This is a genomic window from Geothrix alkalitolerans (genome assembly GCF_022808885.1).
GTDB lineage: Bacteria > Acidobacteriota > Holophagae > Holophagales > Holophagaceae > Geothrix > Geothrix alkalitolerans.
In genome coordinates, this window is the sequence record NZ_JAKZLE010000001.1 from 274581 (window position 1) to 732245 (window position 457665).

Consider the following 457665-nt stretch of genomic DNA (forward strand, 5'->3'; position numbering starts at 1 on the left):
AGGCCACGCTTTCGTGCGCTTTTCCATGAGTGCACGGTGATGGTCACGGTCAAGCCCCTCCCTCCCTTTCAGGCACGCACACACGACCCTCCGAATTGCGTGGAATAGGTGCGAGGTCCAGAATGGCGAAGAAGCTCCTTTCTCCTTGCGGGCTGGAAAGGCTGGGGGTCGGATGGCTACAAACCATGATTCACCACTACCTTATGGCATGAGGAAGCTCGATCTGGGCGATGCAGTCCTGGCCTTTCTGGGCGACAAGATCACCTTCATCCCCAAAGGATCGCACAATCACTACACCTTCCATTTTGGCCCGGTGACTAAGGTCATGGATGTCCACCGCACACGACGGGTGAAAGGCGAACCTGAGGTCCATGAACCCCTTTTAAAGATCCCCTACGAGTGTCTGCCAGCCTTCTTCGAGGGGATGGGACAGGAGATTCTGGATGCCTGTTGGTCTTCGCTTCGGCCTCTACGCATCGGATGGATGGCTCGGCAGCAGATTGGCGCGGAACCAGCCTTCTTCCCTTCTGAGTCGGGATTGCCAGAGGTCACCACTGTTCGAAGTGGGCGCCTTCATTTTGATAAAGAAAAAGTCGTCGCTCGAATGGGAAAGCTGGAGTTCTTGGAAGACCTGTACGACCTTCCCATGGGCCAATGCTTTTCGCTGATCAGCTGCAAAAATCCATACCGGTGGAAGATCTTCGGCTTCGGAATCCGGCTGGTGGGAAGACATGGACAGCCAAAGCTGTTCTGGTGCTCCTACCGGGAAATGAGTCGTCGGTTCGACCAGCTGAGCTCGAAGATGGAAGCCTTCGTTTTGGCACTACAGAAGTCTGGGTCAGCCGACAACGATCCTCCCATACCGGTTACGGTGTAACTCCAGCTAGACAGCTCCAGTTGCATGGTGCCGATTTTCGAGTCGGGAAATTGGGCAACGGCATCCGTGCCCTTTCCCGCGTCAGGCACTGCCGGTTGTCCTGATCCCGCGCCACGGCGGGCCTACCCGCTCTCTGCCCGGTTCCCGGTTCGTTCCCGGTCCGGCCCTGGGGAGCGGGGGACCCCGGCGGTTTCGTGCCCCGACCCGGTGGGCACGGAGAAACGCCATGACCCCTTCCAGCCTTCCCCTCTTCGATCAGCCGACAACCTCTGCTATCAGCCATCCCAGGAGTTTCCCCGTGTCCGAGACGGTCGCCCTCTACGGTCCCGAGTCCCTCTCGGATGCCCAGATCATCGAGGCCATGCTGAACCGCGTCCGCCCCGGCCGGGCCGAGGAGATCCTCCACCAGGTCGAAAGCCTGGGCCGCATGGTGGCCATGGGGCCCGCCGAACTCCAGGCCCTGGGGCTCACGAAGGCCGAGATGGCCCGCTTCGCGGTCCTCCAGGAGGTGCAGCGCCGCTCCACCCGCAGCTGTGAGCGCCCGCGCATCACCTCCCCTAGGGCGGCCGGGAGCTACCTGCTTCCCAAGGTCCAGGGCTGGACCGAAGAGCGCTTCGGGATGCTGGCCCTCAACGCCAAGGGCGAATTGTTGGCCGACCGCATCCTGAGCCAGGGCACCGCCACCGCTACCCTCATCAGCCCTCGGGAGTTCTTCCGTGAAGCACTCCGCTTCGGCGCAACCACCGCCCTGGCCTGGCACAACCACCCCTCTGGCGATCCCACACCCTCCCGTGAGGATATGGCCCTCACGACCCGTCTTCGTTCCGCTGGCGAGAGCCTAGGCGTGCCTCTGGCGGACCATGTGGTCCTGGGCAGCGATCGCTGGCACAGCTTCCGGGCGTCGGAGGGGTGGGATTCCCACTGAGAGGAGGTCCTGGTCCCCTCGACACTAGTCACATTGCAGAAAGTGCGGGCCCCAGATGGGCCCGCACCTCTACAATCGATATTGAAAAACAAGGAACCCCATGGCCGTCAAGAAATCCGACCTCTATTCCTCCATTTGGGCCTCGTGCGACGAGCTGCGGGGAGGCATGGATGCCAGCCAGTACAAGGACTACGTCCTGTTCATGATGTTCATCAAATACGTCTCCGACAAATACGGTGACAGCGACGCCTTCGCCCCTCCCATCGCCATTCCCAAGGGCGCGGGCTTCAAAGACATGGTGGCCCTCAAGGGCAAGAGCGATATCGGCGACAAGATCAACACCCAGGTCATCCAGCCGCTCATCGATGCCAATAGCCGCTTGGCTCGAAGCGATTTCCCCGATTTCAACGACCCCAACAAGCTCGGGGAGGGCAAGGAGCGGGTGGAGAAACTCTCCAACCTGATTGCCATCTTCGAGAACCCGGCCCTGGACTTTTCAAAGAACCGAGCCGAACACGACGACATCCTGGGCGATGCCTACGAATACCTGATGCGCAACTTTGCTGTTCAGAGCGGCAAGAGCAAGGGGCAGTTCCTAACGCCGTCGGAAGTTAGCCGGGTGATCGCCAAAGTCATCGGCATCTCCCCCGACAACACAAAGGCCTCCACCACGGCCTACGACCCCACCTGCGGATCGGGCTCCCTGCTGCTCAAGGTGGCCGCCGAGGCGGGCAAGCACATCACCCTGGAAGGGCAGGAAAAGGACGTGACCACCGCCGGCCTCGCCCGGATGAACATGATCCTCCACGACTTCCCCACGGCCACCATCCTGTCAGGGAACACCTTGGCTTCCCCCAAGTACAAGGATGGCGAGCAGCTCCGAACCTACGACTATGTGGTCGCCAATCCTCCCTTCTCCGACAAGACCTGGAGCAATGGCTTCACCCCTTCTGCCGATCCCTACCAGCGCTTCGCCTGGGGTGAGCCACCCGCCAAGCAGGGGGATTACGCCTACCTGCTGCACATCCTTCGCAGCCTGAAGGGCACCGGCAAGGGCGCCTGCATCTTGCCCCACGGCGTGCTCTTCCGAGGCAACGCCGAAGCCGTCATCCGGGAACAGCTCGTGCGTTCCGGCTACCTCAAGGGCATCATCGGCCTGCCCGCCAACCTCTTTTTCGGCACAGGCATTCCGGCCTGCATCCTGGTGCTGGACAAGGAAAATGCCACCGCCCGAAAGGGCGTGTTCATGATCGACGCAAGCAAGGGGTTCAAGAAGGACGGCCCCAAGAATCGCCTGCGGGAACAGGACATCCACAAGATCGTGGATACCTTCATCAGGCAGGCGGAAATGCCCCGCTATGCCCGCATGGTGCCCTTCGACGAGATCGCCGATCCCAAGAACGACTTCAACCTGAACCTACCTCGCTACATCGACAGCAGCGATCCCGAGGATATTCAGGACATCGACGGCCACCTGCGGGGCGGTATCCCCGAGCGCGACCTGGATGCAGGCGAGAGCGCCCTCGCCCCCTACTGGCAGGTGCTCCCTAGTCTGCGGACAGCCCTGTTCGAAACTGCTGGGCGCCCAGGCTATGCCCGCCTCAATGTGCCCCAGGGCGAAGTGAAGGCCGCCATCCTGAGCCATCCCGAATTCACAGCTTTCAATACCCAGGCGCTGGGCCTATTTGATCAGTGGCGGAAGGTCAACACGCCACGCCTCACAGGTTTTGCAGAGGGTGGTCATCCCAAGACCCTGATCGAGCAACTTTCAGAGGAACTGCTCACCACCTTCCAGAAAACCTCACTTCTGGATGCCTACGACATCTACCAGCACCTGATGGATTACTGGGCTGAGACGATGCAGGACGACGCCTACCTCATCGCCGCCGATGGCTGGGTGAAGGGCGCCCAGCCCCGGGAAATCGTCCAGATCAAGAACAAGGACAACAAGCTGGTCTGGCCCGAGCCCCATGACTACCTGAAGGGACGACGGCGCTTCAAGTCGGACCTCCTTCCTGCTTCGATCCTGGTGGCGCGCTACTTCGTAGCCGAGCGTGACGCCATTGAAACCCTGGATAACGAGCTGGCGGCCTTGGAGCAGCAGCTCGATGAGCTGAAGGAGAAGCACAGCGGGGAAGAGGGCTTGCTGGCGGAAGTGATCGAAGGGGAAGGCGATAAGCAGAAGATTACTGCCAAGGCCGTCAAGGATCGCCTGAAGGAGATCGGCAAGGATCCGCTCTACCGCGAGGAGCGCGAGGTCCTGAAAGCCTACGCCGACCTTTTGGAAAAGCAGAAGGACACCAAGGACCAGCGCAAAGCCGCTCAGGTGGAGCTGGACCGCAAAATCGACGCGAAGTATCCCAAGCTCACCGAGGCCGAGATCAAGATCCTGGTAGTGGAGAACAAGTGGCTGGCCCACCTCGCCACCGCCGTGCAGGGGGAGCTGGATCGCGTTTCGCAAACCCTTACGGGTCGCCTCCGAGAACTAGCTCAACGCTATGCCACACCTCTTCCTGAGTTGGAGACTGAGCTTGTAACACTCTCAACCCGCGTGGAGGATCACCTCAAGCGGATGGGGGCGGTATGGAAGTAAAGCCCGGCTACAAGCAAACGGAGGTTGGCGTCATTCCAGAAACGTGGGATGTCAAGACCTTTGGGCAGCTGTTCATGTTTGCGAATGGAGTCAATGCAGACAAAGCCTCATACGGAAAGGGGTTCCGCTTTATCAACGTCTTGGAGCCAATCACCTATTCACATCTTCATGGCCCTGAAATCCCGGGGCGAGTTGAGTTACCCGAATCGATTGCGACGGCTTACTCAGTTCGAAATGGAGATGTTCTGTTCAATCGAACATCTGAAACTGCCAGCGAGATTGGGCTGGCGGCTGCGTATCTTGGAACCGAGCATGTTGTATTCGGTGGCTTTGTGATCAGGGGTCGACCCGTCGACGAGATCCTTGATCCGATATATTCCGGATATGCCCTTCGGGCCACAGCTATTCGCTCTCAGGTCATTCCTCTGGGACAAGGAGCGATTCGGGCCAATATTGGTCAACAGAATCTGCAGAAGGTGGTCGCTCCTATCCCACCGAAACCAGAACAACGCGCCATTGCTACGGCATTAAGTGATGTGGACGCCCTGCTGGAGGGGCTGGATCGGCTGGTTGCCAAGAAGCGTGACATTAAGCAGGCCGCCATGCAACAGCTCCTCACTGGCCAAATCCGCTTGCCAGGTTTCCAGGGCGAGTGGGTACTGACGCGGCTAGGGGACGTGCTCAGGTTCCAAGTCGGATGCCCGTTCAGGTCCGCGTTCTTCAACCAGAAGAATCAGGGTGTCAGGCTCGTCAAGAATCGGGACCTCAAAAGCGATGATCAAATCTTTTACTACTCGGGCAAATACGATCCTATATTCCAAGTTGGGAATGGGGACGTGCTTGTTGGCATGGATGGAGACTTCATGCCCTGCCGCTGGATCAAAGGGCCTGCTCTATTGAATCAGCGGGTCGGAAGAATTGTTCCCCTGTCTGGATTGGATCGAGAATTCGCTTTCTACTACCTGATTGGACCACTGAAAGATATCGAGATCGCGACTGCTAGCACTACGGTTAAGCACCTATCGAACGGCGACATCGAAGGAATTGTGAGGCCGCTTCCCACACTTCCCGAACAGACGGCTATCGCCGCAGTGCTTTTGGACATGGATGCACAGATAGATGCAATAGAGCAGCGGTTGGCCAAGACCCGCGACATCAAGCAGGCCATGATGCAGGAATTACTGACAGGTAGGACGCGGTTGCTATGAGTGGACCGCAGACGACTCCCTTGGCCTCTGGGAAAAGGCGCTCCGTGCGGTCTATGTCAGACGTAGAAGCGCGTGCATTCTTCCTCAAGGGGGAGAGCTACTGCAATTTCGATCTGCCGCCCTACTTCGAATTTGATGCCCTGTTGGCGAAGTTGAGTGGAATCCTCGCCGGGAAAAACCTTGGCACGATGCTATCGGGGAATCCCCGCGATTATGACCAGCTCAATCACACGATTCTCAATAATAAAGACGGACGGTTTGCCTGGAGACCATTGCAGCTCACCCATCCAGCGCTTTACGTCTCGCTGGTTCACCACCTGACAGAACCCGCTAACTGGGATCTGCTCCAAAAGCGCCTCGTCTTTTTCGCGAAGAACCCTCAGATCCAGTGCCTTAGCCTCCCTGTTGAATCGCAATCGACCCAGCAGGACAAAGCCGAACAGGTTCTGCAGTGGTGGCAGGAGGTCGAACAGCGATCCATTGAACTCTCACTTGAATACGAATACTTAGCCCATACGGACATCACCGATTGCTACGGGTCGATCTACACCCATTCGGTTCCATGGGCGCTGCACAAGCGGTCGGTGATGAAGCGCACCGAAAATCGGGGTAATCCGGCATTTCTTGGGAATGTGATAGACCATCACCTTCAGGATCTGAATCAAGGTCAAACCAATGGCATTCCACAAGGCTCTGTCTTGATGGATTTCCTAGCTGAAATTGTCCTGGGTTACGCGGATTTTATTCTTTCGACTAAATTAAAAAAATGCCAAATTGATGATTATAAGATTCTTAGATATCGAGACGATTATCGTATCTTTGCCAATCATCCGACTCATTGTGAAGAAATAATCAAGGCCATTTCCGAAACAATGTATTTTCTTGGCATGAAACTTCAACCCTCGAAAACGGGTATCACGAGCGAAGTCATACGCCATTCTATAAAGGCCGATAAAATCGATTGGATTGGTCGTAAGCAATTTGAGAAGGATTTGCAAAAACACCTCGTCCTTATCCATGATCTTTCTCGCAAACACCCCAATTCAGGCAGCACGATGCGCGCCCTGCATGAATTCCATCGACGCCTCTTGAGGCATAAGGACAACATTCCAAACGTTCGTCCACAAATATCGCTGGTAGTTGACATCGCCCTGAATAGTCCAAAGGTTTACGCGACCATAGCCGCCATTATAAGCAAACTTGTTTGCAGTATTAAGGATGTGAGTGAACGCAGCGAAATACTATTCAAAATCAAAAAACGATTCGATCGGGTCCCAAACACAGGACACCTTCAAGTTTGGCTTCAGCGTATTTCGTGTCATCACGAAAAGGGGATCGAATACCCTGAGGCACTATGCAAGCTGGTTGAAGGAAGGACCGTTCAATTGTGGAATAGTGATTGGATTAGTTCAAAAAAAATAAAATCAGCACTATCGCCAACAAAAATTTTCAACAAGAAGATATTTAACGAATTAAAACCCATTATTCAATCTGAAGAAGTCCAATTGTTTGAAAGCCATTCGCTATGAATGAGCAACCTACACCGAGGGGCGGTCGTGATTTGGCCCGCTGCGATAAAAATCCCCCCTCGTCTCGACTAAGATAAGGCAATTGCGGATTGGGAGGATTCATCGATATGAGCACCATCGTCCCTCACTACCGAAGCGTGCAGGTGCTTCTGCAAAGCCAGTCTTTTTCAATCGATGAATACCAACGTGAATACAAGTGGGAAAAGGAGAACATAGACGAACTGCTGTCAGACCTACAGGCCAAGTTCTTCAGCCACTATAGGACCGGCGATGAAACCACGGCAGTCAGCAGCTACGGCGAGTATTTTCTTGGATCGATCATCGTCAGTAAGCGCAGCGGCAAAAACTACCTGATAGACGGCCAGCAGCGCGTAACCTCTTTGACGTTACTGCTGATCTGCCTGTATCGAGCCGCCCAGGGCAAGGGGTTGCCTGTGGTGCAGACCGTGGCACCGCTGATCTTCAGCGACAATCTTGGACAGCCGAAATTCAACCTCGACATTCCCGAGCGGTTGCCGGTGATAAAGGCCCTATTCGAGGGCCAGGCATTCAATCCCGATGGGAAGGACGAGTCGATCCAGACGATGTATGCACGCTACGGAGACATCGAGAACAACGACCTGCTCGACGAGCTCGGTGACGCATTGCCTCATTTCATATACTGGCTGCTGACACGGGTTGGATTGATCGAGATCGCCACGGACAACGACAGCTACGCTTACGCGATTTTCGAAACCATGAACGATCGGGGCAAACCCCTAAGCCCGGTAGATATGCTCAAAGCATACCTACTGGCCCCCATCGAAGATCAGGTCGCACGGCAAGCGGCCAACCAGACTTGGAAGCAGCAAGTTCTGGAACTGATTTCCTGGGGTGGCGTGCACGAACCCGAGCGCGATGCCAACTGCATCAAGGCCTGGCTACGTGCGCAGTATGCCGAGAGCACCCGCGAGCGTAAGGCGGGCGCCGTCGACAAGGATTGGGAGGTGATTGGCACAGCCTTCCATCGCTGGGTGCGCGATCAGAGCGACCGATTGGGGCTAGGAAAGCCCCAGGCCAACTCGAAGCTCATGGCCGAGAGCTTTCCTTTCTTCGCCAAGGCCTATCGACGCATCCTGCAGGCCACCAAACACTACACTCCTGGCCTGGAAGCCATCTACTACAACGCCCACAACGACTTCACCTGGCAGAGCACAGTCCTGTTGGCTCCATTGATGGAGACCGACGATGACGACATGGTGCGCCGCAAGCTTGCGGTGGTTGCCACCTATCTCGACATTTGGGTCATGCGTCGGGCCGTGAATTACATCCGCGTCGGATATTCCAGCGTGTCATACGCAATGTGGCTTTTGTGCCGCGATATCCGTCGTAAGTCCTTGGCGGATCTGGTTGGCATCCTCGAACAGAAGCTTGCGAGCGATGATGTGACCTTTGCTGGAAGCGCAGCGAAGGGCAGAACTGGAATCGAAGGTTTGGGATTGAACCAGTTCAGCCGACGATACATCTACCACTTGCTGGCCCGCCTTACTGCGACCACAGAAGCGGGCTCAGGACGTTCGGATTGTTTCGACAAGCTGGTGGATCGTGAAGTCAAAAACCCATTCGACATCGAACACATTTGGGCCGACAACGATGAAGCAGTGAAGGCACATTTCGCCAGTGAGCAGGAGTTCCAGGACTGGCGCAACCACGTTGCCTCGCTTCTCCTTCTACCTGCTGATGTGAACCGAAGCCTTCAGGACAAGCCTTTTACCCATAAGCGAACCCACTATGCCAAGCAAAACTTCTACGCCGCGAGCTTGGACAGTAGCGCGTACCAGCACCAACCGCAGTTCCAGCACTTCATGGCAGCGCACCAGCTACCTTTCAAACATTTCGATGCCTTTACCAAAACTGAGCAACTAGAACGACGCGAGCTTGTTGCGGGATTGGTGGAATTAGTTTGGTCGCCAAGTCGGCTGAACGAGGCCGCTCATGCCTAACCCTCCTCGCTCCGAGCGCAAGACCCAGGATCGCGTCATCGCCCTGTTCACGGATCCCAACCGGCTGGACTCTTTGGGCTACCGCTACCTGGGGGATTGGCACAAGCGAGAGAACAATCGGCCCATCGAAGCGGGACTCCTGCGGGAAAACCTGAAAGCACGAGGGTATTCGGAGGTCCAAATCTCGGCGGCCCTGCAAAAGCTGGAGGCTGCTGCCGATGCCACCGGCATTACCCTCTACCAGGCGAATCTGCGCACCTACCAACTGCTCCGCTACGGGGTGGATGTCCAAGTGGCCGCCGGTCAGCCTCACGACAAGGTGCATCTGATCGACTGGGAGCACCCGGAAGCGAATGATTTCGCCCTGGCCGAAGAGGTGACCCTCAAGGGCGGCTTCGAGCGGCGCCCAGACCTGGTGCTGTACCTGAATGGTTTGGCCGTGGCCGTGATCGAGCTTAAACGCAGTTCGGTGGATGTGGTGGATGGCATCCGCCAGCTCATCACCAACCAGGAAGAGATCTTCAACAAGGGCTTCTTCGGCACGGTGCAGCTCGTGCTCGCGGGCAGTGATTCCCAGGGCCTACGTTACGGCACCACCGGGACGCCAGAGAAGTTCTTCGTGGAGTGGAAGCATGGGGCGTCGAACCCTGGAGGCGCTCCAGCGCCAGGAGCCTTGCTGGACGGGCCCCTGGCGCACCTTTGCGAGAAGGCGCGCCTGCTTGACCTGATCCGCAACTTCATCATCTTCGACGCAGGCCAAAAGAAGGTTCCCCGGCAGCACCAGTTCATCGGACTGAAGAAGGCTCAGGAGCGCATCCAACGCCGCGAGGGGGGCGTTATCTGGCACACTCAGGGCAGCGGCAAGAGCATCCTGATGGTGCTCTTGGCCAAATGGGTACTGGAGTGGGATCCCGAGGGCCGGGTGCTGATCATCACGGATCGCGACGAACTGGACAAGCAGATCGAAGGGGTGATGAAGAACGCCGGGCTGGTGAGCGAAGATTCGCCCTCTCCCCGGATCACGAAACGGTCTGAACTGGTGCAGAAGCTGGGGGCCACCACGCCCCGGTTGCTCTGCGCCTTGATCCACAAGTTCGACCCTTCGGATCTCAAGGGAGATCCCCCCCCCATCCATGGGAGCTTCTACGTGTTCGTGGACGAGTGCCACCGCACCCAAGGTGGTCACATGAACAAGCAGATGAAGCGCTGGCTGGAGGGTGCCCTCTTCGTCGGCTTCACAGGTACGCCACTGCTCCGCAAGGATCGGACGCTGACCCGCGACGTGTTTGGGACTTACATCCACACCTACAAGTTCCACGAAGCGGTGGCGGACAAGGTGGTGCTGGACCTGAAGTACGAGGCCCGCCATGTTCCGCAGAACCTGACTGCGCCGAAGAAAATCGACGAATGGTTCGAGAATAAAACTTCCAGATTGAATAACTTCCAGAAGGCCGTGCTTCGCAAACGGTGGGCCACGCTAGAGGAATTGATGAGCGCGGGCGAGCGCAAGCAGCGCATCGTGGCGGACATCATCGAGGACTTCAGCCTGAAGCCCCGTCTCAGCAACGACCGGGGCACGGCGATCCTGGTGGCGGCCTCCATCTACGATGCCTGCCACTACTTCCGGATCCTCCACAACACGAACTTCGGACCCTACTGTGGCCTCATCACCTCTTTCGAGCCGAACCCGAACGGCATCTCCAAGGAGCCTCCCAACAGCGACGAGCGCTACAAGTTCGACACCTACACCAAGCTCGTGCTGAAAAAGGGCCAGAGCACCAAAAACTACGAAGACGAGACCAAGCGGCGCTTCATCGAGGAGCCCGCCAACCTGAAGCTCCTGATCGTGGTCAGTAAGCTGCTTACAGGTTTCGATGCCCCAAGCTGCACCTTCATTTACCTCGACAATGCGCTCCACGACCACGATCTCTTCCAGGCCATCTGCCGCACCAACCGCCTGGATGGAGACGACAAGGACTACGGCCACATCGTGGACTACAAGGAGCTGTTTGGGGACGTGCAGCAGGCCATCGCGGTCTACAACTCCGACGAACTGGACATCGACGAAGGCAGTGGTGGCAGCAACAACATTGAGCTGAAGGATTGGCTGAAGGAGGGCAAGCAGCAGCTCGATGCGGCGCGGGAGGCCTTGCGCTACCTGTGCGAACCCGTGGCTCAGCCCAGGGAGGTAGAGCAGTATCTGCACTATTTCTGCGGCTCGGCGGAGGATCCGAACGCGCTGAGCGAGACGGAACCTCTGCGCGTGACCTATTACAAGGCCGTCGCCAGCCTCGCCCGTGCTTTCTCAGAGCTAGTTCAGTATCTGGACGACGCTGGGTATTCCACCACGGAGGCCGAAGCCATCCGCCTGGACGTTGAGGCCCACTGCGAATTCCGCAATGCCATCAAGAAGCATTCGGGCGAAGAGCTGGACATCAAGCCCTTCGAGGCTGACATGCGCCACCTCATCAATACCTACATTCAGGCGGACCCTTCGGACAACCTGGGCGATCTGGGAGCCTTGTCCCTCACAGAACTAATCATCGAGACTGGCATTCACAACGCCATCGCACGCAAGCTAAACCAGAAGGGCAAGCTGACTAAAAACGCCATCGCCGAAGGGATCATCAACAACGTCCGAAAGACCATCATCCGCGAGCAGCTCACCGACCCGAAGTTCTACAAGGAGATGTCCAAGCTCCTGGACGATCTGATCCAGCAAAACCGAGACGATTCGGAGAAATACGAGGAGTTCCTCAAGAAGGCGGAAGAGCTGGCTCGGCTGCTGGCCAACAATCGTCCCTACGACGGTCTCCCCGCCTCCCTGCACGGAGCCCGCGAAGCCATCGTGCTCTACAGCAACCTGCCCGACCTTCCTGGTGATACTTTCCAATGCCCCGAGGAGGATGAAGTCAGAGCCGCACTGGCGCTCCAGCTCGACCTGGCCATGCGTGAGCACGCACCCGCCGGGTGGAAAGGCGACGAGGCGCGGGAAGCCCAGGTGCTGAACGCTCTGTACCCGATCCTCGGCCGCGACCGGGCTGCCACGAAAGCGATGTTCGAGATCATCAAGCATCAGCCGGGGTACTGATGACCGAAACCATCCGGATCGGCGAGATCGCCATCACCGTGACTCGGAAGGATGTGAAGCATGTCCACCTTTCGGTACACCCTCCCCACGGTCGGGTCACTCTAGTGGCGCCCCTGGCCACGCGTTTGGAAGTGGCGCGGGCGTACGCTGCTTCCAAGCTGGCCTGGATCCGGGCCCAGCAGGAGAAGCTCCGCAACCAGGAACGGGAGACCCCACGCCGGTTCGTCACACGGGAAACTCACTACCTGTGGGGCCGCCGGTACCTGTTGAGTGTGCTGGAGGTGGACGCCAAGCCCAGAGTCTCCCTGGATCACCGTCGGGTCACCCTGAGTGTCCGCCCAGGCAGCTCACAGACAAAGCGGGCCGAGATTATGCACGAGTGGCACAAAGCGCTCCTGCATGACGTGGTGCCCGTCTTCATCCGCAAATGGGAGAAGCGGCTGCGCGTATGCGTGGACGCCTACTTCCTCCAGCGCATGAAGACCAAGTGGGGGAGCTGCAATCCCAAGGCCCACCACATTCGGCTGAATACGGAGCTGGTGAAGAAGCCGAAGGACCTCCTGGAATATGTCATCGTTCACGAGATGATCCACCTGATCGAACCCTCTCACAGCGAGCGATTCCTGGCCCTGCTTGCGGAGCATTTTCCGGGGTGGCGAGAGGCTAGGGCGGAACTGAATGATCTGCCGCTTGGGGCAGAGGCGTGGCGAGAGTAGGTTCTCGGACATCGTCAGCCAGTCGAGCGTTTTGACGGTCAACACCTTTGCGCCATTTGTGATGCAAGAATGCGTCAGAAATGTAGCAAAATTGAATGTATATTGCACGATCTAAACGGCTTACTATGATTTTGTAAGAGGTTGAACGATGCCGGCACGAGCTCACCAATATCCACTCGCCGAAGAGCAAGCTGCGGCCAGTCGGCGGTTACGCAATCTGCTGGGGCTCACGCAATCTGAAGTGGTCGAACTCGCACGCCCTCCCAAAGGAGCGAGTGTTTCCCGAGCGACCCTATTTCGGGCAGAAGGTGGAGGAGCAGGGTGGGTAAAGCACAAGACAAGGCTCGAACTTGCCCGATTTTACGAAAAATTAATCAGGGAACGCATGCCAGAGGTCATCGACCAAGCACTTCCATTACTTGCTTGCTTGCGTCGCGTTGATCGGATTGAGCACCCATATGCAGACCACTTTCGACCAGAGGTGGAACTACCATCCCTCATTTCCATGACACCCATTCAAACCGCAGAAGATCTATTGTATTGGTGGGACACACAGCCCTTACGTCCCAAAGATTTTGACACTGTCTTCATGGAGGTACGAATGGCAGTGACAACTTCGTCAAAATACTATTCATTTTCATCGACAGAATTGATCGACTGCGGTTTGAGACCTGCGACAAAAATTGATGTTGATCGATCCGATATTTCGATCGTATGGCAGACGGTAAACACAATTAGAGCTTGGGCACAGTCATGTTTTGGGCCATTGCCACTCTGTGATCCGCCACGCTATTTGCCAAAAATATTGGATGAATTATATGATCACAATATCCATCTCACAATAGGTTTAATACTTGTAGAAAGGGATGAGCAAGGGCCAAGGAATATTCAAAATATTTTTCGGGCAAACCACTGGTTACTGGTTTTGGCTTTTGGTGTAAAACCAATAAGATTATGCCAGATATGGTGGCAAAAACAACCGAAGAATCTGATTAGTATTTTGAATTAATTTGTCTTTATAGTACAAGTAAAAAATTATATGTTTCATGTTCGCTTATAGCTGAAGCTCAGCCTCAGGAATGATCTGGGTATGAGATTTTGTAGCTATTTTCCACGTTCTCCATTTTTGGTCGCTTGATGGCTTGTTTGGCAATCGGAGTGAGAAAAACGTCCCAAGCGGGCATGTGGTCAGAGAGAAGGGAGGTGCACAGACCGGAAGGAAATACATCACGAATTTGTTAGGATAAGAACGAAATTACGATAGATCATTCGGTAATTATCCCAAACGTGATGACGCCCCTCTTCGCTCCAGAGAGATCGGCGGCTGCCAATCAACCTGGTTCCTCAACCGCGCCCATGGGCTAGTGCGATTGGAATCCGACCAACCCATAGGCACGACCCGGAGCTTATAAAGCCCAAGGCATAGCCATTTTCGGCCTCGCCGGAGGCCTGGGCAAGCTCCGCCTTCCTGGCCCTTAGGGCCAGTGTTCGAGGTGATTCATGAACCACACTGCACCCCGTATGTTCCTTGTGGCCGTCCACGGGGCCATCGCGCTGGGCAAGCCCCTTCCTTTGAGGGCCACCGCCTTCGGAATCCAGGTGATCCCCCTGGCTGAGGTGCTGCCGGAGACTTACGAGGCCCCGTTGCGATTTTATTCTATGAAGACTCTCGCGTTCATGTCGGACGTAAGCGTCAGCACCATCAAGCGGGAAATTGAGGAAAAGCGGCTGAAGGCCCAGAAGCGAGGGCGGCGGGTCGTGATCTCCCATGAGGCTGCTATGGCCTACTTGGCCAGTCTCCCGCAGGTGGGGTCACAGCTTACGCTGGATGACCTTGCCGATGATGTAGACCGGACCGAGGGGAAGTAGCCTTGCACCCCTGTCCCGTCTGCCAGTCCAAGGAAGTCATTTGTTCCAGTCACCCAAGGTACCAGGTGGAGGGCAGGTCCACGGCTCTGTGCCCTCATGCCGAGGCGCATGCCCGGGCGGGACTCGGGCCGCAACCCGTGACCTATTTCGCCGACACCGGGGAGTTGGTGCGCCGGTTACAGCAGCGGCCCTGGGAGGTGATCTACAGCGCGGGTGTGCCCATGGACATCCAGGAAGAAGGGCGCCGCTTCGCGGGGACCTTCCTGGACGAATACTGTGGGGTCCGCGGAATCACCCGAGGCATCGTGAATCGATTGGTCGCCGATCCGGACCTAGTGCCCCTGCTACCGAAACCCAGTGTGCTGGATGCGGCGGAGCGTGAGGGCTGGCCAGTGCTGTTGGCGCCCTTGTACGGAGATTCTGGCCTGGTGGGGGTTGAGGTGCGCCACTTTGCACCGATTCCCTCCGTGCGTCCTGGTGAATCCGCCCCTCGTGGGCCGGGGCGGATGCTCCGGACCATGGGGTCTCGGGGGCTCTACCTCACGGACCCCTTCGCCAGCCCCAGGGCCATCGTGATCTTCGAGGGGGTGTGGGATGCTGTGACCGCACGGTGGGACGCCTTCGACCGGCAGAGCGGAGAGTTTGTATTCGCTGGAATCACGGCGAACACCAGCACGGACACCATTCGTAAGGCACTCCAGCGCTACTATCCAACGATCCCCGTAGTGCTCGTGCTGGATCGCGACCGTCCAGGCGTGCAGGCCATGGCACGCCTGCAGAAGGTCTTCCCGGCGGTGGTGCTGCCGGGGCTCAACGGCGCGGATGGCAAGGGCCCCAAGGACTACCGGGCATCGGATCCTGAGTTGCGCTGGGGCGCCCTGCTCACGGCAGTGGAAGAGGGGCTCCAGGAATGGGACCGGCGAAAGCTGGGGGCCGATCCCCTGGGGCGGCGGGAGATCCTCGTCTGCCCACCGGAACACGAGGTGGTCCGGGCGGCGGTCGAGGTGCTGGAGCAGAAGGGCGGGTACTACCTCAGCGGCAAGCGCTTTGTTTACGTGTGGAGGCATAGAGGCACCAAGGATCGTTCTGGCCTCAAGCTCCCCCAAGGAAGCCCCCTTATCTGCGAGGCTTCGCCTCACTGGCTTCGCGAGCAACTCAGCCGCCACGCCAGGTTCGTGAAGGAGAATGCCGAAGGGCTCACCCGCGACTGCCTGGTGCCGGAATGGCTGGCGCCCATGGTTCTCAGCAGCAGCAAGCTCCAGGTGTTGCCGGTGCTCAAGGCGCTTGCGGAGGTTCCGGTGCTCCTGCCGGATGGGACCATTCTGGAGGAGCCAGGGCTGGACCCGGCCAGCGGGGTCTTCTACGCGCCCCTGCATTCGTTTCCGCCTATGCCTGAAGAGCCAGGACGCGAAGAGGCCATCCTGGCCGCAGGACGACTGCTGTCGCTCGTCGCGGAATTTCCGTTCGCAGAGCGTCCGAGTCCCGCCGCCCACACTGCCGCCTGGCTGGCCTTCGCCCTCACGCCCTTTGCGCGCTACGCCATCCCCGGCCCGATCCCCTTCGTCTTCGTCGAAGCCAACGGCCAGGGCTCGGGCAAGGGACTGCTGACCCAGGTCACGGGGCAGCTTGCCCTGGGCCGGGCGCTGCCTGTGGGCGTGGCGCCGAGGGAAGGGGATGAGCTTCAGAAGATGGCACTGGCGACGTTGCGGGATGGCGTTCGCATGGTGTTACTGGATGAGGCCCCCTCTCCCTTCGGCTCCAGGCAGTGGAACGCTTTGGTGACGGCTTATCCGACCTTCGAGGGCCGCCTCCTGGGGCAGAGCACCACGGTCCAGGTGCCGCAGCTTGCTGTGTGGGTCACAACGGGCAATAACGTGGTGCTCTCTGCCGAAGGGGTCCGCCGATGTCTCCATATCCGCCTGGAACCCCAGGTGGAGCGGCCCGAGGAGCGCACGGGGTTCAAGATCCCCAACCTAGTGGCCCACGTCCGAAGGCACCATTCCGAGTTCGTACGGGATGCGTTGACGATCCTCCGGGCCTACTGCCTGGCTGGGCGGCCTTCCTTCGGCCTCAAGAACTGGGGCTCCTTCGAGGAGTGGAGCGATCTGGTAAGGAACGCGGTGTACTGGGTGCTGGGCGTGGACTGCGATACGCGGGAGGCGCTGGCGATCCGGGCCGATTCCACCCGGGCGGCCCAGGGCGCCCTGGTGCTTGGGTTGGGGGGTGTGTTCGGAACTGCTCCCTTCACCACGGAACAGGTATGGAACCTGTTCCTAGCTCAGGAACCACGCCATAGCACTCTGAACGAGGCCATCGAGGAGCTGAACGTGAACCCCAAGGGGCTCACCAGTCGAAGTCTGGGACGCCTTCTGCTGCGCGCCATTGGTGCGGTTCACGGGGGATGGCGCCTGGATATCCAGGACACGAAGCGGGCTGGGTCTTGTGTCTGGATCCTTCGACGGGCAGGCGAACCGAAAGCTGGAACGGGTTTCGAGGGGATTGGGGGTTCTGCCTTCGCCCTCATGAATGAGAACCACACCCCCCCTCCATTCAGAGGCGGACTGTCCTTGATGGCCCCGAAGGTTCTGGATGGTTCCTGAAGGCCTTTGCAGTAATTCTTGCAGTAAGTCCTAAGCAGACCGCTTCGCTATGTCGGACAGATACAAGAAAGCGCCTGATTTTTCAGGCGCTTTTTGCTGGTAGGGCTAACGGGATTCGAACCCGTGTTACCGCCGTGAAAGGGCGGTGTCCTGACCCCTAGACGATAGCCCCATGGGGTGGAACTTGGTGGGCCCTGCGGGATTTGAACCCGCGGCCAACGGCTTAAAAGGCCGCTGCTCTACCGCTGAGCTAAGGGCCCTTGCCGGTGGCTTCAGGCCCGCGAGCCCTCGAGCGCGCGGTGCACGCGAGCGTGCGGTGCCTGAATGGGCAGGACGACCAGTGTGCCTGCGATACGGCTCATGGTCAAGCCAGGAGCGGTTCCAGGAAGGTCCCGGGATAGATGCAGCCCTCCTGGCGATCGGGACCGGTGCTGAGGTAGGCGATGGGCACCTCGACGCTCTCGACCAGGGCTTCGAGGTAGGCGTGGGCGGCGTCCGGGAGCTGGCCGTGCTGGGTGATGCCGCGGGTGCTGGCCCAGCCCTTGAACAGCTTCACCTCGGGCTTCAGGTCCTTCCAGTCGGCGGCGCAGCTGGGGAGCTTGGTGGTGACGGTGCCTTCGCCGGTGCGGTAGCCCACGATGAGGCCCACCTCATCCAGGCCGTCCAGCACGTCCAGCTTCATGATGGCCAGGCCATCCACGCCATTGGTGCGGCAGGCGTGGGCGGTGATGGGGGCGTCGAACCAGCCGCAGCGGCGGGGCCGGCCGGTGGTGGTGCCGAACTCCTTGCCCACCTGGCGCAGGCGCTCGCCGGTGGCGTCGTGCATCTCGGCGGGGAAGGGGCCCGATCCCACCCGGGTGGTGTAGGCCTTGGCGATGCCCAGGATCTTGTCCAGGGCCTTGGGGGGCAGGCCGGTGCCGGTGAAGAGGCCGCCCAGGCTGCAGTTGCTGGAGGTGACGAAGGGGTAGGTGCCGTGGTCGATGTCGAGGAGGGTGGCCTGGGCGCCTTCGAAGAGGATGCGGTCGCCGCGCTCCCAGGCGGCCACCAGGTGGCTCTGGGTGTCGCCGATGTAGGGCAGGAGCGGCTCGGCGGTACGGAGCAGGCCGTCGACGACGGCCTCCAGGGCGGGCAGGCTGGCCGCCTCGGCGCCCAGGCGCAGGCGGACCTCCTCGTAGCCGGGGCGGATGCGGTCGGCCAGGGTCTCCGGGTGCAGCAGGTCGCCCAGGCGCACGCCCATGCGGCCGGCCTTCATCTCGTAGGCGGGACCGATGCCGCGGCCCGTGGTGCCGATCTTGTTGGCGCCGCCCTCGCGCCAGAGATCCAGGGCGATGTGGTGGGGCAGGATGAGGTGGGCCCGGTCGGACAGCATCAGCCGGCCGCCCAGGTCGAAGCCCCGGGCCTTGAGACGGTCCAGTTCCTGCTGGAAGACGTCGAGGTTGAGGACGACCCCGTTGCCCACCACCAGGAAGCAGCCGGGGTGGAGGGCGCCGCTGGGCACCTGATGCAGTGCGATGCTCTGGCCGTCGACCACCACCGTGTGGCCAGCGTTGTTGCCGCCCTGGAAACGCACGACCTGCTGGAACTTGGGGCTGAGGAGGTCCACGACCTTGCCCTTGCCCTCATCCCCCCACTGGAGCCCCAGGATCGCCAGATTGGTCCTAACCAGGCTCATGTCGCCCTCCCAGCCCTCCAGTCTACCGTCGCCGCGGGGTTCTGTCCCGGGTGGAGGCGGGTTCTGCCCCGGGTCAGGGGTCGGTTCTGTCCCAGCCGGGCCGGGACAACGGTGTTGGAAGGCGCTACCCTGGTAGGCCGCCCCGGAACCATCCCGGCTTCGGAGCCATCCAATCCCCCGTAAGGGCGATCCGCACCTAACCCGAAAGGGTGTCCCGTGTTCGAAAAATTCACCGAAAAAGCACGACGCGTGATGTTCTTCGCCCGCTACGAGGCGAGCCAGTTCGGTGCGGAAAGCATCCAGAGCGGCCACCTCCTGCTGGGGCTTCTCCGGGAGTCGGAAAAGACCAGCACCCAGCTGCTCGAGCGCATGGGCGTGCACGTGAGCGCCCTGCGGGAGCGCCTGGTGGCGGCCCTGACCCCGCGGGACAAGAAGATCACCCCCAGCAGCACCAGCATCGACATCCCCATGGAGGAGGAGGTCAAGCGCATCCTCCAGCACGCCACGGCGGAGAGCGCCAAGCTCAACCACAAGCATGTGGGGGCCGAGCACCTGCTGCTGGGCATGCTCAAGGAGGAGGGCTGCCTGGCCGGCCGGCTCCTGATCGAGGCGGGGGCGGACCTCATCGCCGCCAAGGAGATCCTGCTGGAGAGCACCAAGGAGGAGAAGATCGCGAAGAAGAAGAAGGAGCACCCGCTCCTCTCCGAGTTCGCGCGCAACCTCTCGGAGATGGCCGAGCGGGGCATCTTCGACAACCTCATCGGCCGCGAGCAGGAGGTCGAGCGCATCATCCAGATCCTCAGCCGGCGCCGGAAGAACAATCCCATCCTGCTGGGCGAGGCGGGCGTGGGCAAGACGGCCATCGTGGAGGGCCTGGCCCAGAAGATCTATGAGGGTCTGGTCCCGCCCAGCCTGGTGGACAAGCGCATCTACGCGCTGGACCTCAGCCTCGTGGTGGCCGGCACCAAGTACCGCGGCCAGTTCGAGGAGCGGCTGAAGTCCATCATCGCCGAGGCCAGCAAGGATCCCAGCGTGGTGCTCTTCATCGATGAGATCCACAGCCTCATCGGCACCGGCGCCGCCGAGGGCAGCCTGGACGCCGCCAACATCCTGAAGCCGGCCCTCAGCCGGGGCGAGATCCAGTGCATCGGCGCCACCACGCACAAGGAATACGCCAAGTACATCGACAAGGACCGCAGCCTGGTGCGGCGCTTCCAGCCCGTGACGGTGAACCCCCCGGACGAGGCCGAGAGCCTGCGCATCATCGAGGGCATCCGCAGCCGCTACGAGCTGTTCCACCGGGTGCGCTACGCCCAGAAGACCATGGAAGCCTCGGTCTACCTGTCCAACCGCTACATCACCGACCGGTTCCTGCCCGACAAGGCCATCGACCTGCTGGACGAGGCCGGAGCCCGGGTGAAGCTGCGCGTGGGGCCCGGCGGCCAGGACGCCGAGGGCCAGTCCCACGAAGAGGAGCTGCACCGGGTCATCAACGAGATGAACGAGGCGGTCCTCAGCCGCGATTTTGAGAAGGCCGTGCTGCTCCGCCAGAAGGAGCTGCAGCTGCGCGAGGAGCTCCAGAAGGACCGGGGCGAGCTGACGGACGAGGACTACGCACGCTTCCCTGAAGTGACCGAGCAGGACATCGAGGACGTGGTGGCCAGCTGGACGGGCATTCCCGTGAAGGCCCTCAAGGGCGACGAGAAGGCCAACCTGGTGAACATGGAGCCCAAGCTCAACGAGCGCGTCATCGGCCAGCCCGAGGCGGTGAGCGCCGTGGCCCGCGCCGTGCGCCGGGCCCGCACGGGCCTCAAGAATCCCAACCGGCCCATGGGTTCGTTCCTGTTCCTGGGCCCCACGGGCGTGGGCAAGACCGAGCTGGCCAAGACCCTGGCGGCCTTCCTGTTCGGCGACGCCAAGAAGATGATCCGCTTCGACATGTCCGAGTACATGGAGAAGCACGAGGTCTCCAAGCTGCTCGGGGCCCCTCCGGGGTACGTGGGCTACGAGGAGGGCGGCATGCTCACGGACCGCATCCGGCGGAATCCGTACTGCGTCCTGCTCTTCGACGAGATCGAGAAGGCCCATCCCGACCTGATCAACATCCTGCTGCAGATCTTTGACGACGGTCAGGCTTCGGACGCCTTCGGGAACCTGGTGGACTTCAAGAACACCATCATCATCATGACGTCCAATGTGGGCAGCCGGGAGCTGCTGGCGGAGAAGAACCTCGGCTTTGTCGAGCAGGACGCCCGTCCCGACGCGAAGTCCGGCGACGCCATGAAGGTGCTCAAGCGGACCTTCCCGCCCGAGTTCCTCAACCGCATCGACGAGATCGTGGTGTTCAACCGCCTGGGCGACGACGAGCTGCGCAAGATCGTCCGCCTGCTGGTGGAGGACCTCAACGTCACCCTCCAGAAGCACAAGCTCTCCGTGTCCCTCACGGATGCCGCCTGCGACTGGCTGGTGAAGACCACCCTGCGGGATCGCGCTTACGGGGCGAGGCCGCTGCGGCGGGCCATCCAGAAGCAGGTGGAGGACCCCCTCGCCGAGCTGATGGTGGGCCAGGACACGGTGCCCTCGGGACTCGTGAAGTTCGATCTGGTGGGCGAGAAGCTCGTCCCCACCCTGTCTGATTCCGGAGACGTGGCCGCTGGCCAGGAAACCCATCTGGTCGGAGCGCCTGAATGACGCAGCGGAACATGGAGTGGAACCGGACTCAGCCCCGGTGGTGGAGCGGCGTGCTTCCCCTGCTGCTGGCTGCGGGGTTCTCGTTCTCCCTGGCGGCCCAGGACATCGAACCCATCGTCAAGATCGAGGTGATCGGCGCCCAGAAGCAGACCGCCGAGACGGTAATCTTCAAGTCGGGCGTGAAGGTGGGCGACGACCTCCGGAACATCGATTTCAGCGGTGTGATGGGGAAGCTCTGGGCCAGCGGTTCCTTCGATGACGTCAAGCTCGAGGTGGAAGACGCCCCGGGCGGCAAGAAGCTGGTCATCCGTATCAAGGAGCGCCCCTTGATCAAGGAGATCGACTACCGCGGCGGCACCGAGGTGGGCATCACCAACATCAAGGACAAGATCAAGGAGAAGAAGCTCACCATCAACCCGGACACGGTCTACGACCCGGAAGCCGCCCGAAAGATCAAGAACCAGATCGTGGAGCAGGCCGGCGAGAAGGGGTTCCGGAACCCGGTGGTGGACATCACCCTCGAACCCATGGGCCCGGGCGTGGCCCGCCTGGTCTTCGACATCAAGGAAGGCGGCAAGGCCAAGATCTACCGCGTGGAATTCCGCGGGAACAAAGTGTTCTCCAGCGCCCAGCTGCGGAGCGTCATGAAGAAGACGCGCCGGCACTGGATGTTCAGCTGGCTCACCACGCACGACCTGCTGGTGGACAAGAACATGGAAGAGGACCTGGAGAACCTCAAGAAGGCCTACTGGCGGCTGGGCTACAAGGATGTCTTCGTCGGCAAGCCGGTCATCGAGGTGGAGGACAAGACCACCGAGAAGCAGAAGAAGAAGAACGAGAAGCGCATCAAGGAGGCGAAGTCCCCCAAGTACGACCTCCGCGCCACCCTCACCATTCCCATCCTCGAGGGCGAGCAGTTCTTCGAGGGGACCTTCAAGGCCGAGGGCGGCAAGCTCTTCCGCGACACCTACTACCCGATGAAGTACGCGGAGGTGAAGCGGGACAACCACTCCTTCCTCAAGAAGTTCTTCAACATCCGGCCGTCGCTGGAGGCTCCGAAGCCCGGCGCCAAGCCGGTGCCCTTCGACCTGGACGCGGTGAACCAGACCGTGGACAAGCTCAAGGAGGCCTACAGCAACCAGGCCTACATCCTCTTCCGCGCGGAGAAGAAGTTCGACATCCGCGAGGAGAACGGCGTCAAGAAGGTGGACACCCTCCTGAAGCTGGACGAGGGCGAGCAGTACACGGTCCGGCGCATCGAGTTCGAAGGCAACCTCACCACCAAGGACAAGGTGCTCCGACGCAGCATGCTGCTGAAGGAGGGCGACCTCTTCCGCACGGACTTCTTCAAGGATTCGCTGCTGGGCATCAGCCAGCTGAGCTTCTTCGACGTGAAGAACTCCGAGCCCAAGGTGGACCTGGTGCCGGACAAGCCCCAGGTGGACGTGGTGATCCGCGGCGAGGAGGCCGGCGTCAACGAACTGCTCTTCCAGGGCGGCTACGGGTCGCTGTTCGGCTTCTCCCTGGGCGTGAGCTTCTCCACCCGCAACCTCGGCGGCGGAGGCGAGACCCTGTCCGTCAGCTACAACGGCGGCAAGTTCTCGAAGAACATCTCGGTGGGCTTCACGGAGCCCTTCGTCTTCGACCTGCCGTACTCGTTCTCGACGTCGGTGTCGAACGGGTCCGCAGACTACGACGCTTCCCGCGTGGGCATCGCCAACGCCTACAAGCAGTTCACCCGCAGCCTCGGCGTGTCCGTGGGCGCCCGCCTGAGCAACTGGTTCCCCAACCAGCCCTGGGCCTTCTTCACCACCTACTCCATGGGCTACAGCTTCCGGCTCATCCGCATCGAGGGCGGGCGGAACTACTACTTCCGGGACATGGGCAACCAGCTGACGTCCACCTTCAGCCAGAGCCTGTCCTACAGCACGGTGAACCACCAGTTCAAGCCCACCCAGGGCACCCGGGTGTCCTTTGGCCTGGAATACGGCGGCTGGCAGTTCGGGGGCGACAAGCCCTTCCTGCGCGCCACCTGGGATTTCGCCAAATTCGCCAATATCGGCGACCGCCACATCTTCGCCGCCAACCTCAGCTACGGCTACCTCCAGAACATGGGCAGCGACGATCTCCCGCTCTACGACCTCTACCGGCCCGGCGGCGAGAACAGCATCCGCGGCTACCGTTACGGCCAGGTGGGCAGCGTCCTCCTGGACAACTACGGCCAGCCCGTGGTGGTGGGCGGCAACAAGCAGTTCATCGCGAACTTCGAGTACCAGTTCAAGATCGCCGACCAGTTCCGACTCGTCTTCTTCTACGACGCGGGCAACGCCTGGGGCAGCGGCACGAAGGTCTTCAGCAAGGACACGGTGACCTACAAGGACCTCCGCAACAACGAGTACTCCTACACGAACCCGACCCTGCTGCGCTCGGCGGGCCTGGAGTTCCGGTTCTTCCTGCCCATCAGCCCGGCCCCGCTGCGCCTGATCTGGTCCCGGAAGCTGAATCCCTATCCCTTCGATACGGAAGGCCGGAACGACTTCCAGTTCTCCATCGGCACCACCTTCTGATTCCGACGACGGGCCCCGTCCCACGCTACAATGGCTCTTTCGCCCTGGAGATCCCCCATGCGCCTGCTCGCCCCGTCCGTGGCCGCCCTGTGCCTGTCCGCCGCCCTCGCCGCGCCCGCCGCGGCCCAGGAGGCTCCCCGCTTCGCCTTCTTCAGCATCAACCAGCTGGTCCGCATCTCCAAGAAGGCCGGCGCCATCTTCTCTGAGCTGGAGATCACCGGGAAGAACCTCCAGGAGAAGCTCCAGGCCAAGGGCCAGGAGCTGCAGACCCTGCAGCAGCAGCTGAACTCGCCCAGCATCGACCCCGACAAGAAGGAGGCCCTGGCCAAGAAGTACCGGGATCTGGAGTTCGAGGCCAAGAAGATGCAGGAGGACAGCCAGCAGGAGTACCAGCGCGTGGAGAAGAAGGTGGGCGAGGCCATCACCAAGCTGGCGGGCCCCATCGTCGAGCAGCTGGCCAAGGAGCAGAAGCTCCAGATGGTCTTCTCGGACCAGGCCGTGCAGGTCCTCTCCTGGGGCGACAAGGCCTGGATGGAGAGCTTCACGTCCGAAGTGGCCAAGCGCCTGGACGCCAGCGAGACTGCCGCCGCCCCCGCGGCCAAGCCTGCGGCGCCCGCGCCCAAGCCCGCCGCCAAGCCCGCGGCCCCCAAGAAGTAGCCTGACCCGCCGCGCCACGAGATGACCGCCGCCCGACGGCTGCTCCTGCTGCTCACCGGCATCAATCTGGTGAACTACCTGGACCGGTACGTCGTGGCGGCGATCCTCGAGCCCCTCGGCCGGGAACTGCACCTGTCCGACGCCCAGCTCGGACGGCTGACCTTCGTTTTCATCGCGGTGTACATGTGCGCCGCGCCACTCTTCGGCTATCTGGCCGACCGGTTCCACCGCCCCCGCCTCGTGGCCGGGGGTGTCGCGCTCTGGAGCCTGGCCACCGTGGGCGCGGCCTTCGTCCACAGCTACCCGGCCCTGCTGGTGACGCGCTCCCTCGTGGGGGTGGGCGAGGCCGCCTATGCCAGCCTGGGCCCGGCCATGCTGGCGGACGGCTTCCACGAATCGGACCGGGCCCGGACCTTCACCTGGTTCTACCTGGCCATTCCCGTGGGCAGTGCCTTCGGCTATGGGCTGGGCGGCCTGGTGGCAGGGGCCTGGGGCTGGCGGGCCGCCTTCCTGGTGGCGGGCCTGCCGGGCCTGCTCCTCGCCCTCTGGATGGCCTTCCAGATGGATCCCGTGCGGGGGGCCATGGATGAAGGCGGGGACCAGGAGGCCGGGGAGCCTTACCTGCGGCGCCTGGGCCACGTCTTCCGGAATCGGATCTGGCTGGCCTGCACCGCCAGCTACGTGGCCTACACCTTTGCCATGGGAGGCCTCAGCACCTGGGGGCCGACGCTGGTCCAGCGCCGGTTTGGCGTGTCCACCGCCCGGGCGGGCCTCGTCTTCGGGGCGCTGGCGGTGGTGACGGGCATCCTGGGGACTTTCCTGGGCGGCTGGCTCACGGACCGCTGGCAGAAGCGCTGGCCCGATGCCGGGGCCGGGATCTCGGGCCTCACCCTGGTGGCCTCGGCGCCGGTGGTGGCCTGGGCTCTGGCCACCGGCCACCTGGGGACGGCCTATGCTCTGTTCTTCGTGGGCATGTTCCTGCTCTTCGTGAACACCAGCCCGGTCAACGCCCTCACGGTCAGCAGCCTGCCCGCCAGCATCCGGGCCACGGGGGTGGCGGTGAACGTGCTCCTCATCCACCTGCTGGGGGACGCCATCAGTCCCGAGCTGGTGGGTCGCCGGGCGGATGCGCTTCACGCCGCCGGGCGGTCCGGCGGCGATGCCCTGGCCCAGGCGCTCACCCTTGTCCTGCCGGCCATCGTTCTCAGCGGTGCGTTCCTCTGGTGGGCCCGGCACCGCCCGGCGAAGGCCTGACATGGCGGCCAGCCGGGTCGCGCGGCTGCTGGGGCGGATCTGGTTCCGCGCCCTTCGCCGGGAGGGCCCGGACCTGCCGCCGGGCCCCTGCCTGATCCTCCTGAACCATCCCAACGGCCTGTTGGATCCCCTGGCAGCGGGGGCCCTCCTGGAGCGCCGGGCGGGCTGGCTGGCCAAGGCCACGCTGTGGAAGCTCGCGCCCCTGCGGCCCTTCCTGGCGACCTTCCGGGCCATCCCCGTAACCCGGCCCAAGGATGGCGGCGCCACGCCGGAGACCATCCAGCAGTGCTTCCGGAAGGTCCACGAGGTGCTGGCGGAAGGCGGCTCCGTGGCCATGTTCCCCGAGGGCGTGAGCCACTCGGAAGCGGACCTGGCCCCCCTCAAGACCGGCGCCGCCCGGATGGCCCTGTCCAGTCCCGTGCCGGTGGCCCTGGTGTCCGCGGGCCTGGTCTACGGGGACCGCGCCACCTTCCGCCACAGCGTCCTCCTGCGGGTGGGCGAGCCCGTGGCCTGGCGGGATCTTGCGCCGCGGGGGGCCGACCCGGAGGCCGTGGCGGAGCTGACCGCCCGCATCCGGGCCGCCCTCAAGCCCCTCACCCTCCACGACGAGGCCGTGCGGGTGCTGGCCCTGGCCCAGGAGGTGGCCTGGCTCCTGGCGGACGTGCCCGGCAGCCGCGTGGACCTGGAGATCCTGCGTTGCCGGGTTCGGGCCCTGGTCCCGCGGCTGGCCGCGCTGCCGGAGCAAGACCTGGCCGCCCTGGAGGCCCGGGTCCACGGGGTCCAGGCCTGGCTCCGGGCCAAGGGGGTGCGGCCCGATCAGGTGGGGCATCCCTATCCGGGCGCGGAGGTCCGGCGCTGGCTGCCGGGTGCCGTCCTGCGGCTGGGGCTGGCGGCCCTGCTGCTTCCACCGGCGCTGCTGTTCTGGCCTTCCTACCGCCTGGTGGGCTGGGTGGCGGGCCGGTTCACCGACGAGGGCGACCAGGCGGCCACCCTAAAGCTGCTGGCGGGACTCTTCCTGCACCCTCTCTGGGCCGTGGCTCTCGGCGGCCTGGCCGGCAGCCTATGGGGTTGGCCCGTCGCCCTGGTCCCGCCCCTGGCCCTGTTGGTGGTGCTCCTGGGCCTCCCGGCCCTCGAGCGCGCCGGCGAGGACCTTCAGGCCATCCAGGGCTTCCGCCGTCGCCGGGATCCCGCCGCGCCGGAGCTGCTGGAGGCTCGAAAGCAGCTGCTCTCGGCCTTCCCGGAGCTGGAAGGGTAGGCACGAAGAGGCGGGGCCGAAGCCCCGCCTCTCCTGGATGCGGCCCTGGGATCAGTGGCCGAGGATGGTGTACTGGGCGGGCACCTGCACGCCGGGGAAGGCGGGCACGGCCACAGGCAGGGCGGCGCCGCCCTGGGTGGGATCCACCACAAGGTTGACGCCGGTCATGCCCAGGAAGTAGCGCATCTGCTTCTGGATGAGCATGAGGTTGGTCAGGTTCGAGGGATCCAGCAGGGAGCTGTGGCCGATGCCGGTCTGGTCGAACTGGAAGTAGCCCTGGGTCGGGGCGGTATCCGCGGCGGTGATGGCGGCGTTGGCCACCTTCGGGGCGAGGGCGCCGCCGGAGATCGTGAACATGAACTGGGCCGGGACGCCCGCGGCGTGGTTGGGGGTTCCGCCAGCGGTGTAGGCCAGCTGCTTGAAGCCCGGGGCCACCGCGGCGCCGGCGGAGCCGAGGACCTCGCGTCCGCCGAGGGCGTTGCCCAGGTAGCGGGTGTAGGGGTTGCTGATGACCTGGTCACCCACGGATTCCTGGATGCAGACGCGGTTGGAGAGGCGGCTGGGCAGGCCCGCGGCCAGCGGGGTGGTCATGGTGGCGGGATCCGCCGGATCCACGATGGTCTGGGTCACCAGGAAGAACTGGTGGTAGGTGGGCGAGTTCTTGGCGATGCCCACGGCCGCCAGGCCGGCGTCCACGGAGGGGCCGAAGGCGGGGCTGTTCTGGATGAGGTAGGCCGTGCGGCCGCCGGGCACGCTAAGGTAGCCCTTCATGTCCGCATCCAGCGTGGCCTGCGTGTAGGGGGCGCCGGTGCTGGCGAGGGTGGTGTTCCCGGCCAGGTAGTAGGTCCCGACGATGGAACCGAGGCTGTGGCCGACGAAGGTGATGCCGGCGGCGGCGGGCGGCGCGGGCAGGGCGGCGAAGCCGCCGGCGACCACGGTGAGTTCCAGGCGGTTCAGGTTGAACGCGGCCTGCTGGATGTTGGAGCGGGTGGCCAGCGGGGCGCCGATGGCCATGAAGTCCTGGCCCCAGGCCGCGGACTTCTGGGCCTTCACCGTGGCGGAGTCCCCGGGGGCGACCTGGTGGGCCGGGACGGCCAGGGCGCCGTGCAGGGGCAGGTCGATGGCCACCACGGCGCGGCCGACGGCGCTGAGCGTCGGAGCCAGGGCGATGACCGTCTCCTTCTGGCTGGTGATGCCGTGCTGGTAGATCACTAGGGGCCAGTTGGAGCCCGCGGCCGGGGCGATGTAGACGAAGGGGATGGCGCGGGGCACGTGGTAGTAGCTGGTGAGGGCACCGCTCGTTCGGTAAGGCTGGACCACGCCGGCCGCAGGATTGTAGGCGCCGGTGACGCCCGTGAGGTCGCCGCCGGCCACGGAGGCGTTGGCGGCCACGACGACGGGATCCACGGACAGCTCGCCGCTGTTGATGGTGCCGAGAATGACCGTGCCCACGCTGGCGGGGGCCGCGGTGGCGGTGCCCATCACGGCGCTCCAGTAGGCGTCAGGGCTGGGGTTCGTGCCGCCACGGTCGAAGACCGCCGTCACGCTGACGGCGTTCGACCAGGTCTTGGCCGGCAGGCCGCCCAGGGTGGCGCCGGCCGCGAAGGAGCGCAGGGCGGTCTCCACGGGGATGCGGGTGTTGGGGGCGAGGGGGTTGGGCACGACGTAGCCGGCGCCCGTGGTGATGAACCGGCCCATCACCGTGATGTCGGATCGCTGGGCGACGGTGGTGGTCGCCGAGGCGGTGATGAGGTCGTTCATCACCTTGGCGTAGCCGGAGAAGAGGATGGTGGCACCGCTCTGGACGTTGGCCCGGACGGGCTCGAGCGCGGCAAAGGAGCCGGTGAGCGGGGTGGTGGACTTGAGGGCTTCGAAGTAGGGGGAGGCGGAAATCGGCTTGCCCGCGGTGTCCTTCACGCGGTTGGTCACCACATAGAGGTAGCGGGTGCCGGGCAGCAGGGGGAAGTTGGGGAACAGGAAGAGGTCGGTTCCACCAGCCGCGTACTGGTAGGTGAACAGGCCGGAGACGTCCGCGAAGCCCAGGGGGTTGTTCTCGGTGCCGGCGGCATCGGGCGTGATCTGGAAGACCTTGACGTTGGCGGCGGTGACGGTGGTGGCGTCCACGGCGGCGTTGAACTGGATGTAGATCGGGGCGTTCAGGCCGGAGACGGCGTTGGTGGCACCCATCTCATGGATGTTCACGTAGGCTAGGGCCTCGGGGGGCGTCATGGGCGTGTTCGGGGCGCGATTCGTCAGAGGATCGCCCGCTGTGGCCGTGGCCAGGACGTTCGGAAGGGGCACGTTCGCGTTCGCGGGGTCGAACACCGGCGTGGTGGTGCTGGGCATGTAGCCCGGGCCCGTGACGATCGTGGGGGCCTTGGAGTCCCCGCCGCTGCTGCAGGCCAGAAGCGTCAGCAGGGAAGCTCCGAGGAGCGCCTGATTCAAGCGTGGAAGCATCGCGTCACCTCATTGGGTGGGGTTGAAGTGGAATCGGTCCTGGATTGGTTTGATGACGATAGGCGGCCCGGCGTGGAATTGCCACATAAAAACCATGGGGCCCCAGATGGGGCCCCATGTTGACTCCGGGTAGGTCAGTCCGTGACGGCGAAGACGACCTTGTCGTTCTTGAAGCGGCTCACCGTGATGAGCTCCACGGTGGCGGTCTGCTTGTCGGGGCTGATGGTGAGCTTGTAGTGCTCGTCCTTCAGGTAGGAGCCCGGCACCACGTTCACCTTGCCGATCTTCTTCAGGCCCACCTCGGAAGCCTTGATGGAGATGGTCTTGCCGGAGCGGAGGTCGAGGCTCTGGGTGAAGACCTCGTCGCGCCAGTTCTTGCCGGCCCGGTCCTTGGCGAAGACGGGGATCTCGATGACGCCCTCGGACTTCAGGGTGTCGCGGTTGCCGACGACGTAGTGGATGGAGTTCAGGCTGGCGAGCTGGGAGGCGTTGTCGGCCTGCAGCTTGGTGCGCTCGTCGATCAGGTTGGCGCGCTCGGTCTGGAGCGTGGCGATCTCCTCGGTGATCTTCTGCTTCTGGGTCTCGAGGTCCGTGACCTCTTCCTGTAGCTTCTCGTTCTGGGCCACGGCCTCGTCGCGCTCGCCCTCGATCTTCTCCCGCTCCTGGCGCATCAGGTCGTTGGGGGTGATCTTCGCCTTGCCCTGGGAGACCCAGGTGCCGTAGGTGCCGTTGGCGTAGAAGTGGTAGACCTCGAAGCCGGGGGCCAGCTTCTCCATGATGGCCACGCGGCTCACCAGCCTCTTGGCCTCGGCCTCGGACACGCCCTTCTTCTTGAGGAAGCGCATGGCCATGCCGTAGTGGCTGTCGTTGGGACGGGCGATGTCAGGCTTGGGCAGGTCGGCCTTCAGCTTGGCGATCTTCGAGTTGAGGTCCTTGATTTCCTTGTCCTTGTCGAGCACTTCCTGGAGGAGGGCCTGGTAGGAGCTGTTCTTCTCGTTCTTGATGCGCTCTTCCAGGGCCTTCTTCTGTTCGTCCGTGAGCTGGAGGGTCTCGGCATTGGGCCGGATGTCGTTCACGCCGGCCTGGGCCAGCTTCTTCTGCTGCTCCGCGCTGGCCTGGTTGGCCTGCTGGCTGGCCTTGTCGGCCTCAGCGGCCTTCTGGGTCAGTTCCCGGATCTGCGGATCCTCACGCTTGCACGCGGTGGACACCATCAGGATGGACGCGGCCATCAGCGTGAGGGCCAACGCCGGACGACGGAAGAGAATCATGGGTTCCTCCACTGAGGGGGCTTGGGGGCAATCGCTGCGGGGATGGAAACATCCCACCTTAATCCCACAGGTTAGGGCATGGCAAGGTTTCCCGCGTCATCCGAAAGGTGTATGAACCTGAGGTCCCACGATATACTTTCCGTTTCCTCCGAGATCGTCCGGAGGAGTTCCCAGGAGTCAGGCATGGCCGCCCAGGGGCGTCATCTCTTCACATCCGAAAGCGTCACCGAAGGCCATCCCGACAAGATGGCGGACCAGATCTCCGACGCCGTGCTGGACGCGGCCCTCAAGGACGATCCTCGCAGCCGCGTGGCCTGCGAGACACTCCTGACCACCGGGCTCGTCCTGGTGGCCGGCGAGATCACCACCGAGACCTACATCCCCGTCGCCGCGCTGGTGCGCGACGTGGTGAAGGACATCGGCTACGACCACCACATCAAGGGCTTCGACTACGCCACCTGCGCCGTGATGGTCACCATCGACCAGCAGAGCCCCGACATCGCCATGGGCGTGGACACCGGCGGCGCCGGCGACCAGGGCCTGATGTTCGGCTACGCCTGCCGGGAGACGCCGGAGCTGATGCCTGCGCCCGTGCACTTCGCCCATTCGCTCACCCGGAAGCTGGCAGAGGTGCGCAAGAACGGCGAGCTGCCCTGGTTGCGCCCCGACGGCAAGTCCCAGGTGACCGTGGAGTACGACGGGGACCAGGTCAAGCGCATCCACACCGTCGTCATCTCCACCCAGCACGACGAGCACATCACCCAGAACAGCATCCGCGACGCAGTGGTCCAGGATGTCATCAAGGCCGCCCTGCCCCAGGACCTGCTGGACGCACAGACCATCTTCCACGTGAACCCCACCGGCCGTTTCGTGGTGGGCGGGCCCATGGGCGACACGGGCCTCACCGGGCGCAAGATCATCGTGGACACCTACGGCGGCAGCGGCCACCACGGCGGCGGCGCCTTCTCGGGCAAGGACCCCAGCAAGGTGGACCGCAGCGCGGCCTACATGGGCCGCTACATCGCCAAGAACATCGTGGCCGCCGGCCTGGCGGACCGCTGCGAGATCCAGCTGGCCTACGCCATCGGCGTGGCCGAGCCCGTCTCCATCGCCGTGGACACCTTCGGCACCGGCCAGGTGTCGGACGAGGCCATCGTCCGCGCCGTGCGCGAGGTTTTCAGCTGCACCCCCAAGGCCATGATCGAAGCCCTGGATCTCCGCAAGCCCATCTACCGGGCGACGTCCGCCTACGGCCACTTCGGCCGCCCGGAGTTCAGCTGGGAGAACACGGACAAGATCGAGGCGCTGCGGAAGGCGGCGAAATAGGCTGTCAGCTGTCAGTTCTCAGCCATCAGCTACCAGTGGAAAAGGATGCGGCCCTGCGGGCCGCGTCCTTTTTGCATTGGCTGACAGCCGATAGCTGATAGCTGATAGCTGACAGCTGATCGCTACTCCGCCCGCTCCACCCGGTTTCTCCCGCCCTGCTTGGCGCGGTAGAGGGCCTCGTCGGCCAGCCTCAGCAGCTCCTCCGCCCCAGGCATCTCGGCCTGGCCGTCGCGGGAGGAGACGCCGAGGCTGACGGTCTTCTGGAGGGCGGTGCCGCCCAGGGTGTGAACCTGGTCGGCGATCTTCAGCCGCAGGCCCTCGGCCACCTGGAAGGCCGCGGTGCCGTCGGTGTAGGGAAGCACCAGCGTGAGTTCCTCCCCCCCGTAGCGCGCGGCCAGGTCCGTGGCCCGGATGGACGCATTCAGCAGGGTCCCGATGTTGCGCAGCACCAGGTCGCCCATGGCGTGGCCGTAGGTGTCGTTCACGTTCTTGAAGTGGTCGATGTCGATCATCACGACGGAGATCGGCACCCTGGTGCGCCGGGCTCGCCGCACTTCCTCCTCCAGCCGGGAGTACAGGAGGCGCCGGTTCGCCAGGCCCGTGAGGGCGTCGGTGACGGACAGCCCTTCGAGGCGGGCATTCATCTCCCGGAGCTCGTCCTGGAGGCGCTTGAGCTTGGTGTGGATGCGGACCCTGGCCAGGAGCTCTTTCTCGTGGAAGGGTTTGGTGACGTAGTCGGAGGCTCCCCGGGCCAGGATCTCGGCCTTGCGGTCCAGGTCGTCCTCGGCGGTGAGCATGATCACGGGGATCTGCTCCAGTTCCTTGCGGCTGGCCTTGAGGCCGAGGAACTTCAGGCCGTCGAAGCCCGGCATCACCAGGTCGCAGAGCACCAGGTCCGGGGGCGTCTCCATGATGGTCTTGAAGGCCGTGAGGCCGTCCGTGGCTTCCAGGAAGTGCGTGAAGCCTCCATCGCGCATGAGCACCGCCTTGATCTCGTTCCGGATCATGGCGTTGTCGTCGACGATGAGGACGCGGGCGCTCATCAGATCCTATCGGCCGCGCTCCGGAGCCGCTTGAGCCAGCCGTCCCAGGCCGCGGCCCCGAAGGGCGGGGCGGGGGGCAGGTGGCGCCGCATGGCCCGGGCGGCTTGGACAGGGGCGGCCCACAGGGACTCGGGCAGGCGGTCCGCGGCCTCGGCGCAGGCGATCCAGCCTTCGGGGCTCTGGCAGACCAGCAGCCACTGGTGGCCGGCCTCCAGCGACAGGCGAACCCGGTCGTCCCAGCTCCAGTCCGCGCAGCCGCCCATCTCCAGGTCGTCCGGGAGGAACCGCCCCTGGATGCCCCAGGGGTTGGCGGCCACGGAGCCGCGGTGCAGGCTGGCGGGCAGGGGGGCCGAGGCGGGGGTGCGGAGGTGGGCGACCATCACCAGCCGGTCCGCGTGGGCGAGGGGGAGGAAGGCCGCGGCGTTGCGATGCACCTGGGCGGGCTCCTCCAGGCCGGGCAGGCCCTTGTGGCTGTCCAGGGTCGTGCCACCCAGGCCGGGGAAGTGCTTCAGGCAGCCCCGGACACCGGTGGATTCCAGGCCGTGGAGGAAGGCCCCGGCGGCGGCGGCGACCTCGGAAGGCTCCCCGCTGGCGGCCCGGTCGCCGATGCCCGCGTCCGGGTGGCCGTCCCAGAGGTCCACCACGGGCGCGAAGTCCACGTTGAAGCCCAGCAGGCGGAGGCCCTCGCCCCAGAGGCGGCCCCAGGCCTCGCAGGCCGCGGCGCCGCCGCTGGTCCAGATGAGCCGCAGGGGCGGGGTGGCTCCCACCCAGGGGCGCAGGCGGCTCACGGGCCCGCCCTCCTGATCCAGGGCCACGGCCAGCGGCAGGTCCCGTCCGTAGCGGGCCTGGAGGCCATCGATGAGGGCCCGGCAGCGGGCGGGGCCCGCCCCGGGGTCCGGGTCCAGGTTCCGCCCGAAGAGGATGATTCCTCCAGGGGCGAACGGGAGGTCCACCTCTGCGGTGTCGAGACCTCGGAAGCCGGTCCAGAGAAGCTGCTGCGGGCTGGTCATCCCCTCACCTTACCTTGAGGGCCGGCGCCGGTCATGAGACGTTCGTTCTCCCGTGCACCATGGTGCGCTGGTAGATCCGGGCCTCGATGAAGATGCGCAGGGCCTCGGCATCCAGCAGGTTCACCCTTGCCTCCTGGTCCAGGATCTCCAGGCTGCGCTCCAGGCTTACGGCGGCCTTGTAGGGGCGGTCGGCCGCGGTGAGGGCGTCGTATACGTCGGTCACGGCCATGAGCCGGCTCTGCACCGGGATATCCGGTGCCGTCAGGCGCCTTGGGTACCCGCGCCCGTTCAGGCGCTCGTGGTGGGCGTAGGCGATGTCGGGCACACCGGCCAGCTCGTTTGTCCATGGGATCTGGGTGAGGAAGCGGTAGGTGTGGGTGACATGGCTCTCGATCTCCTCCCGCTCCTCGGTGGAGAGGCTTCCCTTGGGAATCCGCAGCAGGTCCAGGTCGTCGGGTTCGAAGAGGACCCGGCGATCCCCGCTCCAGTGCTGATAGGTGAGGTCCTCCAGCCGGTCCAGCTCCTGGGCCACCTCCTGAGGCAGCACCGTGGGCTCGTTGCTCCGCCGCACCAGGTCCATGATGCGCCGGGTCTCCTCCTCCTGACGGCGCAGCAGGTCCTCGAGCTGGATTTCGTCGAAGGTTTGCCCCTGGCCCCAGGCCTCGAGGACCCGATCCCGCAATGACTCGACGGAACGCTGGTGGAGGCGCTGGTAGAGGCTCTCCAGGCGCTCGTGGGGCAGCTTCTTGGCCTTCACCAGCACCTGCTCGCGGACGCCGACCTTCCCGAAGTCGTGAAGCAGGCTGGCGTAGCGGATCTCGCGGATCTGGACCGGCGTGAAGTGGACCTGGCCGTAGGGGCCGTTGGGCGTACCGTTCACGGCCTCCGCCAGGCCCACGGTGAGTTCGGCCACGCGGCTGGAGTGGCCGGAGGTGCTGGGATCGCGGGCCTCGATGGCGGTCACGGAGGCATTCACGAAGCCTTCGAAGAGCCGCTCGATGTCGTTCTTCAGGCCCAGGATCTCCTGGGTGCGGGCCTCCACCATGCGCTCGAGGTTCTGCTGGTACTCCTCGTTCTCCCGCAGCAGCCGGTAGTGCTCCAGGGCGCGCCCCAGGCTGGCTTCGATCTCCACCAGCTTGAAGGGCTTCTGGATGAAGTCGTAGGCCCCGCGCTTGAGGGCCTGGATGGCCGATTCCGTGGTCGCGTAGCCCGTCATCAGGATGCCGAGGCTGCTCGGATCCTCGTCGTGGATGGCCCGCAGCAGCTCCAGGCCCGACAGTCCGCCCGGCATGTTGAGGTCGGTGAAGATGACCGGGAAATGCTTCTGGCGGACCTGCTCCAGGGCCCGGGCGCCATCCTCGGCGCCGGTCGCGTCATAGCCATGATCCACCAGGGCCTCCACCAGGAGGTTCCGGAGATCGGCCTCGTCGTCCACGATCAAGATGGGGATGGGAGGGTTGAGAGGCACGCGGGCTCCGTGTACCTGGGCCTCATCGGGTGGGGCCAAGCCTGGGGCAAGTTTCGCACGGATGCGGCGTTTTCTGCCTGCATCTCCCCTGAACCCAAGCGCAGCGCCGGGTGAGCGGCCGCCGGGCGAGGGCGCCTACTGAACGGCCTCGCCTTCGACGAGGAGCTGGTCGTCGCGGACTGAGAGCAGGGCCCGGCCGCCGGGTTGGAGCTGGCCCTGGAGGATGAGGCGGGACAGCGGGTTGACGACGGACTGCTGGATGAGCCGCTTCAGCGGACGGGCACCATGGTGGGGATCAAAGCCGCGGGACCCGCTCCGCGAGGCCAAGCGCAGCGCAGGCCGAGTGGGAGGACGCGCCAGTGGCGCGTCCGTTCGCGGGGGAGCAGGCCCGGCCCGTGAACCCAAGCGGAGCGCCGGGTGAGCGGCTGCCGGGCGAGGGCGCCTACTGGACGGCCTCGCCCTCCACGAGGAGCTGGCCGTCCCGAACCGAGAGCAAGGCCCGTCCGCCGGGCTGGAGCTGGCCCTGGAGGATGAGGCGGGACAGCGGGTTGACGACGGACTGCTGAATGAGCCGCTTCAGCGGACGGGCACCATAGTGGGGATCAAAGCCCTCGGAAGCCAGCCAGTCCAGCGCCTCCTCCGGCACCTCCAGGTCCAGCCGCTGCTCCTTCAGCAGGGCCTCCACGCGCTTCAGCTGAATGCGGGCCACGGCCTTCATGTCGGCCTGGCTGAGGGACCGGAATATGACGACTTCGTCCAGGCGGTTGAGGAACTCGGGCCGGAAGTGGCCGTGCAAGGCCGCCATGACCGCGGCTTCGGCCTTGGTGGCGTCGCCGCCGGCATCGTAGATGGCCTGGCTGCCGAGGTTGGTGGTCATGAGCACCACGGTGTTGCGGAAGTTGACGGTGCGGCCCTGGCCGTCCGTGAGGCGGCCGTCCTCCAGCACCTGGAGGAAGAGGTCGAAGGTGCGGGGGTGGGCCTTCTCCATCTCGTCGAGGAGGATGACGGCGTAGGGCCGGCGGCGGATGGCCTCGGTGAGGCGGCCGCCCTCCTCGTAGCCCACATAGCCTGGCGCGGCGCCGATGAGGCGGGTGGCGTCGGCCTCGTGGGTGAACTCGCTCATGTCGATGCGGACCAGGGCGTTCTCGTCGTCGAAGAGGAATTCGGCCAGGGCCCGGGCGACCTCCGTCTTGCCCACGCCCGTGGGGCCCAGGAAGAGGAAGCTGCCGATGGGTCGCTTGGGGTCGCCCAGCCCGGCGCGGTTGCGGCGCAGGGCGTCAGAGATGGCCGTGAGGGCCGGATCCTGGCCCACGACGCGCTCCTGGAGGCGGGCCTCCATCTTCAAGAGCTTCTCCACTTCGCCCTCGAGGATGCGGCTCACGGGGATGCCGGTCCAGCGGCTGACGATGGCGGCCACATCGGGCTCGCCCACCTCCAGGCGCAGCATGGCGCTCTCCTTGGGCGAGGCGGCGGCGATCTGCTTCTCCAGGGCCGGGATCTCGCCGTACTCGAGCCGCGAGGCCCGCTCGTACTCGCCCTTCGTCTTGGCCTGGTCCAGCTCGATGCGCAGGTCGTCCAGCTTCTTCTGGAGGCCTCGGGTGCCCTCGATGACCTTCTTCTCGTTCTCCCACTGGGCCCGGAGCTTGCTCAGCTCCTCGTTCAGCTCGGCCAGCTCCTTGTCCAGCTCGGCCAGGCGCGCGCGGCTGGCCGCATCCTTCTCCTTCGTCAGAGAATGCCGCTCGAGCTGCAGCTGCATCTCGCGGCGCTCGCGGACATCGATCTCCGTGGGGCGGCTGTCGATCTGCATGCGCACGGCACTGGCGGCCTCGTCCATGAGGTCCACGGCCTTGTCCGGCAGGAAGCGGTCGGAGATGTAGCGCTGGCTGAGGTGGGCGGCGGCCACCAGGGCCGCGTCCTGGATGCGCACGCCGTGGTGCAGCTCGTAGCGCTCCTTCAGGCCGCGCAGGATGGAGATGGCGTCCTCCACCGAGGGCTCGTCCACCAGGACGGGCTGGAAGCGGCGCTCCAGGGCGGCGTCCTTCTCGATGTGCTTGCGGTACTCGTCCAGGGTGGTGGCGCCGATGCAGCGCAGCTCGCCCCGGGCCAGGGCGGGCTTCAGCAGGTTGGCGGCGTCCATGCCGCCCGATACCGCCCCCGCGCCCACCAGCAGGTGCAGCTCGTCGATGAAGAGGACGATCTGGCCCTCGGCCTTCTCCACTTCCTCGATGACGCCCTTGAGGCGCTCCTCGAACTGGCCCCGGTACTGGGTGCCGGCCACCAGCGAGCCCATGTCCAGGCCCATGACCCGCAGGCCCTTCAGGCTCTCGGGCACGTCTCGCTTGTGGATGCGCTGGGCCAGGCCCTCCACGATGGCGGTCTTGCCCACGCCGGGCTCGCCGATGAGCACGGGGTTGTTCTTGGTGCGCCGGGAGAGCACCTGCAGGACGCGGCGGATCTCCTCGTCGCGGCCGATGACGGGGTCCAGCTTCCCGGCCTCGGCCAGGGCCGTGTAGTCCTTGGCGTACTTCTCCAGGCTGGCGAACTTCTCCTCGGCCTTCTCGTCCTCCACCTTGGATCCCTTGCGGGTCTCGCGGATGGCGGCCTCCAGCGTCTTCCGGTCCAGGCCGAAGCGCTCCAGCACCTTCTTGGCGTCCGTGTGGGCGTTGCTGAGGGCCAGCAGCAGGGCGTCCGTGGCCAGGAAGCGGTCGCCGAGCCCGCGGCCCGTGTCGCTGGCGACTTCGAGGAAATGGCGGAAGGCTGGGCCCACCTGGGGTTCGGCGCCGCCCACAGCCCGAGGCAGCTTCGCGACGAGCTCTTCGGCGGCGGCGGTCAGCCCCTGGGTGGACTCGGGCGCCAGCCCGGCCCGCTCGAGCAGCGGGCGCAGCCCGGCCTCGGGGGCCAGCAGGGCCAGGAGCAGGTGCTGGGGCACCAACTCCGGGTGCTGGTCCGCCACGGCCCGCTCTCGGGCGGCCACCAGGGCGTCGTTGGCTTTCTGGGTGAAGGGAAGGAGGGACATGGACCACCTCGGGTTCCATGGTGATACAAATATGATCTGATTGCACTAAAATTTTCTTCCAAGAATGATATGAACCTCTGAACCCCCAGGGCACGACCTGAGCTGCCCGGGTGGACCCCACCCGCCTGTCCAGGCCCTGGCCGAACCCTCCCCCACGAACCTGCCGGTCGTCTCCGAACACCTCCCCGGGCCCCTCAGGGCGATCTCCGGTTGGCTCGCCCAGTATCGGTACTTCCGGGGGGTGCGCCGACGCCTGGAGGATGGCCTGGACTGGTTCGCGGCGGAGGTGGCCCCTGAACGGAACCGCCGGATCAGGCCAGACCCCGCCTCGCCGCCTCGCGCTTCAGTGTCGGATTCAGCTGGAGGGCCTTGGCCGCCTGGGTCCTGGCCTCGTCCGGGCGCCCCTCCCGCTTCAGCCGCTCCGCGTCCAGCAGCTGGGCCCAGCCGTCCCAGGGACGCATCCGGGCGGCGGCGCGGAGGGCGGCGGCCGCAGCGGGATCCAGGGGCAGCCGCAGCTCCCGGGCGGCGTCGAGGGCCAGGGCCCCCCAGGCGATCTGGAGAACCGGGTTGCCGGGGGTGGCCATCACGGCGCGTTTCTGGAGGGCCAGGGCCTCCCGGGCCAGCGCGGAGGCGCGGCCAGCGAGGGCCGAAAGCAGCCGCTCGCGGGCGCTGGCCGCCAGGGCGTCCGGCTGGCCAGGCCCCCGGGCCAGGACGGCCTCGATCTCCCGGCGGGCTTCGGCCAGGTCTGCGGTGGCGTTCCGGCCCTGGGCCAGGTCTGTGGCCGCCCGGTCCAGGAGGGCGGTCGCCAGGCCCAGGCGCGAGAGGCGCGACGAAGGCTGGAGGGCCAGGCCCTTCCGGTGGCAGCGCAGGGCCTCCTCGAGGGCGGCGCGGGGATCGGCGCCGGCCCAGGCCTGATACTGGGCCAGGGTCTGGTAGGCCGCGCCCTCACTGTAGTCGTGGCCGACCCAGGGGCGCATGGCGGAGGCGGCTTCCAGGCGGTCGGCGGCGGCCCGGATCTCCGCCGTCGGATCCTTTCCGGTCTGGAGCTGGCGCTCGCCCCGCAGGGCGTGGATGTTGCCAAGCGCGTCCAGAAGGAAGTCGTGCAGGCGCGGCTGTTCGAGCGCCTTCTGAAGGCCGGCCTCGGCCTTGGACAGGAACGGCTCCGGATCGCGTCCCTGGGCCATCTCGCGTTCGGCGCGGTTGCGCAGGACCGTGGCCCAGTTCACCCACAGGGCGGCCTCGGCTGGCCGGAGCGCGAGCGCCATCTCGGCGTCCGCCGCGGCCGCATCGAGTTCGGAGCTGGGGTCCTCGCCGCGGTTCAGCAGGTAGGCGGCCCAGCGGCGGTGGATGGCGGTCCCGTAGCTGTGGGCCCGCCAGTTGTCGCGGTCCACCGTCAGGGCTTCGCGGACGGGAGTGAGCGCCCAGTCGCGATCCACCGGGGTGGCCTGGCCCTGGTCCACCTTCAGGCCCAGCAGGACGAAGCGGCGCTGGGCTTCCTCCACCAGGGGCTCGGGGGCGCTGCGGGCCCGGTCCTGGGCCGCCGAGAGCGCGACGCCCTCTTCCCCGATCTGGGCCAGGGCGTCCTCCCGCCGGCCCTTGGCGAGAAGGCCGAAGGCCAGCTCCTGGCGAACTTCGGCCTCCAGCAGCCAGGGCTCCGGGAACCAGGGCTGGCGGGCCTGGGCCTCCTTCGCCTTCTGCAAGGCCTCGTCGTGGCGGCCCTCCACGAGGGCGAGCAGGCCCTCGGCGTAGGCGGATCCCTCCAGGCTGCGCCCCCGAGCCTCATGCAGAAGGGTCAGAGCTGGACCACGCAGGGTGGACTCCAGGTCCCGGCGTCGTTCCTCCAGGGCCTGGCCATGGAGGCCTTCGAGCTCCGCCACGTAGAGGCGCGCCAGGGTGGTGCCGAGGGCCTGGGCCGCGTTCGGATCCCAAGGCACGGCCTTCCGGGCCGCCTCGAGCTGGATGCGGGCCTGCTCCAGGTCCCCCAGGGCGAGGTGGCCGCGGCCGATGGCGAGGCGGGCAGGTCCCTGGGCCCAGCGGCCCTGCGCCTCGGTTGCCGCCTGAAGCCGCGCCAGGGCGGCCCGGACCTCCAGAAGCTCCGGACCCGTGGGGTGGCGGGGCAGGCTGCGCACCTGGAAGATGCGGCTGTTGAGACGCTCCACCTCCTGAGTCAGCTGCTGGGCGAAGCGCGCCTGAGAGCGGGCCCTCAGGGCGAAGAAGAGGCCATAGACCGCCGCCAGGAGGAAACAGGTCAGGAGGATCGCCGCCGGCCGGTTCCGCCGGAAGAGCCGATCCGCGCGGTAGAGGAGGGAAGGGCGCCGGGCCTGGATCGGATCGCCGTCGAGGAAGCGGCGGAGGTCCTCGCCGAAGGCGCGGGCCGAGTCGTAGCGGCGCTCGGGTTCCTTTTCCAGGGCCTTGAGGATGATGGTCTGGAGGTCCCGCGGAAGCCCGGGAACGTGACGGGCGGGCGGAACGGGCTCGTCTTCGGCGATGCTCCTCAGCAGGGCCAGCGGGGTCGCGCCCCGGAAGGGGGGCACTCCCGCGACGCACTCGTAGAGGAGGGTGCCGAGGGCGTAGACGTCCGAGCGGCGGTCCACCTTGTCGGCCCGGCCCAGCGCCTGCTCCGGGCTCAGGTACGTCGGAGTGCCCATGATGGCGTGGGTGCGAGTGTGCGAGATGGCGTCCAGATCCCGCGCCACGCCGAAGTCCATGAGGTAGGCGTGCAGACCCTTGTCGGTCTTTTGCAGCATCACGTTGCCGGGTTTGACGTCGCGGTGGACGATGCCGGCGCGGTGGCAGGCGTGCAGGGCCTCGGCGGTCTGGAGGATGACCTCCACCTTGGCCCGCAGGCCGAGGCCCTCGTTGGCTTCCCGGAGGGTCGGACCATCCACGAACTGCATGACGAGGTAGGGGTGGCCCTTCGCCTCGCCGACCTCGAAGATGTGGCAGATGTTCGGATGTTCCAGCTGGGCCTGGACCCGCGCCTCCTGGAGGAACCGCTCGGTGTCCTCCCGGTCCAGCCGCTTGAGGAGCTTGATGGCCACGGTGCGCTGCAGCTGGCGGTCGAAGGCCCGGTAGACCACCCCCATGCCGCCCTCGGCGACCACCTCCAGGGCCTCATAGCGCCCCTCCCGGGGCAGCGGAAAACGGGCCAGGAGTTCCTCGTGGCTCAGGCCGGGGCCGCGGTCGCCAGAGTTCCCGGAGGACCCGTCGGCCCGCTCGAGCCGGGTCGCATCCTGGGCCGGTTCCGGGGCGGTGGCGGTCCAGTCGTCCCCGTTTCCGCCGGGGACGGAAGAGGGCGAGGGCGGATCCGGGAAGAGGTCGGTCATGGGCAGGTCCCAGGATTATCGACCCTCGGGCCCATGGTGTCTCAGAAAACCCGGCATCCGCGCCGGTGGCGCTGATCAAAGCCGCGCTGATGCTGGCTCCGGAGTGGAAGCCGGTCTGACCCCCGGCCGACCCCCGGCCGACCGGGCGGAGGCAGCGCCCTGGGCCCGGATGCTTCCCACCAGCCTCGACGTGAGGCGATGACCTAGCCCGCCGCTTCCACGGCCAGGGCCAGGCTGGCGGTGAGGCCCGGAGATTCGATGCCGAACAGGTTCACCAGGCCGGGAATCCCGTGGATGTCCTCCCGCTGGATGACGAAGTCGGGAGCGGGTTCGCCGGGGCCGTGGAGCTTGGGCCGCATGCCCGCGTAGGCAGGCTGGAGGGCGCCATCCGAGAGGCCCGGCCAGTACTTGCGGACCTCGGCATAGAAGCCGTCCGCCCGGCGGATGTCGACGTCGTAGTTCTCGCGTTCCACCCACTCCATGTCGGGCCCGAAGCGGGCCTGCCCGGCCAGGTCCAGCGTGAGGTGCACGCCCAGGTGGCTGCCATCGGGCACGGGATAGACCAGCCGCGAGAAGGGTGCGGCGCCGGAGAGGGAGAAGTAGCTGCCCTTCGAGAGGTGCAGGGGCGGCACACTGCCCGGGCGGATGCCCGCGAAGCCGCTCGCCACGGCTTGGGCGCCCAGGCCGGCGCAATTGAAGACGCGCGCCGCGATGAGGCTCATGGGCTCGGCTCCGCCCACCTCCACCCGCAGGCCTTCCGGCGTGTCCAGGCCGCCGAGGACGGGGCTCTTCAGCACGACGGTCGCGCCCGCGGCCTCTGCGTCCACCCGCAGGGCCCGCATGAGGCCGTGACTGTCCACGATGCCCGTGCTGGGTGAGAGCAGGGCCGCGGCGCAGCGGAGACGCGGCTCCAGGCTGCGGGCCTCATCGGCCTCCAGCCATTGGAGGTCCCGGACCCCATTGGCCTCGGCCTTGGTGCGGAGTCCCCGCAGGGCGTCCACCTGGCCAGGCTCCGTGGCGACGATGAGCTTGCCGCAGCGGCGGTGCTCGACGCCGCGGGCGGCGCAGTAGGCGTAGAGGGCCCGGTTCCCGGCCACGCAGAGGCGGGCCTTGAGGGAATCCGTCGGGTAGTAGATCCCCGCGTGGATGACCTCGCTGTTGCGCGAGCTGATGCCGGTGCCGACGCGGTCCTCAGACTCCAGCAGCACCACCTCGCGGCCCCGGAGGGCCAGCTCGCGCGCCAGGGCCAGCCCCACGACCCCCGCGCCGATGACGATGCAGTCCACCCGTTCCATGGCCCCATCATCGCGGCAACCCAGCGGCTGTGGGAAGATCGGGGTTTCGTCACAGCACGAGCGTATGGAATTCCAGGTGAAAGGAATCGGGGAAGAAGCTGAGGGGAGCGGAGTGGTGGAGGAGAGCGGAGGATTGGAGCAGGAGCGTTTGACGGAGGCGATCCTAGGCTGTGCTATCAAAGTTCAGCGAACTTTGGGTCCAGGCTTGCTCGAAAGCGCTTATGAGGCTTGCTTGGCCTACGAACTCGAGAAGGCTGGGCTCAAGGTCGAACGCCAGGTTCCCCTCGGCATTCACTACGAAAACCTGGAGATTCCCGTGGCCTACCGGATGGACCTGCTGGTCGAGGGCGAGATCGTGCTGGAATTGAAGACCGTGGAGCACCTCACGGATTTCCACGAGGCTCAGTTGCTGACTTATCTGCGTTGCGCCTTCAAACGGCTTGGATTCCTCCTCAACTTCTGGCGCTGGCCCATGAAGGACGGCGGCATCAAGCGCATCCTGAACCCCAGGGTTCCTCCGCTTTCCTCCGCCCCTCCGCTTCCCTCCGCTTAATTCATTCCTTTTTATCTACAGGTCAGGAAGCCCATGTCCACGCCGATGATGCAGCAGATCGCCGCCCTCAAGCGCGAGGCGGGGGACGCCGTGCTGCTCACGCGGATGGGGGACTTCTACGAGATCCTCGGCGAGGACGCGGTGCGGGCGGCGCCGGTGCTGGAGATCGCGTTGACGCTGCGCGGCAAGGGCACCGAATCGGAAACCCCCATGTGCGGCGTGCCCCACTTCGCCCTCGATTCGTACCTCCCGAAGCTTCTGGCGGCGGGCTTCTCCGCGGCCATCGCCGAGCCCACGGCCAAGGCCGAGGAGGTGAAGGGCCTGCTGCCCCGCGCCATCAAGCGCATCATCACGCCCGGCACCTGGCTGGATGACGACGCCCGCTGGCTCTGCGCCCTTCATCGCTCGGGCAGTGCGTGGGGCCTGGCTCTGCTGCAGCTGGCCTCCGGTGCCCTGCGGGTGCTGCCCGGCGACGGCGAGGAGGCCCTGCGCGCCACGCTGGAGCGCCTGGGGCCCCAGGAGCTGATCCTGGCCGAGGGGGCCGAGGACCTTCCCGACCTGGAGGCCGCCCGCACGCGCCTGCCCGCCTGGCGCTTCGAGGCCTCCCGCGCGAAGCAGCAGGTGCTGGCTTTTTTTGGCTGGCAGCACCTGGAGGGCGTGGGGCTCGATCCCTACCCGGCGGCCCTCGGCGCCCTGGCGGCCTTGCTCGATCATGTGGAGGCCACGCAGAAGGGCCGTCCCGCCCACCTCCAGGGCGTGTCGCTGGAGCTGGGGGCGGCGGGTCCCCTGCTGGACGCCACCAGTGCCCGGCACCTGGAAGTCTTGGCCAGCGGCCTGGACGGCGGCCGTGCGGGCTCCTTGCTGGCCCTGCTGGACCAGTGCCGCACGCGGATGGGATCGCGCCAGCTGAGGGCCTGGCTGGAGCAGCCCCTGCGCGACCGCGGCGCCCTGGAGCGCCGCTGGTCCCAGGTGGCCTGGCTCACGGAGGACCGCCGCCGCACGCCCATCCAGGGGCAGTTGGACCAGGTGCCGGACCTGGACCGCCTCCTGGGCCGCGTGGCCCTGGGGCTCGCCACGGCCCTGGAGCTGGCCCAGCTGCGCGAGGGCCTGGCGGTGCTCCAGAAGCTGCCCGCCCGCATCCATGACGAAGGCTGGGCGGACGAAGTGGCGGAGCTGGGCCTCTGGCCGGCGGAGACTCCGCTCTGCAGGCCTTTGCTTTCGGAACTTCAGCGCGTCCTCGCGGAAGCCCCAGCTCTCGATCTGGAGAAGGGGGGCGCCATCCGCGAGGGCGTGGACGCCGAGCTGGACGCCGTGCGCCGCCTGGCCCGGGACGCCAAGCAGGTGATGCTGGAGCTGGAGGAGGAGGAGCGCGCCGCCTCGGGCATCCAGAGCCTGAAGATCAAGTACAACCGGGTGTTCGGCTACTACTTCGAGATCACCAAGGCCAACCTGGGCGCCGTGCCCGGTCACTTCCTGCGCAAGCAGACCCTGGCCAACGCCGAGCGCTTCACCACCGAGAAGCTGGTGGCCTTCGAGCAGCGGCTGCTGAGTGCCGAAAGCGACCAGGTGCGCCTGGAGGCCCTGCAATTCCAGCGCCTGCTGGCCCTCGTGCTGGAGCACCGGGCCGACCTCACGAAGCTGGCCCGGGCCGTGGCGTCCCTCGATGTCCTGGCGGCCCTGGCGGAGCGGGCGCGGCTGTCGGGCTGGACGCGGCCCGAACTGGGCGAGGACCGGGAGCTGGTGCTGGCCTCCGCCCGCCATCCCATGCTCGAGGCACGCCTCGGACGCGAGTGCATCCCCAACGACCTGCAGTTCACGGCGGGGCAGCCCATGGCCGTGGTGACGGGCCCCAACATGGGCGGCAAGTCCACCTTCCTGCGCATGGCCGCGCTGCTCGTGGTGCTGGCCCAGGCGGGCTCCTTCGTGCCCGCCGAGCTCATGCGCTTCGGACTGGTGGACCGCATCTTCACGCGCATCGGCGCCTCGGACCAGCTGGCCAAGGGGCAGTCCACCTTCATGGTGGAGATGACCGAAACCGCGCGGATCCTCAACCAGGCCACCTCCGCGAGCCTGGTGATCCTCGACGAGATCGGCCGGGGCACCTCCACCCGCGACGGACTGGCGCTGGCCGAGGCCATCGCCGTGTTCCTCCGCGACCTGAAGGGCGGGCCGAACGCCAGTTCCCCCGGAGGGGCCCCCCGCACGCTCTTCGCCACGCACTATTTCGAGATGACCAAGCTGGCGGACGACGCCCGCATCCAGAACCTCCACGTGGAGGTGCAGGAGTGGGAGGAGCAGCTGCACTTCCTCCACCGCGTGGCACCGGGGCCGGCGGACCGCAGCTATGGCATCCAGGTGGCGCGGCTGGCGGGCCTCCCCAAGGCCGTCATCCAGAAGGCCCAGCGGCTCATGGCCCAGGCGCCGGAGATGCCCCTGAAGGCGCCCACGGTCCTGCAGCCGGCCCTGCCGCTGTTTGAAGCCGAGGCTGATCCCCTCCGCGCCGAGCTGGAGGCCCTGGACCTCAGCCGCATGACGCCCCTGGAGGCGCTGAACTGGCTGGCGATGAAGCAGAAGGAGCGCTCATGAGCGCCCCGAACCACCCCATCCGCCGCCGCGACCGGGCCCTGGACGAGGCGGAGGCCCTGCGCCTGCTCCAGGAGGCGGAGTGGGGCGTGCTGGCCACGGTGGATGCGGAGGGCTGGCCCTACGCGGTGCCCGTGAACCACGCCGTGGTGGATGGCGCGCTGATCCTCCACTGCGCCACGAAGGGCCACAAGCTGGACAACCTGACCGGCAACCCCAAGGTGTCGTACTGCGCCGTGACCCTGGCGGAGCCCATCCCTGCGGAGCTGGCCACCCGCTACGCCAGCGTCATCGTCTTCGGCCGCGCGGAGCTGGTCGCGGACGAGGCCGAGAAGCGGGCGGCCCTGCGGGCCTTGGGGCTGCGCTTCGCCCCGGAGCATCCGGAGGTGGTGGAGCAGGAGGTGGGGAAAGACCTCTTCCGCACGGCGGTGGTGCGCATCCGCATCGAACGGGCCACGGGGAAGGCGCGGTTCTGATTTCCGGACCTCCGGGCTCGGCTAGACTGCGGGCATGTCCCCCAAGCCTCCCCTCAGCAGAACGCGCATCCGCCTAGCCTGGGCCATCGCCCTGGCGGTGGACGCCATCCAGGTGCCCGCGGACCTCACGGGCCCCGCGGGCTGGTTCCTGGGGGCCGGCCTGGACCTGGTCACCATGATCGTGATGTGGCTCCTGGTGGGCTTCCACTGGGCCTTCCTGCCCTCTTTCGTCACCGAAGCCGTGCCCTGGCTGAACCTGGCGCCCCTCTGGACCCTGGCCGTGGCCCTGGCCACCCGGGGGCGGGGGACGGACGCGCTTCCCATTCCACCAACCCTTCCCCCTCAACCCTGAAGGAGGTTCCCATGAAGATGAACATCGGTGGCACCGACAAGGTCGTGCGCATCCTGGCTGGGCTCGTGCTGCTGAGCCTGCTGTTCCTGCTAAAGGGCAACGCCCGCTGGTTCGGCCTTCTCGGACTGGTGCCCCTGGCCACGGCCTTCCTGGGCTTCTGCCCGCTCTACACCCTGGTGGGCGTGGACACCAACCCGAAAAAATAGGCCAGCCGCCGCCTCAGTCCACCGCCGCGCCGCGGAACTCGTCCTGTTCGTGCCGGTTCTGCTCTTCCATGAGGAGCAGGCTCAGCTCCTTCTTCAGGGTGTTGAAGGCGGGGCTGGCCACGTCCCGGGGGCGCGGCAGGTCCACGCGCAAGTCGCGCTTGATGGTGCCGGGGCGGTAGGTCATCACCACGGTGCGGTCCGCCAGGTAGAGGGCCTCCTCGATGCTGTGGGTGACGAAGAGGATGGTCTTCTTCAGCTCGGTCCAGAGGCGCAGCAGCTCGTCCTGCAGGTTGCGCCGCGTGAGGGCGTCCAGGGCGCCGAAGGGCTCGTCCATGAGCATGATGGGGGAGTCCAGGGCCAGCACCCGGGCGATGGCTACGCGCTGGCGCATGCCGCCGCTCAGGTCCTTGGGATAGCGCTTCCGGAAATCCTGGAGGTGCAGCAGCTCCAGCAGGCTGTCCACCTTGGCCTGGATGGCGGCCTTCGGCTGTCCTTTGATCTGGAGGCCGAAGGCGATGTTCTGCTCCACGGTCATCCAGGGGAACAAGGCGTACTCCTGGAACACCATGCCGCGGTCGGGGCCGGGGGTCTCGATGCGCTGGCCCTCGACCAGGATGTGCCCGGAGCTGGGCAGGCTGAAGCCCGCGACCGCGTTGAGGAGCGTGGATTTCCCGCAGCCCGAGGGGCCCAGCAGGCAGACGAACTCGCCGCGGGCGACCTCGAGATCGATGGCCTTGAGGGCGTACACGTCCTGTCCCCCGCTCTGGAAGACCTTGTGCACGCCCTGGACGGAAATGTGGCTGTCCATGGCGCTCATCCCTGCTCCAGGCCGCGGTGCCAGCGCAGCATGCGCGAGCTGAGGCGGCTCATGACCGTGTCGATGCCCAGGCCCAGCAGGCCGATGGTGAACATGCCGGCGATGATCTTGTCGGACCAGAGGTATTCGCGGGCCTCCAGGATGCGGTAGCCCAGGCCGTTGTTCACGGCGATCATCTCGGAGACGATCACCACGATGAACGCGGTGCCCATGCCGATGCGCGCGCCCGTGAAGATGTAGGGCGTGGCGGCCGGCAGGATGATGCGCGTGAACTGCGTGAACCCCGAGGCCCCCAGGTTGCGGCCCACGCGAAGGTAGATGCTGTCGACGTTCTGCACGCCGGTGACGGTGTTCATCAGGACGGGGAAGAAGGCCCCGATGCTGATGAGGAAGATGGCCGGCGGGTTGCCCAGGCCGAACCAGAGGATGGACAGCGGGATGTAGGCGATGGGCGGGATCGGCCGCAGCACCTGGATGAGGGGGTTGAAGAGGGCGTAGACCACCTTGCTGTACCCCATGCCCAGGCCCAGGGGCAGGGCCAGGCCCGTGCCGATGAGGAAGCCCACGAGCACGCGGTAGAGGCTCCCCATGGCGTCCTGCGGCAGCTCGCCGGAGAAGCACCACTTGAGGTACGAGCCTTGGGCCGGATCGAAGGCCTCCAGGGGCCGCAGGTAGGCCCACCACTTGGTGAGCACCTGCATGGGCGACGGCAGGATGGTGGCGTTCACCCAGCCCTTGGCGGACAGCAGCTGCCAGAGGGCCAGGGCCGCCAACGGGACGAGGATGCCGGAGGCGGCGTGCCTGTAGCGCTTCATCCCTTCTTCACCTTCTTGGCGGGGGCCGCCTTCTTGGGAGCCGCCGCCGGCTGGTCGATCTTCAGCTGCTTCTTGGCCTCGGCCAGGAGGTCCAGCTTCACCCAATCGGACGCCTTGGGCGGTGTGGCCATCTTGCCCACACCGTACTTGGCCATCAGGTCCGTGGTGACCTGCACATGCTCCGTGGTGATGTCATAGCTGAAGGGGGAGTTGCCGATGGCGTCCTGGTAGTCCTCGGAGCTGATCTGGTTCTTGAACATGTTCTCGCGGACGTACTTCTCGGCCAGCTTGGGGTCGTCGATGAACTTCTTGGTGGCCTCCACGAAGCAGAGCAGGAAGCGCTGGGCTACGTCGCAGCGTTCCTTGTAGAGCTTCTCGGTGATGACCAGGGCGCGGATGGGCTCGCCGAGGGGTGTGTCATAGGGCTTCAGGAGCTCCACGCCGAACTTCCGGTTGATGGCCTGGGAGCTGTAGGGCTCGCTCTGGCACATGGCGTCGATGTTCTTGGCCATGAGGGCCTGGTTCAGGTCCGCGAAGGGCATGTAGAGCACCAGCACATCCTTGCCGGGCTTGTCCGACCACGTCAGGCCGGCCTTCGCCAGCTCCGCCAGCAGCAGCAGCTCCTGGGCGCCGCCCCGGGCCACGCCCACCTTCCTGCCCTTGAGGTCCTTCAGCGACTTGATGCCCGTGGCGGCGTTCACCACGATGCGGGCGCCGCCCTTGGCGAAGCCGGCCACCACGTAGATGGGCACGCCCTGGGCCCGGCCCGCGATGGCGGCGTCCAGAGCCGCGGCGCTGGCGTCGATCTCGCCGGCCACGATGGCGGGGTTGATGTCGATGCCCTTGGCGAACATCCGCTCGTCGATCTTCAGGTTGTACTTCGGCGCGATCTCCTTCATGTAGGACACGGCGCCGTAGTGGGCGAACTTCAGGTTGCCCAGACGCACCACGTCCTGGGCCAGCAGGCTCAGCGTAGAAAGCGAGAGAAGGAAAGCCAAGGGCTTCATTCGCATGGGGCGCTCCGGGGGTTTGGACCATTCTAGGCCAAGGATTCCCGGAGGGGCACCGGTCAATCCTGCCGGCGCCTCGCCACCATCAGCAGCTCGCGCCCCGCCCGGCGGGGATGACTGGCGGCCGCTCGCGCGAGGTGGAGGATCTCGAAGCGGGGGAGGGCCAGCTCCCGGCAAGTCTCCAGCGGGATGGCATGCGGCGGGCCGGGACGTCCCTGGACGTCGTCGAAGACCACGGCCATCCACAGGCCTCCCGGCCTCAGGTGGCGCGCGCAGGCTTCCACGTAGTCCCGGCGCCGCTCCGGGTCCATGGCCACGAAGCAGGTGTGGTCGAAGATGGCGTCCCAGGGACCGAGCGCGGGGGAGAACCAGTCCGCCGACGACCAGGTGATCCGGTCGCCGTAGCGCGCCCGGGCGCCCTGGACGGCCAGGGGCGCGAAGTCCAGGCCCGTGACCGCGAAGCCCTCGGCTTCGAGCCCGGCGGCGTCGTGACCGTAGCCGCAGCCGGGCACGACGACGGAGGCGCCCGGCGCCAGACCCGCGGCCGCGGCGCAGGCCAGGGCCTCCGCCAGCACCGGGGTAGGTCGCGCCATGTCCCAGCCGGGCCGGGCCTCGTCGTCGTAGAAGGCGTTCCAGTAGTCGGGGTGGGCGGTCATGGGAGGAGGATCTCCTCGGCGCCCACGAAGGTGGCCAGGCGTTCCAGGGCCTCGTCCAGCCCGCGCTTCCGGGCTTTGGTGGCCTTGATGCCGGGTTCCCACCAGAGGCCCCGGACCTCCAGCAGGCCGCGGTCGCGGTGCAGCTTGGGATCGAGGCGGCCCACGAAGCGCTCGCCCTCGAGGATGGGCAGCACGAAGTAGCCGTACTTGCGCTTGGGTTCGGGCACGAAGGCCTCGAAGCGGTAGTCGAACCCGAAGCGGCGCAGCGCCCGGGCCCGGTCCCGCAGCACCGGGTCGAAGGGGCAGAGCAGCCGCGTGCGCTCCGGGGGATCGGGCAGCTTCGCCAGGCGCTTCTCCCAGTCCGCCAGGGCGAAGGCAGGCCGTGCTTCGCCGTCGGCGCCTTCCACGGCCACGGGGACAATGCGCCCGGCCTTGGCCGCGCGGTCGCACCAGGCCTTGGCCTCCGCAGCCTCGATGGAGGCCCAGAACTCCGCCAGTTCCTTCGGCGTGAAGACCACGAGCCGCTCGGCGGCGCTGGCGCAGGCCCACTCCACGTGCGCCTCGGGATTCGGGCAGGGCAGGGCGTGATGGTCCGGCAGCACCCGTTCGGTCAGGTCGTACAGCTTCTGGAAGCCTTCGCGGCGCGGGATCATCAGCTCGCCGCTGCGCCAGAGGAAGTCCAGGGCGGCCTTCTGCGGCTTCCAGCCCCACCATGGGCCACGTTTCTCCGGGTGCTCGAAATCCGAGGATTTCAGCGGCCCCTCGCGCTCGATGCGCGCCTTCACGTCTCCCACCACCCGGGCCCCGTCCGTGCCCCGGAAGTGGTGCTGCCACCAGGCGTGGGCGTGGATGCGCTCCCGGTCCCGCGCGAAGCGCGGCCTCCAGTGCCCGAACCAGGCCGTGGGGATGGCGGAGGCGTCGTGGGTGAAGGCTTCGAAGAGGCTACGGCGGTCCTCCAGCAGCTTCCGCAGGTGCTCCGGACGGTAGCCGTCCAGGCGGCTGGAGAGGGTGAGGTCGTGGGCCCGGGCCACCACGTTGATGGTGTCCACCTGCACGAAGCCCAGCTTCTCGATGAGGGCCTGGAGCGATGGCACCGTCGCCCGGCGCGTCGGATCATCCAGCAGTCCCTGGGCGCCCAGGAAGAGGCGCCGCGCGGCGGAAGCGGAAACAAAGGGAAGAAGGTTTGCCACGGATGAACTCAGATGAACACGGATGAATCAGTATCCGCGTTCATCCGTGTTCATCCGTGGCAAAAAAATCAAATCTTCGCCGCCAGTTCCGCGCCCTGCCGGATGGCGCGCTGGGCGTCCAGCTCGGCTGCGAGGTCGGCGCCGCCGATGAGGTGCACGGAGACGCCGCGCTCGGTGAGGGGCGTGGCGAGGCTGCGCTCGGAGACCTGGCCCGCGCAGAGGATCACGCTGTCCACGGCCAGGCACCTGGAGCCGGCGTCCTTCCCGTCGCGGATCCAGAGGCCCTCGTCGTCGACGCGCTCGTAGTGGATGCCGCCCATCATCTTCACCTTCATGGCCTTGAGGCCGGCCCGGTGGGCCCAACCCGTGGTCTTGCCCAAGCCGGCCCCCATGCGGTCCGTCTTGCGCTGGAGCAGGTACACGGTGCGGGCCGGCAGGGGCGGCTGGGGGGCCGGAAGCAGGCCGCCCCGGTGGGCGTGGGCGCCGTCCACGCCCCATTCCGCGAGGTAGCGGGCGCGGTCCGGGCCGTGGTCGGCGTGCACCAGGAACTCCGCCACGTCGAAGCCGATGCCGCCGGCACCGATGATGGCGACGGTCTGTCCAGCCACCTTCCGGCCCGAGAGCAGGTCCGGGTAGCTGATGACCTTGAGATGGTCCACGCCGGGGAAATCCGGCGTGCGGGGCAGGACGCCGGTGGCCAGGACGACCTCCTCGAAGTCCGCCAGCTGATCCACGGTGGCCCGCTCGCCCAGGCGCAGGGTGACGCCCGCGGTGGCTAGGCGGCGGCCGAAGTAGCGGAGCATCTCGTAGAACTCCTCCTTCCCCGGCACACGCTTGGCGTAGTTGACCTGGCCGCCCAGCTCGGTCTGGGCCTCGAAGAGGGTGACCACGTGCCCTCGCTCGGCCGCGTGGCAGGCGAAGCTCATGCCCGCCGCGCCGCCGCCGACCACCGCGATTCGGCGGGGAGCGTAGGCGGGCTCGAAGACCAGCTCGGTCTCGTAGCAGGCCCGGGGGTTCACCAGGCAGGTGGCGCGCTTCTGCTCGAAGACATGATCCAGGCAGGCCTGGTTGCAGGCGATGCAGGTGGCGATGTCCAGGGCGCGGTCCTCGGCGGCCTTCTTCACGAATTCGGCGTCCGCCAGCAGGGGACGGGCCATGCTCACCATGTCCGCGCAGCCCTCCGCCAGGACCTCCTCGGCCACCTCCGGCGTGTTGATGCGGTTGGTGGTGACCAGCGGGATCGACACTTCGCCCTTGAGCTTCTTCGTCACCCAGGCGTAGGCGCCGCGGGGCACCATGGGGCCGATGGTGGGCACCCGGGCCTCGTGCCAGCCGATGCCCGTGTTGAGGATCGTGGCGCCCGCGGCCTCGATGGCCTTGGCGAGCTGGACCACTTCCTCCCAGGTGCTGCCGTCAGGCACCAGGTCGAGCATGGACAGGCGGAAGATCACGATGAAGTCGGGGCCCACGGCGGCGCGCACCGCCTTCACCACCTCCACGGGGAAGCGCATGCGGTTCTCGTAGCTGCCGCCCCAGGCGTCCGTGCGGCGGTTGGTGCGGGCGGCGATGAACTCGTTGATGAGGTAGCCCTCGCTGCCCATGATCTCCACGCCGTCGTAGCCGGCCTTCCTGGCGAGGGCCGCGCAGCGGGCATAGTCGCGGATGGTGGCTCGGATGCCGCGCGGGGAGAGCGCCCGGGGCTTGAAGGGGGTGATGGGGCTCTTGAGGGCCGAAGGCGCCACGCTGAGGGGATGGTAGCTGTAGCGCCCGCCGTGGAGGATCTGGAGGGCGATCTTGCCGCCGGCCTCGTGGACGGCGGTGGTCACCTGGCGATGCTTTCCCACCTGCCAGGGCCAGGAGAGCTGCGAGCCGAAGGGTGAGAGCCGACCGCGCAGGTTGGGCGCGATGCCGCCCGTGACGATGAGGCCAACGCCGCCGCGGGCGCGCTCCGCGTAGAAGGCCGCCAGCTTGGCGAAGCCGCCCTTGGCCTCCTCCAGGTTGGTGTGCATGGAGCCCATCAGCACGCGGTTGCGCAGCGTCGTGAAGCCCAGGTCGAGGGGGGCCAGCAGGTGGGGGTACGGCATGGAGGCTCCGGTGGGTGATGCCAGTGTACGGTGCCCGGGAGATCCGCGATGCCGGGATGAATGCCTCGCGTCGCTACGGGCCATCGGCCCAGGCCGGGTTTTCCCTGGGCGCGTGCCACCGGCGCTGGCTCTTGCATGGGCCGATTTTCCGCATCTTGACCTTGTCCACGCGGGGCCTTCCAATGATGGACCACTCAACCCGTCGATCCTCCTTGATTGGTAAGTCCCCGGCCATGCCCTACTCATCGCTCCATGCCTTCCCCCGCAGCACCCCTTCCGCCGGGGCGGCGGGAATCCGCGCTTTCACGGCCCCGGAGCGCCCATGAGCAACCTCCGGGGCCTCCTCGAGAGCATCAGCATCACGGACGTGGTGCAGCTGCTCCATCTGAACAAGAAGACCGGCCAGCTGCTCATGCAGAACGGCCGCTTCCAGGGCGTGATGTACGTGAGCGGCGGCGCGGTGGTCCACGCGGAAACCTCGCGCTCCACCGGCGAATCCGCCGCCTTCGAGCTGCTGGCCTGGGAGCGGGGCGAGTTCGAGTTCCAGGCGGTGCCGGTCAAGCCCGTGGGCAGCATCCGGCGGAGCGTGCCGGACCTGCTCATGGAATCGGCCCGCACCCTGGACACCCGCCGCCGCCTGGGGGCCTACTTCCCTTCCCTGGACGCGGTGCCCTGGACCTTCCTTCCGGAGCCGGCCCTCACCGCGGGCCTGAAGCTCACCCCGGAGGCCCTCAAGGCCATCGCGCACTTCGACGGCTACCAGGACTTCCACCAGGTGATGGCCTCCACCCAGCTGAACGAGACGGCGGTGCTGGAGGCGGCCTTCGCGCTGCTGGAGGCCGAGCGCCTGCAGGTCTTCGAGCCTGCCGTCCCCCTGGCGGTAGAGGCGATGAAGACGGGGCTGTTCAAGAAGGGCGACCATGTGGCGCTGGGCGTCATCCACGAATCCCGCTGGCGGGGCCTCCAGCCCTACAGCCATGGCTTCATCACCCAGGTGCGGATCCAGTGGCGGGGCGGCGTGGCCCACGAGGCGGCGCGCTTCGTGCCCGGCCTGGCCGACGGCGTGATCTCGGTGCCTGAGCCCCTGCTCAAGAGCTGGGGTCTCGGCCCCACCGAATCGGTGGTGGTGCGGCCCGCGCCCTGACGATCTTCTTCCGGAGCAAGACCATGGTCCAAACCATCGCCGATCTGTTCTACCAGGCCTGTTCCTTCCAGTCGCCGGATGCCCTGGCCTACCGGAAGGGCGGCGGCTACGTGCCGATCTCCCACCAGGACCTGCAGGCCCGGGTGGAGCGCCTGGCCCTGGCCCTGGAGTCCCGCGGCCTCAAGGCGGGCGAGCCCGTGGCCCTGATCTGCGAGAACCGCCCGGAGTGGGCCGTCGTGGACTACGCCTGCGCCATCTCCGGCCTGCCCACCGTGCCGGTCTATCCCACCCTGAACGCCCCACAGAGCGCCTTCATCCTCAAGCACTCCGAGGCGCGCATCGTCTTCTGCTCCACGGCGGACCAGGCGCGGAAGGCCCTGACCGCGCAGGGGCCTGGTTCCGCCCTGCAGTGGGTGGTGCAGATGGACGGCATTCCCGCCGATTCCAGCGTGATCCCCTTCTCCACCCTCATGGCCGAGGGCGAGGGCCTGGAGGCCCGCCGCGCCGAAGTGCGGGCCTGGGCCAAGGAGCGGAAGGCGGACGATCTGCTGACCATCATCTACACGTCCGGCACCACGGGCGATCCCAAGGGCGCCATGCTCACCCACGGGAACCTGGTGTCCAACGTGGAGCGCACGCTCCAGCTGCTGCAGCTCAAGAAGGGGGATCGCTGCCTCTCCTTCCTGCCCCTCTCGCACATTCTCGAGCGCATGGCGGGGCACTACTCCACCTTCCGCATCGGCGCCAGCATCTACTACGCGGAGAGCATCGCCACCGTGGCCGATGACCTCCAGGCCACCAAGCCCACCATCATCATCAGCGTGCCCCGCATCTACGAGAAGATCTACGCCCGGGTGCGCGAGAACGTGGCCTCCAGCAGCCTCGTGAAGCGCTTCATCTTCCACTGGGCCATGTGGGCGGGCGACATGTCCGTGCCCTACCTGTACGAGAAGCAGAACATCCCCATCTGGATCCAGTTCCAGCTCTGGTGGAGCCGCCACCTGGTCTTCCACAAGATCCTGGCCCGAACCGGCGGGAACATCCGCTTCGCCATCAGCGGCGGCGCGCCGCTGGCGCCCAAGGTCATGGCCTTCTTCTGGGCCGTGGGCCTGCCCATCACCGAAGGCTATGGCCTCACGGAGACGAGCCCCGTGGTCTCCTTCAACCGCTTCGGCGAGGTGGTTCCCGGCAAGGTGGGGCGCCCCATCTACGACGCCTGGGACGGCAAGCCCTACGTGAAGATCGCGGAGGACGGCGAGATCCTCGTCAAGGGCCCGAACGTGATGAAGGGCTACTGGAAGAACCCGGAGGGCACCGCGGAGGCCTTCGACGCGGACGGCTACTTCCGCACCGGCGACATCGGCGAGCTGAGCCCTCGCGGCCTCCTCAAGATCACGGACCGCAAGAAGGAGATCATCGTCACCAGCGGCGGCAAGAAGGTGGCGCCCCAGCCCATCGAGGAGCTGCTCAAGACGGACAAGTTCATCACCCAGGCGGTCCTGCTGGGCGACAAGCGGAACTACATCTCCGCCCTGCTCATCCCCAACTTCGACAGCCTGCACCGCTGGGCCCACCAGAAGAAGATCCGCTTCTCCAACAACCGCGACCTGGTGGCCCGCCCGGAGGTGCACGAGCTGATGATGGAGCGGGTGGAGTCGGTCAACCAGCACCTCTCCAACTTCGAGCGGGTCAAGAAGGTGGCCATCCTCGACCACGAGCTGAGCCTGGAGAGCGGTCAACTCACCCCCAGCCTCAAGGTCAAGCGCCGGGTGGTGAACGAGATGTACGCCACCCTCATCGAGTCGCTCTACAAGGGCGCCTGACCCCGCCCGCGCTCAATCCGCCGAGGGTCCCTTCAGCTCGATCACGTTGCCCTCCGGGTCCCGGAGGTAGACGGAGGGGCCGGTGCCCTCGGCCCCGTAGTTGTCGTGGACCTCGCTCAGTTCTAGACCCTGGTCGGCGAAGTGCGCCCGCAGGGCGGCTTCGTCGAAGGGCTCGATGCGCAGGCAGAAGTGGTCCTGGTTGCGCCCCTCCGCGCCCGGCGCCGCCCCTCCGGACGCGCCCAGCTTCCCGCCCACGGAGATCAGGTCGAGCATGGAGCGTCCGGCCCGGAGGTGGACGAGCCCCAGGTCGGGCACTCGCCGGTCGAGCTCCAGGCCGATCACCCGCGTGTAGAAGTCGGTCATGGCTTCCAGGTCGGTGACGCGGAGGACCAGGTGGTCGAGGGCGAGGATGCGCATGGCCAAAATGTCTCCGGCCCAATCATAGCCGGGGCGCCTCCGGCCCCAGCATAACGGCGCAGGCCCGGCGGGTGCGCCGCCGGGCCTGTCCGACTCGGGTGCGATCAGAACCGGATGCCGGCGTAGATGCCGATCTGGCTCTTGGGGGCGAGGCTCTTCAGCAGTTCGGCGGTGCCCGAGAAGTCGTTGCTCTTGGAGCTGAGGGGGAAGGCCGCCTCGATGCCGATGAAGGGCTTCACCAGCGGCGTGGGGAAGGCGTACCCGGCGTTCACGCGCGCCCACACGCGGTTGTAGGTGGTGCTGTCCCCGCCGGACTCCTTCAGGGACTCGGAGCGGAACTCCAGGCCCGCGCCCACGGCGATGACGGCCTTGAAGTTGAACATGGCCCCGGCGGACCAGTGGCTCTGCTTCAACTCCCCCTCTCCCATGGGCGTGCCGGCCAGGGTGGCCTTGAGGGTCGACTTGGATTCCGGCTGGTAGCCGGCGGTGAGCTGGAGCAGGACGGGACCGAAGTCCACCACCGAGTAGCCGAAGCGGGCGCCGACGACGGTCTTGTTGTCCGCCTCCACCTTCAGCGTGGTGCCGGGCGCCACGTCCATGTGGGGGGAGGGATACTGCTGCTGCCCGACGAAGAGCCCCACCTCGAAGGACTGGGCCGCGAGGGGGGCGCCGAGGAGCAGGGCGAGCGCGAGGGTCTTCTTCATGGGATCTCCTGATGGAAAAGGGGAAGGCGGCCCATCCTTCCATCGCGCTGCCCGGAAATCAAGAAGATTGAAGTGTCATCAATCGAGGCCGCCCTCGGGCCCCGGTTTTGGCTTCCGGGTCCGATGGTAGTGGCGGCGGGCCTTCTCCCGGTTGCCGCAGCTGGTCATCGAGCACCAGCGCCGGGAGCGGCCGCGGCTGAGGTCCAGGAACAGCCAGGTGCACTGGGAGCCTCCGCACTCCCGGACCGGGGCCGGCTTCTCCGCGGTCAGCAGGTCCGCCGCGGCCCGGGCGATGGGCCAGAGGGGGGCCGTGAGGTGCCGTTCCATCTCCCGCCAGCGCCAGGCCGGAGTGGCCGCGTCGTCGGCGAGGCAGAGGTGGGGCAGGGCTTCCCGGAGGGCCCGGTTCAGGGCGGCCAGGTCCCCGGGGGGCACCCCCCGCCCATGGGCCCGGGCCGAGAAGAGGCCGTACAGGGCCTCCCGGAGAGCCCGGGCGGCCTGGAGGGCGGCCTCGGCGGCGGCTGGGTCCGCCAGGGCCTGGGTGGCCAGGGCTTCCGCCACATCGGCGGTCAGCAGCTCCGCCTGCCGGGCGAAGGCCAGGAGCCGCGGGTAGGACCCCAGGTCGTCGGTCTCGGGGCGGCCCCGGTCCCCCCAGGTGTTCGCGAAATCCAGGCTGAGGTCACCTCCGGAGAGCTCGAAGGGGGCGGACGGGGCCAGCTCGGGGGCCAGATTAGGGGCCAGGTTGAGGGAAGGTTCCATGGGAGAAGGCTAACCTGCCTTGGATGCTTGACAGGTTAAAAGATCGGTCCATATTAACCTGCATCAAGCACCAAGGAGGTTAGTCATGTCCGAGACCTGCGACACGGCCCCCACCCGCTTGGCGGACCAGCTGGAGCGTGCCTTCCGGGGGGGCGCCTGGCATGGCCCCGCGGTGATGGAGCTGCTGGCCGGCGTCGATGCGGCCCGCGCCCGTTGGCGGCCGGGGCCCTCCGCCCATTCCATCGCCGAGCTCGCGGGACACCTGGCCTACTGGATGGAGGACGCCCGGCGCCAGATTCTCGGCGAGACTCGCTCCTCCCCGGAGGCCGGCGGGGACTGGGAAGCCGCGGCCCCCGGCTCCGACGCCGCCTGGCAGGCCCTCTGCCAGACCCTGGAGGCGGCGCACTGCGGCCTGCGGGACGCGGTGCGCCCCCTGGAGGAGACCCGCCTGGACGAGGCCAGGCCGGGCTCAGACACCACGCTCCGGGGGCTCCTCCTGGGCACCCTGCAGCACAACGCCTACCATGCGGGCCAGATCGGTCTCCTCCGCAAGCTGTCGGAGGCGGCCCTGGGGAAGCTGCCGTGACGCCCCTGGAAGCGCGGACCCTCGAGCGGCTCAGCGCCCGGCGGGACCACCTGGCCCGCCTGACCGCCTCCCGGAACGAGCATCGGTGGGTGGACCTGATGCGGCGGGTGGACGCGGCCATCGGCGCCCTGGAAGTGGGGACCTGGGGCTTTTGCGCGGTCTGCCACGACCCCATGAGCGCCGAGCGCCTGGCCGAGGATCCCCTGGTCCGGGTCTGCCTGGAATGCCTGTCGGAAGCCGAGCGCCGGGGCCTGGAGCGGGATCTCCAGGCCGCGGGGAAGGTGCAGCGCACGCTCCTGCCGCCCCCGCGCCTGGTCCAGGCCGGGTGGGAGGTGGCCTACCACTGGGAGCCCCGCGGCGTGGTCTCCGGCGACCATGTGGACCTCATCCCGCCCGCCGCGCCCGGCTCCCCCCTCCACCTGGTGCTGGGGGACGTGTCGGGGAAGGGCGTGGCGGCGGCCCTGCTCCAGTCCCACCTGCACGCCCTTTTCCGGGCCCTGGTGCCCACGGGACAACCGCTTCCGGACCTGTTCAAGCGGGCCAACGAGCTCTTCGCCGAGGCCACCTCCTCGGTCAGCTACGCGACCCTGGCCGCCCTGAGGCTGGAAGCGGACGGGCGCTTCTCCATCGCCAACGCGGGGCATCCCCGGCCGCTGCTGGCGGACGGCCGCGGCGTGCGGCCCCTCGAAGGGGGCGGCCTGCCGCTGGGGCTGTTCGGCGATTCGGTCTACACCGAGCGGGAGCTGGCGCTGGCTCCGGGCCAGACCCTGCTGCTCTACACGGACGGGTGGACCGAGGCCGCCCGGGGGGACCGCGAGTTCGGCATCGGGCGGGCGGCGGCCTCCCTGCGCCGGGGCGCCGGCCTTCCCCTCCCCGACCTGCTGACGGCCTGCCGGGCGGACCTGGAGCGCTACCTGGGAGATGCCCCCCGGGGCGACGACCTCACCCTGGTGGCGGTGCGGCGGGTGGCCTGATCTTTCAGTCCGCCTCGGTCTTCTCGATCACGATCACCATGCGGGTGACCACGGCGGCCAGGGCGCCCACGGCGGCGAACACCGGCAGCAGGGCCGCGCCCACCACGCCCACCGTGAGGGGGATCTCGATGAGGGTCTTCCCCTCCTCGTTCTTCAGGGTGATCCGCCGGATGTTGCCCTGGTGGATGAGCTCCTTGATCTTGTCGAGGATCTTGCCGCCCTCGAGCTTGAATTCCTCGGTTCGCGTGGCCATGGGATCTCCTTCAGGGCCGGACCAGCAGGTGCCGGGCCAGCCAGATCTGGAAGCGGCCCAGCAGCAGGGCCAGGTGGAGGGTGAGGGGCAGCAGGGCCAGGCCCGCCAGGCCGCAGAGGGCCACCGCCAGGCCGGGGTGGGCGGAGATCCAGACCACCCCGCCCACATCGCCGGTGAAGCTGCCGCCCACCTGCAGCAGGCGCAGCACCGGCACGGCCAGGAGGGCCAGGCTCGTGGTCAGCAGGGTGACGAGCAGCGTGACGTAGGCGATGCCCAGGGGCATGAGCAGCACGAAGTAGAGCAGGCTGGTCCAGGTGCGGGGGTCGCCCACCAGGGCCTTCGTGCGGGCCAGCCAGCCTTCACCCGCCGGCAGCAGGGCCGGCGCCTCGGGGGCTCCGCCGCCCACGAGCGCCCCGAGAAGGCCCAGCTCCGCCACGGAGAGCAGGCGGGCGCCGGCCAGGAAAGCCACCGCCACCGGGACGCCGATGATGAGGATGGCCAGCCCCAGGCTCAGGGACAGCCCCGTCACCGCGTAGGTGAAGGCCAGGATGCCCGTGACCAGGGAGAGCAGCAGGTAGAGCACGGTGGTGTAGGCCTGGCGCGTGGCCAGGACCTCGAAGAAACCAGGGTGGGGAGGGGACTGCAAGGGCATGGGATCTCCCGGGGTGCTTCCAATCTAGGGAGCGTTCCCCCTTGCCGGGGAGCGAACCGGCGAACCGCGGGTCCGGGCCGGCGAAGGGCCGGTGATCGCGGCCGTCAGGCGCCTTCGTAGCAGGGCCCGGTCTCGCGCACTTCGACGGTGGCCCACTCGGCGGCGGGGCAGGCCAGGGCGATGGCCACGGCCTCCTCCCGGGTCTGGCAGGTGAGGTAGAAGAAGCCGCCGACCATCTCCTTGGACTCGGCAAAGGGCCCGTCGAGCAGGGATGGCCTCCCGTTCCGCACCTCCACGCGAACCCCTTCGTGATCGGAGTGGAGCGAACTGGTGAGCTTGAGCAGGCCCCGGCCCTGGAGGTCCTCGGCAAACCGCAGCATCCGGTCGTAGACGGCGCGGCCCGCCTCCTCGCCGCGGGCGGCGCGTTGTCCCCGGGGTTCCATGATCAGCAGCATGTAGGGCATCGAAGGCTCCTGGTGGGTTGGGTCCGGGATCCGGGCCGGGGGGTCACGCGCCGCCGCAGGCCGCCGCCCGCTCGAGCAGGAAGCCGCGTTCCCGGGCGTTGCGGGTGAGCGCGGCGGCCTGCTCGAAGGCTGCCTTCGCCTCCTCCGCGCGGCCGAGCTTGGCGAGCAGATCTCCGCGCACGCTCGGGAGCAGGTGGTAGCCCTTGAGCGAAGGCTCGGCGGCCAGCGCCTCCACGGCCTCGAGCCCGGCGGCGGGGCCGAAGGCCATGCCGAGGGCCACGGCGCGGTTGAGTTCCACCACGGGAGAGGGGGCGACATGGGCGAGCTCGCCATAGAGGGCGGCGATGCGCGCCCAGTCCGTGTCAGCGGCCGCGCGGGCGCGCGCGTGGCAGCCGGCGATAGCCGCCTGCAGCGTGAAGGGCCCTGGGGGCCCGCCCGCCTCCACGGACTGGGCCAGCGCCAGCTCCAGGGCGGCCAGGCCGCGCCGGATGAGGAGCTGGTCCCACCGCCCGCGGTCCTGATCGAGCAGGAGGATGGGCTCGCCGCCGGGCCCCACGCGCGCCCGCAGCCGGGAGGCCTGGATCTCCAGGAGGGCGACCAGGCCGTGGACCTCCGGCTCCTGCGGGACCAGCCCCGCCAGGATGCGGCCGAGCCGCAGGGCCTCCTCGCAGAGCCCGGGGCGGATCCAGTCCTCGCCGGCGGTGGCGGAGTAGCCCTCGTTGAAGATGAGGTAGATCACGTCCAGCACCGAGGCCAGGCGGTCGCGGAGCTCGGCCCCGCGGGGCCCCCCGAAGGGGACCCGCGCCTCGGTCAGGGTCCGCTTGGCCCGGACGATGCGCTGCGCGATGGTGGGTTCCGGCACGAGGAAGGCGCGGGCGATCTCCCCGGTCGTCAGGCCCCCCAGCAGCCGCAGGGTGAGCGCGGTCCTGGCCTCGGGCGAGAGGCGCGGATGGCAGGCGATGAACATGAGCCGCAGCAGGTCGTCCCCGATAGGATCATCCAGCTCGGCGTCGAAGGCCTCCATGGCGGTCTCCTGCTCGGCCTCGAGCTCCCGGCCCAGGGCCTCATGCTTCCGCTCCATCAGCTTGATCCGCCGCAGCCGGTCGATGGCCCGGCGCTTGGCCGTGGCCATGAGCCAGGCCCCGGGATTCTCCGGGACCCCGGTCCCGGGCCACTGCTCCAGGGCGGCGACGAGGGCATCCTGGGCGAGCTCCTCCGCCAGGTCCAGGTCGCGCACCATCCGCAGGAGCCCTCCGATGAGCCGCGCGGATTCCATCCGCCAGACGGCGTCGATGGCTCGATGGGCGTCGGATGTCGTCACATGGGAATCAGACCAGCTTCACCGGCGGGCCGCAACCTCCGGGTCCGGCTCCGCCCGCCGGAAGGTGGCGATCAACCTCGGATCGCCGCCTCAATGGCAGCGATGTCGATCTTCCTCATGGGCATCATGGCCTCGAAGGCGCGCTTGGCGACCTGGCCGCCCCTGGCCATCGCCTCGGTCAGGATGCGGGGCGTGATCTGCCAGCTGATGCCCCACTTGTCCTTGCACCAGCCGCATTGGCTCTCCTGGCCGCCGTTTCCGACGATCGCGTTCCAGTACCGGTCCGTCTCCTCCTGGTCTTCCGTCGTGATCTGGAACGAGAAGGCCTCGCTGTGCTTGAACTGGGGCCCCCCGTTCAACCCGATGCACGGGATCCCGGCGACGACGAACTCCACGACCAGGGTGTCGCCGGCTTTTCCGTCTGGATAGTCGGAAGGGGCCTTGTGGATGGCGCCGAGGCGGCTTTGCGGGAAGGTCTCGGCGTAGAAGCGCGCCGCCTCTTCCGCGTCGCGCTCGAACCACAGGCAGATCGTGCTCTTGCTCATCGGGAAGCCTCCTTTGAGTCGTGACGGACGGGGTCGGTCCTCAAGGGCCCGGCGGCCCGGTACGTCGTGAAGATGAGGCCGGACGGGAATGCATTCGTGCTGGCAAGCTCGAACGAACGGGGCGGGGTTCCCTCCGCGAAGAAGCGCTTCCCCGTGCCCAGCAGGACCGGATAGACCACCAGCAGGACTTCGTCCGCGAGCCCATGCTCGAGCAGCGTCGAGGTCAGCGTGGAGCTGCCCGAGAGGATGAGATCCCGGCCGTCCTGCGCCTTGACGCGGCGGATGTCCCCGACGACGTCCGGCCCAAGGCCCTCGAACGGGCCCCATTCCAGGCTCTCCGGACGGTGGGTCGCGACGAATTTGGTGGCCGCATTGAGGCCGTCGGCCATCGGGCTGCTCGGCGCCTTGGGCCAGTAGCCCGACCAGATGTCATAGGTGCGGCGGCCCAGCAGCAGGTCGAAGCTCCCGCCATACGCCGCCAGCATGGCATCCCGGCCCGCGGGTGACCGGTACGGCACGGTCCAGTCGCCGTAGCGGAAACCGTCGTCATCGGCGGAATGCTGGATCACGCCGTCCAGCGAGATGTGTTCGATGATCTTGAGCCTTCTCATGGGAGCCCCTTCAACCGGCCTGCTGCTCATGGGGGATCGCCGACGGATCCATCCACACCGGCCCCCAGGCGTGCCCGTCCGGATCGGCGAAATCGCGGCCGTACATGAAACCGAGGTCCTGGATGGGGTTGATGTCGGCCTTTCCACCATGCGCGGCCGCGGCGGCGTTCATCGCATCCACCGCCTCCCGGCTCTCGCAGGAGAGGGAGAGCATCACCTCGCTGGAGGTGGGCGGAGGAATGGGCCGTGCCGTGAAGGTCCGCCACTTGGCATGGGTCAGGAGCATCACGTAGATGGCCTCGCTCCAGACCATGCAGGCCGCCGTCTCGTCCGAGAAGGCGGGATTGTTGGTGAAGCCGAGGGCGGCGTAGAAGGCCATCGACCTCTTGAGGTCGGTGACGGGCAGGTTCACGAAGATCATGTTCGGCATCGAAGGCTCTCCTTGGTGGCGTGGCGAAGGTGGGCTGGTGCGACTAGGCCTTGCCGGCGATCTGGGCGCGCAGGCGCTCCTCCTGCTCCCGCAGCTCGGGGGTGAACTCGGGGCCGAAGTCCTCGGCTTCGAAGACCTGGCGGAGCTCGATCTCGGCCGTCTCCCCCGTGGGATTGGGGCAGCGCTTGATCCATTCCACGGCCTCCGCCATCGACCGGACCTGCCAGAGCCAGAAGCCGGCGATCAGCTCCTTCGTCTCCGTGAACGGCCCGTCGGTCACGGTCCGCGTCGCGCCGGAGAACCGCACCCGCACGCCCTTCGAGCTGGGGTGGAGCCCTTCCCCCGCGAGCATCACGCCGGCCTTCACCAGCTCGTCGTTGTAGCGGCCCATGTCGGCCAGCAGCTTCTCGTCGGGGAGGGCGCCTGCCTCCGTATCCTGGGTTGCCTTGATCATGACCATGACGCGCATGTTCATTTCTCCTTGGAAGGGTTGGGGTTGGAAAGGTTGATCGTCCGGAGCGGCAGAAGCGCCGTGAGCCGCGCCTCGCGCAGGTACAGCCCTCCCCACACCAGTGCGGCCACATAGGTGGGGACGAGGATGTGGGAGAACAGGGGATCGCCGACCCGCACATGGGTGGCGACCGCGCCGCCCAGGTAGCCCGTGAGCAGGATGGCTCCGAGCACGGAGGTCCTGGGAACCGCGTAGAGCACGACGCAGGCGGACAGGGTGAGGCCGAGGGGGCGCGCGACGTTCTCCGGGTAGCCGAGCTTGATGCAGCCCTCGAGGACCGGCGGCAGCCGCATCACCTTCGCGAGGCCGTCGAAGGCCAGCAGCAGGACCGGCAGGGCGCTGAGGATGCGGCCCGCCCAGAGCCATCGGGGCCGGGTGGGGCCCGCGGAGGGGGCGGGCGAGGTGTTCGTGGGCATGGGGGCCTCCGTGGATGCGCTTCGGGGGGGAACCACGGGGTGCTTCCGCACGGTATGGCGGCAGACCCCGGATTCTACTCATGCGTCGAACGGAGGGCGGCGGGATCGACAGACTTTGAAACTTTTTTTGCGATTAATTATTAAACTGTTTATTTGGTGTAAATAAAATATCAATCGCCTGATGTTCGGCGGGCTTCTGCCTGAAAAAGCTGGAACCGCAGGGAGCGCGGAGAACGCAGAGGCGTCCAGGCCAGGACATCCGGGCCTCCGGCCCCGGGCCGCGCCTCGCGCGGCCCGTTTCTCGGGCGGCCTCAGGTTTCTTCCGGGAAGGGAAGGGCGGGCTCAACCCAGATCAGGCACGCGCCAGAGGGCCAGCTCGTCACCGGGGGTGGGGGCGGGCAGCAGGCCGTTCTCCACGGCACCGTCGTCGCTTTCGGCCTCGCAGAGGTAGGCGGCGATGGCGCCCAGGGGCTGGTCCGTGGGCACGAGGGACCAGCCGGTCGGCGCCTTCCGCGGGCCGCGCCGCCAGGATACGGACAGCTCGCCCACGGCGGCGGCCTCCAGGATGGCCCGGCCCCCTTCGGTCTCCAGGGCCTCCACCACCGGGACTTCCACCTCGAAGGTGCCCAGGGCCTCCTGGAGCGCCAGGCCGTGCAGGCGCAGGTGGGCGGCCACGGGCGGCGGCACCAGGTAGGCCGCGGGGCGGTCCACCACCAGGCTGCCCACGAAGCGGCCCAGGTGGGGGATCGTCACGGCGCTGGGCGCGCCCTCCAGGGTGCGGGGGGCGCGCGTGAGGATCTCCACGGGCTGGGGGAAGGCCTTCAGGTCGTAGCGCACGGCGATGCGGTTCCGGGGCGTGCGGCTCTCCGCCACGGTCTGCACCACCTCGTCCCGGTGGGCCGCCACGTACCGGAGCGTCTCCAGCATGAAGGCGTAGGCCGTGCGGACCCGCTCGGAGAAGGGAATGTAGCTGTAGCACTCCAGCAGCAGGTCCATGCGGCTGGTGAGGCCCCGGTAGTTGCTGCCGAAGCGCGGATGATGCGGATAGGTCATCCAGCCCTCGCGCACGGGAGCGCCGGGCTCGGCGTCGCGGTCCGCGTCCAGGGCCCGCTCGTCCTCCACGAAGTTGCCGTACCAGCCCGCGTCCAGGCCGTGGTTGGCCTTCAGGGCGGCGGTGACGGGCGGCAGCAGGCGTTGGCGCATGTACTCGATGGGCTCGCCCCGGCCGCTCTCCACCGTGTGGGGGATGTCGTAGGTCATGGAGAAGCGGTGCACCGAGCCGTTCGTCGCGTGGTTGTCGATGGTGAGGTCCGCGGCCCAGGGCTGGCACACGCGGGTTTGGAGCAGGCGCATCTCGGCGCCCTCGTACTTCAGGTAGTCGCGGTTCAGGTTGATCTTGGCGGCGTTCACGCGGGTGCCCACGCCGCTGTCAGGCCCGAGCTGGCCCGTGAGCTTGGGCAGGTGCAGCCTGCGGTTGCCGGGGTCGATGGCGTCGTTGCCGTCCGGGTTGAAGAGGGGCGCCACCACCAGCGTGAGGCTCTCCAGGATCTGGCCCGCGTCCAGGCCCGGCTTGCCGTCGAGCAGGTCGCGCACCAGCATCAGGCAGCCCTCCTTGCCCTCCACCTCGCCGGCGTGGATGCCGCTGATGACCAGCACCACGGGAAGGCCCAGGGCCCGCGCCTCCTCGGGGGTCTTCGCCCCGTGGGCGGAGAGCACCAGCAGGGGCAGCTCGCGGCCCTGGGGGCTCGCGCCGAAGCTGGTGACGTGCAGGCGCTTGTCGCCCTTGGCCCGTAGGCCCGCGATGAAGGTCATCACGTCCGCGTGGCGGCTGGTCTCCTCGTAGCGGGTGGCTTCGGCCCGGGTGAGCGGGGTGGTGGGCGGGGTCATGGCGGCTCCGGGAGTGGAGGGGTATTCTCACGCCCCGGGCACCCGGCGTCCATCGGGAGCGCGCGGGTTGGGGATCGAAGCCACCTTCCGCGGCTCCGGCCCTACATCCGCTTCAGCACCTGCTGCCCCAGGTGGCTCACGCGGTAGTGCCCGGCCGGGCGCTCGCGGATGAGGTCCTGGCGCTCCAGGTAGGCCAGGTCGGCCTCCGCGGCCCCGGCCTTCAGCAGGTGGTCCCGGGCCACGTCCGGGTGCTTGGCCACCAGCTGCAGCAGCATCTTCTGGCGGGGCGTGATGGATTCGGCCACGGGGGCTCCTAGGGTTCGCTGGTCTGGCGACGGTAGCTGGCGCGGTGCAGCTCGCTGACCTGCACGGTGAGGTTCAGGCGCATGGCCGCCGAGGTGCGGGGGAAGGCCCTGGCGAGCAGGGCCATCAGGGCTTCGCTGAGCTGCGCCTTCACCGCGTCCTCGCGGCCTTCCATGATCTGCAGGTCCAGGGTGACGAAGGCCCGGTCCGGCGCGCCGTCCCCCACCCGGAAGGTCCGGTGCAGGATGACGCGGCTCTTGAGGTCCTCCTCGCGGAAGAGGCCCGTGGCCGTCAGGGTCCCGTGGAGCCGCTCCAGCAGGCCCGCCCAGTCTGGCACGTCCAGCAGGTTGTCCGAGGCTTCGAGGATGCAGTGGGGCATGGCCGGCGCCTACCTTCCCCCGAGGGGCCTTCCGGCCAGGGGCTTGCGAGCCACCTTCTTCTTCGCGCCCTTGTCCCAGTAGTCGGATTCGTCGGCGAAGCAGATGTCCGAGAGCTCGCTCACGCGCTCCTGCACGCAGGCCTGGGCATCGGCCACCGCCTGGTTGTAGATGGCCGGGCCGAGCTCCACCAGGCAGAAGCGCAGGAACGTGTCCGCTCCCAGGTCGCCGAGGCTCACGCCGTATTCCTCACTCACGAAGCGCTGGATGGGGCCGCGCAGGCGCTTCTCGGTGTCGGGGGTGAGCTTGATGTCCATGGGCGACCTTCTGCCGGCGGGCGGCCGGGCAAGTGTACAGTGGGGGCTCTCCGAGAGGTACCATGCCCTCGAATGCCCGCCTGGATTCCGACGGTCGCCTGCTCTTCGTGACGCGGGCCGCGCGGATGTTCTCGTACGGCTTCCTGTCCGTGGTGCTGGTGCTCTACCTGGCCGGCCTGGGCTTCAGCGAGGGGCGCATCGGGTTGCTGCTCACGCTGACCCTGGTGGGCGACACGCTCATCTCGCTCTGGATCACCCTCCACGCCGACCGCCTGGGCCGGAAGAAGATGCTGATGGTGGGCGCCGCCCTCATGGTGGCGGCGGGCATCCCCTTCGCCCTCAGCGGCGATTTCACGGTGCTGGTGCTGGCGGCCACCTTCGGCGTCATCAGCCCCTCGGGCAACGAGGTGGGGCCCTTCCTGGCCATCGAGCAGGCGGCCCTCTCCCAGGTGCTGCCCGGGGAGCGCCGCACCGGCGTCTTCGCCTGGTACAACCTCACGGGCTCCTTCGCCACCGCCCTGGGCGCCCTGGCCGGGGGCTGGTCCGCCCAGGCCCTCCAGGCCGCGGGCCACGCCCCCGTGGCCAGCTACCGCGTCCTGGTCTTCGCCTACGCCGCCGTGGGGCTGCTTCTCGCCGCGCTCTTCGCGCGGATGTCGCCGGCCGTGGAGGCGCCGCCCGCCGCGGCCCACGCCAGCCGCTGGGGCCTGCACGCCTCCAAGGGCGTGGTGCTGCGGCTGTCGGCGCTGTTCTCGCTGGATGCCTTCGCCGGCGGCTTCGTCATCCAGAGCATCATGGCCTACTGGTTCCACATCAGGTTCGGCGTGGCGCCGGGGGCGCTGGGATCGATCTTCTTCGCGGCCAACATCCTCGCGGGCCTCTCCAGCCTGTACGCCGTGAAGCTGGCGGAGAAGATCGGCCTCGTCCGCACCATGGTCTTCACCCACATCCCCTCGAACGTCCTGCTGATCCTCGTGCCGCTGATGCCCACCCTGCCGCTCGCGGTGGCCATGCTGCTGCTGCGCTTCAGCATCTCCCAGATGGACGTGCCCACGCGCCAGGCCTACACCATGGCCGTGGTGGCGCCGGACGAGCGCTCCGCCGCCGCCGGCGTCACCGGCATCGCCCGCACCACCGGGGCGGCGATTTCGCCCTCGCTGGCCGGACCCCTGCTCGCGGTGCCTGCCCTGGCCGGCGCGCCCTTCCTCATCGCCGGCACCCTGAAGATCCTCTACGACCTGCTGCTCTACCGGAGCTTCAAGGCCTCGGACGTGGGGAAGTCCGAACGCACCTGAACCTGGATCGCATGGGGTCCATGGGATGGCGGAGGGCTCCAGCCCGCCCGAGCCCTCGATCGTGAGCCGGCTCCGGGGCGACAAGGCCTCGCAGGCCGCCGCCGTTCACCGCCTCCTGGCGCGTCCCCGCCGGGCATGGGAAGCCGCCTGCTACCCGAATTCTGGCTTGTGACCACCAGGTTTGCTATTGGATTAAAACGATCACTCAATGGTGTAACAACATAAAAAATACCAAGTATGGACAATGAATCGGGACTACCCTCGGGTCCGCCCTCTGGAGGTGGGCTTCCATGAAGCATTCCCTCTTCTCCCCATTCCCGGCTTTCCGGCTGGCCTTCTTCCTGGCCCCGGTTCTCCTCGCCCCATCCCTCGCGACCCTGCGGGCCCAGGGCGGTCCCCAGCCGCCGCCCCCGCTCCTGATGGTCTACCGCGAGGCGGTCAAGCCAGGCCACGGCGCCGCCCACGCCGCCACCGAGTCCGCCTGGAGCCGGGCTCTGGCCAAGGGCAAGTCCTCGGAGCACTACCTGGGCATGAGCTCCCTCACGGGGCCCTCGGAGGCCTGGTTCTGCATGGGCTTCCGGTCCTACGCGGACTGGGAGGCCAAGCAGCAGGAGCAGGAGAAGAACATGGCCCTGAAGAAGGAGGTCGACGCCATCTCGCAGAAGGATGGTGAGCACCTCAGCGAGGCGCAGAGCTTCCTGTCCTCCTACCGGAAGGACCTGAGCTACGGGCCCGACGTGGAGATCGGGAAGATGCGGTACATGCGGGTGCGCACCTTCCGGGTCAAGCAGGGCATGACCAAGGCCTTCGAGGATGCCGTGAAGATGGCCATCGCCGCCTATGAGAAGAGCCACTTCCCGGCCTCCTTCGCCTTCTACGAGGTCGAGGCCGGCACCTGGTCGCCCACCTACGTGGTGCTGCGTCCCATGAAGTCCCTGGCGGACATGGACGCGATGGACACCGCCAACAAGGCCTTCATGGACGCCCTGGGCGAGGAGGGCCGGAAAGCCATGCAGAAGGCGTTCGTGGAGACGGTCAACGGGGTGAGCAACCAGCTCTTCGCCTTCAGCCCCAAGCTGAGCTACCCCAGCCCCGGCCTCATCGCCAGCGATCCGGCCTTCTGGGCGCCCAAGCCCGCGAAGGAACCCGCGAAGTAGGGCCCGGCGCTCAGCCTTCGTCAACGTCCTGCGGCGGATGCTTGTCTTCCGCCGTGGGCTTGGCGAACCGCTGGGCGCGCAGGTGGAAGTCGTCCGTGAATACCCGGCGCACGGGCGGGGGCGGGGCGGCGTCGGCCACCCGCTTGGCCTTCCGCACGCGCCACAGGCCCCAGGCGGCGGGCAGCAGCAGCAGCACCGGGTACTCCAGCAGCACGCGCAGGGGCGTCAGGCGGAACTGGGTGGGGCGCAGGCCGTCGGCGTACCAGGCGTCGAGGATCCACACCTCGTCGTCCGGGCGCAGCTCCGCCGCCTCGGCCTTGGCCATCTTGAGCACCTGCTCCGAGTCCCCCTGCTTCACCGTCACGAAGTCGGTGATCTGGCTGTCGGGGTCCCGGTCGACGCTGCGCACCTCCACGTGGGCCACGCCAGGCCGCTGCGCGTGGCAGAAGGGGTTCAGCGCCAGCAGGAAGACCTGCACCAGCAGGATCCACAGCACCGCCCCCACCACCGCCCAGAGGGTGATGAGGACGGACCAGCGGATCGCGGGGCGGGCGAGGAAGGGCATGGGGGGAGTATCCCATCACCTGGCATTCGGCAGGCGGTTCAGGAAGGCCTCGATGGCCTGGAGGCAGGCGTCGGGGCGGGTCTGCAGGAGCCAGTGCGGGCCCTGCAGGCGCGTGATGTCCAGGTTGGGAAGGTGGGCGCGGAGCCAGGCGGTGGCGGAAGGGGGCACCAGGCGGTCCCGGGCGGCGACGAGCGCCAGGACGGGCACCTGGATGCGGCCCAGCAGCGGCGTCTGGTCCACGGCCACCACGGCGCGCAGGCGGGCCTTCACCGTGGCGGCCGGCACCTGGGGGACCAGGGTGCGCAGGAGGTCCATGAGCGGCTCCGTGGCCCAGCGGCCCAGGAGCAGGAACCGGATCACCGCCGTCGGCAGGCGGTTGGGCAGGATGGGCAGCAGCGGCGACAGCCGGCCCAGGCCGGGCCGGGGGTTCTTCGCGAAGGTGCCGCAGAGCACCGCGCCCACCAGGTACTCCGGCGCCTCCGCCGCCAGGGCCAGGGCCACGGGGCCCGAAAAGGACTCCCCCAGCAGCAGGAAGGGCCGGTCCCTCGGCAGCAGCGTGCGGGCGAAATGGGCGCAGGCCGGGTAGGACACCAGGGCCGGCGGATAGCGCACCACCCGCGCCTCAAAGCCCGCGGCCTCCAGGGCCGCCACGAAGGGCCCGAACATGATCCCCGTGCCGTCCAGGCCCGGCAGCAGGACCAGGAGCGGACGCTCAGCGCGGGCCGGCGAAGGATCGGAACCTGGGAGGGACATGGGGGCAGTATCCCAGCTTCGCGCGGGAAGGCCTCAGAGGCAGAACTGCGCCGCGTGGAGGAAGGCCCTCGGCGCCACGCCCACGGCGGCCACGACCTGGCGGATGAAGTGGGCCTGGTCGTAGTACCCCGCGTCCAGGGCGAGCCGGGTCAGGGGCGTCCCCGGGCGATGGGCGCCGAGGGCCCGGCGCAGGCGGAGGATGGAGGCCACCTGCTTGGGGGAGGCCCCGACGCTCCGGCGGAACCGCTTCTCCAGCCCATCGACGCTCAGGCCGAGCTCTCCCGCGAGGGGCGCGACGCGCAGGGACGGATCGGCCCGGAGGGCCCGTAGCGCGGCGCCCACCACCGGATCCCCGCGCCAGTCCCGGCGCGCCCTCTGCGCCAGCAGGAACCGCTCGAGGACGTCCACGCGCGCCCGGTGGTCGCGGGCCGCACGGATGCCGGCGGAGGCCGCCTCCACCACCCGGGGATCCGCCAGCTCCTCGAGCGGCAGGGTGGCCCCGAAGAGCTGGTGCAGCGGCGGATCGAAGAAGGCCCCGGCCGCGCCGTCCCGGAACTTCGCCAGGACGATCCCGCTGCCGGCGGCGGTGACCATGCGGCGGGCCGTGGCCCGCAGGCCCGTCACGACGTGGTCCGGGACCTCGAGCCGCGCGGTGCCCTCCATCAGGGTCGACGAACCCGCGTAGCGGAAGCCGAGGATCAGCCCCGTCTCGGGGATGAGCAGCTTCTCCGTGGCGCCGTCCGCCTCGATGATCTGGAAGGCGCGGACGAAGGGGGCGAGCGCTTCGGTCGGGGCGAAGGTGTGGACCTGCATGGGGTGATCCTACTCCTGCCCGAAGCTCATGCATGGAGTTCCTGAATTCATACAAGTTCTGGATGGCCGTCACGACAAGAATCCAGAGAGCGGCACGATGCGTTCCGCTACCCCCAGGAGCCCCCATGTCCCCCTTCTCCCTCGACCTCGACCGCGAGCCCGGACTCTGCTTCCTGCACGACGCCTTCACGGTGCCCGAGGCCGCCCGGGCCGCGTTCACGGACCGGATGCAGCAGAACCTGGCCTTCATCCGCACCCTGCCCGGCTTCCGGGGCCACCTGGTCCTCGAGCAGCGGGACGGGGCGTCCGCCTTCAACCTCGTGACCCTCGCCGCCTGGGCCAGCCGCGACGCCTATGAAGCGGCGGGCCGCGAGGTCCGCGCCCACTACCAGCGGCTCGGGTTCGACCTGCCCGCGGCCCTGAAGGGCTGGGGTGTCGAGATGGTGCGGGGGATCTACCAGGCCGCCGAGGTCAGGACTTCCCGGCCGTGAAGCCGCCATCCACCATCAGGAGGGCCCCGGTGGTGAAGCTGGCCTCGTCGCTCAGGAGGAAGGCCACGGCGTGGGCCACCTCCTCCGGGCGGCCCAGGCGACCCAGAGGGTGCAGCTCGATGAGCGCCCGGCGCACATCGGGGTCCAGGCCCGAGAGCAGGGGCGTGTCGATGTAGCCCGGCCCCACGGCGTTCACGCGCACGCCCTTGGCGGCGGCCTCCAGCGCCAGCGTGCGGGTGAGGTTCACCACCCCACCCTTGGCCGCCGAGTAGGCCGCCACCATGGTCTGGCCGAACACGCCCAGGATGGACGCGCAGTTCACGATGCTGCCGCTGCCCTGCGGGTACATCTGGCGCAGCGCCGCCCGGGCCACGCGGAACACGCCGATGAGGTTGATGTCGATCACCCGCAGGAAGTCCTCGTCGCTGGTGGCGTGGGCCAGGCTCATGCCGCCGATGCCGGCATTGTTGAACACACCGTCCAGGCGGCCCAGCTCCTTGACGGTGTCGGCGATGAGCCGGTCCACCTGGTCCGTGGCGGTGACATCGCAGGGCCGGAACAGGCAGCGGCCCGCGTGGCGGCCGTCCAGGTCCTTGGCATGGGCCACGCCCTGGGAGGTGGGCAAGTCCGCGAGGACGACGCTGGCGCCCTCGTCCAGGCAGCGCACCGCCGTGGCCAGCCCGATGCCGCTGGCCCCGCCGGTGATGAGGATGGACTTGCCCTTCAGGCGCATGGAAACCTCCTCACGGGGCCCGGCGCGCCGGGCGCCGCCCGGGAAAGGCCGATCTCAGCGGATCTACATGTCCACGAGCTTCGGGTGCGTCAGGCGCTCGAAGTCCTTGTAGGCCATGCGGATCAGCTCGGTGTGGGAGCCGGCGTTGAAGGCGATCTCCGGGTCCGCCGCCAGGTGCGGCTCCACGTAGACGTCCATGCCGTACAGGTTCCCGAAGGGCGGCATGGCGCCGGGCTCGCACTCGGGGAAGTCGCCGATGAACTCGCGCTCGTCGGCCAGCTCGACGTTGACGGCCCCGGTGGCCTTGCGCAGGCGCTCCAGGTCCACCTTGCGGTCGGCGGGCAGCACCGCCATGGCCAGGTGGCCGTCCAGGTTCACCATGACGGTCTTGGCCATCTCCTTGCCTTTGATGTGGGCGGCCCCGGCCACCGAAGTGGCCGTGAAGGCCAGCGGGTGATGGATGATCTGGTGGACCACCCCGTTCTGATTGAGGAATTCCTCCAGCTTCGTCGTGGCCATGGCAGCCTCCTTCGACACAGCGCACCCCCAAGGATGGGGCCGGCCTGGGGTCGGTGCCATCGGAGCCTTCGGGCGGGGTGGAGGAAAGGTTTTCTGGAGCCACCGATGAACATCGATGAAAGCGGAACTGCTTTTCGCCACCGATTTCACCGATTTCAGTGATTACCGCGACCAGGCAGCATGGGCGGAGCCGGGGGCGCCGCCGCCGTGCCTTCTGGGAGCGCGGCCACGGCGCCCCCGGCTCCCTTCCGGCGACGCCGGAAGCCGCCTCCGGCGGGCCCATGCGGAGAACTTGCGGCGCGCCATCAGCGTCATCAGCGGAATCGGTGGCGAAAAGATCTTTTCAATCGGTGGCCATCAGTGGCCCTTTCGCGAGCCCCCGGATCTGGGTAGGCTCTCTCCCCACCCCCACGGAGGACCCCATGGCGAGCACCCCGGATCCACAGGACGCCACCGCCGCCTACCGGGCGAGAATCCTGGGGTTCCTGGGGGACCGGGATCCGCTCGAGGTGCTGGGCTCGACGGGCGACGTGCTGGCGGGCCTGGTGCGGGACCACGCCGGGAAGCGGCTGCAGACCCGGCCCATCGCCGGGAAGTGGACGCCCTGCGAGGTCATCGGCCACCTCTGCGACTGCGAGTGGGTCTACGGCTACCGCACCCGGCTCATCCTCTGCGAGGAGAACCCGCCCATGCAGGTCATGGACCAGGATCAGTGGGTGGTGGGGCAGCACCACAACGCGCGCGACCCCCGGGAGCTCGTCGAGACGTTCCGCGCCCTGCGCCCCCACAACCTGCGCCTCTGGGGGAGCCTCACGCCGCAGGAGCTCGCGCGCGCCGGCCGGCACAGCGAGCGCGGCCCCGAGTCCCTGGGCCAGCTCCTGCCCATGCTCGCGGGCCACGACCTCCTGCACCTGGACCAGCTGAAGCGGCTGCTCATGGCCATCGTGTAGGCGGGCCGCGGCTCATCCGCTTATCCCCCCGCGGATCTCCGTGACGGCCTGCGGCGGGGCGGCCCGGGCGGGTCCGGATCCTCGCCTGGTCGCCAGGGCCGGGTCCGGGTTCCAGCCATCCCGCGAGGCCCGTCCAGCCCGGGATCCGTCATCCCTCGCCTGCAGCTGCGCCCACGGGGGGTCGCGCGAACCGGCTCGGAGGTTGGCCCACGTGCCTGCTGAAGGCGGTGCTGAAGGTGCTCGCGGAGGCGTAGCCGACGCGCTCGGCCACCTCGGTAATGCCGAGATCGCGTCGGCGCAGCAGATCCTTCGCCACGGCCATGCGCCAGGCGAGCAGGTATTCCATGGGGGGGGTGCCGATGGTACGGGTGAAGCGCTCGAAGAAGGCCGATCGCGACAGGGCGGCCGTCTTCGCGAGCTGGGCGACGGTCCAGGCGCGCGCGAGCTGGCCGTGCATCTGCCGCAGGGCCGGCGCGAGGTGGGCATCGGCCAGCCCGCGAAGTAGCCCGGGAGGCGCGTCTCCACGTGTGGTCGACCGCAGGGCCTCGATGAGCAGCACCTCCACGAGGCGGGCAAGCACGAGCTCGCGGCCCGGCCTCTGCCCGGTGGATTCCTCGCCGACGAGCCGCACCAGCAGGGAGAGGCGCTCGACGCCCCGCACGTGCACCACGGCGGGCAGCAGCGACACCAGCATGGCCGCATCGGGAGAATCAAAGATGAAGTAGCCGCCCAGCATCCGCGCATCGGCGGGGCCATCGGGCCTGCCGTGGCGGACTTCATCCGTGGGCGCGGGCGCCACCTTGGGGTCGATGCGCTCGGGTTCCACCGCCTCGAACCCGGACATGGTGAAGCCTGGCGTCGCCGGAAGCAGCACGAAGTCACCCGCCCCGAGGGTGAGGGCAGGGTGTCCATCGACCGCGAGCCGGCAGCTCCCCTCGAGGACGGCGCTGAAGCTCGGGTGGCCAAACTCCGAGTAGCGGACACCCCAGCGGCCCGCCCCGCTGATCTGCTTGGAGAACACGGTGCGCGGCTGGAGCAGCGCGATGACTTCCGAAAGGGGGTCGCTCAATGGTGGACTCTCGCAAATGAAATGAGGACTTTGCATCATAGAAAGTCCGGATCGGGATTCCTATTCTAGGCAGGTCCATCCGATGGTGGACCTCCAAAAAGGTGACCACCATGAAGACCGTGCTCATTACGGGTGCCTCCTCCGGCTACGGCCTCGAGACCGCGCGCCACTTCCTCGCCCAGGGCTGGAACGTGATCGCCACCATGCGGACGCCGCGCCAGGACGTTCTGCCCCGGTCCGAGCGGCTCCGGATCCTGGCGCTCGATGTGACGAAGCCCGAAAGCATCACGGCCCTGCTCGAGACCTGCGGGCCCTTCGATGTGCTCGTGAACAACGCGGGCATTGGGGTTGTCGGCGCCTTCGAGGCCACGCCGATGGCCACCGCGCGCGAGGTGTTCGAGACCAACACCTTCGGCGTCATGGCCATGACGCAGGCGGTCCTGCCGCAGTTCCGCGCCCGGAAGTCCGGGGTGGTGGTGAACGTGACCTCCAGCGTGACCCTGGCGCGCATGCCGCTGGCGGCGGTGTACACGGCGAGCAAGGCGGCCATCGAAGGGTTCACCGGGTCGCTGGCCTTCGAGCTCGAGGCCTTCCACGTGCGGGTGAAGCTGGTCGAGCCGGGCTACGCCCCCACCACGCGCTTCGCGAGCAACGGGAGCCAGCGCATGGAAGGGCTCATCCCGGAGGCCTACGCGCCCTTCGCGGAGCGGGTCTTCGCGGCCTTCGCGCAGCCAGCCGCGGTGACGCGCGAGACCGATGTGGCCGAGGCCGTGTGGCGCGCCGCGGTTGACACCACGGGGCAGCTGCGGTTCCCCGCGGGCGCCGATGCGGTGGCCCTGGCCCAGGCGCGATGAAGGAGGGTGGCGCGAGGCGCCGCAGCTGGCCGGCCCCGGCCGCAAGGCTGGCCACCCCCTCCGTGGAAGGCCGGGTTTGCCCGGGGGGATGAGCGGCATGACATGGAGGCCTGCGGATTCGCGGAGGAACGGAGGCGAACGCCGCTATCCTGCCTGTCCGAGGAGCCGACCATGCCCAGCCCGCAGACGCCCCTTCCTTCCGGTTTCGGACCCGCCACCACGGCCCGCGAGGTGCTGCGGGGGCTGGATCTCACGGGCCGCGTGGCCGTGGTGACCGGCGGCTCCGCGGGGCTGGGGCTGGAGACCACCCGGGCCCTGGCGGAAGCCGGGGCCACGGTAGTGGTGCCGGCCCGGAACGTGGCGAAGGCCCGCGCGGCGGTGGCGGGGCTGGCGCGCGTGGAGGTGGCCCCCATGGACCTGCTGGACCCGGCCTCCATCGACGCCTTCGCGGTGGCATTCCTGAGCACGGAGCGGCCCCTGCCCATGCTCATCAACAACGCCGGCATCATGGCCACGCCCCTCACGCGGGATGCCCGGGGCTACGAGGCGCAGTTCGCCGCGAACCACCTGGGCCACTTCCAGCTCACGGCGCGGCTCTGGCCGGCGCTGCTGGCGGCCGGATCCATGCCCGGGGGCGCGCGGGTGGTGGCGCTCTCCTCCCGGGGCCACCAGCGGGCCGGGGTGGACCTCGACGATCCGAACTTCGAGCGCCGGCCCTACGACAGGTGGCAGGCCTACGGCCAGGCCAAGAGCGCCAACGTGCTCTTCGCCGTGGGGCTCGACCGGCGCGGGGAGGCCCGCGGCGTCCGCGCCTTCGCCGTGCATCCGGGCGTGATCCTCACGGACCTGGGCCAGCACATGACGGACGAGGACCGGCAGGCCTTCGGGCTGACGGCGGCGGACGGTCCCGGCACCGTGCCCGCGGGCCGCTCCGTGGCCGAGGGCGGCGACTTCAAGAACGCCCAGCAGGGCGCCGCCACCAGCGTCTGGTGCGCCACCAGCCCCCAGCTCGCCGGCCGGGGCGGCGTCTACTGCCAGGACTGCGACGTGGCGCCCATCCTGCCGCCCGGCGCCCCCGGCACCGTCGGCGTCCGCCCCCACGCCATCGACCCCGAGGCCGCCGAGCGGCTGTGGAGCCTTAGCGAGCGGCTCACGGGGGTGCGGTTCGCGGTGTGAGGCTTCGGGGGATTCTTAGTTAATCGAAACCCTGGGGAAGGGCGGTGTCCTTGGGTGTAAGTCCGTAATATATCGCAAAGTGTGATAATAAATCAAATCCTAACCTTGGCCCGCTCACGTAGCTGTAAAACGGTGCGAATTTGGGTGTAGAGTTTTGCTTCTTCGTTTTCACGGTCGAATATCTTAATTGCTAATGCGTAAGGCTCCTTATTTTCGCAGTCAGCCCATGAATTATCATTACGGGTGACAACGATAAACATGGATTTTGGCCTAGAGCGTTTTATCATCCAAGTTGTGCATTGGGCTGTCCCTTTAGATCTTTTTTGAGATCCATAACACATTTTGTTGCATGAAACCTCTGGAATTCTATTATATTCATCTATGGGGGTTGATTTATTAAACATTTTAACTGCCTCAGCCAGGTTGTTGGCCTCGACAAGTTTGAATTCCATCCGAATCGCTTTGTAATTAACACGAGTCGTTCTTGTTGGAGGGCAATGGGCTAGCGCGATTGTGATTTCTCTTGTGCGGGACCTCCGCCCTTCGCCATAGAAGGATTTCGGAAGTGGGACTTCATAGAAATGATTGGATTTATTTTCTAGCTCTGCTTCTGATATTAGAGTTACCTCGTCTTCAGTGGACCTAAATAAACCAGAAGATTCAATTACACCGTAACCCACTGTTCGCGAGAGTATATCTTCATCACTTGAAAATAATAGTTTACATGCGTGCGGAATTCTGGCATTTGCAATTAGAAGGGCTTTAATGAGGTTTGTAGAAGTCCCAGGAGGCATATTCCCTAATAGTTTTGTGGCTACATGGGCTACATGTGGAACAGCGAAGCTTGTCCCGGGCTTTTCCGAAAGAACTCTTCCAGTGGCGAAATCCCCTGAAGTAGAAAGTTCACCTAGTCCCTTCTCCTTAATTCTATTTGTTGTGAGATGTAAAGCCCAATTGCCACCATAGGCAACCAATTCGGGTTTGATAGCATCTCTTACTGATGTCCCACAACGGCTAAAAGGTGATATCTGGTCATGTCTTGCGATAGGGCGTTCGTGGGGGTCATTTGGCCATCTGGAGGAATTGAAAGTTTCATCCCATCTTGCTAGGCTTCCAATTGTCAACACATTCAATGCGGGAGCTGGATCAATCAGTCTCGCAGATGGCTCTAAAAGATAGTCGGGATAATTCCCTCGAAGGTGTGATATTGGAACATCCTCGTAATTGCCAGTTGGAACTATGAATAATATACCTAATTCACGTGAGAGTCGATCAAGCGTATAGGCGACTCCCCGTACATGGCCTCCGTGATATGGTTTATTTGCATCGCCATATGCTAGGTTGAAGATTTTACACCCGTAATTATCATAAAAGTATCTAACGGCTTCTTCTATGACATTTTCGATTAGCCTTGTATTTGCTTCAGCCTTATCGTCTAGAATTCGACCTGATAATAACCATAATTCTGGGGAAAAGGATTTTGAACGCCAGCATTCTTCTATATCTCCGTACAGCGCAATCCCCGCCACGTGTGTTCCGTGACCGGCCTCGTCATGCGCATCGCGGTCCGGATCCAAAAAACCTTGCGCGTCTGCAAGGGCTGATTTAAGAAGGGGGTGCCCACCAGCAATTCCGCTGTCCAAAACAGCAATAAAGGGGGCATTTTCTGGTGGGGGGAGAGGGTCGGGAATGTCTTGAAGATCTGTGCTAATAGCCTCAATCGCCATACCATAGAGTGGGAGAAGGTCTACTGTCCGAATATCTCTATGATTTAATAATAAAGTCGCCTGATTGATATTACATTCTACGCGGTATAAAATTAAACTTTCGTGATTTATGCTATCTAAAATCTTCATCCCATTTTGTAAAGCCCATGTTTGGAAGGAATTGAGCATTGATTGGCGATCTGATGCGGAATTGATGGGCCAAAGCTCAATGTCCAAGCGGAATTCGGCGGTAGAAGGTAAGCCTTCATTTTTCAGGGCCCAGCCTTTACGGTCTTCTTCTGTCCAGCAGTCAAACGCATTTAAGGCGTATAATATTTGGGCATATTTAGGGGTATCTCCAGCGGCCATAGTGGCTAGTCGAGCCTCGAAATCCGCCAATGCTGATTGACTGGCAAATGCAAGGACATGCCCCCCATCTTCTTGGCTTACGACTTCAACACCAGGGAAACCTTGCTCAATTATTTCTGGCTGAAGTGTGCCAACTTGTAATTTAAATAATGGTCTTTCATCAAATCCTTGAATATTTTTTTTCGACGCAGCTAATGCTTTAGAATAACTTATTTGAAGCTGGCATGCGTGTCCCTTGATATCAGCAGGCGGCGTGACCCGAGGGCCACGCCCGGGTCGCTTTTCTGTGATGGGTTGTTCTCGGTCGATTCGCAAATGGGGGAATACTTCGGCCATATTTTATTGACCTCCATTTGATGAAGCTTTTCTAAGCATCTCCCTTTCGTGGGCTTTCTCAATATGTCTCAGTTGTAGAAACTCTTGGCCTTTAAGAATCATTTCTTTGATGGCTCGACGTAAAATTCGTTCGACATCGGCATGAGACATCCGCAAAAATAGATCTAATAGATAATTGTCGTTGATTTCAAAATCTCTCCTAACTCCTCTTAATTTTATGATGAGAAGTTGAAGCAAAACCTCTTTGTCGGGTGGATTGAAATATAATATTTCTTCGAATCTTCGCCAAATGGCAGAGTCTAGAATTAGTTCGTGATTTGTTGCGGCGATGATAATGCTTTTACCCTGGTAAGAATCCAACATCTGAAGCACTGCATTCACCACGCGTTTTAGCTCGCCATGGTCGCTGGCATCAGACCTTTCTTTCCCGAGGGCATCAAATTCATCAAATAGCGCGATGGTCGGTACGGATTCAATAAAATCAAAGACTTTTCTAAGGTTGGATGCTGTTTCACCAAGGTAAGACGAAACAACGCTGTCGAGTCTTATAAGAGCTAAGGGGCGATCAAGTTCAGAAGCAATTGCCTCTGCCGTCAATGTCTTTCCGCATCCTGGCGGACCACAGAATAATATCCTATCTGCCGGACGCAGACCATAATTTCTGAGGATGTCAAATCGATGATGCTCTTCAATTAAGTCGTCGATACATTGACGTCCCTTCTGGCTGAGTGCGACTTCGTCAAGACGATGGATAGGCTCCTTTACGATCATTAACGGTAGGCCCCGCTCCTGATCAAATGGAACCCGATCATTCAACCCATTACGAAACGGGTGACTTGGTCTGATATCACCATGAAGGATGCGCTCCAAATCATTTGCCAGTAAATGGTGTTGCTTTTGGCGTTCCTCTTGAATGACAAATTGCGATGCCTCTTTAAAAGCAACAATATCTCCACTGGCGCCTGCACGCATCAGCTGACGAAGGACCTTCCCGCTCGCCATGGCACCCTCCCTCCTCATTTGGTAATGTGTGCTTTGGTGCTGATCGATCGAAATGAACCACGTAGCGATAGGAAGATGGTACACCGCTGCAAGCGACATATCATGTCTATTTTGAGTCGACTTATAATTGTATGAATAACGCTATGCAGTATAAAGTTTTTGACTCCCACATACTAGGTTGTCACTGATCGGCTGCGATGAAATTAATGTGTTCTTTTGCCTTATCTGTGATGTAAGGGCTCCCTTCTTTTGCTTTAGGGAGCATGACGCGGCAAGGAGGCTTGGCTGATATCTCGAGGCCTCGGTCAAGGCGCGTCATCCCATCGGCTCTTCATGCCCGCACTTGGGGCAGAGCAGCACCTGGATGGGATCCTTGCCCCGGGGTTTCCGGGTCTTCTCGCCCATGGTGGGGTTCTTGCAGGCGGGGCAGGTGACGGGGACGGGCTTGTCCCAGGCGGTGAAGTCGCACTTGGGGTAGTTCACGCAGCCGTAGAAGACCTTGCCGAAGCGGGTCTTGCGGGGGCTGAGGCCGCCGCCGCACTTGGGGCAGGGGACGGCGAGGATCTCCTTCTTCACCGTCTTGCAGGTGGGGTAGTCGATGCAGCAGATGAACTCGCCGTAGCGGCCGTGGCGCTTCACGAAGTCCTTGCCGCAGTTGGGGCACTTCTCGCCGATGGGCTCGTCCGGCGGCACGGGGATGCCCTTGGGGTCGGCCTTCACGATGCCCTTGCACTTGGGGTAGTTGGGGCAGGCCCAGAAGGGGCCCCACTGGCCCTTGCGCAGGTTCATGGGCGTGGTGCCGCAGAGCGGGCACTCGGGCGCGTCCTCGGGCTCCTCCATCTTCTCGAGGTCCGCCGTGTAGTCGCACTTGTCCTTCTCGTTCTCGGCGCTGTAGTTGGTGCAGCCCACGAAGAGCCCGTTGCGGCCGATGCGCTTGAGCAGCACGCCCGGGTGCTTCTTCCGGTCGCCGCACTTGGGGCACTTCTCGCCCGTGGGCACGCCGGCCTTGAGGTTCTGCATGTCCGTGCCGGCGGCCTGGAGCGCCTTCTCGAAGGGGCCGTAGAAGTCGGTCATGGCCTTCTTGAAGGTGAGCTGGCCCTCCTCGATGCGGTCGAGGTTGCCCTCCATGCCCGAGGTGTACTTGCTGTCCAGCAGGCGCGGGAAGCCCTGGATGAGCAGCTCGGTGACCACCATGCCCAGCTCCGTGGGCTTGAAGCGGCCCTCGTGCTTCTTCACGTAGTCCCGGTCCTGGATGGTGCTGATGATGCTGGCGTAGGTGGAGGGCCGGCCGATGCCGTCCTCCTCCAGCTCCTTCACCAGCGTGGCTTCGTTGTAGCGCGCCGGGGGCTTGGTGAAGGACTGGTCGGCGTCGAGCTGCTCCAGCTTCAGAGCTTCGCCCAGCTTCAGGGCTGGAAGCTGCTCCTCGTCCTCGTCCTCCTCGCCCTCCCGGGTGCCATCCTTGGTGGCGTCGGCGATGGACTCGGCGTCGCTTTCCGTCTTGTCGGCGCGGTAGACCGCCAGCCAGCCGGGGAAGCGCTCGATCTCGCCCTTGGCTTCAAATAATGCCGTCTCCTTGCCGACTTCGGCCTCCGTCTGGACCACCGTCTCGTCGAAGCGCGCGGCCTCCATCTGCGAGGCCATGGTGCGCCGCCAGATGAGGGCGTAGAGGCGGAACTGGTCGGGCTCCAGGTGCCCGCGCAGGCTCTCGGGCGTGCGGGCCACGTCCGTGGGGCGGATGGCCTCGTGCGCGTCCTGCGCGCCGGACTTGCCCGTGTACACGCGGGCCTTGGCGGGCAGGTACTCCTTGCCGTACTTCTTGGCGATGAGCTCGCGGGTGGCCTCCACGGCCTCGGGGGCCATGCGTGGCGAGTCGGTGCGCATGTAGGTGATGAGGCCCACGGGGCCTTCGCCGAAGTCCACGCCTTCATAGAGCCGCTGGGCGTTCTGCATGGTGCGGCTGACGCTCATCTTCAGCTTCTGGGCCGACTCCTGCTGGAGCTTGGCGGTGGTGAAGGGGGCGGCGGGGTTCCGCTTCTTCTCCTTCGTCTCGAGGCTGGTGACCTGGTAGGCGGCCTTCTCCAGCTTGGCCTTCAGGTCCTTGGCCTGGGCGGCGTCCGCCACCCGGCGCTTGGTCTCCTTGTTGCCCAGCTGCAGGGCCTCGCCGCCCACCTTCACCAGCTTCATCCAGAAGCTGGGCGGCAGCTTGGCGGCGAACCTGCCCTTCAGCACCCAGTACTCGACGGGGTTGAAGGCCTGGATCTCCTTCTCGCGGTCCACGATGATGCGCACGGCCACGCTCTGGACGCGCCCGGCGCTGAGGCCGCGGCGCACCTTGTCCCAGAGCACCTGGCTCACCTTGTAGCCCACGAGCCGGTCCAGCACGCGGCGGGCCCGCTGGGCGTCCACCAGCTTCTTATTAATGGTGGTGGGCGCGGCCATGGCCTTCTGAATGCCCGCCGGGGTGATCTCGTTGAAGAGGACGCGGCTGACGGGCAGGCTCTTGGGCGGCTTGATGGCCTCCAGCAGGTGCCAGCTGATGGCCTCCCCCTCGCGGTCGGGGTCGGTGGCGAGCACCAGCTCGTCGGCGGTCTTGGCGGCGGCCCTCAGCTCCTTGACCACCTTTTCCTTGGCCGGGCTGATCTCGTATTCCTCCTGGAAGCCGTTCTCGATGTCGACCCCCAGCTTGCGCGGGAGGTCCCGGATGTGGCCCACGGAGGCCATGACCTTGTACCCCTTGCCGAGGTACTTGGTGATGGTCTTCGCCTTCGACGGGCTTTCGACGATCACGAGCTTCTGGCCCTGCTTCGCAGAACCAGAACTTGGCAGCGAACTCGAATCGTCGTGGTTCGGCTTTCTGGTCACGGCCCTTCTCCTTGGAGGCCAGGCCTCCCATTCACAGCACTTGGACACTCTCAAAACCAGGGGGCGCAGGGGCCCGCCCCGGGGCCGTCCGAAAATACTGTCCGCCCCGAACGGCCCCTAAGCATGGATCCGGGTCCTGCCGGTTTGTCAAGGGCGGGGGGGGAGGCCCAGGTCCTGCAACAGGCCCTCCGGGGATAGGCAAACCCGTGCAGCGCCTTCTCTTAGTAAAAAGTTCGGACCTTCGGCGGAAGGGTCCTCCGGAGACCCGGGGCACACCCAGAGGTCCTTGCCCAGGTCCAGGGCGAGGCGGGCGGTGACCATGGACCCGGACTGCCACCGGGCCTCCACCACCAGGACGCCCTCGGACCAGGCCGCCAGCAGCCAGTTCCGGCGGGGGAAGTGCCACTTCCGGGGCGGGGCCTCGGGCGGGAAGGGGGTGATGACGCCGCCCCCGGCGGCCACCATGCGGTCCATGAGGGGGGCGTGCTCCGGCGGGTAGGGATGGTCCAGGCCCGAGCCCAGGACGCCCCAGGTGCCTGCGCCGCCCGGGCCCGCGTCCAGCGCGCCCTGGTGCGCGGCCAGGTCGATGCCCCGGGCCAGGCCGGAGATCACCGCCACGCCCGCCTGGGCCAGGGCCTTGGCCCAGCTCCGGGCGCGGTCCCGACCGTGCCGGCTGGCCTGGCGGCTGCCCACGATGGCGAGGCTATGGCGTGCGCCCGGCACGGGCGGGGGCAGGTTCCCCCGCACCCACAGGGCCACGGGGTAGGGCAGGGGCGCCAGCAGGGCGTCGGCGCCCTCGTCGCCCGGCAGCAGCAGGCGGGCGCCGCGGTTGAGGGCCTCCTGGCGCCGCCGGGGCAGGCTGGCCTCCAGGCGGGCCAGGGCCGCGGCCTGGTCGGGCGCCATCGCGGGCTCCGCCCCCGCCTGGACCGCCGCCCAGGCTTCGGCCTTCTGGCGTTCGGGCCAGTCCAGAACCGTGAAGGCGAGGGCCCAGAGGGCGAGGTCCATGGGATTCCAGGTCGTGGAGGCTATCCTGGATGCGGCGGGGCGCGCGGCGCAAGCCCTTTCCCCTTGCATTTCCCAGACATCCGATTACACTGAGTCTCTTGGCTATTTCCCTTTCTGGCCCGTGAGGTTCCCATGTCCCGTCAGTGCGAAGTCTGTGGCAAGAAGCCCCAGTTCGGGAACAACGTCTCCCATTCCAACAACGTCACCAAGCGCCGCTGGAACCCGAACATCCAGCGCGTGCGCGCCCTGGTGGGCGGCGCCCCCAAGCGCCTGCGCGTCTGCACCTCCTGCATCCAGGCCGGCAAGGTCCTGAAGGCGGTCTAGGGCTTTTCTCCATACGCGAAGCGGCGGCCGGACGGCCGCCGCTTCGCGTATGGGCGCCGCGCGCCGGTTCGAGCGCTTGGGCACGGCGCGCCTGTCAGACTGGATTCCATGCTGCTCGCCCTCGACACCACCACGGAAATCCTGCACCTGGCGCTGATCCGGGGGGACCGCGCGTGGACGCGGCGGGTGGTCTCGGGCGTGGGACGGGGGCACAGCGAGCGCCTGATCCCCACCCTGGACGAGCTCATGGCCGAGGCCGGCGCCGCCCCGGGCGACCTCGCCGGCGTGGCCGCCTGCCTGGGGCCCGGGGGCTTCACCAGCCTGCGCATCGGCGTGGCCACGGCCGAGGGCTTCGGCCTCACGGGCCTGCCCACCTGGGGCTTCTCCGCCTTCGCGCTGCGGGCGGAAGCGCTGCGCCAGTCGGACTTGGCCGGCCCGGTGTGGATCCTCCTGGATGGCCAGCGGGGCGAAGCCTTCCACCAGCGCTGGGAGGAAGACGGCCCCACGGAACCCGCCGCCAAGCATCCCCTGGCGGACCTGCCCGGGCGCGTGGGCGAGGAGGCCTGGTGGGCGCCGGAGGCCTTCGCGCCCAAGGTGGCGGCCGTGCTGCCGGACCACCGCCTCGCGCTGGCCGACGAGGGCGCGGCCACGCTGGCGGGCCTGGTGGCGCTGGCGCGGCGGGTGGCCCAGGGCGCGCCGGAAGCGCCCCTCAAGCCCTTCTACCTGCGGGAGACCGACGCGGAGGTGAACTTCCCCCACGCCGCCGCCCACCTGCCGGAGGCCCTGCGGAAGGGCGTGGCGCGATGACCCGGCCCCACGCGGTCCATCGGCTGCTGGAGGGGGCCGCGCTGCCGCCCTGGGTGGTGGCCCTGGACCGCGAGGCCTTCGGGGAGCCCTGGGGCGACCTGGCCGGCCACGAGGCCCTGTGGACGGTGCCGGAGGTGGGCTTCGCCCTGTGGTCGCGGGCGCCCCGGGCGGGGGAGGCCGAGCTGGTGCGGATCGCGGTGGCCCCGGCGGCCCGGGGCCGCGGCCTGGGCCGGGCCCTGCTGCTGGCCAGCCAGCGGGAGCTGGCGGCGGACGGGATGGACCGGCTGTACCTGGAGGTGCGCCCCTCGAACGAGGCCGCCGTGCGGCTCTACGAGGCCTGCGGCTGGTCGCCCTGCGGCCGGCGCCCCCGCTACTACGCCGATGGCGAGGACGCGCTGCTGTACCAGCGCCTGGGCTGAGCCGGGCCACCGGAAGCGCAGACCGGCGGAATGAGAGGGAACAAAGCGTCCCCTCGTGCATCCCTTCCTGTGAGCCGCCGAATCCGCCGGACTCACCTGGGAGAAGTCATGAAGATCACTCCAACCCCACTCGCCCTGCTGGCGCTTGCCGCGTTCGCCCCCGCCTTCGCCGGGGGCGCAGGCTCCATGCACTCGATGCATTCGATGCATTCGATGCACGCCGATGCCCCCTCGGCCTGCCAGATGGCCTCCTGCACCATGAAGATGGATATGGCGCACATGGACATGTCGCACATGGATATGGCGCACATGCGAATGGCGAAGGCCGCCCACGACGCGCCCGCCCCGGAGGCGACCGGCTCCTGGTACCTGCCGACCTGGGAGGAGGCGAAGGCCGCGACGAACGGCATGATGGCCTGCGATGAGGTGCAGAGCCCCGCGGCCCCGGCCGTGACGGCCCCCACCGCCTGGTACCTGCCCACCTGGGAGGATGCCGCCGCCACGGCGGCGAATCCCATGGACTGCTGCGAGACAGCCTGCCCCATGAACCAGGCCAGCCACGCCCAGCCCGCTCCGTCCGAGAAACCCGCCGAGTCCTGGTACTTGCCGTCCTGATCCGTCCTGTGGTCTGGTGGAGTGGCCCACCGCGCCCCGGTCCCGGCCGGTTCGTCCGGATGCCGCACGGGGTGGTCGCCACGGGCGGGCGCGTCGAGGACGGCATGCGGGACATCCCTTGGACCTGACATCTGAATCCCTCGTGGAGGCGCATCTGGATGCGGTGTATGCCTACGCCCGGGCGAAGCTCCGCCAGGAGGACCTCGCCCGGGAGCTCGTCCAGCGGACCTTTCTCAAGGCCTTCGAGAAGCTGGGCCAGCTGCGGGACGCCCTGGCGGCCCGCGGCTGGCTGCTGTCCATCCTCCGCCACGAGATCGCCATGGAGTTCAGGGCCAGCGCCCGGTTCGAAGTCTGGGACGACGAGGCCTTCGAGAACCTGCCGGGCCCCGAGGTGGACGAGGCGGTGGATCCGTCGCTGCTGGCGGCGCTGCCCGGCGCCCTCGACCGGCTTCCCGAGGCGGCCCGGTCCATCCTGCTCCTGCGCTTCCAGCAGGAGCTCTCCTACGAGCAGATCGGTGGCCTCCTGGACCTTCCCCTGGGCACCGTCCAGAGCCGGATCCACCGGGCCAAGGCGGCCCTGAAGGCCGCCATGGCAGAGGAAGGGCGCCCCGTGAAAGGAGGTGCGGTATGACCCGGAACATGACCTCGACCCCTGGGTTCGACCAGCAGCTCAAGGACACCCTGCGCCCCGGCGCCGCCCCCGACGATCTTCGGCGCAGCCTGCTGCTCGGGGCCGGAACGCGGCGTTCGCGCTGGACCTGGCCGGCCCTGGGGATCGCCGCCCTGCTGATGGTCCTCCTGGGCGGGGGAACCTGGGGGTGGATGGCCCTCGGGCGCGGCCAGGAAGGCTCGCGGCTCGCCCGGGCTTCGATCCAGCAGTACATGGAGGGCCCGCGCATGGAGTTCACCGCGGGGGCCTCCGGCCCGGATTCCGGGGAGCAGGGCCGGCGATGGTCCGCGCAGGCCGCCGGATTCTCCGCCGCACTGCCGAAGTGCCTGGCCGGGCAGGCCATGAAGGGGGGCTGCGTGTGCGACATGGAGGCCTGCCGCGCCGTCTGCTACTACCTCCAGGACGGCCGGGCCATCTACGTCTTCGACCGCACCCTCCGGGGCCTGCCCTTCGATTCGGACCAGCCCCGCCGGATCGCTTCCGAGGGGCACCGGGCCCAGGCCTGGAACGAGAACGGCCGGGCCTATGTCCTCGTCGAGCCGCCGGGATGGGGCGGGCAGAGCTGAGCGGGCCGGCTCCGGCGTGCTGAGAAGGGGACTCAGTCATCCGCAAAATTGTTGACCCATGGGTATTGACCAATGTGACTCGTTCGGTAATGTTAGTGAAATAGTCACATTCCGGGGCCCCATGATCGGCATCTCCAGACAGACGGACTACGCGGCGAGGCTGGTGCTGCACCTGGCCACGCTCGAGCCCGGCACGCGCGTCTCCATCGGCGAGATCGCCCAGCTCCGCCTCCTGCCGGAGGCCTTCGTGCGCCGCCTCTCGGCCAGCCTCGTGAAGGCGGGCATCCTCCGCACGGCCCGGGGCACGGGGGGCGGCATCAGCCTGGCGCGGCCCGCCGCGGAGATCTCGCTGCTCGATGTCATCGAGGCGGTGGAGGGCGGCATCGTCCTCAACCAGTGCCTCGACGGCAAGCACATCTGCCCCCTGTCGAAGGGCTGCCCCGTGCAGGGCGCCTGGGCGGCCGCCACGCAGGCCCTGCGGGACCACCTGGCGGGCGTGCGCTTCGACGCCCTGGCCCACGATTCCGAGGCGCACCTCAGCGCCCACCTCTCCCGCCACGCCGCCGTCCGGACGGCGGCGTCGGCCTGTACCGTCTCCTAGCGCACTCACCCATACCCCCCCCTGAAAGGAGGACACCTTGGATGTCCTAGCCCTGTCGCGCCTGCAATTCGCGGTCGCCACCTACTTCCACTTCCTGTTCGTGCCCCTGACGCTGGGCCTCTCGATGCTCGTCGCCCTCATGGAGACGCAGTACGTGCGCACCGGCGACGAGGACTACAAGCGCATGGCGAAGTTCTGGGGGAAGCTCTTCCTCATCAACTTCGCCGTGGGCGTGGTGACGGGCCTGACGCTGGAGTTCCAGTTCGGCACGAACTGGTCGCGCTACTCCGCCTACGTGGGCGACATCTTCGGCTCGCTGCTGGCCATCGAGGCCACGGCGGCCTTCTTCCTGGAGTCCACCTTCATCGCCGTGTGGCACTTCGGCTGGGAGAAGCTCTCGAAGAAGGCCCACGTCACCGCCATCTGGCTGGTGGCCATCGCCTCGAACCTCTCGGCCTTCTGGATCCTGGTGGCCAACGCCTGGATGCAGCACCCCACGGGCTTCGTGCTGCGGAACGGCCGCGCCGAGCTGGCGGACTTCGTCGCCGTCATCACCCAGCGCTTCGCCATCCTGGAGTTCATCCACACCCTGGGCGGCGCCTACCTCACGGCGGGCTTCTTCGTGCTGGGCATCTCCGCCTGGCACCTGATCCGCAAGCATGAGACGGCCTTCTTCCAGAAGTCCTTCCGCCTGGCGGCGGCCTGGACGCTGATCTTCGCGCTGTTCGAGATCGCCCAGGGCCACATGAACGCCGAGATCCTCAGCACCGCCCAGCCCACCAAGCTGGCGGCCATGGAGGCCCACTGGGAGACGGGCCGCAATGTGCCCATGCACCTGCTGGCCTGGCCCGACGCGAAGGGCGAGCGCAACGCCATGCAGTCGCTCTCCGTCCCCAGCGGCCTCAGCCTGCTGGCCACCTACTCCACCGGCGGCGAGGTGAAGGGCCTGAAGGACTACCCCGCGTCGGAGCGCCCGCCCGTGCTGCCCGTGTTCCTCAGCTTCCGCGCCATGGTGGGCCTGGGCGTGCTGTTCCTGGCGCTGGGCCTCTGGGCCTTCCTCAAGCGCCACCACATCGAGGAGCAGCCGCGCTTCCTGAAGGTGCTGCCCTGGCTCATCCCGCTGCCCTACCTGGCCAACGAGCTGGGCTGGACCATCGCGGAGCTGGGCCGCCAGCCGTGGATCGTCTACGGCCTGATGAAGACCTCCGACGCCGTGTCGCCCCTGGCCACCTCGCAGGTGGGCACCTCGCTCGCGGCCTTCTTCCTCGTCTACGCGCTGCTGGGCGCCGTGGACTTCTACCTGCTGTTCACGTTCGCCCGCAAGGGCCCTGACGCCGCCGCCGCGGCCGCGAAGTGAGGGAGGCGACCATGCTGGAATCCATCTGGTTCGTGATCTGGGGCGTGGCCTGGGCCGTCTACTTCATGCTCGACGGCTTCGACCTGGGCCTGGGCACGCTGTTCCCCTTCCTGGCGAATGACGAAACCGACAAGCGCATCCTCGTGAACGCCATGGGGCCCTTCTGGGACGGCAACGAGGTGTGGCTCATCACGGCGGGCGGCGTGACCTTCGCGGCCTTCCCGCGGGCCTACGCCATCATGTTCTCCGGCCTCTACACGCCGCTGATGCTGCTGCTCTTCGCGCTCATCCTGCGGGGCGTGGCCTTCGAGTTCCGGGGCAAGGTGGACAGCGCCCGCTGGCGCGCCACGTGGGACGCCTGCCTGGTGGCGGGCTCCTTCCTGCCCGCGCTGCTGCTGGGCGTGGCCTTCGCCAACATCTTCCAGGGCCTGCCCCTGGACGCCGCGGGGATCTTCCACGGCAACCTGCTCACGCTGCTGAACCCCTACGGCCTGCTGGGCGGCGCGCTGTTCGTGCTGATCTTCGCCGTGCATGGCGCCCTGTGGCTGACCACCCGCACCGAGGGCGACCTGCAGGCGCGGGCCGGCCGCATGGCCACCACCCTGTGGCTGATGGAAGCCGTCGTGGCCGTGGCCTTCCTCGTCCAGACCTGGTTCAGCACGCGGCTCTGGCAGAACGTGCTGGCGAAGCCCGTCCTCCTCGTCCTTCCCCTGCTGGCCGTGGCGGGCCTGCTGCTGACGCGGGTCTTCGCAGGGAAGGGCGCCTGGTGGAAGGCCTGGTTCGCCTCGTCGGCCCTCATCCTGGGCGCCGTGCTCTTCGGCGTGGCGGGCCTCTTCCCGGCCCTGCTGCCCTCCAGCCTCGATCCCGTGGCCTCGGTGACGGCCTTCAACGCCGCCTCCAGCCCGCTGACGCTGAAGATCATGCTGGGCGTGGTGCTCTGCTTCCTGCCCGTGGTCATCGGCTACCAGCTGTGGGTGTACCTGACGTTCCGGGATGCGGTGACCGCCGAGAGCATCCGCAAGGGACCTGCGTATTGAGGCTGTCCGGGGGTTTCGGGCTGCGCGCACACCCCCGGGCCCCCGCGCCCCATCGCGGCGGATCCGCGATTGGGCTTGCTCTCCAACACCACCGTCGTACCTCGTTCTGACCTGATCCCTCGCGTGTGAACCGGCTCCCCGTCCCATGGCGGGGCGGGGGGCCTTTGTGTCCCATGCCCCGCTTCCGGGGCGATGCCAAGGAGATGTCCCATGAAGTCCCTCATCCTGCCGGTGGCTCTGGCCGCCGGGTTGCTGAGCTCTGCCCCGCTCCAGGCCCAGGAAGGGCCATGGATGGTGCGCCTGCGCGCCGTCTCGCTCCAGCCCGCCGACAAGTCCGACGCGGCCTCCGGACTCCCCGCCGACGCCATCCACGTCAGCTCGAAGACCATCCCGGAAGTGGACATCAGCTACTTCTTCACGAAGAACCTCGCCGCGGAGCTGGTGCTCACCGTGCCCCAGGAGCACGACGTCACCCTGTCGGGCGCGAAGATCGGCACCTTCAAGGAGCTGCCGCCCACCCTCACGGCCCAGTGGCACTTCCTCCCGGGCCAGACGGTGGATCCCTACGTGGGCCTGGGCCTGAACCTCACCTTGATCTCCGATGTGAAGCTGGCGGGCGGCGCCTTGGACCTGGACAAGACCAGCGTCGGCCTCGCCGCCCAGGTGGGCGTGGACGTCAAGGTCGCGAAGCAGTGCTTCATCAACCTGGATGCGAAGGTCGCGCAGATCCGCAGCGACGTGAAGACCGCCGCCGGCGCCAAGGTCACCACGGTGAAGGTGGATCCGTTCCTCTTCGGGGTGGGTGTCGGCTATCGGTTTTAATGTTGTCCGGGGGTTCTCCCTGCCATGCATGCATGGCAGGGATCCATCGGCGTGCTGCGCGCATCCCCCCGGGCCCCCGCGCCCGAGGACGTAGGCTACACCCTGAGTCCTTGGAATCAGCTCAGGAGATGGGGATCGGCGCCTCGCCTGCGATGCGGGCGAGGCGCTCGTCCAGGCCGGCGCGGAAGGCGGTCACGGCGTCGTCGGCGTAGGCGCGGAAGTCCTGGGGAAGGCGCCGGTACCGGGCCTGCATCTGGGCGAGCACCCGGTCGCGGGCGGATCTGAGCTCGGCCAAATGCTGGGGTAGGCGCTGGGGCACGTCCTGCGCGCGGGCGGCCTGGAGGCGCGCCTCGAAGGTCCGCGCCAGCTCCTGCAGGCTGGCCTTGAACCGCTCGAGCTCCAGGAGGCTGCGGGTGATCTTGAAGTAGTGGTGGCCCTTGACGGCCAGGGTGACGGTCTCGGGCACCATGAGGGGCCGCGCGAAGAAGCCCTTCACCAGGAAGCGCCAGTAGGCCCATCCGTAGCGCGAGAAGGTCTGGACGAGAAGGGACCGGACGAAGGCCCGGAGCTCCATGGCGTGCAGCTTCCGCCGCGTGGCGCGATGGGGTTTCAGGGTCTTCAGGAGCCGCAGGCAGCGGTCGAAGTAGCGGTCCGGCTGGTAGAGCTCGGCCAGGAGGCGCTTGTAGCCGTCGACGAGCTTGCGGGGCTCCATCTTCGGGAGGAAGTTGAGGCGCAGGTCGTGGGTGTTGTTGCCGCCGCCGGAATCGCCCGTGAGGCGCCCCTCCGCCGCCAGACGCCGGTGGAGGCGGGTACGGGGCAGGGCCGTGAGCAGGCCCACCATGGCCGTGGGGATGGCGGCCTCCTGGATGAAGCGGGCCTGGCGCTCGAAGATGTCGCCGCGGTCGCTGTCGAAGCCCACGATGAAGCCGCCACAGACCTCCATGCCCTTGCGCTGGATCGTCCGGACGCTGGCGAGCAGGTCGGCCCGGAGGTTCTGCTGCTTGCCGGCGGCCTTCAGGGCGCAGAGGTCGGGCGTCTCGATGCCCAGGAACACCATGTTGAAGCCGGCCTGGACCATCTGGTCCATGAGGGGTTCGTCGCTGGCCAGGTCCAGGCTGGCCTCGGTGAAGAAGGCGAAGGGGTGGTGGTGCGCGCGCTGCCAGGGGATCAGCTCGGCGAGCAGGGCCTTCACCTCCCGGCGGTTCCCGATGAAGTTGTCGTCCACCAGGAAGAGGGGACCGCGCCAGCCTTCTCGATGCAGGAGCTCCAGCTCGTGGAGGAACTGGGCCGGCGTCTTGGTGCGGGGACGGCGGCCGAAGAGCTCGATGATGTCGCAGAACTCGCAATCGAACGGGCAGCCGCGGGAGAACTGCAGGGCCATCTCGGCGTAGTCCTTCCGCCGCACCAGGTCGAAGCGAGGCGCGGGGCTGCGCGTGAGGTCGGGCTTCTCCGCGCTGGCGTAGAGGGGCTTGGCTTCCCCCTTGGCGTAGTCCTGGAGGAACTGCGGCAGCGTGACTTCCGCCTCGTTCAGCACGAAGTGGGCCACGCCTTCGATCTGGTCATGGCAGCTGGTGGGGTAGGGCCCGCCCGCCACCACCGGCTTGCCCAGCGCGTTGCAGCGGCGGACGACCCGCGCCATGGATTCCTTCTGCACGATCATGGCGGAGATGAAGACGAGGTCTGCCGCGGCGAGGGCGGCATCCGTCAGCGGCGTCACGTTCAGGTCCACCAGGGAGACCTCGGTGCCCTCCGGCAGCAGGGCCGCCACCGTGAGCAGGCCCAGGGGCGGGAAGACCGCCTTCTTGCCGATGAAGGGCAGGGCGTAGCGCATGCTCCAGTAGGTGGGCGGCATTTCCGGATAGACCAGCAGGACTCTGAGTCCCAATCCCGCCCCCTTCCTGGTTCTGAAACCAGGACAAGGGTCGGCCCTTCCGGGTCTGGGGCAAGCCGCTATTTCCTGAGCGCCACCACTTCCAGGTACTCGGCGTCGACATCCGTGGTGCCGTCCTGGGCGCGGTTGTGGTCGGCCCAGAGCTGCTCGAGATCCTGGTGCAGGGCCATCTGCCCGTCGGAATCCAGCGAGGCGAAGGCCCGGTTGAGCGGGCCGTAGTAGGTCTGGAAGAAGTCCACCACGTCCCCTGGCGGGAAGGGATAGCGCATGGGATACAGGTGCTTGCGGGTCTCCACTTTCGCCACGCCCTCGCGGAATCGCTCGCGGACCGTGGCCTCGTCCCCCCACTTCACCGGGGGCGCCATGAGCGGGGGCGGCGGGACATGCTTGCCGATGGCCTTGAACATCTGGCCGACGAAGCCCTCGGGCGTCCAGTTCGCCATGGCGATGCGGCCGCCGGGCCGGCACACGCGCACCAGCTCGGCCGCCACCTGCTCGGGCCGAGGCGCGAACATGGCGCCGATGAGGCTCACCACCAGGTCGAACGCCGCATCCTCGTAGGCGATCATTTCCGCATCGCCTTCCTCGAAGCGGGCCTCCACGCCTTCGGCCTTGGCGCGGGACCGCGCGGCCTCGATGGCGTTGGTGGCGATGTCGATGCCCGTCACGCGCACCCCGGCCCGCGCCGCGGGAATCGCGATCTGGCCCGCGCCGCAGGCCACGTCCAGCATCCGCGTGCCGGGCTCGGGGCCGAGGCGGTTCAGGAACTCCAGGGCCCCCGGTTCCAGGTAGGTGGCGAAATGGCCGTAGTTGCCGGCCATCCACACGGCTTTGAGTCGGGCCTTGAGGGCGGCCATGTCTGGCGTCAGGGGGGCGGTGGCGGTCGCGGTCATGGTCGCACCTTCGGGTGGCTGGGTCTGGCGGCCCAAGGCATCTGCCCGGGAATGGCTGGGCAGCCAAGGACAGAGCCCCAAGATGGGATTTATTGAACCTGAGTCAATGAATCAAAATGATTTTTGCATCGGTTTTTAACCATGGCTTCGCCTGGATCCCGGGCTGGGCTCTGGCGAAGGCCACGGTGGCCCTGACCCTCAGGCCTTCTCGAACAGCACGATGCGGTTGCTGTTGGTGCCCTTGTCGTTGTTGTCCACGCCCCAGATGTGGGCGGTCTTGGTGAAGACCTGGGTGTTCACCAGCACCCCGTGGGCGCGGAAGCCCGCCGCCAGGCCCAGGGGCAGGGCGATCTCGTCGAGCTTCAGCCTGCCGCCCCGCACCTCGCCCACCTCGAAGGCCACGAAGCCGCCGGGCCGGGTGAGGCGGAACAGCTCGGCGAAGACCTCGCCCATGGCCTGGGACCAGGCTTCCACCGTGCGGTGGGTGCTGAGGCCCCGCCCGATGGCCTGGGCGTCCAGGCCGTTGAACCAGCAGCGCAGCCAGTTGTCGCCCACGTAGTCGACCACATCGAGGAAGGGTGGCGAGGTGACGGTGAGGGTCACGGAGCCGTCCGCCAGGGCCGGCGTGGACCGGGCCTCGCCGGTGAGGAAGATCGCGTCCTCGGCCGCCATCGCCAGGTTCCGCAGGGCCAGGGCGTCGAGACCGGCGAGGAGCTGCTTCGTCTTCTTCAGGATGAGGGCGTGGGTGTCCCGGTAGGGGGGCACCTGCTCGCGCTTCGCGTTGATCTGGCGCTGCTTGTCGGCGCTGACCGCCTGGTTGGGCGGCAGGGTGTAGACGGAGAAGAAGCCGGGGCTGTGGCCCGTGAGGCGGTTGGTGGCCACCATGCGGATCCAGGCGTCCAGCGCGTCCAGCTCGCCCGCGGCCTCGCGGCCCAGGCACCAGGCCCGGAGGCCGCGGATCTCGGCTTCGGTGTCGGCGTGGAAGAACATGGACAGGTCCAGCCCGTCCGAGGCGGCGGCGCGGGGGATGTCCGTCAGGCGCGCGGCCACGGCGGCGGGCTCCGGGGGCGTGAGGCGGGGTTCCGCCAGCATGCGGGACAGCGGGTTGAGGTCGTTGGCGGCCACGCGGCGCCCCATGAGGGCGGCCTCCAGCGCCGTGGTGCCCCGGCCGCTGAAGGGATCGTAGACCCGCTCGCCGGGCAGGGTGAGGCGCTCGATGAAGTGCCGGGGGAGCTGGGGCTTGTAGCAGGCCCGGTACGAGATCTCGTGGAGGTTGGCGGCCTGCCGCTGGCGGGAGGTCCAGAACTCGGCCGATAGGCGGGGGCGCCGGCCGGAGGCCGTCTCGACCTCATCCCAGGCCGCGTCCTCCACCGGGGCGAGGTCGGCCAGGAAGGCCCTGCTCGCGGCTGTCTCCGTATCCATCGCCCTGCCTTTCGGGGAGCTTCCAGGATAGCCTGCTGGCATGGTCCCCAAGCCGCCCAAGCGCCACCCCGAGCTGACCCGACTCTACGTGGCGGTGGGGCTGGGCGTGCTGATCGTCATGATCATCCTCAGCTACAAGGCTGTGGGGAACCGCGTGGCGGAGGGCGGGCTGGACGCGCCCTCGCGTTGGGCCCTCATCGCCCTGGGCCTGGCCAACGTGCTGGCCATCGGGACCCTGCTCTTCATCGTGGCCCGCAGCCTGGCCAAGCTCTACTTCGAGCGCAAGAGCGGCATCCTGGGCTCCCGGCTGCGCACCCGCATGGTGCTGACCCTCTTCATCGTGGGCATCGTGCCCAGCCTGATCCTCTTCCTGGTGGGCCGGAACTTCATCAACAAGAACGTGGAGCGCTGGTTCAGCCCCGAGACGGAGGTGGCCATCCGCGACGGGCAGAAGGTGGCCGGCGATCTCCGCGCCGCCGCCGAGGCCCGCCTGGACTTCGGCGCGGGCCGCCTGCTGGAGTCCCCCTCGGCAGAGGCGCCCGCCCTCCGCGCCGCGACCAACCTCGACCTGGTGGCCTTCCTCGGGCCCCGGGCCGGCGAAGGCGTGAAGGGCGGCGAGGGCGGCGTGAAGGCCATGGACCTGCGCGAGGGCCTCGAGCCGCCGGACCTGGCCGGCCTGGGGGCCGAGGGCGGGCGGGAGACCCGCGAGGGCCTCTGGCTGCTGCGCACCGTGCCCCGGGGCGACGGGACCTGGGCCGTGGGCATCCTGATGCCGCGGGAGACCCTCGAGCGGGTGCTGGCCCTGGAGCAGCGCTACCGGGAGAGCCAGCAGATCCGGGCCGCCCGCGCCACGCTCCAGACCCTGCCCCAGAGCACCTTCCTCTTCCTCACCCTGCTCACGCTCTTCTTCGCGGTGTGGTCGGGTCTGGCGCTGGCCAAGTCCCTGAGCGAGCCCATCCGCGCCCTGGCCAAGGCCGCCCAGCGCGTGGGCAGCGGGGACCTGGAGGTGCAGATCCCGGAGATGGGCGAGGACGAGCTGGCCTTCCTGGCCCGCACCTTCAACGCCATGATCCGCGACCTCAAGGCCAGCCGCGCCGCCATCGAGGCCCAGGCCAGCCGCCTGGAGCAGCAGCGGGCCTACCTGGGCCAGATCCTGGCGGCCCTGCCCGTGGGCGTCATGAGCTGGCGGGCGGACGGCGAGCTGCGCACCTTCAACGCCGCGGCCAAGACCTGGATGGGCCTGGAAGCCTTCGATCCCTCGGAGGAGAGCTGGGGTTCCGTGGCGGCCCTGCCGCGGCTGGGCCGCCTGCCCGAGCTGCTGGCGGCGGTCCGCGAATCCGGCCGCGGCGTGCAGGAGGAGCTGCGCCTCGGCGGCGAAGGCGAGGGCCGCCCCGTGCGCGCCATCCTCGAGCCGCTGGAGGGCGGCGGCGTCCTGGCCGTGCTGGAGGACCTCTCCCTCCTGGCCCAGGCCGAGAAGCGCGCGGCCTGGCAGGAGGTGGCCCGGCGCATGGCCCACGAGGTGAAGAACCCGCTCACGCCCATCCAGCTCACGGCCCAGCGGCTGCTGCGGCGCACCCGCGAAGGGCGCCTGGATCCCGAGGCCGTGCAGGAAGGCGCGGAGACCATCCTGGCGGAGGTCGCCAGCCTCTCGCGCCTGGTGGACAGCTTCAGCCGCTTCGCCCGCCTGCCCTCGCCCCAGTTCGCGCCCTGCGATCCGGCGGAGCTGCTGCGCCAGGTGCTGGCCCTCTACGAGCCCAACCAGCCGGGCATCCGATGGACCCTGACCTTCCCTCAGGGTCCCCGGGAGGCCTTCTGGGACGGGGACATGGTGAAACGGGCCCTCATCAACCTGGTGGACAACGCCGTGGCCGCCGTGGAGGGCCATGGCCACGTCTCCATGTCGCTCACGGACACGGACGGGCGGCTGCGCTTCGACGTGGAGGACGACGGGGCCGGCGTGGCCGAGGCGGAGCGAGACCGGCTCTTCGAGCCCTACTTCTCCACCAAGTGGAAGGGCACGGGCTTGGGCCTGGCCATCGTGCGCCGCATCGCCCACGACCACGGCGGCGACGCCTGGTACGAGCCCCTGGCCCGGGGCAGCCGCTTCAGCCTGGCCCTGCCGCCCCAGCTCTGATCCTCCGGCCCTGGAGGCGGTCCCGCCGGGTCAGGTGGTCCGTCGGCGCCGGCGGCGCAGCCAGAGCCCCACGGGGCCGATCACCAGCCAGGCCAGCACGACCATCTTGAACAGCGGCGACACCAAAGGCTCCGAACCGGGGGGAACCCCCCGACCAGCCTCTCACGGCGGGGGCTATGCTGGCTGGATGGCGCATGAACTGGCTGGACCGGCGGGAACCTGCCTCATCGCGGGCTGCGGCTACACGGGAACACGCCTGGCCCGGCGCCTGTCCGGGCATCTGGTCGGCCAGGGCCCGGTGCTGGCCCTGGTGCGGTCGGCGGCGGCCGCGGCCGGGCTGGCCCGCGAGGGCATCCGGGCCGTCCCGGCGGATTTCGACGGGACCGCGGCGTTCCCGGTTCCGGAGGACCTCTCGGCCGTGGTCTACCTGGCCCCGCCGGCCGGACCGGACGGCGAGGACGGGCGGTTCCGGCGCTTCCTGGCGGCCCTCGGCCCGGCCCGGCCCCGGGTGCTCGTGTACGTGAGCACCACCGGCGTGTACGGGGACACGGGCGGCGCGGCGGTGGACGAGTCCGCCCCGCCGGCGCCTGCGGATGACCGCGCGCGCCAGCGGCTGCACGCGGAAGGCCAGGCCCGGCGCTGGTGCGAGGCGCGGGAGGTCCGCTGCGTGATCCTGCGCGTGGCGGCCATCTACGGCCCCCACCGCCTGCCCCTGGACCGCCTGCGCCGCGGCGAGCCGGTGCTCCGGGCCGAGGACTCGGGCCCGGGCAACCGCATCCACGTGGACGACCTGGTGGCGGCCTGCCTGGCGGCCCTGGCGCGACCAGTGGCGGGCGTGGTCAACGTGGCGGACGGCTGCTCCGAGAGCATGGCCGCCTTCACGGCGCGGGTGGCGGCCCTGGCGGGCCTGCCCGCCCCCCGGGAAGTCACCTGGGCGGAAGCCCAGGGCACCCTGAGCCCGGGCCTCCTGGCCTTCCTGCGGGAGTCCCGGCGGGTGCTCAATCCGCGCCTGCTGCGCGACCTGGGCGTGACGCCCCGCGAGCCGGAGGCCGGCATCCGGGACAGCCTGGAGGAGATGGGGCTGCTGGGCGGGAGGCCGCGAGGACAAAAGGCAACTGCGGAACGCGAAGGGCGCTAAGAAAGGCGCGAAGAAAAGCGCGAAGGCTGAAAGGGGTGTCCTTCCTGGTTATCGGCCTGACTCAGCCAAAAGCGCTAGTGTGGGTCGCGCGAAATACCTGGAGCATTGAGCGAGGCCCGGGCGCGGATGACTTTGGCGAGGATATCGGTGGCTTTGGCGGTCCAAATGTAAGGTCTGGGTGCTTCGTTATGTCGCTCGACCGCCTCCAGAATCGTGCGCTCCAGGTCGTCCACGCTCCGGAACACACCGCGTCTAATGTGGTTCTCCGTGATGTCCCGGAAATAGCGCTCGACCATGTTCAGCCATGAGGAGCTTGTCGGGACGAAGTGAATGTGGAATCGGGAGTGCTTTCCCAGCCACTCCTGGACCACCGGGTGCTTATGCGTCCGGTAGTTGTCGCAGACGATGTGCAGATCCAGGTTTTTCGGGGTCTCGCGGTTGATCCGCTTCAGAAACTTCAGCCACTCCTGGTGGCGATGCTTGGGCATGCATTCGGCGATGATCCGGCCCGTCAGCGTATTCATGGCAGCGAACATAGTTGTGGTGCCGTTCCGCTTGTAGTCGTGGGTCATCGTTCCGCAGCGCCCGGGCTTCATCGGCAGACCGGGCTGGGTCCGGTCCAACGCCTGGATCTGGCTCTTCTCATCCACGGATAGGACGATGGCGTGTTCAGGCGGATTGAGATACAGCCCCACCACATCGACCAGCTTCTCCTCGAACTGCGGGTCGTTGCTCAACTTGAACGTCTCGATGCGATGCGGCTTCAGTCCGTGCTGCCTCCACACCTTCCGCACGGTCGTGGCACCGATCCCCAGCGCCTTTGCCATGCGCCGTGTGCTCCAGTGGGTGGCTTGATCGGGCGCGTCCTCCATCGTCTTGCGGAGAAGTTCCTGACTCACGACTGAAACCACCCAGGACTTCCTGCCCCTCCCGGGGCGCTCCTTCTCGATGCCTTCGAATCCTGCGGCAATCCACCGCCTCTGCCACTCGCCGACGGTTTTGAAGTTGCACCCCAAAACCTCAGCAATCTCTCTCTGGGACTGCCCTTCCGCGCTCAGCAGGATCATCTTCGCTCGTTGCACCAACCGCGCAGCCAAGGTACGGCTTCGGGTCATGCCCTCCAGCCGCTCTCGCTCATCATTGGTCAGTTCAATTCGCACAAATTCCCGCACTCGATACCCCTCAGTATCAAGTGCCGAGAACCTGCAAATGAATCCGTCTATTTTGAGCGCACTACACTAGCAACCGCGAATGACGCGAAAGGGCGCGAAACGCAACGGAGTTCGGCCGCCTGGGCCTTCGGCCCCCAATCGCGCCATGCGCGATTGGCCACACGCGGGGCGGGATTGCCGGCGCCTGGAGGCCGCCAGGCCCGCCCCGCGTGTGGAGGCGGAAGCAAGGCCGTGCGCCGTTCGGGCGCCCGCAGGGTGATTCGCGTCTTTCGCGGTTCGATCATTCCAGGCGGAAGCAAGCCGATGGCCAGGATGTCCTTTTTTGACTAAGCATCCATTCGCGGTCTTCGCGCTGTTCTTCGCGCGCTTCGCGTTCCGCCTTTTCTTCAGTAGCGAAGCACGCTGAACACCGGCAGCCCCTCGACCTTCTCGCGGCCGGGCAGGGAGGTCAGCTCGATGAAGACCGTGAGGGCCACGGGCTGGGCGCCGGTGCGGTTCACGAGGCGCTGGGCGGCGGCGGCGGTGCCGCCCGTGGCCATGACGTCGTCCACGATGAGCACCCGGTCGCCGGGACCGAAGGCATCCTTGTGGATCTCCAGGGCATCGCTGCCGTACTCGAGGCCGTAGGCCTCCTTGTGGGTGGGCATGGGCAGCTTGCCGGGCTTGCGGGCGGGCACGAAGCCCACGCCCAGCTTCTGGGCCAGGGCGCTGCCGAAGATGAAGCCCCGGGATTCCAGGCCCAGCACGTGGGTGGGCTGGAGGGTGAGCACAGGCTGGGACATGGCCTCCACGGCCTCGCCGAACGCCTCGGCGTGCGACAGCAGGGGCGTGATGTCCCGGAAGAGGATTCCGGCTTTCGGGAAGTCCGGAACATCGCGGACGAAGGCGGTGAGGGGAGTCGTGAGGGTCATGGCTACCTGATGATCTGGAAAGGAAGGGGAAGCGAGGATCGCACATCCAGGGCCTCCCAGTCCAGCCGCCCCACGGCCGCGAAGGCCGGACCTTCCGCCAGCCGGGCGCGGAAGGCCGCCAGGGCGGTATCGGGGCCTTCCACTTCGCCGCTCACCGATCCATCCAGCTCATTGCGCACCCAGCCTGCGAGGTCGAGGGCCCGGGCCTCCCGCTCGGCGAAGCGGCGGTAGCCCACGCCCTGGACGGCGCCATGGACGCGGAAGCGGATGGGCATGGGCTACGCTCCCGCCGGTCCGTTGAAGGCCGAGTCGAAGTCGGCCTGCCGCGCCAGGGTCTCGGGGCAGCCCAGGTCGAGCCGCAGGGGCGTGACGCTGGCGAAGCCCTCGAACACGGCTTCGGCGTCGCTGCCGGGGGCCTTGGCGTAGGTGGGGCCCGCGTCGCCGCCGATCCAGAAGTAGGGGGTGTTCCGGGGGTCCGCCCGGCGCTCCACCAGGTCGTGGTAGGCGCGGCTGTCCTGGCCCGTGAGGCGGAAGCCCTGGGGCTCGCCCTTGGGGAAGTTCACGTTCCAGATGCGGTTGGCCGGCAGCTCCATGGTTTCCCAGCGCTCGAGGAAGCGGCCGATCCAGGGCTCGGCCTGCTCCAGGGAGCCCCGGGGATCGATGGAGAAGGCCGCGGCGCGCGCGCCCTGCAGGCGGCCTTCGAAGGCCGCGCCCACGGTGCCGGAATAGAACACGTCCTCGCCCAGGTTGAAGCCGTGGTTGATGCCGGAGAGCACCCAGTCGGGGCGGCGGTCCAGCACCTCGCAGACGCCCAGCAGCACGCAGTCCACGGGGGTGCCGTCGCAGGCGTGGCGGTCGGGGCCGATCTCGTGCAGGCGGAGGATGTTGTGCAGGCTCAGGGCCGAGGAGATGGCCGAGCGGTTGCGGTCGGGGGCCACGGTGACCACCCGGCCGAAGCGGGACGCCACCCGGGCCAGGACCGCCAGCCCCGGGGCCCAGAGGCCATCGTCGTTGGTGAGCAGGATCAGGCGTTCAGACATGGAACCAGTGTACCCGCCGGGCGGGGGCGTCAGTCCTGGGCCAGGTATTTGTAAAAGTCCCGGTCCGAGCCGAGGATGTGCCCCTTCACCAGGTCGAGGGCCAGGAACCCGAGGATGGCCGGCAGGTCCGTGCTGTCGCCTCCCATCTGCTGCTGGAGGACCTTGGCCTTGGCGAGGAGGCGGCCGTGCTCCTGGGCGTGGGCGGCGAATTCCGGATACCCCACCCGGATCAGGATGGCCTCCTCGTCGTGGAAATGCTGGGCCACGTGGGCGATGAGGAGCTGCATGTGGAGCTTGGTCTCCTCGGGATACCGGCCCTGGTTGATGGAGGCCAGGAGGGCGTTGGAGAGGCGGTAGAGCTCCTGGTGCTGGTGGTCGATCACGGCCTCGCCGCAGGCCAGGGCCGGATCCCAGACGAGGGCCAGGAACGATGGCCGGTCTTCCCCGGCGGCCACGCCCACCTCCAGGGAGGCTTCGGTCTGGTTCCGGCCCCGGGCCTTGGCCCGGTAGAGGGCCTCGTCGGCGCGGCGGATCCAGCCTTCCAGGGGTTCCTTCTCCTGGCGCTGGGCCACGCCCAGGCTGATGGTCACCACGCCGACCTTCGGGGTGACGCGGGCCTCCACGGCCTGGCGAATCTTCTCGGCCAGGATGGTGGCCCCCGCCAGGGTGGTGGCCGGGCAGAGCGCGATGAACTCCTCGCCGCCCCAGCGGGCCAGCGCGTCCGAGGCGCGCAGCTGGCCGCGGACGGCCTCCGTGACGGACTTGAGCACCTCGTCGCCCACCTCGTGGCCGAAGGAGTCGTTCACGCGCTTGAAGTGGTCCAGGTCGTACAGGATGAGGCTGATGGGCGCATCGCCGCGGCCGGCTGCGGCGATGAGCTGGGCGGCGCCGTCCTCGAGCCAGCGGCGGTTCCAGGCCCCGGTGAGACGATCCGTGGCGGCCGTGCGTTCCAGCTGGTCCAGCGCCCGCCGAAGCTCGGCGTTCGCCCGTTCGCTGGCCTCCCGGGCCCGGGCCAGGGCCTCCAGCTGGTGCTGGCAGTCGGGATCGATGGGACCCCCGGCCCGGGGCCGCCGCCGGTACCACAGGCCCGCCACCAGGGCGCCCAGCACCCCGGAGAGGAGGGAGGCGAGGAGGACCAGGAAGATGGACAGTGCCAGGGGCATGGGGTTCTCGGCGTGAGGTGGGACGGGCCATGCTTAGATTAGGACCAGCGCGTATTCTATCTTGCCGGCCAATCAGTCCTGGCAGTTTTCCTGCCAGGATGGAGCGCGCCCCATCCCCGCCATGGATCCAGACCTCCCGATGACCTCCGCCCTCCCGATCCCCGACGGGGAGGCGGGGGACGCGGCGGTGCCCGGGCGGTCTGAGGTCCTGGCCCGCCTCCGTGAAAGGATCGTCGCCTTCGCGGCATCCCGGGGTGCAGGCGCCCATGCGGAGGACCTGGCGCAGGAGGTGCTGGTGCTCATCCACACGAAGTACGGCCATCTGGAGCGGGCGGAGGACCTGGTTCCCCTGGCCTTCCAGATCCTGCGCTTCAAGCTGGGGGCCCACTTCCGCAAGGCGGCCCGCCGGGGCGAGTTCGACGCCGTGGACGTGGAGGCCTTCCCGCCCGCCTCAGACGCGCCGGATCCCGCGGCCATGCTGGAGCGGAAGGAGCTGCTCACCCGTCTCATGGGCGGCATCGCCAGCCTCGGCGAGCGCTGCCGCGAGCTGTTCCGGCTGAAGCTGGAGGGGCGCAGCTTCCCCGAGATCCAGGGCCTGCTGGGCGCCGCCACGCTCAACACCGTCTACACCTGGGACCACCGCTGCCGGAAGCAGCTGCTCGAGGCCCTGGGCGGCCGGTGGGAAGGGCCGGGAAGGGGGGCGTCGTGAAGCGCGCCACGGCCGAGAAACTCCTGGGCGGCTACGCCACCGGCACCCTCACCGCCGAGGAGCGCCGCACGCTGTTCGAGGCCGCCCTGGCGCACCAGGACCTCTTCGACGCCCTGGCCGACGAGGAGGCCCTGCGGGAGCTGCTGGCGGATCCCGCCGCGCGGGCCCAGGTGCTCGCCGCCCTTGCGGCCCCGGATCCGGCTTCGGTGAAGGTCGTGCCCTTCTGGCGGCGGCCCGGCGTGCTCGGCGCGGCGGCCGGGGTGCTGATGGCCTCCCTGGCGGGCCTGACCTGGCTGCGGAACCCCCAGACGCCACCTCCGGCCCAGGAGGCGCCGACCCCGGCCCAGGAGGTGCCACCTTCGGTTCGGCAGGCGCCCGCGAGCCCGAAGGCCCTGTCCTTCGAGGCTGCTCCGGAGGGGCCCACGGAACCGGCCGCTGGATCCAGGCTCGAGCGACGCGCCCCGGCCCAGACCCCGCCAAACCCCAAGAAAGCTCCCGCGCAGGAGGCCACGCCCCCGCCGGCCGCCGGCATCTCCGCCGGCGCCGCCTCCGCGCCCGCAGCCCCGCCGCCCCCACCCGTGCCCGTACCGGTGCCGGTAGCCGCACCTGCCCCACGGCCGGTCCCGGTGGTCCAGGACCATGCCCAGGGGGCGGTCGCGGCCCCGCAGGATCGCCTGACCTCGCAGGATCGCCTGGCTCCGCAGGCGGTGACGGAGGCCCTGTCCGCCGCGCCCCCGGCTCCGACCCCGGCCCGGGCCAAAGCCGCGAAGCTGGCCAAGGCCGAGGGCTGGTCCAGCGGAGCCACGGCCCTGGCGGTTCCCACCTGGACCCTCACGCCCCAGGCGGACGGAACCACCCTGGTGACCGTGACCGCTCCGCCGCAGACGCAGGTGTGGCTCCTCAGGCGCGGGGGCGGGGGGGTGGAAGTCCTCCAGGATCGCGCCGTGGCGCTCCAGGAGGCCCGGGAGGCCCAGCGCCGCTACCTGGTGCGGCTGAAGGCGGGGGATGCCCTGGACCTTTACGCGCTGGCCCATCCGGTCGCGGACCCCGCGAAGCTGCCGGAGGCCGGCCCCCTGGCGGGTTTCCGGGCGCGGATCTTCCCATCCGAGAAAAAAGATCCGGATCGGTGAAAGGGACCTGATGGCGGCGGCATTCCCTCCTGAACCGCGCCGACGCGCGGCCACCGGGAGGATCCCATGTCGCACCGCGCCACCGCCCTCATGCTCGCCTGCTGGACCGGGCTGACGCCCCTGGCCTGCGCCCGCAGCCGCCCTGTGGCCTTCCGGCCCGATCCCCAGGGCGAGGCCTCCGCGGATCGCACCCTCTCGCCCTATTTCTTCGTGAAGGGCGAGGATGCCTCCCTGGACCAGCTGCCGCTCAAATCCACTTCCGCCAAGGTGGCCATCGCCGGCGTCATCGCCGACGTGACGGTGACCCAGGTCTACCGCAACACGGGCACGAAGCCCCTGGAGGCCCTCTACGTGTTTCCGGGCTCCACGCGCTCGGCGGTCTACGGGATGACCATGCGCATCGGCGAGCGGGTGCTGAAGGCCCAGATCAAGGAGCGCGGCCAGGCCCGGGCCGACTACGAGCGGGCCAAGCAGGAGGGCCGCAGCGCCTCGCTGCTGGAGCAGCACCGGCCCAACGTCTTCCAGATGAACGTGGCGAACATCCTGCCCGGCGACGAGATCCGCGTGGAGCTCCGCTACACCGAGCTGCTGGTGCCCACGGACGGCACCTACAGCTTCGTGTATCCCACGGTGGTGGGACCGCGCTATGCCGGGAAGGCCGGTACGGATTCCTCCACCGGCGAAGCGTGGGTGGCCAACCCCTACACCCACGCTGGCGAGAAGCCCGCCACCACCTTCGACCTGGAGGTGAAGCTGTCCGCGGGCCTGCCCATCCAGCGCATGGCCTGCGACACGCACAAGACCTCCATCGCCTACGACGGCAAGGCGGACGCCACGCTGCGGCTGGATCCCTCCGAAGCCCACGGCGGCAACCGCGACGTCATCGTGAAGTACCAGCTGGCGGGAAATGCCGTGCAATCGGGGCTGCTGCTCAACCAGGGCAAGGACGAGAACACCTTCCTGCTCATGGCCCAGCCGCCCAAGCGCGTCACGCCGAAGGACCTGCCGCCCCGCGAGTACGTCTTCATCATGGACGTCTCCGGCAGCCAGATGGGCTTCCCCATCGAAGTCTCCAAGGTGCTCATGAAGGAGATGATCCAGGGCCTGCGGCCCCAGGACCTCTTCAACGTGATGGTCTTCGAGGGCACCTCGGCCTTCTGGTCGCCCAGCGGATCGCAGCACGCCACGCCCGAGGCCACGGCGAAGGCCCTCGCCTTCGTGAGCTCCCAGCACGGCGGCGGCGGCACGGAGCTGGGCAGCGCGCTGCGCAAGGCGCTGGGCTTGCCTCGGGCACCCGGGATCTCCCGCACCTTCGTGGTCTCCACGGACGGCTACATCAGCGCCGACGGCCAGGTCTTCGATCTCATCCGCAAGAATCTGGGCGCCGCCAACCTCTTCGCCTTCGGCATCGGCAGCTCCGTGAACCGCCACCTCATCGAAGGCATGGCCCACGCGGGACAGGGCGAGGCCTTCGTCATCACCAGGCCCGAGCAGGCCGCGGCCGAGGCGGAGCGCTTCCGCGCCTACGTATCGTCGCCGGTGCTCACGAACGTGAAGCTCACCACGAACGGGTTCCACATCCAGGACCTCGAGCCCCTGCAGCTTCCCGATGTGCTGGCGGACCGGCCCGTCATCTGCCTGGGCAAGTGGACGGGCGAGGCCAAGGGCACCGTCACGCTGTCGGGCATGACCGCGGCCGGCCCCTGGAGCCAGACCTTCGACGTGGGGAAGGTGAAGGATCGTGACCACGGCGCCCTGCGCCAGCTCTGGGCCCACCAGCGCATCCAGGCCCTGTCGGACTACGACCAGTTCGGCGCGGACGAAGGCCGCAAGGCCGAGGTGACGCGGCTGGGCCTGGCCTACCATCTGCTGACGGCCTACACCTCCTTCGTGGCGGTGGACACCCAGGTGCGCAACGCGAACGGCTCGTCCACCACCGTCACCCAGCCCCTGCCGCTGCCCGAAGGCGTGTCCGACGCGGCCGTGGGCAGCATGGGCGGCGCGGCGACCAAGGCCCTGGCCTACGCTCCGGCGCCGCGGATGATGTCCCTGGAGGCGCCCGCCGCCGCGGCGGCGGGAGTCGTGGCCCAGGATCAGTCCCGCCGCGAGCGGGCCAAGGAGGTCAAGGCCGCGCCCCGGCTCCGGATCCTGGCCTTCTCGGGCCTCACGGGGACCTCGGATCCTCGGCACCTGAGGGGCGAGCTGGAGGCCCGGCTGATGGACCCGGCCCTGGCGGCGGCGCTGGCGGGACTTCCTTCCGCCACGGACCTGGAGCTCAAGGTGGATGCCTTCGGACAGGTGACCGCCGTGACCTTCAGCCAGGCCTTCCCGGGGGCCGCGAAGGCCAAGGCCCTGATCCTGGCCTGGCGCCTGCGGAGCTGGACCGGCGGCCTGGCCGGGCAGCTCGAGCTCACCCTCGGCTGATGCCGAGCTTCCGCCCTACGCGCATCCCGGGCCTGCCCGGGATGCGCGCTGGCGCAGACCCCCGTACGGGGTACCTTCGAACCATGCGATGGCATCTGGGAGTGACCTTGATGCTGACCCTCGGAGGCTGTGACCCGGAACCCGCCCGGCCCGCTGCTCCGGTGGCGGATGCGGTGCTCGCGCAGGCCCGGATGCGCATGGTGCGCGAGCAGATCGTGGCCCGGGGCGTGGCCGATCCCCGGGTGCTCGAAGCCATGGGCCGGGTGCCCCGGCACGAATTCGTCCCGGCCGCCCAGCGCGGACAGGCCTACGAGGACTGGCCCCTGCCCATCGGCTACGGCCAGACCATCTCCCAGCCCTACATCGTGGCTTTCATGACGGCGGCGCTGGCTCCGCGGCCCGGGGACCGGGTGCTGGAGATCGGCACGGGCTCGGGGTACCAGGCCGCCGTGCTGGCGGGCCTGGTGGCCGAGGTCTACACCATGGAGATCGTGGAGCCCCTGGCCCAGCGCGCCGAGGCCGACCTGAAGCGGCTCGGCTACACCAATGTGAAGGTCCGCGCCGGCGACGGTCATCTCGGCTGGCCCGAGGCGGCGCCCTTCGACGCCATCATCGTCACCTGCGCGCCCGAAGACGTGCCCCAGCCGCTGGTGGACCAGCTCAAGGTGGGCGGCCGCATGATCATCCCCGTGGGTTCCCAGTGGGGGGCCCAGGAGCTGTACCTGCTGCGGAAGACGGCCACGGGGCTGAGGCGCCAGGGGGTGCTGCCGGTGCGGTTCGTGCCGATGGTGAGAGGCCATTGACCCGGCCTCCTGCCCCATGATCACCCGCCAGCCCGGCGGGTACGACCACGGCGTGGCGGTGCGCCTCGCCAGCTCCGAAGGCACCATCCTCGCGTCTGACTCCAGCCACGCCGCCGCCCAGGCCATCCGCGAGGCGGAGCTGGGCCGCAGCCAGGCCTGCCCGGAGGGGCCACCGCAGGGCCTGGAAGTCGACGCGTCAGGTCAGGAGCCTGGCGCTGCGGGGGCCTTCGCAGGCGCAGGCGCGGGCGCGGGTCGGCCGGGGCGGTCCCACCCGCCGCCCAGGACCTTGTAGAGGCTGACGAGGTTGCCGTACCTGGCCTGCCGGAGGGCGATGAGGCCCTGCTGCGCGGCGTAGGTGGACCGCTGGGCGTCCAGGACCCCCAGGTAGCCGTCGATGCCCGCGGTGTAGCGGGCCTGGGCGAGGCGATAGGTGCCCTCGAGGGCCTGCGTGAGCGATTCCTGCGCCGCCAGCTGGTCGTCGAGGGTGCCCCGCTGGGCCAGGGCGTCGGCCACTTCCCGGAAGGCCACCTGGATGGCCTTCTCGTACTGGGCCAAGGCGATGTCGCGGTCGGCGTTCGCCGCCTTGAGGTTGGCCCGCCGCGCGCCCGTGTCGAAGATCGGGAGGACGACCTGGGGCGAGAAGGTCCAGGCGTCGGAGCCGGACTGGAACAGCCCGGAGAGCTGGCGGTCCATGGTGCCGAGGTTCGTGGTGAGGGAGATCCGGGGGAAGAAGGCCGCCCGGGCCGCGCCGATGTTGGCGTTGGCGGCCTTGAGCTGGCTCTCGGCCATGAGGATGTCCGGCCGGCGGGCCAGCACCTCGGAGGGCAGGTCCGGGGCGACGTCGGTCAGGGCGGTCACACTGCCCAGCGCGTCGGGCAGCCATTCCGCGGGCACCGACGAGCCCACCAGGAGCTGCAGCGCGTTCTGGTCCATGGCCACGGTGCGGGTGTAACGGGCCATGTCGCCCCGCGCGGTCTCCACGCTCACCTGGGCACGGTACGAGTCGATCTCGGAGACGACGCCCACCTCGTACTGCCGGCGGACGATCCGGTAGGCCGCCTCCTGGTTCGCGAGGGTTTCCTGGGCGAGCTTCAGGCTCTCGCGATCCGCGGCGAGGGCGAGGTAGACGTTGGCCACTTCCGCCAGCAGGGAGACCTGGGCGCTGTTGCGGGCCTGCTCCGTGGCGAGGTACTGCTCCAGGGCCCGGTTCTTGAGGCTGCGGACACGCCCGAAGAAATCCAGTTCCCAGGCGCTGATGCCCGCGTTGGCGGCGTACTGCTCGGCCACGATGCGCTGGCCGGTGCCGGAGACGCTGGCGGGCAGCCGCTGGCGGGTGCCGTAGCCGACCGCGTTGACCGTGGGGAGCAGCTCGGCCCGCTGGATCCGGTAGTAGGCCCGCGCCTTCTCGGTGTTCAGGGCCGCGATCCGGAGGTCCCGGTTGTTGCGCAGGGCGAGGTCGAGCACCTTCCGCAGCCGCTCGTCCGCGAAGAAGGCCTGCCAGGGGAGGTCCGCGGCCGACTGGCCCGGGGCAGTGGCGCCCTTGTAGGCGGGGCCCTCCGGCCAGGCTTTCGGCACGGGCGGCTCGGGCGTCCGGTACCTCGGGGCCATGGAGACGCAGCCGGACATGGCCAAGGCGAGGGCCAGAGCGGTGGGAAGGCTGGGCCAGGCTTTGGGCGACATCATGGCTGCCCCTCCTCGGAAACCGCGGCCTGGGCCGGGGCGGGCTCCTGGCCCTTCTTCCTGAACAGCTGACTCACCAGGAGGAAGGACAGGGGGATGTAGAAGATGGCGATGAAGGTGGCCGACAGCATGCCGCCGACCACACCGGTCCCGATGGCGTTCTGGGCCGCCGCGCCTGCGCCCCGGGTGAGGGCCATGGGCAGCACGCCGAAAGTAAAGGCCAGGGAGGTCATCAGGATGGGCCGGAGCCGCAGGCGGGAGGCTTCCATGGCCGCCTCGAAGAGGCCGGCGCCCTGGGCGATCTGCTCCTCGGCGAACTGCACGATGAGGATGGCGTTCTTGGCGGTGAGGCCCAGGGTGGTCAGCAGGCCGATCTGGAAGTAGACGTCGCTGGACATGCCCCGCGACCAGGTGGCCAGGACGGCGCCGAAGATCCCCAGGGGCAGGATCAGCAGGATCGAGAAGGGGATCGTCCAGCTCTCGTAGAGGGCCGCGAGGCACAGGAAGATCACCAGGATCGAGACCGCGTAGAGGGCCGGAGCCTGGGCGCCCGCCTGCCGTTCCTGGTAGGAGAGGCCCGTCCACTCGAAGCCGATGCCGGCGGGGAGCTTCTTGGCGAGCGATTCCATGGCCAGCATGGCGTCGCCGGTGCTCTTGCCCGCCGCGGGCTCGCCCTGGATGTTCACGGATGGGAAGCTGTTGTAGCGCTGGAGGTTGGGGGATCCGTAGCTCCATTCCCCGGCGGAGAAGGCCGAGAACGGGACCATCGCGCCGGTGGTGTTCCTGACGTAGAGCTTGTTCAGGTCCTCCAGCTGCATGCGGAAGGGCGCGTCGGCCTGCATGTAGACGCGCTTGACCCGGCCGCGGTTGATGAAGTCGTTCACGTAGGAGCCGCCCCAGGCGCTGGCGAGGGTATCGCTGATGACCGGCAGGGGAACGCCCAGCGCGCCGGCCCGGTCCTGGTTGAGCTTGACGTTGTACTCGGGCTGGTCGTCCAGCCCGTTGGGGCGCACGGCCTTGAGGTTGGGATCCTGCGCCGTCAGGCCCAGCAGCTGGTTGCGGGCCTCCATGAGCTTGGCGTGGCCGACGCCCGCGCGGTCCTGCAGCTGGAAGTCGAAGCCCGTGGCGTTGCCGAGCTCCAGGATGGCGGGAGGCGCCACGGCGAAGACCATGGAGTCCCGGCGCGAGGAGAACGTGCGCATGGCCCGTCGGATGACAGCCTCCGCCTTCAGCTCAGAGCGGTCCCGGAGGTGCCAGTCCTTGAGCTTGACGAAGGCCATGCCGTTGTTCTGGCCGCGGCCGGCCACGCTGAACCCGCCCACGGTCAGGCAGGAGGCGACCGCCTCCTTCTCATCGTCCTGGAAGTAGTGCTGGACCTCGGACAGGACCTTCTGGGTCTGCTCCAGCGTGGACCCGGCGGGGAGCTGGACGAGGGTCATGATGATGCCCTGGTCCTCCTCGGGCAGGAAGGCGGTGGGCAGGCGCATGAACAGGAACCCCATGCCGGCCACGATCACGCCGTAGATGACGACGTAGCGGCCCCACTTGGAGAGCACGCGCTCCAGCTGGCCCACGAAGATGTGGTTCAGCTTGTAGTAGGCCCGGTCGAACCAGAGGAAGAAGGGGCGCGTGACCTTCCACCCCTTCTCGGCGGCTTCGTGGCCCTTCTCGACAGGCTTCAGGAAGGTGACGCAGAGGGAGGGCGTGAGGACCAGGGCCACCACCACGGAGAGCATCATGGCGGTGATGAGGGTGAAGGAGAACTGGCGGAAGATGATGCCCGTGGAGCCGCCGAAGAAGGCCATGGGGCCGAACACGGCAGACAGCACAAGTCCGATTCCCACCAGGGCGCTGGTGATCTGGCCCATGGACTTCCGGGTGGCCGCCAGGGGCGGCAGGCCCTCCTCGTGCATGATGCGCTCGACGTTCTCCACCACGACGATGGCGTCGTCCACCAGCAGGCCGATGGCCAGCACCATGGCGAACATGGTGAGCATGTTGATGGACATGCCCACGTACTGAAGGATGGCGAAGGTGCCCAGGAGCACCACGGGGACGGCGATGGTGGGGATCAGGGTGGCGCGGAAGTTCCCCAGGAAGAGCAGCATCACCAGGAAGACGAGGATCACGGCCTCGATGAGGGTCTTCACCACTTCGTTGATGGCCACGGACACGAAGGGGGTGGTCTCGTAGGGGTAGTCGACCTTCACGCCCTGTGGGAAATAGGGGGAGAGCTCGTTGAGCTTGGCCTTGATGAGCTTCGAGGTGTCCAGCGCGTTGGCGCCGGAGGCGAGGCGGATGAGCATGCCGGCGGCGGGCTGGCCGTTGAGCCGCGTGTCGCTCTCGTAGGATTCGGTGCCCAGCTCCGTGCGGGCCACGTCCCGCAGGCGGATGGTGGAGCCGTCGGGGTTGATGCGAAGGGGGATGGCCGCGAACTGCTCGGGTGTCTGGAGGAGCTCCTGCACGTTCACGGTCACATTCAGGCGTTGGCCCTTGACGGCCGGCAGGCCGCCCGCCTGGCCGGCGGAGATCTGCGCGTTGTAGGCCTTCACGGCCTGCCGGATGTCGTCGGGGGTGATGTGGTAGCCGACCATCTTGTCCGGGTTCAGCCAGATGCGCATGGCGTACTGGGTGCCGAAGGACAGCACCTCGCCGACGCCCTCCACGCGGCTGATGACATTCTCCACGTTGGAGGCCAGGTAGTCGCGCAGGTCCTCGGCGTTCATGCTGCCGTCCGTCGAGGTGATGGACAGGATCATGAAGATGTTCTTGGTGGATTTCGTGACCGCGATGCCCATCTGCTGGACAACCTGGGGCATCAGGGGCTTGGCCAGCTCCAGCTTGTTCTGCACCTTGGCCCAGGCGGCGTCGGGATCGGTGCCGGGCTGGAAGGTGAGCGTGACGCTGCCGTGGCCCGCCGAGTCGCTGGAGGCGGACATGTAGAGCAGGCGGTCCAGGCCCGTCATCTTCTGCTCGATGATCTGGGTGACGGTGTTCTCCACGGTCTTCGCGGAGGCGCCGGGATAGAAGGCATCCACGGAGATGGAGGGCGGAGCCACGGGTGGGTACTGGGAGATGGGCAGGGTCTTGATGGCCAGCAGGCCCGCCAGCATCATGACAATGGCCACCACCCAGGCGAAGATCGGCCGGTCGATGAAGAAATTGACCATGGACGGCTCCTCTACTTGCCAGCCGCGGGAGCGGGGGCCGAGGTGGAGGTCGGCGCGGGCACGACCTTCACGGCCGTGCCCGGGCGGATCTTCTGCAGGCCTTCCACGACCACGCGGTCCCCGGCGGCGAGCCCTTCAAGGACCAGCCACTTCGAGCCGATGGCCCGATCCACCTTGAGGCTCCGCTGCTCGATCTTGTCGGACGGGTCCACCACCATGGCGATGGCGTTCCCCTTGGGATCGCGGGTGACGCCCTGCTGGGGCACCAGGATGGCCTGTTCGGCCACGCCCTCCTCGACGATGGCGCGCACGTACATGCCCGGCAGCAGGATATGGCGAGGATTCGGGAAGACCATGCGCAGGAGCTGCGAGCCCGTACTGGGATCCACAGTCACATCCGAGAACTTCAGGATCCCCGTCTGGGGATAGGGCGTGCCGTCCTCCAGCAGCAGCTTCACGCGGGCGGAATCCGCGCTGCCCTTGATGCGGTTGGCGGCCAGGTTCCGCTGGATGCCGAGCAGGATGGCGCTGGACTGGGGCGAATCCACGTAGACCTGGTCCAGCTGCTGGATGGTGGTGAAGGCCGGGCCCTGGTAGGCCGCGGCCAAGGCGCCGGGCGTCACGCTGGACTTGCCCGTCCGCCCCGAGATCGGCGCGGTGATGCGGGTGTAGCCGAGGTTGATGCGGGCGGACTCGACGCCCGCCTTCAGCGACTGGACCTCGGCCTCAGACTGCTTGAGGGCCGCCGCCGCGTCATCGTAGTCCTGCTGGCCCACAGCGTGGACCGCGAGCAGTTCCTTGAACCGCTCGGCGCGCTTCCGGATGGCGGGCAGGTTGGCCTCGGCCCGGGCGAGCGCGGCGGCGGCCGTGTCGTAGGCGGCCTGGTAGGGCCTGGGGTCGATCTGGTAGAGCACGTCGCCCTGCTTCACGTCGGCCCCCTCGGTGAAGAGCCGCTGCTGGACGATGCCGTTCACCTGGGGGTGGACCTCGGCCACGAGGAACGCGGACGTCCGTCCCGGCAGCTCGGAGGTGATCGCGACCTTTTCCGGCTGCAGGGTCACCACGGAGACTTCGGGCGTGGCCTTCGCCTGTTCCTTCTTGCCGCAACCGATGGTCAGCGCACCTGCCATTAGGGCGCCGGCGACGACGATCATTCCGCCTCGATAGGGAGTCTGCATGGGGGTGCTCCAGGAAGGGCTGAGAAAAATCTGGTCGCGGTGGCCGGGCAACGGTTCGGGACCGCCAGTATCAGCAGGATTGAAGACCGTGGTAAGCAAAATCCGCCAGGCGGTCGGCCATGGCTTCGAGGGAAAGGGATGGGTCGACCGAGTCCCAGGCCAGGTGGTGGACCTCTGACATCAGCGCGTGGTGCACGCAGGCGCCATGGAGGGTGATCCCCCAGAAGTCCACGTCCGCAGGCGGCAGATCGGGGCGCAGGGCCTGGATGCAGGCGCGGCCTTCGCGCACGAAGGGTTCCAGGTGGGCCTGGAGGAGGTCCTTGACCTCGTGGCGAGGCGACTGGATCTCGCTCAGCAGCAGCCGCGAGGCCGGTTCCCGCAGGGGATCCGAGGCGTCCCGGTGTGCGTCCACCTCGCGGAGGACCCAGAGGATGTGGGCACGGAGCCGGCTCCGCCCGTCCGAGAAGGCGGCCCCATCCTCCGGGCCGAGATCGGGGGACTTGGCGGCGAAGTGGGCCAGGAGGTACCGGAAGACCTCCCGGTACATCCCCTCCTTGCCCTTGAAGTAGTAGGAGATGAGGGAGGCGTTCTTCCCGGCCATGGAGGCCACGAGGCGGATGGAGGTGGCCTCGTAGCCGTACCTGGCGAAGCAGGCCAGGGCCGCCTCGAGGAGGGCCTCGCGGGTGTCGGCGGGAACAGCGGTGTCGGATGGGGTCATGGGGTTGGGCCTGAGTCGTTCGACCGAACAGTAGAATTGATCAAGCGAACAAGAAAGGCAAGTGAATTGAATGAATTTTTGTTATTTAATCTATATTGATCAATTCGAGTATGTATTCAATTATTTTGTTTTATAAAAAGAATATTCAAATTGGTCAATCGACCTATCAATTTAAATTTGTTCGCCGGTCGTTGGACCGATGAACACCGCCCGACCTCGCCCGGCTGGTTCCCGACACCCGCCCCTTCCCGGGGCGACAAGGAGATTCCCATGAGATCGAGCCTTCCCCTGGCGCTCTGCCTGACCGCCGCCGCGTTGGCCAGCGCCCACTCGCGGCCCAGGACCTGACGTACGGCCTCCAAGCCACCCTGGCCTATCCCGCCGGCGACCTCGGCGACAGGGACCTGCTGGACAAGTCCCTTGGCTACGGCCTGGGCGCGCACATGCAGATCGGCTTCTCCGGCGGGCACGCCATCGTTCCTCGCCTGGACTGCACCTCCTTCGACTGGAGCGGGCGCACGGTCCAGATGCTCCAGCTCGGGGCCGACGACCACTATTTCTTCTCCGGGAAGGTCGGCCAGGGAGCCTACCTCGGGGCGGGGCTCGGCGTCGGCATGGCCAAGTTCGAGGTGGATCTCCCGGGCATGAGCGACAGCGACACTCCGAATGCAGTCCACGGCGCCGCTGCCGTGGGCTACAGGTTCACCCCCCACCTGGGGGCCGAGCTCAGGTACGTCTAGGGGAAGTACAAGCCCGAGCTGTTCGGCGCCAAGCCTGAGGTGACTTCTCCCACGGTGAACGCCAGCTTCCTCTACCGATTCTGAGGTCCCTGCGCCAGCTGGAGGCCGGGGAACGGGTTCCCCGACCTTCCTGGTTCACCGCGGGGGGACGGTCTGCAGCCCATGGAGGCAGAACTCCACGAGCAGCTCAGCCTCCTGGAACGGGCTTCCGAACGGGGGGTGGTCGCCCCACAGCACCCGGTTGATGCCGGACATGGACCGGTGCCCAACGACCTGGCCGATGATCGTGATGCCGAGGAAGGCGACCTGGGCGGGGTTCAGGTCGGGCCGCAGGATGCGGAGACAGGTTGCGATGGCCTCGGCGGTCGGACCGATGTACTGGCGGAACAGGGGGTGGAGGCTGGGCCGGGGTGACCGGAACTCCTGCACCCACAGCCGGGCCCCCCACTCCTCCATGGGCTGCCGTGCGGGCGAGGCCGGTGCGCCCTGCTCGTACATGAGGTGGATCTGCTCCCGCAGCAGGCGGATGGCCCCGGCCCGGTCCTGCGGATCCAGGGTCACGGGCGGAGTGGCGGGGCCCGCCTGGCGGCCCGTGCTTTCCAGGAGGAGCTTGAACACCTCGAGGTACAGCCCCTCCTTGTTGCCGAAGTAGTGGGAGAGCAGAGACAGGGGACGCCCCGCCCGCTCCGCGATCATGCGCATGCTCGTGCCGTCGAACCCGTGATCGGCGAAGCAGGCCAGGGCAGCCAGAAGCAGGGCGGTGCGGGTGTCGGGGGTTGAGGTGTCCATGCTGGACCCCATCATATCCAGCCGTGGGTTCGGCTCTTGACCGCATCCCGCGCTGTCTCGGTGATCCCAGTCGGAGGTGGGCCGTGCTTCGCATATGGGATCGACCCATCGAGGCCGGATTCGAACTGCGTCTGGCCGCGCCAGCCGCCGGTCTCGCTCCGGCGCCACAGAGGCTCCACCTCCGCGAGGAACGAGCGGGAGCGCCCTCCGGGGGAGGGTGCGTCAGGTGGAGAGTGGCGCCTCCGCGATCCCACTCGGCCGAAGGTCAAAGGGGGTGGTGAGTGCAGGCGCCCGGGCACCCCCGGCCTGAGGTTCGAATCCTCTCGATCCGAAGGATCGAAACGCCAGAAAAAGGGGCCCGATTGGGCCCCATTTTCTGGTGTTTTGGTCGGCGCGAGAGGATTCGAACCTCCGACCCCTACCACCCCAAGGTAGTGCGCTACCAGGCTGCGCCACGCGCCGTGAACCATTGACTCTAGACCGGGTGGGGCCTCAGGTCAAGGTTTGACTGGATGGGACAGCCGTTCGTACAGGGCGCGCACAGACTTGAGGATGGGCTGGAGGTCGGAGCTCGTCCGCAGAAGCCGGGGGATCGTGGGCTTGGGCTTCACCGCGGGGGCCGCGGGAAGCTCCTCCGCGTCGAGGCCGAGATCGAGGCGCTGCACGAGGTGGCCATGGGCCAGAAGCTCCGCGCAATCGGCCACGGTGAGGCCTTCGGCCAGCCAGGCCTTGATGCGCCTCAGGCGGGGCAGTTCGTCCACATGGTAGTAGCGGAGGTTGCCCTTGCTGCGCCGGGGCTTGATGTCGGGGATGACGTCTTCCCAGTAGCGCAGGTCCTTGGGGCCGACGCCGATGAGCAGGGCGGCTTCACCGATCTTGAACCACTTCTTGTCACTCACGGCCCGCCTCCGCCGGCAGGCCCTGGCTCATCCAGTCGTGATTCGCTCCCAGTGGGGCCCCGCTCCGCAGGCTCCACTGGAGCCTGCTCCGCGACCCACCTGGTCGCGAGATCTTGAACCACGTCTTCTCGGCCATGGCGCGCCGCCTAGCTCTCCCTGGGCTCGATGCCCAGGGCCTTGAGGCGCTTGTAGAGGTTGGAGCGGTCCACGCCCACGCGCTCGGCCACGCGGGTCATGTTGCCGCTCTGGAGCTTCATCTCCCGCTGCAGGTACTGGGCCTCGAACCAGTCGCGGGCCTCCTTGAGGCTGGGGAACTCCGGGAACGAGAAGGGATCGGGTTCGGCCAGATGCCGGGCGGCCAGGGCGCCCAGGTCGCGGGGGCCGATCTCGGCGCCGCGGCCCAGGATGACGGCGCGCTCCATGAGGTTCTTCAGCTCGCGCACGTTGCCCGGCCAGTCGTGGCGCAGCAGCGTGTCCTTGGCCTCGGGGCCCAGGTGCCTGGGCGGCCGCCCGTACTGGCGGCCGATGCGGCTGATGAAGGCCTCCGCCAGCGGCAGGATGTCCTCGGGCCGCTCGCGCAGGGGCGGGATGCGCAGGGGTACCACGGCTAGCCGGAAGTACAGGTCCTCGCGGAAGCGGCCCTTGGTGATCTCGCCGGCCAGGTCCTTGTTGGTGGCGGCGATGACGCGCACGTCCACGCCCACGGCCCCACCGCCGCCCACGGGCTCCACGCGGCCCTCCTGGAGGGCGCGCAGGACCTTGGCCTGGGTCTTGAGGGACATGTCGCCGACTTCGTCGAGGAACAGCGTCCCGCCGTCGGCCTCGCGGAACTTGCCCTTCTGATCGCGGACGGCGCCCGTGAAGGCGCCCTTCTGGTGGCCGAACAGCTCGCTCTCGATGAGCTCTTCGGGGATGGCGGCGCAGTTCACCTCCACGAAGGGCGCGTCCTTGCGGGGGCTCTGCTGGTGGATGAGGCGCGCCACCTCCTCCTTGCCGCTGCCGTTCTCGCCGGTGAGCAGCACGCGGCCTTCCGTGGGGGCCACCAGGGCCACGTCGGCCATGAGCCGCTTCATGGCGGGGCTGTCCGCCAGGAAGAACCGCCCGCCCTCGACCGCGGCGTGCAGCCTCTGGTTCTCCTGCTCCAGCCGGGACTGCCGCAAGGCGTTGCCGGTCACCAGCAGCAGGCGGTCCAGATCGATGGGCTTCTCGAGGAAGTCGAAGGCGCCCAGCTTGGTGGCCTGGAGGGCCGTGTCGATGCTGGCGTGGCCGGAGATCATCACCACGGGCAGGTCGGAGCGGATCTGCTTGGCCTGCTTCAGGGTCTCCAGGCCGTCCTGGCCCGGCAGCCAGACATCGAGCAGCATGAGCTGGATGCCCTCGCCATCCGGGTTGTGGAGCAGGTCGATGGCCTGCTCGCCCCGCTCGGCCTTCACCACGTGGTAGCCCTCGTCCTTGAGGGCTTCGCCCAGGGACCGCCGGATGCCCGGCTCGTCATCCACCAGGAGGATGGTCGTGGGGACAGTCATGGCTCCATGCTGGACGCGGGGCAAGCCTTTGTCCAGCAGGGGGTTGGCTAGATTTCCGCCAGCGCCTTCTCGGCTTCCGGCAGCAGGGCCGCGGCCAGTTCCGAAGCGGCTAGGTAGTACGGATGGGCCTGCACCTGGGGCAGCTGTTCGGCCACCACCGCCGTGAAGGGGCGCAGGTGCTCCTGAATCAGGCGTTGGGCCAGTTCCACGTACCGGTCGCGCTCCGCCAGGTCGCCTTCGATCACCTGGGCCAGAAGGTAGCTGAGGCAGGAAAGCTCCAGGCCCAGGTGGTCGGGCGGGATGCCGAGATCCTCCTGGAGGCTGATGTCGGCCTCGTCGTAGATGGCCTTGAGGGGCTCCAGCACCTCGGGGGCCATGTGGTGGCCCCGGGCCTGGACGGACTCGAAGAGGTGGACCGTGTCCGAGTCCTTGGCGTGGAGGAACAGCCGGGCGTATTCCACGGGCTGGTCCTCCGCGGAGAGGGCGGACTCCGCCATCCGGCCGAGGGGAGACGCCAGGGAGGGGCTGGAGCATCCGTCCAGCAGCTGCTTCAGCCCCTCCTTGAGGTCGGCGTCGGGCTCCAGGAAGGCTTCGGCGAGGATCTGGGCGAGGTCTGCCTGGAGCGCGAGCGACATGTCGAGGTTCCTCCTGAAGCACCTAGAATCAGCGGATGGAAAGATTTACCACCAAGACACCAAGGCACCAAGAAAGACAAAGGCAATGGCAGTTCTTGGTGTCTTGGTGTCTTGGTGTCTTGGTGGTGATCCGTTGATCCTTCCCTGAAGAACCAGGATCAGCGCAGCATTCCCATCCGGTGGAAGCTGCTCACCTGGCCAGCGTAGACGAAGATGTAGCGGAGCAGGAAGCCTCCGAAGAGCACGAGGCCCGCGGCGGTCAGGGCCATGCGGCGGCTGCCGTGGAATTCGTGGCCCTTGAAGATGCTGGGGAAGAGTTCGTAGACCTCGATGGCCAGGGGCACCAGGAGGCCCAGGAAGAGGAAGAACACCCAGAAGACCACGGTGTAGGGGCCGCCGAGGATGAGGGTCAGGGCGTCCTTCACGGCCTGGGACGAGAGCTGCCCGTGGATGATGTAGGGCAGGATGATGAATAGCTCCAGGGAGATGAACACCACGTCCAGGGTGACCAGGAACTTGGTCTCGTGCTTCTCGATGGGGTTCTTCCGGTCCAGCAGCATGGCGAGCAGCAGGGCCGCAGAGCCGCTGGAGAGGGCGGAGAACAGGAACATCTGGGCCACCAGGTTGGTGTTCCAGAACGGCCGGGCCGAGACGGCGCCCAGCAGCACGCCGGTGTAGATGCCCACGCCGATGGAGAAGGGGAAGCCCACCATGGCGATCTTCTCGCGCCAGGAGGAGATGTCCACGTTCAGACGATGCACCTGCTTCCAGGTCGCGGGGATCTTGCTGAAGATCCACTTGCGCTCATCCTCCTTCAGCCAGGCGAAGAGGTAGACGAAGGCGATGAGGGTGAAGATGGTCAGCAGGTAGGAGCCGATGGACATCGGGCTCTGCCAGCGGAAGTGCAGGAACAGCTTGTAGAAGCGGTACCAGTTCCCCAGGTCGAGGATGAGCAGGCCGGAGCCGATGGCCACGGGCCAGGGGGCCAGGAGGGCGCCCATGCGGGCGACCTTGGCGTAGACGGGCTTGTCGTCGACGGTCAGGTAGTTCGCCAGGCCCGCGGCGAAGAACAGCCCCGCGGAAAGGCCACCCAGGAACAGGTAGACGACGATGAGGAGACCCCAATTGAACTCGTGCATGGCTTCCTCCTAGAGCAGGTAATAGAGTTGGGGGCCGTTGCCCGTCTGGGGTTCCTTCACGCGGTAGCGCCGCGTGGAGAGCAGCTCGTGGATCCGGGCGGTGGGGTCCTCCAGATCGCCGAAGACGCGCACCTTGGAGGGGCAGGTCTCGACGCAGGCCGGGATGTCGCCCTTGTCCACGCGGTGGCTGCAGAAGGTGCACTTGTCCACCACGCCCTCTTCCTCGTTGAAGTAGCGGGCGTCGTAGGGGCAGGCGACCATGCAGTAGCGGCAGCCGATGCATTCGTCGTAGTTCACGAGGACGATGCCGTCCTTGCGCTGCCAGGAGGCCCCGGTGGGGCACACGCGGACGCAGGAGGGATCCGCGCAGTGGTGGCACTGCTCTGGCTCGAAGTTGATGCTCAGCTTGGGGTACTCGCCCTTCCGCTCCTCGTTGATGCGGTTCCGGAAGTTGCCCACGGGAACCTGGTTCTCAGCCTTGCACGCCACGACACAGGCCTTGCAGTTGATGCATTTCCTGGAGTCGATGACGAGGGCGTAGCGCTTCTTCTTGATGGCCATGGTTCACCCTCCTCAGGCGTTCGCGACTTTGACGAAGGTTTCGTGGAAGGCCGCGTTCCCGGAGACCTTGTCCCAGGCGGTCTCGAGGATCACGGCATCGCTGGCGCCCACGTTGTAGACGAGGCTCTGCATCTTCGACTTCTTGCCGAAGCCGTGGAGCATGAACACGCAGTCCGGGCGGATCTCCTCGGTGACGCGGGCCTTGAGCTTTACGCTGCCCACGCTGCTGGTGACCGTGATGTAGCTGCCATCCTTGATCCCGAGCCGCTCAGCGGGCTTGGGATTGATCCAGAGGTCGTTCTCCTTCATGAACTCGTGCAGCCAGACGTTGTTGGACTGATTGGCGTGAGTGAAGTAGCCCACGCGGCCCAGGATGAGCCGGAACTGGTCGTTCCGGGGCTGGGGCTGGGCCGTGTAGACAGGCAGGGGGTCGTGGCCGGCCTCCTGGAGGCGCTCCGAGAAGAGCTCGATCTTGCCGCTCTTGGTGACGAAGCGGTGCTCCGGGTTCAGGGTCTTGCCATAGCTGGGCTGGCCGCTGGCGGCCCAGACGCCGTGCTTCTTCATGTGCTCGGCGGCCATGGGGATGGGCAGGTCCTTGAACTCCGCCTCGACCCACTGGTCGATGGTGTAGTCGAAGTAGTCGCTGAGGCCCAGGCGCTTGGCGAGGCCCTGGACGATCTCGAGGTTCGGCTTCGTGTCGTGGATGGGCTTGACCACCTGCTGGCGGTAGACCACGGCGGGCCAGATGCCGGGCATCACCTCCACGGGATCCGTGCGCTCCAGGTAGGCGCTCTCGGGGAAGACCACGTCCGCATACCAGGCCATGTCGCTCATCTGCACGTCGATGACGCCGATGAAGTCCATCTGCTCGATCATCTTCATGGTCTTGGCCTGGTCGGGCAGGGAGTTCATGGGGTCCTGCTTGTAGACCATCCAGCCCTTCACGGGATAGGGCTTCCCGCTGAGGACGTTCTCGCGGAGCTTGAGGTAGACGCCGTCGCCCTTGGCGGCGAGAGGGAAGGCGGTCTCGATCTCGTCCACACGGGATGCCTTGGGCTCGTCCCAGGGCATGAACAGGAACTCGCCCTTGGGGAGCTTGGAGTTGGGAACCATGCCGCCCATCTGGTCCCAGTTGCCGACGATGGCGTTGAGGATGGCCTGGGCGCGGCGCATTTGGAAGTCGTTCTGGTACCACGAGGACCGGCGGCCCGCGTAGTAGAGGGCCCGGGCGCCGGCGTCGGCGAACTCGCGGGCGATGCGGACGATGTCCGCGGCGGGGATCTCGGTCTCCTTCTCGGCCCACTCCGGCGTGTACTGCTTCACGTGCTCGGCGAGCTGGTCGAAGCCGGTGGTGTAGGTGGCGACGAAGTCCTTGCTGTGGCGGCCCTCCTTGATGATCACGTGGATCATGGCGAGGATGAAGGCCAGGTCGGAGCCGGGCTTGATGGGGTACCACTCGTCAGCCTTGGCGGCGGTGACGGTGAAGCGGGGGTCGAGGTAGACCAGCTTGGCCTTGCGCTCCATCACGCCGCCGATGAGGTCCATCGTGTCGGGCGTGATGATGCTCTCGAAGCGGTTGGCGCCGGACATGATGACGAACTTGCTGTTCAGCAGGTCGAAGCTCGGGACCGTGCCGAAGGTGGCGCTGTAGGCCAGGTTCACCGAGGCGAGGCACAGCGTCGGATGGCGCACGATGTTGGGAGAGCCGAAGGCCAGGCCCAGGTTCTTGAAGAAGACCTCCTGGAAGCCCTCGGTGGAGGACCAGAGGGTGCCCTGCGGACCGTACTTGTCCTTCACCTCGGACAGCTTCTTGGCCGCGAAGTCGAAGGCCTCGTCCCAGCTCACGGGCTTCCACTTGCCCTCGCCGCGGGCGCCCACGCGGATCATGGGCTGCTTGATGCGGTCGGGATCGTAGACCTGCTTGATGGCCGCGTTGCCGCGGGCGCACAGCATGTCGCGGGACTTGGGGTTCTCGGGGTTGGGGTTCAGCTTCTTGACGAAGCCGCCCTCGACCACGGCAATGGCCGAACACTTGTTCGGGCACAACTCGCAGGTCGTCGGGATCTCCTTCGTTTCTGCGGCGGAGCTGCGCCCCTTCTTGAAGTATCTGAGGCATCCCACCTGTGTGGCGGCGACGGCCCCCGCGGTGGCGCCCGCGCTTTTCAGGAACAGCCGGCGATCCATGCGAATCGTTCCCATCGTGGTCTCCCTGGTGATGCGAGGAAGGGTGGTGGAGGACGGGCCGGAGGGTCGCCCCCCCGGCCCGCGGTTTCAGGTCTCTAGAACGTCACTTCAATGGCGGCGTAGGTGTTCTTCACCCGGGCCGGGAAGCTGTACTGGAGCATGGGGTTCTTGCTCAGGTCGTAGGCGTCTTCCCAGCTCTGGCCAGGCATGGCGCCGGGGCCGATCTGCCAGCCGCTGAAGGCGTGGCTGTACTTGTAGTCCAGGTAGCCCAGGCGGAGGGCGGCGTTCTTGGCGAAGCGCCAGTGGATGTAGCCTTCCCACACGTCGCCGCGCGTGCCCAGCTTCTCGCTGTACTCGCCGGTGGCGGGGTTGTAGGTGAACCAGCGCGGCGAGCCGTGATTGAACTCGACGCCGATCCCGAGCTTCTCGGTGGGATCCCAGCGCATGCCGGCGTAGTAGGCCGTGGCGGTGTGGCTGTGATCGGGATCGCCCATGAGGCCGCCGAAGCCGGCGAGCTGCTGGGTGCCGGTGGGGTATCCGGGAGGCATCACGGCCGGGAAGTCCCAGTAGGCGCCGTACTGCGACACCTTGCCGTTCGGATGGCTCTTGATGTAGCCGCCGCTCAGGAAGTAGGTGAACTGGTCGCCCACCTTGTGCTTCCAGGTCATGGTCCACTGGTCCATGTCCCCGAGGTTGTTGGTGGCGGTCACGTACTGGCTGGCGGGCATGCCGCCGATCCCGGGCATGGCGGGGATCGGGAAGTTGTTCAGGCTGCCGTACGGGATGTCCATCATGTTCCCGAAGCGGTTGTAGCCCAGGTAGAAGTTGGCGCTCTGGACGCTCTCGCCGATCTGGAACAGCAGGGGCATGTCGAACATGGCACCGAGGACGGTGGTGTCCTTCAGGGGGCCGATGCTGGCGACCTGCATGGAGGCGATCTGCATGTTCGGCTGGCCGGTGGTGGTGTTGATGTCCACGTTGGTGAAGTTGAAGCCCACGGGGGCCGCGTTGGTCTTCACCAGGCCGCCGCCGCCGAAGCCGGACTCGTAGCCCACGCCGTAGCAGATGCCGAGCAGGGTGCCTTCGGGCAGGCCGAGCTTCTCGAGCTGGAACTTCCAGCCGAGACCGTCGATGGTGGCGTTCACGGCCAGGGCCTGGGGCGTGGCCTGGCGCTCGCCGCCCTCGCGGACTTCGAACGGCGGGCCATCCGTGGTGTTCTGGCGACCGATGGACAGGATGCTGGCGAGCGAGTTGAAGTGGTAGACCAGGCTGGCGCGCTCGACGCGCAGCACGTCAGTGCTGGGGATCTTGCCGGAGTTGAAGGAGTTCGCGACGGTGTTCGGTGAGCCGTTGAAGGTCGGCACGTCAGCGCCGCCGTGGACCTTGTACATCACGAGGCGGCCCATGATCTTGGCGTTCTCGTTGATGGTGATGCCCATCTTCAGGCGCAGACGGGTGGACCACTGGACGGAGTTGCTCCAGTCCTGATCGGGGACCTGCTGCGTCAGCGGCATGGGCATGCCCGTGGCAGGGTTCTGGGCGAAGCCCATGAAGGCCTGGTAGGGCTTGAAGTGCCAGGTGGTGCTGTCGAAGCGGGTGCGAAGATCGCCGCCCCACTGGATGTTGTCGCCGGCGACCTTGGTCTCGACCTTGGTCAGGCGGGTGTCCACTTCCTGTGCGGCGGCGGCCTTCTCTTCGACGGCCTTGAGCTGGACCTTCAACTGCTCGATCTGCTTCTGCAGGTCCTGGGCGGACTGGGCGCTGAGGGCCGCGGGCGCCAGCATGGCGACCAGGGCGAGCGCGATTCTGGAATTCATGACGTATGCCTCCGGGGTGAGGGGTTCAAGGGCAGGGGTTCGGATGCGAGGCTGGGATCAGCCGCCGCAGGTTTCGGGCTGAGGGGAATCGGAGGCGTGGTTCACGAGGAAGGTCTGGATGTCCTTGACCTGCTCGGGCTTCACGACGGAGTCGATCTTCTCGGCGCCCTTCTTGTGCTTGCCGGCGGCGAAGTAGGCCTTCCACTGGGCCTGGGTCTTGGAGAGGGGGGTGATCTCCTTGGCGGCGCTTCCGGGGGTGTGGCAGGACTTGCAGGTCTTCTTGAAGAAGAATTTGCCCTTGGTGTCGCTGCCGCCCTGAGCGGCGAGGGGCACCGTGAGTGCCGCGAGCACGGCGAGGAGCTTCAGGGTGTTCCGCATGGAGCACGTCCTTTCTGGGGTGGGTGAGAAAGGGATGGCGCCCGGCCAGGCAGGCCGAAGGCACTGGATCCCGGGGATCCTGTGGGAGCTTGTTACGGGCGCGGATGAGAGCGCCGCTGAATAGAGGATGAATGGGTGGATAACGAGGTCAAGTTGTTCGTGACCATGGTCACCAATAATTAAATAACCACCAAGTAATTTGAATGAAAACCTTCGATTGGCATGGATCTGGAACCTGGCCATAGACGCTGGAATGGACTGTTATCTTGAGGGTTGCGAGGTTCTCCATGGACGCACCCCGATCCCTCCCCACCCCCGAGCAGGACGCCGCGGTGACCCCGGTGATGGGACCCTCGCTGAAGCGGCAGGTGCTGGTCTGCACCGCCAAGAGCTGCACGGCCAATGGCTCCGAGGCGGTCCTGGAGGCCTTCAAGGCCCACCTCATCGAGGAGAAGCTGCTGTTCTACAAGGGGAACCGTGAAGGTGAGGTGCAGTGCATCCACTGCGGCTCCGTGGGCTTCTGCGCCATCGGCCCGGCGGTGCTGGTGTACCCGGACGGCATCTGGTACGCCCACGTCACGCCCGAGGACGTGCCCGAGATCATCGAGAGTCACCTCAAGGGCGGCGTGCCCGTGGAGCGTCTGGTGCGCAAGCGCCTGGGCTGAGCTTTCCGCGGTCACCAGCCACCAGCCACCAGCCTTAGCCCTGGTCCTGGCCCTCATCCTCGAAGGCGCGCCGCTCTTCCGGCGTATCCACGTCCAGCCACTCGGGGCCCTCGGCGGGCAGGACCAGGTGCGGCAGGGATTCTGCCAGGGCCATGAGCGAGCGGGACGTCGCGTCGGCGATGGCCGGGCGAAGCGCGGTGGCGATCCAGCCGCCCAGGGGCTGGAGGTGGCCCCGGTGGCGCGCCATCACCCAGTGGAGGACCTGGGGATCGGCGGCCTCGGCGCGGTGGGCCCAGTCCTCCAGGCGCTCCGGCGTCCAGCGCACCTGGTCGCAGGCCAGCACCCACCAGCGGCGGGCAGCGGGCGCCGCGAGGGCCGCCCAGGCCTGCAGTGCCCGGGCAGGTCCCTCACGGGGATCGTCGATCACCGGCAACCCGGGACGGTCGGGCAGGGGCTCTCCCAGCACCTGGACGGGCGCCCCCGGGAACACGGCCTCGAAGACCTGGACGAGGCGCGCCCCCCAGGAGCCGCCGGCCGGGTGCGCCAGGGTGTGCTTGGCCTCGCCCATCCTGCGGCCCTGGCCGCCGCTCAGAAGCAGCAGGCCGGCGCGCGGGGAGCTCATCCACCCACCTGCCACATGCCACTCGATAGGACCGGGGCCTCCCCGCGGCGCATGGGGTGGCAATCCAGCTTCTCGGTGAGGGCCTGGCGGACGAGGCGTGCGAGATCCTCGTGCGAGGCGTGGTTCCGCAGGGGCTCCAGGAGATCCACGGGCTTGTTCCCGAAGAGGCAGGCCTTCAGTTCGCCGCGGCTGGTGAGCCGAACGCGGTTGCAGCGGTCGCAGAAGTCCGCGCTGAGGGTCGAGATGACGCCGACCTTGCCTTCACTCCCCGCCAGCTTGAAGATCCGCGCAGGGCCTTCCTCCAGGCCCACCACCGGCTCTTCCTCCAGGGAGGTCCCGAGGCCTTCCTGGGCGATGCGCAGGATCTCGCCGGCGGGCATGAACTGGTCGCGCCCCCAGCCATTGTCCTGGTAGGGCATGAACTCGATGAAGCGCACCTGGATGCCCTCCGTCTGGGCCAGCCGGGCGAGGGGGACGATCTGGTCTTCGTTCCAGCCCTTCAGGACCACCGCGTTCAGCTTGGTTTTGAGGCCGGCGGACCGGGCCGCCTCGATCCCCGCCAGCACGCGGGACAGGCCATCCTTGCGGGTGAGGCGCTCGAAGGAGCCGCGCTCCGCGGCGTCCAGGCTCACGTTCACCCCGCACAGGCCGGCGTCCCGGAGGCCCCTGGCCCGGCGGGCCAGGTGGATGCCGTTGGTGGTGAGGTGCACCCGGCCCTCCACCTCGGGGCTGATGCCCGCGACGATGGTCTCCAGATCCCGGCGCATCAGGGGCTCGCCGCCCGTGAGACGCACCTTCCGGATGCCCAGGCTGGTGAAGACCTGGGCGATCTGCACCAGCTCGTTCCGGCTCATGGCCGGGGGTTCGGCGCGCTCCTGGGCTCCGGTTCTCGGCTTGCAGTAGACGCAGGCCAGGTTGCACTGCTCGGTCACCGAGATCCGCAGGTAGGTGATGGCCCGGCCGAGGCCGTCCTTGAGGCCGTCCTTCAGCCTGAGCATCCGGGGGGGCTGGCTGTTCATCGGCATGGGGAAAGAGGGGGGCACAAAGTCTCCGGGTCCACTCAGGATGCTCGGAACGGCCCGGACGTGCCTGGGGTTTATGCCCTCGGTCACAGGGATCAGGCTTCCTGCAGCGGGAGCTCCACCATGAAGCGGGCACCCCGGCCGGGTTCGCTGTCGATCTTCATCTCCCCCAGGTGCGCGTCGATGAGGCTGCGGCAGATGAAGAGGCCGAGCCCCCATCCATGGGCGGCATCGCCGGCCTGGGTCTGCCGGAAGGGCATGAGCAGCTCCTCGACCTTCGAGACATCCAGCCCGCGCCCGGTGTCCCAGACCTCGAGGCGCCAGATCCGGGCCTCCCAGTCCACCGAGGACCTGACGCCCACCTCGCCTCCGGACGGCGTGAACTTCAGGGCGTTCTCGAAGAGGTTCAGGAGGATCTGGTGGAGGGTGGCCGTATCGGCGAGGATGTGCGCCCTCCCTGCGTCCGGGGAGACCTCGAGGTGGAAGGTGAGACCCCTGGCCTCGGCCTTCAGCCGAAGCACGTCCTCGAAACCCTCGGTGACCTCGGCGGGGACGGTGGGCACCAGCTTGAGGCTCTGCAGCAGCGCCTCCGAGCGGCTCTGATCCAGGAGGTTCCGCAGGAGCGTCTCGATGCGGTTCGCCTCCCGCTCCATCACGTCGAGCAGGTTCAGGTTGGCGCGGGGAATCAGCTCGCGCAGGCGGTCCAGGGTGAGGAGGATGGTGGTGAGGGGCGAGCGGAGGTCGTGCGTGACCATGTCCAGCAGCTTCAGCCGGCTTTCGAGGCTGCGCTTGATCTGCTGGTGGGCGTGCTCCAGGGCGCGGTTCTGCCGGTCCAGCATGAGAGTCCGGTTCTCGATGGTCTCCTCGAGCTCGCGGGAACGCATGGCGAGGCTGTGGCCGCGCCACCAGAGCACCCAGGCGAGCAGGCCGATCAGGGCCAGGGCGATCAGCCCGCGCATCAGCCAGCGCTCGTACCAGGCAGGACGGACTTCGATGGAGACGGGCGCCGCCTCGGCCCAGGTCACGCCATCGCTGGAGGCGCGCAGGTAGAACTCGTAGTGGCCCGCCCGGAGGTTCCGGTACTGGAGCGTGAGGCCCTGGTTCACGGGCTGCCAGCCGTCGTCCACGCCCTGGAGGCAGGCCTGGTAGTGGAGCTGGGAGGGCACCAGCGGGTCGCCGGTGTCGAAGCTGAGGTCCAGGTAATCCGGGCGCGGCGGAACGGTCGCCTTGTCGGGAAGCGCCTGGGAACCTCCGGGCCACCGCACATCGAGAAGGGTGGGCGGCCGCAGGGGCGTGTTGTGGAACGCCAGGGCGTCCTGCAGGATGCAGACGCCCCCGATCATGCCGATCCACAGGCGGCCCTTGGAATCCAGCAGGAAGCCGTCGTGGTTGGTCTCTTCGGAGATCAGGCCCTGGCTGCGGCTCAGGTGGTGGAGGTTCCGGCCCTCCAGCAGCGTCACGCCCTTGTTGTGGCCGAAGGCCATGTGCCCGCGTCCCACGTCGGCGATGAAATTGATCCCTTCGTCCGGCAGGCCCTCGTTGAGCCCGAAGGTCGTCCACTGGTCATCCCGCCACAGGTGGAGGCCTTTCATGGTTCCGATCCAGAGCCGCCCCCGGGAATCGACGGCCATGGCCGTCACGGTGGAACTGGCGAAGGGCGCGTACGGGAAGGCCCGCTGGAGCTTCCCGCCAACGAGTTCCCACAGCCCGTAGCCCGTGGCCAGCAGGAGGCGGCCCTGGTAGCGCAGGATGTTCGAGACGGTCTCGTTGCCGGCCTCGGGGGGCAGGCGGTGGTGGGCCAGCAGGCGTCCCTGGCCATCCAGCACGAACAGGCCCTGGTCGGTGCCCGCCAGGATGCCGGTGCCGCTCCGCACCAGGGTCAGCACCGCCGCCTTGGACATTTGCGCCGGGCCGGCGGGCGATACCCGGCCGTCCTTCCAGCGGGCGAGGCCACGATCGGTTCCCACCCAGGCGCCGCCGGCGCCATCGGCGAGCATGCCCCAGGTCTCGGTGGCGGGCAGGCCGTCGCGCTGGGTCCAGTGGGCGGTGATGTTGCGGCCATCCTCGACCAGGTAGACGCCGGTGCTGGCGGCGAGGAGGTACCTCTGGGGATCGAGCTCGAGGATGCCCGAGACCGCGGCCAGATCCTTGCCCAGGATCACGCCGGAACTGTCGATGGTCAGCAGCTCCGGCAGCGCCTGGGCCGCCAGCCCGTCGCCATCGGAACCGACCCAGAGCACGCCCCGGTGATCGCGCATGGCGACGAAGATCCGGTCCCGGGGAAGGCCGCTGTCGGAGGTGAGGATGCGGGTGCGCCCGTCGGGTTCCCGCACCAGCACGCCATCGCCGCCCAGGGAGATCTGGAATCCCTCGCCCTGGGCATTGAACCGGAGGCTGACCATCCGGGGAACGCGGGGAAGACCGGACAGCGGCTCGTTCACCCACCGGCCACGGTCCATGCGGAGCAGCGCGCCGTCGAGCAGCACCCAGGCCTGTCCGCGAGCATCCACCTGGAGGTCGCGAATCCGGCCGCCCGGATGCTTGGGGGACAGGGAATACATGCGAAGGCCCTGGGAATCCCAGCGAGCCACCTCGCCATCCTTGCCGAGGATCCAGATGCCCTTGGACCGGTCCCTCGCCAGGCGCCGGATCGGGCCGCCGGGCCAGGGGGCCGGCAGCTGGACGCGAAGGAACCTCCCCTCCTCCAGCCGGAACAGGCCCTGCCGGTTGCCTACCAGAACCCGATCCTGGTCATCCAGGCCGAGGGTCAGGCCCTCGAAGACGCCTTCTCCTTCGGCCAGACCGTAGTTGAGGACCGTGTCCCCGCGGATCTCGGAGACCCCTTCCTGGCTGCCCACCCAGATGCTTCCGGAGGGAGATTCCAGGAGGGCGTAGATGAAGAGGGCCTTGAGTCCCTGGGGAGCGGCGAACGTCCGGAAGCCCGAGGCGCCCAGGCGTGCGACGCCGCCGGTGTTGGTGCCCACCCAAAGGAAGCCGTGCTGATCCTCGACCAGCGCGGTCACTTGACTCTGCGGCAGGCCATCCCGCAGCCCGAAACGCCGGAACGCAGGCTGCTGTCCCGCCAGGGGCAGGATGGCTCCGACCAGTCCCAGCCAGAGCCAGGCGAAGAATACGAGGGATGTTGAGCGCATGAAACCGAGGTCAATGGAATCATCGGCGCGGAAGCGCGCAACGTGATTCTTGGATGGCATGGGACTATGAAAGCATGCTTGTGGACGCCCATTGCCATCTCACGGGAACCTACCTGGCTGAGGGCCAGGTGGAGGCCACCCTGGCACGAGCACGCGCAGAGGGGGTGACTGGCTTCATCGCCGTTGGCACCGATTTGGAGGATTCCCGCGCGGTGCTTGACCTTGCGCGGCGCCTTCCAGGCGTCCAGGCAAGCCTGGGTGTGCATCCCCATGAGGCCAAGACGTGGTCTCAGGATACAGAACCCGCCCTGAAGGCCCTGGCGGCTGACCCCGCCGTGCGCTTCGTGGGCGAGACGGGCCTGGACTGGCATTACGATCTGAGCCCGAGGGACGAGCAGGAGGCGGTGTTCCGCGCCCAGATCCGCCTGGCGAAGGCGCTTCGGAAACCCCTCATGATCCACACCCGCTCCGCTCCCGAAGCCACGCTGAGGATCCTGGAAGAGGAGGGCGCCGACGCCGTCCGGGGCATCATCCACTGCTTCAGCGAGGACCGGCCCTTCGCCGCGAAGGCCCTGGACCTGGGCTTCTTCCTTAGCTTTTCAGGCATCGCCACGTTCAAGAAGGCCGAGGCGGTGCGGGACGTGGCGGCCTGGGCCCCCGCGGATCGCATCCTGGTGGAGACGGACGCGCCCTTCCTGGCGCCGGTCCCCTACCGGGGCAAGCCGAACGAACCGGGTTTCGTGCGGTACACCGCCGAGGCCGTGGCCGGCCTGCGGGGGATCTCCTCCCTGAAGCTGGCTGAACTGACCACCCGAAACCTGGAGGCCCTGTGCGGCTGGGCGCCCTCTTCCTGACCGGGGCGGCGCTGGCCGCCGCCACCCCCCAGCTTCCCCCCGCTGCCGCCCAGGGAGCGCAGGGCCGCCCTCGCCTGCCCTGGGAGCAGGCCTCCCCCCTCGCCTGGCAGGCGGAACGCTGGGCGCCGCCGGCGGAGGTGCCGGGCGTTCCTGCGGCTTCGCAGGGGCCCATGACCGTGCACCTGAGCGGAGATGGCACCCTGCGGGTCAGCGACGCCCGGGGCCTGATCCTTCTGCAGGCGGGGCTGCCGGGCCGGCCCCTGCGGGCCTGGCGGGACGGCGGCGTGCCGCTCGCCTCGGCCTGGGGCGTCTGGAGTTTCCCCACGGATTCGCCCCTCACACAGGGGCTGGGCGGGCTCCGCTGGGCCGCCGATGATTTCCGCCCCTTCCTGCGGGGCCTGCTCTGGGTGCTGGAGGATGGCGAAGGCTTCCTGACCGTGGTGCATCCCGCCACGGCCCGGGTGGTCCATCTGCCCCTGCCGCCGGGCCGCGACCTGCGGATCCGCTTCCTCCCGGATCGCCTCGAAGTGGCCGCTGGAGATGTGGAAAAGGGCGCACCCCGCCAGTGGTCCATCCCCTGGATGGGCCTGCTGCCGAGGCTGGCCGCCCTGGGCCCCCATGCCGAAGCCCCCAAGCTGGGCACGGCCCTCGCCCCTTTCCCCAAGGACTGAAAGAATGGAAGGGCCTAGGGTTTCCAAACTGGCACGACCCTGGCTCAGTAGCCCCCGGAACCGACCCTATGGGCGTCGGCATCCAATCCAGCGGAGGTCCCATGAACGCGTCCTTCACCCATTCACGTTACGCCGCGGCCCTGTTGCTTCCCGCTGCCCTCCTCAGCGCCGCTCCCCAGGCCGCCAATCAGAACCCGGCGGACGATGACACCTACCAGGGCGAGGCTCCAGAGCGCTATGCCATGGTTCGGGCCCTGGAGGGCGAAGTCCGCATCCGCAAGGGCGACGTGGACGAGGCCCTGAGCCGCGGCACACCCGTCGGAGAGGGCGATGTCGTGGAAAGCCGCGGTCGTGGCGTTCTGCAACTGGGCGATGGCACCCGGATCGCCTTCGGCGGCGCCACCCGGTTCACCGTCGCGGCCCTCTTCACCGACCGGAAGGGCGAGAAGCAAGTCCTGCTGCGCCTGGACTACGGCCGGATGAGGGTGCTGCTGGGCGGCCATTCCGATGCGCGATTCCGGGTGGACACGCCTTCGGGCACGGCCACCTGCTTCGACAGCGGCTCCTTCACCATCGAGGCCGAGCGTGACAAGGTGGTGCGGCTCAAGGTCCACAGCGGCCGCGTCTCCTTCGCCAACGAGCGGGACGAGAACCGGATCGCCGCCGGCGAGCGCCTCACCGTCTACAGCCCCCAGGACCGCCTGGACCGCATTCGCGACTTCAACACCTACGATGGCGACGACTTCGACCGCTGGAGCGAGCGGGCCGTGGTCATCCGGCGCGGCGAAAGCTGGGACCGGGTGCCCCCGGAGATCCGCTACTACGCAGACGAGCTGGACGACCATGGCCGCTGGGTCCACTCCGACGAGTTCGGCTGGGTCTGGCAGCCGGCCGGCGTGGCCGAAGACTGGCGTCCCTACTACGACGGCCGCTGGGCGCCCTACTCCGGCGGCATGACCTGGGTCTCCGACGAGCCCTGGGCCTATGTGGCCTACCACCACGGCCGCTGGCACTGGAGCCTCGGCGTGGGCTGGTGCTGGATCCCCGGCATCTACTACAGCCCCGCCTGGGTGGCCTGGAACTACACGCCCGGCTACTACGGCTGGGCGCCCCTGGGCTACTACAACACCCCCTGCCATTGGGGTTATGGCGCCTGGGGCGGCGGCTACGCCTGGAACGTGGTGTCCGTGAACTACATCAATGTCGTGAACGTCCGCGGGCGCATCTACTCCGACGCCAATGTCCTCCGGACCTTCAACGGTCCCACCGGCAGCACCACCTGGACCGGCGGCGGCCGCGACCTGACCCCTCCCTGGCGCCGCTCTCCGCTGGTGGTCTCGCCGACCGAGTTCCGCAACCCGTCCCAGATCCAGCCGGTCTTCCAGCGCGACGTGAACCGCCAGCGCCTCGCGGCCTATGAGCGCCAGGCCCAGGCCGCCACCGGCCGGACCATCATCCGCCGGGAACTCCCCCCCGCCGCGGCCGGAGCCAGGCCCGGCACCCCCGGGACGCCGGGAGCAGCCGTCACCCGCGTGCCCTTCGAGGATCGCGGCCGGAGGGTCCAGCAGGGGGCCGATCGTCCCGCCGCCTCTCCCCGCGGACGGGGCTTCGAGGACCGGCCGAGGGACCGCGCGCGCGAGCTGCCCGCGACCCAGGACCGCAAGGCTGAACCCGCTCCCCGGGAACGCGGCGCGGATTCCCGCGGACGCATCGAGGATCGGCGCCAGGAGTCCGTCACGCGGGAACGCCCCGTGGAGCCCCGGTCCCGCGTGGAGGAACGGCGCCAGGAACCCCAGCCCCGGGAGTCCCAGCCTCGGGAGTCCCAGCCCCGGGAGTCCCAGCCCCGGGAACGCGGCTATGAGTCCCGGCCTTCCGCCCCGGACCGACGCCCGGAAGTCGCCCCCCGGGAGCGCCCCGTGGAGCCGCGGCAGCGGATCGAGCGCGAAGAGCGCCGCCCGGACCCTTCGCCTCGGCCCACAGAGCGGGAATACCGCCCCGCGCCGCGGGTCGATCCGCCCCGCGAAGAGCGCCGAGAGTCGGCTCCCGAGTCCCGACCCACCCAGGCGCCCTCCCGGCCCTCCGGCGGTGAAGGACGGGGTGGCGGCCGCGAGATCCGGCGCTGAACGGATTCCCTGAATGCAGAATGGGCCCCGGCGGGGCCCATTCCGTGTCTGCCGTCACGCAGGATCAGATCACTTCGACGGGGTAGCAGCCCTTCTGGATCAGTTCCGAGGCGATGCGGCCGCGCAGGCGGGCGCTGCTGGTGGGGTGGAACTCGGTGAAGGCCTTCACGCCGGCCAGGGCGTGGCGCAGGGCCTCGCCCTCGACCACGTCCGCGCAGAGCATGCGGGCGTCGCCGTGGACCTTGTGCCAGCTCTCGTTCACGTAGAGCTCGGTCATGTCGCGGGCGATCTGGGCCCAGCGGTGGCCGGACTCCACCATGCGCTCGGCGCGCACCACGGCGCTCTCCATGGCGTAGATCTCCATGAGCATGTTGCTCATGCGGGCCATGACCTCCTGGTTGTCCACGAGCTTCTGGCCCAGCACCTGCACCGCCAGGCCCGCGGCCAGCATGCACTGGCGCTTGCTGAGCTCCACGCCGTGCTTCAGGCGGGCCAGGGGCCCGGTAAAGCTCTCGGCCTTGATCGGGTTGGAGATCTCCTTGGCCACCTGCTGGCCGAACTGCATGAGCGGCAGCTCGCCCTTCATGGCGCGCTTCAGCAGCGTGCCGGCGATGAGGAGGCGGTTGATCTCGTTGGTGCCCTCGAAGATGCGGTTGATGCGGCAGTCGCGCTGGGCCTTCTCGGGCGGGTACTCGGCGCTGAAGCCGTAGCCGCCGAAGGCCTGCACGGCCTCGTCCGCCACGTTGAACAGGGCCTCGCTGGCCCACACCTTCGAGATGCTGCACTCGATGGCGTACTCGTCGATGGCGGCCATCTTGTCGGCGCCGGCCGTGGGGCTGTCCCAGCTGGTGGCGTGGAGGGCGTCGTCGAGGTAGCCGATGGTGCGGAAGTTCAGGGCCTCGGCCACGAAGATCTTGGTGGCCATGTCGGCAAGCTTCTGCTGGATGAGCCCGAAGGAGTTGATCGGCTTGCCGAACTGCTGGCGCTCGCCGGTGTACTTGATCGTGTATTCCAGGATGCGCTTCATGCCGCCCTGGCTGCCCACGCCCAGCTTGAACCGGCCGATGTTCAGGATGCCGAAGGCGATCTTGTGGCCCTTGCCGATCTCGCCCAGCAGGCGGTCCTTGGGGATGCGGCAGTTCTCCAGGATGACGGTCCGGGTGGAGCTGCCCTTGATGCCCATCTTCTTCTCTTCGGCGCCGGTGCTGACGCCGGGATCCGTCTTCTCGACGATGAAGGCGCTGAAGTCCTTGCCGTCCACCTTGGCGAAGATCACGAAGACATCGGCGAAGCCGGCGTTGGTGATCCACATCTTGGTGCCGTTCAGCACCCAGGTGTCCCCGTCCAGCACGGCCGTGGCCTTCGCGCCGAGCGCGTCGGAGCCGCTGCCGGCTTCCGTCAGCGCGTAGGCGGCCAGCCACTCGCCCGTGGCCAGCTTGGGCAGGTAGGCCTTCTTCTGGGCCTCGGTGCCGAAGTAGACGATGGGCAGGGTGCCGATGCCGGTGTTGGCGCTGTAGCTCACGGCGAAGCTGCCCTGCTTGCTCATCTCCTCGAGCACGAGCATGGCCGTGCGCTTGTCCACGTCCATGCCTTCGTAGGCCTCGGGGATCTCCAGGCCCAGGAGGCCCAGCTCGCCGGCCTTCTTCATGAGCTCGATGGTGAGGGGGAGGTCGAGCTTGTCGATGGCCTCGTCCTTGGGGATGACCTCGCCTTCGATGAAGTCCCGGGCGGCCCGGGCGAACTCCTTGGCGTCATCGCCGAACTCCTCGGCGGTGAACTGGGGCAGCGCCCCGATGGGGGTCAGCAGGAAACTGCCTCCCTTGACCTGCTCTGCAGCGGCGGTGCTCATCTCTGTCCTCCAGATTGGGTAGGGATCACGATGGGGGTCCGCGTGGCTCTTGGCTAGCCTCTACCTTCGGTCAACGCCCTCCGGGGGGACCGGCTGCTCGCTCTGCTCGCGAGTCCCCCCGGCCCCCCGTGCCGACACCAGGCTGAGCCTGACGCCGGCACCGCGGGACATACCTCCGGTAGGTCTCCTCTCTGGTTCAATGGAATGACCCCAGGAGGTTGAATGCCGGAAGGCCGTCACGTGCAGCAGATGTTTTCGGCCATCGCCGGGAAGTACGACCTCCTGAACCATGTGCTCTCGGGCGGTGTGGACTTCTGGTGGTGGTGGCGCATGGCCCGCCGCGCCGGGGCCGCGCCCGGGAAGCGCTTCCTGGACGTGGCCGCGGGCACCGGGGATTCCAGCGTGGCCCTGGCCCGCCGCGGCGCCGAGGTGGTGAGCACGGACTTCACCCACGCCATGCTGCGCCTGGGGCCGGCCAAGTTCCAGCGCAAGGGCCTGGCGGACCGCATCTGGGCCTCCAGCGACGCGGATGCCCAGCGGCTGCCCTTCAAGGACGCCACCTTCGACGGCATCACCATCTGCTACGGCATCCGCAACGTGGAGGCGCGGCCCCTGGCCTATGCGGAGTTCCTGCGGGTGCTGAAGCCCGGCGGCCAGCTCACCATCCTGGAGTTCAGCACTCCGGTGGTTCCGGGCCTGAAGGCGCTCTATGACTGGTACAGCCTCCGGGTGCTGCCCCGCATCGGCGCATGGATCAGCGGCGACGCCTCGGCCTACACCTACCTTCCCGAGAGCATCCGGGGCTTCCCGGATCAGCGGGCCCTGGCCTCCGAGCTAGGGACTGCGGGGTTCCGCGAGGTCGGCTGGACGAACCTCACGGGCGGCATCGCCGCCCTGCACACCGGGATCAAGTAGCTGATTGGCCGGCCGATCAGCCGATGGGATACCGCCCCTGATCCATGAGGGCCAGGGCGATGCGGTTCCGCAAGACGGAGAGCGGCGCCGGGGCCGGGGCGCGCATGGCCAGCAGCTCGTCCATGAGGGCGTCCAGGGCTGCTCCGGCGGCCAGCTCGCCGGCCAGCATGCGGGCCTCGGACTGAACCCGGTTCCAGGCCTCCTGAGCGTAGACCTCGGCCAGGTCCCGGGCCAGGGCGGCCCAGCGGTGGCCGCTGGCGGCCATCTTCCCGGCGCGCACGGCGGCGGACTCCATGGCGTAGAGCTCCAGAAGGAGGTTGCTGATGTGGGCCGCGGCCTCCTGGTTGTCGAGGATCTTCGGTCCGTGCTCCGCCTGGGCGCGGGCGATCACGCGGAGAGCGCGGGCCTTGGCCAGGGCCACGGTGGCCAGCAGGCCGTCCTCCGGCACCTGGGCGGGGGCCGTCCCAGCCTCCACCAGGGGCAGGCCGTCCGTGCCGCTGCAGCGCTTGAGGAAGGTCTGGGCGATGAGCAGACGGTTGATTTCGTTGGTGCCCTCGAAGATGCGGTTGATGCGGCAGTCGCGGTAGATCTTCTCGGCCGGGTACTCGGCGCTGAAGCCGGCGCCGCCGAAGGTCTGCAGGGCGTCGTCGGCGGTGGCGAAGAGGGCCTCGCTGCCCCACACCTTGGCCATGGAGGCTTCCATGGCGTACTCCTCGATGGCCTTCATCTTGTCGGCGCCGCCGGTCTCGCTCTCCCAGCTCGTGTGGCCCAGGGCCTCGTCCAGGTAGCCGATGGTGCGGAAGTTCATGCTCTCGCCCACGAAGATCCGCACGGCCATGTTGGCCAGCTTCTGCTGGATGAGGCCGAAGGCCGTGAGGGGTTTGCCGAACTGGGTGCGCTCTCCGGCGTACTTCAGGGTGTATTCGAGCACGCGCTTGCCGGCCCCGGCGGAGCTGGCGCCCAGCTTGAAGCGGCCCACGTTCAGGATGCCGAAGGCGATGCGGGCGCCCTTGCCCTTGCCGCCCAGGATCCGGTCCTCGGGGATGCGGCAATTGTCGAGGATGACCGTGCGGGTGGAGCTTCCCTTGATCCCGAGCTTCTTCTCCTCGGCACCGGTGCTCACGCCAGGATCGGTGCGCTCCACGATGAACGCGCTGAGGTGGGTGCCGTTGACCTTGGCGAAGACCACGAAGACATCCGCAAAGCCGGCGTTGGTGATCCAGGCCTTGGTTCCGTTCAGCACCCAGTGGCCGTCCTCCAGCACGGCGGTGGCCTTGGCGCCCAGCGCGTCGGAGCCGCTGCCGGCCTCGGTCAGGGCGTAGGCCGCCACCCACTCGCCGCTGGCGAGCTTCGGCAGGTACTTCGCCTTCTGCGCGTGGTTCCCGAAGTAGACGATGGGCAGGGTGCCGATGCTGGTGTGGGCGCCGTAGCTGGTGGAGAAGCTGGCCTGCTTGGCCATCTCCTCCAGCACCAGGAGGGCGGTCTTCTTCTCCAGGTCCAGGCCCCCGTAGGCCTCGGGGATCTCGATGCCCAGGATGCCCAGCTCGCCAGCCTTGCGCAGCAGCTCGCGGTTCAGGTCGAGGTCGAGATGGTCGATCGACTCGTCCCGGGGCATGACTTCGCCGCTGACGAAGTCGCGGGCGGCCTCGGCGATGGCGAGCGCCTCCTCGCTGCTCTCCTCGGGCGTGAACTGGGGCAGGGCGCCCGCGGGGTGGAACATGAAGCTGGCGCCGCGCACGGACAGGATGCTGGTCTCGGCCATAACGGACCTCCCGACCTCCTGATCATCTACCCGGAGTCAGGCTCCCTCCAGAGGGGAGTGGGGGACCTGGGTCACATTCTGGCTAAAGCAGCCGTTTCTGGCCCTTGGGGTGGCTCAGGACGACCTCCTTGACCCGGTGGATCCAGCCCGGCCGGTCCTTGGGATCCAGGCGCTCGAAGGGGATGGACCGTTCCTCCAGGAGCTTGTCCACCAGCTTGTCGATGGCCTCGGCGAAGAAGGTGTCCGTGTCCCGCACGCCGTCCGCCGCCAGGTGCCCTGAGAACGGCACCTTGAAGAGCAGGTCGTAGCCCTTCATCCAGTGGTGCATGAAGCGCTCGATGGGCAGCTGGCGGCCGAAGGCCAGCATCATGTAGGCGTAGTTGTCGAGCACGCTTCGGTCGCACACCACCACGTCATGCTGGCTGGCGGAACGGATCTCCTCGGCCATCTGGGTGAAGAAGATCCAGGTCTGCGCCTCGAGGGAGGTCTTCTGGTTGATGGGCAGGGGCGAGAGGCGCGCCACCTCCTTCACGATGTCCACATGGACCCCGTCCCGCTTGAGGGCCGCGGCCAGCTCATAGCAGAGCGTGGTCTTGCCCACGCCGTGCGTGCCGATGAAGGCGATCTTCACTCGGCACCTCCGGTGCCTCGCCCTTCGGGCTTCGCCTTCGGCAAAGTGGCCCTCCATGTATCGGCCAGCGCACCGCGCTGTCCTCCCACGCGCTCGCGCTCGTGGACATGGAGCCTTCGCTGTCGCTCCGTGCTCATGATCCGTCCCCTTCCGTCCTCTGGGCACGGAGCGCCTGCATTTCATCCCTGAGCTTCTGGGCGCAGTCGGGGCAGACGCCGTGGGTGAAGGTGGCTTCTGTGTGCTCGGAAAGGTAGGTCTCGATCTGGCTCCAGTAGCCGTGGTCGTCTCGGACCTTCTTGCAGCTGCTGCAGATGGGGAGCATGCCGCTGAGCTGCTTCACGTCGGCCAGCGCCTGGGTCAGCCCTTCGATCAGTCGCTCCCGCTCCGCCTCCATGCGCCGGCGTTCCGTGATGTCGCGGGTGACGCCCTGGAAGCCCAGCAGGCGTCCATCCTCGCCCCAGACGATCCGCCACTGCGCTTCGACCTGGATCTCCCGGCCATCCCTGCGCCTCACGGTCGCCTGCATCAGGTCGTCCTCGAAGGGTTGGGACCCCGGGGGGAGCTGGTGGGCCCGGGCCATGCGCTCCCGTACGATTTCGCTGCCCTTCCGGGAAAGGGCCCGCTCCTCGGGACCGAGGGCCATGAATTCTTCGGGGGTCCAGCCCCGCTGGCGGAGGATGGAGGGGCTGATGTAGGTGAGCCGCCCCTCGGGGTCCATGGACCAGATGACATCCCCGACGTTCTCGGCCAGCAACCGGTACTTGGCCTCCTGGGCGGCCAGCTGGGCTTGATCCTCCATCTGGCGGATCCAGGAGGAGCGGGCCTGCCAGCCCAGGGCCAGGGTGAGGGCGGCCAGGCCAAGGACCGCCGCGGCGGCGAAGGCCGCCTGGTGGCGCCAGGTCCGGAGGTACTCGGACTGGGCCAGGCCCACGAGGATGTAGAACACGGGCCGGCCGGTCTTCCGCATGACGTAGGTCCGGCGCACGCCATCCAGGACCGACCGCTCGCTGAAGTGGAAGGTGCTGTTCCCTGCCTGCACGGCCCGCAGGTAGGTTCCCTGGATCCGAGTCGTGCCGGTCATCCGCTGCTGGCCCTCGAAGTCCGGGTACCGGGCCAGGAGGCTGAGATCCTGGCCCCGCAGGGACACGGATCCGTGCCGGCCCACATCCAGGTGGGACATGGTCCGGGCCAGCTGCTCGGTGGGGAGCATGGCGAAGACCCCGCCCGCGAACCGCCCATCGGCGCGGACCATCCGGCGGGCCAGGACGATGACCCAGGCTCCCGAGGGCCCCCGGACGGGCCGCGAGATGGCCAACTCATCCCCGGCCAGTGCCTTGAGCTGGGCGAAGAAAGGCTGGTCCCCCACGTTTCCGGGGGCCTGGACCGGGGCGGCCTGCAGGACCCGGCCGGTGGCATCCACCACCTGCAGGGAGGTCAGCAGGCCCACCCGCCGGAACTGGGTCTGGATGAGGGCTCCGATCCGGCGGTGGCCCAGGTCCTGGCGGGCTTCGTCCTGGATGGACTGGAGGGTCAGGTCGATCCGGTGGACCGTGTCCTCCACGTTGTCCTCCAGGACCTCAGCCAGGTTCTGCGTCGCGGCCTCCGCGCGCTCCACGTAATGCCGGTGACTCAGGACCAGCAGCCACACCGCGGTGAAGGCGGCCAGGAGGTTGAACAGGACCAGCAGTGCCCCCACGCCCTTGATGAAGGTGGACGGGCTGAGCCTGGGGCGGGGCCGGTCGGTCATGCGATCTCGTCAGAACAGGCTCGCGCCGTCCATGGCCTGGGGCTGGGGCAGCCCGAAGAGCTTCAGGAGGGTGGGGGCCACGTCGCTGAGGGCGCCCCCGGCGCGCAGCTGGAAGGCCTCGAAACCCCGGGCCACGAGAACCGCGGGGACCGGATTCAGGGTGTGCGAGGTGTGGGGATTGCCGCCTTCGTCGCGCATGCACTCGCAGTTGCCGTGGTCGGCCGTGATGAAGAGGGCGCCGCCCATGGCCAGGGTGGCGTCGGCGATGCGGCCCACGGCGGCGTCCACGGCCTCGCAGGCGGCCACGGCGGCTTTCAGGTCCCCGGTGTGGCCGATCATGTCGGGGTTGGCCAGGTTGCAGACCAGGAACCGGTACTCGCCGGCGCGGATGGCGGTTTCAAGGCCCTCGCTCACGTCCGCCAGGCTCATCTCGGGCTGCAGGTCGTAGGTGGCCACCTTGGGGGAAGGCACCAGGCGGCGCTCCTCGCCCTCGAAGGGCGCCTCCCGGCCGCCGTTGAAGAAGTAGGTGACGTGGGCGTACTTCTCCGTCTCCGCCGTGCGGAACTGCCTCCCAGCCCTGCGCGCTGATGAGCTCGCCCAGGAGGTGTTCGAGGCTCTGAGGCGGGTAGGCCACGGAGACGTAGGGATCCAGCTCGATGTCGTAGGCCGTGAAAGTGACCAGCCTCACCGCCGGCCGGTGCTTCGGCGCGAAACCCTTGAAGTCCGGATGGACGAGGGCGTGGCACATCTGGCGGGCCCGGTCGGCGCGGAAGTTGAACCACAGCACGCCGTCCCCATCGGCGATGGGGTGGAAGGCGGCGAGCTTGGTGGGGGCCACGAACTCGTCCGTCTCGCCCCGGGCATAGGCGGCGGCGATGGCGGCCAGGGCGTCGGGCGCGGCCTGGGGGGCCTCGCCGTCCACGTAGAGCTTCCAGGCCTGCTCGGTGCGGTCCCAGCGCTTGTCGCGGTCCATGGCCGTGTAGCGCCCGCAGACCGAGCCGATGGTGACGAGCGGCGTGTTGCGAAGCTGGAACGCCAGCCACTGGAGGTAGCCGTCGGCGCTCTTCTGGCCCGTGTCCCGGCCGTCCGTGATGGCGTGGATGGTGGTGGGCACGCCCTCGGCCTGGGCCCACTGGGCCAGGGCCGCCAGGTGGTTCTGGTGGCTGTGGACGCCGCCGTCGCTCACGAGGCCCATGAGGTGGAGCCGCTTCCCGGAGGCTTTGATCTCCGCCAGCAGGGCGCCCATGGCCGGGTTCTCCCGGAAGGTGCCGCGCCGGATGGCGGCGTCGATGCGGGTGAGTTCCTGCCACACCACCCGGCCCGCGCCCAGGTTCATGTGGCCCACCTCGGAGTTGCCGAACTGGCCGTCCGGCAGGCCCACGGCCTCGCCGCTGGTGAGGAGCTGGGTGGTGGCGTAGGTCTTCCGCAGCGCATTGAAGCGGGGCATGGCCGCCACGAAGGTCGCGTCGAAGGCGTTGCGGGGGCCGTCGCCGAAGCCGTCGAGGATCAGGAGGGTGATGGGGCCGGGGATCATCGGTGGATCACTTCTTCCTGAGGTCGCGCTGCCCGGACTTCAGCCCATGCGGGAGGTCGTCGTCGGAGACGAAGCCGATGGGGCGCTGCTTGGGGGCGCCTTCGACCTCTTCGCCCTGGATGGCCTTGATGAGGGAGTCCAGCTTCTGCTCCAGGGCCGCCACGCGCAGGGACAGCTCCGCCTGGGCGGTGATCACGTGGCGGGCCTCGGCGAAGGCCGGCAGGAGCTTGAGCAGGGCCGGCTCGTGGCCGGGCACCAGGCCCGCCAGCAGGGCGGCCCCGGCCTCGGTGAAGGCCAGCACGGGGGCATCCGGGATGCGCTGGCGCTCCTCGGCGGTCAGGTGGAAGACCAGGGCCTCGGGGAAGCGGTCGGGCTGGGCCGTCACCAGGGCCGCCAGGGCCTTGGGCTCCAGGCCCAGCTGATCGGCCAGGGCCTGGTCCGGCAGGGCCGCGGCGTCGCGGACCCAGAGGAGGCGGGAGAGGATCTCGACGGGGGCGGCCATGGTCATTTCCTCGGACGGAAGCCGATGGGCTTCTTGACTTGGGCGGGCGGTTCCATGAGGTCGCGGATGGCTTCGAAGACCACCCGGAACTGGCCATCATACTTGCGTTCCAGGGCCTCGAGCTTTCTGGCGAGATCGGCATGGGAAGCCAGAATGCCCCGGAAGCGCGTGAAGGTTCTCATGATCTCGATGTTCACGGCGATGGCCTGGTCGCTGTTGAGAACGCTCGAAAGCATGGCGATGCCGTGTTCGGTGAATGCGTAGGGAGCCGTCCTGCGACCGCCCCAGGCACTTGAGATCACCGTTTGTGATCTCAAGTCGGCCCAATCCTCCGCATCAAGCTGGAACATGAAGTCGGCCGGAAATCGCCTGGCGTTGCGTTTGACGGCCTGGACGAGGGCCCGGGTCTCCACACCGTAGAGGGCCGCCAGGTCCGCATCGAGCATGACCCGCTCCTTTCGGAACAGGTGGATGGAATGGAAGATGCGCTCCGCCGGGAGGGCGCTCACGGCACCTGCTCGCCGTGGGGGTGGGACAGCAGGTAAAGCACGGCCATGCGGACTGGCACGCCGTTGGTGACCTGGTCCAGGATCAGGTTGTTGGGGCCGTCGGCCACGTCGCTGGTGATCTCGAGGCCGCGGTTGATGGGGCCGGGGTGCAGCACCACCACGTTCTTCTTCGCGCGCTTCATGCGCGCCGGGTTGAGCTGGAAGAAGCGGCTGTACTCGCCCTGTCCGGGGATGTAGGCGCCGGTGCCGCGCTCGAACTGAGCCCGGAGCATCATGATGGCGTCCTGCTCGGGGATCACGGAATCGAAGTCATGGCTGATCCGGATGCCGGGCCAGGTGGCGGCCATCTCCTGGGGCACCAGCGTGGGGGGGCCGACGAGCGTCACCTTGGCGCCCATGCGAGTGAGGAGCCAGAGGTTGGAGCGCACCACGCGGCTGTTGCGGATGTCGCCCACGATGGCCACCCGCAGACCCTCCAGGCCTCCGAAGTGCTTCCGCAGGGTGTAGGCGTCCAGCAGGGCCTGGGTGGGGTGCTCGTGGGCCCCGTCCCCGGCGTTCACGATGCTGGCCTTCATGTGCCGGGCCAGGAGGGCGTGGGCCCCGGGGGCGCTGTGGCGCATGACGATGAGGTCCGGGTGCATGGCCTCCAGGTTCATGGCCGTGTCGATGAGCGTCTCGCCCTTGTTCAGGCTGCTGGTGTCGGCGTCGAAGTTGATGATCTCCGCCGAGAGGCGCTTCTCGGCGATCTCGAAGCTGTTGCGGGTGCGGGTGCTGTTCTCGAAGAAGAGGTTCACCACCAGCTTCTTGCGCAGGGCGGGCACGATCTTGATGCTGGGGCGCTCGCAGACCTCCTCGAATGCCCGGGCCTGGTCCAGGATCGCCGTGATGTCCTGGGGGCTGAGGGGCTCGATGCCCAGCAGGTGCTTGTGGGGAAAGACGTAGCGTTCGGACGTCATCAGCAGGCCTCCACGGTCACGCCGTCTTCACCATCGATTTCCTTCAGCCGTACGGCCACGCGATGGCCCGGCGGCACCTCCACCCGCAGGCCCGCGAGATCGGCCTGGATGGGCAGCTCCCGACCGCTGCGGTCCGCCAGTACCAGCAGCATCACCCGCCGGGGGCGGCCGTGGTCCAGCAGGGCGTCGAGGGCGGCGCGCACTGTGCGACCCGTGTAGAGCACATCATCCACCAGCACCACCGTGCGCTCCTTCAGGGTGAAGGGAATCTCCGTGGGCCGGACGATGGGGCTGCCCACCATCTCGGTGAGGTCGTCCCGGTAGAGGGTGATGTCCAGGGCGCCCACGGGCACCTCGGCCCCGGTGGCGGTGCGGAGGTGGGTGGCCAGGCGCTCGGCCAGGGGCAGGCCCCGGGAGCGGATGCCGAGGAGGACGACCTCCTCCTCGGGCCGCAGATGGGCCAGCAGTTCTTCGGCCAGGCGCCGGAGGGTGGCTTCCAATTGGCCGGGGTCCATGGGGCAGGGGCCTTGGGCTTCGGGCATGGAACCTCCGGGGTGCGCCCCCGCGGGGCGCGCGCACGGGACCCAGTCTATCCCAGCCCGGCCCCGGACCGGGGGCCGCCGGGGCCAGAATTGACGACGTTCCAAACCCCCATGTTTGGGAGACAATGCCCGGAGCGCCCCGGGCGCCAACCCTTCCCTGGAGCCTCCGTGAAGATCCTCGTGGTGGACGACTCCCCGACGATGCGCCGCATCATCATCGGCAACCTCGTCCGCATGGGCCACCCGGACGTGGTGGAGGGCGAAAACGGCCGGTCCGGGCTGGAGCAGCTGGACCGGGGCGGGGTGGATCTCATCATCACCGACTGGGACATGCCGGAGATGGACGGGATCGCGTTCGCTAGGGCCGTGCGGAGCCGGGGCGCCACCATGCCCATCCTCATGGTCACCACCCACGCCGCCACCCAGGACATCGTCCAGGCCCTCGAGGCCGGCGTGAGCACCTACGTGGTGAAGCCGTTCACGCAGGAATCGCTCAAGGAGAAGATCGACTCCTTGTTGGGATAGGACCCTGGAGCCGGTTCCTTTCCCCGGGCACAATAGAGGTTTAGGCCCAGGAGCCCCCGTGACCAGCCAGCCCTTCACCGAAGTCCGATTCCTCGCCGGCCAGGTCGGCGAGACTGTCCGGCTGCGGGGCTGGGTCCGCAATGCCCGCACCAGCAAGACCCGCTTCATCGAGCTGCGGGACGGCTCCGGCTTCGTCCAGTGCGTGGTGGGAGCCGCCGAGGCGGACCCCGAGAGCTACGAGTTGGCCGGGAAGCTCACGCAGGAATCCGCCATCACCATGACCGGAGTCGTCCAGCAGCACCCCAAGACCGGCCAACCGGAGCTGCTGGTGAAGTCGCTGGAGCTCGTCGGCGGCAGCGTGGACTTCCCCATCACCCCCAAGGAGCACGGCACCGAGTTCCTCATGGAGAACCGCCACCTCTGGCTGCGCAGCAAGCGCCAGTGGGCCATCCTCCGCATCCGCCACACCCTGGTGAAGGGCATCCGCGACTTCTTCGACGGCGACGGCTTCACGCTGCTGGACGCGCCCATCCTCACGCCAAGCGCCTGCGAGGGCACCAGCACGCTCTTCGGCACCGAGTACTTCCACGAGGGCATGGCCTTCCTCAGCCAGTCCGGCCAGCTCTACCAGGAGCCGGGCATCGCGGCCTTCGGCAAGACCTACTGCTTCGGCCCCACCTTCCGGGCCGAGAAGAGCAAGACCCGGCGGCACCTCACGGAATTCTGGATGGTGGAGCCCGAAGTGGCCTTCGCCCACCTGGACGATGTCATGGCGCTCGGCGAGCGCATGACCAAGTTCCTGATCCAGCGCGTGCTGGAGGGCCGCCAGGAGGAGCTGAAGATCCTCGAGCGCGACACGGCGCCGCTGGAGACCGCCCTCAACGCCACTTTCGACCGCATGACCTACACCGAGGCCGTGGAGAAGCTGAAGGCGCTCGGCAGCGACATCAACTGGGGCGAGGACTTCGGCAACGACGACGAGACCATCCTCATGAACGCCACGGACAAGCCCCTCTGGGTGCACCGCTTCCCGAAAGCCTTCAAGGCCTTCTACATGGAACCCGACCCCCAGGATCCCCGCCTGGCCCTGGGCGCCGACCTGCTGGCCCCCGAGGGCTACGGCGAGGTCATCGGCGGCGGCGAGCGCGCCTCCAGCCTCCAGTACCTCCTCGATCAGATCGAGCACGAGGGCCTCAGCCGTGCGGACTACGAGTGGTATCTCGATGTCCGCAAGTACGGCAGCGTCCCCCACGCCGGCTTCGGCATGGGCCTCGAGCGCGCCGTGGCGTGGATCTGCAAGCTGCCGCACGTGAGGGAGACCATTCCTTATCCGCGCATGATGGGTACGCTCAGGCCTTAGGGCCTGGCCACGACACCGCTCCCGCAACGCCTGCGGCTCGCCCTCGCGGGCGGCAGCCTCCGCAGGGCTTCACCCTGCTCCGACTCGGGCCGGCGGGGCCCCGCGCCGCGGGCCGCCGATGCAGCCCGCTCTGCGACCCGCTTCGTCCCTCGCCGCATGTGCGCGAGACCATTCCTTATCCGCGCATGATGGGTACGCTCAGGCCTTAGGCCGCATCCATCGGTCCCCAGTCCCCAGTGGGATAAGGCTGCGGCCTTCCGGCCGCGTTCTTGTCTTCAGGCGCGGGCGCTGCCCGCGCCACTGAGGGCTGAAGACTGAAGACTGAGGATTGCCCTACAGCTGCATGACAACACCCGGCAGCTTCTGGATCGCCTCCCGCAGGGGCGTCTCGGCCTGGCCGTGGGGCAGGGTGACCCAGAAGGTGTAGCTGATGAAGGCGCCCTTGCAGGCGGCGGTGTGCTGCTCGTCGCCGTCGGCCTGGGGGCCCAGGTGGGCGAGGATCAGCTCCATGACCATGTCGGGGCGCAGTTCCTCCTGGCGCCCGATGATCTTCATGGGGATGCGGGTGGGGTAGGTGACTTCGGGGCGACGGCAGGCTTCCATGACGTCATTGTACCCCTTGGTAGGCTGGAGGGTCGGAGGCCCCCCGTGCTGGATCGTCTGAAGGACCTGGAAACGCAGTCGCGGCTGCTGGATCCCGGAGCCGAGGCTCGGGTGGCGCTGTGGGATGCGGCCCGCGGCTATGCCGAGGGATTCCTCCGGGCCCTGCCGGAGGCTCCCGCCTTCGTTCAGAAGGACCGGCCCGGCGCCGGTTTGGCGGACTTTCCCATCCCCGAGGCGGGGCGCCCCTTCCCCCAGGTGCTGGGCGCCCTGGCCGAGCATGTGGATGGCGTGGGGGCCAACGGGGCCTCCGGCCGCCATCTGGCGTTCATCCCGCCCTCCTCCCTCTTCGCGGGGGCCCTGGGCGACCTGCTGGCGGCCCTCACCAACCGCTACGCGGCCTATTTCTTCGCCGGGCCCGGGGCGGTGCGCATGGAGAACCAGGTCCTCGGCTGGCTGGCCCGGGAGATGGGCCTGCCCGAGGGCAGCTCGGGCAACCTGGCCGCGGGGGGCAGCATGGCCCACCTCATCGGGATCTGCACCGCCCGGGAGGCGGCGGGCCTGAAGGCGGCCGATTATGCGAAGGCCTGTGTATACCTGTCGGACCAGGCCCACCACTGCCTCGTGAAGGCCCTCCGCGTGGCTGGCATGGGCGAGGCGCCCGTGCGGGAGATCCCCACGGATGTCGACTTCCGCCTGCGCCCGGAGGCGCTGGAGGCGGCCATCCAGGCGGACCTGCGGGCGGGCCTGCGCCCCTGGCTCCTGGTTCCCACTGCCGGCACCACCAACACCGGGGCGGTGGACCCCCTGGAGGCCTGTGCGGACCTGGCCGCGCGCCACGGCCTCTGGATGCACACGGACGGGGCCTACGGCGCCTCCTTCGCCCTGACAGAGCTGGGGAAGGCCGCCCTCCGGGGGCTGGAGCGCAGTGACAGCCTGGTGCTGGACCCTCACAAGGGCCTCTTCGCGCCCCTGGGCCTGGGGGCCCTGCTGACGCGGCACCTGGAGCCCCTGCGGCGGGCCCACGCCTTCCAGGCGGACTACCTGCCCTCGCCGCCGGAGGATCTGGAGGAGCTGAGCCCCTCGGAAACCACCCTGGAGTTCAGCAAGCACGCCCGGGCCCTGCGCCTGTGGCTGCCCCTCCAGGTGCATGGCGTGGCGGCCTTCCGGGCCGCCCTAGAGGAGAAGCTCCTCCTGGCCCGGTACGCCTACGGCCGGCTCCAGGGCATGGCCGGTGTGGATCCAGGCCCCGCCCCCCAGCTCAGCGTCCTGGCCTTCCGCTTCCTGCCCAAGGCCGGCGACGCCGACGCCTTCAACCAGGCCCTGCTGCGGCGCCTGACGGCCGAGGGCCGGGTCTTCCTCAGCGGCACCAAGCTGAACGGCGCCTTCCACCTGCGCCTGGCGATCCTCGCCGCACGCACGCACAAGGACCAGGTGGACGAAGCCCTGGACCGCCTCCAGGCCGCGGCGACCGCGCTGGCCGGATAGACCCCCCTATTGACTCGGCAGGATCTGGTGGTTCGGGCCTTCAAATGCCTCCACGAAGGGCACGAAGCGAAAGCCAAGGACACGAAGGCCTGTTCCGGCGCTTCGGCATGTGGCATCCGGGCCTGTGGCCCCCGGTCGGGCTGAGGCACGACCGGTTTTGCGGGCGGCGGCCATGGCGGTTCCTCAGGGTGGGTCGAGATCCATTCGTGAGCTTCGTGCGCTCGCAGGGCGCATTCATGCCCTTCGTGGTGACCTATACACGACCACATGAGCATAGCGACGCTAGCATAAAAAGTTGGCGTTTAACCTCGCGCGTCACATAGCGGTGCGGGCCCGGATTAGTGGTTGCGAATTCTTTCACTAAGCGGCTTTTTCTCGAGCGCGCCGACAAATGTGTTCGTCAGGCTAAAGAGGTCGCCCACCTCGTCGAACAGACCAGCATAGGCCTGCTTGATGAGATCTCGGCACTCTAGAAAAATTTCGATCTGCTTCTTACCCGTCGCAGTCAGGCTGAAAGACTTCTTCCGTGCGTCCTCCAAATCCTGTGTCGCCGTGATCAACCTGAGCTTCAGGAGCTTGGGAAGCTTCTGCAGGACAAGTTGATGCGAGACATTGAGTGCGCGCGCCAGGTCTGCCGCTGTCGCATGTTCGAGCCGCGCGAGTTGGGTCATCAGCGAGCAGGATTTCACTGGAATGAGCACTCCGCGCTCCTTGAAAATCACCTCGGACTGGGTTTCGATCAGGGTACTAAGCCGCTCCACAGTGCGACCGAGAAAGACGGGATCATCGAGCGGAATGGTCAAGTCGAGAGTCCTTTAGAGACGTTTGTAGAGGCGCGTCGATCCGTCGCGATTGACGCGTTCCAGTCCGGCAACCCGGCCGTCTTTCCGTACGACCCTATATCTAAAATCGTCCACGCCTTCGATATCAAACAAGTCCGGCGCGACAGGTGTCAGTGCCGCACGGAAACGGTCGCGCCACACGTAGAACAGTTTGCCCTGTTCGATTCCGATCATCCGGCCTTCATATTTGCCGACGGCGGATTGAAGTTGTGCAGCTGAGATCGCGGGCGGAGTGTTTCGGGCGAGGAGCGTCGGACGCAGCCAGTCGTAGTCGCCCTGCTCGGTAGCGCCATCTTTTGCGCGCTCCTCAATCGCAAGCCTGTGCGCGACCTTCAAAGCGTCGATCGATGGCACTTCGACGTCCGGACGAACGCCTGTGCCCTCGAAGTCACCATGATCGACCGGGTCGCGGATCTGACCGATGGGAACCTGCAAGAAGAAATCGTTGTCGACCGGCTTACGATCGACCGGATGTGCACCACCTGCTGTCAACGCGCCTACAAGACGCGCACGCCCGAGTTTTTTCATCGTGTAGCTCAGCCACTCGGCTGCGGAAAAGGAGGTTGAGCCGGTCAAGATATACAGCGGCTTGTCGGTCAAGCGCTTGCCAGGCAACGCGGGCAAAACCCATTGTCCACGTTCAATGCGCCTGCCGTCTTCACTGTAATAGTAATCGAAAAGGAGTTGGTCCTTTTCGCCCGAGAAGAAGTAGCTTGCGATGAACTGTGCCATCTCCAAGTGGCCGCCATTGTTGTAGCGAAGATCAATGATTACCGCATCGGTGTTTTCGACCATCCGCATTGCTGCTGCTGCAGTATCAAAGGCAAGGGTCGGATCGGCGAAGTAGGCCATGTCGATATAGCCAATATTGCCGTCCAGCCTTTGCACGCCACGGAAGCCGAAGTTGGTACGCGCGGCCTCTTCGTAGTCTGCCTTGCGCTTCGCTGCCGCAACGGCAGGCACATCCTTCGTGCGAGATTGGGTGACCCAGACCGGATCGAAACCCACCACGAAGTGCAGATCGCCACTCACCTTGATCAGGTCGTCGGTCAGCGCGTGCGCAAGCGCTTCCTTGCTCGGTAGCGCGTCGTAGCTGCCGGCGTTCAGCTTCGAGCGAAGCGACGCCGCGATTTTGGCTGCGATGTCCGGAAACACGTAATTTTTGGCCAGCGTGGCATTCAGCGCTTCAACGGTTCGAGAGACCTCCTCTCGAGCGACGGGTTGAGCCTCGAGAGGGGGCACCGCGGCAAGGGCGAGTTGGATCGCAAGCAGGCGAAAGGCGTGTTTCAAGTTCATGGCAAATCGCTCCCACGTGAGAAGTCGTAACGTATTGCGCAATATATTGTATACTGTTTCAAGTTCCAAGTGCAACAGGCTTGGGTGGATTAGACCAGAAGGCCTGAAAATCAAAAGCGCCTTCTGGAAGGAAAAGCTCTGCGGGGCATTTCCAGCCGAGAGATTCCCTTGGGCGGACGTTCAGGGTGATCCAGAAGGTGTAGCTGATGAAGGCGCCTTTGCAGTTGGCGGAATGCTGTTCGTCGCCTTCGGCCTGGGGGCCCAGGTGGGCGAGGATCAGCTCCAGGACCATGTCGGGGCGCAACTCCTCCTGGCGCCCGATGATCTTCAGGGGCACGCGGAAGGGACAGGTGGTCTTGGGCCGACGGCAGGCTTAGTCCATCCCGCGATTCTCCCCTGCTTTTCTCTAACGCTCCATGCGCAGCGTCGAGTGCAAGGAGCTACCCGACCTCGATCTCCCGCAGGTCCTTCCCGGGCTTGAAGCGGATGCTCTTGCCCTTGGGGATCTGGACGCTGGCGCCGGTCTTGATGTTTCGGCCCATGCCGCGCTTGCGGGGGCGGGGTTCGAACACGCCGAAGCCCCGGATCTCGATGCGATGCCCGTTCAGGAGGGCATCCTTGAGGCGCTCCGTGAGGAGGTCCACCACCTGGAGGGCGGTGGCGCGGGAGCAGGGGTGAACCTTCATCAGCGAATTGGCGATGTCGATCTTGATCATCGGCGACCTCGGTTCGGGGGTGGGAGAGCCAGGATAAGGGGAAGGGCGGTCAGCGTGCCAGGGTGATTTTCACGTCGGTGCCCGGAGGCATGGCCATGGGCATGCCCGGGGCGGGGGGCTGGACCTGGGGCGCGGCCGACGGGGCGCCGGATTCCCGGCCTCCGCCCTGGGCGATGGACATGCCGCGCTCCATGTTGGCCCGGGCCATGTCCGCCGTGGCCATGACGCCTTCGAGGCGCAGCTTGAACTCGCCCACGTTGGTGGCGCGCAGCAGGGCCTCCTCCTCGGTGATGAGACCCTGGCGCAGCAGGAAGTAGAGACTCTGGTCGAAGGTCTGCATGCCGTACTGGGCCGTGCCCGCCGCGATGACATCCTTCAGCATCTTGGTCTTGTCCTTGTCCTCGATGCAGGTGCGCACGGTTTCCGTGGCCACCATGACCTCCACGGCGGGCACGCGGCCCTGGCCGTCGGCCCGGGGCACCAGGCGCTGGGAGATGATGCCCTTGAGCACGGCCGCCATCTGGAGGCGGATCTGCTTCTGGTGGTGGGGCGGGAACACGGAGATCACGCGGTTGATGGTCTCGGTGGCGTCCAGGGTGTGCAGGGTGCTGAAGACCAGGTGGCCGGTCTCGGCGGCGTGCAGGGCCGTCTCGATGGTCTCCAGGTCGCGCATCTCGCCTACGAGGATCACGTCCGGGTCCTGTCGGAGGGCGGCGCGGAGGGCCGTGGCGAAGGTCTTGCAGTCCGCCTCCACCTCGCGCTGGTTCACGATGCTGAGGTTGTCCCGGTGCAGGTACTCGATGGGGTCCTCGATGGTGAGGATGTGCTCGGACCGCGTGGCGTTGATCAGGTCGATCATGGCGGCGAGGGTCGTGGACTTGCCCGAGCCGGTGGTGCCCGTCACCAGCACCAGGCCTCGCTGCTCCTGGCAGATGGTCTTGAGGACCTTGGGGAGCATCAGGTCGTCGATGGTGTAGATCTTCCGGGGGATCACGCGGAGGACGAGGCCCACGGTGCCGCGCTGGTTGAAGATGTTGCAACGGAAGCGGCCGAGGCTCGGCACCGAATAGGCGATGTCGAGGTCGAGGTTCTCCTTGAACTTCGCCTTCTGCTTGTCGCTGGCCATGATGGCGTAGGCCATGGCGATGGTGTCCTCCTGCACCAGGCGCTTGAACTGCGTCATGGGCGTGAGTTTTCCCTTGATGCGGGCGATGGGGTGGTTGCCGACCTTGAGGTGGAGGTCGCTGGCGCCCTGCTCGCAGACCACGGTGAGCAGTTCGTTGATATGCATGGGGTTCTCCCGGTGAGGGTCCGCTTATCTTAGACCCCTGGCGCGACAATGGAAGGGGTTGCAATCAGGGCTCGGAAATCAGCCTCGCGTCTGGTAAAATCAAAGGTTCTGCCTGGCTTGTGCCCGGGCTGCCGGGAGCCAGATGACCTCGCTCGAGAAGATCCGCAACATCGCCATCATCGCCCACGTCGACCATGGCAAGACCACCCTCGTAGACGCCCTGTTCAAGGGCGCCCACATGTTCCGGGACAACCAGCGGGTCCAGGAACGGGCCATGGACAGCAACGACCAGGAGCGCGAGCGCGGCATCACCATCCTGGCCAAGACGACCTCCCTGCACTGGGGCGGCTACCGCTTCAACATCGTGGACACGCCCGGCCACGCCGACTTCGGCGGCGAGGTGGAGCGCGTGCTCTCCATGGTGGATTCGGTCCTGCTGGTGGTGGACGCCTTCGACGGCCCCATGCCCCAGACCAAGTTCGTGACCCGCAAGGCCCTGGCGCTCGGTTTGCGCCCGATTGTCGTCATCAACAAGGTGGACCGCCCCGGCGCCCGCCCGCTCTGGTCCCAGGACCAGGTCTTCGACCTGCTCATCGAGCTGGGCGCCACGGAGGAGCAGCTGGACTTCCCCTGCGTCTTCGCCAGCGCCAAGCAGGGCTACGCCATGCTGGACATGAACGATGCCAGCGAGAACCTGGACCCGCTCTTCGACACCATCGTCAAGCACTGCCCCCATCCCAAGGGCAGCCCTGACGCCCCCCTCCAGATGCTCGTCACCCTCATGGACTGGAGCGACTTCGTCGGCCAGATCGGCATCGGCCGCATCGTGAACGGCCGCATCAAGGTGGGCGAGACCGTGGGGGTGGTGAAGCGCGACGGCAGCGTCCAGCAGCACAAGGTCACCCAGCTCTACGGCTTCGAGGGCCTGTCCCGAATCCAGCAGACGGAGGCCAGCGCCGGCGAGATCGTGGCCCTGGCGGGCATCCCCGACATCCGCGTGGGCGAGACCATCGCCGACGCCGCGAGCCCCGTGGCCCTGGCTTATGTGGACATCGACGAGCCCACCATCTCCATGATGTTCATGGTGAACGCCGGGCCCTTCGCGGGCCAGGACGGCAAGCACGTGCAGAGCCGCCGAATCCGCGAGCGCCTCCAGAAGGAGCTGCAGCACAATGTCGCCCTCAGGGTGGAGGACACTGACAGCCCCGATTCCTTCAAGGTGAGCGGCCGCGGCGAGCTGCACCTCTCCGTGCTCATCGAGACCATGCGCCGCGAGGGCTTCGAGCTCTGCGTGAGCCGCCCCGAGGTGATCCTCCACACGGATCCCGTGACTGGCGAGAAGCTGGAACCCTACGAAGACGTGACCATCGACATCCCCGAGGCCTTCATGGGCGTGGTGATGGAGCACATGGGCAACCGCAAGGCCGAGATGCAGGACATGGGCAACGAGGGCGGGCGCCTGCGGCTCCACTTCAAGATCCCCTCCAGGGGCCTCATCGGCTTCCGCAGCGAGTTCATGACCGACACCCGCGGCGAAGGCATCCTCCACAGCCTCTTCAGCCACTACGGCCCCTACAAGGGCGAGCTGCCGGGCCGCAAGAACGGCGTGCTCATCAGCATGGAGGCCTGCGAGGCCGTGGGTTTCGCGCTCATGAACCTGGAGGAGCGCGGCGTCATCTTCATCCACCCGAACACCCGCTGCTACGAGGGCATGATCGTGGGCGAGCACGCCCGCGAGAACGACCTGGTGGTGAACGTGGCCAAGGGCAAGAAGCTGTCCAACATGCGCGCCAGCGGCAGCGACGAGGCCACCCGCCTCACCCCGCCCCGGGAGCACACCCTGGAGCAGGCCCTGGAGTACATCGAGGCCGACGAGCTGGTGGAAGTCACCCCCAACTTCATCCGCATGCGCAAGCGCGTGCTGGACACCAACGAACGAAAGAAGTCGGAAAAGCGCACCGAGGCCTGAGGCCAGGCAGTCTGAAGCGCCCCGGGGCTTGAGTCCCGGGGCGCTTCGCGTATATGCTCCAGGGCTCATCCCTTTTTTCCTGGAGCGCGGTTGAGGGGCAAACCCCTTTAGGCGCGTTCTGGCCCGGAGGTTCCCCATGCGCCTCGTTGCCGCCTTCCTCGGTCTGGCCCTCTCCACCCTTGGGTTTACCCAGGGGCTGCCCATGCCCATCCTGGCCAAGGCCGATCCCCAGATGGTCTACCCCCAGTCCGCCGGCTGGCTGGATGCCTACGGCCGCGTGGTGATCACCCTCACGGGCGCCAACCTCGCGCCGCCGGACGGCGACCTCGGGCATCCCGCCGGGCCCGAGGGCGGCTACCAGCACATCTTCGTGCGGGGCGTCTCGCCCGGCGGCGACCGGGCCACGGCCTGGGTGCCCGCGGTCTGGGACAACGGCGCCCGGGTGCTGGGCGCCTGCGCGAGCACGGTCATCCTGCTGGCGGTGGATCCGGCGCGCTTCCTCAGCGAGCCGGGTAGCCACCTCCAGGTGAAGCTCTGGGTGTCGGCCGGCGCGGACGGGGCGAGCGACCCCAGCGGGTCCCACCAGTTGAGCAGCCCCTGGTCCGCCATCAAGACCATCGACGTGGCCCCCGCCGGCGCCGTGAAGCCGGTGACGACGCCCCCGCCCAGCGCGCCGGCGTCGCTCACGCGCATCGTCCCCTCCGACATCCAGATCGGGGCGCCCCAGCCCTCTTTCCGACTGAAGATCTACGGCACCCACTTGAGCCCCAACGCGCTGAAGGTGGTCTTCAACGGCGATCGGGGCGGCGCGGTGCCCGCGGAGGACCGCGTCCACTACTACGACGATGACGGCAGCTTCACGAAGGGGGGCGAGGGCCTCATCCACGTGACCATCCCGGAGCGCTACCGCCTGGCCAGGCCCGGGCAGCTCCGGATCGCCGTGATGGACGACAGCGGCGCCACCCCGGAGAGGGTGGTCACCTTCAGCCTCCCGGTCCGAACCTCGGCCCGGCCCGCGGTCCCCGCCCTCTCCCAGACGGGCGCGGCGATCGCCGCCCGGACGGCCGCTCCTGGATCCCAGGCCGGGACCGCGAATCCGGGTGCCGCGATCCCAGGGATCATCGGCCCTGGGCCGCAGATCACGCGCCTGAATCCGATGGAGCTGAAGGTGGGCGACCGGGCCGCGGCCTTCCGCATCCGGATCTACGCCAGGCACCTGGGGCCGGAGGTGCCGAAGGTGGTGTTCAACGGGGAGGAGGCCCTGGCCATCCCCGCCGAGGATGCGGGCCGGACGGCGGACGACGATGGCGCCAGCCTCCAGGTGGGCGAGAAGGTGCTGCACGTCACGATTCCGGACCGCTACCGCCGCGCCACGCCCGGCCTCCTGTCCGTGAGCCTGCTGGCGGGGAAGGCGAAGAGCGCCCCGGCCCAGATCCTGTTCAAGGGGCCGGAGCCGGTCCAGGCGGTGCGTCCCCTCGCCCCGGCGGCGCGTCCCGCGCCGGCCCCCGCGCCGCCTCCCCTGGCGGCGCCCACCATCCGCCGGTGACCCCTCGCCGGCCGGGATGGCATCCTGAAGCATGGCGCCGGACCGTCCCTACACCGCTCCGCCCCGGTCCACCTTCCTGCAGAAGCTGGGACCGGGGGGATTGGCGTCCTTCCTCCTGGCTTCGGGCTCAGCCGTGCTGCTGCTGGGCTTGCCGGTCTGGTGGCGGATGCGGTGGGTGCTCCGGGGGGCGGGCGGCGACCCCGTGGAGCCCTCGGACCTCATCCTGGTGCTGGGCCGCCGGCTGGAGCGGGACCGCCCCACGAAGACCTTTGAGGCTCGCCTGGCCCACGCCGCGGACCTCTGGCGGCAGGGCCTCGCCCCGCGGATCCTCGTGGCGGGCGGGCTGACGGGGCGCGCGCGGATCAGCGAGGCCGAGGCGGGCTGCGCGTGGCTGCGCAGCCAGGGAATCCCGGAGGAGGCGCTCCGGACCGAGGACCAGAGCCAGCACACCCTCGAGAACCTGTTCCACGTGCGGGGGACCCTGCGTGCCGAGGGTTGGCGGACCCTCATCCTGGTCTCCGACCACCTGCACCTGGCCAGGGCGGGGACGCTGGCGCGGGGCCTGGGCCTGGCGGTGCGCTGCAGCCCCGCGCCCAGCTGCCCCCCGACGCCGGGAAGCCTGGCCTGGTGGCGGAGGGCCGCCCTCGAAGCCTTCTTCCTGCACTGGTACCACACCGGCCTGGCCTACAGCCGCCTGATCCGCAGCGAACGACAGCTCAACCGGGTAACGTGATTATGGATGATCGACATGAATCGCGTGTAGATGCTTACAAGGTATCTTAAAAAAAAGATCTATTCATGAGCATTTGGGCGTAGCCTCATGGGCCTCACTCAAGGAGGAGTCCATGGACACCCGGATCCTGCTCTGCCTTTCCCTCGGCGCCACGCTCGTGGGTGGCGAACCGCCGGTCCCGAGCTGGCCCAAGGTCCTGCGCATCGGCGTGGAGGACGTGAAGCCCGGCAAGGAGGCCGCCCACCAGAAGAACGAGTTCGCCTGGTCCAAGGTCCTCGCCCAGGCGAAGAGCCCCTACCACTTCCTGGGCCTGGTGCCGGTGGTCGGCGCGAACCAGGCCACGTGGGTGTGGTTCTATGATTCCCTGGCGGGCATGGAGGCGCAGCAGGCCTACATGGAGAAGCACCCGGCCCTCAAGGCCCAGGTCGAGGCGTTGGCCGTCAAGGATGCCGAGTACATCACGACCTACAGCAGCGCGGCCTACATGCTGCGCGGGGACCTCAGCCGGGAGATCGGGAACATGGCGCCCCGCTACTACTGGACCTCCACGATCCAGGTGAAGCCGGGCCTCGACGCCGAGTTCGCGGCTGGCGCGAAGAAATACGCCGAGCTCTGCGAGAAGGCGGGCCTGAAGCCCCGGTGGGCCGTGTACCAGGCCGTGGCCGGGGCCGCCAATCCCACGTTCCTCTGGGTGGTGCCGCTGCACAGCCTGGCCGATGCGGATGCGACCATGGCCGATGACGAGAAGATGGCCAAATCTGCTGGTCCCGAGGAACTCAAAGGCCTTTCGAAGCTCGTCGCCGACTGCTTCCTGCGGGAGGACGCCCAGCTGCTGGCCGTGGATCCGAAGATGAGCTATCCGGATGCCGGGGACATTGCCGCGGACCCCGAGTTCTGGAAAGCCTGGACGGCCAAGCCCGCTCCGAAGGCGGCGGCTGCAAAGTAGGCCTCGGAAACAGGACCGGAGGGGCGTTGTGGATGCGGCGCCCTCCGCCAGCCCTGCCAGAATGAAACCATGGCCGGCCACCTCATTCTCGTCCCCACGCCCATCGGCAACCTCGGCGACCTCACGGACCGCGCGAAGGAAGCCCTGGCGGAGGCCGACCTGGTGGCCTGCGAGGACACCCGCCGCACCGGCGGCCTGCTGAAGCATCTGGGGATCGAGAAACCCCTGCTGCGCTTCGACGACCACGCCGGCGCCGCGGCCTACGAGCGCATCGGCCTGGAGCTGGCCTCGGGCCGAACCGTGGCCTACTGCAGCGACGCAGGCATGCCCGGCATCAATGATCCCGGCTTCGAGATCGCCCGGGCGGCCCGGGCCGCGGGAGCCAAGGTCACGGTGCTGCCCGGCGCCTCGGCCGTGCTGCTGGCGGTGGTGGCCTCGGGCCTGCCCAGCCACGCCTTCAGCTTCTGGGGCTACCTGCCCAACCGCAGCGAGCCGCGCCGCGCCCTTCTGCGGAAGTTGGGTGCCGAGGAGGAGACGGTGGTGGTCTTCGAGACGCCCCACCGCATCCACGAGACCCTCTCCGACTTGGCGGAGCTGCTGCCGGACCGCGAGATGGCCCTGGGCCGCGAGCTGACCAAGCTGCACGAGACCTGGTACCGCGGCACGCCGGACCAGGTGAAGGCCCAGCTGGGCCGCGAGGACCGCGGCGAGATGGTGCTGGTGCTGGCGGGTGCCGGGGCCAAGCGGGTCGTCAACGACGAGCAGGCGGCGTTCGACGGCACCCTGCCGGATTGGGCCAAGGCCTACCTCGCCGCCGCCCGCGAAGGCGGCATGACCCTCCGCGAAGCGGTGAAGCCCCTGGCCAAGCACCTGGGCGTGTCCGCCTCCGAGCTCTACCGCCTGGCGGCCGAGCTCTAGGGGGGCGCGGCGAAGCATCGCCCCAAAGGTAGCGAGCCTGCAGAGCGGGGCCCCACAAGGAGCGAATCCTGCTGAACTCGCGCGCTGGACTAATCGGGTTCTGAGCCGATGCCGTGGGTCGCGACCATGTGGGTCGCAGAGCAGGCTCCGGGGGAGCCTGCGGAGCGGGGCCCCACAAGGAGCGAATCCTGCTGAACTCGCGCGCTGGACTAATCGGGTTCTGAGCCGATGCCGTGGGTAATGCTCTGATGCCCGAACACTTCCCAGGCCAGCTGCCGGAACCGCTCCGTATGGCCCCAGTCCCTCTCCCGGTCCATCCAGAGCTTGAAATGGATCAGCTCGTGCTCGAGGATGCGCCGCTGGATGTCGTCGGGCGTGTGGCAGTTCATCCCGCACACCGGCTGGGGCCAGGGCCAGTCCCGGCGGCGCAGCAGGGGGATGCTGAGGCGGATCTCCGGATGCCACTTGCCGCGAGAGTCCTTCTCGATCACGAAGAGCCCCGCGCAGCGCGCCATGCGGGGCGACCAGATCACCGGGGGCGGGATGAGGTCCCAGCCCGCCTCGCGGAGAATGGCCTGGGCGCGGGCGCGGAGCGTGAGGTGCATGTCTCCATTGTGGGGCAGGTCCGGGTTTTCCGAAGGGCGTAGGCTTGGACGGCAGGAGGCGCCCATGATGAAGGCCCTTCCACTCTCAGACGTGTACACCCTTCTGGAGCCGGGGCCCGTCGTGCTGCTGGCCACCGCGAACCGAGGCCATGCCAACGTCATGGCCATGTCCTGGCACATGATGATGGAGTTCAATCCGCCCCTGGTGGGCTGCCTGGTGAGTGGCGCCAACCACAGCTTCGAGGCCCTGCGGAAGACGCGGCAGTGCGTGATCGCGATCCCCGCCGCCGGGCTGGTGAAGCAGGTGGTGAAGGTGGGTAATGCCTCGGGCCGCGACGTGGACAAGTTCGCGGCCTTCGGCCTCACGGCCCTGCCGGCGAAGAAGGTGGCCGCGCCGCTGGTGGCCGAGTGCTTCGCGAACCTGGAGTGCCGGGTGGCGGACACGCGCTTCGTGAACCGCTACAACCTCTTCGTGCTGGAGGTGGTGCAGGCCTGGATCGATCCCGCCCCGAAGAAGCCGAAGACCCTCCACCACCAGGGGCGCGGCGTCTTCGCGGTGGATGGCGAGACGATCCGGCTGACGTCCGGGAAGCCCTGAGAATCCGGTCGCTCAGCGCCCGTAGGTGCCCATCCAGGTGCCTTCGGCCAGGACCTTGCCCTTCGCCGCTGCGTCCACCTGGGCCCGGCTGGCGCCGGCAGGGAGGCCCAGCGGCGCCGAGAGGGCCAGGAGCCGGAAGAAGTAGCGGTGAGGCTTGCCGGGCGGGGGCGAGGGGCCGTTCCAGCCCAGGCGGCCCCAGCTGTTCTTTCCCTGGTGCGCGCCGCCCGGAAGGTCGGCCGCGCGGGGCTGGTCCTCCGCCAGGGACCGGGCCGTGCCGGGCAGGTCGTAGAGGACCCAGTGGACCCAGGTGCCCACGGGGGCATCCGGATCGTCCACGATCAGGGCGAAGGCGGCGGTGCCTGCGGGCGGCTCGCCCCACTGGAGGGCCGGCGAGCGATCTGCGCCATCGGCGGTGTGGGCGCGGGGGATCGTGCCCCCGTTCGGGAAGGCGGACATCCGGAGTTCCATGCGAGCCTCCTTCGCCGGCGAGACGGCCAGCAGGGCGGGGAGCAGCAGGATGGGGATCATGAGCGTCAGAAATCCTGGATGGCGAGGGGGATGCGCCGGCGGCCGAAGGACTGGGGATCGGCCTCGAAGTGGCCCGGGATCAGGGTGCCGCAGTCCGGGCAGCGACCGTCGGAGGATAGACGGTTCCGCTCGATGCGGTACCAGTCGCGGACGATGAGGGGGGCCTGGCAGCCGGAGCAGTGGGTCGTCCCCCCCGCGGCATCGTGCACGTTGCCGGTGTAGACGTACCGGAGGCCTGCGGCAAAGGCGATCTCCCGCGCCCGGGTGAGGGTGGATGCGGGCGTCCGGGGCAGGTCCGTCATCTTGTAGTCCGGGTGGAAGGCGGTGAAGTGCAGGGGGACATCGGGGCCCAGCTCCCGGGCGATCCAGGTGGACAGCGCCGCGAGCTCTTCGCTGGAGTCGTTCTGGCCGGGGATGAGCAGGGTGGTGATCTCCATCCAGACCCCCGTCTCGTGGTGGAGGTACAAGAGGGTGTCCAGTACCGGCTGGAGGTGGGCCACGGAGAGCCGGGCGTAGAAGCCCTCGGTGAAGGCCTTGAGGTCCACGTTGGCGGCATCCATCTTGGCGTAGAAGGCCCGCCGGGGCTCGGCATGCATGTAGCCCGCGGTGACCGCCACGGTGCGCAGGCCCCGCTCGTGGCAGGCGTCGGCCACGTCCATGGCGTACTCCGCGAAGATCACCGGGTCGTTGTAGGTGAAGGCCACGCTCCGGCAGTCCGAGGCCTCGGCGGCCCGGGCGATGGCCTCCGGCGAGGCGCGGTCCGTGAGGCGGTCCATGTCCCGGGCTTTGCTGATGTCCCAGTTCTGACAGAACTTGCACATGAGGTTGCAGCCCGCGGTGCCGAAGGACAGCACCCGCGAGCCCGGGAGGAAATGATTCAGAGGCTTCTTCTCGATGGGATCGACGCAGAAGCCCGACGACCGGCCGTAGGTGGTGAGGACCATGCCGCCACCCAGGTTCTGCCGGACGAAGCAGGCGCCACGCTGACCTTCGCCCAGCTTGCAGTCGCGAGGGCAGAGGTCGCACTGGAGCCGTCCATCGTCGAGGCGATGCCACCATCGAGCCGGGTGGGGGGCGGGGCGGGAGGTCGGATGGGAGGCGGGATCCATGGCGCTACCCCGGGCTGCCCACCTCGGCTTCCTCGTGGAAGCGCGTCACCGTGAACCGGGTGATCCGGATTCCGTCATCCCAGAAGGCCATGGGCAGGCCGGCCTTCCGCTTCAGGTGGGCCAGGAAGTCCTCGGGTTCAGGCAGCTGGTCCCAGACCTGAGGCAGGAAGGCGCCCCGCAATCCCTGCCATTCCAGCACCAGGCCATCCTCAACCGGCCGCAGCAGGGTCAGCAGATGAGCTTGGCTGTTGAAAGGAAGGGGCTCGAGGGCGGAGAGAAGGGATACCTCCACCTGGAGGTCGGTGAATTCGCTGCGGGCCAGGGGCGGGAAGCGGGGATCGTGGAAGGCCGCCTGCCGGGCATTCTCGACCACATCCTCGCCCAGGGGCCGCCGGGGCTCCAGGGTGCCCATGCAGCCCCGGAGCTGGCCCAGGCGGTGGAGGGTGACGAAGGTGGCGGCGGGCTCCTCGAGCCAGGAGGCGGTCGGAACCGGCGGGGCCGCCACGCCCAGCTTTTCCGCGATGGCGCCGCGGGCGATCCGCAGCAGGGTAGGACCCCAGTCAATGCTCGCGTGCGGATGGGTCATGGGCGCCCTCCTGGATGAACGCGAAGGCGGCATAGCCCACGACGTGGTCGCGGTCTCCGGCGGTGTCGCCGGAGTTGCGCAGGTCCATCAGATGAGGCGTCAACCGATGATGCCGGGCGGTCAGCAGCAGCCCGTTCACTGCCGTGGCGCCGCAGGCCTGGTCGTGGCTGGCCAGCAGGTTCAGGTCCGAAATGCTGGCGCAGGTGCGGCGATCCAGGGCCTGCGCCCGCTCGTAGGGCAGGTAGTGGGACAGGTCGGAGCTCACCACGATCAGGGTCTCCATCCCTCCCCAGACGGCCTCGATGGCCTCCGCCACGCGCTCCGCGGTGGCATGGCCCACGGCCAGGGGCACCAGCAGGAAGCTGCCCAGGGCCTGCTGGAGGAAGGGCAGCTGGACTTCGATGGAATGCTCCCTGGCGTGGGCTGCGGGGCTTGTGGTCACCCCGGCCAGAGGCTGGAGGACCTCCGCGGCCGAGATATCCACGGGAATCCTCCCGAGGGGGGTGTCGAAAGCGGAAACGCCGGGCAGGGCGAGACCCACCACGGGCACATGATGGGCCGGGCCCAGCAGGACCACCCGCCGAATGATGCCCCGCAGGCGGTTCAGGGACGCATAGGCGCTGGCGGCGATGGGCCCGGAGTAGACATAGCCCGCATGCGGGACGATCAGGGCCTTGGGGGGCCCCAGCCAGGGATTGGCCCCGGCGGCGTCCGCGAACATCGCCTGGATGGCCTGACTCAGCTCGCTGCTCTCCCGCGGGTAGAAAATTCCGGCCACCGCGGCCGCACGGACATCCATCGTCGTGTCCATGCCGCAAAAATAACCCCTGGACCGGACCGGGCCAGGGGTTGCGGAGAGAAAGGGTGGAGACCAGGGTCGGCGCGGCGGGGAGCCCCCTCAGGGCGCGAGGAAGGTCGTGGCGACGCCGGCGGGGGTCACGGTCCTCAGCAGGTGGTTGGCCGTATCGGCCACCGCCAGGTTGCCCGCGGGGGTGACGGCGATGCCACAGGGCCGGAAGAAGAGGGCCGCGGTGCCGGTGCCGTCCGCGTTGCCGGCCGAGCCGCCCGTCCCGGCGGGGGTGCTGACCGTGCCATCGGTTCCGATGCGCCGGACGGCGTGGTTCTGGGTGTCGGCGACCCACAGGATCCCGGCGGCATCCAGCGCGATCCCCACGGGGGAATTGAACTTGGCGGCGGAGAGGCCGTTGCCGTCGGCGAAGCCGTAGGTGCTGGTCTGCCCGGCCAGCCGGGTCACGATGGCGCCCGGCGCGATGGCGCGGATGCAGGAATTGCCATAGTCCGCCACGTACAAGGTCCCGTTCGGTGCCAGGGCGATCCCGTTGGGCTGGTTGAACTGGGCGGCCACAGCGGTCCCATCCACGAGTCCCGGCGCGCCGGCCTTGCCCGCGTAGGTGGAGACCGTTCCGTCCACGGCCAGGTAGCGGATGGTGTGGTTCTGGGTATCCGCGATGTAGGTTCCGCCGGTGGCGTCCACGGCCAGGCCGACGGGGGCATTGAAGCGGGCCTGGGCAGCCGGGCCATCCGTGGTCCCGGGTTGTCCCGCGGCGCCGGCCAGGGTGGTCACGGTGCCATCGGGCGCGATCCGCCGGAGGGTGTGGTTGCCCGTGTCCGCCACCAGCAGGTTTCCGGCGGGATCGACGGCGAGGCCGCCCGGATGGCTGAACCGCGCGTCCGCGCCCAGGCCGTCGGCGGAACCGGCCAGTCCAGAGCTGCCCGCCAGGAGGGTCTTGTGGTTCGTGGCGTCCACCTTCCAGATGGTGTGGTCGTCCATGTCGGACACGAAGAGGTTGCCCGAGGCGTCGTAGGCCAGGCCCACCGGCGCAGGGAACATCACGGCGGCGGTCACGGTCAGCGTGGCGATGCCGCTGGTGACGGTGCCGTTGGGATTGGTGATGGTCACGGTGTAGTCGCCCGCATCCTCGACCCTGGGCTGGAAGAGGGTGAAGCTGGAGCTGATGGCCCCCAGGATGTTCTGGCCATCCTTGGCCCACTGGTAGGCCAGCGTGGCGGCTCCGGTGGCGGTGACCGAGAAGGTGACCGGGCGGCCGGTGACGGTGCTGGCGCTCGCCGGGGCGGTGGTGATGGCCGGCGGGGTGCCCGGGGCGGAGGCATCGGCGGACTTGTGGCCGGAACATGCCGTCCCCAGTGCCAGGCCCATCGCCAGGAGGAGGACCGTCGATAGGGACAGGAGCCGGGACCGCATCGAACCGGCGGCCCCGACCAGGCTAGGACATCCCTGGATCATCGAATCTCTCCGAAAAACTAGACCCCGTGGGCCGAAGCGTGATGGAAGGGTGGACCGGGTCTCGCCGAAAGGGAGGATCCCATGAATGGTGGCCGCTCGACCGGTAAGGTTCCACGGAGGGCCTCAGAACTCGAAGGTCGGGCCGCTGAGGGTCTGGGCGTCGAGGATCTGGCCCTGGGCGTCGAGGGTGACGAGGCCCTGGGCCTGGCGGGGCGTCATCTGGCTGATCTGCTGGAGGGCCTGGCCCCGCAGTTCGGGAGTTCCGCCTTCGGCGCTCTCGAAGAAGACGGCCCCCACGCGGTAGGTCTGCTTCGCGTCCTGCATCAGGTGCAGCTCGCGAAGCTGGCGCTCGTCCACCGGGCTGGGGGCGTCCGTCATGAGGCAGCGGGCCTGGGCCGTCTTGGGGAAGGCGATGACCTCACGGATGTTGTCCACGCCCGCCAGCAGCATGACGAGCCGGTCCAGGCCCAGGGCCAGGCCGCCGTGGGGCGGGGCGCCGTAGCTGAGGGCGTCCAGGAGGAAGCCGAACTTCGCGCGGGCTTCCTCGGGGCCGATGCCGATGGCCCGGAACATCCGGCTCTGCGTCTCGGCATCGTGGATGCGGATGCTGCCGCCGCCCACCTCGAACCCGTTGAGCACCAGGTCGTAGGCCACGGCGCGGCAGCGGGCGGGATCCGTCTCCAGCAGGTCCAGGTCCTCCGGATGCGGGCTGGTGAAGGGATGGTGGCAGGCCACGAACCGGCCCTCCCCGTCATCCTCACCGCTCCACTCCAGCAGGGGGAAGTCCACGACCCAGAGGAAGTCGAACCGGGACTCGTCCAGCATCCCGAACTGGCGGGCGAGGCGAAGACGCAGCTCGCCCAGCACGCGGCTGGTCTGGGCGTCGGGGCCCACGGCGAAGATGGCCAGGCCATCCCCGGTCGCGCCCCCCGCTGCGCCGAGGCGCTGCCGGAGGGCGGCTTCATCCGCGGGTTCGAGGAACTTCTTGAAGCTGCTGGAGAGCCCGTCCTTGCCCCACTTGGCGTAGGGCAGGCCGCCGGCGCCCAGCTGCTTGGCCGTTTCGCCCAGCTCGTCCAGCTGCTTGCGGCTGAGGGAGCCCGCGGCCTCCCCGGGGAAGAAGAGGGCCCGCACCCGGCGGTGGCCCTGGCTCTCCGAGGCGGCGCGGAAGAGGTTGAAGCCGCTTTGGGCGAAGAGGCCGGTGACGTCCTGGATCTTGATGGCACAGCGGAGGTCAGGCTTGTCGGACCCGTACCACTCCATGGCGTCCCGGTAGGGGAGGCGGGGGAACGGCGCGGTCACATCCTTGCCGATCATCTTCGCCAGCTTCACCATCAGGGGCTCGATGACGCCCTGGACGTCCTCCTGGCGCACGAAGCTCATCTCGATGTCGATCTGGGTGAATTCGGGCTGGCGGTCGGCGCGCAGGTCTTCGTCGCGGAAGCAGCGGCAGATCTGCACGTAGCGCTCAAAGCCGCTCACCTGCAGCAGCTGCTTGAACAGCTGGGGGCTCTGGGGCAGGGCGAAGAACTCCCCGGCGTGGACGCGGCTGGGCACCAGGTAATCCCGGGCGCCCTCGGGCGTGGACTTGGTGAGGATGGGCGTCTCGACCTCGATGAAGTCCAGCTCCCGGAAGTGGTTCCGGGTGAGGTTCGCCACCTCGCTGCGGAGCACCAGGTTGCGCTGGAGCTGCTCCCGGCGCAGGTCCAGGAAGCGGTAGGTGAGGCGCAGGTCCTCGCCCACGCCCTCGTCCTCCAGGGGGAAGGGCAGGGGGGCGGCGGTGTTGAGGATCCGCAGGCCCGTCAGGCGGATCTCGATGTCGCCGGTGGGCAAATTGGGGTTCTTGCTCTCCCGCTCAGCCACCACGCCTTCGACCGCCAGTACGAACTCGCTGCGCACAGCCTTGAGCCGGGCCAGCAGCTCCGGATCGGCGGTCTCCTCGTTGGCCACCAGCTGCACCAGCCCCCAGCGGTCGCGGAGGTCCAGGAACACCAGGGAGCCCAGGTTGCGCACGCGCCGGCACCAGCCGAGCAGGCGCACGGTCTGGCCCGCATGGTCGAGGCGGAGGTCGCCGTTGCGGTGGGTGCGTTGGAAGTCGCCGAGCCGATCGAGTTTCATAGCCTTCCAGGATCGCATCCTGGGCCGGGTCGCTCAAGGCGGGGCGGAAAAGAAGGGGAATTAAGCGGAGGATGGCGGAGGGGCGGAGGAGAGCGGAGGGTGGCCGGGGGTTGGTGATCGTGAGGCTGGGCCAGAGCGTTCTTTTCGCCGCTGATTTCGCAGATTGCGGCGATAGGGCCAGGGCACCCCCACGGAGCCCATGCTGAGCCGGGGCAGGTACGGTCTTTTCTCCGCTCTCCTCCGCCCCTCAGCCTTCCTCCGCTTATTCGATTCCTTTTCCTTTTCAGTTCCCCCCAGGCGCCACAGCGACCTTGGCTCGGTTGGCGGCGCGGTAGCGGGCCCACCGCAGCCGGGCGCGGTCCATGTAGAGGTAGATGACGGGGGTTGTGTAGAGGGTCAGGAGCTGGCTGAAGAGGAGGCCGCCCACGATGGCGATGCCCAGGGGGCGGCGCAGCTCGGAGCCGGTGCCCATGCCGATGGCCAGGGGCAGGCCGCCCAGCAGGGCCGCCATGGTGGTCATGGTGATGGGCCGGAACCGCAGCAGGCAGGCCTGGAAGATGGACTCCTCCGGGGTCTTGCCCTCCCGGCGCTCCACCTCGATGGCGAAGTCGATCATGAGGATGGCGTTCTTCTTCACGATGCCGATGAGCAGGATGATGCCGATGAAGGCGATGACGCTCAGCTCCGTGCGGAAGGCCAGCAGAGCCAGCAGGGCCCCCACCCCCGCGGAAGGCAGGGTGGAGAGAATGGTCAGAGGGTGGATGAGGCTTTCGTACAGGACGCCCAGCACGATGTAGACCACCAGCAGCGCCGCTGCCAGGAGCAGCGGCTGGTTCGCCAGGGAGGCCTTGAAGGCCTGGGCCGTGCCCATGAAGCTGCCGCGGATGGTGCCCGGGAGGCGGATCTCCTGCTGGGCCGCGTCGATGGCCGCCACCGCGTCGCCCAGGGCCACGCCGGGCGGCAGGTTGAAGGAGAGGGTCACCGAGGGCTGCTGGCCCTGGTGGTTCACGGAGAGGGCCGTGTTTCGCCGCTCCAGGCGGGTGAAGGCGCTGAGGGGCACCAGGTTCCCCGAGCTGGCGCGCACGTAGGTGTGGCGCAGGCCGTCGGGGGTCTGCATGAAGGGCGTGTCCACCTCCATGACCACGTGGTACTGGTTCAGGGTGGTGTAGATGGTGGAGACGAAGCGCTGGCCGAAGGCGTCGTAGAGGGTGCTGTCGATGGCCTGGGGCGTGATGCCCAGGCGGGAGGCGGTGGGACGGTCGATGACCAGCGACGCCTCCAGGCCCTTGTTCTGGAGGTCCGTGTTGACATCGGCCAGCTGGGGCACGGTGCGGAGCTTCTGGAGCACCCGTGGCGCCCAGTCGAACAGCTCCCGGGCGTCATCGCCCTGGAGGGTGTACTGGTACTGGGAGCTGGAAGGCCGGCCGCCGATGCGGATGTCCTGGACGGGCTGCATGTAGAGCGTGCCGCCGGGAAGGTGGGCGGTCTTCCCCCGCAGGCGGGCGATGACCTGGTCGGCGGTCTCCTTCCGCTGATCGTTGGGCTTCAGCGAGCAGAACATGCGGCCCGTGTTGCCCCCGCCGATGAAGGCCGTGACGTTCTCCACGGCGGGATCCGCCTGGACGATGGCCACGTAGCCCGTCATCAGCTTCTCCATGCCCGCAAAGGAAATGTCCTGGGCGGCCTGGATCGAGCCGGTGAGGCGGCCCGTGTCCTGCTGGGGGAAGAAGCCCTTGGGGATGACCACGTAGAGCCCCACGGTGGCCAGCATGGTGCCCAGGGCCAGACCCAGGGTGAAGCGCTGGTGCCGCAGCACCCAGGCCAGCGAGGTCTCGTAGTGGCGCATGACCCACTGGAAGGCCCGCTCCGTGGCCATGAACATGCGGCCGTGCCGCTCCTCGGCGTGAGGCCGCAGCAGGCGCGAGCACATCATGGGCGTGGTGGTGAGGGAGACCACCATGGACACCAGGATGGCCACGGAGAGGGTCACCGCGAACTCGCGGAACAGCCGACCCACGATGCCGCCCATGAGCAGGATGGGAATGAACACGGCGATGAGGGAGATGCTGATGGAGACCACCGTGAAGCCGATCTCCTTGGCTCCGTAGAGGGCCGCCTCCATGGGCTGCATGCCGTCCTCCAGGTGGCGCGTGATGTTCTCCACCACCACGATGGCGTCGTCCACCACGAAGCCCGTGGCCACGGTGAGCGCCATGAGCGACAGGTTGTCGATGGTGTAGCCCAGCATGTACATGGCGCCGAAGGTGCCGATGAGGGAGATGGGCACCGCCACGCTGGGGATGAGGGTGGACCGCACGCTGCGGAGGAAGACGAACACCACCAGGATCACCAGGCCGATGGAGATGCTCATGGCCAGCTGCACGTCCTTCACCGAGGCCCGGATGGTGCGGGTGGCGTCGATGAGCACCTTCAGCTCGATGGTGGGCGGCAGGGAGGCCTGGAGCTGGGGGAGGATGGCCCGCACGCGGTCCACGGTGTCGATGATGTTGGCGTCCGGCTGGCGGAAGATGGGGATGATGATGGCGGGGACGCCGTTGGAGAGGCCGCGGTTGCGGACGTTCTCCACGGAATCCGTGACCTGGGCCACGTCGGAGAGGCGGACGGCGCTGCCGTTCCGGTACCTCACGATGAGGGGCTGGTAGTCCGCGGCCTTCATCAGCTGGTCCGTGGTGGACAGGGACCAGGTGGTGCTGGGGCTGGCGATGTCCCCCTTGGGCCGGTTGATGTTGGCGGCCGCGATCGCCAGACGGACGTCCTCCAGGGCCATGCCCTGGGCGTTCAGCGCCGCGGGATTCACATCCACGCGCACCGCGGGCAGCGCGCCACCCCACACGAAGACCTGGCCCACGCCCTGGACCTGGGACAGCTTCTGCTGGAGGACCGAGGAGGCCACGTCGTACATGCGCTCCCGGGGGATCAGGTTCGACGTCAGCGCCAGCATGAGGATGGGCGAATCGGCCGGGTTCACCTTCCGGTACCAGGGATTGTTCGGCAGGTTCGAGGGCAGGTCGCCCCGCGCCGCGTTGATGGCCGCCTGCACGTCGCGTCCCGCCGCGTCGATGTTGCGGCTCAGGTCGAACTGGAGGGTGATGTTCGTGGACCCCAGTGAGCTGGCGGAAGTCATCTCCGTGATGCCCGCGATGCGGCCGAACTGGCGCTCCAGGGGCGTCGCCACGGAGGAGGCCATGGTCTCGGGGCTCGCCCCGGGCAGGCCTGCCGAGACCTGGATGGTGGGGAACTCCACCTGGGGCAGGGGCGAGACCGGCAGGAACTGGTAGGCGATGGCGCCCAACAGGGCGAGGGCCACCGTCAGCAGCGTGGTGGCGACGGGCCGGTGGATGAAGGGCGTGGAGATGCTCACAGGCGTGCGTGCAGGGGCTCCAGGCGTTCCGCCTGGAGCATGGTGCCGCTGGCGCGGCGCGGAGAGGTGGGGTGGGCGTGGCCGTTCATGACTCGGCCATTTCAGGCGAAGCCGGTTCTGCGCCTCGCCAGCGGCGCACCCTTCTGGCCAGCCGGTCGAAAGCTAGGTAGATGACGGGCGTCGTGTAGAGCGTCAGGATCTGGCTGAAGATGAGGCCGCCCACGATGGCGATGCCCAGGGGGCGGCGCAGCTCGGCGCCGACGCCGGTGCCCAGCGCCAGGGGCACGCCCCCGAGCAGGGCCGCCATGGTGGTCATGATGATGGGCCGGAAGCGCAGCAGAGAGGCCTGGTAGATGGCCTCCTCCGGCGGCAGGCCGTCCTTGCGCTCGGCTTCCAGCGCGAAGTCGATCATCATGATGGCGTTCTTCTCGACGATGCCGATGAGCAGGATGATGCCGATCAGGGCGATCACGCTGAAGTCGGTCCGGCAGATCATGAGCGAGAGCAGGGCGCCCACGCCGGCCGAGGGCAGGGTCGAGAGGATCGTGACGGGGTGGATGTAGCTCTCGTACAGCACGCCCAGCAGGATGTAGACCGTCAGGACCGCGGCGAGGATGAGGAAGGGCGTGTTCGTGAGGGAAGCGCCGAAGGCCTGGGCCGTGCCCTGGAAGCCCGCCTTGATGCTGGCGGGCATGTCGAGCTCGCTCCGGGCGCGCTGGATGGCTTTCACCGCGTCGCCGAGAGAGGCGCCGGGGCCCAGGTTGAAGGAGACGGTGGCGGTCGGGAACTGTCCCTGGTGGTTCACGGCCAGGGGCGCGGTGACGGTCTCGATGCGGGTGAAGGCGCTGAGGGGCACGGATCCGCCGGAGGCCGACCGGACATAGATGTTCTGCAGATCCTCGGGCCTCTGGTACTGGCCCGGTCGGGCCTCCAGCACCACGCGGTACTGGTTCAGCTGGGTGAACATGGTGGAGACCTGCCTCTGGCCGAAGGCGTCATAGAGCGCGTCGTCGAGCATCTGGGGCGTGATGCCCAGGCGGGAGGCCGTGGCTCGATCCAGGACGATGCGCACCTGGAGGCCGGCGTTCTGCTGATCGCTGGCGACATCCCTGAGCTCCGGCAGCGACGAGATGCGCTCGACGAAGCGGGGGACCCACAGGCCCAGCTCCTTTGGATCCGCATCCTCGAGGGTGTACTGGTACTGGGTGCGGCTGACCCGGTCCTCCACGGTGAGGTCCTGGATGGGCTGGAGGTACAGGCGGATGCCCTGGATCTTCGCCAACTCGGGCTGGAGGCGGTGGATGACGTCCATGGCGCTGAGGCCGCGCTCCTCGAGGGGCTTGAGGTTGATCTGGATGCGCCCGCTGTTGAGGGTGGTGTTCGTGCCGTCGATGCCGATGAAGGAGGACAGGCTCTCCACGGCCGAATCCTTGAGGATCTCCGCGGCGAGGGCCTGCTGCCGCTCGGCCATGGCGGAGAACGACACGGTCTGCGAAGCCTCGGAGATGCCCAGGAGCACGCCGGTGTCCTGCACCGGGAAGAAGCCCTTGGGGATGGCGAGGTAGAGCAGCACCGTGGACGCCAGGGTGGCCATGGCCACCACCAAGGTGCCGGTCTGGTGCTTGAGCACCCAGGAGAGGGTGCGGCCGTAGAAGGCGATGATCCGCTGGAAGACCCGCTCCGAGGACTGGTAGAAGCGGCCCTGTTCCGAGGGAGGCGTGTGCTTCAGCAGCTTGGCGCACATCATGGGCGTGAGGGTGAGCGACACCACTGCGGACACCAGGATGGTGACGCTCAGGGTGACGGCGAACTCGCGGAAGAGGCGGCCTACGATGTCGCCCATGAAGAGCAGGGGGATCAGCACGGCGATGAGCGAGACGGTCAGGGACAGGATGGTGAAGCCGATCTGGCCCGAGCCCTTCAGCGCCGCCTGGAGGGGCGGCTCGCCCTCCTCGATGTAGCGCATGATGTTCTCGATCATCACGATGGCATCGTCCACCACGAAGCCGGTGGAGATCGTGAGGGCCATGAGCGTGAGGTTGTTCAGGCTGTAGCCGAGCAGGTACATCACCCCGAAGGTGCCCACCAGCGAGAGCGGCACGGCCACGCTGGGGATGACCGTCGCGGCCAGGGTGCGCAGGAACAGGAAGATCACCATGACCACCAGGGCGATGGTGAGCATCAGCTCGAACTCCACGTCCGCCACCGAGGCGCGGATGGTGACCGTGCGGTCCGTGAGGATGTTGAGCTCCACGGCGGCGGGCATGGAGGCCCGGAGCTGGGGCATCAGGTTCTTCACCCGGTCTACCACGGCGATGATGTTGGCGCCGGGCTGCCGCTGGATGTTGAGGATGACGGCGGGCGTGCGGTTCATCCAGGCGGCGAGCCGCGCGTTCTCGACGTCGTCGGCGACGGTGGCCACCTCGGACAGGGTCACCGGCGCGCCGTTCTTGTAGGCGATGATGAGGGGCCGGTAGTCCTCGCTGGAGAGCAGCTGGTCGTTGGCGCCGATCGCGTAGGCCTGTCGCAGGCCGTCGAAGCTGCCCTTGGCCTGGTTCACGTTGCTCTGGGCCACGGCGGTGCGCACATCGCCCAGGGTGAGTCCCTTGGCCGCCAGGTCCGCGGGGTTGGCCTGGATGCGGACGGCGGGCTTCTGGCCGCCGCTGATGCTCACGAGGCCCACGCCGGGAAGCTGGGAGATCTTCTGGGCCAGCCGGGTGTCCGCGAAGTCCTCGACCTTCGACAGGGGCAGGGTCTTCGAGGTGAGGGCCAGGGTGAGGATGGGCGCGTCGGCCGGGTTGATCTTGCTGTAGATGGGCGGATTGGGAAGGTCGCGGGGGAGGTAGGTGCCCGCGGCGTTCACGGCCGCCTGCACCTGCTGCTCGGCCACGTCGATGTTCAGGTCCAGCACGAACTGGAGGGTGATGATCGAACTGCCGCCGGAGCTGGAGGAGGACATGCGGTTCAGGCCCGGGAGCTGGCCGAACTGGCGCTCCAGGGGGGCGGTGATGGCGGAGGCCATCACGTCCGGGCTGGCGCCGGGATAGAAGGTGACCACCTGGATGGTGGGGTAGTCCACCTGGGGCAGCGCCGAGACCGGGAGCTGGCGGAAGGCCAGCAGGCCCACCAGGAGCAGCCCGGCCATCAGCAGCGAGGTCGCGATCGGCCGGAGGATGAAGGGCCGGGATGGGTTCATCGGGTCAGCCCTTCGCGGCCGGGGGTTTCGGAAGGGCGACCTTGCTGCCCGGACGGAGCTTGTCGAGGCCGTCGGTGATGACGGTCTCGCCGCCCGCCACGCCCTGCTTGAGGGCGGTGTCGTCGCCATCGGTGGCGAGCACTTCGACCGGGCGCATGTCTGCGGTGCCGTCCGCCTTCACCACGTACACGAAGGCTCCCTGGGGGCTGCGCTGCACCGCGGCCGTGGGCACGATCACCACGCCGCGCAGGGTGTCGACCAGCAGCCGGGCGTTCACGAACTGGTTGGGGAAGAGGGTGCGGTCCTCGTTGGTGAAGAGGGCCTTGAGGCGCACGGTGCCCGTGGCGGAGTCCACCTGGTTGTCGATGGCCGCGAGGGAGCCGGTGGCGAGGCGGACCTTGAGGTCCCGGTCCCAGGCTTCGACGGGCAGCTTCGCGCCCTTGGTGGTCTGCCGCAGCACATTCTGGATGTTGTCGGCGGGCACCGCGAACACGACGTTGATGGGCTGGATCGGCGCGATGACCGCCAGGCCGTTGGCGTCGCTGGCCCGCACCATGTTGCCGGCGTCCACCTGGCGCAGGCCCACCCGACCCGAGATCGGCGCGGTGATGCGGCTGTAGGTGAGGTTCAGCTTGGCGCTTTCCACCTGGGCCTGGTCAGCCTTGAGGGTGGCTTCGTACTGGGCCACGGAGGAACTCTGGGTGTCCAGCTGCTGCCGGGAGATGATGCCCTGCTGGACCAGTCCCTGGAGCCGATTCAGGTCCGCGAGCGCGTTCTGGTAGGCGGCCCGGTCCTTGGCCAGCTGGCCCTCGGCCTGCATGAGCTGCACCTGGAACGGCCGAGGGTCGATCTCCGCCAGCAGATCGCCCTGGCGCACCATCTGGCCCTCGGTGAAGGCCACGCGCACCAGCTGGCCATCCACGCGGCTCTTCACGGTGACGGTGTTCAGGGCGGTGACCGTGCCAAGGCCCGTGAGGCTCATGGGCATGTCGCCCTGCCGGGCGGTGGCCGCCACCACGGGAACGGGGCGTCCCCCCGCGGGGTTCTTGCCGGCGTCCTTCTTCGAGCCGCCACGGAAGAAGATCGCCCAGACGAGGATCGCGACCACTCCCAGGACAGCCCAGAGGCGCCAACCGCTCAGGAGGGCGGGGCGGGCGGCGCTGGATTCATACGACGGGATGGGATCGGTGGCGTCCATGCGGGAGTCGAAGCCTTTTCAAGGAGGGGGCGGAGGATGAGCTCAACTCCGGACCGGCGACAGGTCCAATGGTTGGACCATCCAGCCGGATATCCGGTTGGCCATGAAAGAAGAAAACCTGCTCCCGGCGGGCCGGACATGACCCCGATCAGATGGGACGGATGAGGCAGGCCGCGGCCCGGTCATGGCACCGGAGCCTGGTCCGTGCTCTGGGCGACCGTGGCGGCATACATGGCCTCCAGGTTGCCGACCATGGTCCGCAGGCTGTGGGTCAGGATCCGCTGCTCTTCCGGAGTCAGGCCGGCCGTCATGGACTCCCGGATCTCCGTGGCCAGATCCCGCAGCTCGTGGGCCAGGGCCAGGGCGCCCGGGGCGAGCTCGATGAGGATGCGGCGCCCGTGACGAGGGTCCGGCTTGGCGGTGAGCAAGCCCCGCTTCACCATGGCCTTCACCACCCGGCTGGCGGTGGGATCGTCCATCCAGACCTGCTGGGCCAGGGGGTGGAGGGAGGAGGGGCCCTGTTCGAGGAGCACCAGCATCACCCAGAACTGCTGGGGGCTGAGGCCGTAGGGAGCCAGCCGCGCCCAGACCACCTGCTTGAGGACCCGCCGGACGGCAGCGGCCAGGGTGCCGGGGTTGGCGTCGGAGAGGGAGATGGAAACCCGATCTTGCATAAGCAACAAGGCTGCGCCCCATCTACCCTCGTGTCAAGGGGTATAAGCGCCTTTGTTGACTTGGCAGGTCGCCTGATTACTTGCCGCGGGTGCTGGGTCGGGCCGGATGGCGGCCGCGCTCGCCCCGGGGGGGCTGGCCCTGGTCGGAGCGGGGGCCGGGGCGGGAGTTGGGGCGGGAGCTGCGCGCGGGGCCGCGGCCCCGGCCGCCGCCCCCGCCCTGGCGCCCCGTCTGGATGGGCTCGGCCGGGATGCTGGGATCCGGGGCGTAGCCCGTCACCACCTGTTTCGGCAGCTCCTTGCGGAGCAGCTTCTCGATGTCGCGCAGCAGCTTGTGTTCGTCCACGCAGACCAGGGACAGGGCCTCTCCCTCCGCGCCCGCGCGGCCCGTGCGGCCGATGCGGTGGATGTAGTCCTCCGGAACCTGGGGCAGCTCGTAGTTCACGACGTTGGGAAGCTGTTCGATGTCCAGGCCGCGGGCGGCGATGTCCGTGGCCACGAGGACGCGGACCGCGCCCTTCTTGAAGTCCTCAAGGGCCTTGATGCGCTGGGGCTGGCTCTTGTTGCCGTGGATGGCCATGGAGCTGATGCCGTCCTTGTCCAGCTGCTCGGAGAGCCGGTTGGCGCCGTGCTTGGTGCGGGTGAAGACCAGCACCTGCTCGAGGTTGCGGCTCTGGATGAGGTGGGCCAGCAGGGCGCGCTTGCGCTCCCGGTCCACGGGATGCACGACCTGGCGCACCAGCTCGGCGGCCGTGTTCTGCGGGGTGATCTGCACGGACGCGGGGTTCTTGAGGAACTTCGCGGCCAGCTGCTTGATCTCGTCCGTGAAGGTGGCGGAGAAGAGCAGGGTCTGACGGCTGGTGGGCAGCAGGGCGAGGATCTTCTGGATGTCGCGAATGAAGCCCATGTCGAGCATGCGGTCGGCTTCATCCAGCACCAGGATCTCGAGCTGGCTGAAGTTCAGGTTGCCCTGGCCCTGGTGGTCCAGCAGGCGGCCGGGGGTCGCGACCAGGATCTCGACACCGGCCCGCAGGGCCTTGGTCTGGGGGTTGATGTTCACGCCGCCGAAGATGGTGGTGGAGCGCAGGGGGATGTGCTTGCCATAGGCGCGGACGCTCTCCTCCACCTGCATGGCCAGCTCGCGGGTGGGCGTGAGGATGAGGGCGCGGATGGGGTGGCGCGCAGGCGAAGCCGAAGTGCTGGCATGGGGGGCCAGCAGCTGCAGCAGGGGCAGGGTGAAGCCCGCGGTCTTGCCGGTGCCGGTCTGGGCGCGGGCCAGCAGGTCGCGGCCCTCCAGCACCAGGGGAATGGCCTGGGCCTGGATGGGGGTGGGGGTTTCGTAGCCCTGCTCGCGTACGGCGCGCAGCAGCTCGGGCATCAGCCCGAGGGTGTCGAAGGACATGGTCGCTCCTGGAAGGGCCCGCCCGCGGATGGTTCCGGGGGCCCGGTCAGGGCGAGAAAGGGGTATTCGGACTGAAAAGAGGCGGAGACCGGGGGTCGCCTGCGATCACGAAGCCATTAGTTTATCTGAATAGTCAGGATTTAGCCAGCCACCTTCCAGACAGGCGTTCCAGGCCGGCCGGAGAACCAGGAACGATGGGGCTTCAGATGGAAGATGCCGTGCGCAGCAGGGCATCCGCGGGGGCCGGGCGGCGGGCGCGGCGATGGCGGCGGTGCTGGTGCCGGCGGTGGACCTCGAAGGCGAAGGCGTCCAGGGCCTCGGGATCCGGAGGTTCGCCGTTGAGCGACAGGGAGAGCGTGAGCAGCCCCTCCCGCTCGGCCACGTGGATGAACTGGGCGTCCGCCAGCTTGGAGGGCATGCACTCCAGGGGGCCCACCAGGACAGCGGCGTCGATCTCGCCCCGGCGCCAACCCAGGATGGGGGCGCCGAGGGTGAGCACGGCCTCCCCTTCCAGGGCCTCGCGAAGGTAGGGGGCGGAAGCCTCCAGGACCCGGGGCAGGGATCCGCGGCGCGGCCAGCCCAGCTCCGCCTCCAGAAGGCCCTCGGCCACGGCCAGAATCCGCTCGCGGATCCAGCGCTCCACCTGGGTGGCGGGGCCCTTCTTGGCGCCCTGGGCCCGCGACGTGTGCTCGGAATACTGGATGAACTCCGTGGTGGCCTCCATGTCCACCCGGAGCCCCCGGGACGCGAGCGCGCGGGCGGCCTCCCCGTTGGCGAAGGGATCGAGGCGCACGTAGATCTCGCCCGTCAGCAGGACGCGGGGCAGGTCGGCGCCGCTGTCCGCCTGCCGGAGCTCGCCGAGGGCCTGGCGGAGCAGCGCGGGCAGGCCGTAGACGCGCCCCGTGGCCACCTCGGTGATCACGCGGGTCGCGCTGAGGTCGCCCTTCGCGGCCGCTTCCAGGTGGGCGGCCAGGCGGCCGGCCCAGCGGTCCCGGATGGCCTGCGCCTGGCCCGGCAGCCGTTCCGCGGCCCGGACCAGGCAGAGGGCGCGCTCCAGCGTGCCGAAGGCCGCCATGCCTGCGAAGAGGATGGCCTTGAAGCCGGCGGGCAGGCCGCCGAAATAGTCGCCGTAAGGGGGTGACCAGATCCGCACGCGCCGCGCTTCGCCCAGCCGCTTCAGCACCAGCTGGTGCAGGGTGCGATAGGCGCCCATGCGGCAGGGGCCCGAGGCGGCGGGGAGGAGCAGGACCACTCGCTCGCCGGGGTGGCGCTCCAGGTGGGCCAGGAGGTTCCCCAGCACGAGGGTCATGGGCAGGCACTCCTTCCCGGAGGTCTGCCGGCGGCCCAGGAGCAGGGCGGTGTGGTCCGAGGGAGGCAGGGCTTCCGCGTTCACGCCCATTCCCCGCAGGGTGGCCGCGGCGGCTTCGGTCTCAGGGCCCATGGGCGGGATCAGCAGGCGCTCGCCCAGGCTCTGGATCTCCCGGAAGGTGCGGGTGCCCACGGACAAGTCCGACGCGTCCCGCGGGGTGCTCCGGGTGGTCCGCTGCCGGTCCTCGCGGACGCAGTGGAGGAAGGCCTCCACGCGCGTCTTGGTGCCCGCGTCCCCGGAGTGGCCGTCGGTTTCGATCACGGCATAGGGTCGTCCCTCCATGAGCCAGGCAAACATCGGCACCGTGAAGCTGTCCGGCCCGCAGGCGTAGTTGGAGCAGAAGATGCTGTAGAGATCCGGCGTCCTCCGGACCTGCCAGGCGGCGCGCAGGATGCGCTGGCTGTGGCCCCAGAAGATCTCGTCGAAGATGGGCGCGTCTTCCGCCACGGGCAGGCAGTCCAGAGGGATGCCGAGGGCCCCCTGTTCCCGGAGGATGGCGGGCACGTTGGAGTTCAGCACGTCGTTGTGCAGGGTGTAGCCGCGCCCCAGCAGGACGACCGGCACGATCTCGCGCGCTCGGCAGAAGGCCAGGGCCCGGCGGCCCATCTCGCGCAGGTCGGCCTCGAAGGCGAGCTGCGCCGCGCGGGCGGTCCGCCAGGCCGGGCGCCAGCTCAGGGGCCGGCCCAGGTCCGTGGCGAGGGCGCGGCAGGCGGCGAGGAAGGTTCGGGAGTCGAAGGCGCCGGCGCCGTGGTCCACCACGGGCGAGAGTACTTTGGGCCCGTCCTCGCCCAGCAGGAGCCGGAGCACGTCCGGCGCGCCCTGCGAGATGGGACAGACGACGGAGTGGGTTTCTCCGCCCACCCGCGGGAGCTCGCGCATCATGGGCAGGAACAGGTAGTCCGGCCGATCCTCGGCCATGCCCGCCACGAGGCCGTGGTACTGCTGCATGGGGGCGCAGAAGGGCACCCCGGCTTCCTCGATGCCGCGCTTCAGGGCCTCCCGGCCCGGGGAGGGCGCCACCTGCAGGTCGAAGCCCAGCTCGTGGAGGAAGGTGGCGAAGAAGGGGAAGGTGCCTTGCAGCTGGAACTCACCGCTGATCCCGATGAGCGGGCGGCCGCGCCGCTCGGAGAGGCGCTCGGAGAGGCGGGCCAGCCACTCGCGGCGCTCCCGGAAGGGGTCGGGGGCCAGGTCGGGCAGCTTGGCGCGGCGCGTCCCCTTGTCCCACAGCGAGCAGCCGCCGCCCCAGGTGAACTTCGTGACCTTGCCATCCACCTGGGTGGTGAGCCGGTCGATGCGACACTTGTTCCCGCCGCCGCCGCATCCCTGGGTCGCCGTGCAGACGAACTGGTCCTTGGCGGCCACTTCCGCCTGCAGGAAGCGGGCGCCGTCGAAAGGCCCGACCTCTTTCCAGGCCAGCTCCCGCGCCGCCAGGAGCGCGATGCCCACGGCGCCCATGAGGCCGGGCCGCGGCGGCACGATGACCTCCGCCCCGGTCTGGCGGGCCACGGCCGCGGCCAGCGCGTCCGACGCGAAGGGCATGCCCTGGCAGAAGACCACCTGGCCCACCGATCGGCTGCCCTTCACCCGGTTCAGGTAATTCGCCACCACGGAGTCGTAGATGCCCGAGATGATGCTGGCCTGCGGCGCGCCGGCGGCCACGGCCTCGTCGATAACCTCGGCCATGAAGATCGAGCAGTGCTGTCCCAGGGAGATGCAGCTGTCCGCCGACAGGGCCACCTGTCCCAGCTGGGCCACGGACTCGATGCCGGTGAACCGCCGCCCCTGCTCTTCGATGAAGGAGCCCGTGCCGGCGGAGCAGGCCTCGTTCATGGCGGCGTCCACGACCTTGCCGTCCGCGAGGCGGATGTACTTCGCGTCCTGCCCGCCGATCTCGAAGATGGTGTCCACCCGTGGATCGCACTGGAGGGCGCCGGTGGCGTGCGCGGCGATCTCGTTGATCACCCAGACCGACTCCCGGCCGTAGCACACGGAGAGCAGCGAGCCGACGATCTCGCGCCCCGAACCCGTGACGCCGAAGCCCTGGATGCGGTGGGTCGCGGCGGGGCTGGCGAGGAGCTGGCGCATGAGGGCCTGGGCGGCGGCCACCGGGGCGCCGTCCGTGGGCAGGTAGCCCTCCCAGAGCACCGCGCCCAGCCGGGCGTCCAGGGCCACGGCCTTCGATCCGGTGGAGCCGATGTCGAACCCCACGACCACCTCCCGGGGCTCCATGTCCACAGACCCGGAGGACACAGGCCCGACGGCCAGGGGGCCCGACGGCTCCGCCAGGCGGCGGACCCGGTTCAGGTAGAAGGCCAGGGGCTCGGTCACCTCCAGGGAGGCCCGGTCCGGCGGGCGCAGCAGGGCGCCCAGTCCGGGCACGGCGGCCGGGGTCTCCGCGGCCAGTACCGCGCAGCCCAGGGCTTCGAGGAAGAGGCGATCCTCCTCCCCGGTCTCCAGGAAGGTGAGGCCGTGGGCCGCCGCATGGCGCCGGAAGTGGGCCTGGACGCGCGCCGAGCGGGCCACGCCGCCCGCCAGGAGGAGGCGCTCGGGGCAGACCTTCGGCTTCATGAGGGCCTGCACGTTCTCGGCGATGGCGTCGAGCAGGCCCGCCAGGATGCGTTCCCGGGATTCCCCCTTGTTGGCCAGATGGGTCATGTCCGTCTTGAGGATCACGGGGCAGCGCCCCGACAGCGGCGCCGGGTCCGTCACGCCCTCCGCCAGGGCGGACGCCTCCTCCACCGTGAGGCCGAACCGCCCCACCAGCTGCTGCAGGAAGTTGCCCGTGCCCTGGGCGCAGCGGCCGTTCTCCCGGAAGATCTCCCGGCCTTCCCCCCGGAGCTCCAGCACGGAGAAGCCCCGGCTGCCGATGGACACCACGGTGGCGGGCGTCGCGCCATGGCGGAGGCGGAACCCCGCGGCCAGGGCCTGTCGCCCCGGCACCCGCGCCAGTGCCACAGGGCGGCCCATGCGGCCGGTCACCGCCGCGCCGTCCACGCTGCCCCAGTCCCAGGCTCCGAGCAGGTCCACGAGCACCTTGCCGGGTTCCTTCCCATGGGGCACCCGGGCCCGGCGGGTCCAGGTCCAGGCCCCGGCCTCGCCCACCAGCTCCACCGCCTTCAGGGTCTCCGCGCCGAGATCGAGGCCGATGAAGCGTGCCATGGTGTCTCCCTAAGATCACCCGATGGGTTCCCGGGCAGGATGGGTGCGACCAGAGGCCAGCGGCCAGCGGCAAGGCGCGGGTGTCGTCCTTTGTCGTGCCCTTCCGGGATTCGGATAATCCCTCCATGGATCCGCGGTTTTGGCTTGACGGTCAAGGGGGTATCGGTAGAATTCCGTTGCATTTTCAATGGGATCATCCGGCGTCGGAAGGTGGAGGAAAGGTTCTCCCCGGGAGTGGCGATGGCAGACGAGGCCCTGGAGGAGCGGCTGGAATCCTGGAAGGAGATCGCGGCCTACCTGGACCGCGATGTCCGGACGGTCCAGCGCTGGGAGAAGGGAGAGGGCCTTCCCGTGCACCGGCACCTCCACGACAAGCAGGGCAGCGTCTTCGCCCACCGCTCGGAGGTGGACGCCTGGCGGGCCGGGCGGATCCTGGCCCCCGACGGGGAGGGACCGGCCGCGGCGCCTGAGGCCGTCGCCGCGGCGGGGCCCGCGCCGGTCGAGGTGATCCGGCCGGAACCGCGGGGCGTGATGCCCTGGGTGCTCTGGTCCCTCACCGCGGCGTTGGTGCTGGCGGGCGTCCTCGCCCTGGTCTGGCGCCTTGGCTTCAGGCCCTCCCGGCCGGGCCCGGCCCTTGCGGTGCTCCCCTTCGTCGACCTCGGCGGAGAGCGCGGCCAGGAATTCTTCAGTGACGGCTTCACCGAGGAACTCATCACCCAGCTCGGCCGGCAGCAGGGCGAGGGTGGCCGCGTGGTGGCCCTGCGTTCGGCCCTGGGCTACCGGAATACGGAGAAGCGGCCCCGCCAGGTGGCCCGCGAGCTGGGCGTGGACTACCTGCTGCAGGGGTCGGTGCGGCGGTCGGGCGAGCGGGTGCGGGTGGCGGTGCACCTGCTGCGCGGCGCCGACGAAACGCACATCTGGGACAGCAGCTTCGACCGCAACGTGCGGGATGTCCTGGTGCTCCAGCGGGAGGTGGCGGATGCCATCGCCAGCGGAATCAGCCTCAAGCTGGAGCCCGGACGCGCCCACCCCAGGCCCGTCAAACCGGAGGCCTACGAGGCTTACCTCCGGGGCCGTTTCCTCTGGAACAAGCGCACCCCACAGGACCTCTACCTTGCGCTGGAACGATTCCAGGAGGCCGCGCGGCTGGATCCCACCTTCGCCCCCACCCACGTGGGCATCGCAGACTGCTACGCGCTCCTGGGTTCTGCCGAGATGGGTGTCCTGCGGCCCGGCGAGGCCATGCCCCTGGCCAAGCGGGCGGTGATGACCGCGCTGGAGCTGGATCCCGCATCGGCCGAGGCCCACGCTTCGCTCGGCCACATCCGACTGATCTACGAGTGGGACTGGGATGGGGCCGAGGCCTCCTTCAACCGGGCCCTCGATCTGAACCCGGGCTACGCCACCGCCCACCAGTGGTACGCCCTCTACCTCAGCGCCGTGGGCCGGAGCGAGGATGCCCTGGCCGAGCTGCGGAAGGCCGAGGAGCTGGATCCGCTGTCGCCTGCGGTGAAGTCCGCCGTGGCCGAGGCCCACTACTTCAACCGGCGCTACGGGGAGGCCGTCGCGGCCTCGCAGAAGGCCCTGGAGCTGGACCCCGGGTTCATCCTGGGCTACCTGAACCTGGGCCGGGCCCTGGTCATGCAGGGGCGGCACGAGGAGGCCATCACCGCCTTGACCGATGGCTGGGAGCGCTCCGGCCGGGCCCCGGGCATGACGCTCTTCCTGGGGCTGGCCTACGCGGCCAAGGGGAACCGCGGCAAGGCCCAGGAAATGCTGAATCTCCTCAACCACCCCCCGGACTTCCATGGGAAGCCGGTGTACGTTCCGGCCCTCTACCTGGCCGGGCTCCAGGGCGGCCTGGGTGATCGGGAAGGCGAGTTCCGCAGCCTGCAGAGGGCCCTGGAGGAGCGCTGCGAGTACCTGATCTACCTGGACCGCGAGCCCATGGCGGATCCCATTCGCCGGGACCCCCGGTTCAAGGATCTCCTCAAGGCTGTCCGGCGGTAGGGGACGCTCAGGACCGTCCGATGCGCCCCGCCAGTTCGTCCAGGGGCCAGCTCTCCTGCTCGCCGCTGGCCATGTGCTTGACGGTGATGGTGCCCCCATCCAGTTCCCCGTCGCCGAGGATGAGCACGGTCTGGATGCCGGTGCGGTTGGCCGTCGCCATGGCCTTCTTGAGGGCCCCGCCGCGGGTCTCCAGCTGCAGGGCAATGCCCGCGTCCCAGAGCTGGCGCGCGAGCTTGAAGGCTTCGACGGTGGCCCGCTCGCCAAGAGGGATGAGCAGGGCAGGAGCGGCCTGGGGGGCCTCGCCGCGCACCTGCTGCAGCACCATGGCCAGGCGGTCCAGGCCGATGGCCCAGCCGAAGGCGGGCACATCGGGGCCGCCCAGGTGCTTCACCAGCAGGTCGTAGCGCCCGCCGCCCAGCAGGGCGCTCTGGGCGCCAAGGTCGGAGCTGAGCAGCTCGAAGGCCGTGCGCGTGTAGTAGTCCAGGCCCCGCACCAGCCGCGGGTTCTCCTCGAAGGGGATGTCCAGCTCCGTGAGCAGGGCCTTGAGCCGCGCATGGTGCTTCGCCGAGGCCTCGTCGAGGTAATCGGTGATGACCGGGTGGCCTTCCAGCGCCGCCTGGCAGCTCTCGTTCTTGCAGTCCAACACGCGCAGCGGATTGGACTCGATGCGTCGGTGGCAGTCCGCGCAGAACTGCGATTCCCGCGACGCGAAGAAGGCGCGGAAGGCCTCGTAGAAGGCCGGGCGGGATTCGGGCGTGCCCACGCTGTTGATGGAGAACACCATCCGCTTGAGCCCCAGCTCCTTCAGGAAGCTGTGGAGCATGAGCAGGCTCTCGGCCTCGCTCTCGGGCGTGGCCACGCCGAAGCTCTCGGCCCCGATCTGCCAGAACTGGCGGTAACGGCCCGTCTGCATGCGCTCGTAGCGGAACTGGGGACCGATGTAATAGAACAGGGCAGGATCGCTGGAGGCCAGCAGCTTGTGCTGGATGGCGGCCCGCACCACGCCGGCGGTGTTCTCCGGGCGCATGACCACCTGGCGGCCGCCCTTGTCCGTGAACTCGTACATCTCCTTGTTCACGATGTCGGAACTTTCCCCCACGCTGCGTTTGAAGACATCGAGTTCTTCGAGGATGGGCGTGCGGATCTCCCCGTACCCGTGGCGGCCGAACACGCGCCGGGCGGTTTCCTCGATATGCTGGAACCAGCGAAGCTCCGCCCCGAACAGATCCCGCATACCTTTCACCGACTGGGCCATGATCCGACTCCTGAGCTTTCTGCCGCTCGCCACCTTCAGCCTACTGTCTTGGGCCCAGAGTCCCAAACCCGCCGGTCCGGCCCTCCATCCCCCCCGCCTGAAGGTCATGGTCGACCCGGGGCATGGGGGCGACGACGGGGGGGCCCGGGGGCCCAAGGGCCTGAAGGAGAAGGCGGCGGCCCTGGAGATCGGCAGGGCCGTGGCGGCCAAGCTCGAGACTGCGGGCTTCGAAGCCGTCCTCACGCGCGAGGACGACACCTTCATCCCCCTCTGGGACCGGGCCAAGGCCGCCAACGCCCAGGGGGCCGACCTCTTCATCAGCCTCCACCTGAACGCCGCCCGCGCCCGGGCCGCCCGGGGCTCCGAGGTGTACTTCCTGAGCCTGGGGAAGGGCGATGATGAGGAGGTGGTGGCGGCCGAGAACGCCGGCGCCGGGGACGCCCCGGCCAGCGCGGACACCGTGGTGGCGAGCATCCTGGACGACCTGGCCCAGAAGGCCTTCCTCCAGGACTCCGAGCGGCTGGCCGTGGCCATTCAGGGCCAGCTGAACCGTCTGGCCGGCATCAAGGAGCGGGGTGTCAAGCAGGCCCCCTTCATCGTCCTCCGGGGCGCGGCCATGCCCGCCGTGCTGGTGGAGGTGGCCTTCATCTCCAACCCCAAGGAGGAGGGGAAGCTCAAGGAGGCCGCGTTCCGCGCCAAGGTGGCCGATGCCATCACCCGCGGCGTCCGCCGCTACTTCGCCCAGGCCAACGGCAGCGTGCGCCGGAAGACCGTGGCCGGACCAGGCTGAACGCCCCTCAGTGTCCTCTGCCCTCCGAAGCCAATGGTCGCGGGAACCCCACCTCCCGAGCCTCAACCTTGAACGGAACGTCAATCGCCGCCATGATGGAAGGCCGCAGTACCCGTAGCTCTGTTGGGAGGCTTCGCCTCCGCGAGCGAGCGAAGCGAGGAGCGGGAGGGCCCTGCGAGGCAGGGCCCGTCAGACGGAGGAGCGTTGGCCGGAGACCGACCTTGAATCGGAACCCGTTCAAAGCCATGATGGAAAGCCGCAGTACCCGTAGCTCAGTTGGATAGAGCGTTGGCCTCCGAAGCCAAAGGTCGCTGGTTCGAATCCAGTCGGGTGCACCAACCAAGCCAGGGGGGCCGCATGGCCCCCCTGGCTTTGTTGCGGTTCCCTGGATTCGAACCAGCGAGTGGACCGCCCGAGACGCGCCTAGATGGCGCGTCGAAGCGGGCTGGCGGCGCGAAGCGGCGCGGTTCGAATCCCGACCGAGCCGCATGGCCCCCCTGGCTTGGTTGCGGTTCCCTGGATTCGAACCAGCGAGTGGACCGCCCGAGACGCGCCTAGATGGCGCGTCGAAGCGGGCCGGCGGCGCGAAGCGGCGCGGTTCGAATCCCGACCGAGCCGAGTACCCCCCGGCCGGTGGGAAGTTCCTTCCTGTGGAAACATTTGTGGGGGCGCCTTGACTGGCCTCATTTTGCGAGGCACAATGATCCTGCCTAAACCGGAGGTCCCAGTGGATCGTGAACTCCTGAAAGGCAGCACTCCCTTGCTGCTGCTGTCGCTGCTCTGCGAGGGGCCCATGTACGGCTACCAGATAATCGAGACGGTCCGCCAGAGAACGGGGGGAACCTACACCCTCAAGGAAGGGGCTTTGTATCCGGCCCTCCACAAGCTCGAGGCGACCGAGTTCATCACCTCGTACTGGGAAACCCAGGAGAACGGGCGGGAACGGCGCTATTACGCCATCCAGCCCGCGGGCCAAGCCTTCCTGACCGCCAAGAAGAAGGAGTGGAACCAGTTCGTGGACATGGTCCAGGCCTTCGTCGGGCCGAGGGCCTGAAGGACCCCTCACCGTGTCGCGCGCGCTCGACGGCTACCTCGCGCAAGTGGCTGCTGGCCTGAGGGGGGTGTCCCGCTGGCGGCGCCTCAGGCTGCTGCGGGAACTGGAGGCCCACCTGCTGGATGAGGCCGAGGCCAGGGGCATCGAAGGTGAATCGGCCATGGCGGCCCTGCTCGCCGAGAAGGAGCGCCCCGGCTTGCTGGCCGGGGAACTGGCGGCGGGCGAGGGCCAGGACGCCACCCACCGCGGGGGCACTGCCCTGGCCGCGGGCATGATCATCGGGATCGCCACGGGCAGCCACATGTGGTTCGAAGGCTGGCGCTGGTACATCTGCGTGGCCTTCGCCGCGGCCCAGGGGCTGGCCGTGGGAGCCGGCTACTTCTGGGCCCGGCGCCACTGGCTGCGGCTCGATCCCTGGGCGAGAACAGCCGTGGCCGTGCTGCTCACCTCTCTGCTCTCGATCCCCCTCGGGTTTACCACCGCCCACGGGTTCAAGCCCACGCGCCTGCTCTACGGCGCTTATACGGGATTCCTCCTGGAGCGCCACAGCCAGGAGCGCCCGCTCTGGCAGACCCTCCTGGAACCGGTCCTCTTCACGGCCTTCATGTTCGCCCTCGAGACGGGGTTCCTGGGCCGGATCCGCTTCCGGTGGTGGCAAGTGCCCCTGGAGCTCAGCTTCAACGCCACCTTGCTGGTCAGCGTGATGCTGGCGCTGAAGCTGCGCCGCGTCCTCGCCGAGCGTTGGGTGCTGACGCCCCAGGAGCAGGAGGGCTGATCCGGGCCTGTCTCCGGGCCTGTCTCCGGGCCCTGCCTCGGGAATCCTCCTTGAGGGACGGGCGATTTGGCGATAAGCTATCCATCTTGCGTGGACAAGCCGCGTGCGTTCACCCCGCCCATGGGGGCATCCGGTCGGTCCCAGGAGGAAGAGATGAAGGAAAAGATCCACCCCGAACTGCACGATGTGAAGGTGCACTGCGCCTGCGGCAACGAGTTCATGACGCGCTCCACCAAGAAGGAGCTGCGCGTGGAAATCTGCTCCAACTGCCACCCGTTCTTCACGGGCAAGCAGCGCCTGATGGACACCGAAGGCCGCGTGGAGAAGTTCAACAAGAAGTACGCGAAGAAGGAAGCCCCGGCCGCCGCTCCCGAGGCCGCTGTCGAGACGACCGAAGCCTAGCTGCACCATTCCGAGGGAGGGGCCGATCTTCGGCCCCTCCCTTTTTCGTACCGGTGCTCTGGAGGCCCCATGCTTGACCAACTTGAAGCCGTGGATGCCCGCTTCCAGGAAGTGGAGGCGCAGCTGCAGGATCCCGCCGTGGTGTCCGACCCCAAGCGGCTGCGGGAGCTGACCAAGCTCCGCGCGGAGCTGGAACCCGTGGTCCAGGCCTTCCAGGCCCAGCGCACGCGTCTCAAGCAGCTGGAGGAGGCCGAGTCCATCCTGGGCGACAAGACCATGGACGCGGACCTCCGCGAGATGGCCGAGATGGAGATCCCCGACCTGAAGAAGGCCATCGCCGAAGGCGAAGCCGAGATCAAGCGCCTGCTCATTCCCAAGGATCCCGCCGACGCCAAGAACGTGATTCTCGAGGTCCGCGCCGGCACCGGCGGCGAGGAGGCGGCGCTCTTCGCCGCGGAGCTCTTCCGCATGTACATCCGCTTCGCCGAGCGCCGGGGCTTCAAGGTATCCGTGTTGGATGAGAGCGACGCTGATGCGGGCGGGCTCAAGGAGGCCACTGCGGAGATCCAGGGCGACGGCGCCTACAGCCTCTTCCGCTTCGAGAGCGGCGTCCACCGCGTGCAGCGGGTCCCCAAGACCGAGACCCAGGGCCGCATCCACACCTCCGCCGCCACCGTGGCCGTCATGCCCGAGGCGGAGGAGGTCGACATCGAGATCCACCAGAAGGATCTGCGCATCGACACCTTCTGCTCCGGCGGCAAGGGCGGCCAGAGCGTGAACACCACGTACTCCGCCGTGCGCCTCACCCACCTGCCCACGAACACGGTCGTCAGCTGCCAGGACGAGCGCAGCCAGATCAAGAACATGGCCAAGGCCATGACCGTGCTGCGCAGCCGACTGCTCCAGAAGGCCCAGGACGAGGCGGACGCGGCCCACTCGGCCCTCCGCAAGTCCCAGGTGGGCAGCGGCGACCGCAGCGAGAAGATCCGCACCTACAACTTCCCCCAGGGCCGCGTCACCGACCACCGCATCGGCGTCACCATCCACCAGATCGACAGCTTCATGTCCGGCCAGCTCGAGCCCATCATCGAGCCCCTGCGTGCCGCGTTCGAGGCGGAGCGCCTGCAGGCGCTGGAGGCATGAAGCTCTGCCGCTGAGCGCTCGCCGCTTACGCGGCTCTGCGTACGCTGCGACTGGCAGCCCGCGATCGGGCGGTCCCCCGGACCGCCCTCCCGTTCGCCCGGCCCTTGGGGCCCGGGCTCACGGAGCGGGGCCCCCCATGTCCGGCCAGCTCGAGCCCATCATCGAGCCCCTGCGCGCCGCGTTCGAGGCAGAGCGGCTCCAGGCGCTGGAGGCGTGAACTGGCTATCAGCCACCAGCTGTCCGCTCTCAGTAAAAGCAGAAGCGGGAGGCGAGCCTCCCGCTTCCTTTTTGTTGCTGACAGCTGAGAGCTGATTGCCGTCAGCTACTTCTTCAGCGTCACCTTCTCCGGCGAGGTCAGGCTGAAGGCGACGGGCTTGCTCGCTGGGATCTTGATCACAGTGTCGGCGGTGCCGGCGGCCACGGCGGTGCCAGCGGCGGCGCCGATGGCCGCGCCACCGAGGGCGTGGTCACCCTGGTTCTTCTTGTCGGAGAGCAGGCCCACCAGGGCGCCGAGGGCCGCACCGCCGCCGATGTACTTGGCGTTGCGCTCGCCGCGGGCCGTGGCCACCACCACATGCGTGTCCGTATCGATGCCGACGCCGGCGACCTCGGTGAGACGGATGCCCAGGGCGCCCTTGCCGTTGCTGAGACGTCCCGCCGCGGCGCTCTGGGTCACGACGCCCCGGGCGGGGCTGCCGGCGCTCCAGACCAGCTTGCCGTCCACCACGACGTCAGAGGCCAGCGAGCCCTCCCAGGCATCCCCGGCCTGGTCTTTGTCCGTGGCCAGCTCGCGGGCCAGGGTAATCTCAAGCTTCGTGCCGGTGGGCACGTCGATCACCACGGGCTTGGGCGCCTCCTTGGCGACGGGGGCGGAAGCCAGCATGGCGGCTTCCTGCTTCTTGGCCTCGGCGCGCTTCTTCGCGTCGGCCACCTGGCGCTCCAGGGCCTTCACCTGGGACTTGGTCACCTGCTTGGCGGTCTCGGCGTCCTCTCCGGTGACCTTGCCGGACTTGGCTTCAGCGAGCTGCTGCTCGAGCTGGGCAACTTTGGCCTCGGCTGCCTTGGCGGCTTCGTCCGCCTGGATGGCGGCTTCGCTCTTGCGGTTGCATCCCACGGCCAGGACAAGCGCCGCGGCGAGGGACATTCGGATCAGGGCTGTGCGCATGGGACCTCCGTTGGGGGGGTATATAGTATGACAGCCCGCAAAGTTTACCTACCATGGCCACTCCCAACCTCAATCCCCGCGGCGAATCCGTGCTGCGCACCCTCATCGAGGCCTACCTGGAGGCCGGCGAGCCTGTGGGATCGCGCCTGCTGTCCAAGCGGTTCCCAGAGCCCCTCTCCAGCGCCACCATCCGGAACGTGCTCTCGGACCTGGAGGACGAGTCCCTGGTGGCCCAGCCGCACACGTCCGCAGGGCGGGTTCCCACGGAGCGGGCGTATCGCTACTACGTAGATCGCTGGCTGAAGGCGCAACCCCCTGACTCCGAGCTGGAGGGACGCCTTGCGACGGCGCTGGATGGCCTCGACCTGGATCCCGAGTCGTGGGCCCGGCACGCCAGCCGGACGCTGGCGGAGGTGATGGGAGGGGTCTGCCTGGCCCTGCCTCTGCCCCTGACCCAGAGCCGCCTCGTGCGCCTGGAGTTCGTGCCGGTGGGACCGGGCCGCCTGGTGGCAATATGGGTGGGGAGCCTGGGCGAGGTCGATCACCGCATCATGGATAACCCATGGAATTACAGCGATACCGTGCTGACTGAACTGGCGAACTTCGCCACTGCCCAGTTCGCCGGCCTCACCCTGGGAGAGATGCGTTCGAGGTTGCTGGACGCCCTGAAGGCGGGGGCCCGGGAGGGGGAGACACTCCGGATACGGCTTCAGGAGCTGGCCTCTCAGTGGCCCGAGGAGCGGCAGGCTGGCGACCCTCCCGTGCTGGTGTCAGGGTTGGGGCGTCTTGGCCAGCTTCCCGAATTCGAGGATGTGGCCCGGTTTCGCGGCCTGGTGGCCGCCTTCGAGGAGCAGGGCCGCCTGGCCCGTCTGCTGAATGCCTTCGCGGACAGGGCCTCCCAGGACATCCAGTTGCTGCTGGGATCGGAGAATCCCTACCTGGACGGCTGGCCTCTGGCCACGGCCGTTCGCACGGTGGGGCTGGGACCAGCCGGATATGTCACCTTCGCCCTGGTGGGGCCGCTCCGCATGGACTACGGCCGGGTCATGGGTGGCCTGCGGTGGTGGTCCAGGCAGGTCCAGCGGCGACAGGGCGGATCCTGACGCGGTTCCCCGCCGGACTGCGTATACTGCTGCGATGACCACCGGCACTCCCCGCGAGCCCAACGACCTGCCCGCTCCACCCTCCGGCGAGCCCGAGGATGTGGTGGATCTCAGCCTGGACGATGCCCTGGAGGCGGATCTCCAGTCCGTCGCGGACGAAGTAGCCTCGGAGTATCCCGCCCCATCTCTCGAGGAAGGCGAGCTCACGGAGCTCGACGGCTCTCGGGAGGGTTTGGAGGCGGCCCTCACCGAAGCCGAGCGGCAGATGGAGGAGATGCTCCGGCGGGAGGCCGAGCTGATGGATCAGCACCGGCGCCTGGCGGCGGACTTCAATAACTTCCGCAATCGCGTCCAGCGCGACATCGCCCTGGCTGTGGAGCAGGCCGAGCGGAAGATCCTCCTCGAAGTGCTACCCGTCCTCGACAACTTCGAACGGGGACTCAGCGCCTCGTACCAGGATGTCGACACCTTCCGGGCCGGTGTGGAGCTGATCCAGAAGCAGTTCACGGAAGCGCTTCGCCGAATGAACGTCGAGCCGCTTCCGCTGAAAGTCGGAGACGCGTACGACGCCCTCCACGCCGAAGCGCTCACCACCTTCAGTGATCCGAGCCTTCCGGACGGCGCCGTGGCGGCGGTCTACGAGCGCGGCTACAACCTCAAGGGACAGCTCCTCCGTCCCGCCCGCGTGGTGGTGAATCGGCTCCAGGATTCCGGGAAGCCCTAGCGGCCGCCCGCCCCGTGCCTTTGGATGACCCAAGAATCCGATTTATCATGAAGTTGCAAATCCCCGGGAGTTCCACCCATGGCAGGCAAACTGATCGGCATTGACCTCGGTACGACGAACAGTTGCGTCTGCGTGATGGAGAGTGGCGATTCGCGGGTGATCCCCAACCGGGAGGGGAGCCGCACGACTCCCTCGGTGGTGGCTTTCACGGACAAGGGCGACGTGCTGGTGGGCCACATCGCCAAGCGCCAGGCGGTCACGAACCCGCAGCGCACCCTGTTCGCCGTCAAGCGCCTCATCGGCCAGCGGTTCAACGCCCCCAAGGTCCAGGAGGCCATCGGCCGGCTGCCCTTCCCCGTGGTGTCAGCGCCCAACGGGGATGCCTGGCTGCGCGTGGGCGAGCGGGACTACGCGCCGCCCGAGGTCACCGCCATCGTCCTGCGTTCTCTGAAGCAGGCGGCCGAAGCGTTCCTCCATGAGGACGTGATGGACGCGGTCATCACGGTTCCGGCGTACTTCGACGACGCCCAGCGCCAGGCGACCAAGGATGCCGGCAAGATCGCCGGCCTCAACGTGCAGCGCATCATCAACGAGCCCACGGCGGCGGCCCTGGCCTACGGCTTCAACAAGAAGGGCCTCAAGCAGATCCTAGCCATCTACGACTTCGGCGGCGGCACCTTCGACTTCACATTGATGGAGATGAACGACGGCGTGTTCGAGGTGCTGGCCACCAGCGGCGACACCTTCCTGGGCGGCGAGGACATCGATCTGGCCATCCAGAATTGGCTCGTGCAGCAGTTCCGCGAGAAGACGGGCATCGACCTCTCCTTCGACCGCATGGCGCTTCAGCGGCTGAAGGAGGCCAGCGAGAAGGCCAAGTGCGAGCTGTCCACCCTGGACCGGGTGGAGATCCGCCTGCCCTTCATCGCCCAGGCCCCGAGCGGCCCCCAGCACCTCGAGGCCACCCTGACCCGCGACCAGCTCGAAGAGATGGCCCGCGCGCTGGTGGAGCAGACGCTGGTTCCCATCAAGGACGCGCTGGAGCAGGGCGGCAAGACGGCCAAGCAGGTGGACGAGGTGATCCTCGTGGGCGGACAGACCCGCATGCCCATGGTGCAGCGCCTGGTGCGGGACTTCTTCGGCAAGGAGCCCAACCGCAGCATCAACCCGGACGAAGTGGTGGCCACGGGCGCCTCCATCCAGGGCGCGGTCCTGAAGGGCGACATCAAGGACCTGGTGCTGCTGGACGTCACGCCGCTCAGCCTAGGCATCGAAACCCAGGGCGGCGGCTTCGTGAAGATCATCCAGCGCAACGCCACCATCCCCACCCGCGACGCGCGCACCTTCACCACGGTCACGGACAATCAAAGCCGGGTGGAGATCCACGTGCTGCAGGGCGAGCGCGAGCTGGCCGAGCACAACAAGAGCCTGGGCCGGTTCGACCTCATCAACCTGCCGCCCCTCCCCAAGGGCGTGCCCCAGATCGAGGTGGCCTTCGACATCGACTCCAACGGCATCGTGAAGGTCTCGGCCCGGGACCTCATGACCGGCCTGGAGCAGAGCATGAGCATCCGACCCAGTTCCGGCCTGTCGGAACTGGAGATCCAGCGCATGATCCGCGAGGCGCTGGCCAATGCCGAAACCGACGTGAAGAAGCGGGACGCGCTGAAATACATCGCCTCGGCTGAGGGCCTGATCTTCTCCTGCGACAAGAGCTTCGCGGAATGCGGCAAGTACCTGGCGGAAGACCAGCAGATCATGATCCGCGAGGTGCTCTCCCGCGCCCGGCAGGCCGTGGCCTCGCAGGATTCCACGGCTCTGCGGGCCTGCGAGGGCCAGCTGCTCGAGGCCCAGAACCTGCTGACCGACGCCGTCCTGGCCGCCAGCGAGGCCATGATGGCCTCCCTGGATGGCGAGGATGAAGGGGCGGGGCCGAATTAGGCCGGCCCATCGGCTATCCTGGAATCCAGGATGGGTGCATGAAGCGTGACTACTACGAAGTCCTCGGCGTCTCGAAGGACGCGGGGACGGATGAACTGAAGAAGGCCTACCGCAAGTTGGCCATGGAGCTGCATCCCGACCGCAATCCGGGCAACAAGGAGGCGGAGGAGAAATTCAAGGAGGCCGCGGAGGCCTACAGCGTGCTGTCGGATCCCGAGAAGCGCCGGGTGTACGACCAGTTCGGCCACGCGGGCCTGGGTGGCGCGGGAGGCGGCGGCCAGCAGTTCCAGTTCGACCCGAACCAGTTCGCGGATTTCGAGGACATCCTCGGCAGCTTCTTCGGCGGCGGGCTGTTCGGCGACCTCTTCGGCGGCGGCCGGCGGCGGGCCAGCGGCGAAGAGCGGGGTTCGGACCTGCAGTACAACCTGAAGCTCAGCTTCAAGGACGCGGTCTTCGGCAAGGAGAGCGTGGAACTGAGCATCCCGCGCCTGGAGGCCTGCGGCACCTGCCACGGCTCCGGCTGTGAGCCGGGCACGCGTCCGGAGACCTGCCCCCAGTGCCGGGGCGCGGGCCAGGTGGCCATGCGCCAGGGCTTCTTCCAGATGCTCACGCCCTGCCCCCGCTGCGAAGGCAAGGGCCGCATCATCCCGAAGCCCTGCCGCGAGTGCCGCGGAGAGGGACGGGTCCATCGGAAGGCCAAGGTGAGCTTCAAGGTGCCCGCGGGCGTGGACCGGGGCACGCGCCTCCGCCTCCAGAATCAGGGCGAGGCCGGACGCTTCGGAGGCCGCACCGGCGATCTCTACGTGGTGTTCGACGTGGAGCAGGATCCGAAGTACGAGCGGGACGGGTTCGATCTCCACCAGCGGCTGGAGGTGTCCTGGCCCCTGCTCGTGACCGGCGGCGCGCTAGAGGTCGAAACGCCCTACGGCGCGGACAAGGTGAAACTGGCGGCGGGAACTCCCGCGGACCATGTGGTGAAGCTGGTGAACGCCGGTGTCCCCCGGCTCCAGGGCAGCGGCCGGGGCGATCTCTATCTGCACCTGCGGGCGGCCGTGCCGAAGTCCATTACGGCCGAGCAGCGCCAGCTGCTGGAGCAGCTCCGCCGGAGCCTCGACGGCGAACCCGCCGGGGAGGGGGAAGAAGGCTTCCTGGCCAAGGTATTCGGGGCCGAGAAGGGCGGGAAGAAGAAGCGGAAGTGACGGTCAGTCCGCCACCACCACCTGCCGCTTGCCTTCCCGCTTGGCGCGCAGGAGGGCGCGGTCGGCCTGTTCGATGAGGTGGCCGGCCCCGTCCGCGTGCTCCGGGAAGGCGGCCACGCCGGCGCTGAGAGAGATGGTCAGGCGGTCGTTCCCGATGGCGACGGGCTGGCCCAGGGTGACTTCGATGAGGCGCTCCGCCAGCTTCTGGGCCCCCGGGGAGCGGGTACTGGGCATGATGAGGCAGAACTCGTCCCCCCCATAGCGGTAGAGGCGGTCATGGGCGCGGCAGAGACGTTGGGCGGTCCGGGCGACGGCCTCGAGCACGATGCTTCCCGCGGGGTGGCCGTATTGGCTGTTCACCTGCTTGAGGTCATCCACGTCGATGAACACCAGGGCCACGGATTCCCCCTTGGCGGCGGCCTCGCGCACCGTCTGGGGCAGCTCCGTCTCCAGGCACCGGCGATTCTGGGCCACGGTGAGGTCGTCCTTGAAGGACAGGGCCTTGCTCTCTTCCAGGCGCCAGGCGTTGAGGAGCAGGGGCTCCACGTCCTCGAAGCCCAGGAGGAAGCGCTCGGGTGGCTCGAGAGGGTTCAGCAGGCGCAGGAGGCCAAGTTGTTCAGAGGCGGCCAGGAGGAAGGCCTCGCCCCGGCGAACCAGGTCCAGGGCCTCGTGGCGGGGCAGGGGGGCTTCCGGGAAGGACCCGTCGCCGGCCCGCTGGTAGAACCGGTTCTCCTTCCGGAGCCAGATCGCGCCGCCCTTCGCCCGGGATTGCCGGATGGCGCGGCTCAGCATGAGCTTCAGCAGCTCGTCCAGGGAGGCCAGATGGAGCATCTGGCGCAGCCATCCCTCGCTGCCGAGATCCCGCTGCCGCAGGTGCCGGAGCGCCTCCCGGGCCGCCTCGAGAGGGCGATCCTGGCGCATCACCCAGCCTGGCCGCTGTTCCAGCACGGCGCTGATCTCCTCCGCCTCCGCCTCCTGGACCCACCACAGGATTTCCGATCCTTCCGCGGGGATCAGCCGCGGATCGGGCCGTTCCGCCACCAGCACCAGCGAACCGGGTCCCGGCCCCGGCACCACGTCGTGACCCCAGGCCTCCAGGGCCGCTCGCAACGCATGACCGGCCGTGGACGGTTGCGGTTCCAGCCAGTGGATGTGGTGCATGGGGCTCCGGGGAGGTGGGGGTCGGGTCGTTCGCGGGCGGTCAGCCCAGCGCGGCTTCGAGTCTCATGGCGAGTTGGCCGAGGTGGGCGGCGAGCGGCTCCAGGACGGGAAGCGAGCCTTCCCGCTGCCCGCGCTCGGCGCGGATCCAGCGCTTGAGAAGGACCACGGCCTGGGCGTCGCGCACGCCGAGGCGCTTGGTGCTCTGGATCAGCTTGTGGGAAAGGCGGGCGCGCTCGGGTCCCGCCGGGCTACCCCTCAGGCTGGCGATGAGCTGCAGGGCTTCCTGGGCCACTTCCAGGTCCTGCCGGATGAGGGGCACCCGGGCGTTGATCCGGAGCAGGAACAGCTCCAGGAATCGCAGCAGCTCGCCCAGCACGTCCATGGCGTCACGGAGGGCCTGGTGGACCTCCTCCGGGGATTCCAGCAGCTGGCCCAGGTCCGCGATGAGCCGTTCGGCCTCCTCGCGGTCGGGCCGCCTCATCAGCGGGAACTCGGGACTGCGGCGGAAGGCCAGCAGGTGGCGATAGGCCTGGGCGAGCCCGAGGGCGAGCCGGGGCCAGTCCTGGAGCTCCAGGCTCAGGAGGAGGTGGGTGTGGATGGGCGGGACCTGCTCCCAGAGCCGCTGGATGCGCAGCCGGAGGCGATCCCCCTCTTCCATCAGGCTGGGAGAGTCCGGGAACAGGCGCTGCTGCACGTCGGGAGAGAACAGGCCCACGAGCTCGCCCATGAGCTGCTTCTGGTGGTTGAGGAGCAGGCCGCGCAGGCTGTCCTGGGCGTGGGCCACCTGCTCGGCGTCGGCCCCGGCCAGGGCCTGCTGCAGGAGGCTCCGCAGGGTCCCCTGATCCTGGCGCAGGCTCAGAACGGCCTGGCGGAGGTAGGCCCGGAGCCGGGGGGCCTCGGACCGGTCGGGGTTCACCAGGGCGGCCCGGCCGGGGTCGTAGGCGCGTTCCGCCACCCGTCCCAGCTCGGATTCGATGACCAGGAAGGTGGGCACGGACGCGTAGATCTCCTGGGCGCCGGCTCCGGCCGAAGGTTCCAGGGACTCCATGAGCCCCAGGAGGGAGATGTGGCTGGCCAGGGCCCGGGCCACCACGGAGAAGAGGGCCGGATCCCCGACACGGAGATCCCGGAGCAGCTGCCGCAGCTCGACCGGGGTGCGGTCCCTGAACAGCTCGGCGTCCATGCGGGGCAGCACCCAGCCCAGGTGGTCCCAGAGCCAGCGCAGGCTTCCTCGCACCTGCTCCACCGCAGGCCAATGGATGCCCCGATCCATGGGCCGCATCAGGCCCAGGCGCAGGTTGGACACCACGTGCTGCAGCAGCAGCAGGGGCTCCACGCGGGCATGGAACTCCGGAGGGATGCAGGCTTCCAGGTGCTCCGCCAGCCGGGCCAGGGACTCCTCCAGCCGGCCCTGGCCCTGGATGGCCCGGTTCACCACCTTCATCTGGGCGTTCAGCCGCGCCACGGCCTCTGGTCCGTCCTTGCAGGTCTGAAGCGCGGTCAGGATCTGGCGGAAGGAATCGCGGTGATCTTCCAGGAAGGCCGCCCACAAGGCCTGAAGGGTTCCGGCTTCCTCTCCCGGCGGGGCGGCCATGGTCCGGAGCGAGGCCAGGAGATCGAGCAGCAGGCCCACCCACGCCGGCTGGTCGTGTTCCACCATCAGCTCCCGATGGGCGGTGCCGGTCAGGTGGGCCAGCCGCCCGAGGCTGTGCTGCAGCACCAGCCCCATGGCGACCCGGGCTTCGCCGAGGCGGCGGGGCGAGAACTGGTGGAGGAAGGCCAGGAAGAGTCCGAGGTTGCGTCGCAGGTTGGCCTGGGCCGGGGACTCCTCGCTGCTGGCAGGCTCGCCGGAAGGCGCTTCCAGCAGGGGATCCAGGTCTCCGGCCCCTTCCCGCAGGATGTCCTCCAGCAGGGCCAAGTCCGTCCTGGATAGGCCTTTCTCCCGGATCAATTGCCGGGCCAGCATCAGACGCTGGGGCGGAGTCCCTGGGGCAGGCATGGCGAAAGCATACAATGGGCCGGGCGTGGGATACCTCCGGGAGGTGTTACCATCGCATCACCCCATCCGGAGGCAGCCAGTGGTCAGCAAGCTAGGGGAAATGCTCGTCAAAGCTCAGCTCCTCACGGATGCCCAGTTGGAAGAAGTGATCAGGATCCAGCGCCGGGAAGGCGGCAAGCTGGGCAGCATCGTCGTGCGCCAGGGCTACTGCTCGGACCAGGACATCGTCAGCTTCCTGGGCATGCAGTACGGCGTCCCCGCAGCGGACCTGGAGCAGTGGCCGCCCATCGATCCCGCTGTCATCGCGCTGATCCCGAAGGACCTGGCCCAGCGCCACAAGGTGCTGCCCCTGCAGCGCACCGGCAATGTGCTCACCCTGGCCATGTCCGATCCCACGGACATCTTCGCCATGGATGACGTGCGGTTCCACACCGGCTACAACGTGGATCCTGTCGTCTCCAGCGAGATGGGCCTGGTGCGGGCGGTCGAGAAGTACTACGGGGGCTCCAGCGGCCTGCGCCTGGCGGATGCCCAGGGCGCGCGGACCACCATGAGCGGCGCGGCGGCGGCCGGTCCCACCGACAGCGGCCCCGCGAATCCCTTCAATGAGCAGGACGAGCAATTCGACCTCCAGGACCTGGAGCAGGAGCTGGATGCCGACGCCGAGTACGAAGCCACGGACGACGACGAAGAGAGCATCAACGTCGGCGCCCTGAAGAAGGGCAGCGAGGATGCCCCGGTGGTGAAGCTCGTGAACATGGTGCTCATCGACGCCATCAAGCGCGGCGCCTCGGACATCCACGTCGAGCCCTACGAGAAGAACTACCGCATCCGGTTCCGCATCGACGGCATCCTCCAGGAGGTGATGCGGCCGAACCTCAAGCTGAGGGACCCCCTCACCTCCCGCGTGAAGATCCTGGCCAAGCTCAATATCGCCGAGAAGCGCCTGCCCCAGGACGGCCGCATCAAGCTGCGCGTGAACATGGGCGGCCGGCAGAAGGTCATCGACTACCGCGTGAGCATCCTGCCGACGCTCTTCGGCGAGAAGATCGTGCTGCGGCTGCTGGACAGCGACAAGCTCATGCTCGACCTCACCAAGCTCGGCTTCGAGCCCGAGAGCCTGGAACGCTGGGACCGGCAGATCTCCAAGCCCTACGGCATGGTGCTGGTGACGGGGCCCACGGGATCGGGCAAGACGAACACGCTGTATTCCTCCATCGCCAAGCTCAACACCGTGGACACCAACATCCTGACGGCCGAGGATCCCGTCGAGTTCAACTTCCCCGGCATCAACCAGGTGCAGATGAAGGAGCAGATCGGCCTCAACTTCGCCGCCGCCCTGCGCTCCTTCCTCCGCCAGGATCCCAACATCATCCTCGTGGGCGAGATCCGCGACTTCGAGACGGCGGAGATCGCCATCAAAGCCTCGCTCACGGGCCACCTGGTGCTTTCAACCCTGCACACCAACGACGCCCCCAGCACCATCAACCGCCTCATGAACATGGGCGTGGAGCCGTTCCTGGTGGCCACCTCGGTGAACATCATCTGCGCCCAGCGCCTGGTGCGCCGCCTCTGCAACAGCTGCAAGGCCGTCGACACCCACCATCAGCCCGAGGAGGCCCTGCGCGAGGTGGGCTTCACGCCGGAGGAGATCCAGCGGGGCATCACCTTCTACAAGCCTGTCGGGTGCGATATTTGCAACAAGCGCGGCTACAAAGGCCGCGTCGGCCTCTACGAGGTGCTGGAGATGTCGGAGACCCTGAAGGACATGATCCTCACGGGCGCCTCGGCCATCGAACTCCGCGAGCAGGGGCAGAAGGAAGGCATGATCACCCTCCGCCGCTCCGGCTGCCGCAAGGTGCTCGACGGCGTCACCACCATCGAAGAGATCATTCGAGAGACTGTCCTCTAGGAAAGGTTCGGCATGAGTGAGATCGGTTCCAACTACGTAGCTCCGCTGCAGCAGCTGCTCAAGACGATGGTGGAGTACGGGGGCACCGACCTCCACATCACCACGGAATCGGCGCCGCAGATCCGCATCGACGGGCGCATGGTGCCCCTCAAGCTGCCCCCCATGGACGCGTCCCAGACCCGCTGGCTCTGCTACGGCGTCATGACCGACCAGCAGAAGCACCGCCTGGAGGAGGATCTGGAGGTGGACTTCTCCTTCGGTCTCCAGGGCGTGGCCCGCTTCCGGGCCAACGTCTTCAACCAGCGCGGCGCCACGGCGGGTGTCTTCCGCACCATCCCCGAGAACATCCGCAGCTTCGACCAGCTGGGCCTGCCACCCTCGGTCCAGGCCCTCTGCGACAAGCCCCGCGGCCTGGTGCTGGTGACCGGCGTGACGGGTTCCGGCAAGTCCACGACCCTGGCCGCCATGGTGGACAAGATCAACGCCGAGGAGCCCGTCCACATCCTCACCATCGAGGATCCGGTGGAATACGTGCACAAGCACCGGCGGGCCCTGGTGAACCAGCGCGAGATCCACGCGGACACCCACAGCTTCAAGAAGGCCCTGCGCTCGGCCCTCCGCCAGGATCCCGACGTGGTGCTGGTGGGCGAGATGCGCGACCTGGAGACTATCGAGTCGGCCCTCACCATCGCCGAGACGGGCCACCTCACCTTCGGCACCCTGCACACCAACAGCACCGTGCAGACCATCAACCGCATCATCGACGTGTTCCCGAGCCACCAGCAGGCCCAGATCCGCGCCCAGCTCTCCCTGGTGCTGGAGGGCGTCATCTGCCAGAGCCTCATCCCCAAGGTGGGCGGCAAGGGACGGGCCCTGGCGCTGGAGGTCATGATCCCCAACTCCGCCATCCGGAACCTCATCCGCGAGGACAAGATCCACCAGATCTACGGCACCATGCAGTCCGGCCAGACGAAATACGGGATGCAGACCTTCAACCAGAGCCTCTCGGATCTGGTGCTCCGCAAGGAGATCAGCCAGGAGCAGGCCTTCGAGTACACCTCGAACGCCGACGAGCTGCGGGAGCTCATCAACCGGGGCGTGGGCGTCGGCTCTGCCGGCGGCCGCGGGGCGGCTCCGGCCCAGCCGGCAGCCACCAGCAATCCCGCCCTGGGCGGCCGGAATCCCAACATCAAGTACACCTAGACCCTCTCCTGCGGCCCATTAGATCTTCACCACTGATCCATTCCTGCCTATCCTGAAGGCACCATCGTTCCCAGCTGTCCGCCGAGGTCCGCATGCCCGCATACGCATGGAAAGGCAAGAATCGAATGGGGGAGGCCCAGGAGGGCGTCCTGGTGTCCGAATCCCGGGACGCCGCCGCCGCCACCCTGAAGCGCAATGGCATCGAAGTCACGGGCATCAGCGCCATGGCTGCCAAGGGCACCAAGTCCTTCGGCAAAGTGAAGCCCAAGGACCTGGCCATCTTCACCCGGCAGTTCAGCGTGATGATCGACGCCGGCCTGCCCCTGGTGCAGTGCCTGGAGATCCTGGGCGCCCAGCAGGTGGACAAGGGCTTCCAGAAGATCATCGAGGCCGTGCGCGAGGACGTGGAGAAAGGCCTCACCCTGCAGGCGGCCCTCTCCAAGCACCCCAAGGCCTTCAACGACCTCTACGTGAACATGGTGGGCGCCGGCGAGAGCGGCGGCATCCTGGATGTCATCCTCCAGCGCCTGTCGAGCTACATCGAGAAGGCCGTCAAGCTCACCGCCAAGGTGAAGGGCGCCATGACCTATCCGGTGGCCATCATCACCATCGCCATCGCCGTGGTGATCATCATCATGGTGAAGGTGATCCCCGTCTTCTCCGCCATGTATGACGGCCTGGGCAGCAAGCTGCCCTTCCCCACCCTCGTCTGCATGGCCATCTCCAGTGCCCTCATCAATTACAGCTGGATCCTGATTCTGGCCACGGTACTTATCGTGGTGGGCCTTCGTCAGTACTACAAGACGCCCGCGGGCCGGCTCCAGATCGATGCGCTCATGCTGAAGATCCCCATCATCGGCGACGTGCTCCGCAAGGTGGCCGTGGCCCGGTTCTGCCGCACCCTGGGCACCCTCATCAGCTCTGGCGTGCCCATCCTCGAAGGCATGGACATCACGGCCCGCACCGCCGGCAACATGGTCATCCAGAACGCCATCCTCAAGTCCAAGGACGCCGTGGAGCAGGGGCGCAACATCAGCACCCCGCTGGCGGAGACCAAGGTCTTCCCGCCCATGGTGGTGCAGATGGTGGGCGTGGGCGAGGCCACGGGCGCCCTGGACGCCATGCTGGCCAAGGTGGCCGACTTCTACGAGGACGAGGTGGACAACGCCGTGGCCAACCTCACCAGCCTCATGGAGCCCATCATGATCGCCATGCTCGGCGGCATCATCGGCTTCATCGTGGTCGCCATGTACCTGCCCATTTTCAACCTGGCCAACGTGTTCGGGAAGGAGTGACCTCTTTCATCGGGGTCGCTTCCTGGCTGCGAATCCCGGGACGAAGGCGAAGGAACTGCGACCCGGCGGTCGCTTGCTTCGCCGGTCATGGATTCCCGGCTGGATGGCGCCCGGTCCACCCTCTGTCTTCTGCTCGTTCATCCAACGCATCTGTCGCTCCTGCGCTCCTAGCCAGAGCGGCCGTGGCCTTGGCCGTTTCGGCATGGCCGCACCCGCGGGGCCGCCGCAGTGCATGAATGCCTGCCCGGGACTCCCACCGAAGGCCATTGCAGGGCCGGCCTCGAACCGGAGCTATCCCCGTGTCGTGTGTGTTGCCGTACGCGCAGACGCCACAGCCATTCAGGCCGTGGCGTCTGCGCGTATCAGGGAAGATCCAGGCACGCTGGCCGTCCGGAGCCTCAAGCAACTGAACCGGCTTTCACCGGGTGGGGCGAAACACTGTGCTCAGGGTACGTTCGCGCCGCTCTGATCGATCTTGACCATCTGTTTGTTGTTCTGCGTATCGACGGCCGTGATGGTGTAGGTCAGGCGGTCCGCGTTGATGGCCAGGGTGAACCTCATCTTGCTGGCATCTTTGATCGTGAAGGACACGGGCGGTGTCAGGGCGGGGGCGGTCCCATCCGGCAACCAGACATAGTTGCCCGCGGTCGGGTAGAGCCCGGCTTCCGCCTTCACGTTTTCCAGGGCCATCCGAAGGGCAGTGGCGTTCGCGCGGGCATCACCCACCTGGCGGGCATAGTCCTTGGCGCCGCTGAATCGGGGGATGGCGATCATGGCCAGGATGCCGATGATGGCAAGGGCCAGGAGCAGCTCGATCAGGCTGAAGCCTCGGGTGGCGGGAGATTTTTTCATCGCAGCTCCTTCAGAGCCTCAGGACCATTCAACAGACATTTGAGTATAGGCGCGCGGGGCCCGGGGACCGGCTTCACAGAGGCAGGGAGGTTTCCGGGGTCCTGGCCAGGGTGTGGATCTGGACGCCCCCCTGCACCTTGAGTCCATAGGTGATTTCGATGACATACGAACCGTTCGGGTTGATGGGTACGAGACCCACCTCTCCGGGAATGGCGGCCGCCGCCCCGAAGGTGTAGGCGTACTTGGTCTGGTCGAAAGGGTTCCTCATGTTGAGGAACTCGAAGCGGGCCTTCATGACGGCCATGGTCTCGGTGATGGTGGTGGCCATCGCCAGGTCGGCGGCGGTGCGCTCCGCCTGGGGCTGCTCCACCGTATCCAGGGCGTTCTGCATGGCGGCGGCGATGTCGGCCGCATTGGCCTGGGTGGCGCGGTTGCGGGCGGACTCGCGCTGGCCCAGCAGGGCCGGGATGGCGATGGCGCTGATGATGCCGATGATGGCCAGCACCAGCAGCAGTTCGACGAGGGTGAATCCAGTGTCTCGTCTCATGGTCGGCTCCTGGATTCTATGGATGAGGAGGGTGAAACAAGACCCATGCCAACGAAGTGAGGCTTGTTGAAATAAGCGCAAGAAAAGGGGCCGCAACGGGTGCGGCCCCTTTTCGATCAGGCCGAAGCCCAAGGGCTCCGATTACAGAGCCAGGGAGCTTTCCGGGGTCTTGGGCAGAGTGTTCATCACAAAGGCACCCTTGACCTTGGTGCCGTAGGTAATGGTCACCACGCTCTGGCCGTTCACGGTCTGGGGGTTCAGGCCCACCTCACCGGGGGCGGCGGCGGCGGCGTTGAAGGTGTAAGCGGCCAGGGTCTGGTCGAAGGGGTTCTTCATGTTGGCGTACTCAGGCCGGGCGGCGATGGCCGCCAGGGTGTCACCGACCGTGACAGCCGCATCCAGATCCGCAACGCTGCGCTGGCCAGCCGGCTGGTCTTCCACGATGCCCAGGGCCACCTGGAGGGCGCCGGCGATGTTGGAGGCGTTGGAAGCCGTGGCGCGGTTGCGGGCGGCCTCACGCTGGCCCAGCAGGGCGGGGATGGCGATGGCGCTGATGATGCCGATGATGGCAAGCACGAGCAGCAGTTCGATGAGGGTGAAGCCCTTCTGGTTCTTCATGGATGTCTCCTTGTGGGCGATGGCCGCGTGTAAAGGTATCAATCCCTATGCCAGTTTTCCAATCCTCCCGAAAGGCTCTTGAAATCCCAGCACCTTAGGGCAAGAAAGGACCGGTGGGAAGCCGTGACGGGCCGGAAAGGGTTACAGGAGTGACGCAGAGGGTCAGATTTCTGCCCTACTGCGTCGGAGGGCCCGGTGGAGGAATGGGGAGACCCGCCTGCGGCCTCCCATGGGCCCGGAGCCAGGCCTGGGCTCGGCTCGTGGCGCGGACCTGCTGATCCGGGGGCAGGCTCTTCCCGTAGGCCTCTACGGCAAAGGCCTGCGGGGGGGAAATGCCGAGCCTTCTCGCCAGAAGCATCCAGTAGAGGGCCTCTTCGGAATCCGGAACCACCCCGAAGCCCTGGCGGTACAGGAAGCCGAGGGTGAAGCAGGCCTGGCCATCCCCGGCCTCGCCCTGGACCCGGAGAAGCGGGAGCGCGCGCTTGAAGAAAGAGCCCGCCTCGGCCGGGGAGGAGTCCTGGAGGAGCTCCCCCGCGAGAACCATGGCGAGCGGATGCCCACCTTGGGCCGCCGCCTCCGCCCAGCGAAGGGCCTCCGCTTGATCTTTGCGGGTCCCCAATCCGTAGCGGTAGGCGCGTGCCAGGGCGAATTGGGCGAGCGTATGGCCCTGGTCAGCCGCACGGCGGAAGGCGGGCACCGCCCGCTCTGGAGATCGCTGAAGAAACCGCCCCCCCTGCAGGTAGAGGACTCCGGTCCGGTACTTGCCCTCCGGGGAACCCAGGCGGCCTTTGAACAGGGCCCACAACACCGGGCCTTCCCTGAAGGCGGTCGCGACCAGGAAACTGACCGAGAAGACCGCCAGGGAGGTTTTCAGCCATCGCCGGGTGGACGCCCAGCCGCGGCTGCCGATTCGATTCAAGTACACCGCGTACCCAAGGCCCCAAAGCAGGGCCGCGCCCAGGGCCGTCAAGGCGAGAATGGCCCCCCAGTTGCGGACGTATCCCCAATCGATCATTCCGTTCATGATGCCGCCCACCCTACTGGATCATGGTCCGAGCGTTTCAAGGAGCTCCCTCGCCCCCCGATGCTTCGGATCGAGCTTCAGGGTTTCCTGGGCGGCCCGGCGGGCTTCATCCTTCCTGCCGAGGTCGCGGAGGATCTGGCCTTTGCGCCACCAGGCGCCGGGGGTGCCGGCGGCGCCGCCTTCGAGGGGCTCGCGGAGGACCTGGTCGAGGGCGGCCAGGCCTTCGGGGCGGTGGAGGCCGCTGACGGCGGCCACCTTGCCCAGCTGCAGGCGCAGGAGGCTGGGGGCGTCCACCTGGGCGAGGTGGTCCTGGACCACCTGCCAGGCGAGGTCGGGGCGGCCGCCGTGCAGGTAGGCGTCGCTGACGGCGGCCACGCCCCGGGCGCGGGTGCGCACGCCGGGCAGCAACCGGGGGGCCTCGGCGAGCAGGCGGGCGTTCTTCCCGGCCTCGCCCAGGGCCTTCTTGGCGGGGCGGCGGTCCAAGGCATCGAGCCACTGGCCCACCACTTCGGGATCCTGGGGCGCCTGGGTCAGGGCGCGACCGAAGTACGGCTGGGCCTCCCACCACTTGTTTTCTTCGACCAGGACCAGGGCCTGAAGCAGGTCTCCCCGGGCCGGCGCCACCTGCCGCAGCTGGTCGGCACAGCGCAGGGCCTTCCGGGTGGAGCCGCCCAGGATGCCCGGCAGCATCTCATAGGCCAGGCCGAGGCTCATCCAGGCGGGGGCCAGCGTGGGATCGGCCTCGGTGGCGGCACGCAGGTCGTCCATGGCGTCCAGGGCGCCTCGCAGGCTGCCGAGGTCCCGCTGGCGGATGGCCTCGCCCGCCCGGGCCAGGCCCCGGGCCAGGAGGGCGTCCGCCAGGCGGGGATTCAAGGCCAGGGCCCGGTCCGCGGCCGAGTGGGCCTCGGCGAAGCGCTGGAGGCTGGAGAGGGCCTGGGACTTGGCCGCCCAGGCCGCGGCATCGTTCGGGTCCTGACGCAGCCGGGCTTCTGAGACCGACAGCACCTTGAGGTAGTGCCCCGCATCCAGGTCGGCCCGAAAAGAGGGCGCCGCGGGCTGGGCCAGGAACACAAGGGCGATGGGGACGGGGAGGGGCACGAGCATCCTTCAAGCGAACGCGAAGACATGAGTATCAGGATTGAAAGCGGACAGGCAGGATTCGGTTGACGGATGCATGGATGATGCGCATATTCAATGCGTATCGGGAGGGTCCATGGCATCCAAGAAGGCGGTCAACCTCAGCCTGGACGGCGATTTGCTGAAGGAAGCCCGGGATCTGGGGCTCAACCTTTCGGGTGTGGCTGAGGAAGCTATCGCCTATGCGGTGAAGGCCCGGCAGGCGGAGCGCTGGGCGGAGGAGAACCGGGTGGCGATCGAGGCTTACAACCGGCGGATCGAGGCCCAGGGGGTGTTCAGCGATGGAGTCCGGACCTTCTGATGGCGGTGTGCACGGTCTTCAAGAACCCCAATCCCCGGACGAACGCCGCGGTCCCCTACCTGCTGGACGTGCAATCGGAGCTGTTCTCGGAACTCGGTACCCGGCTGGTGGTGCCGCTGTACCGGGCCGAAGCCGCCGGGGTTCAGGCCATTTCCCGGTTGACCCCGGTGATGCGGTTCCAAGGTGCCTCCCTGGTGGCCATGGTCCCGGAGCTGGCGGGCATTCCCCGAAGGGAGCTGGGGGTTCCGTGCGGGGATCTTCCTGACGCGCGGAACGAGGTTCTCCGGGCCATCGACCTCCTGCTGGCAGGATTCTGAAGGCCCCGTCCTGACCTCGGGTATAGCGTGGCGGCGCGGGTTCGGCTATGCTAAGTGATTGTTTGCACATGGCTCTGGAGGAGATCGCATGAGCGCCAAGGGCGGATTGTTGGATGGGAAGCGGGGCCTGATCATCGGCGTGGCGAACAAGCGGTCCATCGCCTGGGGCATCACCCAGAAGGTGGCCGAGGCCGGCGCCCAACTCTGCCTGACCTACCAGAACGAGCGCCTGGGCGAGAACGTCCGCGAGCTGGCGGCGGAGCTGAAGAACCCCCTGCTGCTGCCCATGGACGTGGGCAGCGACAGCCAGATCGTCATGGCCTTCGACGAGATCCGCAAGAAGTGGGGCAAGCTCGACTTCCTGGTGCACGCGGTGGCCTACGCCCCCCGGCAGGCCCTGGAAGGCCGCTTCGTGGAGACCAGCCGCGAGGACTTCCGCGTGGCCCACGACATCAGCGCCTACTCCCTGGCGGCGGTCTGCAATGCGGCCCAGCCCCTCATGGCCGAGGGCGGCTCCATCGTGACCCTCAGCTACCTGGGCGGCGAGCGGGTGGTGCCTGGCTACAACGTGATGGGCGTGGCCAAGGCCGCTCTGGAATCCACGGTGCGCTACCTGGCTGCGGATCTGGGGCCCCAGGGCATCCGCGTGAACGCCATCTCCGCCGGCCCCATCAAGACCCTGGCCTCCTCGGCCATCCCCGGCATCGGCTCCAAGCTGAAGGCCCACCGCTCCCACACCCCGCTGCAGCGCGACACGGACCAGCTGGAGGTGGGCGATGCCGGCGTGTTCCTCGTCAGCGACATGGGCCGCGGCATCACCGGCCAGGTGCTCTACGTGGACGGCGGCTTCAGCATCATGGCGGGGTGAGGGCCGGCCGTTCGAAAGGCGGGGACAGGATTAACAGGATGGAGAGACGGATTAATGGTATTTAAAAAACGAGATCGCTTTTTTGGGTCCTGTTAATCAAGCACTTAATCCTGTTAATCCTGTATCAGCTTTTCAGCTTCGTGAGCACGTCCAGCACCTCCTGCACATGCCCCTTCACGCTCACCTTGGGCCAGACGTGGCGGACGACGCCCTTGGGGTCGATGAGGAAGGTGCTGCGGATGATGCCTTCCACTTCCTTGCCGTACATCATCTTCTTGCCGAAGGCGCCGAGGGGCTTGATAAGGGCGCAGTCGGGATCGGAGAGCAGGCGGAAGGGGAGGCTCTGCTTGGTGATGAAGTTCTGGTGGCTCTTGAGGCTGTCGCGGCTGAGGCCGTAGACCTGGGCGCCCAGGGCCCGCACGCGGGTCCAGCTGTCGCGGAAGTCACAGGCCTCCGTGGTGCAGCCGGGAGTGCTGTCCTTGGGGTAGGCGTAGAGCACGGTCCAGCGGCCCTTGAGGTCCGCGGCCGCGACCGTGGCGCCCTGGTCGTCCTGGAGGGAGAAGGCAGGGAGGGGATGTCCGATCAGCGAGGTCATGGGTCGTAGCCTAATACGAGTCGAGTCCCCGGCGTGGGGGAAGCCACCCAAAAGGGTTATTCCGCCACCGATTTCGCTGATTCCGCCGATGAAAAGCAGAGTTCCGCCTCGCTGCAGCATGGGTTCTATGGGGGCGCCAGGGTCGCGACCTACTGGGGAGTTGCGGCCCTGACGCCCCCATGACTTCCGGCAAAGCCGGAAGCGCCCTGAGGACGGCCCAAGCGGGAAGCATCCAAGGCGCAATCACCGCCATCGGCGAATTCGGTGGCGAAATAGCTTTTCTCCTGGAAGCCGTTCCTCCGCCGCCTGTGACCGGGGACATGCGGTCTTGCGGCCAGAATGGGGGCCGCGAGGTTGTCCATGGATCTGACCGAGTACCTGTCCGCCGAATGGAAGCCGGCCCTGGGCTGCACGGAGCCCGCGGCGGTGGCCTACGCCGCCTGCCTGGCGGCCCGCCAGGGGCGTGGCGAGCCGCGCATGGCCCGGTTGGTGCTTGATGTGCGCACCTACAAGAACTGCCACGCCGTGGGCATTCCCAACAGCGGCGGGCGCACCGGGGTGCTCTGGGCGCTTGCCCTGGGGGCCGTGCTTCCGGACCCCTCGCCGGCGCTGCAGATGTTTGAAACTGTCACGCCCGAAGCGCTCGAGCAGGCTGGACGGCTGCTGGACCGCGGTGCGCTCCACGTGGAGGTGGACGCCTCCCGCACGGAGCTCTACATCGACTGCACCGTGGCCTGCGAAGGGGGCGTGGGGCGGGCGGTGCTGGAGCAGGAGCACACCCGCCTGACCCGCCTGGAGACGGATGGCGTGGCGGTGTCCCTCGCCGCGGCCCAGGTGGGCCCTGACACGGGGGATCGCATCCGGGAGCAGATCGGCAGCATGTCCCTGGCGGAATTGGTGGCCTTGGCCGGGACGATCACCGAGGCGGACCGGGTGCGCCTGCGCGAGGGCCTGGCCCTGAACCTCGCCATGGCCGAGCACAGCGTCAACCACCTCCCGGCGGGCTTCGTGCCCGGGCCCGACGGCGAGCCCTGGCTCCGCATCCCGCGCCTGGTGAGCTCCGGTGTGCTGGGCCGCATGTCCGGCGAGCCGCTCACGGTCATGTCCCTGGCCGGCTCCGGCAACAAGGGCATCACGGTATCCGTGGCCCTGGGTCTGTGGGCCCGGCGCAAGGGATACGAGGAGGCCCGCATCGAGGAGGCCCTGGCCTTGGCCTGCCTCCTGACCACGGCCACCACCCACCGCCTTGGGACGCTATCGGCGGTGTGCGGGGCCTCCAATGCGGCCGGCATCGGCATCGCCGTGGGCCTGGTGCACCTGGGCGGTGGCGGCATCCCCCAGATGGAACTGGCCATCCACAACATGGTGGGCAACCTGGCGGGGCTCATCTGCGATGGGGCCAAGATCGGCTGCGCCATGAAGGCCATGACCGGCGCGGAGGCGGCGTTCCGTTCAGCGGAACTGGCCCTGGCGGGCTTCGGCATTCCCGGGACGGATGGCATCGTGGGGGCCACCGGGGAGGCCTCCCTGGCCCACCTCGGCCGCCTGGCCCAGCAGGGCATGGCCTGCGCCGATGGGGAGATCCTGGACATCATGCAGGCCAAGCTGGGCTGAGAAGGGAGGCAGCCTCAGAGGCTCGTCCGCCGGGGCACGGAGACCCAGGCCAGGCCCAGCACCAGAGCCAGCGCCGCCCATCCGAGGGGAGTGGGGTCCGTGGCGAGACGGGGGAGCTGTTCCAGCAGCAGGCGCCCCAGGCTGTCGTGGTCGGGACCGGGGCCCAGACCGAGGGTGGACAGGGTGGCCTCGCCCCACAGGGCTCCGAGCCAGGCGCTGGGGAACAGGCCCGCAGCCTGATCCAGAGCCCAGGGAGACCAGCGGCGGAAGGTGGAGGCCGGCGTGGCGCCCAGGGTCCGCTCTGCGGCCCAGGCCGGCGATTGCCGGAAGGCGTCGAGCCTGACGCGCAGGGGAGGCTCCAGGTGGGGGGCCAGCAGCAGGCCCAGCAGCAGAAAGAGGGCCGCGACGCCGAGGCCTCCGGCGGCCGCGGCCAGGGGAAGCAGGAAGAGCACCGGCGGCAGGCTGCGCAGGGCGGACAGCGCGCCGGACCAGCGCCGGCCGTGCCAGGCGAGCAGCAGCGCGGCCCCCAGCCCCAGCAGGGCGCAGGCGCTGGCGAATCCCACGCTGCGGGAACCCGCCAGCAGCAGGCGCAGCAGGGCATCCCGCCCCAGGTCGTCCACCCCCAACGGATGGCCGGGCGAGGCGGGGAGCCCCCCGTGGAACGGGTCGAGGGGCAGGTCCGGGAGGGCCAGTGCCAGAAGGAAGGCGAGGCGCCATTTCACGGCGCGGCCTCCGGATCCATCCATCTGGACAGCAGCCAGAGCAGGGCCAACGCCGCCACCCAGGCGGAAAGTCCGGCGCGATCCCGCCCGGCCACGCGATCCATCCAGTCCATGCCGAGGCCCGGCACGCCCAGCATCCGTTCCAGGACCATCGAGGCCGTGAGCCAGATGGGAAGCCGCGCCGCGATCCAGCGGCCCGTGAGGCGTGCGAGAGCGAGCCGCCGTGCCCGGAGCGTCACCGCCCGGCCCCAGGCCGCGGGGAAGGGCACCTCGCCGGGAAGCGCCGTCGCCAGCCACCGGACCTCGCCAGGGAGGGCGGCCAGGAGGAAGGCCGCGAGCCAGCCGCCCGGGCCCGGCGGGCCCCAGGCCGCGGGCCAGAGGGCGAGCAAGGTGCCGGCCCAGAGCAAATCAGGTGGGGCTTCCAGCAGGGCCAGGGAGCTCCGGACCGCCAGGGTGGGCCCGCCAAGCCAGGCCAGCACCGGCGCCGCGATGGCCTGGGCGCCCAGGGCGAGGGCCGCCGGAAGCAGGGCGTGAACCGGAAAAGACGGGGGCGGAACCGGCCGCCAGAGGGCGCCGGGCAGGCTCCAGGCCAGGACCAGGGCGAGGCCCCAGACGGCCAGGCCCTGCAGGCTGGCCCGCCTCACCGGTTCCAGCGCCAGCCCGCGGCCCCCGGCGTGGCCAGGTACAGACCCAGGGGGCTGGGCGTCACGGCGAGGCGCTTGTCCACCCAGACCACGCTCTGGAAGTCGAGGATGGGCAGCGCCGCCGGGTGCTTGGCCCAGACACCCTGGAGTTCCCGCCAGCCGAGATCGCCCGCCTGCCGGAGCCCGGCGGCCAGCGAGGCGACCTGGGGGTCGGACCAGCCGGTGACGTTCATGGGGCCCCTGGGTTCGAGGTATTCCAGGACGGCCCAGGGATGGGGCTCGAAGACCACCACGGAACAGGCCAGTTCGAACTCGCCCTTGCGGAGCCGGTCCACCAGGATGGCCTGCTCCAGGGGCATCAACTGGAGGTCGAAGCCGTCCTTTCGGGCCCGGTCCCGCAGCGCCAGCAGCAGGTTCTCGGTGGACGCCTCGCCTGCGGCATAGAGCAGCTTCAGCCGGCCCGGGGGCTTGGGTGGATCAACCGGACTGTCGATGGCCTGGGGATCGAAGCCCAGGCTCTCGGGCCACAGGCCGCGGCTGGGCCTGGCGTTCTGCCCCAGCAGACCGGGCGGGAAGGCGTCCTGGCGCCAGCGCTCCAGGAGCTGCAGGGGCCCCGTTCCGGCGTGGCTCCAGACCACCAGCTGGGCGTTCATGGGCTGGACGACCACACGATGGGAGGTGGGCGGCGGCAGGGGCCGGGCCGGCGGGGCGCCGATGGTGAGCCAGCCTTTCTGGAGGGCCTGGAGCACGGCGGTCGGGTCGGGCAGCAGGCGGAACCGGATGCCGTCGATGCGCGGCTTCAGGAAGTGGTCCCGGCGGTAGAAGGTCCAGGCCGCGGGATCCTTCTGGAAGCGGAAGGGGCCGGAGCCGCGCTCGGGATGGCCCTTCTGGGCCACGGGCACCCGGGCCAGCTCCAGCAGCAGGCGGCCGGGGGGCTTGGGTGAGCGGATCCAGATCCGGCCGTCCTGCTGTCCGGTCACCGCGCCGTCGAGGATCGCCCGCTTGGTGGCGCTGGCGGAGGGGTCGCGGCGGATCTCGGAGAAGGTCCAGAGCACGTCGTCCGGCGTCACCAGGCTGCCGTCGGTGAATCGCGCGTCGTCGCGCAGGGTGAAGGTGATGAGCCCGTCCCTCTGGATCTTCCAGGAGGCGGCCAGCCTGGGCACGGCCTGTCCCTCGGACCCGAGGCCCACGAGCGCGTCGCCGGCCAGGGACTGGAGGATCCACTGCTCGTAGCTGTCGCCGCGGATGAAGTCCAGGGGCCCGGGATCCCGGGGCAGGGACTCCTCGACCATCTGGCCCCAAGCCGGAGCGAGGGCGGAGAGGAAGACCAAGGTCAGGGCGGCAAGGCGATTCCGCATGGCTGGGGGCTCGAGGAAGTTTCATCCAGCATGCCCGGGTGCCCAGGGCTCTGCCAAGGGACCCTGCCAGGCGGCACCGCCAGGGGACACCACCGGACGATGGCTGTTGCTACTCTGATTGGTGGAGGCCTCGTGGCGGATCTTTCGGAATCCAAGCTGTTCTGGTGGTGGCCGCTGATGAATCGCCACCGGCGGACCCTCTACTGGGGTCTGGCGGCCACGGTCTGGTGCAGCGTGGCCGCCTCCGTGGTGCCCTACTGGTCCGGCCGTGCGGTGCACGCCCTGGAGCGCCAGGACTGGCATGGCTCGCGGGTCTTCCTGGCGTGGATGCTGGCCTTCACGGCGGCGGCGGGGATTGGCCGCTACCTCATGCGCAACACGCTCATCGGCCTCAGCCGCGACGTGGAGCGGGAGCAGCGCGAATCCCTCTACACCTTCCTGCTGTCGCGCCCCTTCGCCTTCTACGAGCGGCAGCGGGTGGGCGACCTCATGTCCCGGCTGGGCGACGACGTGGGCACGGTCCGCATGGCCACGGGGCCGGGGCTCATGAGCTTCCTCCAGGTGCTCTCGATCCTGCCGGTGACGCTGGGCCTGATGTTCAGCACGAGCTGGAAGCTCACCGTCGCGGTCATGCTGCCCTTCTCCTTCCTGGCCATGGGCTACTACGTCATCGGGAAATGGAGCCATGTGGTGCAGCAGAAGCTGCAGCTGGCCTTCTCGGCCCTCACCACCCACAGCCACGAGACCATCAGCGGCGAGCGCGTGGTGCAGGCCTTCGGCCTGGAGCGGATCCGGGTGGCCCAGTTCAGCGAGCTCAGCCGCCGCCACGCCTCCCTCAGCATGAAGCAGTCGGTGATCTTCAGTGCCTACGCGCCCCTGTCCGCCTTCATCAGCGGCGTGTCGGCCCTGGTGCTGGTGGCCTACGGTGGCAGCCTGGTGGTGCGGGGTGTCCTCAACCTGGGCGACCTCACCGCCTTCACGGGCTTCCTGGTGGCCCTGGCCTGGCCGATGATGAGCCTGGGCTGGTCGGCCAACCTATTCCAGCGGGCCAAGGCTGGACAGGAGCGGCTGGACCAGCTGCTTCACGGCCCGGAGACCTCCCTGCCGCCTGCCGAGGCCATCGCGCTGCCGGAGGTTCCCGCGGCGCTGGTCCTGGATGGCGCGAGCCACCGTTTCGAGACCGGCCGTGGCCTGGGCCCCCTGGACCTCACCCTGGCGCCGGGTGACAGCCTGGCCGTGGTGGGCGGGATCGGCTCGGGCAAGACCCTGCTGCTGCAGATGCTGGCGGGCCTGCGCGCTCCCCAGGCGGGGCGCCTGCTGGTGGACGGGGAGCCCCTGTCGGATGCCACCCTGCGCCGCCACTGGGCCGGCCTGGGCTGGGTGCCCCAGGAGGCCTTCCTCTTCTCGGACACGCTGCGCATGAACCTGGCCATGGGGCGCCCCGAGGCCACCGAGGAGGAGATCTGGGAGATCGCCCGGGTCGTGGCCATGGACGACCTGATCCACCGTCTGCCCCAGGGGCTGGACACGGTGGTGGGCGAGCGGGGCGTGGCCCTCAGCGGCGGTGAGCGCCAGCGGACGGCCCTGGCCCGGGCCCTCCTGCGCCGCCCCCGCCTGCTCCTCCTGGATGACGCCCTGTCGGCGGTGGATGCTGAGACCGAGAGCCGCATCCTCGAGAACCTCCGCGCTTTCCTCGGCAAGTCCACGCTGGTGCTGGCCACGCACCGGGTGTTCGTGGCGGAGACCTGCACCCGGGTGCTGGTGCTGGAGGAGGGCCGTGCGGTCCAGCTGGACACGCCCGAGGTTCTGGCCACTCAGCCGGGCCTTTTCGCACGCCTCAAGCGGCTGCAGAGCCTGGAACGGGAGCTGGTGAAGGGAACCCTGTGAAGGTGTCCTTCCTCGACCGCGCCGTGGTGACGCGGGGGCTGGTGCTGGCTCTCTCTGCCTGGGTCGCCTTCACCATCGCCACGCTGGTGCATGTGCAGAACGCCTACTGGGCGGCCATGCCGGTGTGGGTGGTGGCCCAGGCCTCCCGCGGGGTGCTCCTGGAGCGGGCCCTCTTCCGCGTGGTGGGCACCCTGCTGGGGGCGGCCGTGGGCTTCGCGCTGCTCCACGTGCCCGCACCCCCCTACGTCCAGTTCCTCCTGCTGGGCCTGTGGGTGGCCCTCAACGGCGGCCTCACGCACGTTCTGCGGGGCGTGCATGGCTACGGGGCGCTGTTGGCGGGGATCACCGCCGCCATCGTCGTCGTCCCCTCCGTACTGGCGCCGGGGGCCTCCCTGGACCTCGCCACGGCGCGGGTGGAGTGCACCCTCATCGGCGTGCTGGTGACCACGGTCATCACGGGCCTGGCGACCCCCAAGTCGCCGGCCCAGGCCTTCTTCCTCCAGATCCGGGGCCTGTCGGCGGACGCGGTGGCCTACGCCGCGGAGGTGCTGCGCCATGGCGCCCCGGCCATGGGCGCAGAGAAGCGCCGCATCCTCGCGGAGATCAGCGAGGTGGAGGCCTCCGCCCGCCTGACCCTGGCGGGATCCTTCGAGGGGTACCGGCGGCTGCACGACGTGGATTCGCTGGTGGTGGGCGCGCTGGGCGTCATGAGCGCCGCGGTGGCGCTCCGGCCCCTCGAAGGCGCGCCCGCGGGCCGGGAGGGCACGCCGGTCGGCTGGACGGAGGGGCTGGTCCCCCGGCTGACCTCCCTGGCGGAGCGCCTGCGCTCGGCATCGGATCTGCCGCTGGAGGAGACCTCTCCCATCGACGCGGGGGCAGGCGATCGCCTCTCCCGTGCCCTGGCCCGTCTTCTTGAGGCCAACGCGGCGCTGGCCCGGCCTCTGGAGGCCTCCAGGGCGCTCCCCTTCCGGCGCGAATTGGCTGTCCTCGCGCCGCACCGGGAGTGGCCCCAGGCCGGACGCACGGCCCTGGCCTCCGGAGCCTCCGCATTCCTGGCCGCGACCCTGGCCCACGGGACCGCCTCGCCCCTGGTGGTCCAGGCCGCGATGGGCCTCTGCATCTTCCCCCTGGTGCTGGGATCCATGGCGCTGCCCCAGCGCGTCGCGCCCAAGCTGCTGACGGGTGTGGTGGCCGGGGCCGCCGTGGCAGCCCTGTACCGCCTCCTAGTGCAGCCGGTCTTTCCCGCGCCTCCGGCGCTGTGGTGGACCCTGGCGCCCTTCCTGCTGGTCGGCGGCCTCCTGAGGGCCCACCCCCGCACGGCCATCGCGGGCGTGGACTTCAACATGTGTTTCATGCTGGCCAGCCAGGCCGGCGCCACAGCGGTCGTCAGCCCTCTGGCCATTGTCGGCGGATCGGCCGCGCTGGCCGCCGCGGCTGGCCTGGAGGCCGGCGCTTACATCCTGGTGCCGCGCAGCTCTGTGAAGCAGGCGGAGGAAGCCGTCGGCGTCATCCGTCGGGACCTGCTCCGGATGGTGGAGCCCGGCCCCGGGGATGCCATCGGCGACTGGCGGGCCCGCGGCGCGCGGCAGATCCTGCGGCTCTCGCTCCACCTGGGCCGCGCCAAGGATCTGGGATGGCGCTGGCCCAAGGGGATGCTGGCGGTGCTGAGTCTGGGGCACGCCATCGAGGCGCTGCATGAGCTCCCGGAGACGGCGGGCGGGTCCACCAGGGCGGCGGCCTTCGGCGCCCTGCGGCGGCTGGTGGAGGATCCCCGCGGCACCGCCGGGGAGCTGAGGCGACTGGCCGGCGTCACCCCGGACGCCCCCTTGCGCCAGGTGCTGACCGACCTCGCGGATGGCCTGGAGACCTCGGCGGAGCTGCTGACCTTCGGGTGACCCCCGGCCTGATCAGGCCCCGTCGCGGAAGGTCACCTTGTTGATCTCGGCGAAGGAGGCCCCGCTCCGTTGAGAGCCCGCGGAGCGGGATCGAAACGGGAGGACGCGACTTGATGTCGCGTCCGATCGCGGGTGGGAGCTACGCCCCGTCGCGGAAGGTCACCTTGTTGATCTCGGCGAAGGTGGTAATCCCCAGTCTCACCTTCTCGATGGCGCTCTCCCGGAGGAACTGCATGCCGCCCCGGCGGGCCGCGGCCTTCACTTCGCGGGTGGGGGCGCGCTGGATGAGCAGCTCGCGGATCTCGTCGTTGAGGCCCATGAACTCGATGATGGCCTGCCGGCCCCGGAAACCCGTGCCGTGGCAGTCCACGCAGCCCACGCGGTCGAAGAGGGTGGCGCTCCGCAGCCAGGCCTCGTCCACGCCGTTCTCCTCCAGCTCCTGGGGGGCGGGGAGCGGGGCGGGGCGCTTGCACTTGGGGCAGAGCACGCGGATGAGGCGCTGGGCCAAGATGCAGTTCAGGGACGACACGAAGTTGTAGACCTCGACGCCCATGTGCTGGAAGCGGCCGATGACGTCCAGCACGTTGTTGGCGTGGACGGTGGTGAAGACCAGATGGCCCGTGAGGGCGGACTGGATGGCGATCTGGGCCGTCTCGGGGTCGCGGATCTCGCCCACGAGGATCTTGTCCGGATCGTGGCGGAGGATGGAGCGCAGGCCCAGGGCGAAGGTGAGGCCCTTCTTCTCGTTCACGGGGATCTGGGTGACGCCCTCGAGCTGGTATTCGACGGGGTCCTCGATGGTGATGATCTTGTCCTCGGGGGCCTTGATCTCGCTCAGCACAGCGTAGAGGGTGGTGGTCTTGCCCGATCCCGTGGGGCCCGTCACCAGGAACATGCCGTAGGGTTCGCGGGAGAAGCGGCGCAGGCGCTTCAGCTCGTGCTCGGAGAAGCCCAGGATCTCGAGGCTGAGGGCCTGAAACTCCTCGGTGAGGTTCTCCTTGTCGAGGATGCGGATCACCGCGTCCTCGCCGTGGATGGTGGGCATGATGCTCACGCGGAAGTCGATGGCCCGGCCGCGGACCTTGAGCTTGAAGCGGCCGTCCTGCGGCTTGCGCTTCTCGGCGATGTCCAGCTCGGACATGACCTTGATGCGGCTGATGATGGGCGAGGCGAAGCGCCGGTCGATGGGCTCGGCGGCGGGATACAGGCTTCCGTCGATGCGGTACTTGATCTGGAAGCCCGAGGCCGTGGTCTCGAGGTGGATGTCGGAGGCGCGGCGCTGGAGGGCGTTGAAGACGGTGGTGTCGACGAGGCGGACGATGGGGGCCTCGTCCTTGTCGGTCAGGCGCTCGAGGTCGAGCACCTCCTCGTCCAGGTCCTCCTCGTGGAGCACCTGGATCTTGAGGGCCTCGCCGGCCTCGTCCATGACCTTCTGCCCGCTCTCGGACTTCTTCAGCACCTCCTGGATCTGCGCCAGGGGCGCGCCGGCGAAGCGCAGGGGGCGCTTGAGCTGCTGGCGCAGGAGGTCCTGGGTGGGGATGTCCAGGGGATCGGCCATGGCCAGCCACAGCACGCCCTCGCGCTCCTGCACCGGCACGAAATGGTGCTTGAGCATCAGGTCGAGCGGGATGGCCTGGAAGAGGGCGAACTCCACCAGCTCCCGGGTGAGGTCCAGGGTGGGGTACAGCTCCCGGGCGGGCCGGAAGCCAGTCAGGCCAGGATCGCCGGTCTCGACACTATCCGCGGGCTCCGGAGGATTGGGAAAAGTCATGGAATCATCCTACTGGAAGGCGCGCCCGCCCGGATGCGCGGAATCGGACCTGGATCACAAAGGACGCCCCGGTTGGCTTCGATCGTTGACCTGCGCCGTACCTGCGCCGCACAATGACTGGTCCTGGAGGCTCCATGCGTGGGTACGCGTCCATCCTGCTGCTGATCCTGGTAGCAGTGGCCCTGCCGATCATCATCCTGAATCTGTCACGGCTCTTGCGCCCGAGTTGGCCAAGTGCCGCGAAGTATTCAACTTATGAATGCGGCATCGTCACCACCAGCGGAGCGCGGGAGAAGTTCTCGGTCCGCTACTACCTGGTGGCGGTGATGTTCCTGGTGTTCGACGTGGAAACCGTCTTTCTGATGCCGTGGGCCATTCAGATGAAGGAACTGGCCGTCTTCGGCTTCATCGAACTGGGCCTGTTCCTGTTCCTGCTGCTGTTCGGCTACGGCTACATCTGGTCCAAGGGAGCCCTGACATGGGAATGAACCAACCCACCGCCCTTGAGCACATCCTGATCACCACCAAGGTCGAGAAGGTCATGAACTGGTCCCGCGCCACCAGCGTGTGGCCAGTGACGTTCGGCCTGGCCTGCTGCGCCATCGAGATGATGGCCGCGGGCGCCAGCCGCTTCGACTTCGACCGCTTCGGCGCCGGGATCTTCCGCGCCAGCCCGCGCCAGGCCGACCTGATGATCATCGCGGGCACGGTGACGTACAAGATGGCGCCGGTCATCAAGACCCTCTACGACCAGATGCCTGAGCCGAAGTGGGTGATGGCCATGGGTTCCTGCGCCACCGCCGGCGGGCCCTTCGACTCGTACCACACGATCCAGGGCGTGGACAAGGTCATCCCGGTGGACGTCTACATCCCGGGCTGCCCGCCCCGTCCCGAGGCCTTCATCTACGGGTTCCTGAAGCTGCAGGACAAGATCATGACCAGCAGCCTGGCCGACCGGTACAAGGACATCTTCGAGGAGGTCGGCTGATGTCGGAACCGAACGTCCCCCAGGCTCCGGAATCCGCGGAGGTGCCCGCGGGCCCCTACGTGTACGACTACAAGGCGGCGCCGTACCGCCAGATCGCCATGCCGAAGACGGTGCCTCTGCCGAGCCACCGCGCCTACGTGGCCGAGCAGAAGGCGGCCGCCGAGGCGGACGAGGCCAAGTGGCAGAAGACCCTGGCCGACTACGAGACCGCCAAGGCCAAGGCCGAGGCCGAGGGGAAGGATGCCCCCAAGCCGCCGGTCCGGCCCGTCCCCCGCAAGGACGACAACGACATGAAGCCCCCGGTTCCGCAGGAGGCGACGGACGCCGACCTCCTGAAGCTGAAGGAGCTCCTGGGGGACAAGGTCGAGGAGATCTTCGAGCAGGCCGGCGAGCTGGTCTGCCAGGTGAAGAAGGAAGCCATCCACGAGGCGCTGGCGTTCTGCCGCGACGAGGCGGCACTGAAGTACGAGATGCTCGCCGACCAGTCCGCCACCCACTACCCGGCGGCCAAGGACTATGCCTGCAGCGTGGTCTACCACCTGACGAGCATCAGCCGCCGCAAGCGGCTCCGGCTGCGCATCCTCGTGCCCGAGGGCTTCGCGCCGGAGAGCGCCTGCTCGCTCTACCCGAGCGCGAACTGGATGGAGCGGGAGATCTACGACATGCTCGGGATCCGCTTCCAGAACCATCCCGACATGACCCGCATCCTCTGCCCCGAGGACTGGGAAGGCTATCCGCTCCGGAAGGACTACCCGACCGTGGGCTGGGGCCAGCGCGACATCGCCTTCCGCGAGGATCGCGGCGGCATGCTCGAGCGCATCGCCCTCCAGAAGGCCGGCCAGCTGGGCATCAACCTGAAGCAACCCAAGGCGGACTAGGAGCGGACGGTGTTCAAGAACGAGGAAATGGAAATCAACCTGGGCCCGCAGCACCCGTCCACCCACGGCGTGCTCCGGGTCAAGCTGCGGCTGGATGGCGAGACCGTCACCCACTGCCGGCCGATGATCGGGTACCTGCATCGCGGCGTGGAGAAGATCTGCGAGAACCAGTCCTTCTTCCAGGGCCAGGTCTGGACGGACCGCATGGACTACTGCTCCGCCGTGGCCAACAACCTGGGGTGGGCGGAAGCCAATGAGAAGCTGCTCGGCATCACCGTGCCGCGGCGCGCCCAGTACATCCGCACCCTGCTGAACGAGTTCAACCGCATCGCCTCGCACCTGATCTGGCTGGGCACCCACGCCATGGACATCGGCGCCTTGACGGTGTTCCTCTACGCCTTCCGCGAGCGCGAGGACGTCCTCGACATCAACGAGGCCTTCTGCGGCTCCCGGCTGACCACCACCGCCTTCCGCATCGGCGGCCTGCGCGAGGACCTGCCTCCCGGCTTCGAGAAGATGGTGCGGAAGTTCCTGGCGAAGTTCTCCGATTGCCTCGAGGAGTACGAGGCCCTGCTCACGGAGAACCGCATCTGGAAGAAGCGCACCATCGGCGTGGCCCGCCTCAGCGCCGAGGACGCCATCGCCCTGGGTGTCACCGGCCCCATGCTGCGCGCGGCCGGCGTGGCCTACGACATCCGCAAGGCCTTCCCCTACGCGGCCTATGAGGAGATGGACTTCGAGGTCCCCACCCGCACCGAGGCCGACACCTACGCCCGGTATCAGGTGCGCATGGCCGAGATGCGCCAGAGCGCCCGCATCATCCAGCAGTGCCTGGACGGCATGCCGGAAGGCCCCGTCATGGCCAAGCTGCCCAAGATCCTGCGCTCCGAGGTCAACGAGGTCTACCACGCCACCGAGTCGCCCAAGGGCGAGATCGGGTACTACCTCGTGGGCGAGAAGGGTTCCCTGAACCCCTACCGCTTCCACGTGCGGGCTCCCGGGTTCATCAACCTCCAATCCCTGCCCAAGATGGCCGAGGGAGGACTGATCGCCGACGTTGTCGCGGCCATCGGATCCCTGGACATCGTGCTCGGCGAGATCGACCGCTAGCCGACGAGGATCCCAAGACATGCCGACCCCGACCCTCACCCAGTCCATCGTGATCACCCTCATCCAGTGCCTGATGGTGGTGATCTTCGTCTTCGTCGTCGTCCCCCTCACCGTGTTCGCCGAGCGCAAGGTGCTCGGCCACCTCCAGCAGCGCCTCGGTTCCACCCGCGTCGCCAGTGGCCATGTCGGCTTCAGTGGCTGGATGAACCGCAGAATGTGGAAGATGGGCAAGGTGCCCGTCATCTCCTACTGGCGCGGCATTCCCGGCCTCGTGGGCGACGTCCTGAAGCTGATCCTCAAGGAAGACGTCATCCCGGCCAAGGCCGACAGGTTCGTCTTCTTCCTCGCGCCGTCCATCAGCATGGTGGCCGCGATCGTGGTGTTCGCCGCGATCTCCTTCGTGCCCGGCACCTTCTTCACGTTCCCCACCTGGTTCCCCTACCTGGGCGGCCTCCCGGTTTCCGGGGGCATCTCCGACATCAACGTGGGCCTGCTCTGGATCCTGGGCGTGGCGACGGTGGGTGTGTACGGCATCGTCCTGGCCGGCTGGTCCTCGAACTCCAAATACCCCCTCCTGGGCGGCCTGCGCAGCGCGGCCCAGATGGTGAGCTATGAAGTCCCTCTGACCCTCAGCCTCCTCGCGCCGGTGGTCCTGTCCTCCAGCCTGAACTTCAGCGAGATGGCCACGCGCATGGCGGTCGGCATGCCCGTCTGGGCCCTGATCCCCCAGGTCATCGGTTTCCTGCTGTATCTCACCTGCGGCTTCGCGGAGACCAACCGCCTGCCCTTCGACATGCCCGAGGCCGAGAACGAGCTGGTGGCGGGCTTCCACACCGAGTACTCCGGCATGAAGTTCGGCCTCTTCTACCTGGCCGAGTACATCAACATGACCGTCGTGTCGGCCCTGGCCTCCGCCTTCTTCCTGGGCGGCCCCTGGCTGCTGCCCTTCGGCCTGCAGGGCCTGCTGAACCCCTACCTGCCCGGGTTCCTGTCCTGGTTCGCGGAGCCCCACGCCATCTTCTTCGTGGCCAAGATCGTCTTCCTGCTCTTCACCTACATCTGGGTGCGCGGCACCATCCCCCGCTACCGGTACGACCAGATCATGGCCGTGGGCTGGAAGTACCTGATCCCCCTGGCGCTGGTCAACCTCCTGCTGGCGGCCGCCATCCGCTGCTTCGTCGTCTAAGGGGCCGTCCATGAACAAGTTCCTCAGGACCCTTCTCCCCGCTGACATCGCCAAGGGCCTGTCCGTCACTGGCAAGCACTTCCGCCAGGTCTTCTTCACGGCCAACCGGCGCAAGGTGCCCTTCCACATCGTCTCCGAATACCCCGAGGTTCCCGCCAAGGTCCAGCCGCGTTTCCGCGGGCGCCTGACGATGCTGAAGGACGAGCAGGGCGTGATCAAGTGCGTCTGCTGCCTGGCCTGCGAAAAGATCTGCCCCACCCAGGTGATCACCATCGAGAAGGGCAAGCAGGAGGGGCGCAAGATGCCCTATCCCGTGCGGTACGACTTCGAGATGGAGCGCTGCATCTTCTGCGAATTCTGCGTGGAGAGCTGCGGATTCGACGCCATCATCCTCAACCACCAGTTCGAACTGGCCGCCTACAACCGCGAGGACTTCTCCCTCGGCACGGAGGGCCTGGGCCAGAACATGTTCGAGCCCTCGCACGTGGGCAAGTTCAGCGTGGCTGACGACTGACTCCATCCCTTCGCGCCTATCCAGAGGACGTCCCATGGAACATTTCATCGAAACGATCGGCCGGAACATGTTCGCCATTTTCGGCGTCCTGGCCCTTGTCGGCGCCCTGATCATGATCGGCGCCAGGAGCGCGATCCACAGCGTGCTGGGCTTCCTCTTCGCGATGCTGAACATCGCCGGTTGCTTCCTCGCGCTGGAGGCCGAGTTCCTGGGCGTGGCCCAGATCCTGGTCTACGCGGGCGGCATCGTGGTGCTCTTCCTCTTCGTGGTCATGCTCGTGGAGATGAGCAAGAAGCACGAGGGCGAGGTCTTCCAGCTACAGTCCCGTTACGCGGTTCTGGCCGTCGCGGGCGGCGTGGCCCTGTTCCTGGGGGTGTTCCGCAAGGCCATCTTCGGCGCTCCCTCGCCGGAGGCCCTGGTGCTCCGGCCTGAGCTGGCCAAGGGGCTCGACGTGGCCCACCAGAACGCCCAGGCAGTGAGCCGCGGCCTTTTCGCGGACTACCTCCTGCCCTTCGAGATCCTCAGCGTGATCCTGCTGGTCGCCCTGGTGGGCGCCGTGGTGCTGGCAAAGACGGAGCGGGTGTGATGGTCAGCCTGAACGCAGTCCTCGTGATCTCCTTCCTGCTGTTCTCCATCGGCATCGCGGGGGTGCTCATCCGCCGCAATGCCCTGATCATCCTCATGTGCGTGGAGCTCATGCTCAACGCCGCCAACCTGAACTTCATCGCCTTCGCCCGCCACAGCGGGTCCGCCTCAGGCCAGGCCTTCGCCCTTCTCGTGATGGGCTTCGCGGCCGCAGAGGTCGCCGTGGGCCTCGCGCTGGTGGTGGCCCTCTACCGGCGGCGCGACACCGTCCAGGTGGACGACATCAACCTGCTGAAGGGATGACGACGACCATGAGTGCCGAAATGACCCTGACGCACGCCGCCACAGCCGCCTCCCAGGCCGGCAGCTACCTTTGGCTGATCCCCTTCCTGCCCTTCTTCGGGTTCCTCATCAACGGTCTGAGCGGCCGCAAGCTGCGAAACACCGCCATCGTGGATACCCTCGCCCTCGGCAGCGTGGGCCTGGCCTTCCTGCTCACGATCTGGCATTTCGTCCAGCTGGCCGGCCTGCCGGCCGAGGGCCGCTCCATCCACCAGAGCCTCTGGACCTGGTTCAGCATCGGTGGCGCCCACGTGCTGGGGGGACTCACCACCGCCAAGTTCGAGTGGGCCTACAAGTTCGATGTGCTGAGCGGCTGCATGGCCCTCCTGGTCTCGGGCGCCGGCTTCCTGATCCACCTGTTCAGCACCGGCTACATGGCGGAGGAGCGCAACGACGGACGCTACTACCGGTTCATGGCCTACATGAACCTCTTCGTGTTCAGCATGCTGAACCTGGTGCTGGGCGCCAACATCCTGATGATGTTCCTGGGCTGGGAAGGGGTGGGCCTCTGCTCCTACCTGCTCATCGGCTTCTACTTCGACAAGGAGTTCGCCGCCGTCGCCGGAAAGAAGGCCTTCGTCACGAACCGCATCGGCGACTTCGGCTTCATGATCGGCTTCTTCCTGATCTTCCAGGTCTTCGGCACCCTCGACTACGACACGCTGATGGGCTCGGTCCGCGGCATCGCGACCATGCCGGCCATCACGCTCTACGGCCACACCGCGAGCCCCACCTGGTGGTTCAACCTCATCGGCTGCTGCCTCTTCGTGGGCGCCATGGGCAAGTCCGCGCAGATCCCCCTGTACGTCTGGCTGCCGGACGCCATGGCCGGCCCGACGCCGGTGAGCGCCCTGATCCACGCCGCCACCATGGTCACCAGCGGCCTCTACATGATCACCCGGCTGAACTTCATCTACGTGAACGCCCCGGTGGCGCTCGCCGTGGTGCTGGCCTTCGGCTCCCTGACGGCCTTCGTCGCCGCCACCATGGGCCTGGCCCAGTACGACATCAAGAAGGTGCTGGCCTACTCCACCGTGTCCCAGCTGGGCTTCATGTTCATGGGCATGGGCGCCGGGGCCTTCAGCGCCGGCATGTTCCACGTCTTCACCCACGCCTTCTTCAAGGCCAGCCTCTTCCTCGGGTCGGGCGCCGTGATCGCCGCCTGCCACCACGAGCAGGACATGCGGAACATGGGCGGGCTCAAGAAGCTCATGCCCATCACGGCCATGAGCATGATCCTGGCGACCTTCGCCATCGCGGGCATCTTCCCCTTCTCGGGCTTCTTCTCCAAGGACGAGATCCTCTGGAAGGTGTTCGAGGGCTGGTACCAGCACGGCCACTACACGGGCCCCACGCTGAACCTGGTGGCCTGGATCCTGGGCATGCTCGGCGCCTTCTGCACCGCCTTCTACATGACCCGTCTCATCGCCATGACCTTCTACGGCAACTACCGCGGCGCGGGCGACGATCCCTGGGGCCTGTCGGTGCAGTCGGAGGCCCACCATGGCCACGATGACCACGGCCACGGCGACCACGCTCATGTGGCGCACGCCCCGGAGGTCCCCGGCCACCCAGAGAACCACGCCCACGAGCTGGGCAAGGCGCACGACCATCACGTGGATGACCCGGAGGACCATGACTTCGTTCCCGGCCACCATCCCCACGAGGTCTCCTGGCGCATGTGGTTGCCGGTGGCCATTCTCGCGGGCCTGGCGGTGGTCGGCGGCTTCCTGAACTACCCCGAGAGCCTCCACCGAATCCTGCCCATTGTGCCGGCCGAACTGTTCAGCAAGTGGATCGAGCCGATCCTCTACCAGGCGGCGCCCGTCCACCACGGCGAGCACGTACCGCCCGCCATCGAGTACGGCCTCATGGCCTGGGCGACCTTCATCTGGGCCCCCGGCGCCATGATCCTCGCCTGGTGGATCTACAAGGTGGATCCCAGCTGGGGCCGGGCCAAGGCCTTCGTGGCCCGCTTCCCGAACCTCTACCGCTGGGTGAACGCCAAGTACTATGTGGACGAGTTCTACGAGGCGGCCCTCATCGAGCCCATCAAGCGCTTCTCCGCCCAGCTCTGGAGCTTCGACACCTGGGTGGTGGACGGCATGGTGAACGGCGCGGCCCGCATGACGGTCCTCTGGGCCGAGCTCTCGCACTGGGTGGACGAATACCTGGTGGACGGCACCGTCGACCTCGTCGAGTACATGGTGCAGGAGACCAGCCAGGTCTTCCGCAGCGTCCAGAGCGGCCGCGTGCAGCACTACGCCTTCGTGATGTTCCTCGGCTTCCTCGTCATCGCCTTCTGGAAATTCCTCGTCTAGCCCTCATTGGTCGGAGTCCCCATGTTCACCGCAAACACGACACTGATGCTGGTGGCGACCTTTCTGCCCCTTCTGGGGGCGCTGGTCCTGCTTCTCGTGCCCAAGGACCAGCGCCGGGTCTTCGAGATCGGCTCCCTGCTGGTGATGATCGTCAGCTTCCTGATGAGCGTCGTCTTCTGGTTCGGCTATGACCGGGCTAGCGACGCGGTCCAGTGGGCCCAGGCCTGGAACTGGATCCCCTCCATCGGGGTGAAGTTCAGCGTGGGCATGGACGGCATCAGCCTCCTGCTCTGGCTGCTGACCACCTTCATCGGCCCCATCGCCATCGCCTGCTCCTTCAGCTCCATCACGGAGCGCCACAAGGAGTACTACATCTGGATGCTGGTCCTCCAGACGGCCATGCTCGGCGTGTTCATCACCCAGGACATGTTCCTCTTCTACCTGTTCTGGGAAGTCATGCTGGTGCCGATGTACTTCCTGATTGCCATCTGGGGCGGCCCGCAGAAGCTCTACGCGGCCATCAAGCTCTTCCTCTACACCCTGGCCGGCGGCGTGCTGATGCTGGTGGCCATCCTCGCCATCTACTTCCTGCAGCACAAGACGACGGGCGTCTACGACTTCTCCCTGGCCAGCTTCCAGGCCATGGCCCCTGTGATCGCCCAGCAGACCAAGACCTATCAGGTACTCCTGGCCCTGGCCTTCTTCATCGGCTTCGCCATCAAGGTGCCGATGTTCCCCTTCCACACCTGGCTGCCGGACGCCCACGTGCAGGCGCCCACGGCTGGTTCAGTCATCCTCGCCGCCATCCTCCTGAAGATGGGCACCTACGGCTTCGTCCGGTTCCTGCTGCCCATTCTGCCGACCGCCACCAAGGAATTGCTGCCCTGGTTCATTGGCCTGTCCCTCATCGGCATCATCTACGGCGCCCTGGTGGCCATGATCCAGAAGGACATGAAGAAGCTGGTGGCCTACTCCTCCGTCAGCCACCTGGGTATCTGCATGCTGGGCCTCTTCGCCCTGAACCCCTACGGCATCAAGGGCGGCCTGTTCCAGATGATCAACCACGGCATCAGCACCAGCGGGCTCTTCCTCGCGGTGGGCATCGTCTACGAGCGCCGGCACACCCGCATGATCGCGGACTTCGGTGGGCTCTCGAAGAGCATGCCCGTCTACGCCACCATCTTCATGATCATGACCATGAGCAGCCTGGGCCTTCCCCTGCTGAACGGGTTCATCGGCGAGGGCGTGGTCCTCATGGGCGCCTTCCAGGCCTTCCCCTGGGCCGCCGTCGTCGCCACCCTGGGCATCATCCTCGGCGCCGCCTACCTGCTGTGGATGTACCAGCGCGTGATGTTCGGACCCATCACCGCCGTCAACGAGAAGATGGACGACCTCAACCTCCGCGAGGTGCTCTACTTCGCGCCCCTGGTGGTGACTGCCTTCTGGATCGGGATGTATCCCAAGCCGATCATGGACGTGATGGACGCGCCGGTGAAGAAGCTCGTCGAGCAGATCACCCCCGGCTACCACGCCGCCCAGTCCCTGGCCGCCCAGCAGGCTGTCGCCGCCAAGCTCGGCATGCAAGGGATGACCGCCCCGGCCCACCACGAGGAAACGGCGCCTGCCGGCCATGAAGCCGCCCCCGCCGGTCACGAGGCTCCCGTCCACGAAGCTGCTGCCCCTGAAACCCATGGCCACGGCGGAGGCCACTGATGACCGGCTTCGCACAGGGGCTTCTGGACGCGCTCCTTCGGGACACGCACCTCATCACGCCCCAACTCTTCCTGATGGTCGTGGCCACGCTCATGCTGTGGCCCGGCGACCTCTTCTTCAACCGGAACGAGAAGCACCGGTGGGCGCCCATCACCCTGGTGGTCCTCGCCATCACGGCGGCCCTGATCGGCCGCGTGCCGGACGGCGAAGGCTTCTCCCGCATGTTCCGCATGGACGGCCTCACCCGGGGCTTCGAGATGCTGTGCGTGCTGGGCGCCGCGGCCACCGTGGCCCTCAGCGTGAAGCTGCTCAACGGGCTCAAGCAGCAGACGGTCGAGTACTACGCCCTGATCCTGTTCTCCCTGGCGGGCATGCTCTTCCTCTGCGGCGCCTCGGACCTCATCTCCGTGTACTTCAGCCTCGAGCTGATGGCCATCTGCATCTACATCCTGGTGGCGTACCTCCGGGACCGCGCCACCAGCGTGGAAGCGGGCATGAAGTACTTCCTGCTCGGCGCCTTCTCCAGCGGCATCCTCGTCTACGGCATCAGCCTGCTCTATGGCGCGGCCGGCGGCACCACCACCAACCTGGCGGACCTGAACCAGGCGCTGGCGCTGACGCCCACCACCAGCAACCTCCTGGTGTTCTCCGGCGTGCTCATGGTGCTGATGGGCATGGCCTTCAAGGTGGCCGCAGTCCCCTTCCACATGTGGTCGCCGGACGCCTACGAGGGCGCCCCGACCCCCATCACCATGTTCATGGCCACCGCTCCGAAGGCCGCCGCCCTGGCCGCTTTCCTGCGGGTCTTCGGCGCCGGCCTCCACGGGGTGTCCAGCGAGTGGGTCCTGCCCCTCAGCTACATCGCCGGGGCCAGCATGATCCTGGGCAATGTCACCGCCGTGAGGCAGGAGAGCATGAAGCGCCTGCTGGCCTACTCGAGCATCGCCCACGTGGGCTACATGCTGCTGGGCGTCCTCTCGGGCGATCCCCGGGCCGGGGCCCAGGCCGTGTGGCTCTACATGCTCATCTACATCGTGATGAACACCGGCGCCTTCGCCGTGGTGATCTACCTCCAGGGCAAGGGCGAGGGCGAGCGCATCGAGGACTTCAAGGGCCTGGGACGCAAGCATCCCGTGCTGGCCTTCGCCATGATGGTCTTCATGCTCAGCCTGGCCGGCATTCCGCCCCTGGCCGGCTTCTTCGGCAAGTTCTACCTCTTCAAGCTGGCCATCGAGCAGGGCTTCGTCACCCTCACCGTCATCGCGCTGCTCACCAGCGCCGTGGGCGCCTACTACTACCTGGGCGTGGTGAAGGAGATGTACTTCCGGGAGCCCGAGGGCGAGGCCGTCCCCATGGGCGCCACCTCGGTCTTCGTGGTGACCTTGGCCTGTGCTCTGGTCCTGGTGGCCACGGCGTTCGGGCCCTGGCTGGTGGACTGGGCTTCTAAGGTTACGTGGGTGTAGGCCTCGGCCGTACACTGGGAGGCGCGGGGCAACCCGCGCCTTTTCGTTGGGGTTCAGGTGATCTTCAAGCGGAATGAGGGATCGGATCCCGGGGAACGGGCCCTGTGGGGCGACCTCATGTCCCTGGGCCTCACCTTTCCCATCTGCATCGCCCTGGGGTTCTTCCTCGGGCGCTGGATCGGCGGGCGGTTCGGCCACGCGGCGGCGGGGCAGTGGGTGGGCCTGGTCTGGGGCATCGTCACGGCCTTCTGGGAACTCTACAAGGTGAACCAGCGAATGGCGAAGCGGGATGCCGAGGAACTCAAGCGCCTGAAGGACGGGAAGGACCGCCATGAGTGAGGGCGGGGGCGCAGGCCCGGGCGAGGGCGGGGGCCAGGTCTTGGACGAAGGCGAGGATCATCTCCGCCGGGTGACCTGGGCCATGGTGGCCCTGGGCCTCCTGGGCGTTCTCCTCTGGGGGTTTCTGCGCTCCTGGACCGCGGCCCTGGCCTTCGGCGTGGGGGCCATGGCCAGCCTGGGCTTCTGGGTGCTCCACCGCTACTTGACGGCCCGCATGTTGACGCCGTCGGTGCGCCGGAGGTGGCTCTACGGCTTCCTGTCCATCGGCAAACTGGCGTTGATCGCGCTGGTGCTGCGTGGGATGATGGGGAGATACCCGGCGGAAGCCCTGCCGCTGGCCATGGGAGTGCTTCTCTTTGTGGCCGGTATCCTGCTGGAAGCCCTCCGCCTGGCCTTCCGGAAACCTGAAGCCACGCCGCCTGATTGAGGTTCGACCGAGATGGAACACCACGCATCCTTGCTCGCCCAGTGGCTTACCCAGGTCCTGCACCTGTCGCAGCACCCCTGGCCCGGCTTCGCCCACGGGGCGGCGCTGTCCATCCTCGAGCGCTACGACCATCTGCTGAACGCGGCCCTGGCGGCTCTGGTGACCATGCTCTTCACGGCCGTGGTGCGGAAGAACCTCTCCCGGATCCCCGGTCCCCTCCAGCAGATGTTCGAGGGCGTGGTCGAGTGGCTCAAGGGCATGATCAACGACAACATCGCCCACCACGGGGAGAAGTACCTGCCCTTCATCGGGACGATGGCGCTCTTCGTCTTCTTCAACAATCTCTTCGGCCTCCTGCCCGGCCTCAGCCCCGGCACCAGCAACTGGAACGTGACGCTGGGCGCGGCCCTCGTGGTGTTCGGCTACTACAACTTCCATGGGATGAAGGAACAGGGATTCCTGAAGTACTGGGCCCACTTCGCCGGCCCCATCTGGTGGCTGTCGATCCTGATGTTCCCGCTGGAGATCCTGGGCCTGCTCAGCCGCATCCTCAGCCACTCCCTCCGTCTCTTCGGCAACATCGCCGGCGAGCACGTGGTGGCCGGCATCTTCTTCGGCCTGATGCCCATCCTCCTGCCGGTGCCCATGATGTTCCTGGGCCTCTTTTTCGGCCTGATCCAGACCTTCGTGTTCACCATGCTGGCCACCATCTACTTGAGTGGCGCCGTCTCCCACGAGCACTAGCGTCGTCCGGGGGGCGCCCGCTTGGCGGGCGACGGCCCCCCAGAACCCCCCGATGCGAGTCTCCGGCAGACCCTGATCCCCGCATCCGCCCTTCCTGGCAATGCCATCCGCCGTTTCCCCTTCACCGTCCGCGGGATTCCGAACCCTTCGGGCACCATCTAGGAGCACCACCATGAAGAAGTTCCTCACCACCGCCTTCCTGTTCACCCTGGCCGCCGTCGCCTTCGCGCAGGGCGCCCCCGCCGCTGCCACGAAGAGCCTCTTCGAGGGCCAGTTCACCGCCCACATCGCCCTCGCCATCGCCGCCGCCGGCTGCGGTCTGGCCCAGGGCAAGGCCGTGGTCGCCGCCTGCGAGGGCGTGGCCCGCAACCCCCAGGCCGCCGGCAACATCCGCACCACCATGATCATCGGCCTGGCCCTCATCGAGGCCCTCGTGATCTACGTGCTCGTGGCCGCGTTCGCCATCAAGTAGGATCGAAGTGGTTCCAGAAACGGGGCGTTCCTTTTCCGGGGCGCCCCGTTTTTTTATGATTCATACTGAGGAAAGTCGGTAAAGATGCTGGACGTCATGCGCCACCATGCCCTATTTCCCATGCCGCCGGAGGTCACCCAGGTGATCCTCGGCGGGGGGTCGCCCATCGACCTCGAGGGTCTGCGCATCCAGTCCTCCGACGAGGCCTGGACCTTCGCCCTCAACTACGGTTACGACATGAGCGTCCCCGCTCAACGGGCCAAGGTCGTGAAGATCTACGAGGACGCCATCGACTTCCTCGAAGGGGTGGTGCTGGAAGGTACGAACCTGCATGTTCCGAACGAGCTGCGGGCCGTCGGGGACCCCCTCGACCTCCTGGTCTGGGCCTCGGAGCGCCCGCGTACGCTCAGTGGCCGCTGGGCCTGCGCGATCCTGCGGGTGATGCACACCCTCTTCCACGTGGACCACAACGTGAACCTCCGGTACCTCCCGGAGATCCAGCGCCAGGTGTTCAGCCGCTACGACCAGTTCCTGGTGTGCGAGGAGGGGCGCTGGCTGCTGCGGGGGGCCTACGAGGTGCCGCTCGTGGCCGTGGAGCGCAAGGAGAACAAGGACCGCGTCTCCATGCTCCTGAAGATGCTCCACAAGCCCGAGAACGTCGCCGAGACCATCTACGACCAGATCGGCATCCGGTTCGTGGCCGAGGACCGGCTGGGCGTGCTCATGGCCATCCGCTTCCTGCTGGACCACCACGTGCTGATGCCCACCCACATCAAGCCCAGCCGCAGCCGGAACCTGATGATCGACCTGAACGCCCTGGCCGCCTGGACGGAGACCCTGCCGCCTCTGTTCCAGATCCAGGACCTGAGCCCCGAAGAACGGCAGGCCCTCAGCAGAACGCTGGCCCTCAAAACCGGCGGCATTGAACAGAACCCATTTTCCAGCAAGGATTATTCAGCCATCCAGTTCACGGCGCGCACCCTGATCCGCCTCCCGGGCCCCGGCGCCTCCGTGCTTGAAACCCTCCAGGACCGCCTCCGGGGCCTGGGACACGAGGACCTGGCGGACCTCGCCCGGATTCCAGAGTTGATCCAGGAACAGGAGGAGTTTACTTTCTTCTTCGCACACGAAGTCCAAGTGATGGAACAATCAGGGTTTCAAAGCTCACGTTCAGGTCCAGCATCCCATTCGGAATACAAGCAACGCCAGCGTGACGCTGCGCGCCGGAGAGTGCTTCAGGGAATTCTTCAGGAGGAGCCATGTTGAACATCCAGACCCGCCAAGAAGGCACTGCTTCCGTGGTGTCGATCCAGGGCAAGGTCAACTTCGAAGTGACCGCCCAGTTGCGGGATGTGATCCGGGAAACGGTGGCCACGGCCCAGCCCAAGCTCCTGGTGATCAACCTGGAGGGCGTCAGCTTCATTGATTCCTCGGGCCTGGGCCTGCTCGTCGCGGCCCGGAACAGCGTGGACAAGTCCGGCGGCAAGCTCCACCTGTCCTGCCTTCCGGCGCCGGTGAAGAAGACCTTCGACCAGACGAACCTCACCAACTACTTCTCCATCTTCGCCACGGAGCAGGACGCCCTCCGCGGGGCGTGACGGCCCCGCAGGGGCCTTCCTGAAGGGTCTGCATGGCCAAGGGCGTGGTCCTGGTGGTGGATGATGAAGCGCCCATCCGGGACATCCTCAGCTTCTACCTCAAGCGGGCGGGCTACCAGGTCCTGACCGCGGGCCACGGCGTGGAGGCGATCGCGGAGATGACCCGCCTGAAGCCGGATCTCATCATCTCGGACCTTCGCATGCCCGAGATGTCCGGGGACGAGCTGTGCAAGCGGGTGAAGAGCGATCCTGCCACCCAGGACGTCTACTTCATCATCCTCTCGGCCCTGGACGGGACGGCCTCGCGCATCGGCAGCCTCAGCATCGGCGCCGACGACATGATTCCCAAGCCCTTCCACGCCCAGGAGGTGCTGGCCAAGGTGGATTCCACCTTCCGCCTCATCGGGATGCAGAAGGAGATCAGGCGCCAGAACAAGGAGCTGACTGCCTTCCAGGAGCGGGTGCAGGAGGAGATGGAGCTCGCCGCCGCGCTCCAGATGGGCCTGCTGCCCAAGCTTCCCGGCGAGGGGCCCGGGGTTCGCTACACCCACTGCTACCTGCCGGCCGCCGGCATCGGCGGGGACATCTACGCGGTCCTGCCGCTGCCGGACGGCAGCACGGCCATGATGATCGCCGACGTGAGCGGCCACGGCGTCACCGCCGCGCTCATCTCCGCCATGGTGAAGACCTCCTTCGAAAACCAGGTCCGATTGGGCGGTGAGCCCCTGGCCTGGGCCACGGGCATGAACGAGGACCTGTGCCGCTCCACCCTGGCCGAGCAGTTCGCCACGGCCTGGCTGGGCCGCCTGGATCCCGCCACGAACCGCATCCGCTACGTGGCGGCCGGCCACTGCGCGCCGCTGCGCATCGTGCGGGGGTCCCAGGGGGGGCTCCAGCGCTCCGAGGTGCTGCGGGGCAAGGGGTTCATGCTGGGGCTGGACGTCCAGCTGCCCTTCATGGAGCACGACGCGGAGTTTCTCCCCGGAGACCGCCTGGTGCTGTACACGGACGGCCTGGTGGAGGTGGAGCGGGAGGACCGCACCATGCTCGAGGAGGCCGGACTGCGCCGCATCTGCGCCGAGCTGCCAGCCGGGGCGGAGGACGCCGCGGCCGCGATCATCGCCCAGACCCGGAGCTTCAACGCCCCGGCGCCCTTCGTGGACGACGTGACGCTCGTGGTGCTGGACCGCAGGGGCTAGATTTCCGCCTAGATCTCCGCGAGGGTGGCGGCGATGCCGGCCTCCAGCTCCGTGAAGGGGGCGATGTAGCCCGTGGCGCGCAGGCTGCGCACGTCCGCCTGGGTGAAGCTCTGGTACTTCCCTCGCAGGGCGTCGGGGAAGGGGATGTACTCGATGCGGCCCTGCCCCAGGTGGGCGATGAGGGTCTTCGCGATGTCGTTGAAGCTGCGGGCCTTCCCGGTGCCCGCATTGACGATGCCCTTGGCCATGGCTCCGCCGCCGAAGTGCAGGTTGATGGCCACGATGTCGCCCACGAAGATGAAATCGCGCCGCTGCTCGCCGTCGCCGTAGCCCTCCGTGCCCTCGAAGAGGCGGCAGACGCCCTCCTCCTTCAGCTGGCGCAGGAGCTGGTGCAGCACGGACATCATGCGGCCCTTGTGTCCCTCCCGGGGGCCGAACACGTTGAAGTAGCGCAGGCCCACCACGGGGCTCTGGATGGCGGCCATCAGGCTCCGCACGTGCTGGTCGAAGGCCAGCTTGGAGTATCCGTAGACGTTGAGGGGGCCCTCGTTCGCCGGCACCGGCTCGAAGTCCGTACTGGCGCCGTAGGTGGCCGCGCTGCTGGCGTAGACCAGGGGCGTCTTCCGGGCCAGGCACCAGTGGAGCAGGGCCTTCGAGTCCCCGTAGTTGTTCTCCATCATGTAGCGGCCGTCGGTCTCCATGGTGTCGGAGCAGGCGCCGTTGTGGAACACGGCCTCGGGCCGCAGGTCCAGGGTGCCCGCATCCAGCCGGGCCCGGAACTCCCGCTTGTCCATGTAGTCCGAGAGGGTCAGGTCCGCCAGGTTCCGGGCCTTCTCCGCCCGGGCCAGGTTGTCCACCACGAGGATGTCCGTGTGTCCCCGGCGGTTCAGCTCCCGCACCAGGTTGCTGCCCACGAATCCCGCGCCGCCCGTGACGATGAACATGCCCGACTCCTCTTCTCCTACAGGATACCGGCTTCGCCGTCGCCCAAATTCACTGGCCGACGGCATCAGGGGCCGTAACGGAGTGCCCCGGCCTGGCCAGGCGCTCCGCAACGGCCCCTAACCGATGGCCTCTTCGGCCTCCGGCCGCTGGAACCGCTTCAGCAGTCTCGGTCCCAGCTCGGCCACGAAGGTGGCGGCGAAGATCAACAGGCCGCCGGCGAGCTGCGTTGGGCTGAGGTGCTCCCGGATGCCCGGGACGAAGCCGCTGACGGAGATGGCCAGCGTCCAGACCGGTTCGAGGCTGAACAGGATGGCGCTCTCCGTCGCCCCCAGACGGGCCTGCATGGTGCTCTGCACGTAGAAGGCGAGGGTGGTGGCCAGCAGTCCCATGAAGCCCAGGGAGATCCAGGTGCCCACGTGGGCGAGGGCGGCGCCGGACCCCTGGAAGCTGTACGGCGCCGGGAGGGCCAGCGTGATGGCCAGGGAGATCGCCCCCGTGACGGCCACCTGGATGAAGGCCAGCACCCACCCGGAGGACCGGCGTGAAAAGTGGGCTGTCATCACGATGTGGAAGCCGCACAACACCGCCGCCAGGAGCGTCTCGGAATCGCCCCGGGTCCAGCCCCCCCAGGCCGCGCCCGGAACCCGGACGAGCAGCACCAGGCCCGTGACGGCCACCAGGGCGGCCAGCCCATGCGAGGCCCGCAGGCGGTCGCCGGCCAGCAGCGCCACCAGCGGGGTGAAGATGACGTAGAGCCCCGTGATGAAGCCAGACTTGGACGGCGAGGTGAACCGGAGACCGTCGGTCTGCACCCAGAAGATGGTGGCCAGCACGAGACCCAGCCAGAGGCCGTCCAGGGCGTCCCGGCGCCGGATGGGCACGCGCAGCACCAGCAGCATCAGGCCCAGTCCCGCGGTCCCGATGGCGAAGCGCAGGGTCAGCAGGGTCCCCACCGAAAGGCCCGCCTGGAGGCAGTACTTGGTGGCGGGAAAGCCGCCGCCCCATACGGCCGCGATGGAGGCCATGGCGAAGACGGCGATGAGGTGCGACCTGCGGGATTCCGGCATCCCTCCAGGCTATCGCCCCACCCGGGATGGGCGAAGGAGGAATCGCGAAGTCTTTGACGTTCTGCTGTTATTTCAAGATCGCAGCCAGGCGGATCGTCAATTCCGGCTGGTCCGGGTCGTCGGTGGTCAGGGACAGGACTTCGCTGTACCGCCCGGCCTTCAAGGAGGCGGGCAGCACCACGGACAGCTCCTGGCTGGCGGAACGCTGGCCCAGGCCCTCCACCCGGACGCCCGTGAGGGAACACCGGGTTCCGGTGACGCGGAAGGCGTGGCCGTCCGCCTGCTTGAGGGCGAGCTTCTGCCGCAGCTCTTTGCCGGCCGCGTCCTGGAAGACCAGCTCGACCGGCGTGGCCTGGATCGAGGGCTTCAGCTCCCACTGGATGTTCAGGCCCATCTGGCTCATGCGGGGGTTCGTGAAGTGCACCGTGGCCTGTTCCACGCCGCGGAACCGGCCGGCGGGCACTTTGCGGCCGTCGAAGGCGACTTCCAGGACCAGGTCCTTGCCCTCCTGCCGGTAGGCGAAGGCGAGGAAGGGGGCCCCAGGAGCCTTCACGTCCACGACCTGGACCGGCTCGCCGTTGCCGCTGGCGTAACGGACGGTGCTGCGCGAGGTGGCGGACTTGGGGGCGTTGTGGAAGTAGACGGATTCGACCGAGGGCATGATCTCCTGCACCACCTCGGCCTCGAGGGTCAGGCTGGTGGCCGGAGCCTTCGGATCGTTGCAGACCACCTCGATGGACTTGCGCACGCCGCCCTTGAGGCCCCGCGGATCGAAGGTGGCCTCCAGGTCGGTGCTCTCGCCCGGCGCGATGGACCACTTGCCGATGACCGTGGCCGTGCAGCCGCAGCTGGGCCGCACCTGGGTGATGCTCAGGATGGCGTTGCCGGTGTTGGTCACGCGGTACTTCGCGGCCACCTTCCGGTCCGGCGTGATGCGGCCGAAATCGTGGTGGGTCTTGTCGAAGTGGATGGCGGGGGCCTGGGCCATGAGCGTGACGGCGGCGCAGGCGAAGAAGAGGCGGCGGAGCATCGGGACCTCGTCGGGAAGAAGTGTGATTCTATCCGCAGATCAGGTCGCGGAGGGCGGCCCAGACCTGATCCGGTCCGATCCCCTCAAGACAGGGGTGGCCGGGAATGAAGCAGTCCCGCTTGAAGCAGGGGGCGCAGGGGACGCCATCCTTGCGCAGGCCGCGGCTCTTCGGTCCCCAGGGGGTGGACCCGCCGGGGTCCGTGGCGCCGTAGAGGGCCAGCACGGGCGCGCCGGTGGCGGCGGCCAGATGGCTGAGCCCCGAGTCGTTGCCCAGCACCGCCGCGGCGCCGCGCATCCAGGCGGCGGCCTCCTTGAGGGTGGTTTTCCCGCAGAGATCCAGGCCCTCGGTCCCGGCTACCGCCGCGCAGGCGGGGGCCTCATCCGGCGAGCCCAGCACCGCCACGGCGTAGCCTTCAGACCTGGCCTTCAGCAACAGGGTCCGGTAGTGCGCCACAGGCCAGGCCTTGGAGGGCCAGGTGGAGCCTGGCATCAGGCAGAGGTAGCGCCCCGCGGGCTTGCCGATGGCCACCTGCGGATCGAAGTCCGCGTAGGGCATGGGCGGCAGGTCCGGCCAGCGCCGCTTCAGCACCGCGTGGTAGCGCAGCAGGAAGGGGCCTTCCGCGTCCCAGAAGGGGCCGCTGTGGGTATTGAAGGGGCCCGCCAGGCTCTCGTCCACCCCGATGCGTTCGGGCACCCGCGCCAGCCAAGCCGCCAGGGCGGGCCGCAGGGACTTCGGGAAGTGGATGCTGCGGGCGGCGCGGTGCTCACGGAGGATCCGCGCCATGGCGCAGGGGCCGGGCTTGCCCTCGTCCGGCAGCGCCGCATCGCAGAACCACGTCTCCGCCACCAGGCCCACGGTGGTCTTCGGTCCCCAGACGACCAGGGGGCCAGCGTCGATCTCCCGGAGCAGGCGCAGCACGGGAAGCTGCATGGCGGCGTCGCCCACGAATCGCGGGAAGCGCACCCAGGTGGCGTGGTGTGGGATCACGGCGGTCATTTCGAAAGCTCCAGCGGGGCTCGCCGCTTGGGACTACCCCCCGATCGCACCGCGCCCCGCGCAGTGCTCCTGCTCCCACCGCGCCTCTGGCTTGCGATCGCAGAGGGGGCCCCGTCGTCGCCGACGAATCGCGGGAGTCGTACCCAGGTGGCGTGCTCGGGGATCACAGCCACGGCGCCACCGCCTCGCGGAACTTCGCCGCGGCGTCGTAGTCCCGGGTGAGGGCCGTGCCGAAGGCGTGGGCCTTCGCGCGCTGGACTTCCCAGGCGGCGGGATCCGCCAGCAGGGGGGCGATCCGGGCAGCGGCCGCGCGAAGCAGGCCATCCTCGATGGTCTTGCGGTCGTCGGGCTTGGGGATGAGGAAGCCGCCCTCGCCGTCCTTCAGCATGGTCCCGATGCCGCCCACGGTGGGCGCCAGTACGGGCACGCCCCGCTCCAACGCCTCGATGAGGGCCAGGGGGAAGAAGCCCTCGTTGCGGCTGGTCATGACGTAGAGATCTAGGGCCGCGAAGGCGGGGGAGAGGTCCTTGAGCGGGCCCGTACGGGTGCAGTGGTCCAGCAACCTCTCGCCCACCAGCGCATCCTGGATCTCCTGGGCGTAGGCTTGGTCTTCCCGGCCCGCCAGCAGCAGGTGCAGGGGGCCCGGCACCTGCTCTCCCAGCCGGGCGGCGAAGCGGATCACGTCCGCGGTCGCCTTCCGGGCATCCATCTGCCCGGCGTAGCCCACCACCACCGCGTCTTCCGGTACGCGCAGCGCCCGGCGCGCTGCGCGCTTCGCCTCCGCGTCCACAGGTTCCACCACCGCTCGCGGGTACAGGGGGTGGATGATGCTGCACGGGGCGGCGCTGAGGTGCTGCCGCACCGCGGCGGTGAAGTCGTAGGTGCAGATCCAGCGGTCCACGAGGCTTCGCACGCCGCGGTACTTCCGCAGGTGGCGCTCGTAGTGCTCATGCAGGGTGAGGACAGTGGGGAGGCGCAGGCCGAACCGCGCCAGCCAGGGCAGGGCCCGCTGCACGCCCTTGTGGTTGCAGAGCACCAGGAGGTCCGGGCGCGTCCGGCGCAGCCAGCGGAAGGCGCCCAGGGCGCCGGGGAGGTGGAGCACCTCGGCCACGTTCGGGTTCCGCTGCCGCAGCTCGGGCTCGATGTCGCGCTTCCCGGGCTCCTTCCGGAAGATCACGCTGACCTTCACGGGCAGCCCCGCCAGGGCCGCCACCTGCTCCAGGAGCACCCGCTCGCCTCCTCCGAAGGAGAGTTTCCGGTGCGCGAACACGACGTGCTTCACGGGACTCCAGCTAGGGGTCTGTTTTCAAAATGGATGCGAGCCGCGACGGGTCCAGCCGCGTGATCCAGGAAGGCGGCGGCCGCAGGGCGATGCGGGACATCGTTCAAGGCCACCAACGCACCTGGGCGCGCGGCTGGGCCCGTCCCGAAGGGCAGGGGGCAGCGCCCGGCGCGATACTGCGTCAAGCTCCTCGCCAATAGTGCCGCTATTGCCATCGTCGCTTTCCTTGTCTCGCTTGGGCGGTGCCCCCTGCGCGGCCACACCCCATTTTGAAATCAGACCCCTGAGGTTCAAGATAGGGTAACTGACCTAACGCGTCACTTCTCCAGGTTGCCATGTCCCTCGTCTCGACCCAACGGATCCTGCTGGTGGAGGACGAACCCGGCCTTCGGGAGGTGCTGACCCTGGCCCTGGAGGGGGCCGGCTTCAAGTGCGAGGCCGCTTCGGGCATCGAGGAGGGGCGGCAGGCTCTCCGGGAGACCACCTTCGACGGCGTGCTCTCGGACCTGAAGCTGAAGGACGGCTCCGGCATCGAGCTGCTCACCTGGATGAAGGAGCAGGGCCTGGAGACGCCGGTGGTGATCATGACCGCCTACGCCACCACGGAGACCACCGTGCAGGCCCTCAACCAGGGCGCCGTGGACTTCATCACCAAGCCCTTCAAGCACGAGGAGCTCATCGGAATGCTGAAGGGCCTGCTGGCCGCGGCGGAACCCGAGGCCCCGCTGCCGCAGGACCTGGGCGAGCTGGTGGGCGTGGGCCCGACCATGCGGAAGATCAACGCCCTCATCGGCAAGGTCTCGCGCGCCGACACGACGGTGCTGCTCACCGGCGAGAGCGGCACCGGCAAGGAAGTGGTGGCCCGGCTCATCCACCGCTATTCCGACCGGGCCAAGGGCCCCTTCATCCCCGTGAACTGCGGGGCCCTGCCCGAGGCCCTGCTGGAAAGCGAGCTGTTCGGCTTCGAGAAGGGGGCCTTCACCGGGGCCGGGGCCATGAAGCGCGGGCTCTTCGAGGAGGCCGGCGGCGGGATCCTCTTCCTGGACGAGATCGGCGAGATGCCGCTGCCCTTGCAGGTGAAGCTGCTGCGGGCCCTGCAGGAACGGCGGGTCCGCCGGCTGGGGGCCACGGAGGAGCGGCCCGTGGATGTGCGCGTCATCGCCGCCACCAACCGGGATCTGCGGGCCCGGTCCGAATCCGGCGCCTTCCGTGAGGATCTCTTCTACCGGCTGAACATCCTCCAGATCGAGCTGCCGCCCCTGCGGGAGCGCCTGGATGATCTGCCCATCCTCGCGGAGCATTTCATCCGCCGGTTCTGCCAGAAACTGGGCAAGCCGCCAATGCAGCTCCACGCGGACACCATGGCCCAGCTCCTGGCCTACCGGTTCCCGGGCAACGTGCGGGAGCTGGAGAACCTCATGGAGCGCTGCGTGGCCCTCAACGCTGGCGGACCGATCACCCGGGACCTGCTGCCCGACGGCTTCGGCCAGGCTGGCGTCAGCGAAGGCGCGGGGCGCCCGGCTCCCCTGACCATCCCCCCGGAGGGCTTCGACCTGGAGGCCTGGATCAACGCCCTCAAGGGCCACTTCCTCAAGCGCGCCCTGGAAGAAGTCGGCGGGGTGAAGACCAAGGCGGGCAAGCGGCTGGGCATGAGCTTCCGGGCCTACCGCTACTGGTTGGCCGAACTCGGGGGCCTGGAGGCCCTGCCCCAGGACTTCCCCTGGCCCGAGGATTTCCCCCCCGTCGCGGTGGAGGAAGGCGGCGGAACCGAGGGCGGCAAGGACGCATGATGCTGATGGATCCTTGTTTTTTCAGCCATTTCTGGCACACTGTAACGCTCGGATGCACTGCAGACGAGCCCTCACCGCGGACCCTCCCATGACCCCGACCCACGCCCGCCGACGAGACCAGGGATTCTCCCTGCTGGAGCTCCTGGTGGCGATGATGATCATCGCCGTCCTGGGCACCCTCGGCTTCTCCCAGTACAAGAAGCACTCCGCCCAGGCCCGCTACCTCAAGGCCCAGGACGATCTCAAGATCGTGGCCGAGGGGCTCGACCAGTACTACCTCAAGCATGGCCGCTTCCCGGATTTCGCCAGCTTCGACGCCATGGTGGACGGCAACTCCTCCCTGGTGAAGGAGAGCCTCATCAAGGTGGGCATGGCTGCCCAGGATCCCTTTGGCCAGCCCTACGAGGGCAAGTCCAGCCGGGGCACGTACGAGCTAAAGTGCGCCGGCGACCCCGGCAACCAGGAAGACGCCGGCCCCATCGTCCGGACCCCTGGCCAGGTGACCGGTTCCTCGCCCGTCAGCGGGGCGGGCAGCACGGCGGCGCCCAAGGCGGACGCTCCTGCCGCGGACGCTGGAGCCCCCAAGTGATCGATCTCCACAAGCTGCCCCTGGAGGGCCTCCGCCTGAACGGCACCACCGACGAGGTGGCCCTGGAGGGGGGCGTGTCCCTGCGGGATCTGGCCTGGTCGGTGTTCGCGCTGGCCTCGGACGGCGATGTCTTCCTGGAGGTGAAGGGCCAGGCGGTGTGGCAGGGGGCCTGCAGCCGCTGCCTTGTGCCCCTGGACCGGCCCATCTCCGTGGAGAGCCAGTTCCTGGGCAGCAAGGATCCCGACCTGGTGGGCCGCGGCTCCCATACCCTGGGCTCGCAAGATCTGGACGTGGTCTTCCTGCCGGAGGACACGCTGGACGAGACTGAGCTGGTGCGGGAGCAGTTCGAGCTCCAGGCCCCCATGCATCCCCTCTGCGCCGAGGACTGCAAGGGGCTCTGTCCCACCTGCGGCAAGAACTGGAACAAGGGCCCCTGCCAGTGCCCGACCGGATCCGCGCAGGCCCCCTCCGCCCTCAACCGGGCCCTCACGAAGGCGCTGGCGGGAATCAAGCTGGACCCGGAATCCTGAAACCCTTAACCTGGAACTTTGCGTTTTCCCCCTAGGAGCAAGCCATGCCGAATCCCAAGCGCCGCCATTCCAAGGCCCGCCGCGACCGCCGGCGCACCCACGACGCGCTGGAGGCCATGAGCGCCAGCACCTGCCCCAACTGCCAGACCCCCAAGCTGCCCCACCGCGTGTGCCCCAGCTGCGGCTTCTATCGCGGCAAGCTGGCCGTCCGCGTCGCCGAGAACGCCTAAGAGCCGTCCGGTGGACGGTCATCGCATCGCATTGGACGTCATGGGGGGCGACCACGCTCCCCATGCGACGCTGCTGGGCGCCCGGGAGGCCCTCCAGGCCTGGCCGGGACTCTTCCTTCTCCTCGTCGGGGATGAGGCGGTGCTCCGTCCGCAGCTGGCCCGCCACGGCTTCACGCCGGAGCTGCTGACCCGCGCGGAAGTGGTCCATGCCTCCCAGACCGTGGTCATGGAGGACAAGGCCACCAGCATCCTCAAGGAGAAGAAGGACAGCTCCATCCGTGTCGCCGCCCAGCTCGTCCGCGAGGGGCAGGCCCACGGCGTGGTGTCCATGGGCCACACCGGCGCCGCCATGGTGGCCTCCAGCCTCGTCATCGGCAAGCTCGAGGGCGTGGACCGGCCGGCCCTGGCCAGCGTCCTGCCCAACATGAAGGGAGCGCCCACGGTGCTCCTGGACGTGGGCGCCAACGTGGACTGCCGGGCGGAGCACATCGCCCAGTTCGCCGTGATGGGCTCGGTCTATGCCGAGGAAGTGCTCGGCCTCGAGCGGCCCCGCGTGGGCATCCTCAGCGTGGGCGAGGAGGACGGCAAGGGCACGGACGTGACCAAGGACGCCTCCGCCATGCTCCGCGAGATGGAGATCCGCTTCGAGGGCAACGCCGAAGGGCGGGACATCTGGAACGGCAATTTCGACGTCATCGCCTGTGACGGCTTCGTGGGCAACGTCGTCCTGAAGTCCAGCGAGGCCCTGGCCGAAGGCATCATCGGCGGCCTGCGGGACAGCTTCATGGAGTCGCCCATCACCAAGCTGGCGGGCCTTCTCGCGAAGCCCGCCATGAAGCGGTTCAAGCAGAAGCTCGACTATGCGGAGTACGGCGGCGCACCGCTGCTGGGCGTGAAGGGCGTGAGCATCATCGGCCACGGCCGCAGCGACCACAAGGCCGTGCGCAACGCCATCCGCGCCGCCCTGCGCGCCGCCGAGCACCGCCTCCACGAGCGCATCCAGGAGCGCGTGGCGCTGCTTCTCCCGCAGGACTGATCCTATCTGCCACGGATGAACACGGATAAACACGGATGTATCGTCATCTGAGTTCATCCGTGTTCATCTGTGGCGGACATTTCTTGAGGTTGTCATGAGCAAAGTGGCTTGGCTGTTTCCGGGGCAGGGGTCGCAGGCGGTGGGCATGGGCGTGGCGCTGGCGGAGGCCGAGCCGGCGGCGCGGGCCGTTCTCCAGGACGCGGACGCGGCTCTGGGCTTTCCGCTCTCCAGGCTCATGGCCGAGGGGCCCGAGGACACGCTGAAGCTGACGGAGCACACCCAGCCCGCCATCCTGACCCACAGCACCATGGTGGTGCGCGCCTGGGCCCACCGCCTGCCGAAGCCCGATTTCGCCGCGGGGCATTCCCTGGGCGAGTACAGCGCTCTGGTGGCGCTGGGCGCCCTGGGCTTCCAGGATGCGGTCCGAACCGTACGGGAGCGCGGCCGGGCCATGCAGGAGGCCGTGCCCGTGGGCGTGGGCGCCATGGCGGCCATCCTTGGGATGAGCCAGGCGGATGTGGAGGCCAGCTGCGCCGAGGCCGCCACCGCGACCGGGAAGATCGTGGTGCCCGCCAACTTCAACGGCCCCGGCCAGATCGTCATCGCCGGCCACGCCGAGGCCGTGGACGCGGCCCTGGAGGCCGCCAAGGCCCGGGGCGGGCGCAAGGCCATGAAGCTCCCGGTGAGCGCGCCTTTCCATTCGCCCCTGATGGAGCCCGCCCAGGTTCGCATGGAACCCATCCTGCGGGGCATGGCCTTCAAAGCCCCCATCTGCCCCCTGGTGAACAACGTGGACGCAGCCGCGGTCTCAGAACCCGAGGCGCTGCGGGCCGGGCTGGTGCGCCAGATCCCCGGCGCCGTGCGCTGGCAGGCCACCCTGGACCTGCTGCTGGACCAGGGCGTCACCTCCTACTTCGAGCTGGGTCCGGGCAAGGTCCTGGCAGGCCTGGTGAAGCGGCAGGCCAAGGAGCGGGGCATGGAGGTGACGGCGCTGAGCCTCGGCGCCCCCGAAGACCTCGCTCAGCTGGGCTGACACTGCAATGGCAGGGCCTTTCCGCCGGGAAGGTGTGATGAAAAGCAATGCCCCCCGGGGGTAGGGTGGATGGAACGACACTGCGTCTTCCAGTGGGCGGCGGCGGGCGGCGGAAAGTGGCCCGGTGCCGCGCACATCACCCTCAGTCCGAGGTGCCCATGCGCAAGGATCTTGTCTTCGGAATGGCCGGTTCAGGAGGCGATGGCATCGTCTCCGCCGGCGACTCCCTTCTCCAGGCTGCTTCGGCGGAGGGTTATCACGGCGTGATGACCAAGAGCTTCGGCTCCCAGATCCGCGGCGGCGAGTCCTCCTGCCGCGTGCGCATCAGCACGGACCCGGTCCTGAACCCCGGCGGCAACCTGGACGTGGCCGTGGCGCTGAACTGGGAGGACTTCCTCAAGTTCGGCGCCGAGCTCCCCGTGGCGGGCTCCACCGTGGTGATCTACGAGGCCGCCACGGGCGTGCCCGAGAACCAGATCCCCCTGGTGGGCGTGACGCCCCTGCAGGTGATCGCGGTGCCCATCGCGGCCATGGCCAAGGAGACCGCGGGCACGGAGCGCGCGAAGAACACGGTGGTGCTGGGCCTCATCGCCGGCTGGTTCGGCATCGGCGGCGAAGCGGTGATGAAGGGCATCTCGAAGAAGCTGGCCAAGAAGAGCATGGAGCTCGTCGAAGCCAACCAGAAGGCCTTCGACGCGGGCGTGGCCTTCGCGAAGTCCCATCCGCTCAAGGCCGACATGACCGTCGTGCCTTCCTCGACCAAGGGCGCCGTGAAGCTCCTGACGGACGGCAACGACATGTGCGCCGCCGCCGCCCTCTTCGCCGGCTGCCAGTTCTTCGGCGGCTACCCGATCACGCCCTCCACCGAGATCATGCAGTTCTTCACCAACCACGTCTGGAAGTACGGCGGCGCCGTGCTGCAGGCCGAGGACGAGATCGCAGGCATCGGCGCGGCCGTGGGTGCCTCCTTCGCCGGCAAGAAGTCCATGACCGCCACCAGCGGCCCCGGCCTCTCCCTGAAGTCCGAGATGATGGGCCTTGCCAGCATCGCCGAGCTGCCCCTGGTGATCGTCGATGTGCAGCGCGGCGGCCCCTCCACGGGCCTGCCCACCAAGACCGAGCAGTCTGACCTCTTCGCGGCGGCCTTCTCCGCCCACGGCGACGTGATCCGCCCTGTGCTGGCCCCCACCTCCGTGGCGGACATGTTCCGCACCACCGTGGAGGCCTTCAACATCGCCGAGCACTACCAGACGCCGGTGATCATCCTCTCCGACCAGGAGATCGCCTCCCGTAAGGAGACGCTGGATCCCATCGACACCAGCACGTTCAAGATCATCAACCGCCTGGTCCCCGCCGGCGCGGACCTGCAGGACTACAAGCGGTTCAAGCAGACCGAGAACCACATCAGCCCCATCAGCCATCCGGGCATGCTGGGCGGCACCTACCTGGCCTCCGGCATCGAGCATGTGGAATCCGGCGCGCCCACGAACAGCGGTTCCGTCCACCAGCGCATGAACGACAAGCGCATCAAGAAGCTGGACCCCCTGAAGGAGCGCAAGGACCTTTTCGAGATCACCGGCAATCCCGACGCCCCGCTGGCCCTGGTGGCCTGGGGCAGCGTGGCCGGCGTCTGCCGCGAGGCGCTGCAGATGGCCCTGGCCGAGGGCCTGGACGTGAAGCTCATGGTGCCCTACCTGCTCTACCCCGTGGCCGAGCAGACCTACCGCGACTTCTTCGCCTCGGTGCAGAAGGGGCTCGTGGTCGAGCAGTCCCACCTGGCCCAGACGTTCAAGGTGCTGCGCATGCACCTCGACCTGCCCAAGGGCCTGCAGTCCCTGGCCCGCAGCGGCGCGAACCCCTTCCTGCCCGGCGAGATCGTCGCGGCCCTCCACCATCTCCTCTCGGAGCTGCAGCGCAGCCACGAGGGCAAGCTTCAGCCCCAGGAGTGAGGTCGATCATGAGCGCCACCTGCGAATTCCAAGCGAAGGACTACAAGAGCGACCTGAAGCCCATCTGGTGCCCCGGATGCGGCGACTACTCCGTGGTGCAGGGCATCTACCGGGCCCTGGCCGCCGTCGGCCGTCCGCCCCATGAGGTCGCCTTCATCTCGGGCATCGGCTGCTCCAGCCGCATCCCCGGCTACACCACGGCCTACGGCTTCAACACGGTGCACGGCCGCGCCCTGCCCATCGCCCAGGGCATCAAGCTGGCCAACCCCGACCTGCTGGTGCTGGCGGCCGGCGGCGACGGCGACGGCTTCTCCATCGGCGGCGGCCACATCGCCCACCTGATCCGCCGCAACATCGACATCACCTACATCGTGATGGACAACCAGATCTACGGCCTCACCAAGGGCCAGCTCTCGCCCACCTCCCAGAAGGGCCGCACCACCTGCACCTCGCCCTACGGGAGTCTCGAGAACCCCGTGAACCCGCTCCTCTACGTGCTGGCCTACGGCGCCGGCTTCGTGGCCCAGGCCTCGCCCACCGACCTGGCTGGCATGGCCGCCACCCTTGAGGAGGCCATCCGCTACCCGGGCTTCGCCTTCGTGAACGTCCAGTCCCCCTGCGTCACTTACGGCGAGGAGGCCCAGCAGATCAAGGGCCTCAAGGCCATCAGCGAGAATCTCTCCGCCATCGGCCACGACCCGGCGGACCGGCTCGCGGCCATGGACCTCGCCCAGCACTATGGCGAGAAGCTGCATCTGGGCGTGTTCTACAAGAACCCCGAGCCGCCGCCCACTTACGACGCCCTGATCCGCGAGCGTCAGGCCCAGCTGTCCCAGGGCGCCCTCCCCAAGGAGCGCATCCTGGATCTCTTCATCAAGAAGTGACGGGAGGCCCCCATGGCCGCACGGATCGATTTCGCCAGTCTGAGCCTGATGGATGCCCTCGATCTGGCCGTCCTGATCGAGGACGAGGCCAAGGAGCGCTACGAGGAATTCGCGGCGCAGATGGACCAGCACCGGACGCCGGAGGCCGCCAGGTTCTTCCGCCTCATGGCGGTGAACGAGGCCAAGCACGGGCAGGAGCTGGCTGATCGCCGGAGCCAGCTGTTCGGCGGCGTGACGCCCACGGTCACCCGGGCCATGGTCTTCGAGGTGGAAGCCCCTGACTACGACCAGGCCCGCGCCTTCATGAGCCCGCGCCAGGCCATGAAGGCGGCCCTGGCCTCCGAGGTCAAGGCCCACGCTTTCTTCGTGGCGGCCCTCCCCGCCCTGAAGGATGCGAAAGTCCGCGCCCTCTTCGAGGAGCTCCGCGACGAGGAGGTTCAGCACCAGGCCCTCGTCAAGGCCGAGCTGGCCAAGCTGCCCCCGGACAGCGGCCTCTCCGACGACGACTTCGTGGACGAGCCTACGGCTCAGTAGCCCCCTTCGTTCAAGCCAGAGAGAGACCTCTTCACCACCAAGTCACCAAGAACGGATCTTCTTGGTGTCTTGGTGGTGGTCCTTATTCCAGGCCTTCGGCAGGGCGGCGCCAGAGCTCTGTAAGCACGAAGCCCGCCGCGGCCAGGTACGCCGCCGCCAGCAGCCCCAGGGCCGCCCAGGGCGCCCAGGCGGTGCCGGGGTGGCCCTGGCGCATCCACCAGAGGGTGGCGTCGAACAGCACGGCCACCGCGCAGCCCCCCATGAGGAGGTGGCGGCCCGGCCAGGTCAGGCGCCGAAGGTACAGGATGGCCATGGCCAGGAACACCAGCGGGAAGGCGGTGAGATGGAGGCCCCGGGCGCCGATCGTGGCGTAGAGGCTCTCGGAGGTTTCTTCCAGGGCCAGGGGCCGCAGGTCCTCGTACGTTGTGAGGCGTGGGTACTGGCCGCCGTCGCCGTGGCAGCTGGCGCAGTTGTTGGCGACGATGGCCTCCACGGGCGCAAAACCTTCCCGGGTGGCGCCCCCCTGCACCCAGGTCCGGAAGACCGCGACCTGAGCAGGGTTGGTATTGGGCGCCATGACGCCCTCCAGCACCGTGATCAGGCGGGGCCGGGCCGGCGGCGCGCCTGCCGCCGGGTGCTCCTGCCGCGCGGCGAAGGCCAGTCCGCCCGCGAGGAACATCCCCAGGGCCAGGACCACGAAGGTGGCGAAGGCGCGTTCGGAGGAGGGCAGGGTTCGCAGGGACATGGGCCCATGGTAGGGCGGATACTGGTCGAAGAGGAGGTCCCGTGAGCGACTTCGATGCCAAGGCGGCGACCTGGGACCAGGACCCCATCAAGGTGGAGCGCGCCACCACCGTGGGACGGGCCATCGCCGGCAGCGTGGTCGTGGAGGGCCGCACCATCCTTGAGTACGGCTGCGGCACAGGACTGCTCGGCTTCGTCCTTCAGCCCATCGCCGGTCATGTGACCTTGGCAGACACTTCCGCGGGAATGCTCGAGGTTCTCCGGGGGAAGGTCGCCGCCACGGGAGCCGCGAACATGACGCCCCTCCGGCTGGACCTGCTGGCGGACCCCCTGCCTGCCGGGCGCTTCGACCTGGTGTGCAGCCTGATGACCCTCCATCACATCCCCGATACCCCGGGCATCCTGGAGAAGTTCCATCAGGTGCTGGCGCCGGGCGGGTGGGTGGCCCTGTCGGACCTGGATGCGGAAGATGGATCCTTCCACGGGAAGGACGTGACGAATGTGCACCCCGGATTCGACCGCACGGCCCTGGGGAGGCAGCTGGAGGCCGCCGGGTTCCGGGAGATCCGCTTCAGCACGGTCTTTGAGATCCCCCGGGAAACGGCCTCGGGCCCCCGCCGGTTCCCGGTGTTCCTGGCGCTGGGCAGGAAGGGCTGATCTTAGTCCAGGGGCATGTCGCCGGTGGCGAGGCTCCGCCGCATGAGGAAGAGCAGGGGGAAGAGGCAGAAGCAGAGGATGCCCATGAACCAGAAGGTGTCCGCGAAGGCCATCATGGTGGACTGCTTCACCACGGTGCCGTAGGCGGCGCCCTGGGCCATGTGGGCGGCGTCCGCCGGCGACAGCCCCCCGCGCAGGACGCCCAGTTGGGTCGTGCGGTCCAGGAAGCCCTGGTAGGCCGGATTCCCGGGCGACAGGTGGCCGATGAGGTTCGCCTGATGCACCTGGGAACGGCGGGCCAGCATGGTGGTGGCCAGGGCGATGCCCGTGCTGCCGCCGATGTTGCGCACCAGGTTCATGAGGCCCGTGGCGTAGGCCGTCTTCTCAGGCGGAATGTGCTGGAAGGCCGAGACGTTGATGGGGATGAAGAGGAAGGCGAAGCCGAGGCTCTGCACCACGCGTGACCACATGGCCGTGCGGAAGTCCACCTGGAGGTTGAAGCCCGCCATCTGGATGAGGCCCAGGCCGCAGGTGAAGAACCCGATGCCGATGAGCCAGCGGGTGTCCACCTTCTTCAGCAGCATGGCCACCACCGGCATCATCAGCATGATGGCCAGACCCCCGGGACTCAGCACCCAGCCGCTCAGCAGGGCCGTGTAGCCCAGCAGGGTCTGGAGGAAGATGGGGAGCAGGGCCAGGCTGCCGTAGAGCACGAAGCCCAGCACGAAGAGCATGAGGATGGACACGGCGAAGGTGCGGTCCTTCATCAGTCGGAAATCCACGATGGGCCGTGTCTTGCGCAGCTCGTAGAGGACGGCGAACACCAGGGCCACCGCTGCGATGATGGCGAAGAAGACGATGAAGTTCGAGGAGAACCAGTCCTTGCGCTGGCCCTCGTCCAGCACGATCTCCAGCGAGGCCAGGCCCAGGGTGAGGACGCCGATGCCGAAGTAGTCGAACTTCGCGCCCTCCTTGAGCGAGATGCGGTGGAAGGTCGGGGGATCCTGCACCAGGGCGCTGGTGAGTGTGAAGGACAGGAATCCCACGGGGATGTTGATGAGGAAGATCCAGTGCCAGCTGAAGTTGTCGGTGATCCAGCCGCCCAGCACCGGCCCGATGATGGGCGCCAGCACCACGCCCATGCCGTAGACGGCCATGGCGGCGCCGCGCTTCTCGTGGGGGAAGGTTTCGACGAGGATGGCCTGGGAGATGGGCTGCAGGCCGCCGCCACCCAGCCCCTGGAGCACCCGGAAGAAGATCAGCCAGCCCAGCGAGGGTGCGATGCCGCAGAGCAGGGAGGCCATCGTGAAGATGCTCACGCACGTGAGGTAGAACCGCTTGCGGCCCATGAGGCTGGAGAAGTAGCCCCCCAGGGGCAGCACCACGGCGTTGGCCACCAGGTACGAGGTCAGCACCCAGGTGGTTTCCTCCACCGTGGCGGACAGGTTCCCCGCGATGTGCGGGAGCGCCACGTTCGCCACGCTGGTATCGAGGACCTCCATGAAGGTCGCGATCATCACCGTGAGGGCGATGATCCAGGGGTTGATGCGGCGGTGTCCGGTCATTCGGATCTACTCAACGAGGGTGAAGCATCAAGTCAAAGGGAGAAAGCAAACGCCAACCGCGGAGAAACCTGAGAACGCGGAGACGGCAGGACATTCCTCTGCGTTCTCTGCGGTGAGCTGAATTTTTATTTCACGATCACTGTGGCCTCGACGTTCATGCCGGGGCGGAGGACGACCTTCTGGGCTTCGGACTCGTCGATGTGGATCTTCACGGGGATGCGCTGGACCACCTTCACGAAGTTGCCCACGGCGTTCTCGGGGGGCAGCAGGCTCATGCGCGAGCCGGTGGAGCCGGCGATGGAATCCACGTGGCCCTTGAGCACCGCGCCGTTCATGTCCACCTTGATCTCGGCCTCCTGGCCGGGCTTCATCTTCGCGAGCTGGGTCTCCTTGAAGTTGGCCGTCACCCAGGTCTGGTGCAGGGGGATCAGGGTCATCAGGCCCTGGCCCGGCTGGATGGTCTGCCCGGCCTCCACGAACTTTCGGGTCACGACGCCGTCCACTGGCGCCAGGATCTTCGTGTACCCGAGTTGCAGTTCCAGTCCCTCCTGGCTGGCGCGGGCCTGCTCCACCTGGGCCTGGGCCGACGCCAGGCGGGCCTCGGCGGCGCCCACGGCCACGCGGCGAATGTCCGCCTCGCGCTGCAGGGAGGCTAGCTTCTGCTGGGCGGCGCGCCAGTCGCCGTCGGCCACTTCGGCCTGGGTGCGGATGCCGTCGAATTGCTGGGCGGAGATCTCCTCGCGTTCCGCCAGGGGCTTCATGCGCTGGACGTCCATCTTTGCCTTGTCGAGGCTGGCCTTTTTGGAATCCAGGTTGGCCTTGGCCGTCTCCAGGTCCGAGCCCTTGGCCTGTTGGAAGGCCACCTGAGCCCGCTCCAGATCGGCCCTGGCGCCTTCGACCTGGGCCTTGGCCTGGGCCAGGGCCGCCTTGGCCTGGTCGAGCCGGGCCTGGATGTCACGGGGGTCCACGGCCACCAGGGGGTCGCCGGCCTTCACGGCCTGGTTGTCCTCCACCAGCACCTTGTCCACGGTGCCGTAGACCCGGCAGGAGACGGGCACGAGATGGCCGTCCACCTGGGCGTCGTCGGTGCTCACACGGTTGCGGGAGTAGAGCCACAGGCCGCCGCCGAGGAGGAGGGCGATGGGGGTGCCGATGAGGAGGGCCCGCATGGCCTTGGAGATGCCGGCGGCTGCGGCGCCGCTGGGGGTGTCCGTCACGGGGGTAGCATCTTGGTTCATGGGTGTCTCCATCAGCGGGCGAAGGTCTGCTCAAGCTGGCCGGTGGCGCGGGCCAGGTCCACGCGGGACTGGTTGAGGCGGTAGAGGGCGTTGATCTGGTTGTCGTTCGCGCGGGCCAGCTCGTCCTGGGCGTTGATCACTTCGATGTTGTTGCTCACGCCGGCTTCGAACCGGTGCCGGGCCTGGGTGAGGGCCTCGGTGGACAGGCTCACGGCGAGGTTGGCGACCTCAACCTCGTGGGTCGCGGCCTCCAGCTCGGCCTGCGCCACCTGGACTTCGTAGCCCACCTGGGCGCGCACCTCGCGGCGGGCCTCCTGCACGCGGGCCTGCTCGGACTTGGCGCGGGACACATGGGAGGACACCAGGCCGCCCGTGAAGAGCGGCACCCGGAGCCCCAGCGAGATCTGGTAGGTGCGGGCCCAGGATTCCGACTGGAGGCTCGTGGTCCCGTAGGTCCCGCTGGCGACGAGGGTGGGCAGGCGCAGGCCCTGGGCGGCCTGGCGCAGGTTCTCGGCGGCTTTCTCGCGGGCATCGAGGGCTGCGAGTTCCGGGCGCTGGGCCAGGCCGGCCTGGTAGGCCGCCTCGAAGCCGCCCGTGGGCAGGGTGGGTGCCGAGAGGGTGTCGGCCAGCTCGATGCGGGTTCCGGGTTTCAGGTCCAGCAGCCGGCCCAGGCCGGCCAGGGCGGTGGTGCGTTGGGTCTGGGCCTGGATGAGGCGCTGGCGCTCGGTTTGCAATTGCACCTGGGACCGCAGCGTGTCGAGCTTGGTGCCCACCCCCTGCTTCTGCTGGTTCTCGGCCAGCTTGGCCAGGGCTTCCGCCAGCTCCACGCGGGATTCCCCCGCCTTCACTGAAGCGGCGGCGCGGAGCGCGTGCAGGTACTGGCCCACCACCAGCGCGGCGATCTCCTCGCGCACGGCGCGGCCCTGGGCGCGTGCTGCGTCCTCCGCATGGCGGGAGGCCCGCCACTTCTTCCAGAGGCTGAGGTCGAACAGGGAGACCTGGGCCTCCACGCCCACCTGACCCCAGTTGAAGGGGCCCACCACTTCGGGCCCGCCGGGCTGCGGAATGCCCATCAGGGCGTCCAGGTTGTACTTGTTGCGCTGGCCGAAGGCCTGGGCGCTCACCTGGGGCATGAGGGCCGCGGCGGCCGCCCGGCGGTCATCTCCGCTCTCGGCGATGGCCAGGAGTGACTGCTGCAGCCGCGGGTTCTGCTCGAGGGCGGTCTTGAGGGCCTGAGCCAGCGTGAGTTGCACAGTGGGGTAGGGGGTGGCGGCGACGGGGGGAGGGGGAACCTGGGCCCAGGCGATTCCTGCGGTCACCAGGGCGAGCGAGAGCGCTTGGCCCCGGCCGAGGGCCCGGGAGCTGGTGGGGGACATGCAAACCTCCATCTGTCTCGAAACATCACGTGGGTCGGTCATGAAGGGAGCTCGCTGTTGGCCCGGATCCGGTTCAGGAAACCCTTGAGCTGGTCCAGCTCGTCCCGGGAGAAGCCCTTCAGGTGCGCGTTCAGCACCTTGATGGCCACCGGGGGCAGGTGGGGCAGCAGATCGTGGCCGGCTTCCGTCAGCTCGAGGAGGGTGATGCGCCGGTCCTTGCTGCTGGGAACCCGGCGGATGAGGCCCTTCTCCTCCAGGCGGTCCAGCATGCGGGTCATGGAGCCGGTGTTGCAGTGGCCGAAGCGGCAGAGCTCGGCGGCCGTGGACGCGCAGCCCCGGGCGATGCGCATGAGGATGACCCACTGGGCCCCGGTGATGCCCATGCCCTGGCTGGCCATCTCCTCGTCGAAGCCGGCCAGGATGCGCCGGGAGACGTCCGCGATCAGGCGCCCCAGGCTTTCTTCGGGCTGGTAGTTCTCGGGGGTGTACAGAGGCTCGGTCTTCTCGGGTTCGACAGGCATGGCGACATCCTGATTGAGTGCCTAAGCAATTACTGCCAGAGCAGCAATCTTGGGAACCTCAGGGGCTTTCGTCAACTGCCGAGGCCGCCCATGGGCCTCTCACATATGGCGGTACGGTTTGGAAAGCTCTGTATTTGTGTCTTGTTATCAATTGCGTGATGGTTGAAAACAGGCTCAAAAAAATAACGAAACCTGATTATCGGCCGAACTCAGCCAAAAAGAGGAACGTAGAGGAGAGGACAATGGGGGCCTCCGCAGGAGGTCGCCATGGTTCGCGCACCCTTGCTCAAACGGATCCTGCCTGCCGCCCTGCCTGCCGCCTTGGCCGGCGCCCTGGTTGGCCCCCTGCTCGGCGGCGGCCCCCTCATCCCTCAGGCCCCACCTTCGCCGAGTCCCGGTGGGCTCCTGGCGCTGCCCCCGCCCGCGGCCGGCACCGTCCCGCTGGACGCCGCCCTGCGGGAACGACGCACCACGCGCGCGCTGGCGGGCCCGGCCCTCTCCCTGGTGGAGGCCTCCCAGCTGGCCTGGAGCGCCCAGGGCGAAAACCGCCCGGGCCGGCGCACGGTGCCGAGCGCCCATGCGAGCTATCCGCTGGGCCTCTACCTCGTCACTGAGGGAAGCCCCACCCTGGGAGCCGGCACCTACCGCTATCAGCCGGGCGCGCATGGGTTCAGGAGCTCAGGGCCCAAGGGCGTGGCGGCCCTGCTCGGCCCCATCCGCGCGATGCAGCCCTGGATCGTCAAGGCGCCCGCGGTCTTCGTGGTCACCGGCAGGCCCCTGAAGATCTCCTCGCGCGAGCCGGCGCCCAGGATGGACTACACCTTCTGGGAGGCGGGCGCGGCGTCCCAGGCCCTGCTGCTGCAGGCCGCGGCCCTCGGCCTCGGGGCCGGCGTGGCTTCCGGGGTGGACCTGGCCTCGGTGGGCGCGGCCCTGGGCCTGGGCCCGGAGGAGAAGGTGCTCGTCCTGCTGCCGGTGGGGCGCATGAAGGGGAAGTGATCCGCCGCGAACCTTCGACCGCGCCGGCCCACTGAAGGGAAAGATCCACGCTTCGTCTACCCTGGACGAAGGGACGCCCGCGACCCTGGAGACCTCATGAACCCTGCCTGGCCCTGCCTTCCCCTCACGGCGCTCGCGGCGTTCTCCCAGGCGGTCCCGGCTCCCGCGCCGAAGTCCGTTCCGGCGCCCGTCCCAGCGCCCGTCCAGGCCACGCCGGATCGCGAGATCACCTTCCCCGGCTTCAACGCCTTCCCCTTGAAAGGCAGCGTCAGGGCCGGTGGGGCGCACCGCTTCTTCGCGGTGATGGTGGCCGGCTCCGGGCCCACGGACCGCGACTGGTCCAATCCCCTGATTCCCGTGCCCAGCCACGGCGGACGCGACCTCGCGGCCTGGCTGCAGGGGCAGGGCATCGGCTCCCTGCGGTACGACAAGCGGTTCATCGGCTCCAAGGATCCGAAGCTCGACATCTCCCTGGACGCCCAGGTGGGGGACCTCAGGGCCGCCCTGCAGGCCGCCCGCGCGCTCCCGGAAGCGAGGGGGAAGAAGCTGCTGCTGGTGGGCCACAGCGAAGGGGCGCTGCTGGCCCTGCTGACGGGCGGGGAGGCGGACGCCGCCCTGCTGCTGGCCATGCCCGGCTTCAGCATGGGCCGCGTGATCCTGGCCCAGGTGAAAGCGCAGCTGGACGCCGCCGGGGCACCCGCGGAGGTGACCCTCGCCAACCTTGGCTTCCTGGAGGCGGCGGAGGCCTCGATCCGCCAGGACAAGCCCCTGCCCGAGGCGGGTCCCCAGGTCGCGCCCGGCGTCCTGCGCCTGGCCCGGGTGCTGGCCCAGCCGGAAAGCCGGGGCTTCGTCCGCGACACCCTCGACCTGGATCCCTGGGCGCTGGCCCAGCGCCTGCCCGTGCCCTGCGCCGTGGCCTGGGGCGACCGCGACGTGCAGACCTGGCGGCCCGATGCGGTGCCGCCGGGCTTCAAGGGCACAGTCATCGAGCTGCCGGAGGCGAACCACCTGCTGAAGCGTGAGACCCGTCCCCGCACCTCGCTGGATGGCCGGTCGGCTGCGTCCGCCTACGGCGACGGCACGCCCCTGGCGGACCTGGGGCCGGTCGCCCGCTGGCTGGAGGGGCTGAAATAGTCTTGGAACGGAGCCGGAAGTCACCTCATCATAGGAAAAGATCTTCGGGGTTCACCATGTTTCCTATCCGGCTCTTTCCGCTGGTGATCGTCCTGTCCGTGGCCCAGGCCACCTATGCCACCGAGTCGTGGGACGCCGCCGCATTGCGGCTCCAGGCCCATGTGGACGCCCGGCAGGGCCAGGGCGCCGTGGTGCAGGTCGAGCGCCTGGATTCGCAAACGGTGCGGGTCCGCCTCAAGACCCTCTGGCCCCGGTTCATGCGCGCCAGCCTCCAGGGCTCGGGGGGCCGGCCGGGCCATCGCCTCGGCCAGATGGAAGGCCGTGGCGGCGAGACGCTCGAGGGGACCGCGCGGATCGAGCCCGGGACCACCCGCCTGGAGGTGCGCCTCCATGGCTCCGACTTCAATCCCAAGATCATGCTGAGGCTCCCGGAGACGGGCCAGAGCGAGGTGGGGGTGGTGCTCGTGGCGGCCAGCCCCGAGGCCAACACTGGGGCCAGCCCGGAGGCCTGAACGTCCTGGATGCCGCGCGGCTAGACTGGACCTTCATCCGTTCGGAGGTCCCATGTTCAGCCTTCAGGGCAAGGTCGCCCTCGTCACCGGTGCCAGCCAGGGCATCGGCGAAGCCATCGCGAAGCGCCTCGCCGCCCAGGGCGCCACGGTGGTGTGCGCGGCGCGCACGCTGAGGAAGCTCCAGGAAGTGGCGGACGCCATCACCGCTGCGGGTGGCAAGGCCGATGTGGTGGTGGCGGACCTCTCGGACGGCGCCTCCGTGCGCGCTGCCGTCGCCACGACGGTGGAGCGGCACGGCGCCATCCACATCCTGGTGAACAACGCCGGCATCACCCGCGACAAGCTGCTCATCCAGATGAAGGAGGAGGACTGGGACGCGGTGATCGACACCAACCTCAAGGGCGCGTGGACGGCCATCCAGGCCGCCACCAAGCCCATGATGAAGCAGCGCTGGGGCCGCATCATCAACATCGCCTCCGTGGTGGGCCAGATGGGCAACCCCGGCCAGGCGAACTACGTGGCCGCCAAGGCGGGCCTCATCGGCCTCACCAAGTCCGTGGCGCGGGAGCTGGCCAGCCGCAACGTGACGGCCAACGCCGTGACGCCCGGCTACATCGAGACCGCCATGACCGCGGGGCTGCCGGACGACGTGAAGGCCGAGTTCACCAAGCAGATCCCCCTGGGGCGCATGGGCACCGCCGACGACATCGCCGCTTCCGTGGCCTTCCTCGCCAGCGAGGAGGCGGGCTACATCACCGGCCAGGTCCTCAGCGTCAACGGCGGCATGCTGATGGCCTGAGCCGACCATGCTCCAACGCGCGAAGGACCTGATCCGCCGCGGCTGGGCCGCCTTCCGATTCCGCCGCCACTGGCCCTGGGTGCTGGTGGCCCTCGGCCTGCCCCTGGCCCTGAAGCCCGTGGACTCGGGCTGCGCGGCCTTCCTGGCCTGGATCGGAGGCCTGGTCCTGCTGGGCCGGGCCCTGCGCTGGATCTGGGACCGGCTGCTGTTCCGGGTGTCCCGGCGGCTCTGGGTGATCCTCGCCCTCATGTCCGTGCTCCCCGTGGTGGCCATGGCCGTGATGCTCATGGCCCTCGGCTGGCTGGGGCTCGGCGCGCAGGTGAGCCGCTCCACCCAGCAGACCCTGGCGGCCTGGGAGGAGGCCCTGCGGACCGCCAACGGCGAGGCCTCCGACGCGGCGGCCCTCCAGGCGCTCCGAACCTACGGGGGCGCCTGGGTGGAGCACACGCGCCAGCTGCCCGAGGGCGTGGACGCGGCCTTTGTGGGCATGGTCTGGGCGGACAGCCATGATGTGCGAGATGGCGCGAGTGCCGAGGCGGGCCGGAAGGACACCTACCTCCGGGCGGTGCGCAAGGAGGCCGGCGGCTACCGCATCCTGTCGCTCAACCTGGGCGTGCTGGGCGACCGGGCCCAGGCCCTGGCCGGGGGCCAAGTGGTATTCCAGCTCACGCCGCGGAAGGAAGGCCGGGCCCGCGACGAGAAGCTGCAGATCAAGGCCGGCGGGCGGCGGAGGGACACGGAGGCGCCCATCCTCGTGGGCCAACGGGAGGCCCTTGCGAGCTGGGCCAAGGGCCAGGCCCTCCAGGGCTCCGGGCTGTTCGCCCCGTTCAACCTGCCGCCCCTGGCCTTCCCCATCGTGGACTGGACCTCGGGCCGGCCCATGGTGTTGACGGCCACGCCGGAGACCAACCTCTACGCCCTGTTCGCCGGCTTCCGCTCCGGCGACCGCCAGGCGCTGTCCGAGGGCACCGTGAAGGCCATCGTCGTGGTCTCCCTGGTGCTGCTGGCCCTGCTCATGGCCCAGGCGGTGGCGGCGATCCTCGGGCTGGTGCTGGCCTGGTCCCTGGGCCGGGCGGTGAACGACCTGCATGGCGGCGTGAGGCGCCTCAGCCTCGGGGACTTCTCCACCCGCATCCGGCCCCGGGGCCGCGACCAGGTGGCCCAGCTCTCCTCCGCCTTCAACGAGATGGCGGGCCGTCTCCAGGCCGCCGCCACCGAGCGGGACGAGCGCCTGCGCATGGAGGAGGAGTTGCGCGTGGCCCGCGAGGTCCAGATGCGGCTGCTGCCGGACCTGGAAGCCCTGCGGATGCCGTCGGTGCGGGCCGCCATCCTGCCCGCCCTCGAGGTGGCCGGGGACTACTACGATCTGTTTCCCCTGCCGGACGGCAGCCTGGCCTTCCTCATCCTCGACGTGAGCGGCAAGGGCACCAGCGCCGCCTTCTACGCGGCCGAGACGAAGGGCGTGCTGTCCGCCCTGGACAAGCAGGCCCTGGGCCCGCTGGAGGTGGCCGACCGCCTGAACGCCATCTGGTGCAAGGGCCACGACCGCCGCCTCTTCCTCACCCTGGCCTACGGCACCTTCCACCCCCGGACGGGCCAGTACCAGTTCGTGCGGGCGGGCCATCCTCCGGCCTTCCTGCGCGGCGCGGACGGCCGCGTGGCGCGCCTCCACCCCCGGGGGCTGGGCGTGGGCCTCAGCGCCACCCGGTTCAAGGCCTCGCTGGAGCTGTGCGACGGCGTCCTGGAGCCCGGCGATAGCCTGATCTTCTACACGGACGGCCTGTCGGAGGCCCAGGCCCTGGACGCCTCCTTCTACGGCGAGGGCCGCCTGGAAGCCCTGCTGGCCGGCCCGTCCGAAGACCTGCAAGCCACCATCCTGGCGGACGTGATGGCCTTCACCCAGGGCCGGCCCCTGGCGGACGACCTGACGCTGCTCATCCTCAAGCGCTGACCAGCCTCAAATACGGATCAGATCGATTCAGCCCTGGGCCGCCGCCTTCAGCTCCCGCACGATCTCCGGGGCCTGGATGCGGGCCCCGCTGAGGGCCTTCGCGAACAGCAGCTTCGCCTCGTCCAGCCGGCCCTCGGCGCGGGCCAGCCAGGCCTGGGCCCGGAGGATGTAGGGCGTCTCCTCGGTGGAAAGGCCGCGGCTCCGGTCCAGCAGGGCCCGGGCCATGCCGCGCCGGCCCTCGCGGGCCATGCATTCCGCCTCCGCCGCCAGGCAGTGCGTCTCCATCAGCGTGTCCGCCAGCTCCTCATGGAGGGCCAGGGACTGCCGGTAGAACGTGCGCGCCGCGTCGTAGCGCCCGGCATCGCGGTTGATCTCGCCCAGGTTGTAGAGGGCGGTGGCCTCCATGGGCTTGAGCTGGGTCTTCCGGGCCTGCTCGAGGCACTGGCGCTCCAGGATCTCCGCATGGTCCAGGTCGCCCCGCGCCTGGGCCACGCTGGCCAGGCCCATGAGGGAGTAGACCAGGCCGTTGTCGTCGCCGATGGATTGGCGAAGCGCCTGCGCCTTGCGGAAGAAGGCCTCCGCGCGGTCCAGGCCGCCCTCCTGGGCGAGGGCCAGGTCGCCCAGATTGTTGGTGATGAAGGACTCGCCCCAGCGGTCGCCGTAGGCCTGCACGGTCTGGAGGGCGCTCTGGTAGCGGGCCTCCGCCTCCTTCAGGTGGCCGCGCTCCTTCTCGATCACCGCCAGGTTGTTGAGCGACCGGGTGGCGTTCAGCTTGTCGCCCAGACGCTGGTACGTGGCCAGGGCCTGCTGGTATTCCGCCTCCGCCTCGGCGGCCTTGTGCTGGCGCTGGAAGTTCACGCCGAGGGTGGCGTGGATCCCCGCCTCGAAGGCCGCCTCGCCGAGGGCCTGGGCCAGCTCCAGGGCCTCCCGGCCAACGCGGTCCGAGGCTTCCCACTGGCCCCGGTCACCGTGCCGCACGGACAGGTAGTGGAGAGCCTTCATCTCGCTGATCCGGTCGCCCTGCGCATGGGCGGACCACCGCGCCCAGTGGAAGACAGGCTCGGGGGGCGCGTCCGCCAGGCGGCTGAGGCAGCGGGCGTAGCCGAGGATGGCCGGGGCGAAGTCGGGGGCCTTCAGCGCGGCGATCTGGAAGGCGGGGGCGGCTTCCTTGAAGTCGCCGCGGTCCATGAGCTCCGCGCCGCGAACGTAGGCATCCATGGCTTCCGGCGCCACGGTCAGCATCGCCTTCGGTTCGGAGGCCAGGGGATCCACGGCCTTGACCAGCGCCGCCGCCACCTTGCGGGCCAGGGGCTGGGACACGGCCGAGCGATCGCTGGCCTCGCGGATTTCCCCGGCGTGGCGGACTTGGCCGGCGGCGTCCCGGAGTTCATAGGCCAGCACCACCGAGCCTCCGCCGCCCGGCGAGAGGGTGCCCTGGAGCACCAGCTGGGCGCCCAGCGCGGAGATCAGGGAGGCCTGGGCTTCCGGCGCGAGGGGCCCACGCGGCGGCAAGCGCAGGGCGGCCCGGCCCCGGGCCAGCGTGTCCGCATCCACGGGGGCCAGCTTGGTGCGGACGCCCAGGGAGGTCTCGATCATCTGGGGCAGCACGAGCTGAGTCATGGAATCCAGCCGGGGATCTCCGGTGGCGTTGGAGAAGGGCAGGACCGCGAGGCGGGCCGGGCGTTCCCGGGTCAGGTCCGCGATGATCCCGCGGGAGGTGAACCAGTTGGCGCCCGCCGCCAGCGCCAGAGCGCCGAGGGCCGAGGCGCCGGCCCAGCGCAGGGCGCTGCGGGGCCGGAGCAGGTCGTCGAGGCGCCGGCCGACCTGGGCGGCGGTGGGGCGCTTGAAGGGGTGCGCGTCGAGCATGGACAGCAGCAGCGTCGAGGTTCCCGAGGGCAGACCCCGGACCTTCAGCTCCTTGTGGTTGCCCCGCACGATGGCCACCATCCGCGCCCGGCCTTCGCCGGGGAAGGGATGCTCGCCGGCCAGCAGCTCCCAGGCGAGGATGCCGAGGGAGAACACATCGCTGGAAGAGCCCGCCGCCTGGCCCTGGATCTGCTCCGGGGAGGCATAGCTCGGGCTGCCCATGAATGCGCCCGCCTGAGTGAGCCGGTCCCAGGAGGGGCTCCCGGCCTCGTCGCCGCCCGGCCCGTCCTTCGCCCGGCGCGCGTCCTCCGCGGCCCTTTCTGCGGCTTTGAGCGTCACCAGCGAGGGCACGCCCTGGGGCGTGGTGCGAGTCTCTCCCGAACCGGCGGGGTCGGCCAACCTGGCCAGGCCGAAGTCGAGCACCTTCACCTGGAGCTTCCGGCTGCCGGGGGCCTGGGCCACCATGATGTTCCTGGGCGTCAGGTCCCGGTGGATCAGCCCCTTCGCGTGGGCGGCCTCCAGGGCGTGGGCCACGGCGCTGATCACCTGCAGCTTCTCGCGGGTGGTCAGCTCCGGCCCGGCCTGGTCTAGCGTCCGCCCTTCGATGAGCTCCATGGCGATGTAGGTGCCGCTGGGGTTCTCCACCCAGTCATGCACCTGGCAGACGTTGGGGTGGTTGAGCTGCGCCAGGGCCAGGGCTTCGCGGCGGAAGCGCTCCGGCGCCGTGGCTTCGCGCTCCTGCCCCGAGCGGAGGGCCTTGAGGGCCACGCTGCGCTCCAGGGTGGGGTCCCAGGCCTGGTAGACCTCGCCCATGCCGCCCGTGCCCAGCAGGGCCTCCACCCGGAAGCGGCCCACCTGCGTCCCGGCGTCGAGGATCCGCCTCTTGGAAGAGGGTGCGGACTCGGCATCGATTTCATTGGACATTTGAGCACCGGCGAATTTTTTTTACGTTATCACGCGACGCGGTCCAGGGCGCATAAACGTGGCCTCCATTTACAGGCCTATCGGCGCCTCCGCCTGACAAACGGCTTCAAAAGCCTCCACGAAGGACACGAAGGGCGCTCCTAGAGCGCGGGAATCCCACGAATGGGCCTCGACCGACCTCGGGCCGAAGGCCCGGATGCCCCGTGCCGCAGGGCTGGTGGCTGCCTTCGTGGCCTTCGCGTTCTTCCTCGTGTCCTTCCTGGAGATCCTTATCGGGTTGAGCTCTGCCGAAGTCGGCCTAATCCAGCCGCGCCTTCCGCTCGCCGTCCTGCCAGCGCAGGCGGAGGGCCGCGCCCGCGGGCAGGGTCTGGGCCGAGGTCACGGGGCGCCCCTCGGCGTCCAGGGCCAGGACGAAGCCCCGCTGGAGGGGCCCGGCGGGATCCAGGCCCCGCAGCCGCTCCGCCAGCACGGCCAGGCGCTGGTCCCGGCGTTGGCAGGCGCCCAGGACGGCCGGCACCAGGCGGCGCCGGGCCTCGTGCACCCGGGGCAGGTCCAGATCGCCAGCGGCGCGGCCAGCCGCCTGGCCCAGGCGGTGGCGCAGGAGGGCCAGCCGCGCGCCGGCGGCGTCCAGCCCGCGGCTGGGGTGGGCCAGGGCCAGCCGCTGGCCCAGGGCGGCCAGGCGCGTCCCGCCCGCGGCCAGCGGTTCCGCCCGCTGCAGGCCGTGGTCCACCAGCAGGTTCAGCGTGGTCTCCAGGCCCCGCAGACGCCAGGCGGTCCTGGCGGCCAGGGCCTCCACACGCCGGCGCAGCTCCGCGGCCAGGGCCGCGCGGTCCGGCGTGGCCAGCTCCGCCGCCTGGCTGGGCGTGGCGGCGCGGCGGTCGGCTGCCAGGTCCACCAGCGTGGTGTCGATCTCGTGGCCCACGCCGGTGATCACGGGGATGCGGCAGTCGGCCACGGCCCGCACCAGCTCGGGATCGTTGAAGGCCCAGAGGTCCTCGAGGCTGCCGCCGCCCCGCACCAGCAGCAGGGCCTCGCAGCCCCAGTGGGCATCCTGGAGCTCCTGGATGGCGAGGAGCGTCTCCGGCACGCAGCGCTCGCCCTGGGCCGCCGCCGGGGCGATGAGCAGGTGGATGCCCGGGGCGCGGCGGCTCGTCACCTCCAGCACATCGCGCAGGGCCGCGCCGCCCAGGGCCGCCACGATGCCGAGCTTCTCGGGGAAGCGGGGCAGGGGGCGCTTGGGCCGGTCGAAGAGGCCCTGGGCGCGCAGGTCCGCCTCCAGCGCCCGCAGCCGCGCCTGCAGGTCGCCCACGCCCGCGGGCTCGCAGTGCGTGACCGCCAGCGTGATCGTGCCGCCCGCCACGTAGAGGTTGAGGCTGCCCTTGAGCACCACCCGCTGCCCGTCCGCCGGCTTGTGCTGGAGGAAGCGCTGCTGGCTAGCCCACACCGCGCAGGAGAGCGCCGCGCCCTCCTCCTTCAGCGTGAAGTACCAGTGCTTCCCCGAACCCCGGAAGTTCGACACCTCACCCACCACGCACACCGCCGCAAACGGCGGCTCCAGCCGGGCCTTGACCTGCTCCAGCAGGCGCTTGACGGAGAGAGGGGCGTCCACGCTGCATGATCGCATGGGAAACAGAAAGCTGTGTTCAGCCACGGGTACACGCAGATGGGGTGATCCGCTCAGCGCCAATGCCCGGGGGATCTTCCGACCGATACAAGTTCGCCGAGCCGGCGAAATTCCTCGACGGCAAGAATCTGCTCCACCAGGTGAGTGAGACATCCGCCGGCCTGGACCTGCACCCCAAGAAGGTCAATCCCATCACCATGGGCCACGCCTTCGAGGAGCTGGGATGCCGATCTTCCTTGAAGAGATTGCCTCATCCACCTGGGCCGGCCGCAGGCCGATTCCGGCTGTGCCGGAAGTCATGGGGGGCGGGGCAGGGGATCCTCTTTTCATCACTGGAATCACTGAAATCGGTGGCAAAAAAGCATTGGCCGATCGGTATTCCTGGTCGTCGAGTTCATGGCCCGTGGCCGTGCCCTCTCTGGACACGAACTGTCCATCGCGGCAAGGTAGGGTGATCATGCCTGATCTTCAGGTCATCATTCATTCTTCCAAGGCGGAGCCCCATGCGCGTGACATCCTCCCTCCTTCCGGCCGCCGGCCTTATGGTCCTTCTCGCCTGTGGCGGCGGGGGCGGGGGCACCTCCGCACCGCCTCCGCCGCCGGCTTCCGCGGGGGCCTTTGAAGGCCCCTGGAACGGCACCCTCGTGTCCAACACCGGCGGGAGCGTGTCCGCCACGGCCCTCCTGCTCGCGTCCGGCGAGATGCGCTACGTGGCCTCCAACGGCATCCAGGCGGTGGGCACCCTTTCGGCCACCGGCAGCAGCGCCGCGGGCTCCGGCACGATGTACGCCCCCACGGGATATGTCTTCCCGGGGAACGTCGCCTCGCTGAGCTACACCATCCACGGCTCGGGCACGGGCGGATCCGTGCTCTCCGGCACCTACACGAGCGCCTACGACAGCGGGACGTTCGCCTTCGCCTACAACGCCGGGGCCAAGTACGCCTCGCCGGTGGTCCTGGCGAACGTGGCGGGAACCTACGCCTCCACCGCGACCAGCTCGGGCTTCCCCATCAACGGGCGGCTCACGTCCACCGGGGCCCTGAGCGGGTCTGACGCCTTCGGCACCCTGACCGGCACGCTGACGGCCGTGGATCCCGCCAAGAACGCCTTCCGCGTAAACGTGACCTACACGCCCACAGGCCAGGCGGGTCGCACCTATGCCGGTCTGGCCTTCTTCGACTTCAGCTATTCCCCCGTGCGCCTTCAGGTGCAGACCACCGGCGGCGCCGGCCAGTTCGCCGCGGAGCTGCAGCTGGTCGGGCCCTGAGGGGCCGGATCGAGAGAGAGCATCGAAGAGATCGCTGGACACGGAAGCCACGGAACCAAGCCGGAAGGCGCGGGAAAAGGGCGGGCCCCGGGCGACGAGGGCCACGGCACCTTCTGTGTCCTTCGTGGAAATCCCTGCCTTCCCGTCTCCAGCAAGAATCTGGGGTTCCACCGGCGCTTGGGGGGGAACATCGCAGGGGCGTCTTTTTTCGAAGGATTCCGCCACGACCAATTACCTCGTCTTACAATGCTCGGATCCCCCAACCTCAGAGGTGCACCGATGCCCGGACGACCCTTCCTTCTTTCCCGGCTGGCCCTGACGCTCGCGTTCTGCGGCGTGGCGCAGGCCCAGACGAAGCTGCTGCGCTTCCCGGACATCCACGGCGACAAGGTGGTGTTCACCCACGGCGGCGACCTCTGGAGCGCGTCGGCCACGGGCGGCACGGCCACGCGCTTGACGGCGCACCCGGGCCTGGAGCTATTCGCGAAGTTCAGTCCGGATGGGAAGTGGATCGCCTTCACGGGCCAATACGACGGCGATGAGCAGGTCTATGTGATGCCCAGCGGAGGCGGCATTCCGCGCCAGCTCACCTTCGATCCAGCCGCCGGGCCGCTTCCGCCCCGGGGCGGCTACGACCACCAGGTGGTGGGCTGGACGCCGGACGGCTCCAGTGTGCTGTTCCGCGCCGGAAGCGACGCCGATGGTGTGCTGAGCCGCACGGCCCTCTACACCGTGAGCCTCAAGGGCGGCCTGCCCACCCGGCTGCCCATGCCCACGGCTGGCCCGGGCGCCTACTCGGCGGACGGCACGCGCCTGGCCTACGCGCCCATGTTCCGCGACTTCCGCCACTGGAAGCGCTACCAGGGCGGCTGGGCCCAGGACCTCTACGTCTTCGACTTCGCCACGAAGCAGCAGAAGAAGATCGCCGCCAGTCCGCGCACCGAGCGGGACCCCATGTGGATCGGCGACCAGGTGTACTTCGCCTCGGACCGGGACGGCACCCTGAACCTCTACTCGGTGGATCCCGCCACGGACGCGGTGAAGCAGCTCACTTTCCAGAAGACCTGGGACGTGCGCTGGCCCTCCAGCGACCGGCAGTCCCGCATTGTCTACGAGCTCAACGGCGAGCTGCGCGTGTTCAACGTGAAGGAGGGCCGCGACCAGGGGCTCTCCATCACCGTGCCCACGGACGGCGGCGCCTCGCGGCCTGCGCGCATCAGCGTCGAGAAGAACATCGAGGGCTTCGCCCTCTCGCCCAAGGGCGAGCGGGCCCTCTTCGTGGCCCGGGGCGACGTGTTCACCGTGCCCATCGAGAAGGGCCCCGTGCGCAACCTCACGAACAGCTCCGGCGCCCATGACCGGCTGGCCCGCTGGTCGCCGGACGGCAAGACCATCGCCTTCATCTCCGATCTGAGCGGCGAGGACCAGGTCTACCTCGTGGCCCAGGACGGGAAGGGGAAGCCCGAGGCCCTCACCAGCGGCCTGGTGGGCCAACTCAATGGGCTCACCTGGGCGCCGGATGGCAAGCACCTGGCCTTCACGCACAAGGACGGCGTGGTCTACGTGCTGGGCGTCCAGGACCGCAAGCTCGCCCAGGCCGCCAAGGACATCTTCGCCCGGGTGGGCGACCTGGCCTGGTCGCCGGACGGCCAGTTCCTGGCCTTCTCCCTGGCCAACCTGAACGGCACGCGCAGCCTCCATGTCTGGGGCCTGGCGGATCAGCAGCTCCATCGCCTCACCGGCGAGCTGTTCACGGTGGCCGATCCCGCCTGGGACCCCGAGGGCAAGTACCTCTACACCCTCAGCCGCCGCGACTACGCGCCCCAGATCAGCAACCTGGAGTTCGACTTTGCCGGCAACCGCAACACGGACATCGTGGCCTACGCCCTGACGAAGGCGGTGCCCCATCCCTTCCCGCCGGAGAGCGACGAGGTGGGGGCGGCGCCGGAGAAGGCCGCACCGGAAAAGACCGGGCCCGAGAAGAAGGAGGAGGGCGGGAAGAAGCCTGAGGCCGCGAAGGCCCCCGTTGCCGTGCGCATCGACTTCGACGGCTTCGAGCAGCGCGGCGTGCGCGTGCCGGTGCCCGCGGACAACCTGGGCGGCCTGGAGGTGATCAAGGGCTTCCTGCTCTACAGCAAGGCCGAGCCCTTCGTGTACGGCGAGGCCAATGGCCGCCGGCCCGGCGGCGGCGCCCTGTGGATCTTCGACCTGAAGAAGCGCCAGGAGAGCGAGCTGCTGGCGGGCGTGCAGGGCTGGGTGCTGAGCCAGGACGGCGGCAAGGTCTTGGCCCGGGCCGGGCAGGGGCCCGCGGCCTCGTACCAGCTCATCGACGCCAAGCCCAAGGCCACGGAGAAGAAGACGGTCTCCACCAAGGAGCTCACCGTGGACCGCATCCCCGCCGAGGAGTGGCGCGAAGTCTACGACGAGACCTGGCGGCGCTTCCGCGACTTCTTCTACGTGAAGAACATGCACGGCTACGACTGGAAGGCCCTGCGCGAGCAGTACCGGCCCTGGCTCCAGCACGTGACCCACCGCTCGGACCTGACCTACGTGCTCACGGAGCTCATCTCCGAGCTGAACATCGGCCACACCTACACCGAGGGCGGCGACCAGTTCCTGCCCGAGCGCGCCAAGGTGGGCCTGCCCGGCGCCCGCTTCGAGCTGGATGTGAAGGCCGGCCGCTACAAGCTGGCTCGCATCTACCGGGGCCACAACGAGGAGCCCAAGTACCGCAGCCCCCTCACGGAACCCGGCGTGGACGCCCGCGAAGGTGACTACATCCTGGCCATCGACGGCACGGAGCTGAAGGCCGACGACAGCCCCTACCGCCTGCTGCGGAACAAGACCTTCCCCGTGACGCTGACGCTGAACGCCAAGCCCAGCCTCGAGGGCGCCCGCCAGGTCACCTACCAGCCCATCCAGAGCGACACCAGCCTGCGCTACCTGGACTTCGTGCTGCGCTCGAAGGAGACCGTGGACAAGCTCAGCGGCGGCAAGGTGGGCTACCTCCACATCCCCGACATGGGCGGGCCCGGCCTGTACGAGTTCATCAAGTGGTACTACCCTCAGATCCGCAAGGAGGGGCTCGTCGTGGATGTCCGTGCCAACGGCGGAGGCAACATCAGCCAGATGATCCTGGAGCGCCTGGGCAAGAGGCTTCTCGGCACGCGCTTCGGCTATGCGGGCGAGCACCCCACCACGTACCCGTCCACCGTGTTCCACGGCCCCATGGTCGCCCTTGTCAGCGAGACCAGCGCCAGCGACGGCGACATCTTCCCCTACCACTTCCGCTTCGCAGGGCTGGGTCCCCTCATCGGCAAGCGCACCTGGGGCGGCGTCGTGGGCGGCGGCAACTCGCCCCTCATCGACGGCGGCAGCGTCTTCGTACCCCAGTCCGGCACCAACGCCCCCACGGGCGAGTGGATCATCGAGGGCCAGGGCGTGACGCCTGACATCGAGGTGGAGAACGATCCCGCCTCCATGTTGGCGGGTCGGGACCTGCAGCTGGAGCGGGGGGTGCAGGAGGTGTTGAAGCGCATGACGGAGACCCCCATGCACCTGCCGAAACGCCCGGCCGATCCGGTCAAAGTGAAATAGGTCTGGTGGTCTAACCGCCTCATTTGGTGCCGATAAAATCCACTTTAAAAGATGTAGCCACAAGGGCCGGGATCTGAACGATTCCGGCCCTTGTGGCTCAAAAACGTTTTTGGCTTGGTGGTCAGACCGACCCCAGATACTGTTTGGCAACCGATTCGGAGGTCGACAATGTTTTTGAGCATCCTTGCAGCCACGCTGCCCCTCATCGTTCTGCTCATCGGCATCCCGCTGCTGATGAAACCCGCCGCCAAGGTGGCGCCCATCGCGCTGCTGGTGACGGTGCTCGCGGCGGTCACCGTGTTCCACTTCCCGGTGAAGACGACGGTGCTGGCGGCCTTCCAGGGCGGCCTCACGGGCATCTTCCCGATCATGTACATCCCCTTCGGCGCGCTGGTGGTTTACAACGTGCTGAAGGCCACGGGCTGGATGGACAAGATGCAGGGCGCCATGGCGAACCTCACCGTGGACCGCCGCGCCCAGGCCCTGCTCATCGCCTTCGGCTTCGGCGCCTTCCTCGAGGGCATCTGCGGCTTCGGCGCCCCGGTGGCCATTCCCGCCAGCATCCTCATCGGCTTGGGCTACAACCCCATGATGGCCGCCCTGGTGTGCCTCGTGGCCAACACGGGCCCGGTGCCCTTCGGGTCCCTCGCCATCCCCACAGTGACCCTGGCCAAGACCACGGGCCTCGACGTGATGCGCCTCTCCCAGATGACGGGCCGCTTCATGGCGCCCCTGGCATTGATCATGGCCTTCGCCACCGTGTACGCCATGTCCAAGTCCAAGGGCCTCAAGGGCGCCCTGGGCACGATCCTGGTCTCAGGTCTCAGCTTCGCCATCACCGAGTTCCTGGTGTCCAACTTCATCGGCGCGGACCTCACCTCCGTGCTGGCGGGCCTGGTCTGCCTCGTGGCCACCGCCATCTACCTGAACTTCCAGAAGCACGCGCAGCCCTGGCTCTTCGAGGGCGAGGCCCCGGCCACCGAGGAGCGGCGCGAGTTCCATCCGAAGGAGCTGTTCCTCTCCTGGCTGCCCTACCTGCTGCTGGCCGTGCTCGTCATCGCCGTGAACCTGCCCAGCACCAAGCCTCTCTTCAACGGCAGCGCCCCGGGCTGGAAGTGGGTGCTCCTCAAGGCCCAGATCTACAACCCCGGCAAGCTCTACGCCTTCACCTGGCTGCAGAGCCCCGGCACCATCATGCTCATCGCCGGCCTCATCGCCTTCCCCTTCATGGGCATCAGCTACGGCGTGATGGGCGAGCAGTTCGGCAAGACCTTCAAGCAGATGATTCCCTCCTTCATCGCGGTGGCCAGCATCCTCGCCATCGCCGAAGTGATGAACCTGGCCCTGCCCATCATCGATCCCAAGACCAAGCTGGCCGTGGTGGGCGACCTGGCCACCAAGCAGATCTCCATGGTGGCCACCATGGCCAACGGCATCGTGGCCCTGGTGAGCCGGAATGTGTACCCGTTCCTCAGCCCGCTCTTCGGCACCCTGGGCGTGTTCCTCACGGGCAGCAACACCTCCGCCAACGCCCTCTTCGGCAACCTGCAGCGCCTCACCGCCAACGGCATGGGCCTGTCCGACATCCTCATGGCCTCGGCCGGCAGCGCGGGCGCCTCCGCGGGCAAGATGATCTCCCCCCAGAGCATCGTCATCGCCGCCACCGCCGTGGGCCTGGCCGGCAAGGAAGGCCTCATCATGCGCCAGACCATCAAGTACACGATCCCCTACGTGATCCTGCTGGGCCTCATGGTCTTCGGCTTCGCGTTCCTGTTCCCGGGGCTCGTACCCTGATCTGCTGATCGTCAGCCGCCAAGACGCAAGAGCGTCTTGGCGGTAGTTTTATCTCTGGCTGAAATCGAGGTGGGTTCCATGCGCATCATCGTGGCTCCGGATTCCTTCAAGGGCAGCGTGTCGGCCCTCGGTGTGGCGGAGGCCATGGAGCGGGGCATCCATGCCGTGTTTCCCGCCGCGGAGGTGGTCAAGGTGCCCATCGCCGACGGTGGCGAAGGCACGGTGGAGGCCCTGGTGGCCGCCACAGGCGGGCGCCTCATGCACACGGAGGTACGCGGTCCCCTGGGCGAACCCGTGCGAGCCCACTGGGGCATCTCCGGCGATGGCGGTACCGCCTTCATCGAGATGGCCTCGGCCTCGGGCCTGCCCCTGGTGCCGAAGGAGCGCCGGGATCCCCGTGTCACCAGCACCTTCGGCACGGGCGAGCTGATGAAGGCCGCCCTCGACGCGGGCCTGCGCACCATCGTCATCGGCATCGGCGGCAGCGCCACCAACGACGGCGGCACGGGCATGGCCCGGGCCCTGGGCGTGCGCTTCCTGGATGCGGAGGGCCGCGACCTGCCCGAGGGCGGGGCCGCCCTGGCCCGGCTGGCGCGCATCGATCTCTCGGGCCTGGACCCGCGGCTGGCTGAGGCCAGCGTCATGGTGGCCTGCGATGTGGACAATCCCCTCTGCGGGCCCCGGGGCGCCTCCGCCGTCTACGGGCCCCAGAAGGGCGCCACGCCGGAGATGGTGCGGGAGCTGGATGCGGCCCTGGGCGTTTTCGCGGAGGTGGCGAAAGCCGCCACGGGCCGAGACATCGCCCTGCTGCCCGGGGCCGGCGCCGCCGGCGGCCTGGGCGCGGGCCTGCTCTTCTTCACGCCCGCCAGCCTGCGGCCCGGCGTATCCATTGTGTTGGAGACCACTGGCTTCGAGGCCCTGGCCCAGCGGGCGGATCTGGTCATCACCGGCGAGGGCCGCACGGACTTCCAGACCGCCATGGGGAAAGCGCCCGTGGGCGTGGCGGTGGTGGCCAAGCGCCATGGCGTGCCCGTGGTCTGCATCGCCGGCGGCCTGGGCGACGGCGCCGACGATGTGCTGGTCCACGGCATCGACGCCCTGGCCACCACCGTGCCCCAGCCCATGACCCTGGAGGACTGCATGGGGCAGGGCGCCGCCCTGGTGGAGGCCGCCGCCGCCCGGGCCTGCCGCCTGGTGAAGGTGGGCATGGCCATGCACCGATGAAATGCGATTGACAGCCGCCGGCCGTGTGATTGACATGCGATTGACACGCCCACCTGTTTGACACGCGCTCGAGGGGTGGAAGCACCCACCGACCCGCAAGAATGGATGCACCTGTCCTGCTGATGTTCCGAAGGGAGACCCACCATGACCCTCGAATTCCGTGATGCCGTCCTGTCCAGCTATCCGGATGTCTACACGCCGGAGGCGATCCGCGCCCTGGAGGCGCTGGCCCCCCTGGACGACCGCCGCCGCGAGCGCATGGCCGCCCGGCTCGCCCGTCGCAAGCAGCGGGCCGAGGCCGGCGAGCGCCTCGGCTTCCTGGAACCCTCCGCGCGGATCCCCGGCAAGCCGTTCACGGTGGCCGACGCCCGGGCCGGCAACTTCGACGGGGCGGTGATCCCCCCGGACCTCCAGCGCCAGTGGATCCAGGGCACGGGCCCGGCCACCAAGCCGCGCTCGGATGTCCGCTCCGGCATCCGCAATGTCGCCTACGCGTTGCTCTCCGGCGCCGATGGCTGGATGTTCGATGGCGAGGACGCCCTGGGCCAGGTGGACACCATGTCCCTCGACAACCACCGCAACCTCAAGCTGGCCATCGCCCGCGACCCCCTCTTCCTGGAGGTGGCCGAGGAGGTCAGCCGCGAGATGAACCAGTGGGCGAAGGGCTTCTTCGGCCACCCGATCATCGAGGACTGGCAGAAGCAGCTGGACTTCACCACCGTCATTTACCGCGTGCGGGGCCTGCACCTGGAGGATCGCCACATCCGCCGCGACGGGCACGGCTTCTCCGCCTCCATCGCCGACATGGTGCTCTACGTGGTGAACAACCACGCACGCCTCCGCGCCGCGGGCCGCAGCCTCGTGCTCTACCTGCCCAAGACCCAGACCGCCGAGGACGCGGCCCTCTTCAACGCCATGCTGGTGGCCCTGGAGGAGCACCTGGGCCTCGAAGTGGGCACCATCAAGGCCTATGTGCTGGTGGAGCAGCTGGAGCAGTGCTACCAGCTCATGGAGATCCGCGCCGCGCTGGCGCCCCACTTCGTGGGCTTCAACACGGGCCGCTGGGACTACATCAACAGCGTCTCGGACGCCCTGGCCTGGGACAAGGCCTTCGTGAACCCCGACATCAGCGCGATCACCATGACCTACGGCTACATGCGGACCTACGAGGACCGCGTGCGCCGGGCCATGAACACGCCGGACCGGAACGGCCGCTTCGCTCTCTGGCAGGGCGGCATGGAGCCCAACATCCCGGTGGGATCCGAAGCGGGCGTGGCCGCCAGCATGAAGCGGGCCGTGGCCGGCGCCGAGCGCGAGCAGCGCGAGGGCGCCTCGGGCAAGTGGGTGGCCCACTGGAAGATGGTCCACATCGTGCGCCCCGTGTGGGAGAAGGTGGGCCAGGCCAACCAGATGGGCCGCGCCTTCCCGGCCCTGACCTACGGCCCTGAGGACGCCGCCGGCCTGATGATGCTGGAGAAGGCCCCCCGCACCATCGCCGGGGCGCGGGACCTGCTCTCCGTGGCGCTGCAGTACGGCAACGCCTTCCTGCGGGGCTTCCAGGCCGCGGCGCTCAAGCCCGCGGACTTCTTCGGCAACGACGACGTGCTTTACCTCATGGAGGACATGGCCACGGGCGAGATCCGCCTCTCCATCCTATGGGAGTGGCTGCACAAGGGCGCGACGTTCACGGAGGCGGACGCCGCCACGGGTACGGCGGTCGGCGACGCGCTGACGCCGGCCCTCTTCGCCCGCCTGGTCGACGAGGAATACGCCAAGCTGCGCAAGGCCAGCAACCGCGATGTCCACGACGACTCCAAGGACACCACGCTTCCCGTGGCCCGGGCCATCGTGCAGGCCTACGTCAACAGCCCCGTGAAGGCCCCCTGGTATGTGGACCTGCTCAACCTGAACCTCGGCGTCGAAAGCCTGCCCGAGGCCGAGAAGCGCATCGCCACTTTCCTTCAGACCTTCAGCAAGAACGGCACCCGGATCACGGAGAACCTGGACTTCTGAGGAAAGAGCGGGGACAGGATTAACAGGATGAAAGGATATCCGGCCATCGGCTTGCCTCCGCCTGGGATGATCGAACCGTGAAAGACGCGAATCGCCCTGCGGGCGCGCGAACGGCGAACGATCATGCTTTCGACTCCACACGCGGGGCGGGCTTGGCGGCCTTTAGGAGCCGGCATTCCCGCCCCGCGTGCGGCCAGTCTCGCTTGGCGCGACTGGGGGCCAAAGGCCCAGGCGGCCGATCTCTGCCGCGTTTCGCGCCCTTTCGCGTCATTCGCGGTTCCTTGTTCTTCCGGCTGAGTTAGGCCGCTCACCAGGTCCTGTTAATCCTTCCAATCCTGTTCCCGCGTTTCAGCTTGTGGTGCCGGCCGGCGCTACGCGACGGCGGGGCGCTGTCGCACGATGGCCTTGGCGCAGTCGGGGCAGACGCCGTGGGTGAGGGTGGGACCGGCGCGGTCCAGGAGCGCAGGCTCCGCCGGGACCCACTCGCCTTCGTCGATCCGGACCTTCCGGCACCAGCCGCAGACGTGGACGAGGCCGTCCCGGGCGCGGAGGGTCGCCAGGTGGGCGGCATCCAGGCGCTGGTGCAGGGTGTTCAGACGGGCGGAGGCTGTCCGGCCCAAGGTGCGGCGCATCGAGGTGATCTCCCGGGCTTCCGGCGGACCAGGACGGTCCTGTTCCGAAGGCCAACCTCGATGGTGGAGGCAATAAACTGTTTTGACAGTGATCTTGGACACGACCACCGAGCCTACTTGTGGTCAGGCCATGGTCAGCTTGCGGTCAGCCCTTCAGTTTGGCCGAGAAGGCGTCCAGGGCGCGGTAGTAGGGGTCGATGCTGGGGATGAAGTGGCGCTCGCCGGCCGCGTGGGGGCCGATGCCGGTCTGGCCCCAGACCACGCCCTGGCCCTTGGGGGCGAAGCGGGCGGAGGTGCCGGCGCCCTTGCGGCCGATGCGGACCTCACCGCCGGCGGCCTCGATGCCGGCCAGCAGGGCCTTGAGGTAGGGGTTCTCCGGGTCGCAGGCCACGCCGGGCTCCCAGGCGGAGGGCACCAGCTCCAGCTCCCGCGCCGCGGCCAGGGCCTCGATGTCGGCGCGCAGGCCGGAGATGTCGTCCTGGGGGATGGGGCGGATCTCCACGCCCAGGGCGCCGCGGTCCGGCGTGATGTTGTAGACGCCTGGCGTGCCCACCTGGATATAGGCGAAGCGGGCGAGAGACTGCCAGCCGTCCGCGGCCTTCAGGGTGAGGCGCTTGGCGAACATCTCGCGCAGGGCCTCGCGGGCGCCCAGAAGGCGTTCCGTGAGGTCGCTGCCCCCCGCCAATCCGCTGTGGCCGCGGGTTCCCCGGGCCACCAGCTCGAAGCGCAGGACGCCGCGGTTCTGGGTGCAGACCTCGCCCCAGAGCTCCGTGCCCTTCTCCCCCGTGCGCTCGCCGGCCACGAAGAAGGAGGGCTCGTAGCCCCACTCCTCCTTGAGCTGCCTCAGCACGTGGGGCGTGCCCATGGGCTCCAGCTCGCCGTTCTCCTCGTTGCCGAGCATGAGTAGGCTCACGGGCGGGTAGGGCGCCCCCTTCTTGAAGGTGTCCTTCATCCACACCAGGTAGGTGGAGAGCACGGTCTTCATGTCGGCGGCGCCGCGGCCCCAGAGGTAGTCGCCTTCGATCTTTGGGTCGAACTGGCTGTCGTCGGGCTCAGGCTCCACCACGTCGAAGTGGCCGCACAGCATGGCCGGGGCCTGCTCGCCGCCGGGGAAGTGGGCGAGCACGGCCGGGAAGGTGGCCTGGTTGAAGTAGCGCACGGGCACGCCATGGTTGCGCAGGTAGTCGTAGATGAACGTGGCCGCCCGGTGGATCTCGGGCATGCGCTCCTCGGGGCAGGCGGTGACGCTGGGGATGCGGATGAGGCGCTGGGATACGGCCAGCACCTCCGCGGTCTTGCTCGCGAAGGTCCCCTCCACCACGGCCTCGGGCCGGGGGCGGAAGCGCACGGGGGCCCGGGGATCCAGATGCACCTCGTCCCGCGCGTGCTCCACGAAGTCCTTGAGCTTGTCCTGTTCCGGTCCGAGGTCCGCCAGGCGGGCGGTGATGGCCTCGACCTCGTCGCGGACCTGGGCCTTCCGAGCCTCGGCCAGCTCCACGAGCAGGGCCGGCGGTACGATGTCCGAGGTGCCGAGCTTGGCCTTCAGCTTCTGGCGCATCTTTTCGGCGGTGCTGGGCGCGCCCTCCGCCATCTCGCGGAGCGGCTGGAGGTCCTCCCAGAATCCCAGGGCCTCGGCCAGGGGCCGAAGCTGGTTGAGCGTCCAGGCCAGAAAGACCCGCATGGCCACGGGCTTGGCGGTGAGGGGGTCCTCGATGACGGCGTTGAGGCCTTCCTTGGCGGCGAGCTCTTCGTTCCGCCGGGCCCGGGTGATGTCCTCGGCGTCGTAGCGGAAGCCGCGGGCGAAGTCGGGATCGGCGTAGAAGCGGAGGAGGAGCAGGTGCTTGAGGGTGAGGTTGGCCACGTCCAGGGCCAGCTCGTGGCCGGGGTCGTCCGTGCGAACCTCCACGCGGGCCATGGGCAGGTCGATGCGGGCGAAGAGGTTCTGGCGCTCGATCTGGGCGGCCATGTCCTCGACGTTGCGCGTCTCGCCGGCGGCGAAGAGGCCGCGGGCGTAGATGTCATGGAGCTGGTCGCTGGTCACCTGGATGAGGCGCTCGACGGGCTCGGCCTGGGAGCGGGCGCGCACGGGGATCCAATTGTTGTTGCCGAACCGGACGCCACGGCGCACCAGGTCGTAGGACAGGCGCAGGTAGTCGGCGTGGGTGCGGTTCAGGTCCGGCACGTCCAGGGCCGGCGGGTTCGGGAAGGTGAGGTTCCGCACGGATTCAAACGGCGTGAGGCGGACCACGGGCTTGCCGCCTTCCTCCGAGGCCTGGAGGGGGGTGCTGGCGCTGGTGGCGATGAAGAGCCCGGCGAAGGCCCGCATGAGCCGCGTGCCCGTGATGTAGACCTGGTTCTTGTAGTCGTCGAGGTGGTGGTCGCCCCGCTGAGAGGCGGGCAGGTGCATGAAGTCCCAGGCCAGCATAGGCTCGGGCAGGCTGAGGTTGCAGTGCGTGCCCGCGGTGGCCAGCTCGGTGCCGTACATCTCGACGCAGCGCTGCAGGTACCGCCGTTTGGCCAGGTGCCAGGACTCGGGCACGCAGTCGGGCCCGATCTCCGGCAGCACGAGCAGGTTCCCGTGCCAGTAGTGCAGGGGCTCCCCGAAGGCGCGGCCCGCCTTGTAGAGGGCGTTGATGAGGGCGGCCTCCAGCAGGCGCCCTTCGTACACGGCGCCCCGGGGCGTGTGGTAGGGCCGGGTGACCCACTCGATCATCCAGTGGAAGACCTCGAGCTGGTGGTACTCCCCGGTCCAGGGCGCCAGCACCTTCGTCCGCAGGTGGTCCACGAAGGACATGCGGTCCGGCCCCGTGCCCACGGTGAGCAGGGGGCGGAACTGCGGGTCCACCAGGTTCCACTCCAGCTCCAGTCCGCAGAGGCCGCCGCCGGGCCGCGTCTCCTGGGCCGTCTGGCGCGCCAGCTTGAACTTCTCGACGAAGGCGTTCAGGTCGAACACGGGTGCTCCGGATCAATCAATCGAAGTGCAAGTGGATCTGTTCAGCCCTGCAGTGACTTCAGCGCTGCGAGCAGCCGTTCGGCGGCGCCCTGGGTGCGCTCGGGGGGGGTGGCGTAGGAGAAGCGGATCCACTCGGCGCCGTAGGGGCTGAAGAAGGCGCCGGGCACCACGGCCACGCCGTGCTCCTCGGCCAGGTACTGGCCCATGGGCTCGGAGTCGGTCCAGCCCTTGGCCTGGAAGACGTCCGACACCTTGATGAAGGCGTAGTAGCCCTGGCCGATGATGTGGGTGAGGCCCTCCCTCTTGAGGAAGTCGCGCAGCCAGGCGCGGCTGGCGCGGGTGGGCTCGATGATGGGCGCGGCGGCCTTCTGGAAGCCCTTCTCGTAGGCGGCCATGGCCACGGCCAGGCTGAAGAAGGAGGGCATCACCGTGTGGGAGGCCTGGGCCACGATGGTCTTGACCACCTCCGCGTCGGCCAGCAGGTGGCAGTTGCGGATGTTGGAGGCGCCCAGGCTCTTGGTGAGGCCGTCCAGCACCATCAGGCGCTTGCGCAGCTCCGGCTCGAAGGCGCGCAGCAGCACGTTCACGTCGTAGGGCTCGCCGTCGCCCACGGCGTGGTACATCCAGTCGAAGAGCACGAAGGCCACGCCCGCTTCCAGCGCCGTGCGGGCCAGGACGATCTGGCGCTCGAGGGGGATGGTCTGACCCGTGGGATTGTCGGGGCAGGTGATGACGAGGCCCGCGATCTTGCGGCCGTGGCGCGCGGCCTCGGCCACGCAGGCGCGGATGCCCTCCTCGGAATAGGCCCAGCCCTCCTCGGCCCGGCCCGGCGCCCACATCACGTTGGCGCCGATGCCGTAGGGGCCCCAGTTGTAGCTGATCCAGGGCACGCGGCTCACCACCACCACATCGCCCTGGCGGCCGTGGCCCAGGGCCAGCATGGCCTGGTAGGCCTTCTGGAGGCCGTCACGCCCGCCCTGGGTGCCGATGATGTTGGCCGGGCCCCAGCCCGTGTCCGGGGCAAGCTTCCAGTACTGCTCGGCCACGATCTTCCGGTAGGCGTCGGTGCCGTAGGGCATGTCGTAGGCGGTGCCATGTTCCTTCTGCATCTGGAAGGCGCGGTCGAGCAGCTCCGCGGGCACGCCGGGCAGCGAGGCCCCGCCGTCGCCCTGGCTGGCGTCGAAGACGGGCACGCCCGGCTGCTTCTCCTTGAAGACCTTCAGCGACTTGTTGATGAGGAACATGCGAGAGGCCGGGATGGCCATCAGGTCTTTCAGATGGCCGCTCACTGGGACAAGATTGGCCTCCGGCACGGCGAAGGCGGGCGTTTCAGGGGAGAGCAGGGCAGCCATGGATCCTCCCGATACGAAAAAGTCGCCCCTGCGGCGATCCAGGAGCGACGAACGTGGGTCAAGGCTAACACTTCGGGCCTCGGGTTCAAAGTTATAGAGTCTTATGTATCAATAATTGATGTTTATACCTTGCTGTCTGGATTGGCGCCCAAACCATCGGCCAGGTCCCGATGCCGGAAGGGCCGGGCGGCGGGCCCCGCGTAGTCTTCCACCTTGTGCCCGTGGCCCAGCAGGAGGTAGCGGTAGCTGAGGAGGCCCTCCAGTCCCACAGGGCCCCGGGCGTGGATCCGCCCAGTGCTGATGCCCACCTCGGCGCCGAAGCCGTACCGGAACCCGTCAGCGAACCGAGTGGAGGCGTTGTGGAACACGCCCGCGGCGTCCACCTCCGCCAGGAAGCGGGAGGCCGCGGCATGATCCTCGGTGATGATGGCCTCCGTATGGCCGCTGCCGTGGGCGCGGATGTGGGCCAGGGCCGCGTCGAGGTCCTCCACGATCTTCAGGGCCAGGACGGGGGCGCCGTACTCGGTGTCCCAGTCCGCCTCCGTGGCCTCCGCCAGGGCGGGCTCGAGTTCGCGGCAGGCGGCGCAGCCGCGCAGCTCCACGCCGCGCGGGGCCAGGTCCGCCACCAGGGCCGGCAGCAGGCGGGCCGCGGCCCGGCGGTGGATGAGGACCGTCTCCACCGCGTTGCAGGCGGCGGGGTACTGGAGCTTGGCGTCGCGCACCAGGGCCACGGCCATGGCGGTGTCGGCGGCGGCGTCGAGGTACATGTGGCAGATGCCGTCCGCGTGGCCCAGCACGGGGATGCGGGTGGCGGCCTGGAGGCTCAGCACCAGTTCCCGGGAGCCGCGGGGGATCACCAGGTCCACCAGGTCCGGCCGCTGCAGCAGGGCCGCCACGGCCTCGCGGTCCGGCAGGCCCTGGACCGTGTCCTCCGGCAGCCCCTCCTCCGCCAGCGCCTGCCGCACCACGGCCAGCAGGGCGCCATTGGAGCGCGCGGCCTCGCGGCCACCCTTGAGCAGCACGGCGTTGCCGCTCTTGAGGGCCAGGGCGCTGATCTGGATGAGGGCGTCGGGCCGCGACTCGAACACCACGCAGAGCACGCCCAGAGGGCAGGCCACGCGGGTGAGCTCCAGGCCCTCGTCCAGCTGGCGGCGCAGCTGCACCCGGTGGAGGGGATCCGGCAGGTCCGCCACGGCGCGGACGCCCTGGGCCATCACGGCCAGCTTGGTGCCGTCCAGCTTGAGCCGCTGGAGGGTGGCGGACGGCAGGTCCTCCCCGGCGGCGGCGACATCTTCCGCATTGGCCGCGAGGAGGGCCGGGGCCTGGGCTTGCAGAAGGCCCGCCAGCCGCCGCAGCACCGCCGAACGACGCGTTCCGGGGGTGGTGGCCATTCGGCGGGAGGCCTCCCGGGCCGCATGGGCCATGGTCTGGATCTGGAGGGGGCTGAGGCTCGCGTCGTTCATGGCCGGGCTCCCTTGGGTGCGGCGAGGAAGAGGGTGCCCACGGGGTCGCCCGCGAGAATCTGGTCGAGGATGCCGATGGCGAGGCCCGAGGCCAGCACCACGGGCACCCCGGCCCGTGCCGCGGCCCGCGCCGCCTCCACCTTGCTGACCATGCCCCCTCGCCCGCGGCCCGAAGCGCCCTCGAGCCTGGCCTGAGGATCGGTTCCGAAGGGGACCTCCGCCAGGGGCTCGGCGTCGGCGTGCAGGCCCGGGTTTCGGGTATGGAGGGCGCTCACGTCCGAGAGGAGCACCAGGAGATCGGCCTCCAGGTGCATGGCCACCAGGGCGGAGAGGTGGTCGTTGTCGCTGAAGATCGGCCGGCGGCCAGGGGACGGCCGCTCCAGCTCCAGGGTGGACACGGTGTCGTTCTCATTGAGGATGGGGATCGCCCCCAGCTCCAGCAGGGTGTCCAGGGTGCGCCGGAGGTTGGCGTGGCGGAGGGGGTCCGCGAAGTCGTCCTCTGTCAGCAGCACCTGGGCCGCGCACAACCCCATGCGGGCGAAACCTTCCTGGTAGATGGACATGAGCTGGCCCTGCCCGGCGGCCGCACAGGCCTGCTTCTGGGGCAATTCCTTCGGTTTGTGGATGCCGAGCTGGCGGGCTCCCAGCCCGATGGCGCCAGAGGACACCAGCACGGGCTGGGCGCCCCGGCGGCGGAGACTGGCCACGGTTTCCATCAATCCGTACAGACGGCTGAGCGCAGGCCTTCCCTCGTCATCCAGCACGACCTGCGTGCCGAGCTTGATGACGATCCTCTTGGCCGCGCCAAGACTGGCCCGCTGGGCGGTGTTGGCGATGGCGTGGGTGCTGCGGGTCATGGTCATCTGCCATAAAGAAAAACCCCCGGGTCGGTGTGCGGCCCGGGGGTGGATGTGAGCGGATCGTCCTGGCGACTAGCTCAAAGCCCTCCAACCGGTCGGCCGGTCATAGGGTGGCTAGGGCGAGGGTTGAAGGTCACGACAGGAATCATGGTGCGCCAAGTGTGCCGGATCGAGGCCGCTTGATGCAATGGAAAACGGGAAAAGAAGGGCGCGAAGAAAGCGCGAAGATCGCGAATGGCAAGGGTGGGTCAGAACCCCTTCGCACGCCCGAAGGGCGTCGTCGCGCTCTTCGCGTTCTGCGGTTCAGGCCTCGGCCGCGGCCTTTAGGGCCTGCCACAGGGCCTCGACGTGGCGGTGCTCGGTGGGCTCGGCGCCGATGCTCACACGGAGGATCTGGCGGCCTTTGAGCATCGAGGGGGTGAGGTAGGCGGCGCCGCCCTCGTTGATGCGGCGGGCGAGGTCCAGGTTGTGCTGGGCCAGGGCGGTCTCGTCCAGGCCGGGCTTGAGGTGGCGGAGGCAGAGGGTCTGGAGGGGCACGGGAGCCAGGCGCTCCCACTCCGGGGCGGCGTCCACCTGGTCCTTCAGCCACTGGGCGTTCGCCAGGTCGCGTCGGATGCGGGCCTGGAGACCCTCCACGCCCACATCCATGAGGTAGAACCAGAGCTTGAGCGCCCGGAAGCGGCGGCCCAGCTGGATGTGCCAGTCGCGGAAGTTGCTCACCTGGCCGTCCTGGGCCGTGCGCAGGTAGCTGGGGTTGGTGCTCATCACGCGGATGAGGTGCTGGGGATCGCGGACGTAGTAGGCGCTGAGGTCGAAGCCCACGCCCATCCACTTATGGGGGTTGAACACCAGGCTGTCCGCCCGCTCAATGCCCTCCCACATCCAGCGGCACTCGGGCAGCACCATGGCCGTGCCCGCCATGGCCGCATCCACGTGGAGCCACATGCCGTGCTTCTCGGCGAGGTCCGCCAGGGCGGGCAAGGGATCCAGGGCCGTGGTGGCCGTGGTGCCCACGGCGCCCACGAGGGCGCAGGGGCGCAGGCCGATCTCGATGTCCTTCTCGATGGCCGCCTGCAGCAGATCGATCCGGATGGCGTGGTTCTCGTCCGTGGGGATGAGCCGCAGGAAGGTGCGGCCGAAACCCGCCAGCAGCGCGGCCTTCTCGATGGAGCTGTGGGCCTGGTCCGAGGCATAGACCACCAGTGGCGCCTCCCCGCTCTGGAGGCCTTCCGTGTTCTGGGCGTAGTCCGAGACCTTCTCCCGGGCGCAGAGCAGGGCCGTGAAGGTGGCGGTGCTGGCGGTGTCGTGGATGACGCCGGTGAAGGCGGGGCTCAGGCCCACCATCTGGCGCAGCCAGTCCATGACCACCTCTTCGACTTCGGTGGCGGCGGGGCTGGTCTGCCAGCTCATGCCCTGGGCGCCCAGGCCCGAGGCGGCCAAGTCGCCGAGGATCGAGCTGTAGCTGGTGTTGCTGGGGAAGTAGGCGAAAAAGGATGGATGGTTCCAGTGGGTGATGCCGGGCAGCACGTCCCGCTCGAGGGCCGCCAGGGCCTGGGCCACACGGCCTCCGTGCTGGGGCGGGTGGTCCGGGAAGGCGGCGCGGATGTCGCCGGGCTGCACCCGGCTCATGACGGGGAGACGCTCGAGGTTCTCGCGGTAGTCCGCGATCCAGTCCACGAGCTGGTAACCGAGGCGGCGGAATTCGTTGGCGTCCATGCCTCTAGTGTGCCCGCATTCCTCTAGGGTGCCCGCATGGCGAGCCTGGTCACGGCGGCATGCACGCCCCGGACCACCTGGGCCATCCGCCCGTAGTCCAGCCGGTCAGCGGTGTCGCGGTCCGTGTGGTAGTCCCCGTTCCGGTAGAAGGCCGTGTCCGTGAGCATGACGGCCGGGAACCCCTGGTCCCAGTAGGGGTAGTGGTCCGAGAAATCCATGCCGGGGATCCAGCGCGGGCCGTTCAGGGAGCGCACGGGAAGGGGCGAGGCGGACCGGAAGGCGGCCTTCACCTGGCGGGTCAGGCCGATGTCGGCGAATCGCCCGGCCACCAGGAGGAAGTTCCCCCGGTCGGGGTACAGCAGATCGAGGAGGGTCGAAGGGTATCGCTGGCTGCCGGGGGCCTCGGTGAAGCGGCCCACCATCTCCAGGACGATCACGGCCTGCACCTCGCTCCCGGCCTCCCTCAGCAGGCGGGCGTGCCTGACGCTGCCCATGTCCGGGGTGCGAAAGAAGGGGGGCTCCTCCAGCGTGTAGGCCACCAGGTCCACCCGCCCGGCCGGCGGGGCCTGGCCGAGGGCCCGGGCCAGCTCCAGCAGGCAGGCCACCCCGCTGGCATTGTCGTCCGCGCCGGGCAGTTCCCCGCAGGCGTCGTAGTGGGCACCCACCACGATGCGGGTTCCGGTCTCGGGGCCGAAGGAGGCGATTACGTTGGTGACGGCGTGCCCGCGGACCTCGAAGGACTGACGCGCCACCCGACCGCCTGCCTTCTGGAAGGCCAGGGCGATCGCGTCGGCGGCCTTCGGCAGGCCGGCGCCGAGCCAGTCCCGGGGCGCGCAGGATTCCGAGAGCAGCCGGACATCGGCCTCCAGGCGCTCCGGAGATCCCGCGGGGACATCGTCGGTGGTGCGCCCGGCGAAGACGGGCTGGGTCACCAGCAGGGCGGTGCCGCTGGCGGAGGCCAGCAGGAACCCCGTCAAGGCGGCCAGGACCTTCCAGCGGCGTCGACGGTCCTCCTGCCGGAAGGCCTCCGGCACGACGGAACGAGCGGGGGGGTCGAGGGCGTCCATGGCCCAAAGTGTGCCGGTACCGGATCGCGGCACGGTTCGATATCGGAAAAGGATTTGAATCCGCTCCCTGTGTTCAGCAGGGACAAGTTGCACCTCGCGACGCGCCTGGGGAGGGCCACGCCGGCCAAGATGAAGGCTCTGGCCGTGGCCCTCGCGGGCGATCTCGACCTGGGGCCGCCGTGAGGCCGCTGGTGGCGCGGCGAGCGGCCCTTCAGCCCTTCAGCCGGAACCTCCAGGCGCAGTAGGCGCCTTCGGGGGCGTCCGGCGGGCAGTGGCGGCAGCTCACCTCAATGCGGGGGTCGACGGCGTGGGCGAAGGCATTGAACTCCACCTCCCCCACCGGGCGGCAGGGGAAGTCGGGCAGCCCCTTCCGGCGGCGGGTCTCCTGCACGCGGCAGCGGTCCATGACGAAGGTCAGCTCATCCCGGTCCTCGGACCATTCGGCGTGCTGCTCGTTGATGAAGGCGTACATGCGGTGATCCAGTGCCTTCTCCAGGGCCTCCAGGCCGCCGCCGGCGGGCACAGCGAAGGTCTCCATGATTCGTTTGGCCTCGGCCTGGGCGAAGCGCTTCCAGGCCAGGGCGTCCAGCTCGATGGCCGCGTCCATGCCGTCGCGTTCCTCGGCGGCCAGGAACCAGCAGCCGTCGTGGGCCAGCCAGTTCTTGGCGAACATCTCGAGAGCCCGGAGCAGATCCTCGCGGCTCATGGATTCGTAGGGGTTCATGGTGGGTTCCTCTCCACAGAGATCAGGCGAGGCCGTCCTTCTTCCGCCAGTAGCGCGCCAGGCCGTAGACGCTCATGAAGGCGGGATCGGCGATCTCGTAATCCTCGATGGCCTGGTCATCCAGCCCGTATCCGGCCAGCAGGCCGTTCAGGAAGGCCTGGAAGCGGGGGACCATGGCCTCTTCGGGGGTGCCCGCCGCGAGCTGCTGGCGCACCCACTCGGCGATGCGGTGGATGTTCTCCTCCAGCGAGTCGAAGTGGGCCTCGCCATCGCGCTTGATGCCGAAGTGGGTGGGATAGATGAAGGCGGGGCGGGCTGCCCGCATGCGGCGGATGGATTCCCGCCAGGCCTCCAGGTCGATGTCCGGGGGCGGGAAGGGCGGGATGGTGGGGCCGTGGCCGATGCGGATGCCGCCCACGTCGCCGGTGAAGAGCCCGTCGTCCAGGCGGTAGGTGATGTGGTGGATGGCGTGGCCCGGGGTGTGGATGGCCTGGATGGAGGTGCCGCCGAGGCGCGCGGTCTCACCGTCCTCCATGGGCGCGATGCGGTCCGCGTCGATGGGCTCGAGCCGGCCCCACAGGCGCTCCATGGCATCGCCGTAGATGCGCCGGGCCGAGTCCAGCAGCTTGGCCGGATCCTGGAGGTGGCGGGCCCCCTTGGGATGGACGTGGATCTTCGCGCCGTGGCGCGCCAGCCGCCAGGCGGCGCCGCCGTGGTCCAGGTGGATGTGCGTGATGAAGACGTGGCGGATGTCCTCCAGGGTGAAGCCCTGGCCTTCTACGGCTTCCCGGAGGTGCTCGTAGAGGGACTCCGGCCCCGTCTCCACGAGGACGGGCCCCTCGGACGTGCGGACGAGGAACGCCCCCACCGTGTTCTCCACCTGGAACTTCAGGTCCAGCAGCGTCACGGGGCCTTGCGTCTCAGCCTTGGTCATGTCGTGCCTCCTGGGGTTCCGCTCCACGCTCGCCCGGCGGATTCCCGGCCTCCTGTTCGCTTGGCCGGCGGCCTTCCAGACGGGTGATCAATATTCTAATTTGATTATTACAGAATATAATGTGATCATGATGGTTCTGCAAGGAGGAGCCGTTCATGGACATGGTCGTCGATTTCCCGGGTGGCGCGCGCGTCGATGCGCACTTCGGACCCTACACCGTCATGACGGACCAGCCGCCCCAGGGCGGCGGCGAGGGCTCCGCGCCCAGCCCCTTCGCCCTCTTCCAGGCTTCCCTCGCCACCTGCGCCGGCATCTACGTGCTGAACTTCTGCCGCCAGCGTGAGCTTCCGACCGAGGGCATCCGGCTGGTCCAGCGGACGGTCCCCGATCCCGCCACGGGCATGGTGGGGCGCGTGGAGCTGGAGATCCTGGTTCCGCCTACGTTCCCCGAGAAGTACCACGACGCCCTCGTGCGCACCGCCAGCCAGTGCACGGTGAAGAAGCACATCGAGCATCCCCCGGCGTTCATCGTGAAGACCCTGGTCGAGGGCTGACGCTACACGTACCGTAGCACCTCGATGGGACGGGGCCCCATCCGCGAACCGAAGGTGAGCGGGAGGATGCGCCAGTGGCGCATCCGATCTGGGGGTTGTCGGCGGAGCCGCGGGATCCAGAGGCCCGCCGCTACTCGTAGCGGAGGGCCTCGATGGGATCCTGCTTGGCGGCCTTCAGCGCCGGCCACAGCCCGAAGATGAGCCCCACGGCCGTGCTGACGCCGAAGCCGAGGACGATGCTCCAGAGGGGCGCGGCGGCGGGGAATTCGAAGACCAGGCGCACCAGCATGGCGATGCCCAGGCCCACGGCGATGCCCACGGCGCCGCCCACGCCCGTGAGGCTGATGGCCTCCACCAGGAACTGCATGGCGATGTCCCGGCGCGTGGCGCCCAGGGCCTTGCGCACGCCGATCTCGCGGGTGCGCTCGGTGACGCTTACCAGCATGATGTTCATGACGCCCACGCCCCCCACCAGCAGCGCGATGGCGGCGATGAGGATCATGGCGCCCGCGATGCCGCCGGTGATCTGCTGGAAGGTCTTGAGCTGAGCCTCGCTGGTGAAGATGGCGAAGTCGTTGGGCTGGCTGGCCCGAAGTCCGCGCCGGGCCCGGAGAATGGCCACCTCCTGATCCATCATCTCGTACATCCGCTTCGGGTCCTTGGGCACGGTGGCGATGTGGATGGTGTCCCCGCCGCCGTTCTTCACCTGGGGGAACATCTCGTCGAAGGTGCTGATGGGGATGAGCAGGATGTTGTCCGCATCGCCGCCCAGGAAGCTGCCCTTCTTCTCCAGCAGCCCGATGACGCTGAAGGCTACGCCGTTCACGAGCACCGTGCGCCCGATGGGATCCCGCTTGCCGAAGAGGGCTTCGGCGGTCATGGGGCCCACCACGCAGGTGCGGGCCGTGTGGGTCACGTCCGCGTCCACGAAGAACCGCCCGTCCTGGACGAAGGAGTTGTTGGACGGCGCGTAGTCGGGGTTCGTGCCGACGAAGGTGGGGTTGTTCCCCTCCTGGCCTTCGGGGGTCTTGATGCTGAGGTTCGCCGCGTCGTTGCCGAAGAGGTAGCGCTCCTGGGACACGGCCGCGGCGAGCGTGGCGGTCTGCTTGAGGGCTTCGGCGTCCTCGATGGTGAGGTCGCGGCGGCGCTTCTGGTCCTCGGGGATGCGCCCGCCGCCGAACCGGGGCTCGTACTTCTGGAACTGCACGAGGGTGGTGCCGAAGCTGGAGAAGCTGTCAGTCACGGCGTCGTTGAAGCCCGACACGAAGCTCACCATGGCGATGACCGTGGCCACGCCCGCCACGATGCCCAAGAGCGTGAGGAAGCTCCGAAGCTTCTGGGCCACCATGGCCCGGAACGCGAACTTGACGTTCTCGCTGCCGATGCCCCTGAATCCGGCTTTGCGGCTGGCCATGGTCACTCCGCCCGGATGGCGTCGATGACGACGAGGTTGGAGGCGCGGTACGCGGGCAGGAAGCCCGCGGCCAGGCCCACGAGGGTGCTGAGGAGGATGCCCACGAGGACGATGCCCGGCGTGATCTGGGCGGGGAAGTCCGCCAAGGCCCGCACGGTGAAGGCGCCGAGGGAGCCCACCAGCACGCCGATGACGCCGCCGGCGGCGGAGAGCAGGGCGGCCTCCAGGAGGAACTGGTAGCGGATGTCGCGCTTGCGGGCCCCCAGGGCCATGCGGACGCCGATCTCCTGGGTCCGCTCCACCACGCTCACCAGCATGATGTTCATGATCACGATGCCGCCCACGCCGAGGCTCACGCTCGAGATCAGCATCAGCAGGATGAAGGCGGCGCTGCTGATGGTCTTCCAGAGCTCCTGCAGGCTCTCCTGGGTGAGGAGGCCGAAGGGGTCGGGGTTGCGGAAACTGGTGTGCCGCATGGCGCGGAACAGGGCCCGCACCTCGTCCATGGAGGCGTCCAGGCCCTCCACGCCGTTCCGGGCCTTGATCTGCAGCTCCAGGCTCTCGTTCGAGGCCATGAAGTTCTTCCGGTAGACCTGGAGGGGGATGTAGATGCGCCCGTCCTGGTTGAAGCCGATGCTCCGCCCCTGCTTGGGCATGAGCCCGATGACGCGGAAGGGGAGGCCCCGGATCAGGATCGTCCGGCCCACCGGATCCAGGTGGGGGAACAGCTCCTCCCGGGTGTTGGCCCCGATGACGGCGACGTTCAGGGCGCCCTGGTCCTCGTTGTCTGAGAAGAAGCGTCCGGCCTCGAACTCCAGGTTGAACAGGTCCGCGAAGTTCGAGGTGATGCCGATGACGGCGATGCTGTCCAGGTGCCGGTCCCCGCTCTGCACGGGCATGGAGTTGCCGGCGGCGGCGGAGACCTGGGAGGACTCCTTGAGGATGCCGCTGGAGAGGCGCTGATACTCCTGCCAGGTGATGGGCGGGCGCTTGAGGGCGTCGATGAACTCCCGCCGGCTCCGGATGATCCCGAACTTCTGGACGACGTAGACGTCCGGGGCCAGGACGATGATCTTCTCCTTCACGTAGGTGTTCAGGCCGGAGATCACCCCTACCACGGCCACGATGGTGGCCACGCCGATGATGACTCCCAGCAGCGTGAGAAAGCTGCGCAGGGTGTGCGCCCGGATCGCCCGGAAGGAGGCGCGGAAGAGTTCAGTGGGGTTCATGGGGGCCTCAGGACTTGGTCTCGTCCTTGTCCTTGTCCTTCTTCTTCGCCTTCTCCACCCGGACCGCCTCGCCGCCCTTGAGGTCGCGGAGCGCCCGGTTGGGGCCGGTGATGAGCGACTCGCCGCCCTTGAGGCCGGAGAGCACCTCCACGGAGAGGTCGCCCATGAGGCCCGTCTTCACGGCCACGAACTTGGCCTTGCCCGATTCCATGACGAAGACGCCTTCCTCCTCGCGGGGGGCGCCGGGCTTGTGGGTCTCGCCGGGCTTCAGCTTGATCTCGCGCATGACGAGGGCCTGGAAGGGGATGGCCAGGGCCTGGTCGCGGCTGCCGGTGAAGATGTCCGCCTGGGCGGAGAGGCCGGGCTTGATGGTGAGGGGCGGATCCTTGATCCACACCTTCACCTTGAATTTGGTGGCGTCGTTCACGCTGGTCTTCAGAATGGGGCTGCCGCCCACCTCCGTGACCTGGCCCTGGAAAATCTGGTTGGGATAGGCGTCGATGCGGACCTGCGCCTCCTGGCCCAGCTTCACGGTGGGGATGGACGCCTCATCCACCTCCATCTCGGCCTCCACCTTGCTCATGTCGGAGACGGTGAGGAGCACGGTGCCGGGCTGGTTCTGGATGCCGGGCACGGCGGTCTCGCCCAGCTCGATGCGGCGGGCGGTGACCACGCCGTCCATGGGCGCGGCGATGGTGGAGAAGCCGAGGCCCACGTGGGACTGGCTCAGGTTGGCCTTGGCCTGGTCCGTGCGGCGGCGGGCCGTCTCCTGCGCGGCCTGGGCGGTCTCGAGGGCGGTCCTCGCCCGCTCGAAATCCGCCGCAGAGATGATGCCCGCGTCCCGGTTGGCCTTCGCCCGGTCGAAGTCGGACTTGGCCTGGGCGAGGTTGGCGGTGGCCGAGGTCAGGTCCGATTGGGCCGCGCGCAGGCTGGCCTGCATGGCCTCGGAGTTGGCCCGGGCGCTGCGGGGATCGATCTCCATGAGGAACTGGCCCTTGTGGACGCGGTCGCCCTCCTTGACGGCCAGGCGGGTGACCTGGCCCATGATGCTCGCGGAGATGTCCGCCTTCGTCACCGCCTGGATCTTGCCGTTGGCGCTCACCTTGGCCTGCAGGTTCTCCCGGGCCACGGTGGCCACCTGGATGGCGATGCCCTTGTCCCGCATGCCGGCGATGCTCAGGCCGGCAATCACGAAGATCGCCAATCCTCCGCCGAGGATCCACATCTGCTTCCGCTTCATGTCAAAGGCCTCCCCAACGGGCTGATCGCATCTCAATCTTCGCTCAGATGGTCCAAGGGTTTAGTGGCCTTGGGCGTCATAAATGAAATTGTTTTCCATTGATCGAACCCTCCAGTTGGAAAATAATTTCATCTGGAGGACCCGCCTTGTCCCACTCCCCCATCGGCCCCACCATCCTAGCCCTTCTTGCGGCTGGGCCCGCATTCGCCGCCGCTGCGGGCAGCGGAACCCTCGCCGGACGGGTGCTGGACGACCTGGGAAGGCCGGTGCCCCAGGCCCAGGTCCGCCTGGAGAACCGGGTCTCCGGATTCCGCCAGACGGTCGTCACGGACGCCTCGGGCACCTACGCCGCCTACAACGTCCCCTTCAGCGACTACCACCTGGAGGTGGTGGCGCCGGGGATGCAGGACCTCCACCAGAACATCTCGGTCCGCTCCAACCTGCCCACCCAGCTCGACCTGCGGCTGAAGGCCGCCCAGGCCTCCGCCACGGTGGCCGTGGAGGACACGGTGTCCCTGGTGGAGGCCCACCCTTCGGCCCACATCGACATCGACCGCTCCACCATCGAGAAGATTCCCACCGCCGTGCAGAGCCGGGCCATGGAGAGCATCCTGCTCGCCACGCCGGGGTTCATCCAGGACGAGAACGGCCGCTTCCACTTCCGCGGCAGCCACGGGCAGGTGACCTACGTGGTGGATGGGGTGCCCGTCACGGACCAGGTGCAGTCCACCTTCTCGAACTCCCTGGACCCCTCCCAGGTGGAGAGCATGGAGGTCATCACCGGCGGCGTGAGCGCCGAGTACGGCGGGAAGCCGGCGGCCGTGGTGAACCTCACCAGCAAGTCCGGCCTGGGTTCGCCCCGGCCCTTCCAGGGCGAGGTGTCGCTGGGCGCCTCGCGGTTCAGCACCCGCGAGCTGGGCTTCGGGGCGCGCGGCGGATCGGCCTCCTTCGGATACTTCGTGACTGGCGCCGCCTCCGTGAGCGACCGGTTCCTCGACCCCGTGAACTTCGAGAACCTGCACAACCATGGGACCACGGACCGCCTCTTCACCCGCTTCGACTGGCTGCTGGGCGCCAACGACATCCTCCGGTTCTCCGCCAGCGGCGGCAGCACCAACCGGGACGTGGTGAACCTGGCCTCCCAGCAGGCCGCCGGGCAGGACCAGCGGGTCCACACCACAGACGTGAACCTGAACCTGGGCTGGACCCACCTGCTGGGCGTGGACCGCAGCCTGGATATGGCGATCTACTACCGCGGCGCCACTGCGCGCCTGGACCCCACCCGGGACCTACAGCCGGGCTTCACCGGCGGCGGGCCGGACACCCCCGTGTGGATCCGCTCCGACCGGCGCCTGGACAACCAGGGCGCCCAGGCGGGCTACACCCAGCGAAACGGCGACAACACCTTCAAGGTGGGCCTCCAGATCGTGCGCTATCCCCTGCACGAGCGCTTCGACCTGGCCATCACCGACCAGGCCCAGGTCTCCGGGCCCTCGGACCCGCTCTATCCCTACACCCCTGCCGGAGGCGGGAATATCTTGCGCTTCGCGGAAGGCTTCGCGCCCTCCTTGGCCTCGGCCTACATCCAGGACGACCTGAAGGCCGGGCGCTGGACCTTCGCCCTGGGCCTCCGCTTCGACCGCTACCAGGGACGGGACTTCACCCAGAGCGAGCTCCAGCCGAGGCTGGGCGTCACCTACGCGCTGCCGGGGATCGGCACCCTGGTTCGGGTGGTCTACGACCGGCTGCTCATCACGCCGGAGAACGAGAACCTGGCCTTCTCCACCTCCCAGACCGCCTGGAGCCTGGTCACCCAGTCCGCCACGCCGGTGCCCCAGCTCCGGGCCGAGACCCAGGACAGCTACCTGGTGGGTCTGGAGCAGCAGCTGGGCCAGGTGGCCCGCGTCAGCCTCGACTACTGGTGGAAGGGCAGCCGGAACTCCGCCGACAACAGCCAGTTCCTGAACACGGGCATCCTCTTCCCCATCTCCGCCTGGAAGGGGCGCTTCCATGGCCTGGACCTCAGGGTGGACACGGTGCCGATCCAAGGCTGGTCCGCCTACCTCAGCGCGGGCACCGTCCGGACGCTCTACTACAGCCCGACCCTCGGGGGCCTCGACTCCGCCGATCCCACGGTGAACGGCCCCGACGGAACGCCGTACCTCATCGACCACGACCAGAAGCTCACGGCCCAGCTGGGCGTGCGCTACGAGCAGGGCGGCTTCTTCGCCCAGGCCTCCGCGCGTTACGACTCGGGCCTGGAGGCGGGCGACCCCGCCACCGTCGCCGGGAATCCCGACTACGCCTTCGGCATCCCCTACGTCCGGACGGAGACCGACAGCCTGGTGGGCCTCAACCACCGCATCAAGTCCCGCACCATCCTGAACCTCAACGCCGGGCAGGCGTGGACGCTCAAGAACGGGCAGAAGCTGTCGGTGGGCCTGGACCTGCTGAACGCCACGGACGAGAAGGGCCTCTACAACTTCCTCAGCGCCTTCGGCGGCACCCACGTCATCCCGCCGCGCACCTTGGCCGCCCGGGTGAGGTGGACGTTCTGAGACGGCCCAAGAACGGTTTCAGAGTGGGTGCTCGAAGCTGAGGTAGAGGAAGATTCCGCGCTCGCCCCGGCTGGGCCCCACGCCCACCATGGCGGCGAGGCCGGGCACCACCTGGAGACCCCTCGGCAGGTTCCACGCCCAGCGCACCCCGGGCGCCACGAAGGCGCTCTGCGTGGGCTGGCGCAGGCCGGGACCGGCCACCACCTCGCCGCTCGTGTAGGCGAACTCCAGCATCAGGTTCAGGTCCTGCCGGGCCAGCCAGATGAAGCTCTGACCGATGTTCCAGGTGGTGATGTCGGCCTGGTTCCCCAGAAGATCCTCCGCATGGGGCGTGTAGGTGCAGCCGAGGTTCATGTGCGTGACGAGGCGGTCGGCCATCACGACGCTGAGGGGCAGGTTGGCCTGGAAGCCCAGATGCCCGTTCCCCCGGCCCTGGTTGTGGTTCCCCGTGGGAAAGAGCAGGGACAGGCGGGGCGAGAAGGCCACGGTCGCATCGCCATCGCCCAGCACCTGGTAGCGGTAGTTCAGGGCCATGTCGCCGAACCCGCGGCGCCCTCCGTCCGGCGAGGAGGCGAGGCGCTGAACCGGCACCGTGAGGCTCAGCTGGTGCGCCTGGCCGCCCATCGGCCACTCCTCCGTGAAGGTATAGACCCAGTCGCCGCTCTGCCGGAGGCGGGTGAAGGTCGAGATGTGCTGGATGACGCCCGGTTCCTGGTTGTAGGCCTCCTCCAGCAGGAAGGAGTTGTCCTGGATGGGCACCTCCTTCGGCGGCTGCTGTGCATGGAGGACGGAGGCCGCCGTGGCGAGGGATAGAAGCAGGGAGGGGAGGAGGGTGGAATGTCGCATGTTTTGAGACTGAGTCTCTTTATTTAGTAATTCAAGACCTCCAGGTACAGAAGTGACCCGCGTCACCTCGATGGCGACGCGGGTCCAGGGCTATTCGGGGCTCAGGGCTGGATGGGTTCGTCCAGGCCCCGGCGTTTGCCCACCCACTCGTAGAAGCTGGGGAGCACCAGCAGGGTGAACAGGGTGGAGGTCACCAGGCCGCCCACCATGACGATGGCCAGGGGGCGCTCCAGCTCGCTGCCGCCGAAACCCAGAAGCATGGGCAGCAGGCCGAGGATGGCGGCGCCAGCGGTCATGAGCTTGGGCCGCACGCGGCCCAGGCTGGCCTCCAGCACGGCCTCGCGCAGGGGGAGTCCCGAGGCCATGAGGTCCTTGGTCTGGGTGATGAGCACCAGGCTGTTCTGCACGGCCACGCCGAAGAGGCCGATCATGCCGACGATGGAGCTCACGTTCCAGGTCTCCCGGGCCAGCCAGAGGCCGAAGAGGCCGCCGGCGAAGGCGTTGGGCAGGGTGGCGAGGACCACGGCCACCTCCCACCAGCGGTTGAGGGCCAGGTAGAGCAGGCCCACCACGATGCCCAGGGCCACGGCGATGGCGATGAGCAGGCGCTGCTGGGTCTCCCGGGCCTCCTCGATGCGGCCGCCCAGCTTGACCACGGTGCCCTTGGGAAGAGGGTACGAGGCCAGCAGGCGGTCCACCTGCTTCGCGGTCCCGCCCAGGTCGCCTTCGGATCGCAGGTTCAGGGCCAGCCGCCGCTGGGCGGATTCGCGCCGGATCATGCTGGGCGTGGTGGTCTCCTCGAAGCGCACCACCTGACCCAGCTCCAGCACGCGGCCATCCTCCAGCACCAGTGGCAGGCGCTGGAGCCGTTCGGGGGTGACCTCGCCCGCGATCTGGAACCTCACCACGCGGCCGATGCGCTGGGGGCCATCGTAGCGTGGGGCCGTCTCGATGCCCTGGAGGGCGGCCTGCAGCGTCTGGAGCAGCAGCGGCCGCGGGACGCCCAGGTGGCGCAGGTCCTTGTCGTCGATGACCACCTGCCACTTGGGCAGGGGGCCACCGGTGTCAGGAGCCACGGACCGGACGGAGGGCAGCGCCGTTAGCTTGGCGCGAAGGTCCGGCAGGACGGTGTCCACCGAGGCCGGGTCGGGATTGAAGAGCTTGATCTGGAGGTCGGCGGGGGTGCCGCCCAGGCCCTCGGAGATCTTCATGTTCATGGGTGTGGTGAGCTCCACCGGATAGGGCATCCGCTCGGCGAGGGCGCCGAGGTCGGCCTCAACCTTCCGGGGGTCGGCCTTGGGGTCCAGCAGCACGAGGATGTCGCTGGAGTAGTGGGGCATGGGGTCCTCGGTGACATCGCCCCGGCCGGTGCGCCGGTAGAAGTCCTTCACGCCGGGGACTTGGCGGATGGCCTGGCCTAGCAGCCGGTTGCCCTGGTCCACGGCCTCCAGGCTGGTCTCGGCGGGGAAGTTGGGCGTCATGATGTAGGCACCCTCGTCGAGGGTGGGCAGGAAGTTGCTTCCCAGGCCCATGGCCAGCACGAGGCTGAGGGCGGTCACGCCGCCGGCCACGGCCAGCAGCTTGGCGCCGTGGCCCAGGGCCCAGGTGAGGGCGGGCCGGTAGACCTCCTTGAGCCGTGTGACGAAGCGGGGCTCCTCCAGCACGGTGCCGGGTGGCAGGAATCGCTCCACCAGCGTGGGCACGAGGGTGAAGCTCAGGATGAGGCTGAGGATCATGGCAGATCCCACCGCCACGGCCAGGGGCGCGTAGAGGCGCCCGGCCACGCCGCCGATGGCCAGGAGGGGGATGAACACGGCCAGGATCACCAGCACGGCGATGAGGATGGGGATGCCCACCTCGGCCGCGGCTTCGATGAGGACTCTTCGCCGGCCTCCGCGGGTGAGGCTCGGGTGCTCGTGGAGCCGGTGGGTGAGGTTCTCCACCATGATCACGCCCGCGTCCACCAGCAGGCCCACGGCGATGGCCAGGCCGCCCAGGGTCAGGGCGTTGAGGCCCAGGTCCATGAGCGTGAGGGGGATCGCAGCGCCGAGGGTGGCGAGGGGCAGCATGACGATCACCACCAGAGCGCCCCGGAGGTTGCCCAGCAGGACCACCAGCACCAGGCCCACGAAGCCGCCGCCCAGCATGAGGGCCACGGTTACGCCGCTGAGGGCGTGCCGGACGAACTCGCCCTGGTCGTAGAACATCTGGAGCTGCATACCCTCCGGCAGGCCCTTGCGAAGCTCCGGCAGGGCATCCACCACGGCTTGGGCCGTGCTGAGGGCCTCGGCGGTGGGCTGCTTCACCACCCGCAGGGAGACCGCCTCGGCACCCCGGTAGACGGCCATGCCCCGGCGGAACCCTGCGCCCTCCTGAACATCCGCGATTTCGCCCAGGTACACGGTGCCCCGCTGGGTCTGGATGGGCAGCCTGCGGATCTCGTCCGGGTTGGGCGCGGCGCTGCCGAGGGTGACGAACCAGCCCTTGTCCTGCAACTCGAGGATGCCGGCGCCGGCATCCTGGTCGCTGCCTTCGAGGGCCTCCATGGCGCGGCCCAGGGGCACTCCCAGGAGCCGCATGCGGTCGGGGCGGAGGAGCACCTGGACCTGCCGCGCCTCGCCGCCCAGGGCCTCCACGCGGGCCACGCCCGGGATGGCCTGGAGCCGGGGGACGATGACCTTCACCGCGTGGTCGCGGATGGCGACGGGGCCCACGGTCGCGCCGGTGAGCACCAGCTCCTGAATCTCCTGGAGCCGACCGGCGGCGCTGGTCACGAGGGGCGAGAGGGTGCCCGGCGGGAAGCCGCCCATGATGGAAGCCAGGCGCTCGCCCACCAGCTGGCGGGAGCGCCATGGATCGGTGCCGCTCTCGAAGGCGATCACCACCTGGACCAGGCCGGCCTGGACGGTGCTCACCACGCGCTTCACGCCCGGCAATCCGCCGACGGCCTGCTCCACCGGTTGGGCCACGGTGAGCTCCAGCTCGCTGGCGGCGCGCCCGGGGCTCTGGATGAGCAGCTGCAGCGAGGGCAGGGACAGGTCGGGGATGAGGTCCCGCTTCAGGTTGAAGAAGGTGAGGACGCCCAGGAAGGCCAGCAGGATCGTGGCGCCGTAGACGAGGCCCCGCTTGGGGAGGAGCCAGGTGAACCAGCGGGTGAGCAGCTTGTGGGTCTCACTCATCGCCGCCTCCGGTCTTCAGGCGCATGAGCTTCGACTTGAGGAGGTAGGATCCGTCCGTGACCACCTTGGCCCCGACGGGGATGCCGTCCAGCACGAGGGTGCTGCGGCCGGAGTCCGGCCCGCGCCTCACGGGTTGGAACCGGGCCTGGTCCCCTTCCTGGAGGAACACGCCCCAAACGCCCTCGACCTGCTGGAGCGCGGCGGTCGACAGGAGGATGCCCCGTCCCACGGGCACCTGGACCTCCAGCGGCATGCCGGGGATCGGCAGGGGGGCGCCGGAGAGCCGCAGGCGGTAGGTCATGCGGTGGGTCATTTCGCCCATGGTTGCGGGCAGGCCTGAGACCTCGGCCTTCCAGGTCCGGTTCTCACTGCGCACGGCCGTCCGGCTGCCGAGCCTCCAGGCGGGAGCCGGGGGTGGCAGCTCCAGGATGGCCAGGGAGGCGGAGGCGGCCTGGAAGGTGCCCAGCTCCTCGTTCATGGCCACGCCCTGGCCCAGCCGAGCCTTCCAGGCCACCACTGTCCCCGCCGCGGGGGCGTGGAGGACGTAGGTGCCGTCGGCCTTCTCCGGGGTCACACCTCGGGCCTGCAGGGCGATGCGGGCGGATTCGGCTTCTGCGGACGCCGAGGCGTGCTCGGCTTCTGCGGACTCCAGGTCCCGCTTGGCCCCGGCCTGGGCGGCGGCGAGGCGCTGCTCGCGCGCCAGGTCGGTCTGGGCGCGCCGGAGGCGGGCCTGGGCCGTGAGCCAGCGAGACTTCAGGTCCGCCAGCTCCGGGCTTCGCAGGACGAGCAGGGGCGCCCCCTTGGCCACGGGACGGCCGGGAGCGGCGGGCGCGGAGGCCACCAGGCCGCTCACGGGGGCCGTGAGCAGCGCCTGGGCGGACTCGTCGCCGGCGGCCTCGGCGGGGAACCAGACCGTCAGATCGGAGGGGGCCGGAGCCTCCAGGAGGTGCAGGCCGCTCTGCACGGCCGCGAGGGACACGCGGTCCACGGAGGGCCCCGCGCCTGGGGCCGGGGCGGGATCCGCCGAGGCGGGCGGGGTGGGCTTGCAGCCCCCCAGGCCCAGCAGCGCGGCCAGAGTCAGAGAGGGAAGGACGAACCGGTTCATCGGGCATCTCCAAGGGTCAGAAGGTCGAGTTCGGCCATGAGGGCGTGGGCGTCGCGCCGCCGCTGGAGGGCCGCGGATTCGGCCTCCAGCAGCTGACGCCGGAGAAGGAGGGCTTCGGAGGGCCGCTCCTTCCCCTCCTGGAGGCGGAGATCCACGGCCCGGAGAGAGGCCTCGAACCCGCGGGCCTCCTGCGGATCCCCGAAGGCCTTGAGGCGGGCGAGGGCGGTCTCGAAGCGGGAGGCGAGCTGCAGCTGGGCGGATTCGCCCTCGCGCCGCAACGCAGCCTGGCCCGCGGACGCTTCGCGCCGTTGGGCTCCCAGCTCGCCCGCGCGGGGCAGCCGAAAGGCCACACCCAGGCTGGTGATACGCTCGTCGCCTTCCGAGGCGTAGCTCCCCCGGAGGGACCAGCGGGAGGACTGGACCGCCTGCTGGAGCAGGAACGCCGCCTCCTCCGAGGCCAGCCGGTCCGCCAGGGCCCGGCGGGCGAGGCCGGATTCGAAGGCACCGGGGAGGGCCGCCGGATCCGGCAGGGCGGCCGGGCCTGGATCCGCCAAAGGTTCGGGCTGGGCCGGCAGGTCGGCCAGGGTGCGGAGGGCGGCCCAGGCCTCGGCCAGGCGCCGATGGGCCTCCCCCAGCTCCGCCCGCTGCCGGACGAGATCGCCGCGGACCAGGTCCACCTGGTAGGCGGGATCCGATCCGGAGTCCACCCGGGCGGTGGCCACCCGGAGCCAAGTCTCGGTGACTTCGGACTGGCCGGCCTTCAGGTCCAGCTGCGCCTGGGCCAGCCAGGCGTCGAGGTAGGCCAGGCGCAGGCGCTGATGGGTTTCGGCGCGGCCCAGGGCCAGAGTGGTGCGCTCCGTGGCGTCGAGGGTCCGCCGGGCCTTGCCCCGGGTTGCAGGCGCCAGCAGGAGGGGGGCGTCCACCTGGGCGACCTTGTCAGTGGTTGTGGCGGAGGGGCCCACGCGGCGGCCACCTTCGGCCATGAGGGTGGGGCCCTCCTTCAGAACCCCGCCCGTGGCGGCGAGGTGGCGCTGCCGGGCCGCGAGGTCGGCCTCCAGCCTCAGGAGCCAGGGGTCGGGCCTGGCCTTCGCCAGAAGGGAGTCGTAGGTGAGGGGTGGGGCCGGGGCCTGGGCCGACAGGGCGCAGGCCAGCGCCCCCGGCAGGAGGGATCGGAGCATGGTTGCCTCATGAAAGGGACATTCGAAGCCTCCCTGGTGTCACCAGAGCAGGCGGACGGTGGTCGCAATCAGGCGAGGAACCGGGGCGGGGCCTTTTCAGGCTGGGCGGAGGGGCCGCAGAGGCGGTCCGCGGGGCGGGATTCGAAGGCGGACGAGGGCAGTGAGGCCGGCAGGGCGGGGGGCTCGGGCAGGGGCGGGAACGGACAGCCGTGGTTGCAGAAGAAGTGGCAGCCCACCAGGCCGTCCCCGGTCTGGGATTCGGCGAAGACGAAGGGATCCATCTCCACCACCACGGCTTCCCCGTGGGCCGAATGGGGCACCTCTCCCGCCGCGGCGTGCCAGACGGCATGGAGCAGATAAACCAGGACGAGCGCCAGCATCAGGCCAGCTGCGGCTCGTCTCAGGGTTTCTTTCAACATGGTGTCCATCAGTCAGACACGATGATAGTCGGAAAAACGCCAGTGGCACACAGGATTCGCCAGGGGTGAGCCGATCCGATCCCCAAATGAAAGGCGCCTTTCGGGTCATCAAATCCGAAGCCCCGTCGGCCGACCCCATACGTAGTGTTACGATGTCTCTTCCCTTGGATTCCGGAGATTGCATGCCGTCCCGCGCCCGATCGCTCACCCTCCCCCTGCTCTTTCTCGCCTTGGCCTCCGGATCGGCGAAGGCCGAGGAGGGCATGTGGACCTTCGACAACCTGCCGACGAAGAAGATCCAGGCGGCCTACGGCTGGGCCCCGGACCAGGCGTGGCTGGACCATGTGCGCCTGTCGGCCCTGCGTTTCCCCGGCGGCTCCGGCTCCTTCGTGAGCGCCGACGGCTTGGTGCTCACCAACCACCACGTGGGCCGGGGCTGGATCCAGCGGGTCAGCGACAAGGACCACGACTACGTGAAGAACGGCTTCGCGGCCCAGGACCGCGACCATGAGATCAAGGTCCCCGGGCTCGAGCTGCTGACGCTCATGGCCATGGACAACATCACCGACCGGCTGGCCAAGGTCGTGAAGCCCGGCGCCTCCGAGGCCGAGGCCCACAAGCTCCGCGAGGGCGAGATCGAGCGGATCAAGAAGGAGATGCAGGAGAAGACGGGCCTCACCTGCGAGCACGTGACCCTCTACCAGGGCGGCGAGCACTGGATCTACAGCTACAAGAAGCACACCGACGTGCGGCTGGTCTTCGCGCCCGAGATGCAGATCGCCTTCTTCGGCGGGGACCACGACAACTTCACCTACCCCCGGCACAACCTCGACTTCTCCATCTTCCGGGTCTACGAAAACGGGAAGCCCTACCACCCGAAGGCGTTCCTGCACTGGACGCGGACCGGCCTGAAGGCGGGCGACCTGACCTTCGTGACCGGACATCCCGGCCGCACCAGCCGCCAGGACACCCTGGCCCAGATGATCTACTCCCGGGACGTGGCCATCCCCATGCGCCTCAAGGCCCTGGAACGACGTAAGGAAGCCCTGGTCGAGTACGGGAAGTCCTCTCCGGAGGCCGCCCGCCAGGTCAACACCCAGATCTTCGGCGTCGAGAATGGCCTGAAGGCCGTCAACGGCTATTGGTCCGGCCTCAAGAACTCCGAGGCCATGGCCCGGATCGCCGCGGCGGAGAAGGACCTTCGCGCCAAGGTGGCCGCGGACCCCCGGCTCGCGGCGGAGGTCGGGGACGCCTGGGGGCGCATCGAGGAGGCGCTCAAGGTCTCCGAGGGGCTGGCCCGGGAGAACCAGATGGTCGGCACCGCGGATTCCAGCCTCCTGGGCTACGCCCTCGCCCTGGTGCGCATCACCGATGAGGAGCGCCTCCCCAGTGACAAGCGCCTGCCCGAATACAGCGACGCGAACCTGAAGGCCGCCAAGACCCGCCTCAGCGTCCACGCCCCCTTCTACGCCGAGCAGGAGATCTTCCTGTTCACTCAGGGGCTGGAGCACGCCGCGAAGGAGCTCGGCGGCGCCCATCCCTACATCCAGGCCATGCTGGGCGGCAAGCCGGCGGCGGAGGTCGCACGGGCGGCCGTGTCCGGCTCCAAGCTCGCGGACCCCGAATTCCGCAAGGCGCTCCTGGCCGGCGGCAAGAAGGCCGTGGCCGAGTGCCAGGACCCCATGATCCTCCTGGCCCGGAAGCTGGATCCCCTGTCCCGGGAGGTGCGCCGGAAGCAGGTGGAGCAGGTGCAGAGCGTGCTCACCGAGTGCGGCGCGCGCATCGCCAAGGCCCGCTTCGCGGCCTACGGCAAGGACACCTATCCGGACGCCACCTTCACCCTCCGCCTGACCTACGGGCCCGTCGCGGAGTACCCGGCCAACGGCACGCTCATCCAGCCCTTCACCACCTTCGGCGGCCTCTTCGACCGCTACGACGGATGGGGCGGCAACGCCGCCGCGGCCCACAACGGCGCCTGGACGCTGCCCCAGCGCTGGCTCGACAAGCGCGGCGCCCTCGACCCCTCCATGCCCTTCAACTTCGTTCACAAGGTCGACATCATCGGCGGCAACTCCGGCTCGCCCGTGGTGGACCGCAAGGGCGAGCTGGTGGGCCTCATCTTCGACGGCGACATCGACATGCTGCCCGGCAACTACTTCTACGACGACAAGGCCAACCGCGGCGTCTCCGTGGATGCCCGGGGCCTCCTGCATGCCCTGGACAAGGTCTACGGCGCCTCCGCGCTCGTGGCCGAGCTGACCGGCAAGTAGATCCACCTCAGGAGCCACCATGCGACACCTCTCCGTTCTCGCCATCGCCCTCGTCTCCACGCTCGCCCTGCCGACCCTCCGGGCTGAGGAGGGCATGTGGACCTTCGACAACCTGCCCCTGAAGCAGCTCAAGGAAAAGTACGCCTTCGAGCCCGGGCAGGCCTGGATCGACCACGTGCGCCTCTCCACCCTCACCCTGGGCGGCTGCACCGGCTCCTTCGTGAGCGCGGACGGCCTGGTGGTCACCAACCACCACTGCACCCGAGGCTCTCTGGCCCGCCTCTCCACCAAGGACCGCGACCTGGTGAAGGACGGCTTCGTGGCCATGAGCCGCGACCAGGAGCTCAAGATCCCGGGCCTGACCTACCGCACCCTCATGGCCATGGAGAACGTCACCGAGCGCGTGGCCAAGGCCGTGACGCCCGGCCTCACCGAGAAGCAGGCCGCCGCGGCCCGCGCCAAGGAGCTGGACGCCATCAAGGCCGGGCTGGAGAAGCAGACCGGCCTCACCTACGACGTGGTGAACCTCTACCAGGGCGGCGAGACCTGGATGTACGGCTTCAAGGTGTTCAAGGACATCCGCCTCGTGGCCGCCCCCGAGATCGCCGTGGCGGCCTTCGGCGGCGACTACGACAACTTCACCTACCCCCGCCACGATCTGGACTTCTCCATGGTCCGCGTCTACGAGAACGACAAGCCCTACCACCCGCCCCACCACCTCACCTGGAGCACCGAGGGCCTGAAGAACGGCGACCTCACCTTCGTGGTGGGCCACCCCGGGCGCACCAGCCGCCTGCAGACCTTCGCCCAGATGAAGTACGACCGCGACTTCGGCATCCCCACCTACCTGAAGAATGCCGACCGCACCCGCGCCATCCTCGAGGAGTACGGCAAGCAGGACGCTGAGCATGCCCGCCAGGTGCAGACGATGATCCTGGGCGTGAACAACGGCGCTAAGGCCAACGAGGGCTCCCTGGCCGGCCTGAAGGACGCCGAGGCCATGAAGCGCCTCGAGGCCGCCGAGAAGGCCCTGAAGGCCGCCGTGGCCAAGGATCCCAAGCTGGCCGCCACCACCGGCAAGAGCTGGGCCCGTGTCGAGCAGGCGATGCAGCTCCAGAAGGCCAACCTCAAGGAGTCGCTCTACCTGGGCGCCGCCCGCTCCGCCACCCTGGGCCAGGCCCTCGCCCTGGTGCGGCTCGCCGCCCAGCAGGAGCTGCCCGTGGAGAAGCGCCTGACGGAGTACCGCTCCGAAGGCGGCCTGAAGACCCTGAAGACCCGCCTCTCCGGCCCCGCCATGGGCATGATGGGCCAGGCCGCCAACCCCGAGCTGGAGACCCTCCTCTTCACCCGCAGCCTGGAAGACGCGCGGCGCGAGCTGGGCCCGCAGCACCCCTACATCGTCGCCGTCCTGGGCGGGAAGACGCCGGCCGAGGTGGCCAAGGCCGCCGTGACAGGCACGAAGCTGAACGATCCTGTCGTGCGCAAGGCCCTGATCGACGGCGGCCAGAAGGCCGTGGCCGAGAGCGCCGATCCCATGATCGTGCTGGCCCGCAAGCTCGAGCCCATCCTCCTGGCCCAGCGGAAGAAGCAGGACGACGTGAAGGCCATCCTCGAAGAGCACGGCGCCCGCATCGCCAAGGCCCGCTTCGCCGTCTACGGCAAGACCCTGCCGCCGGACGCCACGGGGACGCTGCGCATCACCTACGGCGCCGTGGCCACCTATCCCGCCAACGGCACCCTCCAGCAGCCCTTCACCACCTGGGCCGGGCTCTACGACCGCCACTTCGGCTGGGGCGGCAACGACGCGAAGGACTACACCGACTGGCACCTGCCCCAGCGCTGGCTGGACCGCATGGGCAAGCTGGACCTGAAGACGCCCCTCAACTTCTCCCACGCCGTGGACACCACCGGCGGCAACTCCGGCAGCCCCGTGGTGAACCGCAAGGGCGAGCTGGTGGGCCTGCTCTTCGACGGCAACATCGAGGGCAACGCCGGCCGCTACTTCTACGACGAGAAGGTGAACCGCAGCGTCTCCGTGGATGCGCGGGCCATCCTCGAGGCCCTCGTGAAGGTCTACGACGCGCCCCACCTCGCCGCCGAGCTGACCGGCAAGTGATCCAGAACGACTGACCACAGGGGGCCCTCCGGGGCCCCTTTTCGGAGCTCTCATGCGCCTCTCCGCCCTCGTCCTCCTGCTCGCCGCCCTGCCCGCCCTGCGCGCGGACGAGGGCATGTGGACCTTCGACAACATCCCCGTGCAGAAGATCAAGGCGAAGTACGGCGTGGACCTGAGCCCGGCCTGGCTGAAGAACCTGCAGCTCGCCACCGTGCGGTTCCCCGGCGGCACCGGCGCCTTCGTGAGCCGCGACGGCCTGGTGGTCACCAACCACCACGTGGGCCGGGGCGCCATCGCCCAGGTGTCCACCGCCCAGGCCGACCTCGTGAAGAACGGCTTCACCGCCGCCACCCGCGCCCAGGAGATCCCCGTGCCCGGGCTCGAGCTGATGATGCTCGTCTCCATGGAGGACGTGACGGCCCGGGTGAACGGTGCCGTGAAGCCCGGCAGCGGGGACGCCGAGGCCCTGGCCGCGCGCCGCAACGCCCTGGCCGAGCTGCGCAAGGCCGAAGAGGCGAAGACCGGCCTGACCTGCGAGCCCGTCACCCTCTACCAGGGCGGCGAGTATTGGCTCTACCGCTACCGGAAGTTCAAGGACGTGCGCCTGGTGGCCGCGCCGGAGCTTCAGGTGGCGGCCTTCGGCGGCGACCCCGACAACTACACCTACCCCCGCCACAACCTGGACTTCTCACTGTTCCGCGTCTACGAGGACGGCAAGCCCTACCGGCCCGAGGCCCTCCTGCCCTTCAGCGCCAAGGGCGTGGCCATGGGCGAGCTGACCTTCATCTCCGGGCATCCCGGCATCACCTACCGCCAGCAGACTCACGTCCAGATGGCCTATGCCCGCGACATCGGCATCCCCTTCCAGCTCCGCACGCTGGAGCGCCAGAAGCAGGCCCTCCTGGCCTATTCAGCCACCTCGCCCGAGGCGCACCGCCTCGCCGCCGAGCCCATCTACGGCATTGAGAACGGCCACAAGCGGCTCAGCGGCCAGCTGCTGGGCCTCGCCAAGCCGGAAAACCTGAAGAAGGTGGCCGACGCCGAGGCCGCCTTGAAGGCCGCCGTGGCCAAGGACCCCGCCCTCCAGGCCCGCGTGGGCGGCAGCTGGGATCGGGTGGCCCAGGCCGTGGAGCGGCAGAAGGCCCTGCTGAAGGAGGCCACCTACCTCGACGCCGGCCGCGGCACCCTGGTGGGCCGCGTGGCCAGCCTGCGCCACGCCCTCACCCTGGTGCGCCTCGCGGACGAGCTGGCCAAGCCCTCGGCCGAGCGGCTCAGCGAGTTCAGCGACGGCAACCTCAAGGCCACGCGGGCGCAGCTCCTCTCGCCCCGGCCCGTGCAGAAGCCCATCGACGCCACGCTGCTGGCGGCCGGGCTTCAGGAAGCGAAGGACGAGCTGGGCGCGGACCATCCCTTCGTGAAGGCCCTGCTGGGCGGCCAGTCCTCGGAGGCCGTGGCCCAGGTCGCGGTGGCGGGCACCAGGCTGGACGATCCCGCCGTTCGGAAGGCGCTGGCCGAAGGCGGCAAGGCTGCGATCGACGCCAGCACGGATCCCATGATCCTGCTGGCGAAGAAGGTGGATCCCTTCGGCCGCGCCATCCACGCGCGGATGGAGGCGGAAGTCACAGGCGTCTTCAATGAGCACGGCGGGCGCATCGCCGAGGCCCGCTTCAAGACCTTCGGCAAGAGCCTCTACCCCGACGCCACCTTCACCCTGCGCCTGGGCTACGGTCCCGTCGCCACCTATGCCAACGGCACGGGCACCCTGGCCCAGCCCTTCACCACCTACATGGGGATGTACGACCGGCACCTGGGCTGGGGCGGCAATGCCGCCGCCGCGGAGCACGGGGCCTGGACCCTGCCGGAGCGCTGGCTCGAGCGGCAGGCGAAGCTGGACCTGGCCACCCCCTTCAACTTCATCTACGCCTGCGACACCGTGGGCGGCAACAGCGGCAGCCCCGTGGTGAACGTGAAGGGCGAGTTCGTGGGCATCAACTTCGACAGCGTCTACGAAGGGCAGGGCGGCTACTACGTCTACGACGCCGACACCAAGCGCGCCGTGGCCACCGACGCCCGCGCCATCCTCGAGGCCCTGCGCAAGATCATGGACGCTGGCACCCTCGCGGACGAGCTGCTGGGCCGCTGAGGTACGGCGAATCCAAACAGCCACAGACGGAACGCGAAGGGCGCGAAGAAAGGATGGAAGAACGCGAAAGGCTTTTTTAGCCACCGATTTCGCCGATTTCAGTGATTTGAAAAGATGGGCATGACCTCGACGCAGCATGGGCTCCATGGGGGACGCCAGGGCTGCGGCTCCTTGGAAGGCCTCGACCCTGGCGCCCCCCATGACTTCCGGCGGAGCCGGAAGCGGCCTCCGGCCGGCCCATGCGACCATCCTCCGAGACGCAATCAGCGAAATCGGTGGCAAAAAAAATCTTTCCTGATGCACCCCAAACCCCAGCCTCCTTCGCGCCCTTCGCTCCTTGCTTAGCGCCCTTCGCGTTCTTCCTTTTCCTTCCGACGTTCCCCCGGTCCCAAGGCTGTGTGACCCTGGGGATCATCCTTCCTCGTGGGGCATCAGGTGGATCTGTATCTTTCGTGTTCCCTCACCGGCGGTCGCGGGGACCAGCCCGTGGTGGCGGCGCTGGTGGCCCGCATGGAGGCCCTGGGTCACCGGGTGCTGACCGCGCACCTGGCGGCCGAGTCGGCCATGGCTTCGGACGGCGGGCTGGCGCCCGAGGCGGTGTACGAGCGGGACACGGCCTGGCTCCGGGCCAGCGAGGCCGTGGTGGCCGAGGTGAGCACGCCGTCGCATGGCGTGGGCTTCGAGATCGCCTACGCGCTGGAGCGCGGCAAGCCCGTGCTCTGCCTGGCCCGCGAGGGTGTCCGCGTCAGCAAGATGCTCACGGGCATCCGGCAGGACGGCGTGGCATTCCGGACCTATGGCGCCGTTGACGAAGCCCTGGCGCACCTGGACGCCTTTCTGGCGCGATAATGACGACCAGATCCTGAATCCCACGGAGGACGCCATGTCCGAGGCCGGCACCACCCGACGCGACCTGTTCAAGCTGGGAGCCGCCGCGGCGGCGGGCCTCGTGGCCACGCGCCTCGCGGCCCTGGAGCCGAGCCTGGAACCGGGCCTGGAGCCGGCTGCGGGCGCCGAGCCCGTCATCCACCACCCCGTGCCCCATCCGCCCTTCAACCCCGCCACCGCGGAGGCCATGCCCACCCGCAACCTGGGGCGCACGGGGCACAAGGTGGGGATCTTCAGCCTGGGCGGCCAGGCGGCCATCGAGAAGCCCCACAACGAGAAGGTGGCCATCCCCCTCATCGAGCGGGCCCTGGACCTGGGCGTGAACTACTGCGACACCTCCGCCCGCTACGGCGGCGAGGCCCGCTGGAGCGAGCAGTACTTCGGGCAGGTGATGAAGCGGCGGCGGGCCGAGGCCTTCCTCGCCACCAAGACGCACGACCGCACGGCGGACGGCTCGCTGCGGCTGCTGGAGACCTCGCTGAAGCTGCTCCAGACCGACCATGTGGACCTCTGGCAGCTCCACGCCATGAGCACCATGGATGACGTGGCGCGCGTCTGCGCCAAGGGCGGCGCCCTGGAGGCCTTCCAGAAGGCCCGCGACCAGAAGCTGGTGCGCTTCCTGGGCCTCAGCGGCCACACCGATCCCGATGTGCTGGCCGAAGCCATCCGCCGCTTCCCCTTCGACACGGTGCTCATGGCCTTCAACGCCGCCGACACCTGGCACCTGCCCTTCAAGAAGACCCTGCTGCCCCTGGCCGTGGAAAAGGAGATGGGCATCATCGGCATGAAGATCCCCGCCCGCGGCCGCCTCCTCGTAGGCGTCCAGCCCCCGCCCCCGGACAAGCAGCGCGGCCCCGCCAAGCACGACCGCCCCGGCACCCTCACCATCAAGGAGGCCATGCGCTACACCCTGAGCCACCCTGTGAGCACCGTCATCATCGGCGTGGACAACATCGCCCAGCTCGAAGAGAACGTCCGCATCGCGGGGGAGTTTTTGCCACTAAACGCTGGGCAGCTGGAGGCGCTGGAACAGAAGGTGAAGCCCGTGTACGGGCAGGCGCAGTGGTACAAACGGGACGCGCCAGCGAATCCGCCGAAGTGAAAAAGAAGAATTAGCCACCGATGAACACAGACGGACACCGATAGACGAGGATGAAGATCCGTGAGGGTTCAAGGCTGGACAGTTCGCAGGTTAGAGTTGGGGATGCTGGCCAAGAAAACCCGATAGACCGTTGGACGCCTTTGCAGTACGACGATTCGTTCAATTCAAAGTTTGGCCCTTCGAGGTGCCCGTGGACAAAGCCATCTCGCCTTTCCAAGCAGCCCAATCACTGACTGAGTTCTGGTCTCCAAGGGTCATCGGGGAACTCGACGATTCCTATGTCAAAGTTGCGCGGCTTAAAGGCCAATTGACCTGGCACAGTCATGAAAATGAGGATGAGCTTTTTTATGTTTTAGCTGGTGTGCTGCATATCGAAATGGAAGAAAATACTGTCAAGGTTTCTCCTGGAGAATTCTTCATTGTGCCAAAAGGTGTCAGGCACAACCCGATTGCCGATGAAGAGTGTCTTGTCATGCTTCTTGAACGCAAAACGACGCTGCATACGGGTAATACCGTGACCAATAAGACTCGTTCTGTTGAGGATCAGTTGCGCCCCTTGTAGCTCGATCTGGCCCTCCGCTTAATTAGAGGCCCACCTGCCTTGGCTTCCCATCTCTTTAAGCTTCTCGATTTCTCGGCTCCGCTTGGCACATTGGTGCAGGCGGATTTGGTTGTTTTCGATCGTTAGGCGAGCATTTTTATTGCTCTGCCATCACCGGGAGGCAATATGTCCTCAAAAAGCACAGAAGATGAAATCATCGGGCTGGAAAGAGAGGCGCTTCGACGATGGTGCAGCGGTGACCCCTCGGGATTCCTCGAAATCTGCGCGCCCGAGGTCGTCTATTTCGACCCCTCGCTGGAGCGCCGGCTCGACGGTCTCGAGGCGCTGACCAACTATTATGAGCCCATCAGGGGAAAAATCATGGCGAAGCGATTCGATCTTCTGAACCCATTGGTTCAGGTGGTTGGCGCCGCCGCCGTGCTTACATTCAATTTTGTCTCGTATGATGCAAGTGAAACGGAATACAGATGGAATTGCACGGAAGTCTACCGTCAGACAGCCGGTGGGTGGCGGATCATTCAAACCCATTGGTCCCCGACGAAGCCCACATTCGCCTGATCTGGCTATCGACTTGGGCCATGCCACCAAGACCGGCCCAAAGGCCCCCCGCGGCTCGGTTGGTCGTTCCCACTCCAAGTCTGGTCAAGGGCAGGGCCGGTTGGCTTCCTTCGTCTGGCAGCATGACAACCTTAGGAGGGATCCATGGTGACCAAGGGTGGCAAGCCCGAGCTTCCGACCGGCCGGTCTTCTCGGGTCGATGAGAAGATCCGATCCATCGGTGGCTGGCGCGCCGAAACGCTGGCCGAAGTTCGCCGACTCATTCATGAGGCCATTCCAGCCATCGAAGAAGACTGCAAGTGGGTCAAGCCCACCAATCCCCTGGGAGTACCCACCTGGTCCTGCGGCGGGATCATCTGCACGGGTGAGGCGTACAAGCAGGTCGTCAAGCTGACTTTTGCGCGTGGGGCATCGCTGAGCGACCCCGACGGCCTTTTCAACGCCAGCTTGGAGGGCGGTACCCGCAGGGCCATTGACCTCCGGGAGGGGGGATCCCTTGATGCCAGGGCCTTCAAGGCCCTGCTCCAGGCCGCCGTGATGGAAAACCGACGGCGGAGTGCCCCCTAGACGCTGCCCTCGGCGGCATGATCCTTCCCCCTCGACTGGGTTCCGGGTCCGGCCCTTCCCGGGCGCCAGGAGGCGTCCAGGCGGGCTCCGTCGTCATCTTTCACCGGGGGCCCCCCCGGCACCGGCACCGCTTCGCCCTGAACCTATTCCGCCCGCAGCGCCTCGATGGGATCCAGGGAAGCTGCCCTTCTGGCGGGCAGCACACCGGCGGCGGCGCCCACGGCGAGGGTCATGAGGAGGGCGGCGGCCACGGCTTCGGGGGGCGTGGCCAGGGGCAGGCCGGGCACGATCATCCGGAGGACCAGCTGCACCAGCGCCCCGAAGGCCAGGCCGCCCAGCCCGCCACCCAGGGCCAGCAGGATGGCCTCCAGGAGGAAGAGGGCCTGCACGGTGGCGCCGTCCGCGCCCAGGGCCCGGAGGAGGCCGATCTCGCCCGTGCGCTCATGCACCGAGATCCACATCACCGTGAGGATGCCCATGGCGCCCACCACCAGGGAGATGCCTGCGATGGCGGTGACGGCCAGGGTCACGATGCCGATCACGCGCCCGAAGACCTCGAGCATCTCCGTCTGCGTGGTGAGGGTGAAGTCCTCCTCGCCGCGGTGCCGGTCCATGAGGGTGGCCTTGATCTGGTCCGACAGGGCGGGGATGCCCTCGCTGGTGGCCGCCAGCAGGTCGATCTCATGCAGCTCCGCCAGGTTGAACAGGCCCATGGCCGTGCCCACGGGGATGTAGGCCGTGTCGTCCAGGTCGAAGCCCAGGAGCTGGCCCTTGGGCTCCATGACGCCGATGACGACGAGGCTCTCGGAGCCGATGCGGATGCGCTGGCCCAGAGGCGAGGCGCTGCCGAAGATCTCCCGCGCAAGCTTGGGGCCCAGCACGGCCAGCGAGGCCCGGCGCCCGGGATCCAGGGGCGGGAGGAAGCTGCCCTGGGCCGTGCCGACGCCCCAGACGCGGGGCAGCTCGTGGTTGACGCCGTAGATGTAGACGCTGCGGCCCCGCCCCTCGAACTCCACCCGGCCCTGACCCATGGCCACGGGGATCATCGCCTCCACGCCGGGCAGGCGGCGGAGGGCCTCGGCGTCCTGCGGCGTGAGCAGGTGCGTGGTGCCGCCGAACACGCCGGGCACGCCCATGGTCTTCACCTTGCCGGGGTTGATGGCCAGCAGGTTGGCGCCGAACTGGCTGAACTGGGACACGATGTACTGGCGCGTGCCCTCCCCCAGCGAGGTGAGCAGCACCACGGCTGCCACGCCGATGCCCACGCCCAGCACCGAGAGGGCCGAGCGCAGCCGATGGCCGGCCACGGCCCCCAGGGCGAAGCGCAGCAGCTCGGCGGACGGCAGCAGGAGCATGCTCACCTCCGCGCCAGGGCCGCAACGGGATCGAGCTGCGTGGCCCGCCGCGCCGGCCACACGCCGAAGCCCACCCCCACGAAGAACGAGAGCGACACGGCCGCGCCCACGGCCCAGAGGGGGATGGCCACCGGGAACTCGGGATAGACGAAGGCCAGGAGGCCTACTCCGGCGGCGCCGGCCGCCAGCCCCGCCGCGCCGCCCAGGGCCGCCAGGATCACCGCCTCGGCCAGGAAGGCCAGGAGGATGCGCGGGGCCGGGGCGCCCAGGGCCTTCAGGAGGCCGATCTCCGCCCGCCGCTCGGTGACGGAAACGAGCATGACGTTCATGATCCCCACGCCCGCCACCACCAGGGACACCGAGGCGATGCCCGCCAGGGAGAGCGTCAGGGCGCGGAGGATGGCGGAGAAGGAGGCCAGCATGGCGTCCTGGGTGTAGACGGTCACGTCCTCGGCGCGGTGGCGGTCCTTCAGCAGGGCCAGGACATCCGCCTTGGCCTGGTCCATCTCGGCGAAGATGCGCACCTCGGCCACGATCCGGAAGAGGCTGGTGCGGTTGAACAGCCGCATGGCGGTGCGCACGGGGATGAAGGCCGCCTCGTCCAGGTCGAAGCCGAGCATGGAGAGGCCCCGGGGCGCGAGGACGCCCACCACGCGGAAGCGGGCGGGGCCCGCGCGCACCACCTGGCCCAGGGGATGCTCCCCGCGGAACAGCTCCCGGGCCACCTTGGCGCCAAGGACGATCTCCGTGCCCGAGCGGTCGGGATCGCCGGAGGGCAGGAAGGCTCCGAGGGCCAGGCGCAGCCGGCGGATCTCCTGGTACTCGGCGGTGGTGCCCAGGATGGGAACGGAGCGGCCCAGGTCCTGGAAGCGCAGGGTCTCGGTGGCCACGGCGATGGGCGCGGTCCGGGCCAGGCGCCCCAGGCGCGCGAGGGCGGAATGGTCCTCCAGGGTGAGGTCGTGGGTGACGCCGCCGAAGGGCATGCCGCCGGTGGTCTCCACCTTGCCCGGCAGGACGATGACGAGGTTGGAGCCGAGGGTGGCGAACTCGTCCACGATGTAGCGCCGAGCGCCCTCGCCCAGGGCCGTGAGCGCCAGGACCGCCGTGATGCCGATGGCCACGCCCGTCACCGAGAGCGCCGTGCGGAGCCGGTGGCCCCGGAGGGCGCCCAGGGCGAAGCCGAGCAGATCCAGGAAGGCCACCTAGCCCTCCCCGGCGGGCGTGTCGGCCAGCATGCCGTCCGACAAATGCACCACCCGCCTGGCCCGGGCGGCGAGGACTGGATCATGGGTCACCACCACCAGGGTCAGGCCCTGGCGGTTCATGGCCTCCAGCACGCCCATCACCTCCTGGGCGGAGGCGCGGTCCAGGTTGCCCGTGGGCTCGTCCGCCAGCACCATGGCGGGGTTCATCACCACGGCCCGGGCGATGGCCACCCGCTGGCGCTCCCCGCCGGAGAGCTGGTCGGGCCGGTGCCCGGCGCGCGGGAGGAGGCCCACGGAAACGAGGGCCTGGGCCGCCCGCGCCTTCCGCTCCTCCCGGGGGACGCCGGCGAACAGCATGGGCAGCTCCACGTTGCCCTGGGCGGTGAGCCGGGCCAGCAGATGGAAGAACTGGAAGACGAAGCCGATGCGCGTGCGCCGGAGCTGGGAGCGCTCGGCCTCCGAGAGGGTGCCCACATCCCGGCCCTCCAGGCAGTAGCGGCCCTGGCTGGGGCGGTCCAGGCAGCCGAGGATGTGCAGGAGGGTGGACTTGCCCGAGCCCGAGGGGCCGATGAGGGCCACGTGCTCGCCGGGCGCGATGGCGAGGCTGACCCCCTTCAGGGCATGGACCACGCCCTCCCCCACGGGGTAGGTGCGCCACACGCCCTGCAGCTCGATCATGGGCCCTCCCGGGCCTGATCCTGGCCCTGGGCCTGGGCCCGGGCCCGAACCCCGGCGCGGATGGCCGGGGAGTCCCGTACCGTCACCACCCGGTCCCCCGCCGCGAGGCCTGCGAGGACCTCCGTGAACTGCCAGTTGCGCAGGCCGGTCTGGACGGCGCGCTCCGTCAGCCGCCCGCCCGCCAGCACCAGCACCTTCCCGCCCTCGGCGAGGGCGGCGGTGGGGACGCGGAGCACCCCGTCCCGCCGCGCCACGATCACCTCCACATCGCTGGAGGTGCCGGGCAGGAAGCCCTGAGCGGACCAGGGATCCAGGGGCGAGACCTCGATCTCCACCGTGCGGTTCTGCTCCTGGACATCGAGGACGTACGGGGCCACGCGGTCCAGGCGGCCCGCCAGCTTCTGGCCCGGGTGCGAGTCCACGGCGATCCGCACCGGCATCCCGGCCTTCACCCGCTGGGAGTCCACCTCGTCGATGGGGGCGCTGACGTAGAGCGTGGCCGGGTCGAAGAGGTCCAGCACCGCCGGGATGGGAATGCCCGTGGGCGAGGGTGTGATCCACTCGCCCACCTCGCCGGAGCACTCGGCCACGATGCCCGCGAAGGGCGCCCGGAGCTGGGTGAGGGCGAGCTGGGCCCGGGCCAGCCGCACCTGGCTGCGGGCCTCCTCCAGGGCGGCGCGAAGGGCCTGGCAGGTGGCGGCGGCGCGATCCCGGGCGCTCTGGAGGGCATCCAGGGCCTGGGGGCTGAGGACGCCGTCCCGTCTCAGGGCGAGGCCCCGGGTCAGCTCCTTCTCGGCCAGGTCCGCGGCGAGGCAGGCCTCCCGCGTGCGCGCCTCGGCGGTGCGCACCTGGTTCTCCGCCAAGGCCAGCGCGGCCCGCTGGACCGAGTCCTCGATCTGAAGGAGCAGGTCCCCGGCGGCCACCCGGTCGCCCTTGCGGTGGGGCAGGGCGGTCACCACGCCGGGGATCTGGGGCGAGAGCTTGGCCCGGCGGTGGGCCTTCACGGTGCCCGCCCGGGTGTTGGCGACGATCTCCTCCACCGGCCCCACCTCGACGCGGGCGACCTTCACCTCCAGGCCCGGCTTCCGGAGGAGCCACGCCATGAGAAGGGCCGCCCCGGCCCCGATCGCGAGGAGGACGGCGGCCCAGCGCGGCACCTTTCGCATACCTACCAATCTAGGTGCCGTGCGCCGGCCAGGAAGGGAAGTTCAGCCCACGCGGAGGGGGGTGGACTTCGGGACAGGACGGGACGCAGACCTGGTGGCCGGAAGGGCCTGGCGGGGGTAGGATCGGGCAGCCCCTGGCCATCCGGAGACCCCTTGCGCGTCCGTGCGTCCCTCCTCCTCGCCTGCCTCGCGCTCGCTGGCCCCGCCGCGCGGTCAGCGCCCCCCGAGCGCGGAGGCGAGGACCTGATCGCCCGGGTGCTGGCGGCCACGGCGGCCCCGGGCGGAACCACCGTGCTGCGCCCGGAGACACGCCTGGGGATGGTCCGGATGGATTCGCCGGAGGAGCGGGCGCGCAGCCTGGATTACTGCAAGAAGAACCTCCAGGTGCCCGGCTACGACGCCTCGGCCCTCATCGACGCCCTCTTCGAGCACAATGCGGCGCCGGTGCGGCTGCGCCTCTCCTCGGCGCCCAAGGACGGCTACCTGGTGGACCATGACGGCACCTACGCGGCCTACTTCAAGACCGGGGGCGGCGGGTGGGCGAAGCTCCGCCGGGACCACCCCGGCGCCGGGGGCATGGCCACGGTCTCGATCCCCGTGGTGGACCGCGAGCAGCGCCTGCTCCTGATCTACCTCGGCACCCAGTACGACTGGCTGGCGGGCTCGGGGCACCTGGTGGTGTTCCGCATGGAGGACGGGAAGCTGCGCGAGGTCGCCAGCCTCATGATGTGGATCTCCTGAGGGTCGGACGGGCCACTTAGGGCATCAGGCGGCGATAGACGTCGGGCCGGCGGTCCTCCAGGGCCGGAAAGCGCGTCCGCCAGGCCCGCAGGGCGTCGAGGTCGAGGTCTCCGACCACCAGGCCCTCGGCGGCGTCCCCCTTCGCCATGACCTCGCCGAAGGCGTCGTGGATGGCGGAGGCGCCCGGGTAGTCGAGGCCGGCTCCGTCGCGGCCCACACGGTTCGCACCGCAGACGGCCATCTGGTTCTCGATGGCCCGGGCGGCGAGCAGGGTGGACCAGGCGGAGATGCGGCGCACGGGCCAGTTGGCGGGGACGAACACCACCTCGGCCCCTCGGGCGGCGAGGGACCGGAAGGGCTCGGGGAAGCGCAGGTCGTAGCAGACCTGCAGGCCGCAGGGGATGCCGTCCACTTCGAACAGGGGGCAGTCCTCGCCCCCGCTGTAGTGCTGGTGCTCCTCGCCGTAGGAGAAGGGGTGGATCTTCCGGTAGGCGGCGAGCAGCGAGCCGTCCGGCGCGGTGACGAAGGCGGCGTTGCGGGGGTGCGGCGCGTGGGCCTCCACCGCCGAGCCCACCAGGTAGAGGCCGAACTCCCGCGAGAGCGCCGCCACGGCTTCCGTGGTGGGGCCGGGCAGGGCTTCGGCGAAGGGTTCCGGCGCCATGGTGAAGCCCAGTGTGAAGAGCTCGGGGAACACCGCCACCCGCGCCCCCGCCCGCGCCGCCGACTCCGCGAAGCCTCGGGCCCGGGCCAGGTTTGCGGCCGGTTCCTGCCAGACCGTGTCCTGCTGGACGAGGGCGACGCGGAGTGTGGTCATGGATCGATCCCTGGAGATGAGGCGTCGAGAAAGAAAAAGCAAACCACCAAGCCACCAAGAACTGCAAAAAAAGCGGTCTTTGTCTTTCTTGGTGTCTTGGTGGTGATCCTTGTTCTTGTTCGTCAGTCCTTGAACCTGGCGGGATCCAGCGGTCCTGCGGTGGTCTTGCGTTGGTAGCAGTCGGCGGCGAGCTGGCCGACGGCGAGGCCGCTGGTCATGCCGTGGCCGCCGAGGCCGGCGGACCAGAACAGGCGTGGGTTCCAGGGGTCCCAGCCGATGACGAAGCGGCGGTCCGGGGCGAAGGTGCGCAGGCCGGCCCAGGTGCGGGTGATGGGGCGGTCTGCCAGGTCCGGTGCCAGCTCGCGCAGGCTGGCGAAGAGGCCTTCGAGCACGGCGGGATCCGTGTCCGGCTGGCGCCCGCGCGGGGGCAGGGGCACGGCCACCTCCTCGCAGGGGCACATGAGGACGCCGCCGCTCTCGGGCCGCAGGTAGAAGGGTCGGTCCACCCACCAGGCCCAGGGGTCCCGCTGGGGATGGGCGGCGCCGCTCCACACCAGGGAGCGCCGCAGGGGCGTGTAGGCGATCTGCGAGCCTGCCTGGCGGCCCAGCTCGCCGGCCCAGGCGCCGGCGGCGATGGCCAGGGTCTTCACGTGGAGCGGCCCGCGGTCTGTGTCCAGGTCGAAGCCGTCCTGCGTCGGGCGGATCGCACTCACACCGCAGCCGAAGCGCAGGTCCGCGCCGCCGGCCCGGGCGCCCTCGATGCAGGCCTGCAGCAGCCCCGCGGCGTCGATGACGCCGTCGCCGGGAATGGCGAGGTGCTCCGCGGCCCGCAGGCCGGGCAGGGGGATGCCTATGCCCCGGTGGATCTCCACGCCGTGGCGGGCGGCCTCGGCCTCGAAGGTGTCCAGGGGTCCACGCTCCACGCTCACGAGGAAGCCGCCGCCCGCGGTCATCAGGCCCGCCTCCGCCAGGCGCCGCCGGCCCTCTACCGTCAGGGCCGTGTGCTCGTCGCGGCCGGTGAGCGACCGGGCCACGGCGGCATTGTGGCCGCTGGCGTAGGTGCCGGGCTGGTCCTCCCGGTCCAGGAGGACGATGCCGCCCTGACCGGCGCGGGCCAGGTGGAAGGCGAGGCTCAGACCGGCGATGCCGCCGCCGATGATCGCCAGGTCCGCCGTTTCAATCGTGCCCATCCATTCATCGTAGCGCTGATGCGCGCGGGATCTCGGTTTGGCGGCGGCCCGGACGCGCTTCCGTGTGACCACCGTCAATCTTTTCGTGTTGCCACATGGGTGGAGGACCTATCATGGGACTCATTCGGAGGTCTCTCCGTGCGGACGATCGTGCGCACCATCCTGGCCGTCGCGCTGCTCCTGGGCGGCGTGGGCGGGGACTGGGCGCTGGCGGGTGACCGGACGGCGGCCCAGCCTCACGACTGCTGCTGCGGCACTGTGCCTCCCGGCATGGACGACCCCTGCCCCTGCCCGAAGCCGGACAGCAACCGCGCCCCTCAGCGGGGCGCCTGCGCCGAGCGCCAAGTGGTCGTCGCCCCGGCGGCCCGCCGGGCGGAGCAAGGCGCGCGCCGGACCGAGCCCCGGCCCGAGCCGGCCGGCTGGGCCAAGGCGGCCTCGGTCGAAGTGGACTCCCTGCCTCTCCGCGCCGAAGGTGGGCGCGACCCGGACCTGGGTCGACACCTGGCGCACCTGAGCACCTTCCGGATCTGATCCTGGACTGAGCGAAGCCCTGCCTGCTCTTGGGAGCGGGCTGACCCTCTTCCCCGATTCCGGAGATCCCCATGCGCACGCTGCTGCGCCTGGCCCCGGCCCTGGTGCTCGCCGCGCCGGCCCTGGCCCAGGCCCCCATCCACCACCCATCCACCGCCACGCCGACCCCGGAGGCTGACCCGGTCCTGGCAGGCCTCCTGGCCGAGGCGCTCGGGAAACATCCCGATGTCCAGCGGGCGGAGGCCACCGTGCGCATGGACCAGGAGCGCATCCCCCAGGCGGGCGTGCTGCCCGATCCCACCCTGTCCCTGGGCATCCAAAACGACGGCTTCAACGGCCTCCAGATCGGCAAGATGGAGACCAGCTTCTACAGCGTGGCCTTCACTCAGCCCTTCCCCTGGCCGGGCAAGCGCGGCCTGCGGAAGGAAGTGGCCGCCGCCAGCGTCGGCGTGTCCGAGGCCACCCGCAGCCGCGTGCAGATGAGCCTGGAGGCCGATGTGCGCCGGGGCTATGCGGCCCTCCTCCTGGTGCGGGGGCAGAAGGAGCTGCTGGCCCAGCAGACCGTCTTCCTGGAGCAGGCTGAGCGCCTGGCCCGCACCCGCTACGAGGTGGGGCAGGGCAGCCAGGGCGACCTGCTGCGCGCCCAGCTGGAGCTGACCCGCCTCAAGCAGGCGACCTGGGCCCTGGAGGCGGAGGAGCGGACCACGCTCGCCGCCCTGAACCGGCTGCGTCAGCACGATCCGGCCGACCCCATCCCCACCACCGCGGCTCTGGCGGACCTGCCGGAACCCGCTTTCCTCACGCCGGAGCAGGTTGAGGCCCGCAGCCCCGAGCTGGCGGGCGCGCGGGCCAACGTTCGGCAGACCGAGAAGCTGGTGGAGCTGGCGAAGCTGGACCGCCGCCCGGACTTCGCCGTCACCGCGGGCATCATGCCCCGGGGCAGCCTGGATCCCATGTGGCAGGTGGGCTTGAGCATCTCCCTGCCCATCTACGGCCGGTCCAAGCAGCAGCGCGCCATCGCCGAGCACGAGCACCACCGCCTGGGACAGGGCGCCGAGGTGGAATCCGTGCGCACCCTCCTGCGCCAGCGCACCGAGGAGCGGGCCATCCAGATCGAGACCCTGCGCCGCACCCGGGACCTCTACCGCGAGGGCCTCCTGGTGCAGAGCGAGGCCACGTTCAAGGCCGCTCTGGCCCAGTACGAGGCCGGCCGCGCGCCCTTCCTGGGCGCTCTCGAAGCCCTCAACGGCTGGGTGGGCGACCAGGGGGCCTACCTGCAGACCCTGGCCCAGCTCCAGGCCCAACACATCGCCCTGGGCGAAGCGGCCCTCGGCGCCACGCCCCCCATCACCGGCGGGGCATTGGCTTCCGCCAGCCTGTCCGCTGGCGCCGCCGCGCCCACCGCCTCGACATCCGCCGCCAAGGTTCCGGGCCAGGCCCAGGACAGCGGTCCCGCCGCCATGAAGATGTAGGAGATCCCCGATGACCACCGAACGACCTGATTTCGATTCCCCGACTCCGGCCCGGGCGTCGCGCCTCCGCACCCTCGGCCTGGTCGCCCTGGGGCTGGTGGCCGGCATCGGCGGCACGCTGATGCTGCGGCCCGCTCCGAAACACGACCACGAGCACGAGGCCGCCAGCGCGGCGGCGCCCAGGAAGCAGATGTACCAGTGCCCCATGCACCCGCAGATCATCCAGGACCACCCGGGTACCTGCCCCATCTGCGGCATGGACCTGGTGCCCATGGAAGGCGAGGCTCCCAGGGACAAGGGCAAGGTCATCTACTACCGCTCGCCCATGAACCCCAGCCAGACCTCTCCGGTCCCCATGAAGGACGAGATGGGGATGGACTATGTGCCCGTCTATGAAGGCGACCTGAAAGGCGAAGGCGCGGGGATCGAGTCCCACGCCGCGGTGAAGATCGACCCCGAGCGCCAGCAGCTCATCGGCCTGCGCACGGAGAAGGTGGCGGAGGGGACCGTCAGCGGCGAGCTGCGGGCCCTGGGCCGCGTGGCCATCGACGAGACCCGCGTCCGCAAGGTGAACGTGAAGGTGGAGGGCTTCGTGGAGAAGCTCTTCGTGGACTACGTGGGCAAGCCCGTGGCGAAGGGGCAGCCCCTCTTCAGCCTCTACGCCCCCGAGTTCGTCAGCGCCCAGCGGGAGTACCTGCTGGCCCTGAAGACCCAGAAGGCCCTGAGCAGCGGCTCGCTCCAGCAGTCAGGCGGCGAGCTCCTGGAGGCGGCCAAACGGCGGCTCCTGCTCTGGGACGTGCCGCCCGAGGCCATCGACCGGCTGGAGAAGACGGGCGAAGTCCAGCGGGCCCTCACGCTGCGCAGCCCCATCTCCGGCATCGTGACCGTGAAGAACGTGGTGGAGGGCGCCCGGCTCACGCCGGCGGACATCCCCTTCGAGATCACGGACTTGAGCCGCGTCTGGGTGCAGGTGGACGTCTACGAGGCCGAGCTGAGCCGCGTCAAGGTGGGCCTTCCCGCCGAGCTGACGACCCAGGCCGCGCCGGGCAGGACCCTCAAGGGCCGCATCGCCTTCGTGGATCCCGTCATGGATCCCAAGACCCGCACCGCGCGGGCCCGCCTGGAGTTCCCCAACCCCGGCGGCGTCCTCAAGCCCGAGATGTTCGGCGACGTGGTGATCCACGGTCCGGGCCGCAAGGGCCTCCTCGTCCCCCTGGACGCCGTGCTGGACGCGGGCACCACCAAGGTGGCGTTTGTCTCCCTGGGAGACGGCAAGTTCGAGCCCCGCGAAGTCACCACCGGCGCCACGGTAGGCGAGCAGGTGGAGATCCGCTCGGGCCTGTCGGCCGGGGATGAAGTCGTCGTCCGCGCCAACTTCCTGGTGGACTCCGAATCCCGCCTGAAGGCCGCCCTGGCCCAGATGACGCACAAGCACTGAGGTGAGGGCTGTCATGAATCCATCGCCAAAGAAACAGAATTTGAAAAGCGGAGGAGAACGGAGAAGCGGAGGAAAGCTGAGAAAAACAGCTTTCTCCCCTCTCCTCAGCCCCTCAGCTCCCCTCCGCTTTAAGAATTCCTTGCTGTATTCCCTCACGGGGAGGCCCGCATGAGCGGACACGCCGCCTACGATCCCGAACACCCGACCTTCCTCCAGCGGATCATCCGCTTCTCGGCGGAGAACCGCTGGCTGGTCATCGCCGCCTCGGCGGTGCTGCTGGCCATGTCCTTCTGGACCATGCGGAACATCCCCCTGGACGCGCTGCCGGACCTCAGCGACACCCAGGTCATCGTCTACAGCAAGTGGGACCGGAGCCCCGACATCGTCGAGGACCAGGTCACCTACCCCATCGTCACCAGCCTGCTGGGGGCGCCGAAGGTGAAGGCCGTGCGCGGCCTCTCGGACTTCGGGTTCTCCTACGTCTACGTGATCTTCGAGGACGGCACGGACATCTACTGGGCCCGCAGCCGGGTGATGGAGTACCTCTCGAAAATCACCGCCAACCTGCCGCCGGGGGTGCAGACCTCCCTCGGCCCCGACGCCACCTCCGTGGGCTGGGTCTACCAGTACGCCCTGGTGGACCACAGCGGCAAGCACAGCTCGGACGAGCTGCGCTCGCTCCAGGACTGGTTCCTGCGCTACGGCCTGCAGAGCACGCCCGGCGTGGCGGAAGTGGCCACCGTGGGCGGCCAGGCCCGGCAGTTCCAGGTGCAGGTGGATCCCAACAAGCTGGCGGCCTACCGCATCCCCATCGAGTCCGTCATCGGGGCGGTGAAGGGGGCCAACGCGGAAGTGGGCGGCCGCCTTGTCGAATACAGCGGCCGCGAGTACATGGTCCGGGGCCGGGGCTACGTGAAGGCCACGAAGGACCTGGAGTCGGCCGTGCTCAAGGCCGAGAACGGCACGCCGGTGCGGCTGGGCGACGTGGCCACCGTGACCCTGGGGCCCGAGATGCGCCGGGGCCTCGCGGACCTGGACGGCCAGGGCGATGTGGTGGGCGGCATCGTGGTCATGCGCCAGGGCGAGAACGCCCTGAACGTCATCGAGCGCGTGAAGGCCCGGATCGGGGAGCTGAAGCAGGGCCTGCCCGAAGGCGTGGACGTGATCACCGTCTACGACCGCTCCGAGCTGATCCACAACGCCATCAGCACCGTGAAGCACAAGCTCATCGAGGAGATGATCGTCGTCTCCATCATCATCCTCATCTTCCTGTGGCACGTGCCCTCGGCCCTGGTGCCCATCGTCACCATCCCCGTGAGCGTGGCGCTGGCCTTCATCCCGATGTACGGCATCGGTCAGAACGCCAACCTCATGAGCCTGGCGGGCATCGCCATCTCCATCGGCGTGCTGGTGGACGGCGCCATCGTGGAGGTGGAGAACGCCTACAAGAAGATCGAGAAGTGGATCGAGGCGGGAAAACCCGGCAGCTTCCACCAGGTTCGGCTGGAGGCCCTGATGGAGGTGGGGCCCTCCGTCTTCTTCTCCCTGCTGGTGGTGGCGGTGAGCTTCATGCCCATCTTCACCCTGCTGGACCAGGAGGGCCGGCTCTTCAAGCCACTGGCGTACTCCAAGAACCTGGCCATGGCCATCGCAGCCATCCTGGCGCTGACGCTGGACCCCGCCATGCGCATGCTCTTCGCGCGGGTGGAGCCCTTCATGTTCAAGCCCAGGTGGCTGGCCTGGACCTTCACCCAGCTCGCCGTGGGCAAGTACTACGCCGAGGAGAAGCACCCCATCAGCGTCTTCCTCCACCGCATCTACGAGGGGCCCTGCCGGTTCGTGGTGCGCCACGCCAAGGCCACCATCGCGGTGGCGGTGCTGCTGGTGGTGGCCACCATCCCCGCGTTCATGAGCCTGGGCAGCGAGTTCATGCCCCCCCTCAACGAAGGCACGATCCTCTACATGCCCTCCACGCTGCCGGGCCTCAGCCAGACCGAGGCCCAGCGCATCCTCCAGGTGCAGGACCGCCTCATCCGCACTGTGCCGGAGGTGGAGCGCGTCTTCGGCAAGGCCGGCCGCGCCGACACGGCCACCGACCCGGCCCCCTTCTCCATGATGGAGACCGTGATCGTGCTCAAGCCCGAGGACCAGTGGCGCGCGAAGCCCCGCTGGTTCAGCGCCTGGGCGCCTGACTTCCTGAAGGCCGCCCTGCGTCCCATCTGGCGGGACCGGATCACGGAGGAGGACATCGTGGCGGACCTGGACCGCGTGGTGCGGCTCCCGGCCATTCCCAACGCCTGGACCATGCCCATCAAGGCCCGCCAGGACATGCTCTCCACGGGCATCCGCACGCCCGTGGGCCTCAAGATCAACGGGGCGGACCTGGCCACCATCGAGAAGGTGGCCGTGGACGCCGAGCGCATCCTTTCGGGTGTGCCGGGCACCCGGAGCGCCTTCGCGGAGCGCACGGCCCAGGGCTACTTCCTGGACTTCGTGCTCAAGCGCGACCAGCTCGCCCGCTACGGGCTCAGCGTGGAGCAGGCCAACATGCTGGTGATGACCGCCATCGGCGGCGACAACCAGAGCACGGTCTTCGACGGCCGGGCCCGCTACCCCGTGAACGTCCGCTACGCCCGCGACTTCCGCGAGAGCCCGGATGCCCTCAAGCGGGTGCTCGTCCCCACGCCCAGCGGCGCCATGATTCCCATGGAGGAGATCGCGGAGCTCACGTGGGCCAACGGCCCCGCCATGATCCGCGACGAGAACGGCCAGATGAACGGCTACGTGCTGGTGGACTTCGACACCTCGAAGTTCGACGTGGGCACCTACGTCCAGCATGCCAAGGCCGCGGTGGAGAAGGAGCTCAAGCTGCCCGCCGGCTACAGCCTCACCTGGTCGGGGCAGTACGAGAACATGATCCGCGTGAAGGAGCGGCTGAAGGTCATCCTGCCCATCACGCTGGTGCTGATCTTCGGCCTGCTCTACGCCAACACCAAGAGCGCCTTCAAGGCCTCCGTGGTGATGCTGGCGGTACCCTTCAGCGCCATCGGCGCCTTCTGGCTGCTGTGGGCCCTGGGCTACAACATGAGCATCGCCGTGTGGGTGGGCCTCATCGCCCTCATGGGCCTGGACGCCGAGACCGGCGTGTTCATGCTGCTCTTCCTGGACCTCAGCCACGACGAGGCGAAGCGGGAAGGCCGGCTGAACAGCACCGGCGACCTGGTGGAGGCCATCATCCACGGGGCCGTGAAGCGCGTGCGGCCCAAGGCCATGACCGTCTTCGCAGCCTTCATGGGCCTGCTGCCCATCATGTGGAGCACCGGCACCGGCGCCGACGTCATGAAGCGCATCGCCGCGCCCATGGTGGGCGGCCTGGCCACCAGCTTCCTCCTCGAGCTGCTGGTCTATCCCGCCATCTACTACCTCTGGAAGCGCAAGGAGGTGGTGGAGGGACCGGTCACCCCGTTGCCGGCCTGATCCCCGGTTCCACCTTCATCCACACCCCCGGCGGTCCCGTCCACGGCCCAGGGACCGCCGGCCACTCCAGGGCCGTGATGCCCATAGGAATCCCCATGCTCAATCTCCTGCTCACGCTGGCCGTCGCGGCCACGCCGCACGCCAAGCCCGCCACCAACGCCAAGTGCCCCGTCCTCGGCGGCAAGGTCAGCGAGAAGTCCAAGACCGTGGTCGTCCGCGGCCAGGAATACCGCCTCTGCTGCGGCGGCTGCGACGCCCAGCTGCTCAAGGACCCCGACAAGTACCTCGAGAAGGACGGCACTCCGAAAAATGCCCGGAAGTAGGGGATAAACTGTAGCCCCGGAGGAGACCCCCATGCTGAATGCCGCCCTGTTGAGCCTCGCCGTCCTGGCCGCCCCTGCGCCCCAGAAGGCCAAGCCTGCCGTGAACACGAAGGATCCCGTCTGCAAGATGACGGTGGATGCCAAGTCCGCCACCGTCGCCGTGCGGGGCCGCGAGTACCGCATCTGCAGCAAGTACTGCGGCGAGACCCTCATGAAGGATCCCGATAAGTACCTGGACAAGGATGGCTCGGTGAAGGCCGAGAAGAAGTAGTCCCAACCAGGATCCGAAAGGCCCGGACGCGCAAGTGCGCGCCCGGGCCTTTTCGTGGTTGCACAAGTCCAATGCTGGTAATAATTGTTAAACAGGAACTAAAAAGGTCGAAAAATTAACACAACTTAACAAGCGGGAGTAGGATCGTGGCCCCAGGTCGGGTGGACCCCCCGACCCTCCTTTCGCCTGGAGGTCCCATGCGCCATGTGGTTCCCTTCCTCCTCCCCGCCTGCCTCCTGGCCGCGCCGCCGGACCAGGCCCGCACCGATGCCCTGGTCCGCGAAGCCCAGAGCCACCTGGCCGCCCGGGCCTTCCAGATGGGCCTGGGCCCGCACGCGGGCTTCACCTTCCGGAACCTCGTCTCCGATGCCCTCGGCGAGGACCATGTCCGGCTCGACCAGGCCTACAAGGGGGTGCCCGTGCTCGAGGGCGAGGCCATCGTCCACTTCCGGAACGGCCGGGTGCGGGCGGTCACCGACGACCTGGTGCGCGGCCCGGCCCTCAACGTGGAGCCCACCCTGGGTCGGGCCGAGGTCCTGGCGGCGGCCCATGCGGCCCTGGCCCCCCGCGGCACCTACGCCCATGAACCCACCGCCACCCTGGTCGTGGCGGGCCTCGAGCCGGACGGCCCGGGCCGGGCCACGCGGTATGTCCTGGCCTACCACGTCCACACGGAGCTCGAGAATGGGGCCCAGGAGACGAAGCACACGGACTTCCTTGTGGATGCCCACACGGGCCGGATCCTGGAATCCTGGGACACCCTCCACACCGCCGGGACCAACGGCACCGGCCAGTCGCAGTGGTACGGGACCGTGAGCCTCAGCACCAACAGCACTGCCACCGGCTACGAGCTGCGGGACACCACCCGGGGCACGGGCGGCACCTTCGGGAACAACGTCACCACCAACCTGCTCAATGGCACCTCCGGCACGGGCACGATCTTCACCGACGCCGACAACGCCTGGGGCGACGGGCTGCAGTACAACGGCACGCCGGGCATGAGCGCGAACGCCCAGACCGCTGGGGTGGACGGCCACCGGGGCATGCAGGCCACGTGGGACTTCTATCTGAACGCCTTCAGCCGGAACGGCATCGACGATGCCGGCGGGGCCACCTTCAGCCGCATGCACTACAGCAGCCAGTACGACAACGCCTTCTGGTCGGACAGCTGCTTCTGCATGACCTATGGGGACGGCCAGGTGGGGGGCTCCGTGGGCGAGGCGGACCTGGACACGGCTGGCCACGAGATGAGCCACGGCGTGTGTTCCGCCACCGCCAACCTCCAGTACCGGCGGGAGTCCGGGGGCCTCAACGAGGCCAACTCGGATATCTTCGGCACCCTGGTGGAGTTCTACACCCTGAACAACAGCACCGGCAGCTTCATCCCCAGTACGGCGGGCCCGGGCCCCATCACGGCCAACTACATGCTGTTCGAGAACAGCTGGGGCCATGGCGGCACGCCCCTGCGGTGGATGTACAAGCCCAGCCTCGACGGCCGCAGCCCGGACTTCTACAGCAAGACGCTGGGCCGTCTGGATGTCCACTACAGCTCCGGCGTGGCCAACCACTTCTTCTTCCTCCTGGCCCATGGCAGCCAGGTGGATTCCCTCTCCGGCAACATCGCCTCGCCCATGACCAACGGCGTCACCAGCATCACCGGCATCGGCAACGACAAGGCCGGCCGCATCTGGTACCGGGCCCTCACCGTCTACATGACTAAGCGCACGGACTATGCCGGGGCGCGCGTGGCAACCCTGAATGCGGCCGCGGATCTCTACGGAGCCGCCTCCACCGAGTACGCCACCGTGAACACCGCCTGGCTGGCCGTGAACGTGAAGTAGGCACTCTTAGGCCTGCGCCGGCTTCGCAGGGTCGGCGCAGGCCTTCAGCACATCCAGCCAGGCCTTCAGCACGAAGGCTGTGGCTCCCCAGAGCGGCGCCTGGGGCAGCTCGAGCCTGGGCACATCGAGGGCCAGGCCATGCCGTTCGAGGCGCTCGATGGTCCAGGGGGCCTCCATGAGGGGCGCCAGGGGGAGCAGGAGGACCTGCTCGAGCTCGTGGTCCAGGCGGAAGCTGGGCTTCGGCTCCTCCCAGCGGAAGAACACCGGGGTGAACCGCACCCGGGCCTTGGCCACGCCGTCGGGGAAGCACCCGAGCTCCCAGAGGCCCGTGGACACGCCGATCTCCTCGGCCACCTCCCGCCTCGCCGTGGCGGGCAGGTCCCGGTCCCGGGGCTCCACCATGCCACCGGGGAAGGCGATTTCGCCGGGGTGGTGCGGCGCGCCGTAGCCCCGCTGGACCAGGATGATCTTGCGCGCGCCGGCGAGGTCGCCCCAGAGGATGACCCCGACCGCCGCGCGGCGCTGATCCTCGGGGATGCGGGCGCTGATCTTGTGGGGGTCGGGCCCGAGCTGGGGCCGCCGCAGGCTCTCGGCGATGCGGGCCCAGGGGACCGGCGGGGCTTCGTCGGGGGGACGCCAGGCGCTCATTTCACTTTCCCGAACACGGATCCCTTCACCCGCTCCACGGTGTAGACGCCGCGGATGCGGCGCAGGCCGGCCATGAGCTCCACCAGGTGGGTCCGGTCGCGCACCCGCAGGGCAATGTGGAAGAGGCCGGCCCCCTCCTCCGTGGCCGAGCCGTGGAAGCGCTGCACGTTGATGCCCACGCGCTGGATGCCTTCGGAGATGGCGGCCACCATGCCGGGCCGGTCCTCGGTGGTGAGGGCGATCTCCGTGTCGTAGAGCTCCGTCCCGTGCTTGCCCCAGGCCACGTTCACGCGGCGCTCGGGGTGCATGGTCCCCTTCGTGAGCTGGGGGCAGTCGGCCCGGTGGATGGCGGTGCCGCGGGTGCGGGTGATGTAGCCCACCACCTCGTCGCCCCAGATGGGCTTGCAGCAGGCGGCCAGGGCGTAGAGGATGCCGGCGGTGTCGCCCACCACCACCGAATCCATGAGGTTGGAGACGTTCTCCTTGGGTTTGGCGCGCTCGGGTTCGGGGACCAGGGGCTCGAGGAGCTTGTGGACCGTGATGCGGCCGAAGCCCAGGGCGGCATGGGCCGCGTCCCAGTTCGCCAGCTTCAGCTCCACCAGCCGCACCTCGAGCTTGGCCTGGGCCTCGGGGTCGTCCAGGCGCACGCCCAGGACCCGGGCTTCCCGCTCGAGCCGTTCCCGGCCGAGGGTGACAGCGTGGGCGCGCTCCTCCTCGCGGATGAAGGCCTGGATGCGGCTCTTGGCGCCCGCGGACTTGACGAAGCCCAGCCAGTCGCGGCTGGGCTTGTGGTCGGGCCGGGTGAGGATCTCCACGCGGTCGCCGTTCTGGAGCGTGTGCTTCAGAGGCACCATGCGCCCGTTCACCTTGGCGCCCACGCAGCGGTGGCCCACCTGGGTGTGGATGGCGTAGGCGAAGTCCACGGGCGTGCTGCCCTCCACCAGGCTGCGGAGGTCGCCCTTGGGCGTGAAGACCTGGATGCGGTTGAAGGTCAGCTCGCCGCGCAGGTTGGCCACCAGGTCGCGGCTGTCCTGGGCATCCTGGTGCAGCTCCACCATGCGGCGGAGGAAGGCCACCTGGTTGATCTCCAGGCGGTTGGCGATGCGGCCGTCCTTGTAGGTCCAGTGGCTGGCGATGCCGGCCTCGGCGTGGAGGTGCATCTCCTCCGTTCGGATCTGCACCTCGAAGATGTCGCCGGAGCTCATCAGCACCGTGGTGTGGATGCTCTGGTACCCGTTCTCCTTGGGCAGGCTGATGTAGTCCTTGAACTTGCCGGGCACGGGCCGGTAGAGGCCGTGGACGAGGCCCAGGGCCGTGTAGCAGCTGGCGCGGTCCGGGCAGATGATGCGGTAGGCCAGCCAGTCGTGGATGTCCTCGAAGCCCTTGGCCTGGGCGCCCATCTTCTTCCAGATGCCATAGAGGTGCTTGACTCGTCCGGTGACGTGGGCGTTGATGCCCTGCTGGCGGAGGATAGCCTGGAGCGAGCCGTGGATCTCCTGGATGGTGCCGGAGAGCTTGGCGCGCTTGGTCTCCACCGCGTTCTTGAGATATTCGTACTGCTCGGGCTCCAGCTGGCGGAAGGCCAGGTCTTCCAGCTCCAGGCGCACCACGCCCATGCCCAGGCGGTTGGCCAGGGGCGCGTAGAGCTCCAGCGTCTCGCGGGAGATGCGGCGGCGCTTCTCCTCCTCCATGACGCCCAGGGTCTTCATGTTGTGCAGCCGGTCCGCCAGCTTCACCAGCAGCACGCGCACATCCTTGCCCATGGCCACCAGCAGCTTGCGGACGTTCTCGGCGTTGAGCAGGTGCTTGTCCGTGAACGCCAGCTTGCTCATCTTGGTGAGGCCGTCGACGATCTCGCCGATCTCGTCCCCGAACTGCGCCTTCACCTGGGGCAGGGTCATGAGGGTGTCTTCCACCACGTCATGGAGGAGGCCGCAGGCCACGCTCACGGCGTCCAGCCGCCAGTCCGCCAGGCTCTGGGCCACGGCCAGGGGGTGGAAGAAATAGGGCTCGCCGCTCTTGCGGAGCTGGGTGGCGTGCATGTCCCGGCCCACGGTGTAGGCGCGGCGGAGCAGGGCCACGTCTCCGTTGGGGTGGTGCTTGAGGAAGGCCGCCTTCACCCGGTCAAAGGCCCCATCGAGGGTGAGGCAACTGTCCCCTTCGCAGGCCGAGCCTTCCCCCTCGCGGAGGACGGGCTCCAGGGTTTTCCCAGGCACGGCCATGGTTGAGTGTCGCGCAGGGGCGCTTCTGAATCCAGGCGGTTTATCGGACACTCGTGGGATGCCGCGCCGCTCCCCCCCTGATGATGCCTCCGCCTACAAGGGCTGGACCCGGCCCGGGCCCGTGCCTCCGGGCGGAGTGGACGCGGAGCCTGGCGAATCCCTGGACGGCCTCTGCGGGCGCTGGCGGATCTTCCAGCTGGAGAAGGGCAACCGCTTCAGCACGGATGATCTGGTGACCGCCTGGTACGGCACCGCCTGGTGTCCCCGGGCGGGCCGCATCGCGGACCTGGGCTCGGGCATCGGCAGCGTGGCCCTCATGGCCGCCTGGCGCTGCCCCGGCGCCGTGGTGCACACGGTCGAGGCCCAGGAGGCGAGCCTGCGCCTGGCCCGGAAGAGCATCCGCTACAACGGCCAGGAAGCCCGCATCTTCCCGCGCCTGGGCGACCTCCGCGATCCTGCCCTGTTCGAAGGCGAAGCCCCCTTCGATCTGGTGACGGGCACACCGCCCTACTGGCCCGAAGGCCACCGCCTGCCTGCGGCCCATCCCCAGTCCGTGCCCGCCCGCCTGGAGGTGCGCGGCAGCATCGCGGACTACGCCATGACCGCGGCCCGGATCCTGGCCCCGGGCGGAATCTTCGCCTGCGTCTTTCCAAATGATCAGCGCGACCGCGCGCTGGCCGCGCTGCGCGACGCCGGCCTGCTGTGCCTCCACCGCCGGGAGATCGTCTTCAAGGAGGGCGAGCCCTACGGCCTGGACGTCTTCGCCGCCGGCCGCCGCCAGGACTATCCCGAGGCTTTCGAAGCCCGCGCCCAGTGCCCCGAGGTCGAGCCCTCCATCCTCATCCGCCGCGCCGACGGCAGCGCGGACCCCGCCATCGCCGGCGTGAGGCTGGCCGTGGGGTTCCCGCCGGGCGTGTGACGCGGCTTAACATTAATTAACGGTTCTTAACATCTCTTCACAGGTGAGAAGAAGGAGAGGGCTATGTTGGGCTTCTTTCCTGCAAGAAGCCCCATGTCCCGGCATGTCGATATGGGCCTGCTCCTCAGTCTTCGCTCTGGGGCGCCCAGATTGAGAGAGAGATTCTCGAGTACCGTTCAGGGGCGAAAATCGACCGTTCGGGTGGAAACCTCTCTGAGCATTGTTAGGAAGGATATGGTTTCCCTTAACTATGGGGACTCCAAATGGTTCTGCGAATTTTTCGATTGTTCTTGCTCTGTCTGTCATTGGGTATGCCTGCCGTTGCCCAGAGCTACCAGACCTCTTTCTCGGATGTGAAGTTCGACAGGGCCAAGGGACCGGCCACCTTCCATGGCGGAGTGGAGGTGGATGCCGCCTCGGGGGCGGCGAGTCTCCACCTTCCCCTGGGGCCGGGGATCGGGGCGCGGGGATTGAACTTCCGGCCTGTGCTGTCGATGCGGATGGCCCCCCAGTTGGGGATCTCCTCGGCGGAGGAGAATGTCATCGTCCTTCCGGCCAGTGGCCAGTCCGACGCGCTCTGGGGCACCACCAGCATCGACACCCTCTATCAGCGCAGCTTCGGATCCGCTTCCCTCTCCCCTGGAAGTCTGGAGTTGGGCCCCCTGGTGAGCGCCTTTGACCGGAAAGCCACTTCCTACAGTCTGCCGGGTGGCGGCGGCGGCCGTGTGTTGGGTCAGGTTCCCGCTGGAGTGGACGTGACCACAGTACCGGCTCTGCTGACTCAGTTCGGGTTCGACGCCACGGTCGGCGTGGGCTTCGTGCCAGGACCAGTCGGGCGCACCACGAAGGTCCCACTCATCCAGATGGGGTCGGACGGCAGTCTGGTGGTGGCCCTCCGGGCGGCTGGGCCGTCCACCCAGCTCACCGACGAGGTGTCTGCCGATATCCAGAGGGATCCCTCCAGCACGTATCGCTGGGACCTTGCTGAGTGAAAGACGCTCTAGCTTGTGATGGGAGAAGCCCGACCTGTTGAGACCCGCGTAGAGGGTCATGAGGGAGCGGGTGATGATCCCGCGCTTGCGGGGAGGTAGCCCCGCCGCTGAGCTGGAACTGCCCAAGGTGGCGCGGCGGCTTCCAAAAGCCATCCTTACCGCCAAGGAAGCCGAAGCCGTTCTAGCCGTGCCTGACATCAAGACAGCCGTAGGGCTGAGAGACCGGGCAATCCTGGAAACCTTCTACAGCACGGGCATCCGGCGCATGGAGATGACCAAGCTGACCATCTCGGATGTAGACCGGGAGCGGGGGACGCTCTTCATTCGAGAGGGCAAGGGGAAGAAGGATCGAATGATCCCCATCGGGGATAGGGCTCTGGCATGGATCGCGGTGTATCGGGATCGTGCCCGTCCTGAGCTGCTGGGAGACAAGCCCGATGACGGAACCCTGTTCCTGAACAACCTCGGGAACCCCCTAAAGCCCTTTCACCTGACCATGCTGGCAAAGCGGTATGTCACCAAGGCAGGGATTGGGAAGGACGGTGCCTGCCACCTGTTCCGGCACACCATGGCAACGCTGATGCTGGAGAACGGGGCAGACATCAGATACATCCAGGACATGCTGGGTCATGCCAGCTTGGAGACCACTCAGGTCTATACCCGCGTGAGCATTCGGCGGCTCAAAGCTATCCATACGGCAACCCATCCGGGAAGGATGCCGGAGGTCGGGAAGCACGGGATGGAGGATGATCCCGAGCCTTCGGAAGAGGGTCAGCGTGGACAGAAGAACGAGGGAAGGGGCGGCATCGCGGGGATGCAACTTGCGACTCAGCGGATGGAGATGGTTTCCGGGTGGATGGAGTTCCTGAAGACCCAATCCTGGTAGGGTTCGACCGCAGAAGATCCTGCATGGTGCAGGCACGAGGTGAAACGAGAGCCAGGGCAAGCGTGAGCTTCACCTGAAGACGCATATCAGGGGGTCTCAAGTGCTACCCTGGCTGCAAGTTCTTTGAAAAGCCCGTGCAGTAAGCGTTTTCTGCGAGTAATCGTGGAGAGTGCGTCAGCGCACATACATGCAGGCTCGCTTCTACGTCCCCTGGTTCGGAAGGTTCGCCAGCCCCGACCCGGCGCGCGACCAGCACTTCGAGTTCACTCAGAGCTGGAACATCTACAGCTATGTTCGGAACAACCCGATCATGAGCGTGGATCCGACGGGTATGGTGGAAGAAGACAAGAAGGACGAGAAAAAGGCTGACGGAACACGACCCGGTCCAAATGATCGACCAGGTACCGCGGCAAAAGAGGTGTTACCTCAGCCGTCCGCGGAAACAAATACGGACTGCCGGCAATGCCATACCCCGGAAGATAAAGGGGCCCCAAAAACATGGGTCACCCCGACTCCGGATGGCGGAAATGATAAAGGTCACCTAGTGGATGATGGCAAAGGACATTTTCCAGGTCAGTGCGTCTCCCTGGTTAAGAAACAATCTGGAGCACCTTCAACGGGTGGGTGGCGGAAAGGGGCTCAGGTTAAAGGGAATGAAAAATTAGCGCCCGGAACCGCGATCATTGCAGTAAAGAATGGGCGTAATTGGGCTAAAGGCGGTCATACTGGTTTTTATCTAAAACAAGATGAAAAGGGACTTTATATGACGGACCAGTTTGTTACACGCGGAGATCACCCCGTTCAGACAAGATTCTATCCCTGGCAAAGTGGCAGATCGTCTTTCCAGAGTTCTGGTGACAATTATTATGTTTTGCTCACAAAACCTTAAGCTGAGGTGACTAAGATGAACAAGAATCTATTAATTACAGTATTAGCCTCACAGGTGGGTCTGTTTGCAGTCACACCCAATACCGCATGGGTGGTCCAGAAACAAGGTCAATCACTCACTGCGTGTCGAACAACCTTAAAGGCATTTGATTGTAATAATGTATCTTTTGATGTAGTGGTAGAAATTGCATACGCCAGTGATGATAACAAGACAGCTTCACTCAACGTAATCTTATCAAATGCTTCAAAATTTAAAAATTTAAACTTGAATGATTTTGATCCATGGGGTCCAAAACCCAAGTATAAAACATTTGAATTATTAGAAAAACATAAAAACAAAGCATTCCGTTTTTATGCAGAAGGGTCAAACACGACTGAATCGAGTTCTGATGAATTTTCTTTCAATATTTCAACAAGAAAAAAGAATAGCCAACTATATAAATTCCTGGAGGAAGCCTTAAACAGTAAAAGCGAATGGGTAATTACCATTACAAGTCCAGTCGATAAACATAAATATATTAAAATATCACTTAATTTTGATGGAGCTCATGATTTTATTGATAAAATCGTATTATAGCCCTCCAGCAAAGTCCCGAAGAGCCCTCGCTAACCTCGGGGGCTTTCTCGTGCCCACGCCCGTGAGTGTGTTCCCCCAGGAAAGGCACTGGCGCGTGCTTCGGCGCGTGCCTGCGAGGGCGTGTGAGGCTGGCAATCCAGCATCCCCGTGACCTGGTGCCCCTGTGCCGTGCTGCTGAATGCCGCGCTGGTGTTGGCTTTCCTGTGCAGGATGTCACCCGTGTGCAGCCGTGCCTGGACGCAGAAAGCCCCCGTGTGAGCGGGGCGATGACGGTATTCCTATCGTGTGGTCCAGCGGCTGCCAGCACGGAATGGAATTTAAGCGACTGCCCACTTGGGAGTCGACCCATATGGAACCCGTCACCAGGGCGGGTCCTCGTCTTTCAGGTCTTTCATCCAGGGGCTGGGTCCCAAGTCATCAGGTTCATCCGTGACCTACGGGACCTCAGGAAGCTAGTTGAACCGCACCTCCGACTGGGCCAGGGCGTAGGCGAAGCTGGCGAGGGCGGCGGCGTTCCAGGCGAGGTCGTCGGGGTTGACCTTGTCCACGGTGTCGGCCTGGGTGTGGTGGATGTCGAAGTAGTGGGTGGCGGCGTGGCCGACGCCGAGCCCGGGGACGCCTTCGGCCACCATGGGGCCCACGTCGGCGCCGGAGCCGCCCAGGCGGAGGTCGATGGTGCCGAAGGGCTCGAGGGCGTCCTTCTCGATCTTTTTCAGCGAGGCCAGGGCGCCCGCTTTGGCCTCCGGGTCGGCCTTGCGGAGGTCCAGGCTGAAGCCCTTGATGCGCTCGCTGCCGGAGTCGGTCTCGAAGGCCGCCACGATGTGCTTCAGCTCGGGGCGGTGGGCGTCGCGGTAGCCCAGGCCTCCGCGCAGGCCGTTCTCCTCGTTGGTCCAGAGCACCACGCGGAGGGTGCGGCGGGGCTTCAGGCCCAGGGACTGGATGAGCCGCACGGCTTCCATGGCGGTGACGGTGCCCGCGCCGTCGTCCTGGGCGCCCTGGCCCACGTCCCAGCTGTCCAGGTGTCCACTGAGGATCACCACCTCATCGGGCTTCTCGCTGCCGCGGATCTCGGCCACCACGTTGGCGGAGGGGGCGTCGGGGAGTGTCTTCGCGCCCATCTCGAGCCTCAGGCGGATGCGCTCGCCCCGGTCCTGCATGCGCCGCATCTGCGTGGACGTCTCGATGGTGACGGCGGCGGTGGGAATCTTCGGGAAGGCCGGGTCGTAGTCCATGACGCCGGTGTGCGGGGTGTCCAGGCTCACGGGGCCCACGGACCGCACCAGGGCGGCCACGGCGCCATACTTGGCGGCCCGGGAGGCGCCGTCGTGGCGGTAGGCCACCGTGCGGCCATAGCCCTGGAAGGGCACGTCGTAGAGGACGATCTTCCCCTTCACGGCGTCACCGAGCTTGTCGAGCTCGTCGAAGGACCCCACCACGACGACATCCGCCGTGAGGCCGCCCTCGGGGGTGCCCACGCTGCCGCCGAGGCCCAGCAGGTTCACCCGCTGGTGGGTGGGCAGCAGCAGTTCGGCGGACTCCTTCCCGCGCACCCAGTGGGGTACCATGACCTTTTCCGCATGGACATTGACGAGGCCTGCCGCCTTCAGCCGCCCCTGGGCCCAGTCGATGGCCTGGTCCAGCTGGGGCGAGCCGCTCAGCCGGTTCCCGATGCGGTCACAGAGCCAGGCGAGGTCCGCATAGGCGCCGTGGGTGCGGAAGGCCTCGGCGCGCAGCAGCTCGGCCGTGACATGGGCCGCCTGGGAAGGTGTCGGGAGCGGTGTCTCTGCGCCCAGGCAGGCAGCGGCTAGGAAGAGGAGGCAGCGGGCTGGTTTCATGCCTCATCTTACTTGGCAGATGTTCGGGCGCGGGATTTTTTTGCCAAGGGTCGGGTCAGGCTCACCCGGACCCGCATGCGGCCGCTGGCGTCTGTCTCCAGGATCTCCCAGGACAGGGGTCCGCTGCGGCCCTTGGGGTTCTCGCCGGGGCCCAGGTTGAAGGCCGCGTCATCCAGCTCCCAGCGGCCGCAGGGGAAGCGGGGCTTGGGCGGTTCGGGGCTGCCAGGGTGGGCGTCCACCACGCGCACAGGGCCCTGGGGCTCGTCGGGACTGAGCAGGGACGGATCGACGGTGGCCACCACCAGGCCTTCATGACCAGGCCCGAAGCGCCCGCCCACGCGGCCCCGCTCGAAGCCCCAGGGACGGCGCACCTCCAGGCTGAAGAAGCGGCCCTTCTTCCGGGGATCGGGCAGGGTCACCCACTGGGGATCGGCGCCGGGGGCGCGGGCGACCGGCGCGATCCAGCCCTCCCAGGACGGGCCCTTCACGGCGAGGCGGTTGACCAGGCCCCGGAACCAGCCGCGGTACCAAAGCTCCGATCGCACCCAGGCGGTGGGATGGGAGGGGCTGTAGCCGGTGTCCTCCACCCAGGGACCCTCTTCAGGGTGGGAGCGGTCCCAGCCGCGGTACTGGCCCGCGTCCATGAGGTCCCAGATGCCGGCCGTGAGGGGATCGCCGCAATCCAGGTAGAGGTCGTCCACGCGGTGCTCGCCCATGGCGTGGAAGGCTTCGTGGACGATGTTCCCCAGCGGGACTTCCTCGGTCATGAAGATCAGGGGCCAGCGCCGGGTCTTGTCCCAGGGCAGGGGCAGGAGGAGGCTCACGGCCTTGAGGTCGGCCTCGTCGGCGGTCAGCGACTGGGGCTTTCCGGGCGTGATGATCCAGAGGTGGTCGGGCTTGCCGTCCGGACGGACCGCGCCGGTGCGGTTGTCGAGGCGGTCGCAGTCGCCGAGATCCTCGCCCTGCAGGCGTTCGAGCACCCAGTCGGCCATGGCCATCTTGCGGTCGTCGGTCCTCGGGGCGGGGAAATCGGCGCTCCGGAGCTTGAGGAAGCGACCCTCGACAAGGGACACGGCCCCCTTGCTCACCTCGTACAGGTAGTTGGCCGCGCTGGCCACGCCAGGGCGGCGCGAGAAGATCAGCTCCCGCAGGGCACCATCCGGCAGCTTGGAGCCCTCATCCGTGAAGTCGAGGCGGACGATGAAGATGGCCTCCTTGCGGAACCTGGGCTCTGGGCTGAGGGCGATGTCGCCGCGCCACTCGGCGGCCGGCACCAGGTCGCGGCGCCAGCCATCCTTCTCCACCGCAAGGACCGCATCCTCGGGTTCCAGGTCCAGGTGGAAGCGTCCTTCCGCGTCCGTCAGCGCCAGGGGTGGATCTCCGGCAGGAGACACCCTCGGCTGCCGGTCCGGGTAGACGCGGACGCCGGCGAGGCCCCGGTGGCCATCCGTGACCCGGCCTTCCACGGAGGCGGCAGGGGCAGGGGCGGCGAGGGCCACAAGGAGCCCGAAGGCGGCTCCTCTTGTTCGGCGATGGCGTGCCTTCATGCCTGGCCGACCCGTTTCTGGAGCTGGGCCAGCCGGGCCAGGAGGGCCACCCGGCGGCGGGTTTCAGTGGCCACCAGCGGCTTTTCCAGGGCGTCGCACACGGGCTCGCGGAGGCGGGACCAGGCCTCGAGCTCGCCGGGATCGTGCAGGAGGAGGATGGGCAGGTCCCTCAGATCCTGCGATCGGCCCAGGGTCGTTGCAAGGTCCATGGCGCTGCCATTGGCCAGATCCGTGTCCAGCACCAGCACATCGGGGGATTCGGCGAGGATCTGGGCCCGGGCCTGGGCTTCGTCCTGGGCCTCCAGGAAGATCGCCTGGTCCTTGCCGAAGTGGTTCTGGACCTGGGTGAGCACCATGGAACTGGCAGACGCCACCAGCACCTTGGGGCGGGCGGGCGGCAGCGGACCGGTGCGGAGCGACAGGGCCCGCACGCGAAGGTGGGTCTGGATGCGCACCTGGAGGAGCAGGTTGCTGGCGGGCTTGCGGATGAAGTCATCCGCCCCGGCGGTGTAGCTGCGGTCCTTGGCGTCCCGGCTCAGGGCCGTCAGCACCAGCACGGGGATGTCCGCCGTGGCGGGATCCGTCTTGATGGCCTCGCAGGCCTTGAAGCCGTCCATGGACGGCATCACCACATCCATGATCACCATGTCGGGCTCGGGCCGGTCCGTCTGGAGGCGCGCCAGAGCCTCCTCGCCGTTCGCCGCCACGATCAGGCGGTGCCCCAGCGGCTGGATCTGCGCCTCCAGCAGCCGCCGCTGCAGGGCATTGTCTTCTACCATCAGGATGGTCATGGGAGACGCGAAGTGGGACAAGCGGACTCCTTGGCTCTCGGCCTTGAGGTTAAAGGTCCCATCGGCTCGGATCAACCACGGCTTGAGGCCCCAGTAGGTAAAACCCCGCAGACAGTGGGGGTTTCCAACAGTACAATGACCAGTTCGAGGTTCCTCAGTGGCTCATCCCAGTCTCATCCGCAATTTCTCCATCGTCGCACACATCGACCACGGCAAGTCGACGCTGGCGGACCGTCTCCTTGAACTCACCAAGACGGTGGCGCAGCGCGACATGCAGGCCCAGATTCTCGACGACATGGATCTGGAGCGGGAGCGGGGCATCACCATCAAGGCCCACGCGGTGACGCTGAAATACCTGGCGCTGGACGGTCAGACCTACACGCTGAACCTCATCGACACGCCCGGCCACGTGGACTTCACCTACGAGGTGAGCCGCAGCCTCGCCGCCTGCGAGGGCGCCATCCTGGTGGTGGACGCCACCCAGGGCGTGGAGGCCCAGACCCTGGCCAACACCTACCTGGCCCTGGAGAACGGGCTGGAGGTGTTCCCGGTGCTGAACAAGACCGACCTGCCCAGTGCGGACCCCGAGCGGGTGCTGGAGCAGATCGACACGGTCATCGGCCTGGTGGACACGGCCCACGCGGTGAACGTGAGCGCCAAGACCGGCGAGAACTGCGACCAGGTGCTCGAGCAGATCGTGAAGTGCATCCCGGCGCCCCAGGGCGATCCGGACGCGCCGCTGCAGGCCCTCGTCTTCGACTGCTACTACGATGCCTACCGGGGCATCGTGAACCTCATCCGCGTGGTGAACGGCACCCTGAAGGCGGGCGACCAGATCCGCTTCATGTCCACGGGCAGCGAGCACCGGGTGGACGAGATCGGCATCTTCGATCCCAAGATGGACAAGCAGGACACCCTGTCCGTGGGCGAGGTGGGCTACCTGGTGGCCAGCATCAAGTCGCTGGTGGACGTCAAGGTGGGCGACACCATCACCCACGCCGTGACCAACACCACCAAGCCGGCCAAGGAGATGCTGAAGGGCTTCAAGGAAATCCAGCCCGTGGTGTTCGCGGGCATCTTCCCCACCTCCAGCGACGACTTCGAGGATCTCCGCAACGCCATGGACAAGCTGCGCCTGAACGACAGCAGCTTCACCTACGAGCCCGAGACCTCCACCGCCCTGGGCTTCGGCTTCCGCTGCGGCTTCCTGGGCCTGCTGCACATGGAGATCGTGCAGGAGCGCCTGGAGCGCGAGTTCGACCTGGACCTCATCACCACGGCCCCCAGCGTGCGCTACCACGTGCACCTGACGGACGGCAGCGAGACCGCCGTGGACAACCCTTCGAAGCTGCCGCTGCTGCAGAAGATCGCGAAGATCGAGGAGCCCATCATCGAGGCCACCATCCTCACCCGAACCGACTTCGTGGGCGGCCTGCTGAAGCTCTGCGAGGAGCGCCGCGGCATCCAGCAGAAGCTGGAATACGTGAGCCAGGACCGCGTGATGCTCGTCTACGAGCTGCCCCTGAACGAGGTGGTCCTGGACTTCTACGACAAGCTCAAGTCCATCTCCAAGGGCTACGCCAGCTTCGACTACCACATGAAGCACTACACGGAATCCGACCTGGTGAAGATGGACATCCTGGTGAACAGCGAGGCCGTGGACGCGCTGTCCATCCTCGTCCACCGCAGCAAGAGCCAGACCCTTGGCCTGGCGCTCTGCCAGCGCATGAAGGAAGTGATCCCCCAGCAGCTCTTCGATGTGGCCGTGCAGGCCGCCATCGGCAGCAAGATCATCGCCCGGACCAACGTGAAGGCCCGCCGCAAGGACGTGCTCGCCAAGTGCTACGGCGGCGACATCAGCCGCAAGAAGAAGCTCCTCAACAAGCAGAAGGAAGGCAAGAAGCGGATGAAGGCCATCGGCAACGTGGAGATCCCCCAGGAAGCCTTCCTGGCGATCCTGAAGGTCGAGGGCTGAACCTCCCGGGTCGCCCCGATGGCCCGCCATTGGCAACGTGGAGATCCCGCAGGCCGAGTCTCAGCCGGGTGGCGAGCAGGCAGGGCTGAGTGCCCTGCCTCGAGCCGGCACCCGGCGAGGCGAGGGTTCCTGGCGGTCCTGAAAGTCGAGGGCTAGTCAGCCTTGCTGTTCTTGATCTCTCCGGATTCCACAAGGTTGGCGAGCAGGCGCTGGAGCTCGTCCTCGCCCAGGATGCCGCGTCGCTGGAAGAGGCGGACCATGCCCAGGACGATGGCGCGGGTCCCGTAGGATTCCAGGGTGGGCACCGACTCGCGGAGGGTGCGGCCGGGGATGAGGTCGGGAGGAGCCTCAGGCGGAGGATCCGCCTTCTCGAAGAACCGGAACGGATCGAGATCCGTGGTGTCGTAGGAGGGCGCGCCGGTGGCGTCGAAGAAGGGGTCCCGCGGGAAGGCGTGTTCTGCCGCGGGGCCGGGCGCGGGCACGGGCAGCGGGTTGAGGCTGAAGGTGACCGGGAGGGCCTCGTCTTCCTCGTGGGAGCCGCCCACGTCCACCGTGACCGGGGCCCCGGGAGCGGTCGCCTCGAGGTTCCGGTAGAGCTCCCCGATGGCCTTTCGCAGCGCGCTGTGCGAAGCCACCACGGGCTGGATGTGCAGCCCGGACGCGAACCGGGCGCTGTCCATGGCGTTCAGGTCCGACGGGTCGGACATGGCCAGCACGAGCGATTTCGGCTCCCGGGTGGCCACGGGAAGCACAGTGAACTGATCCGCCAGCCGGTGGGGGACCAGCTTCAGCACCTCGGGCGGCACCGCGAGGTTCCGCACGTCCATCTGGGGCACTCCGGCCTGCTGGCTGAGGAAGTCCATGAGGACCTCCTCGCTGATGTAGCCAAGGGCCACGAGGTTGCTGCCCAGGCGGCCCCGGGCGATCTTCTGGTGGGTGATGGCGCTCTGGAGCTGGGCCGGCGTGATGAGGCCCGATTCCACGAGCAGTTCGCCAAGCCGCTTGATCGGTTGCTGCATGAGGGAGTCCTGGGGACGTCGGTCTTCCGATGATGCACAGAGGGTGGCCCCCAAGGTAACGTCATTCAAGGCTTTTGTGGCCGGGAGGGTGCATGGATCCTGAAGAACTCTGGCGGGCGACCCTGCATGATTTCAACAATCTGCTGACGGGGCTCCAGAGTGTGGCGGATCTGGGTGATCCGACCCTCCCCTTCGATCCCCAGAACCACGCGCGGCTGGAGACGCTCCTGGAGGATGGGAATGTCCTCATCGCCATGGCCCGGGCTGTGGCACTGGGGCGGCTTCCCTATACGGAGCCCATCCCCTGGAGGGATTGGGAGGCGGGGTTGGGGAAGCGACTCGAAGCCGCGGGGACCCTTTTCCACTGCCCGGTCGGTTTGGTGGACGCCGGGGCCGATCAGGCATCCTGGCCGGCTCCCCTGCTCCAGGATTGGGTCGTGGCGTTCACGCGGCAGATCCTCCCCTGGGCTGCGCCTGGGCCCTTGCGCCTGGAGGCGGAAGCCGTGCCCGGGGCCTGGATCCTGCGGTGGTTCACGGACTCCCCGCTCCCGCCGTGCCTGGAGGCCGAGTGGCCGCGAGAGGCGCCACGCAGTCTGGCCGGGCTCTGGCTGCGCGGCATGGCTGATCACATGAACCTGGCGGTCGAGGCTGCGGACGGAATCCTTCGAGTCCGCATGCCGCAGCCCGACCCTTCGACTCCCGCACACAAGGAATCCTGATGTTGCAAGCCCTGCCTCCCGTTCCACCCGCGGCCGTGGTGGAGGTCACCGCCACGCGCTTTCCCGAGGATCCGGCCAAGGTGCCGGCTTCCATCACCGTGCTCACCGCCCGGGAGCTTGCCGATCGCGGCGCCACGGATTTGCGCGGGGCCATGGCCCTGCTGGCGGGCGTGTTCATCGCCCCCGGCGGCGACGGCGGCCCGGCCGGGAGCGTGCCGGAATTCTGGGGATTGAAGGAGTTCGACGCCTTCCTGCTCGTGGTGGACGGCGTGCCCTGGGGCGGTGCCTTCAATCCGGCCCTCGCCACCCTGAGCCTCGAGGGCGTCGAGCGCATCGAGGTCCAGCGGGGGGCCGCTCCGGTGATGTACGGCGCCACCTCCTTCGTGGGCGTCATCCACGTCATCCGCGGCCTGCCGCTGGACACGAAGGGTTCCGCCCGGCTGTCCGCGGGAAACCACGGAACCTTCGGGGGAGCCGTCAACCTGCGCCTCCCCGTCGGCCCCGCCGCGGACAGCACCCTCACGGTGGACCACGACACGCAGGGATTCGACGATCCGCGCACCGGCTTCAAGCGGAACCACCTTCTGTGGCGGAACCGCGTGCAGGCCATGGATGGGGTGGTCCGGTTCGATCTGGAGGGCACGGCTGTGGACCAGCAGCCCGCGAGCCCCTTCCCCCGGGTGGGCCGGGCGTTGACCGATCAGGTGCCGCTGGACGCCAACCACAACCCCGGCGGGGCCTTCCTGAACGACCGTCGCGTCACCCTCACCACAGGCTACGACCGGGCTCTGGATGCCGCCGTGCTCTGGTCCACCACGCTGTCGGCCTCCCGGGCGCGGCAGGATGCCTTCCGGGGCTTCCTCACGGACGTGGCCACGACCGCTCCCAACGCGCATGGCTTCCGGGAGCGCATGGACCTCACGGATTTCTATCTCGACACGCACCTCGCGTGGACGGGCGGAGCCGGCCTCAAGGTGGTGGCGGGCCTGGACCATCTGCATGGGCAGGGCCGGGCCCGCGGCGGGGACTTCGACTACGTGGTGAACCTCGACGGCTCCGGCGCGCCGGATGCCTCCGCCACGCCCAGCCAGGTGGACATCCGCATCGACGACCGGCGGGACTTCACGGGCCTCTACGCCTTCGCCCAGTGGCAGGCCGCGCCGCGCCTGACGCTGGAGGCGGGCCTTCGCCTCACCCGGGCCGAGGAGACGCGCCGGGCCGCCACGCTGGACTTCGCGAGCGGGGCCCTCGACACCGGCGCGGACGCCCGCACCACCACCCGGCTGGGCGGCAGCGCCGGGGCCACCTGGACCGCCTGGCAGGCCGGCGAGGATCGCGTGAACCTGTTCGGGGGACTGCGCAGCACCTTCAAACCCGCGGCCATCGACTTCGGCCTGGACAGCTCCGCGCAGATCCTCAAACCCGAAACCGCCACCAGCTACGACCTGGGCGCCAAGGCCGACCTCCTGGGGCGCCGCCTGGCCCTGGAAGTCAGCTTCTTCCTCATGGACTTCGAGAACCTGGTGGTGCCCCAGAGCGTGATCGATCCGGCCACCGGGACGGCGTCGCCGGTGCTCGCCAACGCCGGAACCGAGCGCTTCCAGGGCGTGGAGGCGTCGGCCTCCTGGCGCTTCGCCGGCGCCCTCGCGGCCCGCCTGGCCTACAGCTACCACGACGCCCGGTTCCGGGACTACGCCAAGGATTTCGGCGACGGCACGCTCACGCAGCTGGCGGGGAAGCGGCTGGAGATGTCCCCCTACCACCTCGGCGGCCTGGGCATCTCCTACGCCCCGGCCCATGGCTTCACGGCTTCCGCGGAGATGGCCTACACCGGCGCCGCCTTCCTCAACCAGCGCAACACCGCGCCCACCGGCGGCTACGCCACCTACGGCGCCAGTCTCGGCTGGCGCGAAAAGGCCTGGGAGCTCCGCCTGGACGGCCGCAACCTCACGGACCGCCGCAAACCTGTGGCCGAGAGCGAGCTGGGCGATAGCCAGTACTACCTGCTCCCCGGCCGCCAGCTCGGCCTGAGCGCCCGGTACCGGTTCTGAGGTCCTGAATAACGAGGACAGGATGAACAGGATTCAGAAGCTCGGCTCGAATTCTGTTCATCCCCGGAAATCCTGTTACCGATGATCGGTGAGGCTCTGCCTGACAAAGCTGGAACCGCAGAGAACGCGGAGAACGCAGAGGCGTCCAGGCCAGGACATCCGGGCCTCCGGCCCCGGGCCGCGCATCGCGCGACCCGTTTTTCGGGCGGCGGTTGTGGCGGCCCTTGAAAGTCGCCTGGAGCCGCCGCCCGAGAAAGGATGTCTGCGGTGGGTCGAGTACCCTCTGCGCTCTCCGTGCACCCAAAGGGCGTCTCTGCGCCCTCTGCGTTCCTCTTTTTTATCGGAGTTTGGCTGGTCATCAGGTTCGATTGATCCTTTCCAAGCATCTTTTCCCGTAAAATCGAAGGTTTGGACGGACGCATGAAGTTCCACATCGAGACCTGGGGCTGCCAGAACGGGGCCCCCTCCACGATCCGGCGAAGCCGGGGAGTGGGAGCGCGGCGCGGGGCGCCGTGCGATCGGGGGGTAGTCCCCTTCATCCAGCAGCCCCAGAACCGAGGCCTTGCATGAAGTTCCACATCGAGACCTGGGGCTGCCAGATGAACGACCACGACGGCGAGAAGCTGTCGGGACTGCTGTCGGCGGAGGGGTTCGAGGCGGTGGACGCGGCGGAGGACGCGGAACTGGTGCTGCTGAACACCTGCTCCATCCGCGAGAAGGCCGTCCACAAGGTCTATTCGGAGCTGGGCCGCCTGCGGGAGGAGAAGCAGCGGCGCCCCCTGCTGGTGGGCGTCACCGGCTGCCTGGCCCAGCAGGAGCAGGCGGCCCTCTTCAAGCGCGCCCCCCACATCGACTTCGTGCTGGGCACCATGGCGCTGAAGCAGCTGCCGCGCCTGGTGGCCGAGGCCCGGGCCGGCAAGACCCGCGTCATGGACACGGGCGAGTACCCGGACAACCACCTGTTTCCGCCCTCGGTGGCCCGGCGCCGCGACACGGCCAAAGCATTGGTGACCATCACCGAGGGGTGCAACCACGCCTGCACCTACTGCATCGTGCCCACCACCCGCGGGGCCGAGCGCCACCGCCCCTTCGAGGATGTGGTGGCCGAGGTCCGGGGTCTGGTCGAGCGCGGCTACCGCGAGGTGGAGCTGCTGGGCCAGAACGTGAACAGCTACGCCGGCGGCTGCACCTTCGCCGACCTGCTGGAGCGCGTCTCCGAGGTGGATGGCCTGGAGTGGATCCGCTTCACCACCAGCCACCCCATGAACTTCACCAAGGGTCTGGCGCGGGTGCTCGCCACCAATCCGAAGGTCGCCCCCTTCCTGCACCTGCCCCTGCAGAGCGGGAGCGACCGGGTGCTGCGCCGCATGCTGCGCGAGTACACCGTGGCCGAGTACCTCGAGCGCCTGGGCTACCTGGGCGAGGCCCGGTCGCGCATCTGCCTCAGCACGGACTTCATCGTGGGCTTCCCCGGGGAGACGGACGAGGACTTCGAGGACACCATGCGGGTGCTGGACCAGGTGGCCTTCGACGCCTCCTTCAGCTTCATCTACTCGCCCCGCCCCGGCACGCCCTCCCTGCGCCTCAAGGACGACCTGCCCATGGCCGTGAAGTCCGAGCGTCTGGCTCGCCTGCAGAAGCGCCAGACCGAGCTGACCCGGGCCAGCAACCAGCGCTTCGTGGGCCGCGAGATCCCCGTGCGCGTCGAGACCCACGGCCCCACCGAGCATGGCTGGTGGCTGGCCCGCAGCGGCGAGTGGAAGACCGTGCACCTGGCCGCCGGTCCTGGCCGGGAGCTGCCCTTCGGCGAGCTGGTGCAGGCGAGAATCACCCTGGCCAGCCCGCACTTCCTGGGCGCGGAGCTGGTGTAGAAGCTGTCAACTATCGGCTGTCAGCGTGATCGTGAGGTTCCAGCGACGGGTGGCGCCGGGGGGCAGGGTGAAGGCACCGGGCTTGGCGACGAAATCCCCGTTCCAGTCCGCGGGATCGGCGTGGCCCTCCCAGGGCTCGAGGCAGAGGAAGGCGGGGCCGGGATCCGGCTTGGCCCAGATCCCGAGGTGGGGGAAGCCCTCCCAGCGCAGCTCCAGGCCGGGGCCGCCCTCCGCCTCGAAGCTGAGGCTGCGGCTTCGGGGTTCGAGGAAGATCAGGGCATCCTCCCGGAACAGCCCCTCGTCCAGCGGCAGCAGCCGATTCTGGATTGGGGTGGGGCGCGGCGCGGGATCCAGCAGGCCGTCGGTGTCCAGGCGGTGCAGGGCGCCGGGCTCGTCGGCCTCGAAAACCAGCCGGTGCGTCGCCTTCGCCAGGCCCGGGGCCAGGGGCCAGCGGAAGGCCGGGTGGAGGCCCAGGCTGGCGGGCAGGGGCGCCTCTCCGGGATTGCGGAGGGCCAGGTCCATGCGCAGCGAGGTGCCGGTCAGCGTGTAGGCCACCCGCAGGAGGAAGGGGAAGGGATAGGCGGCGCGGGTGGCTTCGTCATCCCGCAATTCGGCGGTGCAGGTGGTCGTGGTGCCTTCGATGAGCGTGAAGTCCCGGTCCCGGGCGAAGCCGTGGCGGGGAATGGGAAACGCCTTCCCCCCGTGCCGCAGGGTATCGCCCTTGACCCGTCCCACGATGGGGAAGAGCAGGGGGGCATGGCGTGGCCAGAGGGGGCCCGCCTCCCAGAGGAGGTCGTGCCCGCCCAGGCGCAGGGACTGGAGCTCGGCGCCCTTCGCGGCGATGAGAGCTTCGGCTTCGCCGGTGTGCAATCGGTGGATGTCCATGCACGAGATTATCGCCGCCGTGGTAGATTGCCCGCCTAGCCGCTTTCCTCCGGGAGCCCTCTATGCCTTTCACGGCGGACGTCATCGCGACGACCCTCCACGCGCCCCTGGCCAACGTGGAGAAGAACTGGCCCCTGGTGGTGGAGGCCCTGGCCGCCCTCAAGATCCAGGATGCCGCCACGGAGGTGGCCGCCATCGCCACCATCGGGGCGGAAAGCTACCTGTTCGCCCCGGAGCGGGAACAGGGCAGCGAGGCTTATTTCCGCCGCATGTACGAGTTCAAGCGCGCCCTGGGCAACACGGAGCCCGGCGACGGCGCCAGGTTCTGCGGCCGCGGCTTCATCCCCGTGCTGGGCCGGGCCGAGTACGCCAGGTTCGGGAAACTGGTGGGCGTCGACCTGGTGGAAGACCCTGAACGGGCGCTGGATCCGGCCCTTGCGGCCCGGATCCTGGCCTACGACTTCATGCTCAAGGAGGTCCCCAAGGCCGCCGCGGAGGGCGACTGGGTGAAGGTCCACCGGCTGGTCCGCGGCGACCTCTCCGGCTGGAAGCGGTTCAACGGGATCCTCATCCCCCTGCTGAAGCTGATGGCCGAGCCGGGGTGAGCATCCAGTCTTGGTGCGCCCGACCAGACTCGAACTGGTACTCCGTTTCCGGAAGCGGATTTTAAGTCCGCGGCGTCTGCCATTCCGCCACGGGCGCAGGGTTCCAGCCTAACGGGGCCCGCGGGCCCGTGGTAGCGTCGAGCCATGGGGATCCGTTCCGTCGCGCTGCCGCTCCTGGTGGCCCTCTCTGCCCCCTCGGCCGCCCAGGCGAGGGATCTCCGCGAGTTCTACCGGGAACGCTGCCTGGTCTGTCACGGGGCGGATGGCACGGGACGCGGCCCCAACGGAGTCCGGCTGGGAGGTCGGAACCTCGCGGATGGTCGCTGGTTCGCCCGCCAGGAGGTCGCCGCGCTGGCGGCTTCCATTCTCAAGGGCCGGGGCGCGATGCCGGGATTCGGCCGCCAGCTCTCAGAGGGGGATGCCCGGCGCCTGGTGGCCGACGTGCTGCGCCCCTTGGCTGCGCACAAAAAACCCTGAGGGGCCCTTGCGGAGGCCCGCTTCAGGCCCATGCTGGGCACGTGTTCCAACATTCATCGAGGTGGCCATGCGGGTCGGTGTGATGATCCTCGCCCTTCTGATTCCGATCGGTCTCGCGGCCCAGGCGCCCATGAAATCCGTGGACGAGCTGCGGGCCTTCTTCGCCGAGAACTGCGTCAAGTGCCACGGACCCGATGGCTCCGCCCACAGCGCCGAGGGGAAGAAGCTGGGTGGTTTCGATTTCACGGATGCGAAAATGGCCGCGAAGGAAACGGACGCGGACATGATCAAGACCATCCGCAAAGGCATCTTCTTCGGCCTTGTCATGCCTTCCTTCAAGGCCAAGCTGACGGAAGACGACGCGGCCCTCCTGGTGAAGGAGGTCCTCAGGAAGGCCGAGAAGGGCAAAGCCATCGCGCCGAAGGCAGGGACGGGCCGATAGGATGAAGGGATGCCCGATGCGTCTCGCCACCCGTCCGACCACCCCCTGCTCCGCAACCTGAACGCGCCCCAGCGGGAGGCCGTCTGCCATGCCCACGGGCCCCTGCTCCTCCTGGCCGGCGCCGGGTCGGGCAAGACCACCGTGATCACGCGCCGCATCGCCTGGCTCATCGAGGAGGAGGGCGTCCACCCGGGCTCCATCCTGGCCATGACCTTCACCAACAAGGCGGCCGAGGAGATGCGGGAGCGCGTGCAGCGGCTGGTTTCCGTGCCCGCCGCGCAGATGTGGGTGAGCACCTTCCACAGTTTCTGCACCCGCATCCTCCGCCGCGAGGGTGAGCGGACGCCCGTGGGCCGGGACTTCGTGATCTTCGATCCGGCCGACCAGAAGAGCCTCATGAGGCAGGTGCTGGCGGAGCTGAAGCTGCCCGAGAAGCAGTACCACCCCAAGCGGGTGCTGGAGCTGATCTCCGACTTCAAGAACCGCTGCCTGCTGCCCGAGGAGGCCCGGGAGGAGGCCCTGGATCCCTGGACCCGCCGGGTGCTGGACGCCTACGACCTCTACCAGAAGGGCCTGCGGAACCACCGGGCCTGCGACTTCGACGACCTGCTGCTCTACACCGAGCGGCTCTTCCGCGATCCCGTCATGCAGGCGGCCTACGGTGAGCGGTTCAAGTTCATCCTCGTGGACGAGTACCAGGACACCAACCGCGCCCAGTACCTGCTGGTGCAGCACCTGGCCAAGCGGCACCACAACTTGTGCGTGGTGGGCGATGAAGATCAGTCGATCTATGGGTGGCGCGGCGCGGACATCCGCAACATCCTCGACTTCCAGCAGGACTTCCCCGAGGCCGTGCGCATCGAGCTGCTGCAGAACTACCGATCGACGAAGAAGATCCTGGACGCCGCCTCGGAAGTGATCTCCAACAACTCCCAGCGCGTGGAGGGCAAGGGCGCCCTGAAGACCGACCTGGGGGAGGGCGAGACCATCACCTTCAAGTTGGCCGACGAGGGGCGGCAGGAGGCGGAGTGGGTCGTGCAGCGCATCCAGGAGCTGCGCTACCGCGATCCCGAAGCCAAGGTGGCCGTGCTCTACCGGGCCAACTGGCAGTCCCGGCAGATGGAAGAGGCGCTGCGCGCCCAGAACCTGGCCTACCGGCTGGTGGGCGGCGTGAAGTTCTACGAGCGCCAGGAAGTGAAGGACCTCATCTCGTATCTTCGCCTCGTCTCGAACCCCTTCGACCTGGTGAGCTTCCGGCGCTGCGTGAACGCGCCGACGCGGGGCGTGGGCCCCACCACGCTGGGGAAGATCGAGGGCGCCATCCCCGAGGGCGGCACACCCCTGGAGGGGCTGGCCGTGCTGCTGCGGTCGGGCGAGCTGAAGGGTCGCGCCCAGCGGGAGATGGGCAAGTTCCTGGACCTGTTCCGCCGGGCCGCCGCAGAGCGGGAGGCCCAGGGCCTCTCGGGTCTGGTGAAGTGGGTGCTCCAGGAGAGCGGCTACCTCCAGAGCCTGGAGGACGAGGCCACCCTGGAGGCCGAGGGCCGCATCCGCAACCTGGAGGAGTTCCTCAGCGCCGCGGCGGAATCCGAATCCCTGGGCCTGCGCCTCTCCGAGTTCCTGGACCGCATCACCCTCGCGGCGGACGCCGACCAGGTGGAGGAATCCGCCCACCTCAGCCTCATGACCATCCACTGCGCCAAGGGCCTGGAGTTCCCGTACGTCTTCGTCATCGGCATGGAGGAGGACGTCTTCCCCAACCGAAACGCCCGGGAGACGCCGGAAGGGCTCGAGGAGGAGCGCCGGCTCTTCTACGTGGCCATCACCCGCGCCCAGCGGCGCTTGACGCTGAGCGCCGCCCGGCGGCGGCGCGTCATGGGCACCGAGATGCTCTCCATGCCCAGCCGGTTCCTCCGCGAGATCCCCGCGGAGACGCTGGCGGCGCCCATCCGCTGGGGCACGGAGCTCTACCAGTCCGGAGAGGGCGTGCGGCCCGGCAGCTCCTTCAGCCGGGGCGCCGGCGGATCCTCCGTGGCCACGGAGCTCCAGCGCATCCGCAGCTTCTTCGACCGGGTGAAGGAGCAGGAGCAGGCGCCGGTTCCGTCAGCGGATTCAGAAGGCGACAGGTTCTCCGAACCTGCCGAATCAAAGGATCCGACGGCGTTCGAGGCGGGCACACGGGTGCGGAGTCCGCGCTTCGGCGAGGGCACCGTGCTGGCGGCCACCGGCCGTGGCGAAGGACTCACCTACACCGTGAGGTTCGACCAGGGCGGGGACAAGCGAATCATGGCCCGCTTCGGGGGATTGGTGAGAGCCTGAGCAGGATCACAGCAGATCCGCCAGCGCGTCGGCCGCTTCGGTGAACAGGAACTCGAAGCCCAGGGCCCTGGCCCGGGCCGGAACCACGAAGGCACCCTGGAGCAGCAGGGCGTCGGCCATGTCGCCCAGCACCACTTTCATGGCGGCGGCGGTGAGGCGTCCGGGGACCGGCAGGAGGGGGCGGTGCAGTTGCCGCGCCAGGAGATCCGTGAAGGCCTCGTTGTCCAGGAATCCCGGTGCCGTGCCGTTGAAGGGGCCTTCCCATGCGTCGTTCCGCGCGGCCTCCAGGAACATGGCCACAAGGTCATCCCGGTGGATCCAGCTCAGACCCTGCTTTCCCGACCCGAGCGCACAGCCGAGGTAGTACCGCACCGGCAGCGCCATCTTCGGAAGGGCGCCGCCCTCACGGGCCAGCACGACCCCGGTGCGGATGCGGACCACGCGCACCCCGATCGCCGAGGCGGCCATGGCCTCCGCTTCCCAATCCCGGCAGGTCTCGGCGAGGAACCCGGTCCCCGGCGCGGCGCCCTCGTCCACGGGAGTCCTGTCACGGGCCCCGTAGTAGCCGATGGCCGAGGCGTTCACCAGGACCCTGGGTGGTTTCTGGCAGTCCCGCATGGCTTCCACGAGCCGACGGGTCGTCTGGGTCCGGCTCTGCCGGATGGCGGCCTTGCGGGCCACCGTCCAGCGCTGGTCGGCGATGCCTTCGCCCGCCAGGTTGATCACGGCGTCCGCGCCGTCCAGCAGGGCCGGAAGATCCTCCCATCCGTGGGCATGGGCGCCAGCGGGCAGACCTGCGGCCGCGCGACGGGTCAGCACATGCACCTGGGTCCCCAGGTCCAGAAGGTCGCGGACGAGTGGCCGGCCCACCAACCCTGTCCCGCCGGCGACCACCACCCGATTCAGGACCTTCGGTTCCACAGCGCCTCCCGGGGAAACACCGACTCGATTGTCCATGGAAAGGCCATCGGATGAGCGGTACACCCCAGTCGGTTCATAAAAAAGCGGCGCGGATGATTTCCGCGCCGCTTTCAGAGATCGAGGAAGACTACTTCTTGGTGGTGGTGAACTTGCCGTCCGCCCAGCCGTGGCAATCCTTGCACTGGGCTTCCTTGTACTTCGCGACCATCTTGGCGGCGGCGGCATTGAACTTCTTGTCCTTGGGGGTGCCCTCGTGGCAGGTGGTGCACTTGGCGCCCTTCACGGTGGTGGGCTTGGCCATGGCGGGCACGGTGCACAGGAAGGCGGCAGCGGCGAGGAGGAGGATGGAACGGCGCATGGAATCTCCTGGGGGGTGGGCCGCAGTGCGCGGCGGTAAGGGGATGTCCCCATTCTGCATCGAGTGTCACGGGTTTGTATCCAAGAGATTCTGTCTCGATTCGCAGGGCTGACCGCTACGCTGGTACCTGGCTTTGGGCCTCGGTGGCCCCCCTGCCGAGGTCTCATGCGCTACCTTTTTTCCAACCTGCCGCTCAACCTGGGAGAAGAGGCGCTCGACTTGACCGTTCCCCTGGCCCATGCCCTGGGGGGGAAGCCGGAGGAGTACCAGGCCGTCACCCTCGAGCGGCGCAGTCTTGACGCCCGTCACAAGGGCGCCATCCGCTTCCTGACGACCCTCAGCTTCGAAACGGACCGGAAGCTGGACCTGGGCCCCATGTCCGGCGGCTTGAAGCTGGAGGCGGCGCCGCCTGCCACGCCCTATGCAGTGGCCCCACCGCCGCGCCGGCCCCGGGTCGTGGTGGTGGGCAGCGGTCCTGCCGGTACCTTCTGCGCCCTGCGCCTGCTGGACTACGGCATCGAGCCCGTCGTGCTCGAGCGCGGCCCCGCCATGGGCGAGCGCGTTCAGGCCATCGCGGGCCTGTGGAAGGATGCGGTGCTGGACCCCGAGGCCAACGCGCAGTTCGGTGAAGGCGGGGCGGGCACCTTCAGCGACGGCAAGCTCACCACGCGCATCGGCCACCCGGCCACCCGCTACGTGCTGGAGGCCTTCGTGCGCTTCGGGGCAAACCCCCGGATCCTCTATCTGGCCAAGCCCCACGTGGGCACGGACGTCATCCGCCGATGCACGGTGCTCATCCGGAAGGAGGCCGAGGCCCGGGGGGCGCAGTACCGCTTCAGAGCCCGCCTGGCGGACGTTCGCTTCGACGGGGAGGGCCGGGTCTGCGCCGCGGTGCTGGCTGATGGCGAGGAGATCCCCTGCGAAGCCCTGGTGCTGGCGCCGGGCCACAGCGCCCGCGACACCTTCGAGATGCTGCACGGCCACGGCGTGGCCATGCGCCAGAAGCCCTTCGCCATGGGCGTGCGGGTGGAACATCCCCAGGACCTCATCGACCGCTCCCAGTACGGCCCCAGCGCCGGGCATCCCTCGCTGCCCGCCGCGGACTACAAGCTGGTCTGCAACTTCGGCCTGAACCGCGCCGCCTACAGCTTCTGCATGTGCCCCGGCGGCGAGGTCATCCAGTGCTCGAGCGAGGCAGGCGGGGTCGTGGTGAACGGCATGAGCAACGAGAAGCGCGACTCGGGGTTCGCCAACTCCGGGCTGGTGGCCAAGGTGAACACGGCGGATTTCGGAAGCGACCATCTCCTCGGCGGCATGTACTTCCAGCGGAAATGGGAACAGGCCGCGTTCCGCGCCGCGGGCGAGACCTACGGCGCTCCGGCCATGTCGGTGCAGGATTTCCTCAAGGGCCGCGCCACGGGCCGCCTCCCCCGCACCAGCTTCAAGCCCTTCGCGGTGGCCGCCGATCTGCGCACCTGCCTGCCGGACTTCGTGCGGGACCAGCTGGCGGGCGCCCTGCCCACCTTCGATAGGAAGATCCACGGCTTCGCCAGCAGCCAGGCCATCCTGCTGGCCATCGAGAGCCGGACCAGCAGCCCCATCCAGCTTCTGCGGGGGGAGGATGGCCAGTCCGTCTCCCACCCGGGTCTCTATCCCTGCGGCGAGGGCGCCGGCTTCGCCGGGGGCATCACCTCCGCCGCGGTGGACGGCATCCGCGTGGCCGAGTGGATCGCCCAGTCCGCAGGCGCCCCCGTGTTCCAGCCCTTCGAGAAGCAGGTGCGGGCCGGGGACCTGGCGAACGAGTACTAGGGCCTGTTTTCAAAGTGGGACGCCGCCGCGACGCTGCCCAGCCGCGCTCATGGCAAGGCGGCGGCCGAAGGGCGATGCGGGACATCGTTCGAGGCCGGCAACGCAGCCAGGGGTGCGGCTGGGCAGCGTCCCGGAGGGCAAGGGGCGGCGCCCGGCGCGATTCTGCGTCAAGCTCCTCGACGATGGGTCCACCATCGCCTTCGTCGCTTTCCTTGCCTCGCTTGGGCGGCGCCCCTTGCGCGGCCACGCCCCACTTTGAAAACAGGCCCTAGGGGCGCTTCGTCCGTGCGGGATCGACGGCGGGCTCCTGGAGCCTGAAGGGGATGGGCAGCCTGAACCAGGCCCACCGGGCCGTGCCGTCCTGGACCACCGGAGCGAACCGCCACTGGAGCACGTACTGCAAGGCCGTGGCGCGCAGCTCCTGGGGCCCGTTTTCGACGACGGCCCGGACCGGGCGCCCCTCGGGGTCCACGGTGACGATCACCAGGACGGTGCCCTGGAGGCCCTTGGCCTTGGCCAGGGGCGGATAGGTCGGGGCGAGGGGCTGGTGTCGGATCTGGTCCTTGCTGAAGGCCACCTCCACGGGCTTCGGCAGGGGCGAGGGCGGAATCGGGATGGCCAGGGGCGCGGGCGTGCCGATGAGGGTCCGGGCCGCCTGAGCCTTGCCGAGGAGCGACAGGGCGATCAGGGAGGCGATCCGCGAGGCCTCCGCCGGGAGCTCCTGCCCGGCAGCGTGGGCGGAGAGGCTGGCACCCGTCCAGCGGTACTCCTCGTCCCGGGGCATTCCCTCCAGGTCCGTGAGCCGCTCCAGGGTGCCGTGGATGGCGAGGAGGTGCGCCCCTTCGGGCAGGGACGTGGCCTCCATCGTGAGGTCGAGCTTGTAGGCGCCCTGACCGGCGGCCTCCGAGGGGGTGAGGACGCCGAGGCCGCCCTCCTTCAGGCGGGCCGCGAGGTCCGCCTCCAGCTTCGGCAGATCCAGGCCCGGGGCCGTGCCCTGGAGCGACAGCCGGACCGCCCGCACCGGGCCCTTGGGGACGACCGGGGCCGGCGCGGCCAGGAGGCAGGCGGGAAGCAGGAGGGCGACGGGTCGGATCATGGGGGCTCCAGATCCCCATGATCCCAGGAAGCGGCCTAGAATCACCCATCGCGGCGTCGGCCCGACGCGCGGACCATCCGCCCCGGAGGAACCATGTTCGAATCCGCGGAGCTCGGCCACAGAATCGAGAAGGAGGTGTGGGAGCGCGAGGTTCCCCTCCTGCGGGAGGCGCTGCTGGACGCCCAGTACGATCTGTCCTCGGCGAAGTTCCCCGTCATCATCCTCGTGGCGGGCGTGGACGGGGCCGGCAAGAGCGAGACCGTGAACACCCTCAATGAGTGGATGGACCCGCGGCACATCCAGACCCACGGCCTCGCGGAGCCCTCCGACGAGGAACGCGAGCGGCCCCACATGTACCGCTACTGGCGCCTGCTTCCGCCCAAAGGCAAGATCGGCATCTTCGACGGCTCCTGGTACACCTGGCCCATCCTGGAGCGGGCCTACGGGCGGATCAAGACCTCGGACCTGGACCAGGACATGACCCGGGTGGCGCGCTTCGAGCAGATGCTCATCCACGAGGGCGCGCTGGTGCTGAAGTTCTGGATGCACCTGGGGAAGGACGTGCAGAAGAAGCGCCTGAAAGGGCTGGAGAAGGATCCCAAGACCCGCTGGCGGGTGACGCCAGGGGACTGGAAGCGCTTCGAGATGTACGACACCTTCCGGGAGGTGTCCGAGCGGGCGCTGCGGTCCACCAGCACGGGGGATGCCCCCTGGATCGTGGTGGAGGCCACCGATCCCCGCTACCAGCGGCTCACGGTGGGGAAGATCCTGCTGGAGCGGCTGAGGGCCCGGCTCGACCAGCCGGCGCCGGTCATCCCCATCCTGCCGAGCCACCCGGCCCGCAAGCCCATCGATGACGTCAACATCCTGCGGGCCCTGGACCTGACCCGGCGGATGGACAAGAAGGACTATGAGGACGAGCTCCTCACGCTGCAGGGGAAGCTGAACCTGCTCACCCGCCATCGGAACTTCCGGAAACACGCCGTGGTGCTGGCCTTCGAGGGCGTAGACGCGGCGGGGAAGGGGGGCGGCATCCGCCGCGTCACCCAGGCCCTGGACGCCCGGCTGTACCAGATCCACCCCATCGCGGCGCCCACAGAGGACGAGCGGGCCCAGCCCTACCTCTGGCGGTTCTGGCGCCACCTGCCGCGCCGCGGCCGGGTGGCCATCTTCGACCGCAGCTGGTACGGCCGGGTGCTGGTGGAGCGGGTGGAGGGATTTTGCTCCGAGACGGACTGGCAGCGGGCCTACAGCGAGATCAACGAGTTCGAGGACCAGATCGTCCGAAGCCGGAGCATCCTCCTCAAGTTCTGGCTCTCCATCAGCCAGGAGGAGCAGCTCCGCCGCTTCCAGGAGCGCGAGACGACCCCATTCAAGCGCTTCAAGATCACGGATGAGGATTGGCGCAACCGCGAGAAGTGGCCGGCCTACGAAACGGCCATCTGCGACATGCTCGACCGCACCAGCACCGAGATCGCCCCCTGGACCCTGGTGGAGAGCGAGGACAAGTACTACGGCCGGATCAAGATCCTCCGGACCATCGTGAAGCGGCTGGAGGATGAGCTTTAGGGGGCTGTCGGCTGTCAGTTGAAGAACCTGACAGCCGCCTTGACTGATAGCTGATAGCCGAGAACCCTAAACCGCCCGCTCCTTGCCGAACACCCGGTCCAGAACCAGGCCGGCGGTCTCCTCGATGCTGCGGCCGGTGACGTCGAGGACGGGCCAGCGGCGGTGCTGCTTGAAGACCTCGTCGGCGTAGACCAGCTCCTCCAGGATGCGGCCCAGGTCGCTGTAGGTGTCCGCGGTGCCGGTGGCGCCCAGGCGCTTGAGGCGGTAGGCGCGGATCTCCTGGAGGCGGTCCGGCTGGATGGTGAGCCCCACGATGCGGCCCTGGGGGATGGAATCGAGCTCGGGGGGCGGCGGCACGCCGGGCACCAGCGGCACGTTGAGCACTTTGTAGCCTTCCATGGCGAGGTACATGGAGAGCGGCGTCTTGCTGGTGCGGCTGATGCCCACCAGCACGATGTCCGCGTCCGGCAGGCCGGCCATGTCGATGCCGTCGTCGAACTTCAGCGCGAACTCGATGGCCTCGATGCGGCGGAAATACTTGTCGCCCACCGCGTGGAAGCTGCCCGGGCGCTCCTCCGGGCGCTCCCGGAGGTAGAGGGCCAGGGTGTCCAGCAGGTTGCCGAAGAGGTCCACCTGGGTGAGCCGCAGCTCCGCACAGCGGTCCGCGAGGTAGAACCTCATCTCCCGAGACACCGTGGTGTGGATGATCACCGCCCGCTTGTCCGCGGCCAGCTGGAGCACCCGGTCCATGTCCTCCTTGGACCGCACGTTCTGGAATCTCCGGACCAGCGCGGAGCCCTCCCCCTTCGCGAATTGGGTCAGCGCCGCCTGCACCATCCGCATGGCGGTCTCGCCGGAACCACCGGACACCACGTAGATGGGCTGCCTGTCCATGGGAATGAGCATACCCTGGGGCGATGGAACCGCTGTCCCGTACCATCGTGTGGCTGGCGCTCGCCCTCCCAGCGGGAGTGGCCCTCGGCGGCCTGGCCCTCGTCCTCGTGCGCCTGGCGCGGCTGCACCGCCGGGCGAAAGCCGATCCCGAAGCCCTCCTGCTCTCGGCGGTGTCCGGCAGCCTGCGGGAGCGGGGCGAGCTGGCGAACTCCCTCGGGGAACTCCGGACCGTCCACGAGCGGCTGCTGGACGCGCTCCCCATGGGCGTGCTCTGGGTGGATCAGCGCCAGCGGCTTGCGGCGCTGAACCAGAGGGGCTGCGACCTTCTGGGGGTGAGGCCCGGCGTGGTGGGCCTGGAGGCGGCGTTCGTGCTGGAGCCCTTCCCCTGGCTTCGGGAAGCCCTGGGGCGGGATCCCGGCCCCCCCTGGCGGTGCGCCGCCGGCGGGCGCCGCTGGCGGCTCCAGCGCATCGAGGCTCCGGATCGCATCGGCGCGCTCGTGCAGTTCGAGGATGTCACCGAGGCCGAGGCGGAGGCGCATCGCCGCCAGCTGCGGGAACGGTTCGCGGACCTGGGCGAGATGACCGCGGGCGTGGCCCACCAGCTGAAGAACGGGCTGGCGGTCCTCAAGGGCCGGGGCCAGATGCTGAAGCGGAGCGGCCACGGCGAGGCCGCGGAGGCCCTGCTGGAGGAGACCGAGGACCTGGAGCGGCTCGTCCAGCGGTTCCTCCAGTGGGCGAAGCCGCTGGATCCGGCCGCGGAACCGCTCCGTCTAGAAGAGACAGCCGCCCAGGCGGTGGTGGAATTGAAGCGCCGACCGGTGAGCCAGGGCCGCGTCCTGGCGGTGGAGGGGGAAGGGGAGGCCACGGGCGACCCGCTGCTGCTCCATCAGGCCCTGGTGAACCTGCTGGAGAACGCCTGCCAGGCCACGTCCCTGGGCGGCCGGATCCTGGTGAGGGTGGCCCAACGGCGGATCGACATCCTGGACGACGGTCCCGGGCTGTCCGAAGACACGGCCATCCGCATGCTCCGGCCCTTCGAGAGCGGCCGGCCGGACGGGACGGGGCTGGGGCTCCCCCTGGCGCTGAAGTGGCTGAACGCCCAGGGGGCGGACCTGCGTCTGGCGCGGCGCGAGGGGGGCGGCACCTGCGCGGAGATCCGCTGGTAACTTGTTAGCCATGCGCATCGCCCTGCTCCAGCTCAACGCCCGCCTGGGAGATCCCGAAGGCAACGGCCGGATCCTGGAGGCCGCCTACGCGGAGGCCGTGGCCGCAGGGGCGGAGCTGGTCCTGGCGCCGGAGCTCGCCATCCCCGGGTACCTGGCCGAAGACCGGCTCTGGGAACAGGGGCTGCGCCACCGGATCGAGCGGGAGTCCCACCGGCTGGCCGCCCTCTCCGGCGCCGTGCCGCTGCTCTTCGGCACGGCGCGACCCGCGCCCTCGGGCCGCCTCTGGAACGAGCTCTGGTGGTGCGAGGGCGGCACCCTGCGCCACTGCGCGCACAAGCGCGTGCTGCCCAGCTACGACATCTTCGACGAGCACCGCTACTTCGAGCCGGACCTTTCGCCCCAGCCGCTGGTGGCCTTCGGCGGCCACCGGATCGGTCTGTCCATCTGCGAGGACCTCTGGGCGGATCCGCAGCTGGGCAATGTGCCGGTGGACTACGGCCTCGATCCCATCGCGGATCTGGTCGCCGCGGGCGCCACCCTGATCCTCAACGCCAGCGCGAGCCCCAGCGCCCTCGGGAGCTGGCTGCCGCCGGGGCGGTCGGCCCCCTGGGCCATCCCTTCGAAGGACGCCCAGCGCCAGCGCCTGCTGCCGGGGCTCGCCCGGAAGTACGCGGTTCCCATCGCCTACGCCAGCCGGGTGGGCGCCGAGAGCTGGCTGCTCTTCGATGGCGGATCGGGTCTCGCCCTCCCCGATGGGCGCTGGCAGGGCTGCGAGCCGTTTCACCAGGGCCTCTTCATGGTGGACACGGGGCGGTCCGGCGCGGCCTGGCGGCCCGTCGAGGAGGGAGCGTGGCTGCGGACAGCCCTGGTGCTGGGCATCCGCGAGAACCTGGCCAAGCAGGGGCTCGAGGCGGTGGTGATGGGGATGTCCGGCGGCATCGACAGCGCCGTGGCCGCGGCGCTCGCGGTGGAGGCCCTGGGTCCGGGCCGCGTGATGGGCGTGGCCCTGCCCACACGCTTCAGCAGCGGGGAGAGCTCAGCCCTGGCGGAGCAGCAGGCCCGGCAGCTCGGCCTGGGCTTCCTGCACATCAACGTGGACGCGCCGTTCGCGGGGTTCACCGCCGCGCTGGAGCAGGCGCTTCCCGGCCGCGCCTTCAGCCTCACGGACGAGAACCTGCAGAGCCGTTGCCGCGGCAGCCTGCTCATGGCGCTGACGTCGGAGCCCGAGGTCCACCGCCGCCTCGGCACCGGCCGGGTGGCCGTGCTGAACACGGGCAACAAGAGCGAAGCGGCCACCGGATACTTCACCCTCTACGGCGACGGCATCGGGGCCTTCGCGCCGCTGGGCGACTGCCTCAAGGCCCGGGTGTACGCCGTGGCGCGGGAACTCGGCGAGGCCGTGCCCCGCGGCGTGGTGGAGCGCCCCCCCACGGCAGAACTGCGTCCGGACCAGACGGACGAGGCCAGCCTGCTGCCCTACGCCCAGCTGGATGCCATCCTGGGCGCGGCGTTGGAGGCCCAGCGACCCGAGGAGGGCCTCGCCGAGGACCTGGCCCTGCTGCTGGAAGGCTCCGCCCTGGCCCAGGCCAGAGCCTCTCTGCCCCGCATCCTGGGGCTCCTGCGCCGGATGGAATTCAAGCGGCGCCAGCTCCCCTTCGCATTCAAGGTGAGCCCCAAAGCCTTCGGAGCGGGCAGGAGGATTCCCCTCACAGCATTGTGAGAAGCCGCGTCGCCGCGCTATCCTGGCCCTTCGTGCCGGTGTGGCGAAATGGCAGACGCGACGGACTCAAAATCCGTTTCCCCCTAAAGGAGTGTCGGTTCGAGTCCGACCACCGGTACCAAGCGAAGGGCCCCGCAGGGGCCCTTCCTCATGTCCAGTGGCCAGCCAGCCGCGGCGGGAACCGGAGTCCGACCACCGGTACCATCCATGGGTCCCGGCGGGGCCCTTTCCCAATTGCTGGCAGGGAATAGGTGGGAAATCACAATCTTCTTGATCTGGATGTCGTTGAAGACTACATTCACCTGGAAGTCCTCTGTGGAAAGATCCGCGTGGTGCACGCCTGCTCGCGCCGGCCTCTGTTCGGATCCCCAACCTGTCGCCGCGAAAAGGATCTGGCCCATGGATGTTGTTTGGAACACCCGCTACAACACGGGCATCCAGGTCATCGACGAGCAGCACCAGGAACTCTTCTCCACCGTGGATCGTCTCAGAAGTTCCGTCCAGTCCGGGGCTGACCGGACGGAGGTGGAGTCGCTCCTGGCCACGCTGGTCAGCCACTCCGAGCGCCACTTCGCCACGGAGGAATCCTTCATGGCGCGGTATGCCTACCCGGATCTGACCCAGCACGTGGCCGAGCATGCATCCATGCTCACGAGCCTCCACGAGCTGCTCAGCAAGTTCCAGGAGAGTCCCCACGCCCTGGCCCTGATGGTGCCGACCTTCATGGAGGGCTGGCTGAAGCACCACATCAGTGACGGGGATTTCGGGTTCGTGACTTTCCTGAAATCGCGGAATCTGGCCTGAGCGGTTCGGCATGACGGCCTGGTGAAGGTCGTTGGGAATTGCCGGAAACTTTTCGGGTAAAAAAGGCACTTGAGTCGCTCGAGCAGAATCGGAGATCCTTGGTCTTCCCCTGCCGCGGACGACCGGAATAAACCGGGACCCGTATTTCTAATTGACGGCCAATTCCCCTGGCCCCAGGAGCGATCATGAACCGACGTTGGGCAACCTTCACGCTGACGGCCCTGGCCTGCGCCACGGTCGCCTCGGCCCAGACCTCCTCCACGGCCGGCGCGGTGCGCGGCGTGGTCCGGAACAAGGCGGGTCAGGTGGTTCCTGGTGCGAGCCTTTCCCTGCGGAACCTGGAGACGGGCCTGGTCCGCACGGCCACCACCTCTGCCCAGGGCGAGTACCAGATCGGGCTGCTGCCGGTAGGCAACTACGAACTCACGGTGGTCGCCGCCGGCATGCGGACCTTGAAGGACACTCGAGTCCAGGTATCCCTGGGCCAGAACACCGTCGCCAACTTCAGCCTGGATCTGGCCGAGGCCTCCGCCATGGTGGAGATCGTGGCCTCCTCCCAGACCCTGGACACCACTCAGGTGAACAGCGTCACCGCCGTGGACAGCAAGCTGGTGGAATCGCTTCCCCTGGCGGGCGGCCGCGACTTCACGGCCCTGGTGCAGCTCACGCCCGGCTCCGTCTACGACTCCGACAACAACCGCGTGTCCATGGAGGGCGCCCGCGGCATCCAGAACAACCTCACCATCGACGGCGCCTCGTACCAGTCGAACTTCTTCGGCGAGCAGCGCGGCTCCACCCGCATCCCCTTCGCCTTCGGCGCCGACACCATCAAGGAACTCCAGATCATCACCAACGCCTTCGACGCCCAGTACGGCAACGCGGCGGGCGCGGTGATCAACGCCGTCTCCAAGACGGGCACCAACGAGATCAGCGGGTCTGCCCTCTACCAGGTCCGCCCCAAGTCCCTGGTCGCCAAGATCCGGCCCGTGCCCTACGATCCGCGCGGGACCACCAACACGGACAAGGCCCTGACGAAGAACTTCACCCAGACTCAGTTCAACGTGAACGTGGGCGGTCCCATCATCAAGGACAAGCTGTTCTTCTTCGTGGGCGTCGAGACCTACAAGTACAAAGAGGACATGACGCCGGACTTCGCCATCGGCACCTCCACCTCCACGAACCTCGCGGCCTTCAACGCCTTCATCGGCACCTTCGGCGGCCTGGTGATGGGGAACGACGGACGGACCCTGGCCCAGGAGGGCGGCCGCAGCTACACGAACGACCGCACCAACACCGTCTACTTCGGACGCCTGGACTGGACCATCAACGAGAATCACCGGGCCACCTTGCGCGTGAACGCCCAGGACTGGAAGTCCGAGAACGGCACGACCTCCTTCACCAGCACCTTCGCCCCCACCACGGGTCAGACGCAGCAAGGTTTGGAGAAGAACAGCGGCCTTTCCTGGGTGGCCGAGCTGAACAGCATCTTCGGTTCGAACCTGGTGAACGAGGCCCGCATCCAGCGCGCCATCGAGCGCCGCCCCCGCTACGCCAACACCACCGCCTCCCCGGAGTTCCAGGTGAACAGCGGCTTCACGGCGGGCCAGAACAACTTCCTCCCCAACGGACTGGACGAGTACAGCTGGCAGGTCATCGACAACCTCACCTGGAGCCAGGGCGACTGGACGGTGAAGGGCGGCGTGGACCTCCAGTTCTTCGACTTCAAGAACACCTTCTTCCGCTACCAGAACGGCTCCTTCCAGTTCGGGAACTACGCCACGGCCAGCCGCTGGGCCGCGGGCACGGTGGGCACCGGCGACACGCTGGTCTACCAGGGCGCCTTCAGCAACTACGGCGGGGCCATCTCCTACAAGTCCAAGCTCTTCGCCGGGTATGTCCAGGGCCAGTATCAGGGCCTCCTGGACCGCCGCCTGCTCCTCAGCCTCGGCCTCCGCGCCACCCGCGAGGACCAGCCTGACAACCCGCGCCCGAATCCGCAGTTCGCCGGGTTGGACCAGGCCAACGACACCACCTCGTACGATCCCCGGTTCGGCTTCACCTACGACGTGAAGGGCGACGGCAAGACCCTCATCCGCGGCGGCTACGGCTGGTTCTCGAGCCCGAACGCCAGCCTCACCGTGTCCAACACGATGAACAGCAATGGGAACACCACCTCCACCTACCGGATCTCCAACGGCACGTCCACCAATGCCCTGTTCAACTCCGGGCCCCTCTCCTACGCCAACCGCGTGTCCGGAACCACCCTCACCCGGCTCGACCCCACGCTGCTTGCCACGGTGGGCAACACCAACTCGAAGCAGGGCCAGGTCTGGGATCCCCGGAACGACCTGGCGGTGGCCAAGCGCGCCGCCCTGGGTGTGGAGCATGCCTACGACAGCGGCTACACCGTGGGCATCCAGGGCGTCTATGCGAAGTTCGAGAACCTCCAGTACTTCGTCAACATCAACCTGAACCAGACCGGGGCGCCCGCCGGCTCGTACTACAACGATGGCTACCCCCTCACCACCAACCAGTTCGGCGGCACCCGCCCCGGCAGGGCCGTGGTGGCGGGCCGGGTCCTGGATTTCACCGGCTTCGGGGACGTGTTCCTCAGCCGGAACGATGGAGAAGGCAAGTACCAGGCCCTGATCCTCACGCTGTCCAAGCGGGCCGAATCCGGGTGGGGCTTCACCTCCAACGTGACCTGGTCCAAGGCCCGGGACAACAACTCCAACGAGCGCACCACCGCCAGCGCCAGCTCGGATTCCAACGTCAACAACCCGGCGGATCCCCTGGCCACCTACGCCTACAGCGACAACGACCGTCGCTGGCGCGTGGTCTTCGCCGGCTATTTCCCCGTCTACTGGGGCATCCAGGGCGCCGTGAACTACAGCTACACCTCCGGGCGTCCTCACAGTTCCTTCAACACCGGGCGCACCATCGCGGGCGTCTCCTACTCCGGCGACCTGAACGGCGACGGCGCGACGAACGACTACAGCCCCAGCACCGAGCGCAACCAGTTCCGCCAGCCCTCGGCCCGCAGCCTGGACCTGCGCCTGAGCCGGGACTTCAAGATCGCCCGCCGTTTCGAGGTGCAGACCTTCATCGACATCTTCAACCTCCCGAACTGGGCCAACCAGCGCACCACGCTGACCACCGGAACCCAGGGCAACAGCACCGTCGGCTTCGTCCCCGTGAGCGATTTCGGCTTCATCAACCTGCCCGATCGCAGCACCCGCGAGGTCCAGCTCGGCGTCCGGGCCAAGTTCTGATCCGGTCGCTTTGATCCGGTTGCGTCACGAAGGAGGCCTCGCACCCGCGGGGCCTTCTTCATGATGCAGGATCCTCATTTCAGGGTGATGACCGTGGCGCCGGCGCCGCCCTGGTTCTGGGGGGCGTCCTCCACGCGTGCGATGCCCGGATGGCCGCGCAGGGCTTCGCGGACCGCCGCCTTCAGCCTGCCGGTGCCGTGGCCGTGGACGATGCGGATCATCCGCCGCCCGGAAGCCAGGGCCTCCTCCACGAAGCGGTAGATCTCGCTGTCCACGTCGTCGCTGGCCCGGCCGATGAGGTTGATCTCGGATTCGATGTCCAGGGCCTCGGCCCGCACCCGCACCTTGCCCGTGGGCTTCGGCGCGGCCTCCCGTGCTCCGATGGGCTCCAGCTCGCCCAGGCGGCACTCCAGGCGGCGGCCTTGGGGCGTCTCCAGCGTGGCCCGATCCCCCTTGATGGAGATGACCTTGCCTTCGACGCCCAGACCCCGGTGGCGGGCATAGCCGCCTTCCCGGACTTCCAGGGGGGTTGCAGGCTTGGCCTTCATGCCGCGAGGCGTCAGCTCGACTTCCGCCAGACGCGTGAGCTGCTTCACCCGCTCGTGGGCCTCGGTGCCCAGGCGATCCGCGTTCACCTGGGCCGACTTCTGGCGCTCCTTCAGTTCCTTCACGAGCCGCTTGCCCTCGTGGTCGAGGAAGTCCAGCACCCGCGCCACTTTCTCCTTCGATTCCTGTTGGAAGGCCTCCCGCTCGGCGCGCAGCCTCTCCTCCCGCTGGCGGAGGATCTCCCGGTCCTTCTCGGCCGCGGCCACCTGCTGGCGCAGGGTCTCGGCCTCCTCCAGCAGGCGCGTGCGCTCGGCCTCCAGCTCCCGCAGGAAGTCCCTCCAGTCCTGCTCCCGCTTTCCCAGCACCTTGTCGGCGTGGTCCAGCACCGCCTTGGGCAGGCCCAGCTTGGCGGCGATGGTGAGGGCGCGGCTCTGACCCGGCTGGCCCACCAGCAGGCGGTAGGTGGGGGCCAGGCGGTCCTCGTCGAACTGCACAGAGGCGTTCTGGAAGCGGGTGTGGCGCAGGGCCCACTGGCTGATCTCGCCGAGATGGGTCGAGCAGAGGATCCAGCAGCGGCGGCGCGACAGCGTCTGGAGCATGGCGATGCCCAGGGCCGCACCCTCCTTGGGATCCGTGCCCGTGCCCAGCTCGTCCAGCAGCACCAGGCCGCCGTCATGGACGTTTTCCAGGATCTTCTTCAGATGCAGGACATGGCTGCTGAAGGTCGAGAGGCTTCCCGTGATGGTCTGGTGGTCGCCAATGTCGGCATGGAGGCTGGGCAGGGCCGGGAAGCTGGAGCCTTCCTTCGCCGGCACGGCGCAGCCGCAGGCGGCCAGCACCGAGAGCAGGCCCACGGTCTTCAGGACGACTGTCTTGCCGCCGGTGTTGGAGCCCGAGATGACGAGGCCGGGCTTCTCCGCCTCCAGCACCAGGTTCAGGGGCACCACCGCGTGGGGCAGCGACTCCAGGCCCATGGCCTCGCGCACGGCGGGCAGCAGCATGGGGTGGCGGGCCTCCAGCAGGCAGAGCCGGCCCTGCTTGGGGTCGGTCTCCACGTCCGGCAGGCGGCCGTCGCAGAGAGCGGCCCAGCGCAGCAGGGCGAGCCCCTGGTCCGCCTGGGCCTGGAGGTCGCGCCAGCGGGCGAAGTCCTCCCGCCGGCCCCGCAGCTCCGCCAGCAGGTCGCGCAGGAAGGCCTGCACGGCCTGGGCGTAGTCGCGGTCGGCCTCCACGAAGGCGTTGTTGAGGGGCACGGCCTCCATGGGCTCGATGAAGACCGTGGCGCCGCTGCCGCTGCGGTCCAGCACCAGGCCGGGCACGAGGCCGCGCCGCTCCTGGCGCACGGGCAGGCAGAAGCGCCCGTTGCGCTCCACGATGGTGGCCTCGTTGAAGGCGTCCGGCGTGGCCCGCAGCAGCTTCTGGAGCTTGGCCTGCACGGCCTGGAACGCGTCCTGGCGCCCGCGGTGGAGGCTGGCCAGGGCGGGGATGCGCAGAGGGTCCAGGCGACCGTCGGCGTCGAAGCTCTTCGCCAGGCGCTCGGCAATGGGGCCGGGATCGGGCAGCAGGGCCGCCGTCACCTGGAGGCGGTCGATGCCCAGGTGGGTGCCCGCGGGTGCGGGACGGGCCTCGGGCCAGGGCAGGGCGGCCAGGCTCTGCAGCAGGCGGGCCATGGCCCGGAGGCCCTCCCGCAGCTGCCGCCAGTGCTCCGGCTGCAGCCAGCCCGCCGGGTTGAGCAGCTCGTCCAGGGCCTCGTCCATGGGGAACACGGGGAGCAGGTCCGGCGACTGCATCCAGAGATCCTGAAGCTCCATCTGATGGAGCCGCCGCAGCCCCGCCAGCCCGTCCCAGGGTTGCATGGCGCCCAGTGCCGTCCGGCCCGGCGCCGTGCGGGCGCCGGTCTGGATCAGGCGCACGGCATCGGGGAATTCGAGGGCGTGGAGTTCAGGGTTCATGGGGCGCAGTCTTCAATCCTCAGGTTTCAGTCTTCAGTAAAACAAAAGGCCCGCGTCCGCGGGCCTTTTGTTATCGCAGCGCGACTGCGCTGCGCCGTGTGATCAACCGATCATCCGGCGCTCCTGCGCGAGGCGCTTCAGGGTCTTCTTGCGGGCGGCGAGCATCTTGCGCTTGCGCTTGGTGCTGGGCTTCTCGTAGTGCTGGCGCTTCTTCAGCTCGCTGAGGATGCCGGACTTCTCGCACTTCCGCTTGAAGCGGCGAAGGGCGAACTCGAAGGTTTCGTCTTCTTTGACCTTGACCAAAGGCATGTGGATGCACCTCCTTTCCCGTGGATTTGGCCGCCATCTGCCAGGCAGGGACGGACCGAACGAAAAGTCTACTACACCAAAGGGCTTATGGCGAGGAGGAATCCCTCCCGCTACCCTGGATCCTCACTGCTTCTTCACGGAACCCCATGCCGCGCCCCCTTCTGCTCATCGTGGATGGCGAGTCCCTGCGGACTCCCGGCCTGGTCTCCGCGATGGAGGGCGACGGCTGGGAAGTCCGATGGATCCGCCACGACGGGACTGCGGCCTTCCTCGAGGGCGGCCAGGACCCGGACCTTCTGCTGCTGGACTCGGCGGCCCCCGGGGGCACGGATGGCGACCTGGTCCAGCATCTGCGCACCAGGAATCCACGGCTGCCGGTGCTGGTGCTGACTGAAGGCTCTGGAAGCGGCGACAAGGCCGAGGCCGGGGTGCAGGAATACCTGGAACGGACCCGGCCCGACGGCGAGATCGCCGCCATCCTCCGCCGCTACCGTCCGGAGGTCGCCAAGCTCACGACGAGCGACATCTTCGGTGACCTGCTGGCCGACTTGGAGGTGGGGCCGGGACCGGCTTCCCCGAAGGCGGAACCGAAGGCCCAGACAGCCCACCCTCCTCTCAGCGCCGCGGAGATCTTCGGCCGCGTCATCGAAGAGGTGGAGGCCCCGCCGGAACCGGTCCAGGGGAGGAACCTGGTGCGGGTGGTCCCGGCCATGGCCTCGGCGGCAGGCGCTTCCCGGCCCGCGGTTCCGGCCGACGGCCCGCTGGGGCCGTCGGAGTTCACGCTGAGCGGCATCTCTGGCGTCCATGATCCCTTCGCCTGGTCCGGCGGTCCGGCTGGCGCCCTTGAGGCTCCTCCGACGCAGGAAGCCGCCCCGGCGGTCACGGGAACGCCCGAGGTCCTGGAGGAGTACGGAAACTACTTCCTGCTGGAGAAGATCGCCATCGGCGGCATGGCGGAGCTGTTCAAGGCCCAGCAGCGGGGCGTGCAGGGCTTCCAGAAGATCGTGGCCATCAAGCGCATCCTGCCGCACTTCAGCGACAACGAGGACTTCGTCACGATGTTCATCGACGAGGCCAAGCTAGCGGCCCAGCTGACCCATCCGAACATCGCGCAGATCTTCGACCTGGGGAAGGCCGGGAACTCCTACTACATCGCCATGGAGTACGTGAACGGCCGAGACCTCCGGACGCTGCTCCGGAAGGTGCGGGAATGCGGCCACCCCTTCCCCGAACAGGTGGCGGCCTTCGTGGTGATGAAGGTGGCCGCGGCCCTGGACTACGCCCACCGGAAGCGGGGATTCGACGACAGGGAGCTAAAGCTGGTGCACCGGGACATCAGCCCGCAGAACGTGATCCTCTCCACCGACGGCGCGGTGAAGCTGGTGGATTTCGGCATCGCCAAGGCGGCCAGCAAGGCCAGCCACACCGTGGCCGGGGCGCTCAAGGGCAAGCTGCTCTACATGAGCCCGGAGCAGGCCACGGGCCAGGTTCTCGACAACCGCTCGGACCTCTATTCCCTCGGGCTGGTGCTCTTCGAGCTGCTCACCGGCGAGCGATGCTTCCAGGCGGATTCGGAGCTGGGCGTCCTCGAGAAGGTGCGGCTCGGCCGGGTGTCCGATCTGCACACGCTGAATCCGAACGTGTCGAAAGAGATGGTGGCCATCGTGAACCGGGCGCTCCAGAAGAGCGTCGATCACCGCTACCCGTCGGCCCGCTTCATGGAGCGCGACCTGCGCGACTACCTTCAGCAGCAGGGGCCGCCCATCACCGAGCACGATGTCGCGGAGTACATGCAGGCCCTGCTCAACGGCCCCCTCGAGCGCCTGGAAAGCCTCCTGGCGACGCGGTTCCCGCGCCCCGCCGGCGCCGCGAGCGGCATGCAGCAGGTCCTGGGCCTCAGGACGGAGACCGCCGTCCGGATGGCCCCGGCCCCTGGGGCTGGCGAGTCGTTCGAACCTGTCCTGGAGCCCCTGGAGGCCCTCGAGCCCATCGAAGAGATGCCCTCCCGGCCCCGCTGGATGCTGCCGGTGATCCTGGGGCTCGCGGTGATCCTGGTGATCCTGCTGGCCATCGCCCGCTGGTCCTGAGCCTCCGGTCCTGAGCCTCCGGTCCTGAGCCGGTGGCCCCGGACCCCGGACCCGGATAAGATCAGCTTTTCCGAACAGCCTTGAAGCCCCCGGGAGTACCCATGGATCTGAGCCAGGATCAGAAGGCCTTCTACGAGACCACCCGCGAGCGCTGCCGCTCCGAGGTGTCCCAGATCAACAACACCATCGCCTCCGAAGTGCAGCGCGTGAAGGATCTGCTCACCAGCCTGAGCAACCGCAAGACCGCCGTGCTCCAGATGTACGGTGCCGCCTGCGAAGTGCTGGGCGAAGAGAACGACCTCGCCGAAGAGTCCATCGATATTGAGTTTTAGCTATCAGCCATCAGCTGTCAGCTATCAGTTACAGATAGCTGATAGCTGATAGCTGATAGCTGACAGCTGATAGCTGACAGCTACCCATGAATCCGCATCAGGGGGGCGGCGCACTTCTGGCAGTTGCTCTGGTGCGGGGGGTTCTTCTTCCCGCAGTGGCTGCACACGAGGGTCTGGGCCCGCTTGCGGCGCCAGATGCGCAGGTAGAGGACGCCGAGCAGCACGATCAGCAGGCAGCCTTTCTGCCAGGACTGGAGCACGAAGCCCGTGGGGCTTTCGACCTTCTTCGGGCTCTCCGGATGCTCCTGGAGGCTGAGGGTGGTGGGCTGGTTCATGATTCGGCCCCTTCGTCCGGCAATTCCTCGATCATCTCCATGGCCCCTTCGCCGAAGAGGCCGTCCTCGGGGAGCGGGGGCTCCAGCGAGGCCAGGGCCTGGGCCTCCAGGCGGGCCTCCCCGAAGTCCTCCAGCTGCGGCAGGTCGTGCAGGCTCTTCAGACCGAAGTGCAGCAGAAAGGCCTGGGTGGTGGCGTACATCATGGGCCGGCCCACCACGGGCTTGCGACCCGCGGGCGTGATGAGCTGGCGCTCCATGAGGCTCTTCACCTGGTTGGCGCTGCTGGTGACGCCGCGGATGGCGTTCAGCTCGGTGATGGTGACGGGCTGGCGGTAGGCGATGATGGCCAGGGCCTCGATCTGCGCCGGCGTGAGCTTGCCGCTGCGGGTGGTCGTCACCAGCCGGGCGACCATCTCCTTGTAGAGCGGGCTGGTGGCCATGCGCCAGCCGCCGCCGACCTCCAGGAGGCGCAGGCCGCTGGAGCCGCATAGCCGTTCCTGCAGCTTCTCGATGCCCTGCTGGAGGGCGCCGTCGCCCAGGCCCGTCAGCTCGCGCAGCCGCGCCAGGTCGAGCACTTCTCCCGCGGCGGTGAACAGGGCCTCCAGGGCGCCCGGCAGGTCACCGCCCTCCTCCCAGAGGGGGTCCTGATGGAAGAGGTCGGATTCGCTCACCGATAGGCTCCCAGTCGCTGTCCCACCTTCACGGCCCCGTCCGTGCGGAGCGGTGCCCAATCCTTGGCTTTGGGACCGCCCACGAGCAGCACCACGGTGGAGCCGAACTCGAAGGTGCCCAGGTCCTCGCCTGGCGCGCAGGGCAGCAGGTTCACGGGGAATCCGCCATCCCTCGGCAGGGTCCGGCCCCCGAGCCAGCGGTCGTCGATGACCACGCCGCCCACGTGGGTGGCGCCCACCAGCACCGCGGCCACCTCCAGCCCCTCGCAGGTCCCGGCGCCCAGGGCCGTCCACACGGCCCGGCGGTTGCGTTCGTAGAGTCGCGGCACGCTGGCCGTGCTGGCGTCGTTCACGGGCCAGAGCTCGCCTTCCACGCGGCTGACGGTCGTGACCCGGCCCTCCAGCGGCACGTGGATGCGATGGTAGTCCTTGGGCGAAAGGTAGAGCGTGAGGTAGTGGCCGCCCTCGAAGCGCTCCGCGCCGCGCTCGTGCTTCAGGAGCTCCGCCACGCGGTAGGTGAGGCCCTTGGCCTGGATGGCCGTGCCGGAGGCGATGGGGCCGCCGGCGATGATTCGGGCGTCCACGGGGCTATTCAGGAATCCGGGAACGGCCGCATCCTGAGGCCGGAGGCCCGGCTTCAGGCGCCGCGTGAACAGGGCCTGGAGGCTGGGATAGCCCGCCAGGGGCCGCTCGGCCTCCGTCAGGTCGATGCCATAGTGGCCCGCGAAACGCCCCAGCAGGGGCTCGCGCCAGGAGGCTGGCAGGGTGCGCGTGGCCGCCCAGCCGACGACCTTCGATCCCAGCTTCTTGGGATAGAGGCCCAGGATCCGCAGGGACAAGGGCCCCGGCGTCCAGACGAGCGCGTAGACCGCCCAGACCAGGACGAGGACAAGCGCCAGGCGCGCCGGTGGGGGCCATGAAAGGTGCATGCCCCAAGGATACCCCGGCATCCCTTGGTCCTGGAGGGGCGGTGTCCCACAATCGTTCCATGGGTTCCGAGGCCGCCATGCCGATCGCGCTGTCCCTGCTGTGGGCGGCCTATGGCGCCCTCCACTCCCTGCTGGCGTCCACGGGCTTCAAGCGGGTCGTGGCGGCGCGATTCCCGCGTGGGATGCCCGGCTACCGATTGGCCTACAACCTGGTCGCCGCCCTGGCCCTCCTCCCGATCCTGTGGGTCCTGGCGCGCCATCCTGGGCCTTGGGTCTGGCGCTGGCACGGACCCCTGGCCTGGGTCATGAACGGCGCGGCCCTCCTGGCCGCGGGGCTGCTGCTGTCCGGTTCCGGCTACGATCTGGCGGAATTCCTCGGCCTCCGCCAGCTGCAGGAGGGGCGAACGGCAGGCGAGGACGCGGAGCCTTTTCGCATCTCCACCCTCCATCGCTTCGTGCGTCACCCCTGGTATAGCCTGTCGCTGGTGATCCTGTGGACGCGGGACATGAGCCTGTCGCTCCTGGTCTCGGCCCTGTGGATCACCGCCTACATCGTTCTCGGCGCCCGGCTGGAGGAGCGGAAGCTCCTTGCGCGGTTCGAGCCCGCCTACCGGGATTACCTGTCGCGGGTGCCCGGGCTCGTGCCCCGGCCCTGGAAGACCCTGAGCCGGGACGAGGCTCGCCGCCTGGGCGGGCCGTGATGGCCTGGCGGCGGACTCGCCCCTCGGAAGGGCGCCTCGTGCCCTGGAAGAACGGCGGGGGAACCACGCTGGAACTGGCGGTGGAGCCACCGGATGGCTCGCTGGCCACGGGTTTCCGCTGGCGCCTCAGCTCCGCGGAGGTGGCCTCTTCCGGACCCTTCTCCGCGTTCCCTGGCCTCGAGCGGTGGCTGTGGCTGCTGGACGGTCCCGGCTTCGACATCGACTTCGGCGCCCGGGGGCGGACGAACCTCCACGTTCCCCTGGTCCCGCTGCGCTTCCTGGGGGAGTGGCCTGCGGACGCCACCCTGCTCGATGGCCCGTCGGTGGATCTCAACCTGATGGTGGATCCGGAGGTGTACCGAGTCGCCGCGGAAACACTACGCCTGGAGACGTCCCAGACGCTGGTTCCCGGGGGAGCGACCACGCTGCTGTTCGTCGCCCAGGGCACGGTGGCGGTGCCCGCACTGGGGCTACACCTCGGCCGCAGGCACCTGCTCCGCCTGGAGGGGGAATCACAGGCCTTGCCCCTGGCCCCGGGCCTGGGCGGGGCCTCCGTCATTCGGATCGACCTCCACCTCATCTGACCGCCGCGTCCGTGGTAGGGTGGCACCCACCAAACCAACCCAATCTGTCGGAGGTGCCCATGACCAAGAGGATCTTGTCCTCGCTGATGGCGTTCGGACTCGCCCTGCAGGCGCAGACGCCCGTGAAAATCGGCGTCATCAACTGCGCCACGGGCACCCAGGCGCCCATCGGCGAATACATGAGCAACGGCTACAAGCTGGCCATGGAGGATCTCCAGAAGAAGGGCATCAAGGTCGAACTGGTGACGGAGGACGACACGGGCAAACCCCAGGTCTCCATGTCGGCCATGGAAAAGCTGGTGACCCGCGACCGCGTGGCCGCCGTGGTGGGGCCCTACAGCTCCGCCTGCGCCAACGCCGTGTCCAAGCTGGCCGAGAAGTACCGGGTGCCCCTCCTGGTGCCCGTGGCCTCGAAAGAAGACATCACCCGGCAGAACCAGAAGTACGTCTTCCGCCTCAGCGCCACCACCGAGGACTACGCCTCCATCCTCATCTCCATGGCCCAGAAGCTGGGCAAGCCCAAGAGCATGGCCATCCTGAACGAGAACACCGACTTCGGCACCTCCGGCGCGAAGTCCGCCAAGGCCTACGCCGCCCAGGTCGGCATCCAGGTGGTGATGGAGGAGGCCTATGCCGCAGGCTCCCCCGACTACCGCTCCACCCTCGCCAAGGTCAAAGCGGCCAAGCCCGATCTCGTCTTCATGGTGTCCTACGTGGCCGACGGCATCCTGCTCATGCGCCAGGCGCGCGAGGTGGGCCTCCAGCCCCAGGCCTTCCTGGGCGCGGGCGCGGGCTTCGCGTCCTCCGAGTTCGCGCGGGAGCAGGCCATCTCCCACGGCGTGTTCTCCAGCACCCAGTGGACGACGGACGTGAACTGGCCTGGCGCCAAGGACTTCGGGGCGCGGTACAAGGCCAAGTTCGGCAAGGCCGAGGTGCCCTACCATGCCGCCAATGCCTATGCCTCGATGATGGTCATGGCGGAGACCGCCGCCAAGGTGGGCGGCGACCGCGAGAAGCTACGCGCCGAGCTGCGAGGCGGCCACTGGGACGGCATCATGGGCGACGTCCGGTTCATCGACTACAGCGGCTACACGAACCAGAACAAGCATCAGATGCTGGTGGAGCAGATCCAGAACGGCAAGCACGAAACGGTGTGGCCCCCCCAGTACGCCACGAAGAAACCAATCTATCCATTCAAGTGGAAGTGACCGCCGCTTGAGGCGTCCCCAGAGCCTGTCGCACACCTCTTTCCACCGGTCCCAGGGAGTGTGTGACAGGCCCTGTGGCGCCTGTCATCTTGGGATGTATGCACATCGGACACGCGCTCACCGTCATGGCCGCCGCCTTCGCCGCCGGCGCCATCAATTCCATCGCGGGGGGCGGGACGCTGGTGTCCTTCCCCTCGCTGCTGGGCATCGGGCTCACGGGCCAGCAGGCCAATGTGACGAGCACGCTGGCCCTTTGGCCGGGATCTATCGGCGGTTTCTGGGGCCACCGCGAGGATCTGGTCGGCATCCGGGAATTCACCCTCCGGCTGATGCCGCCCTCCCTGCTGGGCGGCGCGCTGGGCGCCTGGCTCATGCTGGTCACGCCCCAGAAGGTCTTCGACAACCTCGTGCCCTGGCTGATCCTGGTGGCCACGATCCTGCTGGCGGCCAATGATCCCGTCAACAAGCTCCTGAAGAAGATGGGAAGCCACGACCGAACGCCAGGCTGGTGGGTGTTCGCCATGATCTTCCAGTTCATCGTGGGCATCTACGGCGGTTACTTCGGCGCGGGCATCGGCATCCTCATGCTGGCGGCGCTGAGCCTCCTGGGCCTCACGGACATCCACCAGATGAACGGGCTGAAGAACCTGCTGGCCCTGTGCATCAACGGCATCGCCATCTTCGCCTTCCTGGCCATGGAGTTCCTGCGGCACCCGGGCAACGTCCAGTGGACCCTGGTCGGCATCATGGCCGTGGCCGCGGGCCTGGGTGGTCTCTTCGGCTCCCACATGGCCCATCGTGTCGGCCGAAAGACCGTGCGGGTCGGCGTCGTGTCCATCGGCTTCATCCTCTCGGCCTGGTACTTCTACAAGCACTACATGGCCTGAGGAGGCGTCCGCAGGCCCGTGTGGGCGAGGATGAACTCGGCGACCGCGGACGGATCGTTCAGGTCCAGCACCGGGATCCTCAGCCCGGGCAGCGGGCGGTCGCTGGCCACGGCCACGATCCCCGGATCCCCGGGGCAGAGCAGGGGCTTGCCTTCGGATTCCCGGTGGATCTCCAGCTTGGGATGCGGGTGGGTCTTGAAGCCCTCGATGAGGAGCAGGTCCACGGGCGTCATGCGCTCGATCAGGGACTCGATGCTGGGCTCAGGCTCTTCCCTGGATTCGTGCATCAGCACCCAGCGCGAGGAGGTCACCACCAGCACCTCCGAGGCGCCGGCCTCTCGGTGCCGGAACGAGTCCTTGCCGGGCTTGTCCACGTCGAAGCGGTGGTGCGCGTGCTTCATGGTCGAGACCTTCAGCCCCGCCTTTCTGAGGAGAGGCAGCACCTCGACCACCAAGCTGGTCTTCCCGCTGCCGCTCCAGCCGACGATGCCCATGACCTTCACGGCGAGGCCCTCCGGTTCCATGATGGCGCGTTCGAGGTGGGGGATTCTGTGATTTCGGATCCCCGCTTTCCGCCAAACAAGTGCGCCCACCGTGGGGCGAGGTGGGACGATTCTGGGGGATTCCCTCCGGGGCCACCGCTGTGCGGCGTCCCCTCCGGCCGCACGAATCGCTGGCACGGCCGTGATCGCCTCCGGCTGTCCACTGGACAGCCTCCGGCGGGGCCTACCTGCCAGCGATTCTGTGACTTCGAATCCCCCACGCTCCGCCAAAAAACGTGCGCCCCGCTTCGCGGGGCGCTTTTGGCGGAGAGTGGGGGATTCGAACCCCCGAACGGCTTTTGACCGTTACACGATTTCCAATCGTGCTCCTTCAGCCACTCGGACAACTCTCCCGTGGCTCCGCTGATGGGCGGAAGCAGCAAGGTTATCATGGCCCCCGGCTTGAGCCAAGGGCCATGAATGGCCGGGCTACACGGTCTCGAGGACGGCGACGAGCAGCTTCCAGAAGTTGCCCACGGAAGGCACGCTCACGTGCTCGTCGGGGGTATGGACGTCCCACATGCTGGGACCGAAGGACACCATCTCCATCTCGGTGTACTTCTCGCCGATGAGGCCGCACTCCAGGCCGGCGTGGATGGCCATGATCTCCAGGGGCTTGCCGAAGACCTTCTGGTTGGTCTCGTTGACGATCTTCACCAGCGAGGCCTTGGGCTCGGGCTTCCAGCCCGGGTAGCCGCCGGTGACGTGGGACTCGAAGCCGCCCAGGGCGCAGGTGGCCGCGATGCGCTCGGAGAGGGCGGTTTTCGACGCGTTGATGGAGCTGCGGGTGAGGAGGTTCACTTCCACCTCGTTCTCGCGGGTCTCGATCACGCCCATGTTGGTGGAAGTCTGCACCAGCCCGGGAATGTCCGGGCTCATGGCCTCGACGCCGTGGGGCAGGGCCAGCAGCAGGCGGATCAGGGCCTCGGCGTCGGCGCTGGACATGGCCTGGGTGCCTTCCCCGGCTTCGAGGGCCAGGTGCAGGCCCGGGTCGAAGGCGCCGAGAGCCGCCCGCCAGTGGGCCTCGTGGGCTGCCAGAGCGGTCTTGAATGCCTGCTCCTGGGCGGGATCCAGGAAGATCTGGGCCGAGGCTTCGCGGGGAATGGCGTTGCGCTTGTTGCCGCCCTTGATGCCGGCCAGGGCGAAGCTGAAGTCCGCCTTCAGGGCGCCCAGGATCTGGGCGAGGATGCGGATGGCATTGCCGCGCCCGGCGTGGATGTCGATGCCCGAGTGGCCGCCTTTGAGGCCGAACACCTTCAGGCGGTAGGCGCGGGCGCCCGCCGGAGGCGCCGTGCGGGTGAGCTTGCGGGTGGCGATGGTGTCCTCGCCGCCGGCGCAGCCGATGGTAAGGTAGCCCTCCTCCTCGCTGTCGAGGTTGAGGAGGTACTTGGCCTTGAGGCGGCCGGGATGGAGGCCGTTGGCGCCGGTCAGGCCCGTCTCCTCGTCGATGGTGATGAGGACTTCCAGGGGGCCGTGGGCGATGTCCTTGCTGGCGAGGACGGCCAGGGCGGCGCTCACGCCGATGCCGTTGTCGGCGCCGAGGGTGGTGCCGGTGGCGCGGAGGAGGTCGCCGTCACGGCGGACCTTGATGGGATCCTTGAGGAAGTCGTGGCCCGTGCCCTCGTTCTGCTCGCAGACCATGTCCACATGGGCCTGGAGGCAGGTGGCGGGCCGGCCTTCCTTCCCGGGCGTGGCCTTCTTGCGGATGATGACGTTGCCGACCTCGTCGCGCTCCACCTCGCAGCCCAGGGCCTTGGCCTGGTCGGCCACCCAGGCCGCGGCCGCGGCTTCGTTCTTGGATCCGCGGGGGATCTCCGACAGCCCCAGGAAGTAGGACCAGATCGTCTTCGGTTCGAGGGATTCGAGCAACGCGTCCACAGAGCCTCCAAGGGGTGCCCACCCAGAGTACAGGTGGCCTCCACCGGTCCCCCGTGACGGCGGTCACTTCACGGGCGCCTCCCTGGGCCGGCTCCGGATCGGAAAGGCCAGGCCGGATTCCGCGCAACACAGGCTGTTTTGGCAGGCGTTTGCCGGGGATATTGGATAGCCTAAGGAATCCCTCCGAGCGAGCGCGCCATGACCGAATTCAATCCGTACGAGGCTCCGTCCGCGGTCGTCGCGGATCTTGTCGATCCGGAAACCCAGGAGCTCGCCGACCGCGGCACGCGTCTCGGCGCCAAGCTCCTGGACGGCCTCATCATGGGCGGCGGATTCGCCGTCATCGGGATCCTGGCCGCCATCTTCATTCCGGCCTTCCTGTCCCGGCGGACCGGCGGTGCGCCCCCCACCGCGTTCTTCATCGTGTTCGCCGTGCTGGGGGGAGGCCTGCTCCTGGCCCTGATGATCTGGAACCTCATCTGGCTCAGCCGCTACGGGCAGACCATCGCCAAGCGCATCCTCCGCATCCGGATCGTCCGGAGCGATGGCGAGCCTGTGGGCATGGGACGGCTGCTGGGGCTGCGGATCATCCTCATGTGGGTGCTCGAGTCGATTCCCTTGCTGGGACCCTTGTTCTCGCTGGTCAACGCCTGCTTCATCTTCCGGGATGACCGGCGCTGCATCCACGACCTCATCGCCGACACGATCGTGGTCAAGGTGGCCGACTAGCCTTGCCGCCCGTCGACACCGTCCGGACCATCGAGACACCCGAGGGCATCGAGCTGCACCTCCGTCCGGCGGGCCCTGTGGCCCGCTTCTGGGCCTTTTTCGTGGACCAGGCCGTGGTGTGGATGGGCCTGATGTTCGCCGGGATCGCCCTCGCCTTCCTGGGGCCACTGGGGCTGGGGCTCTGGTTCATCCTGGTCTTCCTGGCCCAGTGGCTCTACCCGGTCTTCTTCGAGGTCCTGGGGGGCGGCCGCACCCTCGGCAAGCGCTGGCTGAACCTGCGGGTCCTGCGGACGGATGGGCGTCCCATCGGCTGGGGACCCAGCCTCATCCGGAACCTGCTGCGGGTCGTGGACGGCCTGCCAGGGGCCTACACGGTCGGCCTGGTGAGCATCCTCCTCACACGGGACTTCCAGCGCATCGGCGACATCGTGGCCGGCACCCTCGTGGTGCACGAGGAGGCCGGCACCCAGGCGCCGGTCCTTCCGGCGGCCGAACCCCTGGCGCCCGCCCTGGCGCTCACCCTCGAGGAGCAGTCGGCGATCCTCGCGTTCGCCGAGCGGAGCGCGGGCCTGACAGCGTCCCGAAGCGAGGAGCTCGCGGACGTGCTGGGCCCCCTCACGGGCAGCCGGGGGGCGGGTGGCGTCAGGGCCGTGCTCGGCATGGCCCGCTACCTGTGGGGCGGCCGATGAGGCAGCAGCGCTTCGAGCAGGAGAACCGGCCTCTTTGGGAGGATCTGCAGGGCTGGCTGGACGAGCGGGCCACCTTGGGCGCGGAGGAGGTTCCCTCGGCCTACCGCCGGCTCTGCCACCACCTGTCCGTGGCGCGGGAGCGCCAGTACAGCCCGGCCCTCGTCGAGCGGCTGCAGCAGCTCGCCCTCCGCCTCCATCAGCGGATCTACGGCGAGCGCGGCGAGGGGGTTCCGGCGGCGCTCCGCTTCCTCTGGGGCGAACTGCCCCGGCAGGTGCGGGCGGAGTGGCGGCTGGTGGCCGTGTCAAGCCTGCTGTTCTTCGGCCCCTGGATCGCGGCCTTCCTGGTCGTGCGGGCCCAGCCCAACCTCGTGCACCTGATGCTGAGCCCCGGTGAGGCGGCCAAGTACGTGCAGATGTACGATCCGAAAACCCCCGTCGCCGGCGCCATGGGCGCCACCCGCGACGTCATGATGTTCGGCTTCTACATCCTCAACAACATCGGCATCGACTTCCAGACCTTCGCCTCGGGGCTGCTGGCCGGAATCGGCCCCCTCTTCTTCCTGCCCTTCAACGGCCTCCACGGGGGCACGGTGATGGCCCACCTCACCAACCAGGGCCTGACCGCCACCTTCTACGGCTTCATCAGCGGCCACAGCTCTTTCGAGCTGATGGGGGCCGTGCTCAGCGGGGCGGGGGGCCTGCGGATGGGCTTCGCCCTGATGCATCCGGGGCGGCGGTCCCGCCTCGCGGCCTTGCGGGAGGGCGCCCGGCAGGGCTCCCGCCTCCTCTTCGGCGCCATCGCGCTCACCTTCCTGGCCGCCTGCTTCGAGGGGTTCTGGTCCGCGAACACCCTCGTGCCCTGGAAGGTCAAGGTGGGCGTGGGGATCCTGTTCTGGATCCTCCTCGCCTCGTGGTTCGTGCTGGCCGGGCGGAGGCACGAATGAAGCCGGGCGCCATGGGCTTCATTCCCCGAACACGCGCCGCCATGGAGGCGGCGGATCTCGGCCTGAGCCTCCTCCAGGTCCACTGGCGGCCAGTGGCGAGGGTGTGGGGACTGCAGCTGGGCTTCCTCCTGGCGCTGCTCCTGCCCTTCCTGTACCAGACGCCCCTCTGGATCTTCGTGGCGCTCTGGTGGCTGAAACCCTGGCTGGACCGGGGCGTCCTGTTCGTCCTCAGCCGGGCGGTGTTCGGCCAGCCCGCCTCCGTGTGGGACTTCCTGGGGGCGTGGCGGAGCGTCCACCGGCGGGGGCTGGTGGCGGGCCTGCTCTGGCGGCGCCTCTCGCCCATGCGCAGCTACGTCCTGCCCGTCTCCCAACTGGAGGGGCTCCGGGGCGCCGGGTACCGCCGCCGGGCCCGGGTGCTCACCCGGAAGGGCGGCGGCACGGGCTTCCTCCTCACCTGCTCGGGCTGGGCCTTCACCCTCCTCACCGCGGTGGGGTTCATCGCCCTGCTCCAGGCCATGATGCCCGCGGGAAGCCGGGTGCAGGTGTGGGATGGGTTCAACAACCCGGGGCTGGGCTTCCAGTGGTTCCTGCTGGGCGTCGGACTGCTGGCGCTCACCCTGACGGAGCCCCTCTTCGTGGCGGGGGGCTTCGGCCTCTATCTCAACCGCCGGACCCACCTGGAGGGATGGGACCTGGAGCTGGCCTTCCGGCGTCTGGCCGCCCGCCTGGCCACTCCCCTGGCCCTGGCGCTGCTTCTGGCCTGGGCCTTGCCCCTGGCTGCCCAGGCGCCCATCCCGGAACCGGTCGCCCAGGCGCCGGCTCCCGAGGCGTCCGAAGCCGCGCCGCAGGCCACTCCGCAATCCGACCCGCCATCCGTGCCGCAACCCGCGCCCCGGCCGGCCGAAGGCCCGCTCCGACCCGACGATGAGGCGCACCGGCGGGCCCAGCGGATCCTCGAGCAGGATCCCGCCTTCAAGCACACGAAGGAGGTCCGCACCCTGAGCTACGAGCCCACCGGCCGCGAACCCCGGTGGCTCCGGAGCCTCCTCGACTACTTCTTCGCGAAAGAAGAGCCGGCCCAGCCCGCGAAGCCCCTGAACCTCGATTTCCTGAAGCGCATGTGGGACCTGCTGGCGCTCGCGGGCAAGGTGGTGCTGGTGGGGGGCCTGCTCGCCTTCGTCCTCTGGCTGGTGTACCGGTTTCGCCACAGGCTGGGCCTGCCCCTCGTCGAGGCGAAGGCCTGGGAGGCGCCCGAGGCCGTCGCCGGCCTGGACATCCGCCCCGAGAGCCTTCCGCCGGATGTGCCCGAAGCGGCCCGGAACCTGTTTCTCCGGGGTGAAGCCCGGGCGGCCCTGGCCCTTCTCTACCGGGGCGCCCTGGCCGAGCTCGTGCATCGCCGGGCCATGGAGATCCCCGCCAGCGCCACGGAAGGGGACTGCCTGAGGGCGGCCGAGGGCCACCTCGAGGAGGGCCCGGCAAGCGCGTTCCACCTGCTGACCGCCACCTGGCAGCGGTTGGCCTACAAGAACGAAGCCCCGACCCGCGATGCGTTCGAGGACCTCTGCGATGCCTGGCCCGCGGCCTTCGGGGGAAGGCCATGAAGGCGGCCGGCCGCATTCTGCTCGGGCTCCTGGCGCTCCTGGTGGCCGGCGGGCTCGTCATCGCCTGGATGAGCCGCCATTCCTTCCGGCGCGTCCCGAAGGAGATCGAGGTGGGGCTCCGTGGAGAGGCCCTGGAGAATCCCACCCTGCTGCTCCAGACGTGGCTGGAGGCCGGGGGCAGGCCGGTGGTCCGCAAGGGCGGGGAGCTCCTGGCGTCCGAGTTGCCGGAACGTGGCGTGCTCATCCTCCTTCAGCTCGGCCAGCCCATGACGCCCGCGGAAATCGAGGCCGTGCTGGCCTGGGTCCGGCGCGGCGGGCACCTGCTGACCGATGGCACGGCCGGGCCCTTCAACGACGCCCGCGGCCTGGCGGCCTTCCACAAGGCCATCGGGGTCACCCTCCGGGACGCGAGCCCCGACGGCCTCGATATCCTGGCGCCGGGCCAGCAGATCGGCACCGACACGTTCCACAAGGGCGAAGTGCCCTACCGGCTGCGGCGGACCGCCCGCTGGCGCCTGGTGCCTGATCACCCGGAGGCCTGGGACTACACCCTGGGCCATGAGGGCCAGTACGTGCTGCTCACGCGGGAGGAGGGCCAGGGGCGCCTCTCCCTCACCCCGGACCTGAACTTCGTCTACCGGCGCTCCCTGGCGGACCTCGACCACGCCGCCTACCTGCAGCGGCTCCTCGCGCTCCAGCCGGGCCAGGGGACGGTGGTGGTCTGGTCCCGTCCCGTCGAGCTCTCCCTCTTCACCTGGCTGTGGTCCCACGCCAAGGAGCCCATGCTGGCCCTGCTCCTCCTGGTGGGAGCCTGGGCCTGGCGGGGCTGGCCGCGCTTCGGGCCGCTGCTGCCGGAGCCCCTGCCCCGGCGCCGCTCTCTGCTGGAGCATCTGGCCGCCAGCGCGCGGCTGGTGTGGCGGGGCGGGGCGGGGGAGGTCCTGGTGGCGCGGACCCGGGAGGCCCTCGTGAAGCAGGCGCAGCGGCGGAATCCCGCCTTCGGCTCCCTGGACCTCGGGGCGAAGGCCGAGTGGCTGGCCCAGGCCACGGGCGCCAGTCCCGACGCCATCGGCGCCGCCCTCGATGACCGGCCCGGCGCCTCCACCCATCAGCTCGCCCAGGATCTGGTCACGCTCGAACGGCTCCGCCAGCGCCTCTGAACCGCCTTCCCCTTCCATCCCAGGATTCCCCATGACGACGCCCTCCGCCTCCCCCGATCCCGCCCGCATTTCCTGGGCCGCCGAACAGACCGAAGCCCTCCGGACCGAGATCCACCGTGCCCTGGTCGGCCAGGGACCCGTGGTGGATCAGGTGCTGGCTGCCTTCCTCGCCGGCGGGCACGTCCTGCTGGAAGGTGTTCCCGGCCTGGGCAAGACGCTCCTGGTGAGAGCCCTGGCCACGACCTTCCAGGGAGCCTTCGCGCGCATCCAGTTCACGCCGGACCTCATGCCGAGCGATGTGACCGGCCACGCCATGTGGGACATGAAGAGCGAGCAGTTCCACCTGCGGCGGGGACCAGTCTTCACGAACCTCCTCCTGGCGGACGAGGTGAACCGCGCCCCGGCCAAGACCCAGGCAGCCCTGCTGGAGGTCATGCAGGAGCAGCAGGTGAGCCTGGAGGGCCGCACGCTCCCCGTCGAGGCCCCCTTCATGGTGCTGGCGACACAGAATCCCATCGAGCAGGAGGGGACCTACCCGCTGCCCGAGGCCCAGCTGGACCGCTTCCTGCTCAAGGTCAGGATGGACTACCCGGAAGCCGTGGAAGAGGTCGCCCTGGTCCGCCAGGTCACCACCGGTGCGGTCGGCGACGCCCTCCGCGTGGATGGCGTGCGCCCGCTCATGGCGGCGGCCGAGGTGCTGGAGCTGCAGCGCCTGGCGGCCACGGTCCGCGTGGATGACGCGGTCCTGGACTACGCGGTCCGCATCGTCAGGGCCACCCGGCAATGGCCGGGCATCGCCCTCGGCGCCGGCCCCCGGGGCGCCATCGCCCTGGTGCGCACGGCCCGCGCCCAGGCCCTGCTCGAAGGCCGCGACTTCGCCACGCCGGACGACGTGAAGGCCATGGCGCTCCCTGCGCTCCGCCACCGCATCCAGCGCAGCCCCGAGACGGAGATCGAGGGGCTCGGCTCCGACGATCTCCTCCTGGCCCTCCTGGCCAAGGTTCCGGCCCCCCGCGCATGATCCCCACCCTCCGCCTGCTGCGCCTGCTGGGCGCCTGGACCCTGCTGGGGCTGGCCGCCTCGGTGTGGGCGCGGGTGATGCCCGCGTGGCGGGCCGCCGGCTGGATCCTGCTCGCCGCCCTGGCCATCGACCTCATCCTTTCCCTCTGGCCCAAGGGACTGACCGGCGAGCGGGAGGTGCCCGGGAGCCTCGCCCTGGGCGAGTGGCGGGAGGTGCGGCTGCGGCTGCGGAATCCTTCTCCCTTCAGGCTCCAGGTCGAATGGTTCGATCATCACCCGTCGGATTTCGAAAGCCGGGGATTGCCCTCGCACCATGCGCTTCCGGCGCGCGGGTTCCTCGACCAGGCCTACCAGGTCCGTCCCGCCGCCCGCGGCCGCCGGAATTTCGGCCCCATCCAGGTGCGCGTCACCACCGGCCTGGGCCTCTGGGCGCGGACGCTGAAGCTGCCGGCCGCCTTCCCCGTGAAGGTGTTCCCGAACTTTGCCGCCGTGGCCCGCTACGCGCTCCTGGCCACGGACCAGCGGCTGTCCATGCTCGGCATCCTGAAGCGCCCCCGGCGCGGCGAAGGGCTGGATTTCCACCAGCTGCGGGAGTACCGCCAGGGGGACACCATCCGGCAGGTGGACTGGAAGGCCAGCGCCCGCAGCCGGAAGCTCATCTGCCGCGAATACCAGGACGAGCGGGACCAGCAGGTGGTCTTCCTGCTGGACTGCGGGCGCCGCATGAGCCCGCTGGACCGCCTGGATGGCCGGGAGCTGGGGCACTTCGACCAGGCCCTCAATGCCCTGTTCCTGCTGGGCTACGTGGCCCTCAAGCAGGGAGACGCGGTAGGCGTGGCCACCTTCGCGGAGGACCGGCCGCGCACCGTGGCGCCCCACAAGAGCCTCGTCACCCTCGAGCGGCTCTTCCAGGAGCTCTTCGACGTGCAGCCCACCACCCATGCCCCGGACTACCTCGCGGCGGCCGAGACCTTCCTGCGCCAGTTCCGGAAGCGGAGCCTCGTCATCCTGCTGACCAACCTCCGGGACGAGGAGGACGCCACCCTGCTGCCCGCCCTGGACCTCCTCCGCAGCCGCCACCTGGTGCTGCTCGCGAACCTCCGGGAAGGTGTCGTCGACGAGTTCCTCTCCCAGCCCGTGACCGGCTTCGAGGCCGCCCTCGACCATGCGGTGGCCCACGACTACATGGCCCGGCGCGGAACCCTATTCCAGCACGTCCTCCACGGCGGCACCCGCGTTCTGGACGTGACCCCCGCCAAGCTCCCCACCGCCCTCGTCAACCGCTACCTGGAACTGAAGGCGAGCGGCGCGTTCTGAGATCAGAGGAGCTTCGGCAGCGGTTCTGCGGGTTCGAATCCCTCTCTCTCCGCCGCCTGATCGTGCTCCGCCGAACGGCGAGATGAATCAAGCTCCGGGATTCCCTCCGGGGCCACGGCTGCGCCGTGTCCCCTCCGGCCGCACGAATCGCTGGCACGCCGCTTTACGGCCTCGACAGCCCCCCGGGCTGTCGAGGCCTACGGCTACCTGCCAGCGATTCAGTGACTTCGAATCGCTCTCTCCCCGCCACGAAGAAGCCGCCTTTCGGCGGCTTCAGTGGCGGAGAGAGAGGGATTCGAACCCCCGTTGAGGTCACCCCCAAACCTGATTTCGAGTCAGGCGCCTTCAACCGCTCGGCCATCTCTCCGGATCGCCCAGTTTAGCAAACTGGGGCTGAGATTCCAGTCTGGGGATGCCTGGAGCGGCTGCACGTGCGTGGCGTCGGGGTTTGTGATCCCGATGCGGAAGGGTCAGGCGAGATCGGGGTTGTACCCAGGGATCCTGTGGCCCGCGGTCGCTTCACGCACCTCCGTGAGCTGGGCCAGCGTGTAGGCGGCGAGGGCGAGCAGGAGGTCGCGGACGGCCACATCGAGGTAGGCGCCCATGGTGAGCAGGTTCAGGGCGATGCCCACGAGCCAGATGCCGGCGACGTAGGCGCCCAGGCGGGTCCAGCGGGTGAGGATGGCGAGGCCGACGGCCATCTCCACCAGCCCAATGGCGCGCATGAAGGCGGCCGGGGAGACGGGGATCACGCGCAGCGCCAGGGGATTCAGGTACAGCTCCCACTTGGCGAGGAGGTTGAAGTACTTGTCCAGTCCGGCCAGGAAGGGCGCGGCGCCGAGGCCGATGCGCAGGGCCCACCAGCTTGTGTTCAGCTTGTCGTTCATGGTTTGGTTCCTTTCTTCAAGAGGGGAGACTCACAGGCTCTTCAGGTATTCGACGAGGTCTGCCTTCTGGGCACTCGTCAATCCGAGGCCCTTCCGCGTGTCGTAGGTCTCGACGACGGCGTCGAGCGTGGGGGCGGTGCCGTTGTGGAAATAGGGCGCGTGCTGCCACAGCCCGGCCAGCGGCGCGGTCCGGTACATCTTGGTGGCGCTTCGCGAGGCGTAGCTGGGAATGCCCGCCGGCTCGGGCTCGCTGACCACCTCGCTGGGCGGGTGAAGCCGGAGGTTGGCGTCGGTCAGCGTCGGGCCCGCGTGGCAGGCGGCGCACTTCCCCAGGCCCTCGAAGACGGCCCTTCCCCGGACGGCGGCCGCCGCATCAAAGCTTCCAGCGGGTGGCCGCGGCGCGGCGAGGCTCAGCTGGTAGGCCTGGAGGGCCGGCAGCTTGGCGGACACCAGGTCCGTCGTCCCGTTCGTGACGTTCACGCCGGTGCGGGGTTCGGTGAAGCTGCCCTGGCCACCCATCTGGGTCACGGCCACGTAGCGGTTCCAGTAGGCGAGGTCGCTGCCGTCCCCGGTGGCGGTGACGCTGTGCACGCCCAGCAGCCCGTAGGCCGGCGGGATCACCTGGGGCCCGTTCTGGCCGTCCAGGTTGAAGCGGGGGTCGTACCTCCCCTTGCCCCAGGAGGCGTAGACGGCCTTGGCGCCTGCGGGCACCGCGGGGGAGAGGGCGATGATGGCGCCCGGGTTCAAGTCGCGGTTGGCCCAGCCGTCCAGGCGCCTGCCGATGCCCGGCGCGAAGGAATCGTCCACGGTGGAGTGGCACAGCGCGCAGGTGATGCCGACCCGTGTGAGGGTGTCCTTCCCGTTGACGCTCTCCACGGTGCCCTTCACCCCCACGACGGCGTTGAGCTTCAGCAGGGCCACGGTGGTGGCCGGGTCCGTCAGGCTGATGGCCCCGCTCTGGATCCCCTGCACCACCGCCGGGGGCAGCGCCTCGGCGTCCACCTTCAGACCCACGGACAGGGCGGTGGCCGGGTCCACGGCGGAGGCGATGACCTGGTGCATGCCCAGGGTGTCCGTCCAGAGGGCCTCATCCCCGAAGGTGTCGTTCCGGAAGATGTCCTTGCCCTGGGCGACCAGGGCCGGGTCCAGGGGCGGCTCACCCGGGACGGCCCCTGCGCGATGGCTGGCATAGCAGCCAGCGTCGGCGAGCAGGGCCGCGACCGGGAGGGCCAGGGCGTATCTCAGGGGCAGTTTCATGGCGGACTCCTTGCCCGGACGGGGCTCCAGTGGTTCACCACCTGAATCTAGGGATCAGATAAAAACAAACAAGAATGTTTAAATTGTTTAAACTCTCGCCAGCAGACGCGCCCGCGGAGTCAGCCATGAAGCACCTGCACGACAACCAGCGGAAGATCCTGGAGTTCCTGCTGGGCCACCACGAGGGGGCCTCGCTGGACGAGCTGGGGGCGCACCTCGGCCTCACGCGGACGGCAGTGCAGCAGCATGTACTCAGGCTGCTGGATCTCGGCTGCCTCACCTATGAGGACGCCAGGGGGGCCGTGGGCCGGCCCCGGCGGCGGTACCTGATCTCGGACGAGGGGATCGATGTCTTCCCCAAGAAGTACTCCTGGCTGGCGAACGCCATCCTGGCCCAGCTCGCCCAGGACCTGGGCCCGGGCGGGTCCCGGGCATTCATGAAGAACCTCGCCGCGGCCGTGGCGGCCTCGCTGGAGAGCCAGGTGAACCCCGCCGATCCCCCGGCCCAGCGGCTGAGGAAGGTCACGGCGCTCATGAACGAGCTGGGCTACCGGGCCGTCCTGAAACCGGGGGAGCGCGCCGGAGAGGCTGCCATCGAGGCGGTCAACTGCGTCTACCACTCCGTGGCCAAGGTGCATCCGGAGCTCTGCCAGTTCGACGTGAGCCTCATTGAGCAGGCCTCCGGGATGCGCGTCCACCTGGAGACCTGCATCGCCAAGGGGGGCGCTGTCTGCCGCTTCTGCGTGGCGAAGGCGCCCCGGCGCTGAGGATCGCGAGCGCCCTCGGTCCGCCGCCATCCGATAGAATCCAGCATCCGGGAGGCTGGCATGGGGGCTGGGGCGTGGATGCTGGGACTGGCTGTGGCGGCCTCGCTGTCCGCGCAGGAGGCGGACCTTTCGCTGACGGATGCGGCGGCGGATCGCTTCGCGGCATTGGCACTCAAGTGCGCGCGGCAGGAGTACCCGAACAAGCTGGATCACGTGATGAACGGGGCGGGGGAGGTGCAGTCGCCGAAGGCCCTGCATCCGGCCTTCTACGGGTGCTTCGACTGGCACTCGTCGGTTCACGGGCACTGGATGCTGGTCCGCCTGCTGCGCACCCACCCGGACATGGCGAAGGCGGCGGAGATCCGCGCAGTGCTGGACGAGAACCTGGCGCCGGAGCGCATCGCGGTCGAGGTGGCCTACCTGGACCAGCCCAACCGGCGGAGCTTCGAGCGCACCTACGGCTGGGCGTGGCTGCTCAAGCTGGCGGCGGAGCTGAAGACCTGGGACACCCCCGATGCCCGCCGCTGGTCCGCGGCCCTGCAGCCCCTGGCGGATCGGATCGCCGCCGCCTACCGGGACTTCCTGCCCAAGCAGACCTACCCCATCCGCACCGGCGTCCACCCCAACTCCGCCTTCGGCCTGGACCTGGCGCTGGATTACGCGAAGGCCGCGCCGGACCCGCGGCTGGAGGCGGCCATCCTCGAGCGGGCGCAGGCCTGGTTCGGCCGGGACCGCCGCGGCCCCCTGGCCTGGGAGCCGGGCGGGGAGGATTTCCTGTCGCCTTGTCTGGAGGAAGCGGCGCTGATGGCGCGCGTGCTGCCCCGAAGTCGCTTCGGCCCCTGGCTGGACGCGTTCCTGCCGGGTCTGCCCGGATCGCTGGCGCCTGCGGTGGTCTCAGACCGGACGGATCCCAAGATCGTCCACCTGGACGGCCTGAACCTGAGCCGGGCGCGGGCTCTGTACGACCTGGCCCGGACCTTCGGGCCCAGGGACCCCAGGAGGACCGCCCTGATCCGGACCGCCGACCGTCACGCCCGGGCCTCGCTGCCGCACCTGGCCTCTGGCAGCTACGAGGGGGAACACTGGCTGGCCACCTTCGCCGTGCGCATGCTGGAAGCGCGCTAGCTAACCCCGCCGCCGCCGGAAGAAGGCCTGGAGCTGCTCCCGGCACTCGGGCTCCAGCAGGCCGCCCTCGAAGGCGATGCGGTGGTTCAGGTTCGCGCCTTCCAGGGCGCCCAGCCAGCGGCTGACGCCCACCTTGGGATCGGAGGCGCCGAACACCACGCGCCCCACGCGGGCGTGGATCAGGGCCCCAAAGCACATGAGGCAGGGCTCCAGCGTCACGTAGAGCGTGGCGCCCGTGAGCCGGTAGTTCTTCGCCCAGGCGCCGGCGCTTCGCAGGGCCAGGATCTCCGCGTGGGCCGTGGGATCGTTCAGCTTCACGGGGTGGTTGTGGCCCCGGCCCAGCAGGGCGCCCTCGGACACCAGGATCGCCCCCACGGGCACCTCGTCCAGGCGGTCCGCCTTCTCGGCCTCCTCGAGGGCGAGCTTCATGAAGTGGATGTCGTCACCTGACCACATGCTTTCAGTGTGGCCGAACAGCGCGCTGTACATCGGGAACAAAGGAGCAGTATGGCCGAAAACCCCTTGAACAAAAAGGCTGATCCTCGCTTTCCCAGGTCGTTACACTCACTTTGGTCCTTCGGACCGATGTCATTCTCACGACCCCGCGGCGGCCCGGCCCCCGCGGGGTTTTTGCAGAGCCGCCGAGCGGGGGACGCACATGCGAGCGCACCTGATCCTGAAGGACGGGACCATCTTCCGGGGGCGGGCGCCGTTGGGCTTCGGCGGGGGCGGCGAGGCCGTGTTCACCACGGCCATGGCGGGCTACCAGGAGATCCTCACGGACCCGAGCTTCGCCGGGCAGATGGTGTGCATGACCTTCCCCGAGCAGGGCATCTACGGCATCCACGCTGATCTGAACGAGGGCACGCGGCCCTGGGCCACGGGCCTGCTCTGCCGGCGCCTGACCTTCTCGCCGGACCACACGCGCTCCGAGGGCGACCTGGCGGGCTGGCTCAAGCGCCACCACATCCCCGTGATGACGGACCTCGACACCCGTGCCCTCACTCAGCACCTGCGCGACCAGGGCTCCCAGCCCTCCCTCATCTGGACCGAGCTGGACGGCAGCCTCGAGGCGGGCGTGGCCAAGGCCAGGGCTCTGCCCGACATGACCGGCCAGGCCCTCTGCGCCGAGGTGAGCTGCCGGGAGCGCTACGAGCTGAACCCCGGCGGCGCCTTCCGCGTGGCGGTGCTGGATGGTGGCATCAAGCTCAGCATCCTGAGGCAGCTGGAGGCCGTGGGCCTGCACCTGGAGGTCTTCCCCTGGGACACCCCGGCCACGGAGCTGGCGGACAAGCGCTTCCACGGCCTCTTCCTCAGCAACGGCCCCGGTGACCCGGCGGCGCTGCCCGGCATGCAGAAGGAAGTGGAGGCCTGCATCGGGAAGCTGCCCATCTTCGGCATCTGCCTGGGCCACCAGCTGCTGGGCCAGGCCTTCGGCGGCCGCACCTTCAAGCTCAAGTTCGGCCACCGCGGGGCCAACCAGCCTGTGCACGACCTGACCACCGGCCGCATCGAGATCACGGCCCAGAACCACGGCTTCGCGGTGGATGAGGCCAGTCTGCCCAAGGAGATCGAGGTCACCCACAAGCACCTCAGCGACGGCACCGTCGAGGGCCTGCGCCACACGAAACTGCCGATCTTCAGCCTCCAGCACCATCCCGAGGCCTCACCGGGCCCCCACGATGCGCACCCGGCCTTCCAGCGTTTTGTCCACTTGATGGAAAGCAATCAAAGATGATTCACCGCAAAGGGCGCAGAGAAAGACAAGATCTCTTTGCTTTTCCTCTGCGATCTCTGCGTTCTCTGCGGTTAAACAAAGAGGATTGGCGATGCCGAAGCGAACGGATCTGAAAAGTGTGCTGGTGCTGGGCTCGGGGCCCATCCAGATCGGCCAGGCCTGCGAGTTCGACTATTCGGGGACGCAGGCGCTGAAGGCGCTGCGGGAGGAGGGCATCCGCACCATCCTGCTCAACTCCAATCCGGCCTCGATCATGACGGACCCTGGCCGGGCGGACGCCACCTACATCGAACCGCTCACGCTGAGTGTGTTGGAGAAGGTGATCGAGGCCGAGAAGCCCGACGCCATCCTGCCCACCGTGGGCGGCCAGACGGCCCTCAACTTGGCCATGGAGGCCTTCGAGAGCGGTCTGCTGGAGCGCACGGGCGTCAAGCTGATCGGCGCCCAGCCCGAGGCCATCAACCGCGGCGAGGACCGCCAGCTCTTCAAGGCCCTGATGGATGACCTGGGCCTGGAGACCTGCCGGGGCGGCTTCGCGCACAACATGGCCGAAGCCCGCGATCTCCTGAAGCTCACGGGCTTTCCCGCCATCATCCGCCCCAGCTTCACCCTGGGCGGCAGCGGCGGGGGCATCGCCTACAACGTGGACGAGTTCGAGACCATCGTGGCCCGGGGCCTGGACCTGAGCCCCACCAAGCAGGTGCTCATCGAGGAGAGCATCCTGGGCTGGAAGGAGTTCGAGCTGGAGGTGGTGCGCGACCTGGACGACAACGTCGAGGTGATCTGCTCCATCGAGAACTTGGACCCCATGGGCGTCCACACGGGCGACAGCATCACGGTGGCCCCGGCCCTCACGCTCACGGATCCGGAGTACCAGCGCATGCGCGACGCGGCACTGGCGGTCATCCGCGCCGTGGGCGTGGAAACGGGAGGATCGAACATCCAGTTCGCGCTCGATCCCGAGACCAGCCGCATCATCGTCATCGAGATGAACCCGCGCGTGAGCCGCAGCTCGGCGCTGGCGTCGAAGGCCACGGGCTTCCCCATCGCCTGGGTGGCCACCAAGCTGGCCCTCGGCTACCGGCTGTGGGAGCTGCCCAATGCCATCACCCGCATGACCAAGGCCGCCTTCGAGCCCGTGCTGGATTACGTGGTGGTGAAGATCCCGCGCTTCACCTTCGAGAAGTTCCCCCAGGCCGAGAAGGTGCTGGGCACCCAGATGAAGAGCGTGGGCGAGGTCATGAGCCTGGGCCGCAGCTTCCAGGAGGCCCTTCAGAAGGCCATCCGCTCTCTCGAGGAAGGCCACCGGGGCATGTCCGGGGCCTTGGAGGGCAAGCTGGACCTGGGCCGCCTCAAGGAGCACCTGCTCATCCCCGGGCCCCAGCGCATCTTCTGGGTCTACCACGCCCTGAAGGCGGGTCACAGCGTCGAGGAGCTGCACCGCCTCACGAAGATCACCCCCTGGTTCCTCCGCGAGATCGAGGAGATCGTGGTGCTGGAGGGCCGCCTGCGGAGCTTCCCCGTGGACCGGCTCCCGGTGGAGCTGCTGGAGAAGGCCAAGCGCGCCGGGTTCGCCGACGACCAGATCTCCGTGTTCTGCTCGGGGACGGAAGCCGAAGTCGCCGCGCGACGCGAGGCCCTGGGCCTGCGCCCCGCCTACAAGCGGGTGGACACCTGCTCGGGCGAGTTCAAGGCCGAGACGCCCTACCTCTACGGCACCTGGGAGGACCACAGCGAAGCGGAACCGACGGACCGCCCCAAGGCCATCGTGCTGGGCAGCGGCCCCAACCGCATCGGCCAGGGGGTGGAGTTCGACTGCTGCTGTGTGCAGGCCGTGGAGGCCATCCGTGCCAACGGGGTCGAGGCCATCCTCGTCAACTGCAACCCGGAGACCGTCAGCACGGACTTCGACACCAGCGACCGCCTCTACTTCGAACCCCTCACCTTCGAGCACGTGAAGGCCGTGGTCGATCGGGAGGCCGCGGGCGGCAAGCTCCTCGGTGTCTTCGCCCAGTTCGGCGGCCAGACGCCCCTGAAACTGGCCTCGCCCCTGGATGCCGCGGGCGTGAACCTGCTGGGCACACCCCTCAACACCATCCTGGATGCCGAGGACCGCGAGCGCTTCGGGCGCGCCCTCAAGCGCCTGGGCATCCCCGCGCCCGCCTGGGGCATGGCCACCAGCTTCGAGCAGGCCAAGGAGATCGCCCAGCGGCTCAACTACCCGGTGATGGTGCGTCCCAGCTTCGTGCTGGGCGGCCGGGCCATGGCTGTGGTCTTCGATGACAAGGGCCTGGAGAAGTACATGCGGGAGGCTGTGGCGGTGAGCAACGACCAGCCCGTGCTGCTGGACCGCTTCCTGGACGGGGCGCAGGAGCTGGATATCGACGTGGTGTGCGACGGCGAGGAGGTGGCCATCGCGGGCCTGCTGGCGCACATCGAGGAGGCCGGCATCCACTCGGGCGACAGCTACGCCGTGATCCCGGCCCTGGGGGTACCGGAAGACATCCTGGAGACCGTGAAGGGCTACGCGCGCAAGCTGGCCCTGGACCTGGGTGTGAAGGGCCTCATGAACCTGCAGTTCGCCGTGAAGGACGGCGTGGCCTACTGCCTGGAGGCCAATCCCCGGGCCAGCCGCACGGTGCCCTTCGTGAGCAAGGCCACGGGCGTGGACTGGGCCGGCGTCGCCGCCCGCATCGGCCTGGGCCAGAGCCTGAAGCAGCAGGGCATCACCGATGGCGTGCCCCGGGCCGTCTCAGTCAAGGGCGTGGTCTTCCCCTTCGCCAAGTTCCCGGGCGTGGATCCGGTGCTGGGCCCCGAGATGAAGAGCACCGGCGAGGTCATGGGCATCGGCGAGACCTTCGGCGAGGCCTATGCCAAGGCCCTGCTGGCGGCGGGCATCCCGCTGCCCCTGTCGGGCACGGTGTTCCTCACGGTCAACGACCGGGACAAGGCCCGCCTGCCCGAGCTGGCCCACAAGCTGGTGGCCCTGGGCTTCGGCCTCTGCGCCACGGAGGGCACGGCCCGCACGCTGGAGTCCGTGGGCCTCAAGGTGCGGAAGATCTTCAAGGTGAATGAGGGCCGGCCCAACGCCGTGGACCTCCTGAAGAACGGCGAGGTGCAGTGGGTGATCAACACGCCCCTGGGCCGCGACGCCTTCTTCGACGAGAGCGCCATCCGCCGCGAGGCCCTGCGCCTGAAGATTCCCTGCCTCACCAACCTCAGCGCCGCGCTGGCCGCCTGCGAAGCCGTCGAGACCCTCCGTGGCGAAATGAAGGTGCGGGCGATCCAGACGTTGGCATAAAGAGCGGAACCGCGAATGGCGCGAATGAGCGCGAATAAGGATTGGCTCGCCTTCCCATCTTTGCGTCCATTCGCATCATTCGGGGTTAGAGTCTTTTTTTCCAGGAGGTGCCCATGGCCGTCCAAGATCGCATCCAGTCGTTCCTGGCTTCCGGGCCCTTCGCGGTGGTGGGGGCCAGCACGGACCGCTCGAAGTACGGCAACAAGGTGCTGCGCTGCTACCAGCAGCACGGGCATGAGGTCTATCCCATCAACCCCAAGGCCCCTGAGGTGGAGGGGCTGAAGGCCTACCCCTCACTGGCGGCGCTGCCGGTGAAGGTGCCGGCCATCTCCGTCATCACGCCGCCCGCGGCCACGGAACAGGTGGTGCGCGAGGCCGCCGCAGCGGGGGTGAAGCACATCTGGATGCAGCCCGGCGCCGAGAGCGACGCGGCCGTCCGCGCGGCAGAATCCCTGGGCATGAGCGTCATCGCAGGCGGGCCGTGCCTGCTGGTGGTGATGGGGTACCACGAGGGCTGAATCTGCTGCGCACATTCGGCAGGGAATTCGCATTGCGAATTCAAGGAACATTCCTTCCCGACTGGATTCGTGCAGCGAATTCAGCCTACGCCAGCCCCAGGCTCCGCCTCACTTCCAGCCGGTCCTCCTCGTGGGCCTGGATCAGCTTGGGCACTTCGTTCCGCCACAGCTTCGATAAATCGGCGAAGGAGATGGTCGGCTTCGCTTCGGCGCCAGGGGTCGAGGGTTCGGTTGAGTCCTGCGAGTACGTCCCGCGGGTACCAGGTTCGGGGGTCATGGGTTTGGATCCTCAGTAGGGAAAGGTAAGCGGTCTGGAGCTGGTAGGCAACCACGGAATCGACAGGCTTGGGGCGGGCCCGCACGGCGGCGATGGCTTCGTGCCCCGTGGTCATGTGGTCCGGACCTTCATCTTCCACGCGCACGTGGTAGAGGCGCAGGGAGCGGCCCGCCCGGGGCGCGAACCCCAGGAAGGTGAAGGGGGCCCAGGCGTGGGCACGGGCCATGCGGTCCAGGGGCACATAGCGCCCTTCGCGCTCGGAGCGGGCCAGCATGGCCTTGAGGGCGCCGCCGGGGTCGCGGTCGGTGTAGGCGAGGTGGACCTCGTGGCTGCCCGCGCTCCGGATGCGGTCCAGGAGGAAGGCCACGCCATCGGGATCCGTGTGCGGCGCGTCGAACACGGCGCCGAAGGCGGAGCCAAGCGCCAGGGCGTTGGTGGTCTTCCCTGTGGCCTGGCCGCCCATGAAGATGATCACCGGCCCGCCCTGGGCCTGGGCCAGGGCCCGGTCCCGGAGGCGCTTGCCGAGCGCGTTTAGGTGCACGGCGGCCCGGCCGGCGGGATCTTCCAGGGCCTCGTAGCCCTGGGTGGGGTTCTGGCGGAGGGTGGGCAGCAGGGTGGCGAGCAGGTCGCCATTCACCAGCTGGCCCTTCAGGGTGCCGGGCCGGGCCGCGTAGTCGTCGAGGGCCGGGCCGGCGTGGCGGGCCAGGTCCGCAGCCTCGGCCTCCAGGGCTTCGCGCAGCTCCTTCCTCCGGCCTTCGTCCAGCTCCCAATAGGAGCGGCGCTCGTGCCAGGGGACCTGCTGCCAGGGCAGCGGGGCCGGGGAGGGAAGGGGGGACATGGCCCCAAGCCTACTGGATGACGGGGGATCCGACACCCTATCCTCGAAGCCATGCCCGCGCCCGCCTCCATCCTCCTGTTTCCCGGCCAGGGCACCGAGGCCGTGGGGATGTCCCAGGGATGGGAGGCCCACGAAGCCTGGATGGCGACCCTGGCGGCCGCAGAGGCCCGCACGGGCAGGCCTCTGCGGCAGGCCATGGCGAAGGGGCCCCTGGACCTGCTGCGGTCCCAGCGGTTGGCGCCCTGCGCCGTGCTGGCCCATTCCGTGGGCGTCTACCGGGCCTGGCGCGCGGCGGGCATGCCCCTTCCGGTCGCCGCCACGGGGCACAGCATGGGGTTCTACTCCGCCCTCGTGGCGGCGGGCGTGGTGCCGCTCGAAGCGGCCCTCGACCTCATCTCCGCGGTGGAGGATCTCAGCGAGGCCGCCTTCGGCCCGGGGGCCATGGGCATGGCCTTCCTCATCGGCGTGACGGAGCTGGAGGTGCGGCGCGCCCTGACGAACCAGCCGGAGCTGGTGCTATCGAACCGCAACGGCCAGGCCCAGTTCACGGTCTCGGGGCCCGTGCCCGCGCTGGAGGCGCTGGTGTCGGCGCTGGGCCCCTCCGCCCTGAAGGCGGGGCTGCTGCCTGTGCGCCATCCCCTGCACGGTCCCCACATGGCGGCCCTGCTGCCTGCCATCACCCGGAGGCTCGCGACGGTGGTGCCGGCGGAACCCGCGTTCCCCCTGATCTCCCACTTCGACGGGCGGATCCTGGACACGGGCGCGGCGGCCTGGGACGAGGGCATCGCCTCCGTGGGCCTGCCCGTGGACTGGCTGGCGGTGGTGGCCCGGCTGCAGGCGCTGGGCGCACCCCTCGCGGAATGCGGCCATGGCCGGCAGCTGGCGGGGCTGACCCGCTGGGCCGTCCGTGACCTGGCGGTGGCTTCGCTCCAGATGGCTCCGGAGCCGTAAAAAAACGTTTCAACAATCATCCGTGCATCTAGATGTTCAGGGCGGGGGTCTGCCATGATGGGCCATCTTTGGGTCTGGATGCGTCCCATGCCGGTGTCCCCTCTCATCCTTGGTGAAGCACTGGCGAATCGCTGCTCCCAGGTGCTCTATCGCTGCATGGAGGAGGTGGGCAGCACCAAGGGCGCCCTCTACCTCCGCGTGCCCGGGCAGGGCGCCTTCGAGGTGGTGAGCTTCTACGGATGGCCCCGGGGCACCCGCCCGCCCGTATCCATCCCAGAGGGCCACCCGCTCCTGGTGAGGACCCAGCGGGCGCGCCGGACCTACGTGGTGAACGACACGTCGGAATCGCCGGAGCTGTCCGCCTTCGGCCAGGGCGGGGAGTGGCCCCGCTACCTCATCACGCCGGTGTACCTCCAGGGCGACTGGGTGGGCCTCCTGATCCAGCGGGATCGCATCAAGGGCGGAACCTTCGAGGTGGAGCGGGACGAGCCACCCACCCTGGCCATCTGCGGGGACCTGGTGGGGGCCCTGAAGGAATTCCACTTCTTCGGCGGGGCCCGCACGGTCAACCCCGCGCCTCCCATCGGCCCGGGCGTGGTGCCGGAAGGCCTGCCCACCGCGGCCGATCTCCTGGAGGAACTCGCGCCCGCGCCGGAACCGCTCCTGGCGCCGGCCCGACCCACCGAGCACCCCCGCGCCCCGGGGCCGGGAGTCCACTCCGCCGGCCCCTCGAGCAGGGAGCGCCTCTACGGATTCCCCGGTGGCAGGGAAGGCTACGGCTCGCTTCCCTGGGAGCCGGACCGCTCCCTCAGCGGCTGGGTGGCCCCCGCCCCCGCCAATCCGGATCGCCAGAAGGGCATGGTGCGGCCCGAGCAGCGGGCCTTCTTCTGGGAGATCGCCGGCCTCATCAGCCAGATCCTCCCGGCCACCGCCGTGGCCCTCTGGATCGAGGACCCCGAGGAGATCCGGCCCATCCTGGCCTTCAGCACGCTGCCCCTGTCGCCGGACCTGCAGCAGCAGATCCTGGCCCACGCCACCTTCCACCTCCCCAAGGTGAGGGAACCGGACCTGCGCCTCATCACCCGGACCGAGATGCCGGAAGTGCCGCCGCTGACGGGGGCCTTCGCCACCTACATGCCCCTCCTGCTCAACGAGACGCCCCAGGGGCACGACCTTGTGATGGTGTTCCGCCTGGAGGACCAGTCCTTCTCCCTCGCCGAGATCGAGGCCATCCGGCAGCTGAGCCGGGTGCTGGCCCTCCACCTGCAGGAGGCGAGGCTCCACGAGCGCTACCACCAGGCCTTCCTGTCCGTGAGCCATCGCATCCTGCAGTCCAGCGAGATCCGAGTGCCCAACCTCCGGCCCCACAGCCTGGCCACCGCGCGCCTGGCGCGGGACCTGGCGCTCCTGCTCGACCTGCCCACGGAGGAAGTGGAAGCCGTGAGCATCGCCGCCATGCTCCATGATGTCGGCCTGCTGCTGCTGGACCCCCAGATGCTCGCCAAGCCGAAGCTGAGCGACGAGGAGATGAAGAAGGTCCGCAGCCATCCGGAGCTGGCGGCGGTCTTCCTCAAGGACCTGCGGTTCCCCTTCGACGTGGTCCGCATGATCCGCCATCACCACGAGCACTGGGATGGCCGGGGCTATCCGGACGGCCTGCGGGAGACCGCCATTCCCATGGGCAGCCGGATCATCGGCCTCATCGAGGCCTACGAGGTCATGACCAGCGGGAAGGGATACCGCCGGCCCCAGGGCTTCCGCCAGGCGCTGGCGGAGCTGCGGAACGAGGCGGGTTCCCAGTTCGATCCCGCAGTCGTGGAAGCTTTTACCGAGCTCATGGCACGTAAGGGGGAACGGGCCTGATATTTTAGGCCTGGAGCATTCATGCGGACCGCCTCCTCATTCCGTACCCAGCGCGGCTTCACCATGGCCCTCGCCCTGGCCATGGCCGTCGTGATGGGCGTGATGCTCATGAAAGCCGGTCCCCTGATCAGCGCGGAGGTCCAGCGGGAGAACGAGGCCGAGCTGATCTTCCGGGGCGAGGCCATCGCCGCGGCCCTGCGGGTCTATTTCGCGAAGAACAACCGCTACCCCACGGACTTGGACGAGGTGATGAAGGTCCGCCCCCGCATCCTCCGCCAGAAATACCGCGACCCCATGACCAGCAGCGGCGAGTGGGAGTACCTCACGCAGGTGCAGCCTGGGGCCTCCGGCGACACGCAGGGGCTGCCCATCGTGGGCGTGCGCAGCCGCTGCGAGAAGGACAGCATCCACGCCTACCAGGGCAAGACCCTGGTGCGGGACTGGATGTTCAGGGCCGACGAGAACCTGCTCGGAGGCAACGTCACCGAGAACGAGCGGACCCGGCGCAACCCGCGGGGAACCACGCCGACCGTCTCGAAGCCCTGAGGTCCCCGGCGTGGCGTTTCGGCTTCTCCTCCTTCTGCTGGTGTGCGCTGTCCCGTCCCGCGCCCAGGGTCTCCGGGCCTGGGTAAGGGGCCTGGAGGCCCGCGGGGTCGCGGTGTCCGCGGGGATCTGGGATGTGGACACGGGCAGGGCGCTGGAGCGCCATGATGACAACGTGGCTCTCGTACCCGCCAGCACCACCAAGGTGGTCACCACCTACGCCCTGCTGAAGACGCTGAAGCCTGACACCACCATCGAGACCGAGGTCTGGGGCGACCTGAGGGATGGCGTGGTGCAGGGAGACCTTGTGTTCAAGGGCGATGGCGACCCGCTCTTCACCAGCGAGCGGATCTGGATGCTGGCCCAGTCTCTGAAGAAAGAGGGCCTCCGGCGGGTCCTCGGGACGGTGCGCCTGGACCAGAGCGCCTTCGACGCCCAGCGCGAGCCCCAGGGCTGGGAGAACACCTCGGTCGATACCCTGCCCGTGGTGCGGGCCCTGTCCGTGGATTTCAACCGGGATGACCGGGGCCGCATCCTCGAGGATCCTGAACGCCAGGCCCGGGAGATCATCATCAGGATCCTGCGGGAGACCGGCATCATGGTGGAGGGCGGCGCCGCCGGGCCGGACGTGCCGCGGAAGCTGGCCACCTGGACTTCGCCGCCTCTGCGCGCCCTCGTGCAGGACATCAACAAGTGGTCCAACAACTTCATGATCGAGATGTTGACCCGCCGGTTCGGCGCGGGCTCCTGGCCCCGGGGCGTCCAACGCATCCAGGCCTTCTACCAGTCCGCCTTCAACCTGGGGCCGGAGGCGATCCGGATCACGGATGGCTCGGGCCTCAGCAAGGAGAACCGCCTCTCGGCCCGCACCCTCGCCATCATCCTGCGCGGGGCCTACCACGACTTCGAGGTGGGGCCGGAGTTCGTCTCGTCGCTGAAGATCATCGGCGGCGAGCCCTGGAAGCTGAAGATCAAGGACCCCAACCTCACGCGGCGGATCCGGGTGAAGACGGGCCACCTGGACCGCGTCACCAGCCTCTGCGGGTATCTGCAGACCTTCGACGGGAAGGTGCGCGTGTTCGCGATCCTGCTGAATGGACCCACCCGGGACGAGGACGTCTGGGAGCAGGTCTCCCGCTGGGCGAACTGAGAGCCTGGGATCCTTGCCGGCAGACCGGTCCGCGGGTGATGCTGGAAGGATGGATGGGACACAGGCGGGGACGCCGGATCCGAGAGGCCTGGCGGCCCTGATCCTCGGGGCTTCGCTCCTGGGGTTCGCGGCCATGCTCGTGCGCTGGGCCGCGCCCGCGGGACCGCTGGCGGTGGGCTTCTACCGCATGGCCATCGCCCTGCCGCCCGTGGCCTGGCTCGCCTGGCGGGCCCGAAACTCGGCGAGGCGCGACGCCGGGAAGTCCCGTCTCTGGGCCGGCGTGGCAGGCCTCTGCTTCGTGGGGGACCTCTGGATGTGGCACTCGTCGCTCCATCACACGAGCGCCGCCAACGCCACCTTGCTGGTGACCCTGGCGCCCATCTGGGTGGCGGTGGTCTCCGTGGTCTGGCTCGGGGCCAGGCTGCGGCGCCAGTTCTGGCTGGGCGTGGCGCTGGCCCTGGGCGGCGCCCTCATCCTGGGCCTCGCCAAGGGTGCCCGCTGGGGCACGGGCCTGGGCGAGCTGCTGGGGGCCCTCGCCTCCCTGGCCTACGGAGCCTTCACGCTGGCTCTGGGGCGTGCGCGCCAGGAGCTCAGCGCCCCGGAGGCCCTGTTCTGGGTGGTGCTCTGCTGCATGGTGGGGTTCGGGGTCCTGGGCCTCGCGCAGGGGGAGGCCTTTTCTGGCTACCCCGCCCGGGCCTGGTGGGCCCTGGCCGGCCTGGGCCTGGTCGTGCAGGTGGTGGCCTGGTGGCTCATCACCTGGGGCATCGGCCACGTGTCCACGAACCTGGGCGCCATGGGCCTCATGACCCAGCCCGTGGCCACGGTCATCCTGGGGTGGCTGCTGCTCGGGGAGTCCGTCCGGCCGTTGCAAGGCGTGGGCACGCTCCTGGTTCTGGCGGGCATCGCGGCCTGCGCCCTGGCGCCGCCCCTGCCGGAGAAGAAACCTACTCGGGCGTGAGGACGCCCCGTTCCTCGCGGTAGGCAAAGAGCTCGCCGAAGCGGCCCCACGCGGCCCCCTCCGCGATCGCAAGCCAGAGGCGCAGCGGGAGCGGGAGCACGCGACTGGATGTCGCGTGCGATCGGGGCGGTCGTCAGGTGGGGCCTGGCCGGATGCTATTCCGGTGTGAGGACGCCGCGCTCCTCGCGGTAGGCGAAGAGCTCACCGAAGCGGCCCCACGCGACGAGCGTCTCGAAGGTCTTCTCCGGGTCCTCCATGGGCAGGCGCGTGGCCAGCTCCTGGAGGAGGACCTCCTCGGACAGCTCGCCATCCTCGAGGTGCATCATCTCCTGCACCACGCGGAAGAGCCGCAGCTCGAGGAGCTGGGCCCGCCAGAGGTCCTTGCGGTCGTCCATGTTGGCGTTCACGAACCGCTTGCCCAGCGGCGTGAGGAGGACGGCGCGCTTGGGCGTGTCCACGAGATCCAGCATCTCGGCGGCCTTCACCGTGGTGAGCACCTTCTCGAAGGCGACGTGGGTGTGCGAGGCCACCTGAAAAAGATCGCTGGTGCCGCCCTGCGTCTCTAGGAACTCCAGCAGGCCCAGGATGTCGCCGCTCTGGGCCTGGGGGAGGGGTTCCACCTGGTCCTCCTGGACCGCGGCGCTGGGGATGGGAGCGGTGACCTGGACGTCGGGCAGCTCCGCGCTGGTGAAGATGTCGTGGAGGTGGTCCACCAGCTTCATGAACTCCGGCGAGCGGCTGTCCCGCGGCCGGGCCATGGGCACGTCCACGATGGTGCGGAGGGTGCCGGGGCTGCCGGAGAGGATGGCCACGCGGTCGGCCATCAGCAGGGCCTCGCGGATGGACTGGCTGACCATCACGATGGCGGAGGGGTTGCGCTCCTTGTCCGCCCAGATGTCCATGATCTCGGCGCGCAGCGCCTCTGCCGTGAGGGCGTCCACCTGGCTGAAGGGTTCGTCCATGACCAGGATCTCGGGGTCCACGGCCAGCGCCCGGGCCACGCCCACGCGCTGCTTGGTGCCGCGGGAGAGCTCGCGGGGGAAGGCCTCCTCGAAGCCTTCGAGGCCGACCTTGCGGATGGCCTGGTGGGCCCGCTCGCGCACCTCGCCCTCGGGCAGGTCGCGGGCGCGGAGCACCACCCGGACGTTCTCTTCCACGGTCATCCACGGATAGAGGGCGAAGCTCTGGAACACCATGGCCACGCCGGGGTTCAGGCCGTCGAGCTTCTCCCCGTGATGCCGGACTTCGCCCTGCGTGGGCGGCATCAGGCCCGCGAGGAGGCGCAGGAGGGTGGACTTGCCCGAGCCGTTGGGGCCGATGAGGCAGAGGATCTCGTCTGGGCGCACATCGAGGCGGATGTCCTCCAGGACGCGCTGGACCTTGCCGCGGTGGCCCTTGAAGCGCATCTGGACGCCGCGGAGTTCACAGATGGGGGAGGTGTAGGGAAGCTGCATGTCCACCTCAGCGGTTGAGCGCGTAGCGGGTCTCGGCCAGGCGGTAGAGCGGCACCCAGACGAGGCGGTTGAAGAGGACGACGATGGCCGCCATGAGCAGGGCGCTGGCGGCGAGGTGGGGCATGGAGCCGCGCTCGGTGGCCAGCACCACCTCCGCCCCCAGGCCGAAGGTGCGGAGCGTGTGCTGCTTGGCGGTGACGATCTCGGTGATGATGCTCGCGTTCCAGGCGCCGCCGGTGGCCGTCACCCAGCCCGTGACCAGGAAGGGGAAGACCGCCGGGAAATAGAGGGTCCAGCAGCGCTTCCACAGGGACATCCGGTAGGCCTTGGAGGCCTCCCTCAGATCCGCGGGGATGGCCTGGGCCCCCGCGATGATGTTGAAGAGCAGGTACCACTGGGTGGACAGCACCATCAGCAGCACGCAGCTCACGCCGAGGCCGATGCCCAGGGAGCTGAACACCAGGATGAGGGACGCGAAGATCAGGGAGGAGGGGAAGGAGGCCGCCACCTGGACCACGGACTGGAGGCGCCGCGACCAGACCGGGGACATGCCGATCCACAGCCCCACGGGCAGCGTCCAGAGGGTGGCCAGGAGCGTGGAAAGCAGCACCCGGGACAGAGAGGCGCCGCCGGCTTTCAGCAGCTGCACCCATTTCTCGGCGTCGACCTCCGCAAGCAGGCGCACCACGGAGACCCCGCCGAGGGCGATCAGGGCCAGCACCCCCAGCATGGCGGAGGCGCCCACCCAGGAGAGCAGGCGGCCCGGGCGCTCGATCTCCTGCTGGGCCTTGCGGATGAGGGCGGGCCGCGGGGTTCGCTGCTGCAGGCGCTGGTTGCGGCGCATCTCCAGCCACTTGAGCAGGCGCGAGCGGCGGAAGAGCCGCAGCAGCCAGTTGTCGCCCGGGTCCACCTCGGCGCCTTCGTCCACCTGGAAGCGCTGGGACCAGGCCACCACGGGGCGCCAGACCAGCTGATCCAGCAGCACCACCAACACCAGCATGGTCAGGATGGCCCAGATCTGGGCCCGGCCGTTGCCCTGCTCCACCGCGGTGTTCATGTACGAGCCCACGCCCGGCAGCTGGAAGTTCTTGTCGCCGGCCCTGAAGGCCTCGGCGGACATGAGGAAGAACCAGCTGTTGGCGACGCTCACCATGGAGTTCCACACCAGGCCCGGCGTGGCGAAGGGGATCTCCACCCAGCGGAGCTTCTGGAGCCAGGTGAAGCCGTACAGGCCCGAGGTCTCCTCCAGTTCCTTCGGAATAGTCTTCAGCGACTGATAGAAGCTGAAGGCCATGTTCCAGGCCTGGCAGGTGACGATGAGCAGCACGGCCGACAGCTCCAGCCCGATGTTGCTGCGGGGGAAGAGGGTGAGCATGAGCAGCAGCACCGGCGGGAGGAAGGCCAGGAGGGGCACGCTCTGCAGGATGTCGAGGATCGGGACGAGGATGCGCTCGGCCAGGGGATCCTTGGCCGCCCAGTAGGCCACCACCAGCGTGAAGGCGAGGGACACGAGGTACGCGGCCACGGCGCGGATCAGCGAGAGCAGGAGGTACTTGGGCAGGGCCCAGGCGCTGAGGTCGATCACCACTGTGGGGCGCTGGACGGAAGCCCACTCCTTCCCCACCAGCCAGAGCGCGGCCAAGGTGCCCGCGAGGGCCGCCAAGACGAGCAGGTCGATCCAGCGCCGGCGCCGGATGGGCGCCGTCAGAAGGTTCATCGCCTGGCCCCAGACGCTGTCAAGCAATCGGTGGATCATGGCCGGTCCGGAGACTCGGAAGGGGCGCGGACGAGCGCGCCGCCATCCCATTCAGGGTGCGGATTCGGGGGAGCCGGGGATGGCCGCCTCAGCGGGCGGCGCACCACGACGGAGGTTCGGAAAGGTCGGATTGTCGTCCCATCGAACCTCCTTTCCGGCGCCGGGGCCAGGGCCAGTCTGACCGCCCCGCATGGGGGGGGTCAACCCGGGAAGTGCTTCACCTGCAGCCTCAAAGGGGGCACCATGAACGGTCCAACGGGAGCGGAATCGTGCGGGAAGGCATTCGTGGCGACCGCTGAGGAGCGGGTGCTGGCCTTGGCCGTGGCCCGTGGCCTGCTCGAGCCCGCCGACGCTGCCTCTCGTGGGCTCGACGAGCTGGTCGCCGCCGGGCGCCTCGCCGAAGGGGACCGGCGGATGCTGGAGCAGGACCTGGCCGACCTGCAGGCGGTGGACGCGACCCACTGGTCCCTGGAGGTCACGGCCCAGGCGCCGGGGAGGCCGGACGGGGTGCCGCCAGAGGTGGCCCTCCTGGCGGATCCGTCGGATCCCGCCCTTGAATCCGTCCTCCCTCCGGCGGCCCATCGGCAGAGCGGCATCTTCCGGGCCCGGACCCTCGAGCGCTGGGGCCGGTTCGAATCCCTTGAGCTGCTCGGCGAAGGCGGCATGGGCCGCGTGTTCCGCGCCACGGACTCGCGTCTCCGCCGGGTGGTGGCCCTGAAGCTCCTGCGGCGGGACGATCCGGAGCTCATCCGGCGGTTCATCCACGAGGCCCAGCTCCAGGCCCGGGTCGATCATCCGAACGTCTGCCGGGTGCATGAGATCGGCGAATGGCGCGGCCAGCCCTACATCGTCATGCAGTTCATCTCCGGCGAAACCTTCCTCCAGGCCGCCCACACCCTGTCGCTGGAAGAGCTGCTCCGCCTGATGAAGGAGGTCTGCGAAGGGGTCCATGCGGCCCATCGCATGGGGCTCATCCACCGGGACCTGAACCCGGCCAACCTGATGGTGGAGCGGCTGGAGGACGGATCCACCCGGGCCAGCGTGCTCGACTTCGGGCTGGCCCGGGGCCTCGGGGACGGGCGGCTCACGGAGACCGGGCGGGTCATGGGCACCGTCAGCTACATGTCGCCCGAGCAGGCCCGTGGGCATACGGCCCTGCTGGACCGCCGGACGGACGTCTACTCTCTGGGCGCCACCCTCTACGAACTGCTGACCGGGAATCCGCCCTTCGAAGGAGAAGGGCTCGAGCGGATGTCGCGCATCGTGAGGGACGATCCCGTGCCGGTTCGGCGGCTGGTGCCTACGATCCCGGCCGACCTCGACACTGTGGTGCTCACCTGCCTCCAGAAGGATCCGCGCCGCCGGTACCCCACGGCCAGAGCCCTGGGAGACGACCTCCAGCGCATCCTGGACGGCGAGCCCATCCAGGCCCGCGCGGCGACGCCCATGGAGCAGCTCGGGCGCCGGATCAGGAAGCACAAGGCCCTTGTGGCGGCTTCGGCGGCGATCCTCCTCACCGCCGCCGTCTTCGGGGGATTCGCGCTGAGGGAGCGGCTGCGCGCCCAGGCCCAGGCCGCCTACGCCCAGCGCTTCGCCCAGGCCGCGGAACGGATCGAGGCCTTGGCCCGCTACCTGCGCATCCAGCCGGCGAGGGATCTGACCCGCGACCAGGCGGACCTCCGGGCCCGGGTCGAGGCGCTGTCCCAGGAGGTCCAGGCCGCGGGATCGCTGGCCGCGCCGCCGGGCGCCTACGCCTTGGGGCGGGCGCGCCTGGCCCTGGGCGATCCCGCCGGGGCCCGGACCCAGTTGGAACGGGCCTGGGCCCTGGGGTTCCGGACACCGGAGGCCGCCCATGCCGAAGGCCGGGCCCTGGCCGCGATCTACCAGATCGAGCTGGGCAAGGCCGCCGCCTTGCCGGATCCGGAGTTGCGGCGACGCCGACTCGATGAGCTGAAGGATTCCCTGCGGAATCCCGCGGCGGACTGGCTGAGACGCGGCGCCAGCGCCAGCCTCGAGCCCCAGGCCTTCCGGACGGGGCTGCTCATGCTGATGGAGGGCCAGCCCCAGGAAGCCATCCGGCTGGCGCGGGAGGCCCAGGCCCAGGCCCCCTGGTTCTACGAGGCCCTGCGCCTGGAGGCGGAGGCTTGGCTGGTCCAGGCCCGCTTCGCCCAGGAAGCCGCGGTGGCCAGGCCGGCCCTGGATGCCGCAGGCAGGGCCCTCGCGGAGGCGGAACTCCGGGCACCCTGCGACGTGGACCTTCTCGAGCTGGATCTGCGGCGCTGGCAGGAGGCAGTGGCGCAGGGCTGGCAGACCGGGGCGGATCCGGAGGCCCCGGTCCTGGCCCAGGTGGCCGTGGCCGACCGCTGGGCCCGGCTCGAGCCCACCGCCGCCGGACCATTGGCCTGGCGGGCTCGGGCCCGCGGGGAGATGGCGCGGTTCCTGACCTTCCAGGAAAAGGATCCCGGAGCCTGGCTGAGCCGGGCCAGGACGGATGCGGAAGAGTCCCTGCGGCGGGATCCCGGCGAAGTCGAGGCCTTCGCGGCCCAGGCCTCCGTGCTCCGCACCGAGGGTTACCGCCTGATGAGCCGGGGGGCGGATCCCTCGTCCCGGCTGGAGGAGGCCATGGCCGCCGCCGATCAGGGCCTCCGCCTGGATCCGGCGCACATCGTCCTCATGAACATCCGCAATTCCGCCCTGCTGGCCTGGATCGACCATGCCCGCCTGAGTGGAACGTACCAGCGCGCGGCTGTGCTGCCATACCTCCAGATGGCCCGGGTTGAGGCGGGGGCCCATCCTGAAGACGCGTATTACCAGGGGAACCTGGGCGGGGTGGCTCAAGCCATGGCGAAGGCCGAGTTGGCATCCGGCCAGGACCCTACCGCCGACGTGGAGGAGGCCGTTCGAGCCTATGAAGCTGGTCTGAGGCTCCAGCCACGTCACACAGGCCTTCATCGGGGCATTCTTATCGCATGGGCGGTCCAGGCCCGGGCCATGGCAAGGAAGGGGGGGGACCTCTCAGGCGTCGCCGAGCAGGCGCGAGCGGCGTTCCAGCGAGCACAGAGCGTCGAAGTGCCCCTTGAGACCTTGACGCCCTTTTTTCTCGACGTCCTCACTTCGGCTGCGACCCGGGCCTTGGCGCAGGGCCAGGAGGCCGGCGCCTATCTGGACGAGGCTGGGCGGCTGCCCGTCCAACAGGACAGCAGATCCGAAGACCCGGTGGAGCCAGGCGCGATCCGGCTGCGCTACATCGCCCTCATGCTGCGCTCAGGCCATCAACCCCAGCCGCCGGCCCTACGGGAGACAGGGAATGCCATTGCCAGCGCCCTGATGCGCCTCAAGCCCGTGGATTCCGGCTTTTGGATGGCCCTGGCTCAATTCCGGGAAGCTACAGGCGACTCTGCCGCCGCAGCCCAGGCACGAGCGCGAGGCAGGGCCCTGCAGGCCGGGAGCAGGCCCATCAACCGTTGATGGGGTTCATGGTGCTCTTGCAGAGGAACGCCGGGGCGGTGCCATCGGGCTTGGGCAGGGTCCAGAGCTGGTCCACCACGCCGGGGCTTATCAGGATGTCGGGCTGGTCGCCGATGAGGCTCGCGGCCTGGGGAAAGTGCTGGAGGAAATCCTCCCGGGTCATGCGCTTGCCTTCCGCCGGACCGCCTCTGTCGTAGAACTTGCGGAACACCTGCACGGCCCGGTCGCTCCACACGAGCGCATCGGAGGTATTGGGATCGATGGCGAGGGTCCGCGCCGTGCCGTCGGGCATGAGCACGTCCAGGGTGATGCCGGTGATTCTGGGCCGGGGTGCGATGGGCATGGGACCTCCTGTGGGATGAGCCGGAGGGTGGGCTCGGTCCGGCTCAGGGGCGGGGCACGGCTTGGAGCAGCTGAGCGATGACCTGGTCCGTGGTGGCGCCGTCGGCCTCGCTCTCGAAGGTGAGCAGCAGGCGGTGGCGCAGCACGTCCGGGGCCAGGTCCACCACGTCCTGGGGCAGCACGTGGTCGCGGCCCTGGAGGTAGGCCAGGGCGCGGGTGGAGGCTTGGAGCGAGAGCGAGGCCCGGGGGCTGGCGCCGCAGCGAAGCAGCTCCTTGCCCTTCCACACCTTGCCGTGGCCGGGACGCGTGGCCTGCACCAGCTTCACGATGTAGGTCCGGATGGCGTCGTCCAGCCGCACCTTCTGGGCCTCGCGGCCCGCGGCCAGAAGGCTGGCGGCGTCCACCACGGGGTTCACCTCGTCGCCGTTCAGGTGCGCGCGGCGCAGGACCTCCACTTCCTCCTCGGCCTTGGGGTAGTCCACCCGGAGCTTGAAGAGGAACCGGTCCATCTGGGCCTCGGGCAGGGGGAAGGTGCCCTCCTGCTCCAGGGGGTTCTGGGTGGCCAGCACGAGGAAGGGATCCGGCAGGCGGAAGCTCTCCTCGCCCAGCGTGACCTGCCGCTCCTCCATGGCCTCCAGCAGGGCGGCCTGCACCTTGGAGGGGGCCCGGTTGATCTCGTCGGCCAGCACCAGGTTGGCGAAGATGGGGCCGCGCTTGGGCGTGAAGGTGAGCTGCTTGGGATCGAACACCAGGGTGCCCACCACGTCGCTGGGCAGCAGATCCGGCGTGAACTGGATGCGGTGGAAGGTGGTGTGGCTGGCCGAGGCCAGGGTCTTGATGGTGCGGGTCTTCGCCAGGCCCGGCAGGCCCTCCAGCAGCACGTGGCCGCGGCAGAGCAGGGCCACCACCAGCCGGTTCAGCAGCTGGGGCTGGCCCACGATCACTTTGCGGCATTCGGCGAGCAGGGGTTCGAGGGCGGCGGAGGCGTTGGACATGATGCGACCATTCTGACCGCCCCGCTCCAGGCCTGGGAACCCGCAATCGGTGGATCCGGCGGATGAGCCGGGTCGGGCGTACCATGGGGGACGTCCGCCCGGGGGAGCGATGCTCCGACCCGCCATGACACCCGCGCCTGGGGACCACGTCGTGCGCTACGTGGGCGATCGTTTGCGCCTGGACCTGGCCCATCCCGCGCTGGGGCACGCCGGCTGGCGGGCCTTCCTCCGCACGAACCTCACCCGGGGCGATCGAGCCCAGGAGGAGATCCTGGCCCGGGCCGGCACCCTCCCCGGCGAGGCCCTCACCTTCGCCGGGGCCGCCTGGCGGGATCTGCCCCTCCAGACCGAAGAGGGCGGCTGGTCCCTGGATCTGGTCCTCACGGAGCCTGGGCCCTTCCGCGCCAAGGCCTACGCGGTGGATCCCGCCGGCTACCAGCACTGGCCGGCGGGGGACGACCTGGGCGTGAGCGTCCTGCCGGACCGGCTGCGCACGGCCAACCTCGTCTACTGCGCCTTCCCCCGCATGTTCGGCCCCGCCCGTGCCTTCCGGGAGACGCGGGATTCAGCCCGGGAGGCTGCCTGGGCCGAGCTCGACGGGCAGGGGATGACGGTGATTCCGCCCTCGGGCACCCTGCGAGACCTCACGGCCTGCCTGCCCCACATCTTCGACACGCTGGGCTGCCGCATCCTGCACCTGCTGCCGGTGGGGCCGGTGCCCACCACCTTCGCCCGCATGGGGCGCTTCGGCAGCCCCTACGCCCAGCTGGACCTCACCGCCATCGACCCCGCCCTGGCGGTCTTCGACCGGCGCACCACGGCCGTGGACCAATTTCGGGAACTGGCGGACGGCGTGCATCTCCGGGGCGGAAGCCTCTTCCTGGACATCGTGGTGAACCACACGGGATGGAGCTCCCGGCTGATGGAAACCCACCCGGAGTGGTTCCGCCGGGAACCGGACGGGAGCTTCCACAGCCCTGGCGCCTGGGGTGTCACCTGGGGCGACCTCGCGGAGCTGGAGGGCGGCCCGCCCGCCTTCTGGGAGACCGTCGCCGAGTCCCTGCTCACCTGGTGCCGCCGCGGGGTGGACGGTTTCCGGTGCGATGCCGGGTACCTGGTGCCCATGCCCGTCTGGCAGTACCTCGGCGCCCGGGTGCGGCGGGAATTCCCCGACTGCGCGTTCCTTCTCGAGGGCCTGGGCGGAAGCTGGGAGGCCACCGAGCGCCTCCTGGGCGAGGGTGGCCTGCAGTGGGCCTACTCGGAGCTGTTCCAGAACCACGAGCCCCGCGCCGTGGCGGCCTACCTGGACCATTGCCTCCGCCATGCGCCGCGGCTGGGCCCCCTGGTGCACTTCAGCGAGACCCACGACAACGACCGCCTGGCCGCGCGGGGAGCCGCCTGGTCCCTGATGCGCACCCGGCTCTGCGGTCTGGCGAGCCACTGTGGAGCCTACGGCTTCACCACCGGGGTGGAGTGGCTGGCAGCGGAAAAGCTGGACGTTCACGAGGCCCGGGGCCTGGCTTGGGGCGCCGAGCCGAACCTCGTGCCGGAGCTGGCGGCCCTCCACCGCCTGCTGGCGGAGCATCCCTGCTTCTTCGACGGCGCGGCGGTGGCGCGCCTGAGCCCGGAGGATTCTCCGGTGCTGGCGCTGGCCCGCCGCTCCGCCGAGGGGCTGGACCGCTGCCTGGTACTTGTGAACCTGGACGTGCGCGAGCCCCGGGAGCTGATTCTGGCGGAGACGGCCTGGACCAGCCTGGGGGCGCCTGCCCTGGACCTGCTGGGCACGCCGCCGGAGATCCGGCGTTCCGAGGGCCGCGTGGGGTTCCTCCTCCACCCCGGCGCGGCCCACTGTCTGGCGGACCGGCCTGCCCCTGCGGGACTCTCCGGCGAGGCCTACCGCGCCCGCCGAGCCCAGGCCGCCTGGGGCTTCCAGCGGCTGGCCGAGGCCATCCCCGCGGAGGCCATCGGGCCCTGCGACTGGCGCCTGCTGGCGGCGCGGGTGGACCGGGATCCCGCGGCCTTCCTGGCGGCCCTGCCGCGCCTGGACCCCGCGCGGGCCTCCGCGGACCTGCTCGGCGCCCTGGATGCGGCGGCGAGCGGGGACCGCTACCCCGCCGTGGCCCTCTGGGGACCCGAAGATGCCGCCCGGGTCTTGCCCGTGCCGCCGGGGCACCGGGTTCTCATCGAGGATGACCTGCCGTTTTCCGCGACGCTCCGTGCGGTCGGGGCCTTGGACCTGAACCTGCGCTCGATCCCGGCCGGGGGCCGGCACTTCGCCGCGCTGGCCCCGCGGCCGGGCGATGCGGCCGGCCTGGCGGACCTCCACCTGGACCGCTTCGGCGAGGAAGGGCCCCCGATCCGGGGACAGCTCCAGTTCTGCCCTGCGCTCCCGCGCTTCTCCAGCCACGGCGAATCGGGGCTGGCCCTGCTCACCAACGGCCTCGGCGGCATGGCCCGGCTGCACGCGGACCTGGGGGCCATCGCCTCGAAGTACGACTGCCTGCTGGGCGCCAACCTGCATCCGGACCTGCCCTGCGACCGCCATGTGCTGGTGAAGCGGCTCCGGGCCTGGGTCATCGCCGACGGGTTCCTCTCGGCCCTCGGGGCGGACAACCTCGAGGGCTTCGAGCCCGGCCCGCCGGCCCGCTGGCGCTTCCGGGTCCACGCCGGGGACGGGCGCACCGTGCCCGTCCACCTCGACGCGGAGATGCCGGAGGGCCGGAACGCGGTGGTGCTGAGGTTCCGCCGCGGAGCGGGGAAGGAGGTCTCCGGAGAAATCCGCGTGGACCTCACGGTGCGGCTGGACCTGGAGGACCGCAGCTTCCACGAGGAGACCACCTGGAGCCCGGAACTGGACCGCCGCTTCGCCGCAGCCACTTCCCCGCTGAGCGGCCATCCGGGCTTCCAGGTCCGCCTGGCGGCGGACCGCGAGCTGCGCGCCGGGAGCGAAGGGGGGAGATACCACCCCGAGCCCGAGTGGTGCCGGGGCATCCCGCATCCCGTGGAGGCCGGCCGGGGGATGCGGGCGCAGGGGGATGCCTGGAGTCCCGGCTGGTTCGAGCTGCCCCTTCCTCCTGGCGGCAGCCTGTCAATCACCGTGGACGCGGATCCGCAGGCGCGGTTCGCGAGAACCTCCCTGGAACCGCGCCCCTCTGGAAGGCCCGAGTCGGACAGCTTCGGCCGGCAGCTGGAGACTGCCTGCGCGGCCTTCCTGGCGCGCCGTGGGACCGGGACCACGGTCATCGCGGGCTATCCCTGGTTCCTCGACTGGGGCCGCGACACCCTCATCGCCGTGCGCGGCCTGCTGGCCGGGGGCTGGACCCGCGAGACCCTGGAGATTCTCCGGACCTTCGGCGCCCTGGAGCGGCACGGCACCCTGCCCAACCGCCTGGCGGCCTCGGAGGACGGGGACCGCGACACCTCCGATGCGCCGCTCTGGTTCGCCCTCGCCCTCGAGGAGGCCGCCGCCGTCCTGGGTCCCGAGGTCTATGCAACCGACGCTGGGGGGCGGCCCCTGGGGGCGGTGCTGCGCAGCCTGGCGGCGGGCTACCTGGCGGGCACGCCCAATGGCATCCGAGTGGATCCAGGCTCCGCCCTGGTCTGGAGCCCCGCCCACTTCACCTGGATGGACACGGCCCATCCCGCCGGCACGCCGCGCGAAGGGTACCCGGTGGAGCTGCAGGCCCTCTGGATCCGCCTGCTGCGCCAGCTGGCGCGGCTCGACGGCGAGGCCTCCGGGCGCTGGGACACCCTGGCCCTCCAGGCCGAGGCCTCGCTGGACCGCTTCTGGCTGCCCGCCTCCGGCTGGTTCGCGGACCTGCTGGCCGCGCCGGCGGGGTTGCCCGCGGCCCAGGGTGTCCCCCAGGACCACCTGCGCCCGAACCAGCTCTTCCTCGTGAGCCTGGGGCTCCTGCGGGGGGCCCGCGCCCGCCGGGTTGTGGAAGCGGCCCAGCGCCACCTGCTGGTGCCCGGCGCCCTGCGAAGCCTGGCCCCCCTTCCCGTGGCCGCGGCGCTGGAGATCCGCGATGCCGCGGGCCACCTGCTGAACGACCCGCGGCGCCCGTACTGGGGCCGCTACGAAGGTGACGACGACACCCGGCGCAAGCCCGCCTACCACAACGGCACGGCCTGGGTGTGGCTGCTGCCCACCTTCTGTGAGGCCCTCGCCGCCGCCTGGGACCAGGCGCCCGAGGCCGTGGCGGCGGCCCGGGCCCTCCTGGGGAGCCTGGGGACGCCGCTCGCGGAGGGCTGTGTGGGGCATCTGCCCGAGCTCGTGGATGGCGACGCCCCTCACGCCCAGCGGGGCTGCGACGCCCAGGCCTGGAGCGCCACGGAGGCGCTGCGGGTGTGGATCCAACTGTCCGGAGGTATCTGGAGCGGAGGACGCTGATGCCCCGGATCCCGTTCCCGTCGCGGCTGGGGCCGATGGACCACCACCTGCTCGCCGAGGGCACGCACCGCCGGGCCTACGAGAAGCTGGGGGCCCATCCGATGGTCGCGGGCGGCGTGGCTGGGACGGCCTTCGCGGTGTGGGCGCCCAACGCCCGCCGGGTGAGCGTGGTGGGGCCCTTCAACGCCTGGGACGGGCGCCGGCATCCCTTGCGGCCCAGCGACGCCGGCGTGTGGGAGGGCTTCGTTCCGGATGTGGGGCCGGGCGAGCTCTACAAGTTCGAGCTGCACGGGCCGCGGGGCGAGCTGCTCCCCCTGAAGGCGGACCCGTACGCGTTCCGTTGCGAGGTTCCGCCCGGCACCGCCTCCGTGGTGCACGGCCTGGGCGACTACGCCTGGGGCGACGCCGAGTGGATGGCGGTCCGGGGCCGCGTCCCCATCCACCGGGCGCCGTTCAGCGCCTACGAGGTGCACCTGGGCTCCTGGCGCCGCCGTCCGGACGGCGGCTACCTGAGCTACCGCGAGATCGCGGAACAGCTCATCCCCTACGTGCGCTACCTGGGCTTCACCCACGTGGAGCTGCTGCCGGTCGGCGAGCACCCCTTCTTCGGCTCCTGGGGCTACCAGCCGCTGGGCCTCTTCGCGCCCACCGGACGCTACGGCACGCCGGAGGACTTTAAGGCCTTCGTGGACGCCTTCCACCGGGCGGGCCTCGGGGTGGTGCTGGACTGGGTGCCCGCGCATTTCCCGGGGGACGCGCATGGTCTGGCCTCCTTCGACGGGACGCATCTCTACGAGCATGCCGATCCCCGCCAGGGCCGCCACATGGACTGGGACACCCTGATCTACAACTACGGGCGGCGGGAGGTGCAGACCTTCCTCATCTCCAACGCCCTGTATTGGCTGGACCGCTTCCACATCGACGGACTGCGCGTGGACGCGGTGGCCTCCATGCTCTACCTGGACTACAGCCGGAAGCCGGGCCAGTGGATCCCCAACCGCTACGGAGGTCGGGAGAACCTGGAGGCGGTGGCCTTCCTCCGACGCTTCAACGAGACGGTCTACGCGGAGCACCCGGACGCCTTCACCATCGCCGAGGAGTCGACGGCCTGGCCCATGGTCTCCCGGCCCACCTCCGTCGGCGGCCTGGGCTTCGGCTTCAAGTGGAACATGGGCTGGATGCACGACACGCTGGGCTATTTCGCCAGCACCATGCTCCACCGGCGGTACCACCAGGACGAGCTGACCTTCAGCATGCTCTATCACGGCACGGAGAACCACGTGCTGCCGCTCTCCCACGACGAGGTGGTCCATGGCAAGCGGAGCCTGCTCGGGCGCATGCCGGGCAGCGAATGGGAGCGCCTGGCGAACCTGCGACTCCTGCTGGCCTGGGCCTTCGCCCACCCGGGCAAGAAGCTGGTTTTCATGGGGACGGAGCTGGGCCAGACCCGGGAGTGGAACCACTCGACGGCGCTGGAGTGGGAGCGGCTGGATCAGCCGGAGCCCAAGGGCATCCACGACCTGCTCCGGGACCTGAACGCGCTGCACCGGGCGCGTCCGTCCCTCCACGAGGGCGACTGCGAATCCTGGGGCTTCGCCTGGATCGATTGCGGCGATCGCGCCAACAGCGTTCTTTCCCTTCTGCGGAAGCGCGCCGATTCCCGCGACGCCACCGCCGTGATTCTCAATTTCACGGCGATGGTCCACCGGGACTACCGCGTGGGCGTCCCCTTCCAGGCGGGTTGCCGGGAACTCCTGAACACCGATGCCGAGGTCTACGGTGGCCAGGGGTTCCTGAATCCCGGGAGACTGCGTCCAGAACCCATCCCGCGGCACGGGCACGGCCACTCGCTGATCTTGACCCTCCCACCCCTCGGCGCGGTCTTCCTGGCGGCCGAGCCTGGAGATGAGGCGTAGAATACCCGCCAGAGAATCGAGGCCTGCGCCATGGAGATCCTGCGGCAGAAGCTCGAACGACTCACCCAGAACCTCTGGTGGACCTGGCGACCCGAGGTGCGGTCCATCTTCCGGGACCTGGACCTGGACCTGTACCAGCGCGCCCACCGGAACCCCATCTCTGTGCTGCGCCAGATCGACACCCGGCAGATGGAAAACCGGGCCATGGAGGTGGACGTGCCGGCGCGGATCGACCGCGCCCTGCGCCAGCTGGATGAGTTCCTGCATCCCGTGACCACCTGGGGCCTCTTCCACGCGGGCCCGCTGAGCACGCGGCCGGTGGCCTACTTCTGCATGGAGTTCGGTATCCACGAGTGCATCCCCATCTACTCGGGCGGCCTCGGCATCCTGGCCGGGGACCACCTGAAAGGCGCCTCAGACCTGGGCGTCCCCCTGGTGGGGGTCGGCCTTCTGTACCACCAGGGCTACACCAGCCAAGTGCTGGATCCGTCGTTCTGGCAGCAGGACGTGCTGGAGCCCTTCGACCTGAAGGACCTGCCCCTGCGGCCCGCGCTCACCCACCGGGGCGAACCCGCCCGAGTGGGGGTGGAGATGCCGGGACGGACCGTTTGGGCCCAGGTGCTGGAAGCCTGCGTGGGCCGCGTCCGCCTCATCCTGCTGGACACCCGGGATCACCAGAACAGCGAGGCGGACCAGGCGCTCGCGGCCCGCCTTTATGGCGGCGACCAGCGCATGCGCATCCAGCAGGAGCTGATGCTCGGCGTGGGGGGCGCGCGGGCGCTGCGTGAGCTGGGTATCACCGCCAGCGTGTTCCACCTCAACGAGGGACACACCGCCTTCGCCATCCTGGAGCGGGCCCGGCACCGGGTGCAGGCCGATGGCCTGGAACCCTGGGCGGCGCTGAGGGAATCGGCCGCGGCCACGGTGTTCACCACCCACACTTCGGTGGATGCGGGCCACGACCGCTTCCCGGTGGAGCTGGCGGAAGAGCACCTGCGCCCCCTGGCGGATGGGCTGAAGCTCCCGGTCCAGGAGGTGGCGAACCTGGGCCGCATGAACCCCGGAGACCACGGGTCGCCCTTCATGCCCACGGTGCTGGCCCTCCGGCAGTCCAGCCGGGCCAACGGCGTGTCGGCCCTCCATGGCGTGGTGTCGCGGGCCATGTGGACGGGCCTCTGGCCCGGCCGGCCGGAGGCCCAGGTCCCCATCGGGCACATCACGAACGGCGTGCACGTCTCCACATGGCTGGCCACGGAGATGGAGCAGCTCTTCGAATCGCGCATCGGCATCAACTGGCTGGAGGGCATGGTCCACCACGACCTGTGGACGAAGATCGAATCCGTGGATTCGGCGGAGATCTGGGAGATCAAGCAGGTGCTGAAGGCCCGGACGTTGCGGTTCGTCCGGGAGCGGGTGGCCGCCACGCGCGCGCGCCTGGGCCTCCAGCCCATCGACCCTCCGCCGCTGGATCCCGATGCGCTCACCATCGGCTTCGCGCGCCGGTTCGTCCCCTACAAGCGCCCGGACCTGCTCTTCACGGACCTGGACCGCCTCGCCGCCCTGGTGAACCACCCCACCCGGCCGGTGAACCTCATCTTCGCGGGGCGCGCCCACCCTGCGGACCAGCGCGGGAAGAGCCTCATCCAGAAGGTCAACCACCTGCTGGAAGACCCGCGCTTCCGGAACCGGATCGTGTTCGTGGAGAACTACAACATCCATGTGGGCCGCAACCTCTACCAGGGCGTGGATGCCTGGCTCAACAATCCCGTGAGGCCACTGGAGGCGTGCGGCACAAGCGGCATGAAGGCCGCCATGAACGGCGGCCTGCACATCTCCGTGCTCGACGGGTGGTGGGCGGAGGCGTTCGACGGGAAGAACGGCTTCGCCATCGGAAGCGGGGAGTCCCATGCCGACGGGGAGATCCAGAACCGGCGGGACACCGAGGCGCTCTTCCGGGTGCTGGAGGAGGAGGTGGTCCCCTGCTACTACGACCGCGATGCTGCCGGCGTGCCCCGGGCCTGGGTGCGGCGGGTGAAGCGCTCCATCCGGACGCTGGCCTGGCGCTTCAACTCCGACCGCATGGTGATGGACTACGTGCGGAACTGCTACCTGCCCGCTGCGGTGGCCGCCTCCTGCCAGATGCCGCCGGTCTGAGGGATCAGCCGCTCCGGGCCCTCATCGCGTGGTAGAGATCGAGGTAGGCCCGGGCCGGACGGTCCCAGCCCCTTTCCTGGCTCATGGCCGCGCGCTGCATGGTCCGCCAGGCGGCGGGATCGCTCCGGTACCGGGCGCTGGCGCGGTCCAGGGCGCCAGCCAGTTCCGCGGCCGTGGCCTCCTTGAACACGAAGCCCGTCGCGGGGGGACCTCCGGGCCGCGTGTCGTCCGGATCCAGGACGGTGTCCGTCAGGCCTCCCGTGCGCCGCACCAGGGGCAGGGCGCCGTAGGCCTGGGCGTAGAGCTGGGTGAGGCCGCAGGGCTCCTCCCGGCTGGGGACGAGGATCACGTCGGCGCCGCCGTAACAGCGGTGGGAGAGGCCGGTGTCGTAGCCGATCCGCGCCGCGACGCGCCCAGGAAACCGGCGCGGCGCGGCGCGGAAAGCGGACTCCAGCGCCCCGTCCCCCTGGCCCAGGACCGCGAGCTGGGCGCCGAGGCGCGCCAGGCGGGGCAGGATGTCCAGTACGAGGTCGAGGCCCTTCTGGGGTGCGAAGCGGCTCACGATGGCGAAGAGGAGCGCATCCGGTTCCTCCCGAAGCCCCAGTTCCCGCTGGAGGGCCGCCTTGTTGAGCGCCCGGCGGTCCAGGCGATCCAGGTCGTAGGGGAAGGCCAGGTGGAGGTTCCCGGAAGGCGTCCACACGCCGGCGTCCACGCCGTTCAGGATGCCCACCAGGTCCCGCCTCCGCGAGGCGAGGAGGCCGTGGAGCCCACCCTTCGAAGGATCCTGGATCTCCCGGGCGTAGGTGGGGCTCACGGTGCTGATGCGGTCGGCGTGGACCAGTCCGGCCTTCAGGAAGCAGATCTGGTCGTAGTACTCCAGGTCGGCCGGCGTGAAATGTTCCGGGGGAAGCCGCAGGTCCGAAAGGAGGGTCTTGGGGAAGATCCCCTGGTAGGCCAGGTTGTGGATCGTGAGCAGGGCGGCAGGGCGGGGGCCGGGTTCAAAGGCCAGGTAGGCCGGGGCGAGGGCGACCGGCCAGTCATGGACGTGCAGGATGTGGGGGCACCAGCCGTCGTCGCCCTCCCTTCCGAGCAGGGCCGCGACCCAGGACAGCGCCGCGAACCGCCGGGGAGTATCCGCCCGTTCCTCGTAGGGCGGTCCGCTTCCGAAGAAGGCGGGCTGGTCCAGCAGGTAGACGGGGACGCCGGCGGGAGTGCGGCCGAGGAGCAGTCGCGCGCCGCCGCCCATGAGGTCCGGCAACTGGCGGATCGGCGAAAGAGGGGCGGCGGCCTGGAGGAGGGCCGGAAAGCCCGGGAGCAGCAGGCGCAGGTCGGCGCCCAGGTCCCTCAGGGCCAAGGGAAGGGCGGCCATCACGTCCGCCAGCCCGCCGACCGCCACGTGGGGATAGAGCTCCGTGCCCGCGAAGAGGATGCGCATGCCTCAGGTTCCGAGTCGCTCGACCATCGCCTGGGAGATGAGCGTGACGCCGTTGGGAGTCCGGTAGAACCGGTGGCCATCCGCCTCGGGGTCGAATCCGACGGTCAGGCCCGCGGGGATGCGGCAGCCTCGGTCCACGACCACCCGTCGGAGGTGCGCGCGATGACCAATCTCGGCCAGGGGCAGGATCACGGACTCATCAACGCGGCTGTTCGAGTGGAGGCGGACCTGGGTGGAAATAAGGGAGTTGCGGACGTGGGCGCCGGAGATGATGCAGCCGGTGGATACCAGGCTTCCGATGGCATATCCCTGCCGGGCGGTGCCGCTGAGGACGAACTTGGCCGGAGGAAGCTGTTCTTGTCGGGTGAAGATGGGCCAGGCGTCATCGTACAGGTTCAAGGCGGGGCGGACAGAGACCAGGTCCATGTTGGCCTCCCAGTAGGAATCCACCGTGCCCACGTCCCGCCAGTAGGGTTCCGGACTGGCCTCGTTGGGCACGCAGCTGCGCTCGAACCGGTGGGCGAACACCTTCGAGCGGCCCACGAGGTTTGGAATCAGGTCGTGGCCGAAGTCGTGGCCGGTCTCCTCCTTCGCGTCGCGCTCTAGCTCATCGAAGAGGAAGGGGGCCTTGAACAGGTAGATTCCCATGCTCGCCAGGCATTGAGAGGGATGGTGCGGGATGGGTGGCGGCTCCGCCGGCTTCTCGATGAACGAGCGGATCCGGTCATCCTCGTCCACCTGGGCGATGCCGAAGCCCTTGGCCGAGATGCGCGGCATCTCCAGGCAGGCGATGGTCATGTCGGCGTCGTGGTCCAGGTGGTCTGCCAGGAAATACTTGTAGTCCATCCGGTAGACATGGTCGCCCGCCAGGACGAGGACGTGCTGGGGGTCGTAGCGGCGGATGTTGTCCAGGTTCCGGCAGACGGCGTCCGCAGTGCCGTTGTACCAGGACTCCTTGGACATGTCCTGCTGGGCCGGCCAGGCATGGACGAACTCCTGGAGGGACCCGGGGAGGAAGCTCCAGGCGAAGTGGAGGTGCTCCAGCAGCCGGTGGGAGTTGTATTGCGTGAGGATGGCGATCTTCCGGAAACCCGAGTTCACACAATTCGAGAGGGCGAAGTCGATGATCTTGAACCGGCCGCCGAAGTCGAGGCCAGGCTTGGAGAGCCAGTCCGTAAGGTCATGGAGGCGCCTGCCCCTGCCACCGGCCAGGACCACGGTCAGGATGCGGCGGGGGCTGAGGTACGACTCCGTCAGGGGCATGGATCCTCCCCGAGGGTGAACCTGCATGAGCCATCACGTAACAAGCCCCATGGCGAGGGGGCTGGCGCCGGGAAAAGATCAGTCCGCCTGCAAACCCCGTCAAGGAGAGGGATGAGATTGGCGACCCACTCATCATCCGACCCACGGTAGGGCCGCTCCCGACCTACGGTAGGTGCTTTCTCTGGCGCACATGGCTGCTAGGCTCACCAAAACCCAGCTCTTCAGAGAGTCCATCATCCGGAGGTCCCATGCGATCCGCAGTCATCGTCGAAGCCAAGCGCACGCCCATCGGCCGGGGCGTCAAGGGCGCCTACGCCGCCACCCGCCCGGAACAGCTGGGCGCGGTGGTCATCGAGGCCATCAAGCCCCTGTTGAAGGACTGGTCCGGCCTGGAGGACGTGCTGGTCGGCTGTGCCATGCCCGAAGGCGAGCAGGGCATGAACATGGCCCGCCTCGTCAGCTTCCGCGCGGGGCTGCCCATCACCGCCGGCGCGGCCACCATCAACCGCTTCTGCGGCAGCAGCCAGGAGACCATGCTCATGGCCGCCCGGGCCATCATGACCAACCAGGGCGACCTCTTCCTCGCCGGCGGGGTGGAGAGCATGTCCAAGGTGCCCATGATGGGCTTCAACCCCAGCGTGGATCCCTATCTCACCGAGCACTATCCCGAGGCCTACTGCTCCATGGGCATCACCGCCGAGAACCTGGCCAAGGAGTACAAGATCTCCCGGAAGGACCAGGACGAGTTCGCCTACCAGAGCCACCAGAAGGCCGCCGCCGCCTGGAAGGCCGGAAAGTTCGAGCGGGAGGTCGTCCGCTTCGAGACCAAGGGCCTGGACGGCAAGCCCGTCACCCTGCAGCAGGACGAGTGCGTGCGCGCCGACACCAGCCTGGAGAAGCTGGGCGAGCTGAAGGCCGCCTTCCTGGCCGATGGCAACGTCACCGCCGGCAACAGCTCCCCCGTGACGGACGGCGCGGCCTTCCTGCTGGTCATGGAGGAGGGCCTGGCCAAGTCCCTGGGCCTGAAGGCCCGCGCGCGAATCATCGGCGGCGCCGTGGCCGGCGTCGAGCCGGACCGCATGGGCATCGGCCCCGTCCCGGCCGTGAAGAAGGTGCTGGACCGCTTCGGCCTGAAGCTCGACCAGATCGACGCCATGGAGCTGAATGAGGCCTTCGCCGCCCAGAGCCTGGCGGTGATCCGCGAGGGCGGTTACGACATGGCCAAGGTGAACGCCTGGGGCGGCGCCATCGCCGTGGGCCACCCCCTCGGCGCCAGCGGCGCGCGCATCATCACGACCCTGCTGAACCGCCTCGAGACCGATGGCGGCAAGTACGGCATCGCCACCATGTGCATCGGCGGCGGGCAGGGCATCGCGTCCATCATCGAGAAGCTCTGATCCAACCACGCGAATCGACACCAGGAGGTTGGACATGAACATCAAGAAGATCGGAGTCCTCGGGTCCGGCGTGATGGGCTCGGGCATCGCGGCCCACGTCGCATCCGCGGGCTGCCAGGTGGAGCTGCTGGACATCGTCATCGACGACGCGGCTCCCGACAAGCTGGCGGAAGGCGCCTTGGCGGGCCTGGCGAAGTCCAAGCCGGCCCTCGCCATGCACGCCTCGTTCCTCAAGAAGATCCGGCCGGGCAACCTGCGGGATCACCTGGACCGCCTAGCTGATTGCGACTGGGTGGTGGAGGTGGTGAAGGAGGACCTGGCCATCAAGCGGGAGCTGTACGGCCGCCTGGAGGCCCACCTCAAGCCCGGCGCGTGGGTCAGCTCGAACACCTCGGGCATCCCCTTGAAGCTCCTCGTGGAGGGCCGCGGCGACGCCTTCCGGAAGCACTTCGTCATCACGCACTTCTTCAACCCCGTGCGGTACCTGCGCCTGCTGGAGTTCGTGAAGGGCCCCGAGGTGGACGAGACGGAGGCCCTGGCCTTCCGCACGTGGCTGGAGGAGGCCCTCGGCAAGGAAGTGGTGCCGGCCTACGACAGCCCCACCTTCATCGGCAACCGCATCGGCATCCACAGCATCATGGCCACCCTGCAGCTGGCCCTGAAGGAGAAGATCCCCTTCGAGGTGCTGGACTCGGTGCTGGGGGACGCCGCCGCCCGGGCCAAGAGCGCCGCCTTCCGCACCGCGGATCTCGCGGGCGTGGACATCCTCGCGGCCACGGCCAAGAACGTCTATGACCTCTGCCCCAACGACGAAGTGCGCGACGTCTTCAAGTTCCCCGAGTTCCTCCAGTGGATGCTGGACAACAAGCTCCTGGGCAACAAGACGAAGCAGGGCTTCTTCAAGAAGGGCCCCAAGGACGCCAAGGGCAAGAAGACCTTCCTGGCCCTCGATCCCGGCACCCGCGAGTACGTGCCGCAGGTGAAGAAGGATTGGCCCCTCCTCAAGGAGCTGAAGGGCATCGACGACCCCGCCGAGAAGGTGAAGACGCTGCTCACCAGCGACACTGAGGCGGGCCGCCTGGCCTGGCGGTGCATCGCGCCCAACCTGACCTACGCCGTGAACCGCCTGGGCGAGGTGACGGACGGCCCGCTGAACGTGGACCGCGCCATCAAGAACGGCTTCGCCTTCGAGCTCGGGCCCTTCGAGACCTGGGACACCCTGGGCGTCGAGCGGGTCGTGGCCCGCATGACGTTCGAGGAGCTGCCTGTGCCGCCCCTCGTGGAGCAGATGCTGGCCAAGGGCCTCACCAGCTTCTACCGCTGGGAGCACGGCGTCCCCGTCGCCCAGCTGAATCCCAAGACCCTGGCCTACGACGCGATCCTCGAGGACAAGCGCGTGATCATCCTCAAGCGCGAGGAGGGCCGCGGCAAGGTCATCGCCGAGAACGGGAGCTGCCAGCTCTACGACCTGGGCGACGATGTGGCCTGCCTGAGCTTCCACAGCAAGATGAACGCCCTCGACGACGGCATCATCATGCTGATGGAGGACACGGTCCAGAAGCACATCCCCGGCCACTTCAAGGGCCTGGTGGTGGGCAACCAGGGCCAGCACTTCAGCGCCGGGGCCAACCTGGTGATGGTGCTGAACGCCGCCAAGGACAAGCAGTTCGACCAGATCGAGGAGGTGGCCCGGCGCCTGCAGTACGCCGGCCGCATGCTCACCTACGCGCCGTTCCCGACGGTGGCGGCGCCCTTCAACCTGGCTCTGGGCGGCGGCTGCGAGATGACCATGGCCTGCCAGCGGGCCGTGGGCCACGCCGAGCTCTACATGGGCCTGGTGGAAGTGGGCGTGGGCGTGATCCCGGCGGGCGGCGGCTGCCTCCAGATGCTGCTCCGCATGGAGGACGCCCTGGCCGCCAAGGGACAGCTCGGCCCCATGCCCAAGGTGAAGGCCGCCTTCCAGGCCATCGGCACCGCGAACGTGAACACCAGCTTCGACGAGGCCCAGCGCAACGGCTACCTGCGCCGCACGGACCGCCGCGTCATGAACAAGGCGTTCCTGCTGAACGAGGCCAAGCAGGAGGTCGTGAAGATGGCCGCGGACTTCCAGCCCGTGAAGGAGCGCACCCTGCGCCTGCCGGGCCTGGGCGGCAGCGAGGCCCTCAAGCTGGCGGTCAAGGACTTCCAGCTGCAGGGTCTGGCCAGCGAGCACGACGCCGTCATCATGGGCGAGCTGGCCAATATCCTCTGCGGCGGGGACGTGAGCCTCGTCCAGGAGGTCTCTGAGGAACGGATCCTCGAGCTGGAACGGCAGGCCTTCGCCCGCCTCTGCAGCTACGAGAAGACCCAGGCCCGAATGGACGCCATCCTCAAGACCGGCAAGCCCCTGCGGAACTGAAGAACCGCCAACCGCAGAGAACGCTGAGAGCGCAGAGGAAAGAAAACGGGATTGTCGTTTTTCTCTGCGTTCTCCGCGTTCTCTGCGGTGAATTAATCCTTCGGGCTTGCTCCAGACCCCCGGAGTTGTGACCTAAGCCGCCTTTTCCGAGGCGGTTGTTTTTTGTGTTGCCAGCGGTACGGCAGATCGGAACACTTGGGGCGGTCGACATCCAACACCCACAATCAGGAGGCACTGTGAGCGGAAATTCTCAGTCAACTCCACGCGTAGCGGCCATCGTGGGCCCCTACCTCTCCGGAAAGACCTCCTTGATGGAGAGCCTTCTCTTCGTGGCGGGCGCCCTGCCGCGCAAGGGCTCCGTCAAGGAGGGGACCACTGTCGGCGATGCCTCCCTGGAAGCCAAGGCCCGCCAGATGAGCGTCGAGGCCAGCCTGGCCTTCTGCGAGTACCAGGGCGAGGCTTGGACCCTCATCGACTGCCCAGGCTCGGTCGAGTTCCGCCAGGAGGCGGTGCATGCCCTCATGGCGGCGGACATCGCCGTCGTGGTGTGCGACCCCGATCCGGCGCGCGCCCTCATGGCCGCCCCGGCCCTGAAGTTCCTCGACGACCACAAGATCCCCCACGTGATGTTCATCAACAAGCTGGAGGCGGCGGGCAGCGCCGGGAAGCTGAAGGACGTGCTCAACGCCCTCCAGCAGATTTCCGAGCGCCCGCTGGTGTTGGTGGAGATCCCCATCAAGGAGGGCGATCAGGTCACCGGCTATGTGGACCTCATCAGCGAGCATGCCTACAAGTACGAGGCTGGCAAGGACGCCGACCTCAAGCAGATGCCCGAATCCGTGCTGCCCGAGGAGCACGAGGCCCGCCAGCTCATGCTGGAGAAGCTCGCCGACTTCGACGACCACCTCATGGAAGAGCTGCTGGGCGATGTGGTGCCCTCCCTCGAGGAAGTCTCCGAGGACCTGGCAAAAGACGTCCGTGACGACCTGCTGGTGCCGGTCTACTTCGGGTCCGCCGACAAGGACGCGGGTGTGCGCCGCCTCTTCCAGGCCCTGTGCGACGAGGCTCCCCGGGTGGACGCCACGGCGGCCCGCCTGGGCATCCCCGAAGGCAAGGACACCCTGGTGCAGGTGTTCAAGAGCGTCCATGCCCAGCATGTGGGCAAGTTGAGCATCTCCCGCGTGTGGCGGGGCGAGGTGGCCGACGGCGCCATCCTGGCGGGCAACCGTGTGAGCGGCATCAACAGGCTCTTCGGGTCCCAGCAGCTCAAGCAGACGAAGGCTTCCGCCGGTGAGGTGGTGGCGCTGGGCCGTATGGACGAGGTGCGCACGCGGGAGGCCCTGACGCCCGCCGCGAAGGTGGCCCTGGATTGGCCGGAGCCCCTCCAGCCCATGCTGGCCCTCAGCCTGCACACCACCAAGAGCGGCGATGATGTGAAGCTGTCGCTGGCCCTTCAGAAGCTCTGCGAGGAGGACGCCTCCCTCCAGGTGGAGCAGAACGCCGAGACCCAGGAGCGCATCCTCTGGGGCCAGGGCGAGGTGCACCTCAAGTGCGCCCTGGACCGCCTCAAGAGCCGCTTCGGCCTGGACGTGCAGGCCAACCCACCCATGGTCCCCTACCGCGAGACCTTCACGAAGGCCGCCAAGGTCCATGGCCGCCACAAGCACCAGACCGGCGGCCACGGCCAGTTCGGCGACGTGTGGTTCGAGGTCAAGCCCCTGCCGCGCGGCACGGGCTTCCAGTTCGAGGAGCGCATCGTCGGCGGTGTGGTGCCCAAGAACTTCTTCGGCGCCATCGAGCACGGGGTCGTGGACTGGATGAAGCGCGGTCCCCTGGGCTTCCCCGTCGTGGACATCCACGTGGCCCTGGTGGACGGCAGCTACCACACCGTGGACAGCTCCGACATGGCCTTCAAGACCGCCGCCCGCATCGGCATGACCGAGGCCGCTCCCGTATGCCATCCCGTGCTGCTCGAGCCCATCTCCGAGGTGCACATCAGCGTCCCCAGCGAATACACGCCCAAGGCCCAGCGCCTGGTGACCGGAAGGCGTGGAGGCCAAGTCCTCGGTTTCGACGCCAAGCCCGGCTGGAACGGCTGGGATGTGGTCTCCGCCTACATCCCCCAGGCCGAGATGAGCGACGTCATCGTGGAGCTCCGCAGCCTCACCATGGGCGTCGGCTCCTTCACCTGGTCCTTCCACCACCTGCAGGAGCTGGTGGGCCGGGACGCCGACAAGGTGGTGGAGGCCCGGAAGCAGGCCAAGGCCGCCGCCCAGTAGGGTCCGGCAGGGGAGGTTTCGGCCCGCCGGGTTCCAGGGCCCGGTGGGCCCCGGGCCGTCAGGGGGGCGTGTCGCCCCGGCGCGCTCTGGGCGGGTCCTCGGCCCCGGTCTCGCCAGAACGAGGGCGGGCGTCTTCCCTACCCCCCCCCGGGGGCGAAGGGACTACCATGGCGACATGAATCCCCTGATCCTCGGCGTGCTCCTCGTGTTCCTGTCCGCCCCCGCCCTCCGGGCGGAGGATCCCCTCGTGATCGGCCGGACGGCCCAGATCCACTCGGACCTCCTCCGGGAGGATCGCGGCCTGCGGATCGCCCTGCCGCAGAGCTACGGGTGGGCGGTGGACCGGAAGTATCCCCTGCTCGTCCTGCTCGACGCGGAGACCGACTTCGTCCACACCGCCGCCGCGGTCGACTACCTCGCGACCCACGGCGAGATGCCGGAGATGATCGTCGTGGGTGTGGACAGCACCGTCCGGATCCGCGACTTCACGCAAACCGACTGGGCCGAGGCCTGGGTGGGCGGGGGAGGGGCCGCGACCTTCAAGGCCTTCCTCGCCAAGGAGCTGCTGCCGCAGCTCGACCGGAGCTACCGAACGAACGGGTACCGGGTGATCTCCGGGCATTCCGCCGCGGGGCAGTTCGTGCTCTACTGCCTGACCTCCGAGCCCTCCCTGTTCCAGGCGTACCTCGCGCTGAGCCCCAGCCTCGAGTGGGACCACAACCTCCCCCGCCGCTCCCTCGAGAAGGCACTGGCCTCCACCCCGAGCCTGAAGGCCTTCCTCTATGTCGCCCACTCGGACGATTTCGGCCGCGCCCTGGCGGAGGACCAGCGCCTGGTCCGGGCCCTGGAGACCACGGCGCCACGAGGGTTTCGCTGGGCGAGCGCGTCGTTCTCGGAGGAGTCGCACACCGGCATGACCCTCCTCGCCGAGATCGATGGACTGCGGCACCTCTTCTCCGGCTATCGCTTCTCCGATGACCTCACCGACCTGGGGATCGCCTTCGCGCAGGCGCATTTCGACGAGGTGTCGAAGGTCGTGGGCTACCCCATCGGCGTTCCAGAGCCCGTGGTGAACGACCTCGCCTATGGGGCGCTATCCGCCGGGCGAACGGAGGAGGCCCTCGCCCTCTTCCGTCGCAATGTGGAGGCGAACCCGAATTCGGCCAACGCCTACGACGGCCTGGCGGATGGCTTGGCGAAGGCCGGCCAGTGGCAGGAGGCTGCGCAGGCCGCGGACCACGCGGTGGCCCTCGCCACCCGGCTCTCCCAGCCCGGCCTCCCGCAGTTCGTGGCGCATGCGAAGAAGCTGCACGCGCGCCTGGACGGGCCGCCGGCCGCCGGGTCGGCCCCGCACCCTTAGCCCCGACCGTTCCCGGACCCGGCCCGGGGCTCGGGAGCCGGCGGGACTCCGGGAGATCCTGGAGGGCGATTCCCGCCACCAAGTGAGACAATGTCTATCCGGATTCCCGCCAGGGTTCTGGAGGAGGAGTCCCCTTGGCCCAGAAAGGCGTGCAGATCATCGCGGTGGAACCCGGCAGCCTGGCCGAGGAAGCAGGGATCCGCCCGGGCGACACCCTTCTGGCCATCAACGGGGAGGCCGTGCTGGACCAGCTGAACTACCAGTTCCTGGTGACCCAGCGGGACGAGACGGACCTGCTCGTCCAGCGGCCGGACGGCAGCTCTTTCGAGGCCTCCGTGGAGAACGGCGGGGAAGGGCTTGGCGTGGACCTCGCCCAGGATGAGGTGAAGGTCTGCAAGCAGAACTGCGTGTTCTGCTTCGTGCACCAGATGCCCAAGGGGTTCCGGAAGTCGCTCTACCTCAAGGACGAGGATGTGCGCCTGTCCTTCCTCTACGGCCACTTCACGACCCTCTCCAGCAGCGACGAGGCTGAGCTGGACCGCATCATCCGCGAGCGCCTGAGCCCCATCCACGTCTCGGTCCACGCCACGGATCCCGAGGCCCGGGTGAAGGTGGTGGGGAATCCTCGCGAGGGCCACATCCTGAAGAAGATCGACCGGCTGCTGGCGGGTGGCATCGACGTCCATACCCAGGCCGTGGTGGCGCCCGGGCTCAACGACGGGGCCATCTGGCAGCAGACCGTGGATGACCTCTGGGCGCGCCGGAAAGAGGGCAGGGGCAGCGTCCTGAGCCTGTCCTGCGTCCCCGTGGGGCTCACGGCCCACCGGGAGAACCTGCCTGTGGTGCAGGATGTGGAGGCCGAGTTCGCACGGGAGTGGGTGGCCCGGTGGATGCCCGAGGTGCGGAAGTACACCAATGCCAATGACGGCGAGCCCTGGCTGCTGCTGGCGGACGAGTGGTTCACCCGGGCCGGGATCGAGGCGCCCGGGCGCGCGTTCTACTCCCGCTCCTGGGCCCAGATGGAGAACGGCGTGGGCCTGGTGCGCCGCTTCCTGGAGCACAGCCGGCGCTTCATCAAGAGCCCCCGGGCGAAGGGTTTCGCGGGGCGCCGGGTGCTGCTGCTGACGGGCTCCAGTTTCGCGCCGACCCTCGCCCGCGTGGCCGCGGAGCTGAACCGTGCGGTGGGCAGCCAGCTGCGGGTGGTGCCGGCCCGGAACTTCAGCTTCGGCGACAGCGTCACCGTGGCGGGCCTGCTCTGCGGCGAGGACCTGAAGTACGCCGCCCACGCAGACCGCGAGCAGAAGGGCGGCCGGACCGACTGGGTGGACGCGGTGGTGGTGCCATCCGCCAGCCTCCGCACCCACACGGGCCCCACGGACCAGTACACCCTGCGGGGGCAGGTGGTGAGGGAGGAAGGCACCTTCCTGGACGACCTCACCTTGCCCGAGCTGGCCCTGGACCTGGGCGTGCCCGCGGTGCCCAGCGGGGCGAACCTGTCCCACCTGCTGGATCATCTGGAGGCCGCGGACCGTGGCGCCTTCCGGGGCGGGGCCCTGAGCTCGGCCTTCCACACCGCGGGCCTGAACCTGCCGCAGGGCGCCTACAACCCCTGATGGACCTCTCCTCTTCAATGAATAAGGATTGAATGTAAGCGGAGGATCGCGGAGGAGCGGAGGATAGCTGAGACAGGGAAATGCTGTTCTCCGCTTTCCTCAGCGATTCCGCTTTCTCCGCTTTTTGGATCCTTTATGGTCCAGCCCTGGTTGATTCGAGAATGACCGCTTCCATTCCCGCCCAGTCCCGCCGCCGCATGGTGGCCCGCGCCGAGCTGGCGGGCTCGGCGCTCTGCTTCGGGCTCATGGCCATCCTGGCGCGGAAGCTCACGATGCCGGGCATGGGCTTCTCGGCGGGTCATCTGGCTGTCCTGCGCTTCGTGGTGGGCGCCCTCGCGAGCCTTGTGGCCTTCGCCTTGATCCCGGGACTCTATCGGCCGAGCAACTATAGGCTGTTGGTGACCCGCGGCATCTCGGGCGGCGCGGTGGTGGTGCTTTATTTCTACGCCCTGGCCCACATCCCGGCGGGCGAGGCGGGCATTCTCTACAATGTCTTCCCGGTGATCGCGGTGGCGATGTCTCTGGCGATCTTCAAGGAGCGTCCCACCATCCACCTCTGGCTGGCGATCCTGGCGGCCTCCCTGGGCGTGGTCCTGGTGCTCGGCCAGGGGCATTTGGGTCTGGGTCTGGGATTGGGCAGGGGGGAGCTGGCGGCGCTGGCGGCGGCGGTCTTCGCGGCCACCAGCGCCAACGCGATCCGCGCGGCGCGCCACACGGAGAACGCCGCGACCATCTTCTTCTACTTCTGCCTGGCGGGCCTGCCCGTGGTGCTGCCCTTCGCCCTCTCGCCCTGGCCCGGCCTCCTCCACGGGGGGCTGGCCGCCTGGGGGTTGGCCGTCCTCATGAGCCTGCTGGCGCTGAGCGGGCAGATGCTGATGTCCGAGGCCTATGGGGTGCTGTCGGTATCCGAGGCCGCAGTGTGGCTCCAGCTGCTGCCCATCGTCCAGTACCTCCTGGCCATGCCCATGCTGGGCGAGCGCGCCACGGCCGCCGGCTTGGCGGGCGTCCTGATCACCGTGGCTGGCGTCGCCTACGGCACCGTGCTGGGGCACCGGGCACGGGCATGAGAAAGGGCCCCGGGGGGGGCCCTTTCCATGGGATCGGGGGCACCTAGGTGACGGGTGCGGCCACGATGCGCTTCTTGAGGGAGACGGCCACTTTCACGTCGCCGCCATCCTGGCCCTGGAACTTGTCGAGGTTCTCGAGGGACTTCTTCTTCGCGGTTTCCGAGGCGACGCGGATGGCGTCGAGCACGTCCACCATGGCCTGGAACTTCACATCCTCGTCCACCTTCAGGAAGACCTTCCGGTAGTTGAGGGGCTGCAACATCACGGCATCAGGCAGCTTGTCCTTGAGGCCCTGGGCGTCGATCTTGTCCTGCTGGAGGGTCATCGTGCCGTCCTGATCCACCTGGATCAGGATGTTGTTCGGATCGGGCTTGGGAGGGGTGGCGGTCTGGACGACCTGGGGCACCACCACCTTCATGGCCTTGCTGAGACCGGGCACCATCACGATGAAGACGATGAGGAGCACCAGCACGATGTCGATCAGCGGGGTGACGTTGATATCGGTTTTGGCTTTACCCTTGGCGCCGCCGGTATCCATCAGTTACCCCCTTCCTTCTTGGTGTCCTTGTCCTCGCTGGTCACGATGGACGCCTCGTCGGCGCCACCCTTCCGGCAGGACTGGAACAGCTCGTTGATGTACTTGAAGGGCAGGTCGGCGTCAGCCTTCACGAACACGCGCTTGTCGTTCAGCATCGAGACGTTCTTGTTGATGAAGTCTTCGAGCTGCTGGCGCTGGCCTTCGTTGTCGATGAAGAAGCGCATATCCTTCGCGTCCTTGTCATCGATGAGGATGGGGCCGGGGCCGGTCACGTCGCCGGTCTTCTGGTCGCGCTTGGAGGTCAGCATGAGGGTCAGGTACTTCTGGCCCGCGTCCTGCTGCTGATCCACCTTCGGGGCATGCTTCGAGAGCGGCAGCTTCACAGCGTTGTTCACGGCGGGGGTGATCACGATGAAGATGATCAACAGCACCAGCACGATGTCCACAAGCGGCGTGACGTTGATGTCGGACTTCATCCCACCCTTGGAACCACCTGTATCCATGGTGTGTTCTCCTTAGAAATAGCCCGGGAGCTCGCGCCCCCGGGCTGGGTGGCGGTTCCTTAGCTCTGGCTCTCGCGGCGGATGAACTCGTCGATCATCTGGGAAGCCGCGTTGTTGATGTTGGTGACGACGACATCCTGCTTGTTGGTCAGCAGGTTGTAGATCCACACGGCCGGGATGGCGACGAACAGGCCGAGGGCGGTGGTGGCCAGAGCCTCACCGATGGAGCCGGCCAGGGCGTTGATGTCGCCGGCGCCCTTGGTCTTCAGGTCGGAGAAGACCTTGATGATGCCGATCACGGTGCCGAGCAGACCGATGAAGGGGGCGAGAGCGCCGATGGTGCCCAGGCCGCTCATGCCCTTCTTGAGGAGCTCGACCACTTCGGCGGTGCCGCGCTGGATGGCGCGCTCCACGGGCTGGATGGCATCGTGGTTGGGATTCATGGTCTTGAGCTGCTTCTCGTACTGGAAGATGTCCAGGCCGTGCTTCAGCACCAGGGCGATGTGGCTCTTGTTGTGGGTGGTGGCGGCGCGCTTGGCGGCTTCGAAGTCGCCGCGGCGGAGCGTGTCCATGAAGAGCTTCAGGAACTTGTCAGAGGCCTGCTTGCTCTGCGCGTAGGTCACGAAGCGCTCGATGGCCACGTAGATCTGGTAGGCCATCAGGATGAAGAGGACGGAGATGATGAACTTGTTGGCGATGGAGGCCGAACGCCAGATCTCGGCGGCGGAGAAGCTGTCGTGGCCGCCTTCGGCAAGACCGAGCATCAGGGGGGTGGTGAACAGGTTCATGAGGTTTCCTTATGGAATGGAGAGAGGATTGGACGTGGGAAGGGGTGCAGGCTACCGGAGCCGGAACGGCATGGTGAGCTTGAATCGCGCGTACTGGGGTGCGCCGTTCAGGAGGGCGGGCTCGAACTTCCACTGCATGGCGTAGGCTTCTGCCGTGGGCCGCAGCTGGGGAGGTCCTTCCTTCGCGACGGCCGAGGTGGGCACACCATCGGGGCCGACCACGATCTCCACGACCACCGTGCCCTGGATCTTGGCGATCTTGGCGAGAGGAGGATAAGGAGGGGCGGGGGGCTGGTACTTCACCTTGATCTGGCTGAAGTCGAAGTCCACCACCTTGCCGGTGCCTCCGACGACGCCGCCGACCACACCGCCGACCACACCGCCGATGACGCCGCCGGGAACACCGCCAGGGACGCCGCCGGGGACGCCGCCAAGGGAGTGGTCCTGCTTCGGAAGCTCCTTGGGCGCCTGCTCAGGCACCACTTCCTGACGCGGATCGATGGGAGTCGTGTCCACCTTGCTGGCAGTCACGGCCATCGGCGGCGGCGGCGGCGGCGGCGGAGGCGGAGGAGGCGGCGGAGGCGGAGGCGGGGCAGCTTCCACCTGCTCGGCCAGGTCGATGCCCACCGTCTTGATCACCTTCTTCCCGGCCTCGGTGTGCTTCGCCAGCTGGAACCCGATGAACGCGAAGAGCGCGTACATGGCGACCGTCGTGGGAATGGTGACCTTGGGGTTTCCCCGCTTGATCGCCTCATTCCCGGCGACGAGGGAGGACTTGTATACAGCGTCCTCCAGGGTCTCCACGGGAGCCACCGGCTTGGCGGGGGGTGATTTTTTGGGATCTTTGCTCATGCGACTCCCTTGAAAAATCCAGGGGAAAAAACAGCGCGCCGGACCCATGGGAACTTCGGTCCGGCAACGAAGGGTGAGGATAAAGAGCTGGGGCTGGCCCAACGGCTAAGATGGCAAAGGGCGGACGGATGGTCAAGCTCGAAAGACGGGCCTGATCCCCGCCATATCTGTCTTTCGCTGTTTTTTGCTTGGTTTCGCAACACCCGTCTGCGACCCAAGCAAATGAAATTGTTAATTTTTGTTAAGAAGGTCTGGACGTCCCATGTCGAAGGTCACAACCCCATATTTTTCATTCACCCCCGCTTCCGTCCCCCCCTCAGGGGCCGCGAGGGCGGGTGGGTTTCACACCTCGCATGGCGAGGTCCTGACTCCCGCTTTCATGCCCGTGGGGACCCAGGGGACCGTCAAGGGCATCACGCCGGTCCAGCTCCGGGAGGTGGGACCCCAGGTGATCCTCGGCAACACCTATCATCTGGGACTGCGCCCCGGAGACAGCCTGGTGGCCCGGCTGGGAGGCCTCCACCGGTTCATGGGATGGGATGGGCCCATCCTCACGGATTCCGGCGGGTTCCAGGTCTTCTCCCTGGCCTCGCTCCGGAAGATGACCGAGGACGGCGTCACCTTCCAGAGCCACGTCGACGGCAGCCCGCAGTTCCTGTCGCCGGAGCGGAGCCTGGAGATCCAGCGGAATCTGGGCTCGGACATCTGCATGGCCCTGGACGAGTGCCCGCCGGGGCGCATGGAGCGCGCCAAGCTTGAGGTCAGCATGGCCCGCACCACGCGGTGGTTGGCCCGCAGCCGCGCCGTGCCGCTCCAGCCGCACCAGGGGCTCTTCGCCATCAACCAGGGCGGGACCCACCTGGATCTGCGCCGGCGCCACCTGGCCGAGGCCATGGACCTGGACGCGAAGACCCCCTTCCAGGGCTTCGCCGTGGGCGGGCTCAGCGTGGGGGAGCCCAAGGACGAGATGAACGGCGTGCTGGCGGAGTTCGTGAAGGAGCTGCCCGAGGACCGGCCGCGGTACCTCATGGGCGTGGGCACGCCGGAGGATCTGCTCTTCGGCATCGAGCAGGGGGTCGATCTCTTCGACTGCGTGCTGCCCAGCCGGGAGGCCCGCCACGGGCGCATCCTGACCAGCCGGGGCAAGCTCAACCTCAAGAACGCCCGGCACCGGGAAACCGACCTGCCGCTGGATCCGGATTGCGGCTGCTACACCTGCCGGACCTTCAGCCGGGCCTACCTCCACCATCTCTTCCGCTGCGGCGAGCTGCTGGGCTTCACGCTGAACACGATCCACAACCTGAGCTACACTGTGGGGCTCACCCGCGACGCGCGGCAGGCCCTGCTGGAAAACCGATTTCCGGCGTTCGCCCAGACCGCGCGCGCCCGATGGCAGACCGAGGAGCCCTAGATGATGTACGCACTTCTTCAGCAGACCCAGGCCGGCGGCGGGCCCGCCTGGATCCAGTTCGTGTTCATCGGCGGCATGGCCCTGATGTTCTACTTCCTCCTCATCCGGCCCCAGAGCAAGGCCCGCAAGGAGATGGAGGCCCGCCTGTCCAAGCTGAAGGCCGGCGACGAGGTCGTGCTGACCTCCGGCCTCTACGCCACCATCGACCGCGTCGAGGACAAGCACATCTGGATCAAGCTCGGCGGCTCCGTGGTCAAGGCCCGGCGCGCGGCCGTGGCGGCCCTGGCCTCCGAACCTGAACAGCAGCAGAACTGATCCCCTGACCTTCCGGGCCGGCCCCCGCCGGCCCGCTTCTTGTAGGAGCGCCCCGTGACCAAGCGGAGCCTCTGGCGCCTCGCCATTGTTCTCGCCGTGCTGTTCGGCTGCGGCTACTTCTTCATGCCCCTCTCGAAGGTGAAGCTGGGCCTCGATCTCCGGGGCGGCGTCCACTTCGAGCTGGAGGTCCAGGGCCAGGAGGCCCTCGCGGCCGACCTGCGCGACAGCCGGGATCGCCTCACCGCCCGGCTCAAGGAGAAGGGTCTCCCTGGCGCCGTGGTGCAGGTGGACGGCGACGCCCTCCGGGTCGACGGCGTGGGCGCGGACCAGAAGGCCACGGTGGAGAAGGTCGCCAAGGACTACTTCTCGGGCTACGCCTTCAGCGCCGAGGGAGACGTCTTCCGGCTCACCCAGCGGGACTCCTACCAGAAGCAGCTGAAGGACGATGCCAACAAGCGCGCCCTGGAGGTCATCGAGAAGCGCATCCGCGACATCGACCCCGCCAACGTGCTGGAGCCCGAGATCACCGCCAGCGGCGCCGAAGGCAACCGCATCGTGGTGGAGATCCCCGGCATCGAGGAAGGCGACCGGGAGCGCATCAAGAAGTTGCTGGCCACGCCGGGCCACCTGGAGCAGCGCCTGGTGGCCAAGGCCCCCCAGGTCTACTTCAACACCAAGGAGGAGGCCCTGGCCTTCTTCAAGGGGACCATCCCGCCTGAGTTCGAGCTGTTCCCGGAGATCGAGAGCGAACGCCAGGCCCGCCGCACGGGCCAGTCCGTGACGAAGGCCAAGCCCGGTGAGGAGAGGATCAGCCGCTGGGTGCTCCTGGAGAGCCGCGTGGCCGTGGATGGCGCCGACATCATCGACTCGCACCGCGCCTCCAACTCCCAGACCGAGGCCAACGAGGTCAACTTCACCCTCAACAAAAAGGGGGATGACGACTTCGCCCGCCTTACGGGCATCGCCTCGGAGGAGAGCCGCTACATCGCCATCGTGCTCGACCGGAAAATCGTCACCGAGCTGACGGCCAAGGAAAAGATCATCGGTGGCGCAGTCCGGATCAGCGGCAGCTTCACCGCCCAGGAGGCCGACGACCTGGCGAGCCAGCTCCGGAGCGGCGCGCTTCGCGCCCCCATGAAGTTCCTGGAAGAGCGCGTGGTGGGTCCCGGCCTGGGACGCGACTCCATCCATGCCGGCGTGCGGGCGGCGGTCATCGGCTTCGCCGCCATCATCGGCTTCATGGTCCTCTTCTATCACTGGTCAGGCGTCAACGCGATCGTGGCCCTCACCGTGAACGTGATCGTGATGATGGGCCTGCTGGGCTCCTTCCGCGCCACCCTCACCCTGCCGGGCATCGCGGGCTTCGTGCTTACGCTGGGCATGGCGGTGGACGCCAACATCCTCATCTTCGAGCGCATCAAGGAAGAATTGGGCCTGGGCAAGAGCGTGCCTGGCGCCATCGACGCGGGCTTCGACCGCGTGTTCTGGACCATCGTGGACAGCCACGTGACCCAGCTCTTCGCCGCCCTGCTGCTCTTCATCTTCGGCACGGGCCCCGTGAAGGGCTTCGCCGTGACCCTGACTGTGGGCGTCGTGGCCTCGCTGTTCACCAGCATCTACATCAGCCGCTTCATCTACGATTGGGTCCTCGAGCACCATCCCGGCACCAAGACCCTCTCCGTGGGCAGCCACACCTTCTTCAAGGGCTCGTCCTACGACTTCATGAAGTACAAGGGCACGGCCATCGCCATCAGCTGGGGCATCATCCTGATCTCCCTCCTCTATGTGCGGCCCTGGAACCTCACCCACAACAACCGCATCCACCTCGGCATGCAGTTTGTGGGCGGCAACGACATGACCGTGCGGTTCCGCGGCGCCATGGAACCGGAGACCATCCGGGCTGCTCTCGCCAGGCAGGGCTATTCCGACGCCTCCGTGGTGGCCTACGAGAATCCTGACAGATCCATCCGCGACTTCTCGGTGAAGGTCAAGGCCAAGAAGGATGGGGACCAGAAGGACAGCACCATCCAAGCCAACGCCCTGCGCGCCATCTTCAAGAAGCTGGATCCCGAAGGTGCGACCAGCGCGCTGCCGGCCCTCAACCTCGAAGGCTCCAAGACGCTGACGGATACCCTGGTGAAGGCCAATCCCGCTGGCATCGGCGGTGACGAGATGGCGCTTCAGGCCGCCTACACGCCCTTCGCGGAGAAGGTGATTGCCGGCCGCGACCGCCTGCCATCGGGCCTCTACCAGAGCTTTGCCGAGCTGCCCCAGGACCTGCCCCAGGCGCTGCGGGACACCGTCCAGAAGAACTACCGGCTGGGCTCGGTGGGCATCCTGAAGGACGAGAGCTTCTCGCCCAGCATCTCCGGCGAGTGGACCCGCAAGACCCTCACGGCCGTGGCCTGGGCCCTGGGCGCCATCCTGGTCTACGTGATGTTCCGGTTCACGGCGAGCTTCTCCGTGGGCGGCATCGTGGCCCTGGTCCACGACATGCTCATGGCCCTGGCCCTCTTCGCGGCCTTCGGCTACGAGTTCAACGTGCCCGTGGTGGCCAGCTTCCTCACGCTGATGGGCTATTCCATGGCCGACACCATCGTGGTGTTCGACCGCATCCGCGAGAACAGCCACCGGCCGGAATACCGCCGCGCCAGCGTCACCAAGCTGGTGAACGACTCCATCAACCAGACCCTGGGCCGGACGATCCTAACCTCGCTGTCCGTGCTGTTCGTCTCGGTCTGCCTCTGGCTCTTCGGCGGGCCGGCCCTCCACGACCTGGCCTTCCCGCTGGTGATTGGCGTCATCACCGGCACCTACTCGTCCATCTACATCGCCAGCCCCGTGGTGGTGTACTGGGACCAGTGGTTCGGCGGGAAGGACAAGCTCAAGCAGCATGCGTGATCCATTCCGGGGGTTTCCCCGCCACGCCTGCGTGGCGGGGATCTAAGGTCCACGCTCCGCTTCGCTGCGCGAACACCCCCGGACCCCCAAGAAGAAGCCCGGCTGAGCCGGGCTTCTTCTTGTTCCCCGAATAGCGTTGTGGCCTATTTCAGGTGCTTCTCGAGGAACGCGTAGATCTCCTTTCGCGATTCCTGGGCCAGGGTGGTGTCGATGCGGTTGAAGCTGTGGCCGCCGGGGGCGTCCTGGTAGATCTTGTGCTCAAAGGTCTTGCCGGCGGCCTTGAGGGCATTGATAAGGGTCTCGACCTCCACCACATTCACGTCGCGGTCGTTGGTGGTGCTGTGGACGAGCAGGGGGGTGCGCAGCTTCTGGACGTTCCACACGGGACTGCGGCGTCGCACCATCTCCACGTCTTCGCTGGGGGTCTTGCCGGCGAACATGGTGCGGACCACGGCGTCGTCCCGGTACTCCTCGCCGGCGTAGCCCACCCGCATTAGGAGGTCGGACACGGGCACGCCGGCGTAGCAGGCGGCGAACTTCTCGGGGTGGTCGAAGACGGCCATGAGCGAGATGAGGCCGCCATGACTCCAGCCCACCATGGCGCAGCGCTTGGGGTCCACCGGGAGGTGCTCCACGGCCCAGTCGCGACCGGCCACCACGTCGTCGATCTCCAGGCCGCCGTAGTCGATGGCATCGTAGAGGCCCTTCCCGTAGCCTGTGGAGCCCCGGTAGTCGGGCGCCACCACGATGTAGCCGCGCTCGATCATCTCCCGCACGATGTGGGCGTGGTAGGTGCCGAAGTCGCCATGGACGCCTCCGTGGGGCAGCACGATGAGGGGCAGCTTCCGGCCCTTCTCGGCCTTGCGGGGGACGAAGACGTACTGCTGGATCTTCAGGGGGTGCCGCTGGTTCTTGATGCCATAGGTCTCCTCGCCCCGGGGGTTCGGCGGGCCGGTGTAGGTCACCTTGTCCACCACGGCCACGTCGGAGAGACGCTGGAACCAGAGCTGGTCGTCGGCGGCCTTGCGCAAAGAATCGAGTTCCCAGTGGAGGCCGCTCACGCGGGACTCCAGTCGCTTGACGCGGGCGTCCTCCGGGGCCTGGGCCGCGAGGGGGGGCAGGGCCAGGGCGCAGAGCAGGAGCGGGACGGGAAGGCGCATGGGAACCTCGGGATGGGCTGTCCCGAGGTTACTGCAACAGACCTCGTGTTGCGATGATCAGCCCTCCCAGCTCACCCAGCCCGCACGGCCGGGGATCTCCCGGCGGGAGACTGCCTTGGCCGGCGGGTTCGCCGCCTTCAGCTCCGGCAGCCAGTCCGCGTGGGTCCGGGCCACGACGCCGCGTTCCTTGAGGCCGCCCAGGAAGGCGTCGAAGGTCTCGAAGAGCGCGCCGCCTTCCACCTCGGTGTGGAGGGCGTAGACGTTCAGGGCGTCCTCCCGCACCAGGTCCCAGACCTCGCGGTTCACCTGGTCCGGCGTGCGCCCCTCCAGGCCCAGCAGCTCGTCCAGGGTGGGCAGGGTGGTGGGGATCTGGAGGGTCGACAGCGTGCGTCCCTTCACGATGGGGTAGAAGGGCGCGAGGCCCCGGCAGTCCCCCGCGTAGGCCAGGCCGTAGGCCTCCTGCAGCTCCAGCGTGGTGTCGTTGCAGCGCCAGGCCGGGCTCACCGCGCCCAGTGGCTTCTCGCCGAAGACGGTGCCGAACGCCTCATGGGCGTTCGCGTACCAGTCCGACAGCCATTTCCGCGACTTGCGGTCCAGCAGGTCGTGGTACTGCACATGGTCCCAGGCGTGGATGCCCACCTCGTGACCCGCGGTCTTGGCGGCCCGCATCTCGGCGGCGGCGCGCTTCCAGATGATGGGCGCAGGCAGCAGCACCCCGTACATCATGGTCTTGAAGCCGTAGAGCTTGGTGGCGTTGGTGCGCCGCATCTTGGCCAGGAAACCCTTGCGGAAGATGCGCCGGATGGCCTTGCCGCTGTTGTCGGGGCCGAAGCTGAAGTAGAAGCTGGCCCGCATCTGGTGCTTGTCCAGCAGGCGCAGGAGGGTGGGGATGCCCGTGACCGAGCCTTCCAGGGTGTCGACGTCCACGCGAAGCGAAATGGCTTTCATGAGGTTCCTTCCCGCTCCCATTGTTCCCGGCGGGCCGAAACCCCGCCAGGGCCGCTTTGTGGATCGCCCTGTCGCATGTATGCTTGGCCCGCTCACCACACTTGATCGAGGAACCCATGACAAAGAAACGTCTGGTACGCCTGTCGGAACTCACCGGCCTCAGGGCTGTTCCCAAGGGCCCCTGGCAGGGCCCGGCCGTGGCCGGCTCCGTGAGAGGCTTCCCCGTGGCCGTCGCCTGGACCCGCAATGACCGCCAGGCGCAGGCCACCCTCCTGGTGCGGTTCGCCAAGGGCTCCTGGACCGCGGGACCGGAGGGGCTGAAGCAGTTCGCCGAATCCTCGGAGGAACTCCGCGCGGCCGTGGGCAAGAAGACCCTCCCCAAGGCCCTGCTGAAGTCCTTCCAGCTCCTGGAGGACGGGCTCCTCTGCCAGTGGCCGTATTCGTTCTTCGCGCCCAGGCCCGAAGCGGTGGCCGCGGTACTCAAGGTCCTGGTGGCCTTCGCGGAGCGGGCGGCCAAGCCGGTGTCGGAGCAGTGCGAGGGCTGCGGACGGGAGACGCGGGAGGGCCTCTGGATGGCGGATGGCGTGCCCGTCCGGGTCTGCACCCCCTGCCGGGCCTCTCAGGACGAGCAGGCGCGGCGGGCGCAGGAAGCCTACCAGGCGATGGCCTCCAACCCCCTGGCCGGCCTCCTCTACGGGCTGGCCACGGGCGCGGTGCTGGCCGTGGCCTGGGGCGGTATCGCCTACCTGATCCACCGGATCTTCCTCTGGGGTGCCATCGGCATCGGCGTGGCGCTGGCCTGGACCATCAACCGGGGCATGGAGAAGGTGAACCACTTCGGGCGGGCGCTCACGGTGCTGCTGACCCTGGCCACGGTACTCGCGGGGGACTACCTGTTCATCCTCTTCTCAGCCGCTCAGGAATCGGAAGGTGGATTGAGCCTCCGTCTCGCTTCGGCGGTGGCGACCCACTTCTACGAGGTCGATTTCCAGAACGGGTCGGGCTTCGTGAGCCTCCTCTTCGCCCTGGTGGGAGCGGGCTACATCCTCTACGTGAACCGGCCGCCGCGGTTCCGCGTCACCTACGAGCCCTTGGGCTGAGGGGAAAAGGGCGCCGGAAGGCGCCCTTTTCTTGTCAGAGGAAATCATCAAAAAGGGCCCTTCCGTCATCCGTTATCCGATCTATGATCATCGCGATCCATTCCCGACAGTGCCATCACATAGGAGGTTCCGCCATGCAGAAGTCCCTCCACATCGATCCCAACAAGTGCACGGGCTGCCTCCAGTGCGAGATGGCCTGCGCGTGGGAGAACCACCGCAGCTTCACCATCGCGAAGTCGCGGATCAAAGTGTTCACCTTCCACAAGGAAGGCCGCTTCGTGCCCTACACCTGCACCCAGTGCGACGAGGCCTGGTGCCTGATCGCCTGCCCCGTGGACGCCATCCGACTGGACCCCGTCACCGGCGCGAAGATCGTGCTGGAGCCCACCTGTGTGGGCTGCAAGGTCTGCACCATCGCCTGCCCCTTCGGCACCATCAACTACGTGGCCTCCACCGGCAAGGTGCAGAAGTGCGACCTCTGCGATGGCGAGCCGGCCTGCGCCAAGGCCTGCCCGACCGGCGCCATCACCTATGTGGACGCCGACTGGACGGGGCTTGGCAAGATGCGCCAGTGGGCCGGCAAGACTGACACCAACCCGGCGACGGTGTGAGGAGCGACTGCCATGGCATGGACCAAGAACGTTCTCCGCGTGAACCTCGAGGCCGGCACCTGCACCACGGAGCCGCTGAACATGCAGTGGGCCCAGGATTACCTGGGCCAGCGGGGGCTCGCCACCAAGTACCTCGTGTCTGAGATCGACCCGAAGGTCGATCCCTTCTCCCCCAAGAACAAGCTCATCTTCGTGACGGGCCCGCTCACGGGCACCATGGCCGCTACCGGCGGACGCTACTCGGTGGTCACCAAGGGACCGCTCACGGGTGCCATCGCCTGCTCGAACTCCGGCGGCTACTTCGGCGCCGAACTGAAGTTCGCGGGCTGGGACATGGTGATCTTCGAAGGGGCGTCCCCGAAGCCGGTCTACCTCCTCATCAATGACGGCAAGGCGGAGCTGGTCGATGCATCCCACCTCTGGGGCAAGACCGTCTGGGAGACCGAGGAGACCATCAAGACCCAGCACCAGGATCCCCAGATCCGCGTGGCTGCCATCGGCCGGGCCGGCGAGAACCGGGTGCTCTACGCGGCCATCGTGAACGACCTGCACCGCGCCGCGGGCCGCTCCGGCGTCGGCGCCGTCATGGGCTCCAAGAACCTCAAGGCCGTGGCTGTCCGGGGCACCCGAACGGATGCGTACCAGATGGCCAACCCGGAGGCCTTCTTCGCCGCCACCGACGCCGGCAAGAAGGTGCTGGCCGCCAACGGCGTGACGGGGCAGGGGCTCCCCACCTACGGCACCCAGGTGCTGATGAACGTCATCAACGAGCTTGGGGCGCTGCCCACGCGCAACCACCGGGAGGTGCAGTTCGAAGGCGCCCACGACATCTCCGGCGAGGCCATGCACGAGAAGCGGCCCACGGACGGCAAGGCGAACCTCGTCACCAACGGCGCCTGCTTCGGCTGCACCATCGCCTGCGGCCGCATCTCCCGCATGGATCCCGGCCACTTCAGCATCAAGGACAAGCCCCAGTACCAAGGCGCTTCCGGCGGCGTGGAGTACGAAGCCGCCTGGGCCCTGGGCGCGGCCAATGGCGTGAACGATCTGGAGGCCCTCACCTACGCCAACTTCCTCTGCAACGAGGACGGATTCGATCCCATCACCTTCGGGGCCACCGTGGGCGCCGCCATGGAGCTCTACGAGATGGGCGTGCTCACCGAGCAGGAGGTGGGCTTCAAGCTGCCCTTCGGCTCCACGGAGGCGATGGTCAAGCTGGCGGAGCTGACCGCCAAGGGCGAGGGCTTCGGCAAGGTGATGGGCCTGGGCTCCAAGCGGCTCTGCACGAAGTACGGCCACCCCGAGCTGTCCATGACGGTCAAGAGCCAGGAGTTCCCGGCCTACGACGGGCGCTCCCTGCAGGGCATGGGCCTGGCCTATGCCACCAGCAACCGCGGCGCCTGCCACCTGCGCGGCTACATGGTGTCCCCCGAGGTCCTGGGCATCCCCGTGAAGATGGAACCCCAGGCCACGGAAGGGAAACCGGCCATGCTGAAGGCCTTCCAGGACCTCACGGCCGTGGTGGATTCCGCCGGCATCTGCCTCTTCACCACCTTCGCCTGGGGCCTCGCGGACATCCAGCCGCAGATCCAGGCCGCCTGCGAGGGCGACTGGTCCGAGGAGCGCCTGCTGCTGGTCGGCGAGCGCATTTGGAACATGGAGCGGGAGTTCAATCTCGCCGCCGGTTTCACGGCCAAGGACGACAGCCTCCCGCCGCGGCTGATGAAGGAACCCGCCCAGACCGGTCCCCAGAAGGGCGCCGTGTCCAAGCTCGACGTCATGCTGCCGGAGTACTACCAGGTGCGCGGCTGGACCAAGGATGGCGTCCCCACCGCTGAAACGCGCAAGCGCCTCGGCGTATGAAGAGAGCATGAGGTTCCCATGAAGCACCTCATCATCGGAAGCGGGCCGGCCGGGGTGGTCGCGGCAGAGACCCTACGCAAGGCCGACCCCGCCGCGGAGATCACCCTGCTCTGCGGCGAGGGGGAGCCTCCCTACGCCCGAATGGCCATCCCCTACCTGCTGAAGGGAGAGATCGAGGAGGCGGGCACCCACATCCGGAAGGACGCCGACCACTACGGCCGCCTGCGGATCCAGCTGGTTCAGGCCCGGGCGAAGGGCATCGACACGGCCCGCCGCACCGTCGATCTGGGCGACGGCCGCCAGCTCCCCTTCGACCGGCTGCTCATCGCCACGGGATCCCATCCCAGCCTGGAGACGATCCCGGGCATGGACCTCCCCGGCGTTCACAGCTGCTGGACCCTCGAGGACGCCCGGACCATCCTCGCCCAGGCCCGCCCCGGCACCCGCATCGTCCAGATGGGCGCGGGCTTCGTGGGCTGCATCATCATGGAGGGCCTGCTCTCCCGTGGCGTGGACCTCACCATCCTCGTCCGCAGCGGCTACATGGTGCGCCGCATGATGAACCCCACCGCCAGCGGCCTCATCCGCAAGTGGTGCGAGGCCAAGGGCGTGAAGGTCCTCACCCACACCCAGCCCCAGGGCCTCTCGATCAAGGAGGGCGTCCTCCAGGTGGCTTTGGGCGAAGGGCGCGTGTTGCCGGCGGACCTCTACCTCAGCGTGGTGGGCGTGGACCCCACCCTGGGCTTCCTGGAGGGCAGCCGCATCGAAGTGGGCCACGGCATCCTGGTGGACGCCGCCATGCAGACCAGCGTTCCCGGCATCTATGCCGCGGGGGACGTGGCCGAGGCGACGGATTGCCTAACGGGCCAGCGGCGGATCAACGCCATCCAGCCCAACGCGGTGGAGCAGGGCCGGATCGCCGCGCTGAACATGGCCGGGAAGCCTGCCCAGTTCCGCGGGAGCTTTGTCTTCAACGTGCTGACCACGCTCGGCCTGGTGTCTTCCTCCTTCGGGGAATGGCAGGGGGTGCCGGGCGGGGAATCCACCGAGGTGCTCGACGAGGCCCACTACCGCTACCTGAACCTCCAGTTCGACGGGGACCGGTTGGTGGGCGCCAATTGCGTGGGGTTCGCCGACCACGTGGGCGCCTTCCGCGGGCTCATCGAAGGGAGGATCCGCCTGGGCATTTGGAAGCAGCGCCTCCTGGAAGATCCGACGCGGATCATGCAGGCCTACCTCGCGGCCGCGCATCGGGTGGCATGAAGATCACCTTCAAGCTCTTCGCCTCCCTCGCCGCCCATCTGCCGCCGGAGGCGCGAAGGCGGCACCGCATCGATCTGGAGGTGGATCCGGGCTGCACGGTGGGCGAGGTGATCCGCCGCCAGGGCGTTCCGCCAGCCCAGTGCGCCATCGTGCTGGTGGACGGCGCCTGGGTGGCCGCCTCGGACTGGGACTCCCGCACCTTGACCGAAGGGCAGGCCCTGGCCATCTGGCCACCCGTGGCCGGCGGCTGATGGACCACCGCCTGGATCTGGAGATGGCCATCTCCCGGGAGGAATTCCTGCGCCTGTTGCCCGGAGCCGTGGGATCCTTCGCCGAAGGGGAGGAGGGCCTCTTCCGGGGTGCGGATGGCGCCGGGGGCTGGACCATCCGGCTCGTGTCCCTGGAGGAGCTCCGCCTGGGCAGCGTGGTCCTGCCCCGGCACCGTGTCGAGGTCCGCCTCGCGGACTGCCCGGCGGAGGCGGCCCAGGCTTTCATGGCCCGGCTTCTGCGCGGCTTCATGCGGGGCGGGGGCTAGAAAACCTCAAGGTCCCGTATAATCCCCGAATGCCCACCCCGCGCTCCTCCGGAATCCTCCGCTCCTTCCCGCCGGTCTTCTGGCTGGCGAACGTCATGGAGCTCTTCGAGCGGGCGGCCTACTACGGCCTCAACTCGGTGCTCGCGGTCTACCTCACGAACGAGGTCGTGAAGGGCGGCCTGGGCTTCACGGAGCAGTCCGTGGGCTTCCTCCAGAGCCTGATCTACGCCTTCACCTACGTCATTCCCATCGCCGGCGGAGCCCTGGCGGACCGCTACGGCTACCGACGCATGCTGCTCTTCGCCTTCTCCATCCTGACGGCAGGCTATTTCGTGGCGGGGAACGTCACCTCCTACGGCGCGGTCTTCGCGGGGCTGCTGGTGATGGCGACCGGCGCGGGCCTGTTCAAGCCCATCATCTCGGGCACCCTGGCCCGCACCACCACGGAGGAGAACTCCGGATTCGGCTTCGGCATCTACTACTGGATGATCAACATCGGCGCCTTCCTGGCGCCCCTGGTCGTGAGCGTGCTGAAGGGGTTCTCCTGGCGTTACGTGTTCATCGCCTCGGCCCTCTACTGCGCGGCCATGCTGGTGCCCACGGTCTTCCTGTTCAAGGATCCGCCGAAACCCGAGAACACCAAGAGCCTGAAGGAGGTCGCCCACGGGGCGGCCCTCGTGCTGGGCGACGCGCGCTTCATGCTGATGATCGTGGTGTACTCCGGCTTCTGGATCCTCTACTTCCAGAACTTCGGGTCCGTGCTCTGGTACCTGCGCGACTTCGTGGATGCCACGCCCGTGAACCGCTTCTTCGCGTCCTTCGGCGTGCCCCTCAAGTTCGACGCCGAGCATGTCACCGTGGTCAACGGCGGCACCATCATCCTGCTGCAGGTGCTCGTCAGCCGCATCGTGAAGAAGATCCGGCCCCTGCCCACCATGGTCTCGGGCATCGTCATCGGCACCCTCGGGTTCCTGTGCCTGGCAGCCTCCACCAATGTGTGGGTGTTCATCCTGGGCATCTCGGTCTTCTCCATCGGCGAGATGACGGCCCATCCGAAGTACTACAGCTACGTGGGCCTGGTGGCGCCGGCGGACAAGAAAGCCGTCTACATGGGCTATGCCTTCCTCTACGGCGTCATCGGCAGCCTCATCGGCTCGAGCCTTGGGGGCGCCCTCTACGGAGCCATGCTGAAGCCCATGGTGGGCCAGCCCGGCGGCCCTGCCGCGGCCCGCGCCTTCTGGCTGTTCTTCGTGGCGCTCAACGTGGTGGCGGCCGTCGGCCTCGTCCTCTACGACCGCTTCTTCGCCATGGACACGCCGGAGACCAACGAGAAGGCCCGCAAGATCATGCTGGGGATCTACGTCCTGCTCCTCGCCGCGGGCGTGGCGTTCGTCTGGTCGGCGGTGGCCGGCCCCTCCGTTTCCTACAAGACTCTGGTCCAGGCCGTGATCATGCTGGCCCTGGGCGCGGGTGGAACGGTGGTCAGCCTCCGCAAGGGCTGAGACCTCGTTCGGGGGCTCAGCTCTGCCTGAATCCCTGCGACCGGTCCGTGCGCCGGGCCTGGATGAAGCGGTGGATGGGCTCCAGGTCCATGTCCGGGCCCGGATGCAGCACCACGCCGAGGCGCGTGGGGTAGTCCTGGCCCTCGAGGTAGGCGAGATGGCGGACCTCGCCGGGACAGTGGAGGACCGATCCGTCCGGCAGCTTCGCGTCGATCTCCACCGGAGCGTGGAGGTCCACCATCAGGGGCTCGTCGAGGGCGAGTCCCACACCGGTCTCGGTGAGGTTCACCAGCAGGGCATCAAGGGTTCGCCCCCCCAGGCCCACCCGGACCTTCAGCGGCGCCTGCTCAGGCGCGGCCACGCGCATGTCCCGCCGGCGGTGCAGCTGCGCGGACTCGTGGGGCCAGTCCAGGCGCAGGAGCGGATCGCCGGCCTCGTCCTGGAGGGGGGCCAGCAGGATGGAGTCCAGGGTGAGCACCTCCTCGCCCAGCAGCACGGTGAGGGTGACGGCGGTGCCCTCGGCGGGCCTCGCATCCCGGGCATGCAGGCCGGACAGCTCCAGGGTCGAGCCGGGGCGGAAGCTGTGGAGGCGGAGGTCCCCCAGCAGCCGGGAACTGATGCCCTGGAGCCTCAGGCTGGCCACCGCCTTGGTGAGGCGGGCCTGGATGAGGAACTGTTCCAGGACGGGGGCCGACAAGGTGGAGTGTCCCATGGGGTGATGCCTTTCAAATGCCCTGGCTCAGCCGTTCGGCCAGGGTGCGGTGCAGTCCCGCCTCCAGGATGGCCTTGGCCGCGCCCTTCACGTCGTACTCGATGCGGTGGAGACGGAGCCGCTTCCGCCTGGGGTCGAAGGTCATGAAGGATACCCTGGGATCGCGATCCCGGGGCTGACCCACGGAGCCAGGGTTCACCAGGTACCGGCAGTGCGGCTGCATCTCGAACCAGACGCCAGGATCGAGGCAGATCCAGTTCAGCCGGCCCTGGGCCTCGTCCAGCTCGAAGCAGCCAGGCAGGTGGGTGTGGCCGAAGAAGCAGAGGGGCCCCTGGAAGGCGTCGAAGGCCTGGCCGATCTCCCGCATGTGCAGGAGGTAGGCGTCCTCGTCCACCGGGGAGCCATGAGCGATCTGGTAGTCGTCCCCCACCCACTGGGGTCCCACCGGGAGGTCCGCCAGGAACCGCCAGTTGTCCTGCCGCAGCTTCTCCCGGGTCCAGTCCGCGGCCATGTGGGCGGGCAGGCTGAAGCTGCCGTCGGGCTCGAGGCCTGCGCAGACCTTGTCATGGTTGCCCCGGACCATGAATCGGGGCCGCAGCTCGCGGACTTTGTCCAGCAGCTGGTTCGGATGGGCCCCATAGCCCACCAGGTCCCCCAGGAGCACGAAGCGGCGGATGGCCCTCCGTCGCGCGAACCGCAGCACGGCCCGGAGGGCGTGCAGGTTCGAATGCAAATCGGAAAGAATCAAATCCAATGGGATATTCCTGGGGGAGACCCCCATTCTAACAAGCCCTCAACAGGGCGGAGACAAGATCCTCGGGATTTCGGCCGAAGGAGAGCAGGGCGGGGGCGAGGGACCAGGCCGAGGCGCGGGCGGCGCACCGGGCCATGAAGGCGCTCCGGTCCTGGGCCAGGGGGCGCAGGGGATCCCGTCCCACCCGTTCCCATGCCCGGGCCGGCGGCTCCGCCAGCCAGAGGGGCGCGCAGCCGGCGGCGGCGACGGCCTCCCGGTTGGCCGGGGACTCCCAGGCGCCGCCCCCCAGGGCCACCACGGCGGGCTGGGTCAGGAGGGTGGGCAGCAGGGCCGTCTCCAGGGCCCGGAAGGCGCCTTCGCCCCGCTCGGCGAAGATGACGCTCACCGGAAGGCGCTGATCCGCCTCGATCACGTCGTCCAGGTCATGGAAGGCCAGGCCCAGCTGCCGGGCCAGAAGCCGGCCGAGGGTGCTCTTCCCGGCGCCGCTGCCGCCCAGGAGCACCACGCCCTGCCCCCGCCGGAAGGGCGGTCGGACGTGCCACCGCGCCTGCTGGACCTCCCAGCCCAGGGTGGCCGGGTCGGCGCTGCGGTGGACCTCGCCCACCATGGCCATGGACTCGGCCCCGGCCTCGAAGCAGGTCCTGGCGTCCGCGGGCCCCAGGCCGCCGATGGCGATGGGCGCGAGGCCCTGCGCCCGCAGGGCCGCGCAGCCCGCGCGGAGCCCTTCGAGACCGATGGGCGTGGCGTGATCAGACTTCGTGGCCGTGCCGCGGAAGGGGCCCAGGCCGGCATGGTCACAGGCCGGGTCGACGGCCTCCCATTCCACGGGGCCATGGGTCGAGGCGCCGACATGGCAGCCGCCCAGTCCAGGGAGGCGCCGCGCCTCGGCCGCGGGCAGGTCGCCCTGGCCCAGGTGCAGGCCCCAGGGGGCGAGCCCTTCCTGGGCCGCAAGCATGGCCAGGTCCGCCCGATCGTTCACGCAGATGAAGGGCCAGCCGCCGTTCGCCGCCGCGTCCGCCAGGGCCGCGCGCAGCTCCAGCCACTGCGATCTCGCATCCAGGGGCTTCCCCCGGAACTGAACCAGCGGGAACCCCGCCCCGCCCAGGCGGCGGATCTGGGCCGACAAGGGTTCTGGACGCGAGGCGTCGGTGATGGGGTAGAGGGGCGGGAGGGGGAGCATGGCTGGCCAGTCTACCGCTGGCCGGTTGAAAGGCGGGCCCGCCCTGCCGGCGGGTTGAATGGCCGACAGGACGGGCCGTGGATTCAGGCCGGAAGTTCTTAGTAGACCACCTCGAAGGGCCGCATCATGTCGTTCTCCTCGTGTTCCAGGATGTGGCAGTGGTAGACGTAGGTGCCGAAGGACCGCGTCGCCGGGTTCTTGTCGAGGGCACTGGTCCAGGGAAGGTCGAACTTGGCGCGGACCCGCGTCACGAACCCGGGGTAGGCCTTCGCGGTGTCCTTGCCGCCCATCTCTTCGGGGGCGGGCGGAAGGAGCGGTCCCGTGACGTAGTCGGCAAGGACCGGCTTCAGGCTGGGCTGGCGGCCGGAAGCCAGGTAGGCGTCCCAGGCGGCCTTGTAGAGCGGTTCTCCGGAATCCGGATCCATGATCAGCGCCTGGCGGTTCACGACCTGGAACGAGACCAGATGCGGGTGCATGGGATGCGCATCGCCGGTCAGGTTGATCCAGACCCAGGTTTCGGTGGTCCCCGCCTGGAGGAAGTCGGTCGTCGGATCCATGTAGGCGTACCCATTCAGTTTCATGACGGCTGGGGTGTGTGTGACGGGGTCCTCGGTCTCCTCGCCCACGACTTCGCGCTCGGCAAGCTTGGGTGTCCGAGCCAGGCGGGGGATGGCGGGCAGCTTCAGGCTGGCGGCCGGGACGCTGAGGTCTGGGCTGTTTGCGGGTACGGGCGTGTCGACCAGGAACTGCATCAGTTCGGGAATGTCGATCTCGCCGCCATCGGGATAGGGCGCGGGGGCCAAGTTCTTCATGATCACCGCATCCCCCAGGGGGATCTGAGTGAAATCCACGATCACATCGAAGCGTTCACCGGGCGCGATGAGCAAGTGGGTCATCCCCGCGGGACTTGGCAGGAGGCCCTGCTCGGAACCGATCACATGGAAGGGCAGCAGCGTCCCCAGGTGGTCGAAGCCCACGTCGAAAAACCGGGCCTGGGCACCATTCAGGAAGCGGAGCCGATAGCGCCTGGGTTCGGTATCCAGGCGCGGGTAGGCTTTGCCGTTGATGACCGGCGTATCACCGAAGAATTCCGGGACCCAGATCGGGTGGATGGCGTTGTTGCCCACGGTGGGGTAGAACAGCGTTCCGTCCGCGTTGAAGGTCTTGTCCTGGAGCACGATGGGCAGGTGGTAGTTGCCTGTGGGCACCGGCTGTTCGTAGAGCGTCTTGCCGTTGTCGACCGAATCGAAGATCAGATAGGCGGCGGCGAGTCCCAGGTAGGGATTAAAGCGTGTCGCCCCCCAAGCGTGGTCGTGGTACCACAGGAAGGTGGCCGGCTGCTCGTTGGTGTAGGTGAACGTGTCCGTGACGAAGTCCGGCCCTTTCTGGCCTGCGGCCGTCCACCACTGCTGCGGGGTGCCATCGAAGCGGGCCGCGGTCTTGCCGCCATGGAGGTGGGGGATGGCCCGGCCCGTGGGCAGGTCCGAACCCATGATGGTGGGATCGATGGAGTCTTTGAGCGGGAAGGCGTTGGGATCGGTCGGCAGCTGGTTGATCCACTTCACAACCACGGATCGTCCCTGCTGCGCCACGATGGTGGGACCCAGGTAGACCCCCGGCTGCCCGGCCATCCCGTAAGTCCAGACCGTCGCCGGACCGAGCTCTGAATGGAACTGGTGCGTGTGTTGGGTCATCGCAATCTCGTAGTAGTCGGCCCATCCATGCATCAGCTGCTGCGGTGTGGGCGTGGCCACGGGCGGGATGGGCAGAGGGTCCACCCACTTGGTGAGAAGGGGACTGACTCCGAGAGTGCCCGGCCCTCCCTGCGCCCAGCAGGGCGTGGCCATGGAACCGACGGAGAGGAGGCTGCTGAGCAGGGTCAGCTTCAGCAGGGACTTGGGGGGAGCGAGGATCATGGCGGCCTCCAGCGGACGCGATGAAGAGGTTTGGGATAACGACAGGCCGTCACGCCCCCCATGGACGTGACGGCCCTCGAACACACAGATCCACCCCCCTGAAAGGAGCAGCGTCCTCATTCAGGTGCGTCATGAATCCGGCTTGTCTAGCTCAAGATAGGCCGTTGGGACTAGGCAACCAAAAAAAAATACATTCCGTGATGCCCGATCGAATGTTGTCCCCTCAGAAACCTCCTCGCCCCAATGACGGGAGCAGGGGCGCAGTTTCCTGGGGTGATCTTAGGGGCTGAGCCTCGGTCTCAGGCCGCCTCGCCCTCCGCGAACTGCAGCCGCACGAGCTTGGCGTACACGCCGTCCTGGGCGATGAGGGCGTCGTGGTTGCCGCGCTCCACGAGGACGCCCTGGTCCATGACCCAGATCTCGTCGGCGTCGCGGATGGTGGAGAGGCGGTGGGCGATGGTGAAGGTGGTGAGGCGGTGGCTCACGTGCTCGATGACGTTCTGGATCTTGGCCTCGGTCTCGGAGTCGATGTTGGCGGTGGCCTCGTCCAGCAGCAGCACGGCGGGCTCCAGGTAAAGCATGCGGGCGAAGGCCAGGAGCTGCCGCTCCCCGGCGCTGAGCTTCTGGCCCCGCTCCCCCACCTGGGTCTCCAGGCCCTGGGGCAGGCGGGACACCAGGTCCTTCAGTTGGCTCTGCTCCAGCACCGAGGCCAGGCGGACCTCGTCGAGGGGGCGGTCCAGTACGATGTTGTCGCGCAGGGTGCCGGAGAACACGAAGACATCCTGGAGCACCAGTCCGAAGAGGTCGCGCAGGCTGCGGATCTTCAGGTCCCGCACGTCCACGCCGTCCACGGTGATGCGTCCCTCGTGCACGTCGTAGAAGCGCATGAGCAGGTTGATGAGCGTGCTCTTGCCGGCGCCGGTGTGGCCCACCACGGCCACGCGGCGGCCCTTGGGGATGACGCCGCTCAGCTCGCGGACCACCTTCCGGCCGCCCTCCTCGTAGGCGAAGGAGACGTTCTCCAGGCGCACCTCGCCAGTGAACGTGGCAGGCTTCGCGCCGGGCGCCTCGGGGATCTCCTCCTGGTTGTCCAGCAGGCGGAAGATGCGCTCGCTGGAGGCCAGGGCCGTCTGCATCACGTTGTAGCGCTCCGCCAGTTCCCGGATGGGCCGGAAGAACCGCCCCGACTGCTGGATGAAGGCCAGGAGCAGGCCCCAGGTGATGGCCCCGGCCTGGAGCTTGAAGCCCGCGTAGAAGATGAGGGCCGCCAGGGTGCCGGAGGTGATGAACTCCACCACGGGGAAGAACACGGCATAGGCGAAGATGGTGCGAAGGAAGGCCTGGAAGTAGTCCTCGTTCAGGCCCTTGAACTGGGCGTCGCTGCGCGCCTCCTGCGCGTTCACCTGCACCAGGCCCATGCCGGAGATCTGCTCCTGGAGGAAGGCGTTGATGCTCGCGTAGCGTCGCTGGGTCTCCCGGAAGGCCTCGCCCGCCCGGCGGCGGAAGATCTCCGTGGCCACGAGCAGGAAGGGCAGGATGCCCAGGGCCACCAGGGCCATGCCCGGATGGGTCCAGAACATCCAGGCCACGATGGCCAGCAGGGAGAGCGCGTCCCCCACGATGGCCACGAAGCCCGAGGCGAACATCTCGTTGAGGTTCTGGACGTCGCTGGTGACCCGGGTCATGAGGCGGCCCACGGGGTTCCGGTGGAAGAAGTCCGTGCTGCGGCCCATGAGGTGCTCGAAGAGCTGCACCCGCAGGTCGAGCATGGCCTTCTGGCCCACCTGGGCCAGCAGGAAGTAGCGCGCGAAGCTCACGAGGAACCCGGCGATGAGCACTCCGAAGAACCCGGCGATCATGGGAGCCGCGCCCTTCAGGCTGCCCTGGGCCATGAACCGGTTGATGAGCCGGAGCGTCAGCTCCGAGGGCATGACCTCCAGGAAGGCGCCCAGGGCCATCAGGAACAGCAGGGCCAGGAGGGCGGCCCACTGGGGGCGGAGATAGCCGGCCAGGCGCCAGAGCAGCGTGTGGCGCATGGGCCGCTGGTCCATCCGGTCGGATTGAAAGTAGGCTTCCTGTTCGGACATGGGGCCATTCTCCCACAGGCGCCCCGATTCCCGTCGCGACCAGGACGGATCGGGGCCGCGCCTGTAAAGTAGAAGATCGCCGGAGACGTCATGGGCCCCTGGATTCCCGCCTTCCTCGCCGCCGCCCTCGTGGCGCAGGTTCCACCCTCCGGATCCGCGGTCGAGGGCCGGCTGCGCCGGGATGTGGCGTTCCTGGCGTCGCAGGGCCTCCAGGGCCGGGGCAACGGGTACCCGGGGCTCGACCAGGCCGCCGAGCATGTCCTGCAGACATGGAAGGAACTGGGCCTGAAGGCGCAGATCCAGCGGTTCCCGTTCGTCGCGAAGGTGGTCAGGGAGGCCCAGGGCGCCCTCCTGACCCACGGCGAGGAGGCCCGGCCGCTGGTCTGGGGCCGGGACATCGAGGCCATCGGCTACAGTGGGGACGCGGACTTCCGCATGAAGCCCCTCGCCTTCGCCGGCTATGGTGTGCAGATCCCCGGCGGCTACGACGATCTCGCGGGCCTCGAGGTGAAGGATCACGTGGTGGTCATCGCCCGCACCCTTCCCGATACGGAGGCCTTCGCCCACCTGCCGCGGGGGGAGCGGAGCCTGCTGGCCCGCGTGAAGCGCCTGCAGGCCGGGAGGGCCGCCGCGGTCCTCGTGCTGGAGGATGGCCCGGCCCGGCCCCTGCAGCGGGAGGAGGGGCCGATGAAGCTGGACATCCCCGTGCTCAGCCTCTCGACGGGCGCCCTCGGGGACGCCTGCGGCGACCTCCAGGCCCGCCTCCAGGCCATCCGGGATACCGGGAAGCCCGCCAGCCAGGACTTCATCTACGCTCCCTGGACCACGCTCACGCTGAAGCTGAGGCTCCGCCGCGAAGAAGCCCAGGTGCCCAACGTGGTGGCCCTGATCCCCGGTCGCGATCCCAGGCTGCGGAAGGAATACATCGTGATCGGCGCGCACCTGGACCACCTGGGCCTGGGCGAGCGCCACAGCCTGGGAGGCGCGGATGGGCGGGGACAGGTGCATCCCGGCGCGGACGACAACGCCTCGGGCGCGGCCCTGGTGCTGGAGCTGGGCCGGGAGTTGAAGCAGGCCCGCCCGCGGCGCTCCATCCTGCTGATGCACTTCGGCGGCGAGGAAGAGGGCCTGCTGGGCTCCAGCCATTGGATCCAGCACCCCACCCACCCGCTTGAATCCGTGAAGTTCATGCTCAACTTCGACATGGTGGGTCGGCTGGATCCCGCCGCCCCGAAGCTGTTGATGGGCGGGCTGGGCGCACCGAAAGCCGCCCTGGAGGCCGCGAAGAAGCTGGCGCCGGAGGGTTTCTCCATCAGCGGGGACGTGGGGGCGGCCGTGGGCGGCTCGGACCACATGGCCTTCTCCCAGGCGAAGATCCCCACGTTCTTCTTCTTCACGGGAGTCCACGGCGAGTACCACCGGCCCACGGACACGGCGGACCGCATCAATGTCGCCGGCATGGCCGCCCTGGCGGCCTACGGGCGCACGGTGGCCCTGGATCTCGCCGACGCGGACACGGTGCCGGCCTTCGATCCGGATACCGCCAAGGTGGTCCTGCCGGGCGCTGGCGGACCCATGCGGGTCGCCTTCGGAACCCTCCCCGACTACGCGGACAACCCTCGGGGTTTCCGCATCAACGGGGTATCCCGCGGCTCCACGGCCGAGGCCATCGGGCTCCAGGCCGGCGACATCATCATCGGTTTCGGTGGCCGGCCGGTGAAGAACATCTACGATTTCATGGACGCCCTCGATGCCCACAAGCCCGGCGACAAGGCCGTGGTCCGATGGCTCCGGGGAGATCAGACCATGCAGGCCGAGGCCACCCTGAAAGGCCGCTCATGAGACTCGCCACCCCCATCGGGTTCGCCACCGAGGTCTTCCTCCAGGAGGCGCCGGATCCGGCCCTGCTGCCCGAGGGGCCCTGGACGCTGGTGGGCGATCTGCACCTGAGGGAGGCCTGGACCCGCGCGGGCCTTCCGGAACCCAGCCACGCCCTGTGGGTGGCGGTATCCGAGGAGGAGAAGAAACTCCGGACCATCCTTCCCTGGCTGGAGCACTGGGCCCGGGTGCCCCTG

383 protein-coding genes, 8 tRNA genes and 2 pseudogenes (1 of these 393 cut by a window edge) are annotated in these 457665 nt (G+C 68.3%); 205 read left to right on the forward strand and 188 right to left on the reverse strand.

What is annotated here, in order from left to right:
* Positions 1–208 precede the first annotated feature (208 nt).
* From MLJ35_RS01225 to MLJ35_RS01275, 11 genes are all read left to right on the forward strand, one after another.
* Positions 209–877, forward strand: coding sequence for a hypothetical protein (locus MLJ35_RS01225; protein ID WP_243382359.1), 669 nt, complete (start codon positions 209–211; stop codon positions 875–877).
* Positions 878–1175: 298 nt separating this feature from the next.
* Positions 1176–1802, forward strand: coding sequence for a JAB domain-containing protein (locus tag MLJ35_RS01230; RefSeq protein ID WP_243382360.1), 627 nt, complete (start codon positions 1176–1178; stop codon positions 1800–1802).
* A 100-nt stretch (positions 1803–1902) separates the two neighbouring features.
* Positions 1903–4395 carry a type I restriction-modification system subunit M gene (locus MLJ35_RS01235; RefSeq protein WP_243382362.1) on the forward strand — a complete coding sequence of 831 codons (2493 nt, stop codon included), beginning with the start codon at positions 1903–1905 and terminating at the stop codon, positions 4393–4395.
* Positions 4386–5603, forward strand: a complete 1218-nt coding sequence (locus MLJ35_RS01240) for a restriction endonuclease subunit S (protein WP_243382364.1) — start codon at positions 4386–4388, stop codon at positions 5601–5603. Before MLJ35_RS01235 ends, MLJ35_RS01240 begins: the two co-directional genes overlap by 10 nt.
* A gap of 53 nt (positions 5604–5656) precedes the next feature.
* A complete protein-coding gene (locus tag MLJ35_RS01245; protein WP_243382366.1) occupies positions 5657–7132 on the forward strand; it encodes an RNA-directed DNA polymerase in 1476 nt (491 codons plus the stop codon).
* A gap of 107 nt (positions 7133–7239) precedes the next feature.
* Positions 7240–9114, forward strand: coding sequence for a DUF262 domain-containing protein (locus MLJ35_RS01250; protein WP_243382367.1), 1875 nt, complete (start codon positions 7240–7242; stop codon positions 9112–9114).
* Positions 9107–12205 (forward strand): type I restriction endonuclease subunit R, encoded by a 3099-nt coding sequence (locus tag MLJ35_RS01255; RefSeq protein ID WP_243382369.1) that lies wholly within the window; start codon positions 9107–9109, stop codon positions 12203–12205. The genes MLJ35_RS01250 and MLJ35_RS01255 overlap by 8 nt, the downstream gene beginning before the upstream one ends.
* The gene (locus tag MLJ35_RS01260) at positions 12205–12921 is read left to right on the forward strand and encodes a M48 family metallopeptidase (protein WP_243382371.1); all 717 of its coding nucleotides are present in this window, start codon (positions 12205–12207) and stop codon (positions 12919–12921) included. Before MLJ35_RS01255 ends, MLJ35_RS01260 begins: the two co-directional genes overlap by 1 nt.
* Positions 12922–13069: 148 nt before the next feature.
* Entirely contained in the window at positions 13070–13930 is an 861-nt protein-coding gene (locus MLJ35_RS01265) for a hypothetical protein (protein ID WP_243382373.1), read from the forward strand.
* A 491-nt stretch (positions 13931–14421) separates the two neighbouring features.
* A complete protein-coding gene (locus MLJ35_RS01270) occupies positions 14422–14790 on the forward strand; it encodes a helix-turn-helix domain-containing protein (protein WP_243382375.1) in 369 nt (122 codons plus the stop codon).
* Positions 14791–15308: 518 nt separating this feature from the next.
* Positions 15309–17390: a toprim domain-containing protein gene (locus tag MLJ35_RS01275; RefSeq protein WP_243382377.1), complete on the forward strand. Its 2082-nt coding sequence runs from the start codon at positions 15309–15311 to the stop codon at positions 17388–17390.
* 97 nt (positions 17391–17487) lie between these two features.
* On the opposite strand, the gene MLJ35_RS01280 is transcribed toward MLJ35_RS01275, so the two are convergent.
* The 3 genes from MLJ35_RS01280 to MLJ35_RS01290 form a co-directional block, all read right to left on the reverse strand.
* Positions 17488–17562: transfer RNA gene (locus MLJ35_RS01280), tRNA-Glu, on the reverse strand.
* A gap of 13 nt (positions 17563–17575) precedes the next feature.
* Positions 17576–17650, reverse strand: a tRNA-Lys gene (locus tag MLJ35_RS01285).
* A 104-nt stretch (positions 17651–17754) separates the two neighbouring features.
* Positions 17755–19062, reverse strand: coding sequence for an adenylosuccinate synthase (locus MLJ35_RS01290; protein ID WP_243382378.1), 1308 nt, complete (start codon positions 19060–19062; stop codon positions 17755–17757).
* Positions 19063–19278: 216 nt separating this feature from the next.
* Here MLJ35_RS01290 and MLJ35_RS01295 point away from each other — a divergent pair, with 216 nt between their 5' ends.
* From MLJ35_RS01295 to MLJ35_RS15765, 5 genes are read left to right on the forward strand one after another with little or no spacing between them, the layout of a single operon-like run.
* Positions 19279–21753, forward strand: coding sequence for an ATP-dependent Clp protease ATP-binding subunit (locus MLJ35_RS01295; protein WP_243319851.1), 2475 nt, complete (start codon positions 19279–19281; stop codon positions 21751–21753).
* Positions 21750–24320 carry an outer membrane protein assembly factor BamA gene (bamA, locus tag MLJ35_RS01300; RefSeq protein WP_243382380.1) on the forward strand — a complete coding sequence of 857 codons (2571 nt, stop codon included), beginning with the start codon at positions 21750–21752 and terminating at the stop codon, positions 24318–24320. Before MLJ35_RS01295 ends, bamA begins: the two co-directional genes overlap by 4 nt.
* Positions 24321–24377: 57 nt before the next feature.
* Entirely contained in the window at positions 24378–24977 is a 600-nt protein-coding gene (locus MLJ35_RS01305) for an OmpH family outer membrane protein (protein ID WP_243382382.1), read from the forward strand.
* A gap of 21 nt (positions 24978–24998) precedes the next feature.
* Positions 24999–26231, forward strand: coding sequence for a spinster family MFS transporter (locus MLJ35_RS01310; RefSeq protein ID WP_243382384.1), 1233 nt, complete (start codon positions 24999–25001; stop codon positions 26229–26231).
* Position 26232: 1 nt separating this feature from the next.
* A complete protein-coding gene (locus tag MLJ35_RS15765) occupies positions 26233–27486 on the forward strand; it encodes a 1-acyl-sn-glycerol-3-phosphate acyltransferase (protein ID WP_275976281.1) in 1254 nt (417 codons plus the stop codon).
* Between the two features lie 51 nt (positions 27487–27537).
* On the opposite strand, the gene MLJ35_RS01325 is transcribed toward MLJ35_RS15765, so the two are convergent.
* Together MLJ35_RS01325 and MLJ35_RS01330 are read right to left on the reverse strand one after the other, a co-directional pair.
* Positions 27538–29943, reverse strand: coding sequence for an Ig-like domain-containing protein (locus tag MLJ35_RS01325; RefSeq protein WP_243382385.1), 2406 nt, complete (start codon positions 29941–29943; stop codon positions 27538–27540).
* Between the two features lie 134 nt (positions 29944–30077).
* Positions 30078–31211 (reverse strand): hypothetical protein, encoded by a 1134-nt coding sequence (locus MLJ35_RS01330; RefSeq protein WP_243382388.1) that lies wholly within the window; start codon positions 31209–31211, stop codon positions 30078–30080.
* Between the two features lie 183 nt (positions 31212–31394).
* Here MLJ35_RS01330 and metK point away from each other — a divergent pair, with 183 nt between their 5' ends.
* Entirely contained in the window at positions 31395–32537 is a 1143-nt protein-coding gene (metK, locus tag MLJ35_RS01335; protein WP_243319866.1) for a methionine adenosyltransferase, read from the forward strand.
* Positions 32538–32659: 122 nt separating this feature from the next.
* Here the strand turns inward: metK and MLJ35_RS01340 are convergent, their stop codons facing one another.
* The 7 genes from MLJ35_RS01340 to MLJ35_RS01370 all read right to left on the reverse strand — a co-directional run bounded on the left by MLJ35_RS01340 (position 32660) and on the right by MLJ35_RS01370 (position 43695).
* Positions 32660–33580 (reverse strand): diguanylate cyclase, encoded by a 921-nt coding sequence (locus tag MLJ35_RS01340; protein ID WP_243382390.1) that lies wholly within the window; start codon positions 33578–33580, stop codon positions 32660–32662.
* Positions 33580–34590 (reverse strand): glycoside hydrolase family 3 N-terminal domain-containing protein, encoded by a 1011-nt coding sequence (locus MLJ35_RS01345; RefSeq protein ID WP_243382392.1) that lies wholly within the window; start codon positions 34588–34590, stop codon positions 33580–33582. The genes MLJ35_RS01340 and MLJ35_RS01345 overlap by 1 nt, the downstream gene beginning before the upstream one ends.
* Positions 34591–34621: 31 nt before the next feature.
* Positions 34622–36058 (reverse strand): HD domain-containing phosphohydrolase, encoded by a 1437-nt coding sequence (locus MLJ35_RS01350; RefSeq protein WP_243382394.1) that lies wholly within the window; start codon positions 36056–36058, stop codon positions 34622–34624.
* A gap of 135 nt (positions 36059–36193) precedes the next feature.
* Positions 36194–36385, reverse strand: coding sequence for a hypothetical protein (locus MLJ35_RS01355; RefSeq protein ID WP_243382395.1), 192 nt, complete (start codon positions 36383–36385; stop codon positions 36194–36196).
* Between the two features lie 115 nt (positions 36386–36500).
* Positions 36501–39074 (reverse strand): ATP-dependent chaperone ClpB, encoded by a 2574-nt coding sequence (clpB, locus tag MLJ35_RS01360; RefSeq protein WP_243382397.1) that lies wholly within the window; start codon positions 39072–39074, stop codon positions 36501–36503.
* Positions 39075–39385: 311 nt separating this feature from the next.
* The gene (locus tag MLJ35_RS01365) at positions 39386–42400 is read right to left on the reverse strand and encodes a serine/threonine-protein kinase (protein WP_243382399.1); all 3015 of its coding nucleotides are present in this window, start codon (positions 42398–42400) and stop codon (positions 39386–39388) included.
* Between the two features lie 203 nt (positions 42401–42603).
* The gene (locus MLJ35_RS01370) at positions 42604–43695 is read right to left on the reverse strand and encodes an NAD(P)/FAD-dependent oxidoreductase (protein ID WP_243382401.1); all 1092 of its coding nucleotides are present in this window, start codon (positions 43693–43695) and stop codon (positions 42604–42606) included.
* A 64-nt stretch (positions 43696–43759) separates the two neighbouring features.
* Between MLJ35_RS01370 and MLJ35_RS01375 the strand changes: the two genes are divergently transcribed.
* Genes MLJ35_RS01375 through MLJ35_RS01395 form a run of 5 tightly spaced genes read left to right on the forward strand, consistent with a single transcriptional unit; the run spans position 43760 to position 47865 of the window.
* Positions 43760–44248, forward strand: coding sequence for a GxxExxY protein (locus tag MLJ35_RS01375; protein WP_243382402.1), 489 nt, complete (start codon positions 43760–43762; stop codon positions 44246–44248).
* Positions 44249–44281: 33 nt separating this feature from the next.
* The gene (gene mutS, locus MLJ35_RS01380) at positions 44282–46834 is read left to right on the forward strand and encodes a DNA mismatch repair protein MutS (RefSeq protein ID WP_243382404.1); all 2553 of its coding nucleotides are present in this window, start codon (positions 44282–44284) and stop codon (positions 46832–46834) included.
* Positions 46831–47307: a pyridoxamine 5'-phosphate oxidase family protein gene (locus tag MLJ35_RS01385; protein WP_243382406.1), complete on the forward strand. Its 477-nt coding sequence runs from the start codon at positions 46831–46833 to the stop codon at positions 47305–47307. The genes mutS and MLJ35_RS01385 overlap by 4 nt, the downstream gene beginning before the upstream one ends.
* Positions 47308–47341: 34 nt before the next feature.
* Positions 47342–47659, forward strand: a complete 318-nt coding sequence (locus tag MLJ35_RS01390) for a hypothetical protein (RefSeq protein ID WP_243382408.1) — start codon at positions 47342–47344, stop codon at positions 47657–47659.
* Positions 47660–47670: 11 nt separating this feature from the next.
* Positions 47671–47865 carry a YgaP family membrane protein gene (locus MLJ35_RS01395; RefSeq protein ID WP_243382409.1) on the forward strand — a complete coding sequence of 65 codons (195 nt, stop codon included), beginning with the start codon at positions 47671–47673 and terminating at the stop codon, positions 47863–47865.
* Between the two features lie 13 nt (positions 47866–47878).
* On the opposite strand, the gene MLJ35_RS01400 is transcribed toward MLJ35_RS01395, so the two are convergent.
* The 6 genes from MLJ35_RS01400 to MLJ35_RS01425 all read right to left on the reverse strand — a co-directional run bounded on the left by MLJ35_RS01400 (position 47879) and on the right by MLJ35_RS01425 (position 54437).
* Positions 47879–48682, reverse strand: a complete 804-nt coding sequence (locus tag MLJ35_RS01400; protein WP_243382411.1) for an ABC transporter ATP-binding protein — start codon at positions 48680–48682, stop codon at positions 47879–47881.
* Complete coding sequence (locus tag MLJ35_RS01405; protein ID WP_243294510.1) at positions 48679–49497, reverse strand: ABC transporter permease; 819 nt, start codon at positions 49495–49497, stop codon at positions 48679–48681. Before MLJ35_RS01405 ends, MLJ35_RS01400 begins: the two co-directional genes overlap by 4 nt.
* Positions 49494–50504: an ABC transporter substrate-binding protein gene (locus MLJ35_RS01410; protein WP_420843016.1), complete on the reverse strand. Its 1011-nt coding sequence runs from the start codon at positions 50502–50504 to the stop codon at positions 49494–49496. The genes MLJ35_RS01405 and MLJ35_RS01410 overlap by 4 nt, the downstream gene beginning before the upstream one ends.
* 62 nt (positions 50505–50566) lie before the next feature.
* Complete coding sequence (locus MLJ35_RS01415; protein ID WP_243382415.1) at positions 50567–51163, reverse strand: methyltransferase domain-containing protein; 597 nt, start codon at positions 51161–51163, stop codon at positions 50567–50569.
* Positions 51160–52353 (reverse strand): winged helix-turn-helix domain-containing protein, encoded by a 1194-nt coding sequence (locus MLJ35_RS01420; RefSeq protein WP_243382418.1) that lies wholly within the window; start codon positions 52351–52353, stop codon positions 51160–51162. The genes MLJ35_RS01415 and MLJ35_RS01420 overlap by 4 nt, the downstream gene beginning before the upstream one ends.
* A 68-nt stretch (positions 52354–52421) precedes the next feature.
* Complete coding sequence (locus MLJ35_RS01425) at positions 52422–54437, reverse strand: NADPH-dependent 2,4-dienoyl-CoA reductase (protein ID WP_243382420.1); 2016 nt, start codon at positions 54435–54437, stop codon at positions 52422–52424.
* 322 nt (positions 54438–54759) lie between these two features.
* Between MLJ35_RS01425 and MLJ35_RS01430 the strand changes: the two genes are divergently transcribed.
* Positions 54760–55581, forward strand: a complete 822-nt coding sequence (locus MLJ35_RS01430; protein ID WP_243319900.1) for a DUF4388 domain-containing protein — start codon at positions 54760–54762, stop codon at positions 55579–55581.
* Between the two features lie 23 nt (positions 55582–55604).
* The gene (locus tag MLJ35_RS01435; protein ID WP_243382422.1) at positions 55605–57404 is read left to right on the forward strand and encodes an AMP-dependent synthetase/ligase; all 1800 of its coding nucleotides are present in this window, start codon (positions 55605–55607) and stop codon (positions 57402–57404) included.
* A 12-nt stretch (positions 57405–57416) separates the two neighbouring features.
* Here the strand turns inward: MLJ35_RS01435 and MLJ35_RS01440 are convergent, their stop codons facing one another.
* From MLJ35_RS01440 to MLJ35_RS01450, 3 genes are all read right to left on the reverse strand, one after another.
* Complete coding sequence (locus MLJ35_RS01440) at positions 57417–57821, reverse strand: VOC family protein (RefSeq protein WP_243382424.1); 405 nt, start codon at positions 57819–57821, stop codon at positions 57417–57419.
* Positions 57822–57925: 104 nt separating this feature from the next.
* Positions 57926–58525 (reverse strand): hypothetical protein, encoded by a 600-nt coding sequence (locus tag MLJ35_RS01445; RefSeq protein WP_243382426.1) that lies wholly within the window; start codon positions 58523–58525, stop codon positions 57926–57928.
* A gap of 78 nt (positions 58526–58603) precedes the next feature.
* Complete coding sequence (locus MLJ35_RS01450; protein WP_243382428.1) at positions 58604–59281, reverse strand: CGNR zinc finger domain-containing protein; 678 nt, start codon at positions 59279–59281, stop codon at positions 58604–58606.
* An 85-nt stretch (positions 59282–59366) separates the two neighbouring features.
* Between MLJ35_RS01450 and MLJ35_RS01455 the strand changes: the two genes are divergently transcribed.
* Complete coding sequence (locus MLJ35_RS01455) at positions 59367–59867, forward strand: DinB family protein (protein ID WP_243382430.1); 501 nt, start codon at positions 59367–59369, stop codon at positions 59865–59867.
* Complete coding sequence (locus tag MLJ35_RS01460) at positions 59864–60841, forward strand: PP2C family protein-serine/threonine phosphatase (RefSeq protein ID WP_243382432.1); 978 nt, start codon at positions 59864–59866, stop codon at positions 60839–60841. The genes MLJ35_RS01455 and MLJ35_RS01460 overlap by 4 nt, the downstream gene beginning before the upstream one ends.
* A gap of 4 nt (positions 60842–60845) precedes the next feature.
* Here MLJ35_RS01460 and MLJ35_RS01465 read toward each other — a convergent pair whose 3' ends face one another.
* From MLJ35_RS01465 to MLJ35_RS01525, 13 genes are all read right to left on the reverse strand, one after another.
* A complete protein-coding gene (locus MLJ35_RS01465; RefSeq protein ID WP_243319916.1) occupies positions 60846–61094 on the reverse strand; it encodes a DUF4342 domain-containing protein in 249 nt (82 codons plus the stop codon).
* A 10-nt stretch (positions 61095–61104) separates the two neighbouring features.
* Positions 61105–61746, reverse strand: a complete 642-nt coding sequence (locus MLJ35_RS01470; protein ID WP_243382434.1) for a sensor domain-containing protein — start codon at positions 61744–61746, stop codon at positions 61105–61107.
* Between the two features lie 104 nt (positions 61747–61850).
* Entirely contained in the window at positions 61851–62210 is a 360-nt protein-coding gene (locus tag MLJ35_RS01475; RefSeq protein WP_243319918.1) for a YciI family protein, read from the reverse strand.
* 43 nt (positions 62211–62253) lie between these two features.
* Complete coding sequence (locus MLJ35_RS01480; RefSeq protein ID WP_275976336.1) at positions 62254–63486, reverse strand: RNA polymerase sigma factor; 1233 nt, start codon at positions 63484–63486, stop codon at positions 62254–62256.
* Between the two features lie 116 nt (positions 63487–63602).
* Positions 63603–64076, reverse strand: a complete 474-nt coding sequence (locus MLJ35_RS01485) for a VOC family protein (RefSeq protein ID WP_243382437.1) — start codon at positions 64074–64076, stop codon at positions 63603–63605.
* A complete protein-coding gene (locus tag MLJ35_RS01490) occupies positions 64073–64687 on the reverse strand; it encodes a dihydrofolate reductase family protein (protein WP_243382439.1) in 615 nt (204 codons plus the stop codon). Before MLJ35_RS01490 ends, MLJ35_RS01485 begins: the two co-directional genes overlap by 4 nt.
* Positions 64688–64697: 10 nt before the next feature.
* Positions 64698–65117, reverse strand: coding sequence for a VOC family protein (locus tag MLJ35_RS01495; RefSeq protein WP_243382440.1), 420 nt, complete (start codon positions 65115–65117; stop codon positions 64698–64700).
* Between the two features lie 43 nt (positions 65118–65160).
* Positions 65161–65586 carry a YciI family protein gene (locus MLJ35_RS01500; protein ID WP_243382442.1) on the reverse strand — a complete coding sequence of 142 codons (426 nt, stop codon included), beginning with the start codon at positions 65584–65586 and terminating at the stop codon, positions 65161–65163.
* A 2-nt stretch (positions 65587–65588) separates the two neighbouring features.
* Positions 65589–66044 carry a DoxX family protein gene (locus MLJ35_RS01505; RefSeq protein ID WP_243382444.1) on the reverse strand — a complete coding sequence of 152 codons (456 nt, stop codon included), beginning with the start codon at positions 66042–66044 and terminating at the stop codon, positions 65589–65591.
* Between the two features lie 342 nt (positions 66045–66386).
* Entirely contained in the window at positions 66387–67931 is a 1545-nt protein-coding gene (locus MLJ35_RS01510) for a M14 family metallopeptidase (RefSeq protein ID WP_243382445.1), read from the reverse strand.
* A gap of 101 nt (positions 67932–68032) precedes the next feature.
* Entirely contained in the window at positions 68033–68236 is a 204-nt protein-coding gene (locus MLJ35_RS01515; protein WP_243383140.1) for a hypothetical protein, read from the reverse strand.
* Positions 68237–68244: 8 nt separating this feature from the next.
* Positions 68245–68613 carry a 5-carboxymethyl-2-hydroxymuconate Delta-isomerase gene (locus MLJ35_RS01520; protein WP_243319936.1) on the reverse strand — a complete coding sequence of 123 codons (369 nt, stop codon included), beginning with the start codon at positions 68611–68613 and terminating at the stop codon, positions 68245–68247.
* A 9-nt stretch (positions 68614–68622) separates the two neighbouring features.
* A complete protein-coding gene (locus MLJ35_RS01525; RefSeq protein ID WP_243382447.1) occupies positions 68623–68928 on the reverse strand; it encodes a DUF2164 domain-containing protein in 306 nt (101 codons plus the stop codon).
* A gap of 62 nt (positions 68929–68990) precedes the next feature.
* On the opposite strand from MLJ35_RS01525, the gene MLJ35_RS01530 reads away from it, so the two are divergent.
* Both MLJ35_RS01530 and MLJ35_RS01535 read left to right on the forward strand, forming a co-directional pair.
* Positions 68991–70220 carry an MFS transporter gene (locus MLJ35_RS01530; protein ID WP_243382449.1) on the forward strand — a complete coding sequence of 410 codons (1230 nt, stop codon included), beginning with the start codon at positions 68991–68993 and terminating at the stop codon, positions 70218–70220.
* A gap of 290 nt (positions 70221–70510) precedes the next feature.
* Complete coding sequence (locus MLJ35_RS01535; RefSeq protein WP_243382450.1) at positions 70511–71377, forward strand: hypothetical protein; 867 nt, start codon at positions 70511–70513, stop codon at positions 71375–71377.
* A 10-nt stretch (positions 71378–71387) separates the two neighbouring features.
* On the opposite strand, the gene MLJ35_RS01540 is transcribed toward MLJ35_RS01535, so the two are convergent.
* From MLJ35_RS01540 to MLJ35_RS01550, 3 genes are read right to left on the reverse strand one after another with little or no spacing between them, the layout of a single operon-like run.
* Positions 71388–71942, reverse strand: a complete 555-nt coding sequence (locus tag MLJ35_RS01540; RefSeq protein ID WP_243382452.1) for a hypothetical protein — start codon at positions 71940–71942, stop codon at positions 71388–71390.
* A gap of 15 nt (positions 71943–71957) precedes the next feature.
* The gene (locus MLJ35_RS01545; RefSeq protein WP_243382454.1) at positions 71958–72695 is read right to left on the reverse strand and encodes an alpha/beta fold hydrolase; all 738 of its coding nucleotides are present in this window, start codon (positions 72693–72695) and stop codon (positions 71958–71960) included.
* 33 nt (positions 72696–72728) lie between these two features.
* On the reverse strand, positions 72729–73508 hold the full coding sequence (locus tag MLJ35_RS01550; protein ID WP_243382455.1) for an AraC family transcriptional regulator: 780 nt from the start codon (positions 73506–73508) through the stop codon (positions 72729–72731).
* A 125-nt stretch (positions 73509–73633) separates the two neighbouring features.
* On the opposite strand from MLJ35_RS01550, the gene MLJ35_RS01555 reads away from it, so the two are divergent.
* Positions 73634–73999 carry an antibiotic biosynthesis monooxygenase gene (locus MLJ35_RS01555; protein WP_243382457.1) on the forward strand — a complete coding sequence of 122 codons (366 nt, stop codon included), beginning with the start codon at positions 73634–73636 and terminating at the stop codon, positions 73997–73999.
* Here the strand turns inward: MLJ35_RS01555 and MLJ35_RS01560 are convergent.
* Together MLJ35_RS01560 and MLJ35_RS01565 are read right to left on the reverse strand one after the other, a co-directional pair.
* Positions 73980–74732: an SDR family NAD(P)-dependent oxidoreductase gene (locus MLJ35_RS01560; protein WP_243382459.1), complete on the reverse strand. Its 753-nt coding sequence runs from the start codon at positions 74730–74732 to the stop codon at positions 73980–73982. The genes MLJ35_RS01555 and MLJ35_RS01560 overlap by 20 nt on opposite strands.
* 63 nt (positions 74733–74795) lie before the next feature.
* Positions 74796–75251 (reverse strand): aminoacyl-tRNA deacylase, encoded by a 456-nt coding sequence (locus MLJ35_RS01565; protein ID WP_243382461.1) that lies wholly within the window; start codon positions 75249–75251, stop codon positions 74796–74798.
* 422 nt (positions 75252–75673) lie between these two features.
* Here MLJ35_RS01565 and MLJ35_RS01570 point away from each other — a divergent pair, with 422 nt between their 5' ends.
* On the forward strand, positions 75674–76201 hold the full coding sequence (locus MLJ35_RS01570; RefSeq protein ID WP_243382463.1) for a DinB family protein: 528 nt from the start codon (positions 75674–75676) through the stop codon (positions 76199–76201).
* Between the two features lie 148 nt (positions 76202–76349).
* Here the strand turns inward: MLJ35_RS01570 and MLJ35_RS01575 are convergent, their stop codons facing one another.
* Positions 76350–77270 carry an AraC family transcriptional regulator gene (locus MLJ35_RS01575; protein ID WP_243382465.1) on the reverse strand — a complete coding sequence of 307 codons (921 nt, stop codon included), beginning with the start codon at positions 77268–77270 and terminating at the stop codon, positions 76350–76352.
* A gap of 110 nt (positions 77271–77380) precedes the next feature.
* On the opposite strand from MLJ35_RS01575, the gene MLJ35_RS01580 reads away from it, so the two are divergent.
* Entirely contained in the window at positions 77381–78124 is a 744-nt protein-coding gene (locus MLJ35_RS01580) for an SDR family oxidoreductase (RefSeq protein ID WP_243382467.1), read from the forward strand.
* 171 nt (positions 78125–78295) lie between these two features.
* Positions 78296–79300: an oxidoreductase gene (locus MLJ35_RS01585; RefSeq protein WP_243382469.1), complete on the forward strand. Its 1005-nt coding sequence runs from the start codon at positions 78296–78298 to the stop codon at positions 79298–79300.
* Positions 79301–79392: 92 nt separating this feature from the next.
* On the opposite strand, the gene MLJ35_RS01590 is transcribed toward MLJ35_RS01585, so the two are convergent.
* The 4 genes from MLJ35_RS01590 to MLJ35_RS01605 all read right to left on the reverse strand — a co-directional run bounded on the left by MLJ35_RS01590 (position 79393) and on the right by MLJ35_RS01605 (position 86580).
* The gene (locus tag MLJ35_RS01590) at positions 79393–81711 is read right to left on the reverse strand and encodes a S8 family peptidase (protein ID WP_243382471.1); all 2319 of its coding nucleotides are present in this window, start codon (positions 81709–81711) and stop codon (positions 79393–79395) included.
* Positions 81712–81714: 3 nt separating this feature from the next.
* Positions 81715–82713 (reverse strand): AAA family ATPase, encoded by a 999-nt coding sequence (locus MLJ35_RS01595; protein WP_243382473.1) that lies wholly within the window; start codon positions 82711–82713, stop codon positions 81715–81717.
* A gap of 315 nt (positions 82714–83028) precedes the next feature.
* Positions 83029–85575: a type I DNA topoisomerase gene (gene topA / locus MLJ35_RS01600; RefSeq protein WP_243382475.1), complete on the reverse strand. Its 2547-nt coding sequence runs from the start codon at positions 85573–85575 to the stop codon at positions 83029–83031.
* A gap of 147 nt (positions 85576–85722) precedes the next feature.
* The gene (locus MLJ35_RS01605) at positions 85723–86580 is read right to left on the reverse strand and encodes a DNA-processing protein DprA (protein ID WP_243382477.1); all 858 of its coding nucleotides are present in this window, start codon (positions 86578–86580) and stop codon (positions 85723–85725) included.
* 132 nt (positions 86581–86712) lie between these two features.
* Here MLJ35_RS01605 and rpmB point away from each other — a divergent pair, with 132 nt between their 5' ends.
* The 10 genes from rpmB to MLJ35_RS01655 all read left to right on the forward strand — a co-directional run bounded on the left by rpmB (position 86713) and on the right by MLJ35_RS01655 (position 93798).
* Entirely contained in the window at positions 86713–86904 is a 192-nt protein-coding gene (gene rpmB / locus MLJ35_RS01610) for a 50S ribosomal protein L28 (protein WP_243286606.1), read from the forward strand.
* Positions 86905–87012: 108 nt separating this feature from the next.
* Entirely contained in the window at positions 87013–87711 is a 699-nt protein-coding gene (gene tsaB / locus MLJ35_RS01615) for a tRNA (adenosine(37)-N6)-threonylcarbamoyltransferase complex dimerization subunit type 1 TsaB (protein WP_243382479.1), read from the forward strand.
* Positions 87708–88130: a GNAT family N-acetyltransferase gene (locus MLJ35_RS01620; protein ID WP_243319969.1), complete on the forward strand. Its 423-nt coding sequence runs from the start codon at positions 87708–87710 to the stop codon at positions 88128–88130. Before tsaB ends, MLJ35_RS01620 begins: the two co-directional genes overlap by 4 nt.
* Positions 88131–88238: 108 nt before the next feature.
* Positions 88239–88745: a hypothetical protein gene (locus MLJ35_RS01625; RefSeq protein ID WP_243382480.1), complete on the forward strand. Its 507-nt coding sequence runs from the start codon at positions 88239–88241 to the stop codon at positions 88743–88745.
* A 118-nt stretch (positions 88746–88863) separates the two neighbouring features.
* Positions 88864–89376, forward strand: a complete 513-nt coding sequence (locus MLJ35_RS01630) for an RNA polymerase sigma factor (RefSeq protein WP_243382482.1) — start codon at positions 88864–88866, stop codon at positions 89374–89376.
* Positions 89373–89981 (forward strand): hypothetical protein, encoded by a 609-nt coding sequence (locus tag MLJ35_RS01635; protein WP_243382484.1) that lies wholly within the window; start codon positions 89373–89375, stop codon positions 89979–89981. The genes MLJ35_RS01630 and MLJ35_RS01635 overlap by 4 nt, the downstream gene beginning before the upstream one ends.
* Before the next feature lie 121 nt (positions 89982–90102).
* Positions 90103–90582 carry an RrF2 family transcriptional regulator gene (locus tag MLJ35_RS01640; RefSeq protein WP_243382486.1) on the forward strand — a complete coding sequence of 160 codons (480 nt, stop codon included), beginning with the start codon at positions 90103–90105 and terminating at the stop codon, positions 90580–90582.
* Positions 90583–90619: 37 nt separating this feature from the next.
* A complete protein-coding gene (locus MLJ35_RS01645) occupies positions 90620–91939 on the forward strand; it encodes a cytochrome ubiquinol oxidase subunit I (protein ID WP_243382488.1) in 1320 nt (439 codons plus the stop codon).
* 11 nt (positions 91940–91950) lie between these two features.
* Positions 91951–92976: a cytochrome d ubiquinol oxidase subunit II gene (cydB, locus tag MLJ35_RS01650; protein WP_243382490.1), complete on the forward strand. Its 1026-nt coding sequence runs from the start codon at positions 91951–91953 to the stop codon at positions 92974–92976.
* Between the two features lie 210 nt (positions 92977–93186).
* Positions 93187–93798 carry an OmpW/AlkL family protein gene (locus MLJ35_RS01655; RefSeq protein WP_243382492.1) on the forward strand — a complete coding sequence of 204 codons (612 nt, stop codon included), beginning with the start codon at positions 93187–93189 and terminating at the stop codon, positions 93796–93798.
* Positions 93799–93919: 121 nt separating this feature from the next.
* Here MLJ35_RS01655 and MLJ35_RS01660 read toward each other — a convergent pair whose 3' ends face one another.
* The 3 genes from MLJ35_RS01660 to MLJ35_RS01670 all read right to left on the reverse strand — a co-directional run bounded on the left by MLJ35_RS01660 (position 93920) and on the right by MLJ35_RS01670 (position 98004).
* Entirely contained in the window at positions 93920–95683 is a 1764-nt protein-coding gene (locus tag MLJ35_RS01660) for a B12-binding domain-containing radical SAM protein (protein WP_243382493.1), read from the reverse strand.
* Positions 95684–95748: 65 nt separating this feature from the next.
* Complete coding sequence (locus MLJ35_RS01665) at positions 95749–96582, reverse strand: class I SAM-dependent methyltransferase (RefSeq protein WP_243382495.1); 834 nt, start codon at positions 96580–96582, stop codon at positions 95749–95751.
* Between the two features lie 198 nt (positions 96583–96780).
* On the reverse strand, positions 96781–98004 hold the full coding sequence (locus MLJ35_RS01670) for a DNA methyltransferase (protein WP_243382497.1): 1224 nt from the start codon (positions 98002–98004) through the stop codon (positions 96781–96783).
* A 40-nt stretch (positions 98005–98044) separates the two neighbouring features.
* On the opposite strand from MLJ35_RS01670, the gene MLJ35_RS01675 reads away from it, so the two are divergent.
* Together MLJ35_RS01675 and MLJ35_RS15770 are read left to right on the forward strand one after the other, a co-directional pair.
* Positions 98045–100138, forward strand: a complete 2094-nt coding sequence (locus MLJ35_RS01675) for a sensor histidine kinase (RefSeq protein WP_243382499.1) — start codon at positions 98045–98047, stop codon at positions 100136–100138.
* A gap of 187 nt (positions 100139–100325) precedes the next feature.
* Positions 100326–101276, forward strand: coding sequence for an NAD-dependent epimerase/dehydratase family protein (locus MLJ35_RS15770; RefSeq protein ID WP_275976283.1), 951 nt, complete (start codon positions 100326–100328; stop codon positions 101274–101276).
* Positions 101277–101350: 74 nt separating this feature from the next.
* On the opposite strand, the gene MLJ35_RS01690 is transcribed toward MLJ35_RS15770, so the two are convergent.
* The 5 genes from MLJ35_RS01690 to MLJ35_RS01710 all read right to left on the reverse strand — a co-directional run bounded on the left by MLJ35_RS01690 (position 101351) and on the right by MLJ35_RS01710 (position 105562).
* Positions 101351–102448, reverse strand: coding sequence for an IS630 family transposase (locus tag MLJ35_RS01690; RefSeq protein WP_420843012.1), 1098 nt, complete (start codon positions 102446–102448; stop codon positions 101351–101353).
* A 386-nt stretch (positions 102449–102834) separates the two neighbouring features.
* Positions 102835–103359 (reverse strand): adenine phosphoribosyltransferase, encoded by a 525-nt coding sequence (locus tag MLJ35_RS01695; protein WP_243286589.1) that lies wholly within the window; start codon positions 103357–103359, stop codon positions 102835–102837.
* A gap of 2 nt (positions 103360–103361) precedes the next feature.
* Entirely contained in the window at positions 103362–103634 is a 273-nt protein-coding gene (locus MLJ35_RS01700) for an acylphosphatase (RefSeq protein ID WP_243382503.1), read from the reverse strand.
* A 3-nt stretch (positions 103635–103637) separates the two neighbouring features.
* A complete protein-coding gene (gene surE / locus MLJ35_RS01705; RefSeq protein ID WP_243382505.1) occupies positions 103638–104399 on the reverse strand; it encodes a 5'/3'-nucleotidase SurE in 762 nt (253 codons plus the stop codon).
* A gap of 29 nt (positions 104400–104428) precedes the next feature.
* Complete coding sequence (locus MLJ35_RS01710; RefSeq protein WP_243382507.1) at positions 104429–105562, reverse strand: diguanylate cyclase; 1134 nt, start codon at positions 105560–105562, stop codon at positions 104429–104431.
* A 139-nt stretch (positions 105563–105701) separates the two neighbouring features.
* Here MLJ35_RS01710 and MLJ35_RS01715 point away from each other — a divergent pair, with 139 nt between their 5' ends.
* The 4 genes from MLJ35_RS01715 to MLJ35_RS01730 all read left to right on the forward strand — a co-directional run bounded on the left by MLJ35_RS01715 (position 105702) and on the right by MLJ35_RS01730 (position 110628).
* Positions 105702–106271 (forward strand): RNA polymerase sigma factor, encoded by a 570-nt coding sequence (locus MLJ35_RS01715; protein ID WP_243382510.1) that lies wholly within the window; start codon positions 105702–105704, stop codon positions 106269–106271.
* Positions 106268–107401, forward strand: a complete 1134-nt coding sequence (locus MLJ35_RS01720; RefSeq protein WP_243382512.1) for a hypothetical protein — start codon at positions 106268–106270, stop codon at positions 107399–107401. The genes MLJ35_RS01715 and MLJ35_RS01720 overlap by 4 nt, the downstream gene beginning before the upstream one ends.
* A 66-nt stretch (positions 107402–107467) precedes the next feature.
* The gene (locus tag MLJ35_RS01725; protein WP_243382514.1) at positions 107468–109825 is read left to right on the forward strand and encodes a VIT and vWA domain-containing protein; all 2358 of its coding nucleotides are present in this window, start codon (positions 107468–107470) and stop codon (positions 109823–109825) included.
* A gap of 110 nt (positions 109826–109935) precedes the next feature.
* On the forward strand, positions 109936–110628 hold the full coding sequence (locus MLJ35_RS01730) for a protein-L-isoaspartate(D-aspartate) O-methyltransferase (protein ID WP_243382516.1): 693 nt from the start codon (positions 109936–109938) through the stop codon (positions 110626–110628).
* Positions 110629–110829: 201 nt separating this feature from the next.
* Here the strand turns inward: MLJ35_RS01730 and adeC are convergent, their stop codons facing one another.
* The 4 genes from adeC to MLJ35_RS01750 all read right to left on the reverse strand — a co-directional run bounded on the left by adeC (position 110830) and on the right by MLJ35_RS01750 (position 117374).
* Positions 110830–112308, reverse strand: coding sequence for an AdeC/AdeK/OprM family multidrug efflux complex outer membrane factor (gene adeC / locus MLJ35_RS01735; RefSeq protein ID WP_243383134.1), 1479 nt, complete (start codon positions 112306–112308; stop codon positions 110830–110832).
* The gene (locus tag MLJ35_RS01740) at positions 112308–115478 is read right to left on the reverse strand and encodes an efflux RND transporter permease subunit (protein ID WP_243382518.1); all 3171 of its coding nucleotides are present in this window, start codon (positions 115476–115478) and stop codon (positions 112308–112310) included. The genes adeC and MLJ35_RS01740 overlap by 1 nt, the downstream gene beginning before the upstream one ends.
* An 11-nt stretch (positions 115479–115489) precedes the next feature.
* Positions 115490–116632, reverse strand: a complete 1143-nt coding sequence (locus MLJ35_RS01745; RefSeq protein WP_243382519.1) for an efflux RND transporter periplasmic adaptor subunit — start codon at positions 116630–116632, stop codon at positions 115490–115492.
* A gap of 94 nt (positions 116633–116726) precedes the next feature.
* A complete protein-coding gene (locus MLJ35_RS01750) occupies positions 116727–117374 on the reverse strand; it encodes a TetR/AcrR family transcriptional regulator (protein ID WP_243382521.1) in 648 nt (215 codons plus the stop codon).
* A 443-nt stretch (positions 117375–117817) separates the two neighbouring features.
* Here MLJ35_RS01750 and MLJ35_RS01755 point away from each other — a divergent pair, with 443 nt between their 5' ends.
* Positions 117818–118114, forward strand: a complete 297-nt coding sequence (locus tag MLJ35_RS01755; RefSeq protein WP_243382523.1) for a porin family protein — start codon at positions 117818–117820, stop codon at positions 118112–118114.
* Between the two features lie 135 nt (positions 118115–118249).
* Here the strand turns inward: MLJ35_RS01755 and MLJ35_RS01760 are convergent, their stop codons facing one another.
* The 10 genes from MLJ35_RS01760 to MLJ35_RS01805 form a co-directional block, all read right to left on the reverse strand.
* Positions 118250–118903, reverse strand: coding sequence for a TetR/AcrR family transcriptional regulator (locus tag MLJ35_RS01760; RefSeq protein ID WP_243320027.1), 654 nt, complete (start codon positions 118901–118903; stop codon positions 118250–118252).
* A gap of 385 nt (positions 118904–119288) precedes the next feature.
* Positions 119289–119365, reverse strand: a tRNA-Pro gene (locus MLJ35_RS01765).
* A gap of 35 nt (positions 119366–119400) precedes the next feature.
* Entirely contained in the window at positions 119401–119802 is a 402-nt protein-coding gene (locus MLJ35_RS01770) for a MerR family transcriptional regulator (RefSeq protein WP_243320029.1), read from the reverse strand.
* Positions 119803–119948: 146 nt separating this feature from the next.
* Positions 119949–121328, reverse strand: coding sequence for a sigma-54-dependent transcriptional regulator (locus MLJ35_RS01775; protein WP_243320030.1), 1380 nt, complete (start codon positions 121326–121328; stop codon positions 119949–119951).
* A gap of 47 nt (positions 121329–121375) precedes the next feature.
* Complete coding sequence (locus MLJ35_RS01780; RefSeq protein ID WP_243382525.1) at positions 121376–121963, reverse strand: molecular chaperone TorD family protein; 588 nt, start codon at positions 121961–121963, stop codon at positions 121376–121378.
* Positions 121964–122121: 158 nt separating this feature from the next.
* Entirely contained in the window at positions 122122–123102 is a 981-nt protein-coding gene (nrfD, locus tag MLJ35_RS01785; RefSeq protein WP_243320034.1) for an NrfD/PsrC family molybdoenzyme membrane anchor subunit, read from the reverse strand.
* A gap of 9 nt (positions 123103–123111) precedes the next feature.
* Complete coding sequence (locus MLJ35_RS01790) at positions 123112–123663, reverse strand: 4Fe-4S dicluster domain-containing protein (protein WP_243382527.1); 552 nt, start codon at positions 123661–123663, stop codon at positions 123112–123114.
* Positions 123664–123675: 12 nt separating this feature from the next.
* A complete protein-coding gene (locus tag MLJ35_RS01795) occupies positions 123676–125862 on the reverse strand; it encodes a molybdopterin-dependent oxidoreductase (RefSeq protein WP_243382529.1) in 2187 nt (728 codons plus the stop codon).
* 80 nt (positions 125863–125942) lie between these two features.
* Positions 125943–127664 (reverse strand): DUF3373 family protein, encoded by a 1722-nt coding sequence (locus MLJ35_RS01800; protein ID WP_243382531.1) that lies wholly within the window; start codon positions 127662–127664, stop codon positions 125943–125945.
* A 57-nt stretch (positions 127665–127721) separates the two neighbouring features.
* On the reverse strand, positions 127722–128042 hold the full coding sequence (locus MLJ35_RS01805; protein WP_243286568.1) for a c-type cytochrome: 321 nt from the start codon (positions 128040–128042) through the stop codon (positions 127722–127724).
* A 287-nt stretch (positions 128043–128329) separates the two neighbouring features.
* On the opposite strand from MLJ35_RS01805, the gene MLJ35_RS01810 reads away from it, so the two are divergent.
* Complete coding sequence (locus tag MLJ35_RS01810; RefSeq protein ID WP_243382533.1) at positions 128330–128707, forward strand: (2Fe-2S) ferredoxin domain-containing protein; 378 nt, start codon at positions 128330–128332, stop codon at positions 128705–128707.
* Positions 128708–128741: 34 nt separating this feature from the next.
* Here the strand turns inward: MLJ35_RS01810 and MLJ35_RS01815 are convergent, their stop codons facing one another.
* From MLJ35_RS01815 to MLJ35_RS01825, 3 genes are all read right to left on the reverse strand, one after another.
* Complete coding sequence (locus MLJ35_RS01815) at positions 128742–129329, reverse strand: NTP transferase domain-containing protein (protein ID WP_243382535.1); 588 nt, start codon at positions 129327–129329, stop codon at positions 128742–128744.
* Positions 129326–130372, reverse strand: coding sequence for a GTP 3',8-cyclase MoaA (gene moaA / locus MLJ35_RS01820; RefSeq protein WP_243382537.1), 1047 nt, complete (start codon positions 130370–130372; stop codon positions 129326–129328). Before moaA ends, MLJ35_RS01815 begins: the two co-directional genes overlap by 4 nt.
* Before the next feature lie 74 nt (positions 130373–130446).
* Positions 130447–133503: a sensor histidine kinase gene (locus MLJ35_RS01825; RefSeq protein WP_243382539.1), complete on the reverse strand. Its 3057-nt coding sequence runs from the start codon at positions 133501–133503 to the stop codon at positions 130447–130449.
* A 74-nt stretch (positions 133504–133577) separates the two neighbouring features.
* On the opposite strand from MLJ35_RS01825, the gene MLJ35_RS01830 reads away from it, so the two are divergent.
* The 3 genes from MLJ35_RS01830 to MLJ35_RS01840 all read left to right on the forward strand — a co-directional run bounded on the left by MLJ35_RS01830 (position 133578) and on the right by MLJ35_RS01840 (position 137151).
* A complete protein-coding gene (locus MLJ35_RS01830) occupies positions 133578–134357 on the forward strand; it encodes a TatD family hydrolase (RefSeq protein ID WP_243382541.1) in 780 nt (259 codons plus the stop codon).
* A complete protein-coding gene (locus MLJ35_RS01835) occupies positions 134333–135028 on the forward strand; it encodes a hypothetical protein (protein WP_243382542.1) in 696 nt (231 codons plus the stop codon). The genes MLJ35_RS01830 and MLJ35_RS01835 overlap by 25 nt, the downstream gene beginning before the upstream one ends.
* 101 nt (positions 135029–135129) lie before the next feature.
* Positions 135130–137151 (forward strand): DUF6600 domain-containing protein, encoded by a 2022-nt coding sequence (locus tag MLJ35_RS01840; protein WP_243382544.1) that lies wholly within the window; start codon positions 135130–135132, stop codon positions 137149–137151.
* Between the two features lie 64 nt (positions 137152–137215).
* On the opposite strand, the gene MLJ35_RS01845 is transcribed toward MLJ35_RS01840, so the two are convergent.
* A complete protein-coding gene (locus MLJ35_RS01845) occupies positions 137216–139000 on the reverse strand; it encodes an acyl-CoA dehydrogenase family protein (protein WP_243294297.1) in 1785 nt (594 codons plus the stop codon).
* A 222-nt stretch (positions 139001–139222) separates the two neighbouring features.
* Between MLJ35_RS01845 and MLJ35_RS01850 the strand changes: the two genes are divergently transcribed.
* Positions 139223–139915 (forward strand): class I SAM-dependent methyltransferase, encoded by a 693-nt coding sequence (locus MLJ35_RS01850; protein ID WP_243320053.1) that lies wholly within the window; start codon positions 139223–139225, stop codon positions 139913–139915.
* Positions 139916–139931: 16 nt separating this feature from the next.
* On the opposite strand, the gene MLJ35_RS01855 is transcribed toward MLJ35_RS01850, so the two are convergent.
* The 8 genes and pseudogenes from MLJ35_RS01855 to pyrR form a co-directional block, all read right to left on the reverse strand.
* Positions 139932–141677, reverse strand: coding sequence for an acyl-CoA dehydrogenase family protein (locus tag MLJ35_RS01855; RefSeq protein WP_243382546.1), 1746 nt, complete (start codon positions 141675–141677; stop codon positions 139932–139934).
* Between the two features lie 82 nt (positions 141678–141759).
* Complete coding sequence (locus tag MLJ35_RS01860; RefSeq protein ID WP_243320068.1) at positions 141760–142308, reverse strand: ATP/GTP-binding protein; 549 nt, start codon at positions 142306–142308, stop codon at positions 141760–141762.
* 133 nt (positions 142309–142441) lie between these two features.
* Positions 142442–144055: a PAS domain S-box protein gene (locus tag MLJ35_RS01865; protein ID WP_243382548.1), complete on the reverse strand. Its 1614-nt coding sequence runs from the start codon at positions 144053–144055 to the stop codon at positions 142442–142444.
* A gap of 9 nt (positions 144056–144064) precedes the next feature.
* Positions 144065–145589, reverse strand: a pseudogene (gene gpmI / locus MLJ35_RS16180) (2,3-bisphosphoglycerate-independent phosphoglycerate mutase).
* Between the two features lie 7 nt (positions 145590–145596).
* Complete coding sequence (locus MLJ35_RS01880; RefSeq protein ID WP_243382550.1) at positions 145597–146091, reverse strand: ORF6N domain-containing protein; 495 nt, start codon at positions 146089–146091, stop codon at positions 145597–145599.
* A 2-nt stretch (positions 146092–146093) separates the two neighbouring features.
* Positions 146094–146600: an ORF6N domain-containing protein gene (locus MLJ35_RS01885; protein ID WP_243382552.1), complete on the reverse strand. Its 507-nt coding sequence runs from the start codon at positions 146598–146600 to the stop codon at positions 146094–146096.
* Positions 146597–147556 carry an aspartate carbamoyltransferase catalytic subunit gene (locus tag MLJ35_RS01890; protein WP_243382554.1) on the reverse strand — a complete coding sequence of 320 codons (960 nt, stop codon included), beginning with the start codon at positions 147554–147556 and terminating at the stop codon, positions 146597–146599. Before MLJ35_RS01890 ends, MLJ35_RS01885 begins: the two co-directional genes overlap by 4 nt.
* Complete coding sequence (gene pyrR, locus MLJ35_RS01895; RefSeq protein ID WP_243382557.1) at positions 147556–148098, reverse strand: bifunctional pyr operon transcriptional regulator/uracil phosphoribosyltransferase PyrR; 543 nt, start codon at positions 148096–148098, stop codon at positions 147556–147558. The genes MLJ35_RS01890 and pyrR overlap by 1 nt, the downstream gene beginning before the upstream one ends.
* Positions 148099–148266: 168 nt before the next feature.
* Between pyrR and MLJ35_RS01900 the strand changes: the two genes are divergently transcribed.
* Positions 148267–148623 (forward strand): response regulator, encoded by a 357-nt coding sequence (locus tag MLJ35_RS01900; RefSeq protein ID WP_243320084.1) that lies wholly within the window; start codon positions 148267–148269, stop codon positions 148621–148623.
* A 58-nt stretch (positions 148624–148681) separates the two neighbouring features.
* On the forward strand, positions 148682–149983 hold the full coding sequence (asnS, locus tag MLJ35_RS01905; protein WP_243382559.1) for an asparagine--tRNA ligase: 1302 nt from the start codon (positions 148682–148684) through the stop codon (positions 149981–149983).
* Positions 149984–150316: 333 nt separating this feature from the next.
* Here the strand turns inward: asnS and MLJ35_RS01910 are convergent, their stop codons facing one another.
* Positions 150317–150586 (reverse strand): DUF493 family protein, encoded by a 270-nt coding sequence (locus MLJ35_RS01910; protein ID WP_243286550.1) that lies wholly within the window; start codon positions 150584–150586, stop codon positions 150317–150319.
* 45 nt (positions 150587–150631) lie between these two features.
* Here MLJ35_RS01910 and MLJ35_RS01915 point away from each other — a divergent pair, with 45 nt between their 5' ends.
* On the forward strand, positions 150632–152071 hold the full coding sequence (locus tag MLJ35_RS01915; RefSeq protein WP_243382561.1) for a pyridoxal phosphate-dependent decarboxylase family protein: 1440 nt from the start codon (positions 150632–150634) through the stop codon (positions 152069–152071).
* Positions 152072–152409: 338 nt separating this feature from the next.
* Here the strand turns inward: MLJ35_RS01915 and MLJ35_RS01920 are convergent, their stop codons facing one another.
* From MLJ35_RS01920 to MLJ35_RS01940, 5 genes and pseudogenes are all read right to left on the reverse strand, one after another.
* Positions 152410–152874 carry a winged helix DNA-binding protein gene (locus tag MLJ35_RS01920; protein WP_243382563.1) on the reverse strand — a complete coding sequence of 155 codons (465 nt, stop codon included), beginning with the start codon at positions 152872–152874 and terminating at the stop codon, positions 152410–152412.
* 12 nt (positions 152875–152886) lie between these two features.
* Entirely contained in the window at positions 152887–154209 is a 1323-nt protein-coding gene (locus tag MLJ35_RS01925) for a S41 family peptidase (protein WP_243382564.1), read from the reverse strand.
* A 58-nt stretch (positions 154210–154267) separates the two neighbouring features.
* Positions 154268–154393: pseudogene (locus tag MLJ35_RS16185) on the reverse strand (IS30 family transposase); the annotation flags it as partial.
* 256 nt (positions 154394–154649) lie between these two features.
* Entirely contained in the window at positions 154650–154925 is a 276-nt protein-coding gene (locus MLJ35_RS01935; RefSeq protein WP_243286548.1) for an HU family DNA-binding protein, read from the reverse strand.
* A gap of 49 nt (positions 154926–154974) precedes the next feature.
* Positions 154975–156216, reverse strand: coding sequence for a type IV pilus twitching motility protein PilT (locus MLJ35_RS01940; protein WP_243320094.1), 1242 nt, complete (start codon positions 156214–156216; stop codon positions 154975–154977).
* Between the two features lie 142 nt (positions 156217–156358).
* Between MLJ35_RS01940 and typA the strand changes: the two genes are divergently transcribed.
* From typA to rsmI, 5 genes are all read left to right on the forward strand, one after another.
* Positions 156359–158185 (forward strand): translational GTPase TypA, encoded by a 1827-nt coding sequence (gene typA / locus MLJ35_RS01945; RefSeq protein WP_243382567.1) that lies wholly within the window; start codon positions 156359–156361, stop codon positions 158183–158185.
* A 136-nt stretch (positions 158186–158321) separates the two neighbouring features.
* Positions 158322–159731, forward strand: coding sequence for a hypothetical protein (locus MLJ35_RS01950; RefSeq protein WP_243382569.1), 1410 nt, complete (start codon positions 158322–158324; stop codon positions 159729–159731).
* 31 nt (positions 159732–159762) lie between these two features.
* Entirely contained in the window at positions 159763–160464 is a 702-nt protein-coding gene (locus MLJ35_RS01955) for a YdcF family protein (RefSeq protein ID WP_243382570.1), read from the forward strand.
* A gap of 112 nt (positions 160465–160576) precedes the next feature.
* Positions 160577–161410, forward strand: a complete 834-nt coding sequence (locus MLJ35_RS01960) for a hypothetical protein (protein ID WP_243382572.1) — start codon at positions 160577–160579, stop codon at positions 161408–161410.
* Positions 161411–161479: 69 nt separating this feature from the next.
* The gene (rsmI, locus tag MLJ35_RS01965) at positions 161480–162328 is read left to right on the forward strand and encodes a 16S rRNA (cytidine(1402)-2'-O)-methyltransferase (RefSeq protein ID WP_243382573.1); all 849 of its coding nucleotides are present in this window, start codon (positions 161480–161482) and stop codon (positions 162326–162328) included.
* 209 nt (positions 162329–162537) lie between these two features.
* Here rsmI and MLJ35_RS01970 read toward each other — a convergent pair whose 3' ends face one another.
* Positions 162538–162933 (reverse strand): SprT-like domain-containing protein, encoded by a 396-nt coding sequence (locus MLJ35_RS01970; protein ID WP_243382575.1) that lies wholly within the window; start codon positions 162931–162933, stop codon positions 162538–162540.
* Positions 162934–163000: 67 nt separating this feature from the next.
* On the opposite strand from MLJ35_RS01970, the gene MLJ35_RS01975 reads away from it, so the two are divergent.
* Positions 163001–163531, forward strand: a complete 531-nt coding sequence (locus MLJ35_RS01975; protein ID WP_420843017.1) for a flavin reductase family protein — start codon at positions 163001–163003, stop codon at positions 163529–163531.
* 12 nt (positions 163532–163543) lie between these two features.
* On the opposite strand, the gene MLJ35_RS01980 is transcribed toward MLJ35_RS01975, so the two are convergent.
* The 12 genes from MLJ35_RS01980 to MLJ35_RS02035 all read right to left on the reverse strand — a co-directional run bounded on the left by MLJ35_RS01980 (position 163544) and on the right by MLJ35_RS02035 (position 184512).
* Positions 163544–164059 carry a YbhB/YbcL family Raf kinase inhibitor-like protein gene (locus tag MLJ35_RS01980; protein WP_243382577.1) on the reverse strand — a complete coding sequence of 172 codons (516 nt, stop codon included), beginning with the start codon at positions 164057–164059 and terminating at the stop codon, positions 163544–163546.
* 5 nt (positions 164060–164064) lie between these two features.
* Entirely contained in the window at positions 164065–165168 is a 1104-nt protein-coding gene (gene amrS, locus MLJ35_RS01985) for an AmmeMemoRadiSam system radical SAM enzyme (RefSeq protein WP_243382579.1), read from the reverse strand.
* A gap of 4 nt (positions 165169–165172) precedes the next feature.
* Positions 165173–165754, reverse strand: coding sequence for an AmmeMemoRadiSam system protein A (gene amrA / locus MLJ35_RS01990; protein WP_243382581.1), 582 nt, complete (start codon positions 165752–165754; stop codon positions 165173–165175).
* Positions 165729–166553, reverse strand: coding sequence for an AmmeMemoRadiSam system protein B (gene amrB, locus MLJ35_RS01995; protein WP_243382583.1), 825 nt, complete (start codon positions 166551–166553; stop codon positions 165729–165731). Before amrB ends, amrA begins: the two co-directional genes overlap by 26 nt.
* Before the next feature lie 99 nt (positions 166554–166652).
* Positions 166653–167978 (reverse strand): SMP-30/gluconolactonase/LRE family protein, encoded by a 1326-nt coding sequence (locus tag MLJ35_RS02000; protein WP_243382584.1) that lies wholly within the window; start codon positions 167976–167978, stop codon positions 166653–166655.
* 165 nt (positions 167979–168143) lie between these two features.
* Entirely contained in the window at positions 168144–170135 is a 1992-nt protein-coding gene (gene aspS, locus MLJ35_RS02005) for an aspartate--tRNA ligase (protein ID WP_243382586.1), read from the reverse strand.
* Positions 170136–170418: 283 nt separating this feature from the next.
* On the reverse strand, positions 170419–173517 hold the full coding sequence (locus MLJ35_RS02010; protein WP_243382587.1) for a multidrug efflux RND transporter permease subunit: 3099 nt from the start codon (positions 173515–173517) through the stop codon (positions 170419–170421).
* Positions 173518–173602: 85 nt separating this feature from the next.
* Positions 173603–176713 carry an MdtB/MuxB family multidrug efflux RND transporter permease subunit gene (locus MLJ35_RS02015; protein WP_243382589.1) on the reverse strand — a complete coding sequence of 1037 codons (3111 nt, stop codon included), beginning with the start codon at positions 176711–176713 and terminating at the stop codon, positions 173603–173605.
* A 4-nt stretch (positions 176714–176717) separates the two neighbouring features.
* Positions 176718–177911 (reverse strand): MdtA/MuxA family multidrug efflux RND transporter periplasmic adaptor subunit, encoded by a 1194-nt coding sequence (locus MLJ35_RS02020; RefSeq protein WP_243382590.1) that lies wholly within the window; start codon positions 177909–177911, stop codon positions 176718–176720.
* Positions 177912–178093: 182 nt separating this feature from the next.
* Positions 178094–178585, reverse strand: a complete 492-nt coding sequence (locus tag MLJ35_RS02025; RefSeq protein ID WP_243382592.1) for a MarR family winged helix-turn-helix transcriptional regulator — start codon at positions 178583–178585, stop codon at positions 178094–178096.
* A 76-nt stretch (positions 178586–178661) separates the two neighbouring features.
* Positions 178662–179984: a DEAD/DEAH box helicase gene (locus MLJ35_RS02030; protein ID WP_243382594.1), complete on the reverse strand. Its 1323-nt coding sequence runs from the start codon at positions 179982–179984 to the stop codon at positions 178662–178664.
* A 202-nt stretch (positions 179985–180186) separates the two neighbouring features.
* Positions 180187–184512 carry an acyl-CoA dehydratase activase-related protein gene (locus MLJ35_RS02035; protein WP_243382595.1) on the reverse strand — a complete coding sequence of 1442 codons (4326 nt, stop codon included), beginning with the start codon at positions 184510–184512 and terminating at the stop codon, positions 180187–180189.
* 240 nt (positions 184513–184752) lie between these two features.
* Between MLJ35_RS02035 and MLJ35_RS02040 the strand changes: the two genes are divergently transcribed.
* On the forward strand, positions 184753–186522 hold the full coding sequence (locus MLJ35_RS02040) for a tetratricopeptide repeat protein (RefSeq protein WP_243382597.1): 1770 nt from the start codon (positions 184753–184755) through the stop codon (positions 186520–186522).
* Positions 186523–186529: 7 nt separating this feature from the next.
* Here the strand turns inward: MLJ35_RS02040 and hisS are convergent, their stop codons facing one another.
* Positions 186530–187777 carry a histidine--tRNA ligase gene (hisS, locus tag MLJ35_RS02045; RefSeq protein ID WP_243382598.1) on the reverse strand — a complete coding sequence of 416 codons (1248 nt, stop codon included), beginning with the start codon at positions 187775–187777 and terminating at the stop codon, positions 186530–186532.
* Between hisS and MLJ35_RS02050 the strand changes: the two genes are divergently transcribed.
* From MLJ35_RS02050 to prfA, 6 genes are all read left to right on the forward strand, one after another.
* Positions 187776–188567 carry an N-acetylmuramoyl-L-alanine amidase family protein gene (locus MLJ35_RS02050; RefSeq protein WP_243320140.1) on the forward strand — a complete coding sequence of 264 codons (792 nt, stop codon included), beginning with the start codon at positions 187776–187778 and terminating at the stop codon, positions 188565–188567. The genes hisS and MLJ35_RS02050 overlap by 2 nt on opposite strands.
* Positions 188568–188828: 261 nt before the next feature.
* A tRNA-Arg gene (locus MLJ35_RS02055) sits at positions 188829–188905 on the forward strand.
* 389 nt (positions 188906–189294) lie between these two features.
* A complete protein-coding gene (locus MLJ35_RS02060; RefSeq protein WP_243294257.1) occupies positions 189295–189621 on the forward strand; it encodes a PadR family transcriptional regulator in 327 nt (108 codons plus the stop codon).
* 13 nt (positions 189622–189634) lie between these two features.
* Complete coding sequence (locus MLJ35_RS02065) at positions 189635–190396, forward strand: hypothetical protein (RefSeq protein WP_243382600.1); 762 nt, start codon at positions 189635–189637, stop codon at positions 190394–190396.
* Positions 190397–190549: 153 nt separating this feature from the next.
* Positions 190550–190798, forward strand: coding sequence for a 50S ribosomal protein L31 (gene rpmE / locus MLJ35_RS02070; protein ID WP_243320146.1), 249 nt, complete (start codon positions 190550–190552; stop codon positions 190796–190798).
* A 69-nt stretch (positions 190799–190867) separates the two neighbouring features.
* A complete protein-coding gene (gene prfA / locus MLJ35_RS02075; protein WP_243320148.1) occupies positions 190868–191941 on the forward strand; it encodes a peptide chain release factor 1 in 1074 nt (357 codons plus the stop codon).
* A 322-nt stretch (positions 191942–192263) separates the two neighbouring features.
* Here prfA and MLJ35_RS02080 read toward each other — a convergent pair whose 3' ends face one another.
* Positions 192264–193106 carry a hypothetical protein gene (locus MLJ35_RS02080; protein WP_243382602.1) on the reverse strand — a complete coding sequence of 281 codons (843 nt, stop codon included), beginning with the start codon at positions 193104–193106 and terminating at the stop codon, positions 192264–192266.
* Positions 193107–193159: 53 nt separating this feature from the next.
* Between MLJ35_RS02080 and hrcA the strand changes: the two genes are divergently transcribed.
* The 4 genes from hrcA to dnaJ all read left to right on the forward strand — a co-directional run bounded on the left by hrcA (position 193160) and on the right by dnaJ (position 198073).
* Positions 193160–194209, forward strand: a complete 1050-nt coding sequence (gene hrcA / locus MLJ35_RS02085) for a heat-inducible transcriptional repressor HrcA (RefSeq protein ID WP_243382603.1) — start codon at positions 193160–193162, stop codon at positions 194207–194209.
* 34 nt (positions 194210–194243) lie between these two features.
* Positions 194244–194933, forward strand: a complete 690-nt coding sequence (locus MLJ35_RS02090) for a nucleotide exchange factor GrpE (protein ID WP_243382605.1) — start codon at positions 194244–194246, stop codon at positions 194931–194933.
* A 78-nt stretch (positions 194934–195011) separates the two neighbouring features.
* Positions 195012–196874: a molecular chaperone DnaK gene (dnaK, locus tag MLJ35_RS02095; RefSeq protein WP_243382607.1), complete on the forward strand. Its 1863-nt coding sequence runs from the start codon at positions 195012–195014 to the stop codon at positions 196872–196874.
* A 38-nt stretch (positions 196875–196912) separates the two neighbouring features.
* Positions 196913–198073 (forward strand): molecular chaperone DnaJ, encoded by a 1161-nt coding sequence (gene dnaJ / locus MLJ35_RS02100; protein ID WP_243382609.1) that lies wholly within the window; start codon positions 196913–196915, stop codon positions 198071–198073.
* A gap of 3 nt (positions 198074–198076) precedes the next feature.
* Here the strand turns inward: dnaJ and MLJ35_RS02105 are convergent, their stop codons facing one another.
* Entirely contained in the window at positions 198077–199234 is a 1158-nt protein-coding gene (locus tag MLJ35_RS02105) for a GGDEF domain-containing protein (RefSeq protein ID WP_243382611.1), read from the reverse strand.
* 40 nt (positions 199235–199274) lie between these two features.
* Positions 199275–201233, reverse strand: a complete 1959-nt coding sequence (locus tag MLJ35_RS02110) for a hypothetical protein (protein WP_243382613.1) — start codon at positions 201231–201233, stop codon at positions 199275–199277.
* Between the two features lie 100 nt (positions 201234–201333).
* Between MLJ35_RS02110 and pilB the strand changes: the two genes are divergently transcribed.
* The 3 genes from pilB to MLJ35_RS02125 all read left to right on the forward strand — a co-directional run bounded on the left by pilB (position 201334) and on the right by MLJ35_RS02125 (position 205643).
* Positions 201334–203145 carry a type IV-A pilus assembly ATPase PilB gene (pilB, locus tag MLJ35_RS02115; RefSeq protein ID WP_243382615.1) on the forward strand — a complete coding sequence of 604 codons (1812 nt, stop codon included), beginning with the start codon at positions 201334–201336 and terminating at the stop codon, positions 203143–203145.
* A gap of 12 nt (positions 203146–203157) precedes the next feature.
* Positions 203158–204348 (forward strand): type IV pilus twitching motility protein PilT, encoded by a 1191-nt coding sequence (locus MLJ35_RS02120; protein ID WP_275976289.1) that lies wholly within the window; start codon positions 203158–203160, stop codon positions 204346–204348.
* A 92-nt stretch (positions 204349–204440) separates the two neighbouring features.
* Positions 204441–205643: a type II secretion system F family protein gene (locus MLJ35_RS02125; protein ID WP_243382617.1), complete on the forward strand. Its 1203-nt coding sequence runs from the start codon at positions 204441–204443 to the stop codon at positions 205641–205643.
* Positions 205644–206087: 444 nt separating this feature from the next.
* Here MLJ35_RS02125 and MLJ35_RS02130 read toward each other — a convergent pair whose 3' ends face one another.
* From MLJ35_RS02130 to MLJ35_RS16070, 5 genes are all read right to left on the reverse strand, one after another.
* A complete protein-coding gene (locus MLJ35_RS02130) occupies positions 206088–206495 on the reverse strand; it encodes a type IV pilin protein (RefSeq protein ID WP_243382619.1) in 408 nt (135 codons plus the stop codon).
* Positions 206496–206568: 73 nt separating this feature from the next.
* On the reverse strand, positions 206569–207042 hold the full coding sequence (locus tag MLJ35_RS02135; RefSeq protein ID WP_243382621.1) for a prepilin-type N-terminal cleavage/methylation domain-containing protein: 474 nt from the start codon (positions 207040–207042) through the stop codon (positions 206569–206571).
* Positions 207043–207183: 141 nt separating this feature from the next.
* Entirely contained in the window at positions 207184–207660 is a 477-nt protein-coding gene (locus MLJ35_RS15775) for a type II secretion system protein (RefSeq protein ID WP_275976290.1), read from the reverse strand.
* Between the two features lie 175 nt (positions 207661–207835).
* Positions 207836–208684, reverse strand: coding sequence for a tetratricopeptide repeat protein (locus MLJ35_RS02145; RefSeq protein WP_243382622.1), 849 nt, complete (start codon positions 208682–208684; stop codon positions 207836–207838).
* 21 nt (positions 208685–208705) lie between these two features.
* Positions 208706–209782 (reverse strand): tetratricopeptide repeat protein, encoded by a 1077-nt coding sequence (locus tag MLJ35_RS16070; protein WP_243382624.1) that lies wholly within the window; start codon positions 209780–209782, stop codon positions 208706–208708.
* Positions 209783–209897: 115 nt separating this feature from the next.
* On the opposite strand from MLJ35_RS16070, the gene MLJ35_RS02155 reads away from it, so the two are divergent.
* The 3 genes from MLJ35_RS02155 (at position 209898) to MLJ35_RS02165 (ending at position 211307) form a co-directional block, all read left to right on the forward strand.
* Positions 209898–210122: a type II toxin-antitoxin system CcdA family antitoxin gene (locus MLJ35_RS02155; RefSeq protein WP_243382626.1), complete on the forward strand. Its 225-nt coding sequence runs from the start codon at positions 209898–209900 to the stop codon at positions 210120–210122.
* Positions 210122–210439, forward strand: coding sequence for a CcdB family protein (locus MLJ35_RS02160; protein ID WP_243382628.1), 318 nt, complete (start codon positions 210122–210124; stop codon positions 210437–210439). The genes MLJ35_RS02155 and MLJ35_RS02160 overlap by 1 nt, the downstream gene beginning before the upstream one ends.
* 88 nt (positions 210440–210527) lie before the next feature.
* Positions 210528–211307, forward strand: a complete 780-nt coding sequence (locus MLJ35_RS02165) for an enoyl-ACP reductase FabI (RefSeq protein WP_243382629.1) — start codon at positions 210528–210530, stop codon at positions 211305–211307.
* A 124-nt stretch (positions 211308–211431) separates the two neighbouring features.
* Here MLJ35_RS02165 and MLJ35_RS02170 read toward each other — a convergent pair whose 3' ends face one another.
* On the reverse strand, positions 211432–211902 hold the full coding sequence (locus MLJ35_RS02170) for a peroxiredoxin (RefSeq protein WP_243382631.1): 471 nt from the start codon (positions 211900–211902) through the stop codon (positions 211432–211434).
* A 360-nt stretch (positions 211903–212262) separates the two neighbouring features.
* On the opposite strand from MLJ35_RS02170, the gene MLJ35_RS02175 reads away from it, so the two are divergent.
* Complete coding sequence (locus tag MLJ35_RS02175; protein ID WP_243382633.1) at positions 212263–213516, forward strand: L-serine ammonia-lyase, iron-sulfur-dependent, subunit alpha; 1254 nt, start codon at positions 212263–212265, stop codon at positions 213514–213516.
* A gap of 14 nt (positions 213517–213530) precedes the next feature.
* Here the strand turns inward: MLJ35_RS02175 and MLJ35_RS02180 are convergent, their stop codons facing one another.
* Genes MLJ35_RS02180 through MLJ35_RS02190 form a run of 3 tightly spaced genes read right to left on the reverse strand, consistent with a single transcriptional unit; the run spans position 213531 to position 216240 of the window.
* Positions 213531–214238, reverse strand: a complete 708-nt coding sequence (locus tag MLJ35_RS02180; protein ID WP_243382635.1) for a hypothetical protein — start codon at positions 214236–214238, stop codon at positions 213531–213533.
* The gene (locus tag MLJ35_RS02185) at positions 214235–214882 is read right to left on the reverse strand and encodes a hypothetical protein (RefSeq protein WP_243382636.1); all 648 of its coding nucleotides are present in this window, start codon (positions 214880–214882) and stop codon (positions 214235–214237) included. Before MLJ35_RS02185 ends, MLJ35_RS02180 begins: the two co-directional genes overlap by 4 nt.
* Positions 214879–216240 (reverse strand): ABC transporter substrate-binding protein, encoded by a 1362-nt coding sequence (locus MLJ35_RS02190; RefSeq protein ID WP_243382638.1) that lies wholly within the window; start codon positions 216238–216240, stop codon positions 214879–214881. The genes MLJ35_RS02185 and MLJ35_RS02190 overlap by 4 nt, the downstream gene beginning before the upstream one ends.
* 132 nt (positions 216241–216372) lie before the next feature.
* Between MLJ35_RS02190 and MLJ35_RS02195 the strand changes: the two genes are divergently transcribed.
* Entirely contained in the window at positions 216373–218127 is a 1755-nt protein-coding gene (locus MLJ35_RS02195) for an ABC transporter ATP-binding protein (protein ID WP_243382640.1), read from the forward strand.
* The gene (locus MLJ35_RS02200; RefSeq protein ID WP_243382641.1) at positions 218124–220022 is read left to right on the forward strand and encodes an FUSC family protein; all 1899 of its coding nucleotides are present in this window, start codon (positions 218124–218126) and stop codon (positions 220020–220022) included. Before MLJ35_RS02195 ends, MLJ35_RS02200 begins: the two co-directional genes overlap by 4 nt.
* A gap of 139 nt (positions 220023–220161) precedes the next feature.
* On the opposite strand, the gene MLJ35_RS02205 is transcribed toward MLJ35_RS02200, so the two are convergent.
* Positions 220162–221793 (reverse strand): GspE/PulE family protein, encoded by a 1632-nt coding sequence (locus MLJ35_RS02205; protein ID WP_243320192.1) that lies wholly within the window; start codon positions 221791–221793, stop codon positions 220162–220164.
* 101 nt (positions 221794–221894) lie between these two features.
* On the opposite strand from MLJ35_RS02205, the gene MLJ35_RS02210 reads away from it, so the two are divergent.
* The 18 genes from MLJ35_RS02210 to MLJ35_RS02295 all read left to right on the forward strand — a co-directional run bounded on the left by MLJ35_RS02210 (position 221895) and on the right by MLJ35_RS02295 (position 237672).
* A complete protein-coding gene (locus tag MLJ35_RS02210) occupies positions 221895–222281 on the forward strand; it encodes an NADH-quinone oxidoreductase subunit A (protein ID WP_476729709.1) in 387 nt (128 codons plus the stop codon).
* On the forward strand, positions 222272–222781 hold the full coding sequence (locus MLJ35_RS02215; protein ID WP_275975692.1) for an NADH-quinone oxidoreductase subunit B: 510 nt from the start codon (positions 222272–222274) through the stop codon (positions 222779–222781). Before MLJ35_RS02210 ends, MLJ35_RS02215 begins: the two co-directional genes overlap by 10 nt.
* Entirely contained in the window at positions 222781–223659 is an 879-nt protein-coding gene (locus tag MLJ35_RS02220) for an NADH-quinone oxidoreductase subunit C (RefSeq protein WP_243382643.1), read from the forward strand. Before MLJ35_RS02215 ends, MLJ35_RS02220 begins: the two co-directional genes overlap by 1 nt.
* 9 nt (positions 223660–223668) lie before the next feature.
* Entirely contained in the window at positions 223669–224769 is a 1101-nt protein-coding gene (locus MLJ35_RS02225) for an NADH-quinone oxidoreductase subunit D (RefSeq protein WP_243382644.1), read from the forward strand.
* Positions 224770–224788: 19 nt separating this feature from the next.
* Entirely contained in the window at positions 224789–225955 is a 1167-nt protein-coding gene (locus MLJ35_RS02230; RefSeq protein WP_243382646.1) for a complex I subunit 1/NuoH family protein, read from the forward strand.
* Between the two features lie 10 nt (positions 225956–225965).
* Positions 225966–226469, forward strand: a complete 504-nt coding sequence (locus tag MLJ35_RS02235; RefSeq protein WP_243286485.1) for a NuoI/complex I 23 kDa subunit family protein — start codon at positions 225966–225968, stop codon at positions 226467–226469.
* A 34-nt stretch (positions 226470–226503) separates the two neighbouring features.
* Positions 226504–227055 carry an NADH-quinone oxidoreductase subunit J gene (locus MLJ35_RS02240; RefSeq protein WP_243382648.1) on the forward strand — a complete coding sequence of 184 codons (552 nt, stop codon included), beginning with the start codon at positions 226504–226506 and terminating at the stop codon, positions 227053–227055.
* Positions 227055–227357 (forward strand): NADH-quinone oxidoreductase subunit NuoK, encoded by a 303-nt coding sequence (nuoK, locus tag MLJ35_RS02245; RefSeq protein WP_243294227.1) that lies wholly within the window; start codon positions 227055–227057, stop codon positions 227355–227357. Before MLJ35_RS02240 ends, nuoK begins: the two co-directional genes overlap by 1 nt.
* Before the next feature lie 20 nt (positions 227358–227377).
* The gene (nuoL, locus tag MLJ35_RS02250; RefSeq protein WP_243382650.1) at positions 227378–229717 is read left to right on the forward strand and encodes an NADH-quinone oxidoreductase subunit L; all 2340 of its coding nucleotides are present in this window, start codon (positions 227378–227380) and stop codon (positions 229715–229717) included.
* A gap of 21 nt (positions 229718–229738) precedes the next feature.
* A complete protein-coding gene (locus MLJ35_RS02255) occupies positions 229739–231430 on the forward strand; it encodes a complex I subunit 4 family protein (protein ID WP_243382652.1) in 1692 nt (563 codons plus the stop codon).
* Entirely contained in the window at positions 231430–232893 is a 1464-nt protein-coding gene (locus tag MLJ35_RS02260; RefSeq protein WP_243382654.1) for an NADH-quinone oxidoreductase subunit N, read from the forward strand. Before MLJ35_RS02255 ends, MLJ35_RS02260 begins: the two co-directional genes overlap by 1 nt.
* Positions 232894–232950: 57 nt before the next feature.
* On the forward strand, positions 232951–233232 hold the full coding sequence (locus MLJ35_RS02265) for an AtpZ/AtpI family protein (RefSeq protein ID WP_243382656.1): 282 nt from the start codon (positions 232951–232953) through the stop codon (positions 233230–233232).
* Positions 233225–233659: a hypothetical protein gene (locus MLJ35_RS02270; RefSeq protein ID WP_243382657.1), complete on the forward strand. Its 435-nt coding sequence runs from the start codon at positions 233225–233227 to the stop codon at positions 233657–233659. Before MLJ35_RS02265 ends, MLJ35_RS02270 begins: the two co-directional genes overlap by 8 nt.
* A 12-nt stretch (positions 233660–233671) precedes the next feature.
* Complete coding sequence (gene atpB / locus MLJ35_RS02275; protein ID WP_243320211.1) at positions 233672–234403, forward strand: F0F1 ATP synthase subunit A; 732 nt, start codon at positions 233672–233674, stop codon at positions 234401–234403.
* Between the two features lie 172 nt (positions 234404–234575).
* Positions 234576–234875, forward strand: coding sequence for an ATP synthase F0 subunit C (locus MLJ35_RS02280; RefSeq protein WP_243286476.1), 300 nt, complete (start codon positions 234576–234578; stop codon positions 234873–234875).
* 96 nt (positions 234876–234971) lie between these two features.
* A complete protein-coding gene (locus MLJ35_RS02285; RefSeq protein ID WP_243382659.1) occupies positions 234972–236141 on the forward strand; it encodes a TIGR04552 family protein in 1170 nt (389 codons plus the stop codon).
* The gene (locus MLJ35_RS02290; protein ID WP_243286474.1) at positions 236135–236473 is read left to right on the forward strand and encodes an anti-sigma factor antagonist; all 339 of its coding nucleotides are present in this window, start codon (positions 236135–236137) and stop codon (positions 236471–236473) included. Before MLJ35_RS02285 ends, MLJ35_RS02290 begins: the two co-directional genes overlap by 7 nt.
* 32 nt (positions 236474–236505) lie before the next feature.
* Complete coding sequence (locus MLJ35_RS02295) at positions 236506–237672, forward strand: PP2C family protein-serine/threonine phosphatase (protein ID WP_243320215.1); 1167 nt, start codon at positions 236506–236508, stop codon at positions 237670–237672.
* Between the two features lie 8 nt (positions 237673–237680).
* Here the strand turns inward: MLJ35_RS02295 and rfaD are convergent, their stop codons facing one another.
* From rfaD to MLJ35_RS16075, 5 genes are all read right to left on the reverse strand, one after another.
* Positions 237681–238616, reverse strand: coding sequence for an ADP-glyceromanno-heptose 6-epimerase (gene rfaD / locus MLJ35_RS02300; RefSeq protein WP_243382661.1), 936 nt, complete (start codon positions 238614–238616; stop codon positions 237681–237683).
* A gap of 117 nt (positions 238617–238733) precedes the next feature.
* A complete protein-coding gene (locus MLJ35_RS02305; RefSeq protein WP_243382663.1) occupies positions 238734–239684 on the reverse strand; it encodes a DMT family transporter in 951 nt (316 codons plus the stop codon).
* A 67-nt stretch (positions 239685–239751) separates the two neighbouring features.
* Positions 239752–240714: a DUF1573 domain-containing protein gene (locus MLJ35_RS02310; protein ID WP_243382665.1), complete on the reverse strand. Its 963-nt coding sequence runs from the start codon at positions 240712–240714 to the stop codon at positions 239752–239754.
* Between the two features lie 28 nt (positions 240715–240742).
* Positions 240743–241711 carry a glycosyltransferase family 9 protein gene (locus tag MLJ35_RS02315; protein WP_243382667.1) on the reverse strand — a complete coding sequence of 323 codons (969 nt, stop codon included), beginning with the start codon at positions 241709–241711 and terminating at the stop codon, positions 240743–240745.
* A gap of 163 nt (positions 241712–241874) precedes the next feature.
* Complete coding sequence (locus MLJ35_RS16075) at positions 241875–242993, reverse strand: glycosyltransferase family 4 protein (protein ID WP_243382669.1); 1119 nt, start codon at positions 242991–242993, stop codon at positions 241875–241877.
* 335 nt (positions 242994–243328) lie between these two features.
* Between MLJ35_RS16075 and MLJ35_RS02325 the strand changes: the two genes are divergently transcribed.
* From MLJ35_RS02325 to MLJ35_RS02365, 9 genes are all read left to right on the forward strand, one after another.
* A complete protein-coding gene (locus tag MLJ35_RS02325) occupies positions 243329–244783 on the forward strand; it encodes a sigma-54-dependent transcriptional regulator (RefSeq protein WP_243382671.1) in 1455 nt (484 codons plus the stop codon).
* Positions 244784–244871: 88 nt separating this feature from the next.
* Complete coding sequence (locus MLJ35_RS02330) at positions 244872–245372, forward strand: type II secretion system protein (RefSeq protein WP_243382672.1); 501 nt, start codon at positions 244872–244874, stop codon at positions 245370–245372.
* Positions 245369–245902: a YceD family protein gene (locus tag MLJ35_RS02335; RefSeq protein WP_243320233.1), complete on the forward strand. Its 534-nt coding sequence runs from the start codon at positions 245369–245371 to the stop codon at positions 245900–245902. The genes MLJ35_RS02330 and MLJ35_RS02335 overlap by 4 nt, the downstream gene beginning before the upstream one ends.
* 44 nt (positions 245903–245946) lie before the next feature.
* Positions 245947–246132 (forward strand): 50S ribosomal protein L32, encoded by a 186-nt coding sequence (gene rpmF, locus MLJ35_RS02340; protein ID WP_243286464.1) that lies wholly within the window; start codon positions 245947–245949, stop codon positions 246130–246132.
* A 10-nt stretch (positions 246133–246142) separates the two neighbouring features.
* Complete coding sequence (gene plsX / locus MLJ35_RS02345) at positions 246143–247168, forward strand: phosphate acyltransferase PlsX (RefSeq protein WP_243382674.1); 1026 nt, start codon at positions 246143–246145, stop codon at positions 247166–247168.
* Positions 247169–247262: 94 nt separating this feature from the next.
* Positions 247263–248201, forward strand: a complete 939-nt coding sequence (gene fabD / locus MLJ35_RS02350; RefSeq protein ID WP_243382676.1) for an ACP S-malonyltransferase — start codon at positions 247263–247265, stop codon at positions 248199–248201.
* Positions 248202–248359: 158 nt separating this feature from the next.
* Positions 248360–250150: a 2-oxoacid:acceptor oxidoreductase subunit alpha gene (locus MLJ35_RS02355; RefSeq protein ID WP_243382678.1), complete on the forward strand. Its 1791-nt coding sequence runs from the start codon at positions 248360–248362 to the stop codon at positions 250148–250150.
* Between the two features lie 8 nt (positions 250151–250158).
* Positions 250159–251034 carry a 2-oxoacid:ferredoxin oxidoreductase subunit beta gene (locus MLJ35_RS02360; protein WP_243382680.1) on the forward strand — a complete coding sequence of 292 codons (876 nt, stop codon included), beginning with the start codon at positions 250159–250161 and terminating at the stop codon, positions 251032–251034.
* A 12-nt stretch (positions 251035–251046) separates the two neighbouring features.
* Complete coding sequence (locus tag MLJ35_RS02365; protein WP_243320244.1) at positions 251047–251568, forward strand: ferritin-like domain-containing protein; 522 nt, start codon at positions 251047–251049, stop codon at positions 251566–251568.
* Between the two features lie 82 nt (positions 251569–251650).
* Here the strand turns inward: MLJ35_RS02365 and MLJ35_RS16080 are convergent, their stop codons facing one another.
* Complete coding sequence (locus tag MLJ35_RS16080; RefSeq protein WP_243382682.1) at positions 251651–252313, reverse strand: c-type cytochrome; 663 nt, start codon at positions 252311–252313, stop codon at positions 251651–251653.
* Positions 252314–252354: 41 nt separating this feature from the next.
* Here MLJ35_RS16080 and MLJ35_RS02375 point away from each other — a divergent pair, with 41 nt between their 5' ends.
* Positions 252355–252969, forward strand: coding sequence for a class I SAM-dependent methyltransferase (locus MLJ35_RS02375; protein WP_243382683.1), 615 nt, complete (start codon positions 252355–252357; stop codon positions 252967–252969).
* Between the two features lie 2 nt (positions 252970–252971).
* Here the strand turns inward: MLJ35_RS02375 and MLJ35_RS02380 are convergent, their stop codons facing one another.
* The 4 genes from MLJ35_RS02380 to MLJ35_RS02400 all read right to left on the reverse strand — a co-directional run bounded on the left by MLJ35_RS02380 (position 252972) and on the right by MLJ35_RS02400 (position 257669).
* Positions 252972–254534 carry a DHA2 family efflux MFS transporter permease subunit gene (locus MLJ35_RS02380; RefSeq protein ID WP_243382685.1) on the reverse strand — a complete coding sequence of 521 codons (1563 nt, stop codon included), beginning with the start codon at positions 254532–254534 and terminating at the stop codon, positions 252972–252974.
* 125 nt (positions 254535–254659) lie between these two features.
* The gene (locus tag MLJ35_RS15795; RefSeq protein WP_275976291.1) at positions 254660–255772 is read right to left on the reverse strand and encodes an HlyD family secretion protein; all 1113 of its coding nucleotides are present in this window, start codon (positions 255770–255772) and stop codon (positions 254660–254662) included.
* Between the two features lie 11 nt (positions 255773–255783).
* Positions 255784–257148 (reverse strand): TolC family protein, encoded by a 1365-nt coding sequence (locus MLJ35_RS02395; RefSeq protein ID WP_243382687.1) that lies wholly within the window; start codon positions 257146–257148, stop codon positions 255784–255786.
* Between the two features lie 38 nt (positions 257149–257186).
* Entirely contained in the window at positions 257187–257669 is a 483-nt protein-coding gene (locus MLJ35_RS02400) for a MarR family winged helix-turn-helix transcriptional regulator (RefSeq protein WP_243382689.1), read from the reverse strand.
* A gap of 267 nt (positions 257670–257936) precedes the next feature.
* On the opposite strand from MLJ35_RS02400, the gene MLJ35_RS02405 reads away from it, so the two are divergent.
* The 5 genes from MLJ35_RS02405 to MLJ35_RS02425 all read left to right on the forward strand — a co-directional run bounded on the left by MLJ35_RS02405 (position 257937) and on the right by MLJ35_RS02425 (position 263061).
* A complete protein-coding gene (locus MLJ35_RS02405) occupies positions 257937–258665 on the forward strand; it encodes a nitroreductase family protein (protein ID WP_243382691.1) in 729 nt (242 codons plus the stop codon).
* Positions 258666–258761: 96 nt separating this feature from the next.
* Positions 258762–259799 carry an alpha/beta fold hydrolase gene (locus MLJ35_RS02410; RefSeq protein ID WP_243382693.1) on the forward strand — a complete coding sequence of 346 codons (1038 nt, stop codon included), beginning with the start codon at positions 258762–258764 and terminating at the stop codon, positions 259797–259799.
* Positions 259800–259855: 56 nt separating this feature from the next.
* The gene (locus MLJ35_RS02415; RefSeq protein WP_243382694.1) at positions 259856–260311 is read left to right on the forward strand and encodes a hypothetical protein; all 456 of its coding nucleotides are present in this window, start codon (positions 259856–259858) and stop codon (positions 260309–260311) included.
* Positions 260312–260363: 52 nt separating this feature from the next.
* Positions 260364–261110: a 3-oxoacyl-[acyl-carrier-protein] reductase gene (gene fabG / locus MLJ35_RS02420; protein ID WP_243382696.1), complete on the forward strand. Its 747-nt coding sequence runs from the start codon at positions 260364–260366 to the stop codon at positions 261108–261110.
* Positions 261111–261117: 7 nt separating this feature from the next.
* A complete protein-coding gene (locus tag MLJ35_RS02425; RefSeq protein ID WP_243382698.1) occupies positions 261118–263061 on the forward strand; it encodes a PP2C family protein-serine/threonine phosphatase in 1944 nt (647 codons plus the stop codon).
* 27 nt (positions 263062–263088) lie between these two features.
* Here the strand turns inward: MLJ35_RS02425 and MLJ35_RS02430 are convergent, their stop codons facing one another.
* Both MLJ35_RS02430 and xseA read right to left on the reverse strand, forming a co-directional pair.
* Entirely contained in the window at positions 263089–265851 is a 2763-nt protein-coding gene (locus MLJ35_RS02430) for a serine/threonine-protein kinase (protein ID WP_243382699.1), read from the reverse strand.
* A 298-nt stretch (positions 265852–266149) separates the two neighbouring features.
* Positions 266150–267475 (reverse strand): exodeoxyribonuclease VII large subunit, encoded by a 1326-nt coding sequence (xseA, locus tag MLJ35_RS02435; RefSeq protein WP_243382701.1) that lies wholly within the window; start codon positions 267473–267475, stop codon positions 266150–266152.
* A gap of 503 nt (positions 267476–267978) precedes the next feature.
* Here xseA and MLJ35_RS02440 point away from each other — a divergent pair.
* The 5 genes from MLJ35_RS02440 (at position 267979) to MLJ35_RS02460 (ending at position 277371) form a co-directional block, all read left to right on the forward strand.
* Positions 267979–268743 carry a hypothetical protein gene (locus tag MLJ35_RS02440; RefSeq protein WP_243382703.1) on the forward strand — a complete coding sequence of 255 codons (765 nt, stop codon included), beginning with the start codon at positions 267979–267981 and terminating at the stop codon, positions 268741–268743.
* A gap of 279 nt (positions 268744–269022) precedes the next feature.
* A complete protein-coding gene (locus MLJ35_RS02445; protein ID WP_243382705.1) occupies positions 269023–272340 on the forward strand; it encodes a S41 family peptidase in 3318 nt (1105 codons plus the stop codon).
* 174 nt (positions 272341–272514) lie between these two features.
* Entirely contained in the window at positions 272515–274134 is a 1620-nt protein-coding gene (locus MLJ35_RS02450; RefSeq protein ID WP_243382707.1) for an L-lactate permease, read from the forward strand.
* A 78-nt stretch (positions 274135–274212) separates the two neighbouring features.
* Complete coding sequence (locus MLJ35_RS02455; protein ID WP_243382710.1) at positions 274213–275358, forward strand: glycerate kinase; 1146 nt, start codon at positions 274213–274215, stop codon at positions 275356–275358.
* Positions 275359–275502: 144 nt separating this feature from the next.
* Entirely contained in the window at positions 275503–277371 is a 1869-nt protein-coding gene (locus MLJ35_RS02460; RefSeq protein WP_243382711.1) for an aldolase/citrate lyase/malate synthase family protein, read from the forward strand.
* Positions 277372–277742: 371 nt separating this feature from the next.
* On the opposite strand, the gene MLJ35_RS02465 is transcribed toward MLJ35_RS02460, so the two are convergent.
* The 7 genes from MLJ35_RS02465 to MLJ35_RS02495 all read right to left on the reverse strand — a co-directional run bounded on the left by MLJ35_RS02465 (position 277743) and on the right by MLJ35_RS02495 (position 287414).
* The gene (locus MLJ35_RS02465; protein ID WP_243382713.1) at positions 277743–278003 is read right to left on the reverse strand and encodes a hypothetical protein; all 261 of its coding nucleotides are present in this window, start codon (positions 278001–278003) and stop codon (positions 277743–277745) included.
* Positions 278004–278148: 145 nt separating this feature from the next.
* Positions 278149–280956 carry a M20/M25/M40 family metallo-hydrolase gene (locus MLJ35_RS02470; protein WP_243382714.1) on the reverse strand — a complete coding sequence of 936 codons (2808 nt, stop codon included), beginning with the start codon at positions 280954–280956 and terminating at the stop codon, positions 278149–278151.
* A gap of 41 nt (positions 280957–280997) precedes the next feature.
* The gene (locus tag MLJ35_RS02475) at positions 280998–282308 is read right to left on the reverse strand and encodes an aminotransferase class I/II-fold pyridoxal phosphate-dependent enzyme (protein ID WP_243320288.1); all 1311 of its coding nucleotides are present in this window, start codon (positions 282306–282308) and stop codon (positions 280998–281000) included.
* Between the two features lie 122 nt (positions 282309–282430).
* The gene (locus tag MLJ35_RS02480) at positions 282431–283771 is read right to left on the reverse strand and encodes a glutamate-5-semialdehyde dehydrogenase (protein WP_243382716.1); all 1341 of its coding nucleotides are present in this window, start codon (positions 283769–283771) and stop codon (positions 282431–282433) included.
* Entirely contained in the window at positions 283768–284628 is an 861-nt protein-coding gene (gene proB, locus MLJ35_RS02485) for a glutamate 5-kinase (RefSeq protein WP_243382718.1), read from the reverse strand. The genes MLJ35_RS02480 and proB overlap by 4 nt, the downstream gene beginning before the upstream one ends.
* 306 nt (positions 284629–284934) lie before the next feature.
* Entirely contained in the window at positions 284935–286347 is a 1413-nt protein-coding gene (locus MLJ35_RS02490) for a pyridoxal phosphate-dependent decarboxylase family protein (RefSeq protein ID WP_243382720.1), read from the reverse strand.
* A 23-nt stretch (positions 286348–286370) separates the two neighbouring features.
* Positions 286371–287414 carry a M28 family peptidase gene (locus tag MLJ35_RS02495; protein ID WP_243382722.1) on the reverse strand — a complete coding sequence of 348 codons (1044 nt, stop codon included), beginning with the start codon at positions 287412–287414 and terminating at the stop codon, positions 286371–286373.
* A gap of 54 nt (positions 287415–287468) precedes the next feature.
* Between MLJ35_RS02495 and MLJ35_RS15800 the strand changes: the two genes are divergently transcribed.
* Entirely contained in the window at positions 287469–287597 is a 129-nt protein-coding gene (locus MLJ35_RS15800; RefSeq protein WP_275976292.1) for a hypothetical protein, read from the forward strand.
* Positions 287598–287625: 28 nt separating this feature from the next.
* Here MLJ35_RS15800 and MLJ35_RS02500 read toward each other — a convergent pair whose 3' ends face one another.
* Together MLJ35_RS02500 and MLJ35_RS02505 are read right to left on the reverse strand one after the other, a co-directional pair.
* Positions 287626–288138 carry a DUF6125 family protein gene (locus MLJ35_RS02500; RefSeq protein WP_243382723.1) on the reverse strand — a complete coding sequence of 171 codons (513 nt, stop codon included), beginning with the start codon at positions 288136–288138 and terminating at the stop codon, positions 287626–287628.
* A 22-nt stretch (positions 288139–288160) separates the two neighbouring features.
* Complete coding sequence (locus tag MLJ35_RS02505; protein WP_243382726.1) at positions 288161–289072, reverse strand: MBL fold metallo-hydrolase; 912 nt, start codon at positions 289070–289072, stop codon at positions 288161–288163.
* Positions 289073–289227: 155 nt separating this feature from the next.
* Between MLJ35_RS02505 and MLJ35_RS02510 the strand changes: the two genes are divergently transcribed.
* Positions 289228–289626 (forward strand): OsmC family protein, encoded by a 399-nt coding sequence (locus MLJ35_RS02510; protein ID WP_243382728.1) that lies wholly within the window; start codon positions 289228–289230, stop codon positions 289624–289626.
* A 130-nt stretch (positions 289627–289756) separates the two neighbouring features.
* Here the strand turns inward: MLJ35_RS02510 and MLJ35_RS02515 are convergent, their stop codons facing one another.
* Genes MLJ35_RS02515 through MLJ35_RS02525 form a run of 3 tightly spaced genes read right to left on the reverse strand, consistent with a single transcriptional unit; the run spans position 289757 to position 293509 of the window.
* On the reverse strand, positions 289757–291040 hold the full coding sequence (locus MLJ35_RS02515) for an ABC transporter permease (RefSeq protein ID WP_243382729.1): 1284 nt from the start codon (positions 291038–291040) through the stop codon (positions 289757–289759).
* Positions 291041–291042: 2 nt separating this feature from the next.
* Positions 291043–292269: an ABC transporter permease gene (locus MLJ35_RS02520; protein WP_243382731.1), complete on the reverse strand. Its 1227-nt coding sequence runs from the start codon at positions 292267–292269 to the stop codon at positions 291043–291045.
* A gap of 7 nt (positions 292270–292276) precedes the next feature.
* Positions 292277–293509 (reverse strand): efflux RND transporter periplasmic adaptor subunit, encoded by a 1233-nt coding sequence (locus MLJ35_RS02525; protein ID WP_243382733.1) that lies wholly within the window; start codon positions 293507–293509, stop codon positions 292277–292279.
* 146 nt (positions 293510–293655) lie between these two features.
* Here MLJ35_RS02525 and MLJ35_RS02530 point away from each other — a divergent pair, with 146 nt between their 5' ends.
* The gene (locus tag MLJ35_RS02530; RefSeq protein WP_243382735.1) at positions 293656–296067 is read left to right on the forward strand and encodes a TonB-dependent receptor; all 2412 of its coding nucleotides are present in this window, start codon (positions 293656–293658) and stop codon (positions 296065–296067) included.
* Positions 296068–296085: 18 nt separating this feature from the next.
* Here MLJ35_RS02530 and MLJ35_RS02535 read toward each other — a convergent pair whose 3' ends face one another.
* The 5 genes from MLJ35_RS02535 to MLJ35_RS02555 all read right to left on the reverse strand — a co-directional run bounded on the left by MLJ35_RS02535 (position 296086) and on the right by MLJ35_RS02555 (position 302755).
* Positions 296086–296913 carry a transporter gene (locus MLJ35_RS02535; protein WP_243382736.1) on the reverse strand — a complete coding sequence of 276 codons (828 nt, stop codon included), beginning with the start codon at positions 296911–296913 and terminating at the stop codon, positions 296086–296088.
* Positions 296914–297014: 101 nt separating this feature from the next.
* Positions 297015–300092, reverse strand: coding sequence for an efflux RND transporter permease subunit (locus MLJ35_RS02540; RefSeq protein ID WP_243382738.1), 3078 nt, complete (start codon positions 300090–300092; stop codon positions 297015–297017).
* A complete protein-coding gene (locus MLJ35_RS02545; RefSeq protein ID WP_243382740.1) occupies positions 300085–301197 on the reverse strand; it encodes an efflux RND transporter periplasmic adaptor subunit in 1113 nt (370 codons plus the stop codon). The genes MLJ35_RS02540 and MLJ35_RS02545 overlap by 8 nt, the downstream gene beginning before the upstream one ends.
* Positions 301194–302375: a TolC family protein gene (locus MLJ35_RS02550; RefSeq protein ID WP_243382741.1), complete on the reverse strand. Its 1182-nt coding sequence runs from the start codon at positions 302373–302375 to the stop codon at positions 301194–301196. Before MLJ35_RS02550 ends, MLJ35_RS02545 begins: the two co-directional genes overlap by 4 nt.
* A 68-nt stretch (positions 302376–302443) precedes the next feature.
* Complete coding sequence (locus MLJ35_RS02555; protein WP_243382743.1) at positions 302444–302755, reverse strand: hypothetical protein; 312 nt, start codon at positions 302753–302755, stop codon at positions 302444–302446.
* Positions 302756–302976: 221 nt separating this feature from the next.
* Here MLJ35_RS02555 and MLJ35_RS02560 point away from each other — a divergent pair, with 221 nt between their 5' ends.
* From MLJ35_RS02560 to MLJ35_RS02595, 8 genes are all read left to right on the forward strand, one after another.
* Positions 302977–305064 (forward strand): S46 family peptidase, encoded by a 2088-nt coding sequence (locus MLJ35_RS02560; RefSeq protein ID WP_243382745.1) that lies wholly within the window; start codon positions 302977–302979, stop codon positions 305062–305064.
* A gap of 19 nt (positions 305065–305083) precedes the next feature.
* Positions 305084–307180 carry a S46 family peptidase gene (locus MLJ35_RS02565; protein ID WP_243382747.1) on the forward strand — a complete coding sequence of 699 codons (2097 nt, stop codon included), beginning with the start codon at positions 305084–305086 and terminating at the stop codon, positions 307178–307180.
* A gap of 52 nt (positions 307181–307232) precedes the next feature.
* A complete protein-coding gene (locus MLJ35_RS02570; RefSeq protein WP_243382749.1) occupies positions 307233–309323 on the forward strand; it encodes a S46 family peptidase in 2091 nt (696 codons plus the stop codon).
* Between the two features lie 435 nt (positions 309324–309758).
* On the forward strand, positions 309759–310172 hold the full coding sequence (locus tag MLJ35_RS02575; protein WP_243382750.1) for a nucleoside 2-deoxyribosyltransferase: 414 nt from the start codon (positions 309759–309761) through the stop codon (positions 310170–310172).
* A 34-nt stretch (positions 310173–310206) separates the two neighbouring features.
* Positions 310207–311313 (forward strand): aldo/keto reductase, encoded by a 1107-nt coding sequence (locus MLJ35_RS02580; protein WP_243382752.1) that lies wholly within the window; start codon positions 310207–310209, stop codon positions 311311–311313.
* A gap of 190 nt (positions 311314–311503) precedes the next feature.
* The gene (locus tag MLJ35_RS02585; protein WP_243382754.1) at positions 311504–311875 is read left to right on the forward strand and encodes a cupin domain-containing protein; all 372 of its coding nucleotides are present in this window, start codon (positions 311504–311506) and stop codon (positions 311873–311875) included.
* A 165-nt stretch (positions 311876–312040) separates the two neighbouring features.
* Positions 312041–312433, forward strand: coding sequence for a YybH family protein (locus MLJ35_RS02590; RefSeq protein WP_243382755.1), 393 nt, complete (start codon positions 312041–312043; stop codon positions 312431–312433).
* A 144-nt stretch (positions 312434–312577) separates the two neighbouring features.
* Positions 312578–313000, forward strand: a complete 423-nt coding sequence (locus MLJ35_RS02595; protein ID WP_243382757.1) for a DUF1801 domain-containing protein — start codon at positions 312578–312580, stop codon at positions 312998–313000.
* Positions 313001–313143: 143 nt separating this feature from the next.
* Here MLJ35_RS02595 and MLJ35_RS02600 read toward each other — a convergent pair whose 3' ends face one another.
* From MLJ35_RS02600 to MLJ35_RS02615, 4 genes are read right to left on the reverse strand one after another with little or no spacing between them, the layout of a single operon-like run.
* On the reverse strand, positions 313144–314355 hold the full coding sequence (locus MLJ35_RS02600; RefSeq protein WP_243382759.1) for an ABC transporter permease: 1212 nt from the start codon (positions 314353–314355) through the stop codon (positions 313144–313146).
* Between the two features lie 2 nt (positions 314356–314357).
* Entirely contained in the window at positions 314358–315557 is a 1200-nt protein-coding gene (locus MLJ35_RS02605; RefSeq protein WP_243382761.1) for an ABC transporter permease, read from the reverse strand.
* Positions 315558–316238, reverse strand: coding sequence for an ABC transporter ATP-binding protein (locus MLJ35_RS02610; protein WP_243382763.1), 681 nt, complete (start codon positions 316236–316238; stop codon positions 315558–315560). It abuts the gene before it with no gap.
* Positions 316235–317404, reverse strand: coding sequence for an efflux RND transporter periplasmic adaptor subunit (locus MLJ35_RS02615; protein WP_243382765.1), 1170 nt, complete (start codon positions 317402–317404; stop codon positions 316235–316237). Before MLJ35_RS02615 ends, MLJ35_RS02610 begins: the two co-directional genes overlap by 4 nt.
* A 153-nt stretch (positions 317405–317557) precedes the next feature.
* On the opposite strand from MLJ35_RS02615, the gene MLJ35_RS02620 reads away from it, so the two are divergent.
* Positions 317558–318145, forward strand: a complete 588-nt coding sequence (locus MLJ35_RS02620) for a hypothetical protein (protein ID WP_243382766.1) — start codon at positions 317558–317560, stop codon at positions 318143–318145.
* 16 nt (positions 318146–318161) lie between these two features.
* On the opposite strand, the gene MLJ35_RS02625 is transcribed toward MLJ35_RS02620, so the two are convergent.
* Both MLJ35_RS02625 and MLJ35_RS02630 read right to left on the reverse strand, forming a co-directional pair.
* Positions 318162–318959, reverse strand: coding sequence for a nitrilase-related carbon-nitrogen hydrolase (locus MLJ35_RS02625; protein WP_243382768.1), 798 nt, complete (start codon positions 318957–318959; stop codon positions 318162–318164).
* A gap of 122 nt (positions 318960–319081) precedes the next feature.
* A complete protein-coding gene (locus tag MLJ35_RS02630) occupies positions 319082–320149 on the reverse strand; it encodes an NAD(P)/FAD-dependent oxidoreductase (protein ID WP_243382770.1) in 1068 nt (355 codons plus the stop codon).
* Positions 320150–320287: 138 nt separating this feature from the next.
* Here MLJ35_RS02630 and MLJ35_RS02635 point away from each other — a divergent pair, with 138 nt between their 5' ends.
* The 7 genes from MLJ35_RS02635 to MLJ35_RS15805 all read left to right on the forward strand — a co-directional run bounded on the left by MLJ35_RS02635 (position 320288) and on the right by MLJ35_RS15805 (position 329502).
* Positions 320288–320680: a hypothetical protein gene (locus tag MLJ35_RS02635; protein WP_243382771.1), complete on the forward strand. Its 393-nt coding sequence runs from the start codon at positions 320288–320290 to the stop codon at positions 320678–320680.
* A 71-nt stretch (positions 320681–320751) separates the two neighbouring features.
* Positions 320752–322152, forward strand: coding sequence for a TolC family protein (locus MLJ35_RS02640; protein WP_243382773.1), 1401 nt, complete (start codon positions 320752–320754; stop codon positions 322150–322152).
* Positions 322153–322162: 10 nt separating this feature from the next.
* Complete coding sequence (locus tag MLJ35_RS02645) at positions 322163–323590, forward strand: efflux RND transporter periplasmic adaptor subunit (protein WP_243382775.1); 1428 nt, start codon at positions 322163–322165, stop codon at positions 323588–323590.
* A gap of 168 nt (positions 323591–323758) precedes the next feature.
* On the forward strand, positions 323759–327067 hold the full coding sequence (locus MLJ35_RS02650) for an efflux RND transporter permease subunit (protein ID WP_243382777.1): 3309 nt from the start codon (positions 323759–323761) through the stop codon (positions 327065–327067).
* A gap of 95 nt (positions 327068–327162) precedes the next feature.
* Positions 327163–327390, forward strand: a complete 228-nt coding sequence (locus MLJ35_RS02655; protein ID WP_243320340.1) for a hypothetical protein — start codon at positions 327163–327165, stop codon at positions 327388–327390.
* A gap of 31 nt (positions 327391–327421) precedes the next feature.
* Positions 327422–327661 (forward strand): hypothetical protein, encoded by a 240-nt coding sequence (locus MLJ35_RS02660; protein WP_243320341.1) that lies wholly within the window; start codon positions 327422–327424, stop codon positions 327659–327661.
* Between the two features lie 197 nt (positions 327662–327858).
* Complete coding sequence (locus MLJ35_RS15805; RefSeq protein ID WP_275976293.1) at positions 327859–329502, forward strand: M4 family metallopeptidase; 1644 nt, start codon at positions 327859–327861, stop codon at positions 329500–329502.
* Between the two features lie 6 nt (positions 329503–329508).
* Here MLJ35_RS15805 and MLJ35_RS02675 read toward each other — a convergent pair whose 3' ends face one another.
* Both MLJ35_RS02675 and MLJ35_RS02680 read right to left on the reverse strand, forming a co-directional pair.
* The gene (locus MLJ35_RS02675) at positions 329509–330150 is read right to left on the reverse strand and encodes an NUDIX hydrolase (RefSeq protein ID WP_243320343.1); all 642 of its coding nucleotides are present in this window, start codon (positions 330148–330150) and stop codon (positions 329509–329511) included.
* The gene (locus MLJ35_RS02680) at positions 330147–332366 is read right to left on the reverse strand and encodes a RelA/SpoT family protein (RefSeq protein WP_243320344.1); all 2220 of its coding nucleotides are present in this window, start codon (positions 332364–332366) and stop codon (positions 330147–330149) included. Before MLJ35_RS02680 ends, MLJ35_RS02675 begins: the two co-directional genes overlap by 4 nt.
* A gap of 64 nt (positions 332367–332430) precedes the next feature.
* Between MLJ35_RS02680 and MLJ35_RS02685 the strand changes: the two genes are divergently transcribed.
* From MLJ35_RS02685 to MLJ35_RS02705, 5 genes are all read left to right on the forward strand, one after another.
* Positions 332431–333291, forward strand: coding sequence for a tRNA1(Val) (adenine(37)-N6)-methyltransferase (locus tag MLJ35_RS02685; RefSeq protein ID WP_243382779.1), 861 nt, complete (start codon positions 332431–332433; stop codon positions 333289–333291).
* Between the two features lie 311 nt (positions 333292–333602).
* Complete coding sequence (locus MLJ35_RS02690; protein ID WP_243382781.1) at positions 333603–334283, forward strand: hypothetical protein; 681 nt, start codon at positions 333603–333605, stop codon at positions 334281–334283.
* Between the two features lie 73 nt (positions 334284–334356).
* Positions 334357–335169, forward strand: coding sequence for a tyrosine-type recombinase/integrase (locus tag MLJ35_RS02695; RefSeq protein ID WP_243382783.1), 813 nt, complete (start codon positions 334357–334359; stop codon positions 335167–335169).
* A gap of 169 nt (positions 335170–335338) precedes the next feature.
* Positions 335339–336058, forward strand: a complete 720-nt coding sequence (locus tag MLJ35_RS02700; RefSeq protein WP_243382784.1) for a BPSL0067 family protein — start codon at positions 335339–335341, stop codon at positions 336056–336058.
* Positions 336059–336073: 15 nt separating this feature from the next.
* Complete coding sequence (locus tag MLJ35_RS02705) at positions 336074–336634, forward strand: hypothetical protein (RefSeq protein ID WP_243382786.1); 561 nt, start codon at positions 336074–336076, stop codon at positions 336632–336634.
* Positions 336635–337086: 452 nt separating this feature from the next.
* On the opposite strand, the gene MLJ35_RS02710 is transcribed toward MLJ35_RS02705, so the two are convergent.
* The 3 genes from MLJ35_RS02710 to MLJ35_RS02720 are packed head-to-tail and all read right to left on the reverse strand — an operon-like array spanning position 337087 to position 340828.
* Complete coding sequence (locus tag MLJ35_RS02710) at positions 337087–338469, reverse strand: M20/M25/M40 family metallo-hydrolase (RefSeq protein ID WP_243382787.1); 1383 nt, start codon at positions 338467–338469, stop codon at positions 337087–337089.
* A gap of 8 nt (positions 338470–338477) precedes the next feature.
* On the reverse strand, positions 338478–339968 hold the full coding sequence (locus MLJ35_RS02715) for a carboxypeptidase-like regulatory domain-containing protein (RefSeq protein WP_243382789.1): 1491 nt from the start codon (positions 339966–339968) through the stop codon (positions 338478–338480).
* Between the two features lie 44 nt (positions 339969–340012).
* Positions 340013–340828: a response regulator gene (locus tag MLJ35_RS02720; RefSeq protein ID WP_243382791.1), complete on the reverse strand. Its 816-nt coding sequence runs from the start codon at positions 340826–340828 to the stop codon at positions 340013–340015.
* Positions 340829–340964: 136 nt separating this feature from the next.
* Here MLJ35_RS02720 and lepA point away from each other — a divergent pair, with 136 nt between their 5' ends.
* Complete coding sequence (lepA, locus tag MLJ35_RS02725) at positions 340965–342782, forward strand: translation elongation factor 4 (protein WP_243382793.1); 1818 nt, start codon at positions 340965–340967, stop codon at positions 342780–342782.
* A gap of 152 nt (positions 342783–342934) precedes the next feature.
* Here lepA and MLJ35_RS02730 read toward each other — a convergent pair whose 3' ends face one another.
* Positions 342935–343801: a cyclic di-GMP-binding domain-containing protein, MshE-related gene (locus MLJ35_RS02730; protein WP_243382795.1), complete on the reverse strand. Its 867-nt coding sequence runs from the start codon at positions 343799–343801 to the stop codon at positions 342935–342937.
* Between the two features lie 92 nt (positions 343802–343893).
* Between MLJ35_RS02730 and MLJ35_RS02735 the strand changes: the two genes are divergently transcribed.
* The 3 genes from MLJ35_RS02735 to miaB all read left to right on the forward strand — a co-directional run bounded on the left by MLJ35_RS02735 (position 343894) and on the right by miaB (position 348442).
* The gene (locus tag MLJ35_RS02735) at positions 343894–344520 is read left to right on the forward strand and encodes a hypothetical protein (RefSeq protein WP_243382797.1); all 627 of its coding nucleotides are present in this window, start codon (positions 343894–343896) and stop codon (positions 344518–344520) included.
* Positions 344520–346571 (forward strand): TonB-dependent receptor, encoded by a 2052-nt coding sequence (locus tag MLJ35_RS02740; RefSeq protein WP_243382798.1) that lies wholly within the window; start codon positions 344520–344522, stop codon positions 346569–346571. Before MLJ35_RS02735 ends, MLJ35_RS02740 begins: the two co-directional genes overlap by 1 nt.
* 566 nt (positions 346572–347137) lie before the next feature.
* Positions 347138–348442: a tRNA (N6-isopentenyl adenosine(37)-C2)-methylthiotransferase MiaB gene (gene miaB / locus MLJ35_RS02745; protein ID WP_243382800.1), complete on the forward strand. Its 1305-nt coding sequence runs from the start codon at positions 347138–347140 to the stop codon at positions 348440–348442.
* A 6-nt stretch (positions 348443–348448) separates the two neighbouring features.
* Here miaB and MLJ35_RS02750 read toward each other — a convergent pair whose 3' ends face one another.
* Complete coding sequence (locus MLJ35_RS02750; RefSeq protein ID WP_243382802.1) at positions 348449–349327, reverse strand: aldose 1-epimerase family protein; 879 nt, start codon at positions 349325–349327, stop codon at positions 348449–348451.
* 62 nt (positions 349328–349389) lie between these two features.
* Between MLJ35_RS02750 and MLJ35_RS02755 the strand changes: the two genes are divergently transcribed.
* Entirely contained in the window at positions 349390–349932 is a 543-nt protein-coding gene (locus MLJ35_RS02755) for a hypothetical protein (RefSeq protein WP_243382803.1), read from the forward strand.
* Positions 349933–349943: 11 nt separating this feature from the next.
* Here MLJ35_RS02755 and MLJ35_RS02760 read toward each other — a convergent pair.
* Positions 349944–350029: transfer RNA gene (locus MLJ35_RS02760), tRNA-Leu, on the reverse strand.
* A 47-nt stretch (positions 350030–350076) separates the two neighbouring features.
* On the opposite strand from MLJ35_RS02760, the gene MLJ35_RS02765 reads away from it, so the two are divergent.
* The 3 genes from MLJ35_RS02765 to MLJ35_RS02775 all read left to right on the forward strand — a co-directional run bounded on the left by MLJ35_RS02765 (position 350077) and on the right by MLJ35_RS02775 (position 353167).
* Positions 350077–350409 carry a c-type cytochrome gene (locus tag MLJ35_RS02765; protein WP_243382805.1) on the forward strand — a complete coding sequence of 111 codons (333 nt, stop codon included), beginning with the start codon at positions 350077–350079 and terminating at the stop codon, positions 350407–350409.
* Positions 350410–350476: 67 nt separating this feature from the next.
* A complete protein-coding gene (locus tag MLJ35_RS02770) occupies positions 350477–350851 on the forward strand; it encodes a c-type cytochrome (RefSeq protein WP_243382807.1) in 375 nt (124 codons plus the stop codon).
* A 9-nt stretch (positions 350852–350860) separates the two neighbouring features.
* Positions 350861–353167 (forward strand): ATP-dependent helicase, encoded by a 2307-nt coding sequence (locus MLJ35_RS02775; RefSeq protein ID WP_243382808.1) that lies wholly within the window; start codon positions 350861–350863, stop codon positions 353165–353167.
* 6 nt (positions 353168–353173) lie between these two features.
* Here MLJ35_RS02775 and MLJ35_RS02780 read toward each other — a convergent pair whose 3' ends face one another.
* Both MLJ35_RS02780 and MLJ35_RS02785 read right to left on the reverse strand, forming a co-directional pair.
* Positions 353174–354088: a TIGR01777 family oxidoreductase gene (locus tag MLJ35_RS02780; RefSeq protein WP_243382810.1), complete on the reverse strand. Its 915-nt coding sequence runs from the start codon at positions 354086–354088 to the stop codon at positions 353174–353176.
* A gap of 127 nt (positions 354089–354215) precedes the next feature.
* On the reverse strand, positions 354216–354446 hold the full coding sequence (locus tag MLJ35_RS02785) for a cytochrome c3 family protein (protein ID WP_243320366.1): 231 nt from the start codon (positions 354444–354446) through the stop codon (positions 354216–354218).
* A 165-nt stretch (positions 354447–354611) separates the two neighbouring features.
* Between MLJ35_RS02785 and MLJ35_RS02790 the strand changes: the two genes are divergently transcribed.
* Positions 354612–356255: an NAD(P)/FAD-dependent oxidoreductase gene (locus tag MLJ35_RS02790; RefSeq protein ID WP_243382811.1), complete on the forward strand. Its 1644-nt coding sequence runs from the start codon at positions 354612–354614 to the stop codon at positions 356253–356255.
* A 268-nt stretch (positions 356256–356523) separates the two neighbouring features.
* Here the strand turns inward: MLJ35_RS02790 and MLJ35_RS02795 are convergent, their stop codons facing one another.
* On the reverse strand, positions 356524–357351 hold the full coding sequence (locus MLJ35_RS02795; protein ID WP_243382813.1) for an energy transducer TonB: 828 nt from the start codon (positions 357349–357351) through the stop codon (positions 356524–356526).
* Positions 357352–357444: 93 nt separating this feature from the next.
* On the opposite strand from MLJ35_RS02795, the gene pap reads away from it, so the two are divergent.
* The gene (pap, locus tag MLJ35_RS02800; RefSeq protein WP_243382815.1) at positions 357445–358920 is read left to right on the forward strand and encodes a polyphosphate:AMP phosphotransferase; all 1476 of its coding nucleotides are present in this window, start codon (positions 357445–357447) and stop codon (positions 358918–358920) included.
* Positions 358921–358986: 66 nt separating this feature from the next.
* Here pap and MLJ35_RS02805 read toward each other — a convergent pair whose 3' ends face one another.
* Complete coding sequence (locus tag MLJ35_RS02805) at positions 358987–359814, reverse strand: pyruvate, water dikinase regulatory protein (RefSeq protein ID WP_243320370.1); 828 nt, start codon at positions 359812–359814, stop codon at positions 358987–358989.
* Between the two features lie 23 nt (positions 359815–359837).
* Here MLJ35_RS02805 and MLJ35_RS02810 point away from each other — a divergent pair, with 23 nt between their 5' ends.
* The 5 genes from MLJ35_RS02810 to MLJ35_RS02830 all read left to right on the forward strand — a co-directional run bounded on the left by MLJ35_RS02810 (position 359838) and on the right by MLJ35_RS02830 (position 366776).
* On the forward strand, positions 359838–360980 hold the full coding sequence (locus MLJ35_RS02810; protein ID WP_243382816.1) for a sensor histidine kinase: 1143 nt from the start codon (positions 359838–359840) through the stop codon (positions 360978–360980).
* A gap of 10 nt (positions 360981–360990) precedes the next feature.
* Positions 360991–362700, forward strand: a complete 1710-nt coding sequence (gene nadE / locus MLJ35_RS02815; protein WP_243382818.1) for an NAD(+) synthase — start codon at positions 360991–360993, stop codon at positions 362698–362700.
* Positions 362701–362734: 34 nt separating this feature from the next.
* A tRNA-Leu gene (locus MLJ35_RS02820) sits at positions 362735–362821 on the forward strand.
* Between the two features lie 278 nt (positions 362822–363099).
* Positions 363100–363504: a bacteriohemerythrin gene (locus MLJ35_RS02825; protein ID WP_243382820.1), complete on the forward strand. Its 405-nt coding sequence runs from the start codon at positions 363100–363102 to the stop codon at positions 363502–363504.
* Positions 363505–363689: 185 nt separating this feature from the next.
* Positions 363690–366776, forward strand: coding sequence for a TonB-dependent receptor (locus tag MLJ35_RS02830; protein ID WP_243382822.1), 3087 nt, complete (start codon positions 363690–363692; stop codon positions 366774–366776).
* Between the two features lie 74 nt (positions 366777–366850).
* On the opposite strand, the gene MLJ35_RS02835 is transcribed toward MLJ35_RS02830, so the two are convergent.
* Both MLJ35_RS02835 and rpsU read right to left on the reverse strand, forming a co-directional pair.
* Positions 366851–369271: an endonuclease MutS2 gene (locus MLJ35_RS02835; protein WP_243382823.1), complete on the reverse strand. Its 2421-nt coding sequence runs from the start codon at positions 369269–369271 to the stop codon at positions 366851–366853.
* A gap of 102 nt (positions 369272–369373) precedes the next feature.
* Positions 369374–369580, reverse strand: coding sequence for a 30S ribosomal protein S21 (gene rpsU, locus MLJ35_RS02840; protein WP_026852993.1), 207 nt, complete (start codon positions 369578–369580; stop codon positions 369374–369376).
* 146 nt (positions 369581–369726) lie between these two features.
* Between rpsU and MLJ35_RS02845 the strand changes: the two genes are divergently transcribed.
* Together MLJ35_RS02845 and MLJ35_RS02850 are read left to right on the forward strand one after the other, a co-directional pair.
* A complete protein-coding gene (locus MLJ35_RS02845; protein WP_243382825.1) occupies positions 369727–371667 on the forward strand; it encodes a protein kinase domain-containing protein in 1941 nt (646 codons plus the stop codon).
* Between the two features lie 101 nt (positions 371668–371768).
* The gene (locus MLJ35_RS02850; protein WP_243288001.1) at positions 371769–371999 is read left to right on the forward strand and encodes a hypothetical protein; all 231 of its coding nucleotides are present in this window, start codon (positions 371769–371771) and stop codon (positions 371997–371999) included.
* Positions 372000–372079: 80 nt separating this feature from the next.
* On the opposite strand, the gene MLJ35_RS02855 is transcribed toward MLJ35_RS02850, so the two are convergent.
* From MLJ35_RS02855 to asd, 3 genes are read right to left on the reverse strand one after another with little or no spacing between them, the layout of a single operon-like run.
* Positions 372080–372334: a hypothetical protein gene (locus tag MLJ35_RS02855; RefSeq protein WP_243382827.1), complete on the reverse strand. Its 255-nt coding sequence runs from the start codon at positions 372332–372334 to the stop codon at positions 372080–372082.
* Positions 372331–373005 carry an SMC-Scp complex subunit ScpB gene (gene scpB, locus MLJ35_RS02860; protein WP_243320380.1) on the reverse strand — a complete coding sequence of 225 codons (675 nt, stop codon included), beginning with the start codon at positions 373003–373005 and terminating at the stop codon, positions 372331–372333. Before scpB ends, MLJ35_RS02855 begins: the two co-directional genes overlap by 4 nt.
* Complete coding sequence (gene asd, locus MLJ35_RS02865) at positions 373002–373934, reverse strand: archaetidylserine decarboxylase (protein WP_243382829.1); 933 nt, start codon at positions 373932–373934, stop codon at positions 373002–373004. Before asd ends, scpB begins: the two co-directional genes overlap by 4 nt.
* 41 nt (positions 373935–373975) lie before the next feature.
* On the opposite strand from asd, the gene MLJ35_RS02870 reads away from it, so the two are divergent.
* From MLJ35_RS02870 to MLJ35_RS02885, 4 genes are all read left to right on the forward strand, one after another.
* The gene (locus tag MLJ35_RS02870) at positions 373976–374635 is read left to right on the forward strand and encodes a methyltransferase family protein (protein ID WP_243382831.1); all 660 of its coding nucleotides are present in this window, start codon (positions 373976–373978) and stop codon (positions 374633–374635) included.
* Between the two features lie 38 nt (positions 374636–374673).
* Positions 374674–375219 carry a HutD/Ves family protein gene (locus MLJ35_RS02875; protein WP_243382833.1) on the forward strand — a complete coding sequence of 182 codons (546 nt, stop codon included), beginning with the start codon at positions 374674–374676 and terminating at the stop codon, positions 375217–375219.
* Between the two features lie 59 nt (positions 375220–375278).
* Positions 375279–376427 (forward strand): ABC transporter substrate-binding protein, encoded by a 1149-nt coding sequence (locus MLJ35_RS02880; RefSeq protein WP_243382834.1) that lies wholly within the window; start codon positions 375279–375281, stop codon positions 376425–376427.
* A 98-nt stretch (positions 376428–376525) separates the two neighbouring features.
* Entirely contained in the window at positions 376526–377314 is a 789-nt protein-coding gene (locus MLJ35_RS02885) for a sulfite exporter TauE/SafE family protein (RefSeq protein WP_243320390.1), read from the forward strand.
* Here MLJ35_RS02885 and mobB read toward each other — a convergent pair.
* From mobB to MLJ35_RS02900, 3 genes are all read right to left on the reverse strand, one after another.
* Positions 377302–377817 (reverse strand): molybdopterin-guanine dinucleotide biosynthesis protein B, encoded by a 516-nt coding sequence (mobB, locus tag MLJ35_RS02890; RefSeq protein ID WP_420843018.1) that lies wholly within the window; start codon positions 377815–377817, stop codon positions 377302–377304. The two genes, MLJ35_RS02885 and mobB, sit on opposite strands and share 13 nt — an antisense overlap.
* A 301-nt stretch (positions 377818–378118) precedes the next feature.
* Positions 378119–378209, reverse strand: a tRNA-Ser gene (locus MLJ35_RS02895).
* A 76-nt stretch (positions 378210–378285) separates the two neighbouring features.
* The gene (locus tag MLJ35_RS02900; RefSeq protein WP_243382838.1) at positions 378286–379734 is read right to left on the reverse strand and encodes an aminoacyl-histidine dipeptidase; all 1449 of its coding nucleotides are present in this window, start codon (positions 379732–379734) and stop codon (positions 378286–378288) included.
* A 198-nt stretch (positions 379735–379932) separates the two neighbouring features.
* Here MLJ35_RS02900 and MLJ35_RS02905 point away from each other — a divergent pair, with 198 nt between their 5' ends.
* The 7 genes from MLJ35_RS02905 to MLJ35_RS02935 are packed head-to-tail and all read left to right on the forward strand — an operon-like array spanning position 379933 to position 387191.
* Positions 379933–380463 (forward strand): RDD family protein, encoded by a 531-nt coding sequence (locus tag MLJ35_RS02905; protein ID WP_243320396.1) that lies wholly within the window; start codon positions 379933–379935, stop codon positions 380461–380463.
* A gap of 2 nt (positions 380464–380465) precedes the next feature.
* Positions 380466–381152, forward strand: a complete 687-nt coding sequence (locus tag MLJ35_RS02910; RefSeq protein WP_243382839.1) for an RDD family protein — start codon at positions 380466–380468, stop codon at positions 381150–381152.
* The gene (locus MLJ35_RS02915; RefSeq protein ID WP_243382841.1) at positions 381149–382096 is read left to right on the forward strand and encodes a stage II sporulation protein M; all 948 of its coding nucleotides are present in this window, start codon (positions 381149–381151) and stop codon (positions 382094–382096) included. Before MLJ35_RS02910 ends, MLJ35_RS02915 begins: the two co-directional genes overlap by 4 nt.
* Complete coding sequence (locus MLJ35_RS02920; RefSeq protein WP_243382843.1) at positions 382093–383697, forward strand: DUF4129 domain-containing protein; 1605 nt, start codon at positions 382093–382095, stop codon at positions 383695–383697. Before MLJ35_RS02915 ends, MLJ35_RS02920 begins: the two co-directional genes overlap by 4 nt.
* On the forward strand, positions 383694–384854 hold the full coding sequence (locus MLJ35_RS02925; protein WP_243382845.1) for a DUF4350 domain-containing protein: 1161 nt from the start codon (positions 383694–383696) through the stop codon (positions 384852–384854). Before MLJ35_RS02920 ends, MLJ35_RS02925 begins: the two co-directional genes overlap by 4 nt.
* Positions 384855–384885: 31 nt before the next feature.
* Positions 384886–385875: an AAA family ATPase gene (locus MLJ35_RS02930; RefSeq protein ID WP_243382846.1), complete on the forward strand. Its 990-nt coding sequence runs from the start codon at positions 384886–384888 to the stop codon at positions 385873–385875.
* On the forward strand, positions 385872–387191 hold the full coding sequence (locus MLJ35_RS02935; RefSeq protein WP_243382848.1) for a DUF58 domain-containing protein: 1320 nt from the start codon (positions 385872–385874) through the stop codon (positions 387189–387191). Before MLJ35_RS02930 ends, MLJ35_RS02935 begins: the two co-directional genes overlap by 4 nt.
* Before the next feature lie 277 nt (positions 387192–387468).
* Here the strand turns inward: MLJ35_RS02935 and MLJ35_RS02940 are convergent.
* From MLJ35_RS02940 to MLJ35_RS02950, 3 genes are all read right to left on the reverse strand, one after another.
* Positions 387469–387558 (reverse strand) — tRNA-Ser (locus tag MLJ35_RS02940).
* A gap of 103 nt (positions 387559–387661) precedes the next feature.
* Entirely contained in the window at positions 387662–388078 is a 417-nt protein-coding gene (locus MLJ35_RS02945; protein WP_243320442.1) for a hypothetical protein, read from the reverse strand.
* 30 nt (positions 388079–388108) lie between these two features.
* Positions 388109–389335, reverse strand: coding sequence for a c-type cytochrome (locus MLJ35_RS02950; RefSeq protein ID WP_243382849.1), 1227 nt, complete (start codon positions 389333–389335; stop codon positions 388109–388111).
* A 125-nt stretch (positions 389336–389460) separates the two neighbouring features.
* Between MLJ35_RS02950 and MLJ35_RS02955 the strand changes: the two genes are divergently transcribed.
* Both MLJ35_RS02955 and MLJ35_RS02960 read left to right on the forward strand, forming a co-directional pair.
* The gene (locus MLJ35_RS02955) at positions 389461–390102 is read left to right on the forward strand and encodes a helix-turn-helix transcriptional regulator (protein ID WP_243320445.1); all 642 of its coding nucleotides are present in this window, start codon (positions 389461–389463) and stop codon (positions 390100–390102) included.
* 78 nt (positions 390103–390180) lie between these two features.
* The gene (locus MLJ35_RS02960; RefSeq protein WP_243382851.1) at positions 390181–391227 is read left to right on the forward strand and encodes a DUF2891 domain-containing protein; all 1047 of its coding nucleotides are present in this window, start codon (positions 390181–390183) and stop codon (positions 391225–391227) included.
* Here MLJ35_RS02960 and tadA read toward each other — a convergent pair whose 3' ends face one another.
* The gene (tadA, locus tag MLJ35_RS02965; protein ID WP_243382853.1) at positions 391228–391683 is read right to left on the reverse strand and encodes a tRNA adenosine(34) deaminase TadA; all 456 of its coding nucleotides are present in this window, start codon (positions 391681–391683) and stop codon (positions 391228–391230) included.
* Between the two features lie 202 nt (positions 391684–391885).
* Between tadA and carA the strand changes: the two genes are divergently transcribed.
* The 3 genes from carA (at position 391886) to MLJ35_RS02980 (ending at position 396784) form a co-directional block, all read left to right on the forward strand.
* Positions 391886–392965, forward strand: a complete 1080-nt coding sequence (carA, locus tag MLJ35_RS02970; RefSeq protein WP_243382854.1) for a glutamine-hydrolyzing carbamoyl-phosphate synthase small subunit — start codon at positions 391886–391888, stop codon at positions 392963–392965.
* 91 nt (positions 392966–393056) lie between these two features.
* Entirely contained in the window at positions 393057–396266 is a 3210-nt protein-coding gene (gene carB / locus MLJ35_RS02975; protein ID WP_243382856.1) for a carbamoyl-phosphate synthase large subunit, read from the forward strand.
* Between the two features lie 113 nt (positions 396267–396379).
* On the forward strand, positions 396380–396784 hold the full coding sequence (locus tag MLJ35_RS02980) for a CoA-binding protein (protein ID WP_243382859.1): 405 nt from the start codon (positions 396380–396382) through the stop codon (positions 396782–396784).
* Between the two features lie 80 nt (positions 396785–396864).
* Here MLJ35_RS02980 and MLJ35_RS02985 read toward each other — a convergent pair whose 3' ends face one another.
* Positions 396865–397899 (reverse strand): hypothetical protein, encoded by a 1035-nt coding sequence (locus tag MLJ35_RS02985; protein WP_243382860.1) that lies wholly within the window; start codon positions 397897–397899, stop codon positions 396865–396867.
* Between the two features lie 51 nt (positions 397900–397950).
* Here MLJ35_RS02985 and MLJ35_RS02990 point away from each other — a divergent pair, with 51 nt between their 5' ends.
* From MLJ35_RS02990 to MLJ35_RS03010, 5 genes are all read left to right on the forward strand, one after another.
* Complete coding sequence (locus MLJ35_RS02990) at positions 397951–398850, forward strand: ACP S-malonyltransferase (protein ID WP_243382862.1); 900 nt, start codon at positions 397951–397953, stop codon at positions 398848–398850.
* A gap of 87 nt (positions 398851–398937) precedes the next feature.
* A complete protein-coding gene (locus MLJ35_RS02995; RefSeq protein ID WP_243382863.1) occupies positions 398938–400713 on the forward strand; it encodes an HD-GYP domain-containing protein in 1776 nt (591 codons plus the stop codon).
* A gap of 21 nt (positions 400714–400734) precedes the next feature.
* Positions 400735–401259, forward strand: a complete 525-nt coding sequence (locus MLJ35_RS03000; RefSeq protein WP_243320472.1) for a type II secretion system protein — start codon at positions 400735–400737, stop codon at positions 401257–401259.
* 10 nt (positions 401260–401269) lie between these two features.
* Entirely contained in the window at positions 401270–402406 is a 1137-nt protein-coding gene (locus tag MLJ35_RS03005) for a D-alanyl-D-alanine carboxypeptidase/D-alanyl-D-alanine-endopeptidase (protein ID WP_243382865.1), read from the forward strand.
* A 49-nt stretch (positions 402407–402455) separates the two neighbouring features.
* Positions 402456–403364: a DMT family transporter gene (locus MLJ35_RS03010; protein ID WP_243382867.1), complete on the forward strand. Its 909-nt coding sequence runs from the start codon at positions 402456–402458 to the stop codon at positions 403362–403364.
* A gap of 155 nt (positions 403365–403519) precedes the next feature.
* On the opposite strand, the gene MLJ35_RS03015 is transcribed toward MLJ35_RS03010, so the two are convergent.
* Entirely contained in the window at positions 403520–404818 is a 1299-nt protein-coding gene (locus MLJ35_RS03015) for an ABC transporter ATP-binding protein (RefSeq protein WP_243294070.1), read from the reverse strand.
* 7 nt (positions 404819–404825) lie between these two features.
* The gene (locus MLJ35_RS03020; protein ID WP_243382869.1) at positions 404826–406574 is read right to left on the reverse strand and encodes an ABC transporter permease subunit; all 1749 of its coding nucleotides are present in this window, start codon (positions 406572–406574) and stop codon (positions 404826–404828) included.
* A gap of 285 nt (positions 406575–406859) precedes the next feature.
* Here MLJ35_RS03020 and MLJ35_RS03025 point away from each other — a divergent pair, with 285 nt between their 5' ends.
* Positions 406860–410042, forward strand: a complete 3183-nt coding sequence (locus MLJ35_RS03025; RefSeq protein WP_243382871.1) for a serine/threonine-protein kinase — start codon at positions 406860–406862, stop codon at positions 410040–410042.
* Here MLJ35_RS03025 and MLJ35_RS03030 read toward each other — a convergent pair.
* Positions 410032–410385: a hypothetical protein gene (locus MLJ35_RS03030; protein WP_243382873.1), complete on the reverse strand. Its 354-nt coding sequence runs from the start codon at positions 410383–410385 to the stop codon at positions 410032–410034. The two genes, MLJ35_RS03025 and MLJ35_RS03030, sit on opposite strands and share 11 nt — an antisense overlap.
* 43 nt (positions 410386–410428) lie before the next feature.
* Positions 410429–411379, reverse strand: a complete 951-nt coding sequence (locus MLJ35_RS03035) for an AAA family ATPase (RefSeq protein WP_243294066.1) — start codon at positions 411377–411379, stop codon at positions 410429–410431.
* Positions 411380–411488: 109 nt separating this feature from the next.
* On the opposite strand from MLJ35_RS03035, the gene MLJ35_RS03040 reads away from it, so the two are divergent.
* From MLJ35_RS03040 to glgP, 3 genes are read left to right on the forward strand one after another with little or no spacing between them, the layout of a single operon-like run.
* On the forward strand, positions 411489–415769 hold the full coding sequence (locus tag MLJ35_RS03040; RefSeq protein WP_243382874.1) for an amylo-alpha-1,6-glucosidase: 4281 nt from the start codon (positions 411489–411491) through the stop codon (positions 415767–415769).
* Entirely contained in the window at positions 415769–417685 is a 1917-nt protein-coding gene (glgB, locus tag MLJ35_RS03045) for a 1,4-alpha-glucan branching protein GlgB (RefSeq protein WP_243382876.1), read from the forward strand. The genes MLJ35_RS03040 and glgB overlap by 1 nt, the downstream gene beginning before the upstream one ends.
* A gap of 30 nt (positions 417686–417715) precedes the next feature.
* Positions 417716–419839: an alpha-glucan family phosphorylase gene (gene glgP / locus MLJ35_RS03050; RefSeq protein WP_243382878.1), complete on the forward strand. Its 2124-nt coding sequence runs from the start codon at positions 417716–417718 to the stop codon at positions 419837–419839.
* A 4-nt stretch (positions 419840–419843) separates the two neighbouring features.
* Here glgP and glgA read toward each other — a convergent pair whose 3' ends face one another.
* On the reverse strand, positions 419844–421274 hold the full coding sequence (gene glgA, locus MLJ35_RS03055) for a glycogen synthase GlgA (RefSeq protein WP_243382879.1): 1431 nt from the start codon (positions 421272–421274) through the stop codon (positions 419844–419846).
* Between the two features lie 3 nt (positions 421275–421277).
* Entirely contained in the window at positions 421278–422537 is a 1260-nt protein-coding gene (gene glgC, locus MLJ35_RS03060; RefSeq protein ID WP_243382881.1) for a glucose-1-phosphate adenylyltransferase, read from the reverse strand.
* A 248-nt stretch (positions 422538–422785) separates the two neighbouring features.
* On the opposite strand from glgC, the gene MLJ35_RS03065 reads away from it, so the two are divergent.
* From MLJ35_RS03065 to MLJ35_RS03090, 6 genes are all read left to right on the forward strand, one after another.
* A complete protein-coding gene (locus tag MLJ35_RS03065) occupies positions 422786–423934 on the forward strand; it encodes a thiolase family protein (RefSeq protein WP_243382883.1) in 1149 nt (382 codons plus the stop codon).
* 34 nt (positions 423935–423968) lie between these two features.
* Entirely contained in the window at positions 423969–426332 is a 2364-nt protein-coding gene (locus MLJ35_RS03070; RefSeq protein WP_243382885.1) for a 3-hydroxyacyl-CoA dehydrogenase/enoyl-CoA hydratase family protein, read from the forward strand.
* Between the two features lie 236 nt (positions 426333–426568).
* Positions 426569–428611: an elongation factor G gene (locus MLJ35_RS03075; protein ID WP_338028436.1), complete on the forward strand. Its 2043-nt coding sequence runs from the start codon at positions 426569–426571 to the stop codon at positions 428609–428611.
* A gap of 175 nt (positions 428612–428786) precedes the next feature.
* Positions 428787–429971 (forward strand): alpha/beta hydrolase-fold protein, encoded by a 1185-nt coding sequence (locus MLJ35_RS03080; protein WP_243382888.1) that lies wholly within the window; start codon positions 428787–428789, stop codon positions 429969–429971.
* 134 nt (positions 429972–430105) lie between these two features.
* On the forward strand, positions 430106–431584 hold the full coding sequence (locus tag MLJ35_RS03085) for a DUF512 domain-containing protein (protein ID WP_243382890.1): 1479 nt from the start codon (positions 430106–430108) through the stop codon (positions 431582–431584).
* 161 nt (positions 431585–431745) lie between these two features.
* Complete coding sequence (locus tag MLJ35_RS03090; RefSeq protein WP_243382892.1) at positions 431746–432651, forward strand: DMT family transporter; 906 nt, start codon at positions 431746–431748, stop codon at positions 432649–432651.
* Positions 432652–432694: 43 nt separating this feature from the next.
* Here the strand turns inward: MLJ35_RS03090 and MLJ35_RS03095 are convergent, their stop codons facing one another.
* The 4 genes from MLJ35_RS03095 to MLJ35_RS03110 are packed head-to-tail and all read right to left on the reverse strand — an operon-like array spanning position 432695 to position 435332.
* Complete coding sequence (locus MLJ35_RS03095; RefSeq protein ID WP_243320500.1) at positions 432695–433189, reverse strand: ExbD/TolR family protein; 495 nt, start codon at positions 433187–433189, stop codon at positions 432695–432697.
* The gene (locus MLJ35_RS03100; protein ID WP_243320501.1) at positions 433189–433692 is read right to left on the reverse strand and encodes an ExbD/TolR family protein; all 504 of its coding nucleotides are present in this window, start codon (positions 433690–433692) and stop codon (positions 433189–433191) included. Before MLJ35_RS03100 ends, MLJ35_RS03095 begins: the two co-directional genes overlap by 1 nt.
* A 59-nt stretch (positions 433693–433751) precedes the next feature.
* Complete coding sequence (locus MLJ35_RS03105) at positions 433752–434480, reverse strand: MotA/TolQ/ExbB proton channel family protein (protein ID WP_243294054.1); 729 nt, start codon at positions 434478–434480, stop codon at positions 433752–433754.
* A 51-nt stretch (positions 434481–434531) separates the two neighbouring features.
* Positions 434532–435332: an energy transducer TonB gene (locus MLJ35_RS03110; RefSeq protein ID WP_243382893.1), complete on the reverse strand. Its 801-nt coding sequence runs from the start codon at positions 435330–435332 to the stop codon at positions 434532–434534.
* A gap of 262 nt (positions 435333–435594) precedes the next feature.
* Here MLJ35_RS03110 and tgt point away from each other — a divergent pair, with 262 nt between their 5' ends.
* The 3 genes from tgt to secD are packed head-to-tail and all read left to right on the forward strand — an operon-like array spanning position 435595 to position 439959.
* Entirely contained in the window at positions 435595–436743 is a 1149-nt protein-coding gene (gene tgt, locus MLJ35_RS03115; protein ID WP_275976298.1) for a tRNA guanosine(34) transglycosylase Tgt, read from the forward strand.
* Positions 436744–437058 carry a preprotein translocase subunit YajC gene (gene yajC / locus MLJ35_RS03120; RefSeq protein ID WP_243294051.1) on the forward strand — a complete coding sequence of 105 codons (315 nt, stop codon included), beginning with the start codon at positions 436744–436746 and terminating at the stop codon, positions 437056–437058.
* Between the two features lie 54 nt (positions 437059–437112).
* Positions 437113–439959 carry a protein translocase subunit SecD gene (gene secD, locus MLJ35_RS03125; protein WP_243382897.1) on the forward strand — a complete coding sequence of 949 codons (2847 nt, stop codon included), beginning with the start codon at positions 437113–437115 and terminating at the stop codon, positions 439957–439959.
* 143 nt (positions 439960–440102) lie between these two features.
* Here secD and MLJ35_RS03130 read toward each other — a convergent pair whose 3' ends face one another.
* Both MLJ35_RS03130 and MLJ35_RS03135 read right to left on the reverse strand, forming a co-directional pair.
* Positions 440103–441119, reverse strand: a complete 1017-nt coding sequence (locus tag MLJ35_RS03130; RefSeq protein ID WP_243320509.1) for an alpha/beta hydrolase family protein — start codon at positions 441117–441119, stop codon at positions 440103–440105.
* Between the two features lie 57 nt (positions 441120–441176).
* Positions 441177–442067 carry a polysaccharide deacetylase family protein gene (locus MLJ35_RS03135; RefSeq protein ID WP_243382899.1) on the reverse strand — a complete coding sequence of 297 codons (891 nt, stop codon included), beginning with the start codon at positions 442065–442067 and terminating at the stop codon, positions 441177–441179.
* A 116-nt stretch (positions 442068–442183) separates the two neighbouring features.
* Here MLJ35_RS03135 and MLJ35_RS03140 point away from each other — a divergent pair, with 116 nt between their 5' ends.
* The 7 genes from MLJ35_RS03140 (at position 442184) to MLJ35_RS03170 (ending at position 448941) form a co-directional block, all read left to right on the forward strand.
* The gene (locus tag MLJ35_RS03140; protein WP_243382901.1) at positions 442184–443167 is read left to right on the forward strand and encodes a hypothetical protein; all 984 of its coding nucleotides are present in this window, start codon (positions 442184–442186) and stop codon (positions 443165–443167) included.
* A gap of 134 nt (positions 443168–443301) precedes the next feature.
* Positions 443302–443778 (forward strand): 4Fe-4S dicluster domain-containing protein, encoded by a 477-nt coding sequence (locus tag MLJ35_RS03145; RefSeq protein ID WP_243382903.1) that lies wholly within the window; start codon positions 443302–443304, stop codon positions 443776–443778.
* Between the two features lie 12 nt (positions 443779–443790).
* On the forward strand, positions 443791–445641 hold the full coding sequence (locus tag MLJ35_RS03150; protein ID WP_243382904.1) for an aldehyde ferredoxin oxidoreductase family protein: 1851 nt from the start codon (positions 443791–443793) through the stop codon (positions 445639–445641).
* A gap of 18 nt (positions 445642–445659) precedes the next feature.
* Positions 445660–446904 (forward strand): NAD(P)/FAD-dependent oxidoreductase, encoded by a 1245-nt coding sequence (locus MLJ35_RS03155; RefSeq protein ID WP_243382906.1) that lies wholly within the window; start codon positions 445660–445662, stop codon positions 446902–446904.
* Positions 446901–447155, forward strand: a complete 255-nt coding sequence (gene thiS, locus MLJ35_RS03160) for a sulfur carrier protein ThiS (protein ID WP_243382908.1) — start codon at positions 446901–446903, stop codon at positions 447153–447155. Before MLJ35_RS03155 ends, thiS begins: the two co-directional genes overlap by 4 nt.
* Complete coding sequence (locus MLJ35_RS03165; protein WP_243382910.1) at positions 447155–447439, forward strand: hypothetical protein; 285 nt, start codon at positions 447155–447157, stop codon at positions 447437–447439. The genes thiS and MLJ35_RS03165 overlap by 1 nt, the downstream gene beginning before the upstream one ends.
* 29 nt (positions 447440–447468) lie before the next feature.
* The gene (locus MLJ35_RS03170) at positions 447469–448941 is read left to right on the forward strand and encodes an MFS transporter (protein WP_243382911.1); all 1473 of its coding nucleotides are present in this window, start codon (positions 447469–447471) and stop codon (positions 448939–448941) included.
* 16 nt (positions 448942–448957) lie between these two features.
* Here the strand turns inward: MLJ35_RS03170 and MLJ35_RS03175 are convergent, their stop codons facing one another.
* The 5 genes from MLJ35_RS03175 to MLJ35_RS03195 all read right to left on the reverse strand — a co-directional run bounded on the left by MLJ35_RS03175 (position 448958) and on the right by MLJ35_RS03195 (position 455590).
* A complete protein-coding gene (locus MLJ35_RS03175; RefSeq protein WP_243382913.1) occupies positions 448958–449653 on the reverse strand; it encodes a PilZ domain-containing protein in 696 nt (231 codons plus the stop codon).
* A 13-nt stretch (positions 449654–449666) separates the two neighbouring features.
* The gene (locus tag MLJ35_RS03180) at positions 449667–450434 is read right to left on the reverse strand and encodes a metallophosphoesterase family protein (protein WP_275976299.1); all 768 of its coding nucleotides are present in this window, start codon (positions 450432–450434) and stop codon (positions 449667–449669) included.
* Position 450435: 1 nt separating this feature from the next.
* On the reverse strand, positions 450436–451587 hold the full coding sequence (locus tag MLJ35_RS03185; RefSeq protein ID WP_243382917.1) for a shikimate kinase: 1152 nt from the start codon (positions 451585–451587) through the stop codon (positions 450436–450438).
* Between the two features lie 98 nt (positions 451588–451685).
* Positions 451686–453503: a multicopper oxidase family protein gene (locus MLJ35_RS03190; RefSeq protein WP_243382919.1), complete on the reverse strand. Its 1818-nt coding sequence runs from the start codon at positions 453501–453503 to the stop codon at positions 451686–451688.
* 299 nt (positions 453504–453802) lie between these two features.
* The gene (locus MLJ35_RS03195; protein ID WP_243382921.1) at positions 453803–455590 is read right to left on the reverse strand and encodes an ABC transporter ATP-binding protein; all 1788 of its coding nucleotides are present in this window, start codon (positions 455588–455590) and stop codon (positions 453803–453805) included.
* 90 nt (positions 455591–455680) lie between these two features.
* Here MLJ35_RS03195 and MLJ35_RS03200 point away from each other — a divergent pair, with 90 nt between their 5' ends.
* Positions 455681–457432 (forward strand): M28 family peptidase, encoded by a 1752-nt coding sequence (locus tag MLJ35_RS03200; RefSeq protein ID WP_243382922.1) that lies wholly within the window; start codon positions 455681–455683, stop codon positions 457430–457432.
* Positions 457429–457665, forward strand: the beginning of a protein-coding gene (locus MLJ35_RS03205; protein ID WP_243382924.1) for a 3-dehydroquinate synthase. The gene runs 828 nt beyond the window's last position; 237 of the gene's 1065 nt are visible here — the first part of the coding sequence; the start codon lies at positions 457429–457431; its stop codon lies beyond the right edge, outside the window. Before MLJ35_RS03200 ends, MLJ35_RS03205 begins: the two co-directional genes overlap by 4 nt.

Bases quoted from the DNA above. Each gene is read 5' to 3' on its own strand.
- MLJ35_RS01225 (WP_243382359.1), top strand. From the start codon at position 209: ATGAGGAAGCTCGATCTGGGCGATGCAGTCCTGGCCTTTCTGGGCGAC.
- MLJ35_RS01235 (WP_243382362.1), top strand. From the start codon at position 1,903: ATGGCCGTCAAGAAATCCGACCTCTATTCCTCCATTTGGGCCTCGTGC.
- MLJ35_RS01240 (WP_243382364.1), top strand. From the start codon at position 4,386: ATGGAAGTAAAGCCCGGCTACAAGCAAACGGAGGTTGGCGTCATTCCA.
- MLJ35_RS01245 (WP_243382366.1), top strand. From the start codon at position 5,657: ATGTCAGACGTAGAAGCGCGTGCATTCTTCCTCAAGGGGGAGAGCTAC.
- MLJ35_RS01250 (WP_243382367.1), top strand. From the start codon at position 7,240: ATGAGCACCATCGTCCCTCACTACCGAAGCGTGCAGGTGCTTCTGCAA.
- MLJ35_RS01255 (WP_243382369.1), top strand. From the start codon at position 9,107: ATGCCTAACCCTCCTCGCTCCGAGCGCAAGACCCAGGATCGCGTCATC.
- MLJ35_RS01260 (WP_243382371.1), top strand. From the start codon at position 12,205: ATGACCGAAACCATCCGGATCGGCGAGATCGCCATCACCGTGACTCGG.
- MLJ35_RS01265 (WP_243382373.1), top strand. From the start codon at position 13,070: ATGCCGGCACGAGCTCACCAATATCCACTCGCCGAAGAGCAAGCTGCG.
- MLJ35_RS01270 (WP_243382375.1), top strand. From the start codon at position 14,422: ATGAACCACACTGCACCCCGTATGTTCCTTGTGGCCGTCCACGGGGCC.
- MLJ35_RS01275 (WP_243382377.1), top strand. From the start codon at position 15,309: ATGGGGTCTCGGGGGCTCTACCTCACGGACCCCTTCGCCAGCCCCAGG.
- MLJ35_RS01290 (WP_243382378.1), bottom strand. From the start codon at position 19,062: ATGAGCCTGGTTAGGACCAATCTGGCGATCCTGGGGCTCCAGTGGGGG.
- bamA (WP_243382380.1), top strand. From the start codon at position 21,750: ATGACGCAGCGGAACATGGAGTGGAACCGGACTCAGCCCCGGTGGTGG.
- MLJ35_RS01305 (WP_243382382.1), top strand. From the start codon at position 24,378: ATGCGCCTGCTCGCCCCGTCCGTGGCCGCCCTGTGCCTGTCCGCCGCC.
- MLJ35_RS01310 (WP_243382384.1), top strand. From the start codon at position 24,999: ATGACCGCCGCCCGACGGCTGCTCCTGCTGCTCACCGGCATCAATCTG.
- MLJ35_RS15765 (WP_275976281.1), top strand. From the start codon at position 26,233: ATGGCGGCCAGCCGGGTCGCGCGGCTGCTGGGGCGGATCTGGTTCCGC.
- MLJ35_RS01325 (WP_243382385.1), bottom strand. From the start codon at position 29,943: ATGCTTCCACGCTTGAATCAGGCGCTCCTCGGAGCTTCCCTGCTGACG.
- MLJ35_RS01330 (WP_243382388.1), bottom strand. From the start codon at position 31,211: ATGATTCTCTTCCGTCGTCCGGCGTTGGCCCTCACGCTGATGGCCGCG.
- metK (WP_243319866.1), top strand. From the start codon at position 31,395: ATGGCCGCCCAGGGGCGTCATCTCTTCACATCCGAAAGCGTCACCGAA.
- MLJ35_RS01340 (WP_243382390.1), bottom strand. From the start codon at position 33,580: ATGAGCGCCCGCGTCCTCATCGTCGACGACAACGCCATGATCCGGAAC.
- MLJ35_RS01345 (WP_243382392.1), bottom strand. From the start codon at position 34,590: ATGACCAGCCCGCAGCAGCTTCTCTGGACCGGCTTCCGAGGTCTCGAC.
- clpB (WP_243382397.1), bottom strand. From the start codon at position 39,074: ATGTCCCTCCTTCCCTTCACCCAGAAAGCCAACGACGCCCTGGTGGCC.
- MLJ35_RS01365 (WP_243382399.1), bottom strand. From the start codon at position 42,400: ATGACCGACCTCTTCCCGGATCCGCCCTCGCCCTCTTCCGTCCCCGGC.
- MLJ35_RS01370 (WP_243382401.1), bottom strand. From the start codon at position 43,695: ATGGAACGGGTGGACTGCATCGTCATCGGCGCGGGGGTCGTGGGGCTG.
- MLJ35_RS01375 (WP_243382402.1), top strand. From the start codon at position 43,760: ATGGAATTCCAGGTGAAAGGAATCGGGGAAGAAGCTGAGGGGAGCGGA.
- mutS (WP_243382404.1), top strand. From the start codon at position 44,282: ATGTCCACGCCGATGATGCAGCAGATCGCCGCCCTCAAGCGCGAGGCG.
- MLJ35_RS01385 (WP_243382406.1), top strand. From the start codon at position 46,831: ATGAGCGCCCCGAACCACCCCATCCGCCGCCGCGACCGGGCCCTGGAC.
- MLJ35_RS01390 (WP_243382408.1), top strand. From the start codon at position 47,342: ATGTCCCCCAAGCCTCCCCTCAGCAGAACGCGCATCCGCCTAGCCTGG.
- MLJ35_RS01395 (WP_243382409.1), top strand. From the start codon at position 47,671: ATGAAGATGAACATCGGTGGCACCGACAAGGTCGTGCGCATCCTGGCT.
- MLJ35_RS01400 (WP_243382411.1), bottom strand. From the start codon at position 48,682: ATGAGCGCCATGGACAGCCACATTTCCGTCCAGGGCGTGCACAAGGTC.
- MLJ35_RS01405 (WP_243294510.1), bottom strand. From the start codon at position 49,497: ATGAAGCGCTACAGGCACGCCGCCTCCGGCATCCTCGTCCCGTTGGCG.
- MLJ35_RS01410 (WP_420843016.1), bottom strand. From the start codon at position 50,504: ATGAAGCCCTTGGCTTTCCTTCTCTCGCTTTCTACGCTGAGCCTGCTG.
- MLJ35_RS01415 (WP_243382415.1), bottom strand. From the start codon at position 51,163: ATGACCGCCCACCCCGACTACTGGAACGCCTTCTACGACGACGAGGCC.
- MLJ35_RS01425 (WP_243382420.1), bottom strand. From the start codon at position 54,437: ATGCCGTACCCCCACCTGCTGGCCCCCCTCGACCTGGGCTTCACGACG.
- MLJ35_RS01430 (WP_243319900.1), top strand. From the start codon at position 54,760: ATGAGCAACCTCCGGGGCCTCCTCGAGAGCATCAGCATCACGGACGTG.
- MLJ35_RS01435 (WP_243382422.1), top strand. From the start codon at position 55,605: ATGGTCCAAACCATCGCCGATCTGTTCTACCAGGCCTGTTCCTTCCAG.
- MLJ35_RS01440 (WP_243382424.1), bottom strand. From the start codon at position 57,821: ATGCGCATCCTCGCCCTCGACCACCTGGTCCTCCGCGTCACCGACCTG.
- MLJ35_RS01445 (WP_243382426.1), bottom strand. From the start codon at position 58,525: ATGAAGAAGACCCTCGCGCTCGCCCTGCTCCTCGGCGCCCCCCTCGCG.
- MLJ35_RS01450 (WP_243382428.1), bottom strand. From the start codon at position 59,281: ATGGAACCTTCCCTCAACCTGGCCCCTAATCTGGCCCCCGAGCTGGCC.
- MLJ35_RS01455 (WP_243382430.1), top strand. From the start codon at position 59,367: ATGTCCGAGACCTGCGACACGGCCCCCACCCGCTTGGCGGACCAGCTG.
- MLJ35_RS01465 (WP_243319916.1), bottom strand. From the start codon at position 61,094: ATGGCCACGCGAACCGAGGAATTCAAGCTCGAGGGCGGCAAGATCCTC.
- MLJ35_RS01470 (WP_243382434.1), bottom strand. From the start codon at position 61,746: ATGCCCTTGCAGTCCCCTCCCCACCCTGGTTTCTTCGAGGTCCTGGCC.
- MLJ35_RS01475 (WP_243319918.1), bottom strand. From the start codon at position 62,210: ATGCCCTACATGCTGCTGATCATGGAACCCCGGGGACAACGCGCCGCC.
- MLJ35_RS01480 (WP_275976336.1), bottom strand. From the start codon at position 63,486: ATGGAATCCGCGCGGCTCATCGGAGGGCTCCTGCGGATGGTGCGCGAC.
- MLJ35_RS01485 (WP_243382437.1), bottom strand. From the start codon at position 64,076: ATGAGCAAGAGCACGATCTGCCTGTGGTTCGAGCGCGACGCGGAAGAG.
- MLJ35_RS01490 (WP_243382439.1), bottom strand. From the start codon at position 64,687: ATGAGAAGGCTCAAGATCATCGAACACATCTCGCTGGACGGCGTGATC.
- MLJ35_RS01495 (WP_243382440.1), bottom strand. From the start codon at position 65,117: ATGCCGAACATGATCTTCGTGAACCTGCCCGTCACCGACCTCAAGAGG.
- MLJ35_RS01500 (WP_243382442.1), bottom strand. From the start codon at position 65,586: ATGCGCGTCATGGTCATGATCAAGGCAACCCAGGATACGGAGGCAGGC.
- MLJ35_RS01505 (WP_243382444.1), bottom strand. From the start codon at position 66,044: ATGCCCACGAACACCTCGCCCGCCCCCTCCGCGGGCCCCACCCGGCCC.
- MLJ35_RS01510 (WP_243382445.1), bottom strand. From the start codon at position 67,931: ATGACCCCGCCCACCACCCCGCTCACCCGGGCCGAAGCCACCCGCTAC.
- MLJ35_RS01520 (WP_243319936.1), bottom strand. From the start codon at position 68,613: ATGCCCCACTGCATCCTCGAAGCCTCGGACAACCTGCTGGACGTGCCA.
- MLJ35_RS01525 (WP_243382447.1), bottom strand. From the start codon at position 68,928: ATGGACATCAAGCTCACCCCCGACACCGAGAAGCGCCTGCGCGGCCCC.
- MLJ35_RS01530 (WP_243382449.1), top strand. From the start codon at position 68,991: ATGCCCTCGAATGCCCGCCTGGATTCCGACGGTCGCCTGCTCTTCGTG.
- MLJ35_RS01535 (WP_243382450.1), top strand. From the start codon at position 70,511: ATGAAGCATTCCCTCTTCTCCCCATTCCCGGCTTTCCGGCTGGCCTTC.
- MLJ35_RS01540 (WP_243382452.1), bottom strand. From the start codon at position 71,942: ATGCCCTTCCTCGCCCGCCCCGCGATCCGCTGGTCCGTCCTCATCACC.
- MLJ35_RS01545 (WP_243382454.1), bottom strand. From the start codon at position 72,695: ATGTCCCTCCCAGGTTCCGATCCTTCGCCGGCCCGCGCTGAGCGTCCG.
- MLJ35_RS01550 (WP_243382455.1), bottom strand. From the start codon at position 73,508: ATGCAGGTCCACACCTTCGCCCCGACCGAAGCGCTCGCCCCCTTCGTC.
- MLJ35_RS01555 (WP_243382457.1), top strand. From the start codon at position 73,634: ATGTCCCCCTTCTCCCTCGACCTCGACCGCGAGCCCGGACTCTGCTTC.
- MLJ35_RS01560 (WP_243382459.1), bottom strand. From the start codon at position 74,732: ATGCGCCTGAAGGGCAAGTCCATCCTCATCACCGGCGGGGCCAGCGGC.
- MLJ35_RS01565 (WP_243382461.1), bottom strand. From the start codon at position 75,251: ATGGCCACGACGAAGCTGGAGGAATTCCTCAATCAGAACGGGGTGGTC.
- MLJ35_RS01570 (WP_243382463.1), top strand. From the start codon at position 75,674: ATGGCGAGCACCCCGGATCCACAGGACGCCACCGCCGCCTACCGGGCG.
- MLJ35_RS01580 (WP_243382467.1), top strand. From the start codon at position 77,381: ATGAAGACCGTGCTCATTACGGGTGCCTCCTCCGGCTACGGCCTCGAG.
- MLJ35_RS01585 (WP_243382469.1), top strand. From the start codon at position 78,296: ATGCCCAGCCCGCAGACGCCCCTTCCTTCCGGTTTCGGACCCGCCACC.
- MLJ35_RS01590 (WP_243382471.1), bottom strand. From the start codon at position 81,711: ATGGCCGAAGTATTCCCCCATTTGCGAATCGACCGAGAACAACCCATC.
- MLJ35_RS01595 (WP_243382473.1), bottom strand. From the start codon at position 82,713: ATGGCGAGCGGGAAGGTCCTTCGTCAGCTGATGCGTGCAGGCGCCAGT.
- MLJ35_RS01605 (WP_243382477.1), bottom strand. From the start codon at position 86,580: ATGGACCTCGCCCTCTGGGCCCTCGCCTTCACGGTTCTGGACTGGCCC.
- rpmB (WP_243286606.1), top strand. From the start codon at position 86,713: ATGTCCCGTCAGTGCGAAGTCTGTGGCAAGAAGCCCCAGTTCGGGAAC.
- tsaB (WP_243382479.1), top strand. From the start codon at position 87,013: ATGCTGCTCGCCCTCGACACCACCACGGAAATCCTGCACCTGGCGCTG.
- MLJ35_RS01620 (WP_243319969.1), top strand. From the start codon at position 87,708: ATGACCCGGCCCCACGCGGTCCATCGGCTGCTGGAGGGGGCCGCGCTG.
- MLJ35_RS01625 (WP_243382480.1), top strand. From the start codon at position 88,239: ATGAAGATCACTCCAACCCCACTCGCCCTGCTGGCGCTTGCCGCGTTC.
- MLJ35_RS01635 (WP_243382484.1), top strand. From the start codon at position 89,373: ATGACCCGGAACATGACCTCGACCCCTGGGTTCGACCAGCAGCTCAAG.
- MLJ35_RS01640 (WP_243382486.1), top strand. From the start codon at position 90,103: ATGATCGGCATCTCCAGACAGACGGACTACGCGGCGAGGCTGGTGCTG.
- cydB (WP_243382490.1), top strand. From the start codon at position 91,951: ATGCTGGAATCCATCTGGTTCGTGATCTGGGGCGTGGCCTGGGCCGTC.
- MLJ35_RS01655 (WP_243382492.1), top strand. From the start codon at position 93,187: ATGAAGTCCCTCATCCTGCCGGTGGCTCTGGCCGCCGGGTTGCTGAGC.
- MLJ35_RS01665 (WP_243382495.1), bottom strand. From the start codon at position 96,582: ATGACCGCGACCGCCACCGCCCCCCTGACGCCAGACATGGCCGCCCTC.
- MLJ35_RS01670 (WP_243382497.1), bottom strand. From the start codon at position 98,004: ATGGATACGGAGACAGCCGCGAGCAGGGCCTTCCTGGCCGACCTCGCC.
- MLJ35_RS01675 (WP_243382499.1), top strand. From the start codon at position 98,045: ATGGTCCCCAAGCCGCCCAAGCGCCACCCCGAGCTGACCCGACTCTAC.
- MLJ35_RS15770 (WP_275976283.1), top strand. From the start codon at position 100,326: ATGGCGCATGAACTGGCTGGACCGGCGGGAACCTGCCTCATCGCGGGC.
- MLJ35_RS01695 (WP_243286589.1), bottom strand. From the start codon at position 103,359: ATGACCCTCACGACTCCCCTCACCGCCTTCGTCCGCGATGTTCCGGAC.
- MLJ35_RS01700 (WP_243382503.1), bottom strand. From the start codon at position 103,634: ATGCCCATCCGCTTCCGCGTCCATGGCGCCGTCCAGGGCGTGGGCTAC.
- surE (WP_243382505.1), bottom strand. From the start codon at position 104,399: ATGTCTGAACGCCTGATCCTGCTCACCAACGACGATGGCCTCTGGGCC.
- MLJ35_RS01710 (WP_243382507.1), bottom strand. From the start codon at position 105,562: ATGCCCCTGGCACTGTCCATCTTCCTGGTCCTCCTCGCCTCCCTCCTC.
- MLJ35_RS01715 (WP_243382510.1), top strand. From the start codon at position 105,702: ATGACCTCCGCCCTCCCGATCCCCGACGGGGAGGCGGGGGACGCGGCG.
- MLJ35_RS01725 (WP_243382514.1), top strand. From the start codon at position 107,468: ATGTCGCACCGCGCCACCGCCCTCATGCTCGCCTGCTGGACCGGGCTG.
- MLJ35_RS01730 (WP_243382516.1), top strand. From the start codon at position 109,936: ATGCTGACCCTCGGAGGCTGTGACCCGGAACCCGCCCGGCCCGCTGCT.
- adeC (WP_243383134.1), bottom strand. From the start codon at position 112,308: ATGTCGCCCAAAGCCTGGCCCAGCCTTCCCACCGCTCTGGCCCTCGCC.
- MLJ35_RS01740 (WP_243382518.1), bottom strand. From the start codon at position 115,478: ATGGTCAATTTCTTCATCGACCGGCCGATCTTCGCCTGGGTGGTGGCC.
- MLJ35_RS01745 (WP_243382519.1), bottom strand. From the start codon at position 116,632: ATGATCGTCGTCGCCGGCGCCCTAATGGCAGGTGCGCTGACCATCGGT.
- MLJ35_RS01750 (WP_243382521.1), bottom strand. From the start codon at position 117,374: ATGACCCCATCCGACACCGCTGTTCCCGCCGACACCCGCGAGGCCCTC.
- MLJ35_RS01755 (WP_243382523.1), top strand. From the start codon at position 117,818: ATGCAGATCGGCTTCTCCGGCGGGCACGCCATCGTTCCTCGCCTGGAC.
- MLJ35_RS01760 (WP_243320027.1), bottom strand. From the start codon at position 118,903: ATGGACACCTCAACCCCCGACACCCGCACCGCCCTGCTTCTGGCTGCC.
- MLJ35_RS01775 (WP_243320030.1), bottom strand. From the start codon at position 121,328: ATGACTGTCCCCACGACCATCCTCCTGGTGGATGACGAGCCGGGCATC.
- MLJ35_RS01780 (WP_243382525.1), bottom strand. From the start codon at position 121,963: ATGTCGCTCGCGCTCCAGGCAGACCTCGCCCAGATCCTCGCCGAAGCC.
- nrfD (WP_243320034.1), bottom strand. From the start codon at position 123,102: ATGCACGAGTTCAATTGGGGTCTCCTCATCGTCGTCTACCTGTTCCTG.
- MLJ35_RS01790 (WP_243382527.1), bottom strand. From the start codon at position 123,663: ATGGCCATCAAGAAGAAGCGCTACGCCCTCGTCATCGACTCCAGGAAA.
- MLJ35_RS01795 (WP_243382529.1), bottom strand. From the start codon at position 125,862: ATGGGAACGATTCGCATGGATCGCCGGCTGTTCCTGAAAAGCGCGGGC.
- MLJ35_RS01800 (WP_243382531.1), bottom strand. From the start codon at position 127,664: ATGAATTCCAGAATCGCGCTCGCCCTGGTCGCCATGCTGGCGCCCGCG.
- MLJ35_RS01805 (WP_243286568.1), bottom strand. From the start codon at position 128,042: ATGCGGAACACCCTGAAGCTCCTCGCCGTGCTCGCGGCACTCACGGTG.
- MLJ35_RS01810 (WP_243382533.1), top strand. From the start codon at position 128,330: ATGGACGCACCCCGATCCCTCCCCACCCCCGAGCAGGACGCCGCGGTG.
- MLJ35_RS01815 (WP_243382535.1), bottom strand. From the start codon at position 129,329: ATGAGCTCCCCGCGCGCCGGCCTGCTGCTTCTGAGCGGCGGCCAGGGC.
- MLJ35_RS01825 (WP_243382539.1), bottom strand. From the start codon at position 133,503: ATGCGCTCAACATCCCTCGTATTCTTCGCCTGGCTCTGGCTGGGACTG.
- MLJ35_RS01830 (WP_243382541.1), top strand. From the start codon at position 133,578: ATGCTTGTGGACGCCCATTGCCATCTCACGGGAACCTACCTGGCTGAG.
- MLJ35_RS01840 (WP_243382544.1), top strand. From the start codon at position 135,130: ATGAACGCGTCCTTCACCCATTCACGTTACGCCGCGGCCCTGTTGCTT.
- MLJ35_RS01845 (WP_243294297.1), bottom strand. From the start codon at position 139,000: ATGAGCACCGCCGCTGCAGAGCAGGTCAAGGGAGGCAGTTTCCTGCTG.
- MLJ35_RS01850 (WP_243320053.1), top strand. From the start codon at position 139,223: ATGCCGGAAGGCCGTCACGTGCAGCAGATGTTTTCGGCCATCGCCGGG.
- MLJ35_RS01855 (WP_243382546.1), bottom strand. From the start codon at position 141,677: ATGGCCGAGACCAGCATCCTGTCCGTGCGCGGCGCCAGCTTCATGTTC.
- MLJ35_RS01865 (WP_243382548.1), bottom strand. From the start codon at position 144,055: ATGACCGACCGGCCCCGCCCCAGGCTCAGCCCGTCCACCTTCATCAAG.
- MLJ35_RS01880 (WP_243382550.1), bottom strand. From the start codon at position 146,091: ATGGCCGCCCCCGTCGAGATCCTCTCCCGCCTCCTCTGGGTCCGCGAC.
- MLJ35_RS01890 (WP_243382554.1), bottom strand. From the start codon at position 147,556: ATGACGTCCGAACGCTACGTCTTTCCCCACAAGCACCTGCTGGGCATC.
- pyrR (WP_243382557.1), bottom strand. From the start codon at position 148,098: ATGCCCGAAGCCCAAGGCCCCTGCCCCATGGACCCCGGCCAATTGGAA.
- MLJ35_RS01910 (WP_243286550.1), bottom strand. From the start codon at position 150,586: ATGGAAGCCTGCCGTCGCCCCGAAGTCACCTACCCCACCCGCATCCCC.
- MLJ35_RS01925 (WP_243382564.1), bottom strand. From the start codon at position 154,209: ATGAACTTGAAACACGCCTTTCGCCTGCTTGCGATCCAACTCGCCCTT.
- MLJ35_RS01935 (WP_243286548.1), bottom strand. From the start codon at position 154,925: ATGATCAAGATCGACATCGCCAATTCGCTGATGAAGGTTCACCCCTGC.
- MLJ35_RS01940 (WP_243320094.1), bottom strand. From the start codon at position 156,216: ATGCATATCAACGAACTGCTCACCGTGGTCTGCGAGCAGGGCGCCAGC.
- typA (WP_243382567.1), top strand. From the start codon at position 156,359: ATGACCTCGCTCGAGAAGATCCGCAACATCGCCATCATCGCCCACGTC.
- MLJ35_RS01950 (WP_243382569.1), top strand. From the start codon at position 158,322: ATGCGCCTCGTTGCCGCCTTCCTCGGTCTGGCCCTCTCCACCCTTGGG.
- MLJ35_RS01955 (WP_243382570.1), top strand. From the start codon at position 159,763: ATGGCGCCGGACCGTCCCTACACCGCTCCGCCCCGGTCCACCTTCCTG.
- MLJ35_RS01960 (WP_243382572.1), top strand. From the start codon at position 160,577: ATGGACACCCGGATCCTGCTCTGCCTTTCCCTCGGCGCCACGCTCGTG.
- rsmI (WP_243382573.1), top strand. From the start codon at position 161,480: ATGGCCGGCCACCTCATTCTCGTCCCCACGCCCATCGGCAACCTCGGC.
- MLJ35_RS01970 (WP_243382575.1), bottom strand. From the start codon at position 162,933: ATGCACCTCACGCTCCGCGCCCGCGCCCAGGCCATTCTCCGCGAGGCG.
- MLJ35_RS01975 (WP_420843017.1), top strand. From the start codon at position 163,001: ATGAAGGCCCTTCCACTCTCAGACGTGTACACCCTTCTGGAGCCGGGG.
- MLJ35_RS01980 (WP_243382577.1), bottom strand. From the start codon at position 164,059: ATGATCCCCATCCTGCTGCTCCCCGCCCTGCTGGCCGTCTCGCCGGCG.
- amrS (WP_243382579.1), bottom strand. From the start codon at position 165,168: ATGGATCCCGCCTCCCATCCGACCTCCCGCCCCGCCCCCCACCCGGCT.
- amrA (WP_243382581.1), bottom strand. From the start codon at position 165,754: ATGACCCATCCGCACGCGAGCATTGACTGGGGTCCTACCCTGCTGCGG.
- amrB (WP_243382583.1), bottom strand. From the start codon at position 166,553: ATGGATGTCCGTGCGGCCGCGGTGGCCGGAATTTTCTACCCGCGGGAG.
- MLJ35_RS02000 (WP_243382584.1), bottom strand. From the start codon at position 167,978: ATGCGGTCCCGGCTCCTGTCCCTATCGACGGTCCTCCTCCTGGCGATG.
- aspS (WP_243382586.1), bottom strand. From the start codon at position 170,135: ATGAAACTCGATCGGCTCGGCGACTTCCAACGCACCCACCGCAACGGC.
- MLJ35_RS02015 (WP_243382589.1), bottom strand. From the start codon at position 176,713: ATGAACCCATCCCGGCCCTTCATCCTCCGGCCGATCGCGACCTCGCTG.
- MLJ35_RS02020 (WP_243382590.1), bottom strand. From the start codon at position 177,911: ATGGACGCCACCGATCCCATCCCGTCGTATGAATCCAGCGCCGCCCGC.
- MLJ35_RS02025 (WP_243382592.1), bottom strand. From the start codon at position 178,585: ATGCAAGATCGGGTTTCCATCTCCCTCTCCGACGCCAACCCCGGCACC.
- MLJ35_RS02030 (WP_243382594.1), bottom strand. From the start codon at position 179,984: ATGTCCTTCGACACCCTCGGGCTGATGCCCGAGCTGCTGCGCGCCGTA.
- MLJ35_RS02035 (WP_243382595.1), bottom strand. From the start codon at position 184,512: ATGGCACGCTTCATCGGCCTCGATCTCGGCGCGGAGACCCTGAAGGCG.
- MLJ35_RS02040 (WP_243382597.1), top strand. From the start codon at position 184,753: ATGGCAGACGAGGCCCTGGAGGAGCGGCTGGAATCCTGGAAGGAGATC.
- MLJ35_RS02050 (WP_243320140.1), top strand. From the start codon at position 187,776: ATGATCCGACTCCTGAGCTTTCTGCCGCTCGCCACCTTCAGCCTACTG.
- hisS (WP_243382598.1), bottom strand. From the start codon at position 187,777: ATGGCCCAGTCGGTGAAAGGTATGCGGGATCTGTTCGGGGCGGAGCTT.
- rpmE (WP_243320146.1), top strand. From the start codon at position 190,550: ATGAAGGAAAAGATCCACCCCGAACTGCACGATGTGAAGGTGCACTGC.
- prfA (WP_243320148.1), top strand. From the start codon at position 190,868: ATGCTTGACCAACTTGAAGCCGTGGATGCCCGCTTCCAGGAAGTGGAG.
- MLJ35_RS02080 (WP_243382602.1), bottom strand. From the start codon at position 193,106: ATGCGCACAGCCCTGATCCGAATGTCCCTCGCCGCGGCGCTTGTCCTG.
- hrcA (WP_243382603.1), top strand. From the start codon at position 193,160: ATGGCCACTCCCAACCTCAATCCCCGCGGCGAATCCGTGCTGCGCACC.
- MLJ35_RS02090 (WP_243382605.1), top strand. From the start codon at position 194,244: ATGACCACCGGCACTCCCCGCGAGCCCAACGACCTGCCCGCTCCACCC.
- dnaK (WP_243382607.1), top strand. From the start codon at position 195,012: ATGGCAGGCAAACTGATCGGCATTGACCTCGGTACGACGAACAGTTGC.
- dnaJ (WP_243382609.1), top strand. From the start codon at position 196,913: ATGAAGCGTGACTACTACGAAGTCCTCGGCGTCTCGAAGGACGCGGGG.
- MLJ35_RS02105 (WP_243382611.1), bottom strand. From the start codon at position 199,234: ATGCACCACATCCACTGGCTGGAACCGCAACCGTCCACGGCCGGTCAT.
- MLJ35_RS02110 (WP_243382613.1), bottom strand. From the start codon at position 201,233: ATGCCTGCCCCAGGGACTCCGCCCCAGCGTCTGATGCTGGCCCGGCAA.
- pilB (WP_243382615.1), top strand. From the start codon at position 201,334: ATGCTCGTCAAAGCTCAGCTCCTCACGGATGCCCAGTTGGAAGAAGTG.
- MLJ35_RS02120 (WP_275976289.1), top strand. From the start codon at position 203,158: ATGAGTGAGATCGGTTCCAACTACGTAGCTCCGCTGCAGCAGCTGCTC.
- MLJ35_RS02125 (WP_243382617.1), top strand. From the start codon at position 204,441: ATGCCCGCATACGCATGGAAAGGCAAGAATCGAATGGGGGAGGCCCAG.
- MLJ35_RS02130 (WP_243382619.1), bottom strand. From the start codon at position 206,495: ATGAAAAAATCTCCCGCCACCCGAGGCTTCAGCCTGATCGAGCTGCTC.
- MLJ35_RS02135 (WP_243382621.1), bottom strand. From the start codon at position 207,042: ATGAGACGAGACACTGGATTCACCCTCGTCGAACTGCTGCTGGTGCTG.
- MLJ35_RS15775 (WP_275976290.1), bottom strand. From the start codon at position 207,660: ATGAAGAACCAGAAGGGCTTCACCCTCATCGAACTGCTGCTCGTGCTT.
- MLJ35_RS02145 (WP_243382622.1), bottom strand. From the start codon at position 208,684: ATGAACGGAATGATCGATTGGGGATACGTCCGCAACTGGGGGGCCATT.
- MLJ35_RS02155 (WP_243382626.1), top strand. From the start codon at position 209,898: ATGGCATCCAAGAAGGCGGTCAACCTCAGCCTGGACGGCGATTTGCTG.
- MLJ35_RS02160 (WP_243382628.1), top strand. From the start codon at position 210,122: ATGGCGGTGTGCACGGTCTTCAAGAACCCCAATCCCCGGACGAACGCC.
- MLJ35_RS02165 (WP_243382629.1), top strand. From the start codon at position 210,528: ATGAGCGCCAAGGGCGGATTGTTGGATGGGAAGCGGGGCCTGATCATC.
- MLJ35_RS02170 (WP_243382631.1), bottom strand. From the start codon at position 211,902: ATGACCTCGCTGATCGGACATCCCCTCCCTGCCTTCTCCCTCCAGGAC.
- MLJ35_RS02175 (WP_243382633.1), top strand. From the start codon at position 212,263: ATGGATCTGACCGAGTACCTGTCCGCCGAATGGAAGCCGGCCCTGGGC.
- MLJ35_RS02190 (WP_243382638.1), bottom strand. From the start codon at position 216,240: ATGCGGAATCGCCTTGCCGCCCTGACCTTGGTCTTCCTCTCCGCCCTC.
- MLJ35_RS02205 (WP_243320192.1), bottom strand. From the start codon at position 221,793: ATGACTTTTCCCAATCCTCCGGAGCCCGCGGATAGTGTCGAGACCGGC.
- MLJ35_RS02215 (WP_275975692.1), top strand. From the start codon at position 222,272: ATGGGAATGAACCAACCCACCGCCCTTGAGCACATCCTGATCACCACC.
- MLJ35_RS02220 (WP_243382643.1), top strand. From the start codon at position 222,781: ATGTCGGAACCGAACGTCCCCCAGGCTCCGGAATCCGCGGAGGTGCCC.
- MLJ35_RS02230 (WP_243382646.1), top strand. From the start codon at position 224,789: ATGCCGACCCCGACCCTCACCCAGTCCATCGTGATCACCCTCATCCAG.
- MLJ35_RS02235 (WP_243286485.1), top strand. From the start codon at position 225,966: ATGAACAAGTTCCTCAGGACCCTTCTCCCCGCTGACATCGCCAAGGGC.
- MLJ35_RS02240 (WP_243382648.1), top strand. From the start codon at position 226,504: ATGGAACATTTCATCGAAACGATCGGCCGGAACATGTTCGCCATTTTC.
- nuoK (WP_243294227.1), top strand. From the start codon at position 227,055: ATGGTCAGCCTGAACGCAGTCCTCGTGATCTCCTTCCTGCTGTTCTCC.
- nuoL (WP_243382650.1), top strand. From the start codon at position 227,378: ATGACCCTGACGCACGCCGCCACAGCCGCCTCCCAGGCCGGCAGCTAC.
- MLJ35_RS02255 (WP_243382652.1), top strand. From the start codon at position 229,739: ATGTTCACCGCAAACACGACACTGATGCTGGTGGCGACCTTTCTGCCC.
- MLJ35_RS02260 (WP_243382654.1), top strand. From the start codon at position 231,430: ATGACCGGCTTCGCACAGGGGCTTCTGGACGCGCTCCTTCGGGACACG.
- MLJ35_RS02270 (WP_243382657.1), top strand. From the start codon at position 233,225: ATGAGTGAGGGCGGGGGCGCAGGCCCGGGCGAGGGCGGGGGCCAGGTC.
- atpB (WP_243320211.1), top strand. From the start codon at position 233,672: ATGGAACACCACGCATCCTTGCTCGCCCAGTGGCTTACCCAGGTCCTG.
- MLJ35_RS02280 (WP_243286476.1), top strand. From the start codon at position 234,576: ATGAAGAAGTTCCTCACCACCGCCTTCCTGTTCACCCTGGCCGCCGTC.
- MLJ35_RS02285 (WP_243382659.1), top strand. From the start codon at position 234,972: ATGCGCCACCATGCCCTATTTCCCATGCCGCCGGAGGTCACCCAGGTG.
- MLJ35_RS02290 (WP_243286474.1), top strand. From the start codon at position 236,135: ATGTTGAACATCCAGACCCGCCAAGAAGGCACTGCTTCCGTGGTGTCG.
- MLJ35_RS02295 (WP_243320215.1), top strand. From the start codon at position 236,506: ATGGCCAAGGGCGTGGTCCTGGTGGTGGATGATGAAGCGCCCATCCGG.
- rfaD (WP_243382661.1), bottom strand. From the start codon at position 238,616: ATGTTCATCGTCACGGGCGGCGCGGGATTCGTGGGCAGCAACCTGGTG.
- MLJ35_RS02305 (WP_243382663.1), bottom strand. From the start codon at position 239,684: ATGCCGGAATCCCGCAGGTCGCACCTCATCGCCGTCTTCGCCATGGCC.
- MLJ35_RS02310 (WP_243382665.1), bottom strand. From the start codon at position 240,714: ATGCTCCGCCGCCTCTTCTTCGCCTGCGCCGCCGTCACGCTCATGGCC.
- MLJ35_RS02315 (WP_243382667.1), bottom strand. From the start codon at position 241,711: ATGACCGCCGTGATCCCACACCACGCCACCTGGGTGCGCTTCCCGCGA.
- MLJ35_RS02325 (WP_243382671.1), top strand. From the start codon at position 243,329: ATGTCCCTCGTCTCGACCCAACGGATCCTGCTGGTGGAGGACGAACCC.
- MLJ35_RS02330 (WP_243382672.1), top strand. From the start codon at position 244,872: ATGACCCCGACCCACGCCCGCCGACGAGACCAGGGATTCTCCCTGCTG.
- rpmF (WP_243286464.1), top strand. From the start codon at position 245,947: ATGCCGAATCCCAAGCGCCGCCATTCCAAGGCCCGCCGCGACCGCCGG.
- fabD (WP_243382676.1), top strand. From the start codon at position 247,263: ATGAGCAAAGTGGCTTGGCTGTTTCCGGGGCAGGGGTCGCAGGCGGTG.
- MLJ35_RS02355 (WP_243382678.1), top strand. From the start codon at position 248,360: ATGCGCAAGGATCTTGTCTTCGGAATGGCCGGTTCAGGAGGCGATGGC.
- MLJ35_RS02360 (WP_243382680.1), top strand. From the start codon at position 250,159: ATGAGCGCCACCTGCGAATTCCAAGCGAAGGACTACAAGAGCGACCTG.
- MLJ35_RS02365 (WP_243320244.1), top strand. From the start codon at position 251,047: ATGGCCGCACGGATCGATTTCGCCAGTCTGAGCCTGATGGATGCCCTC.
- MLJ35_RS16080 (WP_243382682.1), bottom strand. From the start codon at position 252,313: ATGTCCCTGCGAACCCTGCCCTCCTCCGAACGCGCCTTCGCCACCTTC.
- MLJ35_RS02380 (WP_243382685.1), bottom strand. From the start codon at position 254,534: ATGACCGGACACCGCCGCATCAACCCCTGGATCATCGCCCTCACGGTG.
- MLJ35_RS15795 (WP_275976291.1), bottom strand. From the start codon at position 255,772: ATGAACCAAGATGCTACCCCCGTGACGGACACCCCCAGCGGCGCCGCA.
- MLJ35_RS02395 (WP_243382687.1), bottom strand. From the start codon at position 257,148: ATGTCCCCCACCAGCTCCCGGGCCCTCGGCCGGGGCCAAGCGCTCTCG.
- MLJ35_RS02400 (WP_243382689.1), bottom strand. From the start codon at position 257,669: ATGCCTGTCGAACCCGAGAAGACCGAGCCTCTGTACACCCCCGAGAAC.
- MLJ35_RS02405 (WP_243382691.1), top strand. From the start codon at position 257,937: ATGGTTCGCGCACCCTTGCTCAAACGGATCCTGCCTGCCGCCCTGCCT.
- MLJ35_RS02410 (WP_243382693.1), top strand. From the start codon at position 258,762: ATGAACCCTGCCTGGCCCTGCCTTCCCCTCACGGCGCTCGCGGCGTTC.
- MLJ35_RS02415 (WP_243382694.1), top strand. From the start codon at position 259,856: ATGTTTCCTATCCGGCTCTTTCCGCTGGTGATCGTCCTGTCCGTGGCC.
- fabG (WP_243382696.1), top strand. From the start codon at position 260,364: ATGTTCAGCCTTCAGGGCAAGGTCGCCCTCGTCACCGGTGCCAGCCAG.
- MLJ35_RS02425 (WP_243382698.1), top strand. From the start codon at position 261,118: ATGCTCCAACGCGCGAAGGACCTGATCCGCCGCGGCTGGGCCGCCTTC.
- MLJ35_RS02430 (WP_243382699.1), bottom strand. From the start codon at position 265,851: ATGTCCAATGAAATCGATGCCGAGTCCGCACCCTCTTCCAAGAGGCGG.
- xseA (WP_243382701.1), bottom strand. From the start codon at position 267,475: ATGCGATCATGCAGCGTGGACGCCCCTCTCTCCGTCAAGCGCCTGCTG.
- MLJ35_RS02440 (WP_243382703.1), top strand. From the start codon at position 267,979: ATGCGCGTGACATCCTCCCTCCTTCCGGCCGCCGGCCTTATGGTCCTT.
- MLJ35_RS02445 (WP_243382705.1), top strand. From the start codon at position 269,023: ATGCCCGGACGACCCTTCCTTCTTTCCCGGCTGGCCCTGACGCTCGCG.
- MLJ35_RS02455 (WP_243382710.1), top strand. From the start codon at position 274,213: ATGCGCATCATCGTGGCTCCGGATTCCTTCAAGGGCAGCGTGTCGGCC.
- MLJ35_RS02460 (WP_243382711.1), top strand. From the start codon at position 275,503: ATGACCCTCGAATTCCGTGATGCCGTCCTGTCCAGCTATCCGGATGTC.
- MLJ35_RS02465 (WP_243382713.1), bottom strand. From the start codon at position 278,003: ATGCGCCGCACCTTGGGCCGGACAGCCTCCGCCCGTCTGAACACCCTG.
- MLJ35_RS02475 (WP_243320288.1), bottom strand. From the start codon at position 282,308: ATGGCTGCCCTGCTCTCCCCTGAAACGCCCGCCTTCGCCGTGCCGGAG.
- MLJ35_RS02480 (WP_243382716.1), bottom strand. From the start codon at position 283,771: ATGAACGACGCGAGCCTCAGCCCCCTCCAGATCCAGACCATGGCCCAT.
- proB (WP_243382718.1), bottom strand. From the start codon at position 284,628: ATGACCCGCAGCACCCACGCCATCGCCAACACCGCCCAGCGGGCCAGT.
- MLJ35_RS02490 (WP_243382720.1), bottom strand. From the start codon at position 286,347: ATGGACGCCAACGAATTCCGCCGCCTCGGTTACCAGCTCGTGGACTGG.
- MLJ35_RS02495 (WP_243382722.1), bottom strand. From the start codon at position 287,414: ATGGACGCCCTCGACCCCCCCGCTCGTTCCGTCGTGCCGGAGGCCTTC.
- MLJ35_RS02500 (WP_243382723.1), bottom strand. From the start codon at position 288,138: ATGAACCCCTACGAATCCATGAGCCGCGAGGATCTGCTCCGGGCTCTC.
- MLJ35_RS02505 (WP_243382726.1), bottom strand. From the start codon at position 289,072: ATGACCAAGGCTGAGACGCAAGGCCCCGTGACGCTGCTGGACCTGAAG.
- MLJ35_RS02510 (WP_243382728.1), top strand. From the start codon at position 289,228: ATGGACATGGTCGTCGATTTCCCGGGTGGCGCGCGCGTCGATGCGCAC.
- MLJ35_RS02515 (WP_243382729.1), bottom strand. From the start codon at position 291,040: ATGGCCAGCCGCAAAGCCGGATTCAGGGGCATCGGCAGCGAGAACGTC.
- MLJ35_RS02520 (WP_243382731.1), bottom strand. From the start codon at position 292,269: ATGAACCCCACTGAACTCTTCCGCGCCTCCTTCCGGGCGATCCGGGCG.
- MLJ35_RS02525 (WP_243382733.1), bottom strand. From the start codon at position 293,509: ATGAAGCGGAAGCAGATGTGGATCCTCGGCGGAGGATTGGCGATCTTC.
- MLJ35_RS02535 (WP_243382736.1), bottom strand. From the start codon at position 296,913: ATGCGACATTCCACCCTCCTCCCCTCCCTGCTTCTATCCCTCGCCACG.
- MLJ35_RS02540 (WP_243382738.1), bottom strand. From the start codon at position 300,092: ATGAGTGAGACCCACAAGCTGCTCACCCGCTGGTTCACCTGGCTCCTC.
- MLJ35_RS02545 (WP_243382740.1), bottom strand. From the start codon at position 301,197: ATGAACCGGTTCGTCCTTCCCTCTCTGACTCTGGCCGCGCTGCTGGGC.
- MLJ35_RS02550 (WP_243382741.1), bottom strand. From the start codon at position 302,375: ATGCTCCGATCCCTCCTGCCGGGGGCGCTGGCCTGCGCCCTGTCGGCC.
- MLJ35_RS02555 (WP_243382743.1), bottom strand. From the start codon at position 302,755: ATGCTGGCGCTCGTCCTGGTTTATCTGCTCCATGCCGTCTGGCACGCC.
- MLJ35_RS02560 (WP_243382745.1), top strand. From the start codon at position 302,977: ATGCCGTCCCGCGCCCGATCGCTCACCCTCCCCCTGCTCTTTCTCGCC.
- MLJ35_RS02565 (WP_243382747.1), top strand. From the start codon at position 305,084: ATGCGACACCTCTCCGTTCTCGCCATCGCCCTCGTCTCCACGCTCGCC.
- MLJ35_RS02570 (WP_243382749.1), top strand. From the start codon at position 307,233: ATGCGCCTCTCCGCCCTCGTCCTCCTGCTCGCCGCCCTGCCCGCCCTG.
- MLJ35_RS02580 (WP_243382752.1), top strand. From the start codon at position 310,207: ATGTCCGAGGCCGGCACCACCCGACGCGACCTGTTCAAGCTGGGAGCC.
- MLJ35_RS02590 (WP_243382755.1), top strand. From the start codon at position 312,041: ATGTCCTCAAAAAGCACAGAAGATGAAATCATCGGGCTGGAAAGAGAG.
- MLJ35_RS02595 (WP_243382757.1), top strand. From the start codon at position 312,578: ATGGTGACCAAGGGTGGCAAGCCCGAGCTTCCGACCGGCCGGTCTTCT.
- MLJ35_RS02600 (WP_243382759.1), bottom strand. From the start codon at position 314,355: ATGCTCCTGCTGCCGTCCGCCGAGCTGCTGCGCTTCGCCCTGGGGGCC.
- MLJ35_RS02610 (WP_243382763.1), bottom strand. From the start codon at position 316,238: ATGATCGAGCTGCAGGGCGTGTGGCGCACCTACCCCGTGGGGGAGGGC.
- MLJ35_RS02615 (WP_243382765.1), bottom strand. From the start codon at position 317,404: ATGCGAAAGGTGCCGCGCTGGGCCGCCGTCCTCCTCGCGATCGGGGCC.
- MLJ35_RS02625 (WP_243382768.1), bottom strand. From the start codon at position 318,959: ATGACCACACTCCGCGTCGCCCTCGTCCAGCAGGACACGGTCTGGCAG.
- MLJ35_RS02630 (WP_243382770.1), bottom strand. From the start codon at position 320,149: ATGGGCACGATTGAAACGGCGGACCTGGCGATCATCGGCGGCGGCATC.
- MLJ35_RS02640 (WP_243382773.1), top strand. From the start codon at position 320,752: ATGCGCACGCTGCTGCGCCTGGCCCCGGCCCTGGTGCTCGCCGCGCCG.
- MLJ35_RS02645 (WP_243382775.1), top strand. From the start codon at position 322,163: ATGACCACCGAACGACCTGATTTCGATTCCCCGACTCCGGCCCGGGCG.
- MLJ35_RS02650 (WP_243382777.1), top strand. From the start codon at position 323,759: ATGAGCGGACACGCCGCCTACGATCCCGAACACCCGACCTTCCTCCAG.
- MLJ35_RS02655 (WP_243320340.1), top strand. From the start codon at position 327,163: ATGCTCAATCTCCTGCTCACGCTGGCCGTCGCGGCCACGCCGCACGCC.
- MLJ35_RS02660 (WP_243320341.1), top strand. From the start codon at position 327,422: ATGCTGAATGCCGCCCTGTTGAGCCTCGCCGTCCTGGCCGCCCCTGCG.
- MLJ35_RS15805 (WP_275976293.1), top strand. From the start codon at position 327,859: ATGCGCCATGTGGTTCCCTTCCTCCTCCCCGCCTGCCTCCTGGCCGCG.
- MLJ35_RS02675 (WP_243320343.1), bottom strand. From the start codon at position 330,150: ATGAGCGCCTGGCGTCCCCCCGACGAAGCCCCGCCGGTCCCCTGGGCC.
- MLJ35_RS02685 (WP_243382779.1), top strand. From the start codon at position 332,431: ATGCCGCGCCGCTCCCCCCCTGATGATGCCTCCGCCTACAAGGGCTGG.
- MLJ35_RS02690 (WP_243382781.1), top strand. From the start codon at position 333,603: ATGCCTGCCGTTGCCCAGAGCTACCAGACCTCTTTCTCGGATGTGAAG.
- MLJ35_RS02695 (WP_243382783.1), top strand. From the start codon at position 334,357: ATGATCCCGCGCTTGCGGGGAGGTAGCCCCGCCGCTGAGCTGGAACTG.
- MLJ35_RS02705 (WP_243382786.1), top strand. From the start codon at position 336,074: ATGAACAAGAATCTATTAATTACAGTATTAGCCTCACAGGTGGGTCTG.
- MLJ35_RS02710 (WP_243382787.1), bottom strand. From the start codon at position 338,469: ATGAAACCAGCCCGCTGCCTCCTCTTCCTAGCCGCTGCCTGCCTGGGC.
- MLJ35_RS02730 (WP_243382795.1), bottom strand. From the start codon at position 343,801: ATGCAGCAACCGATCAAGCGGCTTGGCGAACTGCTCGTGGAATCGGGC.
- MLJ35_RS02735 (WP_243382797.1), top strand. From the start codon at position 343,894: ATGGATCCTGAAGAACTCTGGCGGGCGACCCTGCATGATTTCAACAAT.
- MLJ35_RS02740 (WP_243382798.1), top strand. From the start codon at position 344,520: ATGTTGCAAGCCCTGCCTCCCGTTCCACCCGCGGCCGTGGTGGAGGTC.
- miaB (WP_243382800.1), top strand. From the start codon at position 347,138: ATGAAGTTCCACATCGAGACCTGGGGCTGCCAGATGAACGACCACGAC.
- MLJ35_RS02750 (WP_243382802.1), bottom strand. From the start codon at position 349,327: ATGGACATCCACCGATTGCACACCGGCGAAGCCGAAGCTCTCATCGCC.
- MLJ35_RS02755 (WP_243382803.1), top strand. From the start codon at position 349,390: ATGCCTTTCACGGCGGACGTCATCGCGACGACCCTCCACGCGCCCCTG.
- MLJ35_RS02765 (WP_243382805.1), top strand. From the start codon at position 350,077: ATGGGGATCCGTTCCGTCGCGCTGCCGCTCCTGGTGGCCCTCTCTGCC.
- MLJ35_RS02770 (WP_243382807.1), top strand. From the start codon at position 350,477: ATGCGGGTCGGTGTGATGATCCTCGCCCTTCTGATTCCGATCGGTCTC.
- MLJ35_RS02775 (WP_243382808.1), top strand. From the start codon at position 350,861: ATGCCCGATGCGTCTCGCCACCCGTCCGACCACCCCCTGCTCCGCAAC.
- MLJ35_RS02785 (WP_243320366.1), bottom strand. From the start codon at position 354,446: ATGCGCCGTTCCATCCTCCTCCTCGCCGCTGCCGCCTTCCTGTGCACC.
- MLJ35_RS02790 (WP_243382811.1), top strand. From the start codon at position 354,612: ATGCGCTACCTTTTTTCCAACCTGCCGCTCAACCTGGGAGAAGAGGCG.
- MLJ35_RS02795 (WP_243382813.1), bottom strand. From the start codon at position 357,351: ATGATCCGACCCGTCGCCCTCCTGCTTCCCGCCTGCCTCCTGGCCGCG.
- pap (WP_243382815.1), top strand. From the start codon at position 357,445: ATGTTCGAATCCGCGGAGCTCGGCCACAGAATCGAGAAGGAGGTGTGG.
- MLJ35_RS02805 (WP_243320370.1), bottom strand. From the start codon at position 359,814: ATGGACAGGCAGCCCATCTACGTGGTGTCCGGTGGTTCCGGCGAGACC.
- MLJ35_RS02810 (WP_243382816.1), top strand. From the start codon at position 359,838: ATGGAACCGCTGTCCCGTACCATCGTGTGGCTGGCGCTCGCCCTCCCA.
- nadE (WP_243382818.1), top strand. From the start codon at position 360,991: ATGCGCATCGCCCTGCTCCAGCTCAACGCCCGCCTGGGAGATCCCGAA.
- MLJ35_RS02825 (WP_243382820.1), top strand. From the start codon at position 363,100: ATGGATGTTGTTTGGAACACCCGCTACAACACGGGCATCCAGGTCATC.
- MLJ35_RS02830 (WP_243382822.1), top strand. From the start codon at position 363,690: ATGAACCGACGTTGGGCAACCTTCACGCTGACGGCCCTGGCCTGCGCC.
- MLJ35_RS02835 (WP_243382823.1), bottom strand. From the start codon at position 369,271: ATGAACCCTGAACTCCACGCCCTCGAATTCCCCGATGCCGTGCGCCTG.
- rpsU (WP_026852993.1), bottom strand. From the start codon at position 369,580: ATGCCTTTGGTCAAGGTCAAAGAAGACGAAACCTTCGAGTTCGCCCTT.
- MLJ35_RS02845 (WP_243382825.1), top strand. From the start codon at position 369,727: ATGCCGCGCCCCCTTCTGCTCATCGTGGATGGCGAGTCCCTGCGGACT.
- MLJ35_RS02850 (WP_243288001.1), top strand. From the start codon at position 371,769: ATGGATCTGAGCCAGGATCAGAAGGCCTTCTACGAGACCACCCGCGAG.
- MLJ35_RS02855 (WP_243382827.1), bottom strand. From the start codon at position 372,334: ATGAACCAGCCCACCACCCTCAGCCTCCAGGAGCATCCGGAGAGCCCG.
- asd (WP_243382829.1), bottom strand. From the start codon at position 373,934: ATGCACCTTTCATGGCCCCCACCGGCGCGCCTGGCGCTTGTCCTCGTC.
- MLJ35_RS02880 (WP_243382834.1), top strand. From the start codon at position 375,279: ATGACCAAGAGGATCTTGTCCTCGCTGATGGCGTTCGGACTCGCCCTG.
- MLJ35_RS02885 (WP_243320390.1), top strand. From the start codon at position 376,526: ATGCACATCGGACACGCGCTCACCGTCATGGCCGCCGCCTTCGCCGCC.
- MLJ35_RS02905 (WP_243320396.1), top strand. From the start codon at position 379,933: ATGACCGAATTCAATCCGTACGAGGCTCCGTCCGCGGTCGTCGCGGAT.
- MLJ35_RS02915 (WP_243382841.1), top strand. From the start codon at position 381,149: ATGAGGCAGCAGCGCTTCGAGCAGGAGAACCGGCCTCTTTGGGAGGAT.
- MLJ35_RS02920 (WP_243382843.1), top strand. From the start codon at position 382,093: ATGAAGCCGGGCGCCATGGGCTTCATTCCCCGAACACGCGCCGCCATG.
- MLJ35_RS02925 (WP_243382845.1), top strand. From the start codon at position 383,694: ATGAAGGCGGCCGGCCGCATTCTGCTCGGGCTCCTGGCGCTCCTGGTG.
- MLJ35_RS02930 (WP_243382846.1), top strand. From the start codon at position 384,886: ATGACGACGCCCTCCGCCTCCCCCGATCCCGCCCGCATTTCCTGGGCC.
- MLJ35_RS02935 (WP_243382848.1), top strand. From the start codon at position 385,872: ATGATCCCCACCCTCCGCCTGCTGCGCCTGCTGGGCGCCTGGACCCTG.
- MLJ35_RS02945 (WP_243320442.1), bottom strand. From the start codon at position 388,078: ATGAACGACAAGCTGAACACAAGCTGGTGGGCCCTGCGCATCGGCCTC.
- MLJ35_RS02950 (WP_243382849.1), bottom strand. From the start codon at position 389,335: ATGAAACTGCCCCTGAGATACGCCCTGGCCCTCCCGGTCGCGGCCCTG.
- MLJ35_RS02955 (WP_243320445.1), top strand. From the start codon at position 389,461: ATGAAGCACCTGCACGACAACCAGCGGAAGATCCTGGAGTTCCTGCTG.
- MLJ35_RS02960 (WP_243382851.1), top strand. From the start codon at position 390,181: ATGCTGGGACTGGCTGTGGCGGCCTCGCTGTCCGCGCAGGAGGCGGAC.
- tadA (WP_243382853.1), bottom strand. From the start codon at position 391,683: ATGTGGTCAGGTGACGACATCCACTTCATGAAGCTCGCCCTCGAGGAG.
- carA (WP_243382854.1), top strand. From the start codon at position 391,886: ATGCGAGCGCACCTGATCCTGAAGGACGGGACCATCTTCCGGGGGCGG.
- carB (WP_243382856.1), top strand. From the start codon at position 393,057: ATGCCGAAGCGAACGGATCTGAAAAGTGTGCTGGTGCTGGGCTCGGGG.
- MLJ35_RS02980 (WP_243382859.1), top strand. From the start codon at position 396,380: ATGGCCGTCCAAGATCGCATCCAGTCGTTCCTGGCTTCCGGGCCCTTC.
- MLJ35_RS02985 (WP_243382860.1), bottom strand. From the start codon at position 397,899: ATGTCCCCCCTTCCCTCCCCGGCCCCGCTGCCCTGGCAGCAGGTCCCC.
- MLJ35_RS02990 (WP_243382862.1), top strand. From the start codon at position 397,951: ATGCCCGCGCCCGCCTCCATCCTCCTGTTTCCCGGCCAGGGCACCGAG.
- MLJ35_RS02995 (WP_243382863.1), top strand. From the start codon at position 398,938: ATGCCGGTGTCCCCTCTCATCCTTGGTGAAGCACTGGCGAATCGCTGC.
- MLJ35_RS03000 (WP_243320472.1), top strand. From the start codon at position 400,735: ATGCGGACCGCCTCCTCATTCCGTACCCAGCGCGGCTTCACCATGGCC.
- MLJ35_RS03010 (WP_243382867.1), top strand. From the start codon at position 402,456: ATGGATGGGACACAGGCGGGGACGCCGGATCCGAGAGGCCTGGCGGCC.
- MLJ35_RS03015 (WP_243294070.1), bottom strand. From the start codon at position 404,818: ATGCAGCTTCCCTACACCTCCCCCATCTGTGAACTCCGCGGCGTCCAG.
- MLJ35_RS03020 (WP_243382869.1), bottom strand. From the start codon at position 406,574: ATGATCCACCGATTGCTTGACAGCGTCTGGGGCCAGGCGATGAACCTT.
- MLJ35_RS03030 (WP_243382873.1), bottom strand. From the start codon at position 410,385: ATGCCCATCGCACCCCGGCCCAGAATCACCGGCATCACCCTGGACGTG.
- MLJ35_RS03035 (WP_243294066.1), bottom strand. From the start codon at position 411,379: ATGTCCAACGCCTCCGCCGCCCTCGAACCCCTGCTCGCCGAATGCCGC.
- MLJ35_RS03040 (WP_243382874.1), top strand. From the start codon at position 411,489: ATGCTCCGACCCGCCATGACACCCGCGCCTGGGGACCACGTCGTGCGC.
- glgB (WP_243382876.1), top strand. From the start codon at position 415,769: ATGCCCCGGATCCCGTTCCCGTCGCGGCTGGGGCCGATGGACCACCAC.
- glgP (WP_243382878.1), top strand. From the start codon at position 417,716: ATGGAGATCCTGCGGCAGAAGCTCGAACGACTCACCCAGAACCTCTGG.
- glgA (WP_243382879.1), bottom strand. From the start codon at position 421,274: ATGCGCATCCTCTTCGCGGGCACGGAGCTCTATCCCCACGTGGCGGTC.
- glgC (WP_243382881.1), bottom strand. From the start codon at position 422,537: ATGCCCCTGACGGAGTCGTACCTCAGCCCCCGCCGCATCCTGACCGTG.
- MLJ35_RS03065 (WP_243382883.1), top strand. From the start codon at position 422,786: ATGCGATCCGCAGTCATCGTCGAAGCCAAGCGCACGCCCATCGGCCGG.
- MLJ35_RS03070 (WP_243382885.1), top strand. From the start codon at position 423,969: ATGAACATCAAGAAGATCGGAGTCCTCGGGTCCGGCGTGATGGGCTCG.
- MLJ35_RS03080 (WP_243382888.1), top strand. From the start codon at position 428,787: ATGAATCCCCTGATCCTCGGCGTGCTCCTCGTGTTCCTGTCCGCCCCC.
- MLJ35_RS03090 (WP_243382892.1), top strand. From the start codon at position 431,746: ATGACCGCTTCCATTCCCGCCCAGTCCCGCCGCCGCATGGTGGCCCGC.
- MLJ35_RS03095 (WP_243320500.1), bottom strand. From the start codon at position 433,189: ATGGATACCGGCGGCGCCAAGGGTAAAGCCAAAACCGATATCAACGTC.
- MLJ35_RS03100 (WP_243320501.1), bottom strand. From the start codon at position 433,692: ATGGATACAGGTGGTTCCAAGGGTGGGATGAAGTCCGACATCAACGTC.
- MLJ35_RS03105 (WP_243294054.1), bottom strand. From the start codon at position 434,480: ATGAACCTGTTCACCACCCCCCTGATGCTCGGTCTTGCCGAAGGCGGC.
- MLJ35_RS03110 (WP_243382893.1), bottom strand. From the start codon at position 435,332: ATGAGCAAAGATCCCAAAAAATCACCCCCCGCCAAGCCGGTGGCTCCC.
- tgt (WP_275976298.1), top strand. From the start codon at position 435,595: ATGTCGAAGGTCACAACCCCATATTTTTCATTCACCCCCGCTTCCGTC.
- yajC (WP_243294051.1), top strand. From the start codon at position 436,744: ATGATGTACGCACTTCTTCAGCAGACCCAGGCCGGCGGCGGGCCCGCC.
- MLJ35_RS03130 (WP_243320509.1), bottom strand. From the start codon at position 441,119: ATGCGCCTTCCCGTCCCGCTCCTGCTCTGCGCCCTGGCCCTGCCCCCC.
- MLJ35_RS03135 (WP_243382899.1), bottom strand. From the start codon at position 442,067: ATGAAAGCCATTTCGCTTCGCGTGGACGTCGACACCCTGGAAGGCTCG.
- MLJ35_RS03140 (WP_243382901.1), top strand. From the start codon at position 442,184: ATGACAAAGAAACGTCTGGTACGCCTGTCGGAACTCACCGGCCTCAGG.
- MLJ35_RS03145 (WP_243382903.1), top strand. From the start codon at position 443,302: ATGCAGAAGTCCCTCCACATCGATCCCAACAAGTGCACGGGCTGCCTC.
- MLJ35_RS03150 (WP_243382904.1), top strand. From the start codon at position 443,791: ATGGCATGGACCAAGAACGTTCTCCGCGTGAACCTCGAGGCCGGCACC.
- MLJ35_RS03155 (WP_243382906.1), top strand. From the start codon at position 445,660: ATGAAGCACCTCATCATCGGAAGCGGGCCGGCCGGGGTGGTCGCGGCA.
- thiS (WP_243382908.1), top strand. From the start codon at position 446,901: ATGAAGATCACCTTCAAGCTCTTCGCCTCCCTCGCCGCCCATCTGCCG.
- MLJ35_RS03165 (WP_243382910.1), top strand. From the start codon at position 447,155: ATGGACCACCGCCTGGATCTGGAGATGGCCATCTCCCGGGAGGAATTC.
- MLJ35_RS03170 (WP_243382911.1), top strand. From the start codon at position 447,469: ATGCCCACCCCGCGCTCCTCCGGAATCCTCCGCTCCTTCCCGCCGGTC.
- MLJ35_RS03175 (WP_243382913.1), bottom strand. From the start codon at position 449,653: ATGGGACACTCCACCTTGTCGGCCCCCGTCCTGGAACAGTTCCTCATC.
- MLJ35_RS03180 (WP_275976299.1), bottom strand. From the start codon at position 450,434: ATGGGGGTCTCCCCCAGGAATATCCCATTGGATTTGATTCTTTCCGAT.
- MLJ35_RS03185 (WP_243382917.1), bottom strand. From the start codon at position 451,587: ATGCTCCCCCTCCCGCCCCTCTACCCCATCACCGACGCCTCGCGTCCA.
- MLJ35_RS03190 (WP_243382919.1), bottom strand. From the start codon at position 453,503: ATGATCCTCGCTCCCCCCAAGTCCCTGCTGAAGCTGACCCTGCTCAGC.
- MLJ35_RS03195 (WP_243382921.1), bottom strand. From the start codon at position 455,590: ATGTCCGAACAGGAAGCCTACTTTCAATCCGACCGGATGGACCAGCGG.
- MLJ35_RS03200 (WP_243382922.1), top strand. From the start codon at position 455,681: ATGGGCCCCTGGATTCCCGCCTTCCTCGCCGCCGCCCTCGTGGCGCAG.